This is a genomic window from Sulfitobacter sp. TBRI5, assembly GCF_051013555.1.
Taxonomy (GTDB): Bacteria; Pseudomonadota; Alphaproteobacteria; order Rhodobacterales; family Rhodobacteraceae; genus JL08.
This window is the reverse complement of the sequence record NZ_CP112884.1, coordinates 278,987-735,572: the sequence shown is the minus strand read 5'-3', so window position 1 is coordinate 735,572 and position 456,586 is coordinate 278,987. Positions and strand designations below refer to the sequence as shown.

General features: G+C 57.4%; 443 protein-coding genes, 5 tRNA genes, 13 pseudogenes and 2 riboswitches (2 of these 463 cut by a window edge). Of the genes and pseudogenes, 240 read left to right on the top strand and 221 right to left on the bottom strand.

Annotated features, from left to right (window positions below; translation table 11 throughout):
• From fusA to rplP, 11 genes are all read left to right on the top strand, one after another.
• Positions 1 to 252, top strand: partial view of an elongation factor G gene (gene fusA, locus OLX72_RS03790; RefSeq protein ID WP_114868851.1) — the 3' end only. The gene continues 1,872 nt to the left of window position 1, outside the view; 252 of the gene's 2,124 nt are visible here — the last part of the coding sequence; the start codon falls outside the window, past its left edge; the stop codon is at positions 250 to 252.
• Positions 253 to 311: 59 nt separating this feature from the next.
• Positions 312 to 1,487: an elongation factor Tu gene (gene tuf / locus OLX72_RS03785; protein ID WP_114868835.1), complete on the top strand. Its 1,176-nt coding sequence runs from the start codon at positions 312 to 314 to the stop codon at positions 1,485 to 1,487.
• A 94-nt stretch (positions 1,488 to 1,581) separates the two neighbouring features.
• Positions 1,582 to 1,896, top strand: coding sequence for a 30S ribosomal protein S10 (gene rpsJ / locus OLX72_RS03780; RefSeq protein ID WP_108838874.1), 315 nt, complete (start codon positions 1,582 to 1,584; stop codon positions 1,894 to 1,896).
• Between the two features lie 18 nt (positions 1,897 to 1,914).
• Positions 1,915 to 2,781, top strand: coding sequence for a 50S ribosomal protein L3 (gene rplC / locus OLX72_RS03775; protein WP_114868852.1), 867 nt, complete (start codon positions 1,915 to 1,917; stop codon positions 2,779 to 2,781).
• A complete protein-coding gene (gene rplD / locus OLX72_RS03770) occupies positions 2,778 to 3,395 on the top strand; it encodes a 50S ribosomal protein L4 (protein WP_114868853.1) in 618 nt (205 codons plus the stop codon). Before rplC ends, rplD begins: the two co-directional genes overlap by 4 nt.
• Positions 3,392 to 3,688 carry a 50S ribosomal protein L23 gene (locus tag OLX72_RS03765; RefSeq protein WP_114868854.1) on the top strand — a complete coding sequence of 99 codons (297 nt, stop codon included), beginning with the start codon at positions 3,392 to 3,394 and terminating at the stop codon, positions 3,686 to 3,688. Before rplD ends, OLX72_RS03765 begins: the two co-directional genes overlap by 4 nt.
• A gap of 170 nt (positions 3,689 to 3,858) precedes the next feature.
• Positions 3,859 to 4,701: a 50S ribosomal protein L2 gene (rplB, locus tag OLX72_RS03760; protein WP_114868855.1), complete on the top strand. Its 843-nt coding sequence runs from the start codon at positions 3,859 to 3,861 to the stop codon at positions 4,699 to 4,701.
• A 3-nt stretch (positions 4,702 to 4,704) separates the two neighbouring features.
• Entirely contained in the window at positions 4,705 to 4,983 is a 279-nt protein-coding gene (rpsS, locus tag OLX72_RS03755; protein ID WP_114868856.1) for a 30S ribosomal protein S19, read from the top strand.
• 3 nt (positions 4,984 to 4,986) lie between these two features.
• Positions 4,987 to 5,367, top strand: a complete 381-nt coding sequence (gene rplV / locus OLX72_RS03750; RefSeq protein ID WP_114868857.1) for a 50S ribosomal protein L22 — start codon at positions 4,987 to 4,989, stop codon at positions 5,365 to 5,367.
• On the top strand, positions 5,367 to 6,074 hold the full coding sequence (rpsC, locus tag OLX72_RS03745) for a 30S ribosomal protein S3 (protein ID WP_114868858.1): 708 nt from the start codon (positions 5,367 to 5,369) through the stop codon (positions 6,072 to 6,074). The genes rplV and rpsC overlap by 1 nt, the downstream gene beginning before the upstream one ends.
• Before the next feature lie 13 nt (positions 6,075 to 6,087).
• The gene (rplP, locus tag OLX72_RS03740; RefSeq protein ID WP_114868859.1) at positions 6,088 to 6,501 is read left to right on the top strand and encodes a 50S ribosomal protein L16; all 414 of its coding nucleotides are present in this window, start codon (positions 6,088 to 6,090) and stop codon (positions 6,499 to 6,501) included.
• A gap of 126 nt (positions 6,502 to 6,627) precedes the next feature.
• Here the strand turns inward: rplP and OLX72_RS03735 are convergent, their stop codons facing one another.
• Complete coding sequence (locus OLX72_RS03735; RefSeq protein WP_433989849.1) at positions 6,628 to 7,239, bottom strand: NYN domain-containing protein; 612 nt, start codon at positions 7,237 to 7,239, stop codon at positions 6,628 to 6,630.
• 39 nt (positions 7,240 to 7,278) lie between these two features.
• Positions 7,279 to 7,899, bottom strand: coding sequence for a TIGR02466 family protein (locus OLX72_RS03730; RefSeq protein WP_114868861.1), 621 nt, complete (start codon positions 7,897 to 7,899; stop codon positions 7,279 to 7,281).
• Positions 7,900 to 8,124: 225 nt separating this feature from the next.
• Here OLX72_RS03730 and rpmC point away from each other — a divergent pair, with 225 nt between their 5' ends.
• From rpmC to OLX72_RS03585, 29 genes are all read left to right on the top strand, one after another.
• Positions 8,125 to 8,328 (top strand): 50S ribosomal protein L29, encoded by a 204-nt coding sequence (gene rpmC, locus OLX72_RS03725; protein WP_114872059.1) that lies wholly within the window; start codon positions 8,125 to 8,127, stop codon positions 8,326 to 8,328.
• A gap of 14 nt (positions 8,329 to 8,342) precedes the next feature.
• A complete protein-coding gene (gene rpsQ / locus OLX72_RS03720) occupies positions 8,343 to 8,582 on the top strand; it encodes a 30S ribosomal protein S17 (protein WP_114868862.1) in 240 nt (79 codons plus the stop codon).
• Between the two features lie 71 nt (positions 8,583 to 8,653).
• Entirely contained in the window at positions 8,654 to 9,022 is a 369-nt protein-coding gene (rplN, locus tag OLX72_RS03715) for a 50S ribosomal protein L14 (protein WP_007118848.1), read from the top strand.
• Positions 9,022 to 9,333, top strand: a complete 312-nt coding sequence (rplX, locus tag OLX72_RS03710; RefSeq protein ID WP_114868863.1) for a 50S ribosomal protein L24 — start codon at positions 9,022 to 9,024, stop codon at positions 9,331 to 9,333. Before rplN ends, rplX begins: the two co-directional genes overlap by 1 nt.
• Entirely contained in the window at positions 9,326 to 9,889 is a 564-nt protein-coding gene (gene rplE, locus OLX72_RS03705) for a 50S ribosomal protein L5 (RefSeq protein ID WP_114868864.1), read from the top strand. The genes rplX and rplE overlap by 8 nt, the downstream gene beginning before the upstream one ends.
• 18 nt (positions 9,890 to 9,907) lie before the next feature.
• A complete protein-coding gene (rpsN, locus tag OLX72_RS03700; RefSeq protein WP_114868865.1) occupies positions 9,908 to 10,213 on the top strand; it encodes a 30S ribosomal protein S14 in 306 nt (101 codons plus the stop codon).
• Between the two features lie 12 nt (positions 10,214 to 10,225).
• Positions 10,226 to 10,618: a 30S ribosomal protein S8 gene (rpsH, locus tag OLX72_RS03695; protein ID WP_114868866.1), complete on the top strand. Its 393-nt coding sequence runs from the start codon at positions 10,226 to 10,228 to the stop codon at positions 10,616 to 10,618.
• Between the two features lie 10 nt (positions 10,619 to 10,628).
• On the top strand, positions 10,629 to 11,162 hold the full coding sequence (rplF, locus tag OLX72_RS03690; protein WP_433989848.1) for a 50S ribosomal protein L6: 534 nt from the start codon (positions 10,629 to 10,631) through the stop codon (positions 11,160 to 11,162).
• An 11-nt stretch (positions 11,163 to 11,173) separates the two neighbouring features.
• Positions 11,174 to 11,533 (top strand): 50S ribosomal protein L18, encoded by a 360-nt coding sequence (rplR, locus tag OLX72_RS03685; RefSeq protein ID WP_114868868.1) that lies wholly within the window; start codon positions 11,174 to 11,176, stop codon positions 11,531 to 11,533.
• 112 nt (positions 11,534 to 11,645) lie between these two features.
• Complete coding sequence (rpsE, locus tag OLX72_RS03680; protein WP_114868869.1) at positions 11,646 to 12,227, top strand: 30S ribosomal protein S5; 582 nt, start codon at positions 11,646 to 11,648, stop codon at positions 12,225 to 12,227.
• A 2-nt stretch (positions 12,228 to 12,229) separates the two neighbouring features.
• Positions 12,230 to 12,418, top strand: a complete 189-nt coding sequence (gene rpmD, locus OLX72_RS03675; RefSeq protein ID WP_086053265.1) for a 50S ribosomal protein L30 — start codon at positions 12,230 to 12,232, stop codon at positions 12,416 to 12,418.
• A gap of 382 nt (positions 12,419 to 12,800) precedes the next feature.
• Positions 12,801 to 13,274 carry a 50S ribosomal protein L15 gene (gene rplO / locus OLX72_RS03670; RefSeq protein WP_114868870.1) on the top strand — a complete coding sequence of 158 codons (474 nt, stop codon included), beginning with the start codon at positions 12,801 to 12,803 and terminating at the stop codon, positions 13,272 to 13,274.
• A gap of 109 nt (positions 13,275 to 13,383) precedes the next feature.
• Positions 13,384 to 14,745, top strand: coding sequence for a preprotein translocase subunit SecY (gene secY, locus OLX72_RS03665; RefSeq protein WP_433989847.1), 1,362 nt, complete (start codon positions 13,384 to 13,386; stop codon positions 14,743 to 14,745).
• Positions 14,742 to 15,386 carry an adenylate kinase gene (locus OLX72_RS03660; protein WP_114868871.1) on the top strand — a complete coding sequence of 215 codons (645 nt, stop codon included), beginning with the start codon at positions 14,742 to 14,744 and terminating at the stop codon, positions 15,384 to 15,386. The genes secY and OLX72_RS03660 overlap by 4 nt, the downstream gene beginning before the upstream one ends.
• Before the next feature lie 218 nt (positions 15,387 to 15,604).
• Positions 15,605 to 15,973 (top strand): 30S ribosomal protein S13, encoded by a 369-nt coding sequence (gene rpsM / locus OLX72_RS03655; protein ID WP_114868872.1) that lies wholly within the window; start codon positions 15,605 to 15,607, stop codon positions 15,971 to 15,973.
• A 15-nt stretch (positions 15,974 to 15,988) separates the two neighbouring features.
• A complete protein-coding gene (rpsK, locus tag OLX72_RS03650; protein WP_114868873.1) occupies positions 15,989 to 16,378 on the top strand; it encodes a 30S ribosomal protein S11 in 390 nt (129 codons plus the stop codon).
• A 112-nt stretch (positions 16,379 to 16,490) separates the two neighbouring features.
• Entirely contained in the window at positions 16,491 to 17,507 is a 1,017-nt protein-coding gene (locus OLX72_RS03645; protein WP_114872061.1) for a DNA-directed RNA polymerase subunit alpha, read from the top strand.
• A 116-nt stretch (positions 17,508 to 17,623) separates the two neighbouring features.
• A complete protein-coding gene (rplQ, locus tag OLX72_RS03640) occupies positions 17,624 to 18,043 on the top strand; it encodes a 50S ribosomal protein L17 (RefSeq protein ID WP_114868874.1) in 420 nt (139 codons plus the stop codon).
• Positions 18,044 to 18,160: 117 nt separating this feature from the next.
• Complete coding sequence (locus OLX72_RS03635; RefSeq protein ID WP_114868875.1) at positions 18,161 to 18,553, top strand: YybH family protein; 393 nt, start codon at positions 18,161 to 18,163, stop codon at positions 18,551 to 18,553.
• Between the two features lie 78 nt (positions 18,554 to 18,631).
• A complete protein-coding gene (locus OLX72_RS03630) occupies positions 18,632 to 20,014 on the top strand; it encodes a trypsin-like peptidase domain-containing protein (protein WP_114868876.1) in 1,383 nt (460 codons plus the stop codon).
• 4 nt (positions 20,015 to 20,018) lie between these two features.
• On the top strand, positions 20,019 to 21,329 hold the full coding sequence (locus OLX72_RS03625) for a replication-associated recombination protein A (protein ID WP_254684680.1): 1,311 nt from the start codon (positions 20,019 to 20,021) through the stop codon (positions 21,327 to 21,329).
• A gap of 31 nt (positions 21,330 to 21,360) precedes the next feature.
• Complete coding sequence (gene crcB, locus OLX72_RS03620) at positions 21,361 to 21,741, top strand: fluoride efflux transporter CrcB (RefSeq protein WP_114868878.1); 381 nt, start codon at positions 21,361 to 21,363, stop codon at positions 21,739 to 21,741.
• Positions 21,738 to 22,781 carry an RluA family pseudouridine synthase gene (locus OLX72_RS03615; RefSeq protein WP_114872062.1) on the top strand — a complete coding sequence of 348 codons (1,044 nt, stop codon included), beginning with the start codon at positions 21,738 to 21,740 and terminating at the stop codon, positions 22,779 to 22,781. The genes crcB and OLX72_RS03615 overlap by 4 nt, the downstream gene beginning before the upstream one ends.
• A complete protein-coding gene (locus OLX72_RS03610) occupies positions 22,778 to 23,461 on the top strand; it encodes an HAD-IA family hydrolase (RefSeq protein WP_433989846.1) in 684 nt (227 codons plus the stop codon). Before OLX72_RS03615 ends, OLX72_RS03610 begins: the two co-directional genes overlap by 4 nt.
• Entirely contained in the window at positions 23,458 to 24,195 is a 738-nt protein-coding gene (locus OLX72_RS03605; protein WP_433989845.1) for an ATP12 family chaperone protein, read from the top strand. Before OLX72_RS03610 ends, OLX72_RS03605 begins: the two co-directional genes overlap by 4 nt.
• Before the next feature lie 191 nt (positions 24,196 to 24,386).
• Positions 24,387 to 25,403 carry an amino acid ABC transporter substrate-binding protein gene (locus OLX72_RS03600; RefSeq protein WP_114872063.1) on the top strand — a complete coding sequence of 339 codons (1,017 nt, stop codon included), beginning with the start codon at positions 24,387 to 24,389 and terminating at the stop codon, positions 25,401 to 25,403.
• A gap of 120 nt (positions 25,404 to 25,523) precedes the next feature.
• Entirely contained in the window at positions 25,524 to 26,738 is a 1,215-nt protein-coding gene (locus OLX72_RS03595; protein ID WP_114868881.1) for an amino acid ABC transporter permease, read from the top strand.
• Position 26,739: 1 nt separating this feature from the next.
• Positions 26,740 to 28,035 (top strand): amino acid ABC transporter permease, encoded by a 1,296-nt coding sequence (locus OLX72_RS03590; RefSeq protein WP_114868882.1) that lies wholly within the window; start codon positions 26,740 to 26,742, stop codon positions 28,033 to 28,035.
• A gap of 15 nt (positions 28,036 to 28,050) precedes the next feature.
• The gene (locus OLX72_RS03585) at positions 28,051 to 28,821 is read left to right on the top strand and encodes an amino acid ABC transporter ATP-binding protein (RefSeq protein WP_114868883.1); all 771 of its coding nucleotides are present in this window, start codon (positions 28,051 to 28,053) and stop codon (positions 28,819 to 28,821) included.
• A gap of 58 nt (positions 28,822 to 28,879) precedes the next feature.
• On the opposite strand, the gene OLX72_RS03580 is transcribed toward OLX72_RS03585, so the two are convergent.
• The 9 genes from OLX72_RS03580 to ttcA form a co-directional block, all read right to left on the bottom strand.
• Positions 28,880 to 29,377 (bottom strand): SixA phosphatase family protein, encoded by a 498-nt coding sequence (locus OLX72_RS03580; RefSeq protein WP_433989844.1) that lies wholly within the window; start codon positions 29,375 to 29,377, stop codon positions 28,880 to 28,882.
• Entirely contained in the window at positions 29,374 to 30,027 is a 654-nt protein-coding gene (locus tag OLX72_RS03575; protein WP_114868885.1) for a ferredoxin, read from the bottom strand. The genes OLX72_RS03580 and OLX72_RS03575 overlap by 4 nt, the downstream gene beginning before the upstream one ends.
• The gene (locus OLX72_RS03570; protein ID WP_114868886.1) at positions 30,024 to 30,818 is read right to left on the bottom strand and encodes a sterol desaturase family protein; all 795 of its coding nucleotides are present in this window, start codon (positions 30,816 to 30,818) and stop codon (positions 30,024 to 30,026) included. Before OLX72_RS03570 ends, OLX72_RS03575 begins: the two co-directional genes overlap by 4 nt.
• 67 nt (positions 30,819 to 30,885) lie before the next feature.
• Positions 30,886 to 31,749, bottom strand: coding sequence for an acetylglutamate kinase (argB, locus tag OLX72_RS03565; protein WP_205389036.1), 864 nt, complete (start codon positions 31,747 to 31,749; stop codon positions 30,886 to 30,888).
• A 49-nt stretch (positions 31,750 to 31,798) separates the two neighbouring features.
• Positions 31,799 to 32,446: a ribosome biogenesis GTP-binding protein YihA/YsxC gene (yihA, locus tag OLX72_RS03560; RefSeq protein ID WP_433989843.1), complete on the bottom strand. Its 648-nt coding sequence runs from the start codon at positions 32,444 to 32,446 to the stop codon at positions 31,799 to 31,801.
• The gene (locus tag OLX72_RS03555) at positions 32,443 to 33,198 is read right to left on the bottom strand and encodes an MOSC domain-containing protein (RefSeq protein WP_433989842.1); all 756 of its coding nucleotides are present in this window, start codon (positions 33,196 to 33,198) and stop codon (positions 32,443 to 32,445) included. The genes yihA and OLX72_RS03555 overlap by 4 nt, the downstream gene beginning before the upstream one ends.
• The gene (gene yidC, locus OLX72_RS03550; protein WP_433989841.1) at positions 33,195 to 35,015 is read right to left on the bottom strand and encodes a membrane protein insertase YidC; all 1,821 of its coding nucleotides are present in this window, start codon (positions 35,013 to 35,015) and stop codon (positions 33,195 to 33,197) included. Before yidC ends, OLX72_RS03555 begins: the two co-directional genes overlap by 4 nt.
• A gap of 157 nt (positions 35,016 to 35,172) precedes the next feature.
• Entirely contained in the window at positions 35,173 to 36,717 is a 1,545-nt protein-coding gene (locus OLX72_RS03545) for a putative bifunctional diguanylate cyclase/phosphodiesterase (protein WP_433989840.1), read from the bottom strand.
• Positions 36,718 to 36,818: 101 nt separating this feature from the next.
• Entirely contained in the window at positions 36,819 to 37,667 is an 849-nt protein-coding gene (gene ttcA / locus OLX72_RS03540) for a tRNA 2-thiocytidine(32) synthetase TtcA (protein ID WP_114868891.1), read from the bottom strand.
• Between the two features lie 109 nt (positions 37,668 to 37,776).
• On the opposite strand from ttcA, the gene OLX72_RS03535 reads away from it, so the two are divergent.
• Both OLX72_RS03535 and OLX72_RS03530 read left to right on the top strand, forming a co-directional pair.
• Positions 37,777 to 38,307, top strand: a complete 531-nt coding sequence (locus OLX72_RS03535; RefSeq protein ID WP_114868892.1) for a DUF3833 domain-containing protein — start codon at positions 37,777 to 37,779, stop codon at positions 38,305 to 38,307.
• Positions 38,308 to 38,399: 92 nt separating this feature from the next.
• On the top strand, positions 38,400 to 39,401 hold the full coding sequence (locus OLX72_RS03530) for an alpha/beta hydrolase (protein ID WP_433989839.1): 1,002 nt from the start codon (positions 38,400 to 38,402) through the stop codon (positions 39,399 to 39,401).
• Between the two features lie 39 nt (positions 39,402 to 39,440).
• Here the strand turns inward: OLX72_RS03530 and OLX72_RS03525 are convergent, their stop codons facing one another.
• The 4 genes from OLX72_RS03525 to rpmH all read right to left on the bottom strand — a co-directional run bounded on the left by OLX72_RS03525 (position 39,441) and on the right by rpmH (position 41,320).
• Positions 39,441 to 40,361, bottom strand: coding sequence for a calcium/sodium antiporter (locus tag OLX72_RS03525; protein ID WP_433989838.1), 921 nt, complete (start codon positions 40,359 to 40,361; stop codon positions 39,441 to 39,443).
• A gap of 137 nt (positions 40,362 to 40,498) precedes the next feature.
• Complete coding sequence (gene yidD, locus OLX72_RS03520) at positions 40,499 to 40,747, bottom strand: membrane protein insertion efficiency factor YidD (RefSeq protein WP_114868895.1); 249 nt, start codon at positions 40,745 to 40,747, stop codon at positions 40,499 to 40,501.
• Positions 40,744 to 41,163 (bottom strand): ribonuclease P protein component, encoded by a 420-nt coding sequence (rnpA, locus tag OLX72_RS03515; RefSeq protein WP_114868896.1) that lies wholly within the window; start codon positions 41,161 to 41,163, stop codon positions 40,744 to 40,746. The genes yidD and rnpA overlap by 4 nt, the downstream gene beginning before the upstream one ends.
• A 22-nt stretch (positions 41,164 to 41,185) precedes the next feature.
• Positions 41,186 to 41,320 (bottom strand): 50S ribosomal protein L34, encoded by a 135-nt coding sequence (rpmH, locus tag OLX72_RS03510; protein WP_114868897.1) that lies wholly within the window; start codon positions 41,318 to 41,320, stop codon positions 41,186 to 41,188.
• 299 nt (positions 41,321 to 41,619) lie between these two features.
• Between rpmH and OLX72_RS03505 the strand changes: the two genes are divergently transcribed.
• The 5 genes from OLX72_RS03505 (at position 41,620) to OLX72_RS03485 (ending at position 45,935) form a co-directional block, all read left to right on the top strand.
• A complete protein-coding gene (locus OLX72_RS03505; RefSeq protein ID WP_114868898.1) occupies positions 41,620 to 42,369 on the top strand; it encodes a TVP38/TMEM64 family protein in 750 nt (249 codons plus the stop codon).
• Positions 42,366 to 43,784: a dihydrolipoyl dehydrogenase family protein gene (locus OLX72_RS03500; RefSeq protein ID WP_114868899.1), complete on the top strand. Its 1,419-nt coding sequence runs from the start codon at positions 42,366 to 42,368 to the stop codon at positions 43,782 to 43,784. The genes OLX72_RS03505 and OLX72_RS03500 overlap by 4 nt, the downstream gene beginning before the upstream one ends.
• A gap of 16 nt (positions 43,785 to 43,800) precedes the next feature.
• The gene (locus OLX72_RS03495; RefSeq protein ID WP_114868900.1) at positions 43,801 to 45,186 is read left to right on the top strand and encodes a sensor histidine kinase; all 1,386 of its coding nucleotides are present in this window, start codon (positions 43,801 to 43,803) and stop codon (positions 45,184 to 45,186) included.
• 54 nt (positions 45,187 to 45,240) lie between these two features.
• Positions 45,241 to 45,317 (top strand) — tRNA-Arg (locus OLX72_RS03490).
• A 312-nt stretch (positions 45,318 to 45,629) separates the two neighbouring features.
• A complete protein-coding gene (locus OLX72_RS03485; protein WP_433989837.1) occupies positions 45,630 to 45,935 on the top strand; it encodes a hypothetical protein in 306 nt (101 codons plus the stop codon).
• Positions 45,936 to 46,377: 442 nt separating this feature from the next.
• On the opposite strand, the gene OLX72_RS03480 is transcribed toward OLX72_RS03485, so the two are convergent.
• Complete coding sequence (locus OLX72_RS03480; RefSeq protein ID WP_433989836.1) at positions 46,378 to 46,917, bottom strand: hypothetical protein; 540 nt, start codon at positions 46,915 to 46,917, stop codon at positions 46,378 to 46,380.
• A gap of 345 nt (positions 46,918 to 47,262) precedes the next feature.
• Between OLX72_RS03480 and OLX72_RS03475 the strand changes: the two genes are divergently transcribed.
• Positions 47,263 to 48,255 carry a class I SAM-dependent methyltransferase gene (locus tag OLX72_RS03475; RefSeq protein WP_433989835.1) on the top strand — a complete coding sequence of 331 codons (993 nt, stop codon included), beginning with the start codon at positions 47,263 to 47,265 and terminating at the stop codon, positions 48,253 to 48,255.
• A gap of 126 nt (positions 48,256 to 48,381) precedes the next feature.
• Here OLX72_RS03475 and OLX72_RS03470 read toward each other — a convergent pair whose 3' ends face one another.
• From OLX72_RS03470 to OLX72_RS03460, 3 genes are all read right to left on the bottom strand, one after another.
• A complete protein-coding gene (locus OLX72_RS03470; protein WP_433989834.1) occupies positions 48,382 to 49,770 on the bottom strand; it encodes an FAD-binding oxidoreductase in 1,389 nt (462 codons plus the stop codon).
• Positions 49,771 to 50,116: 346 nt separating this feature from the next.
• On the bottom strand, positions 50,117 to 50,311 hold the full coding sequence (locus OLX72_RS03465; protein ID WP_433989833.1) for a DUF1059 domain-containing protein: 195 nt from the start codon (positions 50,309 to 50,311) through the stop codon (positions 50,117 to 50,119).
• A 25-nt stretch (positions 50,312 to 50,336) separates the two neighbouring features.
• A complete protein-coding gene (locus tag OLX72_RS03460; protein WP_114871811.1) occupies positions 50,337 to 50,747 on the bottom strand; it encodes a GFA family protein in 411 nt (136 codons plus the stop codon).
• A gap of 103 nt (positions 50,748 to 50,850) precedes the next feature.
• Between OLX72_RS03460 and OLX72_RS03455 the strand changes: the two genes are divergently transcribed.
• Positions 50,851 to 51,738 (top strand): LysR substrate-binding domain-containing protein, encoded by an 888-nt coding sequence (locus OLX72_RS03455; protein WP_114871810.1) that lies wholly within the window; start codon positions 50,851 to 50,853, stop codon positions 51,736 to 51,738.
• Positions 51,739 to 52,147: 409 nt separating this feature from the next.
• Here the strand turns inward: OLX72_RS03455 and OLX72_RS03450 are convergent, their stop codons facing one another.
• Positions 52,148 to 52,789: a TetR/AcrR family transcriptional regulator gene (locus OLX72_RS03450; RefSeq protein ID WP_114870827.1), complete on the bottom strand. Its 642-nt coding sequence runs from the start codon at positions 52,787 to 52,789 to the stop codon at positions 52,148 to 52,150.
• A gap of 178 nt (positions 52,790 to 52,967) precedes the next feature.
• On the opposite strand from OLX72_RS03450, the gene OLX72_RS03445 reads away from it, so the two are divergent.
• Entirely contained in the window at positions 52,968 to 54,437 is a 1,470-nt protein-coding gene (locus OLX72_RS03445) for an arylsulfatase (RefSeq protein WP_433989832.1), read from the top strand.
• A gap of 541 nt (positions 54,438 to 54,978) precedes the next feature.
• Here OLX72_RS03445 and OLX72_RS03440 read toward each other — a convergent pair.
• Positions 54,979 to 55,416: a thermonuclease family protein gene (locus OLX72_RS03440; protein WP_433989831.1), complete on the bottom strand. Its 438-nt coding sequence runs from the start codon at positions 55,414 to 55,416 to the stop codon at positions 54,979 to 54,981.
• A 160-nt stretch (positions 55,417 to 55,576) separates the two neighbouring features.
• On the opposite strand from OLX72_RS03440, the pseudogene OLX72_RS03435 reads away from it, so the two are divergent.
• Positions 55,577 to 55,777 (top strand): annotated as a pseudogene (locus OLX72_RS03435) (integrase core domain-containing protein); the annotation flags it as partial.
• A 116-nt stretch (positions 55,778 to 55,893) separates the two neighbouring features.
• The gene (locus tag OLX72_RS03430) at positions 55,894 to 57,006 is read left to right on the top strand and encodes an alpha/beta hydrolase (protein ID WP_114872472.1); all 1,113 of its coding nucleotides are present in this window, start codon (positions 55,894 to 55,896) and stop codon (positions 57,004 to 57,006) included.
• A gap of 275 nt (positions 57,007 to 57,281) precedes the next feature.
• On the opposite strand, the gene OLX72_RS03425 is transcribed toward OLX72_RS03430, so the two are convergent.
• The gene (locus tag OLX72_RS03425; RefSeq protein WP_114871757.1) at positions 57,282 to 58,307 is read right to left on the bottom strand and encodes an AraC family transcriptional regulator; all 1,026 of its coding nucleotides are present in this window, start codon (positions 58,305 to 58,307) and stop codon (positions 57,282 to 57,284) included.
• Between the two features lie 79 nt (positions 58,308 to 58,386).
• Between OLX72_RS03425 and OLX72_RS03420 the strand changes: the two genes are divergently transcribed.
• The 7 genes from OLX72_RS03420 to OLX72_RS03390 all read left to right on the top strand — a co-directional run bounded on the left by OLX72_RS03420 (position 58,387) and on the right by OLX72_RS03390 (position 64,396).
• Positions 58,387 to 59,286 carry a DUF1254 domain-containing protein gene (locus tag OLX72_RS03420; RefSeq protein WP_433989830.1) on the top strand — a complete coding sequence of 300 codons (900 nt, stop codon included), beginning with the start codon at positions 58,387 to 58,389 and terminating at the stop codon, positions 59,284 to 59,286.
• Positions 59,287 to 59,328: 42 nt separating this feature from the next.
• Positions 59,329 to 59,994, top strand: a complete 666-nt coding sequence (locus OLX72_RS03415; protein ID WP_433989829.1) for a DUF1214 domain-containing protein — start codon at positions 59,329 to 59,331, stop codon at positions 59,992 to 59,994.
• Between the two features lie 71 nt (positions 59,995 to 60,065).
• Positions 60,066 to 61,088 carry a DUF1254 domain-containing protein gene (locus OLX72_RS03410; RefSeq protein WP_114872471.1) on the top strand — a complete coding sequence of 341 codons (1,023 nt, stop codon included), beginning with the start codon at positions 60,066 to 60,068 and terminating at the stop codon, positions 61,086 to 61,088.
• 623 nt (positions 61,089 to 61,711) lie between these two features.
• Complete coding sequence (locus OLX72_RS03405; protein WP_433989828.1) at positions 61,712 to 62,227, top strand: DUF805 domain-containing protein; 516 nt, start codon at positions 61,712 to 61,714, stop codon at positions 62,225 to 62,227.
• Positions 62,228 to 62,301: 74 nt separating this feature from the next.
• The gene (locus OLX72_RS03400) at positions 62,302 to 63,072 is read left to right on the top strand and encodes a hypothetical protein (protein ID WP_114868906.1); all 771 of its coding nucleotides are present in this window, start codon (positions 62,302 to 62,304) and stop codon (positions 63,070 to 63,072) included.
• 467 nt (positions 63,073 to 63,539) lie between these two features.
• On the top strand, positions 63,540 to 64,067 hold the full coding sequence (locus tag OLX72_RS03395) for a hypothetical protein (RefSeq protein ID WP_205389038.1): 528 nt from the start codon (positions 63,540 to 63,542) through the stop codon (positions 64,065 to 64,067).
• A gap of 2 nt (positions 64,068 to 64,069) precedes the next feature.
• Positions 64,070 to 64,396, top strand: coding sequence for a hypothetical protein (locus tag OLX72_RS03390; protein WP_114868907.1), 327 nt, complete (start codon positions 64,070 to 64,072; stop codon positions 64,394 to 64,396).
• Positions 64,397 to 64,460: 64 nt separating this feature from the next.
• Here the strand turns inward: OLX72_RS03390 and OLX72_RS03385 are convergent, their stop codons facing one another.
• On the bottom strand, positions 64,461 to 64,922 hold the full coding sequence (locus tag OLX72_RS03385) for a hypothetical protein (RefSeq protein WP_162797886.1): 462 nt from the start codon (positions 64,920 to 64,922) through the stop codon (positions 64,461 to 64,463).
• 210 nt (positions 64,923 to 65,132) lie between these two features.
• Here OLX72_RS03385 and OLX72_RS03380 point away from each other — a divergent pair, with 210 nt between their 5' ends.
• The 5 genes from OLX72_RS03380 to OLX72_RS03360 all read left to right on the top strand — a co-directional run bounded on the left by OLX72_RS03380 (position 65,133) and on the right by OLX72_RS03360 (position 70,323).
• Complete coding sequence (locus tag OLX72_RS03380; RefSeq protein WP_162797887.1) at positions 65,133 to 66,716, top strand: ShlB/FhaC/HecB family hemolysin secretion/activation protein; 1,584 nt, start codon at positions 65,133 to 65,135, stop codon at positions 66,714 to 66,716.
• Between the two features lie 4 nt (positions 66,717 to 66,720).
• Positions 66,721 to 67,803: a hypothetical protein gene (locus tag OLX72_RS03375; RefSeq protein ID WP_433989827.1), complete on the top strand. Its 1,083-nt coding sequence runs from the start codon at positions 66,721 to 66,723 to the stop codon at positions 67,801 to 67,803.
• Positions 67,804 to 68,217: 414 nt separating this feature from the next.
• Positions 68,218 to 68,778, top strand: a complete 561-nt coding sequence (locus tag OLX72_RS03370; protein ID WP_433989826.1) for a hypothetical protein — start codon at positions 68,218 to 68,220, stop codon at positions 68,776 to 68,778.
• A gap of 54 nt (positions 68,779 to 68,832) precedes the next feature.
• Positions 68,833 to 69,363, top strand: a complete 531-nt coding sequence (locus OLX72_RS03365) for a hypothetical protein (protein WP_433989825.1) — start codon at positions 68,833 to 68,835, stop codon at positions 69,361 to 69,363.
• Between the two features lie 558 nt (positions 69,364 to 69,921).
• On the top strand, positions 69,922 to 70,323 hold the full coding sequence (locus tag OLX72_RS03360; RefSeq protein WP_433989824.1) for a hypothetical protein: 402 nt from the start codon (positions 69,922 to 69,924) through the stop codon (positions 70,321 to 70,323).
• A gap of 374 nt (positions 70,324 to 70,697) precedes the next feature.
• Here OLX72_RS03360 and OLX72_RS03355 read toward each other — a convergent pair whose 3' ends face one another.
• The 8 genes and pseudogenes from OLX72_RS03355 to OLX72_RS03320 all read right to left on the bottom strand — a co-directional run bounded on the left by OLX72_RS03355 (position 70,698) and on the right by OLX72_RS03320 (position 79,854).
• Positions 70,698 to 70,880, bottom strand: coding sequence for a hypothetical protein (locus OLX72_RS03355; RefSeq protein ID WP_433989823.1), 183 nt, complete (start codon positions 70,878 to 70,880; stop codon positions 70,698 to 70,700).
• A gap of 51 nt (positions 70,881 to 70,931) precedes the next feature.
• Positions 70,932 to 71,120 carry a hypothetical protein gene (locus tag OLX72_RS03350; RefSeq protein WP_433989822.1) on the bottom strand — a complete coding sequence of 63 codons (189 nt, stop codon included), beginning with the start codon at positions 71,118 to 71,120 and terminating at the stop codon, positions 70,932 to 70,934.
• A 46-nt stretch (positions 71,121 to 71,166) separates the two neighbouring features.
• Positions 71,167 to 72,696 carry an arylsulfatase gene (locus OLX72_RS03345; RefSeq protein ID WP_433989821.1) on the bottom strand — a complete coding sequence of 510 codons (1,530 nt, stop codon included), beginning with the start codon at positions 72,694 to 72,696 and terminating at the stop codon, positions 71,167 to 71,169.
• A gap of 46 nt (positions 72,697 to 72,742) precedes the next feature.
• Positions 72,743 to 73,042 (bottom strand): annotated as a pseudogene (locus OLX72_RS03340) (integrase core domain-containing protein); the annotation flags it as partial.
• 559 nt (positions 73,043 to 73,601) lie between these two features.
• Complete coding sequence (locus OLX72_RS03335; RefSeq protein WP_114871817.1) at positions 73,602 to 73,838, bottom strand: hypothetical protein; 237 nt, start codon at positions 73,836 to 73,838, stop codon at positions 73,602 to 73,604.
• 497 nt (positions 73,839 to 74,335) lie between these two features.
• Positions 74,336 to 75,499, bottom strand: a complete 1,164-nt coding sequence (locus tag OLX72_RS03330) for a hypothetical protein (RefSeq protein ID WP_114871816.1) — start codon at positions 75,497 to 75,499, stop codon at positions 74,336 to 74,338.
• Between the two features lie 186 nt (positions 75,500 to 75,685).
• The gene (locus tag OLX72_RS03325; protein ID WP_433989820.1) at positions 75,686 to 78,181 is read right to left on the bottom strand and encodes an outer membrane beta-barrel protein; all 2,496 of its coding nucleotides are present in this window, start codon (positions 78,179 to 78,181) and stop codon (positions 75,686 to 75,688) included.
• Positions 78,182 to 78,657: 476 nt separating this feature from the next.
• The gene (locus OLX72_RS03320; protein WP_433989819.1) at positions 78,658 to 79,854 is read right to left on the bottom strand and encodes an alpha/beta fold hydrolase; all 1,197 of its coding nucleotides are present in this window, start codon (positions 79,852 to 79,854) and stop codon (positions 78,658 to 78,660) included.
• A gap of 112 nt (positions 79,855 to 79,966) precedes the next feature.
• Here OLX72_RS03320 and OLX72_RS03315 point away from each other — a divergent pair, with 112 nt between their 5' ends.
• Positions 79,967 to 80,197 (top strand): hypothetical protein, encoded by a 231-nt coding sequence (locus OLX72_RS03315; protein ID WP_433989818.1) that lies wholly within the window; start codon positions 79,967 to 79,969, stop codon positions 80,195 to 80,197.
• Between the two features lie 407 nt (positions 80,198 to 80,604).
• Here the strand turns inward: OLX72_RS03315 and OLX72_RS03310 are convergent, their stop codons facing one another.
• From OLX72_RS03310 to OLX72_RS03270, 9 genes and pseudogenes are all read right to left on the bottom strand, one after another.
• On the bottom strand, positions 80,605 to 81,321 hold the full coding sequence (locus OLX72_RS03310) for an LrgB family protein (RefSeq protein ID WP_114870379.1): 717 nt from the start codon (positions 81,319 to 81,321) through the stop codon (positions 80,605 to 80,607).
• Complete coding sequence (locus tag OLX72_RS03305; RefSeq protein WP_433989817.1) at positions 81,318 to 81,671, bottom strand: CidA/LrgA family protein; 354 nt, start codon at positions 81,669 to 81,671, stop codon at positions 81,318 to 81,320. Before OLX72_RS03305 ends, OLX72_RS03310 begins: the two co-directional genes overlap by 4 nt.
• Before the next feature lie 566 nt (positions 81,672 to 82,237).
• Positions 82,238 to 83,809 (bottom strand): GMC family oxidoreductase, encoded by a 1,572-nt coding sequence (locus tag OLX72_RS03300; RefSeq protein WP_114869015.1) that lies wholly within the window; start codon positions 83,807 to 83,809, stop codon positions 82,238 to 82,240.
• A gap of 14 nt (positions 83,810 to 83,823) precedes the next feature.
• Entirely contained in the window at positions 83,824 to 84,348 is a 525-nt protein-coding gene (locus OLX72_RS03295; RefSeq protein ID WP_114869016.1) for a Twin-arginine translocation pathway signal, read from the bottom strand.
• 32 nt (positions 84,349 to 84,380) lie between these two features.
• Positions 84,381 to 84,776 carry a VOC family protein gene (locus tag OLX72_RS03290; protein WP_114869017.1) on the bottom strand — a complete coding sequence of 132 codons (396 nt, stop codon included), beginning with the start codon at positions 84,774 to 84,776 and terminating at the stop codon, positions 84,381 to 84,383.
• Positions 84,777 to 84,867: 91 nt separating this feature from the next.
• The gene (locus OLX72_RS03285) at positions 84,868 to 85,161 is read right to left on the bottom strand and encodes a ribbon-helix-helix domain-containing protein (RefSeq protein ID WP_114872073.1); all 294 of its coding nucleotides are present in this window, start codon (positions 85,159 to 85,161) and stop codon (positions 84,868 to 84,870) included.
• Positions 85,162 to 85,368: 207 nt separating this feature from the next.
• Entirely contained in the window at positions 85,369 to 85,698 is a 330-nt protein-coding gene (locus tag OLX72_RS03280) for a DUF1330 domain-containing protein (protein ID WP_114869018.1), read from the bottom strand.
• Positions 85,699 to 85,953: 255 nt separating this feature from the next.
• Positions 85,954 to 86,813 (bottom strand): annotated as a pseudogene (locus tag OLX72_RS03275) (IS3 family transposase); the annotation flags it as partial.
• A 230-nt stretch (positions 86,814 to 87,043) separates the two neighbouring features.
• A complete protein-coding gene (locus OLX72_RS03270) occupies positions 87,044 to 88,669 on the bottom strand; it encodes a L,D-transpeptidase family protein (RefSeq protein ID WP_433989816.1) in 1,626 nt (541 codons plus the stop codon).
• Between the two features lie 509 nt (positions 88,670 to 89,178).
• On the opposite strand from OLX72_RS03270, the pseudogene OLX72_RS03265 reads away from it, so the two are divergent.
• Both OLX72_RS03265 and OLX72_RS03260 read left to right on the top strand, forming a co-directional pair.
• A pseudogene (locus tag OLX72_RS03265) lies at positions 89,179 to 89,454 on the top strand (IS110 family transposase); the annotation flags it as partial.
• A gap of 123 nt (positions 89,455 to 89,577) precedes the next feature.
• Positions 89,578 to 90,924 (top strand): hypothetical protein, encoded by a 1,347-nt coding sequence (locus OLX72_RS03260; protein ID WP_433989815.1) that lies wholly within the window; start codon positions 89,578 to 89,580, stop codon positions 90,922 to 90,924.
• Positions 90,925 to 91,061: 137 nt separating this feature from the next.
• Here the strand turns inward: OLX72_RS03260 and OLX72_RS03255 are convergent, their stop codons facing one another.
• Positions 91,062 to 91,757, bottom strand: coding sequence for a GntR family transcriptional regulator (locus OLX72_RS03255; protein WP_114868913.1), 696 nt, complete (start codon positions 91,755 to 91,757; stop codon positions 91,062 to 91,064).
• 13 nt (positions 91,758 to 91,770) lie between these two features.
• The gene (locus OLX72_RS03250; protein WP_433989814.1) at positions 91,771 to 94,668 is read right to left on the bottom strand and encodes an FAD-binding and (Fe-S)-binding domain-containing protein; all 2,898 of its coding nucleotides are present in this window, start codon (positions 94,666 to 94,668) and stop codon (positions 91,771 to 91,773) included.
• 153 nt (positions 94,669 to 94,821) lie between these two features.
• Here OLX72_RS03250 and OLX72_RS03245 point away from each other — a divergent pair, with 153 nt between their 5' ends.
• The 7 genes from OLX72_RS03245 (at position 94,822) to OLX72_RS03215 (ending at position 101,418) form a co-directional block, all read left to right on the top strand.
• Positions 94,822 to 95,979, top strand: a complete 1,158-nt coding sequence (locus OLX72_RS03245) for a pyridoxal-phosphate-dependent aminotransferase family protein (protein ID WP_114868915.1) — start codon at positions 94,822 to 94,824, stop codon at positions 95,977 to 95,979.
• A 74-nt stretch (positions 95,980 to 96,053) separates the two neighbouring features.
• A complete protein-coding gene (locus tag OLX72_RS03240; protein ID WP_433989813.1) occupies positions 96,054 to 97,034 on the top strand; it encodes a TRAP transporter substrate-binding protein in 981 nt (326 codons plus the stop codon).
• A gap of 112 nt (positions 97,035 to 97,146) precedes the next feature.
• Positions 97,147 to 97,713: a TRAP transporter small permease gene (locus OLX72_RS03235; RefSeq protein ID WP_114868917.1), complete on the top strand. Its 567-nt coding sequence runs from the start codon at positions 97,147 to 97,149 to the stop codon at positions 97,711 to 97,713.
• Complete coding sequence (locus OLX72_RS03230) at positions 97,713 to 98,993, top strand: TRAP transporter large permease (protein ID WP_114868918.1); 1,281 nt, start codon at positions 97,713 to 97,715, stop codon at positions 98,991 to 98,993. Before OLX72_RS03235 ends, OLX72_RS03230 begins: the two co-directional genes overlap by 1 nt.
• Entirely contained in the window at positions 98,990 to 99,763 is a 774-nt protein-coding gene (locus OLX72_RS03225) for an enoyl-CoA hydratase/isomerase family protein (RefSeq protein WP_114868919.1), read from the top strand. The genes OLX72_RS03230 and OLX72_RS03225 overlap by 4 nt, the downstream gene beginning before the upstream one ends.
• Positions 99,760 to 100,965, top strand: a complete 1,206-nt coding sequence (locus OLX72_RS03220; protein ID WP_114868920.1) for a CaiB/BaiF CoA transferase family protein — start codon at positions 99,760 to 99,762, stop codon at positions 100,963 to 100,965. The genes OLX72_RS03225 and OLX72_RS03220 overlap by 4 nt, the downstream gene beginning before the upstream one ends.
• 27 nt (positions 100,966 to 100,992) lie before the next feature.
• Positions 100,993 to 101,418, top strand: coding sequence for a GlcG/HbpS family heme-binding protein (locus OLX72_RS03215; RefSeq protein ID WP_114868921.1), 426 nt, complete (start codon positions 100,993 to 100,995; stop codon positions 101,416 to 101,418).
• Positions 101,419 to 101,490: 72 nt separating this feature from the next.
• Here OLX72_RS03215 and OLX72_RS03210 read toward each other — a convergent pair whose 3' ends face one another.
• Positions 101,491 to 102,279: a carbon-nitrogen hydrolase family protein gene (locus tag OLX72_RS03210; protein ID WP_433989812.1), complete on the bottom strand. Its 789-nt coding sequence runs from the start codon at positions 102,277 to 102,279 to the stop codon at positions 101,491 to 101,493.
• A gap of 2 nt (positions 102,280 to 102,281) precedes the next feature.
• Positions 102,282 to 103,439 carry a M24 family metallopeptidase gene (locus OLX72_RS03205; RefSeq protein WP_433989811.1) on the bottom strand — a complete coding sequence of 386 codons (1,158 nt, stop codon included), beginning with the start codon at positions 103,437 to 103,439 and terminating at the stop codon, positions 102,282 to 102,284.
• A 729-nt stretch (positions 103,440 to 104,168) separates the two neighbouring features.
• Between OLX72_RS03205 and OLX72_RS03200 the strand changes: the two genes are divergently transcribed.
• A complete protein-coding gene (locus OLX72_RS03200; protein WP_433989810.1) occupies positions 104,169 to 106,052 on the top strand; it encodes a PHA/PHB synthase family protein in 1,884 nt (627 codons plus the stop codon).
• A 96-nt stretch (positions 106,053 to 106,148) separates the two neighbouring features.
• The gene (locus tag OLX72_RS03195) at positions 106,149 to 107,162 is read left to right on the top strand and encodes a bifunctional enoyl-CoA hydratase/phosphate acetyltransferase (RefSeq protein WP_114868926.1); all 1,014 of its coding nucleotides are present in this window, start codon (positions 106,149 to 106,151) and stop codon (positions 107,160 to 107,162) included.
• A gap of 7 nt (positions 107,163 to 107,169) precedes the next feature.
• Here the strand turns inward: OLX72_RS03195 and OLX72_RS03190 are convergent, their stop codons facing one another.
• From OLX72_RS03190 to atpD, 9 genes are read right to left on the bottom strand one after another with little or no spacing between them, the layout of a single operon-like run.
• Positions 107,170 to 108,051 (bottom strand): F0F1 ATP synthase subunit gamma, encoded by an 882-nt coding sequence (locus OLX72_RS03190; RefSeq protein WP_114868927.1) that lies wholly within the window; start codon positions 108,049 to 108,051, stop codon positions 107,170 to 107,172.
• A complete protein-coding gene (locus OLX72_RS03185) occupies positions 108,038 to 109,576 on the bottom strand; it encodes an alternate F1F0 ATPase, F1 subunit alpha (RefSeq protein ID WP_114868928.1) in 1,539 nt (512 codons plus the stop codon). The genes OLX72_RS03190 and OLX72_RS03185 overlap by 14 nt, the downstream gene beginning before the upstream one ends.
• Before the next feature lie 2 nt (positions 109,577 to 109,578).
• Entirely contained in the window at positions 109,579 to 110,376 is a 798-nt protein-coding gene (locus OLX72_RS03180; protein WP_162797889.1) for a F0F1 ATP synthase subunit delta, read from the bottom strand.
• Positions 110,377 to 110,380: 4 nt separating this feature from the next.
• Entirely contained in the window at positions 110,381 to 110,659 is a 279-nt protein-coding gene (locus tag OLX72_RS03175; RefSeq protein ID WP_114868930.1) for a F0F1 ATP synthase subunit C, read from the bottom strand.
• A 2-nt stretch (positions 110,660 to 110,661) separates the two neighbouring features.
• Positions 110,662 to 111,387: a F0F1 ATP synthase subunit A gene (locus OLX72_RS03170; RefSeq protein WP_114868931.1), complete on the bottom strand. Its 726-nt coding sequence runs from the start codon at positions 111,385 to 111,387 to the stop codon at positions 110,662 to 110,664.
• Positions 111,378 to 111,674, bottom strand: coding sequence for an N-ATPase subunit AtpR (locus tag OLX72_RS03165; protein ID WP_162797890.1), 297 nt, complete (start codon positions 111,672 to 111,674; stop codon positions 111,378 to 111,380). Before OLX72_RS03165 ends, OLX72_RS03170 begins: the two co-directional genes overlap by 10 nt.
• A complete protein-coding gene (locus OLX72_RS03160; RefSeq protein ID WP_114868933.1) occupies positions 111,664 to 111,954 on the bottom strand; it encodes an AtpZ/AtpI family protein in 291 nt (96 codons plus the stop codon). The genes OLX72_RS03165 and OLX72_RS03160 overlap by 11 nt, the downstream gene beginning before the upstream one ends.
• On the bottom strand, positions 111,951 to 112,346 hold the full coding sequence (locus OLX72_RS03155) for a F0F1 ATP synthase subunit epsilon (protein WP_114868934.1): 396 nt from the start codon (positions 112,344 to 112,346) through the stop codon (positions 111,951 to 111,953). The genes OLX72_RS03160 and OLX72_RS03155 overlap by 4 nt, the downstream gene beginning before the upstream one ends.
• Entirely contained in the window at positions 112,336 to 113,736 is a 1,401-nt protein-coding gene (gene atpD / locus OLX72_RS03150) for a F0F1 ATP synthase subunit beta (protein ID WP_114868935.1), read from the bottom strand. The genes OLX72_RS03155 and atpD overlap by 11 nt, the downstream gene beginning before the upstream one ends.
• Positions 113,737 to 113,852: 116 nt before the next feature.
• Between atpD and OLX72_RS03145 the strand changes: the two are divergent.
• A pseudogene (locus OLX72_RS03145) lies at positions 113,853 to 115,394 on the top strand (YfcC family protein).
• A 122-nt stretch (positions 115,395 to 115,516) separates the two neighbouring features.
• A complete protein-coding gene (locus OLX72_RS03140) occupies positions 115,517 to 116,428 on the top strand; it encodes an MBL fold metallo-hydrolase (RefSeq protein WP_114868936.1) in 912 nt (303 codons plus the stop codon).
• Between the two features lie 276 nt (positions 116,429 to 116,704).
• Here OLX72_RS03140 and OLX72_RS03135 read toward each other — a convergent pair whose 3' ends face one another.
• From OLX72_RS03135 to OLX72_RS03105, 7 genes are all read right to left on the bottom strand, one after another.
• Entirely contained in the window at positions 116,705 to 117,142 is a 438-nt protein-coding gene (locus OLX72_RS03135; protein WP_114868937.1) for a host attachment protein, read from the bottom strand.
• Between the two features lie 25 nt (positions 117,143 to 117,167).
• Positions 117,168 to 118,613 carry a dihydrolipoyl dehydrogenase gene (locus OLX72_RS03130; protein WP_433989809.1) on the bottom strand — a complete coding sequence of 482 codons (1,446 nt, stop codon included), beginning with the start codon at positions 118,611 to 118,613 and terminating at the stop codon, positions 117,168 to 117,170.
• Positions 118,610 to 119,200, bottom strand: a complete 591-nt coding sequence (locus tag OLX72_RS03125; protein WP_162797891.1) for an HPF/RaiA family ribosome-associated protein — start codon at positions 119,198 to 119,200, stop codon at positions 118,610 to 118,612. Before OLX72_RS03125 ends, OLX72_RS03130 begins: the two co-directional genes overlap by 4 nt.
• A 17-nt stretch (positions 119,201 to 119,217) precedes the next feature.
• Positions 119,218 to 119,451, bottom strand: coding sequence for a hypothetical protein (locus OLX72_RS03120; protein ID WP_254684686.1), 234 nt, complete (start codon positions 119,449 to 119,451; stop codon positions 119,218 to 119,220).
• Between the two features lie 45 nt (positions 119,452 to 119,496).
• Complete coding sequence (locus tag OLX72_RS03115; RefSeq protein WP_433989808.1) at positions 119,497 to 119,661, bottom strand: dodecin domain-containing protein; 165 nt, start codon at positions 119,659 to 119,661, stop codon at positions 119,497 to 119,499.
• A gap of 177 nt (positions 119,662 to 119,838) precedes the next feature.
• Positions 119,839 to 122,511 carry a cation-translocating P-type ATPase gene (locus OLX72_RS03110; protein ID WP_433989807.1) on the bottom strand — a complete coding sequence of 891 codons (2,673 nt, stop codon included), beginning with the start codon at positions 122,509 to 122,511 and terminating at the stop codon, positions 119,839 to 119,841.
• Positions 122,512 to 122,625: 114 nt separating this feature from the next.
• Complete coding sequence (locus tag OLX72_RS03105) at positions 122,626 to 123,150, bottom strand: hypothetical protein (protein WP_433989806.1); 525 nt, start codon at positions 123,148 to 123,150, stop codon at positions 122,626 to 122,628.
• Between the two features lie 69 nt (positions 123,151 to 123,219).
• On the opposite strand from OLX72_RS03105, the gene OLX72_RS03100 reads away from it, so the two are divergent.
• Positions 123,220 to 124,278, top strand: coding sequence for an IS110 family transposase (locus OLX72_RS03100; RefSeq protein WP_114868711.1), 1,059 nt, complete (start codon positions 123,220 to 123,222; stop codon positions 124,276 to 124,278).
• 543 nt (positions 124,279 to 124,821) lie between these two features.
• Here OLX72_RS03100 and OLX72_RS03095 read toward each other — a convergent pair.
• The 4 genes from OLX72_RS03095 to OLX72_RS03080 all read right to left on the bottom strand — a co-directional run bounded on the left by OLX72_RS03095 (position 124,822) and on the right by OLX72_RS03080 (position 126,572).
• On the bottom strand, positions 124,822 to 125,307 hold the full coding sequence (locus tag OLX72_RS03095; protein ID WP_433989805.1) for a bacterioferritin: 486 nt from the start codon (positions 125,305 to 125,307) through the stop codon (positions 124,822 to 124,824).
• A gap of 8 nt (positions 125,308 to 125,315) precedes the next feature.
• A complete protein-coding gene (locus tag OLX72_RS03090) occupies positions 125,316 to 125,783 on the bottom strand; it encodes a hypothetical protein (RefSeq protein WP_433989804.1) in 468 nt (155 codons plus the stop codon).
• A 16-nt stretch (positions 125,784 to 125,799) separates the two neighbouring features.
• The gene (locus tag OLX72_RS03085) at positions 125,800 to 126,087 is read right to left on the bottom strand and encodes a coiled coil domain-containing protein (protein ID WP_433989803.1); all 288 of its coding nucleotides are present in this window, start codon (positions 126,085 to 126,087) and stop codon (positions 125,800 to 125,802) included.
• 110 nt (positions 126,088 to 126,197) lie between these two features.
• Positions 126,198 to 126,572 (bottom strand): hypothetical protein, encoded by a 375-nt coding sequence (locus OLX72_RS03080; protein WP_433989802.1) that lies wholly within the window; start codon positions 126,570 to 126,572, stop codon positions 126,198 to 126,200.
• Between the two features lie 274 nt (positions 126,573 to 126,846).
• Between OLX72_RS03080 and OLX72_RS03075 the strand changes: the two genes are divergently transcribed.
• Together OLX72_RS03075 and OLX72_RS03070 are read left to right on the top strand one after the other, a co-directional pair.
• Positions 126,847 to 127,338 carry an Lrp/AsnC family transcriptional regulator gene (locus tag OLX72_RS03075; RefSeq protein ID WP_433989801.1) on the top strand — a complete coding sequence of 164 codons (492 nt, stop codon included), beginning with the start codon at positions 126,847 to 126,849 and terminating at the stop codon, positions 127,336 to 127,338.
• A gap of 164 nt (positions 127,339 to 127,502) precedes the next feature.
• Complete coding sequence (locus OLX72_RS03070) at positions 127,503 to 128,642, top strand: glycine cleavage T C-terminal barrel domain-containing protein (protein WP_433989800.1); 1,140 nt, start codon at positions 127,503 to 127,505, stop codon at positions 128,640 to 128,642.
• Between the two features lie 24 nt (positions 128,643 to 128,666).
• Here the strand turns inward: OLX72_RS03070 and OLX72_RS03065 are convergent, their stop codons facing one another.
• Complete coding sequence (locus OLX72_RS03065; RefSeq protein WP_433989799.1) at positions 128,667 to 129,455, bottom strand: helix-turn-helix transcriptional regulator; 789 nt, start codon at positions 129,453 to 129,455, stop codon at positions 128,667 to 128,669.
• Between the two features lie 104 nt (positions 129,456 to 129,559).
• Here OLX72_RS03065 and OLX72_RS03060 point away from each other — a divergent pair, with 104 nt between their 5' ends.
• From OLX72_RS03060 to OLX72_RS02975, 18 genes are all read left to right on the top strand, one after another.
• Positions 129,560 to 130,708, top strand: a complete 1,149-nt coding sequence (locus OLX72_RS03060) for an ABC transporter ATP-binding protein (RefSeq protein WP_433989798.1) — start codon at positions 129,560 to 129,562, stop codon at positions 130,706 to 130,708.
• A 34-nt stretch (positions 130,709 to 130,742) separates the two neighbouring features.
• Positions 130,743 to 131,900 carry an ABC transporter substrate-binding protein gene (locus OLX72_RS03055; RefSeq protein WP_433989797.1) on the top strand — a complete coding sequence of 386 codons (1,158 nt, stop codon included), beginning with the start codon at positions 130,743 to 130,745 and terminating at the stop codon, positions 131,898 to 131,900.
• A 24-nt stretch (positions 131,901 to 131,924) separates the two neighbouring features.
• Complete coding sequence (locus OLX72_RS03050) at positions 131,925 to 132,776, top strand: ABC transporter permease (protein WP_433989796.1); 852 nt, start codon at positions 131,925 to 131,927, stop codon at positions 132,774 to 132,776.
• 6 nt (positions 132,777 to 132,782) lie between these two features.
• Positions 132,783 to 133,595 carry an ABC transporter permease gene (locus OLX72_RS03045; RefSeq protein ID WP_433989795.1) on the top strand — a complete coding sequence of 271 codons (813 nt, stop codon included), beginning with the start codon at positions 132,783 to 132,785 and terminating at the stop codon, positions 133,593 to 133,595.
• A 27-nt stretch (positions 133,596 to 133,622) separates the two neighbouring features.
• Entirely contained in the window at positions 133,623 to 134,381 is a 759-nt protein-coding gene (locus OLX72_RS03040) for an SDR family NAD(P)-dependent oxidoreductase (protein ID WP_433989794.1), read from the top strand.
• Between the two features lie 100 nt (positions 134,382 to 134,481).
• The gene (locus OLX72_RS03035) at positions 134,482 to 134,901 is read left to right on the top strand and encodes an Rrf2 family transcriptional regulator (RefSeq protein ID WP_433989793.1); all 420 of its coding nucleotides are present in this window, start codon (positions 134,482 to 134,484) and stop codon (positions 134,899 to 134,901) included.
• Positions 134,902 to 134,928: 27 nt separating this feature from the next.
• Positions 134,929 to 135,162, top strand: a complete 234-nt coding sequence (locus OLX72_RS03030) for a hexameric tyrosine-coordinated heme protein (RefSeq protein ID WP_433989792.1) — start codon at positions 134,929 to 134,931, stop codon at positions 135,160 to 135,162.
• Positions 135,159 to 135,431 (top strand): DUF6522 family protein, encoded by a 273-nt coding sequence (locus tag OLX72_RS03025; RefSeq protein WP_433989791.1) that lies wholly within the window; start codon positions 135,159 to 135,161, stop codon positions 135,429 to 135,431. The genes OLX72_RS03030 and OLX72_RS03025 overlap by 4 nt, the downstream gene beginning before the upstream one ends.
• Before the next feature lie 3 nt (positions 135,432 to 135,434).
• Entirely contained in the window at positions 135,435 to 135,890 is a 456-nt protein-coding gene (locus OLX72_RS03020) for a YbaN family protein (protein ID WP_433989790.1), read from the top strand.
• 160 nt (positions 135,891 to 136,050) lie between these two features.
• Positions 136,051 to 136,524, top strand: coding sequence for a DUF2946 family protein (locus tag OLX72_RS03015; RefSeq protein WP_433989789.1), 474 nt, complete (start codon positions 136,051 to 136,053; stop codon positions 136,522 to 136,524).
• Positions 136,521 to 138,701: a 4Fe-4S binding protein gene (locus OLX72_RS03010; RefSeq protein ID WP_433989788.1), complete on the top strand. Its 2,181-nt coding sequence runs from the start codon at positions 136,521 to 136,523 to the stop codon at positions 138,699 to 138,701. The genes OLX72_RS03015 and OLX72_RS03010 overlap by 4 nt, the downstream gene beginning before the upstream one ends.
• 21 nt (positions 138,702 to 138,722) lie before the next feature.
• Positions 138,723 to 140,636 (top strand): TAT-dependent nitrous-oxide reductase, encoded by a 1,914-nt coding sequence (gene nosZ / locus OLX72_RS03005; protein ID WP_114868962.1) that lies wholly within the window; start codon positions 138,723 to 138,725, stop codon positions 140,634 to 140,636.
• 3 nt (positions 140,637 to 140,639) lie between these two features.
• The gene (locus tag OLX72_RS03000; RefSeq protein ID WP_433989787.1) at positions 140,640 to 141,899 is read left to right on the top strand and encodes a nitrous oxide reductase family maturation protein NosD; all 1,260 of its coding nucleotides are present in this window, start codon (positions 140,640 to 140,642) and stop codon (positions 141,897 to 141,899) included.
• The gene (locus OLX72_RS02995; protein WP_433989786.1) at positions 141,889 to 142,788 is read left to right on the top strand and encodes an ABC transporter ATP-binding protein; all 900 of its coding nucleotides are present in this window, start codon (positions 141,889 to 141,891) and stop codon (positions 142,786 to 142,788) included. Before OLX72_RS03000 ends, OLX72_RS02995 begins: the two co-directional genes overlap by 11 nt.
• Positions 142,785 to 143,609: an ABC transporter permease gene (locus OLX72_RS02990; RefSeq protein WP_433989785.1), complete on the top strand. Its 825-nt coding sequence runs from the start codon at positions 142,785 to 142,787 to the stop codon at positions 143,607 to 143,609. Before OLX72_RS02995 ends, OLX72_RS02990 begins: the two co-directional genes overlap by 4 nt.
• Positions 143,606 to 144,121, top strand: coding sequence for a nitrous oxide reductase accessory protein NosL (locus OLX72_RS02985; RefSeq protein ID WP_433989784.1), 516 nt, complete (start codon positions 143,606 to 143,608; stop codon positions 144,119 to 144,121). Before OLX72_RS02990 ends, OLX72_RS02985 begins: the two co-directional genes overlap by 4 nt.
• Complete coding sequence (locus tag OLX72_RS02980) at positions 144,118 to 145,023, top strand: FAD:protein FMN transferase (protein ID WP_433989783.1); 906 nt, start codon at positions 144,118 to 144,120, stop codon at positions 145,021 to 145,023. The genes OLX72_RS02985 and OLX72_RS02980 overlap by 4 nt, the downstream gene beginning before the upstream one ends.
• A 201-nt stretch (positions 145,024 to 145,224) precedes the next feature.
• A complete protein-coding gene (locus OLX72_RS02975; RefSeq protein ID WP_114872070.1) occupies positions 145,225 to 145,416 on the top strand; it encodes a PLD nuclease N-terminal domain-containing protein in 192 nt (63 codons plus the stop codon).
• Between the two features lie 31 nt (positions 145,417 to 145,447).
• Here OLX72_RS02975 and OLX72_RS02970 read toward each other — a convergent pair whose 3' ends face one another.
• On the bottom strand, positions 145,448 to 145,822 hold the full coding sequence (locus OLX72_RS02970; protein WP_433989782.1) for a phage holin family protein: 375 nt from the start codon (positions 145,820 to 145,822) through the stop codon (positions 145,448 to 145,450).
• Between the two features lie 4 nt (positions 145,823 to 145,826).
• On the bottom strand, positions 145,827 to 146,162 hold the full coding sequence (locus OLX72_RS02965) for a DUF883 family protein (RefSeq protein WP_433989781.1): 336 nt from the start codon (positions 146,160 to 146,162) through the stop codon (positions 145,827 to 145,829).
• Positions 146,163 to 146,339: 177 nt separating this feature from the next.
• Here OLX72_RS02965 and OLX72_RS02960 point away from each other — a divergent pair, with 177 nt between their 5' ends.
• Positions 146,340 to 146,513: a DUF1328 domain-containing protein gene (locus OLX72_RS02960; protein WP_114868969.1), complete on the top strand. Its 174-nt coding sequence runs from the start codon at positions 146,340 to 146,342 to the stop codon at positions 146,511 to 146,513.
• 79 nt (positions 146,514 to 146,592) lie between these two features.
• Entirely contained in the window at positions 146,593 to 147,090 is a 498-nt protein-coding gene (locus OLX72_RS02955; RefSeq protein WP_433989780.1) for a Dps family protein, read from the top strand.
• A gap of 86 nt (positions 147,091 to 147,176) precedes the next feature.
• On the opposite strand, the gene OLX72_RS02950 is transcribed toward OLX72_RS02955, so the two are convergent.
• Positions 147,177 to 147,992 carry a response regulator gene (locus tag OLX72_RS02950; protein WP_114868971.1) on the bottom strand — a complete coding sequence of 272 codons (816 nt, stop codon included), beginning with the start codon at positions 147,990 to 147,992 and terminating at the stop codon, positions 147,177 to 147,179.
• Positions 147,993 to 148,085: 93 nt separating this feature from the next.
• Between OLX72_RS02950 and OLX72_RS02945 the strand changes: the two genes are divergently transcribed.
• From OLX72_RS02945 to OLX72_RS02920, 6 genes are all read left to right on the top strand, one after another.
• Complete coding sequence (locus OLX72_RS02945) at positions 148,086 to 148,256, top strand: NepR family anti-sigma factor (protein WP_162798182.1); 171 nt, start codon at positions 148,086 to 148,088, stop codon at positions 148,254 to 148,256.
• The gene (locus tag OLX72_RS02940) at positions 148,253 to 148,834 is read left to right on the top strand and encodes an RNA polymerase sigma factor (protein ID WP_433989779.1); all 582 of its coding nucleotides are present in this window, start codon (positions 148,253 to 148,255) and stop codon (positions 148,832 to 148,834) included. Before OLX72_RS02945 ends, OLX72_RS02940 begins: the two co-directional genes overlap by 4 nt.
• Positions 148,831 to 150,618 (top strand): sensor histidine kinase, encoded by a 1,788-nt coding sequence (locus OLX72_RS02935; protein ID WP_433989778.1) that lies wholly within the window; start codon positions 148,831 to 148,833, stop codon positions 150,616 to 150,618. Before OLX72_RS02940 ends, OLX72_RS02935 begins: the two co-directional genes overlap by 4 nt.
• Positions 150,619 to 150,681: 63 nt before the next feature.
• Entirely contained in the window at positions 150,682 to 152,244 is a 1,563-nt protein-coding gene (locus OLX72_RS02930) for a phospholipase D family protein (RefSeq protein ID WP_433989777.1), read from the top strand.
• Positions 152,245 to 152,351: 107 nt separating this feature from the next.
• Positions 152,352 to 152,552 (top strand): CsbD family protein, encoded by a 201-nt coding sequence (locus OLX72_RS02925; RefSeq protein ID WP_114868975.1) that lies wholly within the window; start codon positions 152,352 to 152,354, stop codon positions 152,550 to 152,552.
• Positions 152,553 to 152,556: 4 nt separating this feature from the next.
• Positions 152,557 to 153,054, top strand: coding sequence for a pyridoxamine 5'-phosphate oxidase family protein (locus OLX72_RS02920; RefSeq protein WP_433989776.1), 498 nt, complete (start codon positions 152,557 to 152,559; stop codon positions 153,052 to 153,054).
• 157 nt (positions 153,055 to 153,211) lie between these two features.
• Here OLX72_RS02920 and OLX72_RS02915 read toward each other — a convergent pair whose 3' ends face one another.
• Both OLX72_RS02915 and OLX72_RS02910 read right to left on the bottom strand, forming a co-directional pair.
• Positions 153,212 to 154,012, bottom strand: coding sequence for a PRC-barrel domain-containing protein (locus OLX72_RS02915; protein WP_433989775.1), 801 nt, complete (start codon positions 154,010 to 154,012; stop codon positions 153,212 to 153,214).
• A 271-nt stretch (positions 154,013 to 154,283) separates the two neighbouring features.
• Positions 154,284 to 154,406 carry an entericidin A/B family lipoprotein gene (locus OLX72_RS02910; RefSeq protein WP_433989774.1) on the bottom strand — a complete coding sequence of 41 codons (123 nt, stop codon included), beginning with the start codon at positions 154,404 to 154,406 and terminating at the stop codon, positions 154,284 to 154,286.
• A 405-nt stretch (positions 154,407 to 154,811) separates the two neighbouring features.
• Between OLX72_RS02910 and OLX72_RS02905 the strand changes: the two genes are divergently transcribed.
• Entirely contained in the window at positions 154,812 to 155,057 is a 246-nt protein-coding gene (locus tag OLX72_RS02905; RefSeq protein WP_433989773.1) for a response regulator transcription factor, read from the top strand.
• A gap of 87 nt (positions 155,058 to 155,144) precedes the next feature.
• On the opposite strand, the gene OLX72_RS02900 is transcribed toward OLX72_RS02905, so the two are convergent.
• The 4 genes from OLX72_RS02900 to OLX72_RS02885 form a co-directional block, all read right to left on the bottom strand.
• Complete coding sequence (locus OLX72_RS02900; protein WP_433989772.1) at positions 155,145 to 155,834, bottom strand: ATP-binding cassette domain-containing protein; 690 nt, start codon at positions 155,832 to 155,834, stop codon at positions 155,145 to 155,147.
• Positions 155,834 to 157,009, bottom strand: a complete 1,176-nt coding sequence (devC, locus tag OLX72_RS02895; RefSeq protein WP_433989771.1) for an ABC transporter permease DevC — start codon at positions 157,007 to 157,009, stop codon at positions 155,834 to 155,836. The genes OLX72_RS02900 and devC overlap by 1 nt, the downstream gene beginning before the upstream one ends.
• Complete coding sequence (locus tag OLX72_RS02890; RefSeq protein WP_433989770.1) at positions 157,006 to 158,130, bottom strand: efflux RND transporter periplasmic adaptor subunit; 1,125 nt, start codon at positions 158,128 to 158,130, stop codon at positions 157,006 to 157,008. Before OLX72_RS02890 ends, devC begins: the two co-directional genes overlap by 4 nt.
• A gap of 340 nt (positions 158,131 to 158,470) precedes the next feature.
• A complete protein-coding gene (locus OLX72_RS02885) occupies positions 158,471 to 158,776 on the bottom strand; it encodes a hypothetical protein (RefSeq protein WP_433989769.1) in 306 nt (101 codons plus the stop codon).
• Between the two features lie 50 nt (positions 158,777 to 158,826).
• On the opposite strand from OLX72_RS02885, the gene OLX72_RS02880 reads away from it, so the two are divergent.
• The 24 genes from OLX72_RS02880 to OLX72_RS02765 all read left to right on the top strand — a co-directional run bounded on the left by OLX72_RS02880 (position 158,827) and on the right by OLX72_RS02765 (position 183,995).
• The gene (locus tag OLX72_RS02880) at positions 158,827 to 160,146 is read left to right on the top strand and encodes an ABC transporter substrate-binding protein (RefSeq protein ID WP_433989768.1); all 1,320 of its coding nucleotides are present in this window, start codon (positions 158,827 to 158,829) and stop codon (positions 160,144 to 160,146) included.
• Between the two features lie 95 nt (positions 160,147 to 160,241).
• On the top strand, positions 160,242 to 161,189 hold the full coding sequence (locus OLX72_RS02875; protein ID WP_114868980.1) for a carbohydrate ABC transporter permease: 948 nt from the start codon (positions 160,242 to 160,244) through the stop codon (positions 161,187 to 161,189).
• 85 nt (positions 161,190 to 161,274) lie between these two features.
• Entirely contained in the window at positions 161,275 to 162,213 is a 939-nt protein-coding gene (locus tag OLX72_RS02870; RefSeq protein ID WP_433989767.1) for a carbohydrate ABC transporter permease, read from the top strand.
• Between the two features lie 100 nt (positions 162,214 to 162,313).
• Complete coding sequence (locus OLX72_RS02865) at positions 162,314 to 162,502, top strand: hypothetical protein (protein WP_114868982.1); 189 nt, start codon at positions 162,314 to 162,316, stop codon at positions 162,500 to 162,502.
• 4 nt (positions 162,503 to 162,506) lie between these two features.
• Positions 162,507 to 163,604, top strand: coding sequence for an ABC transporter ATP-binding protein (locus OLX72_RS02860; protein ID WP_433989766.1), 1,098 nt, complete (start codon positions 162,507 to 162,509; stop codon positions 163,602 to 163,604).
• On the top strand, positions 163,597 to 164,595 hold the full coding sequence (locus tag OLX72_RS02855; protein WP_433989765.1) for an ABC transporter ATP-binding protein: 999 nt from the start codon (positions 163,597 to 163,599) through the stop codon (positions 164,593 to 164,595). The genes OLX72_RS02860 and OLX72_RS02855 overlap by 8 nt, the downstream gene beginning before the upstream one ends.
• 13 nt (positions 164,596 to 164,608) lie before the next feature.
• Positions 164,609 to 166,231, top strand: a complete 1,623-nt coding sequence (locus OLX72_RS02850; RefSeq protein ID WP_433989764.1) for a dihydroxyacetone kinase subunit DhaK — start codon at positions 164,609 to 164,611, stop codon at positions 166,229 to 166,231.
• A 6-nt stretch (positions 166,232 to 166,237) separates the two neighbouring features.
• Positions 166,238 to 167,299, top strand: coding sequence for a LacI family DNA-binding transcriptional regulator (locus tag OLX72_RS02845; RefSeq protein WP_254684689.1), 1,062 nt, complete (start codon positions 166,238 to 166,240; stop codon positions 167,297 to 167,299).
• Positions 167,300 to 167,317: 18 nt separating this feature from the next.
• Positions 167,318 to 168,373, top strand: a complete 1,056-nt coding sequence (locus tag OLX72_RS02840) for a sugar phosphate isomerase/epimerase family protein (RefSeq protein ID WP_433989763.1) — start codon at positions 167,318 to 167,320, stop codon at positions 168,371 to 168,373.
• Positions 168,373 to 169,221 carry a sugar phosphate isomerase/epimerase family protein gene (locus OLX72_RS02835; protein ID WP_433989762.1) on the top strand — a complete coding sequence of 283 codons (849 nt, stop codon included), beginning with the start codon at positions 168,373 to 168,375 and terminating at the stop codon, positions 169,219 to 169,221. Before OLX72_RS02840 ends, OLX72_RS02835 begins: the two co-directional genes overlap by 1 nt.
• A gap of 12 nt (positions 169,222 to 169,233) precedes the next feature.
• A complete protein-coding gene (locus OLX72_RS02830; RefSeq protein WP_433989761.1) occupies positions 169,234 to 170,367 on the top strand; it encodes a Gfo/Idh/MocA family protein in 1,134 nt (377 codons plus the stop codon).
• Positions 170,367 to 171,806 carry a xylulokinase gene (gene xylB / locus OLX72_RS02825; protein WP_433989760.1) on the top strand — a complete coding sequence of 480 codons (1,440 nt, stop codon included), beginning with the start codon at positions 170,367 to 170,369 and terminating at the stop codon, positions 171,804 to 171,806. Before OLX72_RS02830 ends, xylB begins: the two co-directional genes overlap by 1 nt.
• Positions 171,803 to 173,104, top strand: coding sequence for a xylose isomerase (gene xylA, locus OLX72_RS02820; RefSeq protein ID WP_114868990.1), 1,302 nt, complete (start codon positions 171,803 to 171,805; stop codon positions 173,102 to 173,104). Before xylB ends, xylA begins: the two co-directional genes overlap by 4 nt.
• A gap of 50 nt (positions 173,105 to 173,154) precedes the next feature.
• Complete coding sequence (locus OLX72_RS02815) at positions 173,155 to 173,928, top strand: MOSC domain-containing protein (protein WP_114868991.1); 774 nt, start codon at positions 173,155 to 173,157, stop codon at positions 173,926 to 173,928.
• A gap of 112 nt (positions 173,929 to 174,040) precedes the next feature.
• Entirely contained in the window at positions 174,041 to 175,015 is a 975-nt protein-coding gene (locus OLX72_RS02810) for an ROK family protein (RefSeq protein ID WP_433989759.1), read from the top strand.
• A 9-nt stretch (positions 175,016 to 175,024) separates the two neighbouring features.
• On the top strand, positions 175,025 to 175,339 hold the full coding sequence (locus tag OLX72_RS02805) for a hypothetical protein (protein WP_433989758.1): 315 nt from the start codon (positions 175,025 to 175,027) through the stop codon (positions 175,337 to 175,339).
• 91 nt (positions 175,340 to 175,430) lie between these two features.
• The gene (locus OLX72_RS02800; protein ID WP_433989757.1) at positions 175,431 to 175,925 is read left to right on the top strand and encodes a DUF411 domain-containing protein; all 495 of its coding nucleotides are present in this window, start codon (positions 175,431 to 175,433) and stop codon (positions 175,923 to 175,925) included.
• Positions 175,922 to 176,386: a c-type cytochrome gene (locus tag OLX72_RS02795; protein WP_433989756.1), complete on the top strand. Its 465-nt coding sequence runs from the start codon at positions 175,922 to 175,924 to the stop codon at positions 176,384 to 176,386. The genes OLX72_RS02800 and OLX72_RS02795 overlap by 4 nt, the downstream gene beginning before the upstream one ends.
• Positions 176,383 to 176,727 carry a copper resistance CopC family protein gene (locus tag OLX72_RS02790; protein WP_433989755.1) on the top strand — a complete coding sequence of 115 codons (345 nt, stop codon included), beginning with the start codon at positions 176,383 to 176,385 and terminating at the stop codon, positions 176,725 to 176,727. The genes OLX72_RS02795 and OLX72_RS02790 overlap by 4 nt, the downstream gene beginning before the upstream one ends.
• A 30-nt stretch (positions 176,728 to 176,757) precedes the next feature.
• Entirely contained in the window at positions 176,758 to 177,609 is an 852-nt protein-coding gene (locus tag OLX72_RS02785; protein ID WP_433989754.1) for a copper resistance D family protein, read from the top strand.
• Between the two features lie 121 nt (positions 177,610 to 177,730).
• Positions 177,731 to 178,138, top strand: a complete 408-nt coding sequence (locus OLX72_RS02780; RefSeq protein ID WP_433989753.1) for a hypothetical protein — start codon at positions 177,731 to 177,733, stop codon at positions 178,136 to 178,138.
• Positions 178,139 to 178,228: 90 nt separating this feature from the next.
• On the top strand, positions 178,229 to 180,439 hold the full coding sequence (locus OLX72_RS02775; protein WP_433989752.1) for an efflux RND transporter periplasmic adaptor subunit: 2,211 nt from the start codon (positions 178,229 to 178,231) through the stop codon (positions 180,437 to 180,439).
• Complete coding sequence (locus OLX72_RS02770; protein ID WP_433989751.1) at positions 180,436 to 183,615, top strand: efflux RND transporter permease subunit; 3,180 nt, start codon at positions 180,436 to 180,438, stop codon at positions 183,613 to 183,615. Before OLX72_RS02775 ends, OLX72_RS02770 begins: the two co-directional genes overlap by 4 nt.
• 35 nt (positions 183,616 to 183,650) lie before the next feature.
• On the top strand, positions 183,651 to 183,995 hold the full coding sequence (locus OLX72_RS02765; protein ID WP_114869432.1) for a copper-binding protein: 345 nt from the start codon (positions 183,651 to 183,653) through the stop codon (positions 183,993 to 183,995).
• 322 nt (positions 183,996 to 184,317) lie between these two features.
• Here OLX72_RS02765 and OLX72_RS02760 read toward each other — a convergent pair whose 3' ends face one another.
• Positions 184,318 to 184,590, bottom strand: coding sequence for a metal-sensitive transcriptional regulator (locus OLX72_RS02760; RefSeq protein WP_433989750.1), 273 nt, complete (start codon positions 184,588 to 184,590; stop codon positions 184,318 to 184,320).
• A gap of 80 nt (positions 184,591 to 184,670) precedes the next feature.
• Between OLX72_RS02760 and OLX72_RS02755 the strand changes: the two genes are divergently transcribed.
• From OLX72_RS02755 to OLX72_RS02745, 3 genes are all read left to right on the top strand, one after another.
• On the top strand, positions 184,671 to 185,222 hold the full coding sequence (locus tag OLX72_RS02755; RefSeq protein WP_433989749.1) for a DUF305 domain-containing protein: 552 nt from the start codon (positions 184,671 to 184,673) through the stop codon (positions 185,220 to 185,222).
• Between the two features lie 17 nt (positions 185,223 to 185,239).
• Positions 185,240 to 186,028, top strand: a complete 789-nt coding sequence (locus OLX72_RS02750; protein WP_433989748.1) for a glutaredoxin — start codon at positions 185,240 to 185,242, stop codon at positions 186,026 to 186,028.
• Positions 186,029 to 186,571: 543 nt separating this feature from the next.
• On the top strand, positions 186,572 to 187,303 hold the full coding sequence (locus tag OLX72_RS02745) for a hypothetical protein (protein WP_433989747.1): 732 nt from the start codon (positions 186,572 to 186,574) through the stop codon (positions 187,301 to 187,303).
• Positions 187,304 to 187,338: 35 nt separating this feature from the next.
• Here the strand turns inward: OLX72_RS02745 and OLX72_RS02740 are convergent, their stop codons facing one another.
• Complete coding sequence (locus tag OLX72_RS02740; protein ID WP_114870478.1) at positions 187,339 to 188,991, bottom strand: adenylate/guanylate cyclase domain-containing protein; 1,653 nt, start codon at positions 188,989 to 188,991, stop codon at positions 187,339 to 187,341.
• A 425-nt stretch (positions 188,992 to 189,416) separates the two neighbouring features.
• Between OLX72_RS02740 and OLX72_RS02735 the strand changes: the two genes are divergently transcribed.
• Both OLX72_RS02735 and OLX72_RS02730 read left to right on the top strand, forming a co-directional pair.
• Entirely contained in the window at positions 189,417 to 189,824 is a 408-nt protein-coding gene (locus OLX72_RS02735; protein WP_433989746.1) for a hypothetical protein, read from the top strand.
• Between the two features lie 512 nt (positions 189,825 to 190,336).
• Complete coding sequence (locus OLX72_RS02730; protein WP_433989745.1) at positions 190,337 to 190,687, top strand: potassium channel family protein; 351 nt, start codon at positions 190,337 to 190,339, stop codon at positions 190,685 to 190,687.
• Between the two features lie 235 nt (positions 190,688 to 190,922).
• Here the strand turns inward: OLX72_RS02730 and OLX72_RS02725 are convergent, their stop codons facing one another.
• The 6 genes from OLX72_RS02725 to OLX72_RS02700 form a co-directional block, all read right to left on the bottom strand.
• Positions 190,923 to 191,807, bottom strand: coding sequence for an alpha/beta hydrolase (locus tag OLX72_RS02725; protein WP_433989744.1), 885 nt, complete (start codon positions 191,805 to 191,807; stop codon positions 190,923 to 190,925).
• 415 nt (positions 191,808 to 192,222) lie between these two features.
• Positions 192,223 to 192,726, bottom strand: a complete 504-nt coding sequence (locus tag OLX72_RS02720) for a GNAT family N-acetyltransferase (RefSeq protein ID WP_433989743.1) — start codon at positions 192,724 to 192,726, stop codon at positions 192,223 to 192,225.
• Between the two features lie 677 nt (positions 192,727 to 193,403).
• Entirely contained in the window at positions 193,404 to 194,876 is a 1,473-nt protein-coding gene (locus OLX72_RS02715) for a pyridoxal phosphate-dependent decarboxylase family protein (protein ID WP_433989742.1), read from the bottom strand.
• Positions 194,877 to 194,928: 52 nt separating this feature from the next.
• Positions 194,929 to 195,219, bottom strand: a complete 291-nt coding sequence (locus OLX72_RS02710; RefSeq protein ID WP_114869485.1) for a nickel-binding protein — start codon at positions 195,217 to 195,219, stop codon at positions 194,929 to 194,931.
• Positions 195,220 to 195,256: 37 nt separating this feature from the next.
• Positions 195,257 to 195,817, bottom strand: a complete 561-nt coding sequence (locus OLX72_RS02705) for a hypothetical protein (RefSeq protein WP_114872155.1) — start codon at positions 195,815 to 195,817, stop codon at positions 195,257 to 195,259.
• 38 nt (positions 195,818 to 195,855) lie between these two features.
• Positions 195,856 to 196,941, bottom strand: a complete 1,086-nt coding sequence (locus tag OLX72_RS02700; protein ID WP_114869484.1) for a PLP-dependent cysteine synthase family protein — start codon at positions 196,939 to 196,941, stop codon at positions 195,856 to 195,858.
• 187 nt (positions 196,942 to 197,128) lie between these two features.
• Here OLX72_RS02700 and OLX72_RS02695 point away from each other — a divergent pair, with 187 nt between their 5' ends.
• The gene (locus OLX72_RS02695; RefSeq protein ID WP_433989741.1) at positions 197,129 to 198,679 is read left to right on the top strand and encodes a winged helix-turn-helix domain-containing tetratricopeptide repeat protein; all 1,551 of its coding nucleotides are present in this window, start codon (positions 197,129 to 197,131) and stop codon (positions 198,677 to 198,679) included.
• A gap of 466 nt (positions 198,680 to 199,145) precedes the next feature.
• Here the strand turns inward: OLX72_RS02695 and OLX72_RS02690 are convergent, their stop codons facing one another.
• From OLX72_RS02690 to OLX72_RS02680, 3 genes are all read right to left on the bottom strand, one after another.
• Positions 199,146 to 199,355: a hypothetical protein gene (locus tag OLX72_RS02690; protein WP_433989740.1), complete on the bottom strand. Its 210-nt coding sequence runs from the start codon at positions 199,353 to 199,355 to the stop codon at positions 199,146 to 199,148.
• A gap of 289 nt (positions 199,356 to 199,644) precedes the next feature.
• Entirely contained in the window at positions 199,645 to 200,541 is an 897-nt protein-coding gene (locus OLX72_RS02685) for a sulfotransferase domain-containing protein (RefSeq protein WP_433989739.1), read from the bottom strand.
• 186 nt (positions 200,542 to 200,727) lie between these two features.
• Positions 200,728 to 201,189: an MAPEG family protein gene (locus tag OLX72_RS02680; RefSeq protein ID WP_114869426.1), complete on the bottom strand. Its 462-nt coding sequence runs from the start codon at positions 201,187 to 201,189 to the stop codon at positions 200,728 to 200,730.
• Positions 201,190 to 201,882: 693 nt separating this feature from the next.
• On the opposite strand from OLX72_RS02680, the gene OLX72_RS02675 reads away from it, so the two are divergent.
• The 3 genes from OLX72_RS02675 (at position 201,883) to OLX72_RS02665 (ending at position 203,950) form a co-directional block, all read left to right on the top strand.
• Positions 201,883 to 202,059 carry a hypothetical protein gene (locus OLX72_RS02675; protein ID WP_433989738.1) on the top strand — a complete coding sequence of 59 codons (177 nt, stop codon included), beginning with the start codon at positions 201,883 to 201,885 and terminating at the stop codon, positions 202,057 to 202,059.
• Positions 202,056 to 202,373, top strand: a complete 318-nt coding sequence (locus tag OLX72_RS02670) for a hypothetical protein (RefSeq protein WP_433989737.1) — start codon at positions 202,056 to 202,058, stop codon at positions 202,371 to 202,373. The genes OLX72_RS02675 and OLX72_RS02670 overlap by 4 nt, the downstream gene beginning before the upstream one ends.
• 338 nt (positions 202,374 to 202,711) lie before the next feature.
• Positions 202,712 to 203,950: an APC family permease gene (locus tag OLX72_RS02665; protein ID WP_433989736.1), complete on the top strand. Its 1,239-nt coding sequence runs from the start codon at positions 202,712 to 202,714 to the stop codon at positions 203,948 to 203,950.
• Between the two features lie 331 nt (positions 203,951 to 204,281).
• Here the strand turns inward: OLX72_RS02665 and OLX72_RS02660 are convergent, their stop codons facing one another.
• Positions 204,282 to 205,004, bottom strand: coding sequence for a hypothetical protein (locus tag OLX72_RS02660; RefSeq protein ID WP_433989735.1), 723 nt, complete (start codon positions 205,002 to 205,004; stop codon positions 204,282 to 204,284).
• Between the two features lie 93 nt (positions 205,005 to 205,097).
• Between OLX72_RS02660 and OLX72_RS02655 the strand changes: the two genes are divergently transcribed.
• Complete coding sequence (locus OLX72_RS02655; RefSeq protein WP_433989734.1) at positions 205,098 to 206,258, top strand: IS30 family transposase; 1,161 nt, start codon at positions 205,098 to 205,100, stop codon at positions 206,256 to 206,258.
• Positions 206,259 to 206,471: 213 nt separating this feature from the next.
• Here the strand turns inward: OLX72_RS02655 and OLX72_RS02650 are convergent, their stop codons facing one another.
• Together OLX72_RS02650 and OLX72_RS02645 are read right to left on the bottom strand one after the other, a co-directional pair.
• Positions 206,472 to 207,653, bottom strand: a complete 1,182-nt coding sequence (locus tag OLX72_RS02650) for an alpha/beta fold hydrolase (protein WP_433989733.1) — start codon at positions 207,651 to 207,653, stop codon at positions 206,472 to 206,474.
• A 287-nt stretch (positions 207,654 to 207,940) separates the two neighbouring features.
• The gene (locus OLX72_RS02645; RefSeq protein WP_433990427.1) at positions 207,941 to 208,015 is read right to left on the bottom strand and encodes a hypothetical protein; all 75 of its coding nucleotides are present in this window, start codon (positions 208,013 to 208,015) and stop codon (positions 207,941 to 207,943) included.
• Between the two features lie 45 nt (positions 208,016 to 208,060).
• Here OLX72_RS02645 and OLX72_RS02640 point away from each other — a divergent pair.
• From OLX72_RS02640 to OLX72_RS02610, 7 genes and pseudogenes are all read left to right on the top strand, one after another.
• Positions 208,061 to 208,507 (top strand): annotated as a pseudogene (locus OLX72_RS02640) (IS5/IS1182 family transposase); the annotation flags it as partial.
• A 205-nt stretch (positions 208,508 to 208,712) separates the two neighbouring features.
• A complete protein-coding gene (locus tag OLX72_RS02635; protein WP_114869438.1) occupies positions 208,713 to 209,630 on the top strand; it encodes a DMT family transporter in 918 nt (305 codons plus the stop codon).
• 457 nt (positions 209,631 to 210,087) lie between these two features.
• Entirely contained in the window at positions 210,088 to 211,830 is a 1,743-nt protein-coding gene (acsA, locus tag OLX72_RS02630; protein ID WP_114869437.1) for an acetate--CoA ligase, read from the top strand.
• Positions 211,827 to 213,827: a pyruvate dehydrogenase (acetyl-transferring) E1 component subunit alpha gene (pdhA, locus tag OLX72_RS02625; RefSeq protein ID WP_114869436.1), complete on the top strand. Its 2,001-nt coding sequence runs from the start codon at positions 211,827 to 211,829 to the stop codon at positions 213,825 to 213,827. Before acsA ends, pdhA begins: the two co-directional genes overlap by 4 nt.
• A gap of 4 nt (positions 213,828 to 213,831) precedes the next feature.
• Positions 213,832 to 215,079, top strand: a complete 1,248-nt coding sequence (locus tag OLX72_RS02620) for a dihydrolipoamide acetyltransferase family protein (RefSeq protein WP_114869435.1) — start codon at positions 213,832 to 213,834, stop codon at positions 215,077 to 215,079.
• Entirely contained in the window at positions 215,076 to 215,336 is a 261-nt protein-coding gene (locus OLX72_RS02615) for an acyl carrier protein (protein WP_114869434.1), read from the top strand. The genes OLX72_RS02620 and OLX72_RS02615 overlap by 4 nt, the downstream gene beginning before the upstream one ends.
• Positions 215,337 to 215,613: 277 nt before the next feature.
• Positions 215,614 to 216,156: an IS630 family transposase gene (locus OLX72_RS02610; RefSeq protein WP_433989732.1), complete on the top strand. Its 543-nt coding sequence runs from the start codon at positions 215,614 to 215,616 to the stop codon at positions 216,154 to 216,156.
• A gap of 267 nt (positions 216,157 to 216,423) precedes the next feature.
• Here OLX72_RS02610 and OLX72_RS02605 read toward each other — a convergent pair whose 3' ends face one another.
• Positions 216,424 to 224,730: an Ig-like domain-containing protein gene (locus OLX72_RS02605; RefSeq protein WP_433989731.1), complete on the bottom strand. Its 8,307-nt coding sequence runs from the start codon at positions 224,728 to 224,730 to the stop codon at positions 216,424 to 216,426.
• A gap of 298 nt (positions 224,731 to 225,028) precedes the next feature.
• On the opposite strand from OLX72_RS02605, the gene OLX72_RS02600 reads away from it, so the two are divergent.
• Positions 225,029 to 227,290 (top strand): CHASE2 domain-containing protein, encoded by a 2,262-nt coding sequence (locus OLX72_RS02600; protein WP_433989730.1) that lies wholly within the window; start codon positions 225,029 to 225,031, stop codon positions 227,288 to 227,290.
• On the opposite strand, the gene OLX72_RS02595 is transcribed toward OLX72_RS02600, so the two are convergent.
• From OLX72_RS02595 to OLX72_RS02585, 3 genes are all read right to left on the bottom strand, one after another.
• Positions 227,291 to 228,613, bottom strand: a complete 1,323-nt coding sequence (locus OLX72_RS02595) for an HlyD family type I secretion periplasmic adaptor subunit (RefSeq protein ID WP_433989729.1) — start codon at positions 228,611 to 228,613, stop codon at positions 227,291 to 227,293. It abuts the gene before it with no gap.
• 2 nt (positions 228,614 to 228,615) lie between these two features.
• Complete coding sequence (locus tag OLX72_RS02590; RefSeq protein ID WP_433990426.1) at positions 228,616 to 230,742, bottom strand: type I secretion system permease/ATPase; 2,127 nt, start codon at positions 230,740 to 230,742, stop codon at positions 228,616 to 228,618.
• Between the two features lie 74 nt (positions 230,743 to 230,816).
• The gene (locus OLX72_RS02585) at positions 230,817 to 232,205 is read right to left on the bottom strand and encodes a TolC family protein (RefSeq protein WP_433989728.1); all 1,389 of its coding nucleotides are present in this window, start codon (positions 232,203 to 232,205) and stop codon (positions 230,817 to 230,819) included.
• 727 nt (positions 232,206 to 232,932) lie between these two features.
• On the opposite strand from OLX72_RS02585, the gene OLX72_RS02580 reads away from it, so the two are divergent.
• Positions 232,933 to 233,817, top strand: coding sequence for a hypothetical protein (locus OLX72_RS02580; RefSeq protein WP_433989727.1), 885 nt, complete (start codon positions 232,933 to 232,935; stop codon positions 233,815 to 233,817).
• 241 nt (positions 233,818 to 234,058) lie between these two features.
• Here the strand turns inward: OLX72_RS02580 and OLX72_RS02575 are convergent.
• Positions 234,059 to 234,403 (bottom strand): annotated as a pseudogene (locus OLX72_RS02575) (integrase core domain-containing protein); the annotation flags it as partial.
• Positions 234,404 to 234,577: 174 nt separating this feature from the next.
• Between OLX72_RS02575 and OLX72_RS02570 the strand changes: the two are divergent.
• Genes OLX72_RS02570 through OLX72_RS02560 form a run of 3 tightly spaced genes read left to right on the top strand, consistent with a single transcriptional unit; the run spans position 234,578 to position 235,697 of the window.
• Positions 234,578 to 234,727: a hypothetical protein gene (locus OLX72_RS02570; RefSeq protein ID WP_433989726.1), complete on the top strand. Its 150-nt coding sequence runs from the start codon at positions 234,578 to 234,580 to the stop codon at positions 234,725 to 234,727.
• Between the two features lie 35 nt (positions 234,728 to 234,762).
• Positions 234,763 to 234,969, top strand: a complete 207-nt coding sequence (locus OLX72_RS02565; RefSeq protein ID WP_433989725.1) for a hypothetical protein — start codon at positions 234,763 to 234,765, stop codon at positions 234,967 to 234,969.
• Complete coding sequence (locus tag OLX72_RS02560) at positions 234,966 to 235,697, top strand: hypothetical protein (protein ID WP_433989724.1); 732 nt, start codon at positions 234,966 to 234,968, stop codon at positions 235,695 to 235,697. Before OLX72_RS02565 ends, OLX72_RS02560 begins: the two co-directional genes overlap by 4 nt.
• 361 nt (positions 235,698 to 236,058) lie before the next feature.
• Here the strand turns inward: OLX72_RS02560 and OLX72_RS02555 are convergent, their stop codons facing one another.
• The 11 genes from OLX72_RS02555 to OLX72_RS02505 all read right to left on the bottom strand — a co-directional run bounded on the left by OLX72_RS02555 (position 236,059) and on the right by OLX72_RS02505 (position 249,144).
• A complete protein-coding gene (locus OLX72_RS02555; RefSeq protein ID WP_433989723.1) occupies positions 236,059 to 237,585 on the bottom strand; it encodes a DUF1254 domain-containing protein in 1,527 nt (508 codons plus the stop codon).
• Between the two features lie 17 nt (positions 237,586 to 237,602).
• The gene (locus OLX72_RS02550; RefSeq protein ID WP_114870355.1) at positions 237,603 to 238,412 is read right to left on the bottom strand and encodes a hypothetical protein; all 810 of its coding nucleotides are present in this window, start codon (positions 238,410 to 238,412) and stop codon (positions 237,603 to 237,605) included.
• Positions 238,413 to 238,562: 150 nt separating this feature from the next.
• The gene (locus OLX72_RS02545) at positions 238,563 to 239,357 is read right to left on the bottom strand and encodes a hypothetical protein (RefSeq protein WP_433989722.1); all 795 of its coding nucleotides are present in this window, start codon (positions 239,355 to 239,357) and stop codon (positions 238,563 to 238,565) included.
• Positions 239,358 to 239,505: 148 nt separating this feature from the next.
• Positions 239,506 to 239,928 (bottom strand): hypothetical protein, encoded by a 423-nt coding sequence (locus OLX72_RS02540; RefSeq protein WP_114870353.1) that lies wholly within the window; start codon positions 239,926 to 239,928, stop codon positions 239,506 to 239,508.
• A gap of 148 nt (positions 239,929 to 240,076) precedes the next feature.
• Positions 240,077 to 241,588 (bottom strand): DUF1254 domain-containing protein, encoded by a 1,512-nt coding sequence (locus OLX72_RS02535; protein ID WP_433989721.1) that lies wholly within the window; start codon positions 241,586 to 241,588, stop codon positions 240,077 to 240,079.
• A 127-nt stretch (positions 241,589 to 241,715) separates the two neighbouring features.
• Positions 241,716 to 242,675, bottom strand: a complete 960-nt coding sequence (locus tag OLX72_RS02530) for a SphA family protein (RefSeq protein ID WP_114872282.1) — start codon at positions 242,673 to 242,675, stop codon at positions 241,716 to 241,718.
• Positions 242,656 to 242,838, bottom strand: coding sequence for a hypothetical protein (locus tag OLX72_RS02525; protein WP_162798023.1), 183 nt, complete (start codon positions 242,836 to 242,838; stop codon positions 242,656 to 242,658). Before OLX72_RS02525 ends, OLX72_RS02530 begins: the two co-directional genes overlap by 20 nt.
• Before the next feature lie 58 nt (positions 242,839 to 242,896).
• Positions 242,897 to 244,420, bottom strand: a complete 1,524-nt coding sequence (locus OLX72_RS02520) for a DUF1254 domain-containing protein (protein WP_433989720.1) — start codon at positions 244,418 to 244,420, stop codon at positions 242,897 to 242,899.
• A 262-nt stretch (positions 244,421 to 244,682) separates the two neighbouring features.
• Positions 244,683 to 246,290: a DUF1254 domain-containing protein gene (locus OLX72_RS02515; RefSeq protein WP_433989719.1), complete on the bottom strand. Its 1,608-nt coding sequence runs from the start codon at positions 246,288 to 246,290 to the stop codon at positions 244,683 to 244,685.
• An 84-nt stretch (positions 246,291 to 246,374) separates the two neighbouring features.
• Complete coding sequence (locus OLX72_RS02510) at positions 246,375 to 247,883, bottom strand: DUF1254 domain-containing protein (protein WP_433989718.1); 1,509 nt, start codon at positions 247,881 to 247,883, stop codon at positions 246,375 to 246,377.
• A 208-nt stretch (positions 247,884 to 248,091) separates the two neighbouring features.
• A complete protein-coding gene (locus OLX72_RS02505) occupies positions 248,092 to 249,144 on the bottom strand; it encodes a helix-turn-helix domain-containing protein (protein WP_433989717.1) in 1,053 nt (350 codons plus the stop codon).
• Positions 249,145 to 249,290: 146 nt separating this feature from the next.
• Between OLX72_RS02505 and OLX72_RS02500 the strand changes: the two genes are divergently transcribed.
• The 3 genes from OLX72_RS02500 to OLX72_RS02490 all read left to right on the top strand — a co-directional run bounded on the left by OLX72_RS02500 (position 249,291) and on the right by OLX72_RS02490 (position 252,261).
• A complete protein-coding gene (locus OLX72_RS02500) occupies positions 249,291 to 249,656 on the top strand; it encodes a helix-turn-helix transcriptional regulator (protein WP_433989716.1) in 366 nt (121 codons plus the stop codon).
• Positions 249,657 to 249,928: 272 nt separating this feature from the next.
• Positions 249,929 to 251,884: a mechanosensitive ion channel family protein gene (locus tag OLX72_RS02495; RefSeq protein WP_433989715.1), complete on the top strand. Its 1,956-nt coding sequence runs from the start codon at positions 249,929 to 249,931 to the stop codon at positions 251,882 to 251,884.
• A gap of 56 nt (positions 251,885 to 251,940) precedes the next feature.
• Positions 251,941 to 252,261, top strand: a complete 321-nt coding sequence (locus OLX72_RS02490; RefSeq protein ID WP_433989714.1) for a hypothetical protein — start codon at positions 251,941 to 251,943, stop codon at positions 252,259 to 252,261.
• Between the two features lie 49 nt (positions 252,262 to 252,310).
• Here OLX72_RS02490 and OLX72_RS02485 read toward each other — a convergent pair whose 3' ends face one another.
• On the bottom strand, positions 252,311 to 253,192 hold the full coding sequence (locus tag OLX72_RS02485; RefSeq protein WP_114870237.1) for a hypothetical protein: 882 nt from the start codon (positions 253,190 to 253,192) through the stop codon (positions 252,311 to 252,313).
• Positions 253,193 to 253,369: 177 nt separating this feature from the next.
• Between OLX72_RS02485 and OLX72_RS02480 the strand changes: the two genes are divergently transcribed.
• Both OLX72_RS02480 and OLX72_RS02475 read left to right on the top strand, forming a co-directional pair.
• Positions 253,370 to 253,876, top strand: a complete 507-nt coding sequence (locus OLX72_RS02480; protein ID WP_114870236.1) for an RNA polymerase sigma factor — start codon at positions 253,370 to 253,372, stop codon at positions 253,874 to 253,876.
• Positions 253,873 to 254,604 carry an anti-sigma factor family protein gene (locus OLX72_RS02475; protein WP_114870235.1) on the top strand — a complete coding sequence of 244 codons (732 nt, stop codon included), beginning with the start codon at positions 253,873 to 253,875 and terminating at the stop codon, positions 254,602 to 254,604. Before OLX72_RS02480 ends, OLX72_RS02475 begins: the two co-directional genes overlap by 4 nt.
• A 38-nt stretch (positions 254,605 to 254,642) precedes the next feature.
• On the opposite strand, the gene OLX72_RS02470 is transcribed toward OLX72_RS02475, so the two are convergent.
• Both OLX72_RS02470 and OLX72_RS02465 read right to left on the bottom strand, forming a co-directional pair.
• On the bottom strand, positions 254,643 to 255,347 hold the full coding sequence (locus OLX72_RS02470; RefSeq protein ID WP_114870234.1) for a c-type cytochrome: 705 nt from the start codon (positions 255,345 to 255,347) through the stop codon (positions 254,643 to 254,645).
• A gap of 61 nt (positions 255,348 to 255,408) precedes the next feature.
• Positions 255,409 to 256,677, bottom strand: a complete 1,269-nt coding sequence (locus OLX72_RS02465) for a sulfite oxidase (RefSeq protein ID WP_114870233.1) — start codon at positions 256,675 to 256,677, stop codon at positions 255,409 to 255,411.
• A gap of 398 nt (positions 256,678 to 257,075) precedes the next feature.
• Here OLX72_RS02465 and OLX72_RS02460 point away from each other — a divergent pair, with 398 nt between their 5' ends.
• The gene (locus tag OLX72_RS02460) at positions 257,076 to 257,240 is read left to right on the top strand and encodes a hypothetical protein (protein WP_162797996.1); all 165 of its coding nucleotides are present in this window, start codon (positions 257,076 to 257,078) and stop codon (positions 257,238 to 257,240) included.
• A 350-nt stretch (positions 257,241 to 257,590) separates the two neighbouring features.
• On the opposite strand, the gene OLX72_RS02455 is transcribed toward OLX72_RS02460, so the two are convergent.
• A complete protein-coding gene (locus OLX72_RS02455; RefSeq protein ID WP_433989713.1) occupies positions 257,591 to 258,391 on the bottom strand; it encodes a class I SAM-dependent methyltransferase in 801 nt (266 codons plus the stop codon).
• Positions 258,392 to 258,573: 182 nt separating this feature from the next.
• On the opposite strand from OLX72_RS02455, the gene OLX72_RS02450 reads away from it, so the two are divergent.
• From OLX72_RS02450 to OLX72_RS02440, 3 genes and pseudogenes are all read left to right on the top strand, one after another.
• A complete protein-coding gene (locus OLX72_RS02450) occupies positions 258,574 to 259,305 on the top strand; it encodes a winged helix-turn-helix transcriptional regulator (RefSeq protein WP_433989712.1) in 732 nt (243 codons plus the stop codon).
• A 683-nt stretch (positions 259,306 to 259,988) separates the two neighbouring features.
• A pseudogene (locus OLX72_RS02445) lies at positions 259,989 to 260,713 on the top strand (rhomboid family intramembrane serine protease).
• 196 nt (positions 260,714 to 260,909) lie between these two features.
• Positions 260,910 to 261,323: pseudogene (locus OLX72_RS02440) on the top strand (transposase); the annotation flags it as partial.
• Positions 261,324 to 261,583: 260 nt separating this feature from the next.
• Here the strand turns inward: OLX72_RS02440 and OLX72_RS02435 are convergent.
• The 3 genes from OLX72_RS02435 to OLX72_RS02425 all read right to left on the bottom strand — a co-directional run bounded on the left by OLX72_RS02435 (position 261,584) and on the right by OLX72_RS02425 (position 263,867).
• A complete protein-coding gene (locus OLX72_RS02435) occupies positions 261,584 to 261,742 on the bottom strand; it encodes a hypothetical protein (protein WP_433989711.1) in 159 nt (52 codons plus the stop codon).
• A 545-nt stretch (positions 261,743 to 262,287) separates the two neighbouring features.
• Positions 262,288 to 262,599: a hypothetical protein gene (locus OLX72_RS02430; RefSeq protein WP_433989710.1), complete on the bottom strand. Its 312-nt coding sequence runs from the start codon at positions 262,597 to 262,599 to the stop codon at positions 262,288 to 262,290.
• Positions 262,600 to 263,021: 422 nt separating this feature from the next.
• Positions 263,022 to 263,867: a hypothetical protein gene (locus OLX72_RS02425; RefSeq protein ID WP_433989709.1), complete on the bottom strand. Its 846-nt coding sequence runs from the start codon at positions 263,865 to 263,867 to the stop codon at positions 263,022 to 263,024.
• A 360-nt stretch (positions 263,868 to 264,227) separates the two neighbouring features.
• On the opposite strand from OLX72_RS02425, the pseudogene OLX72_RS02420 reads away from it, so the two are divergent.
• Positions 264,228 to 264,677, top strand: a pseudogene (locus OLX72_RS02420) (DEAD/DEAH box helicase family protein); the annotation flags it as partial.
• Positions 264,678 to 264,818: 141 nt separating this feature from the next.
• Positions 264,819 to 265,181, top strand: coding sequence for a hypothetical protein (locus OLX72_RS02415; protein ID WP_433989708.1), 363 nt, complete (start codon positions 264,819 to 264,821; stop codon positions 265,179 to 265,181).
• Between the two features lie 161 nt (positions 265,182 to 265,342).
• Here OLX72_RS02415 and OLX72_RS02410 read toward each other — a convergent pair whose 3' ends face one another.
• Positions 265,343 to 266,872 carry a phospholipase D family protein gene (locus OLX72_RS02410; RefSeq protein ID WP_433989707.1) on the bottom strand — a complete coding sequence of 510 codons (1,530 nt, stop codon included), beginning with the start codon at positions 266,870 to 266,872 and terminating at the stop codon, positions 265,343 to 265,345.
• Positions 266,873 to 267,547: 675 nt separating this feature from the next.
• Here OLX72_RS02410 and OLX72_RS02405 point away from each other — a divergent pair.
• Positions 267,548 to 267,680, top strand: a pseudogene (locus OLX72_RS02405) (transposase); the annotation flags it as partial.
• A gap of 66 nt (positions 267,681 to 267,746) precedes the next feature.
• On the opposite strand, the gene OLX72_RS02400 reads toward OLX72_RS02405, so the two are convergent.
• The 3 genes from OLX72_RS02400 to OLX72_RS02390 form a co-directional block, all read right to left on the bottom strand.
• Positions 267,747 to 268,166 carry a DUF3010 family protein gene (locus OLX72_RS02400; RefSeq protein WP_114869019.1) on the bottom strand — a complete coding sequence of 140 codons (420 nt, stop codon included), beginning with the start codon at positions 268,164 to 268,166 and terminating at the stop codon, positions 267,747 to 267,749.
• 153 nt (positions 268,167 to 268,319) lie between these two features.
• On the bottom strand, positions 268,320 to 268,799 hold the full coding sequence (tspO, locus tag OLX72_RS02395; RefSeq protein ID WP_433989706.1) for a tryptophan-rich sensory protein TspO: 480 nt from the start codon (positions 268,797 to 268,799) through the stop codon (positions 268,320 to 268,322).
• A gap of 249 nt (positions 268,800 to 269,048) precedes the next feature.
• A tRNA-Thr gene (locus OLX72_RS02390) sits at positions 269,049 to 269,124 on the bottom strand.
• 391 nt (positions 269,125 to 269,515) lie between these two features.
• Here OLX72_RS02390 and OLX72_RS02385 point away from each other — a divergent pair.
• From OLX72_RS02385 to fdhF, 5 genes are all read left to right on the top strand, one after another.
• A complete protein-coding gene (locus tag OLX72_RS02385; RefSeq protein ID WP_433989705.1) occupies positions 269,516 to 272,029 on the top strand; it encodes a heavy metal translocating P-type ATPase in 2,514 nt (837 codons plus the stop codon).
• A gap of 10 nt (positions 272,030 to 272,039) precedes the next feature.
• Complete coding sequence (gene cueR, locus OLX72_RS02380; protein ID WP_114869027.1) at positions 272,040 to 272,435, top strand: Cu(I)-responsive transcriptional regulator; 396 nt, start codon at positions 272,040 to 272,042, stop codon at positions 272,433 to 272,435.
• Positions 272,436 to 272,556: 121 nt separating this feature from the next.
• Complete coding sequence (locus tag OLX72_RS02375; RefSeq protein WP_114869028.1) at positions 272,557 to 273,462, top strand: LysR family transcriptional regulator; 906 nt, start codon at positions 272,557 to 272,559, stop codon at positions 273,460 to 273,462.
• A gap of 84 nt (positions 273,463 to 273,546) precedes the next feature.
• Positions 273,547 to 275,235, top strand: coding sequence for an NAD(P)H-dependent oxidoreductase subunit E (locus OLX72_RS02370; RefSeq protein ID WP_114869029.1), 1,689 nt, complete (start codon positions 273,547 to 273,549; stop codon positions 275,233 to 275,235).
• 3 nt (positions 275,236 to 275,238) lie between these two features.
• Positions 275,239 to 278,019, top strand: a complete 2,781-nt coding sequence (gene fdhF / locus OLX72_RS02365; RefSeq protein WP_114869030.1) for a formate dehydrogenase subunit alpha — start codon at positions 275,239 to 275,241, stop codon at positions 278,017 to 278,019.
• 111 nt (positions 278,020 to 278,130) lie between these two features.
• Here fdhF and OLX72_RS02360 read toward each other — a convergent pair whose 3' ends face one another.
• Together OLX72_RS02360 and paaZ are read right to left on the bottom strand one after the other, a co-directional pair.
• A complete protein-coding gene (locus OLX72_RS02360) occupies positions 278,131 to 278,925 on the bottom strand; it encodes a PaaX family transcriptional regulator C-terminal domain-containing protein (protein WP_114869031.1) in 795 nt (264 codons plus the stop codon).
• Between the two features lie 42 nt (positions 278,926 to 278,967).
• Complete coding sequence (gene paaZ, locus OLX72_RS02355; protein WP_433989704.1) at positions 278,968 to 281,001, bottom strand: phenylacetic acid degradation bifunctional protein PaaZ; 2,034 nt, start codon at positions 280,999 to 281,001, stop codon at positions 278,968 to 278,970.
• Between the two features lie 143 nt (positions 281,002 to 281,144).
• Here paaZ and paaI point away from each other — a divergent pair, with 143 nt between their 5' ends.
• The 3 genes from paaI to OLX72_RS02340 are packed head-to-tail and all read left to right on the top strand — an operon-like array spanning position 281,145 to position 283,502.
• On the top strand, positions 281,145 to 281,594 hold the full coding sequence (paaI, locus tag OLX72_RS02350) for a hydroxyphenylacetyl-CoA thioesterase PaaI (RefSeq protein WP_114869032.1): 450 nt from the start codon (positions 281,145 to 281,147) through the stop codon (positions 281,592 to 281,594).
• Positions 281,591 to 282,901, top strand: a complete 1,311-nt coding sequence (gene paaK, locus OLX72_RS02345) for a phenylacetate--CoA ligase PaaK (RefSeq protein ID WP_433989703.1) — start codon at positions 281,591 to 281,593, stop codon at positions 282,899 to 282,901. Before paaI ends, paaK begins: the two co-directional genes overlap by 4 nt.
• A 4-nt stretch (positions 282,902 to 282,905) precedes the next feature.
• Complete coding sequence (locus OLX72_RS02340; protein ID WP_114869034.1) at positions 282,906 to 283,502, top strand: TetR/AcrR family transcriptional regulator; 597 nt, start codon at positions 282,906 to 282,908, stop codon at positions 283,500 to 283,502.
• 4 nt (positions 283,503 to 283,506) lie between these two features.
• On the opposite strand, the gene OLX72_RS02335 is transcribed toward OLX72_RS02340, so the two are convergent.
• The 9 genes from OLX72_RS02335 to OLX72_RS02295 all read right to left on the bottom strand — a co-directional run bounded on the left by OLX72_RS02335 (position 283,507) and on the right by OLX72_RS02295 (position 292,754).
• Complete coding sequence (locus tag OLX72_RS02335) at positions 283,507 to 284,571, bottom strand: 2Fe-2S iron-sulfur cluster-binding protein (protein ID WP_433989702.1); 1,065 nt, start codon at positions 284,569 to 284,571, stop codon at positions 283,507 to 283,509.
• Between the two features lie 12 nt (positions 284,572 to 284,583).
• Positions 284,584 to 285,042 (bottom strand): 1,2-phenylacetyl-CoA epoxidase subunit PaaD, encoded by a 459-nt coding sequence (gene paaD, locus OLX72_RS02330; protein WP_114869036.1) that lies wholly within the window; start codon positions 285,040 to 285,042, stop codon positions 284,584 to 284,586.
• A 1-nt stretch (position 285,043) separates the two neighbouring features.
• Positions 285,044 to 285,799, bottom strand: coding sequence for a 1,2-phenylacetyl-CoA epoxidase subunit PaaC (paaC, locus tag OLX72_RS02325; RefSeq protein WP_114869037.1), 756 nt, complete (start codon positions 285,797 to 285,799; stop codon positions 285,044 to 285,046).
• A complete protein-coding gene (gene paaB, locus OLX72_RS02320) occupies positions 285,799 to 286,107 on the bottom strand; it encodes a 1,2-phenylacetyl-CoA epoxidase subunit PaaB (RefSeq protein WP_114869038.1) in 309 nt (102 codons plus the stop codon). The genes paaC and paaB overlap by 1 nt, the downstream gene beginning before the upstream one ends.
• Positions 286,104 to 287,096, bottom strand: coding sequence for a 1,2-phenylacetyl-CoA epoxidase subunit PaaA (gene paaA, locus OLX72_RS02315; protein WP_114869039.1), 993 nt, complete (start codon positions 287,094 to 287,096; stop codon positions 286,104 to 286,106). The genes paaB and paaA overlap by 4 nt, the downstream gene beginning before the upstream one ends.
• A 16-nt stretch (positions 287,097 to 287,112) precedes the next feature.
• Entirely contained in the window at positions 287,113 to 288,315 is a 1,203-nt protein-coding gene (gene pcaF, locus OLX72_RS02310; RefSeq protein ID WP_114869040.1) for a 3-oxoadipyl-CoA thiolase, read from the bottom strand.
• Positions 288,316 to 288,441: 126 nt separating this feature from the next.
• Positions 288,442 to 289,680 (bottom strand): efflux RND transporter periplasmic adaptor subunit, encoded by a 1,239-nt coding sequence (locus OLX72_RS02305; RefSeq protein WP_114869041.1) that lies wholly within the window; start codon positions 289,678 to 289,680, stop codon positions 288,442 to 288,444.
• Positions 289,681 to 289,686: 6 nt separating this feature from the next.
• Positions 289,687 to 292,053 (bottom strand): ABC transporter permease, encoded by a 2,367-nt coding sequence (locus OLX72_RS02300; RefSeq protein WP_433989701.1) that lies wholly within the window; start codon positions 292,051 to 292,053, stop codon positions 289,687 to 289,689.
• Positions 292,047 to 292,754: an ABC transporter ATP-binding protein gene (locus OLX72_RS02295; RefSeq protein WP_433989700.1), complete on the bottom strand. Its 708-nt coding sequence runs from the start codon at positions 292,752 to 292,754 to the stop codon at positions 292,047 to 292,049. Before OLX72_RS02295 ends, OLX72_RS02300 begins: the two co-directional genes overlap by 7 nt.
• 194 nt (positions 292,755 to 292,948) lie before the next feature.
• Here OLX72_RS02295 and speB point away from each other — a divergent pair, with 194 nt between their 5' ends.
• Positions 292,949 to 293,899 carry an agmatinase gene (gene speB / locus OLX72_RS02290; RefSeq protein WP_433989699.1) on the top strand — a complete coding sequence of 317 codons (951 nt, stop codon included), beginning with the start codon at positions 292,949 to 292,951 and terminating at the stop codon, positions 293,897 to 293,899.
• A 10-nt stretch (positions 293,900 to 293,909) separates the two neighbouring features.
• Here the strand turns inward: speB and OLX72_RS02285 are convergent, their stop codons facing one another.
• The 7 genes from OLX72_RS02285 to ettA form a co-directional block, all read right to left on the bottom strand.
• Positions 293,910 to 294,752, bottom strand: coding sequence for an EamA family transporter (locus OLX72_RS02285; RefSeq protein ID WP_433989698.1), 843 nt, complete (start codon positions 294,750 to 294,752; stop codon positions 293,910 to 293,912).
• Between the two features lie 65 nt (positions 294,753 to 294,817).
• Positions 294,818 to 295,384: a sarcosine oxidase subunit gamma gene (locus tag OLX72_RS02280; protein ID WP_114869045.1), complete on the bottom strand. Its 567-nt coding sequence runs from the start codon at positions 295,382 to 295,384 to the stop codon at positions 294,818 to 294,820.
• On the bottom strand, positions 295,377 to 298,334 hold the full coding sequence (locus OLX72_RS02275; protein WP_433989697.1) for a sarcosine oxidase subunit alpha family protein: 2,958 nt from the start codon (positions 298,332 to 298,334) through the stop codon (positions 295,377 to 295,379). Before OLX72_RS02275 ends, OLX72_RS02280 begins: the two co-directional genes overlap by 8 nt.
• Complete coding sequence (locus OLX72_RS02270; protein ID WP_433989696.1) at positions 298,331 to 298,618, bottom strand: sarcosine oxidase subunit delta; 288 nt, start codon at positions 298,616 to 298,618, stop codon at positions 298,331 to 298,333. The genes OLX72_RS02275 and OLX72_RS02270 overlap by 4 nt, the downstream gene beginning before the upstream one ends.
• 12 nt (positions 298,619 to 298,630) lie before the next feature.
• Positions 298,631 to 299,881 (bottom strand): sarcosine oxidase subunit beta family protein, encoded by a 1,251-nt coding sequence (locus OLX72_RS02265; RefSeq protein WP_433989695.1) that lies wholly within the window; start codon positions 299,879 to 299,881, stop codon positions 298,631 to 298,633.
• A gap of 136 nt (positions 299,882 to 300,017) precedes the next feature.
• Positions 300,018 to 301,211, bottom strand: a complete 1,194-nt coding sequence (locus tag OLX72_RS02260) for an acetate/propionate family kinase (protein WP_433989694.1) — start codon at positions 301,209 to 301,211, stop codon at positions 300,018 to 300,020.
• A gap of 1,070 nt (positions 301,212 to 302,281) precedes the next feature.
• On the bottom strand, positions 302,282 to 303,937 hold the full coding sequence (gene ettA / locus OLX72_RS02255) for an energy-dependent translational throttle protein EttA (RefSeq protein ID WP_114872077.1): 1,656 nt from the start codon (positions 303,935 to 303,937) through the stop codon (positions 302,282 to 302,284).
• Positions 303,938 to 304,458: 521 nt separating this feature from the next.
• Between ettA and OLX72_RS02250 the strand changes: the two genes are divergently transcribed.
• From OLX72_RS02250 to OLX72_RS02240, 3 genes are all read left to right on the top strand, one after another.
• Positions 304,459 to 304,899 carry a universal stress protein gene (locus tag OLX72_RS02250; RefSeq protein ID WP_114869050.1) on the top strand — a complete coding sequence of 147 codons (441 nt, stop codon included), beginning with the start codon at positions 304,459 to 304,461 and terminating at the stop codon, positions 304,897 to 304,899.
• 11 nt (positions 304,900 to 304,910) lie between these two features.
• Entirely contained in the window at positions 304,911 to 306,455 is a 1,545-nt protein-coding gene (locus OLX72_RS02245) for an alanine/glycine:cation symporter family protein (RefSeq protein WP_433989693.1), read from the top strand.
• 72 nt (positions 306,456 to 306,527) lie between these two features.
• A complete protein-coding gene (locus OLX72_RS02240) occupies positions 306,528 to 307,121 on the top strand; it encodes a nicotinate-nucleotide adenylyltransferase (RefSeq protein WP_114872078.1) in 594 nt (197 codons plus the stop codon).
• Here OLX72_RS02240 and OLX72_RS02235 read toward each other — a convergent pair whose 3' ends face one another.
• Positions 307,122 to 307,928, bottom strand: a complete 807-nt coding sequence (locus OLX72_RS02235) for a DMT family transporter (RefSeq protein WP_433989692.1) — start codon at positions 307,926 to 307,928, stop codon at positions 307,122 to 307,124.
• 106 nt (positions 307,929 to 308,034) lie between these two features.
• Here OLX72_RS02235 and dacB point away from each other — a divergent pair, with 106 nt between their 5' ends.
• Positions 308,035 to 309,525: a D-alanyl-D-alanine carboxypeptidase/D-alanyl-D-alanine endopeptidase gene (gene dacB / locus OLX72_RS02230; protein ID WP_433990425.1), complete on the top strand. Its 1,491-nt coding sequence runs from the start codon at positions 308,035 to 308,037 to the stop codon at positions 309,523 to 309,525.
• A gap of 3 nt (positions 309,526 to 309,528) precedes the next feature.
• Here the strand turns inward: dacB and OLX72_RS02225 are convergent, their stop codons facing one another.
• Positions 309,529 to 310,263 carry a YgfZ/GcvT domain-containing protein gene (locus OLX72_RS02225; RefSeq protein ID WP_433989691.1) on the bottom strand — a complete coding sequence of 245 codons (735 nt, stop codon included), beginning with the start codon at positions 310,261 to 310,263 and terminating at the stop codon, positions 309,529 to 309,531.
• 70 nt (positions 310,264 to 310,333) lie between these two features.
• On the opposite strand from OLX72_RS02225, the gene OLX72_RS02220 reads away from it, so the two are divergent.
• The gene (locus OLX72_RS02220) at positions 310,334 to 311,011 is read left to right on the top strand and encodes a TIGR04283 family arsenosugar biosynthesis glycosyltransferase (protein WP_433989690.1); all 678 of its coding nucleotides are present in this window, start codon (positions 310,334 to 310,336) and stop codon (positions 311,009 to 311,011) included.
• Positions 311,012 to 311,013: 2 nt separating this feature from the next.
• On the opposite strand, the gene OLX72_RS02215 is transcribed toward OLX72_RS02220, so the two are convergent.
• The gene (locus OLX72_RS02215) at positions 311,014 to 312,867 is read right to left on the bottom strand and encodes an ABC transporter ATP-binding protein (RefSeq protein ID WP_433989689.1); all 1,854 of its coding nucleotides are present in this window, start codon (positions 312,865 to 312,867) and stop codon (positions 311,014 to 311,016) included.
• Positions 312,864 to 313,556, bottom strand: coding sequence for a fused DSP-PTPase phosphatase/NAD kinase-like protein (locus OLX72_RS02210; RefSeq protein ID WP_114872081.1), 693 nt, complete (start codon positions 313,554 to 313,556; stop codon positions 312,864 to 312,866). The genes OLX72_RS02215 and OLX72_RS02210 overlap by 4 nt, the downstream gene beginning before the upstream one ends.
• A gap of 142 nt (positions 313,557 to 313,698) precedes the next feature.
• On the opposite strand from OLX72_RS02210, the gene OLX72_RS02205 reads away from it, so the two are divergent.
• On the top strand, positions 313,699 to 314,916 hold the full coding sequence (locus OLX72_RS02205; protein WP_433989688.1) for a pyridoxal-phosphate-dependent aminotransferase family protein: 1,218 nt from the start codon (positions 313,699 to 313,701) through the stop codon (positions 314,914 to 314,916).
• On the opposite strand, the gene OLX72_RS02200 is transcribed toward OLX72_RS02205, so the two are convergent.
• Positions 314,901 to 315,104 carry a histidinol phosphate aminotransferase gene (locus tag OLX72_RS02200; RefSeq protein ID WP_114872082.1) on the bottom strand — a complete coding sequence of 68 codons (204 nt, stop codon included), beginning with the start codon at positions 315,102 to 315,104 and terminating at the stop codon, positions 314,901 to 314,903. The two genes, OLX72_RS02205 and OLX72_RS02200, sit on opposite strands and share 16 nt — an antisense overlap.
• Positions 315,105 to 315,188: 84 nt before the next feature.
• Entirely contained in the window at positions 315,189 to 316,298 is a 1,110-nt protein-coding gene (locus OLX72_RS02195; RefSeq protein ID WP_433989687.1) for a pyridoxal phosphate-dependent aminotransferase, read from the bottom strand.
• A gap of 138 nt (positions 316,299 to 316,436) precedes the next feature.
• Here OLX72_RS02195 and OLX72_RS02190 point away from each other — a divergent pair, with 138 nt between their 5' ends.
• Entirely contained in the window at positions 316,437 to 317,219 is a 783-nt protein-coding gene (locus tag OLX72_RS02190) for a crotonase/enoyl-CoA hydratase family protein (protein ID WP_114872084.1), read from the top strand.
• 57 nt (positions 317,220 to 317,276) lie between these two features.
• On the opposite strand, the gene OLX72_RS02185 is transcribed toward OLX72_RS02190, so the two are convergent.
• A complete protein-coding gene (locus tag OLX72_RS02185) occupies positions 317,277 to 320,174 on the bottom strand; it encodes a valine--tRNA ligase (RefSeq protein WP_433989686.1) in 2,898 nt (965 codons plus the stop codon).
• Here OLX72_RS02185 and OLX72_RS02180 point away from each other — a divergent pair.
• Complete coding sequence (locus OLX72_RS02180; RefSeq protein WP_114869056.1) at positions 320,173 to 320,394, top strand: hypothetical protein; 222 nt, start codon at positions 320,173 to 320,175, stop codon at positions 320,392 to 320,394. The genes OLX72_RS02185 and OLX72_RS02180 overlap by 2 nt on opposite strands.
• Positions 320,395 to 320,487: 93 nt before the next feature.
• Here OLX72_RS02180 and OLX72_RS02175 read toward each other — a convergent pair whose 3' ends face one another.
• Positions 320,488 to 320,856 (bottom strand): tellurite resistance TerB family protein, encoded by a 369-nt coding sequence (locus tag OLX72_RS02175; RefSeq protein ID WP_254684774.1) that lies wholly within the window; start codon positions 320,854 to 320,856, stop codon positions 320,488 to 320,490.
• A 172-nt stretch (positions 320,857 to 321,028) separates the two neighbouring features.
• On the opposite strand from OLX72_RS02175, the gene OLX72_RS02170 reads away from it, so the two are divergent.
• The 3 genes and pseudogenes from OLX72_RS02170 (at position 321,029) to OLX72_RS02160 (ending at position 325,451) form a co-directional block, all read left to right on the top strand.
• Entirely contained in the window at positions 321,029 to 322,603 is a 1,575-nt protein-coding gene (locus OLX72_RS02170) for a lysine--tRNA ligase (RefSeq protein ID WP_114872086.1), read from the top strand.
• Positions 322,604 to 322,649: 46 nt separating this feature from the next.
• Positions 322,650 to 323,051 carry a DUF4864 domain-containing protein gene (locus OLX72_RS02165; protein WP_114869058.1) on the top strand — a complete coding sequence of 134 codons (402 nt, stop codon included), beginning with the start codon at positions 322,650 to 322,652 and terminating at the stop codon, positions 323,049 to 323,051.
• A gap of 115 nt (positions 323,052 to 323,166) precedes the next feature.
• A pseudogene (locus OLX72_RS02160) lies at positions 323,167 to 325,451 on the top strand (glycosyl hydrolase family 28-related protein).
• 33 nt (positions 325,452 to 325,484) lie between these two features.
• On the opposite strand, the gene OLX72_RS02155 reads toward OLX72_RS02160, so the two are convergent.
• The gene (locus OLX72_RS02155; protein ID WP_433989685.1) at positions 325,485 to 326,162 is read right to left on the bottom strand and encodes a hypothetical protein; all 678 of its coding nucleotides are present in this window, start codon (positions 326,160 to 326,162) and stop codon (positions 325,485 to 325,487) included.
• Positions 326,163 to 326,310: 148 nt separating this feature from the next.
• Between OLX72_RS02155 and OLX72_RS02150 the strand changes: the two genes are divergently transcribed.
• Positions 326,311 to 326,718, top strand: a complete 408-nt coding sequence (locus OLX72_RS02150) for a universal stress protein (protein ID WP_114869061.1) — start codon at positions 326,311 to 326,313, stop codon at positions 326,716 to 326,718.
• Positions 326,719 to 326,934: 216 nt separating this feature from the next.
• Here the strand turns inward: OLX72_RS02150 and OLX72_RS02145 are convergent, their stop codons facing one another.
• The 3 genes from OLX72_RS02145 to uvrB form a co-directional block, all read right to left on the bottom strand.
• Positions 326,935 to 327,291: a cupin domain-containing protein gene (locus tag OLX72_RS02145; RefSeq protein ID WP_114869062.1), complete on the bottom strand. Its 357-nt coding sequence runs from the start codon at positions 327,289 to 327,291 to the stop codon at positions 326,935 to 326,937.
• Between the two features lie 55 nt (positions 327,292 to 327,346).
• A complete protein-coding gene (locus OLX72_RS02140) occupies positions 327,347 to 327,778 on the bottom strand; it encodes a hypothetical protein (RefSeq protein ID WP_433989684.1) in 432 nt (143 codons plus the stop codon).
• Between the two features lie 66 nt (positions 327,779 to 327,844).
• The gene (uvrB, locus tag OLX72_RS02135) at positions 327,845 to 330,043 is read right to left on the bottom strand and encodes an excinuclease ABC subunit UvrB (RefSeq protein WP_433989683.1); all 2,199 of its coding nucleotides are present in this window, start codon (positions 330,041 to 330,043) and stop codon (positions 327,845 to 327,847) included.
• 208 nt (positions 330,044 to 330,251) lie between these two features.
• Between uvrB and OLX72_RS02130 the strand changes: the two genes are divergently transcribed.
• Positions 330,252 to 330,563, top strand: coding sequence for an ETC complex I subunit (locus OLX72_RS02130; RefSeq protein WP_114869065.1), 312 nt, complete (start codon positions 330,252 to 330,254; stop codon positions 330,561 to 330,563).
• Between the two features lie 49 nt (positions 330,564 to 330,612).
• Positions 330,613 to 330,689: transfer RNA gene (locus OLX72_RS02125), tRNA-Arg, on the top strand.
• A gap of 41 nt (positions 330,690 to 330,730) precedes the next feature.
• Here OLX72_RS02125 and OLX72_RS02120 read toward each other — a convergent pair.
• Positions 330,731 to 333,154, bottom strand: coding sequence for a GcvT family protein (locus OLX72_RS02120; RefSeq protein ID WP_433989682.1), 2,424 nt, complete (start codon positions 333,152 to 333,154; stop codon positions 330,731 to 330,733).
• Positions 333,155 to 333,331: 177 nt separating this feature from the next.
• Here OLX72_RS02120 and OLX72_RS02115 point away from each other — a divergent pair, with 177 nt between their 5' ends.
• On the top strand, positions 333,332 to 334,867 hold the full coding sequence (locus tag OLX72_RS02115) for a trimethylamine methyltransferase family protein (RefSeq protein WP_433989681.1): 1,536 nt from the start codon (positions 333,332 to 333,334) through the stop codon (positions 334,865 to 334,867).
• Here the strand turns inward: OLX72_RS02115 and OLX72_RS02110 are convergent.
• Complete coding sequence (locus OLX72_RS02110; RefSeq protein ID WP_114869068.1) at positions 334,864 to 335,835, bottom strand: LysR family transcriptional regulator; 972 nt, start codon at positions 335,833 to 335,835, stop codon at positions 334,864 to 334,866. The two genes, OLX72_RS02115 and OLX72_RS02110, sit on opposite strands and share 4 nt — an antisense overlap.
• A 187-nt stretch (positions 335,836 to 336,022) precedes the next feature.
• Between OLX72_RS02110 and OLX72_RS02105 the strand changes: the two genes are divergently transcribed.
• The 4 genes from OLX72_RS02105 (at position 336,023) to OLX72_RS02090 (ending at position 341,733) form a co-directional block, all read left to right on the top strand.
• Positions 336,023 to 336,952: an ABC transporter transmembrane domain-containing protein gene (locus OLX72_RS02105; RefSeq protein ID WP_433989680.1), complete on the top strand. Its 930-nt coding sequence runs from the start codon at positions 336,023 to 336,025 to the stop codon at positions 336,950 to 336,952.
• 128 nt (positions 336,953 to 337,080) lie between these two features.
• The gene (locus tag OLX72_RS02100) at positions 337,081 to 339,486 is read left to right on the top strand and encodes a GcvT family protein (RefSeq protein ID WP_433989679.1); all 2,406 of its coding nucleotides are present in this window, start codon (positions 337,081 to 337,083) and stop codon (positions 339,484 to 339,486) included.
• Positions 339,483 to 341,045: a trimethylamine methyltransferase family protein gene (locus OLX72_RS02095; protein ID WP_433989678.1), complete on the top strand. Its 1,563-nt coding sequence runs from the start codon at positions 339,483 to 339,485 to the stop codon at positions 341,043 to 341,045. The genes OLX72_RS02100 and OLX72_RS02095 overlap by 4 nt, the downstream gene beginning before the upstream one ends.
• A gap of 4 nt (positions 341,046 to 341,049) precedes the next feature.
• Positions 341,050 to 341,733 (top strand): TetR/AcrR family transcriptional regulator, encoded by a 684-nt coding sequence (locus OLX72_RS02090; protein WP_114872088.1) that lies wholly within the window; start codon positions 341,050 to 341,052, stop codon positions 341,731 to 341,733.
• A gap of 4 nt (positions 341,734 to 341,737) precedes the next feature.
• Here the strand turns inward: OLX72_RS02090 and OLX72_RS02085 are convergent, their stop codons facing one another.
• The 9 genes from OLX72_RS02085 to OLX72_RS02045 all read right to left on the bottom strand — a co-directional run bounded on the left by OLX72_RS02085 (position 341,738) and on the right by OLX72_RS02045 (position 350,655).
• Positions 341,738 to 342,145: a RidA family protein gene (locus OLX72_RS02085; RefSeq protein ID WP_114869071.1), complete on the bottom strand. Its 408-nt coding sequence runs from the start codon at positions 342,143 to 342,145 to the stop codon at positions 341,738 to 341,740.
• Positions 342,142 to 342,558: an acyl-CoA thioesterase gene (locus OLX72_RS02080; protein WP_114869072.1), complete on the bottom strand. Its 417-nt coding sequence runs from the start codon at positions 342,556 to 342,558 to the stop codon at positions 342,142 to 342,144. Before OLX72_RS02080 ends, OLX72_RS02085 begins: the two co-directional genes overlap by 4 nt.
• On the bottom strand, positions 342,555 to 344,177 hold the full coding sequence (locus tag OLX72_RS02075) for an AMP-binding protein (RefSeq protein WP_114869073.1): 1,623 nt from the start codon (positions 344,175 to 344,177) through the stop codon (positions 342,555 to 342,557). Before OLX72_RS02075 ends, OLX72_RS02080 begins: the two co-directional genes overlap by 4 nt.
• 1 nt (position 344,178) lies before the next feature.
• On the bottom strand, positions 344,179 to 345,348 hold the full coding sequence (locus OLX72_RS02070) for an acyl-CoA dehydrogenase family protein (RefSeq protein WP_114869074.1): 1,170 nt from the start codon (positions 345,346 to 345,348) through the stop codon (positions 344,179 to 344,181).
• 94 nt (positions 345,349 to 345,442) lie between these two features.
• Positions 345,443 to 346,249 (bottom strand): enoyl-CoA hydratase family protein, encoded by an 807-nt coding sequence (locus tag OLX72_RS02065; RefSeq protein ID WP_114869075.1) that lies wholly within the window; start codon positions 346,247 to 346,249, stop codon positions 345,443 to 345,445.
• Complete coding sequence (locus OLX72_RS02060; protein ID WP_114869076.1) at positions 346,246 to 346,725, bottom strand: MarR family winged helix-turn-helix transcriptional regulator; 480 nt, start codon at positions 346,723 to 346,725, stop codon at positions 346,246 to 346,248. Before OLX72_RS02060 ends, OLX72_RS02065 begins: the two co-directional genes overlap by 4 nt.
• The gene (locus OLX72_RS02055; protein WP_433989677.1) at positions 346,722 to 347,441 is read right to left on the bottom strand and encodes an SDR family NAD(P)-dependent oxidoreductase; all 720 of its coding nucleotides are present in this window, start codon (positions 347,439 to 347,441) and stop codon (positions 346,722 to 346,724) included. The genes OLX72_RS02060 and OLX72_RS02055 overlap by 4 nt, the downstream gene beginning before the upstream one ends.
• Positions 347,438 to 349,732, bottom strand: a complete 2,295-nt coding sequence (locus tag OLX72_RS02050; RefSeq protein WP_433989676.1) for a bifunctional salicylyl-CoA 5-hydroxylase/oxidoreductase — start codon at positions 349,730 to 349,732, stop codon at positions 347,438 to 347,440. Before OLX72_RS02050 ends, OLX72_RS02055 begins: the two co-directional genes overlap by 4 nt.
• A 263-nt stretch (positions 349,733 to 349,995) precedes the next feature.
• Positions 349,996 to 350,655: a VPLPA-CTERM sorting domain-containing protein gene (locus tag OLX72_RS02045; protein ID WP_114869079.1), complete on the bottom strand. Its 660-nt coding sequence runs from the start codon at positions 350,653 to 350,655 to the stop codon at positions 349,996 to 349,998.
• 546 nt (positions 350,656 to 351,201) lie between these two features.
• Between OLX72_RS02045 and OLX72_RS02040 the strand changes: the two genes are divergently transcribed.
• Positions 351,202 to 352,920, top strand: a complete 1,719-nt coding sequence (locus OLX72_RS02040) for a SulP family inorganic anion transporter (RefSeq protein ID WP_433989675.1) — start codon at positions 351,202 to 351,204, stop codon at positions 352,918 to 352,920.
• 74 nt (positions 352,921 to 352,994) lie between these two features.
• Here the strand turns inward: OLX72_RS02040 and OLX72_RS02035 are convergent.
• The 5 genes from OLX72_RS02035 to infA all read right to left on the bottom strand — a co-directional run bounded on the left by OLX72_RS02035 (position 352,995) and on the right by infA (position 355,211).
• Positions 352,995 to 353,069, bottom strand: a tRNA-Phe gene (locus tag OLX72_RS02035).
• Between the two features lie 80 nt (positions 353,070 to 353,149).
• Positions 353,150 to 353,332, bottom strand: a complete 183-nt coding sequence (locus OLX72_RS02030) for a DNA gyrase inhibitor YacG (protein ID WP_114869081.1) — start codon at positions 353,330 to 353,332, stop codon at positions 353,150 to 353,152.
• Complete coding sequence (locus OLX72_RS02025) at positions 353,329 to 354,354, bottom strand: ribonuclease E/G (RefSeq protein WP_433989674.1); 1,026 nt, start codon at positions 354,352 to 354,354, stop codon at positions 353,329 to 353,331. Before OLX72_RS02025 ends, OLX72_RS02030 begins: the two co-directional genes overlap by 4 nt.
• Positions 354,351 to 354,929, bottom strand: coding sequence for a Maf family protein (locus tag OLX72_RS02020; protein ID WP_433989673.1), 579 nt, complete (start codon positions 354,927 to 354,929; stop codon positions 354,351 to 354,353). Before OLX72_RS02020 ends, OLX72_RS02025 begins: the two co-directional genes overlap by 4 nt.
• A 63-nt stretch (positions 354,930 to 354,992) precedes the next feature.
• Positions 354,993 to 355,211, bottom strand: coding sequence for a translation initiation factor IF-1 (infA, locus tag OLX72_RS02015; RefSeq protein ID WP_010137880.1), 219 nt, complete (start codon positions 355,209 to 355,211; stop codon positions 354,993 to 354,995).
• A 225-nt stretch (positions 355,212 to 355,436) separates the two neighbouring features.
• Between infA and OLX72_RS02010 the strand changes: the two genes are divergently transcribed.
• The gene (locus tag OLX72_RS02010; RefSeq protein ID WP_114869084.1) at positions 355,437 to 356,285 is read left to right on the top strand and encodes a fumarylacetoacetate hydrolase family protein; all 849 of its coding nucleotides are present in this window, start codon (positions 355,437 to 355,439) and stop codon (positions 356,283 to 356,285) included.
• A gap of 9 nt (positions 356,286 to 356,294) precedes the next feature.
• On the opposite strand, the gene OLX72_RS02005 is transcribed toward OLX72_RS02010, so the two are convergent.
• Positions 356,295 to 356,573, bottom strand: coding sequence for an ArsR/SmtB family transcription factor (locus tag OLX72_RS02005; protein ID WP_433990424.1), 279 nt, complete (start codon positions 356,571 to 356,573; stop codon positions 356,295 to 356,297).
• Between the two features lie 95 nt (positions 356,574 to 356,668).
• Positions 356,669 to 357,901, bottom strand: a complete 1,233-nt coding sequence (locus OLX72_RS02000; protein WP_114869086.1) for a mandelate racemase/muconate lactonizing enzyme family protein — start codon at positions 357,899 to 357,901, stop codon at positions 356,669 to 356,671.
• 29 nt (positions 357,902 to 357,930) lie between these two features.
• Between OLX72_RS02000 and OLX72_RS01995 the strand changes: the two genes are divergently transcribed.
• Positions 357,931 to 358,380, top strand: a complete 450-nt coding sequence (locus tag OLX72_RS01995; protein WP_114869087.1) for a GNAT family N-acetyltransferase — start codon at positions 357,931 to 357,933, stop codon at positions 358,378 to 358,380.
• On the opposite strand, the gene OLX72_RS01990 is transcribed toward OLX72_RS01995, so the two are convergent.
• The 10 genes from OLX72_RS01990 to OLX72_RS01945 all read right to left on the bottom strand — a co-directional run bounded on the left by OLX72_RS01990 (position 358,377) and on the right by OLX72_RS01945 (position 367,677).
• On the bottom strand, positions 358,377 to 359,459 hold the full coding sequence (locus tag OLX72_RS01990; RefSeq protein WP_114869088.1) for a zinc-binding dehydrogenase: 1,083 nt from the start codon (positions 359,457 to 359,459) through the stop codon (positions 358,377 to 358,379). The genes OLX72_RS01995 and OLX72_RS01990 overlap by 4 nt on opposite strands.
• A gap of 84 nt (positions 359,460 to 359,543) precedes the next feature.
• Positions 359,544 to 360,782, bottom strand: coding sequence for a TCR/Tet family MFS transporter (locus tag OLX72_RS01985; RefSeq protein ID WP_302622785.1), 1,239 nt, complete (start codon positions 360,780 to 360,782; stop codon positions 359,544 to 359,546).
• Positions 360,779 to 362,116, bottom strand: a complete 1,338-nt coding sequence (locus OLX72_RS01980; protein WP_433989672.1) for a lyase family protein — start codon at positions 362,114 to 362,116, stop codon at positions 360,779 to 360,781. The genes OLX72_RS01985 and OLX72_RS01980 overlap by 4 nt, the downstream gene beginning before the upstream one ends.
• Positions 362,113 to 362,829, bottom strand: coding sequence for an alpha/beta fold hydrolase (locus OLX72_RS01975; protein ID WP_114869090.1), 717 nt, complete (start codon positions 362,827 to 362,829; stop codon positions 362,113 to 362,115). The genes OLX72_RS01980 and OLX72_RS01975 overlap by 4 nt, the downstream gene beginning before the upstream one ends.
• Complete coding sequence (pcaC, locus tag OLX72_RS01970) at positions 362,829 to 363,206, bottom strand: 4-carboxymuconolactone decarboxylase (protein ID WP_114869091.1); 378 nt, start codon at positions 363,204 to 363,206, stop codon at positions 362,829 to 362,831. Before pcaC ends, OLX72_RS01975 begins: the two co-directional genes overlap by 1 nt.
• On the bottom strand, positions 363,199 to 363,987 hold the full coding sequence (gene pcaD, locus OLX72_RS01965) for a 3-oxoadipate enol-lactonase (RefSeq protein ID WP_114869092.1): 789 nt from the start codon (positions 363,985 to 363,987) through the stop codon (positions 363,199 to 363,201). Before pcaD ends, pcaC begins: the two co-directional genes overlap by 8 nt.
• 10 nt (positions 363,988 to 363,997) lie before the next feature.
• Positions 363,998 to 365,191, bottom strand: a complete 1,194-nt coding sequence (locus OLX72_RS01960; RefSeq protein WP_433989671.1) for an endonuclease/exonuclease/phosphatase family protein — start codon at positions 365,189 to 365,191, stop codon at positions 363,998 to 364,000.
• 4 nt (positions 365,192 to 365,195) lie between these two features.
• Entirely contained in the window at positions 365,196 to 366,170 is a 975-nt protein-coding gene (locus OLX72_RS01955; RefSeq protein ID WP_433989670.1) for a threonine ammonia-lyase, read from the bottom strand.
• Complete coding sequence (locus OLX72_RS01950; RefSeq protein ID WP_433989669.1) at positions 366,167 to 366,991, bottom strand: alpha/beta fold hydrolase; 825 nt, start codon at positions 366,989 to 366,991, stop codon at positions 366,167 to 366,169. Before OLX72_RS01950 ends, OLX72_RS01955 begins: the two co-directional genes overlap by 4 nt.
• Positions 366,991 to 367,677 (bottom strand): haloacid dehalogenase type II, encoded by a 687-nt coding sequence (locus tag OLX72_RS01945; RefSeq protein ID WP_114869096.1) that lies wholly within the window; start codon positions 367,675 to 367,677, stop codon positions 366,991 to 366,993. Before OLX72_RS01945 ends, OLX72_RS01950 begins: the two co-directional genes overlap by 1 nt.
• Positions 367,678 to 367,868: 191 nt before the next feature.
• On the opposite strand from OLX72_RS01945, the gene OLX72_RS01940 reads away from it, so the two are divergent.
• From OLX72_RS01940 to OLX72_RS01930, 3 genes are all read left to right on the top strand, one after another.
• Positions 367,869 to 368,297, top strand: a complete 429-nt coding sequence (locus OLX72_RS01940) for an FKBP-type peptidyl-prolyl cis-trans isomerase (RefSeq protein ID WP_433989668.1) — start codon at positions 367,869 to 367,871, stop codon at positions 368,295 to 368,297.
• 224 nt (positions 368,298 to 368,521) lie between these two features.
• Complete coding sequence (locus OLX72_RS01935) at positions 368,522 to 369,049, top strand: GNAT family N-acetyltransferase (RefSeq protein WP_114872091.1); 528 nt, start codon at positions 368,522 to 368,524, stop codon at positions 369,047 to 369,049.
• 145 nt (positions 369,050 to 369,194) lie between these two features.
• Positions 369,195 to 370,724: a phospholipase D family protein gene (locus tag OLX72_RS01930; RefSeq protein WP_433989667.1), complete on the top strand. Its 1,530-nt coding sequence runs from the start codon at positions 369,195 to 369,197 to the stop codon at positions 370,722 to 370,724.
• Positions 370,725 to 370,815: 91 nt separating this feature from the next.
• On the opposite strand, the gene OLX72_RS01925 is transcribed toward OLX72_RS01930, so the two are convergent.
• The 4 genes from OLX72_RS01925 to fabA all read right to left on the bottom strand — a co-directional run bounded on the left by OLX72_RS01925 (position 370,816) and on the right by fabA (position 373,750).
• A complete protein-coding gene (locus OLX72_RS01925) occupies positions 370,816 to 371,112 on the bottom strand; it encodes a hypothetical protein (RefSeq protein WP_114869097.1) in 297 nt (98 codons plus the stop codon).
• 71 nt (positions 371,113 to 371,183) lie between these two features.
• Positions 371,184 to 371,975 (bottom strand): enoyl-ACP reductase FabI, encoded by a 792-nt coding sequence (locus OLX72_RS01920; RefSeq protein ID WP_114869098.1) that lies wholly within the window; start codon positions 371,973 to 371,975, stop codon positions 371,184 to 371,186.
• A 9-nt stretch (positions 371,976 to 371,984) separates the two neighbouring features.
• Complete coding sequence (gene fabB, locus OLX72_RS01915; RefSeq protein WP_433989666.1) at positions 371,985 to 373,214, bottom strand: beta-ketoacyl-ACP synthase I; 1,230 nt, start codon at positions 373,212 to 373,214, stop codon at positions 371,985 to 371,987.
• A gap of 29 nt (positions 373,215 to 373,243) precedes the next feature.
• Positions 373,244 to 373,750: a bifunctional 3-hydroxydecanoyl-ACP dehydratase/trans-2-decenoyl-ACP isomerase gene (gene fabA, locus OLX72_RS01910; protein ID WP_114869100.1), complete on the bottom strand. Its 507-nt coding sequence runs from the start codon at positions 373,748 to 373,750 to the stop codon at positions 373,244 to 373,246.
• Positions 373,751 to 373,934: 184 nt separating this feature from the next.
• On the opposite strand from fabA, the gene irrA reads away from it, so the two are divergent.
• The 3 genes from irrA to OLX72_RS01895 all read left to right on the top strand — a co-directional run bounded on the left by irrA (position 373,935) and on the right by OLX72_RS01895 (position 376,553).
• On the top strand, positions 373,935 to 374,363 hold the full coding sequence (gene irrA / locus OLX72_RS01905) for an iron response transcriptional regulator IrrA (RefSeq protein WP_114869101.1): 429 nt from the start codon (positions 373,935 to 373,937) through the stop codon (positions 374,361 to 374,363).
• A gap of 723 nt (positions 374,364 to 375,086) precedes the next feature.
• Positions 375,087 to 376,094 carry a hypothetical protein gene (locus tag OLX72_RS01900; RefSeq protein WP_433989665.1) on the top strand — a complete coding sequence of 336 codons (1,008 nt, stop codon included), beginning with the start codon at positions 375,087 to 375,089 and terminating at the stop codon, positions 376,092 to 376,094.
• A 249-nt stretch (positions 376,095 to 376,343) separates the two neighbouring features.
• Positions 376,344 to 376,553, top strand: a complete 210-nt coding sequence (locus OLX72_RS01895; RefSeq protein ID WP_162797907.1) for a hypothetical protein — start codon at positions 376,344 to 376,346, stop codon at positions 376,551 to 376,553.
• Positions 376,554 to 377,887: 1,334 nt separating this feature from the next.
• Here the strand turns inward: OLX72_RS01895 and OLX72_RS01890 are convergent.
• Positions 377,888 to 378,268 (bottom strand): hypothetical protein, encoded by a 381-nt coding sequence (locus tag OLX72_RS01890; protein ID WP_114869104.1) that lies wholly within the window; start codon positions 378,266 to 378,268, stop codon positions 377,888 to 377,890.
• 219 nt (positions 378,269 to 378,487) lie between these two features.
• Between OLX72_RS01890 and OLX72_RS01885 the strand changes: the two genes are divergently transcribed.
• Positions 378,488 to 379,546: an IS110 family transposase gene (locus OLX72_RS01885; protein ID WP_114868711.1), complete on the top strand. Its 1,059-nt coding sequence runs from the start codon at positions 378,488 to 378,490 to the stop codon at positions 379,544 to 379,546.
• 472 nt (positions 379,547 to 380,018) lie between these two features.
• Here OLX72_RS01885 and metK read toward each other — a convergent pair whose 3' ends face one another.
• From metK to miaB, 8 genes are all read right to left on the bottom strand, one after another.
• Complete coding sequence (gene metK, locus OLX72_RS01880; RefSeq protein WP_114869105.1) at positions 380,019 to 381,200, bottom strand: methionine adenosyltransferase; 1,182 nt, start codon at positions 381,198 to 381,200, stop codon at positions 380,019 to 380,021.
• Between the two features lie 5 nt (positions 381,201 to 381,205).
• Positions 381,206 to 381,254: riboswitch (SAM-SAH riboswitch) on the bottom strand.
• A 41-nt stretch (positions 381,255 to 381,295) separates the two neighbouring features.
• Positions 381,296 to 382,846: an apolipoprotein N-acyltransferase gene (lnt, locus tag OLX72_RS01875; RefSeq protein ID WP_433989664.1), complete on the bottom strand. Its 1,551-nt coding sequence runs from the start codon at positions 382,844 to 382,846 to the stop codon at positions 381,296 to 381,298.
• Entirely contained in the window at positions 382,843 to 383,760 is a 918-nt protein-coding gene (locus OLX72_RS01870) for a hemolysin family protein (protein WP_433989663.1), read from the bottom strand. Before OLX72_RS01870 ends, lnt begins: the two co-directional genes overlap by 4 nt.
• Positions 383,760 to 384,320 carry an rRNA maturation RNase YbeY gene (gene ybeY / locus OLX72_RS01865; protein WP_433989662.1) on the bottom strand — a complete coding sequence of 187 codons (561 nt, stop codon included), beginning with the start codon at positions 384,318 to 384,320 and terminating at the stop codon, positions 383,760 to 383,762. Before ybeY ends, OLX72_RS01870 begins: the two co-directional genes overlap by 1 nt.
• Positions 384,313 to 385,323, bottom strand: coding sequence for a PhoH family protein (locus OLX72_RS01860; RefSeq protein ID WP_114869109.1), 1,011 nt, complete (start codon positions 385,321 to 385,323; stop codon positions 384,313 to 384,315). Before OLX72_RS01860 ends, ybeY begins: the two co-directional genes overlap by 8 nt.
• A gap of 167 nt (positions 385,324 to 385,490) precedes the next feature.
• Entirely contained in the window at positions 385,491 to 385,793 is a 303-nt protein-coding gene (locus OLX72_RS01855; protein WP_114869110.1) for a hypothetical protein, read from the bottom strand.
• Between the two features lies 1 nt (position 385,794).
• On the bottom strand, positions 385,795 to 386,319 hold the full coding sequence (locus OLX72_RS01850; RefSeq protein WP_114872092.1) for an OmpA family protein: 525 nt from the start codon (positions 386,317 to 386,319) through the stop codon (positions 385,795 to 385,797).
• A 311-nt stretch (positions 386,320 to 386,630) separates the two neighbouring features.
• Positions 386,631 to 387,953 (bottom strand): tRNA (N6-isopentenyl adenosine(37)-C2)-methylthiotransferase MiaB, encoded by a 1,323-nt coding sequence (gene miaB, locus OLX72_RS01845; RefSeq protein WP_114872093.1) that lies wholly within the window; start codon positions 387,951 to 387,953, stop codon positions 386,631 to 386,633.
• A 112-nt stretch (positions 387,954 to 388,065) separates the two neighbouring features.
• Here miaB and OLX72_RS01840 point away from each other — a divergent pair, with 112 nt between their 5' ends.
• From OLX72_RS01840 to cmk, 6 genes are all read left to right on the top strand, one after another.
• On the top strand, positions 388,066 to 388,935 hold the full coding sequence (locus OLX72_RS01840; protein ID WP_114869111.1) for a hypothetical protein: 870 nt from the start codon (positions 388,066 to 388,068) through the stop codon (positions 388,933 to 388,935).
• Positions 388,936 to 388,954: 19 nt separating this feature from the next.
• Entirely contained in the window at positions 388,955 to 389,944 is a 990-nt protein-coding gene (locus OLX72_RS01835; protein ID WP_433989661.1) for a sterol desaturase family protein, read from the top strand.
• A 71-nt stretch (positions 389,945 to 390,015) separates the two neighbouring features.
• Positions 390,016 to 391,422, top strand: coding sequence for an NADP-dependent phosphogluconate dehydrogenase (gndA, locus tag OLX72_RS01830; RefSeq protein ID WP_433989660.1), 1,407 nt, complete (start codon positions 390,016 to 390,018; stop codon positions 391,420 to 391,422).
• Positions 391,423 to 391,484: 62 nt separating this feature from the next.
• The gene (gene trmB / locus OLX72_RS01825; protein WP_433989659.1) at positions 391,485 to 392,177 is read left to right on the top strand and encodes a tRNA (guanosine(46)-N7)-methyltransferase TrmB; all 693 of its coding nucleotides are present in this window, start codon (positions 391,485 to 391,487) and stop codon (positions 392,175 to 392,177) included.
• 89 nt (positions 392,178 to 392,266) lie between these two features.
• Complete coding sequence (gene aroA, locus OLX72_RS01820) at positions 392,267 to 393,613, top strand: 3-phosphoshikimate 1-carboxyvinyltransferase (RefSeq protein ID WP_433989658.1); 1,347 nt, start codon at positions 392,267 to 392,269, stop codon at positions 393,611 to 393,613.
• A complete protein-coding gene (gene cmk, locus OLX72_RS01815) occupies positions 393,610 to 394,221 on the top strand; it encodes a (d)CMP kinase (protein ID WP_114869115.1) in 612 nt (203 codons plus the stop codon). Before aroA ends, cmk begins: the two co-directional genes overlap by 4 nt.
• Before the next feature lie 138 nt (positions 394,222 to 394,359).
• On the opposite strand, the gene OLX72_RS01810 is transcribed toward cmk, so the two are convergent.
• Positions 394,360 to 395,904: an arylsulfatase gene (locus tag OLX72_RS01810; RefSeq protein WP_433989657.1), complete on the bottom strand. Its 1,545-nt coding sequence runs from the start codon at positions 395,902 to 395,904 to the stop codon at positions 394,360 to 394,362.
• 151 nt (positions 395,905 to 396,055) lie between these two features.
• Positions 396,056 to 396,742 (bottom strand): cyclic nucleotide-binding domain-containing protein, encoded by a 687-nt coding sequence (locus OLX72_RS01805; RefSeq protein ID WP_114869116.1) that lies wholly within the window; start codon positions 396,740 to 396,742, stop codon positions 396,056 to 396,058.
• A gap of 160 nt (positions 396,743 to 396,902) precedes the next feature.
• On the opposite strand from OLX72_RS01805, the gene OLX72_RS01800 reads away from it, so the two are divergent.
• Positions 396,903 to 397,439, top strand: coding sequence for a hypothetical protein (locus OLX72_RS01800; RefSeq protein WP_433989656.1), 537 nt, complete (start codon positions 396,903 to 396,905; stop codon positions 397,437 to 397,439).
• Positions 397,440 to 397,454: 15 nt separating this feature from the next.
• Here the strand turns inward: OLX72_RS01800 and OLX72_RS01795 are convergent, their stop codons facing one another.
• Entirely contained in the window at positions 397,455 to 397,754 is a 300-nt protein-coding gene (locus OLX72_RS01795) for a DUF1330 domain-containing protein (RefSeq protein WP_114869117.1), read from the bottom strand.
• 61 nt (positions 397,755 to 397,815) lie between these two features.
• The gene (locus OLX72_RS01790) at positions 397,816 to 399,174 is read right to left on the bottom strand and encodes a c-type cytochrome (RefSeq protein ID WP_368073730.1); all 1,359 of its coding nucleotides are present in this window, start codon (positions 399,172 to 399,174) and stop codon (positions 397,816 to 397,818) included.
• Between the two features lie 394 nt (positions 399,175 to 399,568).
• On the opposite strand from OLX72_RS01790, the gene rpsA reads away from it, so the two are divergent.
• The 6 genes from rpsA to trpB all read left to right on the top strand — a co-directional run bounded on the left by rpsA (position 399,569) and on the right by trpB (position 404,556).
• Complete coding sequence (rpsA, locus tag OLX72_RS01785; RefSeq protein ID WP_433989655.1) at positions 399,569 to 401,248, top strand: 30S ribosomal protein S1; 1,680 nt, start codon at positions 399,569 to 399,571, stop codon at positions 401,246 to 401,248.
• Between the two features lie 296 nt (positions 401,249 to 401,544).
• The gene (gene ihfB, locus OLX72_RS01780) at positions 401,545 to 401,826 is read left to right on the top strand and encodes an integration host factor subunit beta (RefSeq protein ID WP_114869119.1); all 282 of its coding nucleotides are present in this window, start codon (positions 401,545 to 401,547) and stop codon (positions 401,824 to 401,826) included.
• Between the two features lie 8 nt (positions 401,827 to 401,834).
• Positions 401,835 to 402,185, top strand: a complete 351-nt coding sequence (locus OLX72_RS01775) for a lipopolysaccharide assembly protein LapA domain-containing protein (RefSeq protein ID WP_114869120.1) — start codon at positions 401,835 to 401,837, stop codon at positions 402,183 to 402,185.
• 29 nt (positions 402,186 to 402,214) lie between these two features.
• On the top strand, positions 402,215 to 402,862 hold the full coding sequence (locus OLX72_RS01770; RefSeq protein ID WP_114869121.1) for a phosphoribosylanthranilate isomerase: 648 nt from the start codon (positions 402,215 to 402,217) through the stop codon (positions 402,860 to 402,862).
• Positions 402,859 to 403,308, top strand: a complete 450-nt coding sequence (locus tag OLX72_RS01765; RefSeq protein WP_433989654.1) for an N-acetyltransferase family protein — start codon at positions 402,859 to 402,861, stop codon at positions 403,306 to 403,308. The genes OLX72_RS01770 and OLX72_RS01765 overlap by 4 nt, the downstream gene beginning before the upstream one ends.
• Before the next feature lie 15 nt (positions 403,309 to 403,323).
• Positions 403,324 to 404,556 carry a tryptophan synthase subunit beta gene (gene trpB / locus OLX72_RS01760; RefSeq protein ID WP_114869123.1) on the top strand — a complete coding sequence of 411 codons (1,233 nt, stop codon included), beginning with the start codon at positions 403,324 to 403,326 and terminating at the stop codon, positions 404,554 to 404,556.
• A 164-nt stretch (positions 404,557 to 404,720) separates the two neighbouring features.
• On the opposite strand, the gene OLX72_RS01755 is transcribed toward trpB, so the two are convergent.
• The gene (locus OLX72_RS01755) at positions 404,721 to 405,071 is read right to left on the bottom strand and encodes a cytoplasmic protein (protein WP_114869124.1); all 351 of its coding nucleotides are present in this window, start codon (positions 405,069 to 405,071) and stop codon (positions 404,721 to 404,723) included.
• A gap of 199 nt (positions 405,072 to 405,270) precedes the next feature.
• On the opposite strand from OLX72_RS01755, the gene OLX72_RS01750 reads away from it, so the two are divergent.
• Positions 405,271 to 406,164, top strand: a complete 894-nt coding sequence (locus tag OLX72_RS01750) for a LysR family transcriptional regulator (RefSeq protein ID WP_114869125.1) — start codon at positions 405,271 to 405,273, stop codon at positions 406,162 to 406,164.
• 187 nt (positions 406,165 to 406,351) lie between these two features.
• Here OLX72_RS01750 and OLX72_RS01745 read toward each other — a convergent pair whose 3' ends face one another.
• The 5 genes from OLX72_RS01745 to OLX72_RS01725 all read right to left on the bottom strand — a co-directional run bounded on the left by OLX72_RS01745 (position 406,352) and on the right by OLX72_RS01725 (position 410,494).
• Positions 406,352 to 406,723: a DUF2237 family protein gene (locus tag OLX72_RS01745; RefSeq protein WP_114869126.1), complete on the bottom strand. Its 372-nt coding sequence runs from the start codon at positions 406,721 to 406,723 to the stop codon at positions 406,352 to 406,354.
• Between the two features lie 10 nt (positions 406,724 to 406,733).
• Complete coding sequence (locus OLX72_RS01740; RefSeq protein WP_433989653.1) at positions 406,734 to 407,897, bottom strand: serine hydrolase domain-containing protein; 1,164 nt, start codon at positions 407,895 to 407,897, stop codon at positions 406,734 to 406,736.
• Positions 407,898 to 407,973: 76 nt separating this feature from the next.
• Positions 407,974 to 409,014: a DUF2332 domain-containing protein gene (locus tag OLX72_RS01735; RefSeq protein ID WP_433989652.1), complete on the bottom strand. Its 1,041-nt coding sequence runs from the start codon at positions 409,012 to 409,014 to the stop codon at positions 407,974 to 407,976.
• Positions 409,011 to 409,715, bottom strand: coding sequence for an aminoacyl-tRNA hydrolase (gene pth / locus OLX72_RS01730; protein WP_433989651.1), 705 nt, complete (start codon positions 409,713 to 409,715; stop codon positions 409,011 to 409,013). Before pth ends, OLX72_RS01735 begins: the two co-directional genes overlap by 4 nt.
• A gap of 122 nt (positions 409,716 to 409,837) precedes the next feature.
• Positions 409,838 to 410,494: a 50S ribosomal protein L25/general stress protein Ctc gene (locus tag OLX72_RS01725; protein WP_114869129.1), complete on the bottom strand. Its 657-nt coding sequence runs from the start codon at positions 410,492 to 410,494 to the stop codon at positions 409,838 to 409,840.
• A gap of 150 nt (positions 410,495 to 410,644) precedes the next feature.
• Here OLX72_RS01725 and OLX72_RS01720 point away from each other — a divergent pair, with 150 nt between their 5' ends.
• Entirely contained in the window at positions 410,645 to 411,796 is a 1,152-nt protein-coding gene (locus OLX72_RS01720; protein ID WP_114869130.1) for an MFS transporter, read from the top strand.
• Here OLX72_RS01720 and OLX72_RS01715 read toward each other — a convergent pair whose 3' ends face one another.
• On the bottom strand, positions 411,797 to 412,432 hold the full coding sequence (locus tag OLX72_RS01715; RefSeq protein ID WP_114869131.1) for a sulfotransferase family 2 domain-containing protein: 636 nt from the start codon (positions 412,430 to 412,432) through the stop codon (positions 411,797 to 411,799). It lies immediately after the preceding gene.
• Positions 412,433 to 412,455: 23 nt separating this feature from the next.
• Positions 412,456 to 413,622 carry an alpha-hydroxy acid oxidase gene (locus tag OLX72_RS01710; protein ID WP_433989650.1) on the bottom strand — a complete coding sequence of 389 codons (1,167 nt, stop codon included), beginning with the start codon at positions 413,620 to 413,622 and terminating at the stop codon, positions 412,456 to 412,458.
• Between the two features lie 137 nt (positions 413,623 to 413,759).
• Between OLX72_RS01710 and OLX72_RS01705 the strand changes: the two genes are divergently transcribed.
• Together OLX72_RS01705 and OLX72_RS01700 are read left to right on the top strand one after the other, a co-directional pair.
• The gene (locus tag OLX72_RS01705) at positions 413,760 to 414,908 is read left to right on the top strand and encodes an Acg family FMN-binding oxidoreductase (protein WP_433989649.1); all 1,149 of its coding nucleotides are present in this window, start codon (positions 413,760 to 413,762) and stop codon (positions 414,906 to 414,908) included.
• Entirely contained in the window at positions 414,901 to 415,356 is a 456-nt protein-coding gene (locus OLX72_RS01700; RefSeq protein WP_433989648.1) for a MarR family winged helix-turn-helix transcriptional regulator, read from the top strand. The genes OLX72_RS01705 and OLX72_RS01700 overlap by 8 nt, the downstream gene beginning before the upstream one ends.
• Here the strand turns inward: OLX72_RS01700 and trpA are convergent.
• Positions 415,353 to 416,144: a tryptophan synthase subunit alpha gene (gene trpA, locus OLX72_RS01695; RefSeq protein WP_114872099.1), complete on the bottom strand. Its 792-nt coding sequence runs from the start codon at positions 416,142 to 416,144 to the stop codon at positions 415,353 to 415,355. The two genes, OLX72_RS01700 and trpA, sit on opposite strands and share 4 nt — an antisense overlap.
• A 184-nt stretch (positions 416,145 to 416,328) precedes the next feature.
• Between trpA and ychF the strand changes: the two genes are divergently transcribed.
• Positions 416,329 to 417,426, top strand: coding sequence for a redox-regulated ATPase YchF (gene ychF / locus OLX72_RS01690; protein WP_433989647.1), 1,098 nt, complete (start codon positions 416,329 to 416,331; stop codon positions 417,424 to 417,426).
• Between the two features lie 30 nt (positions 417,427 to 417,456).
• Here the strand turns inward: ychF and OLX72_RS01685 are convergent, their stop codons facing one another.
• On the bottom strand, positions 417,457 to 417,657 hold the full coding sequence (locus OLX72_RS01685; RefSeq protein ID WP_114869135.1) for a hypothetical protein: 201 nt from the start codon (positions 417,655 to 417,657) through the stop codon (positions 417,457 to 417,459).
• A gap of 273 nt (positions 417,658 to 417,930) precedes the next feature.
• Between OLX72_RS01685 and OLX72_RS01680 the strand changes: the two genes are divergently transcribed.
• Positions 417,931 to 418,020 (top strand) — tRNA-Ser (locus OLX72_RS01680).
• 357 nt (positions 418,021 to 418,377) lie between these two features.
• Here the strand turns inward: OLX72_RS01680 and OLX72_RS01675 are convergent.
• The 7 genes from OLX72_RS01675 to OLX72_RS01645 form a co-directional block, all read right to left on the bottom strand.
• A complete protein-coding gene (locus OLX72_RS01675; protein WP_433989646.1) occupies positions 418,378 to 418,896 on the bottom strand; it encodes a hypothetical protein in 519 nt (172 codons plus the stop codon).
• Between the two features lie 410 nt (positions 418,897 to 419,306).
• Positions 419,307 to 420,392 carry an adenylate/guanylate cyclase domain-containing protein gene (locus OLX72_RS01670; protein WP_114870843.1) on the bottom strand — a complete coding sequence of 362 codons (1,086 nt, stop codon included), beginning with the start codon at positions 420,390 to 420,392 and terminating at the stop codon, positions 419,307 to 419,309.
• A 9-nt stretch (positions 420,393 to 420,401) separates the two neighbouring features.
• Positions 420,402 to 420,782 carry a group I truncated hemoglobin gene (locus OLX72_RS01665; protein WP_162798281.1) on the bottom strand — a complete coding sequence of 127 codons (381 nt, stop codon included), beginning with the start codon at positions 420,780 to 420,782 and terminating at the stop codon, positions 420,402 to 420,404.
• Positions 420,779 to 421,342: an OsmC family protein gene (locus OLX72_RS01660; protein ID WP_114870845.1), complete on the bottom strand. Its 564-nt coding sequence runs from the start codon at positions 421,340 to 421,342 to the stop codon at positions 420,779 to 420,781. Before OLX72_RS01660 ends, OLX72_RS01665 begins: the two co-directional genes overlap by 4 nt.
• An 18-nt stretch (positions 421,343 to 421,360) precedes the next feature.
• Positions 421,361 to 422,596 carry an NAD(P)-binding domain-containing protein gene (locus OLX72_RS01655; RefSeq protein ID WP_433989645.1) on the bottom strand — a complete coding sequence of 412 codons (1,236 nt, stop codon included), beginning with the start codon at positions 422,594 to 422,596 and terminating at the stop codon, positions 421,361 to 421,363.
• Positions 422,597 to 422,667: 71 nt separating this feature from the next.
• Entirely contained in the window at positions 422,668 to 423,231 is a 564-nt protein-coding gene (locus OLX72_RS01650) for an OsmC family protein (RefSeq protein WP_114870847.1), read from the bottom strand.
• Between the two features lie 59 nt (positions 423,232 to 423,290).
• Positions 423,291 to 424,175 (bottom strand): class I SAM-dependent methyltransferase, encoded by an 885-nt coding sequence (locus OLX72_RS01645; RefSeq protein WP_205388959.1) that lies wholly within the window; start codon positions 424,173 to 424,175, stop codon positions 423,291 to 423,293.
• A gap of 206 nt (positions 424,176 to 424,381) precedes the next feature.
• Between OLX72_RS01645 and OLX72_RS01640 the strand changes: the two genes are divergently transcribed.
• Positions 424,382 to 425,956, top strand: coding sequence for a winged helix-turn-helix domain-containing protein (locus tag OLX72_RS01640; RefSeq protein ID WP_433989644.1), 1,575 nt, complete (start codon positions 424,382 to 424,384; stop codon positions 425,954 to 425,956).
• 500 nt (positions 425,957 to 426,456) lie between these two features.
• Here the strand turns inward: OLX72_RS01640 and OLX72_RS01635 are convergent, their stop codons facing one another.
• From OLX72_RS01635 to OLX72_RS01610, 6 genes are all read right to left on the bottom strand, one after another.
• Entirely contained in the window at positions 426,457 to 427,020 is a 564-nt protein-coding gene (locus OLX72_RS01635) for a recombinase family protein (protein ID WP_433989643.1), read from the bottom strand.
• A gap of 228 nt (positions 427,021 to 427,248) precedes the next feature.
• Complete coding sequence (locus OLX72_RS01630; protein WP_433989642.1) at positions 427,249 to 427,665, bottom strand: c-type cytochrome; 417 nt, start codon at positions 427,663 to 427,665, stop codon at positions 427,249 to 427,251.
• A gap of 291 nt (positions 427,666 to 427,956) precedes the next feature.
• Positions 427,957 to 428,169, bottom strand: a complete 213-nt coding sequence (locus OLX72_RS01625) for a hypothetical protein (RefSeq protein WP_433989641.1) — start codon at positions 428,167 to 428,169, stop codon at positions 427,957 to 427,959.
• A 1-nt stretch (position 428,170) separates the two neighbouring features.
• Positions 428,171 to 428,274, bottom strand: a riboswitch (SAM-I-IV-variant riboswitch).
• A 403-nt stretch (positions 428,275 to 428,677) separates the two neighbouring features.
• Entirely contained in the window at positions 428,678 to 429,877 is a 1,200-nt protein-coding gene (locus tag OLX72_RS01620) for a PLP-dependent aminotransferase family protein (RefSeq protein ID WP_433989640.1), read from the bottom strand.
• A 260-nt stretch (positions 429,878 to 430,137) separates the two neighbouring features.
• Positions 430,138 to 430,533, bottom strand: a complete 396-nt coding sequence (locus tag OLX72_RS01615; RefSeq protein ID WP_114870384.1) for a carboxymuconolactone decarboxylase family protein — start codon at positions 430,531 to 430,533, stop codon at positions 430,138 to 430,140.
• A gap of 3 nt (positions 430,534 to 430,536) precedes the next feature.
• Entirely contained in the window at positions 430,537 to 431,355 is an 819-nt protein-coding gene (locus tag OLX72_RS01610; protein ID WP_114870383.1) for a cyclase family protein, read from the bottom strand.
• Between the two features lie 225 nt (positions 431,356 to 431,580).
• Between OLX72_RS01610 and OLX72_RS01605 the strand changes: the two are divergent.
• Positions 431,581 to 431,709, top strand: a pseudogene (locus OLX72_RS01605) (IS6 family transposase); the annotation flags it as partial.
• Positions 431,710 to 432,117: 408 nt separating this feature from the next.
• On the opposite strand, the gene OLX72_RS01600 reads toward OLX72_RS01605, so the two are convergent.
• The 7 genes from OLX72_RS01600 to OLX72_RS01570 are packed head-to-tail and all read right to left on the bottom strand — an operon-like array spanning position 432,118 to position 439,581.
• Positions 432,118 to 433,935 carry a recombinase family protein gene (locus OLX72_RS01600; protein WP_433989639.1) on the bottom strand — a complete coding sequence of 606 codons (1,818 nt, stop codon included), beginning with the start codon at positions 433,933 to 433,935 and terminating at the stop codon, positions 432,118 to 432,120.
• 9 nt (positions 433,936 to 433,944) lie between these two features.
• On the bottom strand, positions 433,945 to 435,345 hold the full coding sequence (locus tag OLX72_RS01595; protein ID WP_368073732.1) for an NAD(P)/FAD-dependent oxidoreductase: 1,401 nt from the start codon (positions 435,343 to 435,345) through the stop codon (positions 433,945 to 433,947).
• Entirely contained in the window at positions 435,335 to 435,640 is a 306-nt protein-coding gene (locus OLX72_RS01590) for a (2Fe-2S)-binding protein (protein ID WP_254684699.1), read from the bottom strand. Before OLX72_RS01590 ends, OLX72_RS01595 begins: the two co-directional genes overlap by 11 nt.
• On the bottom strand, positions 435,615 to 436,715 hold the full coding sequence (locus tag OLX72_RS01585; protein ID WP_114869190.1) for an NAD(P)/FAD-dependent oxidoreductase: 1,101 nt from the start codon (positions 436,713 to 436,715) through the stop codon (positions 435,615 to 435,617). Before OLX72_RS01585 ends, OLX72_RS01590 begins: the two co-directional genes overlap by 26 nt.
• Positions 436,716 to 436,775: 60 nt before the next feature.
• A complete protein-coding gene (dctP, locus tag OLX72_RS01580) occupies positions 436,776 to 437,771 on the bottom strand; it encodes a TRAP transporter substrate-binding protein DctP (RefSeq protein ID WP_114869191.1) in 996 nt (331 codons plus the stop codon).
• A 44-nt stretch (positions 437,772 to 437,815) separates the two neighbouring features.
• On the bottom strand, positions 437,816 to 439,114 hold the full coding sequence (locus tag OLX72_RS01575) for a TRAP transporter large permease (RefSeq protein WP_114869192.1): 1,299 nt from the start codon (positions 439,112 to 439,114) through the stop codon (positions 437,816 to 437,818).
• The gene (locus OLX72_RS01570; protein WP_114869193.1) at positions 439,111 to 439,581 is read right to left on the bottom strand and encodes a TRAP transporter small permease; all 471 of its coding nucleotides are present in this window, start codon (positions 439,579 to 439,581) and stop codon (positions 439,111 to 439,113) included. The genes OLX72_RS01575 and OLX72_RS01570 overlap by 4 nt, the downstream gene beginning before the upstream one ends.
• A gap of 99 nt (positions 439,582 to 439,680) precedes the next feature.
• Between OLX72_RS01570 and OLX72_RS01565 the strand changes: the two genes are divergently transcribed.
• The 3 genes from OLX72_RS01565 to OLX72_RS01555 all read left to right on the top strand — a co-directional run bounded on the left by OLX72_RS01565 (position 439,681) and on the right by OLX72_RS01555 (position 444,751).
• A complete protein-coding gene (locus OLX72_RS01565; RefSeq protein ID WP_433989638.1) occupies positions 439,681 to 440,607 on the top strand; it encodes a LysR family transcriptional regulator in 927 nt (308 codons plus the stop codon).
• Positions 440,608 to 440,876: 269 nt separating this feature from the next.
• Complete coding sequence (locus OLX72_RS01560) at positions 440,877 to 443,168, top strand: amidohydrolase family protein (RefSeq protein WP_114869195.1); 2,292 nt, start codon at positions 440,877 to 440,879, stop codon at positions 443,166 to 443,168.
• A gap of 233 nt (positions 443,169 to 443,401) precedes the next feature.
• The gene (locus OLX72_RS01555; RefSeq protein ID WP_433989637.1) at positions 443,402 to 444,751 is read left to right on the top strand and encodes an MFS transporter; all 1,350 of its coding nucleotides are present in this window, start codon (positions 443,402 to 443,404) and stop codon (positions 444,749 to 444,751) included.
• Positions 444,752 to 444,814: 63 nt separating this feature from the next.
• On the opposite strand, the gene OLX72_RS01550 is transcribed toward OLX72_RS01555, so the two are convergent.
• Entirely contained in the window at positions 444,815 to 445,807 is a 993-nt protein-coding gene (locus OLX72_RS01550) for an aldo/keto reductase (RefSeq protein WP_433989636.1), read from the bottom strand.
• Positions 445,808 to 445,986: 179 nt separating this feature from the next.
• On the opposite strand from OLX72_RS01550, the gene OLX72_RS01545 reads away from it, so the two are divergent.
• From OLX72_RS01545 to OLX72_RS01490, 12 genes are all read left to right on the top strand, one after another.
• On the top strand, positions 445,987 to 446,292 hold the full coding sequence (locus OLX72_RS01545) for a DUF4389 domain-containing protein (RefSeq protein ID WP_433989635.1): 306 nt from the start codon (positions 445,987 to 445,989) through the stop codon (positions 446,290 to 446,292).
• Positions 446,293 to 446,693: 401 nt separating this feature from the next.
• Positions 446,694 to 447,104: a hypothetical protein gene (locus OLX72_RS01540; protein WP_433989634.1), complete on the top strand. Its 411-nt coding sequence runs from the start codon at positions 446,694 to 446,696 to the stop codon at positions 447,102 to 447,104.
• A 44-nt stretch (positions 447,105 to 447,148) separates the two neighbouring features.
• Entirely contained in the window at positions 447,149 to 447,589 is a 441-nt protein-coding gene (locus tag OLX72_RS01535; protein WP_433989633.1) for a hypothetical protein, read from the top strand.
• Between the two features lie 259 nt (positions 447,590 to 447,848).
• Positions 447,849 to 448,964, top strand: coding sequence for an MHYT domain-containing protein (locus tag OLX72_RS01530; protein ID WP_433989632.1), 1,116 nt, complete (start codon positions 447,849 to 447,851; stop codon positions 448,962 to 448,964).
• Positions 448,965 to 449,073: 109 nt separating this feature from the next.
• Entirely contained in the window at positions 449,074 to 449,928 is an 855-nt protein-coding gene (locus tag OLX72_RS01525) for an FAD binding domain-containing protein (protein WP_433989631.1), read from the top strand.
• A 12-nt stretch (positions 449,929 to 449,940) separates the two neighbouring features.
• Positions 449,941 to 450,435, top strand: a complete 495-nt coding sequence (locus OLX72_RS01520) for a (2Fe-2S)-binding protein (protein WP_433989630.1) — start codon at positions 449,941 to 449,943, stop codon at positions 450,433 to 450,435.
• Complete coding sequence (locus tag OLX72_RS01515) at positions 450,432 to 452,858, top strand: aerobic carbon-monoxide dehydrogenase large subunit (protein ID WP_433989629.1); 2,427 nt, start codon at positions 450,432 to 450,434, stop codon at positions 452,856 to 452,858. Before OLX72_RS01520 ends, OLX72_RS01515 begins: the two co-directional genes overlap by 4 nt.
• Before the next feature lie 45 nt (positions 452,859 to 452,903).
• Positions 452,904 to 453,779, top strand: coding sequence for an AAA family ATPase (locus tag OLX72_RS01510; RefSeq protein WP_433989628.1), 876 nt, complete (start codon positions 452,904 to 452,906; stop codon positions 453,777 to 453,779).
• Positions 453,776 to 454,957, top strand: a complete 1,182-nt coding sequence (locus OLX72_RS01505) for a vWA domain-containing protein (RefSeq protein ID WP_433989627.1) — start codon at positions 453,776 to 453,778, stop codon at positions 454,955 to 454,957. Before OLX72_RS01510 ends, OLX72_RS01505 begins: the two co-directional genes overlap by 4 nt.
• On the top strand, positions 454,954 to 455,733 hold the full coding sequence (locus OLX72_RS01500) for an XdhC family protein (protein ID WP_433989626.1): 780 nt from the start codon (positions 454,954 to 454,956) through the stop codon (positions 455,731 to 455,733). The genes OLX72_RS01505 and OLX72_RS01500 overlap by 4 nt, the downstream gene beginning before the upstream one ends.
• Positions 455,726 to 456,334, top strand: a complete 609-nt coding sequence (locus tag OLX72_RS01495; RefSeq protein ID WP_433989625.1) for a nucleotidyltransferase family protein — start codon at positions 455,726 to 455,728, stop codon at positions 456,332 to 456,334. Before OLX72_RS01500 ends, OLX72_RS01495 begins: the two co-directional genes overlap by 8 nt.
• A 109-nt stretch (positions 456,335 to 456,443) precedes the next feature.
• Positions 456,444 to 456,586: the beginning of a CoxG family protein gene (locus OLX72_RS01490; RefSeq protein ID WP_114869208.1), read on the top strand. 313 nt of this gene lie beyond the right edge of the window; 143 of the gene's 456 nt are visible here — the first part of the coding sequence; its start codon is at positions 456,444 to 456,446; its stop codon lies beyond the right edge, outside the window.

The window sequence follows — 456,586 nt, the reverse complement described above, 5'->3', positions numbered from 1 at the left end:
GTGGTGACACCGGAAGAATACACCGGCGGCATCATCGGCGATCTGACCTCGCGTCGCGGTCAGGTACAGGGGCAGGATACACGTGGCAACGCCATCGCGATCGACTGCTTTGTGCCGCTGGCCAACATGTTCGGCTACATCAACACACTGCGCTCCATGTCGTCGGGTCGTGCGAACTTTACCATGCAGTTCGACCACTACGAACCGGTGCCGCAGAATATCTCTGACGAAATTCAGGCAAAATACGCCTAATCGAATAACCGCTGTTCGGGCACTGCCCCGAACAGCCTTGAACACTGAAGGAGGCCACCATGGCTAAGGCAAAGTTTGAACGCAATAAACCGCACGTTAACATTGGCACGATTGGTCACGTTGACCACGGCAAGACGACGCTGACGGCTGCGATTACGAAGTATTTTGGCGATTTCAAAGCCTATGACCAGATTGACGGTGCGCCGGAAGAGAAGGCGCGCGGGATCACGATTTCGACGGCGCATGTTGAGTATGAAACAGATGCGCGCCACTACGCGCACGTGGATTGCCCTGGTCACGCGGATTATGTGAAGAACATGATCACCGGCGCGGCGCAGATGGACGGCGCGATCCTTGTTGTGAACGCAGCCGATGGCCCGATGCCGCAAACGCGCGAGCACATTCTGCTGGGCCGTCAGGTCGGCATCCCGCACATGGTTGTCTACATGAACAAGGTGGATCAGGTGGACGACGCGGAACTGCTGGAACTGGTCGAAATGGAAATCCGCGAACTGCTGTCGTCCTATGACTATCCGGGCGATGACATTCCGGTCATTCCCGGCTCGGCTCTGGCCGCGATGGAAGGCCGGGATCCCGAGATCGGCGAGAACTCGATCCGTGCGCTGATGGCGGCGGTTGACGAATTCATCCCGACACCCGCGCGTGCGGTAGACCAGCCGTTCCTGATGCCGGTCGAGGACGTGTTCTCGATCTCTGGCCGTGGTACGGTTGTGACCGGCCGTGTGGAGCGTGGCGTGATCAACGTGGGCGACGAGATTGAAATCGTCGGCATCCGCGACACCAAGAAAACCACCTGTACCGGTGTTGAAATGTTCCGCAAGCTGCTGGATCGCGGTGAAGCGGGTGACAACATCGGCGCGCTGCTGCGCGGCGTGGACCGTGACGGCGTTGAGCGCGGTCAGGTTCTGTGCAAGCCGGGTTCGGTGACACCGCACACCAAGTTCGAGGCGGAAGCCTATATCCTGACCAAGGAAGAGGGTGGCCGTCACACGCCGTTCTTTGCCAACTACCGTCCGCAGTTCTACTTCCGCACCACGGATGTGACAGGCACGGTCCAACTGGCCGAAGGTACGGAAATGGTGATGCCGGGCGACAACGTGTCCTTTGGCGTTGAACTGATCGCGCCGATCGCGATGGAACAGGGCCTGCGTTTCGCCATCCGCGAAGGCGGCCGCACCGTCGGCGCCGGCGTCGTGTCCAAAATCCTCGCGTAAGCGGGACCAAGAAAAAACCTTCGGGTTCGACGTGGGCCACCGGATGAGCCGGTGGTCCACCTATCAACTCTAAAGCCGCTGAAAGGCTGAAGACATGCAAAGCCAAAATATTCGTATCCGGCTCAAGGCATTTGACTATCGGGTACTGGACGCCAGCACTCAAGAGATCGTCAACACTGCCAAGCGTACGGGCGCATCGGTGCGCGGGCCCATCCCGCTGCCGAACAAGATCGAGAAATTCACTGTTCTGCGTGGTCCCCACGTTGACAAGAAATCCCGTGACCAATTCGAGATCCGCACGCACAAGCGTCTGCTCGACATCGTTGATCCGACCCCCCAGACCGTAGACGCGCTGATGAAGCTCGACCTGGCCGCTGGTGTGGATGTCGAGATCAAGTTGCAATCGTAATTTAGGAGGGCACCAGATATGTTGCGCTCTGGTATTATCGCAAAAAAAGTCGGCATGACCCGGCTGTTCATGGAAGACGGCAAGCAGATCCCTGTCACCGTTCTTCAACTCGACAATCTTCAGGTTGTGGCCCAACGCACGGCAGACCAGCACGGATATTCCGCTGTTCAGCTGGGCACAGGTACCGCCAAGGTGAAACGTGTCAGCCAGGCAATGCGCGGCCACTTTGCCGCCGCCAAGGTTGAACCCAAGCGTAAAGTCGCGGAATTCCGCGTTGCCGCTGAAAACCTGATCAATGTCGGCGAGGAAATCACTGCAGATCATTACTTTGAAGGCCAGTTCGTCGACGTGTCCGGCACATCGATCGGCAAGGGTTTTCAGGGTGCGATGAAGCGCCACAACTTTGGCGGTCTGCGTGCATCGCACGGTGTTTCGATCTCGCACCGTTCGCACGGTTCGACCGGCCAGTGTCAGGATCCCGGCAAGGTTTTCAAAGGCAAGAAAATGGCCGGCCACATGGGCGCTGCCAAAGTGACCACGCAGAACCTTCAGGTCGTGAAAACAGATGCCGACCGTGGCATCATCATGATCAAGGGCGCTGTTCCCGGGTCCAAAGGCGCATGGGTGACAATCAAGGACGCGGTGAAAAAGCCGTTCCCTGAAAATGCCATTCTGCCCGCCGGGTTGCGCTCTGCTGCCGCAGAAGCCGCCGCCGCTGCCGAAGCCGCTGCTGCCGAAGCTGCCGCCGAAGCTGAAGCCGCGGCAGCCGCCGCCGCAGAAGCCGAAGCCGCCGCAATAGAGGCTGCTGCCGCCGAGGAAGCAAAGCCTGATACGGTTGCCGAGGCAGAAGCTGCCGAAGCTCAGAAGAAGGAAGGCGAAGAATGAAACTCGACGTCATCAAACTGGACGGCAAGAAAGCCGGAAGCGTCGATCTGGCCGAGGACCTGTTCGGTCTGGAGCCGCGCGCCGACATCCTGCACCGCGTCGTCCGCTGGCAGCGCAACAATGCGCAGGCCGGCACACACAAGGTCAAGACCCGGTCCGAAGTCAGCTATTCAACCAAGAAGATCTATCGTCAGAAAGGCACCGGTGGCGCACGTCACGGCGCACGCTCTGCACCGATCTTCCGCGGGGGTGGCGTTTACAAAGGCCCGACACCGCGTAGCCACGGCCACGATCTGCCCAAGAAGTTCCGCAAGTTGGGTCTCAAACATGCCCTGTCCGCCAAAATGGCGGCCGGTCAGCTGTTTGTGATCGACGAAGCGGCCTCGAACGGTAAAACTGCCGCTTTGGCGAAGCAGGTCAAGGATCTGGGCTGGAAGCGCGTTTTGATCATCGACGGCGCGTCGGTGAACGAAGAGTTCCTGAAGGCGTCACGCAACATTGAAGGTCTGGATATCCTGCCGACAATGGGTGCAAACGTTTATGATATCCTCAAGCGTGACACCCTGGTGATCACCAAAGCGGGTATCGAAGCACTGGAGGCACGTTTGAAATGACTGCCAAGCACGAACATTACGATGTGATCCGCAAGCCGATCATCACTGAAAAGGCAACCATGACATCCGAAAACGGCGCGGTTGTGTTCGAAGTGGCGATGGAAGCGAACAAGCCGATGATCAAGGAAGCGGTTGAAACGCTGTTCGGGGTCAAGGTGAAAGCGGTGAACACCACGATCACAAAAGGCAAGGTCAAGCGGTTCCGCGGCCAGTTGGGCAAGCGCAAAGACGTGAAAAAGGCCTATGTCACCCTCGAAGAGGGAAACACTATCGACGTGACCACCGGTCTCTGATAGTGAGCCACGAATCTGGTCTGGCCCCGGTTTTTACCGGGGCCATGACCGTTTAAAGCCGGGGACCTTCGGGGCCCTATAACACGGGCACCTTCGGGGGCCTTCAACATAGCGAGACATCTCTCGCACGGCGGGAAACACCCGCCGAAGCTAAACGGAAGACAGAAAGCATGGCACTCAAGTCGTATAAGCCGACGACGCCGGGCCAGCGCGCGCTGGTGCTGATCGACCGTTCGGAGCTTTGGAAAGGACGTCCTGTCAAATCCCTTACCGAGGGTTTGACAAAGAATGGCGGCCGGAACAACACCGGACGGATCACGATGCGCCGCAAGGGCGGCGGGGCGAAACGCCTTTACCGGATCGTTGATTTCAAACGTAACAAAGTCGATGTTGCAGCCACCGTTGAACGGATCGAATATGACCCGAACCGGACTGCATTCATTGCGCTGATCAAATATGAAGATGGCGAACAGGCCTATATCCTGGCGCCGCAGCGACTGGCTGTGGGCGACAAGGTTGTGTCTGCCACCAAGGCCGACATCAAACCGGGCAACGCGATGCCGTTTTCCGGCATGCCGATCGGGACAATCATCCACAATATCGAGATGAAGCCCGGTAAAGGCGGCCAGATTGCACGCGCAGCCGGCACCTATGCCCAGTTCGTGGGCCGCGATGGTGGCTATGCCCAGATCCGCCTGTCGTCGGGCGAATTGCGCATGGTGCGTCAGGAATGCATGGCCACCGTTGGTGCGGTCAGCAACCCCGACAATTCCAACCAGAACTTCGGTAAAGCCGGCCGTATGCGTCACAAGGGCATCCGCCCGTCTGTGCGCGGTGTGGTTATGAACCCGATCGATCACCCGCACGGTGGTGGTGAAGGCCGGACCTCTGGTGGTCGTCACCCGGTGACGCCATGGGGCAAGCCGACAAAGGGTGCAAAAACCCGGAACAAGAACAAAGCGTCCAGCAAGCTGATCATCCGCTCGCGGCACGCCAAGAAGAAGGGACGTTAAGATATGTCTCGCTCAGTCTGGAAAGGGCCTTTTGTCGACTCTTATGTCCTCAAAAAAGCCGAAGCGTCCCGCGAAGGCGGCCGCAACGAAGTGATCAAGATCTGGTCGCGCCGCTCGACAATCCTGCCGCAATTCGTGGGTTTGACCTTTGGCGTCTACAACGGTCACAAACACATCCCTGTTAACGTCACGGAAGACATGATTGGTCAGAAGTTCGGTGAATATTCGCCGACCCGCACCTATTATGGCCACGCCGCCGACAAAAAAGCGAAACGGAAGTAAGCCATGAGCAAGGATAAAAATCCCCGCCGCGTGGCAGATAACGAAGCAATGGCAAAACTGCGTATGCTGCGTACTTCCCCGCAAAAACTGAACCTTGTAGCGGCCATGATCCGCGGCAAGAAAGTGGACAAGGCCCTGACGGACCTCACGTTCAGCAAGAAACGCATCGCGGAAGACGTCAAGAAATGTCTGCAATCCGCAATCGCCAATGCCGAAAACAACCATAACCTGGATGTGGACGAGCTGGTTGTGGCCGAAGCGTATGTTGGCAAAAACCTGACACTGAAACGCGGCCGTCCGCGTGCCCGTGGCCGGTTTGGCAAGATCGTAAAGCCGTTTTCGGAACTGACGATCAAAGTCCGTCAAGTTGAGGAGCAAGCCTAATGGGTAACAAAGTCAATCCGATTGGTATGCGCCTGCAGGTCAACCGCACCTGGGACAGCCGCTGGTATGCCGACACCAAGGATTACGGTGATCTTCTGCTGGAAGACCTCGCAATCCGTGATTTCATCAACGAAGAATGTAAACAGGCCGGTGTGGCCCGTGTGATCATCGAACGTCCGCACAAAAAGTGCCGCGTGACGATCCACACAGCCCGCCCCGGTGTCATCATCGGCAAGAAAGGCGCAGACATCGAAACCCTGCGCAAGAAAATTGCCAAGATGACTGACAGCGAACTGCATCTGAATATTGTTGAAGTCCGCAAACCCGAGATGGACGCACAGCTGGTTGGCGAAAGCATCGCCCAGCAGCTGGAACGTCGTGTTTCGTTCCGTCGCGCGATGAAGCGTGCCGTGCAGAACGCGATGCGTATGGGTGCCCTGGGCATCCGGGTCAACGTATCGGGCCGCCTGGGCGGTGCCGAGATTGCCCGGACCGAATGGTACCGTGAAGGCCGCGTGCCTTTGCACACCCTGCGTGCCGACATCGATTACGCAAACGTCGAAGCGATGACCGCCTATGGCATCATCGGGATCAAGGTCTGGATCTTCAAAGGCGAGATCATGGAACACGATCCAGCTGCGCGTGACCGTAAAGCACAAGAACTCCAGGATGGTCCTGCGCCCCGTGGCGCTGGTGGCCGTCGCTAAGGGGGAATAGAAAATGCTTCAACCAAAGCGCACGAAGTTCCGTAAGCAATTCAAAGGCAAGATCAAGGGCCTCGCCAAAGGCGGATCCGATCTTAACTTTGGCACTTATGGCCTGAAAGCCACGCAGCCAGAGCGTGTGACAGCCCGTCAGATCGAAGCGGCCCGCCGCGCGATGACCCGTCACATGAAACGTCAGGGCCGTGTCTGGATCCGGATCTTCCCGGATGTTCCAGTCACATCCAAACCCACCGAAGTCCGGATGGGTAAGGGTAAAGGGTCTGTCGATTTCTGGGCCTGCAAGGTCAAACCCGGCCGTGTCATGTTCGAAATCGACGGTGTCGGCGATGACGTCGCCCGCGAGGCCCTGCGCCTTGCCGCGATGAAACTGCCGATCAAGACACGCATTGTGGTCCGTGAGGATTGGTAAATCCTCACGCGGGCGGTGTAGCGGGTTCTCCTAGAAAACCTGCGGGCCGCACCTAGGTGAACAGAAAAGCCCCCTCCGGGAAACCGGTGGGGGCTTTTGTTTTCACCGGCCCGTTGGCTTCTGCGCTCAGGCGGTGGTCTGCGGCTGGCTTTGTGCTGCGGTGTCGGGCGCGTCGAGGTTCAGCCAGACTTTGCCCGAACGATAGCCTCCCCGGATAATATGCCCCGGATCGGAAATTTCCGGGTAGGCTGCAATCCAATCGCGGAACCGGTCGTTCGAAACGATACGCGCGGACAAGGTGCGTGCCGCAGTGAGGACCAATGGATCGGCCGATGTACCTTTATGAGCGACCATCACCCGGTGGCGTGGCAGTTTTAATATTTTTTCAAAATCGTTGTCGTGCAAATAACGGCCTGCAAGCAGATGGCCAGCGTTGGCATCAAAGACAACGCCAGGTGTATACCCCGATACCTCCAGATTCCGGATCGTCTCGACAACAGGTTCGATACTTGGAATGCCTTTTCGCCAGTGCATCACGTTCGAACCGTCAATCACGACACAGTTCTGTTTGTCTGAAGAAGAAGGTTGGGAAGGTCTCAGCCACGCACGCAACCAAAGCACTAGGCTTGCCAGGGCACACGGTCCGGATAGCAGTATCACGTTTGATAGATCGGGTTTGGCAAGCGCAACAAGGCTGACAGCCAGCGATATGATGAAAAAGACAAAAGGAATTTTCAAAGTTGCTACCTGGGCAGGGACAAGACGTTTCTTCGGCCGCTATCCCCAACCGTAATTAAACGACACAGAAATCCGGTCATCTTCGGCCATGTTCATCGGCACTTCGTGGCGCAGCCAGCTTTCCCATAACAGAACGTCACCGACCTGTGGCGCGACATAGGCAAAGCTGCGCATCTCATCGCGTGCGTCTTTCTTGCGCGCGGGGGCAGCCATCATCATCGCCAGACGCGGGTCTTCGAACTTGATCGCGCTTGCCCCTTTGGGCACCGCGACATAGGTCGTGCCGCTGATCACCGAATGGGGATGGATATGCGAGGTGTGAATGCCCCCGTGCGGCAGGATATTGATCCAAAGATCTTCCAGCTGCAGCTTCTTGCCGTCCAGATCAAATTCCAAATCCTTGGCAAAGGATTTCACATGCTTGTCCAGCACCTTTTTCAGGTCTTTGAATATCGGGAACCGCCAGGGCAGGTCGGTCAGTGACGCATAGCTGGTGTACCCGGGAAAGCCGTTTTCCGCGCTCCAGTCTTGCCCGGCGGTGTCGTCTTCGGCGATGGACAAGCAGGAATCTTCCAGCTCGTCCGGATCAAGGGGTTTGCCAAGATCGGACAGGCGCGCGTGATAAAGGCGGGTAACAAAAAGGGATGTGATCTGTGTCATGCCGTTTCCATATCGCACAACGCGTTCGCGAAACAGGGCTGACCGGCGGAAATCTTCGGAATTTCGCCGGGTCGCACAGGCGCGAAAAAGGTGGTATATCCGCTTTTGTCTCTTAGGGGTTGCGCCAAAGTGCGAACCCTCCTATACGGCGTACTTTGAACCCACTCCACCAGAATCATGGTCACCCTTATGGGGCCTGCTGGTGATGTTGAAAGGAATAGGGCGATGGACGCCAAAGAACTGCGTGAAAAAACGCCGGACCAGCTTCGTGAAGAACTGGTCAACCTGAAAAAAGAGAGCTTTAACCTCCGCTTTCAGCAAGCTACCGGCCAGATGGAAGGCACAGCCCGCATGAAAACGGTTCGCCGTGATGTGGCCCGTGTAAAAACCATTCTTAACGAAAAAGCCGCTGCTGCGGCCGCTGAATAAGGGAGCCTGAACAGATGCCCAAGCGAATTCTTTCCGGCACCGTGACAAGCGACGCCAACGCACAAACCGTAACCGTATCGGTGGAACGCCGTTTCACGCATCCGGTTCTGAAGAAAACCATCCGCAAGTCCAAGAAATACCGGGCCCACGATGAGAACAACACATTCAAGGTGGGCGATTCCGTCCGCATCATCGAATGTGCACCACGATCGAAAACCAAACGTTGGGAAGTGTTGCAAGCCGCCGAGGCCTGAAGCACCGAACATCTTAATCGAAACCCTGGGGATCAGGCACGCATCGCCCCCCAAAGGTCGGGAGAAACCAAATGATCCAGATGCAGACCAACCTGGATGTTGCTGACAACAGCGGCGCACGCCGTGTTCAGTGCATCAAGGTTCTGGGTGGTTCCAAGCGTAAATACGCATCCGTCGGCGACATCATCGTCGTCTCGGTCAAGGAAGCCATTCCGCGTGGTCGCGTGAAAAAAGGCGACGTCCGCAAGGCCGTTGTCGTACGCACCGCCAAAGAAGTTCGCCGTGACGATGGCACCGCCATCCGCTTTGACCGCAACGCAGCCGTTATTCTGAACAACAATAACGAACCTGTCGGCACCCGGATCTTTGGACCGGTCGTGCGCGAATTGCGGGCCAAAAACTTCATGAAAATCATCTCGCTTGCTCCGGAGGTGCTGTAATGGCTGCCAAACTCCGCAAAGGTGACAAGGTCATCGTGCTTGCTGGCAAGGACAAGGGCAAACAAGGCACCATCGCCTCGGTTGACCCCAAAGCCGGCAAAGCTGTCGTGGAAGGCGTGAATGTCGCCATCCGTCACACCAAACAAAGCCAGTCCGATCAGGGCGGCCGCGTTCCCAAGCCCATGCCAATCGACCTGAGCAATCTGTCGATGCTGGACGCCAAAGGCAAAGCCACGCGCGTCGGTTTTAAAACGGACGGCGACAAGAAAGTGCGCTTTGCCAAAACCACGGGGGACGTGATCGATGCTTGATACGGCAACCTATACCCCGCGCCTGAAAGCGGCTTATGTGGAAAATATCCGCGCCGCCATGAAGGAAGAGTTCGGCTACAAGAACGATATGCAGATCCCGCGTCTGGATAAAATCGTTCTGAACATCGGCTGCGGTGCAGAAGCTGTCCGTGACAGCAAGAAAGCAAAATCCGCGGTTGAGGATCTGTCGACGATCGCAGGCCAGAAGGCCCTGACGACAACGGCCAAGAAATCCATTGCCGGTTTCCGCGTCCGTGAAGAAATGCCGCTGGGGGCCAAAGTAACCCTGCGTGGCGATCGTATGTATGAATTTCTGGATCGCCTGATCACCATTGCAATGCCCCGTATCCGCGACTTTCGCGGCGTTTCGGGCAAAAGCTTTGATGGTCGCGGCAACTATGCGATGGGCCTGAAAGAGCACATCGTGTTTCCGGAAATCGAATATGACAAGGTCGATGAAGTGTGGGGCATGGATATTATCATGGTCACCACTGCACCTACCGACGCTGAAGCCAAGGCGCTGTTGAAGCATTTCAACATGCCGTTCAACAGCTAAGCGCGGGGAGAGAGAGTAATGGCTAAAAAATCAATGATCGAACGCGAAAAGAAGCGCGCCAAGCTGGTCGAGCAATATGCCGCCAAACGGGCCGAGCTGAAAGCGATCGCAAATGACCAGAGCAAGCCGATGGAAGAGCGTTTCAAAGCGCGCCTGAAGCTGGCCAAACTGCCGCGCAACAGCTCGGCAACACGCTTGCACAACCGGTGCCAGCTGACAGGTCGTCCGCATGCTTACTATCGTAAGCTTAAAATTTCACGGATCGCACTGCGGGACCTTGGCTCAAGCGGCCAGATCCCCGGTATGGTCAAATCCAGCTGGTAAGGGAGAGATAGTATGAACGATCCTATCGCAGATATGCTCACCCGCATCCGCAACAGCCAAATGCGCGGCAAATCGACGGTGATCACACCGGCGTCCAAACTGCGCGCTTGGGTGTTGGATGTGCTGGCGGACGAAGGCTATATCCGTGGCTACGAAAAAGTCACTGGTTCCGATGGTCATCCGGCCCTCGAAATCAGCCTGAAATATTACGAAGGCACTCCTGTCATTCGCGAACTGAAGCGGGTCTCAAAACCCGGTCGTCGCGTTTACATGGGCGTCAAGGACATCCCGTCGGTCCGTCAGGGCCTTGGTGTGTCGATTGTCTCCACCCCCAAAGGTGTGATGTCGGATGCCGCAGCACGCAGCGCCAACGTTGGCGGCGAAGTGCTCTGCACCGTATTCTAAGGAGGGCAAGATGTCTCGTATCGGTAAAAAAGCGGTTAATCTGCCCTCTGGCGTAACAGCGTCAATGTCGGGTCAGACGATCGAAGTCAAAGGCCCCAAAGGCACGCGCAGCTTCCGCGCCACCGACGATGTAACCATCTCGATCGAGGACAACTCGGTTTCGGTTATGCCGCGTGGCTCGTCCAAGCGCGCCCGCCAGCAATGGGGCATGAGCCGCACAATGGTTGCCAACCTGGTGGCAGGCGTGACCACAGGCTTCAAGAAAGAGCTGGAAATCCAGGGTGTTGGTTATCGTGCCGCGATGACCGGCAACACCCTGAAACTCAACCTGGGTCTGTCCCATGACGTGGATTATGTGCCGCCTGCCGGCGTTACAGTCACCGCGCCCAAGCAGACCGAGATTGTGGTTGAAGGCATTGATGAGCAACTCGTCGGACAGGTCGCGGCCAACATCCGCGCGTGGCGCAAGCCCGAGCCCTACAAAGGCAAAGGCATTCGCTACAAGGGCGAGTTTATCTTCCGCAAGGAAGGCAAGAAGAAGTAAGGAACGGACAAATGGCAAACAGCAAAAGACAACTGTTCTTGAAGCGCCGCCTGCGCGTTCGGAACAAACTTCGCAAAGTGAACGCAGGACGTCCGCGTCTTTCGGTCCACCGCAGCAACAAGAACATCAGCGTCCAGCTGATCGACGACGTGAACGGGGTCACTCTGGCCTCTGCCTCGTCGCTTGAAAAAACACTGGGCGTTGTCGGCAAGAACAACATCGAAGCGGCCGCCAAGGTCGGTGCTGAAATCGCGAAACGTGCGAAAAAGGCCGGTGTGGAAGAAGCATATTTTGACCGTGGCGGTTTCCTGTTCCACGGCAAGGTCAAGGCTTTGGCCGAAGCAGCCCGCGAAGGCGGTCTGAAAATCTAAGACAGCGCAGGCGGCCTTTTGTGGGCCGCCTCGATGATCCGGGGGTGTTCAGCACCCACCTGGATTGACCAAATCAGGGCGCTGACGCGCCGCACCGAAAGGATGATGCCTTATGGCAAGAGATGACAACCGTGGGGGCAACCGCCGCAACCAACGCGACGAAACCCCGGAATTCGCCGACCGCCTTGTGGCGATCAACCGTGTGTCCAAAACCGTAAAAGGTGGCAAGCGCTTCGGCTTTGCGGCTTTGGTGGTTGTGGGCGATCAGAAGGGCCGCGTCGGTTTCGGCAAAGGCAAGGCGAAAGAGGTCCCAGAGGCCATTCGCAAAGCCACCGAGCAGGCCAAGCGCCAGATGATCCGCGTGCAGCTGCGCGAAGGCCGCACCCTGCACCACGACATGGAAGGCCGTCACGGCGCCGGTAAAGTGGTGATGCGGACCGCGCCGGAAGGTACCGGAATTATTGCCGGTGGTCCGATGCGTGCCGTTTTCGAAATGCTGGGCGTCAAAGACGTTGTGTCCAAGTCCATCGGCTCGCAGAACCCTTACAACATGATCCGCGCCACCATGGACGGTCTGTTGAAAGAGGCATCGCCCCGTTCCGTCGCGCAACGCCGCGGCAAGAAAGTGTCTGACATTCTGCCCAAGCGCGATGACGCCCCCGAGGCGTCCGCCCAAGTGGCCGAGGAGGCTTGATCATGGCTAAGACAATCGTTGTAAAACAGGTCGGTTCGCCGATCCGCCGCCCCGCAAAACAGCGTGCCACGCTGGTTGGTCTGGGCCTGAACAAGATGCACAAGACCCGCGAACTGGAAGACACCCCTTCCGTGCGCGGCATGGTCAACAGCATCCCCCACCTGGTCGAGATCATCGAAGAGCGTGGATAAAGACCGCGGGGCAGACCCGCGTTCTTGACATTACCAGCGCCCCGCAAGGATTTGCGGGGCGTTGTGCGTTTTGGTGGCCGCGCGCGCGGTTGTGTCACCCTGTCTTAACGCAACCCGCTTAAAACCCCTCTCAATCGCGATTACCCGCCGAAAGCCTTTCCACCTTTCGGCAAACCTTTGGCGTGGGACAATCACACTGGCCCTTCCTAAGCCCGCCCCACGCAGCCCTTTGTTACACCCACCCCAACACCGCCCTTGATCCCCCAACACCCCTCGTCTATACGCACGCGGTGGGCGCTTGCGTCTGCAAGAATCATATCTGAAACGCCGCGTTTGTCCGCTCCCGTCGCTGGGGGACATTTCCGGCAAAGGAGAAGCGACAATGAAACTGCATGAACTTTCCGACAACGATGGCGCCACCAAAAAGCGCAAGCGCATTGGCCGTGGTCCCGGCTCGGGTACGGGTAAAACCGGTGGCCGTGGTGTCAAGGGTCAGAAATCCCGTTCGGGTGTGGCCATCGGTGGCTACGAAGGCGGCCAGATGCCGCTGTACCAACGCCTGCCAAAGCGCGGCTTTAACAAGCCGAACCGCAAAAGCTTTGCCGTTGTCAATCTGGGCCTGATCCAGAAATTCATAGACGCGAAAAAGATCGACTCGAAAAAGCCGATCACCGAAGACGTACTGATCGAAAGCGGTCTGGTCCGTCGCAAGCTGGACGGTATCCGCGTTCTGGCCAAGGGCGATGTGACGTCCAAGGTGACACTGGAAGTCACCGGCGCATCCAAATCCGCGATTGATGCGGTGGCCAAGGCCGGTGGTGCTCTGACGGTCACAACTGCGTCTGCGGCAGAGTAACGGGTTGTGAGCGGCGTATTCGCCGCTTACATACACAACCAAGGTTTTCCAAACGCCGCCGATGCCGGGAAACGGTCTTGGCGGCGTTGTCATTAAGGACAAACGCCTCATGGTATCAGCAGCTGAACAAATGGCCGCCAACACAAGCTGGTCGGCCCTTGGCAAAGCCACCGATCTGCGCAACCGCATCCTGTTCACCCTGGGTCTTCTGATCGTCTACCGGCTGGGCACGTTTATCCCGGTTCCGGGCATCGACGGTGCGGCCTTGCGTGAATTCATGGAACAGGCGGGGCAGGGCATCGGCGGCATGGTGTCGATGTTCACCGGCGGCGCGCTGGGGCGGATGGGGATCTTTGCCCTTGGTATCATGCCATATATCTCGGCCTCGATCATCGTTCAGCTTCTGACGTCGATGGTGCCATCGCTGGAACAGCTGAAAAAAGAAGGCGAACAGGGCCGCAAGAAAATCAACCAGTATACGCGCTACGGCACGGTTTTGCTGGCCACGGTGCAATCCTACGGGCTTGCCGTCAGCCTTGAAGCGGGCGATCTGGCAACCGATCCGGGCCTCTATTTCCGCATTTCCTGCATGATCACATTGGTCGGCGGCACCATGTTCCTGATGTGGCTGGGTGAACAGATCACCGCGCGCGGCATAGGCAACGGTATTTCGCTGATCATCTTTGTCGGCATCATTGCCGAAGTGCCTGCCGCCATGGCGCAGTTCTTTGCCAGCGGCCGTTCGGGCGCGATCAGCCCCGCGGTGATTGTGGGTGTGATTGTGATGGTGGTGGCCACCATTGCGTTCGTGGTGTTCATGGAACGCGCCCTGCGCAAGATCCACATTCAGTATCCGCGCCGTCAGGTGGGTATGAAAATGTATGATGGCGGATCAAGCCACCTGCCGGTCAAGGTCAACCCGTCGGGTGTTATTCCGGCGATCTTCGCCAGCTCACTGCTGTTGCTGCCGATCACGATCAGCACGTTTTCGGGCAATTCGACGGGCCCGATCATGTCGACCATTCTGGCCTATTTCGGGCCGGGTCAGCCTCTATATCTGTTGTTCTTTGTCGCGATGATCGTGTTCTTTGCCTATTTCTACACGTTCAACGTATCGTTCAAGGTGGACGATGTGGCCGACAACCTGAAGAACCAGAACGGGTTCATCCCGGGCATCCGTCCCGGCAGAAAAACCGCCGATTACCTGGAATACGTCGTCAACCGTGTCTTGGTGCTGGGGTCTGCCTATCTGGCCGCGGTCTGCCTGTTGCCCGAAATCCTGCGCGGACAATTCGCCATTCCGTTCTACTTTGGCGGAACATCGGTTCTGATTGTTGTGTCGGTGACCATGGATACGATCCAGCAGGTCCAAAGCCATCTGCTGGCGCATCAATACGAAGGTCTGATCGAAAAATCGCAACTGCGTGGCAAATCGAAAAAGCGTGGTAAACGCACACCGGCGCGCCGATGAATATCATTCTTCTGGGGCCACCGGGTGCGGGCAAGGGCACGCAGGCACGTCATCTGGTCGAACAACGCGGCATGGTGCAGCTTAGCACCGGCGACATGCTACGCGAAGCCAAGGACAGCGGCTCCGAAATGGGCAAGATCGTCGCCGATGTGATGGAGCGCGGCGCGCTTGTCACCGACGAGATCGTGATTGGCCTGATCCGCGAAAAGCTGGAAACGGTTAAGGCCAACGGTTTTATCTTTGATGGTTTCCCGCGCACGCTGGCACAGGCTGACGCACTGGGCAATTTGCTGGCGGCACAGGGTGAAGCGCTGGACAAGGTGATCGAGATGCGGGTGGATGACGAAGCCCTTGTCGCGCGCATCACCGCCCGTTCAACCTGCGCCATGTGCGGCGAGGTTTACAATGACAACACCAAGCCGGTTCCGGCGGATGGCAAATGCACCAATTGCGGCGGCACCGAGTTCAAACGCCGTGCGGATGACAACGAAGACAGCCTGAAAACCCGCCTGATGGAATATTACAAGCAAACTTCGCCCCTGATCGGCTATTACTATGCCAAGGACATGCTGGCGACAGTGGACGGGCTGGGTTCGATTGATGCGGTGCGGGGCGAAATCGCGGCGGTTCTGGACGCCTGATTTGCTGTTTCCCGCGCTTTCAGGGCAGGTGCCTTGACGCCCACGGCAAAAGCCCATAACACGCGCTATCTCGCAAGAGAATCAATTTGCCTACAGGGTCGCACCCGACGGGCAAGATCACCTGATCAGCTGACGCCCGATGCTATAAAACGCTTCGGGCTTACGTTGTGAAAAAAGGGTCTGGCATTACGGACCCGCAACGAAAAGGAATATGACACGTGGCACGTATTGCCGGCGTAAACATCCCAACTGCAAAGCGGGTTCCAATCGCCCTTACCTATATCACCGGAATCGGTAATTCCTCGGCCAAGGCCATCTGCGATGCTGTCGGCATTGATCAGGCCCGTCGGGTCAACGAATTGTCCGACGCCGAAGTTCTGGCCGTGCGCGAACACATCGATGCGAACTACAGCGTCGAAGGTGATCTGCGTCGTGAAACCCAGATGAACATCAAGCGTCTGATGGACCTTGGCTGCTACCGTGGCCTGCGCCACCGTCGCAACCTGCCGGTTCGCGGTCAGCGCACCCATACCAACGCTCGCACCCGCAAAGGCCCCGCAAAGGCCATTGCCGGCAAGAAGAAATAAGGGAGGCTCGGACCGATGGCACGCGAAAAGACACGCACCAAGAAGAAAGAGCGCAAGAACATCGCAGCAGGTGTTGCGCATGTGAACTCTTCTTTCAACAACACAAAAATCCTGATCTCGGACGTTCAAGGCAACGCGATTGCCTGGTCGTCGGCAGGCACGATGGGTTTCAAGGGGTCGCGCAAATCGACACCTTATGCCGCCCAGATGGCCGCAGAAGATGCAGGCAAAAAGGCACAGGATCACGGCGTCAAGACGCTGGAAGTCGAAGTGCAAGGCCCCGGTGGCGGCCGCGAAAGTGCTTTGCGCGCTTTGGCAGCAGTCGGGTTCAACATCACGTCAATCCGTGATGTGACCCCGATGGCACACAACGGTTGCCGCCCGCCGAAACGCCGCCGCGTTTAAGCACTTTATTGCTCTGAGGCCGCGCCTTTTGCCCGGCCTCAGTTTGTCATTTTGAAACCTCGGGCGCTGGCATCTATTTGGACATGGGATGTTGGCAAGAATGGAGGGACGCATGATCCATAAAAATTGGGCTGAATTGATCAAGCCGACACAACTTGATGTCAAACCCGGCAACGATCCTGCGCGTCAGGCAACCGTTGTGGCAGAACCGCTGGAACGCGGCTTTGGTCTGACGATGGGCAACGCGCTGCGCCGCGTTCTCATGTCGTCCCTGCAAGGGGCCGCGATCACATCGGTGCAGATTGACAATGTGCTGCACGAGTTTTCAAGTGTTGCCGGTGTGCGTGAAGACGTGACCGACATCATCCTGAACCTCAAAGGCGTGTCCCTGCGCATGGAAGTTGAAGGGCCAAAGCGTCTTTCGATTTCGGCCAAGGGCCCCGGTGTTGTGACTGCGGGTGATATTTCCGACAGTTCCGGCATCGAAATCCTGAACCGCGATCATGTCATCTGCCACCTGGACGATGGCGCCGACGTGTTCATGGAACTGACCGTGAATACCGGCAAAGGCTATGTCGCGGCAGAAAAGAACAAACCCGAAGACGCACCCATCGGTCTGATCCCGATTGATGCGATCTATTCGCCGGTCAAAAAAGTCAGCTATGATGTGCAACCGACCCGCGAAGGTCAGGTTCTGGATTATGACAAGCTGACCATGAAGGTTGAAACCGATGGGTCGATCACGCCGGATGATGCCGTGGCCTTTGCCGCGCGCATCCTGCAGGATCAGCTGGGCATTTTCGTCAACTTCGACGAACCAGAAAGCGCGTCGCGTCAGGATGATGATGACGGACTGGAATTCAACCCGCTGCTGCTCAAGAAAGTGGACGAGTTGGAACTGTCTGTGCGTTCGGCAAACTGCCTCAAGAACGACAACATCGTTTACATCGGCGATCTGATCCAGAAAACCGAAGCCGAAATGCTGCGCACCCCGAACTTTGGCCGCAAATCCTTGAACGAGATCAAGGAAGTGCTGTCAGGCATGGGCCTGCATCTGGGCATGGACGTCGAAGACTGGCCACCCGACAATATCGAGGATCTGGCCAAGAAATTCGAAGACGCGTTTTAAACGCGTCTTCGTCAATGCCCGCGCTGGCGGGGAAAACCGGGCAATTCCGCCCCAACAGAGCCTGTGACACGCATCATGGGCCGTACAAAGTATAAACCTGTAGAAGGATCAAGAAAATGCGTCACGCACGTGGTTACCGCCGCCTGAACCGGACACATGAGCACCGTAAGGCTCTGTTTTCCAACATGGCAGGCTCGCTCATTGAACATGAGCAGATCAAGACAACTTTGCCCAAGGCAAAAGAACTGCGCCCGATCATCGAAAAGATGATCACGCTGGCCAAACGCGGCGACCTGCACGCCCGCCGTCAGGCCGCGTCCAAGCTGAAACAAGACCAGTATGTCGCCAAATTGTTCGACGTATTGGGCCCGCGCTACAAAGACCGCCAAGGTGGCTATGTGCGCGTGCTGAAGGCCGGTTTCCGCTATGGCGACATGGCCCCGATGGCGATCATCGAATTCGTTGATCGTGATCGCGACGCCAAAGGCGCCGGCGACAAGGCCCGTCTGGCCGCAGAAGAAGCCGCCGAAGATTAAAAACTGGCGAAACGCCTGAATATTTACCCCCGTCCAGTCCACTGGGCGGGGTTTTTCTTTGCGCCAAGGGGTTCGGGCGATAGGCTGTCGCATCATACGAACAAGGCAGGATCAGCGATGTCATTTGAAACCGAAATGCAGGCAATCATCGATCGCTATGTCGATGCGTACAACCGGCACGATCTGGTGGCGATTGGCGCCATGTACACAGAAAAGGCAGCCCTTTATTCGCCCTATGGTCCGGCCGCGCTGGGCCACGCGGCAGTGATGCAGGCGCACAAGGACTGGTTTGGCGCGAACGAACAAAACAAGCGGATGCGCGTGATCCGCGCCGAGGGCAAGGGCGATCTGGCCTATTGCGTGATACATTACGCGGGTGATTTTCCCGACGATGCGGGCAGCCTGATCACCGAAAGCGGCGTGTCGGTCAACGTGCTGAAGCGCCATGTCGACGGACATTGGCAAATCCATATCACCAGCCTGACAAGCGATACGCCAGACCACGCCTGACCTGCCGGTGCTGCGTGCAGTGCAGTTGCAATTCGCGCCGGTCGCGCGCATATCAGGGGCACTCATACGGGGGGCCTGATGATCCGAATTCTGCTTTTCCTGCTGTGCCTTTTGCCTGCCCCTTTTGCGGCGGCTGAAACGCGTGTTCCAAATTCCCAGCAGGAAATGCAGCTTAGTTTCGCGCCACTGGTAAAGCAGGCGGCGCCTGCGGTGGTCAACATCTATGCCCGTTTCGTGACCGAGGCCCGCCCCAACCCGTTTTCCAGTGATCCGTTTTTTGGCCGCTTTTTTCAGGATTTCGCTGCCCCGCAACCCCGCGTCCAGAACTCTCTGGGATCAGGCGTGATCCTGTCATCGGACGGCATTGTCGTGTCCAATTACCATGTTGTCGGCATGGCCACCGACATAAGCGTCGTGCTTGCTGACCGGCGGGAATTCAGCGCCCGCGTGTTGCTGGGCGACAAGGACAGCGATCTGGCCATTCTGCAACTGGATGGCGCGGCGGACCTGCCCAGCCTTGCCCTGCGCGACAGTGACAGCGTCGAGGTGGGCGAACTGGCGCTGGCCATCGGCAACCCGTTTGGCGTGGGCCAGACCGTCAGCAGTGGTATCATTTCGGGGCTGGCACGCTCTGGCGGGGCGGGCGGTGCCGGGCACGGCTATTTCATCCAGACCGATGCGCCGATCAATCCGGGCAATTCAGGCGGTGCGCTGATCGACATGCAGGGCAATCTGGTCGGGATCAACACCTCGATCCTGACGCGGTCGGGGGGATCAAACGGCATCGGTTTTGCCATTCCCGCCGATCTGGTTGCGGCCTTTGTCGATCAGGCCCGCGCCGGAAACAGCGGGTTCGAACGCCCATGGGCCGGCATGAGTGGTCAGGTCGTGGATGCCGAAATGGCTGAAACGCTGGGCCTGGATGTGCCCGGCGGTATCGTGGTGTCAGCGCTGCACCCCGTCAGCCCGTTCAAAACCGCAGGCTTCGAAGTTGGCGACGTCATCACCGCTGTTGACGGTGCTGCCGTGAACACACCCGCTGAAATGGTCTACCGGATGAGCGTGGCCGGTCTGGGGCAGGATGTGAGTATCACGCGCTGGCGCGGCGACACCGCGAACGATGTTGCTGTAACCCTGATGACAGCGCCCGAAACGCCGCCCCGCGATACGGTTCTGTTGGGCGATGACAGTGGCCTGCCGGGGTTGGCCGTGTCACAGATCAATCCAGCGGTGATCGCCGAGTTCAACCTGCCATTGCTGGCGGGCGGCGTGGTGGTGTCCGACGCCGGCCCCGTAGCTCCGCGTGTCGGATTGCGAACCGGCGATGTAATTTTGGCCATCAACGGCGATGTGATCGAAACGCCGCCGGATGTGCGCAAAACCCTGCGCCGGTCAGGTCGTGGTCTGGTGTTTGATATCCAGCGCGGCACAAATCGCGCGCAATTGCGGTTCAGGCGCTGACGCCGTGGCGGATCTGTTCGATCAACCGGGGGCTGATCCTGTCCCGTCCGCGCATCGACCGCTGGCGGACCGTCTCCGCCCCAAAACACTGGCCGAGGTGATCGGACAGGATCAGGTGCTTGGTCCGGATGCGCCCTTGGGGATCATGCTGGCATCGGGCAGCCTGTCTTCGCTGGTGTTCTGGGGGCCGCCCGGGGTGGGCAAAACCACGATCGCGCGACTGCTGGCGGATGAAACCGATCTGCATTTCGTTCAGATCAGCGCTATTTTCACCGGTGTGCCCGACCTTAAAAAAGTGTTCGAAGCGGCCCGCATCCGCCGTCAGAACGGGCAGGGCACGTTGCTGTTCGTCGATGAAATCCACCGCTTTAACAAGGCCCAGCAGGACGGGTTTCTGCCTTTTATGGAAGACGGAACCATTTTGCTGGTCGGGGCCACCACCGAAAACCCATCGTTCGAATTAAACGCCGCCCTGATGTCGCGGGCGCAGGTTCTGGTGCTGAAACGGCTGGACCTGTCCGATCTGGAACGGCTGACACAGCGGGCGGAAAAGGAATTGGGCAAGGCGTTGCCGCTGACCGGCGACGCGCGCGAGGTGTTGCAGGAAATGGCCGATGGTGACGGGCGCGCCCTGCTGAACCTGATCGAACAGGTGGCGGCATGGAAAACCGATACCAAGCTGGATCGCGAGGCGCTGGGTACCCGCCTGATGCGGCGCGCGGCCAAATACGACAAGGGCGGCGAAGAACACTACAACCTGATTTCCGCGCTGCACAAATCCGTGCGCGGCTCTGATCCGGATGCAGCACTTTACTGGTTCGCGCGGATGCTGACCGGGGGCGAAGACCCGCGTTATCTGGCCCGCCGGATCACCCGCATGGCGGTCGAAGATATCGGGCTGGCCGATCCGCAGGCCCAGACAGTGTGCCTGCATGCATGGGAAACCTATGAACGGCTGGGCAGCCCCGAAGGCGAACTGGCGCTGGGGCAGGCGGTGGCCTATCTGGCGCTGGCCCCCAAATCCAACGCCGGCTATGTCGCCTTCAAAGGTGCGATGGCGATGGCGAGGAAAACCGGATCGGAGCCGCCGCCCAAACACATCCTGAATGCCCCCACGGCGATGATGAAGGATATCGGCTATGGCAAAGACTATGCCTATGATCACGACGCCGAATACGGGTTTTCCGGCCAGAACTATTTTCCCGACGGGGTGAAGCGGCCGGTTCTCTATTCCCCGGTCGAACGCGGCTTTGAACGCGAGCTGAAAAAGCGGCTGGAGTTCTTCGCGGGCCTGCGCGCCAAGCGCAAAACTTGACATCACCCGCGCAAGGCGCGACAGACCGCACATGATGACATCGCTTTTTTCAGTTGCCCTTGGCGGCGCAATCGGGGCCAGCCTGCGTTACGGCGTTGGCGTGTGGCTGCTCCGTGCATTCGGGCCAACCGGCTTTCCTCTTGGGGTGATCAGCGTCAACATCATCGGGTCGTTCCTGATGGGTGTTCTGGTGGTGCTGGCCGCGCAAAAGGGTCTGACCCATCTGAACCCGTTTCTGGCAGTTGGCGTTCTGGGCGGTTTCACAACCTTTTCGTCCTTTTCGCTTGAGACGGTGAACCTGATCGAAAAGGGACAATTCGGAATGGCCGGAGCCTATGTCGTATTGTCGGTTGTTTTATCCATCGCGGGCCTGTTGCTGGGCCTGTGGTGCGCGCGCGGGGTCTGGGCATGAGCAGGGTACAAACCGTCACCGTAGAAGAGGGCGACAGCGACCAGCGGCTGGATCGCTGGATGCGGCGCCTGTTTCCGCAGGTCAGTCAGGGGCGCATCGAAAAGATGTGCCGCAAGGGCGATCTGCGCATTGATGGCGGACGGGTCAAGGCCTCGACCCGCGTTCAGGCGGGTCAGCAGGTGCGTATCCCGCCGCTGCCCGAAGCGGGCCAGATCAGCGCGCAGGCCAAAACCTCGATCAGTGCGGCAGACGCCAAGATGATACAATCCTGTGTGATCTACCGCGACGATCACATCATTGCGCTGAACAAACCGCACGGCCTGCCGGTGCAGGGCGGCAGCAAACAGGTGCGTCACGTGGACGGACTTGCCGAGGCGCTGAAATTCGGTCTGGATGAAAAACCCAAACTGGTCCACCGGCTGGACAAGGATACATCGGGTGTTCTGCTTCTGGCGCGCACCCGCAGCGTGGCAAGCGCGCTGACAGCCGCGTTCCGGCATCGTGAAACCCGCAAGATCTACTGGGCTGCCGTGGCCGGTGTGCCGCATCCGCAATCCGGCGTGATCAAATACGGGCTGGTCAAGGCACGCGGGCACGGTGACGGTGGCGAGGGCGAAAAGATGTATTGCGTGCATCCGCGCGACGTGGACAGTACCGATGGCGCAAAACGCGCCACCACAGATTACACCGTGCTGGCGGCCGCCGCGAAGCGTACCGCCTGGGTCGCGATGATCCCGGTGACGGGCCGCACCCACCAGTTGCGTGCGCATATGGCTGAAATCGGCCATCCGATTGTCGGTGACGGAAAATATGGCGGGTCGGGGCAGGACAATCTGGGCGATGGCTGGGGCGCCAATCTGGGCGGCGATGTCAGCAAGAAACTGCATCTGCATGCGCGTTCGCTGACGCTGGAGCATCCGGTGTCCAAGGCAATCCTGCACCTTACCGCCCCGCTGCCCCCGCATATGGAGCAGACCTGGAACCTGTTCCAGTGGTCGGCGAATGATGTCCCTGTCGATCCGTTTGAAGATTTTGAATGACGTCTGCGCTGCGACTGATCATTTTTGATGTGGATGGCACGCTGGTGGACAGCCAGCGCGATATTATCGCGGCCATGACACGCGCGTTTGACGGGGTTGGCCTGCCGCACCCGCCCCACAGCGATATTCTTTCGATTGTCGGGCTGTCGCTCGATGTGGCCATGGCCCGGCTGGTGCCGGATGCGCCCGAAGATCAGCGTGTGCAGATGGTACACGGATACAAGGACGCTTATATCGCTTTACGTGCCGAAACCGGTGCGGCTCTTTCTTCGCCGCTTTATGCGGGCGCGGCGGACACGCTGGCGATGCTGAATGCCGTGCCGGAAAACATTCTGGGCGTCGCCACGGGCAAATCACGGCGCGGTCTGGACAAGCTGCTGGCGGCGCATGGCATGGAACAACTGTTTCTGACCCAGCAGGTCGCCGATTTTCATCCGTCCAAGCCGCACCCTTCGATGATCGAAGCGGCGATGCGCGACATCGGGGTAGGGCCGGCGCAAACCGTGATGATCGGCGATACAAGTTTTGATATGGACATGGCAAAGGCGGCGGGCGTCGGTGCCATCGGGGTCAGTTGGGGATATCACGATATTTCGCGCCTGCATGCGGCTGACCGGATTGTTGACAGTTTTCCGGCGCTTGACGAGGCATTGCAGGACATTTTGGGGGCGCGCGTATGAGCGAGTGGAAACAGAAACGGTTCTGGAAAAAGGCCGAAACCGTGCCTGTCGCGGACGGGTTTACGGTGCATCTGGATGGTCGCGTGATCAAAACGCCGGTCAAGGCCGGGCTGATCGTTCCGACACGTGCGATTGCCGATGCGATTGCGGCGGAATGGGATGCGCAGGAAGATCTTGTGAAACCGCATACGATGCCTGTGACCCGTGCCGCGAATGCCGCCATCGACAAGGTCACGCCGCAGTTCGTCGAAGTTGCCGATATGCTTGCCGCCTATGGTGATTCGGACCTGCTGTGCTACCGCGCCAAATCCCCGGACGAGTTGACCGAACGTCAGGCCGATTTTTGGGATCCGTTGCTGGACTGGGCGGAAACGGCGCTGAACGCCCGTCTTGTCACCGTTGCAGGCGTCATGCATCAGGCGCAATCACCGGAATCTTTGCAAGAACTGCGCCAGCGCACCCATGCGCTGAACGCATTTGAACTGGCCGCATTTCACGATCTGGTCAGTCTGTCCGGCTCGCTGATCATCGCATTTGCCGCGATCAAAGGCCATTTGCCGCCGCAAACGCTGTGGGAAGTGTCGCGGCTGGATGAAATCTGGCAGCAGGAACAATGGGGAAAAGACGACGAAGCCGAAGCCGCCGCTGCAATAAAGGCCGAGGCGTTTTTTGCCTCCAAAAGGTTTTTCGATCTTTGCCAAAGCCTGCCAGACAACCCGCGTCCGGCTGCATAACCCGCCGCCGGGGCGCGCCTGAGCCGGTTTCGGGATTCGTCAGTTTCGGTGATCATCCCCTTGACGTTTAGTGATGAATCCGACCAAACTCGGTACCACCGACGGGGTATCGCCCGTTTTCGGTATCGCCTCCGGCTAACATGTCGGATGAACCGCCCCATAAGGTGGCGGACAATCAGGAAGAGGTAAAAATGAAAAAATCCGTTTTTTTTGGCGCGCTAACGATCGCCGGTCTGGCAGCGGGTGTCGCTGCGGCAGGGACGCTTGATGATGTCAAGGCGCGCGGCAAGCTGAATTGCGGTGTAACAACCGGTGTTCCCGGTTTCGCAGAGCCGGATGCAAATGGTGTTTGGCAGGGCTTTGACGTTGCGGTATGCCGCGCTGTTGCAGCCGCTGTTCTTGGGGATTCTACAGCCGTTGAATTCGTTCCGACAACCGGCAAGACACGTTTTACGGCTTTGGCGTCGGGTGAAATCGACATGCTGGCCCGTAACACCACATGGACATTCAGCCGCGATGTTGACCTGAAGTTCGATTTCGTAGGTGTAAACTACTACGATGGTCAGGGCTTTATGGTTCCCAAGGCGCTTGGCGTTTCGTCGGCCAAGGATCTGGACGGTGCAACTGTCTGTATCCAGACCGGTACAACGACCGAACTGAACCTGGCCGATTTCTTCCGTGCCAACAACATCAACTACGAGCCTGTTCCGATTGAAACAGGTGCCGAAGCGGTACAGCAGTATCTGGCCGGTGCATGTGATGTTTACACAACTGACGCCTCCGCTCTGGCGGCGCAGCGTGCAAACTTTGCAACCCCTGCAGATCACGCGCTGCTGCCCGAAATCATCTCGAAGGAGCCGCTGGGCCCGCTGGTCCGCCACGGCGACAACGAATGGGGTGATCTGGTTCGCTGGACACTGAACGCGCTGATCACAGCCGAAGAACTGGGTGTGACATCGGTGAACGCCGAAGAAATGACAACCGGTTCAAGCAACCCCGAAGTCAAGCGTCTGCTGGGCTCCGAAGGAACGCTGGGTGAAATGCTGGGTCTTGACGCAGACTGGTCCAAGCGGGCCATCATGGCTGGCGGCAACTACGGCGAAATCTTTGCCCGTAACATCGGCGAAGAAACACCAATCGGTCTGGCGCGTGGTTTGAACGCACAATGGACCGAAGGCGGCCTGATCTACTCGCCTCCTTTCCGGTAAGACAAACTTGTCAAAGGGCGCAGATCATGTCTGCGCCCTTTGCACATCAGACGACCGCGATTGCCAAACAGCCGCAAGAGCTGAAAAAAATAACTGGCCGCACAACGGGGAAGTTCCTAGATGACAACGCTTTCTGACCCTCCACGGGGTTCGTTCAACCTGTCGATGCTGATCAACGATACGCGCTACAGGTCTTACACATTTCAGGCTCTGGCGCTTTTGGCCCTGATCGTGTCCTTTTCATACCTTGGAAGCAATCTGGCGCAAAACCTGCGCGATGCCGGCCTGAATATTTCTTACGAATTCCTTAGGAATCCGGCGGGCTATGATATCAACCAGCAGCCGATCCCCTATAACAGCCAGGACACGCATCTGCGTGCATCTATCGTTGGCGCGCTGAATACGCTGATTGTCGCGTTTCTGGCCTGTGTAACGGCCACTGTGCTGGGCGTGATCGCCGGTGTTCTGCGTCTTTCCAACAACTGGATCGTCGCCAAACTGATGAGTGTTTACGTCGAGATTTTCCGGAACATTCCGGTTCTGATCTGGCTGATCATCATCTTTACGATCACGGCCAACATCTTTCCCAACATCTCGGATTACCGCGGGGACGATCCTGAACGGTCGCTGCTATTGGGCAGCATGGCCTTTACCAACCAGGGCGTGTTTGTTCCGGCCCTGATATTCGAAGCCGGCGGCTGGGCGGTGTTCGGGGTGTTTATCGCCTCGATCTTTGGCGTTTTCATGGTACGCCGCCACGCACGACTGAAACTGTTCAACGAAGGCAAGGTGGTTCCGGTTCTATGGCCGTCCATCGCCATCCTGATCGTGCCCACCGTCATCGCCTATTACGCGCTGGGGCGTCCGATCGCACTCGACATGCCGGTGATGGGCCGGTTCCGGTTCGAAGGCGGGTTGCAGCTGCGCACATCGTTCATCGCGCTGTGGTTCGCGCTGGCGATCTACACAGGTGCCTTTATCGCGGAAAACGTTCGCGCCGGTATTCTTGCCGTCAGCAAGGGCCAGACCGAAGCTGCGGCTGCGCTGGGCTTGCGCCCGCGCCGGATCATGAACCTTGTGATCCTGCCGCAGGCGCTGCGGGTGATCATCCCGCCGCTGATTTCGCAATATCTCAACATCACCAAGAACTCGTCCCTCGCGATTGCCGTGGGGTACATGGATCTGACCGGTACACTGGGCGGCATCACGCTGAACCAGACAGGCCGCGCGATCGAATGCGTGCTGTTGCTGATGTTGTTCTATCTCACGTTCTCACTGTCGATTGCGGCGATCATGAACGTCTACAACAACAAAATGAAACTGAAGGAGCGGTGAAATGAGTGAAACACATGCACATACCGTCGCCTTCGTACGCGAAACTCAACTGCCCCAGATGGATCCCCCTCCGGGTGAAACCGGGGCTGTAAAATGGGTGCGTGAAAACCTGTTTTCAGGCTGGTTCAACACGATCATGACGGTCATATCGCTTTATGTGATCTACCGTCTGGCCGCGGGTATCTTTCCGTGGATCGTGAACGGCGTCTGGACGGCAGACAGCATCCGCGAATGCCGCACGATGATCGGGGATACCGGCGGCGGCTGTTTCGCCGTGATCAAGGAGCGCTGGCAGCAGATGCTGTTCGGATTCCAGTATCCAAGCGATCAGTACTGGCGTCCGACGGTGGCCTTCATTCTGTTGTTCGTTGCCGTGGCTCCGGTGCTGTTCATGCATCTGCCGCGAAAACTGCTGATCTTTACCGGCATCTATCCGTTTCTGGCCTTCTGGCTGATCTGGGGCGGCTCGATCCTTGTGCCGATTCTTGCGGCTGTGGGCCTGATCGTGGGTTACTTCGCCTTCAAGCGCTTCGAGCGTATCGGTTTTATGGCCGGGCTTGGCCTGGGTCTGGTGGCCACGGTAATCACGTGGTGGGTTGGTGGCTTTGTGACCGGCGCAATGTCGGGGTTTGTGGCACTTGAACCTGTGGCCAGCCGGGATATGGGGGGCTTCATGCTCAACATGATCCTGGGCACGATCTGTGTGTCGCTGTCCTTGCCCATCGGGATCATGCTGGCGCTGGGGCGGCAATCGCATCTGCCGATTGTGAAATGGATCTGCGTTGTCTTCATCGAATTCGTGCGCGGTGTGCCGTTGATCACCCTGCTGTTCGTGGCAAACGTGGTTCTGGCCTATTTCTTTCCGCCCGGCACGGCGCTTGATCTGATCCTGCGTGTGATCATCATGATCACCATGTTCTCGTCGGCCTATATCGCAGAGGTGATCCGGGGCGCGCTGGCGGCCCTGCCACGCGGCCAGTACGAGGCGGCGGACAGTCTGGGGCTGGATTACGCGCAATCCATGCGGCTGATCATTCTGCCGCAGGCGCTGAAAATCTCGATCCCGGGCATCGTGAACGTGGCGGTTGGTCTGTTCAAGGACACCACGCTTGTGTCCGTGATTTCGATGTTCGACCTTGTCGGCATGATCCGCGGGCCCATCCTGTCATCAACAGACTGGGCGGGCGTCTACTGGGAACTCTGGGCCTTTGCGGCCGGGCTGTTCTTTGTCGTCTGCTACGGCATCTCGCAATACTCTCAATGGTTGGAGCGCAAGCTTCAGACCGGCCACCGATAAGGAAGGGCTGATAAAATGGCTGAACAAGCACAAGAAATGAAAATCTCGAACGAAGTCGCCATTTCGATTGAGAAAATGAACAAATGGTACGGCACCTTCCACGTGCTGCGCGATATCGATCTGACAGTGTATCAAGGCGAACGGATCGTGATTGCGGGCCCGTCGGGGTCGGGCAAATCCACGCTGATCCGCTGCATCAATGCGCTTGAGGAACACCAGCAGGGTTCCATCACGGTGGACGGCACGTTGCTGTCCTCCGATCTCAAGAACGTCGACAAGATCAGGTCCGAGGTCGGAATGTGTTTCCAGCATTTCAACCTGTTTCCGCATCTGTCGATCCTTGAAAACTGCACGCTGGCCCCGATCTGGGTGCGCAAAACGCCCAAGAAGGAAGCCGAAGAAATCGCGATGCACTTCCTTGAAAAGGTCAAGATCCCCGATCAGGCCAACAAATACCCCGGCCAGTTGTCGGGCGGACAGCAGCAGCGGGTGGCGATTGCACGGTCGCTGTGCATGCGCCCGCGCATCATGTTGTTTGACGAACCGACATCGGCGCTGGACCCCGAAATGATCAAAGAGGTTCTGGACACGATGGTCGAGCTTGCCGAAGAAGGCATGACGATGCTGTGTGTGACCCACGAAATGGGCTTTGCCCGTCAGGTGGCGAACCGCGTGATCTTCATGGACGAAGGCCAGATTGTCGAACAGAACGAACCGGAAGAGTTCTTTAACAACCCGAAATCCCCCAGAACCAAGCTGTTCCTCAGCCAGATTCTGGGCCACTGACGGGCGGATCGGGACCAAAAGACGATTAAAGGCGGGCCAGTGCCCGCCTTTTTTACTTTCAGACGCCGGGCAATTCGCGCGGGATCACGAAATCCTGCACCGTGCCCTGCCCGATCCTGACATCGCGCCAGTTGTCCACGTTAAATTGGATAACGGTGGTCGCGCCGGTCGGGTAATCCAGAAATCGCGGATGCGCAGGTGATGCGTTGACCAGACGTTCGACAAAGTCGGCAATGCCGGGGTTGTGCCCCAGCATCAGCACGCATTTGCCATCGGCCCCCTGCAGCACATCCAGCATTCGTTCGGCACCGGCATGGTACAGCGCACGGGTGTATTCGGGCGTGACGGACAGGTTCAGCCCCTCGAACGTTTCCTGCGTGCGCGTCGCCGTTGAACTGATCACGCAATCGGGCAGGTATCCTTTGGTGCGCAGCCAGTCGCCCAGAGCGCGGGCCGAGGCGATACCGCGTTTGTTCAACGGGCGGTCATGATCGGACAGCATGAAATCATCCCAACTGGATTTCGCGTGGCGCATCAGGATCAGGGTGCGGGTCATGGGGCGATAAACCTTTGCATGTGATAGGCCGATTGTGCCGGCAGGCGGCCAAAGCTGCGCGATACGGGGCAGGCGCGGCGCGCGGCGCACCCGCTGGTCATGCAGGCGACGCTGTCTTCGGTTGTGATATGGCTTTTGCAGCGCGCCACGTCATATTCCCTGCCCGACAAGGCGCTGACCGGACAGGCCGACAGACAGGGTTGATCCGTGCAGGTCAGGCAGAGCGCATCAGGCGGCGTGGGCAGATCGATATGCACAGGCAACGCCAGCGCACCACGGATTGACACGAACAATCCGGCGCGGTCATGCACCAGAAACAGAATGGGCGACGGGTGCAATCGGCCAGTGCGGGTGGCCCATTCGAAAAACGGCAGATGCGGCGGCCCGCCAAACGGGTACAGCGCCGTGCCTTGTATTTCATCTGCCCAGCCGCCGATCACGCGCGCCGACCAGCGATCAACCGGGTCGGGCAGCCCGTCGCGGCCTTCGGGTTCCGATTGCAGGTGCGGCCAGAACGCAGGTTCGTTCGGCCCCAGCAGCAGCAGCGTCTTGCAGTTTGACAGATCCGGATCATCCGCATCGGGATGAAACCCGCCCAAAATGGTCAGCTGGCGCGCCAGTGCCGCCTGTTCCAGATCGTCATAGGTCATTTGCGCTGGAACGGCAGGCGCAAGGACCAGCCCAGCCGGCTGGGCCGGTCATCCTGCCATTCCAGACCAATCTGCATCTGTGTGTGCCCTGCGGCAGGTTGCGCCAGATAAGTGCCGAACAGCCGATCCCACACTGACAGGGCAAAGCCGTAATTTGTGTCATGTTCGGCGCGATGCACCGAATGATGCACCCGGTGCATATCCGGCGTCACCAGAACCTTGCGCAATATCGCGTCCAGCCATAGGGGCAGGCGGATATTGGCATGGTTGAACATTGCCGTTCCGTTCAGAAGAATTTCAAACAGGATCACCGCCAGCGCGGCGGGCCCCAGCAGATAGACCAGCCCGATTTTCAGCACCATAGACAGCGCGATTTCCACCGGATGAAAGCGGATCGCGGTGGTCACATCAATATCGACATCGGCGTGATGCACGCGGTGAAGCCGCCACAACAGCGGCACCTTGTGGGTGATCAGATGCTGCAACCAGATCGCGAAATCAAAGATCAGAACGGCCAGCACCACCTCGAACCAGACGGGCCAGCCGACGATGTTGAAAAGGCCCCAGCCTTGCGCGCTTGCATCCAGCGCCGCGCCCACCGCGAGCAGCGGCAGGCCAAAGGCCAGCGCGCGCAGGGTCAGTGTGTTCAGGATGGTGATGCCCCAGTTCGTGATCCAGCGGGTGCGGCGCGGCTGGCGGCGGTCGCGCCGCGGGGCCAGCGCCTCAAGCGTGGCAAACAGGGCAAACAGCCCCAGAAATATCCCCAGACGTATGGCGGCTTCGTGTTCCATGAAATGAACCTAACCACCGGGGGCGCGCAGGCAAGGGGCGCGGTCACACATTCGCGTTGGCCCGGGCCTAACCGGCACGGATGATGCTGCCTGCACCGTGTTCCGTAAACAGTTCCAGCAGGCAGGCATTGGGCGCGCGTCCGTCCAGAATAACGGCGGCGCGCACGCCCCCGTTCAATGCATCCAGTGCGGTTTCCGTTTTCGGGATCATGCCACCGACGATGGTGCCGGCTTTGGTCATCTCGTGGATTTGCGTCGCGGTTAGTTCCGTCACGACTTCGCCGCTGTCATCCTTGACGCCCGATACATCCGTCAGCAGCAACAACCGATCTGCCTTAAGCGCGGCGGCAATGGCACCGGCGGCGGTATCGCCGTTGATGTTATAGGTTTTTCCATCCACGCCCACGCCCAGCGGCGCAATAACGGGGATGTATTCCCGTTCACCCAGATCGCGCAGCACGCGCGGGTTGATAGTATCGGGCGTGCCAACAAAGCCCAGATCGGGGTGGGTGGGTGTGCAGGTGATCAATCCGGCATCCTTGCCCGACAGGCCGATCGCGCGCCCGCCCTGTGCGTTGATGGCCTGCACGATCCGTTTGTTGACCAGACCGCTTAGCACCATTTCGACCACATCCATCGTCGCGGCATCGGTCACCCGTTTGCCATGCACGAAATCGGATTTGATGTTCAGCTTGTCCAGCATCGCATTGATCATCGGGCCGCCGCCATGCACCACCACCGGATTGACCCCCACCTGCCGCATCAGCACGACATCGCGGGCGAATTCATCCATCGCTTCGTCGCTACCCATGGCGTGACCGCCCAGCTTGATCACAATGGTCGCGTCAGCGTAGCGCTGCAAATAGGGCAGCGCCTGATTAAGGGTGCGGGCAGTGGCGATCCAGTCACGGTTCATGTCTTGTTTCTTCATCTTTTGACCCATTTGCACAGGGGGTAGCGAAAACAACCGCAACTTACCACTAAAGCGTGGCGATGATATTGCGCAATGTGGCGATCCCGTCGCCCTTTTCGGATGAGGTCAGCACGATCTCGGGAAAGGCGGCCGGATGTTTGGCAAGCGCGGCGCGAACCTGATCCAGAACCTTGTCCAGATCGCGGGCCTTGACCTTGTCGGCCTTGGTCAGCACGCACTGGAATGTGACGGCCGCGCCGTCCAGAAGGGCCAGAATTTCCTGATCGACCGATTTGATCCCGTGGCGCGCGTCAATCAGCACAAAGGCGCGGCGCAGCGTCTGACGGCCCGACAAGAACTGTTTCAGCAGCCGCTGCCATTTTTCGATCACCGGCAGCGGCGCATTGGCATAGCCGTATCCCGGCAGGTCGACCAGATAGTGGCTATCGGCCAGCGTGAAAAAGTTGATTTCCTGCGTTCGTCCGGGTGTATTTGAAGCCCGCGCCAGCCCCTTGCGGCCCGTCAACGCATTGATCAGCGTTGATTTCCCCACATTCGAACGCCCGGCGAAACACACCTCGGTCCGGTCGGCGGGGGGCAGGCCCGACATGGCAACCACGCCTTTCAGGAAATCGGTCTGGCCCGCAAACAGGATGCGGCCCAGTTCGGCCTCGGCGGCATCGGGCGTTTCGGCGATGGGAAAGGGCAGGGTCATATCGTTCCTTTCACCGGATCACCGACAGACAAGGCGCCACCCTCCACAACCTCGGCGTAGACGCCGAAATCCTGATGGTTCCAACCGGTTTTCAGCGTGCCCAGCGTGTCGGCATCGCGCAGGCCGGTTCTGGGATTGGCGGCGGTGTGCATGCAGCGTTCGATGCGTTCCTTGACCTGAAACACAACATCGCCGATTCGCACGGTTTTTCCGATCCAGTCGAATTCTTCCCACGGGGCCAGACCGTCAAACCAGATATTGCCGCGCCAGCGCTCGATCTCCAGCGGGCGGCCCAGTTTCTGGCTGACCGCGCGGTGCGAACTCATGTTCATGATCGAAACCGAAGGGAAATCGGAATCCGTCATGCCGCGATCGGTGGCTTTGACCACGGCATTGTGCTGTGCACGGTTTTGCGGTGCCAGGGGGCGCACCCAGTCCAGAAACCGTTTGGCATCTTCCGGGTCATCGGGGCAAAACCGCAATTCGCCCAATGTGTCATGGCGCAGCGTCACCGATTGTTGTGCCGCGTCGTACTGCGCCCACAATCCGGCCAGAGCAGGCGCGCGTGTGCCGATCATGAAATTCTGGCAAGGTGCCCAGTCGCCGCCGGCATAGGCGCTGTTGTCATGGGTGACGGCCCACACGCGATCCCCCGGCATGGTTCTACCCGCGCTTAAAATCACCGTCTCCAGCGCTTCGCGCCCGTGGCTTTTGACCGGATGACGCCAGAGAGAGGTGACAGCGCCGGTCATTTCGCGTCTGGTTTCGGCTTTTTCTTAAAGCTGCCTTTGATGTTGCCGAACACATCGGGTTTGTACCCTTGCGAGCGCATGATCAGGTACTGCTGGGTAAATGTGATCGTGTTGTTCGCGATCCAGTAAACCACCAGACCGCTGGCAAAGCCGCCCAGCATGAACATGAACACCCAAGGCATCCACGCAAAAATCATCTGCTGTGTCGGGTCTGTGGGGGCGGGGTTCAGCTTTTGCTGCAACCACATGGAAATGCCCAGCAACAGCGGCAGGATCCCGATAAAGATCAGCGCCATGATCGTGCCCGGCTCTGGTGCAGCGACAGGCAGCAGGCCGAACAGGTTGAACAGGCTGGTCGGGTCGGGGGCAGACAGATCCTGAAACGGGCCAAAGAATGGCGCATGACGCAATTCGATGGTGACAAAGATCACCTTGTAGAGCGAAAAGAAGATCGGAATTTGCAGCAGGATCGGCAAACAGCCCGAGGCGGGGTTTACCTTTTCCTTCTTGTACATTTCCATCATGCCCTGTTGCAGCTTCTGCTTGTCGTCGCCTGCCGCTTCCTTCAGCTTTTCCATCTGGGGCTGAAGCTCTTTCATCTTGGCCATGGACACGTAGGATTTATAGGCCAGCGGGAACAGCAGCGCCTTGATGATCAGCGTCAGGCCGATGATCGACCAGCCCATATTGCCGATCAGCTTGTTCAATTCGTGCAGCAGCCAGAAGATCGGCTTGGTCAGGAAAAAGAACCAGCCCCAGTCGATGCTGTCGATAAAGCCGGCAACCCCGGCATTCTGGTATTCGCGGATGGTTTCCCATTCCTTGGCGCCGGCGAACAGTTGCGATGACACCTCAACACTTTGGCCGGGGGCAACGGTTTGTGTCGGTTTCACGATCTCGGTCTGGTAGATATCTGTTTTGGCGACATATTTCGCCGTCAGACGGAACGCAGCGCTTTGATCGGGGATCAGGGTCGTCATCCAGAAGTGATCGGTAAACCCGATCCAGCCTTCGGTTACGCCGTCAATCCGCTCTGCCGGTGTGCCTTCACGCTCGTCGACCGCGAAATCGGGCATATCGGAATAGTCGATTTCGGCCAGTTCGCCGTCGGCCATCGAAACCACGCCTTCGTGCAGAATAAAGAAGTTTTTAAGGCCGTCAGGTTCGCCATGGCGCGCCAGAATGCCGTAGGGGGCCATGCTGGCGGGGGCATCGCCGGTGTTTTCCACGGCCTGCGTGATCTTGAACATATAGTCGGCATCCACCGCGATGGTGCGGCGAAAAATCAGGCCTTTGCCGTTGTCCCAGACCAGCGTGACGGGGGTGTCGGGCGTCAGCGTGGTACCGCTTTCGATGGCCCATTGCGTATTGGCGCCGGGCACGTCCTCCAGCGTCAGGCCGGCACCGGGGGCCCAGCCGAACAACGCATAATAGGCTTTGTCGCTGCCGACGGGCGACAGCATTGTTACAATCTCGGAATCCGGATCCTGGGTAACGCGGTAATCGGACAGCGACAGATCGTCGATCCGGCCACCCAGCAGGGAAATCGTGCCGCGCACGCGCGGGGTCTGGATCGGAACGCGCGGTGCATCGGCCAGTGCGGCCGCGCGGGTTTCTTCGGCTGTTGCGGCTGTCACAGGGGTGCCGGCAGGGGCCGCTGGTGTATCGGCCACGGGCACGCCGGTATCGGAGACGGCAGCGGGTGTTGTAACGTCTGTCGGCGTGGGTTCGGGCGGCGGGAACAGGATGAACCAGACAAGAATGACGATAAAGCTGAGCGCGGTCGCGACAATGAGGTTCTTGTTCTGATCGTCCATCGGGGACTGCTGCCTTCTGCTGATTGGGGCCAATTACGGGTCAGGCCGGTTCAACAGAGTGCGGCCCCAAAGGTCAAGCAGATTCGGCCGGTTTGAGAGGGCAATTTCGCGTGAAACCGGTGCAAGAGCATCGCAAACATGCCGGTTTTCGCCTGTTTCAGGCCGTGCCGCCGATGCGGGGCGGATCGGTCAGTTTCGCCTCGTGGCGGGTGATCCAGTCCAGTGTCTGGTCAAACGGCATCGGGCGGGCAATACCGAACCCCTGCACATGATCGCAACCCAATTGCGCCAGCAGCGCATGTTCGCCCACCGTTTCCACACCTTCGGCCAGCGTTTCAAGGTTCAGCCGTTCCGCCATTGTCAGGATCGCGCCGATCATGCGTTGTTGTTCCGCGTCGCGGTCGGCCTTGATCACAAAGGACCGGTCAATCTTGATCCGGCTGATGGCAAAGCGCCGCAACGACGAGATTGAGGCGTGTCCCGTTCCGAAATCATCCAGATCGATAGGACAGCCAAGGGCCGCAAGCCCGTTGATATTGCGTGTCACCGTGTCATCGGGCGAGTCTGTGACAACGGTTTCCAGAATTTCCACCGCCAGCCTGTCCGGCGTCAGGTCAAACCGGTCCAGCTCCCATTTTACTTTTTCGACAAGGCGGGGATTGTGCAGTTCGGGGCCGGCAAAATTGACGCCAACCTGCGGCACGCTGACGCCGGCCCCATCCCAAGCCTTAAGCGCTGTCAGCGCGTGATACATCATCACTTCGGCCAGCCGTTCCAGCAACCCCGCCTGTTCCATCACAGGCAGGAATTCCTCTGGTGAAATCAGGCCACGCTCGGGATGGGTCCAGCGGGCCAGCGCTTCGAACCCGGTTACCTTGCCGGTGTCGGTTGAAATCTGCGGCTGATACCACGGTTGAAGCTGGCCGGTTTCAAGCGCCTTGGCTGCATCTTCGCGCAGGGATGATTTCAACGTCTCCCGGCGCTGCATGTCTGCCGAATAGGCCCGGATCGAAGAGGGCCCGTGGCGTTGTGCCTCGGCCAGGGCAGAGGCGGCGGCCTGTACCCAGCCCTTTGCCGTTTTGCCCGCCGCCTTGCTGCGCAGGCAAAACCCGACCGAACAGGACATGTAAAGCGCCGTGCCGTCGACTGAAACCGGTTCTTCCACCGCAGATTGCAACCGTCCTGCCAATTGGATGCACAGTTCCAGATCAAGCTGGCGCACCGGCATCAGGCAGATCGCAAACTGGCTGTCGCCATAGCGCGCGACGCTGTCATTGTCGCGCAGAACGGCGACGATGCGTTCGCCGGTGCGCGCGACTACGTGATCGGCGGCGGCCTGCCCGTGGCGTGTAACTAGGTCGCGATAGTCATCCAGTTCCAGCAAAAAGGCCGCGGAATGGTGCCCCGATTGCGCGGTCACCTCGTGCACCTGAGACACAATGCCGTCAAACCCGTCCCGCAGCAGCAAGCCCGACACGCTGTCGCGCGGCAGGGTCATGCCGCGCTGCACAACGGGGAAAATACCCCCCAGCGCGAACACCAGCGGAATGGCCAGCGCCACGGCCATCAAGGCGAGTTCCCCACCGACCCAGTAGGCCGCAAGCGTTGCCGCCGGCAAAAAGGCCAGCAAGGCTGGTGACAGCAGCACCGATTGCATCCTGTCGCGCAAAGGGGCCGTTTTGGATTTGGAATGCCGGTGCATAAGCGGGCCTTTCGATCGACGGTGAACAACACGTCGCGCAAAATAGGGCCGCAAGGATCAGGGCGGGGTTAACGCCGGCACAGGAACTTGCAGGTCTTTGCCTAAACTTGTTCCGAATTGTCGCCGGCGAGACGGGTCAGCCCGGCAAAATCGAACAGCGCCGGATCCAGCAGATGCGAGGGGCGGGCGTTCATCAGGGCCCGGAACATCACCTGACGCCGCCCCGGGCTGCGGGTTTCCCATTCATCCAGGATCGCCTTAACCTGCTGGCGTTGCAGCCCGTCCTGCGATCCGCACAGATCGCAGGGAATGATCGGATATTGCATCGCGGCGGCGAATTTTTCGCAATCCGCCTCCGCCACATGGGCCAGCGGGCGATAGACGAACAGATCGCCCTCTTCGTTCAGCAGCTTTGGCGGCATCGTCGCCAGACGCCCGCCGTGAAACAGGTTCATGAAAAAAGTTTCAAGAATATCGTCGCGGTGATGGCCCAGAACGACGGCACTGCACCCTTCTTCACGCGCGATCCGGTAAAGATTGCCACGCCGCAGCCTTGAGCACAGTGCGCAGAAGGTACGCCCTTGTGGTATCTTGTCCATCACGATGGAATACGTGTCCTGATATTCGATGCGGTGGGGCACATCCATGCGTTTCAGAAAATCGGGCAGGACGGTGGCGGGAAAGCCGGGCTGGCCCTGATCCAGATTGCAGGCAAGGATATCAACCGGCAACAGCCCGCGCCATTGCAGTTCGTGCAGGACGGCCAGCAGGGTGTAGCTGTCCTTGCCGCCCGACAGGCAGACAAGCCAGCGCGCGCCGCGTTCGATCATGCCATATTGTTCGATCGCCTCGCGGGTGTGGCGCACGATCCGTTTGCGCAACTTCTTGAATTCGGTGCTGCGGGGCGCACCGGCAAACAGAGGGTGGATATCTTGGTTATCGTCCAGCATGGCTTGGCTTTAGTAGAGTTGCGCAGGTCAAACAAGAGCAAGAGATTTTGCGCTTTGGGTAAACCGAAACGCGGCGGGTCGCGTATAACGGAAAAAGGAAACATCACTCATGCGCCGCCTTACCTTTGCCCTTCTTGCCGTGCTTGGCCTTGCCGCCTGCGTCGGAAAACCGTCGCTGAACGATGATACGCTGTCGGATCGCCAGTTGAATCTGGAAGAGTTCTTTGCCGGAGAGACAGTGGCCTATGGCCAGTTTCAGGATGTGTTCGGCACCGTGCGCCGCCGGTTCGAGGTGGATATAACCGGAGACTGGGATGGCAAGACCCTGACCCTGACCGAAGATTTCCTCTATGAGGACGGATCGACGGAACAGCGCGTGTGGTCGCTGGTCAAAACCGGGCCGGACAGCTGGCAGGGCACGGCCCCCGGCGTGATCGGCACCGCAACCGGGCAGGAAAACGGTGACAGTTTCAATTGGCAGTACGAAATCGATCTGCCGGTCCCCGATGGCACATTGCGCGTCACCTTTGACGACTGGATGTGGTTGCTAAGTGACGATCGCCTGTTGAACCGCGCCTATATGAAACGCTTTGGCGTGCCGATTGGCGAAGTGATCATCACCTTTGAAAAACGCCCCTGACACGGATATTGGCAAGGTTTCGCCGGAAGGTAGGTGATACCTTACTTTTCGTCACCTTCGGGATCGGGCACAGTTCACCCATCAGGGCGGGGGTGCCGGATCACAAAGGGGATCAGCAATGGAATTATGTTTTTAGCGCGCGCCGTGTGCGTCAGGGTGCGTTTGATGATGAACCGGGCAGCACGTATTTTCTGGCCGTACCCGACAACGCTGGCGATATCGGACCAGACCAACGGATCGGGGCTGCCGGTGGCAACATGCCTGACAAATGGGCAAACGCCGTCCTTGCCGAAGCGCGATCAGGTGTCAACCCGCGCACCGGCCAGCCCAAGGGCGATATTGTCATCTACATTCACGGGTTCAACACCCCTACGGCCACGATGTTGCAACGCCATAGGCTGATCAAGAAAGGGCTGGGCGATCAGGGGTACAAGGGCAGCGTGGTCAGCTTTGACTGGCCTTCTGCGGCTTCGGCGCTGAACTATTTGGAAGATCGCAGCGATGCAAAAACCAGCGCCCGCCTGTTGGTGGATGCGGGGATTTCCGGATTTGCCGCCCGCCAGACCCAGGACTGCGAGATCAACCTGCATATACTGGCCCATTCGATGGGCAGCTATGTCCTGCGCGAAGCGTTCGACGATGCCGATGACCGGCCTGCCGTTGCGGCCACCAGTTGGTCGGTCAGCCAGATCATGCTGATTTCGGGTGATATCTCAGCATCCTCGATGGGCAGTGACAACCCCAAGACAAGCTCACTTTACCGCCATTGCGTGCGGCTGACCAATTACCACAATCCGTTTGATTCCGTGTTGTCGCTGTCAAACATCAAGCGCGTCGGTGTGTCTCCCCGCGCGGGGCGCATCGGGTTGCCGGATGTGCGCCCGTCCAAGGCGGTGAATGTGGATTGTGGTGCACATTACAACGCCCACAAGGATGCGTTTGATCATCTGAACAACGATGATCACATCTGGTATTTCTACGATCAGACCTTCATGCGCGATGCCTTTGAAACCATCGAAGGCCACGTAGACCGGAACGAGATTACAACCCGGATCGGAACCCACAGCCAACTGATGCTGCGAAAACCGGGCTAGGGGCGGGCGCAGGCGCATACGTTCCGGACCCGCAGCAGATTACCCTTGGGCTGCCCAGATATAGCCCGCATATCCGGCCAGAAACATCGCGCCGATCCAACGCCCGACAACAGCGCGTGTCAGCAACAGACCGGTCAGAACCAGAGACAGCGCCACCATGACGGGCAGATCAAACACCAGAAATCTGTGCGCCACCGGAACGGGTGTGATCAGCGCGGTCACACCCAGTATGCCCAGAACATTAAAGATGTTTGATCCGATCACATTGCCGATCGCGATTTCCGATTGACGCCGGATCGCAGCAATGACCGATGTCGCCAGTTCTGGCAGGGATGTGCCGACAGCCACGATTGTCAGGCCGATAAACGCTTCTGAAACGCCAAGACCGCGTGCGATTGACACGGAACCGTCTACCAGAAACCGCGCGCCCAGCATGACCAAGGCCAGCCCGGCAACAACCCACATCGAAGATACAGGCACCGAAGCTGGGCTGGAGGTTTCTGGCGTTTGCGGCATGTTCACACCGGGATTGCGGTATGCCCATGTAAGATACGTCAGCAACGCTGACACCAGCACAAACCCTGTAAACCGTTCCAGATATCCGGATAAAAAGACAGGGACCAATACCAGAGTGGCCGCGGTCATCACAAATGTGTCCCGTTGCAATGTGGCCCCGGAAACGCGGATTGGCCAGATAAGCGATGTCAGCCCGACGATCAGAAGAATATTGGCGATGTTTGATCCGATAATATTACCAAGCGCGATGTCAGGGACGCCGCGCCATGCAGCATCAACAGAAACCAGCAATTCTGGCGTGGATGTGCCGAACCCGACGATCGTCAACCCGATCAGCAGTGGCGGGATAGAGAGGCTTCGGGCAATTCCGACACTGCCTCGGACCAGCGCTTCGCCACCAAAGAACAGGCCGACCAATCCGGCGACGACGTAGGCGTAATCCAATTGAAAATCCTCTGCGGCAGATGATCTGCCCGCAGTGTAATTAGGTACTGCTCTGGGACCGCAACAGAGCCTGCCAAAGAAAAACTATGCAGGGTGCGATCAGATGTTCAGACCGTCCCGGATACGGGGCATTGAGGCTAGTTGCCGGGCCTGTCGCGCTCCTTGCGCCCGGGGACCGGATCATAGCCATCGCGGCCCCAGGGATGGCAGCGTGCGATGCGGCGCGCCGCCAGCCAGCTGCCCTTGATCGCCCCGTGCTGGTCAAGTGCCTCAAGCGCATAGGCACTGCAGGTGGGCTGATAGCGACAGTTGTGCCCGACCCACGGGGAAAAGATCAGCCGGTAGGCGCGCACGGGCAGGGCGACGATATGTGCCAGCGGGGTCATGTGCCGCGATCCTTGTGGATCTTGTTTAGGGCATTGACCAGATCGGATTTCAGATCGGTGAAATCGCGGGTCGCGGTCACATCGGGGCGCCCGATCAGCACGTAATCCCAGCCGGGTTTGCCATGTTCGGGCAGCAGCGCGCTCGCCACTTCGCGCAGGCGCCGTTTGGCACGGTTGCGCGCGACAGCGTTGCCGACTTTCTTGGAACAGGTGAACCCGACGCGGATACCCTTGTGGGGTTCGTCGGGCTGGCGGCGGCGGGCCTGCACCATCATGCCGGGCGTGCCCTGCCGTCTGGCCCGCGCGGCGCGCAGAAAATCGCTGCGTTGGGAAAGAATTGTCAGACAAACGGAAACCGCCGGGGGCGTATCCCCTGCTGCAGGTGTTCCTGCGTCGGGGGCCTCCGGCGGTGTCATGCCTGAACGGTCGGTGGGCGCTTTATGCGCTCAGCGACTTGCGCCCACGGGCGCGGCGTGCGTTCAAAATCTGGCGGCCCGACTTGGTTGCCATGCGAGCGCGAAACCCGTGACGCCGTTTGCGGACCAGGTTCGAAGGTTGATAGGTGCGTTTCATCGCTCCGTCTCCAATATTCGGTTCCGGGCTCGCGGATTCGGCCCTGGATGTGTATTCGAAGCCCGTCCTTTAAGGGGGTGGAAAGGGTAAGTCAAACCATTGTCGCGCCATTTCGCCGGGTTTTTGCAACAAAAGTCCGCTCGCGCCCCACACCAATTGTTTCAATATCCGAAAGAACCGCTGAAATCATCACGCCAACTGTCACCTGGTATCAAGCGCGCGTGATCGCCCTATCGCCGCGCGCCCCGCAGCGTCATGTAAGGTGCAGATTGTAAGCGCAGCGAAACAAAGGCACTGTGATGACTGATATGGCAGATACACCCGATCCGATCGACAAACCGTCGTTTCTGCGGCACCTGCCGCTGATTACCATTGTGGCGGTTGCGGTGATCGGGGCGTTTACCTTACGCGATTATCTGAGTTTTGAGACGCTACGTGCCAACCGCGAGGCGCTGCTGGCGTACCGTGATGCGCATTTTGCAGCGTTGGCTGGGCTATTTATCCTCGTTTACGTCTTGATCGTTGCTTTTTCCCTGCCCGGCGCGGCAGTGGCATCGGTCACCGGCGGGTTCCTTTTCGGGTTGGGTTTTGGCACGGTCTTCAATGTGGCTGCCGCAACGGTCGGGGCCAGCGCCATCTTTCTGGCGGCGCGCTGGGGATTGGGCGCCGCCCTGACCCGAAAGATCGAGGCATCGGACGGCAAGCTGAAAACGCTGAAAGACGGGCTGCGCGAACATGAGATCAGTGTTCTGTTCCTGTTGCGACTGGTGCCTGCCGTGCCGTTTTTCGTTGCCAACCTGCTGCCGGCGCTGGTGGGGGTGAATTTCCGCAACTTCGTATGGACAACGGCGCTGGGCATCATCCCGGGCGCTCTGGTGTTCACTTGGATCGGCGTCGGCTTGGGCGAGGTGTTTGATCGTGGCGAAAGCCCCGACCTGTCGCTGCTATGGGAGCCGATGATCCTTGGCCCGATCCTTGGGCTGTGCGCGCTGGCCGCGATGCCGATGGTGATCAAGGCGTTGCGCAAAAAGAACGGTGGCCCGCTATGAAGCAGATCAAAACCGATATTCTGGTCATCGGCGCGGGATCGGGCGGGTTGTCTGTTGCCGCTGGTGCGAGCCAGATGGGGGCCGATGTTGTCCTGCTGGAAGGCCACAAGATGGGCGGCGATTGCCTGAATTACGGCTGCGTACCGTCAAAGGCGCTGATCGCCAGCGGCAAGGCCGCATACGGGCAGGCCCATGCCAGCGCATATGGAGTGGCCGATGTGGTGCCACAAGCCGATTATGCCGCCGCCAAGGATCACGTGGCCGATGTGATCGCCACAATCGCGCCTGTCGACAGCCAGGAGCGGTTCGAAGGTTTCGGCGTGCATGTGATCCGTGAATTCGGGCGCTTCATCTCTCCGACAGAAGTGCAGGCCGGTGACACTGTGATCAGCGCCCGCCGGATCGTGATTGCCACCGGATCATCGCCGCTGGTGCCGCCGATCCCCGGATTGGAGGATGTGCCTTATGAAACCAATGAAACCCTGTTCGATCTGCGTGAAAAACCCGACCATCTGTTGATTGTCGGGGGCGGACCGATCGGGATGGAAATGGCGCAGGCGCATATCCGTCTGGGCAGCAAGGTCACGGTGATCGAAGGCGACAAGGCGCTGGGCAAGGATGATCCGGAACTGGCTGCCGTCGTGCTGGACAGTCTGCGCGCCGAAGGTGTCGAGATTGCGGAAAACGCGATGGCCGCACAGGTGCGCAGCACCAAAGGCGCGATCGAGATCGAAGCCAAGGACGGGCGCGTGTTCAAGGGCAGCCATCTGCTGATGGCGGTCGGGCGCAAGGCCAATACCGACCGTCTTGATCTGGAGGTAGCAGGCATCGAAACCACGCGGACGGGCATCAGGGTGGATGACAGCCTGCGCACCACCAACAAGAAGGTCTATGCCATCGGTGACATTGCGGGCGGTCTGCAATTCACCCATGTCGCGGGGTATCACGCCAGCGTGGTGATCCGCTCCATTCTGTTCGGTCTGCCGTCAACGGCGAAAACCGCGCATATTCCGTGGGCCACCTATACTGATCCCGAACTGGCGCAGGTGGGATTGAACGAAGAGCAGGCGCGCGCGCGTCATGGCAACAAGCTGGAAGTGGTGCGCCATGAATACACCCATAACGACCGCGCCATCGCGGAGCGCAAGACCAACGGCCTGATCAAGCTGATGGTGGTCAAGGGCCGCCCCGTGGGTGCCAGCATTGTCGGTTATCAGGCGGGCGAGTTGATCAGCTTTTGGGCGCTGGCGCTGGCCAATGATATGAAAATGCGCCAGATCGCGGCCATGGTTGCGCCCTATCCCACGATTTCCGAAGTGAACAAACGTGTTGCGGGGGCTTACTTTTCCCCCAGACTTTTTGATAATCCTAACGTTAAAAGAGTGGTGCGGCTGGTGCAGAAATGGCTGCCGTGACAGGAATGGTAGGTGCATGTTGAATTCCCTTTCGGGTCGGTTTCTGATCCTGACAACATTGTTTGTGATGCTGGCGGAAATCCTGATCTTCGTGCCGTCTGTTGCACGCTTCCGCGAGGATTACCTGATCAACCGGCTGGAACGGGCGCAGATCGCATCGCTGGCGCTGCTGGCCGATGACATGCTGGAAACCGAACTGGAAGCCGAATTGCTGCGCAACGCCGAAGTGTTCAACGTCGTGCTGCGGCGCGACGAAGCACGCCAGCTTGTGCTGTCATCGCCATTGCCGCACCCGATTGATGCAACCTTTGACATCCGCGATGCCAGCGCGATGGTGCTGATCCGCGATGCAATGCTGCGGTTTTTCAACCCCGCGCCGCAGGTCATACGCGTCATCGGCAGCCCCGTGCGCCAGGCCGGGCTTGAGATCGAAGTGACAATGGACACCGCGCCGCTGCGCGAGGCGATGATTGATTACGGTCTGCGTATTCTGCTGTTATCGGCGGTGATTTCGATCTTTACCGCCGTGCTGTTGTTTCTGGCCGTACGCGCCATTCTGGTGAAACCGATCAAGGGTGTGATCGGCCATATGCAGCGCTATGCAGATGCGCCCGAAGACGCGCGCCGGATCATCAAACCCTCTGCCGGTGTCACCGAACTGCGCGAGGCCGAAGATGCACTTTTGACGCTGCAAACCCAGTTGACGCAAGCCCTGAAACAGAAAGAACGACTGGCGCAACTGGGTGGGGCCGTCGCCAAGGTCAGCCATGATCTGCGCAACATCCTGACCAGTGCGCAATTGTTCACCGACCGCATCGAAAGCAGTCAGGACCCGACAGTGCGGCGGTTGGCACCCAAACTGGTCGGGTCGATCACCCGCGCGGTGCATCTGTGTGAAAGCACGCTGGCCTTTGGCAAGGCGGAAGAACCCGGCCCGACCCTGACCATGGTGCCCCTGATCGAAACCGTCGCAGATGTGATCGACAGCGAACGGCTGGCCATCGGCGATCACGATCTGAGTTTCAGCGAGGATATTCCGCCGCTGATGCAAGTGCGCGCCGATCCTGAGCAACTGTATCGCATCCTGTCCAATCTGGTGCGCAATGCCCGGCAGGCGATTGTGGCTGCTGGCCAGCCGGGCGAGGTGAACGTTTCCGCGCGCGAAGACAGTGATCACTGGTGGATCGACATCACGGATACCGGGCCCGGATTGCCGCCCAAAGCCAAGGAACACCTGTTCACGGCCTTTCAGGGCGGCGCGCGCAAGGGCGGGTCTGGTCTGGGGCTGGCGATTTCAGCCGAGCTTGTCAAAGGCCATGGCGGAACGCTGGACCTGATCCGCACAGGGCCGGACGGCACCGTTTTCTCGATCTGTCTGCCCAAAAGTGACGGCACTGTGTAACGCGCGGTTTTGGGGCTTGCATTCGCCACAGCCAATGTCTAAACCGCGCCCAGTGGACCGATAGCTCAGCTGGATAGAGTACTTGACTACGAATCAAGGGGTCGGGGGTTCGAATCCTCCTCGGTCCGCCACTATATCACCTCAAATATTTGATTAATAACTATTTTTTGAGGCTTAGTGTTTTCTTGTCCCCCAGCGAGTCCCCCACTCAGACATAGACCTTGCCGGAATTTGCGGGAATGCTGTAGTCTCTGCCGATACTCAGCGTCTATCGGTCCCGGGCACTATTTAATGATGAGTTGTTCCTGACCCACGTTTGAGCAGTCGGCTCCTCTTTCCAGCAAGACTTGCACTCGGGCTTTCCGATTCACGTTAAAGGATGGATTGTTGCCTTTCGGCTTTAAGTATTTGAATTTGAGCGTCGTTATTCTAAGGATAAAAAAATGCCAAATTATTCAGCAAATCATATTCTCGTTATATTTGCCATTTCATCGACTGCAGCCTGTAGCAACCCAGATGGTTCAACTGGACGTGTAGGAAGCCCATATTGGTTCAATAGCACGACACCTGAAATGCGGTACGAGTACTTCTCAAAAATTTGCAAGGATTATGGTTTCGAAGCTGGAACCACCGAAATGTCTCAATGTGTTCAACAGGAAACTGTCGCCGCACGCGATAATTCCAATCAAAAGGCTCAAATATCTGGGGCAGCCTATGCAAACACATACTCGGCGGTTACGTCAAACTAACACAGAATCGATCGGTAAATTTTCTCGAACATTCAAGCATATTTAGTTTTCTCTCAGCGAACAGGACAGCTCTTTGGGGGAACGGACCAACGGGTCACCACCGGTTCCCGCAGAGCAGACCTCCATGCAGATTGAAGCGAATGTCGGCTATTGGAGTAAGCGGTCATTGGCGTTGCCTTCAATCCACAAGTTCTGACCTGAACCAGTCTCTCATACTTTTTTGCTTAGAAGCGAAACCAACCGCCGCAATTCCTGCATCTCTTTCGTTCGCATGCCATGCCGATAATTAGGATGCGCTGCACCCGAAGATTGACCACCGCCAGCGCCGTGCATCCGACAGACCGCCCAGCCTCGCACCGCCGGACTTTTGCACGGTAAGCCGCTGCGCTTTGATTTCGCGGTGCATCTAGGAGATGAATGGGCCCTTTGCATGGGGTTACCGTCACTTTTCACCATCAACCCTCCCCCCGGTGCTGACATCGCCCACAATGGCCTGTCCGCCGTCAGCGACATTGACGTGCTGCACTGTGACCGTCTGCTTGCCGCCGTTGCGGTGCTTGCGTAGCGCCTCCATCTGGATGGCATAGGTGCGGGCCAGCTTGGTGTATCCAGTGTAGTGCGCCTGAACCTGGTCCATAGTATCCGCATTCGCCAGCCACCGCCCGGATCGTATCATGGCCACATGGGTCGCGGCCATCTGGACGGCAAGCATGCGTTCCACGACATCCCGGGGCTTGAGTTCCGCGATGGCTCCGAGCATGAAAAAACGTTCGTCATTGCCCGGATGTTCATCACTCGCTTCGGACGACTTTAAAACCTTCAGACAATGCGTCATCAACGCTTCTGCCAACTCCGGATGCTGTGTTCCGAAAATCTTCTGCAATGCGGCGTCTTGGTTCAGGGTGATGTGTTGCCCCTTTTCAAAGGTGCCCGTCAGCTTAACGCCCAATTTGCTGTCAGACTTGGTTTGTAGCTTGCCCATATTGTGACCTGTCCTTGCGCTTTTCTTTTTTGATGGATCGGCAGGCCGAAAAGCGACCCCGAAATCTGCTGATTTACCTGATCTTACAAATGTTCCCATTGATGCTTGTTCATGTTTTGTACTATACCATACGCATGCCATGGCCGTCCACAATACCGCATGATTTACGTGTCCTACTGCAAGCACTGGGCCAGCATCGCGACGCGGCAACCGACGCCGATAGGTGGGGCGCAATCAAGGAATGGTTGGAGAGCCATGCGGTGCCTGCGCCCGACGCGTTGCCGTCAGCGCCGGAGATCCAACGAAGGGGCTAGGTTTTGGACCAGCGGACGGCCCAACAGCCAAATGGCCGCTTCCATCAACACCGGACCTTCGCCGCGTCATGGCGCAATGTCTCAGTTGCGGGACGAAGCCGCCGTTGCGTTTTCCGTCAAATTTCACTTTACTGATACACGCTATAAATTGAGAGGCGGGTGCCTCAGGATGCAAGACAATCAGGCCCAAGCTGACTATTGGAGCTCCGAGAGCGGATTAAAATGGATCGCATTTGAGACCGAGCTCGATCTAGCGTTTAGCGCCGTCGACGAGGCGTTGATTGCATGGTCGGCTCCGCAACCGGGTGAAAGTGTTCTGGACATTGGCTGCGGAACAGGCGCTACGACGAGGACTTTTGCGTCGCATGTCATTCCGGGAGGAAAAATCTGCGCGGTCGATATCTCGCCTCCGTTACTACGGCATGCACAGAGCCAGTCTGACGGGGCAACCGCCGAGACGCGATACTACTTGGCTGACGCACAAACCGACCAAATCCCGGGAGCGCCCTTCGATCTCGTGATTTCAAGATTTGGCTCAATGTTCTTTGCCGATCCGGTATCAGCTTTCGGTAACATTCGACAGCAAATGAGGCCAAATGGACGTTTGGTTCTAGCTGCTTGGGCGAAGGTCAAAGGGAACCCTTGGTTTGAGGTGCCCAAAGACGGGGCTACCGAACAACTTGGGTCGTTGGATCAATCCGATCCCAACGCACCCGGGCCACTTGGATTTCAGAACGCAGATCGTGTCGTAGGAATCTTAAAAGACGCAGGGTTTCAAAATGTGATCGGCGAAACGATCCGGGCGCACTTAACCCATCCTGGCCCAGTTGATCGGGTCGCTGCGTTGGCTTCGAACATCGGTCCGGCCGCGAGAATTTTAAAAAAGTACAACGGAACCGCCCAAGACATCGACGAGATAACCCGCTACGTAATATCTAAGTTTCGAGACTTTGAGGGGGAGAAAGGCATTCGCATTCCAGCCAACCTGAACTTTTTTAGCGCCAGAAACTTGGATTTGTCATAGCCCGCTAGCAAGGTTTTCGCAGTCCGTGTGGGGTTCGCGGTGGTCGTTCGAGGCAGTCGATTTCAAAGACTGCTTTGCAAGACTTCGAAGTCACTACCAACTACCGCTTGATTTGAGAGTTGAATCCTAATCTGCTGGAACAATGTTAGTATTCAAACGGAAGAAATTGGTTGGGTCATAGCGGGCTTTGACTCTACGCAAACGGGCCTCATTTGCGCCCACGGCATCACTGAGGCGCTCATCGTCACCGTCACCCAGCCCATTCATGTAAACGCCGCAGGAGTACGGCGTCATGGCTTCCCAGGTGTCGCGCACCCAGGCGACCGATGGTCCAGGCTCTTCGCCTTCGTGCCAGATTGCCGCGGGAATAAAATCGAACTCAGCATCCCTGTTGGCAAAAGCAGTGTCCTGCGGCCGGACATCCCGGACCGCGCCACCAAACTGCTGCAGGATAATCATCGATCTGTTATCGGGAACGGCTTGGTAGCTAGCGATTAAAGCATCGATGCCATCCTCCGGTAGTTTGTCGATTAGATGAGTTTTCCAATAATATCTCTGACCATAAGGAAACCGCACGTCGGCGTCCGACTGGACGTCGACATAGGGTCTGGTCTCCAATCGTGTCGCGATCGGTGACCCGAAGTTTATCAGTGGCGCCAAGGTGGCCTCGGCCGCGTCTAGCGGAGCGATGTGAACGGAACCCAGATTTACTACGGCAGTTCCGTCATCCATCTTCGCGAAAGCCGCCTGCGATGTGACTTCTCTTGGCGCTGAAGTCGCAAACTCCATGAAATACCTGAGAGCCTCTTTGGCTTTGTCGAGGCGATGCGTGGCGGTCGCGAACAAAACCTCATTTCCGATATCATGCAGGCGGAACCTGAACGATGTCGCGATGCCGAAATTTCCACCACCACCGCGCAAAGCCCAAAACAGATCAGGGTGGTTCTCGAGGCTGGCTGTTACCTGCTCACCTTCGGCCGTCACCAGATCAACGGAGATCAGATTGTCGCAAGCAAGACCGAACTTTCTGGCAAGCCGGCCAACACCGCCGCCAAGGGTCAAGCCGCCAACCCCTGTATGCGTCACAACACCTGCCGTAGTCGCGAGACCATATTTTTGAGTTGCACGGTCGAGATCTCCGAGCGCCGCCCCCCCGCCAACAGCAGCGGTTTTCTTCAAGGGATCTACCTGAACTTGGCAAATGGGTGTCAGATCAATCATTAAACCGTTTTCGGCGACCGATTTGCCCGCGATATTGTGCCCCCCACACCTTACCGAGATCAGAATTTCATGTTGGCGAGCAAATCGAACAATCTCGACGACATCTGCCGCATTCGCGCATCGTGCAATGAGTGCGGGGCGCTTATCAATCGCAGCGTTCCAAACGGTGCGGGCCTGGTCGTAGCCGAGATCGTCTGGCAATAAGAGTTCGCCCTCCAGCCCATCCCTGAGTTCTTTGATGTGAAGTGCACTCAGGTCAATCGTGCCGCCGGTGTATCGTGTTATTTCTGGCATCGGTCTGACTCCTCAGCCTGCATCCTTCTCACTAGCCTACAGGCGGAGAAGTCTCTTAAAATATAACCCTATCATAACTTTGCCAGTTTGTCCGCTCCCCGCTCCTAGCAACCACTCAGTCAAATCCCGCCATAGTTCCGCTCTGCTGACTAAGTCGGCGCTGCTGCCGGGTCTAACATGGAGTCCGCCTTTCTTTCGCGCCAAAGCACGCATTTTCATCCAACAGACCGTAGGTCAGATCAATTGGTGCCACAGTTTGGGGTCCTGATTGGGGGACTGTGATCTTCGGGCAGGCTTGGCAAAACCAGCGCACCCGCCACAAAGGCCTCTCCAGCCAGGTCCGTTATCATTTGGCCCTAATTAACGTGCTCAGATACGCACGCGTTTCCTCGTCCCATGAACTAGGGTCTTCATTATGTGCAATGACGGCGTGAAGTTCCATCAGCTTCCAGACTTCATCTTTTGAACCAGCGGTGACTTCGCCGGTGCAGGTTTCCATGCCCTCGCAATCGCGGCACGCGTATGTGTAGGCTTCGCTCATGACCTCCCTTTCTTGGTTAATTGCATCAAAACTTTTCGAAGGTCGGCAACCCGTCAGCGAGCTTGATCCACGGCTGCTGGTGCGAGACAAAGACGTGCGACTTCGGTTCAGCCACCGATGGGTCATCAAGGGTGGCGGCGGCAAACCAAGCGTCAGAACTCCAATCCTGACCGTCGACCTCACCCTCTGCGGCATAGGTCAGCGTGGTCCCGCAATCACCACAAAAGCCTCGGCACACACCGGGGGTCTTCTCGATCGTTTTGATGGTGCCACTGGTGACTTCGAAGTTCCGCGCAGCCACCTTTGCCCAAGTCACGAACGCGCCGCCAAGCGCCAACTGGCAGGACCGGCAATGACAATGCGCCGACCATTCTGGCCGACCGGTAATCTCGTATCTTACGGTGCGACAATAGCATCCACCTTTTAGCTTTTCCATCTTCCAACCCTCCAAGTCGGACCGCCGCGATAACGGTAATGTTGCTAATTTTTTGACTTCATGCGACTCATTAATATTAACGTAACTTTAGAAAAACTATTATATGGACTGGTCGAAACTCCCGTCGTTGAACAGCCTGCGCGCCTTCGCAGCCGTTGCAGATGCAGGCAGCTATGCAGGTGCCGCAGAAAACCTGAACGTCACGCAGGCCGCTGTGAGCCAGCAGGTCAAAGCGCTGGAAAGCCGGTTGGGCATTGTATTGGTCGACCGGGTCGGCCGCAGCATTGAACTGACGCATTCAGGGGTCCGATTGGCTCGGGACTTGGATGCAGGTTTCGATATTATCAGCCGCGGCGTGGAGCGAATGAATGAAGAAGCTGCACTCCGACCGGTGCAAGTGACGATGCCACCTGCCTTTGCCGTCGAGTGGTTCATGCCGAGGGTCAGTGAATTTCAGCGGGCGAATCCGGAAATCACTCTGATGCTCAATCCGACGTCACAGATCGTTGAACTCCACCCCGGTGGGATTGACGTCGCAATAAGGTATCGTGATCTTCGACGCGCTAAATCGGATGTTGAGGCAGTACTCCGGACAGACATGGTTGTCATCGGTGCGCCCTCACTGGTCGAGGCGCGCGATCTTTCAGACTACAAATCCCTTGCGGAACTGCCATGGCTGCAAGAGCTGGGGACGAACGAGGCGGCAGAATGGTTCACCTTTCATGGCATCTTCCCAAAGCGGCCTTTAGCGATTAACCATATGCCGGGTAATCTTATCATGCCCGCCGTCCGACGCGGCGATGGCATCACCTACACCGCTCGCGCATTTTTTTCCGAGGATATCTCGGCCAGACGCGTAGTCGTACTGGCTTCTGAAACGCTCTTTGGGGTCTACCACATCGAAACATCGCCCGGGCGACAACGTCGCGAAGTGCTGACATTTATCAAGTGGCTCCGTTCGAAGGCCGAAGTGATTACAGCGTCGGCATGAACGCGCTTGAGCCTAACGAGCAAACGACTGCTCCGGGCTCAAAGCGGAAGTTCACAGTTTTTTGGCGAGTGTCTGCTGTGTCGCGTCAAGCCGCCGTTAGCGACTGAAAATTCGAAACTTTTGTTCCGAATGGCTGCTTTTACCGGCACCAGACGTTCGCTGCACTCTGTATTAATGACCGCCTTGCGGACGAACCGGACCGATGCGTCCGCGGCATAGGTGATCGTCCAACTCGCGAACCGACAGCGGTCTCATCACTGCAGCGCAGCTTGGTTTCCCGAAAGCGGACGTTCGCCCCGCGGCAGCTTGATGCCTCAAATGCGGACAGTCCCGACATTCAAACAGGGCAAATGTCCATCCCGCCTGTGCGCTTGACTTGAGCGATCAGCAGAAAACGGCTTCTGTTCATCTATTTGCTGCGGTTGGCTCCAAGTTCGGGCACATACAGATCGATGAGTTGCGTGATGACGTCGATCATCTGTTCATGTGACACAGCGCGGTCGAAGCGTGTGCCGTACAACGCTATACTACCTTCCGATGCGAAGGCGATGAGCTGAACGACCTCCTGCAACTTCCGAACTTCAACGTTCGGGTAAGAACGTTTCAGAAGTTCGGTCACGCCTGCCATGAGTTCGTCATACATGTTGTCGATCGCCGTGCGCGTGCTTTCGTCGTGCAGAGATATGGCCCACAATTCACGGAATACCCTGACGGTTTCCTCTCTGACAGTGTCCGTCAGCAACCATCGAACAAGGCTTCGAACATCCTGGCCAGGCTGGAGTTCCCCTTCTGTCAGAAGTGCTTCAAACTGGCCCGAATAATCAGCCACCATTCGATTGACCACACCCTGCAGCAACTTCTGCTTGCTTGGAAAGTGGTACGCCAGGTTTCCGGGCGAGATGCCGACGGCCGCAGCCACGGAACGGGTCGTGAATTTTGCATAGCCCTGTCGGATCAGGACATCGCGCGCACAGTCCAAAATGCGCTCTGGCGTTGCCTGCAAACTGCCTTTCGATGCCCGTTTGGGAGTGGTCGATTCCTGCTTTCGCACGCTGTTTCGCCTCTTCTTTTTTTCACGTTCACCTTGCCAGAGTCACCGGGAAAGCCAAAACGAGCTTGCCAGAGTTAGAACAATTGGCCTAAATATTTGTTTAGATCACATGACCTAATTCGGCAGCGGGATGCCACCGCAAACCCGACACACGTCGAGCAGGTAAAGGAGAAAACAGATGAATATCAAGCTTCTCAGCGGTAGCGTCGCGCTTGCACTGACCATTGGCGTCGGAGCTGTTCCTTCGGGCGCTTCCGAGAAGCCCAATGTTGTTCTCATGCTGGCCGACAATGTCGGGTATGGCGACATCGGCGCCTACGGCGGCGGGGCGATGCGCGGAATGCCGACGCCAGTGCTCGACCAACTGGCCGCTGAAGGCCTGCAGTTGACGCAGTTTCTCGTCGAACCGGGTTGCACGCCTTCCAGAGCCGCCCTGATGACGGGGCGCTACTCCGTGCGTTCGGGTCTTGGGACGATCATACTCGGGGGCTTGCCAAACACGTTGCAGGAAGAGGAATTCACGCTTGGCGAGATGTTCAAGTCGGTGGGGTACTCGACCGCGATCGTCGGCAAGTGGCATCTTGGCTTTGAGGAGCATAGCTGGCCCACCCGGCAGGGGTTTGATGAATACAGAGTCGGCGTCATAGAGACATCCGAAAGCACGCTTTACCGGCCCAACATGGAGCGCGCGATGATCGATGAAGCGACAATCCTCGAGGCGGTGCCCCACATCTACGAATCGGACGGTCAGGGTAATCTGACACCTGTCCGGGAATACACGCTGGAGTATCGACGCCAGATCGAGAGCGACATCGCAGACGCCGCCGTCAACTACATCGCCCGACAGGCTGCCGCTGAGACTCCATTCTTCCTCTATATTGGCTGGACGCATACGCATTATCCCAGCCTGACCGCGCCAGAGTTTACGGGGAAATCAACCCATCGTTACGGCGATGCGATGATGGAACTCGACCACCGCACGGGCCAGGTGCTTCAGGCCATCGAGGATGCAGGGATCGAGGACAACACCATCGTTCTATGGATGAGCGACAACGGCGCCTCGCCGGATGCGGCCCCTTGGCCCGACAAGGGAGGCAGCAATGGCCCTTTCCGGGGCGAGTTGGGTGATCCTACGGAAGGATCAATCAGGACCGTAGGTATGATCCGTTGGCCTGAGAAGATCAAGCCCGGCAAGACCAACGAAATGGTCGCGATCCACGACATTCTGCCCACACTCGCCTCCATTGTCGGTGCGGATCTGCCTGACGATCGCCCCTATGACGGCGTCGACCAAAGCGCGTTTCTTCTTGGTCAGCAGTACATGTCGAAGCGCGAGCATCTCTTGACCCATGTGAACAACAAGGTCGCCGCACTGCGCTGGCGGCATTTTCGAATATACCCCAAAGCCTACAGAGGGTCCTTTAGCAACCCTTCTCAGGAGGGTTTGCTGGGCGTCCAGGTCGAGAAGAACGGCGGCCCTGATGTCTTCAACATCGAGATGGACCCACGAGAGGAATATTCGATTTCGGGCGACAACGCGTGGGTTGTGGCACAGTGGCTCCGCTTCGTGGCCGAGTACAATGAATCGTTGAGGGAACATCCCAACCCGCCTGGCGTAACGCTCACAGACCCGGACTTCGGCAAATAGATACATTGAACCGCCAGGAATGGAGGACGTGCCCGGATTCTGAGGCGGGTCGAATGGCTGCTTTTCGCTCTGAATTGCCGCAGATGCTTTCAGCCGGTCGCATTGCTACATCTGCGAGCGTAAAATCAAGATTGCTTCCGGATTGGGCTCGATGCAGTCATTCGACTGTTTTTCTCTGATGACCGGTTCGTCGCGTTAAGCAGCCGTTCATGACTGGAAATTTGAAGTTTTGGTTATGAACTTCTTTCATCAGCACCGGGCATTCAGCGAAAAATGGCGAGGGCCCAAACCAGCTCTTCCAAATGCTCACTTTGGCTGGTGTGTGAAAGCAGCCATTGGCACATATTGCGGCATTTTACAGATTGGGCTCAAGGCCGTCATTCGACGCGGAGCGCACCAAGGTCTGCTTTGATACCAGAAATTATGGGGGATTGCATTTTTTCTGGTAGCTTTTCAGCTGTTTAGGTGTGGCATAGCAAAGGAATAGTTAGAGAGCGACCACGTACAAGATTTCCAACAGAAAGAAAGCTGAAGCGCAGGTCTAGTCCCGAATGTCTTCAACGGCGTGTCCAGCGTCTATCAGTGCTCGGTTTATGTCTATCCCATCTAAATGGACAACGCCCAGCCAACGACCGAACGAGTCACTTCTGTCACCGTCGTCGCGACCCTTTATTGTTTTGAGTATAATTGATTTACCATCGATAAGATCGCGCAGAAAAACAGTAGCTGCCTTGCCGGCTACACGGGACTCTCCCCTTTTTTCAGGAGCATCAATACCAACCAGCCTTATGCGCTGATTTTTGAGCATAATGTAAAATCCCAAATCGATATCAACGTCAATCGTATCACCATCCACAACATTTGTGACTTCGGCCGTGTATAGATACGCTGGCTCTGTGGGGCCTTCTTGAGCGCTTGACGATGTGTAACCGAAAGCCAATAAAACTGCGCTTGATACTCCTAGCAACCGTTTATTCATTCTAGTCCCCTAGATGCACCGAAACGTGCCACAGTTCCCTCGGAAGCAGAAACACTTGGTGGCAAATGGGCTAAGGCCAACGCGACAGAACGGACTAGCCCGGCAAAAGATATTGAGAAACGAATAGCTGCATACACAAGCAACACCTCTAAAACTCACGTTTCTGCCCGGTGATCTCGAACGCCAGATCGGGGCCTTCGTCGATTACTACAACAACGAACGATACCATGAGAGTCTGAACAACGTCACACCCGCCGACGTCTACTTCGGGCGCGACAAAGCCATCATCCGAGAAAGGGAGAAGATCAAGAAACTGACAATCCAACAACGCCGCTTGCAACACCAGAAACAGGCAGCATAATCAATCACACAAACGAACCAGAGCCTCCAATGCTCAAGCCGCTCTGATGTCCCATTTTATATGACGACGGACAGTATGTATTTGGTTTTCCGTACTTTCAAAGTATGAGTGCAACCATGAATATCAGAATCATTTCACAACACTTAGCGGTATTTCTTGTACTAATTCTGGCAGGATGTGGCCGTGCTCCGCAACTTATTGGCATAATGAACCCGGAGGTCTCCCTAGACTCCGTCGAAGAACTTACCAAACACAGGATTTTCCTGATGTCGACTCGGGACGCGTCCGATGTATCAGGTGTATTCTACTCGTCCGAGAGGGCACCAGAACTTGGACTTGCCTCGGTTGATGCGACCGTGCCGCCAACCCATATCACTGGGGTGCTGGAACGCCCCAAGAGGTTGCCACCTGATCCGCGCACAGAATTTACCGTCGTCAACCCGACAGTGTATGGCAATGAAGCGGCCTTTATTGCTGAAATCAATCGCGAGCTATCGAAACGTTCCCCTGGCAAGAGAGAGATTCTCATCTTTATCCACGGCTTCAACAACACAACAAGTGATGCGACTCTAAGGCTCGCTCAGTTTGTAGAAGACACGGGCTTTTTAGGTGTGCCCGTGCTTTTCACCTGGGCTTCAGCGGCAAAAGGGAGCGAGTATGTCTATGACCTCAACAGCGCTCTCATCGCGCGTTCGCAAATCGGGAATATGGCCGCGATTCTCAACAAAACAAGAGCTGAGAAAGCCGACATATTTGCGCATTCTATGGGCACATTCCTCGCCATGGAGGGGCTCGTAAAGCAACATGCATCCGGCCGCTTGGGCAAAGGAACCGAGATTGACAATATCATTCTTGCGTCACCTGACATTGATCTGAACTTGTTTGAGACCCAGATTGCCGAACTTCCGCCTTCTATCGTCAAGAAGATGTATCTCTTGGTCTCTAGGGATGACTTCGCGCTACGCTTCTCCCGCCGGATCGCAGGTGGCGTCCAGCGTGTCGGCGCAGCGGACACGGAAGAGTTAGATCGCCTTGGTGTTACCGTCATAGACCTTTCCAGCATAGAAGATTCGAGCTCCGGTAGCCATTCCAAGTTTGCGGGTTCTCCCGAAGTGGTTCAACTAATCGGCGCTGGCATGAACTCGAGCCGCCGTTTCGGCAAAACTGGCAGCAGTACTACATTCGAGGAACTTTTGGCCAACGTGCCGGTTACAGTGGTAAGAAATTAGAGGTGTTGTAGGTTCCGCCAGACGAGTCAGGTTAGCTAGCAGACTTTCTCTGATATCCTCGCCGAAGGAGCAGATTAGGGTGTATTTTCCGGATCGTCATTTACGCGAGGCTTTCTGACAGTGTGTCTGAGCGGAATTGTCTGCCTTTCGCTGCGGTCGCATCGTTGCGCTGTTAGCTGACGAAAAATCCGATTGTTTGGTAATAAACGCGCCTTCGCCTCTATTCCGTAGCGATTGCTTTTTTTATTTCGGCTTAAGCGATGTTCAGCCAGAAACTAATTTTTCCTCGACATGCGCCGAGAAGAACCCGGCGTCATTCCAGTCCACTTTTTGAATGCGCGAATGAAGTGTTGCTTCGACGTGTAGCCAACCTTTTTTGCGATTTCAGCAACCTTGGCTTCGGTGTTAAAAAGGAAATCTTCCGCAACCTGCCTGCGCGTTTCCTCCAGCATTTCTCCGAAGGACCTACCTTCTGCTTTCAACCGTCTTTGCAACGTCCTGCGCTCCAAATGAAGTTGATCTGATATTTCTCCAAGGTCGGTTATGCCGTCTTTCACAAAGTTTTGGAGGGCTAAGGAAAAAGCGTCTGAAAAACTGCTGGGCGGTTTGCTCTCCGCCAGGTTGCGCAAGTCGCTGAACGTGAACGGGTCAGAACCTGAGGAGCCATCCAATGAGCCGGACACAATGTCGGTCAGACAGCCTATCATTTCGACCCCGGTTTCAATGCCTTCAACATCCACACAGAAGAACTGGCTCAGATGCTCAGCGCGCGCACCGTTTGCGGCTGCTATGCGGAGAACCGCGGGTCTCCAGTCCGGCCCTTCAAAACTTCGGATCAGGTTCATCAACAGGGCTGCCACCCCATCGCATTGTTGCCGTGACCCAAGAGCCCTGGGTGTGGGAGGCTGATAACGCAAATCAAATCGGTCGCCTTGAATGCTCAATCTTAAACTTGACCCGTTTTCATGGTACTTGAGTGTGCGTGCGGCCCTTCGCAATGCTTCGGCCGAAGTTGGTGCCGACATGGCATAGCGTCCGAACGATCCAAGTTCTGCGAAAGGTAGTGCGTCACCCAAAATTGCCCCGAGAAGGGGCTGATTGCTTTGACGGGCAACTAATTCCAGCAGCCGGACGTACTCGGCATTGGGCAAGTACGCATCAGCGTCACTCTTCCAGCGGCTGGAAAAACCACCAGCCTGCAAAACCTCCTCAATACTGTCTGTTCCCAAAAGATCTTCCATCAACCCGACAATAGCGGAAACCTCTTCTCCACTAACAAGCGATATTTCGGCATTGCGCATGCGACTGCCTTCTGGCTCAGGTCAGCCAGGATTTGGCCGTATCCAAACATATAGAACATTTTGTCGGGAATTGGCACCTGTGAAGCATAAAATCCACTGGGTGGCGGTCTCCTTATCGAATAAAAAGTTCAGCAAGAAAAAAACCCTCCTCCATAAAATCGCGGTTAGAAACATGAAGTACACAAAATCGATTGCAGCACTTACGCTCCTGGCGTCGACGCTTTCGGCGCCGATCGTCACAGCTCAATCCTCCGATCCGGCGTTCAAGGCAGATGTGCCCGAGAGCATCTTGACGCCGGACGAAGTCGAAACGCGCCTCGGCACCTTGCGTTTCAAAGATGGTGCGCCGGATGCCGAAACGGTCAAGCTGGCCTATGACAATCTTGACTTCATGCGGGGGGTCACCGCGTTTCTGGATGCAATGCCTGCTGCTTCTATCCACAGCATCTGTCGTGGCTATGAAGATGTGGGCATGGGGCCGCAATCTGTCGGCATTTTTGAAAATCTCATGGATGCCCGTTCGGTGTTCCTGACGCCCAATTCGACTACGGTTTACGTATCCAAATGCTACGACTTGGAAGATGGACCGATCGTGGTGGAGGTGCCCGCTGGTGTCCTCGGGCCCATGGATGACGCGTATTTCAGGTTCATTACGGACTTTGGTGTCACCGGGCCGGACGAAGGTGAGGGCGGAAAGTATCTATTCGTGCCTCCCGGCTATGAGGGAGAATTGCCCGAGGACGGATATTTCGTTTTCCATTCACCAAGCTATACAACCATGCAACTCATCCGTGCCTTCGTCGGCGAAGACGGAATCGAGGCAACTGTCCAGCGTGTGAAGGACACCATGCGAGTCTACCCATGGGAGCAGCGGGGCAATCCGCCGAAGACCGAGTTCGTGAACCTCTCCGGTAAGAAAATCAACACCGTTCATGCCAACGATTTCAATTTCTACGAGGAAATCAACGCGGTTATCTAGAAAGAACCGGCAGGTGCACTTCCGCCTGAACTGGTCGGTACCTTGGCCGCGATTGGAATCAAGAAAGGTCAACCGTTCGAGCCAGACGCGCGGATGCGCGAGATCCTCACGGACGCGGTCGCAGTCGGCAATGCCACCGCTCGGTCGATCATTTTCGCGCAACGCGATCCCCGCGGATACTACTTCGAGGACCGGCAGTGGAAAACTAACTTCATCGGTGGCAGCTCTGAATTTTACAATGATGGCGAGCGGATGAAGGATTCCCGGGTTCTCTTCCACTACTACGCGACGGTCATTACTCCAGCGATGGCGAAGCCTGCGGTCGGAACAGGGTCGGTCTATGGCTATGCCGAACGCGATGCGAACGGCGACTATCTGGACGGTGGCAAGACCTACAAAATCACGTTGCCTGCGCCGATCCCGGTGAACAACTTCTGGTCGTTCATGGTCTATGACAACCAGACGCGGTCGATGCTGGAAACCGATCAGAAAAGTGCCGGTATCGACAGCAACAAGCCTGATCTGGTGGCCAATGATGATGGTTCCTACACGGTTTGGTTCGGACCTAAAGCGCCGGAAGGCAAAGAAAGCAACTGGGTGCAGACCATGCCTGGCAAGGGCTGGAACACCCTGATACGCCTCTACGGCCCGCTGGAGCCGTGGTTCGACAAGACATGGAAACCAGGTGACTTCGAACTGGTTGAATAATCAAATGAAATCCCCTGGCGCGTCCGCAATTTTGCGCCGGGGTTCGAACTTCTTAGTGAATGGAAAAGATAATGAAAGCCACTATTCTCAAAACGGCTGCGGGTGTGCTTGTCGGAACTTGCCTGGCGTTTTCAGCGACTGCACAAGAGCTGGTGACTGTCGAAAACTTTGAACGTGCAGAAACTGACCGGACCATGCAAGCCTATGTCGATGCCGACGGGTTCGGGCAGTTCTACCACATCCGCCAACCCACGCCGCTGGACGAGCAGAATGTAGTACGCATGAACCTCGATACACTCTATTCGTTCGGCGTTTTCGACCTGACAAATCCTGTCACGATCACGCTGCCGGATACCGGCGAGCGTTTTATGTCGGCGTTGATCATCAATCAGGACCACTCGATGCTGCCGGTGGAATATTCACCGGTCGAGTTCACCCTGACACAGGAACAAATAGGTACGCGCTATGCGATTATCGCACTTCGAACCTTCATGGACTCCAAGGATCCTGAAGACGTTGCAAAGGCGAATGCGTTCCAGGATCAGGTTGTGGTGAGCCAAGCCGATATCGGCAGGTTTGAAGTGCCCGAATGGGACGAAGCCTCGCTGCTGAAGGTCCGGGGGGCTTTGGCCCTGTTGGCGTCCACAGTGTCTGATACCAGAGGCTTTTTTGGAGACCGGTCCAAGCTCGACCCTCTGGAATTCAAGATGGGCACGGCAGCGGGCTGGGGCGGCAACCCCAAGGAAGGCGCGATCTACTTCACGCATTCGCCGGCGCAAAACGGCGGCGCAACACCCTATAGTCTAACGGTTAAGGATGTGCCTCTCGTCGGAAACGGGTTCTGGTCGATCACGGTCTACGGTGAGGACAACTATCTCAAGCCGAATGATCTGGGCGTGAATGCTCTCAACAACGTCACCGCCGAGCGGAACGAGGATGGCAGCATCACGTTTAACGCGGGTGGCTGTGAGGATGGACGCATCAACTGTATCCCGATTACGAATGGCTGGAACTATGTTGCGCGCACATATCGTCCGGAGGCCGAAATCATCTCCGGTGCGTGGGTGTTCCCCGAGATGGAGCCTACCGAGTAGCAGCTCGAAACGGCGGCCGCTTCTTTAGGGGCTGGCCGCGTGAACTGCATCCCCGTCACACCGGGGTGGAGATCTGCCGTCCGGCTCTACCAACCTCGGGAAGAAATCCTCGACGGCATCTGGACGTTTCAAGAGGTGGAGCCCATCGACGTAAACTGACCTAACTCATCAGTAAGGATAGCGGTATTTGCAAACGGCGGTTCTGTCCTGCGACCTGAATATTCGCCGCTTGTCCCATGCTGCGGGCTGCACCAATGGCCGTTTCTCTCGTCGCGCGACAGCATGACGGTTTTCGCTCTCGCCGCATTTTTTGTGCTGCGCGCGCGCGCGGCATAAAATCACAATGGCCGAGTCGGGCTCAACGCAGTCATCCGAGCGTTTCTGTCAGATGGCTGCTAAGCGCCACTGAACCGCCGTTCGGCACGGAAAATGCGGGCTTTCAACCTCGTATGGCCGCTTAGCGCGATAGCAGACGCTCACCACAATTCCGGCTATGACCGAGTTGCGGGACGAAGCCGCCTGATGCTGGTGCAGCATCTGGGTAGTTTATTAGATGTAAATGCTTGCAAATTGTTTCCACGTGTTTGAAACTTTTCGTTATCTTATCTTGGGAGAACGCAAACATGGGTTTCATTGAAGCAACCAAAACGTGCCTTGCAAAATACTTCGTTTTTTCAGGGCGGGCGGCACGCTCCGAGTATTGGTGGTTTGCTCTGTTCGTCTTTGTCGTCAGCGTTGTTTTCGCAGTGATCGATACTTCGTTGTTCGGTGTTAACCCTGATACCGGTGAAGGCGTGCAAGTCCTGACCCCGATCTTCCAGCTCGCGGTAGCCATACCCATGCTTGCTGCCGGGTGGCGTCGGCTGCATGACACCGGAAGGCCTGGCTGGTATCTGCTTTTGCCCGCGGCATTGAGCATTGTAACGATGATCATGCTTTTCAGCGGCGTTGCTGTTTTTTCAGTTCTTGAACAAGGAGCGGACGACCCTGAAGCGCTGCGTGGTCCAGCAGCCTTGCTTGGCGTCACTGGGTTAATGGTTGTCGCAGTTCTTCAGCTTATACTTTTACTCCTTATGATCTGGTGGCTTAGTAGGCCTTCACAGGAAGTTACGAATGAATATGGTCCGCCTGTAGTATAAACCGATGATGTGGACCAGTCTGGGGGTTCGCTGTGGCATGATGAAACATGGCTTGGTTGCCTGGGAGATTACTTATGAAGAGACATCTAATTGCCACTATGATCCTCATGGTCATGATGTCATCCGCTGCAGCTGCGGACTGGAGTTTCAATGGGCAACCAAATCCCAACGCCTTTATCCAGACCGGCAACATGAGCCTTGAGTTGCAGTGCGACAGGGTCCGGTTCGCTCCCGCCGGATATGAGGATTCTGAAGACATAGCCGCCAAGCAAGGCCTCTCATTCCGTTTTATGGAGAACGGTGCATCTGAGGTTGGCGCGTTCCAAGCGGGATCAGATAATTCGGATATCTCAATCGTGGACAATTATCCTGTCGAGGTTCGGTTCGACGACCAAGCAGATTATGATTTCGTGCTGGACCAGATCGCAAAGAATGCCGTCTTGAACCTATCGATGATTGACCAGGATGTGTCCTATGGCATCTTCACGCTGAAAGGGTCCGGAGCCGCGGTGCGCTCGCTACGCGCGGCCTGTACCTCCGACGCGTCATCGTCGCAGTCCATGGAAGCGCCTGAAGGCATTGTCTATTGCGGCGGCGGTGCTGTGCAGCGAGTTATTGAATACGCCATCGTGGGCCAGCCGGGCGACCAATGGGATGCGATCGTGACCGTCAATGGCGAAACCATCCGCGCGATGACCTCGTACAGCTTCTTCGGAAACTCACAGCCGCCGGCAGGCTTCCAAGTCGCGCTCCTCGGCGAAGACCGGTCCGAATTTCTCGTCTTCAGCGATGGGGGGCGGAACTGGATAGAATTCGGCGATTACACCTACGAACAATGCAACTGACACGTCGAACAAGAAAGGCATACAACGTGAAAAAAGCACATAAACTCGTTCCAGGCTTGCTCCTGGTAACTTTGCTGACGGCTTGCGTAGAAGATACCGGCTCCACAAGCTCAACTCCAAGTCGCGCGAACCAGGATTGTTTGACAGCAGTCGCCCAAGCGACGGGCAATAGTCAAGTTAGGGTTCTGTCGTCCGAGGCGCGCGAGGCCAATATCCGAGTAATCGTCGGCGTTGGACCAGATGCAGCACCTTGGCAGTGTATCACCTACGGAGATGGAACGACCGAAGGCATCATGTCTTTGACAGACGAAGGCTTCCTCTGACGCAGCCGTGGCGCGCCGCCTTCCGGGCATCAATAGCGACAAATGCCATCGCCCTTTTCATCTGGGCGGTTGGCACTTTTGGGATGGTTCGGACACAGGCGCGAGCCCCTCATCGCAGTTGAATGGTTGACGCAGGCTTTATGAATGGAGGATAGAGCAAAAGTGTGGTCAGTCGGCAAAACCAATGTCAAAGCCAGCCGGGCTGTCTTCCTGACAGTCGTCGGCGTGGCGTTCGTCGGCGTCTCGGCGAATGCCCAGGATTGGTCCGCTCTACCCGCGCAGTTACTTGAAAAAGTGGAGGCAGCGCAGCGGGCATGTTCAGATTTGGACAACGGGCAGTTCGCCGTCGAATTCGGAGCCGTGCACAGGGTTGATCTTGATGGTGACCTCTATAGCGACTGGGTGCTGGACGAAGCCGGGTTCGCCTGCTCTTCTGTACCTTCAATGTATTGCGGCACAGGGGGATGTGTCTCTCATTTCCTGATTGGCTATAATATCGGCTCACTTCTCAATCAGGGTTGGGATATGGCACAGATCGGTCCCCACAGGGTTCTCTTGGCGAATGTGCACTATTCGCAGTGCGACGGGATCAGCCCAAGCCCCTGCGTTGTGGCTAGCGTTTGGGACGATGACGAAATGATGTGGCGCAGCACTGTAGCAAAGTGGGAATAGTAATGACTGATAACCTCAAGCCTCTCATTATCACCCTGCTTGCCGTGGTCATGACAACGCTAGTGACGGGTTGTGTCGAGACTGCACCGGATCTTGCAATCAGCGAACCCGATCCCGAGCTTTTATTTGTCCGTGGATACCGTGGCCCAACAGATGAATGCCAACTTGTTGGTGAAAGCGCCTTCACCTCCGAGTTCCTAGATGACGCAGCTGATCTTGTTGCTTGCCCGACTGGAAGCGCGTCTATGTCCAGTTTAATGGCGGAGACAGGAGCGGGAACGCTCACCCAGACGAACAGCTACACGTTTTTCAGCATTCCCTATCGCTGAACCAAACTCTTTTCGACATCAGTAAACGATAGATACAGCCCAATAGAATGATCTGCCCGACAACTTAATTCAGGGCATCCATCGAGAAAAAATAGGTCGCGCAAATACCTTGGGCGGCGACACCTGTCGGCACATCCAGCCCAGTAAACATTGCAATGCCCAAGGTCTCAAATCCGGAGTTTTCCTCATTCCAGGCCGCCATGTATGTCACCGGCTGATCACCACAGAGCATGTTCCCACGTCGCAACGGCCCCGGGTTACCTAAGACCCGAAATACCTGAGCAACTGGCACATCACCGGAAGCACCCCAACCACCAGAATTCTGAGAGTGTAACATTTCGAGATCAATAAACTTGCCGGTCTCGAAAACCATCTTTGTGGTAGACAAGATTACCGGTCCCGTGATCGCCATTGCAGTCTCACTGTAAGGATTGAAAGCCATAGGCTCCTCCAAAAGAGGTTGAGAAGATGCAGGACCTCCCAGGATCCCTATCAAAACCAGTGGTGCTAATAGTGAACGATACATTTGTTTGTCCTTTTCGCGAAGTGGCTGACTTGCGCTGATAACAATTTAAGGCAAAATATCATGAGCGCGAAGGCCATCTAGTATACTGATGCCACACACGCATTAAAGAAGCGCTTTTGATCTTTGGTTGTGATGTTTTGATATCAATCAAAATGAAAACTGAGCAGGTCACCATTTGCCATAGTTTCGCCTTGGTTTTTAGTTGTATACTTGTCTAAAAACATGCTGAGGTTTGAGCATTTGCAACATTATGTCCGACACAAGCTGCAAGCAGCAAATACGATTGTGTGCCTATTAACTGCTACGATCCTGACGATAGTCGGTGTCACAGACGTTCAGGCTCAAACGCAAACTTTTGAATTGCAAGGAGCGGGCGCTTACAATGCAGAAGAAATCCTGAGCTTTGCCGCACAGCTTGAACTGCAAAGAACCGGTGCTGTTACCGCTGCAGGGATCGCGCGCACGATCGAGACAATATACCGTGAAGACGGTTATTTCCTTGCGGAAGCGCGCGTCAGCCGCGACGGGAACACAATTATTGTCGATGAAGGCGAAATTGGCTCTGTTTCCATTGAAGGCGTGGACCAGAGGACGTTCAATCTCATCAACGGTTATTTCCGTCCCGTTGTCGGCAAGCAGGGTGTGACGCTCGCACAGTTCGAGCGCGCCGTGATGCTGACCGAAGATATCCAATCCGTTGCCGCCTCGGCCGAAATTTACTACCCCGATGGACAGGAAACAGCACATGTCCGTGTTGTGGCCGAACAGCAAGACACAAGCTCTGGCTATGTAACGCTGGACAACCCTGCGCGCGAGTTCGGGGATGCGGCAACACTGACCTTTGGTCAGGAATTTGTCAGCTTGTTCACACCCGGTGATCTGTTTCGCTTTGAATTATCTGGCACCGCAGCCTTCGACGGCGACGAGAACGATCTGTATGGCTCCGTCATATATCGCGCGCCCCTTGGTTTCTCGGGCACCTACGGCGAGGTTTATCTGGGCAACGCTGTTGGAGATCGCGATGCTACCGGAACGCTGCGCCAAACGGACCTTGACGGGGATACTGCTATCCTTGCGATCGGTCACCCGGTTATCCGCGACGTGGATACTTACGGGTACGCGCTACTTGAGGCACGCAGATCAAGTTCCGACAGTGATGTTGATGGCGTCAGCACGGACTTTGAAAGCACCGTTAATGTAATTGCCGCGTCGTGGATTTACGGTCGCGCCCTGCAAAACGGTGGAGCATTTGAATATGCCACAAACTTTGCGGTCGGTTCGCGCACAAGCGATGCGGTTGGATTTAGTGATGGTGACAAGGACTTTTGGCACCTGCGCGTAGGTTTCGGATACCAACAACCCGTATCCTGGTTCGGTGAGAACTCCAGTTTTCGCGCCGAATTATGGGGGCAGTATACGAATGATCGTCTTCCAAGCATTGAACAGTTCTACCTTGGTGGAATCGACGATGAGCGTGGATACGCTTTCGCAGAAGTCCAGGGAGATTCCGGTTTCTCCGCAGTTTTGCAAGCTGGAAGAGACTTCTTTCCCCAATCTAAAGTTGTCAGACGGTTTCGACCCTTTGGTTTTGTTGATGTAGGTTACGTGGACAACAATGAACCGTCCGTTGGAGAAATAGACGGAGAATTCCTGTCCTCTGTGGGTGTTGGACTCGATCTTGAGTTTGAAAACAGGTTCTTCGCACAGGCTTATGTCGCCGTACCGATGACATCCGGTTCTGAGACGGACTCGGGTGATCCTGCCTTCTATCTTGCCCTTTCCAAAAGCTGGTGACCTTATGAAACGCTATATATCCGCCGCAATTCTATCCATTGTTGCCGCAATCGTCGCGGCACAGGGTTCAGCCAATGGTAATCACTATGGATGGTGTAACGGTGTAGGCAATCCGCACCGTGGTCCAAGTTGTGGAAGCTCGGGTTCAACGCAACCAAGCCAGACACCTTCAAGCGTGCCAACTGCCAATCAAAAACCTGCAACAGGCCCCACAAATCCGCAAACACCTGGTGGGTTGCCTACCCAGGTCATTGTGGTAACTCCGCAACCGGGGCAAACGATCACCGGGACTGGTCAGGTGCCGCCAATCGTCGGGCAGCCGGGACCTACAATAACAGGCGCTGGGAAGCCGACTATCACGCTGCGTCCTCTGCCACCGCAAATAATCACAGGGACATCGCCCGTAACGACAGTAACCTCACAGCTTGCACCTTCCTTTACCGGATATGGCCTGCCGGTTGTGACAATTCAACCCAACCCTCCGCAGACCTTTGTCGGCTACGGAAAAGTTCCGGCAACGATCATAGTACAGCCCATAGCACAACCCAGTTTTACGGCAACCGGTGCGATCCCCTTTCCGGTACCGCAGCAGATACCACAACAAATACCAACAGCTATTCCGTCAAAAACACCGCAGGGAACACCATACTTGATACCGTCGCTCATACCAAGCAAGACCAACGGAAAAACGCCTTCAATCAGTCCCCCGAAGGCACAGCAGGCCAAACCGATTATGGTACCGCGGCCGAAACCTCGACCGACTGCACAAAAACCTGTTGCAAAAGGGGGGGCAACGTCTCACCAATTGGCGACAACGGCTCCCGCACTCAAAAAACAACATATTACGATAAGCCCCGGCCGACAGGAACAGCACAATTTACCAGAATTTGAAGCATTGGAGGGCGGACAACCGTGGCGCTGTGTTGCCAGTGGCCATGGACAGCGAAAATCGCTCGTTGATCAGCGTGTTTCAGTCTCTGGAGCGTTGCGCCATATCGGTTCAATTGATGTACTGGGCCGAGACTTACCAGCTCTTCACCCGCAGCATGCTGATTGCATCATATCGATCAAACGTCGCGCGAACTGAGATTTTGTCCTAAGCGAGGGATTTCAACCGATCCATTGCTGCACCTGTGAGTGTGGCGAAAAGAGTATTTCCGGATTGGGCTCGATGCAGACCTACGCTGAGTTTTGGTGAGTGTCTGCTGTGTCGCGTCAAGCCGCCGTTAGCGACTGAAAATTCGAAACTTTTGTTCCGAATGGCTGCTTTTACCGGCACCAGACGTTCGCTGCACTCTGTATTAATGACCGCCTTGCGGGACAGAACGGACCTTCGCGTGAGAAAGGGCAATCGACGTTTCATTCAAACTCAAATGGACCAATCGGACGTAAACTCCGTAACAGATTGAAAACCCCTTACGTAAGGGAAGCTTGTTAAAGCGTGACTTATTCACAGCCTTGTGATCTGTGTGTCAAACACTTTTTTTTAGGGATTATGGAAATGGATTTTTTGAAACGCCCGTTGGTGGCTTTTCTTTCGTTGGCGGTACTCGGTGGTTGTGGTTCTACTCCAACAGAGGTCACTCCCCGAACTGGATTCAATCTCATCGGTGCTACCGTTGTGTCACCAAATGAACCGGGATGGCGGACGGTCGTTTCAAACCCGGGGAGCGTTGCACTAGGGAAAGCGGGTAATCTTCAAGGCGAATCCAAAATCTTCAAAGTATCCATAGTTCAAATTGATAGCAGTTTAAGCGACGACAGTTTTTTAGCGGAAGCCAAAAAAGCCAAATCTCCGGCAAAGACTCAGAAGGTCAATTACAAAGGAACACGCTGCCTGAAGTTTGAAGGCAGCCTTCAAAACACGAAAGCCAAAATAGCTGGCTCTGGTCCAGTATATGAAACGAATATTGGCTATACCTGCCGCCATCCTTTGCGCAAAGACGTCGCGATTGATATGGGCTATTCTTCTCGTGCAACCACAACTGGTCTTACCGCAGCGGAACGTAGCCAAACAAAACAGTTTTTCGATAATATTCAGTTCAATGAGAACGGTTTCTGAGGTCTCAGGTAGTCTTCCGACGTCCATCCTTCACAAAGAAAAGAGACCATAAAAATGAAGCTTTTTGCTGCATTATTGTTAGTAGTTTCACTCTCAGCCTGCGCTACATCTGCGATCATGACGCAAGGTTCAGCAAAACCTTATAACATAACTTCGGTTTCTGTTGATGTATCGCAGTTAACATCCAAGCAGTTGATTAGCCTTCCCCCGGCAAAACAGATTAACGCTGATCTAACCAGTTCGCTTCAACGAGAGTTGGCGGCGGGGTCGGACAAAAATGGGCGGTCAGCAATATTCGTTCTTCAGGTCAATGCTTTTACGCTTGGAGACAGTGGACGTGAAACATTGAATCAATATTCAGTTAGCACCATCGGAGGGACTGCCGAAATCCGGGATGCTAAGTCCGGAGAAGTTCTAGTCCCAGGTGGTAATGTATTCAGTGCGACTCCACGCAGCATTGCAGATGCAGCGGTACTCACAGGGGCTATACTGACCCTGAACCCCAACGGGTACAAAACAAGACAGCAGGACTATCAAGACACAATCAACAACTTCGCTGTCACAATCAGACAACGTCTTTTCTAATCGCAACACATTGATGCCAGAAGTTTGCCCCCTAAGGGAAAAGCTGGAGTAGTTGGATGATAAATTTTCGAAATGGAATGTTGCTCTGTGTAATAGTAGTCTTAGCTGGTTGCGAAGACGGCACAATTGGCCAAAGAGGAAGCCCGGCTTGGTATGCGCAATCTACACTGGAACAAAAGCAATTGTACTATAGGGACATGTGTTCTGGGCGTTATGGGTTGAATGACGGCAAGGAAATGAATGCCTGTGTTCAGGATCTTAATACGAGCTTTGCCATCTATAATGGCAAAATCCTTCTGTGCCCTCTAACGAAGGCTCAGGAAAAAAACGGGCGGAGCTGTCAAACTACCATCCCTAGATACGGTCCCGACTTTCTGTTTTAGATAGATCGGCCATGAGTGCACGACCCACCCGTCCGATCTGCATAGAAGACATTAATAGGGGGGTAGTGAATGGCGGCTACCGAACTTTGACGCCGAAAAATCCGTGCGCAGCATTCGGTTCTTTGGGCTCTTCGGTAGCCTTCTCTGCATGTTGCACGAGTGACTGGTTCAGGGGTTGCCGCCTTTCGCTGCAACCCGCCTGGCCAACTGGGTGAACGTCGCGAGTACTGACGTTGACACGTTCAACTGGGACAGCGCCAACGGTTTCGGGATCGCTACAGGCGGTGACCTCCATGTTCTCGATCTGGACGACCACAAGGCTGGGTGTGCCGGGAAAAGTTGGATGACCGAAGCGTATCTCAGGAACCGCAAGTCGAGCCTGCAGGACGTGCATAAGTGGTGGTCCCAACTGGTGCGAAAACGCGACAAGCGGGCGCTGGGGTGTGCCTCAGGTGACAATGGCTACCTTCAAAAGCACAACGTCTTTAATGCCTATGTCGCCTGGTCTGAGAAGGAGCAGCGCGTCGCTCATGTCGCCGGAGGATGCAGCATGGCTCAATTGGGGCAGTCAGCGTAGTCCTTAAGGCCGCTCCGGGCTCAAAGCGGAAGTTCACAGGTTTTTGGCGGGTGTCTGCTGTGTCGCGTCAAGCCGCCGTTAGCGACTGGAAATTCGAAACTTTGGTTACGAATGTCCGCTTACCACAAGAGCGGACGCTACTAAAAAATATGCCTACTTCCGCTGTGCGGACAAAGTGTGAATTCGCTGCTTTTGCTCAGGCAGCCGCTTTTGTGCGCCTAGCGGACCTTTGAAATGGATTGAATACCAGTTGCACAACTCCAATGGTTATGGCCCCGGTCCATCGGGACAATCGGTCCAATCCATCATCGGTCACCATTAACAGCGCCGCCTGAGTGGCTCAGATTAAAGGCAATTGGATGATTGGCCTTTGGTCAATCGGGAAAATGGCCTCGGCCGCAGGTGGACGGTACCTTTGACTCAAGCCCGTATTGCATGCGGATTTCGTCCGCGACCGTCGAGGTCAGGATATTGCGGAAGGTCCGATCATCCGTTGTGGCCGCGTGCTGTGTCGGGTCGATTTTGGTATCGGCATCAACGCCTGCGGCCCCCAACATAAAGTCCGGGTTCTGCACATTGTAGAATACGGTGCCCTCGTCGCGGTCAAGTCAAAGGTTGATTACCATTCCTTGGATGCCCGGAACGGAGCCTGAGGACAGCGTGGTGTGGCCCACGATCATCTCGTCGTTGGCATGACGATGATGGCCATTGGAATTATGCACGCTATTTTCCAACAACCGGGTTAAACCGTCCTCTCCCAGTCCGGCACTGTATCGATCAATCAGATCACTGCGCATAAGAAAAAGGCCCCGCCGGTGCATGCCAGCGGGGTCTTTATTGTGCTTAGTTGGAGCCTGGATTGCTCCGAAGGGTTTCCAGAACGGCGTTCAGGTTGAACGAGCCGGGCTCCTGACGAGGGGGAAACTCCTGATAGGTTGCCAGGTGCTGGGCTACATAGTTTACAGCCGGCAGGACCAAGAACGCCCGGTCAAAGCGCCACATCGCGTAGTTCTCTGACTCTTCATCCGCTTTTTCGAACGGGTCGCCGCGCATGTCCATTAGCTTGGGCAGACGCAGAGTGATCAAAGGTTCTTCCCAGACGGAAAAGCCTTCCTCACGCTGCTCCATGAAGACCATCTTCCAACGGTCATAGCGAAGGTTCGCCAACTCACCGTCATCCGTCCAGTAGAAGAACTCCTTGCGCGGCCCTTCTTCGACTTCACCGCTGAAGTACGGCATCAGGTTATAGCCGTCGATGTGCACCTTGTAGTCACGGCCAATTGCCGAATGACCTTCCAGCAGCTTTTCCTTGATGTTGGGCTCACCCGCAGCCGCCAGCAGCGTTGGCAACATGTCTTCGTGGCTGAACACATCGTTGTAGACCGTGCCAGGTTCAATCACGCCGGGCCATTTGATCATCGTGGGTACGCGATAGCCGCCTTCCCAGTTAGAGTTCTTCTCGTTGCGGAACGGCGTACTGCCGCCATCAGGCCACGTGAACATCTCTGCACCATTATCAGACGAATACATGATGATCGTATTGTCCGCGATGCCCAGATCGTCGAGCTTGTCGAGGACCTGCCCGACGTGGCCGTCATGCTCAACCATACCGTCAGCATAAATCCCAAGGCCGGTCACGCCTTGGGATGCAGGCTTGAGATGCGTGTTGACGTGCATTCGTGTGAATGCGACCCACAAAAAGAACGGACGTTCAGCCGCAACGGCACGTTCCATGAAGTCGACAGCGCCAGCAAGGATTTCCTCGTCCACTGTTTCCATCCGCTTTTTGGTCAGTGGACCTGTGTCTTGCAGTTCACCATCCGAAGAGGATTTGATCACACCACGCGGGCCAAAAGCTTCGCGGAAGGCAGGATCCGTTGGATAGTCAGGATGCTCGGGCTCTTCTTCGGCATTTAGGTGATAGAGGTTGCCAAAGAACTCGTCGAAGCCGTGGTTGGTCGGCAACATACTGTCAAGGTCACCAAGGTGGTTCTTGCCGTATTGTGCGGTCATGTAATCGTGGTTTTTCAACAGACCAGCGATCGTCGGATCCAGCTCTGACATGCCTTCGGGCGCCCCGGGCAAGCCGACTTTAAGCAGACCAGTGCGAAACGGGCTTTGCCCCGTGATGAACGCCGCGCGCCCAGCGGTACAGCTTTGCTGACCATACCAATCAGTGAACATCGCACCTTCATTTGCGATCCGGTCGATGTTTGGCGTCTTATACCCCATCATCCCACGGTTGTAGGCACTGGTATTGTTCCAGCCCACATCATCGCCCCAAATCACCAAAATATTTGGCTTTTCTGTGCCCTGAGCAAAGGCCGGAGCGGCCAATGCCAACGCTGCAACTAGTGCTAATCCGAATCTCATCCTACATCCCTAATATTGTTTTCAATCGTGCGATTTCCGCGGTTGCTTAGCCTGAATTGTCTGAGCCATCTTGATTATAGTGCTTAGTCGGCCGCTGGTCCATCGGTATGGGGGTTTCCGGAGCCGGAAACCCCCAACCCAATGCGCTGTATGGCCGCTTTGTGTTGTAGTGTTTTCGCCAGCACTCAATGATGATCTGTGCTTTTCTCAGTGATTTAAATAGCTCCCGGTTCAAAGGTTTGTGCCGGAAGCGAGCATTGAAGCTTTCAACATAACCGCTTTCCACAGGGTTGTATGGCTCAATAAGTGTCGTCTTAGCGCCCACAGCCTCAATCCAGGCTCGGACAAGGGAATATCTCCCATTGCTGGGTTAGCAAGGTCCCAAAGTCATTCTAGGTCCAATGCGCTTCAATTTGACCAAATCCATTCATCCCCAAAACACCCGACAGCATGCGCCACCAGGCAATTACAAGTCGCACAAACAATGCTCACGAAGGACCTCAAGAATACGACGAAAAACCGTCAAGTCCATGACCGGACGGACACAAAGCGCGCCTTCAAAGGACCGATTCTCAGCAGTTTTCAGAACTTGGTGGGGATCGCAGCATCGGTCAAATTGGGCTCAAGGCAGTCATTCGCCGCGGAACGCACTAATGTCGGTAGAGCGGACAAAGCAGTCATTTCATGTATTCGAATAATGAACCAGAACCTTGAGCCGGTGCTTCACGTAGCCATAGGTGGCTGTCGGGCACGGTTGGTTCCTGAACAAAAAAGTTCTCCCCATCATCCAAGAGCGAAGCGGCTTGATCCTCCGTCTGCACTTAAGTTCACGCTGTTTGCGGGAAACGGAGACTGGTTCGAATCCGTCTGACAGCACCCGCTGCATTATTCCGGCAGGGGCACCTTCAAGACCCGTTCAACCAAGGAGTGGCCACCATTTCCTCTGAATTCAGTCGTCTCACGACCACCTCGGTACTTTGGCCCTTTTCCATCGCCTTCGTCGCCATGTTCATCCCCATCGTCTCCGTGATCATCGCCGGAGGTATGGTCATCCCCAGAGGTATGGTCATCGCCGGAGGCATGGTCCTCTTCGGATCCACCATGTTTGTCTGTTCCGCCTCCACGGCCGCGACCGCCGCCACGACCCCCTCCCCGGTGTTTACCGGATCCGCCGCCTGAAGAATGTGATTGCGCTGCGGCGGGGTTTGACAATGCCACCCCCATCAGGAGGGAACAAGTGCCTCCCATCAAAAACGTCCGACGCTTCAGATTTTCCGTCATTATCATTTTCCTCAAAAAGTTACGCGCCAACCGATTGCTCGGCCGACGCTCAATACCTTATTAACATCCGAATGCTTGTCTTCTCCGCTATGTGGATCCTCGGAGAGGCCGCGCTGCGCACTGGAGCGACCGCTGCTATTCCCACGCCCGCTTCCGGATAAATGACTGGTGTCGGACTCGTCCCTGTGCTGTGCGCGAGCGATACATGTCAGTGATAATGGAAAAATGCCCGCCAAAACCAATCGGCGATCCAACGCTTCGCTTGGCATATCACTCATCCCGTTCTTTCCTAGGTTCGGGGGCAGCATTTATTACCGCCCCCGGATCTCACACTTTGGCTTGCACTTAAGGTCACCTATTACTCGATCGTCCCCGGCAGCTTCTCGTCATGAATCTGCGTATGAATGAGTTCGATCACTTCAAGCGCATCGTCTGCGGCCGCTGCGAAGAGCGTCGCACCGGTGCTGTCGGTCAGTTCACCATTTACCGAGGCAAGGTAATCGTCGATGTAGAGGGAAGCACTAACGGGGTTCCCGTCCTCGTCCAGATAGAAATAGCTATACGGCTCGTCACCATTGGCTGCGTCATCATAATCCCGCTCATAGGTGAAGCCAGAGTAGTCATAGTACTCCAAGTCACCGGTATTAATACCTGAAATATCGTTCACGTTATACAGGAAGTCCAGATCGATAGTTCCGGTTTTGTCCGCAGCACCAGCCAAGGCGCTGGTCGCAAGAAGCAATGAATCGTAGCCATCGAGACTAACATCGCCACTGGTCAAAGCTTCGTAGAGCGCAAGGTTTTCGAGCGGCGAGTCAATCGTGGCGCCGTCCAACACGAGACGCCCGGCTTCATCCGTTTCGATAGTGGTCGCGGCCGCCAGTTTCAACAGTACCTCATCGAGCGAGTGCTGAAGAACTGAATCCGGTGCACGCATGATGTTGGTGCGACCAAAGTCCACCTCGATCGCGCCCGCCGGGATCTCGCCATCAATGATTGGCTCATATGTGACGCAGGCCGTGTCGAGGCAGGCGGCGTAAACGCCCTCATCTACTTCTATTGGGAGCCCAGTTACTGGATCGCGGAGTAGGTAAACCAAGTCGCCGTAGAGATCACCCTTTGTTGTGCCGGGACTCGTATTCCCTTCACCGCGGTGCGGGTTTAATTCCTTACTGCCTCCGGCCCAGTCCGGACGGTCGCTATCGTCATCTTCTTCGATGATGATGATCACCCGCTCGCCTTTCCCGCGAAAAATCTGGGTCTCGATGTTTGTGCCTGAGCCTGGCATATCCTTAAAAATGCTGGACAGACCTTTGCCCCTTCCAGAGATACCGCCGCCATGCTGATCAGCGCTAGCACCACGCCCGCTACCGGCTGAATTTCCGCCCTTCATCTGGTTGCCGGAGCCTTGCTGAGCGAACGCGGTGTCAGACACCAGAGGCGACGTGACAAGTGCGAGCGATGCACAGCCTGCAATGAGACCAGCTTTCACAGAGGCCTTAGTGAATATTTTCGAGATCATTTTCTTACTCCCTTAGCGTCAAGTGACGCGTTAAAAAGAATAGCAAAGAAGTCCCTCTCTTTGCCTTCTCTCCGAAGAGTAGAAAAATCTACACATTCGCGCTTTGATATGTGTCAATTTGAGTGAGATTTTTTCTTGACGCAAAAACGCATGCAAATCATTCGGGCAGCTCGCGTATGTCAACCGTTAGAACTTATAGGCTAGGGCAACCTGAAACCGGCTTTCCTTTGAATCAAAAATGTCAACTCCTGTGCCGTAGTCCACTTCATAGTCGTCATAGTCAGTGTAGTTGTATTCCATCCGCAAATGCGTTCGAGGACCAACAGAATACTCAACACCCAATCCTATCAGAGCACCATCCAGTTTATCGCTTTGGTTTATAGTCGTACCTGAATAGCTGTAATCGGTTTCGAATTTTGCACGGACCAACCCCGTGCGACCATAAATCAGAACAGAATCATTAACGATATAGCCAACACGCAGCAGTCCAGCCACTGAACCAACTTTCTCGGCCGAGTAGATGCGCCCGGTTGGACTGCGTTCTACGTTCCATCCCGCAGAGGATACTTCCAATTCAGCTTCTGCGCCTAGGTACACCGCTCCGTACTGCCAACCATAACCCGCCAGAGCGCCCCCGCTAAACCCTTGTCCTGAACGCGTCGCATTTAGAAAGAAAGAAGGGGCAGCGCTTGTGGGTCTTGGTCCCGAATTGTCGCTTTGCAAGGTACTGTGGCCCAGTGTAGCAGCGGCGTAAAATCCAGAGAAGTCTGTTGGAGCCACATACGGAGCAGGAGTTTCTTGCGCGCCGAATGTGTAGATTACTCCAAAGCGTACGGCACTTTGCAAATTCGCGAAGTTGTCGTCATTTGCTCCCAAAGGTGCGCCAATGTCATAATCAGAGAAAGACCTGATCTGATATTCGATCCGCCCTGACAGGCCGCGCCCCAAGGGTACCTCTGTTCCAAGTCCAAATGAGAAGCCGATTACCCTATCATCAATTGATGTAGAATTACCGCCTCTCTGATATTTGCTTTCAAACTCTGAAGCAAAGACGCCAAAGCGACCATATAGAAAATTGCTGGCAACTGTCTTCAACCCGACGATCCCGCTCACTCCGTACGTATTGCCCGTCTTGACCGAAAAATCACGATCTGCGTCATGAACCCACTCCATGTCGCCAAATTCGATATCTGCCTCGACCCCCAGAACCAACCCGTTCACCGTGGTTCGATATCCACCTAAAAGTCCGGCAACCGGCCCCTGATCGCCGAAATCCGCCGTCAGATTGCCGCCAGCACCCCTTGGACCGTCGACTTTGCTTTGCAAAACGCCATAGCCAAATTGAGTACCGGCATAGAATTCAGAGCTGGTTATTCTCGCCCGATCTTCAGGTCGCGTCTCGAAGTTCGGCTCTAGATCATAACCAAAGGTCAAAAAGAAGCGGTGCTCGTCGAAATCCTCGCCAGCAATATCCGACAAGCGTTGCTGGAATGCGTAATCTGCATCCAGATAAAATCTGGGATCCAGATAATAGCGCAGACCCAAGCCAGCTTCTGCATAAATATCGGTTCGATCAATACCCTTAAAGTCATTCTCGGTCAGAAAGAGATAGCCCGCCAAAGACAGATTCTGCGCCACGCGATACCGCAAACGGGAGCCGGCTGATGTCGAGACATAGCTCGATGCGCCCGTAATAGTGGTTTCTTCCAGGGACCGTTCGATCACGAAGGATATTTGGGTTGTGCGACTGGGTCGCCAGGTCAAATCTACATCAAAATCGGGCACGGTAACCGTGTCAAACCGCGGATCGTCAAAGTTCTGCGTCAGGACCCCGAACGACAGCTCTCCGGCAAGATCGCCCCATTGACCCTTGTAGCCAAGAGCAGCCTGCCCCCCCTTAGAGCTGCGTTGATAGCCCTGACTGTCTGTCTTGTCATCATACTCAACCTGGTCAAAAATTCCTTGCACGAAAACTTCGCCATTTGTGATTTGCGCCACGCCAAGCCTGCCACCAAATTCCAGCTCTTGCCGATCACGGTCACTGCTATTGATGGTTGTACCGCCAGCAGCGGGCGTGTCATCAAAATCCAGATCGCGCGCATTCACCCCCAGACGGAAAGAGTTACCATTTAATTGCCCGCCGATTCCGAAATAACCGCTCGTTTCATGATACTTTGTAGGTTCAAGCCCGTTTACGCTGTCCGGTGAACTACGTTCTTCATGCTCCCGGGCATAGTCCAGCCCTCCGAAAGCGAACAGGCTATCGCCCAACCTGAAACGGCCATCTGCGTATAACCCATAGTCTTCGTAGTTTTCGCTGGAATAAGTGGCGTATCTTCCAATTTCTGCGTCAGCTCCAAAGCTAAGTTCATAGTCCCTGGATAGAAGCGAAAGCTCGATCCAGGGAGCAAAGACCGTGACGAAGTCACTTTTCTTATCGTTAGCGGTCTGAAAAACATTGTCGGTGAATTCTTCCGAAAGCGTTAGGCCTGCATCCACCTTTACACTATTTTCTGCTGCCGGTGTGTCCACGGTTTCTTGCGCCATTGAAGACGAATTGAACGAAGCAACGCTTAGAATAATGTAAATTGGACAAAGAAATATGTTCTGTGAACGCATAACCGTATCAACCCGCTCGATAGCTTTAAGGGAGTTTTGAACTTTTTTGAACTTTAAAGCCAATAAAACCCAAAAAAGTTAAGACTAAATTGTCTGTCGGCAGAAGTTTTTTGGAAAGCCGTGTCTATGAAGTAACTAAAGTTTTGGTTCAGTTAGAGCTCCTGACACCCGGTCTTGGCTGCGTTGCCGCGCGTTGATCAGATCGGTCAGTGCGGTCGGTTTGCTGCACTAGCGAAGGATGCGATTTCAATCTGACCGGTTTGGGCTCAACGCAGTCATCCGAGCGTTTCTGTCAGATGGCTGCTAAGCGCCACTGAACCGCCGTTCGGCACGGAAAATGCGGGCTTTCAACCTCGTATGGCCGCTCAGCGCGATAGCAGACGCTCACCACAATTCCGGCTATGACCGAGTTGCGGACAAAGCGGTCATAGAAAACTCCGCTATGTTGAAACAGATTTTGACCAAGCAGCGATCCGGCTCAATAACAACAGAGAGTATTTGTACAGTAACGCAAACGAGCGAAAATTGACCCGCTGCGATTAAGAGTGCGCGAATTGGTCGATGCTCTCGATCATTTTGGCGAAATCATCTTCTGTTGCGAACAACATATGGTTCGGACTGTTTAATTGGACAAATGACGCGCCGGCTATTTGGGAAGCCAGTAACTTGCCTTCGGAAAGCGGAGCCACAGAGTCCCGGTCACTGTGCAACACCAGTGTAGCCGTCGTTACTTTGGGTAACAAATCGGCTACGTTCATGTCGTCGAACAACGCGCGAAATTGCGCAATGTTTTCTGCCGGTCCACACTGTTTCTGAAATTCGTTGAACCATTGCATCTGTCCCTGCGACGCCTCCGGCATGAACAAAGTCGTCAGGATTTGGCGGGCGGCTGGATTATCGTTGCCCCAACTATGTCGAATGAGGCTGACCAATGCTTCGCTTTCTTCATGTTCGGCGTCATTGCCGCGTTGCCTGCGCCCTCGGGCATAGCCCCCATTCAAAATGAGATGAGATACCCTGTCAGGTTGCCGGAGTGTGTAGGCAATTGCTACGGATGCCCCCTGCGACATACCCAATATCGCAACCTTTTCATACCCATAGGTCTCAACAACGACCTCCATATCATCAACCATGCGCTCGAAACTGATGTCGACGTCCGACCATTGCGACAGACCGTTTCCGCGTTGGTCATATCGTATCACCGCGAACCTGTCTGAAAGGTGCCTGACGTAATCGCCATACGCCGGACTGTCCCAGTCCATGTCCAGATGGGTCATCCAGCTTCCCGCAAACAACAAGGGCAAACCTTGGCCGGAAGCAGCGTGGGCAATCGACGTACCGTCCTTGGATCGGCAGTATTTTACGACCGGTTTCTGAATTGATCGGTTGTTTGTGATCGCTTTTACTTTGTCGCTCGCAGGTGATGTTTCGATTTTGGCCTGGGTCGATACCGGTCCAATCAGTCGGAACCCTCTCCGGCCTACGGTTTCGATGTATTTCGGTCTGGTGGCGCTGTCTTCCAGCGCTTTTCGAATTTCGAAAATATACTCGCGCACCAAATCGGGGCTCACATGCAGGTCTCGCCAAACTTCGCGGAGAATCTCGTCGCGTGACATTACTGTTCCTGCATTGGCGATCAGAAAACTCAGTACATCCGCAGCTTTGGGAGTCAGATTGGACAGGCTCTGGCCTGAAGACAAGCTGCCGTCATCTAAGTCCAAGACCCACTGCTTCATGAATTTCTCCCACGATCGTCATCAAACTCAACGATACTACAACGATGATTGAACGGCATCACGTTCTTTACTCGCTTAGTCTAGGGTCAAAGGGAACAAAAGGAGCGACGCGATGCCACAGTTAACCTCAAACCAGACAATTCGGCTCAGCGAAGAACGGACTATTGTCGTCGAAGTGGCACATTTCCTTGAGCAACTTTCACAGAACTTGGACGGCATAATTAGCAACGCGTTGGTCGAAGAGAACAACGAACTAGCGGAACGTCTGATCTTACCTTTCATGCAGTCGAAAAAGTTAGCAAAAGCTCTAATCGACAGCCAGGAAAATGTTTTTGAAAATTGATTTCTCCCGTTTCGGCTTATGATAAACCTGCGACCGCTCCGGGCTCAAGGCAGTCATTCGCCGCGGAACGCACTAATGTCGGTAGAGCGGACTTTGCCGCCATTCGTTCTTCGTACTTCGCGGACGCAGCATCGCTTCGCGCTTGCGGCATGTCTGTCGGCGCGTTGCAGCTCACGTCGCCAATGCGGTCATTCAATCTGGGCAAACCACGTCAAATCCAAACCGCGCTTTCGCCGCGCGGTGTCAGAACAATCAAGGCGCGGACAAAGCCGCCGTTCATCGTCCGCTCCCAGCCCCTAGACCACTTTGGGTAGCGAGCTTGTTCTCCGCACTGTTCTGTGGGTTAAAGGCGTCATTCAAACACTTTTGCAGTCGGTGCCCCCCAACGGGTCCAAATTGAAACACGTTCAAATCAACCAACGCACCAATACTGGTACGATCAAGCTTGTCAGTAGTGCATTCAATGCCATCGCTATGCCGGCATAGGCTCCTGCCACAGGATTTACCTGAAATGCACGGGCCGTCCCAATTCCGTGAGCTGCGACACCGACTGCAAAACCGCGTGCGCGCCAATCAGAGACCCCGATCAGGTTCATGAGAGGCGTAACCGTCACAGCACCGATAATCCCAGTCAGGATAACCAATACTGCTGTCAGCGCTGGTAGCCCTCCTATAGCTTCTGAGATACCGAGAGCGACGGGCGCGGTTGTGGACTTAGGCGCCAGAGAAAGCAGCACTTCTATCGGGAGACCAAAGGCACGCGCCAGTAAAATGGCCGAGCCCGCCGCAACAACCGAGCCCGTCAGCAAAGCCAATACAATCGGCGCAACTGAGGTCCGAATTGTGTCTCGGTTATCCCAAAGCGGCAAAGCCAATGCGACCGTCGCGGGGCCAAGCAGAAAATGGATGAATTGTGCGCCCTCGAAATAGGTCGTGTAGTCGGTTCGTGTCAGCCAAAGGATTGGTGCAATGAGAAGGACTGACAGAAGTACCGGATTGGCCCAAGGCGGCTGACCAAGTCGCCGCGCTACGCCATCCGCGAGCAAATAGGCGAGGATGGTCGTTGTGAGCCATATAAGGGGCGTTGTCGACAGATAGCTCCACAGGTCCGCGACATCCGTCATGTCGTCCGGCTTTCGATTAAAAACCGAACGCTGATGAACGTTCCAACCGCAGCCAGCATGGAGAGCAGTGTCGAGACAGTCAGGATAAACAGTAAGGTAAGTCCGTTATCGGTAAAAACCTCTAAGTTGCCGATCACACCAACACCTGCAGGCACAAAAAGGAAAGACAAGTTCGCCAGTACGACTGTCGTTGTTGGTCTGAGCTGCTCGGTCAGTGTGGGCCTGAAGCCGAGCAGCAGCACTAAGAATGCGAGCCCCAGCACTGGGCCCGGAATGGGGAAGCTAAGGCCGCGAGCAGTCATTTCTCCAAGCAACTGGCAGCCCAAGAGAAGTCCCAGTGTCTGAAGCATGGTGGTTCTCCCCTGAACTCGCTTTCCTTGTCATTCTGATACCAAATGCTTTGCGACACCAATGGAAACATTCTGTTTAGGGGAGCATATGTGGGGCAAAGCGGCTATCCCAAAACTGGCGCGGTTCAGATAATGGCCCCTCTGGGCTCGATGCAGTCATTCGACTGTTCTTCTCTGATGACCGGTTCGTCGCGTTAAGCAGCCGCTCACAACCGGAAATTCGAAGTTTTGGTTCTAAACGACTGCTTTCAACAGGACCGGACGTTCGCTGCGGTTGCGACGTATGTCTCACATGCGGACGAACCTGCCGTTCGCCGCAGTGCGACCGAACAAGAACAAAAGAATGCTTAAAGTACCTGATGGGGCAGCCAAGACCAAGCTATACTGCCTTTGTTGGCGCTACAAAGATCATCATCGATAGGTCACATTCGCTACATCGACTACCGTATATGGCTATTTTTCGAGGTTTCGTTTCGACTGAGTACCTATTGCCTTGGTCGAGTTATTGTATGTGCTCCGATAAACTAAAGTTGGCACCGGAGCACATTGTTTTTGTCAGTCTTTAATCAGAGATTGCCGCGAGACATTTCGCTAGCGATGTGATCGGCTTGCCGAATGGCAAGCGCCACAATGGTTAGTGTCGGGTTTTCCGCCGCCCCTGTGGTGAACTGCGACCCGTCCGAAATGAACAGGTTTGCGATATCGTGCGTTTGGCCCCATTTATTGACCACGCCGTCACGCGGATTCTCCGACATCCGGTTGGTGCCCAGATTGTGTGTCGAAGGATAAGGGGGAGTTGGGAAGGTGCGCGTGGCCCCCACCGCATCATAGACTGCCATGCCTTGTTTGTAGGCATGATTGCGCATCGCGATATCATTGGGATGATCGTCAAAGTGCACGTTTGCAACTGGCAGGCCGAATTGATCCTTAACGTCCATATTCAGCGTAACACGGTTGGTTTCTTGCGGCATGTCTTCTCCGACAATCCACATGCCAGCCATGTTCTCGTAACTGTCCAGAGCTGTGGTGAACTCGCGTCCCCATCCCCCAGGATCAAGAAATGCCGCCATGAAGGGCAGGCCAAGAGCGAGCGTTTCAAGTTCATAGCCGCCCACAAATCCACGGGATGGATCATGACGCGCCTCGTCCTGAATGATGCCTGCCATTGTGGTACCGCGCCACATCTTCACCGGTTGGTCAAAGACCGCATACACCGAACCGGTCATGTGCCGCATGTAGTTACGACCTACTTGACCAGAGGAGTTTGCCAGACCATCCGGGAACATTGATGACGCTGAGTTTAACAGCATGCGCGGCGACTCAAACGAATTGCCAGCCACACAAACAAGGCGGGCCTTTTGCATCTGCAAATTACCTTCTGCGTCAAAGTACTCCACACCAGTGATCTTGCCGCTGTCATCGTGCAAAATGCGTGCAACGTGAGATTTGGAGCGCACCTCAAGATTCCCAGTCGCTTCGCCCTCAGGGATGTCCACGTAGCCTGCCGACCACTTGGCACCCCATTTACATCCTTGGAAGCAAAAGCCGGTCTGCTGGCACATTGAACGTTCACGATTTTCATCCGAATTGATCGCCATGCGGCCGGTGTGGACTTGTTCATAGCCCAGAGCCTTTGCACCCTTTTCGAAGACCTTATAATTATTGTTTCCCGGCAGTCCGGGACGATCGCCCGTGCGGGTCACACCGAGCTTGTCTTCAGCCTTTGTGTACCACTGGTCCATTTCGCCTGGATCAATTGGCCAATCCAAAAGATTTGCCCCCTGAACATCGCCGTATGTGGTCTTTGCTTTCCATTCGTGGTCCTGGAATCGCAAAGACGCACCGGCCCAGTGTTGGGTGGTGCCGCCGACGGATTTTACAATCCAGGCAGGCAGGCCAGAAAAGTCCTTGGCAACGCGCCAATCACCAGACGTGGTCCGTGGGTCCAGCCAGGCCAATTGCCCAAAGCTTTCCCACTCATCATTGATGAAGTCTTGTGGAAGGTGCCGCCCGCCAGCCTCGAGTGCAACAACACTCACGCCTTTTTGCGCCAATTCGTTTGCGAGCACGCCGCCGCCCGCGCCAGTTCCGATTACGACAACAACGCTGTCGTCTGTGAGATCAAATGGTGCCGTCATGGTGCCACTCTCCCTTATAGCCAGTTGATGTCATTGAAGCCGCGGTCGATATAACCGCCCTGAGAGAAGGACTCGCCCTCATATCCAAAGAGCGGCCAGACCGCCTTTTGGTTATAAAGCCCGGTCACTAATCCGCCTCGGACTTGCTGAAAGAACGCGCTGTTTTCCATGCCGCGCAAAACATCGACGCGATCTCGCTCCCATCCCATCGACAGGTAGTCGGCATGTCCTTTGCCCTGTGCCGCTGCGTTCAATGCTGCTATACCAGCTTCGACACCCGGTGCCGCCTCTTCGGTGTCATAGGCTTTGACGGCGACGGCGTAATATTCATCACCCACATGATCATGCGGGTAGATATCACGGGCCATCTGAACCAGCGTTGCCATCGTTTCAGGCTTGAGCGCTGAAGTTTCCATCGCCCATGCACCATCGGCACTTGCAAGATATCCGGCGCCAACAACGAAACTTGCGCCTGCAGCCATCGACCGAGACAGCAATTGCCGCCGTGTCAGTGCCCTGTTGTGATTATTGTTTTCCATTTCACTTTCCTCCCTAATGAATGCGCGTGCTTTTATTGGTAGTGACCTGCACGCTGCAGAACTTCGATCTCGTACCCATCAGGGTCTTGAACGAAGAAAAATTTGGCGATGACATCGCCATCTGGCGCAAACTCAACAACTTTGCGCGGATTAAGATTTTCGGACTCAAAACGCGCATGTTCGGCGTCTAGATCATCAACTGAGAACGCAATGTGCCCATAGCCATCGCCCAGATCGTACGGTTCAGTACGGTCTTTGTTGATCGTCAGTTCTAGTTCGAACGAAGTCTCTTCGTTCCTGAGATAGATGAGTGTGAACGACGAGAAATCGAGGCGATGTGCCACTTTCAACCCGAACGCCCGATTATAAAAGTCTGTTGATCGCGCCTCGTCCAATACGCGGATCATGCTGTGTATGGCTTTTGCCATGCGTGCCTCCCAACTATTTAAGTGGTTCTGGCAGGCTGACATTTTTAAATGCTTGTGGGTAGTAAAGGAATACTACAAAGCTGTATTCAACCTATTCGGCCGCGACCTGTCCGGTGCTCGAACCTTGGTGCATTTCCATATGAAGCAAACAAGTGCATCGTAGAAGTGACGTAAAATTCTCTGTTTCACCATATATCTCAAGCACTTCGGCATGAAGCTTTGAGACGAAGCCAGGCGTTGTATAACCTTGGTTTTCAGCAAGTTCGTCAACAATCGCCCAAAAAGATTTTTCCAAGCGTACACTGGTGCTTTGTCCATTCAACCGCATGCGCCGAGTTTCCCGCTTGTAGCGTTCAGGGTCCTGACCGGCAAATATCTGGCACATAAAATTCTCCCTTTCGTCCTCCCCAGCCAGAGCGAGATAACGAGCCGAACGTAAACACTCATGGAACGCTCTGGCGTTGTCAAAGCTTACGACATGCTGCATTTTTGTAAACCGCTGACAGAACAAATCGTACGGTTGCCAAGTCACCAACCCAACAACAGTCTTTCCCACCCGTTAGGCGACGCAGACAAACATTATATGTTCTAATTAACCGGCTGCCGGAAGATAGGGAATGGCTCCGGCAAGGTCAGTATCGTCGATAACATGGAAGCGGCTAACACTTCCTGCTTGGCGCGCTTCGCCAAAAGGCTTGTATTCTGGATCATTTGCAAATGCATCAAGAGCCTCACGCGATGGGAATTGAATCAACGCAATCAGAGTTGTGTCTAGGCCCTCGCCTTCAATGGTCTGAATGTTACCGCTCCGTGACAGATACTTGCCACCGTGCTTCGCAACAATATCGTGAACCTTTGCGGCATATTCCGGAATCCAAGCGTCATCCGTAACTTTAACATCAGCGATCAGAAATACGGACATATTGCCCTCCTTTTTTGGAATTATTTTTATGAATGGAGCATAGCAGCGAAAACCTCATGTGTCTCCTCACTACAGCTAATGATGATTTTCAACTCTGGCGTACTTTCTGATTTGGATAAAAACAAACCGATTAAACAAAAGCTGCTTGGAGCTGACGGTAGTTATTCGCTGTGGTTGTGAACGACCTTTCCAAACGATTGTCGGCACAGTGCTAAAAGCGGAAGTTCGCAACAAAGCAGCGTTCAGTTGCCGGATTATTGTCCGTTTATACGTATCGTGTCCGCTATCTGACCGAATGTAGGCTGGAATGCCCCGCAGGATGAACAGGTCGGTCAGGGCGTCGATCACCTCGGCCGAGTTCAGCTTGCGCTTCACCCGGATCGCAAGGCACTCCCTGCTGTGTTCGTCCAGAATGTTCAGGGTTCTAAACGCCTTCCCATCATCAGTTCTGTGATGGACGAAGTCATATGACCAGACATGGTCACGATACTCCGGCCGCAGCCGAACACACGAGCCATCGTTCAGCCAGAGTCGCCCTTTCTTCGGTTGTTTCATCGGCACTTTGAGCCCTTCACGTCGCCACAGGCGTTCGACCCGCTTGTCGTTCACCAACCAGCCTGCATCCCTCAGCAATGCGGCAATCCGACGATAGCCATAGCGCCCATACTGGCGGGTCAGCTCGATCATGTCGGCCACCAGGCGCGCCTCATCCGCACGCCCCGCTGGCAACCGTCTCTGAGTAGATCGGTGTTGACCCAGAACCCGGCACACACGTCGCTCGGACAACTGCATTGAGCTGCGGATGTGATCGATACAGGCCCTGCGGCGAGAGGGGCTCAGAAGTTTCCCCGTGCGGCTTCCGACAGGATCAGCTTGTCCAGAGTCAAATCCGAAACCGCTCTGCGCAACCGGTCATTCTCCTTCTGAAGACGTTTGAGTTCCTTCAGTTGGTCGGTTCCCATACCGCCATATTGCTTACGCCAGCGATAGAACGTCTGCTCAGTTATCTGCACCTGACGGATTGCATCGATGCGCGGCATTCCCTGACCGCACAGCACCTCAACCTGCCGCAGCTTCGTGACAATCTCTTCCGGCTTGTGTCGCTTGATTCCCATCTTTGATCCTCCGTTTCCTAACTATAGGGGCGGACCACTTCAAAGGGGGAGGATCAGGCAGTTGCCCGGTGTATTCGATGCTGGGGGTCAACACCTGCGCGTTGAAGGACAAATAATCATCACAAGACGACGATCAAATGCAGGCTGCGGCTGAATACGCCGCAGCCTTGGCATTTGTGGAAAGACCCGGATTGGCTTTACGGCATGTCGGATCTTTCAAGCCAACGACACTAGCGGTTTAGAGCATCAAGTATCGGAGCATCTCTTTCATAGGGATCTTCGCGGAAGTGAACGGTCCCCTGTTCAACCCAAGCCGTCCAGTAGGTAAGCAGCACAGGAATCGGTTTCTCCAGATCTATCCTTGTGGTTTTTCCACTGTCCAGAATGGCATTCATGCGTTGGTTGCTCCAATCCGGCTGGCCCTCCATAAGGAGGTTTGCAAACTCAAACGGATGCTCAAGCCGCACACAGCCAGAGCTGAGATTGCGTTCGTTTAGGTCGAACAGACCCCTTTGGTTGGTGTCGTGCAGGTAAACTGCATACTCGTTGGGAAACATGAACTTCACTCGTCCCAGTGCATTATTTGGCCCGGGTTGCTGAACAAGTGTCACGCCAGGGTTGTCCGACGCCCAGTTGACTGACGCGGCGTTCACAGGCGTGCGGTCGCTGCTCCGCACGACGGTGTAGTTGTTCCGAGCCAAGTACCCTAGGTCCTTTCGGATACGTGACAGTTTGTCCTTTCTAAAAATTGAAGCAGGGACGGTCCACGTAGGATTAAATTCCATATACTGGATGTCGTCGCGGAAGACCGGTGTTTTGCGATATGCTGATCCGGTCACGGAACGTGTGGTCCAGACTGTGTCACCTTTAATGAAATAGGTGCGTGCACCGGCGATGTTGACCAGAACGAAATCGTCAGGGAGGTCCCGCATCAGCCATCGCGCGCGTTCGAGACTGAGCCTGAGTTGATCGACACGTTCGCTTGCTGTCCGGTTCAGAGATTCGAACGATCTCGGCCCGATTACACCGTCGGCTTCAAGCCCATGGCGGGCTTGAAACGCTTTGACGGCCTCAACCAGCGCTTCATCATAGGTGTCTTCGCTACCCGTAGTTGAAGATGTCTGAAATGTGGTTTCCTGTGCCACACCTTCGCGCAAAAGCCTTTCGCGCACAAAGGTCACAGCGGGATCGGTCATTCCGGGTTTCAGAACAGTGCCATCCGGCACGGAGACCCAACCGCCACCGTGCTCAATGTCGCGGTAGGTTTTCAGGGCATCAACCAGTTGCCGGTATTGCGCAACATCAACATTAATGCGCCCCATAAGTGTGCTGAAGCCTTCACCGTCGAGAAATTCGTTTAGTACGGCTGACGGTTCGCTCTGAATAACGGGTTTGGAGAAGTTCCATGAACTGTCGAGCTTTGATGGATCGACTTTGCCGAAAACCATGTGATGGATTAGTTTGATGGCGGCATCGGTGGCGACCAGATCGAAGGCTGCAATGTCGCCAGGTTCACCTGATCTTGCTGCGTCCTGCAATTCGTAGAGCAGTGGCAGGTTGAAGTCTGTGGGGCGAAAACCTTGTTCAACGCCACGGGTCAACTCCGTGAAAAGCTGTTGATCATTGCCTGTGCCGTACCAGGCGGTGGTATGACCGCGCAGTTCGTAAAACCGTGGGATCACGACGGCTGTGTCCAGCCTTGCGTCGCCGAAAAGGTTAGTGTCAATTACGTTGAACGACGATGACAGTCTCTTGATTTCATCCTCAACGGGACCTGCCGCGAGGCTGGCAGGTAGAAACACCAGCACTAATGTCAGTCCGACTGCAAAGTTCACGATAAAGTTCAGAATTCGCAAGGTCGCCTCCTACATTTCGTGCTAATAATCCTTGCTAGCACAATAGGCGGATTGCAAGGCTGAGATTCAGAGTGTCTCCGACTAAGACTAACCTTGAAGCTTGGGCTCGATGCAGTCATTCGCAGTAGACTGCACCAATGTCGGCTGCGCGGGACCTTCCAGCCGTTCGCCGCGACCGCGAAATCTCAAGGTTCGCGAGCGCAGCATTTGGAACTAGTGGCTGATTGTGTTGAAAAACTCGAAAATTCGGCTCCCTCATTTTTCCGCCAATTTCCAATGCTTCATCAAAGTTGACTTTAATTGCCAAGAGCAGGCCATGACATGCCCTCACATCGCCGAACCGGTGTTTTGGCCGACCCCCTAGCCAAAAATCTCGACGGCTTCTCAATGGACAAAATTTTCACTGGTTTTCGGTAAAAATGGAGTTTTTCAACATGGCGTAATCAGAACCAGCGCGCATCGATGCCTGTTATTCTTGATGTTCATATCATTGAAAAGGAGACCGACCGATGGAATATTTTGCTGGTTTGGATGTGTCCATGGAAGAGACGCATATCTGCATTCTTGATCGAGACGGGGCGCTTATCCTGGAAGGAAAAGCATCCTCGACACCGAAGGCGATCACCGCGTTTCTGGCCGCCGGACCCACATGTACCAAAGTTGTTTTTGAGACTGGGCGGATGGCTCCAATGCTCCACCACGGCCTGACGGAGCTTGGTGTCCCGGTTGTTTGCATCGAAAGCCGCCAAGCCTATCAGGCACTGAAGTCCCTAGCTGGGCATAAGGGGAATTCGGTTCTTGCCCTCAAGGCGGTGGAAGAGGTGGCGCGCAGACTGGAATGGTCAGTTTTTTGATTTTCTTCATCAGAATCTGAACAGAATTGCCCAACGGTATTTGAAAGGACGGACATGGAAAAACGCTATTCATGCAGTCGACTGGTTTCGGCTGGTGCCGTGTTGGCGATATGGTTGCCGACTTTCGGGATGTGTGACGATTACGAGGTGCCGGCCGTTCTGTCTGCGTCAGACACTGTGTTGGATCTGCCCTTGAAGACTGACACCTACGAAATTCATCAGGATGTACCCACTGACGGGTTCATGGCCGTGTTCACGATCACTTCGCCCTATGGTGAATTTACTGCTTCGGGTCCCGGTATGCTGGCCTCTCGCCTGAACGAGATCAAAGCGCTCGCAGCTTTGGATATCATGCAGGAAGATGACCGTTTTGCCGAAGCGGCTGAAAGCACGGCAAAAGAAACGGTTTCAAATCTGCGCCAGTTTATCGAAAACCCTAAGGAAACAGTGCAGGGCGTTCCAGATGGTGTCGGCCGATTCTTTGACCGAACAGGGCGCACCTTAAAGACCGGCCTGCAAAAAATAGGGGACGTCAGAGAGGGTCGCTTGCCCGGAGTGGAAGAGAATACCGCGGAAAATCTTCCGGGGGGAACGCCTGCTCAAAACAACCCGGGTGTCAGTTTAACCGAGAGTGTCGCGCGAGCGGGGGGAGACACAGCAATCAATATTCTTGGCTTTGACAAACAACGTCGGCGGCTGGCGAAGGAACTGGCGGTCGATCCCTATTCGACAAACCGCATACTCTCAGAAAAACTTGACGAGGTGACCTGGGCCGCTTTTGCCGGAGGTCTTGGGGTAAATTTTTTGACGAGCCTTGTGCCAGGTGGGTTCGTACTCTCCACTTCCTCGCGCCTTAGCGATTGGGTTTGGGATACTGCGCCGGGTGATCTGCGGGTGGAAATAGAGAACGCGCTTTTGTCCATGGGGGTCGGACAATCGGAAACTGATCAGCTTTTGAGGCATAGCTTTTATACCTTAAGCATGCAGGCCGCGCTCACGGCTTCGATGCAAGCACTTGATGGTGTGGAAGGACGTGCCGATGTGATACCGCTGGTTCTAAGTGTCGCCTCGGAAGGCCAGGCCCGGTTTCTTGTGCAGACGATTGATATGCTCAGTATATACCACACAGAGCGCGAACCATTGTCCGAATTGCAGGTACAGGGAACCATTTTGGGAATGTCTCAGGCAGGGCAGCCGGTGATCGCGGCCCCGGTCGATTATCTGAGCTGGACACCATTGCTGGATCGTTTCGCGTCCAGCTTTGGCGACCAATCGGCAGTTGCACCGCTCGTCTTTGTTGATGGTCAGCTGAGCAAGCGCGCACGGGATGAATTGACTGAACTCGGTTGGAACATTGAGGAGCGGACCCCGCTCGCTTCCAGAGCCTATCCTGTTCAATAATTCTTTGAAAACGTGCAAAGAATTTGGCGCATAATTCAGGCCGATGGGGCAGGGCGGTATTGTCGCGTGTGGTGCAACAGATTACCGGCGTTCGTTTCTGAAATCAGGTCCAGCCGTGTCACAGACCTGATCAGCGATCACTGTTCTTCTTCCGCCGCCGCCTCGCGCGCCTCAAGCCATCGCACAACAGAGGCGCGTTTGGCGTCCATGTGATCAAGAAGCGTGGCAGCCAGCTTTGGGCCATCCCGCGCAGCCAGATATTTCATGATTTTTTCATGCTCTTGCACCGCCGCGTACCAGCGGCCTTCCGTCATGTTTGCCAGATAACGCGCGCGCTGCATGCGCAATGACAGCGCCTGACAAGACGTGGTCAGGGTGCTGTTGCGTGCGGCAGACAGAATGGCACGGTGGATTTTCTGGTTGATATCGAAATAGGCGTCGAGATCCCTTCGTTCATAGCTTTGCATCATCTGGTCGTGCAGCGCCTGCACTTCATCTATTTCGGTGTCTGTGATGTGGTTGCAGGCCAATTCGCCAGATAGGGCTTCAAGCGCGCCCAGAACCGGAAAAACATCTTGAACTTCGTCCAATGTAACCTGAGTAACCCAGGCGCCGCGGTTGGGTTCCAGCCGGACAAGCCCGTCTGAGGCAAGTACCTTCAGGGCTTCCCGGAGCGGGGTGCGCGACACGCCGAACCGGTCGCATAACAGTTTTTCGGGCACCTTGGCGCCCGGTACGAGTTCGGCGTGAATGATCAGCATCTGCAGACGATCGACAAGCTCGTGGTGCAAGGATTTGCGCATGATTTCCTGTGTTTGAATTGCCTGCATCATGTAGTTTCTCGCCTCATTGTTTCAGGGCCATTTCAAGAAGGCGCACAACATGAACAGGCTTGCGCGCGGTCGTATCCGCCACTTGATGCCGACAGGACGTGCCATCGGCAACGATCAATGTGTCTTTGTCCGCGTTTCTGACCGCCGGTGCCAGATCCAATTCCGCCATTTTACGGGAAATTTCATGCGTTTCGATACCGTAGCCAAAGGAACCTGCCATACCACAGCAGCTTGTTTCAACGACATCAACCTGCGTGTCGGGCAGGCGCGACAGTGTTTTTTCAATGCTCGACATCACACCCATCGCCTTTTGGTGGCAGTGACCATGCAGCAATATTCGCGGTGCAGGAGAAACCAGAGGCAACTGAAACGCCGGATCGTCGTCCTGATCAGCGATGTATTCCTCAAGCATGCGCGCCTGTCGGGCCAGCAAAGCAGTCTCCGCACCGGGCAGCATTGCCGGTATCTCGTCGCGCAGGGTCAGCAGGCAGCTTGGCTCAAGCCCGATAATCGGTAGGCCCTGTTCTGCAAAGGGCAGCAACGCATCCACCAGTCGCCGCGCCTCAGTCCTGGCCTCGTCCACCAGACCGGCAGACAGGAATGTGCGGCCGCAACACAAGGGCCGTTCCCCCTTGGGGGCCGCAGCGATCTGGACCGGAACCTTGGCCGCCCCAAGCACATTCAGTGTGGCGCGCAGGTTTTCCGGTTCAAAATATCTGTTGAAACAATCGGCAAACAAAACCGCCTTGGGGGCCGCGTTCTGTTCCGCTTCGGTGTCTTTGAAGGGCCGCGCGTTCCATTTTGGCAGATCACGTGACGCGGTAAACCCGCTAAGCCGTTCGGTCAGTTTGGCCAGCCCGGGTACGGTGTTGCGCAGGTTGGCGATAAGCGGCAGTCGCGCCGCCCATGGCGCGTAGCGTGGCAGATAGGCAACCAGCCGGTCGTGCAACCTTAGCCCATGTTTTCTGGCGCTGGCGGCCTGCACCTCGATCTTCATCGCAGCCATGTCGACGCCGGTCGGGCATTCGCGCTTGCAGCCCTTGCAGGACACGCACAGCTTCATCGTATCGGCCATTTCATCAGATGTCAGCGCGTCGGGCCCCAACTGCCCCGATATCGCCAGCCGCAACGTATTGGCGCGTCCGCGTGTTAGGTCTTTTTCCTCGCGTGTCACCCGAAACGACGGGCACATCGTGCCGCCCTTGAGCTTGCGGCAGGCGCCGTTGTTGTTGCACATCTCGACAGCGCCCTGAAATCCGCCGCCGCTGCCTGTCCAGGCGGACCAGTCCAGTTCGGTTCGGAATTCGGGAACAGTATAGTCCTGACTGTAGCGAAACAGGCGCCGGTCATCCATTTTCGGCGCGTCCACGATCTTGCCGGGATTGAACAGCCCGTCAGGGTCAAACCGTTTTTTCACCTCACGGAAATTGGCCACCATGCGGGCGCCAAACATCTTTTCGTGAAATTCCGACCGCACCAGACCATCGCCATGCTCCCCCGAGTGAGACCCTTTGTACTTCGCAACCAGATCAAAGCATTCTTCGGCGATCGCGCGCATCTTGCGCACGTCCTGATCCAGCTTGAGGTTCAGTACCGGCCGCACGTGCAGACAGCCGACAGAAGCGTGCGCGTACCACGTGCCGCGTGTGCCATGCTTTTCGAATATCTCTGTCAAGCCAGCCGTATAGGCCGCAAGATCGGGTAATTCGACAGCACAGTCTTCAACGAAAGACACCGGTTTCCCGTCTGCCTTCATCGACATCATGATATTCAAACCCGAACTGCGCAAATCCGCGATACGGGCCTGCATCGCGGGGTCTGGCACAGCGGTCACGCCACCCCAATTCTTGCCGCGCCCCGTCCATGAATACCCCAGATCGCCCATCATCTCTTCAAGCTGCTTCAGCTTTTGGGGATGCAGGTTGGGATCATCCTCGGCAAACTCGACCAGCAAAAGCGCGTCCGGTTTGCCGGTTACGAATTCCTCGATTGTCTGGCGGAACATCGGAATATCGCGGGCCAGCTTGATCATAGTGGCATCGACCAGTTCAACGCCCTGCGGCTTCAGCGTGACCAGATGCTGCGCGGCATCCATCGCCTGATGGAATGTCGGGAAATGGCAAACGCCCAGAACTTTCTGAGACACCAGTGGCCAAAGCTTCAGTTCGATCGCGGTGGAATAGGCCAGTGTCCCTTCTGAACCGACCAGCAGATGCGCAAGATTGTTTGGCGTGTCTTTGGGGACCAGTGCATCAATGTTGTATCCGCCGACGCGGCGCATGACCTTTGGGAATCGGGCGCCAATTTCGGCGGCTTCGCGCGCGCCCAGTTCCAGCAGGTCGTCTCTCAACGCGGCCAAAGCCGGAGAGGGGGCGTTGTCCAGAGGTCCGAAATGGTGCTTGGTTCCGTCCGCCAGAAACGCATCGATCGACAGGACATTGTCACGCATCATGCCGTAACGCAGCGATTTTCCCCCGCACGAATTGTTACCGGTCATTCCGCCGATGGTCGCGCGCGACGCGGTTGAAACATCGACCGGAAACCACAGACCGTGCGGTTTCAGGGCGCGGTTCAGATCATCAAGCACGATGCCGGGGCGCACAACGCAACGCTGTCCTTCCACGTCCAGCTCGAGAATATCATTGAAGTGCTGTGTGTTATCCAGAACAAGCGCTTCGTTGACCGTCTGGCCGCATTGCGATGTGCCGCCGCCGCGCGCCAAGACCGGCACGCCCTGTTCGCCAGCAATGTCGATGGCTGCGCGGATATCATCCTCTGATCTTGGGGACAAAACCCCAAGCGGCATCATCTGATAAAGCGATGCATCCGTCGCATACCGACCCCGCGAAAACCTGTCGAACATAAGATCACCCTGAACGCGTTTCTTCAGAGCGTCGGAGAGCTGGGACATATTTTTTCCAGTATGACTAGGGCGGCGTGCGGGATAATTTTCATTGACTTAATTATGAATTCAAAATTACGTTGATTCAATAAAAAAGCAAATCGCATTGCACAGACAGATGCGCTGGCCCAATGCCCAAACGCCAAAATGAGATCGATTGTCATGAGAAAAGCTGGCCGACACTTTCTGCAAATTCCCGGACCAAGTGCTGTGCCCGACCGCATTCTAAGCGCAATAGGCCAACAGACCATTGACCATCGCGGGCCCGACTTTGCCAACGTTGGCAAGCGTGCGCTGGACGGGCTGAAAACGATTTTCAAAACCAAAGAGCACGTTTTTATCTATCCCGCATCCGGTACGGGCGCGTGGGAGGCGGCGCTGGTCAACACGTTGTCACCGGGTGACAGGGTTTTGATGTTCGAGACAGGCCATTTTGCGACGCTGTGGAAAAAGCTGGCCGAAAAGCTGGGCTTGCAGGCTGAATTCATTCAAGGAGACTGGCGCGGTGGCGCCGACCCCGAAAAAATCGAAGCCTATCTTGCCGAGGACAAGGAGCATCAGATCAAAGCGGTATGTGTCGTGCACAACGAAACATCGACCGGATCGGTTTCACCCATCGCAGCAGTACGCAAGGCCATCGACAACGCGGGCCATCCCGCGCTTTTCATGGTTGATACGATCTCGGGCCTTGCTTCGCTTGATTACCAGCACGATGAATGGGGCGTCGATGTTACCGTTTCAGGGTCGCAAAAGGGGCTGATGCTGCCGCCGGGCCTATCGTTCAACGCCGCAAGCGCAAAGGCGATGGCGGCCAATAAATCGGCGACATTGCAACGGTCATACTGGGACTGGGCTGAAATGGTTGGCCCCAACAAGACCGGGTATTTCCCCTACACGCCTGCGACAAACCTGCTTTATGGGCTGAACGAAGCTGTCGATATGCTGCATGAAGAAGGGCTTGAAAACGTGTTCGCGCGCCATGCGCGACATGGCGCTGCGGCCCGCGCCGCCGTGCGCACCTGGGGCCTTGAGGTTCTGTGTGCCACGCAAGGTCAGGAAAGCGGCGTGCTGACGGCGGTAAAAGTACCCGATGGCCACAGCGCTGACGCCTTCCGCGCCACCACTCTGGAACATTATGATATATCTCTGGGCAACGGTCTGTCCAAAGTGGCGGACAAGGTCTTTCGGATCGGCCATTTGGGTGACTTCAACGATCTGATGCTGGTTGCGACCCTGGCAGGTGTCGAGATGGGATTGAAACAGGCGAACGTCCCGCATTCCGAGGGTGGAGTGCAGGCGGCAATGAAAATGCTCAAGTAGCGCGAACGCTCCCGGCAAGAGGGGCCAGGACAAAAATGAACACATCAAATGACAATCTTTGGGAGGAGACTACTATGAAAGTAATCGCAAAAATTCTTGCTGCAACCACCGCCATTGGTATGGCCACAGGTGCATATGCGGCTGAAATGACAATGAAATTCGGCCATGTCGGCGCACCGGGTTCACTGTTTGAGGCGTCGGTTGATAACTTTGCCGCCTGCGTGAACAGCGCAATGCCCGACAAGGTCGAAGTGCAGACCTTTGGTTCGTCACAGTTGGGCAAGGACAAGGAGTTGCTGCAAAAGCTCAAGCTGGGGCAGGTCGATTTCGCGCTGCCTTCGTCAGTGATGTCATCGGTTGACGATTCATTCGGTATCTTCGAGATGCCTTATATCATCACCGATCGTGACCACATGCGCCGGGTTCAGGGCGCGATGATGGACACATTCCAGAATGCCGCACAGGCAAATGGCTATCACATCGTCGGACTTGCTGAAAACGGCTTTCGTCATATCACCAACAACGTGCGGCCGATCAATCTGCCCGCCGATCTGGCCGGGATCAAACTGCGCACGCCCAATGGTGTCTGGCGCCTGAAAATGTTCCAGGAATACGGGGCAAACCCCACGCCCATGGCCTTTTCCGATGTGTTTACCGCGCTGCAAACCGGCGTGATTGACGGACAGGAAAACCCCTATGCGCAGATCGCTTCGGCCAAGTTTCAGGAAGTGCAAAAGTATCTGTCGATCACCGGGCACGTCTACACGCCAGCCTATATCCTGACGTCGAAAAGCAAATTCGACGGTCTGCCAGCAGACATTCAGGCGGGTCTGACCGAATGTGCCAACAAAACCCAGGACTTCACCTACGAAAAAGCAGCCGAGCTGGAAGCCAGCCTGCTGAAGGTGATCGAAGACGCCGGAGTTGAGGTCAACACTGCCGACAAGGCCGCGTTCATCGAAGCGTCCAAACCGATCTACAAACAGTTCGCCGACGAAGTGGAAGGCGGGCAAGAGATGATAGATACGGTCCTTGGGCTTGGTAACGCGGGTTAATCATTCGGGGCGGCGGGATATCCCGCCGCCCTGTTTTCCAAGAATTACGTGTTTCATCCGGGCGCAACCAGTGCCCGCTCTGGATCTCTGATATCCAACAGGTCAGCCAGTCATGCAAAATGAAGACTATTCCACGCTGTCACGCATCAATCGTGTGTTCAGTACGGTTCTTGAGTGGATCACGATCAGCCTGATGATCCTGCTAACGCTGGTGGTTACCATGGCGGTGCTTGCCCGGCTGATGGGGCAAAGCTTTTCATGGTATGACGAAGTGGCCGCAATCATGCTGGCGTGGATTACCTATTACGGGTCGGCGCTGGCCGCATTGCACCGCCGCCACATCGGCTTTGATACGGTGCTGCTGGCGTTACCGGTCAGGGTTCGGATTGTCGCCTTGCTGGTCGGAGAGGCCATCGTTCTTCTGTTTTTCTTTCTTATGGCGCGCGCAGGGCTTCAGGTGCTCGACGTGCTGGCCGGGGATACGCTTATCTCGCTGACCTGGATGCCAATTCAGGTCACACAATCGGTCATTCCGATCGGCGCGGTCCTGTTCATGATCTGCCAGATGCTCAGCCTGCCGATGTATCTGAAACTGACGGCTGCCGGTGTCTCGCTTGAACATGCCGAGATCGAGGAAGAAGTCGAAACCGAACTTGAAAAGAACAAGGATCGCCACTGATGCTTATGGCCGGTATTTTCATAGCGATGCTGATCATGATCTGCATCAACATCCCCATTGCGGTGGCTTTGGCCATGTGTGGTGTTCTTGGGTTGCTTCTGACCGAAGGGTCCGGCAGCCTGGTGACCATCGCGCTGGATATGTATGACGGATCCACCAAGTTTTCGCTGATCGCGATCCCGATGTTCGTGCTTGCGGGCGCGATCATGAACGCGGGCGGCATCACCGACAAGCTGATCAATTTCGTATCTGCCATTATCGGGTTCATCCGTGGCGGCCTTGCGATGGTAAACATCGGCGTATCGCTGTTTTTTGCCGAAATCTCGGGGTCGGCTGTGGCGGACGTGGCGGCAATGGGGTCTATCCTGATCCCGCAGATGAAGAAACGTGGCTACAGTAAGGAATTTTCGGCGGCGGTTACCTCTTCCTCGGCATCTCTGGCGATCATTATTCCGCCTTCTATCCCGATGATCCTTTATGCAGCGTCCGCGAACACGTCGGTAGAGCAGTTGTTCGTGGCAGGCATTGTGCCGGGCCTTTTGGGCGCCGCCGGGTTGATGGTGGTCGCTTACCTCTTTGCCAAACGATATAATTTCCCGACCGAGGACGCGTTCAACTTTGCGCGCCTTCGCGTAACATTCGTTGAGGCGCTGCCCGCCTTTACCCTGCCAGTTATCATTCTGGGTGGTATCTTTGGTGGTTACGTCACCGCGACCGAGGCCGCGGGTCTGGCCGTCCTCGCCTCGTTGGTTGTGTCGGCATGGTACGGCAATCTTGATGTCAAACACCTGCGTCGCGCGATGCTGGACGGTGGTATCCAAACCGCTGTTGTGATGCTGCTTGTCGCGGCATCGGTGTTGATGGGTGGTTTTCTGACCCGCGCGCAGATCCCCCAGCAACTGGCCGAAGGCATTTTGTCGATCACAACCCAGCAATGGGCGATCCTGCTGATCCTGAACTTCTTCTTCCTGATCGTGGGTTTTTTCCTGCACTCTGCTGCGGCCATTATTCTGGTGATCCCGATCGTCATTCCGCTGATCACTGCGGCCGGGATCGATCCGGTACATTTTGGTCTGGTGGTCACGCTTAACCTTGCAATCGGGCAGCAAACCCCGCCCGTGGCTTCGGTTCTGATCACTGCCTGTTCGGTGGCGCGGGCAAATATCTGGGAAGTGTCCAAGGTCAACATCTGGTTTGTCGGGGTGCTTTTGCTGGTGCTGATGTTGTGCACTTACGTACCTGCCGTTCCGATGTTCCTTGTGGAGTATTTCTATCGATGACCGACATCACAAATGAACTGCGTGACGGTATCCTGTGGATTACCTTTGATCGGCCACAGGCACGCAATGCGCTGACCTTTGGCATGTACGAACGGCTGGCCCAACTGTGCCGTGACATGCCGACAGATGGGTCTGTACGTGCGGTCGTGATCTCGGGTGCGGGCGGCAAGGCCTTTGCCGCAGGGACGGACATGACCCAGTTTCGCGCCTTTGAAACACCGCAGGATGCGCTGGATTATGAACACCAGATCGACGCTGTGCTTGACGCTGTCGAACGGTGCCCGGTGCCGACGATTGCAGCGGTAAACGGCGCCTGTACAGGGGGCGGCGGTTCGATCGCGGCGGCCTGCGATATCCGGATTGCGTCTGCCAGCCTCAAGTTCGGCTTTCCAATCGCGCGTACATTGGGAAACTGCCTGGCTGCGGGCAATCTTGCGCGGTTGTCCGAACTGATCGGCGCGGGGCGGGTACGAGAGATCATTTTTACTGCGCGGCTGATCGAAGCTGACGAGGCGCTTTCTATCGGGCTGATCAGTGAAGTTTTGCCTGACGAAGAGGCGTTGATGGCGCGTGCCGCTGTGCTTGCGGAACGCGTGGGTTCGATGGCACCGCTGACACTGCGCGCCACCAAGGAAGCGCTGCGGCGCAACCGCATGGCATCCGAGGTGGAAGATTCCGACCTGATTATCTCCTGCTACATGAGTGATGATTTCCGCATCGGGATGGAAGCATTTCTGGGCAAGACCAAGCCGGTTTGGACAGGCAAATGAGCACACGATCTGGCCCGCTTAGCGGTATGCGCGTTATCGAGCTTGCCCATATCATGGCAGGCCCTGTTTGCGGTCTGATGCTGGCGGATATGGGCGCCGACGTTATCAAGGTGGAAAAACCAACCGGCGATGACAGCCGGCGGTTTACCCCGCCCCAGATCGGCGGTGAAGCTGCGGCCTATATGATGATGAACCGCAACAAGCGGGGCATCTCTCTGAACCTCAAGGATCCGCAGGCTGTTGATATCCTGCGCAAACTTCTGGCCACGGCCGATGTCGTGATCGAGAATTACCGTAAAGGAACGATGGAAAAGCTGGGCCTGTCCTACGAGGATCTGTCAGCGGTCAACCCACGTCTGATTTATTGCGAAATATCGGGCTTTGGGCGCACAGGCCCCTATGCCGAACGTGGCGGTTTTGATCTGATTGCGCAGGGCATGTCAGGCCTGATGTCCATCACTGGCGAAGGGCCGGGCCGCCCGCCGGTCAAGGTTGCCGCGCCGATTTCGGATATCAATGCCGGTATTCTGGGGGCGATGGGTGTTTCGGCGGCATATGCGAACATGTTGCAAACCGGTTTGGGCCAAAAGATCGACACCTCTTTGTTCGAGGCGGCGATCACCCAGACCTATTGGCAGTCTGCCATCGCATTTGCCACCGGTGAAAAACCTGAACCGCTTGGATCGGCGCATCCGCTGAACGCGCCCTATCAGGCGTTTCAGACAAGCGACGGTTGGATCAATGTCGGCGCTGCGAACCAAAGCAACTGGCTTCGGTTTCTGGATGTGATCAACGCCCCTGAACTGGATAATGACCCCAGGTTTTCATCGAATGCCCAGCGCATTCAGAACCTGCCTGCATTGGTCGAAATTCTGAATCGATATCTGGGTCAGGACACGACCGAAAACTGGCTTCGCCGAATGGAAGAGGCACATCTCCCTGCCGGGCCGGTCAATGACATCCTTCAGATGCATGCAGACCCGCAGGCGCGCGCGCGCGATATGATTGTTGAACTGGATCACCCGACAGCCGGCAAGGTTGAAACGATTGGCCATCCTGTAAAATTCAGCCGCACCCCTGCGCAGGTTAACCATGCCGCCCCGCTGCTTGGTCAGCACACGCGGGAAGTGCTTGCCGAAATGGGGTATGAAAACGCGCAGATCGAAGCGCTGCTTCGCTCGCAGGCCGTAATTGCCGCGTAAATACCCCCCAGAAACGGGAGAGAACAGATGACCATTACCCTGGATCAGGCCCAGTCCATCATCAGTGATTGCCTTGAATGGCGCAAGAAGAACGGGCTAAAGCCGCTTACCGTGGCGGTGTTGGACAGAGGTGGCTATCTTGTGGCGCTCGCGCGTGAGGACACAACCAGCAACCTGCGGCCGGAAATTGCGCAAGGCAAGGCCCGCGGGGCCGTATCGATGGGATTGGGGTCGCGGGCCTTGTTCGAGCGCGCAAAGGTTGAACCGTTTTTTATTCAGGCGATGAATGCCTTGTCGGAAGGATCGCTTGTGCCGGTCGCCGGGGGCGTTTTGATCAAACAGGATGGCATCATCCTTGGTGCAGTCGGCATCACCGGCGATAACTCGGACAATGACGAAGCGTGCGCAATTGCAGCGATCGAAAAAGCCGGTTTTGTTGCTGATGGCGGCTGAAGCCTGTCGTTGCAGAGTCACGCGGCCAAACCTTTCCGAAACGGGTTCGAAATGATCCGACACCGCCAACGGCTAGGACAGATCTATCGTCAAACCATCCTTCAGATAGGGCAGCCTTTTCTGGGCGGCAGCCACGCGCGACTTGTCTATATCGCCGTAAATGATGGTCGCAGATGCGCCGGCGCGTGCTACTTCGATACCATCCGGGGCGGCGATGACACTCGCGCCCAGAAATTCACTGCCGTTTTCCACACCCCCGCTGTTGGCATAGGCAAGGTAGACACCGTTTTCGTAGGCCCGCGTCGGGATCATTGTATGGGCCACCCATGACCAATCCGACCCAAGCGCTGTCGGCACCAGAACAAGATCGGCGCCAAGCTGGGCAACATGGCGCACCGTTTCCGGAAACTCGGCATCATAACAGATCAGCGTCGCGATTTTCAGCTTGTGGTATTCAAACAGATGACACCCGCGTCCGGGCGTGAAATACGCCTTTTCGAAACCGGGTGGCAGCACCAGTTTGCGTTGGTGGCACAACACGGTGCGATCCGCAGAAACGCACAGAGCCGCGTTGTATAGAGCATCTTCCGAACGTTCCGCAAAACCATAATGGATCGCAACACCCGCTTCGTGCGCCATGTCGGCAATGGCGGCAAAGGTCGGTCCATCCGCGATCTCGGCGCGGGTTCTGATCGCATCCCCGATGTTGTATCCGCAGGCAAACAGTTCCGGCAGCAGCAACAGGTCGGCGCCCGAATTCGCAATATCGGGCAGAATTGAACGCAACCAGTCCAACCTGTCTGTCGGAGAGTTCAGGTCAGCCGGGGCTTGGGCTACGGCCAGACGAAACACGGGCTGCACACTCAGCATTCTGTCACAAGCAACTGTCGGGGATAGTCGGTCAGGTATTCACAGCCGTCTTCTGTCACCACGATGCTGTCACCGATCCGTCCGGCCGTCACCCCGTCAATCGAAATTCCGCCATCCACCGCAAAGGTCATTCCGGGTTGCAGAACTGTGGTATCTCCGGCCTTGAGTTCGGGGGCCTCAAGATAGGCGATGCCGATAGACCGGCCAGTGCGGTACCCTGTCTGGTATCCGCGTTCGGCATAAACCGCGTTGGCCGCTGCCGCCACGTCCCGGGCCGCAACACCCGGTCGTATCGTGGCAATGGCGGCTTGCTGCGCATCTATTGCGGCCTGCTGTACTTGTGCCGCTTCGTCCGTCACGTCGACGATGTGGAACATCCGGTCAAATCCTAGCTTGTATTGCTTGAACTGCGCCATGTTGCAGAAACAGAAATAGACCGGATCATAGCGTTCATATGTTTTGACCGATGCGCGCCGATGGACCATAGACGCGTCCCTGCCGCTTTGCAGGATTTGCAGATTATGGATCATCGGAGAGACGAACCGTTCCCAGCCTTTCGCAGACAGGAAACCCGCCGCGCGCCGGGTGCCTGCTTCAATAACCGCCAGAGCACTTTCGTATTCGCGCGCCCCGATTGCGAGCGATCCGTGCGCCGCAGCCATCATCGCGGCGGCAACCTCTCCTGCCTGTTTCATCACAGAGATTTCCAGTGGTGATTTAATCATCCGCTGCGCGCCCAGAACCGGCCCGATATCCTTGAGCACAGCAGAAGGATAGCGTTCGTCGACATAGTTGCGCACGATTGCCGGAATGTCCGATCGCTCGATCCAGATTTCACGCGGGGTTTCGGGCAAGACCTCGGACAAGGCGCGACTCCAGCTTCGATGACCTGCGTCCTCCCAGGTGCGCACGTCATCGACCCAGGTCATTTCTGCAACCATTTCACTTTCCATAAGTGGCGTGATCACAGTGGGAAGGTCATCGGCGGGAACAACCAGCATGGTCGGGCGGCCGAATTCAATGCCCAGATAACCCCAGAACCCTGCAAGATAGGCTATGGAACTTTCAGAGGTGAAGACCGCATGGGAAATGCCCAGTTCTTGCATCCGGTCTTGCAACACCTTGGTTCGCGCAATCGCTTCGTCCAACATATCCGGTCATACCCTCGCTTCGCCCATTGCGATCTGACCGCCAGTCTAACCGGCTTCGCACCGGCTGATATAGAATTACCGACGATCCGTGTCGCATATTGCGAGCCGGCTCGCGCTTTCCGAAACCTGTGACAGTGGACAATCAATGCTCCGTCTTGCGGGAAAAGGCCAAGGTGTCGCGAACACTTGTAAGCGGCTGTGGGATTGATCGCTGTGGTGTAGCGCTGCGAAAACTGCACACCGTCCCATTCGCGCAGGGATGAAAGTAGCATTTCTTAACGTGCGTTAATGCCCGCATCTGCCGTATGCGAAAAGTTTCGTGCTTGAAGACACTGATGCGAAAAGGAGGGTTTCATGGATCGCCTGAGTATCATTTTGACCCTGTTGGCGGCGTTTGTCCTGATGGGCGGGTCGGTGATCACAGTGTTGGTCATCGGTCTTTATACTTGGCAGTCGGTCTTGGGCGCAGCGCTCGCGCGGCTACTGCTCGCGTGGCCTGCCGCCTACTTGATGTCACGCCCGATCAAGCGAAAGACACCGCACTGGAGGCTGCAAAGCAGCAAACCAGGTGCGCCAAATGCAAACCGAACTGATTATCAAGAAACCCAAGCCGCAAACCGGTGAAAGAGAACGCTGAATATCACGGATCGCACTACTGGCCGCGAATAGCGGCAAACGGATGGATTGGCGGCGCGGGTCTGTCCGACGGGCAAAGAGAAAAGGACCATTATGGAGCAGACAGGAACCGAAACCGAAACGGATGCAACATCTATACCGCCCGCCCACTCAAAGGATGATACCTCAGAGCAGCAAGGCGCCCCCAACGGAGAGGATCGTGCCGGGCTGGATGCGGAGCCGCCGGAATTCGAGCGTTCTGCTCCGTTCGAGACCCCGGACCGCTACAGCACGAAAAGCATAGACAGGGCAACCGACGCGCATCTGGCAAGGTTCACGCTGGGCGTGTCGCCCTATGGGCTGGCGTCAACATTCTTCACCTGGGGTGTCCACCTGATGGGCGCGCCAGGCAAGCAGGCGCAACTGATCGAAAAAGCGGTACGCAAAGCGGCCCGGTTGGCTGTCTATGCCGGAACTGCCGCGCGCAATCCCGGCTGTGATCCCTGTATCGAACCGCTGGCCCACGATAAACGCTTCAAGGATGAAAGCTGGCAGCGCTGGCCCTATAACCTGATCTACCAGAATTTCCTGCTGACCCAGCAGTGGTGGTACAACGCCGCCCGCGATATCGACGGGGTGTCGGACCGCGAGGAACAGGTTGTATCATTCGTCACGCGACAGATGCTTGATCTGATGTCCCCGTCAAACTTTATCGCAACAAACCCTGAAGTCGCGGCAGAGACTGTGCGCCAGGGCGGTGCCAATCTGCTGCATGGCTGGCAGAATTTTGTAGAGGATTGGGAACGCGCCGTTTCCGGCAAGCTGCCGGTCGGGACGGAAAACTATCTGCCGGGCAGGGATGTGGCGGTGACGCCCGGCAAGGTGGTATTTCGCAATCGCCTGCTGGAACTGATCCAATACGCACCCGCGACGAAAAAGGTAAAAGCCGAACCGCTCCTGATCATCCCGGCCTGGATCATGAAATATTATATTCTTGATCTCAGCCCCGAAAACTCCTTGGTGCGCTATCTTGTAGAGCAGGGATATACGGTTTTCATCGCCTCCTGGCGCAACCCCACGGCGGAAGACCGCGATATGGGGATGGCCGATTACCTGAAGGCCGTCGATGATGCGATGGATGCAGTCAGGGCAATCGTGCCTGACCAGAAAATACACGCGCTGGGCTATTGTCTGGGCGGAACCCTGATGTCGGCAAAGGCCGCGCAGATGGCCCGTGACGGCGATGACCGGCTTGCGACGTTCACCTCACTCGCCACGCAGACGGATTTTGAAGAACCCGATGAACTGCAACTGTTCATCAGCGAAAGCGAGGTATCGTTTCTGGAAAACATGATGTGGGATCAGGGTTATCTGGATACCAAGCAGATGGCGGGGGCCTTCCAGCTGTTGCGCTCGGTCGATCTTATCTGGTCGCGCTACGTGCACGAATACCTGATGGGCCGTCGGCAGGAGATGTTCGATCTGATGGCGTGGAACGCCGATGCCACCCGTATGCCTTACAAGATGCACAGCGAATATCTGCGCCATATTTTCATGAACAACGAACTGGCCGAGGGGCAATACCAGATCGGGGGTAGTCCCGTTGCGATCAGCGATATCGACATACCGCTGTTTTGCGTTTCCACAACTTCGGATCATGTTGCGCCCTGGCGGTCTGTGTACAAACTGCACCTTCTGGCAGACACCGATATTACCTTTGTGCTGACAAGCGGCGGGCATAACGCGGGCATCATCAGTGAACCGGGGCATGCGGGGCGTAATTACCGTATTTCGACAACCGGCAGGGATGACCCGTATCAGGCGCCTGATGCATGGGAGGCGGCGGCAGAGGAACAGCAAGGATCCTGGTGGCCCGAACTTGTCGGATGGTTGGACAAACATTCCACCGGCGAGACAGAGCCGCCCCGTCTGGGTGCACGTTCGGGCCGTTTCAAGGCCAATGATGACGCACCGGGTTCCTATGTCTTTCAGAAGTGACGCGAAACGCCTTTTTAGGCGGCAACGCCGGGTGCGCGCTGTATTGGCTGATCCATCAACGAAGCCAAAATAAGGTTTTGAAGGAAGGTGAAATTCATGCCTCTTGAAGAAGACGAAGCCAAGGCCTTGCACGAGTTGGAACAGAAAGATGAGAAGGCCCACAGGCACCGGCCTGATCGGTTTTCGCGTCTGGAAGATATGGCCAGAACCCTTGAAAATGTGCCCGTTGCGGTTGTGTGGCCAGTCGATGCGCCCAGCCTTCAAGGCGCACTGGAAAGCTGGCGGGCAGACCTGATCGCGCCGGTACTTGTGGGCCCCGAAGATCGGATCAAAGCCGTCGCGGACAAGGAAGGCATGTCGCTTGGCGCGCTTGAAATTGTTTCGGCTTCGAGTCCGGAGGAGGCTGCGCAAAAGGCGGTGGAAATGGCAGTTTCCGGCAAAGTGCGCGGCCTGATGAAAGGCGCGTTGCACACCAAGGCGTTGATGCACGCCATTGTCACGGAAAAAGCCATGCGCACAGACCGCAGGATGAGCCATGTGTTCGCTATGGATGTGCCGGATTTTGACCGGTTGCTGTTTATTTCGGACGCTGCATTGAACGTACGCCCCGATCTGAAATGTCTGCGCGATATCGTGTGCAACGCCATCACCCTGACCCACGCGCTTGGGATCAATCGGCCAAAGGTGGCGCTTTTGTCTGCGACGGAAAACATCGATGAAGAAATCGAGTCCACGATACTGGCCGCAGCGATCTGCAAGATGGCGGATCGCGGAACGATCACGGGGGCAGACATTGACGGGCCGTTGGCGATGGATCTGGCCGTGTCGCCGCGCGCCGTAGCCATCAAGGGCATCAGATCAAAGGTTGCCGGACATGCTGATGTGCTGATTGTGCCGGACCTGGTGTCGGGTAATATTCTGGCCAAGAATCTGGATTACCTGGCCGAGGCCGAAGCGGCAGGGATCGTGATGGGGGCTGCTGTGCCGATTGCACTGACAAGCCGGGCCGATACCACAGCCGAACGGCGCGCATCGGCGGCGTTGCTTTGCATTGTCGCCGCCGCCAATCAAACAGGCCCATCGCAAGCGGCCGGATCAAACCACCAGTGAAGCTTAATCAATCGTCCGGGCCTGCCGCCTCGTAGCCGGCAATCACATCCATCAGTTCGCGGGTGATGCTTTCTTGCCGCTTTTGACGGAACGCGCCCGTAAGGTCTTCGCGCCGCTCTTCGATGTTTCGTTCGGCGTTTTGCATGGTGGCAAGACGCGTGGCGTGTTCACTGACCAGCGCTTCTGCCAGGGCGCGGTACAGCACCAGAAAAAGCCGTTCACGGATCAACCAGGACAGCAACGCATCCCGCTCCATACTGAACACAGGAAGTCCGCGCACGGGCCAAGTGGTTTTCGCCGCGTTTTCAAGGCCTTCCTCTGGTATCGGAAGAAGCTGGCGCATCAACGGCTGCGCAGTGTTGGCCCCTCGCCGCCGGTTGTGGGCAACCCTCACACGTGACACGCCATGCTGTGTGATCCATCGGTCAATCGTGATGATCACGGACTGAACGACGCTGTTGAAACCGTCGATTGAACCCGGCACCGTGAACAGGGTGTCTGCCGCATACCCCGCCGCATCAAGCCGCGCCGCCGCCCGCACACCCAGAACGCCCAGCATCGGTTCTGTGCCGGATAAATGGTTTGCGGCAAAGCGGCTGACGACTTCGTTGTAGCGCCCGCAAAGCCCTCGGTCCGAACCGATCACGATCAGGGCCTCGCGGTCTGTATCTCTGGTGCGATTGCGGTGCGGCGCAATACTCAGGGCGCGCGTTTCCTCAAGAACAGCCGCAAACCCCAGATCTATCGTGCGCTCATAATCGGCCAAAGCGTCTTCTGCGCGCTCGTACTGCCGGATGCTGACCGCTGAAAGCGACTTCATCGTCCGCACGATCGACTGGATGTCTTTCGTGGTGTTCAGCGCGTCAGACAGGCTTTCAAGCGTTTCCATCTGCGGTCTCGTTCTTCTTGGGGTCCAACGCCTTGCGCATGGTTTCGATCAACGCGTCACGGTCGTCCTGGCTGAAATCCTCGCCATCTTCCATCTTTTCGCACAGATCCGGATGGGCCTTTCGGATTGCATCCTGCACGGTCTTTTCCGCGTCCGGAATGTCATCCACGGGGATTGCGTCAAACAAGCCTTCCGTTGCGGCCAGCAGCACGGCGATCTGTTCGGGCACCGCCAGATGCTGATGTTCGCGTTGCTTCAGCACTTCGCGCACCTGCTTGCCGCGGGTCAGCTTGTCCTGCGTTTCATCGTCCAACTGGGTGCCAAAGCGCGCGAAACTTTCCAGTTCCTCGAACTGCGCATACATCAGCCGCAGGTTCCCCGCGACAGCGCGGAAGGCGGGCAATTGCACCTTGCCACCCACCCGGCTGACCGATGTCCCGATGTCGATGGCCGGCAGTTGCCCTTTTTCGAACAGGTCAGGCGAAAGATAAACCTGACCATCGGTGATCGAGATAAGGTTGGTCGGAATATAGGCCGATATGTTCTGGGCCTGCGTTTCCACCACTGGAAGGGCTGTCAGCGAACCGCCTCCATGTTCATCGCGCAGGTGCGTCGCGCGTTCAAGCAACCGGGAATGAATGTAAAAGATGTCACCGGGATAAGCCTCGCGGCCCGGCGGGCGGCGCAACAGCAGCGACAATTCGCGATAGGCGCGCGCATGGCGTGTCAGATCATCATAGACGATCAGAACATCGCGCCCCTGCGCCATGAAGTATTCGGCCATTGTTGTCGCGGCATAGGGCGCCACAAATTGCAGGCCCGGCGCATCATCCCCGCCCGCGACAACGACGATTGTACGGTCCATCGCATCGCCCTTGCGCAGATCCGCGATCACGCGGGCCACGGCCGAGGCGCGCTGACCGATGGCGCAGTAAATCGACACGACGCCCGTGTCGTGCTGATTGAGGATCGCATCGACAGCAACAGCCGTCTTTCCGGTTTGCCGGTCGCCCAGGATCAGTTCGCGTTGTCCGCGTCCGATGGGAATGGCCGCATCGATGGCCTTGATCCCGGTCTGAAGCGGCACGACGACAGGAGCACGATGCATGATCGGCGGGGCAGGGCGTTCGACCGGCAGGCGGTCTTTGGTATCAATCGGCCCTTTTGCGTCAATCGGCTGGCCCAATCCATCCACGACACGCCCCAACAGTTCTGCGCCTACAGGTACGTCCACAACGCGGCCTGTCCGGCGCAGCGCGTTGCCGGGGCGCAGCCTGTCGGTATCGCCCAGCACGATGACGCCGATGCGGTCTTGGCGCAGGTTTGATGCAATGCCCACAATGCCATGGGGAAAGGACACCAGTTCATTAGCGTAGAGGTCGGTAAACCCGGCAATCTGGGCGACGCCGTTCCCCACAGACAGGACATGCGCGATTTCGGCCATTTCCAAACGGGTTTCAACTTGCTCGCGTGCCCGCTCCAGCGGATCGAACAGCGTTTCGGATAAGGTATCCAGCAATCCCATGGTTATTTGCCCGATTTGTCTGTTGCATGGCGCTGCGCGGGACCGGCGCTGTCTATTACCTCATCCAGTACGCCCTCAAGCCGTTTGAGGTAGCGGGCGGCCGACCATTCCAATGTCTGTTCGCCGATGATCAGCCGGACACCCATCACAAGATCTTCGTTTCGTTCGTAATGGACGTCGATATCGGTGTTCAGCGCCTTGTGTAAGGCGCGGGAGATCTGTCTGCGCGCACCCGGTTTCAGCGCAACGCTGCTTTCGATGCGGGCTGCATCGTCCGAACGCGCCGCCGCATCGGCAAGTTTTTCGCGTTTTTCCTCTTCCATGTCTTCCAGACGCGCCACGAACCCGCTGGCAATCTCTGTCGTCAGATCGGATCGGGCGTATTCCTGCACCATGTGCCCGGTGATGGCGATCACCTGTTGGCCGGCGCGGCGGCGCAGCGTCTTGGCAAAGCTTTCGCGCTCTTCCTCAAGATGGCTGCGCCAGGTTTCGCGGCGGCCTTCCATGTCCTCTCGCAGGTCGGCTTCCAGACGTTTGCGAAGCGCCTGAGCCTCTTGTCTGGCATCTTCCAGTATCTGGTCTTTTTCGCTGTCCAGTTCCGCCTGCCTGGCGCGCAGCGTTTCGGCCTCCTCCTCTGCCGCCTGTCTGGCATCCTTGGCCTCGGCCAGCCGGTCTTCGATTTCCTTTTCCCGCCGCGTCATGGCCTGTGTGATGGGCTTGTAAAGAAACCGCTGCAACAGCCACACCAGAACAAGAAAGTTGGCGATCTGCGCAGCTACGGTGATCCAGTCGATCTGCACGGTCTTATCCCCCGGCGGCCTGTTGCACCATGTCCGTGAACGGGTTGGCAAAAATCAGGATCATCGAAACGACAAAGCAATAGATGGCAGTCGATTCAATCATCGCCAGACTGACGAAAAGTGTCCGGGTGATCGTGTCGGACGCATCGGGCTGTTGCGCCAGTGCCTGAAGCGCTTGTGCCGCTGCCCGCCCTTCGGCGAACGCGGGACCAATGGACCCGATGGCGATGGTCAGACCTGCGGTCACGATCGAAACGGCGGCGATCAGCGTTGAGGGATCCATGTTCAGTCTCCTTTTCCAGTCTGGGAGGTGTCGTTTTGAGTGTCGTCATCTGCTGAAACCGCGCGGCCCGACCTGCTGGCAGAGGCGATGTAGACCATCGCCAGAATGGCAAAGATGTAGGCCTGAATCAGACCGGTCAGCAGCCCGAGAAGCTGCATGACCACAGGGAAAAAGAACGGCGCGACACTGATCAGGATGCCCACGATCACTGTCCCGCTCATCACATTCCCGTAAAGCCGCACCGCCAGGGCTATCGTGCGGGAAACCTCGCTGACGAGATTGAACGGTAGCATGAACGGGCTGGGCTGTACGTAGGTCTTGAGATACGCCCGCAATCCGCGCCGCGAGATTGTGAACAGCGGCACCGCAATCAGAACGCAAATGGCAAGTGCGGCGGTGGTTGAAAGTGAACCAGTGGGCGGCTGGTATCCGGGCACGATGCTAAGAATGTTGGCGGTGGCGATGAACAGAAAAAGCGTACCGACAAAGGGCAGGTAGCGCCCCGGATTTTCAGCGCCGATTTCGTCAATCTGGTCGCGGATCGAGCTCACGATGACTTCTAGCATGAGCTGCCAGCGCGATACGGTTTCTTTGACGCTGAGGCGCGCGGTAATCGCCCGCGACCCGACAACCAAAAGCGCCATGACAACCCAGGTGAATGCAACGGTCGCGTTCAGTTTCCATCCGTTCCATTCGTACAATATCCAGCTGTCGGGGCTTATTTCCATGGGATTGCTCCGGCAATTGGATTGGCCGCGCGCGCCAGAACAAACCGAACGGCCGTGAAGCCTGCAAGCGCGGCAAGGATGCCCATCAAAGGAACGTCGAAGCTTAAGGCCATCGCAATTGCACCGATGACAAGCGCCGCGCGGACAATGCCAAGTGCGACGAAGATCAGCGCGCTTTGCCGATGCGTAAGCGCGTGTACCGCAAGCCGCAGAAGGCCAAGATATATGCCCCCAATCACAGCCCCGGCCAGAACAGATGCCAGTATGGTGCCAATATCACCTGTCATTTCGTCCCTCCCGTTGTACCCAGTACCAGGCATTCAGACTGCCGAGCGCCGCACCGGCCAGAAGCAGTGCCAGTGTCCAGGAGGTTTCGCCCGGCCAGCGCCTGTCGATCCAGAGGCCGAGGGCGATGCCGGCGATCACCGGTACGGCCACGGACCAGCCGACAAGGCCGAACATACCAAATCCGTACCACGCACTTTGCTTGCGGTGCTTGCGGGCCTTTGCCATGCGCCTTGCCTTGTACGAGATGATTTCAGTCTCGTTGGGTTCTTCCTTTGTCATCGGTCCACCTTTTCCAGATCGCGAAACCGGCGGATCATGGTCGCTTCCAGCCGCGTAAGCGCCGAGCGGGCTTCGCGCTCGTCTTCCTCTTGCTGGCGGAATTCGGTTTCAACGCGCTCTCGCAGACGGGCCAGATCGGTTCCTTCGATGGCACCGCGGACCGCAACGTTCACGTCTTCACCGCATTTCACCAATGTGCCGGAATTGATTGCGACGAAACGGTCGATGCCACCTTCTTCGGGTTCAAAGACCAGAACGCCGGGGACCAGTTGCGTCACAAAGCCGATATGATGGGGCCGTATTCCGAAGAACCCGTCAGGCGCCTCGGCCACCAGACGAGTGACCTTGCGATCCACGCAAACCTCTTTTGGCGTGATCACCCTAAGCCGCATCTTCGCTCTCCGGCGTATCAAGGTCGTCAACCGAACCGATCATGTAGAAATCGCCTTCGTCCCGGTTTTCGAACTCACCGGCCAGAATGCGTTCACAGCTATCAAGTGTCTGCTGAAGCGAGACGAACCTGCCGGCATTGCCGGTCATCGCTTCGGCCGAAAAGAAAGGCTGGCTTAGAAAACGTTCGATCTGGCGCGCCTGACGGACGGTGGCGCGGTCTTTCTGCGAAAGCTCTTCCAGACCCAGCATCGCTATGATGTCTTTGAGGTCTTCATATTCGGCCAGCGTGTTGCGCACGCCGCGGGCCACACGGTAGTGCTGTTCGCTGACAGTGCCGGGGGTCAGCATCTTTGAAAAGGATTGCAGCGGGTCAATGGCCGGATAAAGCCCTTCTGATGCCTTTTTGCGCGACAGCACGATCGAGGCAGACAGATGCGAGAAGGTGTGCGTTGCCGCAGGATCGGTGAAATCATCGGCCGGTACATAAACCGCCTGAATCGAGGTCATGGCGCCGCGGTCGGTCGAGCAGATACGCTCTTCCAGATCGGCAAGTTCGGTGCCAAGCGTCGGCTGATAACCCACACGGCTGGGAATACGGCCCAACAATCCCGAAACCTCTGATCCGGCCTGCACAAAGCGGAAAATGTTGTCGATCAGAACCAGCACATTGCGCCGCAAATCATCGCGAAAATATTCCGCCATCGTCAATGCGGCGTGCCCCACGCGGAACCGGACACCGGGGCTTTCGTTCATTTGGCCGAACACCATCACGGTGTTTTCCAGAACACCTGCCTCGCCCATCTCGCGGTATAGCTCTTCGGCTTCACGGCATCGTTCGCCGATCCCGCAAAACAGGCTTACTCCGTCATATTCCGCCACCATGTTGTGGATCATTTCGGTGATCAGAACCGTCTTGCCGACACCGGCACCGCCGAAAAGCCCGGCCTTGCCGCCACGTTCCAAGGGGCTGAGCAGATCAATGGCCTTGATCCCGGTTTCAAAGATAGCACCTTCGACGCGGCGTTCCGACAGCGGGACCGGATCGTGCAGGATCGGCCGGCGATGCACATCTCTTAAAGGGTCCTTGCCGTCTATCGTGTCGCCGAACACATTGAACATCCGGCCCAGAACCGCATCGCCAACCGGCACGTCAATGGGGCGTCCGGTATCGCGTACAGCAAGGCCCAGACGCAGGTCTGGCGACGGGTTCAGAACCAGACCCCGCGCGATTTCGGCTGTCGGCAGGCTGGCGACCTCGATCGAGATTTCCGGATCGGTCAGCGTGACAAGACGTGTGGCGATCGACGGCAACCCGGCTTCAAAGCGCACGTCTGCAATACCGCCTTCGATTGCAACGATATGGCCAATATTGGGTTCGGACGATGCCATGCTGATCCTTGATCCGGGTTATTGCGGATCAGAATAGTGGCGCCAGTCATAAGGGCATTGATCGAAGTTAACTGCCGCCCAAAGTGACCTGCCGAGTGAAGGATTAACGCAGATTAATGCGGCAGCAGGGCCAGAGGCAAACACTTGGCCGGACGCAAAGGCCAGTTGTCCGGCCGCCGAAAGGAAACAAGATGAGCGATACTGTCACTGAAGAGGCAGACCAAGACCCGGATCTGCAATCCTGGTTTCCCACCGCCTATACCATATTGTTCTTGTTGATCATTTTCGTGGCCGCCCTGACATGGATTATACCTGCTGGCCAGTATAACCGGGAAATGAACGAAGAGGTTGGCCGCGAGGTTGCAGTGCCCGGCACATACCAGACAGTCGAGGCCAATCCACAAGGCCCGATTGATGTGTTGCTGGCCCCGATTGGCGGTTTTTATGATCCCGACAGTTACGCCGCCAATGCCATCGACGTGGCCCTTTTCGTGTTGCTTCTGGGCGGGTTTCTGGGGGTCGTGAACGCCACGGGGTCTATCAACACCGGCATCCGTTCGGCGATGCGCGCGATGGAGGGGCGCGAGATCTGGATGGTGCCCATCCTGATGACGCTTTTTGCGGCAGGCGGCACGACCTATGGCATGGCCGAAGAAACGCTGGCCTTTTATGCCATCCTGCTGCCGGTGGTGCTGCGGGCCGGGTTTGACGCGGTGACGGGCGTTGCCATTATTCTGATCGGTGCCGGTATCGGCGTTCTGGGCTCGACCATAAACCCGTTTGCCACGATCATTGCATCGGATGCAGCGTCGATCCCCTTTACCGAAGGCATCATATTGCGGTTCGTAATACTTATAGGCGGGCTGGCGATCTGCGTAGCCTATGTGATGCGCTATGCCAGTCGCGTAAAAGAAGATCGCGACCGGTCCGTTGTGTCCCATCAATGGCAGGCGCACGAGCAGCATTTCCTGAAAGACAGCGGTGAAGAAAATACCGACGATACGCTGAGCGGTACTCAGAAAATCATCCTTTTGGTCTTTACCGCAACATTTGTGGCGATGATCTGGGGCGTTTCCTCGCAGGGCTGGTGGATGGCACGCATGGGCGCGTTGTTTCTGGGGGCGGCCATCGGGATTGGGCTGATCGGCCGGTTGGGTGAAAAACGTCTGACAGGCGCATTTGTCGATGGCGCGCGCGATCTTCTGGGGGTGGCGCTGGTTATCGGGCTTGCCCGCGGCATTGTCGTGGTCATGGAACAGGGCCTGATCGCGGATACGATCCTAAATGCATCGGCCCAGACGCTGGGCGATCTGCCAGGCATCGCCTTCATCTCGACAATGTTCGGGATCGAGGTCGGCATGAGTTTCTTTGTGCCATCCTCGTCTGGCCTGGCCGTGCTGTAGATGCCGATCCTTGCGCCGCTGGCTGATTTTGCCGGCGTCGGGCGCGATCTGGTGGTCACTGCGTATCAGTCCGCCAACGGCCTTGTGAACCTGATCAACCCGACCTTTGCGGTTGTGATCGGCGGGCTAAGCATCGGGCGTGTGGGCTATGACCGTTGGATCGTTTTTATCTGGCCACTGTTGGTCATACTGACAGTTTTCATCATGGGCACGCTTGCCATCGGGGCATGGTTCGGCACAACGGGCGTGGCCTGAGGGACGATGTCCCCGGCATCCATATCGAATCTGGCACGTTGCACCAGATCAACGCCGTAGAACCTGCCTTAAGGACCGCGCGCCCCATATTTTTGTACATCCAGCCAAGGAGCATTTTTTGAATGACCAATCTGAACGAACCCGTTGTTCGCCATTCCCCGTCCACCGGCAAGGGCAGCCCCGATGTCTGGGGCATCTACGAACCCGACACCGGATCGATCCAGTATATCTGTGCGTGTCCAACGACAAAGGCCGCAGCACTGATTGATGTGGTCTGGAACTTTGATCCGGTTTCCTTTGCGACCGACACAGGCAGTATGGATCAGGTCGTTGCCCTGGCCGAGGAAAACGGGCTGAACATCAGCTGTATTCTTGATACCCATCCCCATGCCGACCACCTGATGGCCTCAAATCATCTGAAGAAACGCCTGAATGTTCCCAATGCGATCGGCGCCAAGGTGCGCGAAATCGCCGATCTGTGGCGCAAGATCTACAACATGCCCGATGCGTTCGATCCGCAGGGTGATTTCGACCGTCTGTTTGAGGATGGCGAGACGTTCGCGGTGGGTGAGCTTGACCTGCGCGTGATGCTGTCGCCGGGTCACACGCTTGGTTCGGTAACCTATATCTGCGGCGACGCGGCTTTTGTGCACGACACTCTTATGATGCCCGACTCTGGCACCAGTCGCTGCGATTTTCCCGGCGGATCGGCAGACGAGCTTTGGACCACGATCCAGACGATCCTGAATTTGCCTGAAAAAACGCGCCTGTTCGTGGGTCATGACTACGGTGCCGAAGGCCGGGATGAACCTGCATGGGAAGCAAGTGTGGCCGACCACAAGGCGCACAACAAGCATGTGAAAGACGGCACCAGTAAATCGGAGTATATCAAGGCCCGAGAAACGCGTGATGCCAAGCTGGCGCTGCCGGAAAGAATGCTGGCGGCCCTGCAGATCAACCTTCGGGCTGGTCAGTTGCCAGACGCGGAAAGCGACGGGCATTCGTATCTGAAGATACCTGTCGACAAATTCTGATGGACTTGAGTTTAGGACTGTATTGGAGCCGGCCGGGACCGCAAGTGCGGAAAATATCGTTAGTGACGGGTCTGGGTCAATTGAAGGATCATGCGCCCGCCTTGACCTCGACGCTCCGGCTGGGTTGCCGAGCTTCTAGGGCGCCTATGTGCGCTCGATCACCGGCACAGCTGATTTCACCTACGTTGCCGCCGTCTCAACTCTCGTCGAAAGGGTCGCTCATTGCATCAACTCTTGTTGATTTTGCACTCAACAGGTGTACCGGATTGACAATATCTAGTGCTGGTCAAGCACCGCTTCGATCTGCTTGACCGGCATATTCGTGAGGTCCTTGTCGATTTCCGCAACCAGTTTGTTCTGCAATTTGTCGCCATACGCATTGCGAAGCCCGCCAAGCGTTTTCGGGTCTGCGACTACAACCAGTTTCCGGAACCGGTCCTGCGCGGCCCAAGACACAAGCTTTGTCCCCAACTCTGCGCACAGGCGCTGCTTTTCAACCTCGTGCCAATCTGTTTCTTGCAGGGCGCTCAGCCCATGGCCATCATCGGGCATCCGTCCCGGTCTGTCAGATGCAAGCTCGCGTGCAGCCGGATTATCAATGTCTTCCTTGGCGATGACGCGCAGATCCAGGAATTGCGTGTCGCCGTTATTTCGCAGTACCAAGTATTTTGCGCCATCGGCGACAATGATCCAGGCGTCGTGTTCAAGTTTCATTCTTCGTGTCCTTTCAGGTGTTTTTTTAAGTCGTCTTGTCTGCGGGCGCATCAACCGGAGTGTCGTGGCAGCGGGTGCTTTCAAGCGCCTCCTGCTCAACCTGGCATTCGGCCAGAGCGGCGCGTATGGCTCGGCGCAGAACTTCTTCGTGTGTCGGATGGTAAAAGGGCATGCGCAAAAGATCCTGAAGCTGCGCCCGGTTGCATATGGCAAAGGCCAGAAGGTGGCCAAGATGTTCTGCCGCGGGCGCGATCATGGCGGCCCCGCGCAGGCGGGCTGTTGCCTTTTCTGCGTAAATGCGCACCACGCCGCCGCTGTCACGCGCCAAACGCGCCCGTCCAGCAGAAGAAAAACTGGCCGAGCCCATGGCGATACTGTCACCTTCTTCTTGCAGGGTTTCGAACGTTTCGCCCGCCGAGGAAATCTGTGGATCACTGAACACGATCCGCAACGGTACGCGGCGGCTGAAAGTGGCGTCTTTCATGCGTGCGGCGTAAAAACCCGCGACCCGCCCCTCGTCTGCGGCTTCGTGCAGCAGCGCGGGGCCGCCCGAGACATCGCCGGCGAAATACACCGATGTGCCCGGCACGTTAAGCTGTCCGGGCGGTAAATCAGGGTGCCCGGCATCCGAAAGCATCACGCCAGCGCAATCAAGTTTCAGGGTGTCCGTGTTGGGTTTGCGCCCGATCGCCACCAGAACGCGATCAACCGAGATTTCTCCGTCTTCCCATGACACGGTGACCGAACCGTCAGAGGCCAGACTGAGGTCGGCGTTGGCCTGCACGATCTGCATTTCACGGCCAATCGATTCCTCAAGATGTTCCTGCAGGAGAGGATCGCTGATCCCGCCCTGCATCGGGGACGGATCAAAGCCGGTGACGTGCACCCCAAGCCGGGCCAGCGCCTGACCGAGTTCCAGCCCGACCGGGCCAAGGCCGATCACAGCGATACGGGCAGGAAGGTCAGGCATGTCGAAAAAGGTTTCGGTTGTCAGCAGCCGGTCGCCAAGTGCATCGCGCCATTTTTCCGGAACGACGGGGCGCGTTCCGGTGGCGATCACCGTCGCACGTGGCCGAAATACCGCATCGCCCGCCCGAAGCGTGCCGTCTGCCGTGAACGCGGCGGTTTCTTTCACCAGATGCGTGGCTTGCCAGCTTTCCATCCCGTCGACAACGCCGCCTGCCAGATCGTCACGCAACTCTCGGGTTTGGGCCAGAACGGCGGACCCGATCGCCTGCACGTCTTTCGCGCCGTCAAGGCCAAGCGCCCCAAAGGCTTCACGACGATGATAATCGTGTGCGGATTGCAGAAACGCCTTGGATGGCATGCAGCCCGTGCGCGCGCAGGTTGTGCCCAAGGGACCGGGATCGAAAACGCGGTAACTGTCCGTCACTTTCGCCACTTCCGAACGGGCCGACAGCCCGGCCGTGCCGGCCCCGATGATCGCAACGTATATGTCTTTTGTCGTCATTGTGCGGGTCTTGCCTTCGGATCGTGTTTCATCGGGCTGATCTTGCGCACGGTGCTGGCTTGCGGTCCGATTTCGCTTTCTTCTGTCTGCACCACCAGTTCAACGGTATCGCGCGGCTGAAGGTTCCGAAAACTTCCATCGACCACGCTGTTCTTGTGGAAGTAGACAAGCCGTTGGTCGGTTGCGATGATCTGGCCATAGCCAGCGTCGTGGTGCACTTCGACCACCCGACCCTGAAGCGGTCCGTCATGTACCTTGACGTCGCCGCTTGCCTTGTCCTTCCACCGTTTGATTTTCCGCGTCATTGCGGCAAACGCATCGCGCAAGGCGACGGGCATATGTTCATGTGCAGGCGCATCGTTCTGATTGTAGCGTACGACAAGTTCGTCACCGGGAACGCGCACTTCGATCGTCACCTCATACAAACCGCCTTTTTGCTGGCTGTTGTGCGGTGCGCGAATGAACACATGGCAACTTGTTATTCCGTTATAGAAGGTTTCGAGATGCCGGACCTTTTCAGCGACAAGAGCCTTGATGTCGTCAGAAGGCTCGATGTTGTGAAAGGCCAGTTCAAGCGGTGTTTCCATGATATTTCCTTTCGTATTCAACGGCTTTTGCGGAGCCGCAGAAGCGGGCCCAGATCAAGCCAGACAAGCGCTATGCCAAGCGGGAACATCCAGAAGCCGACAATGGGCAGAAATCCGACGACCCCAAGTGCCACGCAGATCACCCCCAGAATCGTACGCAGCCCCGGCGGGATGCGGCGGCGTGCGCAGCTTTGAAAATAGCGCAGTCGCGCGCGGTTGCGCCGGCCAAGGATATCCCGCGACTGGATCACTGGAGCAGACCGCGCGCCTCCGGCAGCACCTTGCGCGTTTCTTTTTCACATTGAACTTTCATGAGTTCCTTCCGCGTTTTGGGCGTTCATTTCCTTGATGTACACAGATTTGATATTGCGCTCGCTTTGCGCAGCTTGCGCGACCGCAGCGCGTGCGGCGGCGTCAAACCCTTCATCGGATTCGGCAAGAACTTCGATAACCTTGAGCATTGACATCGGGTCTCTCCTTTCGTGTTTCAGGGATGCAATTTAAGCATCCGCAGGTTGCCAGCGTGATCTACAATCATCTGGGCCGCATTGACGGGTGTTAATCGAACCTGAGACTATGAAGTTTGCCGCGCAGGATGGTCGCGCCGAACGCGCCATGCCATTAAAGGTAACAAAAATTCAGCGCTCGCGGCCTACCCGATCCGAAGGCTCGCCCAGCCAGACCCATACCTGTCCAAAAAGCAGCGGCACAAAGCTTGCCGCAGCCGCCAGGGCAAGTCCGGTGATCCCAGGGGTCGGCAAACCCAGAAGGCCGGCCAGCGGCGGAAACCAAAGCGCGAGGCCGATCAACCCCAGACACAGCACGATTGCACCCCAGACGTATCCGTTGCGCGTGACCTCGTTTCGAAAAAGGTTTGAATCGGTATCGCGCACATTGAACACGTTCCAAAGCTGCGCCAGTGCAAGTGTCAGAAAGGCCACTGTCACCGCCGGGCCGGTTTCAACACCCAGCCAGAACAGCGCGACAGCGAAAGCGCCAAGCGTTGCGATGGTGATTGACGCGCCAAGAACGCCGATCAGAACCCAACGTGGTCGATCTATGATGGCCTCTGCCGGGTTGCGCGGGGGTTTTGTCATCACGTTTTCATCACCCTTGCCCAGCCCCAGCGCAAAGGCGGGAAAGATGTCGGTAACAAGATTGAGAAACAGGATTTGCAGGGGCAAAAGCGGCGCGGGCAACCCCGCACCCACGGCCAGCCCCACGACCAGAACCTCGCTGACATTGCATGACATCAGGTACACAACAAATTTGCGAATGTTGTCAAAGATCACCCGGCCCTGCCGCATGGCCGCAATGATGGTTGCAAAGGCATCGTCTTGCAGAACCATATGCGCAGCTTCCTGCGCAACCTGTGTGCCGCGCTTGCCCATCGCGATGCCTATATCGGCCTTTTTCAAAGCCGGGGCATCGTTCACACCGTCACCTGTCATGGCAACGACGTGTCCTGCCTTCTGAAACACCGACACAAGGGTTAGTTTCGTTTCGGGTGAGACGCGGGCAAACACATCTGCCTCCAGAATGCGGGTGCGATCACTGTCGCTGAGTGTTTCCGCATCCAGACCGGACAGTTCGCCACTTTCGATCACGGTCATGTCGCTGTCGCCAAGGCTGGCCTCGTGCGCGATGGTCTTGGCTGTGTCCGCGTGATCACCGGTCAGCATGATCACCCGCACACCGGCCGCGCGGCAGGCCTCTATCGCGGCGGGAACGTCCTCGCGCACGGGATCAAGAAAACCCACCAGTCCAACCAGAGTCAGGTTTTCGTAAGGCTTTCCGTCCGCCGCCGCATCTTCTTTCATCGCAAGAGCCAGAAGGCGCAGACCGTCCTGTGCCGCTGTGGCATTGCGCTTTGTCCATTCCCCGCGCTTCTCTTCGGTTATGTCCTGCGGGCCGCCATTCCACATCACGCGGGTACAGGCTTTGATCACTGCCTCGGGCGCGCCTTTGACGGCAAACAGAAACCCGCTTTTGGCCTGGTGCACCGTCGCCATCATCTTGGTGTCCGGATCAAAGGCGTGTTCCCTGACCTCGGGCATATCGTCAAGAAGTGTCTGTTGGGACGTACCCAGGTCATTGGCGGCCGCCAACAGCGCGATTTCCATTGGATCGCCAGAGCGACCATCCTCTGTGCCGTCTCCAAGTTCGGCATTATTGCACAACGCCCCGATCCGTAATGCCCAGCCCATCGGGCTTTCAGCTTCGGGCTGTTGGGTTGCATCTTCGACATCCACATCGTCTTTGGCCAGAAGGTACCGGACAACCGTCATGCGATTTTCGGTCAAAGTGCCGGTCTTGTCGGTCAGGATCACCGTTGTTGCCCCCAGCGTTTCGACCGAAGACAACCGGGTGATCAGTGCATTGCGCCGGCTCATCCGCCACATGCCGCGCGCAAGGCTTAGCGTTGCCACAACCGGCAGTCCCTCGGGCACGGCGGCCACCGCGAGCGCGACACCGGTTTGCACCATAACGGTGACTTCGTGCCCGCGCAGGACACCAGCCCCGATGGTCAGCGCAGCAAGGGCCAGTGTCAGCCAGACCAGACGATGGCCAAGTTTGTCGAGACGCCGTTCCAGCGGCGCAACCTCGCCCTCAGCGCTTTGTGCCAGATCACTGATCCGGCCAAGTTCGGTCTCCATGCCGGTTGCGGTTACAATTCCTTCACCGGAGCCTTGTGTGATTGCCGTGCCCTTGTATGCCATGCCAAAGCGATCACCCAAGGCGGTGTCCTTGTCCGCAGGGTCCGTGTTTTTCGCCACCGGGGCGGATTCGCCCGTAAGCACGGATTCATCCGCTTGCAGGTTCGATGCCTCGCTCAGTCGCAGATCAGCGGTGACGACGTCACCCGCCTCAACAATCACCACATCCCCGGGCACCAGTCCGTGCGCGTCAATCATGCGCACCTTGCCATCGCGCCGCACGCGTGTGCGCACCTCGGCAATGCGCATCAGTGCTTCCATGGAGCGGGCGGCCTTGAGTTCGGTGAAAAAACCGATGGCCGAATTGAGGATCAGCACAAAGGCGATGGCGACGCCTTCGGCGATATCCCCCAGAACAAAGGACATCGCAGCCGCCGCTGTCAGAAGCCAGACAATGATACTGCTGAACTGATGCAACAGGATTGTCAGCGCGCTTTTCCGCTTCTGGCGACGCAGGCGGTTCGGTCCGTGCGCCGCAAGCCGCTTCTTTGCCTCGTTGTCGCTTAATCCTGTCTTTGGATCAGAGCCCAGAGACCCGGCAAGAGCCTGAACAGACATGCAGTAAGCGGCATCGCTGGAACCCTTGCGCACCATAATTCTCCATTTGCCAAGGTGCGCCCAGCGGCACCGTGTGACGCGATAGTGCCCTTGCGCGCGCGCTCGTGTCTTAACGCAGATTAAACAATTGCGCCGGATTACACACCGGGCCTAACGGGTTTCGGGGTCGCCCTTGGCATCAGCCAGCCGTTCCTCTGCCTGCAGGCTGAGCCGCTGGAACACACCCAGCCCCACCACGATGATGACCGACATGGCCAGCAAGAAGATCGGATAAAGCAGAAGTTCAGGTTTGGAATTGCCCAGTTCAAACACCAGAACGATACCTTCGATGGCCACCACCAACGCAATGATCACCATGAATTTTGTAACCGCTTCGCGCGCTTCTGACGGGTTGCGCAATTCGCGGCTGTGCAGCACTTCTTCTTCCATCACGTATTTCGCCACGTCCAGAATTGCGACGGAAATTACAAGGGAACTGACCGCTTCAAGCAACGCACTTTCGGCGTTGTTGTGGTGTCGGAAGGCATCGTAGACCCGAATAAGAGAGACAGTGATCAACCCCACGGAAATAGACACCATCGCAAGCGCGGCGGCGGCATAGACCACGGCAGCCAGCCGGATAAATCCGGTTTCGGCCCGAGCCATCAGCCCCGAGTTTTCAATTTCATATTCCACTAATGGGATGTACCGGCTGCTTCAGCCAGCAGGTTAGGCTTGGCCTATACTGCAAAAAGGAGAAGTAGCATGGCGAAGAATGATTTTGATGAGCTGATGTCAGTTGGCGTTGATATCGGCAAAGACGTATTTCACTTGGTTGGCTTTGACAAAGAAGGTCGGCTTGTTTTGCGCAAGAAGATCAAACGCATGGCGTTGGTTGCGACGTTTGAGGAGCTGCCGCAATGTATTGTCGGGATGGAAGCTTGCCTGAGCGCGCACTTTGTCAGCCGAACGCTGAGCAAGATGGGGTTCGAGCCCCGGATCATTCCCGCGATTTATGTGAAGCCTTTCAACAAGGGCCAGAAGAACGACTACAATGACGCTGAAGCTATTGCAGAAGCCGCTTTGCGTCCCAATCTCAAGACGGTATCGGAGAAGACGCAGGAGCAGCTTGATCTCCAGGCGCTGCATCGCGTTCGGTCACGGCTTGTGTCACGTCGGACAGCAGCAATGAATCAGATCCGGGCCTTTCTGATCGAACAGGGGATCACTGTCCGACGTAGTGTCGCGGCTCTGCGCGCCTCGCTCGAAGCCATTCTTAGCAATCGCGGCGACGAGATGTCCTTGCGGATGCGGAGATTGATCCTGGGGCTCCAACAGGATTGGATATGGCTGGATAAACGGATCGATATGACCACATCTGAAATCAAAGAGGTCAGCGAGACCGAGGAAAGCTGCCAACGTCTGATGACCATTCCGGGCATCGGGCCAATCATCTCAACGGCTGTGGTTGCAGCTGTCGGGACCGGCGAGGCTTATGATCGGGGGCGAGATTTTGCGGCTTGGCTGGGGCTCGTTCCGCGACAACACAGCACCGGCGGGCGCACCATCCTGGGTCGTATCACAAAACGAGGCAGCCGGTATCTCCGCATGCTGTTTGTGCAGGCCGCGCAGGTCATCATGATGCGACCGAAGAACTGGCATAAGTTTAGTTTTGGCGCATGGTTGGAAGCCGCCGCGACGCGCATGCAGCACAACAAGCTCGGCGTGGCGCTTGCCAATAAGCTAGCGCGGATCGCATGGAGTGTTCTTAACTCAGGCAAGGACTTCGATTGGATGGAAAAAGAATTGGCGACTGCGATCTGATCACAGCCGCAAACGACGTTCGTAAACCTCAAATGCATGGAACGGAATAAAAACGCACTCAAAGTCTGAGAGCCCGAATGGTCATAATCGACCTGTCCGCTAATGAGACAAAGGCGCGTGCGTACTCCCAACAGGGCCACGGCAAGCAACACAAGCCGATCCAAAGGCCGGATACATATCAGCGACTTCCAGAAGACATGCAATTGAACACTTGCGAACAGCAGCCGGTACATACATTTGGGCTCTGGCCGGGGCAATCCCTTGTCTGTTGTCATGTCGGCTCCTGATCCAAGGGCGCGCTTTTCAGCCATTGGCAAGCATCGGCTTCCTGATCCGCCGGAAAGAATTGCATGTCGGCCTTTGTAAAAAGAGCCGATAAGGTCTTTCCCCGGTTCTAAACGCTTTTTTACCAATAACGGCGATACGCCCGAAATGGTTCCGGTGTTTCAGAAAAACCTCTGGCTCACGCCACAAGAAACTGATGTTCCAGCCTGAAAGTCTTCCGTACGGATCAGGGCAGGGTCAAAGATCACGAATGCGAATTCAACCGCCGCTGGCCGCATCGCTGGTGTTTTTCGCGATATAGGTCGGCTCTCCCATACGGTCGAGCAGGCCAAGCTGGCGGTCAAGCCAATCCATGTGGCCTTCTTCGTCGATCACAATGGCTTCAAACAGCATCCTTGTGCCAATGTCCCTGTCATCGTCCGCTGCCTTGGCGGCAGATGTATAGAATTCGATGGCGCCTTTTTCTTCTTCAAGGTCAGCACTGAACATCTGTTCAAGCGAGTCTGAACGTTTCGGCGTTTTGGTCGCTTCCAGAACCGGATCGCCACCCAGAAACAGGATGCGTTCGATAAAGCGGCCGGCATGGCCAAGCTCTTCGGTCATCTCGGTTCGCATCTGGTTTGCCAACACGTCAAGACCCCAGTCGTCAAGCACATGAGCGTGCAGCAGATACTGTTGGATTGCCGTCAGTTCCATGCCCAGGGCTTTTTGCAGATTACCAATGCTGTTCTTCGTGTTTTTCATAATTTTTCTCATTCGTTCGTGTTGCTGTTTGCATCGTCGACGGCGGCGCTCCATGCCCTGTTCAGTTCGTCCCATGCGCGGCCAAGCCCGCTGATCAATTCGTCCCATGCCGCATCGGTGCCTTGGGTCATGGCACCGTACATCTCGCCCAACTGGTTGCGGCGGGCGCGCAACTCTTGCAGCGCTGCGGATGTTCTGTCTTGCGCGGCCTCGGACATGTCGGCCCAGTTTTCGCGGGCGCGGTTTTCAAGCACTTCGATTTCGGCGTCGATGCGATCAAGCGAATTGCCGATAGCGTCCAACGCTTCATCCCGTTGCTGCGACGAATAGCTTGCGATTGCTCCGTACACATCAGACAGTTCGGCCTGCACATCGCCGATCGTGATCGGTTCGTTTGACTGGGCCCATGTCGAGCCGTGTGCCACCAGCCCCATGGCCAGAACGGCAGCGGCAATTGTCTGTTTTCCAACAGTCATTTCAGTGCCTCCCTGATCAACTGAACCGATCCGAAGCGCTGCGAACAGCCTTGCCCAGATCATCCCAGGCAGCCTCGACACCGGCTTTGAAGTCTTCCCACGCCTTGCCCTGCGCCTCGCCAAGTTCGTCCAGCTTTTTCTCGGCATCCTTTTGCTTTTCGCGAAGGTCGTCGACTTGCTTTTGATAGGTCAGCTTTGTGTCTGCGCTGGCCTCTTTTGCCTTGGCCTGAAGCTTGTCGATTTCGGCGCGCCACTGGTCAAGCCGCGCCTGAAGCTTGTCTGCATATGCGTCTTTGTCATCCATTTGGTCGTCTCCTTGCTCCTTTGGGTTTCATTAATTTACGGGATGGAGCGTCATCACACTGGCGTCGCGTGTTTCGCTTCGGACCCGCGTGCCACCTTGTTTGCGATCTTTTAAGGCGCTTCGTTTTTGGCTTCGGTTTCGGCGGCCGACACATGGCATGCGCAGCGCGTGCACAATTCGGCCCATTCCTGAAAATCCTGCACAATGCGTTCCATGGAATAGCGCTGCCAGTCCGATACGATCTTGAGCGCGTCTGACGGGTTTGATGCCCCGTTTGCAATGTTATCGACCGCTTTCAATGCGGTGTTTGTCGCTGTGTGCCGCCGCTCGAACCAGCGTTCGGCAAAGCTCTCGGCCTCTTCAAGCATTTTGGCCTGTGCCTGCCAGTACTGTTTGCCCCACGGGCGCAGCGCGGGACTGAGCATAACCGCCGCTTGCGTCTGCTTCATTACATCAGCAAGTGCGGAATCAACTGACCTGACCATGTCGGGCCTCCGTTCATGGGTACATCTTAACTGCCCGCATGGTGAAATTCCGATCGCTGCACCGCATTAACATCGATCAATCCTGATTGCGGTGGCAACGCGTGGTTGCCCGCCTGGGCATGCAGGATCAAAAAGACACCGACGCCGGTGTGTCAGATTTGGTCGCAAAAATGGTCACTGATCTGGCTTTGATAGGATAAGAAGGCATTCAAAACGTCAGCGGCAACGCGCTTTTGCCCCTGTGGGAGCAAGGCGCAATGAAAGTTTCGAGTGAATGAAAAGACTTAGCCTAGATGCGACCGATATTCGCATACTCAGCGCGGTTCAGCGAAACGGACAGTTGAGCAAGACCAAGCTGGCTGAGATTTGCAACATTTCTCCCACCCCGTGCTGGGCCCGTTTGGACAGGCTGAAGGCTGCAGGCTATATCAAAGGATACAATGCGGAAATCGCGCTGGACCGAATTTCCGATTTTACGCAGGTGATCGTGACTGTTTCGCTGACTCATCACCGCAAGGCCGATTTCGACCGGTTCGAGGCTTTCATCAAAAATCTGGATGAGGTTACGGACTGCATCGCCACTGGCGGAGGCATGGACTATGTCATGGATGTCGTCTGCCCAAGTCTGGCATCCTTCCAGACTTTGATGGAGTCGTTTCTCGCAGCAGATCTGGGTATCGACCGGTATATGACTTACATCGCGACTCGTCGGGTGAAATCGACCCAACCGAACCTTGCGAAACTTGCCGCCACGAACGAGAAATAGCGCCGTCGGTCCGAACGGACCGTCTGGTGGCTGAAAAACAGTCTGTTTGGTCCGATATCTTGAGTTTATTGGCCTGCTTTTACACCCCCACCTGCACTAAATCACCATCAGGTCTACGTAGATTTTGACCGACAGAAGCGCTGGCAAAACGGGAGGACGTTACAATGCAAGCAGATGATTTTGGTTTTGGTACTCAGATCCGCAAATCCCCTTACTTTGACGCAACGGTCCGCTGGGGCGCTCAAGGGTTTTCGGTCTACAACCACATGTATATACCGCGCGATTTCGGCGATCCGGAGATGAATTTCTGGACTCTCGTGAACGATGCGATCCTGTGTGATGTGGCCGTCGAGCGTCAGGTAGAAATCACCGGGCCGGATGCGGCGAAATTTACCCAGATGCTGACATGTCGCGATCTGTCCAAGATGTCCGTAGGGCAGTGCAAATACATCCTGATCACGAATGCGGATGGCGGAATTCTGAACGATCCGATCTTGCTGCGTCTGGCTGAAAACCATTTTTGGATTTCGCTTGCGGACAGCGATATCTTGTTGTGGGCGCAAGGCGTTGCTGTGAATTCTGGTCTTGATGTCACGATCCGAGAGCCCGACGTGTCTCCGCTGCAATTGCAGGGCCCAAAATCAGGTGAGATCATGCAGGCGCTGTTCGGCAGTGATATCGCTGATTTGCGCTATTACTGGCTGCGCGAGGTCGAGCTTGACGGTATTCCTCTGATCGTCTCGCGTACCGGATGGTCAAGCGAACTGGGCTATGAGATTTACCTTCGCGACGGTTCCAAAGGCGATCTTTTGTGGGAAACCATTATGGCGGCGGGCATGCCCTTTGGGTTGAAACCCGGCCATACGTCTTCGATCCGCCGGATCGAAGGCGGCATGTTATCCTACCACGCGGATGCAGACATGAACACGAACCCCTATGAACTGGGTCTGGATCGGCTTGTGAATTTGGACATGGAAGCAGAATTCATAGGCAAATCGGCGCTGCGGCGTATCAAGGAACAAGGTGTCAGCCGCAATCAGGTCGGTCTGATTATTGACGGTGAGCCGCTCAAGGGTCCGAACACGACGTTCTGGGCGATAAATCTTGGTGGTGATGCAATCGGCAAGGTTACATCGGCTGTCTATTCCCCAAGGCTGGAGCGGAACATCGCTTTGGCAATGGTATCGGCAGAGCACGCCAATATCGGGATGGACGTCGAGGTTGTGACCAATTCCGGCCCTGTCCGCGCAACCATTGTCGAACGTCCTTTTTACGACCCCAAGAAACAGATCGCGGCCGCGTAGCGCGCTGTTGCAAAACGCGTCTGGCTAGATTGCGGCGTTCAGGGACGAGTTCGCAAGGGCGGCGATAAACACGGAAAAAAGCTCTCCTTGCGAGCTGATACGCAGCTTGGCATAGATGTTCCTTCTGTGGATTCTGACGGTCCCCGAGGAAATGCCAAGCAACTTTCCAAGGGCGTCTGCCGAGTGTCCTCGAAGAGTAAGCTCAACGACCTCGCGTTCGCGCGGGGTCAGCACACCCTCGCCGATTTCACGAAATGCCCGTTCGATGTTCATGTCTGCAAGCGGGACGGGTTCCAGCATTTCGGTCGCTGTGTCGCGCCAATGCCTGCGGCAGGCGGCGTCCACTACAGGCCAGACAGATTTCAGGGTCTTCATTTCGGTTTTACTGAACTTGCGGTCTTTGCGCATCAATGACAGGACGGTTGTCAGGTTTTCATGAACATTGACGAGAAAACCGATTTCTTCGGCAAGGCCGGTTCGCGCATAATAGCTGCGAAAATATTCACCCTGATAGAATCTGTCCGGGGCAATTTCGCTAAGACGCCAAAGGCCGGGTTCAACATCTCCGGTCGCCGCCAGATAAAACGGATCAAGCAGATATGGTCCCTCCTGGTAATCATCTACATGCATCACGCGGCGTTTCGGTGAAAAATCATCAAAAAGAGCCAGAGGCCGAGCATTGCCGACGTAGCCAAAGATCACGGTAAAGTCGAATTCGACAATGCTGTTCAGTGCCTGAGACAGGACAGCCGGCAGCGCATCGCTTTCCAGGCTGTCGATAATGCGTGCGGCTTGCGTATTCCATTTGGTCAAAATGCCGGACCCTCGCTCCCATTTCGTGATATGTATAACAAAAAGAATATTTACATAAAGAGTATATTTTCTTCAAATTAGATCATGAGTGAGATATGTTATAAATGACAAAAGCTGCTGAAATCATCCAAACCGATGGATACGCCGGAAAATCGCCCGAACCGCTTTCCGGTCCGGTGGCCGAACTTCGAAACGTGTCAAAAAGCTATGGCGATGTTCAGGCTGTCCGCCAGTTCGACCTTAGCATTTCACCGGGCGAATTCCTTTCCTTTCTGGGGCCGTCCGGATGTGGCAAAACCACGGCTCTGCGTATGCTTGCCGGGTTCGAATCCCCGACTGCCGGAACCGTTTTGATAGATGGGAAAGATGTGTCAGGGCTGGCGGCCTATCAACGCCCGGTCAACATGGTCTTTCAAAGCTATGCGTTGTTTCCGCACCTCACGGTTGGCCAGAACATTGCTTATGGCCTGAAACAACAGCGGCCCAAACTGGCGTCCGCCTTAATACAGGAAAAAGTGCAGCGTGCGCTGGACACCGTACGCCTGTCGGATTTCAAAGACCGGCGTATCTGGGAAATGTCCGGCGGGCAGCAACAGCGCGTCGCCCTCGCGCGTGCGATCGTCAACGAGCCGAAGCTGCTATTGCTTGATGAACCTCTTGCCGCGCTGGACCGGAAACTTCGGAAAGAGATGCAGATCGAGCTTCAGGATTTGCAACGCCAGTTGGGTATCACTTTCGTCCTTGTCACCCATGATCAGGAAGAGGCGCTGTCGCTTAGTGACCGCATTTGCGTGATGCGCGCGGGAGAGATCGTGCAGATCGGGACGCCCCGCGAGTTGTATGATCGCCCCCAAAGCAGATATGTGGCCGATTTCGTCGGAACATCGAACTTCTTCGACGGCAAGATTGCGTCGGTCACAGGCCAAACAGGGCAAGTATCCCTGGCTGACGGGCGCAGCTATGATGCGGTCAGCACAGGGGCTTTCGCCAAAGGCGAAGCAGCCTGTGTCAGCATCCGCCCCGAACAGATCCTGATGAGCAACGTCGAAGCGCCCGGAACGCTTCAAGTTACGATCCAGAACCGGATTTTTCTGGGTGAACATACAGAATACCTTGTCCGGCACGCCAAGCTTGGCAGCATCGCCGTTATGGCACCGCGCCAATCCCACAGCAGTTTGGACACGTTACAGAAAGGCGATAGCGCATGGGTCCACTGGTCCCCTGATGCCGCTTTGATCCTGAAGAATGACTAAGACCAAGAATCCAATCAACAAGGAGAACTGAACAATGTCAGAAGATACCTCAATCTCGAAAAAGAAGTTCATGGAAGAACTGCGCCGCTACCAGAAAGGCTCGGTCACGCGGCGGCATTTCCTTGGCGTTACAGGTCTGGGCGCTGCGTCTGCAGTGATCGGAACGGCGCTGCCGGGCCTTCGGGCAAACCCGGCCTATGCGGCTGGCGATATTGGTGATCGTGTCGTATTGGCCACTTGGCCAAACTACCACGATCAGGCGAATTTCGACATGTTCACCGAACAGACCGGTGCGTTCATGCAAGTGAACGTCTTTGGTTCGAACGAAGAAATGCTTGCGAAGCTTCAGGCTGGCGGCAGCGGTTGGGATGTATTTGTTCCAACGAATTACACGATCACGACCTATGTCGAAGAAGAATTGATCGAACCTCTCGATGTGTCCAAGTTGCCCAATTACGATGCCAGCGCATTTGATCCCCGTTTTTCCGATGCGGGTACCGTAGACGGTGTTCTTTATGCTGTTCCAAAGAACTGGGGCACAACCGGATTTGCGCTGAATACCAGCCACACCGGTGGCAATGGAATGGACAGCTGGAAGGACTTTTTTGACCGGACCATGGATGATTTCTCGGGCCGGACAATGGTGCATGACTATCAGCTGACCACGATCGGGGCCGCCCTGAATTACCATGGTTATTCGTTCAACTCGGTTGATGAAAGTGAACTGGCAGACGCGGAAAAACTGCTGATAGCAGTCAAACCGCATCTTTTTGCAATATCTTCCGATTATCAGCCTGCAATGCGTTCAGGCGATGCCTGGATGACGATTTGCTGGACAGGTGATGGTAAGCAACTGAATACCGACATCCCCGAAATCCAGTATATCCTGGGCAAAGAGGGCGGCGAATTGTGGAGCGATTATTACGCAATTCCCAAAGGCGCGCCCCATACGGAGGCCGCCTATGCGCTGATCAACTTCATGCTGGATCCCGAAGTCAACGCGCGTGAAGTGCTGGCACACGGGTATCCGGTCGCGGACAGTCGCACCAATGAACTGTTGCCCGAGGAGATTCTGAACGATCCGATCCTCTATCCGGCAGCAGAGTTGTTGAATGCTCTTGAATTTGGTGCCGCTGCCACCCTGACCGATCCCAATCGTGCCGAACTGATGGCGCGGTTCAAATCGGCCTGATCCAGAACAAGAAAGCGGCAGCTTATGACCCAGCGCGCAAGAAATTGGTTGTTGGTCGCCCCGGCGGGCGCCTGGCTGCTGGTAATGCTGGTGCTGCCGCTTTCTGTCGTATTTGTTTTCAGCTTCGGTGAACGCGCGCCTTCGGGCGGATATGTACCGGCGTTTACCTTTGAACAATATGCCAACTTGCCAGCGCGGTTCACGGCGTTCAAAAACACGCTGATGCTGGCGCCACTGGGCACACTGGCGGCGCTGCTGATAGCATATCCCTTGGCCTATCAGCTTGCGGTGCGTACCAGCGATAAATGGAAAACACTGCTGCTGGTACTGGTTATCGTACCGTTCTGGACGTCAATCCTGATCCGCAGCTACGCGTGGATTTTTATCCTTGGCGGGCGTGGTATTCCTGCACTGCTGGATATCGTCGGTCTGGAAGGCATCCGCCTTATCAATACGCCATTCGCGGTTTTGGTGGGGATCATCTATGGTTACCTGCCGCTGATGGTCTTTCCAATCTACGTCAGCCTTGACAGGTTGGACAAACGCCTGCTCGAGGCATCCTCGGATCTTGGTGCACCTCCGCTTAGGACATTCCTTTCGGTGACACTTCCGATGTCCCTATCGGGTATCGCCACTGGGTGCATGCTCGTGTTCATCCTGCTGATGGGAGAGTTTCTGATCCCGGCACTGCTGGGGGGCGGCAAGGTGTTTTTCGTCGGCAACGCGCTGGTTGACCTGTTCCTGCAATCGCGCAACTGGGCTTATGGATCTGCGGTCGCCGTGATGCTGATCGTGATCATGCTAGTGACGGTCACCCTTTATATGCGTCTGATTTCGCGGCTGAATGTTCAGCGCGACGATGCTCCGCTGATGTGAGGCGACATGCGCATATACGCTATCTGTGTTTACATCTTTCTTTATACGCCCATCGCAATCATCGCGTTGTTCAGTTTCAGCGCGGGGCGCAGTGCCAGCCAGCTAGAGGGCCTGTCTGTCCAGTGGTACGGACGTGCGTTGAACAATCCTTTTGTCATGGATGCACTTGGAAACAGCCTGTTCGTCGCCTTCGTCTCGGCCACGCTGGCCAGCATACTGGGTACATTGGCTGCGGTGGGATTGCAGGGTATTCGCGGCCCTGCACGGGCCTTCTTTGATGCGCTTATCTATATAGCTGTGATGATCCCGGGTATTGTGATCGGTATCGCGACCCTGATCGCTTTGGTGACTGTCTTTGGTGTCGTGAACCCGTGGCTGGCGGCGGTGTGGCCCACCACTGCATCGGCGCCAACGCTTTCGATGGGAATGGGCTCTTTGATCGCGGCGCACACGATGTTTACCCTGGCGCTTGTGGTGATCATTGTGCGTGCCAGACTGGCCGGGTTGGAAGGGGCGCTGAACGAGGCGTCGGCGGATCTTTACGCGACGCCCTTTGGAACGTTCCGCCAGATTACACTGCCGCTGATTGCGCCGGCCATCCTTGCTGGTTTTCTGCTCAGTTTCACCTTCAGTTTTGACGATTTCATCATTGCCTTTTTCGTAGCCGGATCGGAAACGACACTACCGATCTATATCTTTTCGTCCATTCGGCGCGGCATCACCCCGGAAGTGAATGCCATCGGGACCATGGTAATGCTTGTCTCGCTGATCATGCTTGTGATCGCGCAGCTTATTCTGCAGCGCGGGGCAAAAAGATGACCTTTTCTGTTTCGAAAGGAATTCGGTTTGCTGCTTGAGAACAAGGTTGCTTTTGTCACCGGTGCTGGATCCGGCATCGGTGCGGCCGGGGCGCAGGCGATGGCCCGCGAAGGAGCATATGTATTTGTAACGGACTGCAACGCATCCTCTGCGCAGTCATTGGTGAAAACCATAATCGCGGCAGGGTATGCCGCCGAAGCGATCCATCTGGATGTGACCGACGATCAGGCCCTGATCGCGTCTATCGAAAATGCAGCCCGATCCAAAGGCCGTCTGGATATTTTGCATTCCCATGCCGGCCTTCAGGTTGAAGGCAAACTTGAGCAAGTGGCGGTTGCCGACATGGATGCATCTTGGGCGCTGAACGTGAGGGCGCATTTTGTCGCGGCGCAAGCCGCTATTGCCCCCATGCGCGCGCAGGGAGGCGGAAGCATTATCATCACCTCGTCAAATTCCGGAGTACAGTACGACCGTGAAATGATCGCCTATGCCACCACCAAACATGCGGTGTTGGCGATGACACGCCAGATGGCGGCCGATTACGCCAAGGAAAACATTCGTTTCAATTCGCTGTGCCCCGGATTTATCGATACGCCGTTCAATCGCGGGTTTGAAATCCAGATGGGCGGGCGCGACAAGCTGGAAGATTATGTACACGCAACCATACCGATGGGCCGTTTTGGCACCGTGGAAGAGATCGCAGCCGGTATCGTTTTTCTGGCGTCGGACAATTCCTCGTTCATGACGGGGCACGCATTGGTCATTGACGGCGGCGAAAGTATTTGAACGGGCGCTGACCTGACCAAAGACGGCATATTTTACTTGTCCGTCTCAGCGTATCTGTTAATAGGTATTTTAAATACCCATTGAGACCAGAGGATATCTGATGCGTCTGACAACATTTACCGACTATGGTTTGCGCATGCTGATGCGAATGGCCAGTGCACCGGAGCGCGCGTTTTCCACCGCCGAGCTGGCAGAGGAATTCGGGCTGTCACGCAACCATCTGAGCAAGATCATGCAGCGTCTGGCCCGTGCGGAAATCGTCAGGACAAGACGCGGCGGCGGTGGCGGGGCCGTGCTGGCGCAACCGGCGGATCAATTGCGCTTGGGCACCATTGTTGCAGTGCTGGAAAAAGACCAGCCGATCGTCGAATGTTTCGGGTCCGCGCACAGTGATTGCACGATCAGCAGGCGATGCCGATTGAAGGTGCGTCTGCGTGCAGCCGAGCAGGCGTTTCTTGCCGATCTCGATCGTTCCACACTTGCCGATATTACACTTGCCGACAGTTTAACACCGGCCTGAACCCTGACAAAAACGGAAGGATAAACCATGTCTGAATGGCTCCCGACTTTGATCACACAAACCCCGCAAGCAGGTTATGAACTGGCGATCAAGCTTTCGCGTGTTACGGTCAAGCTGACGCAGCCGGACGCGGAAACGCGAGAGCGCCTGCGGCCTGAATATGCCGAAGATTCGGATGCCCTGATCGCGGCAAGCCATGTTGTCGCCACCCATTTCGCGACCGTGGCGGCAGCCAACAACTACTGGAAAGATATGCCGTGACAAATGTTGATGTTGGCAGTGACGGGTTCATTGTGGATGCGGGTCTGGTGGCCAAAGCGTTCGCTCTTTCCGAAGCTGATGTTCAGAAACTGATGAAATCCGGTGGCATGATGTCGCGGTGCGAAAAGGGCGTTGATGAAGACGAAGGGCGCTGGAGGTTGACGTTCTTTCATCAAGACCGGGCGTTGCGGCTTACCCTGGACGGAAGCGGGCAAATACTCAGCCAATCGACGTTCAATGCGCCGCGTCGCAATGCAGGGACGAAATAGACTATGGATTTGCAGCGGGATCAGATTGCTGCCTTTGCGTGTCCCCAAGACCGCCAACCCGGACGTTCCGAATGCCGGCCGGAGTTGATCCGTCAGTGCGGTTTTGTTCGGCGACTGGCGTGGCAGGTTTTGGGTGGCGCAGCACTTGGGCTTGCTGTTTTGGGCGTGGTTCTTCCGGTGTTGCCTACAACGCCATTTGCAATTCTTGCTGCATTTGCGTTTTCGCGAAGCGTGCCGTCCCTGCAAATGCGGCTGGAAAACAGTCGCGCCTTTGGGCCGGCCATCGCTGACTGGAAAGCGCGAGGCGCCATTGCGCCGCGCTATAAACGCATCGCCATGGCCATGATGTGTTTCGCCTTTGGCTTGTCTGTCGCGATGACTGTCCCGATCAGCATTCTTGCTGTGCAGGCGGTTTGCCTGATCGCAGCGGCGATATTTATTCTAAGCCGCCCCAACTAGACTGTCGGCAAATTGGGCCTGTGCAAGGTTTCCTACGACCGCACGGCCTGGGGCAAACCAGAAAATCAATCGACTTCGACCTGACAAAAATCAAGGCTCGTCCGGATTCGCGGCTGTAGATTGTGATCATCTTTTGATCGATCAAGGCTCTCTCCCGCTCATGTCCCTGAAATCTGGCTTCCACTACGCATTGAACCGGCGCGCCCGGTTCGGCAGCCGTTATGGGGCTGCTGCCGGGATATTCCTGTTGCTGGTGCAACTGTTTTCACCGCTGGTCGCGCAAGCGTCGAACGGTGGCGTCTGGATGACGATTTGCAGCGAGTTTGGCGCAGTCGAGGTGCTGGTCGAAACCGATGCCAGCCAAGACAGAAACGTGCCGGACTGCCCGGATTGCCCGGTTTGCGCCTTGTGTGCGTTGAGTCAGGCTGTTGCGCCAGAGCAGAAAAGCGAATTTGGCCCGTTTGGTGCGATGGCATTGCAGCTGACGCCCAAAACGCCCGACCCCGTTGTAAGAAACACTGCGCAATTCTGGCCCGATAGCCGCGGGCCCCCTATGGGCAAAGCAGAAGCAGCCTATCAACCAAGTTGCGCGCCCATGGTGTCGTCAACCCAAGAAGTGGGAGCGGCAACATGACAGCCATGCGTGCCACAAGAGGCTGGTTTACAGCCCTGATAATCATCATTTTGGCATTTTTTGCCGCGACCCTGCCAGCCCAAGCAGAAACACTGGCCAGCTTCCTTCCAAAACTTGATCCCGCCCAGATGCATCCGGAGGCCGACGCCTTTGGCCCGGTGCGTGATGATATCGCCGTGGCACCGGTCCTCAAGGGTGGCGAAACCGTCGCCTGGGCCTTTTTGACATCCGATTTTGTCGGCACGACTGGGTATTCGGGCAAGCCGATCCATGTGGTTGCGGCAATTGATGCAGACGCGGTTCTGACGGGCGTAGAACTGGTCAAGCACTCTGAACCTATCGTGCTGATCGGTATTCCCAATTCGAAGATAACGGCGCTGACCGAAGGTTACAAAGGTCTTGATCTCAAGGCCGAAGCCGCATCGGGTGGTGATGCGCATGATCTGGATATCATCTCTGGTGCGACAGTGACGATCATGATCATCGACGACAGTCTTGTGCGCGCCGGGATCAAGGTTGCGCGGGCGTTGGCGCTGGGCGGGCTTGCACCGCATCAGGCCGAAGGACCACGGCGCGAACTGGATATGGCGCAGGATGAGACTTACGACTGGGCCACCCTGTCCGGTGACGGATCGGTGCGCCGCCTGACGCTGGACGTTGGGCAGGTGAACGCTGCGTTTGAGGCAACGGGCGATGCCCGTGCCATCAAACGCCCGGAACCGGGCGATGCGGACGAAACCTTTATCGACATGCATCTGGCGCTTGTTTCGGTGCCGTCGATCGGCCGGTCGCTGCTGGGAGACGCCGAATACAACAACCTGAAAAACTGGCTAGAAGACGGCGAACACGCCATTCTGGTGCTTGGTCGCGGCTCTTATTCGTTCAAAGGCTCTGGGTATGTCCGGGGCGGCATTTTCGACCGGATTCAGATGATCCAGGGCGATAATTCGGTTCGTTTCTTTGACAAACAACAAAGACGTCTGGGCAGTCTGGCGGCGCCGGATGCACCCAGTTTTACAGAACTTGATATCTTCAAAATCCCTGCCGACGCGGAATTCGATCCGACCGAACCGTTTCGCCTGCAACTTTTGGTGCAGCGTGCCATCGGCGCGGTTGAAAAGACGTTTCTGACATTTGATCTGGGCTATACCCTGCCCAAGAAATATCTGTCGCCGCTGCCCGCGACCGCCGCACCGCTGGTCGAAGATGCCAGCGCCGAAGCAGCGGCCAAGGCGGCGCTGTGGCAACGCATCTGGCGCGACCGGATTGTCGAAATCGTGATCCTTGGCGTGATGCTATTAACGCTGACGGGTATCTTTTTCTTCCAGTTTCAGGCGACCGCCAACCCGCGCGTGTTCTATTGGGTGCGGATCGGATTTCTGACGATGAGCCTGTTTTTCATCGGCTGGTATGCCAATGCGCAATTGTCGGTCGTCAACCTGATGGCGCTGGCCGGATCTCTGCGCAGCGGTTTCACATGGGATGCCTTCCTGCTTGATCCGCTGGTTTTCATCCAGTGGTTCGCTATCGCCGCGGCCCTGCTGTTCTGGGGCCGGGGGGCCTATTGCGGCTGGTTGTGCCCGTTTGGTGCGCTGCAGGAACTTACCAACCAGATCGCGCGCGCGCTGAAACTGCCCCAATGGGAAGTGCCCTGGGGTCTGCACGAACGTCTGTGGCCAATCAAGTACATGATATTCCTGGGCCTCTTTGGTGTGTCGCTGGCATCGATCCCGCTGGCAGAACAGCTGGCCGAAGTGGAGCCCTTCAAAACGGCGATCATTCTGAAATTCGTGCGCGACTGGCCGTTTGTCGTGTTCGCCGTCAGCCTTCTGGTCATCGGCCTGTTCGTGGAACGGTTTTACTGCCGCTACCTTTGCCCGCTGGGCGGTGCGCTTGCGATCCCCGCACGGATGCGGATGTTTGATTGGCTGCGCCGCTACAAGGAATGCGGCAGCCCGTGCCAGACCTGTGCCAACGAATGCCCGGTTCAGGCAATCCACCCCACCGGCGAAATCAACCCCAACGAATGCGTCAACTGTCTGCACTGCCAGGTGCTTTACCAGTCTGATGCCAAATGCCCGGTGGTGATCCGGCAACTGAAACGACGCGCCGCTGTCGGAAAGGTCAGCGACGATATTCTGAAAAAAGGCCCGCCCCAAAAGCTGGCTGAAACCTAAACTTCAAAGGAGGACTACATAATGTCAAAATCTTTCAAGGAACTTGCCCTGACACGGCGCGCCATGCTGGGCGCGACCGCAACGGGCGCAATGCTGGCCGGAACCGGCATCGGCGGCAGCCTGATGAACAGTGCGGGCACCGCGGCGCAGGCATCGGGCAAGATCAACCTCGAACCCGGCGAGCTGGACGAGTATTACGGCTTCTGGTCATCCGGCCAGACCGGCGAACTGCGCATTCTGGGCTTTCCGTCCATGCGCGAACTGATGCGGGTGCCGGTGTTCAACCGCTGCTCGGCCACCGGTTGGGGCCAGACCAACGAAAGCCTGAAGGTGCTGACCGAGGGCCTGCTGCCCGAAACCAAGGAATTCCTCGCTGCGAATGGCAAAGTTACCTATGACAACGGCGACTTGCACCATCCGCACATGTCCTTCACCGACGGTACCTATGACGGGCGCTATCTGTTCATGAACGACAAGGCCAACACGCGCGTTGCCCGTGTGCGCTGTGACGTGATGAAATGCGACAAGATCATCGAAATTCCGAACGCGCATGACATTCACGGCATGCGCCCGCAGAAATATCCGCGCACCGGTTATGTTTTTGCCAATGGCGAACACGAAGCGCCGCTGGTCAACGACGGCAAAGTGCTGGACGATCCGTCGCAATACGTGAACATCTTCACCGCCATCGACGGTGACGAAATGACCATTTCGTGGCAGGTGATCGTGTCGGGGAACCTTGACAACACAGATTGCGACTATCAGGGCAAATACGCCTTTTCGACCAGCTACAACTCGGAAATGGGTATGAATCTGGCCGAAATGACATCTAACGAGATGGATCATGTGGTCGTGTTCAACATCAAGGCAATCGAGGAAGGCGTGGCCAATGGCGATGTGCAGGTTCTGAACGGCGTGCCTGTGATTGACGGGCGCAAGGGCCAGAACAAGAACTACACACGCTACATCCCGATCCCGAACAGTCCGCACGGCTGTAACACCGCGCCTGACGGCAAGCACGTCATGATCAACGGCAAGCTGTCACCGACAGTTTCGGTGATCGACGTGACCAAGGTTGATGCCCTGTTCGAAAGCGATGCCGACCCCAGATCGTGCATCGTCGCAGAGCCACAGCTGGGTCTTGGGCCGCTTCACACCGCGTTCGATGGCAAGGGCAACGCCTTTACCACGCTGTTTCTGGACAGCCAGATCGTCAAGTGGAACATCGACAAGGCGTTGCGCGCCTATGCTGGCGAAGATGTCGATCCGATCGAACAGAAGGTCGATGTGCATTACCAGCCCGGTCACAACTCTACCTCGATGGGCGAAACCAAAGAGGCCGATGGCAAGTGGCTGATTTCGATGAACAAGTTCTCGAAAGACAGGTTCCTGAACACAGGGCCGCTGAAACCCGAAAATGAACAGGTGATCGACCTGTCCGAAAGCGAGTTGCGGGTTGTCCATGACGGGCCAACCTTTGCGGAACCACATGACAGTATCATCGTGCGGGCGGACATCGTGAATCCTGTCGATGTATGGGATCGTGCCGATCCGATGTGGGAAGATGCCCGCAAACAGGCCGAAGCCGATGGCGTCGATCTGGATTGGGGACATGAAGAGATCATTCGCGACGGCAACAAGGTCCGGGTCTATATGTCCTCGGTCGCACCGGAATTCTCGATGGAGAAATTCACCGTGCAGGAAGGCGATGAAGTCACAATCTATGTCACCAACATGGACGATGTTGACGATGTCACCCACGGGTTCTGTCTGGCCAACTTTGGCGTCGCAATGGAAGTCGGGCCGCAGGCGACAGCATCGGTGACCTTCACCGCCGCAAGACCGGGTGTGCACTGGTATTATTGCCAGTGGTTCTGCCACGCGCTGCACATGGAAATGCGCGGCCGCATGTTCGTCGAACCGCGGGCAAGCTGAATCATGCGCTGGCCCCTGACTTTTGCATTGGTTCTGACTGCTTTGCCGCTTTGGGCGGCCGAGTGGGATGTACCGGCGCGCACGGGGGCCATCGCTGAAACTCTGACCCGGGCCGCACCGGGCGACACTTTGCTCTTGCGGCCCGGCACCTATTTCGAAACCGTTGTGCTGGACAAACCCGTCACGCTTGACGGGCGGGGCCACGCCACGCTGGACGGCGGCGGACACGGCAGCGTTGTCACCGTGACGGTGCCCGATGTGGTGGTACAGGGTCTGACCATCGTGGGGTCCGGATCTGACCACGAAACCATCGATTCCGGTGTGCAGCTTACAGCTGGTGCAACCGGCGCCATTATCCGCAACAACGTTTTGCTGGGCAATCTTTACGGCGTCGACATCCATGGCGCGCGCGATGCCCGGGTCGCCGACAACCGAATAGAAGGCCGACAGGATCGTCGCATGAACGACCGTGGCAACGGCATCTATGTCTGGAACGCACCGGGCGCAGTGGTTGACGGCAACGACGTACGCTGGGGGCGGGATGGTATTTTTGTCAATTCATCCAAGCGCAACATTTTCACCGGCAACCGCTTTCGCGATCTGCGTTTTGCCGTGCATTACATGTATGCGAACCAATCCGAAGTGTCCGGAAACGTGTCGATCGGCAACGATCTGGGCTATGCGGTGATGTTTTCCAAGCGTGTCAAGGTGACCAATAACCTGTCACTGAACGACCGCGAACATGGCATCATGATGAATTACACCAACAATTCGGAAATCACCGGTAACGTCGTTCGAAACGGAAAAAACCGCTGTGCGTTTCTGTACAATTCCAACAAGAACACCTTTTCCGGCAACTGGTTTGAACGCTGTGATATCGGCATTCATTTCACCGCCGGATCTGCTGACAATGAAATCACTGGCAATGCCTTTGTCGGCAACCGGACGCAGGTGAAATATGTCAGCACCAAATGGGACGAATGGTCAAAAGACGGGGAGGGCAATTTCTGGAGCGATTTTGCCGCCTATGATCTGGATGGTGACGGTGTCGCTGATACCGCCTATCGTCCGAATGACAGTATGGATCACGTTTTGTGGACGCAGCCCGCTGCCAAGTTGTTGCTTGGCTCGCCCGCAGTCCAGTTGGTCAGATGGTCACAGGCCGCATTTCCGGCCCTGCTGCCCGGCGGGGTGATCGACAGTTTCCCAAAAATGAACGCTGACATGCCGGCGGTAAATGAACAGGTGCCCAATGAAGGATGAAACGCTGATAATCCGGTCAGTCTGTAAAACGCGCGGAAAGATGCAGGTGCTGAACGACATTGATCTGCGTGTTGGCGCGGGTGAACGTGTGGCTTTGCTGGGGCACAACGGCGCTGGCAAATCAACTCTGATCAAGCTGATCCTTGGCCTGACATCTCTGGACAGCGGCGAAATTTCGATCAACGGGGCCCGCCCCGGAAGCAGCGCGGGTCGCGCCGCTGTCGCCTTTCTGCCCGAGTCTGTGAATTTCCATCCGACGCTGACAGGCCGAGAGCAACTGACTTTGTTCGCGCGCCTGACAGGCGGCCCCAAGCCCGATATCGAAGCGCTGTTGCAGCGGGTCGGGCTGGCCGGCGCCACCGACAACCGCATCGGGACCTATTCCAAGGGCATGCGGCAGCGTCTGGGTCTGGCCCAGGTTCTGCTTGGCACACCCAAAGTCGCATTGCTGGACGAACCGACCAGCGGGCTTGACCCGATTTCGCGTCAGGACCTTTATGCCATTATCGATGAACTGGCGGCGCAAGGCACCGCTGTCCTGATCGCCAGCCACGCCCTGACCGAGGTCGAGGCTCAGACGGACCGCATTGCGATTCTGCGTCAGGGCGTCAAGGTTGCGGATGACACGCTGGCCAACCTGTCGCGTGTGGCAGGCCTGCCAACGCGGCTGCGCATTCTGGCGCGGGACGGGCAGGCGGACCAGATCGCACATGCGACTGGGGGCACGCGGATCAACGGCGCATCGGTCGAGCTTTACTGTCAGGCGGACCGCAAGATGGAAGAACTGCGCCGGATCGCGGCGATGGGCGACACGGTGGCCGATATAGAAATGATCCCGCCGCGCCTTGAAGACTTGTACCGCCACTATGCAAAAGGGGAAAACACATGATCCCAAGGGTTTTTGCCATTGCCAGCGCCGAAATGCTGATCCTGCGGCGCAACTGGTGGCTGGTGCTGGCCACCGCGATTATGGTTCTTTTCGCTTTGGCGCTGACCTTTGCCGGGTCCGCGCCGACGGGTACGCTTGGCGTCGATATGCTGACGGTATCTGTATCGTCGATGACCACGCTGGCCGTATACCTTGCGCCGCTTCTGGCGCTGATGATCGCATTTGACACGATCGCCGGAGAGCGTGACCGCGGCACACTGGGTTTGCTGCTGGCCTATCCGGCCGGGCGGCGCGAGATTTTGATCGGCAAGTTTCTGGCGCATCTGGCTGCCCTCGGGATTGCGACCTGCATTGGCTTGGGCAGCGCGGGTGTTGTTGCTGCACTGGCGGGCGGAGCTGGAAGCGAAAGTGTGCTGGCCCTGTTCCGTCTGGTCGTGACGGCCACGCTGTTGGGAGCGGTGTTTGTCCTGCTTGGGTACGCGCTGTCGTCACTGGCGAAATCGCCCGCTGCCGCTGCCGGTCTGGCTGCCGGGCTTTGGCTGGTGTTTGTGGTTCTGTTTGATCTGGGCCTGTTGGGCGCGGTGGTTCTGGATGACGGTGGCGTCTTTACCCAGAAGATTTTTCCATGGGTTATGGTCGCAAATCCGGCAGATGCGTTCCGGGTCTGGAATGTAGCTGCCTCTGACGGTGTGGCGCTTGCAAGTGGTATGGCCGGAGCGGCGCAGATGCTACCGGTCTGGGCCGCCCCCCTGTCGCTGTTAAGCTGGCCGCTTCTGGGGTTCGGATTGGCCTGCGCTGCCTTCAGACGGGTCGAGCCATGAAACACCTGATCCTGATCCCGATACTCGCATTTGCCGCCTGCAAGGAAGAGACAATCGCCATTCCTGATCCGGTTCCACTGACCCAGGAAGCGCTGAGTTATTTCTGCCAGATGAATATTTCCGAACATGGCGGGCCAAAAGGACAGATCCATCTGGCCGGAATGGAGCAGCCGATTTTCTTTGCTCAGGTGCGCGATCTAATCGCCTATGTCAAAAGCCCGGAGAGGGACGCCCCGATCAAGGTGGTTTATGTCAGCGATATGGGCGTGGCACCATCCTGGGACCAGCCCGGTATCGGCAACTGGATCGTGGCTGACACCGCGGTTTTTGTGGTCGGTGCGGGGGTTGCAGGTGGGATGGGCGCGCCGGAAATCGTGCCGTTCGCCGATGCGACTGCGGCCGAGGCGTTCATTGCCACCTACGGAGGCGAGGCGGTGACTTTCGGATTAATACCAGACGACGCGGCCCTTGGGCCGGTCGACCTTGAACAGCCACTGGAGACACCCGCATGACCCAGACACTGTCCCGCCGCCGGTTTCTGACCATTTCCGCGGCCTGCACATTGTGTGCCACGCAAGTTCGGGCCACAGAAGTTGTTCGCTGGCAGGGCCGCGCCCTTGGCGCTGGCGCCTCGATGCAGTTAAGCGGGCTGTCCCAGCATCAGGCGCACCCGGTAATCCGCGTGGTCGAGCAGGAATTGAACCGGCTGGAAAACATCTTCAGCCTGTATCGTGACGAATCCGAAATCGTCAGGCTCAACATCAGCGGGCAACTTGCTGCGCCCTCGGCCGATTTGTTGCATGTGCTCAGCCTGTCCGGGTCGATGAATGCGGCAACCCTGGGTGCATTTGATCCCACCGTTCAGCCGGTCTGGCGTGCCTTGGCCACGGGCGATGATCCTGCATCGGCACGATCTGCGGTTGGATGGCAGCATGTTAGATTCGATGCCGGCATGGTGCGCTTCACGCGTGCGGACATGGCGCTGACCCTGAACGGGATTGCCCAAGGCTATATCACTGACCGGATTGCGGCATTGCTGCGTGATCGCGGGCTGGACAATGTGCTGATCGACATGGGTGAAATCGCCGCGATAGGCTCAAGACCCGATGGCCGTGACTGGCGGGCGGGGGTCAGCCAGCCTGACGGCAGGATTGTGCACCATGTGGCGCTGCGCGATCGCGCAATTGCAACTTCGGCCCCCGATGGAACGATTTTCCCAACGGCGGTTAACGCAGCTCACATCATTGATCCGACAGCAACATCGAACGGTGCGCAACACAAGCTTGTTTCGGTCAGCGCCCCGTCTGCCGCTGTGGCAGACGGGCTGTCGACAGCCTGTTGCCTGCTGGATGCAGGTGCCGCGCGCGCTGCGGTAGCGGCCTTTTGCGGCGCTGAAATCGAAGTCATGCTATAACAGACAAACGGTTTGCCGGAACATATCGGGAAGGCGGGTCGCTTTTCCCCGCACCAATTGGCATGGAACCCAAGGGACAGACTGCGCGTTGTCACAGGGATGTGCCGGACAAAAGCAAAGCGAACTACCCTGCATCACATGCGGCGTGTTTCACCTTCTGGTCCGATGCAACAAAGCCATTCGGCAAAAAAGGAGAAGAAAATGGTGGAAATCACTGGAGTTGGCGGACTGATTGTTCTGGTTCTGGACATCTGGGCCATAATATCAATCGTCGGATCGGGCGCATCGACGGGCAAGAAGGTGCTTTGGACCTTGCTGGTGCTTATTCTGCCGATCCTCGGGTTCATTATCTGGCTGTTCGCGGGTCCGCGTTCTACGCCGGGTCGCGCCTGACGTGCCAAGCGGATGGACCGCATTGATCTGATCAATGCGGTCTTTTTGCGCGCCGCTGGTCCGCGGATAATCCGGCATTCAGGCCAAATACAAATGCTTCGGCCAAAGTCGGCAGGTCCGCTGCACGTTTTGCGTTTTCGGTGCTGTGCGATGTGGCTGTTGACGCAGGTGCCTGTTCGGATGAAGACAGGACAATGCCAATGCAAACCAATCCGACGCCTACATAGGCGCTGCCGATAACTGTCGCCGCGAACAAGGGCGACTGCATTTGCGCCAGAAGCATCCACGCTGCAGAGGTCAGAAATCCTGCGCCCACGATGATAAGGGCCGTTGCGCCTGCCCCTAACGCGGCGCGCCGGGCCGCATGGGCCGAGCGCGCCTTGAGATGATCAATAACTCCGGTCATGTCTTTACCGGCGCTGGGACATGAGGCCAAAAAGAAAGCCCAGCCCTGCTGCCATTCCAAGCGCGACAGCCGGTTTCCTGTGAACGAACTCACCGGCCTGCGCACCCAGATGTTCTGCCTGTGCGTTCAGATCCGCGATATGTTCCGAACCCTTGGCCTTGGCGTCGGCCACACGTTCCTTGGCGGCGGCGCTCAGATCATTGCCTTGCGCCTTTGCCATATCACCCAGCGATTGCGTGATCGAGGCGATGTCGGCTTTCAGAGTTTCAAGCTGTGCCCCCAGATCTTCGGCTGTCGGGGCCGAAGCAGAACCATTTGATTTCTTTTGCGTGCTGGCCATGATGATCTCCTTTTCATTTTCAACTGTCATTTCTCACAGCCAACGCAGACGGGACAATAAAGTTCCGCCGGTTGCCCAACCATTCTTTTTGCCGTTCTGCGGAACTTCGCGGTGCATCGCACGTTGATAGGGCAGTGAGCGCCAGAGAGGCGCATATTATATGAAAGGAACCAAGACATGCTTTATTGGGCCGTAGTTTTCTTTGTCGTTGCCCTGATCGCCGCCGTTTTCGGATTTGGCGGTATCGCGACAGCCTCAGCCGGGATCGCACAGATCCTGTTCTTCATCTTTCTGGCGTTGTTCGTCATTGCCATGGTCGCCCGTGCGCTGCGCGGCAACACCCCGCGCTAGAACAACACCACTTTCCCTAATTACTGTCCTTTGGCCCAGCCGGAGGCAAACCAGAGTTTAACCAAAAAGGAGTTTCATCATGGCAGATGCCCTCACGGTCGTTCCCGAAGAAAACGAAGTCGGCACAGGTGTCAGGGATACCGCACCGGTGGCCGCAGCGTTGTCGGATACAGTAATCGACACCTATCGGCTGATCTTCAAGACCCACGCCTATCACTGGAACGTGGAAGGTGCGCTATTCTATTCGATCCACAAGCTGACGGAAGAACAGTACGAAGAGATGTTCGGTGCCGTTGATGTGATGGCCGAGCGTATCCGCGCTCTAGGCAAGCTGACGCCAATGTCCTTCGCGACACTTGCCCATGACAGTGTGATTGACGATCTGGATCAGACACCATCCGCACGCGAAATGGTCGAAGATCTGGCCAAGGATCACGCGCGCCTGGCACACCGGATGCATGCCGCCATCAAGATCGCGGAAAAAGAACATGACGACGTGACGGCGGATCTTCTGACAGCGCGGTCGGCGTTTCACGAAAAGGCCGCCTGGATGCTGCGCGCCATCGCCGCGGAATAAGAGCTTGATCGGGGCCGGATCCCGTCCCTTTTTCCCGGCCCCTTCTACCTGACCCTGCCGTATCCTTCGGCAGGGTCTTTTTTTTGTCAGCCCGCCTTCAGCGTTTCGGTTGACGAAAAGAACAGCGCCTGCCCGACCGCCGAGCGCACCTGATCTTCGGAATAGGGCTTTGCGATCACAAAGGCGGGTTCCGGGCGCTCACCGGTCAGCAACCGTTCGGGAAACGCGGTGATGAAGATCACCGGAATCTGGCCGATCTGTTCAAGCAGATCGTTGACCGCATCAATCCCGGACGAGTTGTCCGCCAGCTGGATATCGGCAAGGATCAGATCGGGCGCCTCGGCAAGCCCAAGCTTCAGCGCACCTTTCTGGGTGCGCCCGATGCCGGTCACGTGATGGCCCATTGAGGTGACGATGTCGTGGATGTCCATTGCGATAATGGCCTCGTCCTCGATCACCAGAACCTTGCCGGCGACGCTTGCGTCAATCTCGCGGCGGGCAAGATCAATAAGGTATTCCACCTGATCCTGCGATATCTGCATGATCTGCGCGATGTCGGGAACGCTGAACTGTTCAACGCTGTTCAGCAGCAGCGCCTGCCGCGTGTCAGGCGCCAGCACACCGATATGGCTGTGCACCGCCTGTTCCAGCCCCTGTTCCGGCGCATCGGCGGGCGCGCCGGCACTATTCCAGACAAGATGGAAGGCGCGAAACAGGGCGACGCGTGCGGGTAAACCGGTTTCGAACACGGATCGGTCGTGCAGGATCGCCTCAAGCGTGGCGGCTGCGTAGGCATCGCCGGTGGTTTGTGTGCCGGTTAATGCGCGCGCGTAGCGCCTGAGATAAGGAAGATGTGCCGCAATCTGTGCTGTCACATCGTTCTCTGGTTCCGTGGTTTTCATTAACCCTCCAAATTTTTCATGACTTCGCGGGAACCAACGCGCAAGTTGGGCGTTAGGTTCCATGTAACTTCAAAAAAGGTAGCACGTGTATTCATGACCGGGCCAACAGATAAAGACGGCGGCGCCGACAAAAAAAGCGCCGGGCAAAAGGATCAGATCGGCGAGAACCTCAAGCGCGTCTATGATGATATCATAGATGAAGAGGTTCCCGAAAGGTTCAAGATTTTGTTGCGCCAGTTGAAAGAGCAAGGCGGTGACAAATGAACGTTGCGCTGTCTGAAGACGATCCCGCCCGGCTTGATCCGCGCGACGAGATCGCCATACACCTCAAATCGATGCGGGCCTTTGCCCTGTCCCTGACCCGCGATGTGTCCCGCGCCGACGATCTGGTTCAGGATACCGTCGTCAAGGCGTGGACCAATATCGACAAGTTCCAGCCCGGCACGAACATGCGCGCCTGGCTGTTCACGATCCTGCGCAACACGTTTTATTCCGAACGCCGCAAGGCCAAACGCGAAGTCGCCGATATTGACGGTGTGCTGACGGACCAGATCGCGGAAAAACCGGCCCATGACGGGCGTCTGGCCATGGCCGATTTCCGCAAGGTGTTCGAACAACTGCCCGATGAACAGCGCGAGGCTCTGATGTTGGTCGGGGCACAGGGATTTTCCTATATCGATGCGGCACAGATGTGCGGGGTGGCCGTGGGCACCATCAAAAGCCGGGTCAACCGCGGCCGTAAAACCCTGGCAGAGTTGCTGAAGCTAAACGATGACGATGCGCTGGAACTGACCGATCAGGCTACAATCGGCGTCATCGCAAGCAACCCAAGATCCGGATGAGCGAGGATCACAGCCAAGGGCAGGCGACGCCCCTGAACGCCTTGGCGGGTGCCGCGCCGGAAGAGGCCAGCGGCCCCGCCCGATCGCTATCGGTGCGTGTCGCGATCCTTTTGACGTTGGCGTTGTTGCCGCTTGGTTTGCTGGCAGTTGCACAAACGCAAAAGGCGATCACCGCCGCCCGTCAGACCTATCAGGCCAGTTTGCAGGCGCAGACCTCGGATATCGTCAGACCGGAACGTGAAATGATCATTGCCGCCTTTGGTGCGGCCAACGGGCTGGCCGATGCGGTCGCGGTTCTTGATCCGGCTGCAACAGATTGTGTTGCGCTGATGCAGCGTGCGGCCCGTAGCACGCCGCACACCCTGTTCGTCGGCTTTACCAATTCAGACGGACTTTCGGTGTGCAACAATTTCGACAAGCGCTATGATTTTTCCGATAACCCGTCCTCGAAAGAGCTGTTTGAAAACCCGCAGGAACGGGTGTCTTTCAATCCGTCAGGCGAAGTGACGGGTGTTCCCGTGATCATTGTCATTCAGCCTGTCTATGGAAAGGAACAGGATTTTCTGGGGTTCGTATCATTGTCTTTTTCCGGACAGCCGATGGTGCGGGAACGCAACAGGATCGATATCGCGCGGGAAGCGACCGTTGTGACCTTCAATGCCGAAGGAACGATACTGACCTCGGATGTTCCCAAAGAGGAGGTTTCGCAACTGTTGCCCGTGGACCGGTCCCTGGCTGAACTGGTCGGCCTGCCAAGACAGGCCTTCACCGCCCCGACAGTTCAGGGAACCAAACGCGATTTTGCCCTTGTCCCGATTATCCCGGGAGAGGCCTATGCGCTGGGTGTCTGGAAACCTGAGACGCCACTGGTGCAAAGCGTCAAATACGAGTCTGCAACGATCATGTTCCCGATCCTGATGTGGATCACCAGCCTGTTGGTCGGGTTGATGGCGATCCAGCGTCAGGTGATCCGCCCGTTGCGCAGGCTTGGGCGCAGCATGCATGATTTCGCCGACAAGCGGATTGCGTTTCGAGGTGACGCACTGAACGATTCACCGGCCGAGATTCAGCAGATCGCACACACCTTCCATAGCGTTGCATTCAAGCTTTTGCATGACGAAGCCGATCTGGAAAACCGGGTTTTTGAACGCGAAGTGCTGCTGAAGGAAGTGCATCATCGGGTCAAGAACAACCTGCAACTGATATCTTCGATCCTGAACCTGCAGTCACGCCAGGCCACATCGAAAGAGGCGCGGGATGCGCTGCGCACGGTGCAAGACAGATTGTCAAGCCTCGCCACCGTGCACCGGGCACTCTATCAGACAACCGAACTGTCGAATGTGCGGATTGATGTGCTTCTGGAAAGCCTGTTTTCCCAGTTGCTTGCGATCGGGTCCGAAACAATGCGCGGGATCAAACTGACCACTGATATGGATCCGGTGACGCTGGTGCCCGATCAGGCCAGCCCGTTGGCGATGCTTGCAACCGAAGCATTCACAAACGCGCTGAAATACTCAGGGAAAAACCGCGACGGAGAATTGTTTATCAATGTTCGCCTGAAACAAACCGACACGGCGGACGGGGCTGACATTATCCTTGAACTTGCCAATTCCGTTTCCGAGGAAGTCACGGATCAGGGTGCTGTCCGTCTGGGGCGCAAATTGATCCGGACGTTTTCCCAGCAATTGGGGGGCACGGCGGAACAATCACTGGAAAACGGGCGTTACGTGTTCGTTGTGACGTTTCCGTTCGAGGCATTCCAGCCCGAGGATGAAAACGCCTGATTTCCGATCGAACTGTCGGGTCATCGGACTGGTCCAAGATTTTGTTTCATGTCAGGTTGGCTTATGAATTCCTCAGATATCTCTTTGAAAGCGCCGGTTACGCATGTGCGTCTTCTGATCACCGCCGAGGAAGCCTATCCGGCGATGGAGCAGGCGTTTCTTGAAGCACGCGAGGAAATCTGGGCCGGCTACCGCATCTTTGATCTTTCCACGCGGTTGCGCAGCAAGGCGGCGCAACGCATCGGAACAGACTGGTTTGATCTGATGGTGCATGTGCTGAAACGCGGCGTGGCGGTGCACATGGTTCTGTCGGATTTTGATCCGGTTGTCGGGCATGACCTGCATTGTACCTCGTGGCGGTCGCGGCGGGCTTTTGTTGCCGCCGCCGAAGTGGCGGGGCCACGTGCACGTTTGCGCGTCATCAATGCGCTTCACACGGCCCGCGCCGGGCTGTTGCCCAAAGCGCTGTTGTGGCCGGGCATGTACAAAAAGTTGCGTGAACATGCCGATAGGCTGAACGCAATGGACGAAGATTCAAGAGAACGGGTGCTGGAATGCAGCCCCGGTCTGCGCGTTTTGCTGAGGCGGAAGAACGATGACGTATTGTCCGCACGCCCCTGGCCCCCTTGTGAGATCGTGCCCGCAACCCACCACCAGAAAATGGCAGTGTTCGATCGCAAGACCTTGTGCATCGGCGGGCTTGATCTGGATGAACGGCGCTATGATGATTTGTATCATCAAAGGCAGCGTGATGAAACATGGCACGATGTGCAGATGATGTGCGAAGGGGCGGTTGTCAAAGACGCCCAGAAGCATCTGGAGGATTTTCTGTACATGGGAGTCGGCGCGAAAGCCGCGCCATCCAACAGCCGTTTTCTGACCACGCTGTCGGTGCCGCGCAAAATGAATTTTCCGTATTTGTCGCCGCATCCCGTGGCAACAGGGCTGGCGCAAACGCACCATCGTCTGGCCCGAGAGGCCCGCAACCTGATCTATCTTGAAACCCAGTACTTTCGGGATCAAAAGTTTGCAAAAACGCTGGCACGGGCCGCTCGTTTGCGCCCCGAACTGTCGCTGATCCTGATCCTGCCCGCGGCCCCTGACGATGTGGCCTTTGAAGGTTCGACGTCGACGGATGCACGTTATGGCGAAAACCTACAGGCAAAATGTCTTGCCACGCTCAAGGCGGGGTTCGGGGATCGTGTGGTGATCTGTTCGCCCGTGCGCCCGCATACATCGTCCACCGGGGATCGGGATGAACTGTGCGGATCGCCGATCATCTACGTGCATGCAAAAGTGTCTGTTTTCGATGAAGACGCGGCGATCATATCTTCGGCCAACCTGAACGGACGCAGCTTTTACTGGGATACCGAAGCCGGCGTACTGATCGAGGATACCGCGACCGTCCGGGCGATAAGGCAACGTGTGTTCGGCCACTGGCTGGGGCAAGACGCTGGGCCGGAATTCTATGATCCGCTAAGGGCGGTGGTCGCGTGGCGCAATTTGGTGGAACAGAATGCAACCTGCGCGCCGGACAAACGCACCGGCTTTCTGGTGCCCCATGATACGCAACCCGCCGAACAGTTCGGTCGCGCGATGCCGGGTTTGACCGAAGACATCGTCTGATCCCGATCGCGCCCCTAGCATTGGTCTGGTGTTTCGCTTTGGCGGGAACCACGCAAGCGGGTTGTGCGTTGATCTTTCAGAGTTATCCAAATGAAAGGAGATCAGTCATGAACCGCGATCAAATAGAAGGAACGTGGAAGCAGATTAAAGGTGCAGTCAAAACCCAGTGGGGTGAACTGACGGACGATGATCTGCAGCAGGTTGATGGCAACCGCGACAAGCTGGTTGGCAAAATTCAGGAACGCTATGGCAAGACCCGCGAACAGGCGGAACGTGAAGTCGATAGCTGGTCCATGACGGAAAGCTGAAGCCATGCCTGATACATATCGCACAGAAAACGAACCGAAATCAGAATTGTTCGATCAGCTGTCGCATGTGCGTGCCGGAATGCTTGGGATAGAAGGGTCGGGCGCGCATATGCGCCCGATGACCCATTTTGCCGACGCGGGCAAAGCTGTCTTGTGGTTTATCACGTCGCGTAAAACTGATCTTGCAGCCCAGGTGGGGCAGGGCGCAACAGCGCATTACTGCCTTGTGGGCGAAGACACAGGATATTTTGCGTGTCTGCGCGGAGCCATCCGGCAAAGCGACAATTCCGAAATGCTGGACGAGTTGTGGAACGCGGTTGCGGCCGCGTGGTTCACAGGGCGCGATGATCCGGATCTGTTGTTGCTGGAAATGTCGCTGCGTGATGCCGAAGTCTGGAGCGCGACCGACAGCCGCTTTCAGTTCGGGCTTGAAATAGCCCGTGCCAATCTGGACAAGGACGCAAAGCCCGATATCGGCGCACATACTGTCGTCCGGTTCTGAAAACACTTCTTTTGCAGATTGCCACCCGGCTTGGGATTTGACCCCGAGCCGGGTGTTTTTTTTATCTGCAGGAAACCAGACGCGAAAAAGGGGGCACGGATATCGGCGCACCCTGTTGTTTGTCTTTGATGCAAACGTGTCGCCACGTCCCTAAAATTCAGCTTTCACCTTTCCAGGTGCGCATATCGTCCAGCTGATCTTCTGTCATATCGACATAGGCACGCAATGTGTCCTCTGCCTCGATGCGGCGCAGGTCGACCTGATCCACACTCAGCGCAACGGGTTTTTCACCGATGCCAAGGAAACCGCCGATGTCGATAATGACCGCATCGATTTTACCATTTTCGGCCAGTGTCAGCTCGCTGACTTCGCCGACCCATTCGTCATTCTTGCCGTATACGGCTGCACCCAGCAGGTCTTCAGTCGTTACGTCGGCAAAGGCGACGGTTGCCGGTTCGGGACGGTTCAGAACCATGTTTTCGGTGCCTCGCATCTCGCCTGCGTTTTCGGCAAGTTCATCGTCAAAGCGGGCGGTTTTCTGGAACATGGCTTCGCCACCATTGTAGACTATAAAAAGCTCTCCGGTGTCGTCTGCATCAGGGGCAAACCACACGTTCTTGATATCGATCCTACGCTCGGTTTCGCCAACACCCAGGAATCCGCTGGCATCCACGATCAGCGCTACGACTTGACCATCTTTTGACAGGACAACGTCGCGGATTTCGCCGGCCATGGTCCAGTTATCCGGTACTTCGGTCAGTGAGGTGCCGGCTGCGTTTGCAGCATCATCCGAGCCGGGCAGATAGATGCGGTGACCAAGCAGGTTGGATGCCTTGATCGTCATGTGGCCCTGGGATTGCATGATGTCGGATTTCGACAGGTCGTTTACCGATTGCTCGGCCGCAACAGGGCCAGAGGCCATCGCGACAAGGGCTGTGGTTATTAAAAGGCGTTTCATTGTGTACTCCTTTCGTGAATTTCCTTTTCAGGCAGGGCGCATCCCTGCTTGATAAATCAACACAGAGCGGGGGTGAAGGTTTCTGGATTCGGGAAAAAAAGCGGGAGGCCGGCATTGCCTGTTTCGCGTTGCCAGGATCATAAGAAACGAAAAAGGCGGGGTGTTGAACCCCGCCTTAGTACCCACCCATTTCAGCACTCGTTACTTGACCATGTCGGTTGGAAATTCGAAAAAAGTATCCTGGAAAACCGCGTCAGCCAGTCGCCAGGGATCAGCTTTCCGCTTCTTCCTGAAGTGTCTCGCCCGCATTCTCGATGTCACGCCCGATCCCTTGTGCAGTTTCACAGGCTGACAGGGCCAGCGTGGCGAAAATGATAAATGAAAAGCGTCGCATGTTATTGTCCTTTTTCTGTTTGTTTCCATTCTATCAATCAACGCATGTGCGATTGCATTGTTCCGGACAATCAACACAAACGAACACAGCCGGCGGGTTTCCCCACCGGCTGCTCACGTGCGCTGTGTTTTTCTGCGCTGTGACGGATGGTTGGTTACATCAGGGAAACCTGAGCCGTGTTATTGCTGCCGTCCACAACCGAGGATGCGGCTTTCAAAAACAGCTCTTCCTTGTCCGTTTCCAGAACAACCCGACCGTTGGCCATGTAGACTGAATCGCCTTGTGCCGTGATCACCAGTTTCTCGGCGCGGATTTTGGAATCTTCGACCAGATCAACCCGGAGTTCCGGATGTCCTTGCGCGTTATAGCTGACATCTTCAATCGTACCGATCTTTCACGGCACATTTGCGATCAGATTCAAACACGCAGAACCCAAGCCCGAAGGCAAAAACGAACGGCAAACTTTCAAAGCGCGAGGTCGCAATACTGGCCCGATTGCTGGACGGTTTTTCCAACAAGGAAATCGCAAACGCGCTGGGCATCGCAGACACGACAGTCAAGGTGCACGTGCGATCAATCTTTCAGAAAACGGGCGCCAAGAACAGAACACAGGCCGCAATCTGGGCCAGTGAGAACCTGACACAACACTGACGCGGTGGTTCTGTTGGCAACCCAGATAAAAGGGGGCCTGTGGTTCAAAGCAGGGCATTTCGAATAATTGCCCCGATCACCGATGTTTTACGGATTTGTATCCGAAACCACGCGACCCTCTTCCAATGTGATGATCCTGTCCGCCATTTCCAGAATGCGTGGATCATGTGTGACCATGACGGTCGTCATCCCGCGGCTTTGCCCCATCGCCTTGAGCATTCTGACAACGTTATGACCGGAGTCTTTATCGAGTGCGGCGGTCGGCTCGTCCGCCAGAACGATTTCAGGGTTTGAGACCAATGCGCGGGCCACGGCCACGCGCTGCTTTTGACCACCCGAGAGATTGGCCGGCAAATAAGTACGCCGGTCGGCAAGCCCGAGAATATCCAGCATATGGGCGGCTGCAGCGCGCTGCTTCACGGTATTTCCCTTGCCGTGCACCTCTAGCCCCATCAGGACGTTTTGGGTCGCGGTCAGGCTTTCATGCAGGTTGTGGGCCTGAAAGATAAACCCCAGCCTTCTGCGCAGCGCGACCAGGCTGGTTTCCGATGCCCCGTTCAATTCCTGCCCCAAAACGACTACGCTGCCTTCCTGAACCTCGCGCAGCGCGCCGATCAGCGTCAACAGCGTGGTTTTGCCCGATCCGGACGGGCCCATCAAAATGGTCAGGCCGCCGCGGACAATGGTCAGGCTGATATCGAAAATCGCCTGTTTGCGCGCCTCGCCCGCGCCAAAATAATGGTTCAGGTTGCGAACCCGTATCGGTGCCTGTTCCATCAAAACAGATCAGCCGGATCAGCGTTGGCCAATCGCCGCGTTGCGATGGCCCCCGACAGCGTGCAAGCGGCCAGTGTGCCCACAAACACAAGAATGGCCCGCGGGGCATCCATCGCAACCGGCAGTCCCGTAACAGCGACCAGCCCGGCATAAAGCGCCATTGAAACGATCAGTCCGGGAATGAACCCGAAAATGGCCAGCACAACGGCTTCTTCAAAGACGATGCCCAGAAAGAATGGCTGCCCATAGCCCATTGCTTTGAAAGTGGCGTATTCGCGCAGGTGGTCGGCAACATCGGTTGAAAGCACCTGATAGACAATGACCAGGCCAACAAGGATTCCCATGAACACACCAAACCCGAAAATGATGCCGGTCGGGCGCTCGGTTGACATAAAGGCCAGATCCGCGGCCTGAGCCTCTTCCATAGTCTGAATTCTGACACTTGCTGTCGGTAGAAGTGCGCGCAACCGCTGAGCGACCGTATCTACTGCGATGCCATCGTCAACTTTGATCAGAATGTGATTGGGCGCCCCGCTGCTGCGCGTGGAAAAGAACCGCAGGAACGTCTGGTCGGACATCACCAGCATGCCGTCGGCCAGAAAACCTCCCCCGACATGCATCGCTCCGATCGCTGTCAGGGTTGCGCCTTTGGCTTCAAACGAAACTGTGCCACCTGTGCGCAGATTTTCTATGACCGCGTCCGGCATGCCGCGGGTGCCTTCGTCCAGCAGGGCGGTGTTTTCGATCGTCAGACGATCCAGCGCACCTGAAACTTCCGCAGAATAAAACCCCGGTTTCACCGTATCGACACCAAACGCCAGCAGCGACACGGATGAGCTATCCTCCAGAGTAAAGGGCAGGTTGCCGATAAAAAGTGGTGTGGCGTCTGCCACGCCTGCCACGCCAAGCGCCTGAAACATTCGTACCCGTGCCACAGGTTCGCTGTCTGTCAGGGTGTTGCCCTCCTGCGAGGACAGGATGATATCGGTGTCCAGCAATCCGTAAGGCGCGATCGTGGAGCCATTCAGTGCGCCCATGATGCCCAGTTGCATGAACACCAGCAGATTGGCGAATGCGACGCCCGACACGGCAGCCAGAAGGCGCCCCCTGTTGTGGGACAGTTGCAGCCAGCCGATGGGCAGCCGCCCGAACAGCAGTGTCAGAAGCTTGCTCATTCCGAACGGCCTGCGTCGATCCGTACAATGGCTTCCAGGTTGGTAAAGGATCGGGCCAGTTCCGATGATCCGGCATCCAGAACGATGATGACGTCCACAACCCGAGCGTCGGTATTGCTGGCCGGCTCGTCTGAGGTAATCGTCTGCCGCCCGATCTCTAGCCCGATCGCCGAAACGACGCCGGTCAGGTCCCGTGCCAGTGCCTCGGCCGAAACCGTGACAGGATCGCCGATGGTCACGCGACCGATCATGGTCTGATAGACTTCGGCCTCGACTGTCATCTGCGATGTGTCGCCAAGGTCGATGATCCCGTCGTCCGGAGGGCGCTCACCCGGTCGGGCGTGAATGTCCAGAACCGTACCGGCTTCCGGCGCGCGCACATTGGCGCGCTCCAGATCTTGTATCGCGCGGTCCAGATCGGCACGGGCGGCCTCAAGATTGGCTTCGGCTACGGCAATATCCGCCTGAGCGGTTTCCGAACCGGTTGAGAACCGTGACAGTGTTGCAAAGGCGCGCTCTACATCGCGCTCGGCCTCGGTAGTGGCGGCAACGATTCTGTCGAATTCCGCCCGTGTCGTGACGCCACGCTCGAACAGGGATGTCACGCGCGCCAATTCGGCCTGGGCGGCCTTGGCCGTGGCCTGGGCGCGCTCAAGAGAGGCCTGAGCTTCGGCCTGACTTGCCTGAGTCGATGCTTTGGTTTGGGCCAGCGTTGCCTCGCGCACACGCAGGTTTGCGCGCGCCGAGGCCACCGCACTTTGCAACTGCGGCAGGTTGTCCAGAACGGCCAGAACATCTCCCGCCTCGACCTTGTCACCGATCGCGACGCGGACCTCGGCGATGCGGGCGTCACCAGCACCTGATGGGGTCGCCACGCTGATGACATCGCCGAAGGGGATGATGCGGCCCAAAGCCACGACATCACCTTCACTGACGACTGCGATCTGTTCCTGTGCAGTCACTTTCTGAATGGCAATAGCGATGGGCGTGTCGGTTCCGGCGCCGGGTTGCAGACCAGTCGCATTAAAGAATGCCCGCAGGCCCGGCGGCTGGAAATACATCCCGATGACGGCGCCGGTAAACAGTGTCAGCATGAACAGGGGAATCAAAAGCAGCCGCATGCGGCCGCTTGACCTGGGCGCCTGGGAAGGGGCGGGCTTGGCAATCCCGTTGTCCGACAACGGCAAGGATTGCGATTGTTCGTCGTTAGGTGCAGGCATCTTTTCTGTTCTTCTTGTAAAGATATAAGACTTCAGAACAGCGTCTTTTTAGTGGATCAATTTCGCAATGGCCACTGACGCCGATCATCTGTTTCATCTGGATGTATTGGGCTTTTCGTCGTGTCGAGAATTATGCTTGGTCCTGTTCCGCGCGGTTTCGTACCACATAAGGACATCCGGTGAATTGGGTTGGATCAAAACGAACCGGCGCGCGGTGGGCTGGATAATCTTGCCGCTCTGATCAGTGGTAAAATGACACCCCTTCAAGAGACTGCTGTTCCTGTCCCGTGACCATACCGTTGCCGGTCATGATGATGGCGATAGATTCGGCATCTGCCGGTTTTATCGGACCGGACTCAATCGCGCGGCAGGGGCGAAGACGCGGAAACAACACTTGCGAACGTCTCGCCGGCAAGTCTTCTGTCTCCTTGAGATAAGTGGCAATAAAGATTTTTAAATCAGTGACTTGCGGTTTGTCGGCCAGCAAGAGTCTGCAGTTCTGATGTTCGTACCTCAACAATTCCTTGACTTGATGTACGTAGCTCATCTAGCGTTTTGACAGGGCGACTGGAGATGTGCCCGGTTAGGGAGGAACTTATGAAGAATCTGAACGCAGCCGCCGTCGGCGCGGCGCTGATGTGTTCTGTGAGCGTGCCCACGATGGCTGCCGCAGAAGATTTGACACTGTGCTGGGCCGCATGGGATCCGGCCAACGCGTTGGTTGAACTCAGCAAGGAATTCGAGGCGCAATCCGGTCACAGCATGAACTTTGAGTTCATTCCCTGGCCCAACTTCGCCGACCGGATGCTGAACGAACTCAACTCTGGCGGCAAGCTTTGTGATCTGCTGATCGGCGACAGCCAGTGGATCGGCGGCGGGGCCGAGAACGGCCACTACGTCAAGCTGAACGACTTTTTCGATGCAGAAGGCATCAGCATGGACGACTTCGCGCCTGCGACTGTCTATGCCTATTCCACGTGGCCCAAGGGCACACCGAACTACTACGCGCTGCCCGCCATGGGCGACGCAAACGGCTGGTTCTATCGAAAGGACTGGTTCGCCCGCGAGGATATTCAGGCGGCCTACAAAGAGGCCACTGGCCAGGATCTGCGCGAGCCGGAATCCCAAAAGGAAATGCTGCAAATCGCACAATTCTTTCAGGGCCGCGAAATTGACGGCAAGACCGTCTACGGCGCCGCGATCTTCACCGAACGCGGGTCCGAAGGGATTACCATGGGCGTGACATCCGCGCTGTATCCGTGGGGCTTCAAATACGAAAACACCCCCGGTTCCTACGATATGGAAGGCGCTGTAAACTCGCCCGAAGCGGTCGAAGCGTTGGAGTTCTATAAAGAATTCTACGAAACTGCTACACCGCCGGGCTACACGAACTCGTATATGGGTGAAAGCCTGGATGCGTTCAAATCCGGTCAGGTCGCGATGGCGATGAACTGGTTTGCATTCTTCCCTGGTCTTTATGCCGATCCCAATACCGGCGGCGACAAGATCGACTTTTTCGTGAACCCGCCGCAAAATCAGGAAGGTTCGACACTGGGCGGGCAGGGGATTTCCGTGGTGGCCTATTCTGACAAACAGGATGCGGCGCTGGAATACATCAAGTGGTTTGCGAACCCCGATGTTCAGGCGAAATGGTGGGAACTGGGCGGGTATTCTGCGCATAATTCGGTGCTGAACGACCCCGGTTTTGTCGATAGCCAGCCGTTCGCGGGCGACTTTTTGACAGCGATGGGCGCCGTACAGGACTTTTGGCAGGAACCGGCATATGCCGAACTGCTTCTGGCGATGCAAAAGCGGGTCCATGACTATGTCGTGGCCGATCAGGGTACCGCACAGGAAGCGCTTGATATGCTGATCGAAGACTGGACCGAAGTCTTTGAAGACGAAGGCAAGCTCTAAAACCAATACCGTGGGGCGGGACGCGCCCGCCCCACACCAAACTGCATACGATCGTGCGGGTGCCATCCCGCCGGTCGACAGGATTGCTTTACCCGATGACAGACAGCCCCCTCACCAAAGCTGCGACAGCAACGCCCCCGCGCGTGGCCCGCAAGATCCGCGGCCTGTCTGACCGGGCCATTGCCTGGATATTCGTGGCCCCCACGATTTTCCTGTTGCTGGCCATCAACATATTTCCATTGATCTGGACGATCCAGCTTAGCTTTACCAACTACAAGGCGAACCGCCTGACGCGCGAGCCGGAGTTCATCGGACTGCGCAATTATGAACGGATCCTGAACGATTCAGACATCTGGCTGAACATGCAGGCGACGGCGCATTTTCTGTTCTGGACGATCTTTTTCCAGGTGCTGATCGGTTTCACACTGGCATGGCTGATCAACAAGAAATTCAAGGGCAATGATCTTTGGACGACGATCATCGTTTTGCCGATGATGCTGTCGCCTGCCGTGGTCGGGAATTTCTGGAAATTTCTGTATCAACCTCAAATCGGGCTTTTCAACTACATCGTAGCGTTTTTCACCGGCAAGGAACCGTCCAGCTTTGAAATGCTGGGGTCTGTTCAACTTGCCCCGTGGTCCATCGTGATCGTGGATACATGGATGTGGACGCCGTTTGTGATGCTGATCTGTCTTGCCGGTCTGCGATCCATCCCAGATTACATCTACGAGGCCGCCGAAGTTGATCGGGCGTCGAAACTGCGGCAGTTTTTTACCATCACAATCCCCATGGTGCTGCCGTTCCTGATGTTGGCGGTCCTGTTCAGAGGCATCGAAAATTTCAAGATGTTCGATCTGGTTGTGCAACTGACTGGCGGCGGACCCGGTTCAACAACGGAACTGACGTCGATCAACCTCAAACGCGAGGCATTCGAGAAATGGCGAACGGGCTATGCCTCGGCCTATGCAATCATTCTGTTTGTTACGGTGTTCGGACTGGCCAGTATCTACGTCAAGGCACTGAACAAGGTGAAGGAGCGGTGATGCACTGGTTAATCTTCACATCCACGGCGGCCCGCAGCGATCAGGTGGCTTCCACTTTGTCCCGCTCAGGAACTCGGAGCGTGTCATGAGCAGCTTTTCCGTCACCGAACCGTCAAAACGCTCCAAATGGATGGCCGGGTCACTTGTGATCATCTATGCGCTGGTCACAATGTTGCCGCTGGCCTGGATCATGTTGACCGGGTTCAAATCACCCGCTGACGCGATCAGTTATCCCCCCAAAATGGTGTTTGAACCTACGCTGGAAGGGTATGTAAACCTGTTCACCACCCGGACACGGCAAACGCAGGACTTTCTGGCCAACAACCCCCCGGAAAACTGGGCAGACGAAATCGTGCGCCAGTACGACATGGTGATCGTCGGACCCTCGAAATTCGGAGAGCGGTTCATGAACTCGGTCATCATCGGGTTCGGATCGACGTTTCTTTCGGTTTTTCTGGGTACGCTGGCGGCCTATGCGTTCAGCCGGTTCAAAATTCCGCTGGCTGATGATCTGCTGTTCTTCATCCTGAGTACGCGCATGATGCCTCCCATCGCGGTCGCGATCCCGATTTTCCTGATGTATCGAAATATCGGCCTGTCAGACACGCATCTGGGTATGATCCTGCTTTATACAGCAGTGAACATCTCGCTTGCGGTCTGGTTGCTGAAGGGGTTCATCGATGAAATTCCGCGCGAGTATGAAGAGGCCGCGCTGATCGATGGGTACACACGGTTTCAGGCCTTTTACAAAGTCGTCCTGCCACAAGCCGCCACCGGCATCGCGTCAACGGCGATTTTCTGTCTGATTTTTGCGTGGAACGAATATGCGTTTGCGGTTTTGCTGACCTCGGCCACTGCGCAGACCGCGCCGCCCTTTATCCCGACGATTATCGGCGTTGGCGGGCTTGACTGGCCGGCGGTCGCCGCAGGGGCCACAATTTTCCTGCTGCCGGTGATGATCTTTACCATCCTGTTGCGCAAACATTTGCTGCGCGGGATCACATTCGGGGCGGTGCGCAAATGATCCTGTCCGCCCCACTTCCCTACGCGGTTTATGCCATAGCCCTGAATGCCACGCACGTCGCACGCTTGCGCAAGCCTACCCGCCATACAGGAGCATCAATATGACGTGGTTCATCAACGGACTTTTGCGGTTCCGCCGGGGACCGTGGGAAATGCTGGCGACCATCATCATCAGCCTTGGGGTCTTTATGCTGATGCAACCCTTCGTCATGTGGGCGTTCACCTATTCATTCATCACAACGCTTGTCGGCACGGTGATGTTCATCATCGTTTCGCATTTTCCGGAGTAATCCCTTGGCTCAGATCGTCATCAAAAACGTGCGCAAGGAATTCGGCGATTTCGTTGCGGTCAAGGAAAGCTCCTTCACGATCGAAGATGGTGAGTTTTTCATGCTGCTTGGCCCGTCGGGCTGTGGCAAGACCACCACGCTGCGTATGATTGCCGGGCTGGAACTGCCGACTTCGGGCGAGATTTTTCTGGACGGAGAAGAGATCGGCCAGCGCCCGCCATCGCAACGTGACATCGCATTCGTGTTCCAGATGTTTGCGCTTTATCCGCATCTGAACGTATACAAGAACCTAAGCTATCCTTTGGTCAGTCAGGGCATGCCACGCGCACAAGTGCGTGCCAAGGTTGACGAGGTCGCGGGAATTCTGGGCATCCGCGACATTCTAAAAAAACCGGTTGGCGGTCTGTCGGGCGGGGATCGCCAGCGTGTGGCGCTGGGGCGTGCGATTGTGCGGGAACCCAAAGCGTTCATGATGGATGAACCATTGGGCGCACTGGATGCCGAGTTTCGTGAACACATGGCCGAAGAGTTGCGTGCGCTGCATGACCGGATGGGGGCAACAACTGTATACGTGACCCATGATCAGCTGGAAGCAATGCAGATGGGCGACAAGATTGTCGTGATGAACGATGCGGTTGTCGAACAATTCGGCACGCCGCAGGAAATCTACGACAAACCGACCACCAGGTTCGTTGCCGATTTCATCGGCTCTCCGTCTATGAACTTTCTGGAATTTTCGGGTTCCTATGGCATTGGTGCAACCTCGGTCGCTTTGGATGGCGAAGAAATGGGCGTGCCGGCATTACGCGAACCGGCCCAAGGCGATCTGACATTCGGCGTGCGCCCAGAACACATCCGGTTGTCCAACGAAGGCGGCTACCGCGCCAAGGTGATTGCAACCGAATATCTGGGCACGACGCAGATCGTCACTCTGACCACGCGCAACGGCGATATCAAGGCGCGCATCGGATCAGAGCAGCCTGCGACCGTGGGCGAAACTGTCGGGTTAAGCTTTCTGGATCACACGATTACGCTTTTTGATCGCGCTTCCGGTCGGGCCCTGCGCTCTGCCCTGAACGAAGGGGTGCTGGCCAATGGCTGAAGTCGAACTGGAAAATGTCTCGAAGTCCTTTGGTTCGACCAAAGCTGTCACCGACATGAACCTGACAGTGCCGGATGGATCTTTTGTTGTGTTGCTGGGGCCGACCGGGGCGGGAAAAACAACCACCTTGCGCCTGATCGCAGGGCTGGAAAAATGCGACGCGGGCAACATCCGCATCGGCGGGCGCCGCGTGAATTCCGAAACGCCCGCACAGCGCGATGTGGCGATGGTGTTTCAGCAATATTCACTTTATCCGCATCTGACAGTGCGCGAAAATCTGGCGTTCCCATTGCGGTCCCCGATCCTGAAGACACCCGAAGCCGAAATAACCCGCAAAGTGCAGGAAGTGGCCGAAGTGCTGCACATCCCTCACAAGCTGGACAACAAGGCGACTGAACTGTCGGGGGGCGAAATGCAGCGCGTTTCGATCGGGCGCGCACTGGTGCGCGACCCTGCGATATACCTGATGGACGAGCCGCTGAGTTCACTGGATGCCAAATTGCGGGCCGATCTGCGGATCGAATTGAAACGCATTCATGCCGAGCTTGCCTCGACCCTTCTGTATGTCACCCACGATCAGATCGAAGCGATGACAATGGCCACCCATGTGGGCGTATTGAACGAAGGTCTTCTGGTTCAGTTCGGAACCCCCCGCGAGATTTACGAGAACCCCAACACAGCCTATGTGGCCGCCCGTCTGGGCCAGCCCCGGATCAATTTGTTGCCGGTGGGGTTGTTTGGGGAAAAGGCCCCGCCGGGCGCGCATCAGGTCGGATTGCGCCCCGAAAACATCCGCCACGGTGACGGGCGCGACGCCACCGTTGTGCGGGTCGAGCATCTGGGCGATCAGACCCGCCTGCACCTGAAGCTGAATGATCACGATGTGACCACGCTGACAGATCCGCATTCGACACTGGCGCCGGGCGAAACCATTCAGATTGCGCCCCAGAATCCGCTTTTCTTTGACGCCCGGGGCGCGCGCATAACCTGAGAAAGGATATCATATGCCACAGTTTGTGAACGCAAAGGATGATCTGGTCAAAGAAGCCATTGACGGTGTTCTTGCCTGTTCGGGCGGCACGCTGGCACGGCTGGATGGATATCCCCATATCAAAGTGGTTTTCCGGTCGGATTGGGATCGTTCGCGCGTCGCTCTGATTTCAGGCGGCGGATCGGGCCATGAACCTGCTCACGCGGGGTTTGTTGGCCCCGGCATGCTGACCGCTGCGATTTGTGGCGAAGTGTTCGCATCGCCGTCTGTCGATGCTGTTCTGGCTGGTATTCTGGCGGTCACGGGTGCGTCGGGATGTTTGCTGATCGTCAAGAATTACACCGGGGACCGGTTGAACTTTGGTCTGGCGATGGAGCGTGCGCGCGCCCTTGGACGCACGGTTGAAATGGTGGTTGTGGATGATGACATCGCACTGCCTGATCTGCCACAGCCGCGGGGCGTGGCAGGTACGCTGTTTGTTCACAAGATTGCCGGCGCGCTGGCCGAGCAGGGCAAGCCGCTGGAAGAGGTCACCGCCGCCGCGCGCCGGGTCATCGCAAACGTCGCTTCGATCGGCAAAAGCCTTGATACCTGCACCGTCCCCGGATCGCCCAAGGAAAGCCGGATACCTGCGGGCAAAGCCGAACTGGGGCTTGGCATCCATGGCGAACCGGGCGTGCAGCAAGTCGATTTTTCGGGGGCCGAGGACGCAATGGGGATCGTGCTGGACAAGCTGCGCCCGCACGTGACGGGCGGGCCATGTGTGGCGCTTCTGAACAACCTTGGGTCGACCACACCGCTGGAAATGTCTGTCCTGTCGCATGCACTGGCCCAGTCGGGATTGGCAAGCCATGTGATTGGCCCCGCACCGATGATGACGTCTTTGGATATGCACGGGTTTTCGATTTCTGTTTTGCCGGTGAACGATGCCGAGATGGCAGCGCTGGCCGCGCCTGTGCCGATGGCGGCATGGCCCGGCATTCACGAACTGGGTCTGGTTCAGGTCGTGCCATTGCCCGACAGCCTGACGCCGATTGAACCGATCCCGTCGGTCAATGACCGGACGCGGGCCACGATAGAATATGTGGCCGATCTGCTGATGGCTGCCGAGGCAAGATTGAACGAATTGGACGCGAAATCGGGGGATGGCGACACTGGCAGCACGCTGGCCACGGCCGCGCGCGCCCTTAAGGGCAGTCTGGACAGGATGCCGCTGGCCGATCTGACGCAGCTTTTCCCGGCGCTGGGCAACGAGTTGAGCCAGACAATGGGCGGCTCTTCGGGGGTGATCCTGGCAATCTATTTCAACGCCGCGGGGGATGCATGTGCCAATGGTGCCCCGGTTGAACGCGCCTTGCGCGAAGGGCTGCAAAGGGTCAGCGATGTGGGCGGTGCGCGGGTTGGCGACAGAACCATGATTGATGCGCTGTCGCCTGCACTGGATGCCTTGCGCGACGGTCTGGCCAGTGCGGCCCTGGCGGCGCGCGCCGGTGCGGATGCCACAGCGGGTATACATCGGGCCAAGGCAGGACGGGCGGCTTATGTGCCGTCCGAAAACCTGAAAGGTCACAACGACCCCGGCGCCGAAGCCGTTGCGCTGGTTTTCGAAGGGCTGGCCAGTTCCCTGAAGGAGTGAACCTGTTTGATTGATCAGGATATCAGATCGTTGAAGAAACCGACGGTGAACGACATTGCCCGCGTGGCAGGCGTGTCGCTTGCCACGGTCGACCGTGTGCTGAACATGCGCCCCGGCGTGCGGTCTGTCACGATTGAAAAGGTCAATTCGGCCATCGCACAACTGGGATATGTGCGCGATACCGCTGCCGCCAATCTGGCACGTCAGCGGTTTTACCGGCTGCTGTTCATCCTGCCCGAAACCGGCAATGAATTTGTCGTGGCGCTGGAACAGGCGATTGCCGAACAATCCGCCAAACTGCACCACTTGCGCACGACCCTTGAAACACTGTCGGTTCCGCCGTTTGATCCGCAGGCCATTGTTGATGCTCTGGACGGTCTTGATCCCGGGCACACGGACGGTGTGGCTGTTTTTGGTCCCGAAACGCCTTCGGTGCGCGATGCGGTCAGACGCGCCCGCGCCCGAGGCATCGCGGTTGTGGCTTTCGTGTCGGATTTGCCAACGTCGGACCGGCACCATTTTGTCGGCATCGACAACATCGCCGCCGGGCGCACCGCCGCCAGCCTGATGGGGCGTTTCGTGCGCGGGCCGGGGCGTATTCTGGTCATCACCGGTTCACGTCTGGCCCGCGACCATCTTGAGCGGCGCACAGGATTTGACGCCTTGATGAGCGAAGAATTCCCCGATCTTGAAGTCGTCGCCTCGATCGAGGGGCGCGATGATCCCGAACTGATCCTGAAAATGCTGCCCGGCGTTTTTGAGGCCTATCCCGATATCTGCGGTATCTATTCGTCGGCGGCGGGCAATCCCGGTTTGATCCGGTTTCTTGAATCCAGCGGCCCCAAGGACAATCTGGTGGTGATTGCGCACGAATTGACGCCCGCCTCGCGTTCGGCGCTGGCAAGCGGTGTGTTCGACGCGATCATTTCGCAGGACACCGGGCATCTGGTGCGTTCGGCTGTGCGGTTGCTGAAAGCAACGGCTGATCAGGCGCCGTTCGACCAGACACAGGAACGCATACGCATCGACATTTATCTGCGGGAAAACATGCCCGCGGCAAAATTCTGAGAACGGGAGGATCAGATTATGAAAACCATCAAGGGACCGGCGCTGTTTCTGGCGCAGTTTGCGGGCGACGACGCCCCGTTCAATAGCTGGGATTCCATTACAAAATGGGCGGCAGACTGCGGGTACAAAGGTGTTCAGGTGCCCAGTTGGGATGCGCGACTGATTGATTTGGCAAAGGCTGCGGACAGCAAGACGTATTGTGACGAGTTCAAAGGTCAGGCCGCAGCCAACGGGGTCGAGGTGACCGAATTGTCAACGCACCTTCAGGGCCAGCTTGTGGCGGTACATCCGGCCTATGACACAGCTTTCGACGGATTTGCCGATCCGTCGGTTCACGGCAATCCGAAGGCGCGACAGGCTTGGGCCGTAGATCAGGTGATGAAAGCGATCACGGCATCCAGGAATATGGGCATCGGCGCGCACGTTACCTTTTCCGGCGCGCTTGCGTGGCCTTATGTCTATCCATGGCCGCAACGCCCTGCCGGATTGATCGAAACCGCCTTTGACGAACTGGCTGCGCGCTGGCGGCCCATTCTGGATCATGCCGAAGAAAGCGGCGTCGACATCTGTTATGAAATCCACCCCGGAGAAGATCTTCACGACGGCGCAACATTCGAGATGTTTCTGGAGCGGGTCGACAATCATGCACGCTGCAACATGCTCTATGATCCCAGCCACTATGTGCTGCAATGCATGGATTATCTGGACAATATCGACATCTACAAAGACCGGATCAAAATGTTCCACGTCAAGGATGCCGAATTCAATCCAACGGGACGCCAGGGGGTTTATTCGGGATATCAGCCCTGGGTCGACAGGGCAGGGCGGTTCCGGTCGCTGGGCGATGGGCAGGTCGATTTTGCGGCGATCTTTTCCAAAATGGCGGCCAATGATTTTGATGGCTGGGCTGTGGTCGAATGGGAATGTTGCCTCAAGCACCCCGAAGATGGCGCGCGGGAAGGGGCACAGTTTGTGTCTGACCATATTATTCGTGTTACCGAACGCGCCTTTGACGATTTCGCCGATGGTGGCACGGATGACGCCGCAAACCGGAAAATGCTGGGGATCGGGTGATGCTGGCCGGGTTCAACCTGCTGTTATGGGGCACCCATCTGACGGACGACCTGATGCCGAAATGTCAGGCCGTGCGCGATGCAGGCTATGACGGTGTCGAAATTCCGATTTTCGAAGGGTCCGCCCCGGATTATCGCGCAATTGGTCAGCGCCTGTCCGATATGGGTTTGCGCCGCACTGCGGTTGCGGTCGTTCAATCCGAAACGGCCAATCCGATCAGTGATCAGGCCGATCATCGCGAGGCCGGTATCGATTTTCTGAAATGGATGGTCGATTGCGCGGCAGAAGCGGGTGTTGAAACACTGTGCGGCCCCTTCTTTCAGCCGCTGGCGGTTTTTTCGGGAACCGGGGCCACCCGCGCGGAATGGGACAGATTGGTCACCGCTCACAAGGCAATAGCCGATCATGCGGCGGGTACAGGTGTGGCACTGGCGGTTGAGCCGCTGAACCGGTTTGAATGCTACGCGCTTAACACTCTGGACCAGTCGGCAAGGCTGGTCGAACAGGTGGGTGCGGAGCACTATGGCTGCCTTTTTGATACGTTCCACGCCAACATCGAAGAACGTGACGTTGGCGCGGCGATCCGCGCGGCGGGGCCTGCGATCAATCATGTGCATGTGTCGGAAAATGATCGCGGAGCGCCTGGCGCAGGCCACGTGAATTTCGCCGAAGCTTTCGCGGCGCTGAAATCCACCGGCTATGATGGTTGGCTGGTGGTCGAGGCATTTGGTCATGCCTTGCCGGATCTGGCCGCGGCAACGCGGGTTTGGCGCCCGCTTTTCAAGGATGAACAGGATGTGCTGTCGGGCGGCATCCGGACGATACGCGACGGCTGGGCCGCCGCTTGAAAGGAGAACGAGATGGGTGACAGGATCAGACTGGGCATGGTCGGTGGCGGCAATGATGCCTTTATTGGCGCCGTCCACCGGATTGCCGCGCGGATTGATGACAAATACGAACTGGTGGCAGGCGCGCTGAGTTCAACCCCCGAAAAATCCCGCGCCAGCGGCGAGGCGCTGGGCGTGCCGCGCATTTACGATGATTTCAAGCAGATGGCGATCCGCGAGGCGAGGCGCAAGGACGGGATCGAGGCGGTCAGCATCGTCACGCCGAACCACGTACATTTCGCAGCCGCGCGCGAGTTTCTGAAACGCGGCATTCACGTCATATGTGACAAGCCGCTGACATCTACCCTGAGCGACGCCAAGAAGCTGGTCAAAGCGGCAGAAGCCTCTGATGCCCTTTTTGTGCTGACCCATAATTACACCGGTTATCCCATGGTCCGGCAAGCACGCGAGATGGTCGCCAATGGCGATCTGGGTGCGATCCGCTTGGTGCAGGTGGAATACCCGCAGGACTGGCTAAGCGTCGAACAGGATTTCAAGCAGGCCAACTGGCGCACCGATCCCAACCAGTCTGGTGCGGGCGGTTCGACCGGCGATATCGGGACGCACGCGTTCAACCTGGCGTGTTTTGTGACCGGATTGGAGGTCGACAGCCTGAGCGCCGATCTTCAGGCATTCGTTCCCGGACGTCTGGTAGATGACAATGCGCATGTGATGCTGCGGTTTGCCGGCGGTGCGCGCGGAATGCTGTGGTCCAGCCAGGTTGCCCCGGGCAATGAAAATGCGCTGCGCATCCGCGTATACGGCGAAAAGGGCGGGCTGGAATGGGCACAGGAAGACCCCAATTATTTGTGGTTCACGCCTTTTGGCGAACCTAAACGCCTGATCACCAGAAATGGCGCCGGCGCCGGTGAAACCGCCGCCCGTGTCAGTCGCGTACCACCGGGCCATCCCGAAGGCTATCTGGAAGGGTTTGCCAACATCTATTCCGAAGCAGCCGAGGCAATCATTGCTGCGCGAAGCGGCAAAGCCCCTTCCGGCGCGGTTCTCTATCCGACTGTCATGGACGGGTTGAAGGGTGTTCAGTTTGTATCGGCTTGCGTCAAGTCATCGGCCCGCGATGCGGCCTGGGTCAAGCTGGATCACTGATGTTTCTGGGGCTTGATCTGGGCACGTCGGGTGTCAAGGCGCTGTTGATTGGCGATGATCAGGAAGTGATTGCGGATGCCACGGCCTCTTTGGCCGTTTCGCGTCCACATTCCGGCTGGTCCGAACAGGACCCGGCGGATTGGCTTGATGCCACGAAAGCCGCGCTGACGGCACTGGGCGCGACGCGTGATTTGTCAGCGGTCAGAGGCGTCGGATTGTCGGGCCAGATGCACGGGGCGACCATGTTGGACGCTGCGGACCAGCCGTTGCGACCGTGCATTCTGTGGAACGACACCCGCGCCCATGCCGAGGCTGCCAACCTGGATGCAGACCCGAAATTCCGTGCACTGACAGGCAATATCGTGTTTCCGGGCTTTACTGCGCCCAAGCTGTTGTGGTGCCAGCGGCACGAGCCTGACATTTTCAACCAGATTGCCAAAGTCCTGCTGCCAAAGGATTATCTGCGGCTTTGGCTGACCGGTGCCTATGTGTCGGAAATGTCCGATGCTGCGGGCACCGGCTGGCTCGACACAAAAAAACGCGATTGGGATGATGAATTGTTGGCCGCCACCGGATTGACCTGTGATCACATGCCGGCGCTGATTGAAGGGTCCGACGTGTCGGGCGATCTGCGACCTGAAATCGCAAAACGGTTCGGTCTGAAACCGGGTATCCCCGTCGCGGGTGGCGCGGGTGACAATGCCGCTTCGGCCATTGGTGTCGGTGTGGTGCGCGCAGGCGAGGCATTCGTTTCGCTGGGAACGTCCGGTGTTCTTTTTGCGGCCAATGATGGTTACGCGCCCGACCCGGATACAGCGCTGCACACATTCTGCCATGCCTTGCCGGGGCGCTGGCACCAGATGGGGGTGATCCTTGCCGCCACGGACGCGCTGGCGTGGTATGCCCGTCTGGTGGGTGGGACGGCTTCACAGTTGACGGACGGTTTGGGGCCGTTGCGCGCCCCCGGCCGGCCCATATTCCTGCCCTATCTGGGGGGCGAACGGACACCGCATAACAATGCGCATATTCGCGGCGCGTTTCTGGGCCTGGAACACGCCACAGACCGTGACGCCGCCACCCGCGCCGTGCTGGAAGGGGTCGCCTTTGCGTTTCGGGATTGTCATGCAGCTATGGATGCCACCGGAACCCGGATTTCGCGTCTAACAGCCGTGGGCGGTGGGGCCGCATCGCAGTATTGGTTACAGGCCATTGCAACGGTTCTGAATTTACCGATCGACGTTCCGGTAAAAGGCGATTTCGGGGCTGCGTTTGGCGCGGCACGTCTTGCCATGATGGCCGCCGGACAGGGCGGCATCGAACTGGCGCACCCGCCCGAAATCAAACAAACAATCGAACCCGAACGCGCATTGTCGGACGCATTCAGCGAAACCTACGACCGTTACAAGAAAACCTATCGCGCCCTGAAGGAGCTGCCATGACTGATTTTTTCCAAGGCATTCCCGCTATTACCTTTGAGGGTGAGGAAGGCACCAGCGACTTTGCCTATCGTCACTACAACGCCGATGAAATGATTCTGGGCAAGCGGATGGAGGATCATCTGCGCTTTGCCGTCGCCTGGTGGCACAGCTTTGCCTGGCCCGGGGGCGATCCGTTCGGTGGCGCGACATTCGAACGCCCTTGGTTCGGTGAAACCATGGATTTGGCGCGCATGAAGGCAGACGCCGCGTTCGAGTTGTTCGCAATTCTGGGTCAGCCCTTTTTTTGTTTTCACGATGCAGACATTCGCCCGGAAGGCGCCGATTTTGCGGAAGCCACCCGCAATCTGGAAGAGATTGTCGATTACATCGGGCAAAAAATGGAAGCTGGTGGCCCAAAACTGCTTTGGGGAACGGCAAATCTGTTCACACATCGCCGGTTCATGGCCGGCGCAGCGACCAATCCGGATCCGGATGTCTTTGCCTATTCAGCGGCAACGGTGAAAACCTGCATGGATGCCACGCTGAAACTTGGGGGCGAGAATTACGTGCTGTGGGGCGGGCGCGAAGGCTATGAGACCCTGTTGAACACCGACCTCAGACGCGAACGCGATAATGCCGGGCGCTTTTTGCAGATGGTCGTCGAATACAAGCACAAGATCGGCTTCAATGGGGCCATTCTGGTCGAACCGAAACCGCAGGAACCTTCAAAACATCAGTACGATTATGATGTGGCGACCGTGTATGGCTTTCTCAGGGAATTCGGGCTTGAGAATGAGGTGAAGATGAACATCGAACAGGGTCACGCTATTCTGGCTGGGCATTCGTTCGAACATGAACTGGCGATGGCCGCGTCGATGGGTATTCTTGGTTCGATCGATATGAACCGGAATGATTATCAATCGGGCTGGGACACCGACCAGTTTCCCAACAACGTACCCGAAATCGCACTGGCCTATTATGAAATTCTGAAAGCCGGCGGGTTTTCAAGCGGCGGCACCAATTTCGATGCCAAGCTGCGGCGGCAATCGCTGGATCCGGCCGATCTGGTTTTGGCCCATGTCGGTGCGATGGATGTCTGCGCGCGTGGTTTGAAGGCAGCGGCACGGATGCTGGAAGACGGCGGTTTGGAAGACGCGCGACAAGAGCGCTATAGCGGATGGGATACTGCAGCCGCTAAACAGCATCTGACAAACGGTCTGGATGGATGTTTTGACTACGTGATCCAGAATAGCCTGTCGCCCGAACCCCGATCCGGCCGGCAGGAAAGACTTGAGAACCTGATCAACAGGTTTGTTTGAACGTTTATATCCGGCGGGCTCGGACCCTGTAGAAAAAGGACCAAAACGCCATGCAAGGCACGATTTGTGGTCTGTTCCACTACCCCGTCAAAGGGTTGAGCGCGCAACCGCTGGATATGGTTGATCTGGTTGCCGGTCAGGGGTTCCCCTTTGACCGGGTGTTCGGGTTTGCGCGACCCGATAGCGGTTTTGATCCCGAAAACCCCAAACCGCTGCCGAAAACCAAATTCGTGGTTCTTGCGCGCGATGCCGCATTGGCCACACTGATGACCCATTTTGATCCGCAAACGGGTTGTCTGAAAATCCTGAAGCAGGGCAAGACCTATCAGTTCGATCTGGCAAAGCCCGAAGGGCGTATGGATGCTGCGGCTTTGCTGACCGAACATCTGGCGTTTCCAGCGGATATGCAGCCAACGCTTTATTCGGCAGACCCGCACAGGTTTACAGACGTTTCCGTGGTGTCGCCCGCAATGATGAACGCGGTTTCGCTGATCAATCTGGACAGTGTCGCCGCGTTTTCAGAAACGCTCGGATACCACATCAGCCCGGCCCGGTTTCGTGGCAACATCCATTTCTCCGGATTGCCCCCGTTTTCGGAACTGGATCTGACCGACCGAATTCTGGAAATCGGTGATGTCCGTCTGAAGGTGGTTATGCGCACGAAACGCTGCCCGGCAACCGAAGTCGATCCTGTGACCGGTGCGCGCGACCATGATGTGCCGTCGCTCTTGAGGGCGCATTACGGCCATTCTGATATGGGTGTTTACGCCGAAGTGCAAAGGGCAGGGCGCATCCGCCCCGGCGATGCTTTGCGCCTGTTGTGAAAGGGTGAAGTTTGTTGTTCAGGTTGAAAGCCTCTGCAATGACTTTGGTCCCGACAGTCAGGCCCGTCTGTCATGCCGGGTTTAAAGCGGCGGCTTTAGAAAAGGATAATTCATGTGGAACCTGTTGGCGGATGTTGGCGGCACACATATGCGGATCGCGGCGGCGTCGCGTGCCGGTGATATCCTTGATCAGAAATCTTTTCCGTCCAAGGGTGGTGCCGGATTTCTGAGCGCTTGCGAGGCAATGATCGCTGAACGAAAAAGCACACCAGCGGCCGCGGTCGTAGCTGCCGCCGGAGTGGTCACGAACGGTGCTGTGCGGCTTACCAATTCAGAACAGTCCTTTTCCGAGTCCGATTTGGCCCGTGTCTGCGCAACAGCAGACGTCACCATACTGAATGATTTTGAAGCGGCCGCTTGGTCTCTGGTGAGCGTGACCGACGCGGATACAACCTGCTTGCAGGGGCCGGTAGATATCCCGGCCGGACCGCGTGTGATCATCGGGCCGGGCACGGGTCTGGGTGTCGGGGCGTTGATCCGGGCGCATGATCGGCCACATGTCATTGCCGGTGAAGGCGGCCATATAAGCCTGTCGCCCCGCTCTGCTGACGATCTTAACTATTTCGAACACCTGGTTCGGCTTTGGCCAGACGTGCGCATGGGGCAAGGCATAGCCGTCGAGGCAGAAGCGGTTTTATCCGGCACCGGGCTTCCGGTTCTTTATCGTGCAATTGCTGCGGTGCATAAAACATCAGACGAAATACGCAACGCCAAACAAATCTTCGATGCCGCCCGCGCCGGAACGGACGAAGCCGCGCAGATCGCCGTTGATCTTTTTCGCAGATATCTTGGTGCGATGGCAGGTGATCTGGGGCTGGTCTACGGGGCCAGCGGCGGCGTTTTTGTAACGGGCGGGCTTGCGATCTCCAACCCATGGATATTCGATCAGGCCTTTCTGGATGCGTTCAACGCGGGTGGCCGCCACAGTCACTGGCGCAAGCAACTGCCGCTCTATCTTTACCGAAACTCTGATTTTGGCCTGATTGGCGTGCGCAACTACTTGCAAATATCCACATACCCCATGTAGGTATATTGCATGGGTTTGATCCGGCTTCTTCTTGTTGTCATGGTCGCGCTGTCCGCTTCGGTCTCCGGGGCGATGGACGCGTGGCATGCAGTTGTCATGGAGCATGGCCACGCGGCTATGGACGGAGAGACGGACGATCAGCCGGTCTGTTGTTCGGAAAGCACCGAACGCTCTCAGACCTGCCATGCCCTTCCCGCATTGCTTCCCGGTGCGGACCAGCACGAAGCTGCCCTCGCGTCCTGCAAGGATGTCACCATGGCTACAAGCCTGCTAATGACGGGCATTGAGCCGTCCGGCCCTCTCGATCCTCCCCGCGCTGTGTGATGCGTGCCGCGTCACTGTTGTCGCGGTCTCTTCATTGCAACCACACCTGAACGGGCTTCGCCCGTGGATATACCTGTCGAGAGGAACAGACATGAAATCGATTAAGACACTACTCGCCTTCACCCCTGCCGCTGCGCTTGTGCTCGGCCTCGCCTCCTTTGGCGCGGTCGGGATGGCACATGCGGACAGCCATGCTGGCAAGATGGATCACGGCACGATGCACGTTACCAAAAGCTCGACCTGCGGCTGTTGCGGTGCCTGGGTCGCGCTTGCCCGTGAGGAAGGCTACGACATCGAGGTCACCGACACCCGCGATGTCACCACCGTAAAGCTCGAAAACGATGTGCCCGGCACGATGTGGTCCTGCCATACAGCGGTTATCGACGGTTACGTGGTCGAAGGCCATGTGCCCTTCGCGGCGCTGGCCAAGCTGCTTGAAGAGCGCCCCTATATTTCCGGGATCGCTGTGCCCGGCATGCCCTTCGGCTCACCGGGCATGGGGGATGATCCGACCGCGCGCTATGACGTGCTGGCCTTCGGCGGCGACGCCGGTGAGGGCGCGGTCTTTTATCAGGCCGGTCAGTGAACCGGACCATCACACTCCTTCTGGGGGCAGGGGTTCTTGCGAGCGCCGCTGCCCTCGCGTTCGGATGGGGAACCTCGGCACCGGCTGGGGTGACACTTGCGCCGTCGGACCCAAACATTGTGGCGCTTGGAGAGACGGTTTACGCCTCGAACTGCGCGTCCTGCCACGGCGTGAACCTCGAAGGTCAACCAAACTGGCGCGCACCCGGACCGGACGAGCGGCTACCAGCGCCGCCGCATGACGCAACCGGACATACCTGGCACCATGACGGGGACACGCTGTTCCGTCTGACGAAATACGGCACCGCCGCGCTGATCGGCGACCCCAGCTATGAAAACAACATGCCCATCTACGATGGCATTCTGACGGATGATGAGATCATTGCCGTTCTGAGCTATATCAAATCCAACTGGCCGCAGGATAACCGCGACCATCATGACGCATTGGAGAACATGCAATGACGCGTATCATTCTGGCCCTTGCGGTCGCGCTTGCGACGGCAACGGTCGCGCTGGCCCATTCCAAGACCGAAGCGACAACCCCGGCGGATGGCGCGACTGTCCAAACTGTCCAGGCGATCGAGATGCGGTTCGATGACCCGATGCGCGTTACTGCCATCACCCTGACCGGCCCGGACGGCGAGATGGACATCACCCGAGAAACCGGCCTTGATCCGGTGACGGAGTTCCGCGCCCTGCCAGTGGGCGCCATGCCTACCGGGGCCTACACTGTGGAATGGCGCGCGTTGGCGGCAGATGGCCACCCGATGCAGGGCAGCTTTGACTTCACGGTCGCGGACTGAACTGTGGAGGGTCTGGCTCCGATAGACGGTTTGGCGCTTCTGGCGATCATCGCGAAGGCCGCCGGATATGCGGCGGCGCTGGTCGCAATGGGTGGGCCGCTCTTCGTCGCGACCTTCCGATCCGCGCCCGAGGATGTGTTGCGCCTTGCCCGGATGCTCGCGGCGACCGCAGCGCTGGTCGGTCTCGCTTTACTGGTCCTGCGCTTCGGCATCCGGTCGGCACGCATATCGGGGATGGGCCTGCACGGTGCTGTAGATCCCATAATGCTCGGCCTTGTCTGGGACAGCCCGCTTGGCACAGGGGCGATCTGGCGCGGCGCGGGGGCCGTTCTGATCCTTGGTGTTATGATCCGGGGGGCATTTGGGCTGGTTGCAAGCCTGACGGGCGCGCTACTTGTCGCGGGGTCCTTTGCTATGGTGGGCCATTCGCTAGGCGATCCACGCAGTATGCTGGCAGCCCTCTTGGTCATGCATTTGCTGGCCCTGGCCTTCTGGGTCGGCGCCTTGGCCCCGTTGCACCGGGCAGCCGGCCAGTCAGGCAGCGCCGCGCTACTTCATCGCTTCGGCATTGTTGCCAGCGGGACGGTCGCCACGCTGATCCTCGCCGGGCTGGTCTTTGCATGGCTGATGATCGGTTCACTCGGCGGGCTGTTTGCAACGGCCTATGGCTGGACGCTCATCGCAAAGCTCGTTGTCGTCACCGGCCTTCTGGGGCTGGGCGCAAATAACAAGCTCCGGCTCGTCCCTGCGCTCGCGTCCGGCGAACCTGCAGCCTCCGGCAGGCTGCGCCGCTCGATCCGGGTGGAAGCCATTGCGGTCGCCCTGATCCTGTTGGCAACCGCGACACTCACCTCGATCACCACACCCCCGGTGAACCTGTGACTGCAGAATCGCCCGTGTCACGTCCCAGATGGCGCGAATTGGCCTTCGCAACTCTCGACCGGTCAGCCGGTTCACGCCGATATGACTTGCATTTTGGTCGGGAACGCTGGATGACCTCCGCATGAGATGGATGAACGATACGTTCGGGATCGGGTCGGTTTTTCGACCGGTGGGGCTTTTGCTCCTGATCGCGATGTTCGTTTTTCAGCTCGCAGCGCCGCCTGTCTCCGCGGCGGCGTCGATGGCTGATCGTCATGCACAGCATCCGGACATGGCTGATGCGGCAGTCAATTGTCCGACACATTCCGCTCAATCGGGTGCGTATGCCCACGGCGGAACGAACGTTGATGGCAGTCATGAAAATTTTGCGCACTGCATGCCATCAATGTGCTGCTTTCACGACACCGTCTCTACATCCAATTTGGTTGCAGTCGGCATGCTTCTGCCCGGCGCTCAAATAATTGATCGCGGCAAAACGTCGTCCTCCAACGCTGGTTCGACTCAAAAACGTCCCCCAAGACACGTCTGATTGATTTCCGAACCGCGGTCGCATCCTGCGACTGCGTGACTGCTATTAATTAGAAACAGTTCCGTTGTCGGAACTGGGGTCGAGGCAACAATGCGTGGACGATATTCAGCCCTTAGCATTCTGGCGCTAGCCGCCGGGGTCGCTGGTGGCATCTATCTGGAAAGACTGTACTTCAATCCATCGGAGATGGCCGGATCGACAGGGCCAGAAATCCTTTATTGGGTTGCTCCGATGGATGCCAATTTTAGGCAGCCGGGTCCCGGCAAGTCCCCAATGGGAATGGATCTGGTGCCGGTCTTCGCAGGCGAGGAACCCTCGGGCGATCCATCCGAAGTGACGCTGTCGGCGGCGGAAATCAACGCGATCGGTGTCCGCACCGCGATTGCGCAGACTGCCGAGATTTCGCAACGGATCGAGACGGTCGGTTTTGTCGGCTATGATGAGCACCTCACAAGCCATGTGCACACCCGCGTTGATGGCTGGATCGAAGCACTGAACGTGCGGGCGGTTGGTGATCCGGTACGCAAGGGTGACGTTCTGTTCGAGATGTTTTCGCCCCTTATCGGATCGTCGAGCGCGGAACTGGTGCGTGCGATTGAGGCCGGCGATCCGCGGATCGTCGAGGCTGCTCGCGGCAAGTTACGAAGCCACGGTATGTCGGACGATCAGATCGCCCGGATCGAGGCAGAAGGTGTGCCTGTACGCAACATCGAGGTTTTGGCCCCGCAGGACGGAGTCGTAATTTCGCTTGAAGCCGCTGACGGGATGTTTTTGCAACCCGGCGTCCGTGCAGTTTCGCTGACAGATCTCAGTGCCGTCTGGCTGATCGTCGATGTCTTTGAGCGTGACATCGCGCGGATGACAGACGACATGCGCGCAGTCGCCCGTTTTGAACATTTGCACGGGCGCACCTTCGAGGGTGTGATCGATTACATCTATCCAGAACTTGATGCCGAGACGCGCACACTGCCAGTGCGCCTGCGCTTTGATAATTCCGAAGGAATGTTGCGCCCCAACATGTTCGGCAATGTCAGCTTGATCCCCAACGAGACACGGATGGCTTTGACCGTCCCGACCGAGGCGATCATTCGTACGGGCGCTGCCGAACGCGTCATTCTGAAAACCGGGGAAGGCACGTTCAAGCCCCGCCTGATCACAACTGGTCTGCGCGACAATTTCGGCGGAGGCGGCCGTACGGAAGTCGTACAGGGCCTGGCACCCGGTGAGGAAGTTGTAGCCTCCGCTCAGTTTTTGATCGATAGCGAGAGTTCTTTGAGCGCCGGTCTGATGCGCATGGCGCCTACAGATGAAGCTCCTGCACGCGGGACTGGCGAGTTGATTGCGCTCGACATCGAAAATCGTAGCGCCACGATCAAGCATGCAGCGTTGGACGCACTTGACTGGCCTGCGATGACATCGCAATTCCCGCTGCGTGCGGACGTTCCGCTGGGACGGTTGGAACCGGGTCTGCAGGTGGCGTTCCGCGCGGCCCGTGGTGCAGACGGGCTCCTCAGCCTGATTGAACTGGGCAGCGACGATGGCATTGCCGCGACAGGCACAGGCACGGTGATGGCTGTCACTTTGGACGGCAAACTGACGCTATCTCATGATCCGATCCCGGAACTGGGGTGGCCTTCAATGCAGATGGACATGCCAGTCGCAGGGTTCGACGTGGCAGAGGTGCCGCTCGATCAGCCCGTCGAGTTTGATTTGTCCAAAGGGGAGGATGGATTGTTCACCATCGTTGCCGTGCGCGGCGACGGGATGATGATCAGAAACGAGATGAGCACGCCCGAACCGATGGAAGTGGCAACAGAAGATGCTGTGACCTCGCCGATTGTCGTGTCCGGGACCATCGAGACCGTCGATCAAGAGAACCGCATGGCCACGATCGCGCACGGACCGATTGTGGAGATCGGGATGCCCGGCATGACCATGGGATTCGCCTTGGACGAGACACTGGATCCTGCGGCGTTGATCACGGGGCAGGAGATGACGCTGACCTTCACCCGCCCGGATGGCATGACGATGATCCTTGTGTCAGCCAAACCTATTACTCCGCCGATGGAAGTGTCAGGCACCATCAATGCCATCGATGCAGCGGCGGGTATGGCAAACATCACCCACGGCCCGATGATGGAGATCGGAATGCCAGGGATGACGATGGATTTCGTCATTGATCCGTCAGTTGATGTGTCGCGCTTGCCGGAGGGAGACGAGGTCACGCTTCTGCTCAAGCGCAACGCCGATTTCTCATTGACGCTGGTCGGCGTGGCTGCGGCTCCAGAGGTGATCCAATGATCCCGGCCATCATTCGCGCCTCGATCGCAAACCGCGTGATCATTCTGGCTCTCGCAGTGATGATCGCCGTTGCAGGTATCTGGGCGATCCGGGAAACCCCCGTAGACGCCATTCCGGACCTGTCGGATGTACAGGTGATCGTCAAAACACCCTATCCGGGGCAAGCGCCACAAGTGGTCGAGGACCAGATCACCTATCCGATTGCCACCGCGATGCTGGCTGTGCCGGGGGCCAGCGACGTGCGCGGGTTTTCGTTCTTCGGCGACAGCTATGTCTACGTCGTCTTCGAGGACGGAACGGATCTTTACTGGGCGCGCACCCGGGTGCTGGAATACCTTGGCCAGATTGCCGCCGACCTGCCTGAAGGCGTTTCACCGCAGCTTGGGCCGGATGCGACTGGCGTGGGGTGGATCTACCAATATGCGCTCATCGACCGCACCGGCGGCCATGATCTGGCCGAATTGCGCACGCTGCAGGATTGGTTCCTGAAATACGAACTACAAACCGTCGATGGCGTGTCCGAAGTGGCCACCATTGGGGGCATGGTCAAGCAGTATCAGGTCGTGGTCGATCCCAACAAGCTGCGCGCCTATGACGTGACACTTGCCCAGATCCGGGGCGCCATTCAGGCCGCGAACCGCGAGACGGGCGGTAGTGTGATTGAGATGGGCGAGGCCGAGTTCATGGTCCGCTCCACGGGATACGTCGATGAACTGGCCGATTTGGCCAAGGCACCGCTGATGGTGAATGCTCGCGGCGCGGCGATCACGCTGGCCGATGTAGCCGACATTCGGCTTGGTCCTGAAATGCGGCGCGGCGTTGGTGAGTTCGGTGGTGAGGGAGACGCAGTGGGTGGCGTGGTGATCTTGCGCTGGGGCGGCAATGCGCTGGCAACGATCAAGGCAGTGGAGGCGCGCATAGAGGAATTGCGAGTGAGCCTGCCCGAAGGGGTTGAGATCGTTACCACTTACAACCGTGCGGGCGTGATCGAGCGTGCGATTGAAAACCTGCAAAAGAAACTGACTGAGGAATTCATCGTTGTCGTTCTGGTCTGTGCCGCCTTTCTTTTACACATCCGGTCGTCGCTGGTGATCCTGCTGTCGCTCCCGCTTGGCATCTTTGCGGCCTTTATCATCATGAAGCTGCAAGGGGTGAACGCCAATATCATGTCGTTAGGCGGCATCGCTATTGCCATTGGAGCAATGGTGGACGCCGCGATCGTCATGATCGAGGCGATGCATAGGCGGATCGAAAAAGAGAAACTGACGAACGAAAACCGTTGGTGCATCGTCAGTGAATGCGCCTCGGAGGTCGGGCCCGCACTATTCTATTCTCTTGCGATCATCACCGTCAGTTTCCTGCCCGTGTTCGTGCTTGAAAGCCAGGAAGGGCGGCTATTCAAGCCGCTCGCCTTCACCAAGACCTATGCGATGGCCTCCGCCGCGATCCTGTCGATCACGCTGGTGCCGGTGTTGATGGGTTACTTCGTGCGCGGGCGCATTCTGCCTGAACGAAAGAACCCGCTGAACCGGATCGTGATCTGGATCTACCGCCCGTTTCTGGACGCCGCCGTAGCATGGCCATGGGCCACGACGCTACTGGCCGGGGCGCTGGTCGCCTCTATGATGTGGCCGCTTCAGCGGATCGGAACCGAATTCATGCCCGAGTTGAACGAGGGCGATTTTCTCTATATGCCATCGCTCTATCCCGGTGTGTCTATCGGCAAGGCGCGCGAGGTCTTGCAACAGACCGACCGCCTGATCGCGACTGTGCCTGAGGTCTTGACCGTACATGGCAAACTGGGCCGCGCGGACACAGCCACCGATCCAGCTCCGCTCACGATGATCGAAACGACCATTCAATTGAAGCCCGAGGCCGAGTGGCGTCCCGGCATGACAATGGAAATGATCCGCAACGAGCTGGACCGCGTGGTGCAGATCCCGGGTGTGACCAACGTCTGGATTCAACCGATCAAGAACCGCATCGACATGTTGGCCACAGGCATCAAGACGCCGGTCGGCGTCAAGATATCCGGAGCAGACCTTAGCGTGATCGAACAGATCGGGATCGAGGTGGAGCGCGTGGTGGCGGACATTAAAGGCACCGCCTCTGCCTATGCCGAGCGCCCCATCGGAGGGCGGTTTATCGAGATCAACGTCGATCGCGATGCCGCTGCACGATACATGATGTCGGTGCGCGATATTCAGGATGTTGTGCAGACGGCGATTGGCGGCATGCAGGTGTCGGAATCCGTAGAGGGGCTGGAGCGTTTCCCGATCAACCTGCGCTACCCGCAGGAATGGCGCAACAGCCCCGAAAGGCTGCGCGATCTGCCGGTTGTGACGCCCTCGGGTGCACATATCCCGCTGGGGTCTCTTGCCGAGATCAAGGTCGTCGATGGGCCCGGCATGATCCGATCCGAAAATGCCCGCCGCACCGGTTTTGTCTTCATCGACATCACTGGGCGCGATCTTGGGGGATACGTGCAAGAGGCGCGTCAAGTTGTGGCTGATCAAGTCTCCTTGCCGCCGGGGTATTCGATCACCTGGTCAGGGCAATACGAATACATCGAGCGTATGCAGGAACGGCTCAAGCTCGTGGCTCCGGCGACCTTGCTGATTATCACTTTGATGCTGTTTATGGCCTTCAATCGGGTGATTGAGGTGGGAATCATTCTCGCGGCCTTGCCGGTCGCTCTGGCGGGCGGAGTCTGGTTCCTGTGGTATCTCAGCTTCGATATCTCGGTGGCGGTGCTTGTGGGCTTCATCGCTCTGGCGGGCGTGGCGGTCGAAACGGCCATCGTGATGCTGCTGTATCTCAATCTGGCATGGGAAAAACGAAAGAAAGAAGCCGCGACTGAGCGGCGTGAAATGACCCCACTGGATGTGGAAGAGGTGGTTTTCGAAGGCGCGCTCCTGCGCGTGCGCCCCAAAGTCATGACAGTCGCAACCATCTTCGCAGCACTCATTCCGATCATGTATGGTACCGGAACCGGGTCCGAGATCATGCAGCGGATCGCGGCTCCGATGATCGGTGGCATGGCGACCGCGACCCTTCTGACGCTCTTTGTCATTCCGTCGATCTTCGTGATCTGGAAAAGGCTGGCCCTGAAACGGGTCAACAGAGAATTGCTGCAACCAGTCCAAGAACCCGTAGCACCTGTACCGGCAGAATAGGACCTGCCAATCAACTCAACCTGAAAGGATGACCCATGAAAACTCTCTCTCTTGCCCTCTCTGTTCTTGTTCTGAGCGCGCCACTGGCGTTTGCGCAAATGAACCACTCGGACATGGACCATTCGAACATGCCGATGAGTGACGAAATGATGGAAGGTGCTGTGCATACCAAGGCGGTGGTGAATTCCATCAGCGAAGGCACTGCCAATGTCAGTCACGAACCCATTCCTGAAATCGGCTGGCCTGCCATGACGATGGATCTGGCGATGATGCCCGGCGCGGAAATGATGGGCGATATCGCAGTCGGAGATTCCGTCACGTTGATGCTGATCAAGGGCGACGACGGCATGTATGCAATTGGCGCGATGATGCCTGAATAAAGCGCGTCGGCTGGTCGGGAGACTCTGTCCCTGGTCAGCTTGACGGCTTGGACATGCCGATGCTCGCCACGCCGCTTTCTCCTTTCGATGAGGATGGGACTGTGCGTGATGTGACGCGCAAAGACAACATGCAGCCTGTCAGTTGGGTGTTGTCGGGCGGCAGGCACTGCTTTGGGATTGGGTTTGCGACATGTTCGCCGGATCGGTAATCGCCACCCCTTCGCCCGGATGGCGGGCCTGGTTCTGTCTTGGCATCAACGTGGCGCCTGCGGTTGTGCTCGCCGCGATGCTGTGGGACGGGCAGGTAGTCAATTGAAAAAACCTACCGCGAAGCCTTCTGCAATAGTCCGATCAACTCGTTGAACTTGGCGCGCTGTTCCTCCGGATCGCCGCTTTCGATCGCGGTCTCAACACTGTGCTCCGCGTGGTGTTCGAGGATCAGCTTCTCGACGCCCAGCAAGGCCGACCGGATCGCGGCCGTCTGCGCCAGGATGTCCATGCAGTAGCGGTCGCTTTCAACCATTTTCGCTACGCCGCGAACCTGTCCCTCAAGCCGTGACAGGCGGTCCAGCGTCTTTTCCTTGTTGGCCTTCATGCGGCGGCGCCCCTTTTTTTGGAACCTTTGGCTGATATTTCTGTTGTATACCCCATATGGGTATATTCAAGGAGCAGACAATGGCACGTCGGAACGATACTACAACAGTTTCCGAAAGCTCGCATCACGATAGCGGTTCCGGCAAAGGAAGTGGTTACGGCCGGTTCTTCGCAATGATCGGCACTTCGACCGTGGTGATGTATTGTCTGATGTACCTGAACACCTATGCCCTTGATCATGTTTTCTTTTCGCAAACGCGGATGTGGATGGCGCTCTACATGGGCGGAATGATGGCAGTTATCATGCTCGCCTTTATGCTTGGCATGTATTCCAACCGGTCTGCCAATATCGCGACCTTCGCCGGCGCGGCCATCGCCTTTGCCGCCGGTGTCTACCTAGTGCGGTCGCAGGACACGGTGGGCGATGTGGCCTGGATGAAGGCGATGATCCCGCACCATTCCATCGCGATCCTGACCAGCGAACGGGTGAACATTTCCGACCCGCGCGTCCGTGAACTGGCCGATGCAATCATTGAAGCACAGCGCAGCGAGATCGAGGAAATGAAAATCTACATCGCGGACATGGAAGCCAACGGGGACGCACCCGCAGGCACGACCCGCACCGAGCCCTGAAACAAAGGAAACACATCATGCCGAAAGACCCGCGCGACGTCGCCGACATCACATCCGACCCTGCCAGCGCTGCAACAGGAAAAACGGCCGTTCTCTACCGCATGGCTCTGCCAGACCACCTGTGCCCCTCCGGACAAAAGGCACGCTGGCTGCTCAAATCCAAAGGCTACGATGTCGATGACCGCTTGTTCCGCGAGCGGCCCGAGGTCGATGCCTTCATGGCTAAATATGATGTTCCCACTACGCCCCAGATCTGGATAGATGGTGAACGCATCGGCGGCTACAGCGATCTGCGCGAGCGGCTGACCGATTACGACCCGAAAGCGACTACCTATAAACCCGTTATCTATCTTTTCGCCGTTGCCGCTGCTACCGCGCTCGCGCTCTCCATCGGTTTTCTCGGCGCGATTACCTGGCAGACGCTGGGATGGTTCATCTCGGTGTCGATGATCCTGCTCGGCATGCAAAAGCTCCGCGACATCGAGGGCTTTACGACAATGTTCCTAAACTACGACCTGCTTGCGCGCAGGTGGGTGCCTTACGCCTATATTTACCCTTGGATCGAGACCGGGGCAGGCATTCTGATGACTGGAATGCTGCTGACCGCGCTGGCCGCACCTGCGGCCCTCTTCGTCGCAACGGTCGGCGCGATCAGCGTGTATAAGGCCGTCTACATCGACAAACGGGAGCTGAAATGTGCCTGCGTAGGCGGAAATTCAAACGTGCCCCTTGGTTTTGTCAGCTTGACCGAAAACCTGATGATGATGGGAATGGCCATCGTTATGTTGGTGATGATCGCGACTTGAAGCCGGTTCGATGTCGAAGCGTCATTGCATGAGTAGCAAGCCAGGCGATCGCAATTCCAGCTTTCAGCACAAGACGACGTTCAAGTGGCAATAGCGTAGTTCTGGTCCGTCCCGCTTGTTGATTTTCGATCCTCTTTGCGGCGGAAAGGTGGTTCGGGATTAATGGCTCGTCGCCGTTTTTGAACGACCGCTCTGGCGCGATTGGCTGCATCGCAGCAATGAGCGTTGTGCACCCGCGAGGCGATGCTGCGTCAGCACTATCCGCATGAGCAAAAGGCCGGAGAGTCCGCATGTGAGACATACGTCGCAACCGCAGCGAACGTCCGGTCCTGGTGAAAGCAGTCGTTTAGAACCAAAACTTCGAATTTCCGGTTGTGAACGGCTGCTTAACGCGACGAACCGGTCATCAGAGAAGAACAGTCGAATGACTGCATCGAGCCCATTTTGACTGATGCTGCGATGATGCCGAAGGTCTGCTTCATTAGTTGGTCAAGTCAATGGCGCATGCTAGCGTGAATATGTTCAGTCGAGAGGATTAATGCGATGAAAACAGGACAGCACGAATGGATTGTCTTTCACCGAGTACGGTTTTCGGAACCGATTGATGGAAACAACAATCCTTTTCCGGGCCCGAAGCTTGCGGAATCTTGGAGGTTTTATCCCGCCTCGCCAGTCAACTCCGATGGCATGCGAACAAACATATCAGAAGAATGGGGCGGGTTTGGTATCTACTCTTCTCATCGCGATGCAGAGGAGGTTTTTGAAAGTCCGGAAGATCATCTTTCGTTTCTTGGTGACACTGTCGAAGCCTACCATGCGTTGGTCGTGCCGTATTCACATCGGGGCAAGGTCAATTGGCGAGGCACGGTAAAGGAAGACTCCTCCTTCATTACAGCGCCTGCCGATCCCGGTGGTGTTTTGGCGGTCTTCACATCAGCCGGATATGACAACCCCGGGCCAGATGACCTCCCTCGCATTGCGAATTTCTTGCGCGAAGTCGACAATGTGCAGGAGTATTACGGAACGCTTCCCGACAATATCCGCAGAGCGGTATTCAGCGGAGCCGGTGTTGATGCTCATGACGGCATAACGGTTTCGATCTGGCGAAGCGATGCGGCAATGATGCAAGCAGCATATAAGCCCGGTCATCACCGTGACCAGATGGACTATCAACATGAAAAGGGGCATTTTGATCGGAGTTCGTTTACTCGTGCTCGGATCGTTTCCAGCAAAGGAGCCTGGGATGGTGGCGATCCTGTTCTGGAAATAGGTTAAGGCGGTCTGCTTAACTGTTAGCACCACTGAATCGTCTAATGTTTTAGGGATGGTGCCACGGCTTTCATCAGCCATCGGTGCTGATCAGGCAACGTAAGAATTGGAGCCAACACTTCTGGGCGGTCCGGCAACTTGTTAGCGCGCAAGATAGTTTCTTGCTGTGCGACTTCGTCACCTGTGGCGAAAAAGATTTCTGAAAGAAACAGATGATAGATTCTTGACGTTGGGTATTGTTCGATGGCCTGCTTAATCCAAGAAATTGCCGCGCAGTAATCCCCGTCAAAGAATTCAGCAGCGGCGCGCAGATAGCATACATATGGTTCATCCGGATCAGGTGAATGAAACTCAAAGAAACTGGAGGTTTCAGCCCGAACTTCGTTCCATTCCCCTTCAGCAAGCGCGATTTCGGCTCTGCATATTTTGAGAAGACCGTAGTTGGGATTAAGCTTGGCGACCCTTGCCGCTGCCTGCTTTGCTGTTTCCGTGTCGGCGAATAAATGCAGCTGGACTTCGCAACGAACTTTACACGCGAAGTCGCTTTGCGAGTTCAATGCTACAGCAGCATCGGCACAAGTAGAAATTTCCTCAACAAGCACTGGGTCAAATTCCCGATAGCGCATCCGCAGAAGCCACGTCTTTGCATAAGCCCACATAGCAAGGCTCATTGAATTATCCGGAGAAAGCCTTAGTGACCGATTGAGAAGTCTGACAGAATTTTTGTAGCCCTCTTCTGTAAATGCATAAAACTCGTGAGCTGCGCGTGCTCTAAGTTCGGACGCGCTCAGGGCATTCTCCGGCAGTTTCGCGATGCGTTCCCCATCTCGTGCATTGATAATACTTCTCAGTGAGCTGTTCGCACGGCTTGCAGCCGAATCTACCAAATCAAAAAGGTCGTCCGTCGGAGTCTGGTAGTTATCCGACCACAGAACTTTTCCAGTTTGGTTCAAAACAAGTGAAAGACTTATCTTTGCTGTTGTCTTGCTCAGTCGCAGGCGGCCGTGCAAAGTATAGGTCGGATCTTTACCTTCTTGTCTCCCTAGCGAAGTAACTCGTACTCCGGTTCTGCGGGAAAGGCCGTCAACAAGTTGATCGCGCAAATCCACGGCAGCGTCCTGAGTCTGCGAATTGCCTGCATTAAACGCTATATCGTTCACTATAATTGTCGGAATATCATACCCATCATCGGAACGATGAATGTTGGGACGCCACTGAAATGCGATTATCTCTCGCGAAATATTCTTGAGTTGGAAATTTCCTGACTGTGTGAACGTTTCCGCAAGAGATGTATCCAATTGCCGGTGCAAGTCTTCAGATATCATGACGCCGCCAGGTGGTGCTTCGGTCTGCAATCGTGCCGTGATGTTGATCCCGTTTCCGTAGAGGTCAGCATCATCTTCCACAATCTCTCCGAGATGTAACGCGATCCTTAATTTTATCAATTGGTGGGCGGAAAGAGTTAGTTGCACGGTTTGAGCAGCTTCAATGGCGTCAGTAATCGCCGGAAAAACGATTATCCAACCGTCTCCCAAACGCTTAAGCACTTCGCCATTTCGTCGAAGCACTTCTGGTTCCAACCACTTGTTACGAAGTTCGCGTATCAGTTCAATCGCCGCACCTTGATTTGTGTCCATGGCAACAGAATAGTCTACCATATCAGCCATCAAGATGACGGCGAGACGACGCTTCATGAGGTTACTCCTTACATTCAGCGACGACTACAATCGCACTATATCATTGCATTCTCAACCCAACCCAAAAATCGAGAAGTACTCTGGTCCTGATCGAGTGGCGGCTCCGTCCCGCGTTGCAGTTGCAGTCATTAATGGACGACATAGCGAACGGCAGTTCAGAGCCAAAGTACAAGATTCTGCGGCTGGTTCAAACGGCGGCCAAGCGCAGATTGCAGGCTTTTCAGAGTCTGGCTGATCTTTTTTTAAAGCGTACATTTGAGACAAGTGCGGCGAGAGGCTGGTCATTGCCTGGTGAGCGTGTGACCCGAACAACAATCAAGTCCACTGAGACTGCTCGCTGACCAGATCCCAACCGCTAGCGCCTTTTACTTGCCATCTTGGGTTGCGCCTGCGACTGTGCGGGCTCTAGGGAGTTTCCATAAATGATTAATATTCTGGCAAAATCTTCGATTGTGCCGCTCGCCTTCTGTCTGTTGGCATCTTGTTCAACGCCTTCAAGCAACGACGGTCAGCAACGTGTTTTAACTGTGGTCAACAAAGGCTCAGTGCCGATAATCTCTTTCTATGCAGGAAGGCCCGGAACAACACCCGGGAGCAGACAACCAACCTTCGAACTCGTGTCAAGGAACGCTGAGGGCATGGTCGACTGGCTTCCTTTGGGGCTGAACCTAAAGCCTGGAGCAGAACAGAAGTTTAACATTGATGATGGCAAGGGGACATGTGTCTTTGAAGTCTATGTTCAGTTCCTGGATGGCGCATCGCGGAAGAACGAAGGAGACGTCTGCAAATTTAACCGTGAAAAAAGAAACGGGTGGGAGGTTTCTAACTAACACCTATCGGTCGTAGAGTTTCATGTTGGGCTTATCCGCTACTTGCCAGTTCACGGCCTGAACGACTTAGTTCCGCCATGGCAGGATCGAGACAGCAGGGGGGGGTCGGCACTAAAATTGGCTGCCATGCTGTGCCAATGGCAGTCTGTCAGGCCCGGCATCAGCGTACGCCCGCCGCCGTCGATGACCGTGCCGCCCGCGATGGCCAACGGTTCTGTTGACACGGCGGTGATCAGGTTGGGCTGTTCGGTCTTGCAATTGTTTTACTGTTCTTGGGAATGTTCCTGTGGCTTTCCGTTCGGATGGAACCATGGTTATCCTGCTTGCGAACCCGTTGCCGCCACTTGGCTACTCTAAACCAATTACACCGGTTTCGGTCCTATCGTCCAACGGCCGTTTGGTCCGCGCCTTAAGGCTTCAGAAACCAGTTGAATTCATTAGTGCCAAAGTTCTCTGAAGTGTTTATTGCCAGTTTGCAGCCATGCGAGTCGATCATCACAGCGAGGTCTCTTATGCTTTCCCTTACGGTCAATTTGCTCCGCCTACTCAGCGCCGTTGGCAGATCCTGGAAAAACCCTACATTTCGTGCGGGATTCGTACTTGCCATGCTCATCCTGCTATCAGGCACCGTCTTTTACCGCACAGTCGAAGGATGGTCATGGATCGACGCCCTCTATTTCAGCGTAACTACTATTTCTACTGTGGGTCTGGGGGACCTGTCGCCGCAGACGGACTTTGGAAAACTGTTTACGGTGGTTTACATCTTTGTAGGCGTTGGCGTGTTCGTGGCGCTTTTTTCGCAATTCGCCCGTGCCATGCTCCATCTGGAGGACAGCGGCAAAACGCCAGAGAAACCTGACTGAATCCAAGCAAGATGCTCACTCCATCTTTGGTCAAAGATTAAAGTGTTGCAGCGACCCGTTTGCGTGTCGATGGTTGTTAGAGACGCGCACATCGCCAAAGCTCTGATTTGGTCGAGCCCCCAGCCAAAATCTTCAACCGGCGCTCTATGGCAAAGTTTTTCACCATTTCTTACAGAAAACAGAGTTTTTCAACACAATCAGCCCGAAGCGAAAGTTCATTATGGCGCTCAAGTACTCAGTTCCGCGCTGTAACTACGCGCACAGGCAGGTCTCCGATGACTTCTTCCAAAGCTGTTTGTCTTCGTGAACCATAAGATGGAGCATTGTTGAGTGCGCGCCCGATCAACTGGACGACTTCTGGGGATCCCGCGAATTTTGAATGACTGCCGGTCCTTGAGTCCTGAACTTTCGACAGGTCGATCGCGTTGACGCCAAGAGTGCTTAGTTCTTCGGCATCCGCAGCCCCCACGCGCGGGACACCACCGGCGATTTGGCGCGCAGCACGTAACGCAGAGTCATCCTTGGACAAAAGGACAAAGAATCTGTCGAATGTCGTATTGATTTGTCCCATCTGAGACCGAAACAAGTCGATATCTATGTCGGGTGATGCAAGCACTACGTTCTGCAGTCGACCCGTTCTGTTGAACTGATTCTTCTGCGCCACATCAACGATCGCTTCCATCGTCAGAAAACTTCCCATGGAATGGGCGAAGATGTGATACTTAGTAGCAATGCTCTTGCTGAGGAGTTCGGACGCGTCGATCAAAAGAGGCCGTGCAACAAGAGCACTGTTGAGGTCGTAAACGTATCTGGAGGTGCGACCTGCGGACGCCCAGGTGAAGAGTACCGGAACTCCTTCAAAGCCACTGTCTTCTACAAATTGTCCCACCTGCAAAATGGCGTCGCTGGTGGTCATGTTGTACCCATGGACGAACAATAGCACTTCCCGCTGAGCCGGAGCGCGAACTCGTAGCTCCTTATTTAGCGATGAGAGAAAAAGGCTCTTTGATGAGTATCTTGCGGGATCGATGACTGCGAATTCAGTTCGTGGATCAGGTGGAAGAGTTTTTGGTCGCTCCAAAGCACCGGTAACATGGGTCGGAGGTACAGATACTTCCACTGAGGCTAGTCCCAACTCATCCGCTCGTAGCTCGGAAAAAAGAGCTCCAACGACCTCCGTGTCTTCGCGCGTTGTGACAATAAAGACCTTATGTTTGGTAGCTTCGGCAACCGATCTTATAGGGATTTCGGGATTATCGATGCCCACAAGTTCTGGAGCGCGAGAGCATGCGACGATGCACACAAGCAGCAGAGGTAGCGATAGTTTTATAAGTGACACAAAACGCTCCGGATTTGATGCGCCCTAATCAAGCTTCATTAATCTCAAATGGATTTTAGGGCCACTGGAAACTTCGGCTTCATCCGCTGAGCTACAATTGGCTCAGACTGCGGCGAATGACCTTTCAGCCCAAAGCGTATGTCAGGTCGTCAAACTAAGTTTCCGGGATTTGTCTCAAATACACAGATGCGGAAGTCTAAAGATCGAGCTGCATGAAAAGCAAATAGGGCTGCAGTTCAGGGTCGCTTTCGCCTTCTGGGTAGCATTCGATCTGGTCGAAACCCAAGTTGCGATACAATCCCTGTGCGGCGGTGTCATAGAAGCCTGTATCCAGCAGAACGTGCGCTGCGCCCAAGTTTCTCGCGTGGGACAGAATACTCTCCATGAGCTTTCGCCCGAGGCCTAACCCACGGGCCGCAGGTTTCACGTACAATCGTTTGATTTCGCACGCGTCCGGTCGGATCATTTTTAGAAATACGCACCCTTGCAAATTGTCGCTGCCATCAATCGAGATGTGAAGTCCTCCGGTAGGAGGAAGGTATTCGTCGATGTGATCAAAGGTATCTGCAACCAACTCATCGACGTTGAGATCAAGCCCTGAGATTGCACGCAACTCCGAGATTTCATGGCTCAGATATTCACGAACCAAATCCCGAAGCTGCGCCTCGCTCTCTAGCTTGTCGATTGAGCGAATTTCCATGGCGATGGTCTTCCAACTAATTCGGACAAACTCAGACTATCCTAAATCTCAATGTCGGGTAAGTCCGCATGTGAGACATACGTCGCAGCCGCAGCGAACGTATGGTGCCGGTGAAAGCAGTCGTTCAGAATCAAAACTCTGAATTTGCAGTCTTGAACGGCCGCTTAACGCGACGAACCGGTCATCAGAGATAAACAGTCGAATGACGGCAGTGAGCCCTGAAGTGCCTAATGCTGCGCAGTGTACGAATGTCTGCAAATAGCGCGATAGTCGGCGTTCAGCAGAGATTTTTTCATTTGATTGATGACGAGATGAACTTGTTTGTATTTCATATTTGAAGATCGAGAGGCAACCTACACGGCATGCGTGCAACATGTAATCGGCATACGCCAAGATTAGTCGGTTGTTGGGTGATGTCGCGGGGTTGGTCAAAATGAGGCGCATTGGAACCAGCAAGAATGTCGGGTGTCCCTAGGTCTGCAACGGAACTTGACCGTCAGTTCCGCAATGCAGAGGTCAAGTTTTCGTCGTGTTTGAAGTTTGCTCGAGATAGGTCAGACATAATCAATGTGATGAAGATCAGTGCGGAGCCAACCCATCCGTTGGCGCTAGGGGTGCCTTTCTTTCTGCTCCGGTCTCTGGAGCATGCGGGGCTTTTCAGTGACAGAATGCAGAGGTCAAGAGCGCCTATCCCGGATCAGCATCGCCCCCTGACGGGCAAACTCATCGACGAGAATATCTAGATCCGCGCGCGTGGTGCGGTGATTGTTGATTGCAGCGCGCAGGCAGTGACGAGTTCGCACCGTCGTGTCCGAAATAGCCGCGACACCGGACTCCTGCATTCGCATCATGATTTCGGTGTTCAACATCTTAAGTGCCGCCTCGTCCAACCCACTTGGGTCATACCGAAAGCAGACGATGTTGATTTTTGTTGGAAAGCAAATGCTTAGATTGGTAGTTGCCTCGATCCGCTCTGTCAGATATCGAGCGTGGCCGAGATCCTGTTCAATAAGGCGACCGAACTTGGCGACCCCATGTTCCTCCAGCGCCATCCATACCTTAAGTGCTCGAAACCCGCGTGACGTCTGGAGGCCGAAGTCGTGCAACCAAGCCCCTGACGCAATGCCGCGTGGTGCATTTTCTAGATATTCCGGTGTAACCGTAAAGCTGCCGAAATGCGCGTCGGCATCCCGCACCAGAGCGCAGCCCACCTCGAAGGGCGCATGCAGCCACTTGTGCGGATCAAGGGCGATGGAGTCTGCCCGCGCGATCCCGCGTACGAGCGCCTTGCCTTTGGGCGCGATGGTCAGCAGCGCGCCAATGCAGCCGTCCACATGCAGCCACAGGCCCTCTTCGGCACAGAGGTCGGCGATGGCTTCCAGATCGTCGATGGCACCGGTATTGACCGTGCCAGCCGTCGCTATCACGCACGCGGGCTGGAACCCCGCCGCCCTGTCCGCGATGATCGCATCGCGCAGGGCCGCAATGTCCATCCGGCAAGCACCGTCGGAAGGCACGCGGCGCAACGCTTGGTTGCCCAGTCCCATCGCTTCCACCGCGATCTGGTGGCACGAATGGATCTGGTCAGAGCCGTAGAACCGCATCGGGGCCTTGAGCGCCCCCACGCCCAACTCGCGCATGTCGATGCCGGACATCTGGTTACGCGCCACGGTCAATCCAATGAGGTTTGCCATCGACCCGCCAGAAACGAGCGTACCACTCGCCGACGCCGGGTAGCCCATCATCTCTTTCATCCAGTTGACGACCTGTTTGTCGATCTCGGCAGCGGCATGGTCACCACCCCCAAGGTTCGAGCCAAGGATTGCGGCGAGGAAATCACCCAATGCGCCAGTGAAATTGCTTGCCCCCATGTACCACATCCAGAAGCGCGGATGGATATTGCCCATCGGATAAGGCAACATGTTGGTGACAAGGTCCTGATAAACGTCCGCCAGTGGTCTGCCCTTTTGCGGCATAGCACAACGGAACCGGGCGCGGACCTCGGGCGGCATGTCCTGCCATAATGGGCGGTCGCGCAGGTCACGCGTATAGTCAACCGCATCCCCAACAATACGCAGGGCAAGACCCCTGAGCGTTTCCCAATCGGCAGGGTCGAGGGTTTCCTCTCGGGGGTTGTTCACTTCTTTCACAATTGTCCCCTTGGTCCAATTGCCCGAACTTAATGGCCGTCAGCCATGACTGTCAGGACGCTTTGGGATCGGGTCGCACGACGACGGTTGCCGCAATTGGCAAGAAGTCGTCGCCTGGCATTCCGACCCGCCGGGCGTGTTCGCGGATCGCGTCGCCGTCGACCGCTTCGTAGATACAGCAGGTGCCCAGTCGCCCGTCAGCTTCGTTGACGACATAGGACCGGATCCAGCGCACCTTGTCGGACATTTCCTCGTCGCCGATCTTGCCCGAGATTGCGGCGGTCTTTTCAAGTTCTGCGGTGTCGGCCCAGGCGCTGCTGCGCCGGATCATGTAAAGTTGCATCACGTTTCTCCTTCTTAGGGTGTGCTTGGATTGCAGATCAATTCATCGGATCCTGTGCCTCGATTGGGGCCATGACGTGCCACAGCGGCGTGTCGCCCCACATAATGTAGGGGCCACCCGCGTAGGGGTCATTCGACAGATTTGCCACCATTTCCTTGGTGGGAAACAACAGCATTAGGTGCGGGCCTTCCTCGATCCACATGCCGCCATCGTTCTGATCCGTGGCCATGGGATTATCGTTGTTGACCATCGCATCTCCAGCCAGCATGTAAGACACCCCGACAACGTCAGTGGAGAAATCTCCACCGGTCGATACGGCATCCATCCAAGCCATCCAAACGGCGTCGTTGCACATCGGGTGCGTGTCATCAGGGATCAGTGGAACGCCAGGAAAACAGACCCAGCCGTTTGTGCCTTCCTGTAACAGTGTCCCGTCGAGGTCCCGGAAAGTGGCTTGTTCGGAAATGTTGGTCGGCGCGGCTGTCATGGCCCGCGCAATTTTGTCTGCAGTCGTTTCTGCCTGTACGGCGGGTGCCATAACGGAGGCGACTGCGGCCAAGAGCGCGCTTTTCATGGAAAATTGGTTCATTCGAAACATGGTAAGTACTCCTTTTTGCGATACGATTGAAAAAGATGTCATTGCGCTGCCAACTGATAACCGGGCGTCGAACGCGATAGCGCATTCTCCTCATCTGTCATGTCCTCGGGGATCGCGTCGAACAGCGGTGTCGTGATGTAGCGTTCGCCCGTGTCGGGCAGCATGCACAGGATCACGGTGCCCGGCGCCGCCCGTTCAGCGATTTGCATGGCTACGGCGAAGGTTGATCCGCCAGAGATGCCGGTCAGGATGCCTTCGCGCTGCGCAAGTTTCTGCGCCCATGCGACGCCGTCGGGACCGGCCACGGGGATCAATTCGTCATAAAGCTTGTCGTCCACCGCTTCTTGCAAGACATGAGGAATGAAGTCTGGAGTCCATCCCTGAATTGGGTGTGGCTCAAATGCCGGATGGCTTGCCGCTGGTGAGTTGTCGGAATTTCGCGCCTGCGCTTGGCCACTGCCCAAAAGCTGTGCATTGGCAGGTTCAGACAGAACGATTTTTGTCTCTGGCCGTTCGCAGCGCAGAACGCGCCCCACGCCCGTCAGGGTGCCGCCTGTACCATATCCGCTGACCCAATAGTCCAACCGCTGGCCGTCAAAATCGGCAATGATCTCGCGAGCGGTCGTGTTTTCGTGGATGCGGGCATTTGCCCCGGTTTCGAATTGGCGGGCGAGGAACCAGCCGTTCGCATCAGCAAGTTCGACAGCCTTGCGATACATGCCGAAGCCCTTCTCGCCGCGCGGGGTCAGCACGACCTTCGCACCCATCATCCGCATCAGCTTGCGGCGCTCAACCGAAAAGCTGTCGGCCATAGTCACCACCAGCGGATAGCCCTTTGCCGCGCAAACCATAGCCAACCCGATACCGGTATTTCCCGACGTTGCCTCGACCACAGTCTGGCCCGGTTTCAGGCTTCCGTCCTTCTCGGCCTCTTCAATGATACTCAGAGCCAGGCGGTCCTTGATTGATCCCGCCGGGTTAAAGGCCTCTGCCTTGACGTAGAGGTCGACCCAGTTTGGCGCGAGCGAATTTATGCGGATCACAGGTGTATCACCGATGGTTTCTAAGACTGACGCGTAGAGCCTGCCGCGCCCTTGCGTTGTCCGGTTGGTCATTGAATCCATTGTCTTCTCCGTTCTGCTTTTATCGATTGCGGTGATGCCGCCTGGCGCAATTCAGTTCATTTCGCGCTTCGACAGCTGCCGACCTGCGCAAGTGGATCATTTGATCCTGAGGCAATCTTTTTGGCCAAGCTTGACGGATATCTGAAGAATTCCTGTAGAAAGCGCCAATTTTGCTGTATGACTAGCCATGACTTGGACATTTGGAGATTTCAAAATTGATCCTGAGCGATTTGAGCTCAGCTTGTCAGGACAGCCGGTAGCGCTTGAACCGCAGGTGCTGTCGTTGGTGATCCACCTTGTCCGGCACCGCGATCGGCTGGTGACAAAGGACGAGATTGTTGCCGCTATTTGGCAAGGCCGGGCGGTCTCGGACGCAAGTATTTCCAGCCGTATCCGCTCGGCTCGTCAGGCCCTAGGTGACAGCGGTGAAAACCAGGCTGTGATCCGCACCGTGCATGGTCGTGGGTTCCGCTTCGTCGCCGATGTCATCGTCACGCGGCCCGCAACTGTGGCATCCGATGTCCCAGCCCCCCATACGCCGGTTCATCCGGGCGGGCGTCCCTCAATCGCGGTGCTGCCATTCAAGCCGCTCGGCATGTTACCGGAACTTGCTATCTTGGGCGATGCGATCCCGCACGAGATTATCGATGCGCTGTCGCGGCTGCGTTGGCTGGCGGTTATTGCTCGCGGGTCGTCCTTCCGCTTCCGGCAGGACAACGCGGATATGGATCTGGTGTCAACCGCGCTTACGGCACGCTATGTCCTGTCAGGCATCATCGAAAATGCGAACCAAAACGTTACAGTTACTCTGGAACTGACGGACACCAGCTCCCGCGAGATTGTCTGGGCCGACCGGCTGGTGGCGCCCGTCGATGAAATCGGCGACCTGAGGGCGCGTATCGTGGCGCATCTCGTTGCTGCGCTCGAGACGTACATTCCCTTGAACGAGGCGCGACTGGCGGGGCTGCGTGATCTTGAAAGCCTGGATGCCTGGGCCAGCTATCATGTGGGCCTCGGTCATCTCTACCGCTTCACAGCCGCCGATACGGCGCTTGCGCAGTCCTGTTTCGAACGGGCAGTCAAAGCGGATCCGCAATTTGCCCGCGCGCACGCCGGCCTGTCCTTCACCAGCTTTCTTGACGCTTTCTTGCGCCTGATCCCTGATACGTCGTCGGCGGCCCGCAACGCGCGGCTCCACGCGGAGCGTAGTTTGGAACTGGACGCCCTTGACCCGTTCGCGAACTTCACGATGGGCCGCTCCTTCTGGCTGACGGACGAGCCAGAAGTCGCTGCAGACTGGCTGTCGCGGGCAACGACGCTCAATCCCAACTATGCACAAGGCTTCTACGCCGCGGCGTTTACAGCGATGCTGACGGGCAATGCGCCAGTGACGTTCGCAGCTCTGGACACCTCGTTGGAACTAAGTCCGCTTGATCCACTGCTCTACGGCATCCACGGCGTCCGCGCGCAAATGCTGATACAGAAGGAAGACCATCAGGCCGCGGCTCATTGGGCCGACCGCGCGGCCACTACGCCCGGTGCGCACTACCTGATCGCCATGATCGCACTTTCTGCGAACAGCTTGGCTGGCCGTCATGACCAGGCGGCCCGATGGCGACAGAAGGTCCGCCAACTGAAACCCGACGCGACTGCTGAAGACTATTTTTCGGCCTTCCCGACGCGCGATACAGCATCACGTACGCTTGTCGCAGCCGAATTGAGCCGACAAGGTTTCTGAATGCCGCCATCATCCTGCGATCTACTTCCAAGTAATTGATATTACTGAAAACTATTGCCGCCCTCAGCCAAAGCGCAAGCCTTCCCAAGTCCGTTTCTGACCGCCATCGCGGTCGTTAGTGCACCACGCAGAATCAAGGCTGTTACTTCCCGCATTGTCCAATTCATGTGCAATCCTTAGTGAAGGTCTCCAAAGGGGAGCAAAGCTGCCCTGTGTGCACTTTTGGCGAATGGGCGCTATGTCCGCAAGGCGGTCATAAATACAGAGTGCAGCGAACGTCTGGTGCCGGTGAAAGCAGCCATTCGGAACCAAAGTTTCGAATTTCCAGTCGCCAACGGCGGCTTGACGCGACACAGCAGACACTCGCCAAAAACCTGTGAACTTCCGCTTTGAGCCCATTCCGGAAGTGCTCCTGCTATGATACTCGCAGATGCAGCAAGCATGGTCTGAGATTGCGCCCCGGCGCTCAATTGAGATCTTTGTCTTGCCAATACTTCGTGCCAGACGCATTGGCGTTAACGCGCCACCCCGTTTTGCTCAGCACAAAAAACGACCGCCCATCTGTGAATTTGACTTCAGTCGTCGTGCGTTCGTCTCCCTGCATCGCACCCGCATCTGTGGATGCATCATATCCATTTTCCACAAAGCGTTGGAAATCGACTGGGGTCTCGAACATGATGACCGGCGACAATCGATTGGAGCAGAGAGTGTTGTTCGTCGATTTCGTAGCTCCCGTCTGTTCACCGTCGTGTGCACGTCTGATGTTCCACCGCCGCACAGCAGCATCCGCATTTCGGCCATTTGTGGAGAGCGCAGCAATTCGCTGGCTTGATTTTCAGTCAGCGGACATTGCTGCCCGGCGCGTTGCCGACCCAGTTCCCAATTGGGGCCAGGTCCGCATACTTGAAGTTCATCAAAGCGAGCAAGCGAGTATCCTATTCAGGCAACTTGCCGCCTTCATAAAGCTATTTCACAGCGTCGGCATCGGGGCAAATCTGGCTGCCCACGTCACGTAGATGCTGCGAAATTTCGTCCGTCATGCCATCGGCCTTGGCCTTTCCGACTTCGCCCTGCCGTATCATCGCGCCAGATTTGAGGATCGAAACCTTGCCGGCGGTGTGCGCTTCAAACTTGCTCTCATTCTGCTTCATCCACGGGAAAGACGTGTATTCAAGAATCTCTTCCCACTGCGCGTCGGTTGGCTCTTCGCCCAGAAACTCCGCGATTTTCCGGACCGACCCTTCATGATCTTTCTTCATATCTGCATAATGGAGGAACATAACGTTCGGTTCGTTACGCAGTGGCCACCACGCAGCCAGAAAGCCGAACACGGCCCCTTGCATGCCATTCGCGTCTATGACGTCCGAATAAAAGGAAGGGAAGTCCGGGCGGCACAATGCCTCGCGGGGCATGCCCCATAGGCCGAACCATTCATCCGAATGCTTGTCGAGGAATGGCCTGAAAGACACAAACGCCTCTTCCGGGTTGCGAAATATCACGACATATTTTACGTCGTTGCCGGAGCCAGCTTCCTGAAATGGCACGGCTGGAGGCGGCGAATGCGTCTTGAAAGCACGGCGTGCATCGGCGGGCATCGCGGCCACTCGGTCAATAACATCCCGATGCGAGTGTTCGGGGGAGCCCAGGAATTCGATCCACGGAACTTCCTCGTAAATATCGCGAAAATCCGAACGCCCGCCGCTCACGATCTGGTGCACGATATTCATCGTCCACGTCGTGCCGCTTTTCAGGGGCACCGAAACGACGATATCCCCATCGCGCCATGCGATCCCTTGCTGAATTTCAGGCTGGATCCAAGGAGGGCCTGCCGGGGGGGCCTCGCTATCAGTGACCTCGGTCATCTTGTCAGTCTCCTGTTGCTATTGGCCCTTAAGAAAAGGCCGTTTGAATATTGGTTCTCTAGTCCGCTCCTAGCCCCGCAGGTAGAGGTTAACTGCTGTGCCGCACCTGTAAGCCGTTTGAACGACCGTTCTACGGAAATACCTTCCGGACAAATGTTCAATTTGACCACTGCAAGAGTATCCAGTTCAAATCACGTTCCACAAAACATAGACCGCCATGAAAATCACTATTAAGGAGCCAATCGAATAGAATGTCGCACGAACCTCGTGGGTCTGTTTTGTGAAATATGCGACTGCATGTGCCAATCGCGCGAGTGCGAAGCCAAACATTAAAACCTGTGCGGCCAACAAAGTCGGATCAACCGCAACAAAAATCAAACCAATGGCCAGGAATGCTGGGATATTTTCTAGATCATTGCGATGCATGCGTCGCGATCGATCAACATAATCATTGACCTCAAGTTGGTCGGGTCTTGGCGACTTGTTGATTAGACCTTTCTGTAAATCCTCGGGGCTTACCAAACCAGAGTCGCTTTTCAACATCCGGTAGACGGTCATCCAGCCTTGCAGCATTATTTTCAGAACCATAAGTGCCGCAACAAGCGCGTAAGTTTCAAAGACCGGGTTATCGAGCGTCAACAAGTTCATTGCACTTTCCTTTGTTTGGACTGGAATCTCCGAGATGTGGAGATTTTACCGACATCAACGAACAGTTTGATGGGAAGGCGACGACCTTCAAAATAGCATGAATTCCAACAGGAGTCCTTTTTCTCTTACTTCGCAAAGCTACCGCTATAAAGCATCACTGCGAGACGGATATTCGGACCCATCCAACTTTTCACGCGCGTTTGTAAAAGCCGTCGGAAAAACGCCATCCAAGTATCGCACGCTGCATCGCAATATGAAGATCGAATAGCGACAGTCGAACCACAATTCATTGACCTGAAGCGACAACCGCGTCAGTTCTTTCTGCCCCAGTAATTGTTAGGCATTCTGAGGCAAACGTTTCAGTCACCAGTGCTATCATTCCGCTCGTTTGCAGTGAATCAACGAACGTCTGCCTTGCGGAAAGGTGATGCAAAAATGGAAGGAATTGAGTAATGACTGTTTTGTCCCGCAAGGCGGTCATTAATGCAGAGTGCGGCGAACGTCTGGTGCTACCGAAAGCAGCCATCCAAAGCCAATGTGAAAAGAATCAAATACAAACGCTGCCAACTACAATCTAAGTGACTAGGATATAACCTCCGGAGACGCTGTGTCAGGATAGCGATTCAGGCGATATGTTCATACTAAGGGCCCCGCGTCACGTCAGGCGGGCTGTCACTGTCAAAGAGGTGCGGCATGGTTGATGACCGCGACATCGTTCTGACGTTGAAAGAATTGGACGACATGTTGGCGGACCCAAGACTGTCCCCGGCACAGCTGGCGAAGCTGATGGACATGCGGATGGAACTTGAAGATCTGGTCGAAGATGTAGACCCGCGCCTACTGGCGATGGCATCGGGTGCAATGTCATGACCGGTCAATACGGACAAACGGTACATGCGCAGGTGTTGCCACCTCACGGGGTCACGGATGCTGAGCTGGAAAGGCGTTTGGCCGTTGCGGGTGTAGCGACGGCTCCCATTCAAAATGAGGAGTTAAATCTTCCATCAACTGCCGTAGACCAAGACACCTGCAAGCACGGTTTCGCCTTAAACGGTCACCCCAAGACATGGACGGGAAAGATCGTGTCGCTGGAAGAATGGCAGCGCTTATCGGTTTGGGAAAAGCATGGGCCTGACGGACGGCGCTGGAGCGGGAAGACGAAAAAGTGGGAAGCACCCGAATGATCGATTCCGCCATCATCATCGCGTGGTAACTGTTATGTGGTTTCAGGTAAAAAGCTTTCTTTACCCATGAAATTTTACACTTCGGGTTGGTTGCCAATTCGTGTGTAGGGCCCCCGAACTTACATTCAGACACGTTGCGGTATTACGGCGCGCCAATATATGCAACGCTGACGAGGCTAACTGTCTTATTGGTGGCCGACATGGATGCAACAAACAATTCGGACATACCACAGATCGTTTCGGTCTGCCCCCACGATTCCAAACCCAGCCAAAACTGAACCTTCTATACCGTCGGGTGCCAATCAGTGCTACGATTCCAACCCAAGACAAGGTTGCAGATGTCGAAAACCGAACGAGACGCAGTCCCACTCAAACGATCGATCGGCCTGATGGGGCTTGTCCTGTATGGTCTTGGGGTTACGATCGGGGCAGGGATCTATGTTCTTGTGGGCGAGACGATCGTGCGGGCCGGACCATACGCCCCTGCTTCCTTTTTGCTCTCAGCCTTTGTCATGGGATTTACCGCAGCGTCATTCGCTGAATTATCAGGGCGTGTGCCGCAAGCAGCGGGGGAGGCAGTCTACGTCGAGAAATCGTTTGGTATTGCCTGGATGACCATTGCCGTTGGTCTTGCTGTACTGATAGAGGCGATGATTGCGGCTGCTGCCATCTCTGTCGGGTCAGCAGGCTATATCGCTGAACTCATCCCCTTACGCAGCGAAGTGTTGGTAGCTTTTGTCGTCCTGTCGATGGCAATGATCGCAGCTTGGGGTATTCGCGAGTCCATCGCGATCGCGGGAGCAATGACGCTTGTAGAGGTCGCCGGACTGCTTATCATTATCGTCCTCGGACTGGTCAACGACCCCGGCAGCATCGCCGAATTGCCGCGATCGCTGACTCCGCCTGTTGGGGACTGGCCAGCCGTGTCTGGTGTGCTGGCGGCCAGCATGCTTGCCTTCTTTGCCTTCATCGGGTTCGACGACGTCGTCAATCTTGTGGAAGAGGCTAAGAACCCCAAAAAAATCATGCCCTGGGCTATAGGAATTACGTTGGCCGTGGTCACGTTGCTCTATGTTTTGGTATCCTTCGTGGCCGCGAAAAGCGTATCGGTCGAAGAAATGGCCAAAACATCTGCCCCGATCAGCCTGCTTTTTGAACGCCTTACCGGATTACCCCCGCTCACGATCACATTGATCGCGATCATTGCCACGATGAACGGTGTGGTCATTATCCTTATCATGGCTGCCCGCGTCACCTACGGGATGGCAAAGGCGGGGAGATTGCCCGCTTGGATCGGGACCGTGTCGCCGCGCACGCAAACACCGGTTCGCGCAACCGTGATCATTGCCGCGGTCGTTCTGGTTATGGCGATCTTCACGCCGCTGGACGTCCTGGCAGAAACATCTTCGGAGGTGCTTTTGACAGTCTTCGCGGTGATCAATCTGTCACTGGTCTGGTTCAAGATCAAAGGCGTGGCGGCACCCGAAGGTGCTTTTACGGTTCATATCGTATTTCCGATTGCGGGCGCAGTATTCTGCTTCGCCCTGGTGGTGGGCGCGTCACTTGCCGGGGGTTGACGGCTAACACCGGATCACGTGGATCATGGACCGCTGAACAGACTGCCGATATTGTCCTTATTCGCCGCAGACTGCACCGATGTCGGCTCGGCGGACAAAACCGCCATCGGGCGAATGCCGAAAGGTAAGCAAATTTAATCAGCGTCTCTGTAGCTATCCACACATGCCGTTCGCTGCAGAGCCGTGCGGTCCGTGATTCCGGCCGTGCATCGTGCAGAATTTTCAACATGGCCAAAGACGGCCAAACGGGAAGAAGCGGTCGATAGCCGTAAGTCTATTTAGCGGACCTCTCATTACAAGCGATCACTAAAGCAATCTGCCTCGGTTGCTCTCACTGACCAATACTTGCTGTTGTCCGATCAAAGATCACATACCGCAAGCCTTCAACGGGTCCGTTGCTGGTATTCGATTGCCAGCGCCAGGAACCGATCAGCCAGTCGGGCAGAGCCATCACAACCCGGATCGTGTGATCAAGGGGAGTGCCTTGCTGTGACATGGTTTGAAAAGTTCCAACAAAACGCGGCATGTCAGAAATCTTGCAATTCACCACAATCTCCAAATCGTTGCTGGAAATGTAGAAGGCAGCGCCTGTGCTGCCAGCAGGTGCTGCATCCCAATACCAATCCGGCTGCAAGGCATCGGTTTCCTCCAGCCGGAATTCAGGAATTGGCGGTACCATTTTGACCATGTATTCCCGCAACGGACCGGGATAGATCGTGCCGGGGCCAGAGGTTTCGCCTTCGGGGAACATTACGTTTCCGGCAATTGTCATCTGCAAGGGTCCTGCCGTGATATGATAATCACCGTGAAGCATATCGGGGATGACCATGGCGTGGCACGTATTGTCAGTGGCGCTCGGCTGTGTCTGGGCGTGGCTCCCGGGAGCGACGAGAAATGCAACCGCAAATAACAGGGTTGAATAAAGCTTCATGAAAATGCTCCGCAACTGGGTTTTTTGGAACCTAGCACGGAACTGCCAATCCCAGAAGACACTTAGGTCATTTCTCGGTCTGACCCAGGTCACTGTATCAGGTGGCAGTACGACCCGAGACATCGATACAATCGCCCCGATCTGGTCCGCTTTGGGCGGCGGTTTCAACGGGTCGACGCAACACTTTAATCTTTGACCAAAGATGGAGTGAGCATAATGAAGTATCGTTGCCGGATATTTTTCACAGATAAACAGAAGTCAGAGATATGGGATCGATGGCAACGCGGCGAGTCGATGAGTTCGATCGGACGTTTGTTTGAACGCGAGTCATCGTCGATCTATCCGCTGCTTGCGCGCACTGGCGGCATTCGCCCGCCGGACCGTGTGAGGTCTCGGCTCGCTCTGACGCTTTCCGACCGCGAAGAGATATCCAGAGGCTTGCGAGCGCAGGTCTCGCTGCGTTCAATTGCTCAAACATTGAAGCGACCGGCATCCACAATCAGTCGCGAGGTCAGGCGCAATGGCGGCGCCAAACTTTATCGAGCAGCGGTGTCTGATGCAGCTGCTTGGGACCGCGCCCATCGCCCAAAGCTCTGCAAGTTGGCGGGCAATGACTATCTGTGCCGCGCAATATCGGCCAAGCTGACGCGCAAATGGTCTCCACAACAAATCGCAGGCTGGTTGATGCGTGAACATCCCGATGAAGACAACAAGCGGGTCTCCCATGAGACGATCTACCGAAGCCTTTTTATCCAGACAAGAGGCGTACTTAAGAAAGAATTATTGGCGCATCTGCGGGCGACACGATCCATACGCCGATCCCGCCATGCCACCTTGAAGCGCAGCGGCCTGGGTAAGTTCAACGACGCAATATCGATCCGTGACAGACCTGCGGACGTTGAGGATCGAGCAGTGCCGGGCCATTGGGAAGGAGACTTGATTGCAGGGTCTGGCAACAGCTTCATCGCGACATTGGTCGAACGTCACACCCGCTTTGTGATGCTGGCCAAGGTGAGCAACAAGGACAGCCACAGTGTCATTCAGGCATTGATCAAACAGTCTCGCAAGTTGCCAAAAGAGCTGTACCGCTCGCTGACCTGGGACCGCGGAACGGAGATGGCTGGACACAAGGCCTTCACCCTGGCCACGGATATTGACGTCTTTCTGTGCGAGCCACATTCGCCATGGCAACGCGGCACAAACGAAAATACCAACCGTCTGCTGCGACAGTACTTCCCAAAGGGCACAGATTTGTCGATACATAGTCAGGCGAAGCTCAGCGCCGTCGCCAGACAACTCAACGAACGACCTCGAAAGACGCTCAACTACGAAACACCAGCCGAGCGTTTCAATGCATGTGTTGCGTCGACCCGTTGAAACCGCCGCTCGATGCAGTCATTCGACTGTTTTTCTCTGACGACCGGTTCGTCGCGTTAAGCAGCCGTTCATGACTGGAAATTTGAAGTTTTGTTTATGAACGACCGCTTACCACAAGAGCGGACACTTACGAAAAATTGGTCTACTTCCGCTCTGCGGGACCTTGCAGCCGTTCGCTGCACACGCGAAATCGTTCAGAGGCCAGCGCTCGCGTTACCCGGTCAAGAACTCCGCGAGCGTGTAATTGTAGTTCTCCCAGCATGCGCTGCCGTGCAAGGGAACGTGGTTGGCGGTCTCAAGCACCACCAGTTCGGCCCTCGGAATGCCCGCCGCTAGCTTCTGCGCCTGCGACAAAGGATGCACGGCATCGTCGCGTGCATGCAGGATCAACACCGGGCAGCGCACTTGGTCTAGCAGAGGCGCGACTGTCGCATCGTTGATCACGTCCCGGTCGCGCAGCATAGTCTCGGGCGGGCAAGCGGCTTGCATCTCGCGCAGGACCTCGCGCGCTTCTTCAGCCGGCCCTTCGGGAAAGTAAGACATCGCGAAGGCACTCGCGAAGGCGCTTTCGGGGCGCGCCCAGCCCTCGGCGATCATGCTCTTCAACGCGTCGGGCGACGCATCCGCGCTGCGACGCGACCGCCCATCGACATATCCACCCACGATCGCCAAACGCGTAAGCCGCTCGGGATAGAGCGCCGCGAAGTTGAGCGCTGCAAGGCATCCGCCTGAAAATGACACCGCAGCGAAGCGGTCGAAGCCCGCCGCGTCCGACACCGCGGCCGCATCACGCGCCTCGGTCTCAAAGTCGATTTCTCGCTGGACCCGTTCTGATTGGCCGCTCCCCACATTGTCGAAGCGCAGATATCGGGTGTGGAGTGCCATCGACGAGATGCAAGAGCGATGGAGCCCGTATGCCCATTCCATTTCCAGGTCGGTGGTTTGCAGTGGACCGAACCGCAGAACGGGCGGCCCCTCGCCGCTGATAGCATAAGCGACTGCACAGCCATCTTCGTTCTTGCAATAGCGGATGCGCTGAGCCGTGGCGGCGGGAGCCTGAGCGGGGACCGAAGGCCTAGCATCCGCCTCCCTCGACACTTTGGCCACCAACATCAATCCCCGCCGCGCCACGGTGCGGATTACCGCCTGTGCCTTGCCATTGTCGCCCACAGCCTTGCGCGCTGCCGCGATGCAAGCGGAAATCGCAGACTCGGACACGATCCGCCCGCCCCAAATCTCTTCCACCATTCGGTCGCGCGTCACCAGGTCTCCAGCATTGCGCAGCAGAAGATGGATCAGGTCGAATACCTTGGGTTCCACGGCCACCGCGCTACCACCACGAGTTAGCGTCAGACGGGCGTCATCCAGCGTGCAATCGGCGAAATGGTGCTCCATGTCCCGCAACTTACACCGATTTTTCCGTCGTGACCCAAAAAATTCAGCCGGCCCCAAGGTTTCCAAAGGCAATCCTAAGGTTTTCCAAGCCTCCCCCTCAAGCAGAGGCGCACGGGATCGGGCACCTTTGGGTCATCAACCAAGGAGACACGCCATGATGACCCCCATGCAGACTGACTTAATTAAGTACAGCACTCCCGCCGCCCCGACCTCGCATGAGCGTCAGGCGCTGCGTGCCCGCCGTCAGGCCCGTCGCGCCACGTTCCTCGCCTTCATCGAAAAGGTCTTCACCCGTAGCGGGCATGGTGACCTGAATATGCGCCGCTGTAGGAAAACATTTCTTTATTGATTGGAATACCCATGCCGCGCAGTTCGTGGACAGTATACTATTGATAGGTCGTGACGGCGGTGGTGCCAGCGAGACAACACCCAAGTTCACTGCTCATGCCCACTGGACTGCCGCGCGTAAAGGCCCCGCTTTCTTTGCGTATTCAGACAATTACCTGATCGACACAGATCACGGGATCATCATGGATGTGGACGCCAGCCGGTCGATCCGGCAGGCAGAGGTCGGCGCGATGCGCAAAATGATTGATCGCACCGAAGACCGCTTTGGCCTAAAGCCTGATTGGGGGGCGGCGGATACGGCTTATGGCTCATCTGACAATCTCGCTTGGCTAACGCTCAAACGGAAAATCCTTCCGTTTATCCCTGTCTTTGATCATTCAAAGCGCAAGGACGGCACCTGGTCGCGATCCGACTTCACTTGGGACGAAGACAGTGATCGATACATTTGCCCGGAAGGAAAAGAGCTGCGTCATACTCGGCGAAATTACTCTGACCCCAAAAGGCACAAAGCCAAGGCCGGCCTAAAGCCGCCGCTGGCCGATGTGTTGAATGCTGCACATCAGTGTTACCATACCGGCTGTTCATGCACTGCGCAGCAATCCTGGCTAGGCAAGACCGTGCACAGCAATCCGCGCCAATGTCGCATATGCGTGATCAAAACTTCGCCCGACAAGTTAACTTGTTTATAGAGACTTCTTTGATTGGAATTAGATGACGTCCATATCGCCCCCTTCCTCAAATGCGGATACCCACAAGCACGGTGTGCTTTTCGTCTTTGCGGCTGGGGTTCTGTGGTCAACGGTCGGTCTTGGTATTCGCTTGATCGACGATGCCGTCGTGTGGCAGATTCTGCTGTATCGGTCGATCAGCATGTCGCTGTTTCTTTATGTGCTTATTCGAATACGGTCGGGCGAAAGCCCCTTTGTTCAAATCCGCCGCATTGGTTCCCCGGTTGTTATCGCAGGACTTTCATTGGTTGCAGCCTATAGCGGTGGGATCTACTCAATTCAGAACACTTCGGTCGCGAATGCGATGCTGCTTTTTGCAACAGCACCTTTTATGGCTGCGGTTCTGGGATGGATTGTTCTGCGTGAACGCGTGCGCTTTGCAACCTGGATTGCGATTGTTGTTGCCATTGGCGGGATCGCGATCATGGTTGCAGACAAGTCCGGCAGCGTCGCTCTTAAGGGCAGTCTTGCGGCCCTTGGATCAGCGTTCGGTTTCGCCGTCTTCACTGTGGCGTTACGTTGGGGTCGAACAGGCGAGATGCTACCGGCGGTCTTCCTTTCGGGTCTCTTCGCAATCGCTATCACCTTGGTGATCTGTCTCGGGCTCGGGCTTCCGCTCGTTCTGAGCTCAAATGACAGCTTCATTTCGATGGGAATGGGGGTTTTCCAAGCCGGTGCCGGTCTGATCCTATACACGTTGGGCTCGCGTAGCCTCCCCGCGGCAGAGCTTGCCTTGCTATCTCTGGCCGAAGTCCTGCTCGGTCCACTTTGGGTCTGGCTCTTTCTGGGCGAAACGGCGAGCGTGAATACTTTGATTGGCGGCGTGGTTCTGCTTGCGGCCATCGCTGGGAATGCGGTGTCAGGTAAGCGACGAAAGCCTCCGCCCATCACCGCACCATAGCGACAACAGCAAGGGCGCCCATTGCAGCCATCTGGAATTACGTTCGCAAAGGTCCGCTTCCGACATCTAATATTCTCAAGCCTTGCCAAAGCGGTCCAGAACGTTTTCGGTGATCTTCTCAACTTGGCAGTCACCTCGCGTCAGACCCACGATCCATTCACATGTTGCAGCGGTGAAAATCTCGCCTTTTCCGCGCTTCCAGGACACGATCATGCCGTTGAAGAGTGGCCCGCCATCAGGACGTGAGAAAATTGCACATTTCGTTTCCTACAGGGTTCTTTCAGAAAGAATACTCTGATCATTATAGCTACGGGCTGTAACCGGGCCTGTGCAAGCTTGAAAGGCTCGATCGGGATGAAGGCCAACGCGCCGCGCGCTTGGACCGCCGCCGGATGTAGTTGACCTAAGTCAAAGTAACATGCGCGTGGGTGTATAGCCTGATCAAAGGGAGATAATCATGACTTGGCCGATAATACCCAAGGACGATGCAACGCGCGCTGCCGCAAATCTGACAGATGCGGTCCGCGCCGGGTTTGGCTGGGACGACGCGCGCGACATGCTGGACGGATTGCCGGGTGGCGGGCTCAACATCACGCATGAGGCGCTTGATCGTCATGTCGCTTCGGGCCATGGCGATCAGGTCGCGATCCGATGGATCAGCAAGGACGGTGGGCGGCGCGATTTCAGCTATGCAGCACTAGTCGGTGAGGCCGCGCGCTTTGCCAATGTGTTGGCTGGACATGGGCTGAAACCCGGCGCGCGGGTCTATTCGCTGATGGGGCGGGTGCCGGAGCTGTATTCCGCGGCCCTTGGCACCCTAAAGGCCGGCATGACATTCACCCCACTTTTTGCCGCATTTGGACCAGAGCCGATCAGATCCCGGATGGAGATCGGCGAAGGCAACGTTCTTGTTACCACCGAGACTTTGTATCGCAAGAAGGTCGCGAGCTGGCGAAAGGAGCTTGGCTCGTTGAAGCTTGTACTGATCCTGAGTGATAATGTCGTGCCCGAGGACTGCGTCGCCTTGCGCCCTGCGATGGATGCCGCCGCCGACACGTTCGTAACGGCGAAAACCACTTCGAATGATATGGCGCTGATCCATTTCACCTCTGGCACCACTGGCAAGCCCAAGGGTGCCGTCCACGTGCACGGTGCGGTCATCGCCCATGCGGCTACGGGGCGCTTTGCGCTGGATCTGAGACCCGGCGATATCTACTGGTGCACGGCTGATCCTGGCTGGGTCACGGGCACTTCGTATGGCATTATTGCGCCGCTGGTGAACCGGGTGACGATGATCGTCGACGAAGCGGAATTCGACCTGGACCGTTGGTACGGCATCCTTCAGGCTGAGAGCGTGCAGGTCTGGTACACCGCACCCACCGCGATCCGCATGCTGATGCGGGCGGGAAAGGACGCCGCAAAGCCCTATGATTTCCGCAAGCTGCGGTTTCTCGCCAGTGTCGGAGAGCCCTTGAACCCCGAAGGCGTGGTCTGGGGGCAAGAGGTGTTAGGCCAGCCGTTCCACGACAATTGGTGGCAGACCGAAACCGGTGGCATCATGATCGCCAATACTGCCGGAATGGACATTCGTCCCGGCTCGATGGGCAAGCCCTTGCCCGGCATTGAGGCTGGAATAGTCAATGTCGAAGACGGCGCCGTGCATGCGTGCAAGCCGGGCGAAATTGGCGAACTGGCGCTGCGCCCCGGCTGGCCGTCGATGATGCGCGCTTATCTCAACGAACAGGCTCGTTATGATAAATGTTTTGTTGGCGGCTGGTATCTGTCGGGCGACCTCGCCATGCGGGACAAGGACGGGTATTTCTGGTTTGTCGGCCGCGCGAATGACCTGATCAAATCCTCTGGTCATCTGGTCGGCCCTTTCGAGGTCGAAAGCGCGCTGATTGAACATCACGCCGTCGCCGAGGCCGCCGTGATCGGCATTCCGGACGAGACCGCAGGCGAAATCGTCAAGGCCTATGTCGCGCTGAACCCTAGATTTGAGCCGTCCGAGGCGCTGGAACGCGAGATCCGGGGCTTTGCGCGCAAACGGCTTGGCGCCGCGGTGGCCCCACGTGAAATTGTGTTTCGCAACCAACTGCCCAAGACGCGATCGGGCAAGATAATGCGCCGTCTTCTCAAGGCGCGCGAACTTGGCCTACCCGAAGGGGATATTTCCACATTGGAGGCGGACGAGAAATGACATCCCAGACAAAACCGCACCTGAACCGCGCTCACGTGCAGGACCTGCTGCGCGGAATGATGCGTATCCGTCGGTTCGAGGACAAATGCGCCGAGCTTTACACGCGCGAAAAGATCCGCGGCTTTCTGCATCTGTACGATGGCGAAGAAGCGGTGGCGATGGGCGTGATCCCGGTGCTTGAGCCAGATGACCGCATCGTCGCCACCTACCGCGAGCACGGGCATGCCTTGGCGCGCGGCGTAGCGATGGGCCCCATTTTGGCGGAGATGTATGGCAAGGCTAACGGATGTTCGGGCGGGCGCGGCGGGTCAATGCATCTGTTCGACGCGAGCACCAATTTCTATGGGGGCAACGCGATTGTCGGCGGTGGCCTGCCGCTTGCGGCGGGTCTGGGCCTGGCGGACCGGATGCGGGGCGAAAAGAACGTCACGGCCTGTTTCTTTGGCGAAGGTGCTGTGGCCGAGGGCGAGTTCCACGAGGCGTTGAACCTGGCCGAGCTTTGGGATCTGCCGGTGCTTTGGATCTGCGAAAACAACGGCTATGCAATGGGGTCCGCCTTGGCGCGCACAGAATCGCAGACCGACATTCATGCAAAGGCCACAGCCTATGGCATCGAAAGCGAAGTGGTCGATGGCATGGATGTGGTCGCCGTCGAAGCCGCCGCGCGCCGTGTGGTCGCGAACATCCGGGAAACCGGCCGCCCGTATCTGCTGGAGGCGCGCACTTACCGCTTTCGTCCACATTCGATGTTCGATGCGCAGTTGTATCGCGATAAAGCTGAAATCGCCGAGTGGCGCGAAAAGGGCCCGATTGTGCGGTTTCAGGGCTGGTTGCTGGAAAACGGCCTGATCCACGAGGCCGATATCGCCAAGATGACCACCGAGATCGACGCTGAGATCGCCGAGGCGGTGGCCTTTGCAGAAGCCGGTGTGTGGGAGCCGGTCGAGACCCTGACCAAACATGTAATGTCCGTTGAGCCCGCGTCTCCGCAAGTCGCAGCCGAACCTGCGGGTGAAAGGATCGAGACCACCTATCGCGAGGCCGTCAAACAGGCGATCCGTGGAGCGATGACAGGGGATGAGCGCGTTTTTCTTATGGGCGAGGACGTTGGTGCCTATGGCGGCTGTTATGCGGTGTCCAAGGGGTTGATGGCGGAGTTCGGAGAAGACCGTATCCGCGACACCCCTCTGTCGGAATCTGGCTTTACCGGTGCGGGCATTGGGGCTGCGGCAGCGGGTATGCGGCCGATTGTCGAACTGATGACCGTGAATTTCTCTATGCTGGCGCTGGATCAGATCCTGAACACGGCCGCTACGATCCGGCACATGTCGGGTGGACAGTTCGGCTGCCCACTGGTGATCCGCATGGCGACCGGTGCCGGCAAGCAACTGGCCGCGCAGCATTCGCATTCGCTGGAAGGCTGGTACGCGCATATCCCGGGACTTAAGGTTCTGGCGCCCGCGACGCTGGAGGATGCGCGGGGCATGTTGCTGACAGCGCTTGAAGATCCTGACCCGGTTCTGATCTTTGAAAATGTCATGCTGTACAACATGTCCGGGCAGATCGCCGCAAACGCGGGCTCTGTCGACATCGATAAGGCCGCGATCCGAAGGCCAGGCAAGGATGTGTCGCTGATCACCTATGGCGGATCTCTGTTCAAGACACTGGAGGCGGCAGAGGAACTGGCCAAAGAGGGGATCAAGGCCGAGGTGATAGACCTGCGCACCTTGCGCCCGCTTGATACTGAAACCATCCTCGCCTCGGTTGCGCGCACGCGCCGCGCAGTGGTCGTGGATGAGGGGTGGCGTACCGGTTCGCTGGCTGCCGAGGTATCGGCGCAGATCACCGAAGGGGCTTTCTGGCGGCTGGATGCACCGGTTGGGCGGGTCTGTTCGGCCGAAGTGCCGATCCCCTACGCCGCACATCTGGAACAGGCGGCGATTCCCCAGGTTGCCGGTATCGTCGCCGCCGCGCGCGCGGCGATGGTCAAGGGGTGATCCGATGGCCGTGTTCGCCATGCCCTCGTTGGGTGCAGACATGGAAGCGGGCACTTTGGTGGAGTGGATGATCAAGCCGGGGGACATCGTTACCCGCGGCGATGTGGTCGCGGTCGTCGAAACCCAGAAGGGTGCAATTGAAATCGAGTGCTTTGAGGAGGGCACTGTCGAAACGCTTGACGCAGAGATCGGGGCCACGCTTGCCGTCGGCACCGCATTGGCCACGATCCGCGCGCCCTGCGAAGATGGTGCAACCGCAGTCAGACCCGCAGTTGATCCCGAGGCGCCCGCCAAACCGGAGGCGGCAGCATCATCGCCTACCCAGCCTGAGAAATCTACCGAAGTCCCCTTAGCGGTGGTCCCTGCGTCATTGCCTATGCCCTCATCGCCACCCGTTATACCCCAGGCTGGTGAAGCGCCAACTGCCTCTCCCGCCGCGCGGGTACGTGCCGCCGAGCGTGGGATCGACCTTGCGGCGCTTTTAGGAACAGGCCCCGGCGGCGCGGTTATTCTGGCGGATGTCGAAGCCGTTGAACCTACCCCGATCAGGGAGGGGCCAGCAAAAACCAGCGCCAAGCCGGGGCTCGATATGGCCGCAATGCGCACTGCGATTGCCAATGCCATGGCCCGCTCCAAACGCGAGATCCCACATTACTACCTAACCCAGACTATTGATCTGCAAGCCGCCACTGACTGGCTTGCCATGACCAATGCGACGCGCCCATCTGATACACGCCTGTTGATGGTCGCACTGTTCATCAAGGCCGCGGCCCTTGCGGTCGCGCAGGTTCCGCAGATCAACGGCCACTTTGATGGCGAGGGGTTTCATCCGGCGCGGGCCGTTCATGCGGGTGTGGCGGTGGCGCTGCGCGGTGGCGGACTTGTGGCACCTGCATTGCACGATGCCGAAACCCTGCCGCTTAACAATCTGATGGCACAGATGCGCGACCTGGTTTTACGGGCCCGCAGCGGGCGGTTGCGCTCTTCGGAAATGACCGATGCTACGATCACCATTTCGGCGATGGGCGACACCGGCGCCGATGCGATGGCGGGCGTGATCTACCCGCCGCAGGTCGCTATCGTCGGCTTTGGCGCACCGGTGGCCCGGCCATGGATCATTGGTGACAAGATCACCCCGCGTATGACCGTTACCGTTACGCTGTCCGCCGACCACCGAGTCAGCGACGGACGTCGCGGTGCCAAGTTTCTGGCCGCGCTCGACGCCGCACTTCAGACTCCGGAGGCCCTATGACCGAAGCCGACATCCGCACAGCCTTTCTGGAAGAGCTTACCCAAATCGCCCCGGACATCGATCCGGACGAGGTTGGCGAAGAGGATCACCTGCAAGATGATCTGGAACTCGACTCGATGGATTTCTTAAACCTTGTTACAGCGCTTCACCAACGGCTCGATATCGATATACCTGAGATCGACTATCCGAAGATCGCAAATCTGGCGCTCGCGGTTGTATACCTGAAAGGGCGGATCGGTTGTCCGACTAGGGCCTGACGCGATCTTGTGGCAGAATGGCGCAAGATCTTGATTGCCCACTCTGCCGACATTCACCCCTCAAAAATGCTGAGCGGTCCACCCCGTGCCCGACGACACGAACACGCGAAGGATCGAGGCCGTATTCTTTTAGCAATAACCTGCGAACGAGGTCGGACGGGGCAACGATCAGCATTGCGTGAACGCAGACGTGGCATCCTCTCTAACTTGAAAAGCTGAATGGGCAAGCCGCAGCTTGGCTAAGAGTTCGTGACGCAGGTGAATTTTGTACATTGGCTTGACGGCATGTCTCCCGCAGTCAGATGAACGTGTTGTCTTCCTTGATGAAACATCCGTCAAAACCAACCTGACGCGAACACGGGGGCGGTCCCTGCGCGGCACCCGGCTGACAGCATCTGCGCCGTTTGGATCGTGGGGTACCCAGACCCTGATTGCCGGGCTGGGGGCCTCCGATCTGGTCGCGCCTTGGGTGATCAGGGGCGCGATGGACGGCCCCGCATTTGCAGCCTACATCCGCGACGTGCTGATCCCCGAGATCGAACCTGGCACCGCCGTGATCCTCGATAACTTTGCCACCCACCGGAACAAAGAGGCAGAGGCGGCCCTGCGCGCCCACGGCTGCTGGTTCCTCTTCTTGCCACCGTACAGTCCGGACCTGAACCCGATTGAAATGGCATTCTCAAAACTGAAAGCCCATCTGCGCCGTATCGGAGCGCGATCCTTTACCAGTCTGTTCGACGCCCTCAGCGAAATCTGCAACCTCTACACGCCACAAGAATGCTGGAACTACTTTTGCGAGGCAGGATACGCTTCTACGTAAACTGAAAACGCTTTAAACCGTGCCGTCGCTCTTGCTGAATGGCGCCAGGTTTGTTCGGCATAAATTCCGGTATTAGGGGGTATACTGAGACTGGTTCGAATCCGTCTGACACCACACAGCGGTCACATACACCGCGCAAACAGGCCGGACAAATGACCGCAACCAGAAACGATCAACAGCAGCTCAACTTAAGCCTTGCAAAAACGGAGCCGTCCACAAATGACACTACCTTCGATTTTCTCAAATTCCTTGAAGAAACCGCCCGACTTAGGCGACCACTGTATTATTGATGTTGACCTCGACATCTGAGTCCACACCCAAGGTCGCCAAAGCTGAAGCCCCGCCAATGCTGAACGAATAGATCGCAAGCTCTGTACCTGAGCCGTCCACAACTGTGGATGCCCCTTTGGTGACCGTATAGATGCCCTGACCGTCCAGAACCAACGTATCGTGCTCATCGCCGGTGATGGTTCGCGCGCTTCTTAGAGCGTCGTCCAAAAGGGTTTCCAGCGCGGTATCTGACGTCTCGGATAGATCAACGATTTCGTCGAAACTGAGAGTCAGAGTATCTTCAACACCATTTTCCATGTCAATCACTTCAATGCCGTTAATGGCGCGTTCAGCAATCAAATTGCTGATTTCACCCAAAACGTCGATTTTCAGCGTATCGCGTCCCTCGCCGCCATCGACGAAATCACCAATCTCGGATGCAGAGGATTGAATAATCACGTCATCTCCGCTCCCTGCGCGGATCACGTCGGTTCCAGGGCCACCCGAAAGCGTGTCGTTACCTGCGTATCCAAGGATCACATCCCCGCCCGCGCCACCTGAAATCGAGTCTTGCGCATCGCTGCCAAGCAAAAGATCACTTCCCGCCGATCCTGAGATTATCGCGACCTCGGCACTCTTGGCAAAAACCTTGGATGCAAAGAGCTGTATCTCAACCGTCGAAGCATCGCCATCAAGGTCAAACCCAGCCAACGCTGATACGCGATTTTCATCACCAAGCAGATCGGCAAAACCTTCCAACTCGGCTAGCGAAAGCTCTGTCGCCAAACCATTCTCCAAGATAGCAGGCGAAGTCTCATCCGCAATCTCACCAAGGTCTGTGCCGTCCACGATTAATGATACCGACAAATCAACCAAATTGGCACCAAACAAAGGAGTGGCGGAAAAGGCTGTTTCCAAGTCTTGTGGACCGTTTAGAATAACTGCGTCCGGATCCAGTTGCTTAAGTGTTCCGAGGTTAACGCTTCCCCCTAAGCCGAATGCTTGAATGTCCACCTCGTAGGCTTTGTTTGTTATACGGTCGACATCATTCGTCCACTGGTTACCACCCGTCTGTACGCCATTGGTCAGAAAGTAAATTACGTTGGTTTCTTCAGCCAGATTTACATCATCTAGTGCGTTACGGTTGTCCAGAATGTCCTCTGCCACAGTGAGAGCCGCAGCGAAGTCCGACTGGTTCGCTGCATCCGGGTAGGTAATATTTGTCAAAGCATTGATGAGGTCCGGGTTGATGGCTTCTTCACCTGCGCCGGGGAAATCCGAATTGATCAGATCGAACGTGCCGATTTCCACCGCATTGGTATCGAGTCCACCTATGTTCTCTGCGTATAGGACCAGCGACACCGATACGACGTTTGCAGCAGCTTGAAAGTCGCCCGCGAGGTTTTCCAGAGCAGCCGCCGTCGAATTCAATTGCAGCTGAAAATCCGCACTGGAGATACTGCCCGAGCCATCCAGTACGATAATCAAATTTACGCCGCCAGTTGTTACTTCGGACGTTTCCGCAGAAATCGTGCCACTTGGCAGGATATTCAGCGATACTGTCTGTCCGTCGCCAGAACCGTCTCCGGATTGCACCGCTATGACCACGTTCGCAGTTCGTACTTCTCCCGACAAATCAGTCACGGAGTATTCAAAACTATCCAGTCCCAAATATCCGGCGTCAGGAGTATAGGTGAAGCTTTCCGTGCCGACTAGGGACAGCGTGCCATTTGCCGGCCCGGAACCAACGACGGCAAACGCCAGCACGTCATTCGCATCTTGGTCCGACGCTGAAAGTACGCCTGAAAACGAGCCGTCCTTCTGAACGTCAACGTTTTTGTCTTCCGGAACAGGGGCGTCATTTTCGCCGGTAATGCTGAAAGAGAGCGTCTGAGTGGCTTCTGAGCCGGCCTCGTCGGTGGCTGAAACAGAATACGACCAAGAAATCGTTTCGCCTTCACCCAGGAAGTCAAGATCAAGGTCAGAGGTAGAATAGTCCCAAGTTGTCTCGCCTGGTACTGCTTGGCCGATAGCTGACAAAGAAAAGCCGCTGAGCAACGCCGTACGAATGGCAGGCGACAGTTGCCCAGCCGACCAAACAGGATCACCATCCGCCGCAAATGTTACGTCTATGATGTCGTCAGCATCTGGATCGCTGAAAAAAATCGATCCGCTGTCCGTTAAGAACTGCCGAGTGGCATCAGCTGCTTCAACGAACCCGGCAGACGTTTCTACTGCTATATTTGGTCCGTCGTTTGCTCCGGTCACCGTGATGGTGACGGTCGCACTGTCCGTCAGACCTTGGTCATCTGCCATCGTGTAGGATACCGTGACCGTGGAGATATCTCCGGTGTCCAGCTCGTCAAAGTCTGAGCCGGGATCAAAGACCAACTTGTTGTTCTCGATCCGCACCGAACCACCGGTCGTGGTTCCCGCCAGTCCGGTCACGCCGGCAATCGACACCGTTTTCAGCGTGAAGTTCGAGGCATCATCCGCACCGTCAATATCCGTGTCATTGGCCAGAACATCTATGGTCAGAACCTGGTTCTCGGCGCCGCTGCCACTATCGACCACCGCAAGCGGTCCATCGTTTGCTCCGGTCACCGTGATGGTGACGGCCGCACTGTCCGTCAGACCTTGGTCATCTGCCATCGTGTAGGATACCGTGACCGTGGAGATATCTCCGGTGTCCAGCTCGTCAAAGTCTGAGCCGGGATCAAAGACCAACTTGTTGTTCTCGATCCGCACCGAACCACCGGTCGTGGTTCCCGCCAGTCCGGTCACGCCGGCAATCGACACCGTTTTCAGCGTGAAGTTCGAGGCATCATCCGCACCGTCAATATCCGTGTCATTGGCCAGAACATCTATGGTCTGCACAGCACCTTCGATGCCGCCGCTTGTGTCGGCACTGGCCACAGGCAAGTCATTCGTGCCGGTCACCGTGATGGTGACGGCCGCACTGTCCGTCAGACCTTGGTCATCTGCCATCGTGTAGGATACCGTGACCGTGGAGATATCTCCGGTGTCCAGCTCGTCAAAGTCTGAGCCGGGATCAAAGACCAACTTGTTGTTCTCGATCCGCACCGAACCACCGGTCGTGGTTCCCGCCAGTCCGGTCACGCCGGCAATCGACACCGTTTTCAGCGTGAAGTTCGAGGCATCATCCGCACCGTCAATATCCGTGTCATTGGCCAGAACATCTATGGTCAGAACCTGGTTCTCGGCGCCGCTGCCACTATCGACCACCGCAAGCGGTCCATCGTTTGCTCCGGTCACCGTGATGGTGACGGCCGCACTGTCCGTCAGACCTTGGTCATCTGCCATCGTGTAGGATACCGTGACCGTGGAGATATCTCCGGTGTCCAGCTCGTCAAAGTCTGAGCCGGGATCAAAGACCAACTTGTTGTTCTCGATCCGCACCGAACCACCGGTCGTGGTTCCCGCCAGTCCGGTCACGCCGGCAATCGACACCGTTTTCAGCGTGAAGTTCGAGGCATCATCCGCACCGTCAATATCCGTGTCATTGGCCAGAACATCTATGGTCAGAACCTGGTTCTCGGCGCCGCTGCCACTATCGACCACCGCAAGCGGTCCATCGTTTGCTCCGGTCACCGTGATGGTGACGGCCGCACTGTCCGTCAGACCTTGGTCATCTGCCATCGTGTAGGATACCGTGACCGTGGAGATATCTCCGGTGTCCAGCTCGTCAAAGTCTGAGCCGGGATCAAAGACCAACTTGTTGTTCTCGATCCGCACCGAACCACCGGTCGTGGTTCCCGCCAGTCCGGTCACGCCGGCAATCGACACCGTTTTCAGCGTGAAGTTCGAGGCATCATCCGCACCGTCAATATCCGTGTCATTGGCCAGAACATCTATGGTCAGAACCTGGTTCTCGGCGCCGCTGCCACTATCGACCACCGCAAGCGGTCCATCGTTTGCTCCGGTCACCGTGATGGTGACGGCCGCACTGTCCGTCAGACCTTGGTCATCTGCCATCGTGTAGGATACCGTGACCGTGGAGATATCTCCGGTGTCCAGCTCGTCAAAGTCTGAGCCGGGATCAAAGACCAACTTGTTGTTCTCGATCCGCACCGAACCACCGGTCGTGGTTCCCGCCAGTCCGGTCACGCCGGCAATCGACACCGTTTTCAGCGTGAAGTTCGAGGCATCATCCGCACCGTCAATATCCGTGTCATTGGCCAGAACATCTATGGTCTGCACAGCACCTTCGATGCCGCCGCTTGTGTCGGCACTGGCCACAGGCAAGTCATTCGTGCCGGTCACCGTGATGGTGACGGCCGCACTGTCCGTCAGACCTTGGTCATCTGCCATCGTGTAGGATACCGTGACCGTGGAGATATCTCCGGTGTCCAGCTCGTCAAAGTCTGAGCCGGGATCAAAGACCAACTTGTTGTTCTCGATCCGCACCGAACCACCGGTCGTGGTTCCCGCCAGTCCGGTCACGCCGGCAATCGACACCGTTTTCAGCGTGAAGTTCGAGGCATCATCCGCACCGTCAATATCCGTGTCATTGGCCAGAACATCTATGGTCAGAACCTGGTTCTCGGCGCCGCTGCCACTATCGACCACCGCAAGCGGTCCATCGTTTGCTCCGGTCACCGTGATGGTGACGGCCGCACTGTCCGTCAGACCTTGGTCATCTGCCATCGTGTAGGATACCGTGACCGTGGAGATATCTCCGGTGTCCAGCTCGTCAAAGTCTGAGCCGGGATCAAAGACCAACTTGTTGTTCTCGATCCGCACCGAACCACCGGTCGTGGTTCCCGCCAGTCCGGTCACGCCGGCAATCGACACCGTTTTCAGCGTGAAGTTCGAGGCATCATCCGCACCGTCAATATCCGTGTCATTGGCCAGAACATCTATGGTCTGCACAGCACCTTCGATGCCGCCGCTTGTGTCGGCACTGGCCACAGGCAAGTCATTCGTGCCGGTCACCGTGATGGTGACGGCCGCACTGTCCGTCAGACCTTGGTCATCTGCCATCGTGTAGGATACCGTGACCGTGGAGATATCTCCGGTGTCCAGCTCGTCAAAGTCTGAGCCGGGATCAAAGACCAACTTGTTGTTCTCGATCCGCACCGAACCACCGGTCGTGGTTCCCGCCAGTCCGGTCACGCCGGCAATCGACACCGTTTTCAGCGTGAAGTTCGAGGCATCATCCGCACCGTCAATATCCGTGTCATTGGCCAGAACATCTATGGTCAGAACCTGGTTCTCGGCGCCGCTGCCACTATCGACCACCGCAAGCGGTCCATCGTTTGCTCCGGTCACCGTGATGGTGACGGCCGCACTGTCCGTCAGACCTTGGTCATCTGCCATCGTGTAGGATACCGTGACCGTGGAGATATCTCCGGTGTCCAGCTCGTCAAAGTCTGAGCCGGGATCAAAGACCAACTTGTTGTTCTCGATCCGCACCGAACCACCGGTCGTGGTTCCCGCCAGTCCGGTCACGCCGGCAATCGACACCGTTTTCAGCGTGAAGTTCGAGGCATCATCCGCACCGTCAATATCCGTGTCATTGGCCAGAACATCTATGGTCAGAACCTGGTTCTCGGCGCCGCTGCCACTATCGACCACCGCAAGCGGTCCATCGTTTGCTCCGGTCACCGTGATGGTGACGGCCGCACTGTCCGTCAGACCTTGGTCATCTGCCATCGTGTAGGATACCGTGACCGTGGAGATATCTCCGGTGTCCAGCTCGTCAAAGTCTGAGCCGGGATCAAAGACCAACTTGTTGTTCTCGATCCGCACCGAACCACCGGTCGTGGTTCCCGCCAGTCCGGTCACGCCGGCAATCGACACCGTTTTCAGCGTGAAGTTCGAGGCATCATCCGCACCGTCAATATCCGTGTCATTGGCCAGAACATCTATGGTCAGAACCTGGTTCTCGGCGCCGCTGCCACTATCGACCACCGCAAGCGGTCCATCGTTTGCTCCGGTCACCGTGATGGTGACGGCCGCACTGTCCGTCAGACCTTGGTCATCTGCCATCGTGTAGGATACCGTGACCGTGGAGATATCTCCGGTGTCCAGCTCGTCAAAGTCTGAGCCGGGATCAAAGACCAACTTGTTGTTCTCGATCCGCACCGAACCACCGGTCGTGGTTCCCGCCAGTCCGGTCACGCCGGCAATCGACACCGTTTTCAGCGTGAAGTTCGAGGCATCATCCGCACCGTCAATATCCGTGTCATTGGCCAGAACATCTATGGTCTGCACAGCACCTTCGATGCCGCCGCTTGTGTCGGCACTGGCCACAGGCAAGTCATTCGTGCCGGTCACCGTGATGGTGACGGCCGCACTGTCCGTCAGACCTTGGTCATCTGCCATCGTGTAGGATACCGTGACCGTGGAGATATCTCCGGTGTCCAGCTCGTCAAAGTCTGAGCCGGGATCAAAGACCAACTTGTTGTTCTCGATCCGCACCGAACCACCGGTCGTGGTTCCCGCCAGTCCGGTCACGCCGGCAATCGACACCGTTTTCAGCGTGAAGTTCGAGGCATCATCCGCACCGTCAATATCCGTGTCATTGGCCAGAACATCGACCAATAACGGCTGACCTTGCGCGGCTTCGCCAGCGTCCTCCACAGCTATAGGTGCATCGTTTTCGGCCTCGATAAAAACCGTAATCGTCGCCTGCGCAGAATCGCCGGATGGATCAGTCACGATCACGTCGAAACTGTCCGTTCCCGTGAAGTTTGAGTCTGCACGATAGGAATAAGCGCCATTCCTTTGCAGTGCTACCTCGCCATTGGCCGGAGGGGAAGCGATCGAAAAGCTCAGCTCATCGTTTTCAATATCTGAGGCCGCAATCACCCCGACAATAGCCTGATCTTCGGGCACAGAAATGGACTGGTCGGCGATCACTGGCGGATCGTTGATCGGCAACACATTGACGATCACAACGCCGTCAACACTGGCACCAATTTGATCTGTGCCTATTACCGTGAAAGTGTCCTGTCCGTTGAAATTAGGGTTCGGCACAAACACAAAACTGCCGTCATTGTTGACCGAGACCGTCCCGTTGTTGGGCTCGCTGGAGACCACAAAACTCAGTTGCTGAAAGTTCCCCCCCTCAACATTGACATTGCCCGTGATCGGCGTGTCCTCGCTGGCGTCTTCGAAACCGGTTACGATTACAACCGGAAGCTCTTCAATCTCGATTAGCCGGTTAAAGCCTTCATCGTACTGAAGATCATCGCCTTCTTCAATTTGGATATCTTGAATCTCATCAACGCCTTGAGGCTCGTCGATGGAGTCGACTTCAAGGTTCGTTCCCCCGGATTCCGCACCGGATCCACCAATCGACCGCCCGCCTGTATCGCCAAGGGTAACGAAAGTGTCGCCGGCTTCAACCCTGTCAAAAGCGGATCTGTAAGCTGCATAAGCTTCAGCGATGAGCAGTGAGTCGTCCGCGTCTTCCTGAAGGCTGCGGAATACCTCGTAACTCTGACCGTCGAGTTGAAAAACCCATTTTGAGTTTGCGTCAGTGATTGTGGCGATGAGGTTACCATCGAGATCGAACACCTCCACTTCGCCGATGTCGCCGTCAGGGTCACGGGTGAGGGTGATTTCGCTCGTTACCTCTCCGTCCGCCGCACCCACTTCAACGACGACCGTTGTCCCCCTGATGCCCATGGTTGAGGACGGTGTTCCAACCTCCATCCCGCCGGTCTTTGCGACCTGACCGGCAATGAACACGAAACCACCTTGAATCAGGCTAAAGCTACCAGAGTTTTCCGAGCCGTCAGGATCAAAAATCAGCTCGTCAATCAACATCCGAGATGACGCTGCCAGAGTGAAGATTGTACCATCCACGAACGTGACGGATACTTGCCCATCGTCGCTAGTCTGGATTACGTCTTTCTGGAAAATTTTGGTTTCAACTTCGAGAACTTCTACCGTGCCATCCGTGCGCTGGACACTCGAGTCGCCCAAAACCGTTTCGACCTGACCGATCGCGGCACTGGCGTTTCGCCCAAACCCATCGCCCACCTGCGCATAAACCCCAGGCGCAATGGGGCCTGCTAGAAGCTCGACGGTTTCTCCACGCAAGCGGGCGCCATTAGCGTCCTGAATCTCCGGTACAGTTGGCGAAAGAAAATAGTCTGGTAAGTGCAACGTGTCGTGCCCTTCCAGACGGATATAAAGATCGGAGCCTTGGCGCTCAAAATCGCCTTGAAACAAGGCTGCACTGTCGGGCACCATAAACTCGCCAGTATCGTTGACCTCAAGAGTAAAGACTTTCTCGGTTGGGTCATTCTGATGTACAATTTTCAGGGTCACAGGAGTATCCCTTTTAAAAATATATTGACCTCAGTGTACTTTTTGCATGACGCTATGTATGTGACCAATATTACATTTAGACAAATTAAAGCCACAAAAATGCCATATTAATGCCATATTTCCTCCTTCGCGGAAAATTTAGGGCGACTCATTTTCTTTTTGGAGTGGTTTGGCCTCAATACGATCACCCAGCCTCAGGAGAGATTCGCAAAATTATTGGCCTCAGTACCACCTTTGATTCGCAAGCAGTGGCACAGTTTTACAGTGTCGGCAGTCCGCTATATGAACGTACTTGTCAATGAAGCGCTGGTTCTCGAAGTGGTTTGGGTGGGTACGGGTTGTTGCTTTTATCGGCCTGATCTGCGGGATAATTATTCGCATCGGCGACCCGCATCTGCTGGCCGCCCTACGCAATACAACTTTCGATTTTTATCATCAAAGCAAACCGCGTGATTATACCCCCCTGCCGGTCGCTATTCTGGATATCGACGATCGAAGCATAGAAGAACTGGGCCAATGGCCGTGGCCCCGTACCCTTATCGCAGAATTGGTTGATAAAGCTACAGCAGATGGCGTCATTGCGATTGCCTTCGATATTGTCTTTGCCGAGCCTGACCGGCTTTCGCCTGCCCAAATTGTTGACGATAACCCGGCATTGCCCGCAGCACTAGCGCAAGAAATGCTACGTTTACCGGATAACGATGCCATTTTAGCGAAGTCTTTTTCGCGGTCGCGTGTGATCCTGGGTCAAACCAGTATACGCTCTTTCGCGGGCAGCCGCGCGGAAAAGAGGGAACTTGCGGATGTGCAATTTGCGCTGATTGGCCCTGATCCGAAACCTTATCTGCTTCGCTTTCCCGATATCGTCCAAAATTTGCCCGCGTTGGAAGCTGTGGCCGCCGGACGCGGCATGTTCAACGCTCGCCCCGACGCAGACGGCGTCTATCGCCGTGTCCCGCTGGTAATGACTGTTCAGGATGAAATCCGCTTGGGGCTGACGCCAGAGCTTTTGCGTGTGGCGACCGGTAGCGAACCTTTCGCGGTTCGCACAAATGAAGCGGGTTTGGAAGGTGTGGTGCTCGCAAGGCAGCTTGTGCCGACCGCCCATGACGGAACGGTCTGGCCTTACCTAACCCCAACACTGCAACAGCGTTATGTATCCGCGTCGGACCTTATCAGTGGCCGCATGCCGCAAGGACGCCTTGCCAACCATATGGTGCTCGTAGGCACATCCGCCATCGGTCTAGAAGACTTTCGAGCCACACCTCTCGGCGTTGCCATGGCTGGAGTGGAAATTCACGCTCAAGTACTTGAAAATATTATGGAAAAATCCATGCTTATCCGGCCAAATTACACTATTGCGATCGAGTTGGTCACAACGGTCGCTCTATGTGCATTGGTCATCATATTTGCGCCGCTTTTTGGAGCCCGCGCTTTGATTTTTTCCTCCGCGCTACTGCTTACAGCTTTTATCGGCGCGTCTTACTATCTCTTCTACGAACACCGTATATTACTCGATCCGTCCTTTCCTGCGGTATCGACAATGGCCTCGATCATCCTCATCTCGACTGTCAATTATTTACGTGAGGAGCGTCAGAAACGGGAAATTCGCGGCGCTTTTGGGCAATATGTGTCTCGTGATCTGGTAGAGCAACTGACCCAAAACCAGGAGAAGCTGACGTTGGGGGGCGAGTCGCGCCAGTTGACCTTGCTCTTCAGCGATGTGCGCGGTTTCACTGCCATCGCGGAAGAGTATCGCGAAGATCCCGAAGGCCTAACGCGGTTGATGAACCAGTTTCTTAATATCCTGTCGAATGCGATAATGTATCATAAAGGAACAATCGACAAATTCATGGGCGATGCGGTAATGGCGTTCTGGAACGCACCGCTGGACAATGAAGACCATGTTCGCTCGGCCTGTCGCGCAGCGCTTAGGATGATAGACGACATCAAAAGCTATAACACGGATCGGATGCAGGGCGTTAAAAAATCAAACAAGAAATTGGCCGACAAAGAAAAAGCACAGCGTGCCGTCCAAACCATTCACAGTCTGAATATCGGTATTGGCATTAACACCGGCCAGTGTGTTGTGGGCAACATGGGTAGCGACACACGCTTTGACTACACCGCTCTGGGCGATCCGGTGAATGTGGCATCGCGACTGGAAGGGCAGTCGAGGTACTATGGAACGCCGATCCTCCTTGGACAAAAGACGGCTTATGAAATACGGGGTGAATTTGCACTGTTGGAACTGGATATGATCCGCGTTGTCGGCAAGGAAGTTCCCGAAAACATATTCGCGCTTTTGGGCGACGAAACTCTCTTTGCAACCCCTGAATACAAAGCCCTTGTCGACAGCAACGCGGCAATGCTTGGCGCCTACCGAGCGCAAGATTGGGACCTGATGGAAACCACACTCGAAAATGTCAAAACTGACTTGGAAGCGATGGGACTGAAATTAGATAAATATATTGAGCTTTATGCAACCCGTCTTGCCAATCTGAGCGCAAACCCTCCAGTTCCGGACTGGGACGGCGTCTTTGCTTCAACCAAGAAATAGTCATCGTTCGCGCAGCGCCTCGGATTGGGCGCGAAGGATCGGTTTTACCAGATAGGACAAGACCGTCTTTTCGCCCGTCTGAATATCAACCGACGCAATCATACCCGGGGTAATTGGCAACGGATTATCTTCCGTGCCGAGGTAGGATTTGTCAGTGCGCACCACGACGCGGAAAAACTCGACGCCTTCGGTGGATGCAATCGTATCTGCGCCGATACGAATGACCTTGCCCTCCAATGCGCCGTAAATCAGATAGTCATAGGCAGAGATCTTCACCGAGGCCGTCTCTCCAGTGCTGACAAATGCGATATCGCGGGGCCCCAGATCTGCTTCTATCAGCAAGCTGTCATCAACGGGTACTATTTCGATCAGTGATGCCCCCGGTTGCACGACCGCGCCGATTGTCTTGGCGTTGATTGTATTCACGGTGCCGCGAACGGGCGCGCGCAATTGGGCGCGCGTCACACGGTCGGTGGCGCTGCGTAACGCCTCTTGCACAACCGCCAGCTCGACTTGCAATTTTGCAAGCCTCTGGCGCGCGGTTAAAACATAAGAAGACCGTGCTGCTTCAATCTGGTTTTCGGCTTCGGAAATTGCACCGAGCATACGCAGCTCGGTGGCTTCGCTAACCGCGATATCGCCGGTTAGTTCCGCCATGCGCGATTGTAGGCGCAAAACCTCAATCTGCGGCACTAGCTTACGGTCGAACATATCCTGAGTAAGCGCTATTTCGGCCGACAGCGGTTCCATGATTGTGCGCGTCCGAGTACGTTGCGCTCGTATTTCGTTCAACTCGCTGCGGCGCTGCTCTAACTGCGACGAGAGCACTTTCATTTCCTGACTGAGCTGGTCACGGCGCGACAGGAACACCTGAAGTTCCGCCGCCGTCGCTAGGGGGTTTCGCACCCTCAACCCATGCGGGTAGGTAATCTCCGATGCGAACTGCGCTTCTGCTTCAAGACGCGCGACCTCGGCTTCAATGGCCGACTCGCGCTCCAACAATTCGCCCCGTTCGGCGTCAAAGCGGGTGTCATCTATTTGCATCAGTACATCGCCAGCGTCGACGATATCGCCTTCTGCAACATTCACAGCGCGAACGATACCCCCTTCGAGGCTTTGCACAGTCTGGACCTGCTGTGATGGGATCACGCGGCCTACAGCGCGCGCAGTCTCTTCGATTTTATAGGTGGCAGCCCAAGCGATAAAGGCTGCAAGCCCGATGGCAATAACCCACAATAGCTTCCAAGAGCCATCATCCTTGACTGCAGCTTCCGCTGTGGACACGTTGTTGGCAAATTCGTCTTCGATGCGGTTGCCAAACATGCCTAAGACCTCTTTCCCTGCGCCGTGCCCATCGAGCGCAATTTGTCGAGCACCTCGTCACTGCGCCCGTCCAGAACCACCCGGCCCTGATCCATGACGATCAGTCGGCCCGCCATGGCAGCCAGCGACTGTCGGTGGGTGCAGATCATCATACCGGTGCCCGCGCGATTCAGTTCGCCCAACCGTTGGATGATCTGGCCCTGCATACGCTGATCCATTGCATTCGTCGGTTCGTCCAGAAAAAGCATCTTGGGGTAGCGTAGTAGCAAGCGTGCCAAAGCCACACCCTGTCGTTGTCCACCCGACAAACGGCGCCCCTGCTCTCCGATGAACAAATCCAACCCCTCAGGCACGGCTGCTAGAAACTCATCCATCGCCGCGTAATAGAACGCGCGCTTTATCTCTTCGTCGCTGGCGCGTGCATTACCCAAGGTCAAGTTTTCACGTAGCGTGCCGGTAAAAAGATCCGGCGCTTGCGGTAAATACCCCACGCCACGCCGAAGCTCTGCTGGATCGTATTGGTCCAGAGCCACACCATCAATCAAAACAGTACCGCTATCGGCCCGGATCAGGCCCGACAGAACTTTACCTGTCGTCGTTTTGCCCGAGCCCACACGACCCAGCAGGGCGACGCACTCTCCAGCCCCCACCGAAAAGGTCAGATCGTTCAATGCAGAGACCTGTACTTCAGGGTAGCTGAACCGTACGTTTTTTAATGCAACTGCGCCCTTTGTGATCTGCGCATCCGACGTGACCACAGCCTCCTGTTCTAACGGCAAGCCCATGAAACTGTTCAAAGCCGAAAGTGCTTTGAACGCGTACTGCGCACGGAATATCGTCTGTGCGATCGTTCCCAAGGGTGCAAGTACACGCCCCGCGAGTATATTTGCGGCAATCAGACCACCAATCGTGATCTTCCCGTCGGAGACAAGAAACACCCCCCAAACAATGATCAAGACACTTACCACCTGTTGGATCATCATTGTGCCGTTTGATGCAATGCTCGACCAGAATTTCGTTCGCCCGTTGACCTGACTGGACGCTGCAACGGCATTTTCCCATTCGCGCTGCATCAATGGTTCGGCATTGAGCGTCTTGATCGTCTCAACCCCAGAAAGCGCCTCGATCAATACGGTATGGCGTTTCATGGCCATCTGCTGCGCGCGACCCGCCGCACGGCCAATCGGGATTTGCGCGAGGATGGCCAGAACAATCACCACCGGAACCGCACACAGCGGCACCAGTGCAATCGGGCCCACGATGAAATAGAGTGCCGCGATAAATATTCCGATGAACATCAGATCTACGACCGCCACAAAGGTGGCCGACGCGAAAAAATCACGTACGACTTCAAAGTCGCGAAGTGTGCTCGCAATCCCTGCCGCTCCGCCCGGGCGCCCCAATAGACGCGCATGCATCGCATGGTTGAACAAAGATGCTGCCACTTTCAAGTCAACTCGGCGGCTCACATTCTCTAAGATATTGCCACGGATCGTGCGCAGCATCAGGTCAAGCGCGAGCGCGATGCCAACTCCTATGGCCAGGGTCCACAAGGTGACGTAGGCCAAATTCGGGATCACCTTGTCGTAGACGTTCATCACAAACAAAGGCAGCGCCAGCGACATCAAGTTCAACAGCAAAGCGGCGACAGTAATCTGCGCCCAGTTTTGCCAGTTCGCCCCTACAGGTGCCCAAAACCAGTGGCCTTTGCGAGGCGCGAGGCGGACCGCTTCGGGCGACAACATGGTGTGCGCACGGTCCTCATCAGGGGTGACAAGGAGTATTTCAGGTAGGGTCAGCCGACGCAGCGCGCTAAATGTCATATCCTGTTCCAGCCCGGCGGCTGCAGGATCAACCACTGTCGCGCGTTTTTCTTTTGCGCTGATCCGCGTAACAATTAACACACCGCCCTTTTTGCGCAGCATGAGCGCGGGCAAGACCACGCTGTCCAGTTTTGCGATGTCTTTTAGAAACGCACGTGATTTCAGCCCGATCGCCGCAAATGCACGCGCTAGACCTGACAGGCTGGCCATATCCGTGTCGCGTGGTATGCGCGCGGCAACCGTATGCGGAGTAAGGGGGCGATCGAACACCTTGGCCATCCAAGCGACGGCCTCAAGGCCCAACATGTCTTCTGCTACATTGTTGGTTTGTCCAGCCGCCCCCGGAGACACTGCCGCTGTGGCCGCGTCATCGTCAAGGGTCATTGCAATGGCTCTGTCGACAACGGTTCAATCGAGACATCAAAGATGCTTAAAGGATTGTCTTTTGTGAGGTTCTGAAAGTTCGGAGCAAAGGCAAGATCGCTCTTTGCCAGGCCAAAATGCGATGCGAGCTTGCTTTGTGTCGCTAAGGCGCGATGCGTACTGAACGCGAGCCCCGCCTGCGCGCCCACCGTTTCGAACTCTACGATGAATCGCGCTCGCTCGACCTCAAGAAGATCGAGCAAGGTACGTTTTGCCGCCTCGAACTCTTCCCCATAAACCTCAACGATCAGCAGATTGATACGCAACTGTTCTTCTAGTTGTCGCGTGCGCTCAAGATTGGTCTGATATGTGTTCCAAGTGCGCGCGGCAAGCTCGGTGACTTCTCGCACGGCTATGGCCTGTTCCGACATCGCACGGCTTGTCTGTTCCGCCAACGCGCTCCGCTCGGCCCGGCGTCCGCCTTGATAAAGCGTCCAGCTCAGCCCCAGACCGATTGATTCGTCATTGCGGGTACCCGTTACACCATTGCGATTTTTATCACGCGAGACGCCCGCGAAGACCGACAACCGTGGTAACCGGTCAGCCAGAATCGCTTCACCCATAAATCGGTTCTGATCGATTTGCGTGCGGGTATACTGAACGCGATAGCTGTTGGTAACCGAAGCTTGCGTAAGCTCTTGCAACGACTTTGGCACAGGCGCGTGGGGCACGGTCATTCTGCCAGACGGTGCACGCCCGACAACCCTCTCGTAACGCGCATTTGCATCTCGCAAGGCACGTTCCACTTCTAGAAGGGCCAAACGCGCGGACCTGATTCGGTCATCAATGGTCAGCTCGTCACTGTAAGGAAGCCGCCCCCCTTGCACCAGATCACGGACGCGCCGCCCTATTTCCTCGTGTTTGACTACGTTGCGCTTTGCAACTTCTCGCAAAATACGATGCCGGTAGACGTCAATATAGGCTTCGGTAGCGTTTAAAGCCAAAGTCTCGGACGCGTCGAGAAGGCGAAAAATGCTGCCATCGACCCGTGCACTATTTGCATAGACTAGATTGGAGCGCCTAAAGCCGTCGAACAAAACAATCTCGGCCCTGACGCCAAGTTGATTGCGGTTTTTACCTATATTATTATCCGCAGTCGATAGGTTTGAAGGATCATCTACCCTTTGCCAACCAGTCTCGGCAAAGACGGTCACAGTAGGTTCAAACTCGCGGCGAAGTTCAAGCAATTCGTAAGCCGCCCCGCGCATGTCGGCTTCAGTGGCTTTCACAGCAGGGTTCGTCGTCACCGCAAAGCGGACAGCGTCCCGTAGGCTTTCGGCGACTGCGCCGGACGTGCAAAGCGCCATAGCGAGAAAGGTAAAAAAAGATTTCAAGATCGAAGCCAAGTTACTCTCCAGCAGTCTTTACACCGCTCTAATAGACAGCGCGGTATTACGTTAACCAAGATGCATCAAAAAGCAACATGTCTGCGGCGAAGTCGGCTTGGGAGTGAACAGCTCCTAGGCGTTCAGTTTTGGCCTCTGGTGGATCGGGTTCAGGATGAATCCGTCTGGCTCTGCAGTCCAGATTTTACAGATGTATTGTTAAGGCGTGAGGTCACTGAGTGTATTAAATCAGCGAGCGTAATTGTAGGCATGGAGGAAGTCGGCCGGGTGCGAGCAAAGCTGGCTGTGGCTATAGTAGTGATAGCGCTTCACGGTTGCGTCTTTGATATTGCGGTTTATGCGTTGACCTGGTCGTTAGTCCAAGGATGTTTGGGCTTTGCTAAGCGATGCTCGATGCCATTCACGGCACAAATCATGTCGTATCGTATTAGCTGGAAATAGATGGTGGTTCTATTCCGCGACGGCTCGGTGAATTGGATGCTGTTGTCAGTCAAGGCGGTTTGGATACGGTAGGGCACCGCTTCAAGCAGATGCCCCGGAAACTCCTAGCTTGCTACGCGGCATTGGCTTTATATTACGAATGAAGGTCGTCCTATGCCGGATGCACGCGTCGGGACGTCAAGTAGACCTTGGTGCAAGGTGCGGCGCCTGCTGCTCTGAGCACCGTATCTGGCATTTCAGTTCAAAATAAGTACTATTGGCTTTTTTACCAAAAAGTGAGATGATTATGTTCAATCCTACCGCCGTGGTTGCCGCACAATTTGGAAATCATCTAGCTGAGACTTACCTTCAGTATTTCTCTGGGCGGAGAGCCGAGTACGCAACATTTATAAGCGGTAGCGCTCGAATGTTGCTTGAGCGTTTGGGCAACTCGGACGCGCTTTATCATAATGCAGAACATACGATGATGGTGACACTCGTCGGTCAGCAAATCATTCGTGGTCAGTTGGTTACCCGTGCCGTCCAACCGGAAGATTGGCTCCACTTCATCGTAGCGCTTTTGGTTCATGACATTGGATACTCCCGCGACATCTGTGAAGGTGACACGGATACAGAGGTCGTTGTAAACGCGGCGGGGGACAAGATTAGTCCGCCGCGCGGTGCTTCGGATGCTTTTCTCGCCCCATATCACGTCGATCGAGGGAAAATTTATGCCCGTCAGCGTTTTGCAGGATCCAGCCTCATTGATGAAGAGAGGATAGCCGAGGCTATTGAGTACACAAGGTTTCCTGTTCCCGATGATCTGGCCTATGCGGATACAACGAACGAGCCCGCTCTTGTGCGCGCTGCCGACCTAATCGGCCAGATCGCGGACCCGTTTTACCATCGAAAGATTGGCGGGTTATACAGCGAGTTTGTCGAAACCGGGTTCGCGGAAAAACTCGGATATGAAACGCCAATGGATTTGATGGAACAGTTCCCGAAATTCTTTTGGCATCAAGTGCAACCCTTGATCGGTCCAGCGCTCATGCATCTTGAGCAGACGATGGAAGGCAAGCAGTGGGTGGCACAGCTTTACAATCATGTTTTTCAGGTGTCTCACCGCGCAAGTTGCCTTGGACCATTTCCAGGTGCAATGGATGTGGTAAAACCTAACCAAACCGTTCCATAAAAAAACGATAAATCAGACTAAAGCGGTTCCAGATATTGTTGAATCAAAGGGGGTTCACATCGAGCGTGTTTTCTGTTTCATCCTTTTCAGGAGGATCAGTTCATGGCTATTCGCTTACAATCATAAAGAAGCCATTGTCTGTTTCGAAAAGGCGCTTGAGGCCGATCCTGTCTGCGCTTTAGCTCATTGGGGGATAGCCTATGCCATTGACCGGCCCCATTTGAGTGGTCCAGTTTGAATGTTAGTGCATGATTGGTCTGGTTGCCATCGGGACGATGGTTTCCGGAGCCGGTGGGCGGTAGCCCAAAGCACTATGTGGTCGTTTGGTGTTGTAGTGTTTCCTCCATTGTTCGATCAGGATTTGTGCTTCGCGAGGCGAGTAGAAGACCTCACCATTCAACAGCTCATCCCGGAGCCTTGCGTTGAAGCTTTCGCAATATCCGTTCTCCCAGGGCGACCCCGGCTCGATGTAGGCGGTCTTGGCGCCGACGGCTGCAATCCAGTCTCGGACGGCCTGAGCAATGAACTCGGGGCCGTTATCTGACCGAATGTAGGCTGGAATGCCCCGCAGGATGAACAGGTCGGTCTACCCGCATCGAATTTGATGAGCTGAACCGTTACATCGACGCTAAAATCAAGGCAGCTGGGTAAAGAAAAACCCCCAACCGCATGGGACGGTCAGGGGCGAAATTTTCATTTCTCTGCAGCTATGAAAATACCGCATTCAGACTGTCCGCACAACCTAAAAGGAACGCGGGCTATGAGCAGTAACAACACAGATACCATTATCAAAATGCCATCGGCGCCTACATCAAAGAAGCGCCAGGAACGCCGCATTCGCTGGAAATACGGTCTGACTGAAGCGCAGGCGCGCGTCATTGCTGGTCTGTATTATGGGGAGGTGAAGTAATGAACGTCCAGACCAGACCCAAAAACAGAAATGCGATGTCGCGCTACGCTAAGCGCGCGCACAAAGCAGTGGCCCGCGCTATTGGGTACGCCCTGACCCTTGGGGATGCATCTTCTTGGGACAAGCTGACCAGTCTTTTGATCTTGCGTCTGTCTGACGCGGAACGCGCGGCACTTGCCTATAGTTCTTTGCGTTCTCTCAGCGCCGAACACGCCGCTCTTGTTGTGGAGGCTGCGATATGACCGACGGTGATTTTGATAAATGGGTCGATAGCGGCTGCCCGGCCGACGCGGCGCAATTGGACACTTTGCTGCCCGGTCTGGCAAATCTTGATCCTATTACGTACGACCAACAACGCGAGAGTATCGCCAAACAACACAATATTCGCGTCTCGACGCTGGATACCGAGGTACAGAAGTTGCGGCAGCGCAATGTTGTCGGTGATGACGGCGCTGCGGCCTTCGAAGAGGTCGAGTTTTGGGGTGAGACTGTTGATGGTGCCGCGTTGCTTGGTAATCTGGTGGAAACGGTGGAACGTTTTTGTATCCTTCCAGAATACGCGGCACCCTTGATGGCATCCTGGATTGTCCACGCCTGGGCGCATGATGCCGCTGATATAAGCCCGGTGTTAGCCTTCACTTCCCCTGAAAAGCGCTGCGGCAAGTCAACGGCGATGGCCGTCGTCCATGCGTTGACGCCAAGGGCTGAGATTGCTGCCAACCTTTCTTCCGCCGTCATGTTCCGCCTGATCGCGAAGCACAAGCCAACCCTGCTGATTGATGAAGCGGACACGTTTCTAGAAGCCCGCGAAGAAATGCGCGGGATGATAAACGGGGGGCACAACAAGCAACTGGCCTTTGTCTGGCGCTGCGAGGGCGACGACTTCGAGCCGAAGAAGTTTGATGTCTGGTCGCCCAGACGTTCGCTGCGGTTGCGACGTATGTCTCACATGCGGGACAAAGCAGCCTGATGCGACCGCAGCGCAGATCGTGGCGTCGACACACGATCCAGAAACACAGGCTCTGCGGCAGCGCAGCACGAATTCCCCATACCAGCCATTCAAAGCATGCCAAATCTCCAAAATCCAATCCGACTGGTCGCCGCGCCCATACGAGACGGCGGGCTTTGAGACAGGCGATGCGTCAGAATGTCCGCCTGTGGTGGCATACAGGCAGTAGTTCCAGATACGGGCAGCCAAGGAATTGGTACTGTCGCCAGACGGACCGCCTATCGTTTTGATGATGAGTGCTTGTGCCGTCATACGGTAGCAGGCTGGTGCGCAACGCTGCACGCACCTCGCGTGTCTTTAGCTACAACCAATGGAGCGGAGATCACTCAATTAACTCAAAGTCGTTCAGAACCCACGTTTTTTCAATGTAGCCTTCAAGCGGGCCGTAGAAGCGGAAAACCGTGAAGAACCCCTTGGATGGGTCGGTCTTGATCCAGTTCGCCTCGAATCCCTCAGGTGCCGATTGACCGAAATACAGATCCACCGAGCCGTCCGCGTTGACCACCGGATCTGTCGGGCTGCCAACCGTGATTTGGCCGTCCGACGCCAACAATCCACGGGTGGCTGGATCATAGGCTGTTACGGCCCAGAACCGTTTGACCGGCGTATTTGCCGGGACGTTCAGCCGGTATGACTTGCTCCCATCAAGAAACCCGCCATACGCATCCCTGAAGGACGTAAGATAGGCCGTGCCCACACCTGGGGTGGTCGATAGCAGATTGGGCGACACCACAATCGCCTGATAGTGCCACAGCGTGCGAGCATCGATGTCATTGGCGCCGCTGTCCCGGGTGAATTCGGTATTGCGCACGAACATCTTTTCCCACTGCCGGTCCGGCCAGTAGCGGATATCAGGCTCGCGCGATGCGTAGACGATGGCTCGCGACATAGCCGTGCCCTGCTTGGCCCCCTGATCGAGGATTGCGGCCATGCGCGCATCCGGGGCGAAGGGTTTTCCCTTTTCGATGCCCAGAGTGGCCAGACGACCGAGCTGCTCGGGGTCAAACAGTTCGGACGGCTCGTGCTGAATGATCTCGTTGAGCATCTCGAAGACCGTTCCGTCCTCTGGAGGAAGCGGGTTCATGCCCACCTCGCTTGCGTTGACATAACGCGCCTCGCGCGGGCCGGTCTCCAGCGGGTAGACCTTGAAATTCTGCTCGAACCACTCCACCGCCTTATCGCCAGTTCCAACATCGACGAAAGCACGCATCATGGTCCAGACCCGGTAGCCCGGAGAGCGCATTACGAAGTACCCGTCGGGTATATCGCCCGTGTAACCGGGGGGGAGGAACAGGTATTTCCCGCCTTCGCCCTTATCCGGGCCGGTGGCGCCAAAATCGGTCAGGTAATTGAACACCGCGTCATTGGCGGTGCCAAACATGCCGGCCGGGATCTCGACGACCATTGGGCCGTCGATCTTCAGATCAAGCGATGCCACCGCATAAATCGTGCTGTTGTTGCCGGTCAAATAGGGTTGGTTGGAGTTCATGTAGTCCGCCATCACGCCAATGTCCGACGAGGTTTCGAACTTGAGATCACGGGCCTGGGACTTCACGATCGCATAGAGCGATAGCGCCGGGTAGAAATCCATGTAAGCTTGCGTGGCGCGTTGCAGGTCCAGTTCATCATACAACGCCTGCGCAGACTCTTTGGTCGGGAATCCGCCGCCGACGAACTCCAGCGCGCCAAAATTCGTGTCGAGGCTCATCGGAGCCGACCGGAAATCGCTGCTGGTCTGTGGCGTTCCCGGATTGGTGAACAAATCGCCAACAGGCTGGGCCTCCTGAGCCAAGGCGCTGGTGGCCAGGCAAGTCGAAACAAGAAGGGCGGCTGTCAAAGTTCTATGCATTGCTTTCTCCATTTATACTATTTGGCAAACTGAAAGTTGACGCCAGCAAATACGCCCCACTCCATTTGTCCATCTCCATCGGACGCCACTGAATATTGAGGCTCAATGAAGTAATTGATGGTGACATTTGGCTTCGTGACCACACGCCCTGCACCAAATCCGATCGGGATGTTGTAGTTGTCAGTCTCAAAGTCGTAGGTCCAGATCGCTGTTGATCTCAGGTACCAGCCGTTGCCCAACTGCTTGATCAGCAATGGTTGAAATGCGCCTGAATTAACATCAGCGCGGTCGCTGTCGCCCGCAAAACTGCCCTGCCACGTCAACAGGTACCCCCACTGAAATCCAGGTGTTGCCGTATTGAACAAAACGTTGGCCAGACCTGCCGACCATTTCCCAGACCCTGTCGCATCCTCGGTTGCGGTCGGAGCCGTGACTTGTGGCCCGATACCGAAACTAAGGTTGGGGTTACCGGTATCCATCAGATAAGCCGCAAAAACGTTAAAGTCTCCAAGGCCGTTGGTTTTTCCGCCATTGAAGGGATCGGGAAAATCGTTGATGGGCAAAGTAGCACGTACAAGCCAATCTCCTCCAAAGGCGGAAACAGGTAGAGCGCCTCGCAGAAAGAATGAATTGGCAGTTGAATCTGTTCCAGTCAAAGAGCCGTTGTACTGGTTTTGCAAATTGAACGTCTTGAACGCCGCGAGAGGATTGTTGGCCTGCGCTAGAGATGCAGCGTCTGTTCCCTGCGCCGCTCCGGGCAAAGCAGTTGAAGCAAGCAACAGGGCTGCCAGGTACGCGGCGGTGTATATTTTTCGTGTTTTCGGCATAGTCTGCGTCCTTTCTTGGTCGATCCGGCGCCATAACGGCCCAGACATCTGAGAATCATTCCAGCACAACGCGACATTGCCTTTTGGTTATCCCGCGCCAATCTGGGGTCGCTCGCCCCATACCGGGGCGCCGTCATGACGGGTTGCTCGTCAGAACTGAAAGCTCAACCCGGCCATGAGCCCCTTCTGTTCAACATCGTATGTGAAGTCGCCGCTCCTGCGGTCGACCATCAGCAAGCGGTATCCAAGTACTCCCGAGGTCATGGGTGTGAACTTGTATCCAACACCACCAAAGATATCCGCCATAATTTCGGAACCCACTCCGAAGCCACCTGCATAGGCCCAACCGGTCAGGTATGTCCTGTCGGCAATGTCCATCCGTCCGCGCAAACCAATGACCGGATCAACCCAGCTGTCATTTCCGTTGGCAGAGGCAGTGGGCAGATCGCCTGCGGCCAGGTCCAAAGAAGTGTCGACGCTCCAGTACCGGGCACCGGCGCTGGCCCACAGTTCTCCGGTCGGAGCCTCCACCATCTTGTATTCCCCCAGAACCGAGAAGATCTTGTTCTTCGCTCTGACGGTCGCGTTGTTGAAAAGCGGTTGCAGATCTGAGGTGGAGTTCTTCAGGCTAATGTACTGCAGGTCTGCTGTGACACCCCACCTTCCCTTCTGCGCATTGCCAACAATCATTCCCGCGAAAGACAGGTTATCGAGGATGTCGCTAAAACTGGCATCGACGTCGACAGGAGGCAGGCCAGGAATCGTCGCAGCGGTACCGGACAGGCTCGCCCCCCAGAGATATGGCGCCACCGTGAATTTCCAGCTATCCCGTTCTGGAGCGTCCTGCGCGATTGCCACCGCGGTAAATTGCCCCAAGGCGAAGACGGAAGCGCATAGTCTGAAGCAAAAGCTGGTTTTCCCGAGTTCGATTTCAGTTGCTTTCATAACGCTCTCCTGATGTGTTTTCGCATTGGTTCGATCGACATGCTCACCTGATCACGAGACTGAAGGGAAATCCCCCGACAGCCGCCATTGAGGCTTGAAGAATTGTGTGAAGCCGGGGCGTGTCAGCGCCCCGGCAATAGGCAAAACCTTACCCGCCCTTCAGGCCTTCCGCATGGGCACGGGCTCCGACGGCTTCCATCGCAATGGCCTGCGCCTCTTCGGAAACAAGCTGGGCGTAGGCAATCGCAACAGCGGCATCCGCCTCTGCGTTCTCTGCGTTCCTCTCGGCCTTCGCCAGATCGCGTTCCGCTTTCCAGGCGTCCCATTTCGCTTTCTGCTCGGCCTTGTGGTTTTCATAGTTCGACTGGATGCCGGACCACCACGCATTCATGCTGCTGTCGACCTCGGCAACGGCGCTGTTCCAGTCCTGCTCGGCCTTTGCGTATTCCGCACTCCACTTTGCTTTGAGCGCGTCGCGTTTGGCCTGTTCCTCACGCGTATATTCATCAACGCGTGTTTCGACATTTTTCGCCTTCTCGGCGAGTGCGGCAAGTCCTTCAGAGAGTTTCATTTCTCTTCTCCTTTTTAGAAATTGAATGATGGTCGAATTATCCCAATCGCCGGGGGTTCGTTTTGGTCCGTTCACGACAAGTAGGCAGGATTTCAGCCTGCCGGGCTGAGCCGCCAACACAGCGCTGGCGGTCTCAACCACTGTGGCCCTATTCGCTGACCTCTTCGACTTCGCCGGGTTGCCATTCGCCATCGTACCAAGCCTGTTCGGGGCCATAGATGCGCCACAGCATGTTCCAGCCTTTGCCAGGAATGGTCTGAATCCAGTTGTCCGCACCGTCCGGACGTTCCGGACCGAAATAGACATCCCAGGAGCCATCGTCATTCTGCACGACCGCCTTATCGATGCTGGTGACAGCGGGGTAAGGGCTGTCGACCTGAAGCATGGACCGGGTCATGTTGTCATAGACCGTGATGTCCCAAAACCGGCGGGCCGGAACATTTGGCGGCACGTGCACGCGATAAGTTTTTGCGCCGTCAAGCGGATCGCCTTCGGCATCGCGCAGACCGATCACATATTGCGACCCGGCGCCGATCGGGGGTTTCACCATCGCCGGTGTGATACCCGTGGCATAGAAGTGGAACCGCACACGCGAGTTGATCAGGCTGATGCTGTCATTCAGGAATTCGTAACTGCCACCGGCAAAGCCTCTTTCCCAGCTTTTGCTGTCCGGCCAGATGATGCGGTTATCGTCACGATTGGCCCAAATGATCGAGCGCTGCGCGGCGGTGCCGACCGCTGCAGCTTCGGCAAGAATTTTCTGCATACGCTCATCGGGCGCAAAGGGTTTGCCTTTTTCGATGCCGATGGCCCGCAGCAAGCCGAGCATTTCCGCGCTCTGCGCCGCATTCGGCTCTTCCTGAACAATCTCGTTCACTTCTTCAAAGAAGGTCGCATCCTGTGCGTGCAGGGTGTTGAGTTCTTTCAGGGCCACATCAACCCAATTCACCTCTTTGGGATCCTCTCCCATGGGGTACAGACGGAAATGGGATTTCATGTTGTCGACAACCGGGTCGGCTTCGAAATCCGTCATGAACCCCCGGACCGCCAGCCAATGACCATAGGTCTCGGAACGGCGCACGATATAACCTTCGGGCAACTCACCCTCATATCCCGGGGGCACCAGCAGGTACTTGCCGCCTTTTCCCTTGTCGGGTCCGGCATTGCCGAAGTCAGTCAGATAATGAAACCAGGCATTGTCGATGATGCCCAGAACGTCCGGCGGCGTTTCCATGATCATCGGCCCGTCTTTCAGGTCGATCCACATGAAGCCGTAAATCACCGTGGTGTTGCCGGTCAGCAAGAGGCCCTTGGAATCAAGTCGACCATGCCAGTACATCATGGTTTCATTGTCAGGGCCAAATTGGCGAAGGCCCTTACGGAACCCGGCCAGCGACGCGGCCGGTGTGGTCATGATCATCGCCTCGACCGCGCGGCTGAAGTCCAGATGATCCCACAGCGCTTGTGACGTGGCCGGGGTTGGAACACCGTCCACGAATTCCAGCGTCCCGATTCGCGTCTCCGTGCGATCGGGTGTGACGACGTTTGCGGGGATATCGGTTGTATTCTTGTATGTGGGGCTTTCAGCCAGCGCCGGGCTGAATGCGAAAGCAAGGGCACTTGCGCCGTACATAAGGGTCTTGATGGATTGTTGTCTCATGGTGATCTCCTCAGTTGTGAAAGCCGACACCCCTGCGATCAGGCAGGGATCGATTCTTTCTTCAGACTAGGCTTCCCTCCAAGCCGTTTTGGTCCGATCACGCCACCTGAACACTTAATCGTGCCTTTCAAAGCGGAAAGCTTATCGTGAACATCAAGCCGTCGCCTTCGACCCTGTTCTTGACATTGAATTCCTTGTAGCCCCGCAGGTTGGCAAAGACTTCTTTGCCGCCTGCTTCAAAGATCCAGCCGATTTGCGGGCCGATCCCAAAGGTGCGTCCCTTGAAATCACCAAGGATGGCAGGCTGTCCGCTATCAGCCGTCAGCTGCTGATAGGCAAATCCGACAAGTCCCACATACATCTGCTCGGTCACAAATTTGGATGCGCCCAGATCGATGTGGAAATCGATGCCGTTCTTGTAGTTTGTGTCAGAATTTTTAAAGTTGTATGTCAAACCAGCAGTGGCTGAAAACTCCCACCCCGTATCGGGGTTGAGAAAGGTATATGCACCACCAATATCGATCGCAGCGTGCCCCAGCCCAAGGTTTGATAAACGGTTGGGGTCATAACTGCCAACCGGAATGCTGCCGGCGACATAGGCCATATAGTTATGCACACCACGGTTCCAGAACAGTTGAGCGGTGGGATACAGATCGCTCATTCCCGTCACTTCATCTGACGCGGCCGCACTGCCCCCCCCAACTGAAATATCCGCTGACACCTTGCTGCGGGCAGGAATGAACGCCAGCGAAAAACTGGGACGCCCGCCAAGAATAGTCGTGTCTGGTGTATAAGCCGGAACGATAAACTGACCGAAATAGCTGGCGTCGACGCCAAGTTTCAGGTCGTTGCCAAATCCCAGAGGTTCACTGACACTCGCATTTGCAGAATACCAATAGGAAACCATCGCCAGAGACGCACCTGGCTCGGGCGCAACGGCGGCAAAACTGCCATATTGTCCCGGAAGCCAAAAACTCGTGCCGCCTTCATCGGCCCGAATGGATGATCCACTCAAGGCATTGAGCAGCAGTACACCTGCCACGATGATCCATCGCGGCCAGTGAAGGTCAGAGTTCAAATGAAACATCATTCTCTCCTGAAAGCCGGGCAGCGATTGCAGTTCGAAACCTTAGGTAGAACCCGCTGATGCGGATCACCTGGCGGGTGTCTGCTTGTCGGATCAGATCAATCGAGTGTGATCCGTCCAGTTTTGCAGATTGGGCGGTTCTGCCTAGTCCAATTTCAAACATGGCTTAATTCCCTTGTAATGTCCGGGGCTGGTCCAGTGACCAGCCCCGAAGCAATCCCTTATTCAACCAGTTCAATCTCGCCGGGTTGCCAGCTGCCATCCAGCCAGGGTTCAAGCGGGCCGTACATCCGCAGGGCGATGAACCACCCCTTGCCGGGCACCGATTGCAGCCAGTTGCTTTCCTTGCCTTCGGGTGGCGTCGGTCCGAAATAGACATCAATCGATCCGTCAGCGTTCTTCTGCATACCCTCGGTATAACTATCAAGCGTCGGGAACTGCTGGTCGGTCTGCAATTGCGAGCGGGTCTGGGTGTCGTACATCGTGACCGCCCAGAAATCCTTAACCGGCACATCTGCAGGCATCGTCAGCTTGTAAGTCTTGGCGCCATCCAGCGGGCGTTTTTCGCTGTCCAGCATTGCCATGGTATAGTCCGACCCCTTGCCGGCAGACCGGATCGCCATGGCGGGCGACACTACGATGTATCCGTAGTGGAAAGTCGTCCTCCCATCAAGGTTGCGGCCCGCGCCCCGCATAAAGGTCGTGTCGCGGTCAGGGAATGCCAGCACCCAGGCGCTGTCTTCCCCGAACACTTTCACGCCAGGGTCGCGCGGGAAATAGGTATAGTTGCGCGCAATGCCATCGCCAATTTTTGCCGCATCCTCCAGGATCGCCTGCATCCGGTCGTCGGGGGCAAAGTCTTTACCCTTTTCAATCCCGATTGCCGCGAGCTGGCCGGTTCGTTCAACACCCAGAAACCCTTCGGGTTCCTGTTGGATCACGTCGTTTAGCCCAGAGTAGAAACTGACATCGGTGGCAACAACCGTGCTTACCTCAGCGCCCGAGACATTCACGAACTCCATCGCAGGCGGTGTGTCGGCCTGCGACAGTGGATAGACCTTCAGGTTGTCGCGGATGTTTTTCGAGGCCGCTTCGACCCCGTCCGTCAAATACCCGCGCATGAAATTCCAGACACCGTAGGTCTTGGATTGGACAACGAAGTAGCCCTCTGGCACGTCGCCGTCATACCCCGGCGGGAGAACAAGGAAATTGCCGCCCTTGCCTTTGTCCGGGCCGGCCGCGCCAAGGTCGGTAATATACTGAAAAGCCATGTCGTCCAGCACGCCCAGCATGCCCGGTGGAAGCTCAATCACCGTCGGCCCGTCCCGTTCGAGGTCGAAAAAACCCATGGCGTACATCGTCGACGTGTTCCCCGTCAGAACCTGCGACTTGGAATCCATGAGCGTATCAAAAATGCAGATCTGGTGCGCAGCGTCGGCACAACCTGCCGCGCTCTGACCTTCGCGCAGCGCATAGGCCGACATGGTCGGCATCGCGTTCAGCATCACCTCGACTGCGCGGGACCGGTCGAGATAGTCATAAAGCGTATCGACAGTTGCGCCGTCGGGGACCCCATCGCGATAGGTCAGCGTCCCGAGCGAACTGTCCACGCTGTCCGGCGTCGTGATCGAAGCGGGCAGGTCGGTGGTCATCTTCATTTGCGGGGCGTCGGCAAGTGCCGAAACGCCACTCAGCGCAAGCAGGCCTGCGCTCAATATTGCCGATACGTGTTTACCTGGTTTCATTTCTCTCTCCTTTGCATCTGCAGAGCTGAACAATTCAGGGCAGCGATAAATCCACTCCAAGTATGGTCGTTCCGCTTCGGGCGTTTTGGTCCGATCGCGCCACTTGAAAGGACGCGCTCTGTCGTGCAGCGCCGTGATTGCAAACCACGCTTCTTAATCGAAGAAGGACCGTGAATGGAACGGTATGCGGCCTGTGAAGATGCGCCAAATGCAAACAGGCCAGGGTGACCCCGGCCCGCTGATACTAATCTTTTGGTCGAATCTATTCGACCATCACCACATCATTTGGCACCCAGGTCTTGTCGTTAAAGGCCTTGAGGGGACCGTAGTAGCGTATGTAAACAAAGAAGCCTTGGTCGGGGAGCGTCCTGACCCAGTTCTGATCTGCAACTCCATCCGGCTTTTCATTGGAAAAGAAGATATCGATCGAGCCGTCATCATTCGTCACCGGGGCCGGCGTTTGCTGGCTGCTGATGCTCGGATAGGGCTGGCTTTGGAGTTCGCTGCGGGTCCAGGGATCGTACAGTGTTACCGCCCAGAATAGGGCAACAGGCACTTCGGGCTTCACGTTCAACTTGTAGGTGTTGTTACCATCAAGGAACTGTTCCTCGCTATCCTTGTAGGTCGTCTGATAGCGCGATCCCGTCCCTTCCGGCATCTGCATTGCCATAGCGGGCGTGATCCCGTCAGCGGTAAAATGGAACGTCGTCCGCGCCTCGAGATTGAAGTAGCCCTCCAGATCGAAAGTCGAACTGTCGCCGATAAACGGGCTCTCCCAGGTCAGACCCGGGTAGACGACGGCCTCCGGCTGACGACTATCGAACGAGATCACACGGGACATCGCCACGCCTTCTTGTGCCGCTTGCTCGAGGATCTTCTGCATGCGGGAATCGGGGTTAAATGGCTCATCCTGTTTAATGCCAATCGATGCCAGCCTGCCCAGAAGTTCTTTACCGAAAGCTTCGGCGGGTTCGTAGCTGATGATCTCATGCATCCACTCAAACGCCGAGGCGTCCTCGGGCACGAGTGAATTCCATACAACATTGCTGGCGTTTACGATCTTGGTCGGGCGCGGGCCGGTCGCGAGCGGATAGATCGCGGCATTGTCGCGATAGTACGCAAGGGCCTTTTCACCATATCCGACCGTGGCCGCGTTCGCCCGCATGAAAGAGAAATTCATGTAGGTCTTTGACCGCACGACGAAATACCCGTCGGGCACCTCTCCGTCATACCCCGGAGGCAGAATCAGGTACTTGCCGCCCTGGCCCTTGTCCATGCCTGTCGGACCAAGGTCGGCGTTGAACAGGAAATTATGATCGTCCACAGGCCCCATGACACCCGGCGGGACTTCAAACACCGTCGGGCCGTCTGCTTTCAGATCGAAAACGGCGAAGGCATAGAGGCTTTCCGTGTTCCCGGTCAGCACCAGGGCGCTCGAATCCAGCCGGTCCGCCGTTACGCTGATCTGCGAGCTGTCCTCCATATCCAGGTCCCGGACCCAGCCTTTCATCAGACCGTGCGCGGACAACGCCGGGTACATATCCATATAAAGCTGGGTCGCACGCTGAAGATCGATTTCGTCATAGACCTTCTGAGTGGTTTCCTCCGTCGGATATCCACCCGGGAATTCAAGCGTCCCGTACCGGGTTTCGATGGTTTCGGGTGCCGACTTGAATTCGCCGGGGGCATAATTCGGTTCGGACCCGGCCATGTCGAAAAAGCCTTGCGATTGCTGGGCCATAGCCGTGCTTGACAGCATTGCGGCAAGCAGTCCGGCGGCAGTCGATTTGAGCAACAGAGATTTTTTCATTTTCTTCTCCTGGAAGGTTGATGCAGGACGACGCGTGATCTCGTCGTATTCTGCAAACATGGTATGTCGTTGCCGACGCGCGCTTTGGTCCGATCGCGCCAAAAGAAAGGGCCGGAACATGTGCTCCGGCCCCGGCTCGTTTGTTTACTCGACCAGTTCGATCTCGCCCGGCACCCAGGTCTTGTCCAACCACGGCTCAAGCGGGCCGTACATGCGCAGGATGATGAACCAGCTCTTTTCAGGAATGGTCTGGATCCAGTTGTTCTCCTGACCATCGGGGGCCTCGGGAGCAAAGTAGATGTCCCAGGATCCGTCAGCGTTCTGCTGCATGTTCTCATTGTAGCTGTCGAGCGCCGGGAACGTCTGATCGGTTTGCAGCATGGACCGCGTCTGCGGATCATAGACTGTCACTGACCAGAAATCCTTGACCGGAACATTCGGCGGCAGGGTCAGCTTGTAGGTCTTGCCACCGTCGAGGATCTCTCCGCCCTTCGCCATTCCGGCGATGCCGTAGTCCGACCCCTTGCCGGGCGCGGTGACGGCCATCGCGGGCGTCACGACCACGGCGTTGTAGTGCATCCACAGCCGGGAATCGTACCGGCGTGCGCCATCGACCAGGAAGGTCGAATCCTTGTTGGCAAAGGCCATGACCCACTCGCTGTCCGGCCCATAGATCCGCTGGTCGCTGTCTTTCGGGACGACCGTGTTGGCACGGGCATAAGCGTTGCCGATGGCGACCGCGTCAGTCAGGATCGCCTTCATGCGCGCGTCGGGTGCAAAGGGCTCGCCCTTGGTGATCCCAAGTGCCGCCAGCAGCCCGCGCGTTTCGGGATCGTGTGCCCCGATGGGTTCTTCCTGAACAAGCTGGTTCAACATCTCCCAGTAGCTGTAGTCGTTCGGGAGAACGGCATTGTAGTCTCCGCGCCCCGACATGGAGATGAACTCCGGCTCCGGCGGGTTATCCGCCATCGACAGCGGATAGATTTTCAGATTGTCCCTCACGCCCTGAGCCGCCTTGTCGACACCGTCGCTGATATAGGCGCGCATGAAGATCCAGTTACCGAAGGTCGAGGGGCGGACCACGAAAAAACCGTCCGGGACCTCGCCGTCATATCCCGGTGGAAGAATGAGGTACTTGCCCCCCTTGCCCTGATCGGGTCCGGCGATGCCAAGGTCGGTGACATAGCGGAACCACATGTCATCGACGACGCCCAGCATGCCCGGCGGCAGCTCGATCACGGTCGGCCCGTCATTGGCGAGATCGGTGTAGGTCCAGGTGTAAATCGTCGAGCTGTTGCCAGTCAGGAACAGCGACTTTGAGTCCGCCAGCTTGTCCCAGATCAGGATCTGATTGACCTTGGTCGCGCCGATATCGCGTTGGCCCTGTCGCATGGCGTACTGCGACACACCCGGCACGGTCGAAACATAGGCCTGCACGGCTCGCGCGCGATCCATGTAGTCATAGACCGTGTCGATCGTTTCTTTGTTCGGCACGCCGTCGAAAAAGTTGAGAGTTCCGATCGAGGTGTCCACGACATCCGGTGTCGTGATTTCCGGCGGGATATCTGTGGTCATTTTCATTCTGGGTGCTTCAGCCATCGCGGTTGTGACCGCCAGGCAAACCCACATTGCCGTTGTCAGAATTAATCGCATGTCGTGTCTCCCTTGAGATCATAAGAATGAGAAAGTTTCCCGACCCATACGAGGCTTCTGAGCCTGGAACCCTAATCACGCGCCAATTGAAAACCGGCGCGCAAATTCGTTTTGGCAGCAGCATTTTCAAAAATGCTCCGCGTTAGATTGCTAACTGCTGATAAGATTACTTCGGGGAGTAACGCAGTTTTGGTCCGATCGCGCCAAATCAGGCGACGTGTTCCCGACCGATCACCTTACGACGGTATCTCCCAGGGCTGATCCCGGCGACGCGACGAAAACTGCGTCCAAAATTGGATTGGTTTTCATAACCAAGCGTCATTGCCACGTCGATTAACGGAGCATCTGATTCCGCCAGAAGTTCGGCTGCCATTTCGAAACGTGTGGTCTCGATCAGGTCCGAAAAGCTGGTTCCCGCTTGCTGGAGTTTGCGTTGCAGCGACCTTGGACGCACGTCCAGAATCTCGGCGAACATGATCATTTTTGGGGTCCCGCCACGAAGGTAAGGGCGGATCAGACGTTTCAGATTTTCTAACCCGTCCAACGTCTCGTGGATGTTCGGCTCCGGCACTTGTGCTGCCGCGCTGGTCAGTTTGCTGGCCGCAAGAACCGAGGAAGGCATGATAATCGACGTGTGGGCCGATTGCGTGAGGAAACGTGTATTCGGATTCGCGTTGCGCGCGTCATCGCAGACGCTGAAATCAGACTTGAATCTGATCTCGTCCGGAGACCAGTTTTCGCCGGTGATACTGCGAACAGCCTCAATCAAAACCGTGACCTGAGTCCATTCCGAGATTGGGTCGCTCGGTATTTCGGGCGACTTGCTGTCACAATAGACTTCGGCACTGCCATTGAAACCGATAAGGCCAACACGCGTATCAGAGTCTTCAAGGGCGATCAGGTTGGACAGGCAGTCGAGACGTGCCTTGACGGTCGGAAGGGCCTGAAGCGCCACCAGCAGTTCGGCACTGAAGTCCGACGCCGAAAACCTCTTAACCCAATGCCAGCCCAGATCATCTATACCTTCACGGCGTGCGCTTCTGTCGAGGTACTCCATGGCAAGGAAAATGCTGATCAAATCGTCAGGCTTTTCCTCGACCATTGTCGGCAAGTGCGCCCGTTCCAACTCGCGGTCGACCGGGGCACCAATATCGCGCAGGACGTCAAGGAACGGAATCAGATACGCCGCTCTGCATGTTGAAACCTTGTCCATCTTTCCCCCCACCGGCCACTCCATTGCGGAGTGAGCCGGTCTGTTCATCAGAAACCCTTAGCGACCGAACGAGGGCCATTTTGGTCATCTCGCGCCAAACTCATTTTTGCGTGTTGTGGCGTACGCAGACCAAAACAGGCCTAAAGCACGATCTATCATGGCGTGGCAGTCTAACACCGTAGAGAGAACCCGCTTTGATCCAGCGCAAACCAGCCAAAGTCGTCGTGATGGTCGAACAGGCCGTTCGACATGCGCCTAAAAATGCGGATCCACGCATTGCAGAGGTTGCAGGTGCTATGGGCTTGAGCGCTCGATCTCTCCAGCGTCACCTTGCCAAGCAGGGGACGTCGTTTTCCAGACTAATCGAACGTACCCGACGCCAGCATGCGCTGGAGCTGCTTGTCCAAGACGACCTGAACATTTCAGAAATCGCACAGGCCCTTGGATATACAGACCCAAGCAATTTCTGTCGCGCATTCCATAAATGGACAGGCCAATCGCCCAAACGGTGCCAGAGCAAGATGCTGGAGAAGGCCTTGCCAGGGAGACCCAAAAGCTGAACCTGACTTAGCAAGGCGATCGGCGTCTGGCCGCATAACGGCACACAATCTGCCGGTTCGCCAATTTCTAACACTCATCGGAACGAAGTAGCGCGCTGAAAAGAGTTGCACAAAACTCAAAAATTTTGGCGCGACATGACCAAAACCATAGAAGGAGTTCCTTCATATCTTAATCTGAGCGGTCGACTCCGCCGCTTGGGGGCTTGGACACCAATCACCTTCAAAGCGATCGATGGACCAAGAAATGAGCCAGATGGCCTGAGGGATAAGACATGGCATTTTCAAGATTTCTGCTGGTGGTTTTGGTCGCGCTGTCCTGCACATCTCAGGTCACAGCACAGGAGGCGAACCAGGGAACCATAGCCAACGAGCTTGAGTCGATGCTGGAGAAGATCGACACCCCCGAAATCACGCCAATACGCACAGAAAGCCCGCGCAGTACTTTGCAGTCACTATACAACTTGCGCGATGACCTGGAAACCTCTCTGGGCGCATACTGGCAGCAGCAGAACACCGCGAACGAGATACAGATTGTATTTGTGATCGGGCAAATCAGAGCCCTGATCGATCTGGCTCAGGTGCCATCGGCCTCTCGCCGCGAAACCGGAACGCAAACGGCTTTGTACCTTCTGGATATTCTTGGGCGGGTCGAAGCCATCGACGCAGCAGTTCTTCCTGGGCCTGACGACCTTGATGATCAATCCACCACCGGGTTTCGTTTGCCCGGCACCCCCCTGCGCATCATTGAAATAGTCGAAGGTGACCGCGCCGGGGAGTACCTGTTTTCAGCGGACACGGTCCATAGCGCGCCTCGGTTTTTTGCTGGCTTGAAAACGCTTCCGCTTCGGTCATCTCTGGCCATAACATCATGGGATGATACGAGCCGCCAACTTTCCGGTCCATGGATCCCGATCGCAGGAATCTCGAAACTGCCAAATTTCATGAGGCGCTCTATTCTCGACACTCCAGTCTGGAAGATTCTAATCGTCCTCTTGTTGTCTGTAGCAGCAGGCGTTGTCCTGCGCGTCTGGCATCGATTGCTGGTTGAGTGGCTGACAGACGACCCGGTCAAAATTGTCCGTCTCAGGATCCTGAGCCCGATTGGCATAATGATTGGACTGCTCTGGCTTCAACACGTGTTTTCGTTTCAGATCAACACCACAGGAAGGTTCTTCGATCTGACTGAATCCTGCCTTGTCGTGGTGTTCTACATCGCTGCCACAGGGGCCTTCTGGACCATGTCCAGAGCCTTCTTCGAAACCGTCATAGTGGACCCGAGGCGCACCAATCGAAGTCTCGATGACAGTTTTATCCGGTTGGTGGGGCAGATCATCGGCTTTATCGGCGGCGTCCTGATCCTGGGGTACGGGGCCCATGAATTGGGCGTGCCTGTTCTCAGCATGATTGCAGGCTTCGGGATCGGCGGCATCGCCGTAGCTCTTGCGGTCAGGCCGACGCTGGAGAACCTGATCGGCGGGTTCATCCTGTTCATCGATAAACCGGTCCGGGTCGGCGACTACTGCACGTTCGGCGATCAGAGCGGAACCGTCGAAAATATTGGCGTGCGCTCGACCCAGCTCCGTTCGACCGACCGCACACAGATTTCCATTCCAAATGCGCAATTCGCCGACATGCAGATCGTCAACTGGGCCAAATGCGACACGATGTTGATCAACGAAATTCTAGGCCTGCGCTTCGAAACGGATGCAGAGCAAATGCGCTATGTTCTCGCAAAAATCCGCGAAATGCTGCACTCACATCCGCGGATCGAGCTGGAAACGATCCGAGTCCGATTCATCGGCTTCGGGGACTCGTCTAAAAATGTCGATCTGCGCATCTATGCCAAGACAAGGGAGTGGAACGATTTCTACTCCATCAGAGAGGACGTGCTCCTGCGGATCGATGATATTGTGGAAGCGTCTGGCACAGGCTTCGCGTTCCCGTCCCAGACGCTATACTGGAGCAGGGATCCCGGCCTCGATACCGAACGCACGGAACAAGCGCATCAGGAAGTCGCGACCTGGCGCAGGCGGAGGGAACTTCCATTTCCACGCTTTTCCAGCACAGCGCTTGAACGCCTTTCGGGCAAATTGAAATACCCGCCACTAGGTTCACCGGATTATTTCGCAACCGATGAGGAACTGGCGGAAGGTGGCGAAACGCTGTCAACGGATGAGCCACAAGACCCGGTTTCGGAAAGAAAGCCAGAAGAGAAATCCGGTGATTGAAACTGCGGATACGTCGGCCCCGGGAAACGCGCCGGTATTGTCAGGACATAGGGGTCATGAAACTCGCTGCGGTCGAAACCAATGACCGCTTTCTTGGCTGCGGCGCAGAGTGCCTTTCTGCTGAACTGCAGCGAATTTTTTTGCTGCATGAGCGAATGCCACGATTTCAACCCGGCCGCATTGGGCTCGATGCAGTCATTCGACTGTTTTTCTCTGGCGACCGGTTCGTCGCGTTAAGCAGCCGTTCACAACCGGAAATTCGAATTTTGGCTCTCAATGACCGCTTTCACCAGCAGCGGGCGTTCGCTGCAGTCACAACGAATGTCTCAGTCGCGGACGAAGTTGCCGTTCGCCGCCGCGCAGCATCAGAATGCTAATTAGACGTCTGCTGCACGGCCGGAGTTCGGAATAGCCCGATGCTGCTGGTCAAAGTTTGCGTACTGGTCTTAAGACTACGACCACACCACTTAAACCATACGAGCCGCGATAATGGACCGCCTCAAATGAGCACGCGTCGTCCTGTTGATGGCCTGGAACGATTACAGGCGCAGGTGGTAGTACCTCTGGTTTATCGAGCGTGGTCAGTGCTTGATAAATTGCCGCACCGATCTTGGCGTGTGTTCTGCCGCAGTGCGTTTGAATGTGTCCACTAACCGAGATTTTAAGCTGTGAGTTCTTAGAAAGAAACTCGTCGGCTTTTGTGTTCATCTCAACTACGCGTCCCTGGTTATCCAAAACGATGATGGGAAGCGCCATGCAGCCAACTGCCATGGAAAAAACCTTGGTCGCTCCTTCGTCAATATTTAAACGCTTTAAGATTGAAACTGAGCGTTTCAGATGAGGTAAGACGATATCTATGACTACTTTTTCTTTATCAGAAAAATGATTACTGCCAGTGCAACGGGATAAACCGATCCAACCGTTGCAATCCCTTTGGCTCTCCAGAACTGCGCCGATCGAGTGCTCTAGTCCTTGTGGCTTTACCCACTCATTGAAATAAGCACTTTTTTCCAGTTTCTCGGAGAATATTTCGTCTGTATGAGATTTGTTCGGAGTTAGCTTTTCTATTTCTTCAAACCACGGGTTTTTTCCAAGATATTCTGTGTCGTAGTTTTCCAGAAAAGTTGGATCGAAGCCCAAAGATCCCAATGTTTGGCATGAACCATCGGCGGTATTTTCTAGCACAATGTCTGCGGCATCAGCACAAATCTTTTGAGAAAGTGTTTCAATAAAGACTTGGTATCCCTCGACCTCATTTATTGACGTGTAACATAACTCAACAAGGTCGCTATTGTCGTTCTTCGTCATTTTCCGTCCCCGTGCATCGAGGATTTTATCAAGGGATCGTCAGTTCACCAGTTTTTTTTTGGTGACTTCAATGAATGAGAGAGCAATCGTTTCGGATTGAAACCAAAGCAGCATAGAAAGGCGGACGGCCACATAAAAGCGCTTTGCTCGACATCGAGGATTACGGTACGATACCGCATGGTTTGTTTTCCGCATCTCGAAAGCTTGCTTCCAGAGCTTCACGCTTATGCGCGCGCGATCTGTCAACGTCAGGAAAACGCAGAAGACTTAGTGCAAGACGCGATTGAACGAGCCGTGAGATCGGAAAACCGCCCCACAATACGGAGTGAACTGCGCCCGTGGATGTTCCGGGTCATTCGAAACCTTAGGTACGACGAACTTCGAAAGCGACGTGTGCGCAGGGAATATCTTGCCGCTGAGAAACGTCTATTAGATGTGACTGACGGCCAGTCTGATACCGCCAGAAATGTTCTGGTCAGATTGGCCTACGAAAAGCTGAAACCGGAGGCTCGTGAAGTGTTATTTCTTGTGGACATTTTGGGGCTGAAGTATGCGGAGGCGGCAACGGTTATGGACGTTCCGGCAGGCACGATCATGAGCAGGATTAGTCGGGCTCGCAGGGCACTTTTAGCAATTGTGGACGATACGGCTTTTCCGGCAAAACGGGCAGTTCGAAAGAGATGACACATTTAAGCGACGAAGACTGGGAATACCTTAGCGCGTATCATGACGGTGAAATGTCGCCGGGTGATGCTCGTAAGTTCAAGGCGCGTCTGGCAAGTGAAGCCGACCTTGCATCAACGCTTTTGCGTGTACGCGAGGCAAGTAACAGCCTTTCCACTTTGCGCCCTGTGCCTATTGATGATGCTCGAGACCGATCCCCAGTTACTTCTATTGGATCGCGCTTAGCTTGGCTGGCTGGAGGTGCCCTTGCCGCCTCCGTGGTTTTTGCGGTAGCGATAAGTACTGTGAGCAGCGACCGGAATACGTTGCTAGATATTCACAAAGCGTACCTTAAAGAAAACTTTACTGTGATCGGCAGCGATCTGCGCGCTGTTTCGACAACCGCGGCATCCGGAATGCCTGATCTAACTGGTGGAAATCTACGGGCAGTTGCACTGTCATCATTCCAAGCGGGCACAGTAGCTCATTATTCTGGGCGGAATGGCTGTCGGTTATCCTATTTCAGGGGTCTTGAACCGCTGGACTTGCCGACCGCCGCCGGATCTCAGACATACGGTTGGAGCACCGACGACGGCTTGCATCATGCGATATTGGCAACCGGAATGGATGCGCAAAAGTTCAGTGCTATCTCCGCATATCTGCAAAAAGAGACCCGGCAACAGTCACTGGACAGGGTCTACGCAACAATGCAGAATGCGACAGAGACTGCCACACCCTGTACGGGCTGACACTCACCGATAGGCCCCGCACACAGAAGATCAGTTATTTATGGCCGCGGAAAATTAGGCCGATCTTCATTATAGTGGGTTGCAAGGTAATCAATGATTTCCGTACGGTCGGGCTCAGGTATTTCCGACATACCCTGTTCTTCGACCATCCATTCCAGCAACTCGTCCCAATGCGCGCGGGACAGTCCCTGTTGTGCGATGATCATTTCCGAGTGACAGGCTGTGCATGCATAATAGGTCGTTTCAACACCAGAAGCATCGAACAAACTGCCGAATTCATACACTTCTTCCTGTGGCTCTTCCTTCGCGGACGTCTCTGTTGTTTTGAATTCCTGGGGATCGTCTGAGTTGCTGTTCAGGAACGCAATGACATCGGCGCGGTCCTCCTCCGACTTCAGACCCGGAAAGCTCATTCGTGTCCCCTTCACAGCTTTCCGTGGGTTCTTAAGGTATGCACTTAGCCGGTCGGGGGACCATTCGCCGCCAAAACCTTGAATGGCATCGGAATAACGAAAACCCTCAACCGACGCTACAGGTTGTCCAACGATCCCATAGAGATTGGGCCCAACACGGTTTTTACCACCTTTTTCAACGGTATGGCAGCTTGTGCATTTTTTGAAGACACGCTCTCCGGCGCTCGCGTCGGCTGTACCCAGTGCTGCCGTTATATCTGCCGTGACAGGCCCGGCAAGAAATGCCGCGGCGCACGCGGTTACGACGCTTCGCAAGTGTGCGAATGACATGAAACGCTCCTGTAATTAGAAATTTATAGGGCGACCTGCGTCAGGCCGCCCTAAAGTAAAATCAGCTGACGCGGACGCCGACCCTGTGCATTGTATTGTTCAGATACCCTTTGGCATTCCAGTCGATTGCGAAGGGTTGCATAATGCCATCACTGTCAGTCGCCCGGGCCCAGACCTCATAGTAGCCCGCCTGTGGAAAAGTGACGGTGGCCCGCCAATTCTGCCAGGCACCGTCGTTGACAGGCGCGTCAAGGTCTGCATCCATCCAGGTCTTGCCAAAGTCCTTGGAAATCTCGACCTTATCTATCGAGCGGTCACCTGCCCATGCATGACCACGCACCTCGGTTTCTGAACCGCTCAGGTCAGTTCCGTTCGCGGGGAAAGTCACGAGCGATTTGACAGGCATTCGCTGGATGATCTCCCAGTCCTCCTTGGGGATCTCTTGCCCCGGTTCGACGGGATAGGCCGGAACCTTGTAGGATGTGCCGGTCATTTTGGCTCCATCGTGAACCTGATCGCGCAGTTCTATCCGGCTGAGCCACTTCTGCGAGCACGACCCTGGCCAGCCGGGAACAACAAGACGCAGAGGAGCGCCATTCATCGGATGCAGAGCTTCGCCATTCATCTCAAATGCGATGAGGATATTGTCAGTTAGTGCCTTTTCAATCGGCAGCCCGCGTGAAAGCGGCCGCTTTTCTGGGTCGCCAGAAAGGTGAACGTCAGCGCCGTAGTGCGCGGTATAGATAACGTTGGACTGAACACCTGCCTTCTCAAGCACGTCTTTCAGCCTTACACCAGTCCATTCAGAACAAGCAATCGCACCGTAGGTCCATTGATTTCCCTTTGCGGGCGGGTTGAAGAAGGCCCGGCCATTGCCGCCGCACTCAAGGGCGAGAGCCATGGTCACTACCTCAAACTGATCGCTCAAATCAGCAATAGACAGTTCAAGCGGTGCATCCACAAATCCGTCAACGGTCAGCGTCCAGGTCGCCGCGTCCATGCTGTCTGGCAATAATCCGTTGTTGCGAATAAAATGCCGGTCCGTTGGTGTAATCGCATCATCGAGAAGTTCCGGCGGCGTTTCCGCATTCACGGGACGGTCGTTCAAGAGGGTCAACCCATCCTTGCCTACAAGGACGTTGTCCTGAGCTGACGCTGCAGGTACGAAACCAAAAGGCAAGTTTTGGTGGAATGGGATTGATGTACCTACAATTGCAGCAATAGACGCAACGCTGGTCCTGGTTAAAAAACTACGGCGGTTCGGATCAATTTCTTCGTGCTGATCCACATTCCCATCCATATTCCCTTTTTTGTCAGTATCTAATGCCATCAATTCCTCCCTAGGCTGCTGCTTCCGGGCTCAATTCTAATAAACCCAGTACATAAAGGACGTTTTCAGGGGCCAATTTATTCCAGAGCCAGTTGCGTCTTCTCTAAGAAAATAGTCCTTTCTTTAAGGCATGCTGGAATTTGCCTATTAATGATCGCTTGATACCAATATTAATCGTGGATACGCCGCTGTGACGCGACGGTGGCCGCGTTAAAGCGAACAATATTATTTAAAGCGTCATTGGCCCTGAATACGTCGAGAGCCCCATTACCGAATGTCCGCGCCAGTGCCGGGCTCTGGGATGGCAGCAGTGCGCTGACATTTTTCCTATTGTTTTGGTTGACCGAACTGGTTCAGTTGCTATCCTCCGAAGCACTTGAGTGAAAAGGAGAACCGCAATGACGATCAAGGCCTTGGCCGCAGCGGTGGCCTTGAGCATCCTGCCCGCAATGGGAATTGCTTCTGAATGCAACGGGGGTAAGCAAAAGCAAGCTTCCATGACATGTGCCGAAGGTAGTGTTTACGACCCAGTAACCGATGGCTGCGTTCCGACAACAGGGTAACCCGTTTGTTTAACAAAAATTTCAAAGGTGCTTCTGATGGGGCGCCTTTTTTTTTGGAGTGCCTCACTATTTCGCATGGTAGAGGAACAGGGAAGACAGTTAGCAGGAATTTTCCAAAGGACGGCTTCGGGCTCGATGCAGTCATTCACAGAGTTTTTGTGAGTGTCTGCTGTCACGCGTTTGGCTGCCGTTCGCGGCTGGAACATCGAAGATTTTTCTCCTTATGACCGCTTTCACCAGCAGCGGACGTTCGTTGAAGTCCCGGCTACGACCGAGTTGCGGACAAAGTTGCCGTTCGCTAAGCGTGCGAATTCCGTTTGTCGGTATTTCCTACCCAGATATCCTACCGCCTATGGTTGTGAAACCAAACACCGGAAACTTGCACCGAGCCGAACAGTGCCATCGGACTGCAGAAACGGTGCGAAAGCAGCGGCATAGGCAGACGTCACGGCCTCTTCGCCTGAATGTTCCATTGCCTTTACCGCAACACCAGCAGAGCACATGCCTCTTACTGCAGTGTCCAGATCTGGGTAAATCCATAAGCCATCGACATCAAACACATCGGTCGGCCTCAATCCGGCACTAGAGGCAAATTCCCTCAGTTTGCTTTCATCAGACAAGGCAAAAGGGCCGGGTGCGCCAGGTGGCGGCGATGGCAGAAGCGGTTTTAGGACTGCCACCAACGAAGCGGCGTCCATGCCTTCGGGGTTGCCCCAGGTCACAATAGCCACAGTTCCGCCAGGTTTAGTCACCCGTCGGGCTTCCCCCAACGCCAGCGCAGGGTTTCCAGCGTACTGAAATGAATTGAATCCGGTAACCACGTCGAAACTGTCATCTTCAAACGGAATATTTTCCAGATCGCCAAGTTGAAAATCGGCCTGTTGTACTCGCTCCTTTGCGATCATCAACAAGGCTTCGGCGGCATCAATGCCGGACACATCGGCACCAAGATCTGCCGCCAAACCGGCGGCCATTCCAGAGCCGCAGCCCACGTCCAGATAGCGCGTTGTATTGCCGACTTCTGCACGTTTTAGGACTTCGTGATAAACCGGGAGGCAGGACTGTTCCTGAATATCTGCCCAGTCGCGTGCGCGAGCGCCCCAAAGTTGCCCGTTCACCTTCGCCGTTGTGGGTTTGCGTTCGATGTTCATATTCAACCTCTGTCAGTTTGTGTGCTTATGAGAATATTGTTCAAGGGATCCTCCTTACCGTTGATGAGAGAGCTTTGGTGACAAGTGCGACAGCGATCTAGTCCGAAATCTGAACCGATAGGTACAGAAACTGCACTTGTGGAGCTTGAGACCCCCGGTGATACTGATGTTGGGAGCAATAAATGAAAAAAACTTTGTATGGGCAGTCTTGCCCAATCGCCCTTTCTCTTGAAATCTTAGGCGGGCGCTGGACCTTGCTGATCATCCGTGAATTGCTGTCTGGATCGAGGCGGTTCAATGACATCCATCGTGGCGTCCCGATAATGTCGCGCTCGTTACTTTCGGAACGTTTGAAAAGCCTTGAAGCCGCAAAATTGATTGAGCGGTCACACTCTGCACGTACAGGTCATGCTGAGTACATTCTGTCCGAGGCCGGACGGGCCTTGCTGCCGGTCATCTCTTCTGTCGGAAAGTGGGGGCAAGAATGGGTGAACAAGTCGGTCGTTATGGATGAGGTTGACGGCGGCTATCTGATGTGGAGTATTCGAAACTCCGCCTCATGGATCGAGGGCATGGGTCCACGGATGGTCACTCGTTTTGAATTTAAGGATGAGGTTGAAAAGAAACGGTTACATTGGCTCGTCATCGAAGAGAACGATATCGATCTTTGCTATGTTAATCCCGGCCTCGAAGTGGATACTTGGATCGAAACAGATCTTCGCTCACTGGTCGAAGTCTGGATGGGCTGGCGACCGCTGAAGGACGCCTTGTCTGCAGGTGACATTGCTATCTACGGTTCACCAAACCTCACTCAAGACCCTCTGCGTTGGATTGGGCAAAGCCCGGTGGCAGGCATTTCGCAGCGCCCAAGCGAAGAGCAGGTATCGGTGATGATTGAAAAAGTCAGGGCATAATCTAGGGGCCGAAGTTAGTGCCAAACCTAATTGGAGTAGTGCCGAGGATTTGCGTGAGCCGTTCCCAGTAGATCAATCACACCGGGAATAACTGAAGTACAAACAACATCGCCTTGGCCGGTCACTATGGGCTCGGACCGGTCATTCGCCGAAATTTGGTGACTGTCTGCAGTGCAGCGCAAAGCAGTCCTTCAGGCATTGTAAGACAATGCCCCTTGATGGGCTTCGTGCGACACGCAAACAATATTCAGCCGAAGAGAAGATCAGGATCGTGTTGGATGGGTTACAATCCGTTTTTGTCCCGCAAAGCAGTCGTGCGCTGCAGTCTGAGTCAAGGCCTGCCAAGAAGATTTAATCATGGGAAGTTTCGTGGGGGAGCATGCGAGCTCAAATCGAATTACTTCGGAAAAATCGTCATACATGCTACGCAAGCACGCTGCCCCCACACCACTTTAAATTGTGGCAAAACTATGTCTATCCCGTTTTAGGAAACAATCTGTTTTCAAAGCGCGACTTATAGTGCTGTTTTTTTTCATGTGCTTCGGGGTAAAAGTGGAATCTAGAACGGCTCAAGGTAACAATACTGGCACTACCGGTTTTCGACACCTCACCGCCGAACAGCATTCGGCGCAAGCGCCCGTAGTAAAGTCGACTTAGAGTCCTTATTAGACCGGAAGTTGTCAATGAAACCGCTGCTCTGGTTTCAGATATCGGCACTACTCAAGCTTAAATGGATTACTTTTTTGAACATGCAACAGGGTAGAAAATCGCCAAATAGCCTTTTCCCCTCGCCACAGCAAGTTGGCGCCCCAGTTTTTCTCTGGTGGCTGGTCGGAGTAATGGCGGTGATCGAGATTGTGCTCAGCGCTGCTGACACCGGTGCGATTGGATCGCCTGAATGGCGATGGATCGTGTTTTCTTACGGTGCATTCTGGAGGCCGATTTTCTCCGGAGAGATTGCGCCGATTTTCTCCGGCCAAGATTTCACGATGTTTGTTTCTCATGCGTTCCTGCATGGAAACTTTTTGCACTTTGCCATGAACTGCGCCGTCCTGCTTGCAATTGGAAAAGTTGTTGCCAATCGCATCGGCACCGGAAAGACGATCATGGCTTTTCTCTTATCAGCCGTCGGGGGGGTGCAGCATTTGGCCTAATTTCAACAGGCAACGGTCCCATGATCGGGGCTTCGGGGGCTGTGTTCGGGTTGATCGGGATTTGGCAGGCTTGGGATTTCAGCTTGCGACGACGACGCAATCTTCCGTTGGGGCCTGTTGTAAAATCCGTGTTTGCACTGGTTTTAGCAAACATCCTACTGTTTGTTGTTCTAAGTAGTGGATTGGCATGGGAAGCGCATCTTGGAGGGTGGCTGGTCGGCGTTGGATCTGCTGCGAGCTTCGCGCGTGTTTGACTAAGATTAATCGCGCCCGCGCATATTGCTAAAATCGATCTCCAGAACCCTGAGGCGGCATTTTCTCAGATGCAGCGGGCAGACATGCCGCAGTGCGGTCGCGTGAGCGGACTGGCGAGCGGCGCATACTGAACGAGCTAATCCGTGAAGCGTCGCGAATGTAATAGACGCAGGCCGTTCAAGAGGCGCAACCCGCAGCCGAGACGAAGCCTGCCTGCGTTTTATGGCCATTCCCGGCGTAGGACCAATTGCAGCACTGACCTTTCGGGCTGCTGTCGATGATCCATCGCGCTTTACCAGCTCGCGTACTGTGGCTGCACATTTTGGGCTTACGCCGCGGCGATACCAGTCTGGCGAAAAGGATAATCCGGGACGCATCTCAAAAGCTGGCGACCCTGATGTTCGAGCAACACTCTACAGCGCCGCAAACGCGATGATGATGCGATCCATCGATGGATCAGAGATCAAGAGCTGGGGCCTGCGACTGATGCGTCGGAAAGGTCGTCGCCGTGCCGTCGTCGCCGTGGCACGAAAGTTAGCTGTCATCATGCACAGAATGTGGGCAGATGGCACCGAGTTCCGCCATGAACCATTGAAGGGAGCAGCATGATCTGACCAAACCCTTTCAACGATCACAGGCGGGATCGTCCCTCACCGGACGAGGTCTGTGGATGATGCCGCAAATTCACACTGCGCAAATTGAAGCGCGAGACAAAGCGGGGCGCTCCACGTCCAATCCGACACATGCATGCAGCGGACCAACCGAACCGGTCCATCAATGACTGCGAAGAGAAGTGTGACCCGGATGAGAGACAACGATCCCAAAGCACGGAATCGAAACGATGAAATGAACTTGACCCAAACGCCCGATTAGAGAAGTGAATTCGCTGCACCTGCATAATCTTGGCTTTCTAAAGCGCTTTCATTGATGGTGAGGGTGTAAATGGGCGTCTCGCTGGCGCAGTGAATGGTATGTGTGAAGTCATCGACGAACAGAAGGATGCCGTCGTGATCGACAATGTCGGTCATCGTATTTTCCTTATCTAACTTAAGGGCATTGCGGGGTATTTTTTGCGGGGTATCTCATTGACCATCGCGACGACGTCGCCACGGAGGAGATATTCATACTTCAAGCGCGCCCTCGGTTCAGCTTTACGGGTGGCAGAAGGATTTGGTGCAGGTTTTGCCGGCGGTGGCAGTCTTCTCAAATATTGATCACCCTCTCACGCTCCAACGCCTGAAAGCAAATCGCTCGTGCTCTTCGGAACGTGCGTTGGATGTCAAAGAGTCTCGTCTTCGGGTTTTGGGCGCGAGCTTCGGTCGTTTTTGCTAAGGTGGGGGGTAATTGGTTCTCGCCATCAGCCCCGATCTCTCTCTAGACCTATAAACGGCTCCGTGCGCCAATGACAGTTTCGACCGTAGGCAGACATTGGTGGAAAACGGAGCTATGACCGGGATGCGGACGAAGCTGCTGTTCACGAGATTAGGAGGAGCTGAAACTCCGGCCCAATGCGGACCTTCGAGCACACCACAGCGAACGGCGGCTTTGAGCTTTTAGGATTAGCCCTTGAGCGTTAATTCTGTACCAGCTTATAGCATGCGAGCATCTTATCATTAGCAAATCGCTGAACAGCTCGGCTCCGACTCTCCGGCAGGTTGTACTGTGGTCGATCATAGGCCGCGATCACAAACAGTATGGCCGTTTCCTTAACAGATGTATCGAGTGTTTCTGCTCGCCGCATCATCTCAGATATCAGAATGCCCTTCTGGCGCTCTTCCATGATTGTGGTGGCCAAATTCCCGAACGAGTTACATATCTCGTTGTTAGCAGTCGCCGAAAGTGGGGTAAGCAACGCAATGAGCAGCATCTTAGAAAACAGTCGCATTTTGTCTGGCCCTTAATATGTCTAGGGTTTCAAACCATTCGATTGGGGCGCATTTAGGGCAATAGCAAGAAGCGTGTTTTTGGACCAGCAACTGAGTAGTAGTGCGATATGCGCAAATCCATTGCCTCGCCTCGGCTACATCGCATCCTAGCAGTCCGCGGAAGTTGGCGCAGCGAATGACCGTTTCCCACCCTTAATTCCGAGATGTGCGAGGTGCAGCATCGGTCACAATGGGCTCAAGGCAGTCTTTCGCCGAAGCTTTGTGAGTGTCTGCTGTCACGCGTTTAGCTGCAGTTCGCGGCTGGAAGATCGAAGATTTTGCTCCTTATTACCGCTTTCACCAGCAGCGGACGTTCGCTGCAGTCACAACGAATGTCTCAGTTGCGGACTATCCAGACTTATGTAAGTGCAGCAAACCTGAGCTAGAAACCAAAGAAATCTTCTTCGGCGTCTTCTGTCTCGTCCTCGTCTTTTGGGATGCTTTCATAATCAAAATTGACCAAGGGTAGTCCCGGAATAATTTCAGGCAGCTCCAGACCAGCCATCTCATTCGCAACTTCTTGCGCAGGCGGGATTACCTCAAACGGTCCTCTTGGTGCGTCTCCTGACTTGCCAGCATCTTCGGGCATGCTGGGCAAATCCACATCCGGCGGAACCACCGCATTTTCACTGGCATTGGTTTCCCCCGGAACAAAATCAGGAACTGCAGGCAGCTCCAGACCAGCCATCTCATTCGCAACTTCTTGCGCAGGCGGGATTACCTCAAACGGTCCTCTTGGTGCGTCTCCTGACTTGCCAGCATCTTCGGGCATGCTGGGCAAATCCACATCCGGCGGAACCACCGCATTTTCACTGGCATTGGTTTCCCCCGGAACAAAATCAGGAACTGCAGGCAGCTCCAGACCAGCCATCTCATTCGCAACTTCTTGCGCAGGCGGGATTACCTCAAACGGTCCTCTTGGTGCGTCTCCTGACTTGCCAGCATCTTCGGGCATGCTGGGCAAATCCACATCCGGCGGAACCACCGCATTTTCACTGGCATTGGTTTCCCCCGGAACAAAATCAGGAACTGCAGGCAGCTCCAGACCAGCCATCTCATTCGCAACTTCTTGCGCAGGCGGGATTACCTCAAACGGTCCTCTCGGTGCGTCTCCTGACTTGCCAGCATCTTCGGGAAGTTCCCTCGCCTTAAGAACTGCCAGTATGCTTTCGACCTTATTATCGAAAGCGGGATCGCCAAAAAGATTAGAAAAGCTAAACTTTGCCATTAGGTTGCCTCAGTATTTGTTTGCTCAATTTTTTTATTCTGCATTATTTAATGAACAAATGGGTCAAAAGCGAGGCAAAAAGATTGAATCTTGTACCTGAAATCTGATGCGCTTCAATTTCGGCGGCAGCATGCCCATGCTGTATGAGCGAAGATCGCGATTTCAATATGTCCGCTCAGGGCTCGATGCAGTCATTGGGCAATTCTGATCAAATGACCGGTTCGTCGCGTTAAGCAGCCGTTGACAACCGGAAATTCGAAGTTTTCTTTTGAATGACCGCTTTCATCAGCAGCGGACGTTCGCTGCGCCTTTCAAGAATGTCTCAGTTGCGGGACAAAACAGCCGCTTACCGAAGCGCATGCCGAGAGTGGAGCGCACCTCAAGCAACTTCTTTCTGCCGACCACCGCTATGTCTTCACGCTGATACAGAAGTTCGGAACCAAGGACGGAGCAGCTTATCCTAAGCTCTCAGATCGGCAGGACATCATCGTCATCCCCGACGAGGCGCACCGCACGCAGTATGATACGCTCGCCCTCAACTTGCGGAATGCCCTCCCGAATGCGGCCTTCCTCGGTTTCACCGGCACGCCGCTCATGGCGGGAGAAGAGCGCACGCGAGAAGTCTTTGGCGACTACATCTCAATCTACAACTTCGCTCAATCGATCTCAGACGGGGCAACAGTCCCACTCTACTATGAGAACCGCATCCCTGAGTTACAGCTGACCAACGAGGCTCTGGGCGATGATCTGGAGGAGGTGCTCGAGAATGCAGACCTAGATGAGGCGCAGGCCGTCAAAGTAGAACGCTAGTTTGCCCGAGAGTATCACCTCATCACCCGTGACGACCGACTTGACGCCATTGCTGCTGCCCGCCACTTGTAACTATTATGAGACTGGATAATCGAACAAGGCCTGTTTGAAGAGGAAGACCTGATCATACCCTCCGTCGGCATGGGACAGCTGGATGTCTGGCAGGCCAACTACGCTCCGACGACTGAGGCCGTTGTGTTTCTTGAAGATCACGGTTTGGGACCGGAGAAGGTCGGCACTACCGGAAAGGGTTTGTCGTTCTACGAATGGGATGATGATCCCGAGGTCTTCGGGCCCGCCGTTCTTGTGGATGATCTCTTCGCCGCAAGTCTGCTACAGGCAAGGTTCATCGAAAAAGGGATCCCTGTCGAAATCCTCAGGCAGGAGCGTGGGTGGATAAACTTCCTTCGAGGTCACCGGTTTTGGATGTCGCCGATCTCAAGGTTGAACTATTTCGAGAACCTTGATCGGAAGAGACGCGGTCCTCTGCGTTCAAAGAGCTGATCAGTCAAATCGACGCTAGGGCATTTGTCGGGATATAATTACGCAGCTGCTCGAAAACCGACTTGTGAGATAGCCGTGTCGGGAAGACAACACCGTGCAAAACCATTTCGCCTCGCTTAAGCAACCTTATCCTGCCAAGACCTAAACTTGGACCTGGAACATCAGAGCTGCGAACCGAACGGTATCAGTGCATAAATCCCTGCTACAAAATGATCCCAAAACGAGCCGGTAGGTTCGTAGTAATAGACGATTTGCGCACCACCATCGTCCGTTTCCGTCCAAGAAATCCGATCGTCTTCCTCTAGGCGAATAGAATAGGTTTCTGTCAGCAATACACCGCCTAGCTTTGCTGACCAGCTTTCAGTGAATTGCTCAGAGTCGATAAGGATACCCATCTCAGTATTGATGTTTACCGACCGTGGATCCCAGTTAAAGGAACCGACGAACATATACCGACCATCGATCGTAAACGCTTTGGCATGTAAACCAGATTGGGATTGCCCCCAATTGACGCCGCGTTGATTTTCGCTGTCTGCGTCCGGCCTCAGTTCATATAGTTCAACACCGCCCTTTAATAGACTTCGGCGCGTCTTTGCGTAATGCGCATAGACCGGTTTTACATCATTTGACGCTAGTGAATTGGTAACGACACGTACTTCAACACCTCGATTCTCGAGCTCTCGCAGCCACTCAGTACCTCGCCTGCGTGGCACAAAATACGCCGAAATGATCTCAACCTTTGAACTCGCCTGAGCAAAATAAGGAACGAGCTGCGATGCTAGAATTTCATCTGTGTTGTCTTCGCCTGCCGCTTTCGAGGGCGGGTCCGAGTACATTTTAGCTGGGACCCAATCGAGCTTCAGCGTCGATGCGGTGAAATTCTGCTCCCGTGCCGCACGAACAACGTTTGCATATTTGGTTTCACGTGCATCACCTATGATTTGATTTAGCCGAGCGCGCGTTTCCTTCAGGCTAAAGCCTTCCGGCTCGCCAATGACGGCGCGCGCAGGCACGGCAAATTTGCTGTTCCAATACAGGTCAAAATTCTCCGAAACTTCACCGACTACGGGCCCGGCCAGCAGCAAATCCAAATCCGAATAGTTCATTTCCTTTTTCGCGAGGAAATATTCATCACCAATGTTACGGCCACCTACAATCGACATAGCATTATCGGCTGTCATCGACTTATTGTGCATTCGACGATTGATCCTTCTGAAATCGGTAAGACCTGCCGCAACCAAGCTTTGGTCTCGCCAAAACGGGTTAAACAACCTGATTTCAATATTTTCATGGGAATCAAGTGCTGCGGTTGCTGCGTCATAGCCTGCAGTGTCCATGTCATCGAGCAAGAGGCGAACTCGAACACCGCGGTCGGCGGCTTGGAGCAGGCTCCACGCATAAACCTGTCCTGTTAAATCATTATGCAAAAGGTAATACTGAGCATCGATCGTTTTATCGGCGGCTTCTGCCAGCGCGATACGGGCTGCCAAAGCTTCCTCGCCATTTCCGATGACTTTTACACCAGAGCGCCCATCGCGGGGATCACCCAGATTTCGCGTTGCTTGACTGAGCCTCGTACCGGTCGGCTGCTCAGGCGCAAAGGAGGGAGTTTGTTCAAAGGTTCTGTTACCAGTCGCACAACCAGCCAGAAGGATCATCGACAGTCCTGCTGCCACCAGCACAAATCTCATACCGCCAGATATCTCAATATGTTCATTGAAAAACTCTTTTCATCCATTCGTTGGCACTGAAGCTTCTCGTTTCTCGCATCGCTGGGCGCAGTTAAGCAAATGATGCCGAGGAAACCAATGCTAATCGCGCGGTATGACGATAATTAACTCCAATGATTTGGACATAGAAAGAACGGCGTTCTGATGTCTGCTCCGGGCTCGCAGCGGACCTTCTCTGCGCGATGCGCGAATGGCGGGACTGGGAATTCCGGACCTTCGCTGCGGGTCGGACGAATGGGTAAGACGCGGGACTTTCCCGTCATTCGGTTTTGTTACATCGCGGACGCAGCACCGCTTCGCGTTTTGCGGCATGCCTGTCGCCGCGTTGCAGCTCACGTCGCCATTGCGGCCGTTTAACTTGGCTATTTGACATTAAATCCAAACCCCACTTTCGCTGCGCAGCGTCAGAACCATCGAGACGCGAACAATGCGGCAATTAGTCAGACGCTATTGAGCCTTGGGAGGCGAGGTATGCGTCTAGCTCACTGACGAAACGGTCTGATCTGTCTGTGATCCATTCGACGAATAGTGCCCGCAAATCAGATTTCGCCCGGGATCGCGCCCATCGGAGACGATAGGCGTACTTTGAAGGCTATTGAGAACCTTGCCAACTAACTTTGAGGCTAGGAGGCCGACATGGGGACAAGCAATTACAGCGACGAGTTTAAGCGGGACGCGGTGCAGCAGATCACGGTGCGGGGGTACCCGGTTCGCGAGGTTTCACGGCGTTTTGGGGGTAAGCACGCATTCGCTCTACAAATGGACGAAGCCTACGAATGGCTCTGCTTCTCACTGAAATCTATGCTCACGTTTACCTGCTCAGCCAAGTTGGGTATCAGCCCCTAGTCAAAGCATGTGCGCCGGAAAGAAAGGCATTCTTCAAATAGACAGGAAGTTTATCTGGATATGCCTCGACTTCTTTCTTGGCGAAGTGAGCAAGGGCCACCGGACTGACAAACCTCGTATCACAACCTTCAACGAGTTGGATTAGAGTTTCGATTTTGAAGGATACGGCTCCACCGGCCATTCTGCCTTTTTTGGCACGGGTTTTGATCACAAAGGTGTCAATTTCGTTTTCGCGGGCAAAGTCGTGAAGAGCTGCTAGGAATGAACGTAGATCGGCCTCAGATGTGTCATCCTCGAGCTCTATTCGGGTGGTCTTTGGTCGACGCATCTCCACGTTACCGTCATCATTTAGGTGGACGACGGCAAGCCGAACCTCTTTTGCCGAAATCTCGCATCCACATACTACCATGTACTTTTCCTCAATGTGCTAAACTCACATTACCAGTCTTTTCTGATCTGATAACCCGATTACCCGGTGCTGCTTGTTTCAGGTTTGGGCTAACGGAATTGTGCCCAGCGAATGAGTCGTAAAGGTAGTGATTTGTAGTAGCAGTGCCAAAACTCACAAATTCGCCATATCCAACGGTTTCTGATCCGGGTTCAGGCGTACCATGGAAAGGTTTAAGGCTGCCGCAACACTCACCCAAACCAGATAGGGCATGAACGCAAGCCCAGCCCATGTGTCCAATTGCCAATGGGTTAGTGTCGCCCCCAGAACCGCGCACCACAAGCAGGCCATGATAGGGATCGAGGCACGTAGATGGCGCAGCCCAAAGAATACTGGCGTCCAAAGCGCGTTGAGCACGATCTGAATGGCCCAGAATGCCATCGCATATGCGTTGCCCTCCAGACCGGCCACGCGAGCGCCAGCGAATGCGATCAGCAAATAGATGGACGTCCAAGCCACCGGAAACAACCAGTTTGGTGGTACCCAAGAAGGCTTGTTTAAACCTTTATACCAGGACCCTGTTGGGAACAGCGCTCCAGTTGCCCCAGCGCAAATTGATGCGGCAAGAAAAAGGAAGAACAAAAGGAAATCCATGGAAGGCCCCCGTTAGGTAATCCCGTAAAACTAGGCTATCGGGCGGACGCTGCCAATCGCTGTGTCGGACTCAGGCCCTGCCATGTCTTGGAATAAGCATAACTGTGCCCATTTCTTAGAAGCCATTTCTTTTCCGTTGAGGCTACGCGCTGATTAGTGAGACATGCGGACTTCAGGCGGACACAAAACTACCGAGACTACGATCTCTTCCGTTTGCGTCTTTCAAGTTTTTGTTTTTATTGATTTTTATGGTGCCCCCACACGGACTCGAACCGCGGACCTACTGATTACAAATCAGTTGCTCTACCAGCTGAGCTATAGGGGCAAACCGAGAAAACACTGTCGCTTTCGTGGTTTTTTTGCAAGCTTTGAAAGCCCTGTCATTTGATTGCGGTGCAATTGGATCACAGAATCCCGACGCTTGCGGAGCTTCTATTATGCGAGGAAATGAGAGGATGCAAGACCGATTGATGCGATTGAAACAAGCGCGTTGAAATTGCCGTTTTGAGTGGCTGGATCATGCGGTTCAGGCGGGCACTGCTGGCGCTGTCACAGCGTATCGGACTTTGATGTATTGGGGTTTTCACGGTTCAGGCAAAGCGGGTTGCCAAATTTTGATCGGCCCGCGCCGGTTTGAAGTTTTCGGGGGCCACGGGCTTGACCTTCCTGTAACTGGAACCCCTATCTAGAGGCCAGATTATGTTCGGAGTCCCGTTGTGGAACAGCAGAAGTCACTGGTATTCGGCCTGAACGGCCTTAGTTGCGCCTCATGTGTCGGGCGCGCTGAAAAGGCATTGCAGGCTGTAAAGGGCGTACAGAACGTTCACGTGAACCTTGCGGCGCAAACGGCCTGCACGGATGTTGATGAAACGTTCAGTGCAGATCAGGCCGCGTCTGCGCTTGAAAGTGCCGGATACCCGGCCGATGTGGAAACATACCGGTTTGCCGTTGAAAACATGTCGTGCGCGTCTTGTGTCGGGCGGGTGGAACGGGCGTTGGCGGCAATGCCGGGTGTGGTTTCTGCATCAGTCAATCTGGCGCAGGAACAGGCAATCGTTCAGGTGTTGGGCACATCGGTGCCCGCCGGGGCCATTGCGCAGGCTGCAACCGCCGCAGGGTATCCTGCCACATTGATAGATGCGCCGGGCACTGACCGTTCGCTGACCGACCGGAAGGCTGAAGAAACCGCCAACCTTAAGCGAATGACGGTTATCGCGGCAGTTCTGACTCTGCCGGTTTTTGTTCTTGAGATGGGCAGCCATGCGGTGCCCGCCATTCACCACTGGGTGATGTCCGTACTGGGAATGAACACAAGCTGGACCATTCAGTTTGTGTTGACGTCAATCGTTCTGGCGTGGCCGGGCCGGCATTTTTACCTCAACGGCTTTCCGGCGCTGTTCAAAGGCGCGCCCGATATGAATTCCCTTGTGGCTTTGGGGTCGTCCGCAGCATGGGGGTTTTCCACAGTGGCCCTGGTTGCGCCGTGGTTGCTGCCGGATGGAACGCGGGTTGTCTATTTCGAAGCGGCTGCCGTGATCGTGACACTTATTCTGTTGGGCCGCTATCTTGAGGCGCGCGCAAAAGGCCGCACCGGTCAGGCGATCCGCAGGCTGGTGGGCCTGCGCGCCAAAACCGCGCAAGTCGAAAGGGACGGTCGCCTGATCGAACTGTCTGTTGATGATATCGTTGTCGGCGATCTTGTTCAGGTGCGGCCGGGTGAAAAAATCGCAATCGACGGGGTCGTGACCCAGGGCGGTTCTTATGTCGATGAAAGCATGATCACCGGCGAACCGGTGCCGGTTGAAAAATCGGTCGATTCCGAGGTGGTCGGCGGAACGGTGAACGGAACCGGGGCGCTGATGTTTCGCGCTACCAAGGTCGGCAGCGATACAATGCTGGCCCAGATCATTCGCATGGTCGAGGAAGCGCAGGGCGCCAGGCTTCCGATACAGGATCTTGTGAACCGGATTACGCTGTGGTTTGTGCCTGCGGTCATGGGTGTTGCCATGTTTACCTTTCTGACTTGGGTGCTGGTTGGCCCCGATCCCGCGCTCAGCTTTGCATTGGTGGCGGCGGTGGCGGTTCTGATCATCGCCTGCCCCTGTGCAATGGGTCTGGCAACGCCCACATCCATCATGGTCGGCACCGGACGGGCTGCGGAACTGGGCGTTCTGTTCCGGCAGGGTGACGCGCTGCAAGCACTGAATGACGTGAAAACCATTGCGCTGGACAAGACCGGAACGCTCACAGAGGGGCGACCGGAGCTTACAGATATTGCGTTGATGGAGGGTTTCGGCGAAGCCGAAGTGCTCGCCGTTGTCGCCTCGGTCGAGGAGAAATCGGAACACCCGATTGCGGCCGCCATCGTGCGACGTGCGCGAATAGACGGTGTCTCTCTGGTCGCGGTGGAAGACTTCACCTCGCTCACCGGCTATGGCATCAGTGCGACAGCAGATGGAAAACGGGTTCTGGTCGGCGCGGACCGGTTGATGAAGCGCGAAGGGGTATCCCTTGATGCGGCGCGCGGCATTGGCGCACGGTTTGGAGAAGACGGGAAAACGCCGCTATATGCCGCGATTGACGGGCGCCTTGCAGCTGTTATTGCCGTGTCCGATCCGATCAAATCCGGGACCGCAGACGCCATCGCTGCCCTGCATGATCTGGGCCTGAACGTGGCGATGATCACCGGTGACAATCGCGCCACGGCCCATGCTATCGCAGGCCGTCTGGGCATCGACACGGTGATTGCCGAAGTGCTGCCAGAGGGCAAGGTTGAGGCAATTGAGCAGTTGAAAGACCGGCAGGGTAAAATTGCCTTTGTCGGCGATGGCATCAACGATGCCCCCGCTCTGGCAACCGCCAATGTCGGCATCGCCATCGGAACTGGAACCGACGTCGCGATTGAAGCCGCCGATGTCGTGCTGATGTCAGGCAACCTGCAAGGTGTCGTGAACGCCCTGCATGTCAGCCAGCGCACCATGCGCAACATCCGTCAGAACCTGTTCTGGGCATTCGGGTACAACGCCTTGCTGATCCCGGTTGCTGCGGGTGTCTTTTATCCCGTGTTCGGGCTGATGCTGTCGCCGGCGCTGGCGGCGGGCGCAATGGCCCTGTCCAGCGTGTTCGTGGTGACAAACGCCCTGCGCCTGCGCTGGATCGCGCCTGCCTTGGACGAGACCCGATCCAAAGATGGTCCGACAGGCTCTGTTGTCGCAGCCGCCGCCGAATAGGAGGAAGCCGATGAATATCGGAGACGTATCAAAACGCGCCGGTCTGCCTGCCAAAACGATCCGGTATTACGAGGAAATCGGGCTGATTTCGCCGCTGCGAGACGCAAATGGCTACCGCAGCTTTCGCGAACGCGACATGCACAAACTTGCCTTTCTGGGCCGTGCCCGCGCCCTTGGGTTTACAATAGAAGACTGCCGTACATTGCTGGCACTCTGGGACGATCAAAGCAGGGCAAGCGCGGACGTGCGTGCGATTGCCAAGGAACATCTTGCCCAGATCGAAGCCAAGATCGCCGATTTGCAGACGATCCGGGATACGCTGTCACATCTGGTGCGTGAATGTGCGGGCGACCAACGGCCCGATTGCCCGATTCTGGAGACGCTGGAAAAGCTCCCGACGCGGTAGAGGGGGCGTTTGCCGTTCGCCAGATGCCTCTGGCGTGACCGCCCCATTGCCACAGTCCCGAATGTGCTGGTGAAAAAGCGCAGAAAAACCTAACTTACGCAGGGCAAAACAGGCTGGCGCAATGGCAAAACGGAAATTTGGCGGGGGGATGCCGGATCTACGCGATCTGGAACTGCTTGTGGCCCTGTCACGACACAAGAATTTTTCGCGTGCGGCGGCGGATTGCGGCATCTCTCAACCTGCGTTTTCCACGCGCATCCGCAAAATGGAAGACCGGTTCGCGCTGCCTCTTGTTCGCCGCGGGAACACGTTTGTCGGGTTTACGCGCGAAGGTCAGGTTGTTCTGAAATGGGCCCGCAAACTGCTGGATGACGTGGAAGGGTTGCGCCAGGACATTGATGCGCTGAACAACAATCTGTTTGGCAAACTGACGCTGGGTGTGATCCCGACTGCGATGCCTTTTGCCGCGCATGTCTCCTCGCAGTTGCGCCGCCTTCATCCCGATCTGTCAATCGAAATTCATTCGCTGTCCACCCGCCAGATCGAAATCCGGCTGAACGATTTTTCGCTGGATGCCGGTATCATGTATTTTGAGGATGCCGACCCCGAAACAACCGTGAAACTTTATGAAGAACGCTATGTGCTGATCGCGCCTGCATCGCTGGTTCCCGCGGGAAAGACCCAAGTCTCATGGTCTGAAGTGGCAGAGCTTCCTTTGTGTCTGCTCACTCCGGATATGCGCAACCGGCAACTGATCGATGCTATTTTTGCGCAGGTCTCTGCCGTTCCGACAGTGGTGATGCAGGCAACAGGCTTTACCGCCGTCATGGCACAGGTGGCCAGCGGGAACGCCGCAACGATCGCGCCGACGGCCGTTGCGGAAACGTTCCTTGCCCTTGAATCAACTGCACAGTTCGATCTGGTTGATCCGGTCGTGACCCATACAGTGGGCCTGTCGATCAAGGAACAAACGCCGGAATTGCCGATGGTGCGGGCTTTGCGTGTTGCCGTGCGCAATGCATTATAATGAAATCAAATCACGTATTCTTGAAAATGTATTGGAAACTATCGCGCTGACCTGAGATATGGTCCCGTCAAGGGAGATCAGCGCATGACACTACACGAATCCAAACCGGGCATCTGGAAATCGGGTAAGGGCAAGGGGCGTCACACGCCCAAGGGCCGCCAACTGGACGATCAGGCATGGGAAGACGTGCGCGCGCTGTTGGGCGATGCGCCGCGTCGCCGCGACCTGCTGATCGAATATCTGCACCTTGTTCAGGACAAATACGGTTGTTTGAACGTTGCGCATCTGCGGGCGCTGGCCGAGGAAATGCGCATTTCGATGGCCGAGATTTATGAGGTCGCGACGTTCTACGCGCATTTCGATGTCGTGAAGGAAGGCGAAACCCCGCCACCGGCGTTGACCATCCGGGTCTGCGACAGCCTGAGTTGCGAACTGGCGGGTGCGCAGGCACTGAAATCCGCGCTGGAGGACGGGCTGGACCCGACCGAAGTGCGCGTGCTGCGCGCGCCGTGCATGGGGCGGTGTGATACCGCGCCTGTATTGGAACTGGGGCATGCCCATATCGATCACGCCACGCCGGAAAAGGTGCAGGCCGCCATCGCCGCGCATGATACACACGCACATATCCCGGACTACGAAACATTTGCCGACTATGCAGCGGCGGGTGGTTATGAAACGATGAAATCCCTGCGCGCGGGCGGCAACTGGGAAGCGGTGCAGGAACAGATACTGGCCTCGGGCCTGCGCGGACTGGGCGGCGCGGGTTTTCCTTCGGGCAAGAAATGGGGTTTTGTGCGCGCCAATGCCGGGCCGCGCTATCTGGCCGTTAACGGAGACGAGGGCGAACCGGGTACGTTCAAGGACCGCTACTATCTGGAACGCACACCGCATCTGTTTCTGGAAGGCATGCTGATTGCCGCCTGGGCCGTCGAGGCGGATACTGCGTTTATCTACATGCGCGATGAATATCCGGCGGTACTGCATATTCTGGCGCAGGAAATTCAGGCGCTGGAACAGGCTGGCATCGTTGAACCGGGCTATATTGATCTGCGCCGTGGGGCCGGGGCCTATATATGCGGCGAAGAAAGCGCGATGATCGAAAGCATCGAAGGCAAGCGCGGATTGCCGCGACATCGCCCGCCTTTCGTCGCTCAGGTGGGTGTGTTCAACCGCCCGACGCTGGTGCATAACGTGGAAACCCTGCACTGGGTCGCGCGCATCTGCCGCGAAGGACCCGAGGTACTGTCGGCAACCGAACTGAACGGACGCAAAGGTTTGCGCAGCTATTCGGTATCGGGCCGCGTGAAAAATCCGGGCGTGTACCTTTTGCCTGCCGGATCGACGATTATGGACGTGATCGCGGCCAGCGGCGGCATGCTCGACGGGCACAGTTTCAAGGCCTACCAGCCCGGTGGCCCGTCTTCGGGTTTGCTGCCGGCATCGATCAATGATGTGCCGCTGGATTTCGACACCTTGCAGCCTTTGGGCAGTTTCATCGGATCGGCGGCGGTTGTGGTTCTGTCCGATCACGACAGCGCCAAAGCTGCCGCACTGAACATGCTGCGGTTTTTCGAAGATGAAAGCTGTGGGCAATGCACGCCCTGCCGCGTGGGATGCGAAAAAGCGGTGAAGCTGATGCAGGCCGACACCTGGGATCAGCCGCTTCTGGAAGAATTATGTGTTGCCATGGGCGATGCCTCGATCTGCGGGCTGGGGCAGGCGGCGCCCAACCCGATCCGTATGACCATCAAACACTTCCCCGAGGAGGTCTGAGCCATGTCCGACACAATCCGTTTCACACTGGACGGCCAACAGGTCGAAGCCAAGCCCGGCCTGACAATCTGGGAGGTGGCCAATGGCCGGGGTCTGGTCATCCCGCACCTGTGCCACAAACCCGCGCCCGGTTATCGCCCTGACGGCAACTGCCGCGCCTGCATGGTCGAGATCGAAGGCGAACGCGTGCTGGCGGCATCCTGCATTCGCGAACCCGCAGAAGGCATGGTTGTGACCACCAATTCCGCCCGCGCGGAAAATGCGCGCAAGATGGTGGTGGAAATGCTGCTGGCCGACCAGCCGCCGCGCGAACAGGCACATGACCGGTCCTCGCATCTGTGGGATATGGCCGAACTGAACGGCGTGTCCGAAAGCCGCTTGCCCGCGCTGGAGCAAGAGCGCATTCCGCTGCTGGACAATTCGCATGTGGCGATGTCGGTCAATCTGGATGCCTGCATCCAGTGCGGATTGTGCGTGCGCGCCTGCCGCGAAGTGCAGGTAAACGATGTGATCGGCATGGCGGGGCGCGGCCACGATTCCTATCCGACATTCGATTTTGCCGATCCCATGGGGGATAGCACCTGTGTGGCCTGCGGCGAATGTGTGCAAGCCTGTCCGACAGGCGCATTGCTGCCCGCGACCGTTGTGGATGAACACCAGCACGGCGACAGTGCGGATTACGACAGCGAAGTCGAAAGCGTCTGCCCGTTCTGCGGCGTCGGCTGTCAGGTGTCACTCAAGGTGAAGGACGGCAAGATCAAATTCGTCGAAGGCATCAACGGCCCCGCGAACGAAGGCCGCCTGTGCGTCAAGGGGCGGTTCGGATTTGATTACATCCACCACGATCACCGCCTGACCAAACCGCTGATCCGCCGTGAGGACGCACCGGCCAAAGGGTTGAATGTTGATCCGGCCAACTGGCAGACGCATTTCCGCGAGGCAACATGGGACGAAGCGCTGGGTTTTGCTGCGGATGGTCTGAAAAAGCTGAAGGCCGAACATGGCGGCAAATCGGTTGCCGGGTTCGGCAGCGCCAAATGCACCAACGAAGAGGCATACCTGTTCCAGAAACTGATCCGGCAGGGTTTTGGCCACAACAATGTCGATCACTGCACGCGCTTGTGTCATGCGTCTTCGGTGGCGGCGTTGATGGAAAATGTCGGATCAGGTGCAGTGACCGCCACGTTCAACGAGATTGAAAACGCCGATGTGGCGATCGTCATCGGGGCGAATCCGGTTGAAAACCACCCCGTTGCCGCAACCTATTTCAAACAGTTTACCAAACGCGGCGGCAAGCTGATCGTGATGGACCCGCGCGGCGTCGGCCTGCGCCGGTTTGCCAGCCATATGCTGCAATTCCGCCCCGGCGCGGATGTGTCGATGCTGAACGCGATCATGCACGTGATCGTCGAAGAAAAGCTTTACGACGAACAGTATATTCAGGCCTATACCGAAAACTGGGAGGCCGAAAAGGAACACCTGAAAGGCTTTACCCCTGAAAAGATGTCGGAAATCTGCGGTATCGCGCCCGAAGTCTTGCGCGATGTGGCCCGCACCTTTGCCGGTGCCAAAGCGGGCATGATCTTTTGGGGAATGGGCATTTCCCAGCACATTCACGGCACTGACAATTCGCGCTGTCTGATATCGCTGGCGCTGATGACGGGGCAGGTGGGCCGCCCCGGAACCGGATTGCACCCTTTGCGCGGGCAGAACAACGTGCAAGGCGCTTCGGATGCAGGTTTGATCCCGATGTTCCTGCCCGATTACCAGCCGGTCACGGATGACGGCGTGCGGTCGGCCTTTTTGCAAGTCTGGGGAACCGAGGATTTTTCCAGCGAAAAAGGCCTGACCGTGACCGAGATCATGGATGACGTGCATGCCGGAAACACGCATGGCATGTATATTCTGGGCGAAAACCCGGCCATGTCGGACCCCGATGTGGAACATGCGCGTGATGCGCTCGCCAAGCTCAGCCATCTTGTCGTGCAGGATGTTTTTATTACCGAAACCGCGAATTATGCGGACGTGATCCTGCCCGCCAGCGCCTTTGCCGAAAAATCAGGCACCGTGACCAACACCAACCGGCAGGTCCAGATGGGCCGCCCCGCAGTGCCGCCCCCCGGCGATGCGCGCGAAGACTGGTGGATCGAGGTGGAACTGGCCAAACGGCTGGGCCTGCCGTGGGATTACGCTGGCCCCGATCAGGTGTTCGCCGAAATGAAGCTGAACATGAAGTCGCTGAACAACATCACATGGGATCGTCTGAGCGGTGAAAATGCCGTAACCTATCCATCGCTTTCGCCGACCGATCCGGGGCAGGCGATTGTGTTTGGTGACGGGTTCCCGCGTGCTGGTGGCCGAGCGAAATTTACCCCGGCTTCCGTCATTCCGCCCGACGAGGCACCGGATGCAGAATATCCGATGATCCTGACAACGGGTCGCCAGTTGGAACACTGGCACACCGGATCGATGACACGCCGCTCCAAGGTGCTGGACGCGGTTGAACCCGAGGCGAACTGCTCGCTGAACCCCAAGACCCTGCGCCGTCTGGGCGTGGAACCGGGCGGGATGTTGCGGTTGTCGACGCGGCGCGGGTCGATCCAGATCATGGCGCGCGCAGACCGCGCCATTGCCGAGGATATGGTGTTTTTACCCTTTGCCTATGTCGAGGCGGCGGCCAATATCCTGACGAACCCGGCGGTGGACCCCTACGGCAAAATTCCGGAGTTCAAGTTTTCCGCGGTCAGGGTCGAAGCGGCGGACACTCAGGTCGCTGCCGAGTGACAAGTGGCGGGCAGGGCAACCCTGAACAGGTTGCGCTGCCCCGTTTCAACGGCAGCGATCACGCTACGGCGTCTTCAAAGCGCTGGTATTGGCCGCGCCTGATCCGCGTGCTTAAGGCGCTTTGGCATCCAGTTGCGCCAGATCGGGTCGGGGCAGGGTAGCCAGCAGTGCGGCCGTGATGCGACGACATTCAGCGCCGCGCCATCCTGCCGGGAAAACATCATCGGGCAGATCAGGCGCCCGCAGGATAATGCGCCGCCAGGAATGAACGACCAGAACGCGCAAAACCGAAATCTTAAGAGCGTTCAGCTCTACCGCGGTGTCCAGCGCCTGTCGCAGATCGCCAAGCGCGGCTTCGGTTCGCACAGAGGCCGCAACCAGATGTTCGCTGCACACCCGGTTTCGCAGCCAGTCCGGTAACGGCCTGTCCTGCGGCACTGGCAGGATCAGGTTGTCGCGCGCGACTGTACGATCCACCGTCAGTCCAAGGGCCGGCGTGATCCACAACACCTGCTGTGCGCCCGTTTTGTCTGTGGTGGCGTCAGGGGGCGGATCGCCGGTTTCCGATACCACCAGATAGCAAGACGATTGCGCGGTTGTTGAACCATAAATGCGCGGGCTGGCCTCGACGCTTCGCGCGCGCCCCTGATCGGTCAGGCCATAATCACTGTGCCGTCCGACGCGACGGCTGGTGATCCAGCCGTCCTTGCGAAGCCGGTGCAGAGCCACGCGTGTCGCTTCGGGTTTGATCCCGATTTCGGTCATGATGCTGTTCAGGGTCGGGCCACTGATCCACTGGCCGGGGTCCTGTGCCAGATCGCCGAACACGGTGATCAAAACCGACCAGACCCTGTGGGTCTGGCCGGCGGTCAGGATCTGGACAAGCGGGGCGAAATACGCGGACATAGGCAGGCTATACCGCGCCGGGCGCCGCAGGCCAAGCGTGCCCTAGTGACGGGCGTTCATTGTCAAAAGGTCGTATTCCGCAACCGGATCGTCATCCTGATTTGTCAGGGTCACGTGCCAGCGCACCTCGCCATAGTCTTCGTTGCGCGGGGTTTTCTGTTTCACGCTCAGACGCACCTTGATGGCATCCCCGGCTTCTACCGGTTTCATTAACCGCAAGTTGTCCAATCCGGTATTGGCCAGCACCGGCCCTTCATCGGGCATGACAAACAGACCGGCGGCAAAGGACAACAGCAGATATCCGTGGGCAACGCGCCCGGGAAAGAACGGATTTCGTTTGGCGGCATCCTCGTCCATGTGCGCATAAAACGTATCACCCGTAAAACGGGCGAAATGCTCGATATCCTCCAGCGTCACGGTGCGGGCGCTGGTGTGGATCGTTTCGCCGATCTCCAGTTCATGAAATGTGCGCGTGAAGGGATGGGCGGGCGCTTTTGCTTCGGCTGCGCCGGGCACCCATGTTCCGGTGATCCCGGTCAGAATGTCGGGACTGCCCTGAATGGCGGTGCGTTGCATATAGTGCATGACACCGCGTACGCCGCCCAGTTCCTCACCACCGCCGGCGCGGCCCGGCCCGCCATGCACCATGTGGGGCAGCGGCGATCCGTGTCCGGTGCTTTCGCCCATGCTGTCGCGGTTGTTGAAGTAGATCCGTCCGTGAAGCGCTCCGGCCCCTGTGGCCACTGCACGGGCCATATCCGGATCGCGGGTGATGACTGACAGAACAAGGCTGCCACCGCCGCGATTGGCCAGCGTGATCGCATGGTCCGTATCGCGATAGCCCATGATCGTTGAAACGGGGCCGAATGCTTCCGTGTCATGGACATGCCGCGCGATGTCGGGATCATCACAGTGAAACAGCATTGGTGGTACAAATGCGCCTTTGGTTGCATCCGCGCCTTGAACGGCAACGGCGTCGGGGTCGCCGAACACGCGTGTGGCCTCCTGGCCGATCAGGGCGGCCTGTTGCAGCACATCGCGTTTCTGAGCATTCGACACCAGTGCGCCCATCTGCGTGCTGTCCAGTGCCGGATCGCCGATCACGGTTCCCGCCAGCCTGTCCGAAAGCGCCGCAATCACCGCGTCAACGTGATCCTGCGGGGCCATGATCCGGCGGATCGCGGTACATTTCTGCCCCGCCTTGGTGGTGATTTCGCGATGCGTTTCTTTAATGAACAGATCGAATTCAGGCGTGCCGGGCGCGGCATCCGGCCCCAGGATCGACGCGTTCAGACTGTCCTGCTCAGCGACAAAACGGATGCTGTTTTGTAACAGATGCGGTTTGCTGCGCAATTTCAGCGCCGTGGCGGCCGAACCGGTGAACCCGACTACATCCTGACAGGTCAGATGATCCAGCATGTCACCCAGCCCGCCTGCGACCAGTTGCAAAGCGCCTTCGGGCAGAATGCCGATGTCGAGCATGATCCGCACCGCGCGTTCGGTCACATAACATGTGGCCGTGGCCGGTTTCACAATGGAGGGAACGCCCGCCAGCAGGGCAGGCGCCAGTTTTTCCAGCATGCCCCAGACCGGAAAGTTGAACGCGTTGATCTGGATCGCGACACCTTGCAGCGGCGTGCAGATATGTTGCCCCAGAAAGCTGCCCTGCCGCGAAAGCTGTTCGACCGGTCCGTCAAGATACACCTGCGCATCGGGCATTTCGCGCCGCCCTTTTGACGCAAAGACAAGCATCGTGCCGATGCCGCCATCCACGTCGATTTTGTGATCGGCCAGTGTGGCGCCAGTGGCATAGGACAGGTCATATAGCGCCTGCTTGTGCTGGCCCAGATGCAGGGCCAGTGCCTTGATCATGCGAGCGCGGTCGTGAAATGTTAGCGCGCGCAAGGCGGGTCCACCTTTGGTGCGCGCATAATCCAGCATACCTGCCACATCCAGCGCGTCATTGCCCGCAAGGGCCATCGGTGCGCCCGTCACCGCGTTTTCGATCGTGCGGGCATGGGCATCTGGTGCGCGCCAGTGTCCGGCGGCAAAGCTCTGAACCTCAAGCAGTGACATGGTCTGTTCCTTCGTGGCCCGGTTTAAGGTTCTTTTATTGACCAACCAGTCGGTTTATGCAAGTTTCAAATCAACCACAGAGACAAGGGTGCAGGGATGATCAAGCGTATGAAGGGGCCTGTTTTTTCAGCAGGATGTCACCAATGACCCCGCAGGCCCGCGCCCGTAAATCGGCCGATGCCATGTGGGCAGACGATGCCGCCTCGAAATGGATGGGGATGCGGATCGTTGCAGTTGGTGAAGGTGCCGCGACGCTGGAAATGGATGTTCAGCCACACCATTGTAACGGGCACGGCAATTGCCACGGTGGTGTGACGTTTTCACTGGCCGACAGTGCTTTTGCCTTTGCCTGCAACAGTCGCAATCAGGCCACCGTTGCCCTGCACAATGCCATCACCTATCTGGCCCCCGCCCATATGGGCGACGTACTGACCGCCACAGCGCACGAGGTTTCCCTGATCGGGCGCAACGGTATTTACGATGTGCGTGTCACCAATCAGGACGGCAAGGCGATTGCCGAATTCCGCGGCCAGTCGCGCGCCATCCGCGGCCAGTTGTTTGACGAAGAACCGACATCCGAGGACATGACATGAAAGACCTGACGCCAAATCGCGATGATCTGGAGCCGATTGAAATTGCCAGCCGTGACAAGATCACGGCCCTGCAGCTGGAACGTCTGAAATGGTCGCTGCGCCACGCCTATGACAACGTCGCGATGTATCGCGAACGGTTTGACGATGCCGGTGTACATCCTGATGACCTGAAAGACCTGTCCGACCTTGCAAAGTTCCCGTTCACCACAAAATCCGATCTTCGTGATCATTATCCGTTCGGGATGTTCGCGGTGCCGCGCGACCAGATCGTGCGGGTTCATGCCTCGTCCGGGACAACGGGCAAACCAACGGTCGTGGGCTATACCGCCAACGATATTTCCAACTGGGCCGATCTGGTCGCGCGCTGTCTGCGTGCCTCTGGCGTGCGGCGGGGCGACATGGTGCACAACGCTTATGGCTATGGCCTGTTCACTGGCGGGTTGGGTGCGCATTACGGGATCGAACGGCTGGGCGCGATGGTGATCCCGGTGTCGGGCGGGCAAACCGCACGTCAGGTAACGCTGATCGATGATTTCAAACCGCAGGCGATCATGGTCACGCCATCCTATATGCTCAATATCCTTGAGGAGTTTCATCGCCAGGGTCTCAACCCGCGCGAAAGCTCGCTGCAAACCGCGATCTTCGGTGCCGAACCATGGACCAATGCCATGCGGCTTGAGATCGAACAGGCGTTCGATATGCACGCTGTCGATATTTATGGTCTGTCCGAAATCATGGGGCCGGGCGTGGCCAACGAATGCGTGGAAACCAAGGACGGTCTGCACATCTGGGAAGATCATTTCTATCCCGAAGTGATCAACCCCGACACCGGACAGCCGGTTCAGGACGGGGAAGAAGGCGAACTGGTGTTTACCACGCTGACCAAGGAAGGCTTGCCGATGATCCGCTATCGGACCCGCGATCTGACGCGGCTGATGCCCGGCACCGCGCGCAGCATGCGGCGGATGGAAAAGATCACAGGGCGCAGCGATGACATGATCATCCTGCGCGGCGTCAATCTGTTTCCCACGCAGATCGAAGAACAGGTGCTGGCCACAGGCGGGGTGGCCGCGCATTTCCAGATCGAGCTTTACCGCGCGGGCCATATGGATGCGCTGCGCGTCAATGTCGAAGCCGCGACAGGTGCCACGGACGAGGCCAGCCGCGCCGCCGCCGAACGGATGCTGACCAAACGGATCAAGGATATCGTTGGTATCAGTTGCGAGGTTCTGGTGCGCGACCCCGGAGCGGTGGCCCGATCCGAAGGCAAGGCCAAACGCGTCGTCGACAACCGGCCAAAGGACTGACGGTTTGGCCCGTACCATTGCCAAGGATTATGACGCCAAGCGCGGCCACATCCTGAAAACCGCCGCCCGCGTGTTCGCCAAGGAAGGTGTGGCGCGAGCATCAATGAACCATGTCGCGCGCGAATGTGGAATATCCAAGGCCAATATCTACCACTATTACAGCAGCAAGGATGCGTTGCTGTTCGATATTCTGGACAGCTATCTTTCTGCCTTGCGCGACCGGATTTGCAACCTGCCGCTGAGCGGGCTGCCTGCACGTGAAAAACTGCACCGGATCGTGGAACAAACCCTGCTGGCCTATGACGGCATGGACCACGAACACAAGATCCAGACCGAAGGCCTGCCGCTGTTGCCCCAGGAACAGCAATCCGTTTTGCGCGGATACCAGCGTGATATGGTGCGCCAGCTTGGCGATGTGCTGGCCGAAATCGAACCGGATGTGTTCAGGAACGACCCGGTAAAACTGCGGGCTACGACAATGTCGGTGTTCGGGATGCTGAACTGGTTTTACATGTGGAACCCGCGCGCCGATTCACAGGCCCGACAGGACTATGCGCGCCTTGTCACCACCCTTGCCTGTGATGGTCTGCGCGGGCTTTGAACCATTAGTGATCGTAATCCACGACGATCTTGTCGGTCAGCGGGTAGGACTGGCAGGACAGGATAAAGCCTTGCGCCACCTCATAATCTTCCAGCGCGTGATTGGCGATCATCTCGACCTCGCCCTCGATCAGTTTGCAGCGGCAGGTGGAACATACGCCTGCCTTGCAGGCAAACGGTGCATCCATTGCATGTTCCAGCGCTGCCTCTAACACGGACTGATCCCGATCCATCGTGAATGTGCGGGCGGTGCCATCCATGATCACGCTGGCCTGTGTCGCCTTGGCGGCAGCGGCCCCTTGAGCGGCGGCTTTGCGTTTCAGGCGGCCGGGTTGTCCGCTTTTGAACAATTCGAATTTGATCTGATCATCGCGCAGACCATGGCTGCGCAGGCTGTCGGAAATGGCGTGCATCATGGGTTCGGGCCCGCAGATAAAGGCGGTGTCGACACTGGCGATATCGATCCAGTGTTCGAACAACGCGGCGCATTTTTCCCGGTCCACGCGCCCGGTGAACAGATCAATTTCCTGTGCATCGGATTCCAGAATATGGATCAGGGTCAACCGCCCCATATAACGGTTTTTCAGATCCTCAAGCTCTTCACGGAACATGATCGTGTTGACGCCGCGATTTGCGTAGACCAGCGTGAATGTGCTGTTGGGCTCGCGCGCAAGTACGGTTTTAAGGATCGACAGAACCGGTGTGATGCCGGACCCGCCCGCGAATCCCAGATAGTTTTTGCCCTGTGACGGATCAAGCGGGGTAAAGAAATTGCCCATAGGTGACATCGCCTGCACGACATCACCGGGTTTCAGGTTTTCGTTCGCCCAGGTGGAAAACGCACCGCCATCAACCTTTTTGATCCCGACCTGCAAAAGGCCATCATCCAGCCCCGCGCAAATCGAATAGGATCGGCGTACCTCGGTACCATCGAAATCGTAGCGAAACGTCAGGTACTGGCCTTGGGTGAATTCGAAATCGCCACCGTTGACAGGCTTCAGCGTCACGACAACCGCATCGCGGATCGTTTTGTGAACATCAGTGACAGTCAGATCATGAAAGCGGGCCATGGGGCGCACTCCTTACAGGCATTTGAAATAGTCGAACGGTTCAAGGCAGGTCAGGCAACGCCAGTGCGCCTTGCACGGGGTGGAACCGAATTGGCTGACCCGCTCAATGTCGCGACTGCTGCAATGCGGGCATTTTTCTGGTCCGCCGGCCTTTTGCGGCGGCGCAATGCCAAAACGCTCCAGCTTGACGCGGCCCTTTTCGGTCAGCCAGTCGGTTGTCCAGGCGGGTGAAATCTGGGTTTTGATGCGGATATCCGCAACGCCGTGATCGCGCAGCGCGGTTTCGATATCCAGCGCGATGATCCGCGTTGCGGGACAGCCTGAATAGGTGGGCGTGACCGCCACCTCAAGCGTGTCTCCCTGCCAAGCCACACCGCGCACGATACCCAGATCAACCACCGAAATCACTGGAATTTCCGGGTCGGGCACCTGATCAAGCCAGTCCCATATGTCGGCCACCGCCGGTTTCATCCTACCACGTAGCCCCGGGATAGGCGCGTTGCAGCCATTGCATCTGCGTCAGGATATGGCCCAGATGTTCGGAATGCTGCACACCGGATTTGCCACCCTTGTGGGCAAAGCCCGTGTCGGGAATTTTCAATGTCGCCTGTTCCATCACATGCGCCACATCGGCATCGAAACGCGCGCGCAGGCTGGCAGGGTCGGGCGCGATGCCCGCCTTGGCCATTTCACGGTCCACCGCATCAGGGGTAAACATTTCACCCACATAGGGCCACAAGAGGTCCAGCGCGGCTTGCATGCGGGCATGGCTTTCGTCCGTTCCGTCGCCAAGGCCGATCACCGTGTCCGTGGACCGTTCCAGATGATAGGCCACTTCTTTCACCGATTTCTGCGCGATCTGGGACACGCGCGCGTCGCTGGACGTTTCCAGCCCTTTCAGCATCGCCAGATGCCAGGCATCAAACAGGTATTGGCGCATCATGGTCTGCCCGAAATCTCCGTTGGGTTGTTCCACGATCAGCAGATTGCGAAAATCCCAGGCATCGCGCAGCATTGCCAGATCGTCGGCACTCTGCCCGTGGCCTTCGACTTCGGCGGCAAGACCCAGCCACATCTGGGTCTGTCCGATCAGATCCAGCGCGATATTGGCCAGCGCGATATCTTCTTCCAGAATCGGCGCATGGCCGCACCATTCGCTGACACGGTGGCCAAGAACCAGCGTGTTGTCGCCCATACGGCACAGGAATTGAAACAGCGCGTCGTCCATCACATTGCACCCACGTCATCGGGAATGTCGAAAAACGTCGGGTGGCGGTACACCTTGCTTTGCGACGGTTCATAAAGCGGCCCCTTGTCAGACGGGGACGAGGCCGCAATATGGCGTGCTTCGACCGCCCAGATGCTGACGCCTTCGTTTCGGCGGGTATAGACATCGCGGGCATTCTTGATCGCCATTTCGGCATCCGGCGCGTGCAGGCTGCCCACGTGGCGGTGGCTCATTCCGTGCTGACCACGGATAAAGATTTCCCAAAGCGGCCATTCGTGGCGGGTAGGGGTATTGGTGTCTGCGGTCATTCTGCTGCTACCTTTCCTGCGGCCCGTTTGCGGGCATGGGCCAACAGCCCGTCGCGCACCCAGGCACCATTATCCCAGGCGGCGTTGCGCGCGTTCAGACGTTCGGCATTGCACGGGCCGTTCCCCTGGATCACATCAAAGAATTCGGCCCAATCGGGTTCGGAATAATCGTACCCGCCCTTTTCGTCGTTCCATTTCAGATCCGGGTCGGGAATGGTCAGGCCCAGATATTCGGCCTGCGGCACGGTCTGATCGACAAATTTCTGGCGCAGTTCATCATTGGTGTTGATCTTGATTTTCCAAGCCATGCTTTGCGCCGAATGCACGCTGTCCTTGTCGGACGGGCCGAACATCATCAATGACGGGTACCACATCCGGTTCACCGCATCCTGCGCCATGCGTTTCTGCGCAGATGTACCGGCGGCCATCTTCATCATGATGTCATAGCCCTGACGCTGGTGAAACGACTCCTCCTTGCAGATGCGGATCATCGCGCGTGAATAGGGGCCATAGGATGTACGTTGCAGCGGCACCTGGTTCATGATCGCCGCACCATCCACCAGCCAGCCAACCGCGCCCATATCGGCCCATGTGAGCGTCGGATAGTTGAAGATTGAACTGTATTTCATCTTGCCCGACAAAAGATCGCGGGTCAGTTCATCGCGGCTGACCCCCAGCGTTTCAGCGGCGCAATAAAGATACAGGCCATGCCCTGCCTCGTCCTGTACCTTGGCCAGCAGGATGGCCTTGCGTTCAAGCGTCGGGGCGCGGGTGATCCAGTTGCCTTCGGGCAGTTGCCCGACGATTTCGGAATGGGCGTGTTGGCCGATCTGGCGGATCAGCGTCTTGCGATACCCGTCAGGCATCCAGTCTTTCGGTTCGATTTTCTCGCCCGCGTTGATCCGGTCCTGAAAGGCACGTTCCTGCGGTGTCATGTCCGCGCGGTCCTTGACGCCTGCGCCGGTTGACTGAACCATCTGTGCATACATCTGCTGTTCCTTCCCCTTACGTCCGTTCCAGTATCAGCGCAGCGCCCTGGCCCACGCCCACGCACATTGTACATAGCGCATAGCGCCCGCCGGTGCGCTGCAATTGCCGCGCTGCCGTCAACACCAGCCGCGCCCCCGACATGCCAAGCGGATGCCCGATCGCAATGGCACCGCCGTTCGGATTGACGTGCGGCGCATCATCGTCCACCCCCAGCGCGCGCAATGTCGCGAGCCCTTGCGCGGCAAATGCCTCGTTCAATTCTATCACATCCATCTGGTCGATGCGCAGCCCTGTGCGCGCCAGCAGCTTTTGTGTCGCAGGCACCGGCCCGATACCCATGACGCGCGGCGCGACCCCGGCGGATGACATGCCGACAATGCGCGCAATCGGTGTCAGCCCCTGTGCCTTTGCCGCCTGTTCTGAAGCAATCAGCAGTGCAGCAGCCCCATCGTTGACGCCACTGGCATTGCCCGCGGTCACACTCAGTTCCGGCCCGTTGATGCCTTTCAGCCGCGCCAGTGCCGCGCCATCGGTGTCAGGACGCGGATGTTCATCGGTGTCAAACACCAACGGGTCACCTTTGCGCTGCGGAATGTGGACCGGTACGATTTCATCTGCAAATAGTCCGGCGGCATGTGCGGCGGCCCACCGCGCTTGCGAGCGCGCGGCAAACGCATCCTGATCCGCACGGCTGATGCCATAGTCTGCAGCAACGTTGTCCGCCGTTTCCGGCATGGAATCGATACCGTATCGGGCCTTCATCTTCGGGTTCACGAACCGCCATCCGATGGTGGTGTCATAAACCGCGTTGGATCGTGTAAAGGCGCTGGTGGCCTTGGGCATGACAAAGGGCGCGCGGCTCATGCTTTCGACGCCACCGGCAATGGCCAGATCGTAATCACCCGCCTTGATCGCGCGCGCGGCAAAGCCCACCGCATCCATGCCGCTGGCGCACAGCCGGTTGATTGTCGTGCCCGGAACATCTTCCGGCAATCCGGCCAGCAATGCAGCCATACGCGCCACATTGCGATTGTCTTCGCCCGCCTGATTGGCCGAGCCAAAGATCACATCATCCACCTGTGCCCACGCAACTTGCGGATTGCGTTCCATCAGGGCGGTGATGGGCAGCGCGGCTAGATCATCGGTGCGCACACTGGACAGCGCCCCGCCATAGCGGCCGATCAGCGTGCGCACCCCGTCACAGATAAATGCGTCCATTCGGCAAAAGCCTCCATTCTTCGACCGCATGGTCGGTGTATTGATAAAACCGATTCCCATCAAGAATAAAGTTACAGAAAATTGGAAATCGAAAGTATTCTGTAACGTCTTGACAGAAGGTCCGGATCAATCGGCGACCCGCTGCGTCACACGCACCCCGTCGGTCAGGCCCGACGTCGGAAACAGGATCACGGTATCGCCGTCTTCCAGCCCGTCCAAAACCTGCGCCTCGATCCCGTTATTGCGCCCGAGAGAGATGATCCGGCGCTGCGCCTTGCCGTCAATCACGCGGAATACGGCCCAATCCTGGCCAACACGAAACAGCGCGCTGGAGGGCACGATCAGGGTGTCGGGATCCTGCCACACAACAATGCGGGTTTCGACACGAAAGCCGTGACCCAATCCAGCACGGGTATCGGATGGTTCGGTAAACTCGATCAAGGCGCTGACGCGCTGTTCTTCAACCCCGAGGGCAGAAAACTTGGTGACACCAAACGGATCGACGCGGGTAACCCTGCCTTGCAATGCGCGCGGGCCTCCCCAGTCTTCAATCAGCACCGGATCCCCGACGGACACCTGAACCGCATCTGTCGACAGAAGGTCGACGATCACTTCCAGATCGCCGGTAATGTCGCCGATTTCCATGATCGGCGTTCCCGCAGACAGCGTGATTTCGCTTTGCTGCATGATTTGCAGGATACGGCCCGTGATCGGAGCATAAACCGGTATATCGTCGCCCCCGTTTTCACCGGCAATGGCGTCGGCCAGCCCGCGATCATCAAAGCGGATCAGTTGCGCGCGGGCATTGTCCACCTGTGCGCGCCGCATCGCGATCGCGGCTTCGGCGGTATCCACGTTCGCCTGTGCCACGCGTGCCACCTGGCGTGCCCGGTCCAGCGCGGCATCGGATGCGATATCACGCTCGGCCAGACGTTCGGTGCGCGCCAGTTCACTGTTGGCCAGTTCAAGATTGGCTATGGCGGCATTCAGATCGGCCTGTGCCACACGCTGGGCGGCTTCGGCGGCCTCGACTGCGGCGCGTGCCTGTTCGCGGGTGCGGATATCCAGCGCTGCGGGGTTGGTTGGCCGCATGTGGGCCACCACCGTTTCCCCCTTGATCACCGGGTCGCCGGGATCAACGCTGACCCGCAGCAACCGGCCTGCCACGGGGGTGGACACGACATAGCCGTCGCTGACGCGGGTGCGCCCCTCTTCGTCGATGGTCAGTTGCATGGCACCGCGTTTGACCTGCCCCAGATCAACCATCGTTGCGCGCGGCCAGAAGGCGGCGGCCAAACCGGCCCCGATCAGCACAGCGGCAAGGGTTGTAAAGATCAGACGCGATCGTTTGCGGGCTTTGGCCATGTCACATCATTCCCTTGTTTTCAAAGCCGACACAAGATCGGCCCTGTCGATATCGCGCTTCACCAACCAGCCCGACAGCAGGGCGGCTGACACCACTACAAGGGCTGCAGCCCCGTGGCTGGACGGGCTGAACACAGCCGGTATCTGGTAGTTTTCGTTGGAAAACCCCCATGACATCAGCATGGCGACGACATGGCCCAGCACCACCCCCAACGGCAATGCTGCCAACACGACAGCGCCAAGTTCGCCCAACAGGACAAACGCCGCCTCGCCACGGCTGAAACCAATCACGCGCAGACTGGAGAGATCGCGTTCCCGTTCGGCATGCGCGATGCGGGCGGCATTATAGACAACGCCAAAGGCAATCACGAACGCGATGGCGGCCATTACAAACCGGGTGGCACCCGCACCTTCGTTCATCATGTCCTGCAAGGCCTGTTCGGAATCATCAGACCGGCTGACGCCGGCAACCGTGGGCATACCGCGCAAGGCCGCGTACACTGCGTCGGCTTGCGCGGGGTCCACAGCCAGAAACGCACCCGACACGCGCAGGGGTTCACCCAATGCACGGTTCAGGGCATGCCTGTCCATGTGGGCGGTGGCCCCAAGTAAGGTTTCCGAGAGTGCCACAACCGGCAGGGACAACAGCGGCTGGCGGCCTTCGCGCACATCGATTTCCAGCAAGTCTCCGGGGCGGACCTGCAACAGATCGGCCAGTGTCGTTGATAACACGATGCCGCTGTCGGGCAGGCTGACCTGTGTCAGGTCCGCGTTCATCGCCCGCACCAGATGTGCATCGGGATCCAGCCCGCTGAGAGCGCCGCGATAATCATAGACTCCGTTGCGCAGCACAACCGGCACTATCCGCGCCGGTTCCACACGTGTCACGCCGCGCAGGCGGCGCAAGTCCGAAATGCTGTCCTGCGAAACGGCGTGGGTAAACACCAGCGTCAGATCAGACCGGTCCATCACGCTGAACGACAGATCGATCGTGCGGTCAAATCCCTGAAACAACGTAAGCATCGCACCATTCAGCGCCATGCCGCAGGCAATCCCCACCGTTGCGCCCGCCATGCGCATTGGATGGCGGGTCAACCGGCGCAGCACCATGCGGCTGGGCTGGTCCAGAATGCGCGCCAGCCATGGCGCATAGCGTCCCGCGCGGCTGTAATCGGCAGGGGCTGGGGGCCGCATGGCGGTGGCGGGTGTCAGCGCAAAGACGCGGCGCAAGACGATCAAACCGCCGGCCGAAGCCGTCAGAACGCTGACGCTGACACCGATCACGAAAGAAACCGGATCCTGCCGGAACAGCAGAAACGGAAACTTGAAGAAATCAAGGTACATGTTGGCCTGCAGCCGCGCCAGAAGGATACCCAGAAGGCAGCCGACCAGCGCCCCGCCTGCCGCAATCACGATGACGAATTTCAGGTAATGCCACACCACTTCGCCATCGGAATAGCCAAAGGCCTTCATCAGGCCAATCTCTTCGCGTTCGGCCTGAATCATCCGCGAAATCACGATATACAGGAGAAAGGCCGACACCCCGAGGAAAATGGGCGGAATGGCGCGGCTGAGTGTTTTCAATTGCGTTATTTCATCATTCAGGAACCGGTTGGACATATGATCATCCAGCCCGTAGGCCCCGCGCCCGCCATAGGGCGCAAGAATACGATCTGCAGCAGCGATCACGGCGGCCTCGCGGGCGTTCCGGGTCAGACTGATCAGCGCTTCGTTAAAGGCGCCCTTCATGTCATAGGCCGCCGACAGGGCAGAACTGCTCATCCAGATGACGCCATAACGGGCGTCATCCGCCATCAGTTCGCCCGGCGATGTGACGTAAACAAATTCCGGCCCCAGTGCGAGTCCGGTGATGCGAAAGCTGTGGCGTGCGCCGTTCATCGTGGCGGTAATCTGATCGCCGGGGCCCAGACCGTTGGCACGCGCGAACGTATCCAGCAGCAGTATCTCATCGCCACGGGCGGCGTTGATCATTCGTCCATCGGTCAGATGTACGGCGTTCAGACGCGGCGTGCCGATATCGGGCAGCGACACGGCCCGCGCCTGCATCGGCAAGGCCTGTCCGGGAATATCGATCAGGGCATCGCCGCTGACACGTCCTTCGGCGGCCGCAACGCCCGGTATCTGCGCCAGACGGTCTGTAAGATGGGATGGCGCGCGCGTGACCGGGGCGTAAACCTCGGCCATACGGAACCGGTCGTAATAGGCCTGGCGCGTATCACCCAAAGTGGCGACAAGCCCGCTCATCATCACTTGCAGGGCGACGCCCATGCCGATCACCAGTCCGATAGCTATCGCCTGTCCCTTCATCCGCCACAGATCGCGCAGCAGCTTGTGATCAAGCGCGCCTACCATGCGATTTCGTCCGGGCTCTGCTTGGTCTTGTTCTTGACGATCTCGCGGATATTGCCATCGGCGAAATGGATGACGCGATCCGCCATCGCGGCCTGACTGGCGGCATGGGTTACGATCATGACAGTCGCACCCAGCGTTTCGTTGACGGATTTCAGAACCTTAAGAACCGTGCGTCCTGTGGTGCTGTCCAGCGCGCCGGTGGGTTCATCGCAGAACAGAACATCGGGCTGTTTGGCCACGGCACGGGCGATGGCCACGCGCTGTTGTTCGCCCCCCGACATCTGCGAGGGAAAATGATCCATCCTGCCACCCAGACCCACCATGTGCAGCGCCTCGGCCGGGTCCATCGGGTCGCGGGCAATCTCGGTCACCAGTTCAACGTTTTCATAGGCGGTAAGGGACGGCATCAGATTATAAAACTGGAACACAAACCCCACGTGATCGCGCCGGTAGCGGGTCAACTCCCGGTCTTGCATATCGGTCAGCATCTGATCGCGGAATTGCGCGGTGCCGTCCGTGGCGCTATCCAGACCGCCCAGAATGTTCAGCAAGGTTGATTTCCCGCTGCCCGAGGGGCCCAGCAGGACGACAATCTCGCCCTGAGGAATTTCAACATCAACGCCGCGTAGCGCATGTACCGCCGAACGGCCCTCGCCATAGACCTTGGTCAGGTTTTTCGTTGTAAAGGCGGGCAAGGTCATAATCGGCAGGTCCGGTCGGGAACGGGCAGGATAAAAACCGCTCTAGCAAGAGTAAAGGGCGCGCGTGTTGATCAGCGTCAAAGTCGCCTTTGCCACTGCGAGGGGGCGATGGGGGCCGGCAGTGCAGATAGCGATTGCAAATGGCATCCGGGATGTGGATTCTGCGCAAGGAACCAGCAGAACGGAACGCCAGCATGCCAACCGCCACAGACCGCCCTTTCAACCAGCCGCTTGGCGGCAATGATATGCCCCGCTTTGCCGGTGATGCCACGATGATGCGCCTGCCCCGTCAGGACAGTGCTGCGGGGCTTGATGCCTGTTTTGTAGGGGTGCCGATGGATATCGGCACATCGAACCGTGCAGGCACCCGCCATGGTCCGCGCGCCATCCGCGCCGAAAGCTGCATGTTGCGCCCGTTCAACATGGCCACCGGTGCGGCCCCGTTTGCTGAAATGCAGGTGGCCGATATAGGTGATGTGGCGATCAACACATTCGATCTGAAAAAGACGGCTGACATCATCACGGCGGCCTATGACGATATCCTGTCGCATGGCGCTGTGCCGTTGACATTGGGGGGCGATCATACGCTGACCTATCCGGTGCTGCGCGCCATTGCCGGGAAACACGGGCCTGTTGCTCTGATCCATGTGGATGCCCATGCCGACACCAATGACGAGATGTTCGGCGAAAAGATCGCCCACGGCACGCCGTTCCGCCGCGCGGTCGAAGACGGGTTGCTGGTGAATGACAAGGTATTCCAGATCGGGCTGCGCGGCACCGGCTATGCGCCCGATGACTTCGACTGGGGCCGCAAGCAGGGCTTTACCGTGGTTCCGGCAGAAGACTGCTGGCACAAGTCGTTGACACCTCTGATGGCTGATATCTGCGCCAGAATTGGCGATACGCCGACCTATCTGACCTATGATATCGACAGCCTTGATCCCGCTTTTGCACCCGGAACCGGAACTGTTGAAATTGGCGGGCTGACCACCATTCAGGCGCTGGAAATCGTGCGCGGCTGCGCGGGGCTGAGCCTTGTCGGAGGTGATCTGGTCGAGGTGTCGCCACCCTATGATACCAGCGGCAACACGGCGCTGATCGGCGCCAACCTTCTTTACGAAATGCTGTGTGTTCTGCCGCGCTGATGCCGCGCGGTCACAACCCCAGATACCCGATAGCGGCAAAGGCCAGCACGACACCGCCCCATTGGCCCGGTGCCATCCGTTCGCCCAATACCATCCGCGCCAGCAATATGGTGAGGATCCCGAACGCAGACGCGCCGACAGCGGCAAACTCAGGATGATCCAGCGGTGCCGCGATCATCACGGCCCCAAGGGCCAGCGCGTCCAGCGCCCCCATCAGCAGCAATAGCGGCATATGCCGGATGATGCCGCGCATCGGGTCGATCGTGCGCAGCGCCAGGGGCACGATCACGGCGATCGCGGCCAGCCGCGCAATGGCCAGAACCGGTAATTCGCCGGTGATGCGCGTGGCATATTGCCCGACCGCAAAGGTCAGGGCGAACCCCGTTGCGCCCAGAACGGCCCATGCCAGCGCCACGGCGCGTGATCCGCCCGATCTGCTGTCACGCCCCAGAACCGCGACAACGGTAATCCCTGCGATAACAACAACGGCCGCCGCCCAGTCCGTGGCCTTGACCGGATCACCTTCGATACCGGCCAGCGCCAGTGACAGCACCGGATAGGCCCCGATCACCGGCGCGACCAGACCGACGGGGCCGATCTGGAACGCCTTGTAAAGACCAACACTGGCGAACGCGAAGGCCAGCCCGGTAAACAAAGAGGCCACCAAGGCAGTGCCTGACATGTCCTGCCACGCGCCAACCCACGCTGCCACCGGCAGCACCAGCAGCGCGCCGGTCAAAAGCACAACTGCCAGCGCTGGCAGGATACCCGCCCGCTGGCTGACATAGCGCAGGCACAGATCATGAATGGCCCACGCCAGCGCGGCACACAGACCAAGCGATAGCGCGCTCACGCGGAAACCTTGTAGGCTTTGTGACCCATAAGCGCCCTATACGGATGGTTTTGGTGCGAACCGGATCACCAGACAGACCGCATTGCGGTTAGTAACGCATGGTGCATGGACCCTGCCGAAGATCGCGGCCCGATGACGGACAGATGCGTGCCTGCGTCTCGGCAGATCACAAAGCACCCCAGATGCTCAATAACGGTGCGTGTTGCCGTGCCTGTGGCCATGGCAGCCACGTTGACGTTGCACAGCCGTTCGAACACAGCGACGACACCGTCGCCCAGCATGTCAAAGCGACACCAGCCATCTGTTTGTTCGCTCACACTTGCTGTTGTGCCAACAGCCGATTTCACCTGTGCGGCGATGTCTTCATTCTGAGCAAACGGGGCTTCGATCATCCATTGGTCCGGCCCCGTCCAGAACGCTGTCAGGTCTTTTCCAACGCACACGCCCCCTACATCAGGCGCTTTTGCCCCCAGCAGCTTTTTCAGGGCTGTCTTGCATTTGCTTTCCTGCCCCAAACGCGCGGCAACGGATGCGAACACCCAATCGGGCTGTTCGCTTAGCGTGATGGGACCAACGTGATCGACACGCGCGACGCTGCCCCCCAGGGCGGTGATTGCTGTCAGATCATGCACGAAGCCTCTCCCCCTCTGGATCGATGAAATGCGCGCTGACCACTTCCAGATCGACGTTCAGGCCGGTCAGCGGGCTGACCGCCTTGATCACCTCACCCTTGCGCGCGCCGCCGTTTTTCAGAAAGCCAAGGCCAATCGAGCATCCCAGATGCGGCGAATAGGCGGCAGAGGTGATGTAGCCCTGATCATTGGCTGCGTTCACATCGTGTCCTTTGGTCATCAGGTGGGACCCCGCCAGAACACGGTGCGACTTGTCGACCGGTTGCAGGCCGACCAGAACCAGCGCATCCGGGGCGTTCAGCCCTTCTCGCTCGGAAAGGACCGACCCGATACTGTCCTTCGCCTTGGACACCATACGACCCATGCCCAGATTCAGCGCGGTGGTCGTGCCATTCAGCTCGTTGCCGGTCACATGGCCCTTTTCGATGCGCATGACGCCCAAGGCTTCGGTTCCGTAGGGGACCACATCGAATTCTTCGCCCGCCGCCATCAATCTGCGGATCATGGCATCGCCATAGCGTGTCGGCACCGCAATTTCGTAGGCCAGTTCACCCGAGAACGATATCCGGAAAAGCCGTGCGCGCAAACCACCGCAAACGGTGATTTCACCACAGGCCATGAACGGGAACGCATCGTTTGACAGATCAAACTTCGGGTCGACGATCTTTTGCAGCAGTTTGCGCGCATTCGGGCCTGCCACGGCATATTGTGCCCATGCTTCGGTCGTGGAAATCAACTGTACGTCCATGTCGGGAAACAGGCACTGGCGCACGAATTCCATGTGACGGTACACACCCACCGCGTTGGCCGTGGTGGTGGTGACAACGAAATGATCCTCGGCCAGTCGCGCCGCGGTGCCGTCATCCATCGCAATCCCGTCTTCGCGCAGCATCAGCCCATAGCGCGTCTTGCCGACGGCCAGTTTGGCAAAACCGTTGCAATAGACGGTGTTCAGAAATGCGGCCGCATCGCTGCCCTGCACATCGATCTTGCCCAGCGTAGTCACATCGCAGATGCCAACGCTTTTGCGGGTCGCCAGCACTTCGCGATCGACGCTTTGGCGCCATTCGGTTTCGCCGGCTTTGGGGTACCATTGCGCGCGCAACCACATCCCGACTTCGACAAAGACAGCACCCTGTTCCTGCGCCCAAACGTGGCTGGGCGTTTTACGAAGGGGGCGAAAATCGGTGCCGACCGACCGGCCCCCCAGCACGCCCATCGACACAGGCGTGTAGGGCGGGCGGAAAATCGTTGTACCGGTCTGTGGTATCGTCTGGCCAGTCAGTTCGGCCATGATCGCAAGACCGCCCATATTCGATGTCTTGCCCTGATCCGTGGCCATGCCAAGCGTCGTGTAACGCTTAAGATGTTCGACCGAACGATAGTTTTCCTGATGCGCCAGTTTCACGTCCTTGACGGTTACGTCGTTCTGCTGATCCAGCCATGCGCGCCCCTTGCCTTCGGTCACATGCCAGAACGGTGACAGCGAAAAAGGCGCATCCTCGGCCTTGGGCGCGGGCAGGGCGCGGGCCTTGATCCCGATATCGCGCAGGGCCGCAGCGGCTGCCTTTGATCCGGTGCCAAGTGCGGCATGGGTGCTGAATTCGCCCAGTGCGGCCCCGGCGCAACTTAGCCCGGCGGGGCCATCTGCACCCGGTACAAAGGCGGCGATATCTTCGCGCCACTGGGGGCGACCGCGCTGGTGACAGGTCAGTCCGACATTCGGGTTCCACCCGCCCGACACACCCAGTGCGCCACACTCGATAAGGCGTGTCTGGCCCGACGCCAGACGTATTTCGACGAAACGCAGGCCCAGACGGCCCTTGGTGTCGATGACCTGCGCACCGGCCAGCAATTCGCAATCGGCGATCCGGGGCGCGTCTGTGCGGGTGTCGATCACTGCTGCAACGGTGACGCCCTTGGCGATCAGATCAACGGCGGTGCGGTGCCCGTCATCGTTGTTGGTAAACGCGGCAACCTTGTGTGCGGGTGTTGCGGCCCAGCGGTTGGCATAGGCACGCATCGCCCCCGCCAGCATGATGCCGGGGCGGTCGTTGTTTTCAAACGCAATGGGTCGTTCGATCGCACCGGCGCACAGCAGTGCCCGTTTCGACGTGATGCGCCAGAAGATCTGGCGCGGCTTGCCGGGGGCGGGGGTGGGCAGATGATCGCTAACCCGTTCGACCGCGCCATAAACGCCGTGATCAAAGGCCCCGATCACCGTGGTGCGCGCCATCAGGCGCACATTTGGCATATCGGCAAGTTCCGCTGCGCTGGCTGCGGCCCATTGCGCGCCTGATTGCCCGCCAATATCCAGCGTTTCAGCGTTCAACCGCCCGCCAAAGGCAAAATCTTCGTCCGCCAGAATAACCCGCGCCCCGGCACGCCCCGCCGTCAGCGCAGCAGACAATCCGGCCGGCCCGGCCCCGATGATCAGAAGATCACAATGCAAAAACCCCTTGTCGTAACTGTCGGGGTCTGGCTCCAGCGCCGCGGTCCCCAGACCTGCGGCGCGGCGAATGATCGGTTCGTACAGTTTTTCCCAGAACGCGGCTGGCCACATGAAGGTTTTGTAATAAAAGCCCGCAGTCAGAAAATTGCTGAACCGGTCGTTGATCGCCATTGCATCGAATGTCAGCGACGGCCAGCGGTTCTGGCTGTTGGCCACCAGCCCGTCGAACAGTTCTGCGGTGGTGGCGCGCGTGTTGGGTTCCTGGCGCGCGCCGCTGCGCAGTTCGACCAGCGCGTTGGGTTCTTCTGATCCCGCACTCAGCACGCCGCGCGGGCGGTGATATTTGAATGATCGGCCCATCAGGCGCACATCGTTGGCCAAAAGCGCCGAAGCCAGCGTATCGCCGGCGTATCCCTGATAGGATTTACCATCAAAGGTAAATGTCATCGGTTCGGACCGGTCGATCTGACCGCCGGCAAGCCTGTTCAACTGGGTCATGCGCTGCGCCCCCGTGTGCGGGCAACTTCGCGGGCCAACTCTACTTTGGTAATCTCGTGGGTCAGGGTGTTGCGCGTTACGACCAGCCAGCTTCTGTCGCCCTGTTCGTGGAACCACAATTCGCGGTGTTCACCGGCGGGGTTGTCGCGCAGGTAAAGGTATTCGTAAAACGTGCGGGCCGCATCAGGCGCCTGCCAGTCGGGCCGGTCGATCAGTGACGCATCCCCCAGATAGGTGAATTCCTGCGCGTCACGCGGGCCAAGAAGCGGGTGATTGATAATCATGTGCTTTGTCCCTCAGTGCAGATTGGGCTGCGCGCCCATGCTTTTTTCATCAATCATGCGGCCCTTTTCGAACCGGTCAAACCGATAGGCCGTGGCCACGGGGTGGGGTTCATCGCGGGCCAGAAGATGCGCAAAGCACCAGCCTGACGCGGGCGTGGCCTTGAACCCGCCGTAACACCAGCCGCCATTGAAATAGAGACCGCCGATATGAGTGCGGTCAATGATGGGCGATCCGTCCATCGACATATCCATGATCCCGCCCCACATCCGCAGCAATCGCACGCGGCCCAGCATCGGAAACAGCGCCATGCCGCTTTCGACCACGTCTTCGACCACCGGCAGGTTGCCGCGCTGGGCGTAGGAATTGTAGCCGTCGATATCGCCGCCAAACACCAGCCCGCCCTTGTCGGACTGGCTGCAATAGAAATGGCCCGCGCCAAAGGTCACGACCCCCGGCATCACCGGTTTCAATCCTTCGGATACAAAGGCCTGCAACACGTGGCTTTCGATGGGCAGACGCATCCCTGCCTTGGCCATCAGCCGCCCCGATGATCCGGCAACGGCGCAGCCCACTTTGGATGCGCCGATAAAGCCGCGGCTGGTCTCGACACCTTTGCAGATACCGTTTTCGATCCGGAATCCGGTGACTTCGCAATTCTGTATGATGTCCACGCCGCGCGCGTCGGCGCCGCGCGCATAGCCCCACGCGACCGCATCATGGCGAACCGTGCCGCCGCGATGCTGCGCCAACCCGCCCTTGATGGGAAAGCGCGCATTGTCGAAATTCATGAAAGGATAGCGCGCGCGGATCTGGGCCACGCTCAGCAATTCCGCATCCGCCCCGTTCAGCATCATCGCGTTGCCGCGCCGGATGAACGCATCGCGCTGCGCATCGGTGTGGATCAGGTTCAGAATGCCGCGCTGGCTGATCATGGCGTTGAAATTGAAATCCTGTTCCAGCCCTTCCCACAGCTTGAGCGAGAATTCGTAGAACGGCTCGTTTCCATCCAGCAGATAGTTGGACCGGATGATGGTGGTGTTGCGCCCGACATTGCCGCCACCGATCCAGCCTTTTTCAAGCACCGCGATGCGCTTGCCGCCGAACTGTTTGGCCAGATAATAGGCCGTCGCCAGACCGTGCCCGCCGCCGCCGATGATCACGATATCATAATCGGCCTGTGGCGCAGGATCGCGCCACGCGGGCGTCCAGCCTTTGTGGCCGGTCAGCGCCTCTTTGATCACCTTGAAGCCGGAATATCGCATGCGGGGCCTCCTTTGGGCAGCACTGTTGCAACAGACCAGCATCAAAGCCCTGCCGGAAACGGACACGGATCATAAGAATAGCGACAAAAAACGGACTTTCCGCAAAAATCCTCGTGCGTTTCAATATCTGGCGGCGTCAGCCCTTGTCCAGAATGCCGGCCGCGCCCCGCGCAAGGATCAGTTCTTCGTCTGTTGGCAGCATCAGAACCGGAAAGCGACTGTCTTGTGTCGTCAGAACCGGGCCGCCTGCGGCATTGGCATCCCTGTCCAGCGCGATGCCCATCCAAGCCAGCGCATCAACCAGACGGGCGCGCAGGGCGGGAATGTATTTGCCCATGCCACCGGTCAGCACGATCGCATCCACCCCGCCCAATGTGGCCTGCAAGGCCCCGACGTTTCGGGTGAAGTGATAGGTAAAATAGTCAATGGCTTCAGCGGCATGGAGATCGTCGCTGGCCAGCAGATCGTTCATTTCGCCGCTGATGTCGGACACGCCCATCAGGCCGGATTCTTCATACAGCATATCGCGCACTTCGGACGCGCTGTACCCGCGATCCATGATCAGATGCAGCACCACGCCGGGGTCAATCGTGCCGCAGCGCTGACCCATCGGCATGCCGTCCAGCGCCGTCAGGCCCATGGTGGTGGCAATGCTTTGCCCGTCTTTCAGCGCACACAGGCTGACCCCGTGGCCCAGATGCGCGACAATCACGCGCCCGCGAGCCAGATCGGGATAATCGCGTTCCAGCCGGTGGGCGATGTAATCATAGGACAGGCCGTGAAACCCGTAACGCAGAATGCCCGCATCCCCCAGCGCGCGGGGCAGCGCGAACAGTTGCGCCAGACGCGGTTGGGTGCGGTGAAATGCGGTATCGAAACACGCGATCTGCGGCACATCGGGGTAATGGTCGCGCATCCGGCGGATCGGGCGCAGATTGTGGGGCTGGTGGCTGGGCGCCAGCGGTTCCAGCGCCTTGAGATGTGTCATCACATCATCGTCGATGCGCACCGGATGGGCGTAATCTGCGCCGCCATGCACGATCCGGTGCGCAAAAGCGCGGATCGTGTAGGTGCCCGCGATCCCGTCCAGCCGCTCAATCATGTGGCCCAACGCCTCGGGGTGGGCGCGCTCGGGGCTTTGCGGCTCGGGCAGGGTGGTTTCGTCCTGCGTGCCGGCCTGCATATCACGCCGCGTCAGCACCATACGGTCGGGGATACCGCGAATGCCGAAGGTGCCGACCGGTTCGGGATCAGCGCCGGTCAGGCGAAAAACGCCACAGCGCAGGCTGGAGGAACCTGCGTTGAAGGTGATGACGACATCCTGAGTCATGAAATGCCTTATCAGTGAAAGCCTGCGAAATGCGCCGCAAGGTCCGGCGCGCATTGCGACACCCTAGCGCGCGGCGCGCGGCGTGCTTTAATCTGTGTCAAGGCGGGGGGCGCTCCCAAAAAAGAAAGGGCGGTCCGAAGACCGCCCAACGTTACAAGACTAAATCAAGTATCGCCAGCAAGAGAGACATAGTTCCGACTATGTCGGAATACGTCACTCGCCCTTTCAGCCTTTTTAAGTATCTCATTGGATTTTGTCCTTAGAGATGCTCAAGGCCTTGAGCGTTAAAACTCGCTCAGTATTTATATACCGCCCCAATTCCGGCGGTTTGGCATGCTCCTATAGCTACTTGGAGCTTCCGTTCGACGGTCACCCGCTCAGATTATTCACAGCTCCACCGTGAGTTCTGTCGGACCGCCTTAGCCGCTTCCTGCTAAGGAATTGACATAGCACCGCTAAGCGCTTGCACCTTCTGCGTAGGAGTTGCAGTTATCCTTAACAAAGGGCCACGACCCGCCGCACGCCCAATGATGGACTCCGCTACCATCACAACATATAGTGGAAAAAACGACTGAACACAATACATGTTCTTTACTTGGGCCTTTCTTCGATCACTTGGGCTACCGCGAGAACCCAGCGTTCAAATTTGGATTGGCTGTAGCTGTTCTTCCCTATATTTATGACCTTGTAAACCAACTGACAGTTGTTGAGTTCATATCCTAAGCCGGGGCGAATTTGATTGAGGGACGGTTGCCACGGAAATGAATTCTGTCTGTAATACTCCGCCCTTTTTCATTCAATTCCAGGATGTCTGTAAATTTCAATGTTGAAAGTTCACACCTCCCGGATGCACGGTTCCAGATTTGAAGAAAATCGTTCTTTGAAAGATACCCTCGGTTCAAGCGCTTCGCTCGTTTCACAGCAGAACTGTAAGCACTTCGCCCCGAGGCTGGTATATCTTTGAACTGATTGGCAGTTTCAAACAATGAAATCGTCCCCAACCCAACCGAGTGCGCACGCAGGTGCTATGCACCCGCTGCCGCGCACCCGTCCGAAAATCGCTTTGCGATTTATCGAACGAATTTCTTGTGCTTCAACCGCTTCGGCTCCAGTGCATCGGCCCCCAGCCGGCGTTTCTTGTCTTCCTCGTAATCCTCGAAATTGCCTTCGAACCATTCCACGTGGGCATCGCCCTCGAACGCGAGGATATGCGTGCAGATCCGGTCCAGAAAGAACCGGTCGTGGGAAATCACCACGGCGCAGCCGGCGAAATCGACCAGCGCGTCTTCCAGTGCGCGCAGGGTTTCGACGTCAAGATCGTTGGTCGGTTCATCCAGCAGCAGCACGTTGCCGCCTTCTTTCAGCAGGCGCGCCATGTGGACACGGTTGCGTTCCCCGCCTGACAGCAGGCCAACCTTTTTCTGCTGGTCGCCGCCCTTGAAGTTGAAGGACGAACAATAGGCGCGCGAATTGACCTGCGCATCTCCCAGTTCGATAATCTCGGCACCGCCGGTGATCGCCTGCCACACGGTATCATCGGCCTGCAGATCATCGCGCGACTGATCGACATAAGACAGATCAACCGTATCGCCGTATTCGATGGTGCCTGCATCGGGCTTTTCCTGCCCGGTCAGCATCTTGAACAGGGTCGATTTACCCGCACCGTTGGGGCCGATCACCCCGACGATGCCACCGGGGGGCAGCGAAAAATCAAGCCCTTCGATCAACTGCTTGTCGCCCATGTGCTTGGACAGGCCGTTCACCTCGATCACCTTGCTGCCCAGACGCGGGCCGTTGGGGATGACGATCTGTGCGCGGCTCAGTTTTTCGCGTTCGGACTGTTCGGCCAGATCGTTATAGGCGTTGATCCGGGCCTTGGATTTGGCCTGCCGCGCCTTGGCGCCCTGCCGCATCCATTCCAGTTCGCGTTCCAGCGTTTTCTGTTTTGATTTGTCCTCGCGCGCTTCCTGCGCCAGACGCTTGGCCTTTTGTTCCAGCCATGCCGAATAATTGCCCTCGTAGGGGATGCCGCGGCCGCGATCAAGTTCAAGGATCCAGCCGGTGATGTCATCCAGAAAATAACGGTCGTGGGTGACGATCAGGATGGTGCCCTTGTAATCGATCAGGTGCTGTTGCAACCAGGCGATGGTTTCCGCATCCAGATGGTTGGTCGGCTCATCCAGCAGCAGCATGTCGGGCGCTTCAAGCAGCAGCTTGCACAGTGCGACACGGCGTTTTTCACCGCCTGACAGGGTGGCAATCTCGGCCTCGTCCGGCGGGCAGCGCAGCGCCTCCATGCTGACATCGATCTGGCTGTCCAGATCCCACAGGTTCTCGGCGTCGATCTTGTCCTGCAACTCGGCCATCTCGTCGGCGGTTTCATCGGAATAGTTCATCGCCAGTTCGTTGTAGCGATCCAGAATGGCCTTTTTGTCGGCCACGCCCAGCATCACATTGCCGCGCACATCAAGGGTTTCGTCCAGTTTCGGTTCCTGTGGCAGATAGCCGACATGCGCGCCCTTGGCGGCCCACGCCTCGCCCTGAAAATCCTTGTCCAGACCGGCCATGATCCGCATCAGGGTCGATTTGCCCGATCCGTTGACGCCGACAACGCCGATTTTCACGCCCGGCAAAAAGCTGAGATGGATGTTTTCAAAGCATTTCTTGCCACCGGGATAGGTTTTGGACACCCCTTCCATGTGATAGACGTATTGATAGGCGGCCATGTGCATGCTCCTTGGACAGATCGTGTTCAGATGGCTAGATAGCGATGCAAGGCACAAGGGGCAATGCGGGCAATGAACAGCCTGACAGATTTGATCCTGTGGCACAGGCCAAAGCGGCGGTTTGACCGACAGCGGCCATTGCGCGACAGGCGGGCGCGCGCTGAAAACGATTGACCGATTGTTTTTTTTGCATAATTTGTGGGCAGATATGACCGTAAATGCCGCCTTTTTGGGTGGAGTCTGGCAGCAGCATCTGCGCCACATGTGCCTGTATTTTCGGAAAATATACTGAGTTTCGGAAGATATGAGGTATTTTAGACTGAATTTTCGTCAAAAAACAGTCGAATGATCTTCGCTGTGCCCACATATCGGGCGATAAGACTTTTACCAAACTGTTACACTGCAACACGGGTTGTCTGAACGCTGACAGCCTGTCGTTCCGGTTGTGGGCGTGTTGCCGATCCGGACGCAATCAAGCGGGGGCCAATAAATCCCGCAAAAAAACAGGAGAGGGACTTCTCATGTCAAAAACAACACTCGTGGTCGGGCTTGATGGCTCGCCCGCAGGGGAAAAGGCGCTGGCGTTTGCCAAACGACAGGCCAAGCGGATGGGCGATTGCACGATAGCGCTGTGCTACGTGATCGAATGGTCGCCGTTTACCTTCCAGACACCAGAGGAAAACGAACAACGTCACAAGCGCCGCGAAGAGGAATTGAAGCTGGCGCATGATCGCGTGCTGGATCCTGCCCTGGCGTCCGCAAAACAGGACGGCCATACCGCGACCGGAGTCGTGCGCCACGGCGATGCCGCCGAAATACTGGACGATCTCGCCAAGGAACTGGGTGCGGAACAGATCATCGTGGGCCGTGTCGGCGCGCGGGGTCTGAAAGACCGCATGTTCGGCAGTGTCAGCGGGCGTCTTGTCGCAAGTGCGGCAGTTCCCGTCACGATTATCCCCTGAGAGGATTTCACATGAAATATTCAATTCCAACGCTTGCCACTGCGGCAGCCCTGTTTCCCGGGGTGACGCTGGCACAGGACGCCATAAGTTTCGATGCGCGCGTGAACGAAATTTTCGCAAATTCGACAGGCTGGTTCGTCAATCTGATCTTCGCGCCACTTCCGGGCACGGCCTTTCCCTGGATCGTGCTGTGGCTGGTCGTGGGTGCAACAGTGTTCACCATCTATTTCGGGTTTATCCAGCTGCGCGCGTTTTCCCATGCGATAAGCCTGGTAAAGGGCGATTATTCAGATCCCAACGACGCGGGTGAGGTCAGCCACTTTCAGGCTCTGGCAACGGCGTTGTCCGGCACGGTCGGTCTGGGTAACATCGCCGGTGTTGCTGTGGCTGTCGGTATCGGCGGGCCGGGGGCCACGTTCTGGATGATCCTTGCGGGCCTTATGGGTATGGCCTCGAAATTCACCGAATGTACGCTGGGTGTGAAATACCGGAATGAATATCCCGACGGCACAGTGTCCGGCGGACCAATGTACTATATGACCAAAGGGTTCGACGAACGGGGGTATCGCGGTGGCAAGATCATGGCCGTGCTTTTCGCGATCTTTTGTATCGGCGGGGCATTTGGCGGTGGCAACATGTTCCAGGCCAATCAGGCGCATGCGCAGATCTCGGGCATCGTCGGCGACTATCCGGGATGGATCACCGGTATCATTTTTGCCCTTGTCGTGTTCGCCGTCATCGTTGGCGGGATCAAATCCATCGCGCGTGTCACCGAAAAAGTCGTTCCCTTCATGGGGCTGCTTTATGTGGGCACGGCACTTGTGATCCTGTTGATGAACTATGACATGATCGGCTGGGCATTTGGCCAGATCTTTGCCGGTGCATTTACCGGACTTGGTGTCGCGGGCGGTTTTGTCGGTGCTTTGATCCAAGGCTTTAAACGGGCGGCGTTCTCGAACGAAGCGGGTGTCGGCTCTGCAGCCATCGCCCACTCGGCCGTTCGGACAAAAGAGCCGATTACCGAAGGTGTCGTTTCCTTGTTGGAACCGTTCATCGATACGGTGGTGATCTGTACAATGACAGCGCTGGTGATCACGATTTCCGGGGTTCAGATGATTGATCCGGAAACCGGCCTGTTCATTCTGGGCGAAGACGGCAAGATCATGACAGAAGGTGGTGTTCAGGGCGTGCAGCTGACCTCGGCAGCGTTTGCAAGCGGGCTAAGCTGGTTCCCCTATGTTCTGGCCATCGCGGTTGTGCTCTTTGCCTTCTCGACCATGATTTCCTGGTCTTATTACGGGTTGAAGGCGTGGACCTATCTGTTCGGAGAGGGCAAGACAAATGAACTGATCTTCAAGTTGCTGTTCTGCTTCTTTGTGGTGGTAGGCGCGGCAGCCCAGCTGGGCGCTGTCATCGACTTCTCGGATGCGATGATCTTTGCCATGGCGGTTGTGAACATCACGGCGCTTTACCTGCTGATGCCGATCGTCAAGCGCGAGATGAGCAGCTATTTCGATCGCCTGAAAACCGGAGAGATCAAACGCCACAAGGCCTAGGCCAAAGCGTTTTGATTGACAATTGATGCAAGGCATCCTTCAACGGCCCCTGACACAGTGTCGGGGGCCGTTTTGAATTCGGAGTTTCCAAAAGCAGCGCGCGGCCAGAGTGTTGGCCTGTTGGGCGGGTCGTTTGATCCGCCGCATCACGGTCATGTCCACATCACAACCGAAGCGTTGAAACGCTTTGGACTGGATCGGGTATGGTGGCTGGTGACGCCGGGAAATCCACTTAAACCGCAGGGGCCGGCACCACTCTCGCAACGGATGCAGCAGGCGCGCGCGATGATGCAGCATCCCCGTGTGACAGTTACCGATATAGAGGCACGGCTGGGAACGCGGTACACGGCACAAACACTGGCAACGTTGCGCAGACACTATCCCGGGGTGAATTTTGTCTGGCTCATGGGCGCTGACAATCTGGCGCAGTTTCACAAATGGCAGGACTGGCGAAAAATCATGATGTCGGTCCCGGTCGGCGTACTGGCCCGCCCCGGTGACCGGATTTCGGCGCGGATGTCGCCCGCCGCCCGCCTTTTTGCGCCCTATCGCATTTCGGGGCGTGCATCGCATCTTCTGGCACGGTCCGCACCGCCGGCGTTGTGTTTTGTCAACGTTCCTATGGTCGATATGTCCTCAAGCGCACTGCGGGCGGCGCAACGCTGATCAGCGGCGCAACAGCGCCGATGTGATCCCGGACCCGATGACCAGAACCAGACCGGCCCATGTCAGCGTATCGGGCAGGTCCGAAAACACGGCCCAGCCCAGTGCGGTCGCCGCCAGCAACTGAAAATAGACCAGCGGCGCCAGTTGCGTTGCCGGTGCCAAGCGATAGGCAAACAGCAACAATAGATTGCCGAGCATGGAAAAAAGACCACTCGCGAGGGTCAGTGACGCGACCGGCATTCCAAGCTGCGGGAATTGCAGCAGGCCCAGCGGGGCTAGAAGCGTTGCACTGATCGCCAGTTGCGTAAACACCAGTGATACAGGTGCTGCCAGCCCCGACAACCAACGCGATGTGGTCAGAAACGCGCCGTAGCACAGGCCCGCAAGAACCGCGAACGCCAGACCGCCGGAACCGCCAAACCCGGGGCGCACCACCAGTAGAACACCGGCAAAGCCCAAAAGGATCAAAGCGGTCCGCTGCCACGTGACCGGTTCCCGCAGGAAAATCACCGACAGAACATAGCTGAAGATCGGGCCGATGAAGAAGGCGGCAAACACATCCGCAATCGGTTCGGATCGCAAGGCAAACTGGATCGACGTGATGCCAACCGTCAGAAACATGGCCCGCATCCAGATGCGCCAGTTCGCAAACAGGGCCCATGTGGCCGTTGGCGCAAAGGGCAGGATGGCCAGTGCCCCGATCAGGAACCGTGACCATGCCACAAAAAACGGTGAAGCCCCGTACTGGCCGATCAACAGCTTGGCCGCTGTATCCCCTGCCGGAATAAGTGACATTGCCACAAACATGATAAAAACGGCCTGACCCATGGCGCGGGGCTATCACGGGATTTGCGCGATCAAAAGTGATCATATGCGTCTTGTCTGTTCAACCGGCCTGCGGTTTATTGCGGCTATGAAAAACACGTTTACCCGAAGGGTCTTTTTGGGCGGTTTGGCGTCCGGTGTGGCAACGGCGGTCTGGGCCGAAGCGCCTGCGGTTTCGTTGCGCCCACAATTGCGCGGCGCCGGGTTTCACAAACGCACCGCACCGGCGGCCAAGGCATTGCTGGACGCATCGGGCGTGCGCGGCGAGGTTGGATTTCTGGTGGCGGATGCCGACAGCGGATTGCGGCTGGAAGGGCACAACGCCGCAACAGGCATACCTCCCGCCAGCGTGGCCAAGGCGATCACAGCACTTTACGCGCTGGATGTTCTTGGGCCGGAACACCGGTTCCAAACCCGGCTTATGACGGCTGGCAAGATCGAAAACGGTATTTTGCAGGGCGATCTGGTGCTGGCAGGCGGCGCCGATCCGACGCTGGATACCAACGCGCTGGCGGAAATGGCGCAGGGCCTGAAAGACAGCGGCGTGCGCGAGGTGCGCGGTGATTTTCTGGTCTATGATGGCGCATTGCCTTTTGTCAGCAGCATTGACCCCGACCAGCCGGATCACGTGGGCTACAGCCCGGCCGTTTCTGGCATTGCGCTGAATTTCAACAGGGTTCATTTCGAATGGCGGCGCGGGTCGAACGGTTACGGCGTGACGATGGATGCCCGGTCCGACAAATACCGGCCCGATGTCACCGTGGCGCGGATGCAGGTCGCCGACAGATCAACCCCGATTTATACCTACGCCACGACAGGTGTGCAGGATCAGTGGACCGTTGCCAAAGGTGCCTTGGGCAAGAGCGGCGCGCGATGGTTGCCGGTGCGCAAGCCGGCGCTTTACGCGGGCGATGTGTTTCGCACGCTGGCGCGGGCGCACGGTGTGCAGTTGAAGGCGGCCGTCACGGTGCAGGACGCACCGGCAGGCCGTGTTCTTGTTACCCATTCCAGCGAACCGCTGACAGATATACTACGCGATATGCTGAAATATTCGACAAATCTGACGGCGGAGATGGTCGGCATGGCCACATCGGCGGTGCGCGCGGGGCAGATCACGTCGCTGCGGGCGTCGGCGCGGGAAATGAACCTGTGGGCGCAATCTTCCATGGGGCTGACCGACATAGATCTTGTAGATCATTCGGGCCTTGGCGGCGCATCCAGCATCTCCGCTGCCGATATGGTGCAGGCGCTGGCCCATCCCAAATCCCGGCAGGGATTGCGCCCCCTACTGAAAACGATCGGAATGCGCGACAGCAAGGGACGGATCGACAAAAACCATCCCATCAAGGTCAGCGCGAAAACCGGCACCCTGAATTTTGTTTCCGGATTGGCGGGCTACATGACGGCGCAGGACGGCACCGAACTGGTGTTTGCGATCTTTGCTGCCGATGAACAGACCCGCAACAAGATCAAGCGCGCAGATCGCGAACGCCCCGAAGGCGCACGCCCCTGGAACCGTCGCGCAAAGACGTTGCAGCAAAACCTGATCGAGCGTTGGGGGCTGGTCTACGGATCGTAACGTTCAAAGCCGCAGAATGCGCGCTGTCCCTGCCTGCATTTCGCCCTGTGCGCGGTCAAAGCGAAGATATGCGATCCCGGCGCCATCTGATTGGGTGAACAGCGTTCCAACGGGTTTGCCGCCTGCCATGATTTCGGTGCCGACCGGAACCGGTGCACTTACACTGACACGGGCCAGCCCCTTGCGCAGTTCGGTTTTGTGTTTCATGCGCGCCGTCACTTCCTGACCGACGTAACAGCCCTTTTTGAAATCCACGCCGTGCAGCGCTTCAAAACCGGCCTCGAGAATAAAGGTGTCCGGCCCCAGCTCGATACCGGTTTCGGGGATGCAATGCGCCACGCGGATGGCATCCCAATCTGTGCCATCATCTGATTCCTCTTCGGTCGAATAGCGGCGCCAGCCCAGATCAGGGTGACGCGGGTCTGCAAGGGCGCCGGTTGGGGCAGGCCCGGTGCCGCGTTGCGCATTCAGGCCGGTTTTTTCGATTTCGACCTTGGCGCGCAAGCGGTACATGTTCAGCCGTTTTTCCAGCATGTCGCCCAGGGACGCCGCAACATCGACCAGAACGGTATCGCCCTGCCGGGTCACGAAAAAGTCGGCCAGATATTTGCCTTGCGGCGTCAGAATCGCGGTATAGACAAGCCGGTCGTCGATGTCTGACACATCGTTGGTGGTCAGCCCCTGAAGAAAGTGATCGGTGTCGAGCCCTGTCAGGGCAAGGATGTGGCGCGTCGGCATTCGTGGCTTTCCTTTGATATCGCCGAACACATATAGGGTGCATTGTGGCCAAGAACAAAGGATCAGACAGGTGCGCGCCCCGATTTCTGTGATCATTCTGACACTGGATGTCGAAGATGTGCTTCCCGCGTGTCTGGCTGGCCTGATGGAAGGCGTGCAGGCTGGATTGATCCGCGAATTGATCGTGTCCGATGGCGGATCAAAAGATGCGACCTGTGCGCTGGCGCGCTCGGCCGGGGCCGAAGTGATCACAGGGGCAGCATCGCGCGGTGCGCAATTGCGCCGGGGCTGCGCGCAGGCGCAGGGCGACTGGTTGATGGTGTTACACGCCGATACGGTTTTGCAGGCCGGGTGGAGCGATGTGGCGCAGGCGCATCTGGCCAGCGAACAGGCGGGTTATTTCAAGCTGCGCTTTGATGTACGCGGCCCGATGGCGGCGTGGGTGGCGGCATGGGCAAATCTGCGGTCGCGTTTGTTTGATCTGCCCTACGGGGATCAGGGGTTGTTGATACCCCGCGCGATGTATGATGCCGCGGGCGGGTACCCCGACCAGCCGCTGATGGAAGACGTTGCGCTGGCGCGGGCCTTGTCCGGTCGAATGCAGATGCTGGCGGCAGTGGCCGTTACCAGTGCGGCCCGGTATCAGGCCCAAGGCTGGCTGCGGCGTGGCGCGCGCAATTTATGGACGCTGCTGCGCTATCGCCTTGGCGCAGACCCCGCAAAACTGGCCGCAGCCTATCGCCGTTAGGTTCAGGCGAACAACTGCCGCAGCTTTCCAATCCAGTTTTCCTGCGCTTTCGGCGTTTCGGTACTTTTTACCGTCAGAGTCGTGGCTCCGGGGTGTTCGCTGACGGTTTTCCCATCTTTGTATTGCAGGCGGTAAAGATCGGCATAGATGCCCCCGCGCGACAGCAGTTCTTGGTGGGTTCCCGCATCCACGACGTGCCCGCGATCCATCACGATGATCTTGTCCGCGTTGATCACGGTACTAAGCCGGTGGGCGATCACCAAAGTGGTCCGCCCGTCCGACAACCGGTCAAGCGCGGCTTGAACCACCGCTTCCGATTGGGCATCCAGCGCGCTGGTTGCTTCGTCCAGCAGCAGTATCGGCGTATCGCGCAACAGGGCGCGGGCGATCACGACACGCTGTCGTTGTCCGCCCGAAAGTGCAGACCCGCGCGGGCCCACATGGGTGTCCAGACCATTGGGCAGTTTGTCCAGGAAATCGGACACATGAGCGGCATCAAGCACTTTCTTCAGATGCGCGTCGCTGACATCGGTGCGCCCCAGCAAGATGTTTTCGCGCAAACTGTCGTCAAATAGCAGCGCCTCTTGGCTGACGACGGAAAACAGACTGCGCAAGTCCTGCATTTTCATCGATTTGACAGAGACACCACCGATCAGCACATCGCCGTTTTGTGGATCGACCAGCCGTGTCAGCAGATTGAAAATGGTCGACTTGCCGGCACCTGATGCCCCGACAAGGGCGGTTGTCTTGCCGGCTTCGGCTGTCATCGACAGGCTGTGCAGCACCTGTGTGTCGCCATAGGACAAATCAGCTTTGGTTATTTTGATGCCCGGTGTGCCGGTGGGGGCGGCCACCGGACGGGCCGGTGATTTCAGGCGCAGCGGTGAATCGATCAGTTCCTTTATCCGTTCGATCGCGGCCGCCGCAACCTGCCAAAGCCCGCTGATGGCCCCCAGACGGCGGATCGGATCAAAGGCAAGGCCCATGGCCGTGAAAAAGGTCATGAACTGGCCCACGGTCTTTTCGCCGGAAATAATTTCGGAACCGCCAAAGACCATCACGGCCAGAAACCCGACGCCGGCCATGATATCCACCATGCCGGGAATTGCGGCGCTGCCAAAGGCGGCGCGCACTTCGGTATCGATAAAACGCCCTGTCAGATCACGGTACTTCCGCGTCTGATAGGCTTCCAATGCGTTCAGTTTGATCGGCACGATACCGTGAAACACCTCGTCCAGACGTGTGGACAGGGTTGCGCCCAGATCACGGGCCTGTCGCGCCTGCGCGCGTACATATTTTTGGGCCAAAGCGGCAGGCGCGATCAGCAGGGGCGTGCCGATACAGGCCATGATGGCCCATTTCCAGTCAACGCTGATGGCAACCCCCATCAGAACGATCAGTGCCACCACATCCCGCCCGGCCCCTGTAATGATGGCGCGCCACACATCGTTAACGGCGTTCACGTCTGACTGCACCCGTTGGATCAGGTAACCGGGCGGGTGTGTCTGGTGAAAGGCGCCATCCTGTTTCATCATGTGGTTCAACAGATCAACCCGGATATCCGCCGCGGTCAGTTGTGCAACGCGGGTCAGCAGGACCTTTTGCACCAGACCGGCGATCGCACGGATCGAAAAAATCACTAGAATGGCAACTCCGACCCACCACAACGCGCCGGAATTTCCACCAATAAAGACCTGATCGAACATTGGTTGCAGCATGTAGCTGATGGCCCCGAGGGTGGAGCCTTCCAGAAACATGAACACGACGGCAACCAACAAAATCGGCCAGTGTTTGCGCAGATAATCGCGCCAGATCCAGCCCAACAGGTGCTTGGACGAATAGGACGGATCGCTCATCTTGGGAACGCCTTTCTGCGCCGGTCGAAAGACGCCTGGATTTCATCAGGATCATAGGCGGTTTCGACCCAGTCTTCAAAGGGGATCGGATTTGCCGCATTTGCGGCCTCGTACCGATCCAGAATGTGATCCAGAACACCGGTCCTGGTCCATTTGAAGTGAATAAAGCGAAGACCGAACTGTTTGCGGGCCTCGGCCACGCTGGCCCCGCAGAATACAAGCAGATAGATCGCAGCCGCCAGAGACGACCTGTCTGCGCCGGATTTGCAGTGCATCAGATAGGGTTTGGGTGTGTCGCGGAAAATCCGGATCAGCGACAAAATGCTTTCTCGGCTTGGCGCGCTGCGGGCGGTCATTTCATTGTCGATCAGGGTCAGGCCCAGATCGCGGCAGGCTTCGGCCTCGAACGCGTAATGCGGCGTATGCGATGCTCCGCGCAGATTGATGATGGTTTTAATTCCGCGCGCCGCATATTTCTCCAGCCGCCGCCGGTCCGGATGGTTGGCCCGAAATACGCCCGGCGCGACAGTGGCGAAATTCGACCAGAGCAGGCGCAGACTGGCGTGATCGTGAAGCTGGAAATGCAGCAGAGCCCGCCGCCGGTTGGCCGGAACGGTCAAATCCTCCATCGCGGACTGGCGCAGCTGGTGCTTGGCCTTGGTCAGATGGGCACGGGCCCTGCTGATCATACCCGCTCCGTCTTTGTCTGGACCTGCGTTTTTCATTCGCGTGCTTCTAATGCGGGGGATGTGCCTGCGCAAGACAAAGCGGGATGTTGACGCCGCGTAGTGCTGCGCTAAGCTGGCGCAAAACACCAAGGATTTCACACACATGGCCAAGACACCCAACCTGTCGCACGGGCGTGACTATCTTGCCATTCCGGGCCCTTCCGTGATTCCGGATGCCGTATTGCGGGCCATGCATCGATCTTCGCCCAATATTTACGAGGGCGAATTGATCGATCTGACAGCGACTCTGATCCCTGATCTGAAGGCTGTCGCGCGCACGGATCATTCGGTTGCGATCTATATCGGCAACGGTCACGCCGCCTGGGAGGCCGCACTGGTCAACACATTGCAAGAAGGTGACAAGGTGCTGGTGCCGTCCTCGGGGCAGTTTGCGCACAGTTGGGCCAACATGGCCGCCGCCCTTGGTATAGACTGCGAGATACTGGAATTCGGCAAGCAATCGCCGTTTGACATTGACCGTATAAGCGAAGTTCTGGCGCAAGACACCGCGCACAAGATCAAGGCGGTGCTGGCGGTGCATGTGGATACATCCACCGGTATCCGAAACGATCCCGCAGCCATCAGGGCCGCACTGGATGCGCTGGATCATCCTGCCTTGCTGATGGCGGATTGCATCGCATCGTTGGGCTGTGACCTGTTCGAAATGGATGACTGGGGCGTCGATATAATGGTTGCGGCCTGCCAGAAAGGGCTGATGACACCGGCGGGTTTGGGGTTTGTGTTTTTCAATGACAGGGCCAAAAGGGCACGCGCCAGTCTGAAACGCGTCAGCAATTACTGGGATTGGACCCCGCGCGCCGATCCGGAATTCTATTATCAGTATTTTGGTGGCACGGCCCCCACACACCATCTTTATGGTCTGCGCGCCGCGCTGGACATGATCGGCAACGAGGGGCTGGAAAACGTGTGGGACCGCCACGCGATTCTGGCGCACGCGGTTTGGGCCGCCTTTGATGCATGGGGGCGCGAGGGATCGCTTAGAATGAATGCGGCCGATCCGGCGTATCGCAGCCATGCGGTCACGGCCCTCCGGATTGACCCGCCTTACGGAACGAAGCTGCGCGCCTGGGCACAAAAAGAAATCGGGCTGACGCTGGGCATGGGCCTGGGAATGGCGCCATCGGGTGATCGGGCATGGCACGGATTTTTCCGGCTGGGCCATATGGGGCACGTGAACGGCCACATGATTCTGGGTGCGCTGGGCGGTATTCAGGCAGGTCTGCGGGCCTTGAAAATTCCCCACGGAAGCGGCGCACTGGATGCTGCGGCAGATGTTATCGCCGGTCAGCGCGGGCCGTAATACTGCGCTCTGGCCAGTTTCAGATCAAGCCGTGTGATCAGGTGGTTCAGCGCGGCAGCCAGAACCAGAACCACCGGCAGGCCGTAAATGGCCCAAAGCGCGCCGAATATCCATAACAGGTTGATCAATCCCATGATCAGGCAGGTGGATTTGTAATCTGCCACCGGTTTGCTGTGGTTTTCATGCATTGTCATCTCACTCGTCAGTTTGTCACACCAATTCGTCATACGGATCCAACCCTACCGGATGGAGCGTGAACATACCGTAAACATCTAATCGCTCCGGGCATGGTCAAGCGCCTTGGGCAAGGCGGCGGCAAATAGGTCAATATCTGCCTTTTGTCCGCAACTGATGCGGATGCATCTGTTTTGTGGTTCGGCAAAAGGCATACGCACAAAGATGTCCTGTGCGATCAGACCGTCAAGCACGGCCTTGGCAAAAATCCCGTCGGCACCGCAATCGATCGTGACGAAATTGGTGGCGGAAGTTAGTGTTTTCAGACCGTTATCGGCGGCAATCTTGCCAATGCGCGCACGTGCTGTTTCAATTTCGGATGTCACCTGCGCCAGCCATGCCTGATCCGCCAGGGCGGCCAGCGCACCGGCCTGAGATATCCTGTTCATGCCGAAATGGTTTCTGATCTTGTCAAATGAACGGATCAGATCAGGCGCGCCAATCGCATAGCCAACCCGTGCACCGGCCATGCCGTAGCCTTTTGAAAACGTGCGCATCGTGATGACGCGGGGATCATGAGGATCAACCTGCGCCGCAACACCGGCGGGGGCACATTCCACATAGGCCTCGTCCAGCACCAGAATGCATCCCTGCGGCAGGCTGTCGAGAGCGGCACGGATATCCGCGCCGCTGTACCATGTGCCCATCGGATTATCGGGATTGGCAAAATAGATCAGTTTCGCATCGACATCATGCGCGCGGGCAATCAGGGCGGCCAGATCTTCGTGATCGTCGCGATAGGGCACCTTGTGCAGCACACCGCCAAACCCCGCGACGTGATAATTGAAGGTGGGATAGGCCCCGTCAGACGTAACCACACAATCGCCCGGTTCGATCATCAGGCGGGCCAGATAGCCCAGCAGGCCGTCAATGCCTTCGCCGACAACGATATTATCCATGCGCGTGCCGTGAAATGCTGCCAGTGCCGCGCGCAAGTCATAGCTTTCCGGATCGCCGTACATCCACACATCGGGTACGGCCTCCTGCATTGCCTTTATGGCCAGTGGCGATGGGCCAAAGACACATTCATTGGCCCCCAGACGGGCGGCAAACGGTGTCTTGCGCGCACGTTCCTGAGTTTCCGGCCCGACAAAGGGAACCGATGCCGGCAGCGATTGGGCAAGTCTGGTATAGCGGGTATGGCTCATGCGCCAGATTAAGCGCAGCGCGCGCACAGGTTCAAGCGGTAGCTGCGCACCAGACCCGGCATTTATTGCCCCAACGTCTGACTGGATTTTATCGCGGCAATCGGCTGTGATGCCGCGACCCATTGAAGGATGATGAAAATGAGCCGTGTTGCTGTCACCTATTCTGATCATATCGCCCATGTGCGCCTGTCGCGCGCGGACAAGCGAAACGCGATGGACATTGAAATGATGGAAGCCATCGTCGCGGCAGGGCAGGAGGTTGCAGCCTCGGATGCGCGCGCGGTTGTACTGTCGGGCGACGGGGCCGCGTTTTGCGCCGGTCTGGATATCAGCAGCTTTGCGGCCATGGCGCAGATGGATATGGATGCAACCGTCATGGCGCGCACCCATGGCGACACAAACCTGTTTCAGGAAGTGGCAATGATCTGGCGCAAGGTGCCGGTGCCGGTGATCGCCGCACTGCATGGTGCCGTTTATGGCGCAGGGTTCCAGCTGGCGCTGGGCGCGGATATCCGGATTGCGGCACCGGCTACATCCCTTGCCGTGATGGAAATGAAATGGGGCCTGATCCCTGATATGGGGGGGATGGTGCTGCTGCCCCGGCTGACGCGCAGCGATGTGATCCGCAAGCTGACCTATACCGCCGCGCCGGTAAGCGCCGAACAGGCGCTGGCCTGGGGGCTGGTGACGGAAATCGCCGATGATCCGGTGCAGGCGGCGCAGGATCTGGCGGCCGAGATTGCGGGCAAAAGCCCGTCTGCCATCCGCACGGCCAAGGCGCTGATCACATCCGGTGAAACACTGGATGATGCAGCCCTGTTGCTGGAAGAAAGCCGCGTGCAGATCAACCTGATCGGCAAACCGGATCAGATGGAAGTGATCGCCGCCCAGATGCAAGGGCGAGCGCCGGTTTTTAAATAGGCATACTGGACGGCATCAGCGTGCCTCCGGCAGGAGTATTTCCGGACAAATGAAGGGTCAGCCCAGCTCTTCCAGACGGGCAAGCGCCTCTTTCAATGTGGCGTCTTCCTCTTCCCTTGCGGCCAGATTGGCGCGGGTTTCCTCGACCACCTCGGGCGGGGCAGAGGCGGCGAATTTCGGGTTGTTCAGACGCCCGCGCAATCCGCCCAGTTCCTTGCCAAGCTTATCCAGCGTCTTTTGCAGCCGCGCCTTTTCTTCGTTGATGTCGATGATATCGGCCAGAGGCAGGCCAAAGCTGCCGCCTTCGGCCGCGATTGTCACGCAGCCCTTGGGAAAGCTGTCGACTTTGGTCAGGCTGTCGACGCGGGCAAGCCGTTTGATCAGGATTTCGTTTTGCGCCCAAGCTGTCTGTCCGTTCGCGTCCAGATCGCTGAACAGCATCGGAACCTTGAGCCCCGCAGGCACATGCATCTGCGCGCGCGCCGACCGGATGCTTTCGATCAGGCCGATGACCCAGTTCATCTCGTGATCTGCGGCCCGATCGACCAGATCGGCGGTCGTGTAGGCCGGCCAGTCGGCGTGGATCAGCATCTTGTCGCGCTCGCCCGAGACACCCCAGAGTTTTTCGGTGATGAACGGCATGATCGGGTGCAGCAGGATCAGGCACTGGTCCAGCACCCATTTCATGGTTTCCTGCGTTTCGGCCTTGGCCGCGTCATCGTCCTGCAACAACGGCTTGGAAAATTCGACATACCAGTCGCAGACCTTGCCCCAGACAAAAACGTAAAGTGCGCTGGCGGCATCGTTGAAACGATAGGTCTCGAGCGCGGCGTCCACCTCCTGGCGGACTTTTGCGACCTCGCCCATGATCCATTTGTTCAGCGTGTGCTGCGGTTGGGGCAGGGTGGTGGCGGGCGCGCCAAACACTTCGTTCATTTCGGCAAAGCGCATGGCGTTCCACAGCTTGGTGCCAAAATTGCGATAGCCCGCGATCCGTTGCGTATCCAGTTTGAGAGCACCGCCAAGGCTGGCCATGGCTGCATTGGTAAAACGCAGCGCATCGGCGCCGTATTCGTCGATCAGGTCCAGCGGATCAACCACGTTGCCGGTGGATTTGGACATCTTCTTGCCCTTGGCGTCGCGGACAAGGCCGTGCAGATAAACGGTTTTGAACGGCACTTGGTTCACGACTGAAAGCTGCATCATCATCATCCGCGCCACCCAGAAGAACAGGATGTCGGTGCCGGTGATCAGATCAGAGGTCGGAAAGTATTTCCTGAGCTCTGGCGTGTCTTCGGGCCAGCCCAGCGTACCGATGGGCCAGAGGCCGGAGGAGAACCACGTATCGAGGACGTCGGGGTCGCGGGTAAGTTTCACACCGTCCCCGGCCATCGCCTTCGCTTCGGCCCCGGTTGGTGCGCAATACTGGTTGCCGTCCGCATCAAACCACACCGGAATCTGGTGCCCCCACCACAGCTGGCGGGAAATGCACCAGGGTTCGATATTGTCGAGCCAGTGGAAATAGACCTTTTCTTCCCGCTCGGGCAGGATTTTGGTGTCGCCGTTGCGCACCGCGTCCAGCGCGGGGCCGACGATCTTGTCTGTGTCCACAAACCACTGATCGGTCAGCAGCGGTTCGATCACCACCTTGGAGCGGTCGCCAAACGGCTGCATGATCGGTTTGCTTTCGACGTAGGGCATCATGCCGCCATCAAAACAGACCTCGCCCTCGTCATTGGGTGGGGCAGGCACCATCACGGCCAGACCTTCGGCCGTGATATCGGCGACGACACGCTTGCGCGCCTCGAACCGGTCAAGGCCGCGGTATTCGTCGGGCACAAGGTTCATTGCGGCGATCATCGCCTCGTCAAAGCCCTTTTCGCCATTGGCAATGGCCTGCGCCACAGCAGCTTCCTCGGCATAGGGTTTGCCATCGCTGCGCATGTGGGCGCGGGTATCCATCAGGTTGTACATCGGGATGTTCCCGCGCTTTGCCACCTGATAATCGTTGAAATCATGCGCGCCGGTGATCTTGACCGCGCCGGAACCGAAATCAGGGTCCGGATACTCATCGGTGATGATCGGGATCAGGCGGCGGTGTTCCTTGGGACCGACGGGAATTTCGCACAGTTTGCCCACGATCGGGGCATAGCGTTCATCCGACGGATGCACCGCAACAGCCCCGTCACCCAGCATGGTTTCAGGGCGTGTCGTCGCGATCGAGATATAGTCGCGTGTCTCGCGTAGGGTGACGTTACCGTCTTCGTCCTTTTCCACGTATTCATAGGTTGCGCCATTGGCCAGCGGGTATTTGAAATGCCACATATGGCCCGCAACTTCGATGTTTTCGACCTCGAGATCGGAAATCGCGGTTTCGAACTTCGGGTCCCAGTTGACCAGACGCTTGCCGCGATAGATCAGGCCCTTGTTGTACATATCCACGAAAACCTTGATCACGGCGTCGTGGAAATTGCCGTCTTCGCCATCGGGCGCGCTGTCGGCGCCGGACATTGTAAATGCCTCGCGCGACCAGTCACAGGAGGCACCAAGACGTTTGAGCTGCCCGATGATTGTCCCGCGCGAGGCGATTTTTTGCTGCCACACGCGGCGCACGAATGCGTCGCGGCCCATTTCTGCGCGCGTTGGTTCCCCGTTGGCGGCCATATCGCGTTCGGTGACCATCTGGGTGGCGATGCCAGCATGATCCGTTCCCGGCTGCCACAGCGTGTCGAACCCGCGCATCCGGTGCCAGCGCACAAGGATATCCTGCAAGGTGTTGTTGAACGCATGGCCCATGTGCAGGCTGCCGGTCACGTTGGGCGGCGGGATCATGATGCAATAGGCGGATGCGCCCGGCTTGGCGTTGGCCCCGGCCTTGAAGCATCCGGCGGCTTCCCATGCCTGATACAGCCGGTCTTCGGCCTGCGCCGCATCAAAGGTTTTTTCCATCGCCATGATCATGATCCTTGTTCGTGTGGAGGATCATCTAGCGAAGGACGGCGCGAAGGAAAAGGTGTGGCGCGGGGTCGGACCGCCGGAATGTCCGTATTTTTGGCAAAAAGAAAGCACGCGCAACGGTTCTTTAACCCTGACCGGGTCTAATGGGTCCGCGGTACAGGCTGCCGAGCCGATGACCGTGCAAGAAGAAGGCAAGTCGCCCCTCCCAACGGATTAAGCACCACATATGCCTGTGGACGGCCCACGGGAGGGCGCACTGGCCGCTTCTATTTGCCAACAATACGAGTATCCGCGCCCGCCATGTGCGGCGTCAGGTCAAATGGCGCGCGCGGGCCCCGCGTTCGATGGCCGCAGCGTGCAGGCGGTCGATGTTCAACTCGTAGCGAATTTCTTCCAGCAGACGCAATTCGGGTTCGGCCAGCGTTCCGTCTGCGGCGGCGACATCGCAGGCCAGCGCATATGCGGTTTCAAACAGGCGTTCGGGCAGGCTTTCGCGGATCAGGCCGAACAGAGCATCCAGCCCGTCCTCTTGTTCGAACAGGTCGAAAACGATCTGCGCAATCGTGTTCATGCGGTCTACATCATAGCTGGCAAAGACCGGCAGCATATTCACCGCAGACTGGATCTTGACCAGTTCGGCGGTGCGAATGTCCTCATCCGAGGCAGAAACCGCGATCATCAGGGCGACAAGGCTGTCTTGTGCGCTTAGCGCGTGGGGTATTTCATTGGGCAAGGGGGCCGTCCTTTGGCAAAGCTGTGTTGCAGCGCAGAATATTGACGCGCACCCGAATGGGCAATAGGTAGCGTCGGACCTGTGCGCATTGGGCGCCGGGGCAATTCCGGAGATGGGTATGTCAGAGCTTCGTCAAGCTGCACTTCAGTCCAAAGCGTGGCCGTTTGAAGAAGCGCGCAAACTGGTCAAACGCTATGCCAAAACCCCGCCAGAGAAAGGTTTTGTGCTGTTCGAGACCGGTTATGGCCCGTCCGGATTGCCCCATATCGGCACATTCGGAGAGGTCGCGCGCACCACGATGGTGCGCCGCGCCTTTGAAGTGATCAGTGATATTCCGACGAAACTGATCTGTTTTTCCGATGATCTGGACGGGATGCGCAAAATTCCGGGCAATGTGCCGAACCCTGAAATGCTGGCACCGCACACGCAAAAACCACTGACTTCGGTGCCTGATCCGTTCGGTGAATTCGAAAGCTTTGGCCATCACAACAACGCCATGTTGCGCCGGTTCCTGGATACGTTCGGGTTTGAATACGATTTCATCAGCGCGACCGAATTCTACCGGTCGGGCCAGTTTGACGAGGTGCTGTTGCGTGCGGCGCAGCGCTATGACGATATCATGGCCGTGATGCTGAAATCCCTGCGCGAAGAGCGCCAGCAGACTTATTCGATTTTCCTGCCGATCCACCCCGAGACGGGCCGCGTGATGTATGTGCCACTGACATCGGTGGATGCAGATGCGGGAACGATCACGTTCAACGACGAGGATGGAAGCGAGATGACCCTGCCGGTGACAGGCGGGCACGTCAAGTTGCAATGGAAGCCGGATTTCGGTGCGCGCTGGGCGGCGCTGGGTGTGGATTTCGAGATGTATGGCAAGGACCATTCCACAAATACGCCGATCTATGACAGCATCTGCGAAATTCTGGGGGTCAAGGCGCCGGAACATTTCACATATGAGCTGTTCCTAGATGAAAACGGCCAGAAAATCTCGAAAACCTCGGGAAATGGCGTGTCGATCGACGAATGGCTGACCTATGCGTCCACCGAAAGCCTGTCCTATTTCATGTATCAGAAACCCAAGACAGCCAAAAGGATGCATTTCGATGTGATCCCCAAGGCCATGGATGAATATCACCAGCAATTGCGGGCCTATCCGACGCAAGACGTGAAGGCGCAGCTGAACAATCCTGTCTGGCACATCCACGGCGGCGATGTGCCTGAATCGCACATGGTGGTGCCTTATTCCATGTTGCTGAACCTTGCCGCGGTTGCGAATGCGGACAACAAGGATCAGCTTTGGGGGTTCATCCAGCGCTACGCACCCGAGGCCGCGCCTGAAACCCATGCCGATCTGGACGCGGCGGCAGGCTATGCGGTGCGTTATTACAATGATTTCGTGAAACCGGCCAAAACCTACCGGATGCCCAGTGATCTGGAGCGCGAAGCACTGGAGGATTTGCGCGACCAGTTGAAAACCTGGGAAGGCGGGCTGGATGCCGAGGCGTTGCAATCACTGGTGTTTGCCTGCGGGCGCGAACGGTTTGATCCGCTGCGCGACTGGTTTACCGCGCTTTACGAAGTGTTACTGGGCGCCAGTCAGGGGCCACGCTTTGGCGGATTTATCGCGCTTTACGGCGTGGACGAAACCATTGCGCTGATTGATGACGCCCTGGCCGGAAAATTGACCTAAGGGCAAACGCGCCTATCCTTTTGTTCACAGACAGGAGGGTTTGAAAATGCGTTCGTTGATTTTGGCACTGGCTTTGATCCTTGGGACGGGGGCCAGCGCGTCCGCCCAAAGCAGCGAGATCGAGGCCACGATTTCCAACCAGATAACCGCGTTCAAGGCGGATGATTTTGCGCAGGCGTTCACCTTTGCCAGCCCGACGATCCAGCAATTGTTCCAGACCCCCGAAAATTTCGGGCGCATGGTCAGCCAGGGCTATCCGATGGTGTGGCGCCCGGCCGATGTAAGGTATTTGGAACTGCGCGAAATTTCGGGCGAGCTGTGGCAAAAGGTTATGATCACAGATGCGGATGGCGCGGTACATGTGCTGGATTACCGGATGCAGAAATCTGAATCTGGCTGGAAGATCAACGGGGTGCAGATACTGGCGCAACCCGAAGCCAATGTCTGATCCGCACCGCATGTGCCCACCGTGACGGTGCTGTGAACGCTTCTTAACAACCTGTCGATACTTCCCTTTTCGTGCGCCGGGATCGCCCGGATTAGAACGAAGGAAAGGGATTTTGATGAACAAGGCTATCACCGACGGGATATTGCTGATGCCGCCTGCCTTTGCAGGCGGGCTTGATACATGGTCAAGCGGGGATGGCACGCCAGGGTCAAACACTTATGACGCGTCGGGCAACGCCGCGTTTGTGCCAGCCGACCAAGACTTTGGCGGGTGTCTGGAACTTCTGAAAAGCGATGCGGTACAAAAGCTGCGCTATAGCGGCGAAACGCCCCTTTTGCCGGGGTGCTATCTGCAAATCAAGGCGCGCGTCAAAGCGATAAGCGGGGCGTTTCCTTCTGTGCGCATAGCAGCGTGGGCCGGTGGTGCCGGCGGCGCCCATGTGCCAGCCGTCGTTCAGACCGCGCCTACCGTGGCGCTAAACACATATGGCAAGATTGTGGAAGTGTCGGCGATCGTCGGTTCCGGTGCGCGCACTGGCGTTGACATGGTGTGGGGCACACAGCCGATCTATGGGCATTTCGGGCTGGACCTGACCGGTGCAAATGGAGGTGTCGTGCGGATTGACGATATCGAAATCACCGATGTCACGTCGGTGTTCCTGCGCGATATGCTGGGGCTGGTCGATGTGCGCGATCATGGCGCGGTGGGTGACGGGATCACCGATGACAGCGCCGCGTTTGAAGCTGCGGATGCCGCCGCCAACGGGCGTGCCGTTCTGGTATCGAAAGGAACGTATTTTCTGGGGGACAGCGTTACATTTGAATCCTCGGTCCGGTTTCAGGGTACGGTCAGCATGGCGGCGGACAAGCTGTTTGTTCTGACGCGGAATTTCGATCTGCCAACCTATATCGATGCGTTCGGTGATGAGGAACTGGCCTTTCGCAAGGCGTTTCAGGCGCTGCTGAACAATGCGGATCATGAATCGCTTGATCTGGGCGGGCGCAAGATCAATGTGACGGCACCGATCGACATGAAGGCGGCGGTTCCCAACCGCACCAGCTATGCCACGCGCCGGGTGATCCGGAACGGCCAGTTCGAGGCCGCGCCCGGTGCTTCGTGGGATACGGAAACGGTTACGTCGCAAGCGACCTATACGCCAGCAGATCCGCGTGTCTTGACCGGGGTCGTCGATGTGGCGAACGTGCCTGTGGGTGCCTTGGTCGATGGATTTGGCGTCGGGCGTGAAGTCTACGTGCTGGACAAGAACGTCGCGACACAAGAGGTGACGTTGAACGCGCCCCTGTATGATGCGGCGGGAACGCAGGTATTTACATTCAAGCGCTTCAAGTACTTGCTGGATTTCAGCGGCTTCAGCCAGCTGAGCAAATTCAGCCTGTCCGATATAGAGTTCCAGTGCAACAACCGGTGCAGCGCGGTGATGCTGGCCCCGAGCGGTCTGATCTTTCAGGTACGAGACTGCTTTTTCTCGCGCCCCAAGGACCGCGGGATCACATCAATCGGCGGTGGCTGTCAGGGAATGAAGATCGACCGCTGCCAGTTCCGGTCATCCGAGGATGCGCTTGATGTGGCCGACCGGATAACCATCGCACTGAAAACAATGCCAACGACATCAAGCTGCGCGATTGCCGGGCCACGAAATTCCGGCATTTCGCGGTCGTTGCAGGCAGCAATTCCCTGATCCTTGGCAATCACTTCTTTCAGGGTGACAGCGTGCCCAACGGGGTGCGCACCGCCGGCCTTGTGATTGCGAACTCCCATTGCAGCAGTATCGTTTCGGGAAACTACATCGATAACTGCTTTATCGAATGGACCAACGAACAGGACGCGGCGCCGGAATTCAATTCAGCGTTTTCGTTCAGTGCGCTGAGTATTTCCGACAATATATTCCTCTCTGGCGATGTCGCGCCATGGTTCAGCTATATCGTGGTGAAACCGCACGGCATCGGCCATTTTTTAAGTGGTGTGACAATTACCGGCAACAGGTTCCGCACGATCAACGGCACGATCGACCGGGCCGAACGGGTTGATACCAGCTTTGCCGATCTGGATTACACGCGCATGAAGAACATCACGTTCAGCGCAAATTCGTTTCATTCGGTTTCGCGTCAGGTTTCCAACCCTTTGCGGATCAAACATGCGCAGATCACCGAGGCACAGACATGGGTGATTGATCCGGACGGGCAACTGCCCTTCGGGGCGTGGGCGCGGACGGTGGATGCTGTTGTGGCAGATGGCAAAATCCGCAATGCGGCCGGGGAACAGCAGTTTGCAATGCCCTACACAACGGTGCAAAACGGCGCAAATTCCGATCAGGTGCATCTGCTATGGCCGCAGGCGGTGCGCGGGGATGCGACGGTTACGGTGCGCATCGATAATTGAATGGTCCGGGGTGGGCTGTAACGTCCGCCCCGTTCAGAATTCGTGCCAGAACCCGATGCGCAGGCCCAGCGTGTCGGTCTGTGCGCTGCGCGCTTCGATCCCCAGTTTCACGAAACGGTCGGCCCGAAATTCCCACAGCAGCGACGGGGTAATCGCAACCACAGAGGTATTGTCGGGCCAGTGGGTTGTTTCGATCTGAACAAGGGTCAGCAACCGCGCCGACAAAGGCAGGCCCAGTGTGGCATCCAGTTTGGCGGACAGATCGCCCTGCGTCGTCCCGATTTCGACCGAACTGTCCAGCCCGAACCAGCCATATCCAACAGGGCGCGTAATGCCGTGCCCGAATGACAGGCCCAGTCTGACAACCGGGTCCCATTCGCCGTTCACCCGCCGTGCGCCCGCCCCCGCTTCATAGGCCAGACGCACCGGTTTCGTCTGCGGCCCGATCGGGCGGCGCAAAAAGCCGATGGCATGACCATACGAATCCGCCGTGACATTCACATCAGCCCCGAATGTCAGTGTCTTGCTCAGCCCGTGTTCGCCGTAGACTGCGCCTTCGCCCTGCGCCGTCAGCCCGTCCCGTGTCAGCCGCGTTGTACTGGACGCGGCAAGAAACGTGCGCCCCTGATCCTGCAACCAGGCACCGGCATGTGCAGGCGTAAAATAAACGCACAGCAGGCAACCCCATATGCAAATCAAGATGCGATCCATCGAACCCTCCAAGCGCACCCTGCTTAAGCAGGGTTAATGAAAGGTTTACGCGAATGGCGTGCGCACTGGCCTGTTGCAAACCTGACATGCATCAATGCAACTTGTCTCAAAGCATGTCAGAGTGGAAAAAACTCAGGAGGGAAAACCCATGTATCACAACATTCTTGTACCGATTGCCTTTGATCACGAGCGTGACAAATCCGCGCCGCTGAAGCTGGCCAAGCTTTTGTCGTCGCCCGATGCAAAAGTGACATTGCTGCATGTCATCGAACATGTGCCGTCCTACGCATTGTCCTATCTGACCGAAGATTTTCTGAAAGGCACCCGCGATGCGCTGGATGCAGAGATGGAAAAACTGGCATCGCAAGTACCCGGCGCCGTGGGCCGGGTGGTAGAAGGCCATTCCGGCCGCACCATTCTGGACTTTGCCGAAAAAGACGGTTCCGACCTGATCATCATCGCCTCGCACCGGCCCGAAATGCAGGATTACCTGCTGGGCAGCACTGCCGCACGCGTTGTGCGCCATGCCCAATGCGCGGTGCATGTGGTCAGATAGAACCGGACGGCAAGAAAATGCGTTCGGGATTGATATTTATCAATCGGCGCAAGGACGTGCATGGAAATTATATGCACCTGCGTGGACGTTCGGATCGTGACCTGTTGTGAGCCGGGGAACAACGATGTGCATGCAGACGTACCTGGTACGGTTTACCCCGGTCCGAAAGGGCCGGGGTATTTCATCGGCTATGTGAATAATGGCTGATCCGGCCCGTCAGCGGGCAACGATAACATAGGTTTTGCGCACATGTTCGTGCACGATCCATTTGCCGGTCCAGCCCAGTGGCAGGATCAGCAGCCCGCCGGCACCAACACTTTGCTGCGCGCCGCCATTGTCGCCTATCACGGTCACGGAACCAGACAGGATGTGACAATATTCGGCCGATGCGGTGCGGTCGGCGGTAAACTCGCCCGGCGTACATTCCCACACGCCGATATTGGTTTTCCCGTCTGCCGAGGCCCACAGGTTCGCCGCCGCTTCGGTCTGGCCCGGCGTCAGCGTTGTGGGTTTGGGTTCGAACGCGCCGACATCCACGGATGCCAGATCGCCAAAAGCGGATAAATCAATCATACGGGGCCTCTTGCTGTTGGGTCGATGGGATTGCTGCGCAACCGGTCAGGTTACCCTAGACCAACCCCGCAACAGTGCAATCGCGGAATATGCGCACTTCGGGTGCGGCCCCCTTTAGCGGAAAACGCGTGGTCTGATCGCCGATCAGGGCGGTGGCCTCATCGTTGAATTCCAGCCCGTTCAGAACATTGCCAAAGCCGCGATCCGTGACTGTCAGAGATGTGTTCGCATCGGCCATGACATGCCTGTCGGTGGTGCTCGTCAATCCGCGCGGCCCGTCAAAGCGCAGCGCTAACACCGGTGCATCGGGCCACGGGGCAGGGCGGCGCAACGTGATCGAATAGGCCGGCCCCGCCGGATCATAGGTCAGCCGCACATCGCCCTGCGCTTCGCTGTGGGTCAGAACGCAAAGCCGACCGTCCGTCGTGGCCTGCCACGCATGGGCGGGCATCGCCGCGAGGAACAGAAGGGTTAGAATGAGGCGCATGGGACGGAGTTAGGTCAGAAGGGGAAGGAGTAAAGTTGGGGGAACAAAACAATCGCTCCTGACCAATTACCTCTTCCCCCGTCGTTTCACGCCACCCCGCATGCCGCCGCGGCCCATGGTGCTGCGACCTCGGGTGCCCACTGCGGCCTCGCCCGCGGCTTCGATGGCGGACTGGCGCGCCAGGGGATCGTCAGCAATTGCCAGATCGACCGCTTCCAGCCGCTTCACCTCGTCGCGCAGGCGCGCGGCCTCTTCGAATTCAAGGTTTTCGGCGGCCTTGCGCATGTCGGTGCGCAGCCCGTCCAGTACGGCCTGAAGATTGCCGCCCGCCAGCGGGTTTTCAATCCTGGCGGTGACGCGGTTCATGTCGACATCGCCCTTGTAAAGGCCCTTCATCACGTCCTCGACGTTTTTCTTGATCGTGGTCGGCGTGATGCCGTGTTCTTCGTTATAGGCAATCTGCTTGGCGCGGCGGCGGTCGGTTTCAGCCAGCGCGCGTTCCATGCTGCCGGTGATGCGATCGGCATACATGATCACCCGCCCTTCGGCGTTGCGCGCGGCGCGCCCGATGGTCTGGATCAGCGATGTTTCAGAGCGCAGGAAGCCCTCCTTGTCCGCGTCCAGAATGGCGACCAGCCCGCATTCGGGGATATCCAGCCCCTCGCGCAGCAGGTTGATACCCACCAGCACGTCAAACGCCCCAAGACGCAGATCGCGCAGAATCTCGATCCGTTCGATCGTGTCGATATCGCTGTGCATGTACCTCACCCGAATGCCCTGTTCGTGCATATATTCGGTCAGGTCTTCGGCCATGCGTTTGGTCAGGGTGGTGACAAGCGTGCGATACCCGTCGGCGGCCACCTTTCGCACCTCCTCCAGCAGATCATCGACCTGCATGTCGACAGGGCGGATTTCGACCTGCGGGTCAAGCAGGCCGGTGGGGCGGATCACCTGTTCGGTGAACACACCACCGGTCTGTTCGATTTCCCATTTGGCGGGGGTGGCCGACACGAACACCGATTGCGGGCGCATCGCATCCCATTCCTCGAATTTCAGCGGACGGTTGTCCATGCAGGACGGCAGACGGAACCCGTGTTCGGCCAGCGTGAACTTGCGCCGGTAATCGCCTTTGTACATGCCGCCGATCTGGGGCACGGACACATGGGATTCATCTGCGAACACAATCGCGTTGTCGGGGATGAATTCAAACAGGGTTGGGGGCGGCTCGCCCGGCGCGCGCCCGGTCAGGTAGCGCGAATAGTTTTCGATCCCGTTGCACACGCCGGTCGCTTCCAGCATTTCCAGATCGAAATTCGTGCGCTGTTCCAGCCGCTGCGCCTCAAGCAGCTTGCCGTCGTTCACCAACTGGTCCAGCCGGGTTTTCAACTCTGCCTTGATATTGACAATGGCCTGCTGCATCGTCGGTTTCGGCGTGACGTAATGCGAATTGGCATAAACGCGGATCTGGTCGAACGTATCGGTTTTTTCGCCGGTCAGCGGGTCGAATTCCGTGATGCTTTCCAACTCGTCGCCAAAGAACGACAGCCGCCAGGCGCGGTCTTCCAGGTGGGCGGGGAAAATCTCCAGCGCATCGCCGCGCACCCGAAACGATCCGCGCTGGAACGCAGCATCGTTGCGCTTGTACTGTTGCGCCACCAGATCGGCGATCACCTGCCGCTGGTTATAGGCGCCGCCCACCTTCAGATCCTGCGTCATCGCGCCATAGGTTTCGACCGACCCGATGCCATAGATGCACGACACCGACGCCACGATGATCACATCATCGCGTTCCAGCAGGGCGCGGGTGGCCGAGTGGCGCATCCGGTCGATCTGTTCGTTGATCTGGCTTTCCTTCTCGATATAGGTGTCAGACCGCGCCACATAGGCTTCGGGCTGGTAATAATCATAAAAGCTGACAAAATATTCGACCGCGTTGTCGGGAAAGAAGCTTTTGAATTCACCGTATAGCTGGGCCGCCAGCGTCTTGTTCGGGGCCAGTATGATCGCGGGGCGCTGGGTTTCTTCGATCACCTTGGCCATGGTAAAGGTCTTGCCTGTACCAGTGGCCCCCAACAGCACCTGATCACGCTCGCCGTTTTTAACGCCCTGGGTCAGTTCGGCGATGGCAGTGGGCTGGTCGCCCGCGGCGGAAAACTCTGTCTGCATGCGCAAGGGAATGCCGCCCTCAAGCTTGGCGCGGGTGCGCACATCGGGGGCAGGGGCATGCATCATCGGCAGGGCGGTTTCAGGTTGGGACGTGGACATGGGGCGCTCCGGTTCAGAACCACTAAGGTTGTGGTGTTTCGCCCAAGGTTCAAGCCCCAAATACACGTCCCTGCCCACAGAATGTAGCGGCAATGCCGGGGCAGGGCGCATCGGCAAATGCCGATTGCACACCATGCGCGGCAAAACGGACCTTGCCCAGCCCCCACAAATTGCCCATATGTAAGGCACGCAAAAAACGGAGTTTGCGATGCGCGCACGTATCTTTCAGCCCGCCCGGACGGCCATGTCATCGGGCACTGCGAAAACCAAAGGCTGGGTGCTTGAATTTGCACCTGCATCCGCGCGCGAAGTCGACCCGTTGATGGGCTGGACATCGTCCTCGGACACTCAAAGCCAGGTGCGGCTGAATTTCCCCACGAAAGAGGCTGCGCTGGAATATGCCCGCGAACATGGCATCGACGCGCAGGTGTTCGAACCCAAAAAACGCAAACCCAACATCCGCCCCGGCGGTTACGGCGAGAATTTTGCAACCGGTCGGCGTGGCGCGTGGACCCATTAGCCCCTTGGGGCTTGATCGCCGGGTGGCTTTGTCGCAGTAAGGGGCCAACGGTCCCATAGCTCAACTGGATAGAGCATCTGCCTTCTAAGCAGAGGGTTTCAGGTTCGAGTCCTGATGGGATCGCCACACCATTCCTTCAAATCCGCATCAGCCGCAGAACCGCGATTTTACGCCCCCTTCACCCGCGTATTGTCGGGATCATATGGGCCCGGCGCGATCACGGTGGCGCGATAGCGTTCGCCCAGAATATCAATGTCGACCGTACTGCCGAGACCGGCCAGATCGGGCAGCAGGAACGCAAGGGCAAGGTTCTTGCCCACGCGGTGCCCCCAATCACCCGAGGTGACGGTGCCCACAACCCTGTCGCCCTGCATCACTGATGCGCCGCCATGGGCGGGGGCGGTGTTGCAGGTAACCTCCAGCGTGACCAGTTTGCGCGACGGGCCGTTTGCGGCGCGTTCGGCCAGTGCGGCAGCGCCGATGTAATCGGTTTTCTTTGTGGATACGAACCGGTCCAGCCCTGTTTCATAGGGATCAAATTCGGTCAGGATATCGGATTTCCAGTGCAGGTAGCCTTTTTCCAGCCGCATCGATTCGACCGCGCGTGATCCGAACAGGCGCAGCCCGTGCGTCTTGCCCGCCGCGCGCAGCGCCAGGTAGGCCGCGTAAAGCTGCGCATTGGGCACATGGATTTCATAGGCCAGTTCGCCGGAAAAGCTGACCGACATGACAATCGCCGGAGCAATCCCGACAAACGCCTCGCGCACACTCAGCCATGGAAACGCCGCCGCCGACCAGTCGCCGCGCGATGCGGCAGACAGCACGTCACGCGCCTTGGGGCCGGCCAGCACCAGAATCGTGTGGTCATTGGTCAGCGATCTGATCTGCACGTCTTCATCATCGCGCAGATGCATCTGCAACCAGTCCATATCGTGGTATTCCGCCGCTGCCGCCGATCCGTACCAGATGCGGCCATCCGGCAGATTGGCGATCGTTGCCTCGGCCTTGAGCATGCCATTGTGGTTCAGCAGATACCCCAGCCCCACTTTGCCCCGCGCCCGGGTGACCCGCCCGCAGATCATCCTATCCAGAAAATCATGCGCACCCGAACCGGTCATCTCGTAGCGGTTGAACCCGCTGATTTCGGTCAGGCCCACCGCGTTCTGCACCGCCGCGACTTCGGATGCGATCACGTCGAACGCTTCGTTGAACCGAAAGCAGTGGGTTTCGTGAAAATCGGGTGTCGGCTTGATGTATTCAACCCGCTCCCATCCGTTCACAACGCCGAATGCGGCTCCTTCGGCGGCCAGAACCGGCGTCAGTGGCGTGGTTTTCATCGGGCGGCCCGCAGGGCGGTGTTCATGCGGGAAATGAAAGCGGAATTCGTTCTGGTAATCCTCGATCGCCTTCAGGGCCGTCAGTTCCACATTGGCATGGCCGGTGAAACGGCGCGGGTCGGTGACCCAGGTGTCGTAACACGCCTCGCCATGTACGATCTGTTGCGCCAGCAGCCAGCCATGCCCGCCGCCTTCGCCCAATCCGGCGCGCAGGCCGATGATGCAGAACGCATTGCGTTTGCCGGGGATCGGGCCAACCAGCGGCGCGCCGTCGATCGTGTAGGTGATCGGGCCATTCACCACCGTATGAATGCCGGTTTCCATCAATGCGGGCATTCGCGCAAACGCACCTTCCAGAACATCCGTCACACGATCCAGATCATCGGGGCACAGGGCGTTGACGAAATTCGGATCGATCCCGTCCATGCCCCATGTCTTGCAGTTCTGTTCATAAAACCCGACCAGCAGACCGTTCTTTTCCTGACGGCAGTAATAATCGCTGATCGGACAGCGCAGCAGCGGCATCCGGTGCCCCGCGTTTTCGATGGCTGCAATCGGTTCGGTCAGGAAATACTGGTGTTCCATCGACATCACCGGGTGGTGCACACCCATCATCGCGCCCACCTCGTTCACGCGGTAGCCGCAGGCGTTAACCACGATTTCGGCCCGCACATCGCCTTTTTCGGTGTGCACGGTCCAGGAATGATCCTTGTGCTGCGTCAGGCCGGTCACAGGCGTGTTGCGGTGCACTTCGGCCCCTGCGTTGCGCGCGCGCCGCGCCAGCGCCTGGCACAGTTGCGCCGGATCAATGTCGCCATCCAGCGGATCCCACAGGCCACCCAGCAGGTTATCGGTTGAAATCAGTGGATGGCGACGGGCGCATTCATCTGCATCAATCACTTCGAATTCCACGCCCATGCCGCGCGCCATGGATGCGAAATGGCGATAGCCTTCCATCTGTTCGGGTGTGTTGGCCAGACGGATACCACCATCGGCATGGTGATAGTTGATCGGATATTCCGGATCTTCCGCCAGTTCCTTGTAAAGGTTGATCGAATGGGTTTTCAGACCCACCATCGTCTGGTTCATCCCGAAATTGGTCACCTGCGCCGCCGAATGCCATGTGGTCCCGCTGGTCAATTCATTGCGTTCCAGCAGCATCACATCGCTCCATCCTTCCTGTGTCAGGTGATAAAGTGTTGAACAGCCTGCGATGCCACCGCCTATCACGACGACGCGAACCTGGGATTTCATGATGCCTCCGAAAAAAATGTCGGGTTCAATTCGCTGTCAAATGCACCCTTGGTCAAGCTTCGGCGCATACCTTCGAAAAAATCGGAACTGATATTCGATAAATCTGCGGGCGCATGTGCGGGCTTGCGCCGCTGCTCCGCCCCGCCTTTTCTTTGATCCGAGCAGGGAGACAGCGCAATGGGCAACAGGACAGGATCGCAGCGCACGGGCGGGCGCGCGCAGCGTTTGGAAAAACGCGCGGCCAAACCGGTGTTCGATCCATGCCCGCCGGGGCAGGTTGGCGGGCAGTACAGGCCTTTGTCTGACCAAGATGTGCAGGCCATATACGACACTGCTTTGAAATTGCTGGCCGAACTGGGCATGGGCGAGGTGCCGACGCGCCTTTACGACGATCTGACGGCAGCGGGCGCGCAGGTGTTGCCGAATGGCAGGCTGGGCTTTCCCCGCACCCTTGTCGAAGACGCCATTGCGGCGGCTGCCAAGAAATTCGTACTGCACGGGCGGGACGACACGCGATCCATCGAGGTGGGCGGCGACCGGGTGCATTTCGGCACCGGCGGGGCGGCGGTGCAAACGCTGGATCTGGAAACGCGGCTTTACCGCCCGTCGACATTGCAGGACTTGCATGATTTCACACGGTTGCAGGACACGCTTGAAAACGTCAGCTGGTTCACACGGTGCTGTGTTGCCACCGATGTGCCCGACAATTTCAAGCTGGATGTGAACACCGCCTTTTCCCTGATCTGCAACACGACCAAACCAACGGCAACTTCCTTTACCCTTGCCGAGTACGTCGCGCCAATCGTGCAGATGCTGGATATCGCCGCAGGCGGGGAGGGCGCGTTTTCAAAACGCCCCTTTATCAAGGCCCATATCAGCCCTGTCATTTCACCGATGCGCTATGGCGAAGACGCGGTGGATGTCGTTTATGAATGCATTGCGCACAATATCCCCATGTCCTGCATCACCGCCGCACAGTCGGGCGCGACAGCCCCGGCGACGCTGGCCGGGTTTCTTGCGCAATCGCTGGCGGAAACATTGGCCTCGCTGGTCATGGTCCATGCGATCCGGCCGGGGTTTCCGATGATCTTTTCCAACTGGCCGCTGGTGATTGATCTGCGCACCGGTGCTTTTGCGGGCGGGGGCGGTGAAATCGCCGTGCTCAACGCGGCTTCGGCGCAGGTATCGAACTGGCTTGGCCTGCCATCCGGTGTTGCCGCGTCCATGACAGATTCCAAGGCAATCGATGCGCAATACGGTGCGGAAAAGGCGCTGACGGCATTGGCTGCCGGATTGGGTGGCGGCAACCTGATCTATGAAAGCTCGGGCATGACCGCATCGCTGTTGGGGGCCAGTTTCGAAGCATTTGTTCTGGACAATGAAATGTTGTCGTCAGTGTACCGTGCCCTGCGCGGGATCGAAGTGAACGAAGAGACGCTGGGATACGGCGCAATTGTGCAATCGGTTCTGGGCGATGGGCATTTTCTGGGCTCGTCCCACACATTCAACGCGATGGAGCGGGATTATTTCTATCCCAAACTGGCCGATCGCGATGCGCCGATCACCTGGGCAGAAAAGGGCGCTCCGGACATCTGGCAAAGGGCGCGCGACGCGGCGCGTGGGATTTTGGCCAGCCACCACCCCGATTATCTGTCCCAGGGGCAAATCCGTGCGATCAAGGACCGCTTTCCAATCCTGCCCGTGAAACGCTAGGCGGCCTGATCGCTGTGGCGCAACCGGTCCTCAAGCCACGGATAGCGCCGCAGGCAGGGATCAAGGATATGAGTCTGCATCAACCGGCGCAGCAATGTGGCAATCACAAGCGCGGTTTCGGCATTGTGTTCAGGTTCTGCGAACAATGAAATCGTGCGCGCGAACGCGGCGAGGGGCAGCGGGGTCACGTTCACGTCGTCCAGAAACCTTTGGGTTCGCATCAACACGACAGGTGTGGTGATGGTCCATCCCTGAGCGTGGGCGATCAGCCCCATGATCGACTGGTTGCTGTCAAATTCATGGCGGTTGGCCAGCGCGATGCCATTGCGTTTCAGATGCGCTTCGATCTGCATGCCGATCTGGTGTTGCAGATTATAGCGCAGGAACGGCACACCGGCGGCATCCCCAAGATAGGTGTCATTATCTGCCGCCAGCGACTTTGGTGTGACCATGACAAACGGATCGCGCAGCAGATCATGCGCCACGTGGCGCTGATCGGTGCCCTGATTGCGTGCGGCAATGGCAAGGTTCAGGCCGCGGGACTCGACCAGACTGATCGCTTCGTGGCTGGGATGTGTGCGCAGCGTCAGCTTCAGCCGCGGCAGGTTCTGCGCCAGTTTGATCACCAGATCGGGCACAATATTACCTTCGAAATCTTCGATAACACCAATGCGCAACTGCCGCGCCTGATAAAGGCCCCCAATCGCGGTTTCCGACTGGGCCAGCCGGATATGGCGCAGCCCTTCCTCGATGCGCGCAGAAAAATTCTGCCCCGCAGGCGTAAGAACCATTGGCCGGTGCGCACGGTCGATCAGACGTACGCCCAGTTCATCCTCAAGCCGGTTCAGGTGATGCGAAACAGACGAGATCGACAGCCCCATCGTTTGCGCCGTCTTTTGCAACGACAAGCTGCGCGACAACACCTCGAACATTTCAAGCGCCTGAAGAGACAGTTTGGAATAAGACATGGCGTGACAACTATACTGGCGGGGCGAAAAAGAACGCGTCGGAATTCGCCCGCTCTTTTCGAATTATTGTAAACTATGGGCCGACCCGACTTGCGCTGTCAAAGCAATTCAACATAGTTGTGCAACCTTGAGCTTTGGGTGTTTCCACGACAGAGTTCAAACACCATTCGTGATAAATGAGGCCGAAGTGATCCAGCTTTACTCCGCGATCTGGCGCGTCAGCGGCAAACGTCAGATAGTCCTGATCCTGCTGTCCCTCGCCATCGCCGCATTGGCGGCTGTTCCTCTTAGTTATCAAAAGGATATCATCAACGGGCTGACAGGGAATGATCTGCAAAACAGTGATCTGATCCGTCTGTGCCTTGGCATGATGGGAATGATCACGCTTAGTCTGGGGCTGAAGGCGCTGATGGGATACCGCGCCAGTATTCTGGGTGAAGATGTCACGCGGCTGCTGCGAAACCGGATTTACGAAGGTGCGGTGGAGGCCAAGGCAACATTCACCGAAAGCAAACGTGGCGGCACGCTGGCCACGATGATTTCGGCCGAGGCCGAAGAATTGGGCAAATTCACCGGCAGCGCATTTTCCGAACCTGTGGTTCAGTTCGGTACATTGATCAGCGTTGTCGGCTTTATCGCATCAACCCAGCCTTTTCTGGGGGCGATCGCCCTGTGCATGATCGCGCCACAGGTTGTTCTGGTTCTGGGGACGCAAAAACAGGTGAACCGTTTGGTGGGCGAACGGGTTCATGTGTTGCGCCGTGCCACGGACGAGTCGCTTGCCGAAGGGCTGGAACGTGTCAATCAATCCGTGGTGGATGATTTTGATGCGATTTTTGAAACCCGGCGCAGCATTTTCATCTGGAAACTGTCGACCAAATTCCTGCTAAGCGCGATCAACGGCGCCGGAACCGTGGCAGTGTTGGCGCTCGGCGGATTGCTGGTTCTGGACGGGCGCACGGATGTGGGCACCGTCGTGGCGGCGACCATCGGTCTGGACCGGTTGCGCGGCCCCACCAGTTTCCTGATTGCCTTTTACCGGCAGGTCAGCTCGACACGCGTAAAGTTTGATTTGCTGCGCGAGGTTGCGGGCCCGCAAAACGCCAAAAACAACTGATCGGCACTTGTCGGCGGTCTGCCTGTGCAGGTCGCTTTTGCAGCTTGATTTCAAAATTCAAATGGACACTATTGTCCAATGCTTGCGGAAACGGAATCACGCAAGGTTGAACGCATAGGGAGTCTGCCATGAAATCGCATTACCGTGTTGTCGTGATCGGGGGCGGCGTTGTTGGCGCGTCGGTGTTGTATCACCTTGCCAAAATGGGCTGGAGCGATGTGTGCCTGATTGAACGTTCGGTTCTGACAGCCGGGTCAAGCTGGCATGCGGCTGGCGGCATCCATGCACTGAATGCGGACCCGAATATCGCGCAGCTTCAAGCTTACACGATCGATCTGCTAAGCGAGATTGAAAAGGAAAGCGGCCAGAACATCGGCCTGCACATGACGGGCGGTCTGACCATGGCGGGCACGCCGGATCGGTGGGAATGGCTGCAATCGGCCTATCGTACGTTCCAGTCTATCGGGATCGACGATTGCCGCCTTGTCAGCGTGGAAGAAGCGGTTGAACTGAACCCGATCATGTCAGGCGATGGCTTGCTGGGCGGCATGTGGGCGGATCGAGAAGGCTATATCGATACCACAGGCACGGTGCACGCCTATGCCGGCGCGGCCAAGAAACGCGGCGCGACGGTGATCGAACACAACCGCGTTCTGGAACTGAACCAGACGCTGAACGGCTGGGAGGTCGTGACTGAAAAAGGCACGATCAATTGTGAACACGTGGTCAACGCAGCCGGACTTTGGGCCAAACAGGTGGGCCGGATGGCCGGTGTTGAACTGCCGGTTTCGCCGCTGAACCATCACTACCTGATTTCCGACACGATCCCGCAACTGGAAGAGATCGATTTCGAAGTGCCGATGACCGTGGATCTTGAGGGGTTTACCTATCTGCGACAGGATCAAAAAGGTGTCCTGTTGGGCATATACGAGGTGAACCACCAGCACTGGATGATGGATGGCGCCCCGTGGGAATACGGGTTCGAATTGCAGCAGGAAGACCCCGACCGCATCGAACACGAACTGGAACTGGGCTTTAACCGCTATCCCTGCCTGCAAGAGGTTGGCGTTAAAACGTGGGTCAACGGCGCGTTTACCTTCAGCCCCGATGGTAACCCGCTGGTCGGGCCGGTGCCGGGCAAGCGCGGCTACTGGACCGCCTGCGCCGTGATGGCCGGGTTCCTGCAGGGCGGGGGCGTGGGCAAATCGCTGGCCGAATGGATCATAACCGGTGAACCCGAAGCAGACGTTTACGGCATGGACGTTGCGCGCTACGGGACGTTTGCGGAAAACAAGCAATACATCAAGGAAACCACCGGCCAGTTTTACACCCGCCGCTTCGTGATGACCTATCCCAACGAACAACTGCCGGCGGGCCGCCCGCTGAAAACGTCGGGTGCGCATGACGCGATGACGGCGGCGGGCTGCCAGTGGGGTGTCAGCTGGGATCTAGAGGTGCCGCTTTACTTTGCCGAACCGGGGTTCCGCGAGACACCGTCACTCAAACGTTCGAACGCGTTTAGGATCGTCGCGGATGAATGTCGTGCGGTACGCGAAGATGTCGGATTGCTCGATATCTCGGGCTTTTCCCGGTTCGAGGTGTCCGGCCCCAACGCCGAACCCTGGCTGAACCGGATCATGGCCAGCCGCCTGCCCGCACCGGGGCGCGCACGTCTGGCCCCGATGCTGGGCGAAAACGGCCGCCTAAAGGGCGATCTGACGGTATTCAACTGGGGCGATGGAACTTGGTGGATCATGGGCAGCTATTATCTGCGCGCCTGGCACATGCGCTGGTTCAACGATCATATGGATGATGGCGTTCATCTGCGTGATCTGGGCGAAGACACCGCCGGATTTTCCCTGTCAGGGCCGAAATCGGCCGCGGTGATCGAAAAGCTGACGGATGGCCCCATCGGTGAACTGCCGTTCATGGGCTGCGGAGCCTTTGATATCGGCCTGATCCGCGCCAAGGTTGGCCGCCTGTCCGTCACGGGCGAACTGGGGTATGAAATCCATTGCCGCGCGGGCGATCACGCGACGCTGCGGCAGGCATTGCTCAAGGCGGGGGCAGACCAGAATATCCGTGAATACGGGTTCAACGCCTTGCTTAGCCTGCGGATCGAAAAAAGCTTTGGCATCTGGTCGGCGGAATTCACTCAGGCCTACACGCCGGGCATGACCGGAATGGATCGCTGGATCGACTGGGACAAGGGCGATTTCGTCGGGCGCAAAGCGGCGATGGCGGAGCGCGACGGAAACGGGCCGGCGCAGGTACAGGTCACGCTGGAGATCGACGCCGATGGTGCGGACGCCAGCGGCTATGAACCGATCTGGGCCGACGGCGCGCAGATCGGGTTCGTTACCTCGGGCGGATATGGCCACACCATCGGAAAATCGCTGGCCATGGCGCTGGTCGATACGGCACATGCGGCTGTCGGAACCGACCTGTCGGTGCACGTTGTCGGGGTGGAACGCGCCGCGCGGGTGATTGCACCATCTCCTTATGATCCAACCGGAAAGGCCATGCGCGCATGACACAGTTAGACAGCCCGGAGCGCGACGCAACCACGGGGCGGCGAAGGTCGCGCAGATCGCGCAACGATGCCCCGCCCGTCACGCGCAAAACGGATTACCGCAATCTGCGCAATCCGTTTCCAATGATGTCGCTGTTCAGCGAGGACCGGATCGAGGCGATCCACGAGGCATCGCTGACCCTGCTGGAAACGCTGGGCATCAAGGTGCTGCTGCCCGAGGCGCGCGCGCTTTACCGCGCCGCAGGGGCCAAGGTGGATGACAGCGCGGAAATGGTGTTCATCGGGCGCGAAATTATCACCGCCGCTCTGGCCACCGCGCCGAAATCCTTTCCGGTGATGGCCGCCGTGCGCGACCGCGATATCGTGATGGAACTGGGCAACCTGATTTTCCAGCCCGGTGCAGGCGCGCCGCACGCTACCGATCTGGAACGCGGGCGCCGCCCCGGATCGGAACGTGATTTCCGGGAACTGATCCGCCTGACCCAGCATTTTGACGTGCTGCACATGGTGCCGCCGCTGGTCGAACCGCAGGATGTACCCATGCATCTGCGCCACTACGCAACTCTCGACGCGCAGCTGAGCCTGACAGACAAGGTACCGTTCGTGTTTGCCCGTGGCACGCCGCAAGTGCGCGAAAGCTTTGAAATGCTGCGTGATTTTCGCGGCCTTACAGATGCGGAATTTCACGCCAATTCGCATTGCTATACCATCATCAACACCAATTCTCCGCGCCAGATCGACATTCCGATGGCGCAGGGCCTGATCGATTTCGCCAAGGCCGGGCAGGTTTCAATCGTAACGCCGTTCACCCTGATGGGGGCGATGGCCCCGATCACTGTGGCGGGCGCGATGACCCTGTCCCACGCCGAAGCGATGGCGGCGATTGCGCTGACCCAGCTTGCCAATCCCGGCGCGCCTGTCTGCTATGGCACGTTCACATCGAACGTCGATATGAGATCGGGTGCGCCGGCCTTTGGCACGCCGGAACATTTCAAGGCCAGCATTGTCGCCGGGCAACTGGCGCGCAAGCTGGGGCTGCCGTGGCGCTGCGCCAGTGGCAGCGCGGCCAATATCAACGATGCACAGGCGGCCAATGAAACGCAGTTTGGCGTGTGGGGCTGCCTGTTGGCGGGCGCAACGGTCGTGATCCATTCGGCAGGCTGGCTGGAAGGCGGCCTGACGGTATCCTATGAAAAGCTGATCACCGATGTGGAAGTGTTGCAGATGGTTGCCGAAATCTGCGCCAATACGTCAGCCGATGACGCGGATATTGCCATGGACGCGCTGGCCGAAGTGCAACCGGGCGGGCATTTCTTTGGCTGCGCCCATACGATGGAACGCTACCAGACCGAATTTTACGAACCGCTGATCGGCGATCTGTCAAATTTCGGCACCTGGACAGAGCGTGGCGCGCTGGATGCCAACACCCGCGCCACAGCAATGTGGCAGCGTATTCTGGCCGAAGATACAGGGCCTGCCATTGACGGCGCTGCCCATGAACGGCTGCTGGCCGATATCGCCGCGCGCACCGCCGCTGGCGGCGCCCCGCCAGAAAGCTGACGCAATGGCGAAATCAAAGGTCACACCGCTGCTGCACCGCGACGACCCCGACAAGGAACCCCTTGTCGGGAACATCAAGGTCACGAAACAGGACTGGCTGAACGTGGCCAAGGATGTGCTGATTTCCGACGGGGTCGAACACGTCAAGGTTCTGGCGCTGGGCGACCGGCTGGGCGTGTCGCGCTCAAGTTTCTACTGGTATTTCAAAAGTCGCCAGGACCTGCTCGATGCGCTTTTGCTGGATTGGGAAAACACCAATACCGCCGCATTGGTCGCCAAGGCCAGCCAACCTGCCGAAACGATCACAGGCGCGGTGTGCAACGTCTTTGAATGTGTCATTGATCCCGATCTGTTCAATACCGCGCTGGATTTCGCGGTGCGGGCCTGGGCGCGCAGTTCGGGCAAGGTGCGCCGCGTTCTGGATCGTTCGAACGCCGCACGCCTGCAGGCGCTGACCGATATGTTCCTGCGTTACGGCTATGATCCGCTCGAGGCGGAAACCCGCGCGCGTATCCTGTATTTCACCCAGATCGGCTATGACGATGCCGATTTGCAGGAATCCATGGAAGAACGAAACCGTATGGTGCCGATGTATCTGCTGGGGTTTACCGGCCAGCAGGCCCGCCCCGAAGAGATTGCCGCAACCCATGCCCGCGCCCGCGCGATTGCCGAAAAGCGCGGCGGCTGAGGGTTTATGACCGTTTCGGTCTGATCACTGCCGTGGCTTCGATTTCAAGCAGCGCCTCGTCTTCGATCAATCCGGCCACCACCAGCATCGACATGGCCGGAAAATGCCGCCCCAGCACGCGGCGATAAACCTCTCCGACCTCGCGCTGTTTGGCCAGATATTCCTGTTTGTCGATGATGAACCACGTCAGGCGGGTGATGTCTGCAACCGTGCCGCCCGATGCTTCGACAATATCCACGATATTACGCAGGGCCTGTTCCATCTGTCCGATGAAATCATGGGTTTCAAAAACCTGTTCGGCAGTCCAGCCGATCTGCCCGCCGACATACAGCGTCCCGTCCTCGGTCAGCATGGCATTGGCATAGCCTTTGGCCGGGGCCCACCCTTCTGGCTGAATGGTTTTGTGGGTCATGTGGTGTCTCCTAGATAGGGGGCCAGTGCCGTGCGCAGCGCGGGTGGCCACGGGTCGGGCCGTCCGTCCCGATCGACTTTGACAAGGGTGGATGTGGTTTCAAATCGTATGTCGCCATTACAGGACGCCTGCATTTTCAGGCCCAGACTGCTGGTGCCAAGCCGCACAATCCGCAATTCGATGATCAGTTCATCACCGTGACGGCTGGGCGCGGGAAAGGTGGTTTCAATTGTCACCGTCGGCGTTGCGCCCGTGCGGTGCAGGTCTTCGAACGGGGCGTTCAGCGCGTCGCTGAAAAACGCTTCGACACAATCGTTCATCATCTCGAAATAGCGCGGATAGAATACGATGCCCGCCGGATCGCAATGTTTGAACAGCACTTTTTGCGCAAAGGCAAAGACGTGGCCCGTCATGGCGCGTCTTTCCGCAGCTGAAAGCGTTGGATCTTGCCGGTCTGGGTCTTGGGCAACGCATCGGTAAACACGATGCTGCGCGGGTACTTATAGGGTGCGATCACCGCCTTGACGTGATCCTGCAAGGCTTTGATCAGGTCCGCATCGCCTCTGTGCCCTTCGGCCAGAACCACATGCGCCTGCACAATCGATCCGCGTGCGGCATCCGGCGCGCCGATCACCGCGCATTCGGCTACCGCCGCATGGGCCAGCAATGCGGCCTCGACCTCGGGACCGGCGATGTTGTATCCGCTGGACACGATCATATCGTCATTGCGCGCCACGAAATGCAGCGCGCCCCTTTCGTCGCGCACGAAACTGTCGCCGGTAATGTTCCACCCGTCCTGCACGTAATCGCGCTGGCGCGCATCATCGAGGTAACGGCACCCAGTCGGCCCGCGCACGGCCAGCCGCCCCGCCGTGCCATCGGGCAGGGTTTCACCGTCCGGCCCGATGATCTTGACCTCGTAACCCGTGACCGGTTTGCCGGTGCAGGCAGGTGCATGATCGTCAAACCGGTTGGAAATGAAGATATGCAGCAGTTCCGTGGCGCCGATCCCGTCCAGCATCGGTTTGCCCGTCTTTTCGATCCAGTCATGGTAAACCGGCGCAGGCAATGTTTCCCCCGCAGACACGGCGGCGCGCAGCGACGACAGATCGGCGCCCTTGTCCATCGCGGCCAGCATGAACCGGTACGCTGTGGGCGCGGTGAAACATACGGTGGCTTTGTATTTTTCAATGATTTCAATCATGTTCGGGGGCGATGCGGTTTCCAGCAGGGTCGCCGCCGCCCCGAACCGCAACGGAAACACCGCCAGTCCGCCCAGACCGAAGGTAAAGGCCAAAGGCGGCGATCCGATGAACACATCCTCGGGGGTAACGTTCAGCACCTCTTTGGCATACCCGTCTGCTATGATCAGCAGGTCACGATGGAAATGCATCGTGGCCTTGGGCGATCCGGTGGTGCCGGATGTGAAGCCCAGCAAAGCCACATCATCGCGCCCGGTGTCCACGGCATCGAATTTCACCGGCTTTTCCAGCGCCAGCCGGTCCAGTTCGGCATCATGGTTCGATGTGCCGTCAAAGCCTGCGACAGTTTTCAGCGTCTTGCTGGCCTTGGCACAAATCGCCATTTCATCCATCAGCCGCGTATCGCACAGCGCATGGGTGATCCGGGCCTTGTCCACGATCGCGCCCAATTCGCCCGCGCGCAGCATCGGCATGGTGTTCACCACCACCGCCCCCGCCTTGGTCGCGGCCAGCCAGCAGGCCACCATCGCCGGATTGTTGGCCGACCGGATCAGCACCCGGTTGCCCGGCTTGATGCCCAGATTGTCCACCAGCGCGTGGGCCAGGCGGTTGGTCCAGTCCGACAGTTCCTTATAGGTGCGCCGCCGCCCGTTCCCGATCAGCGCTGTATTGTCGCCAAACCCGCGGTCCACCATTCTGTCGGTCAGTTCGACCCCGACATTCAGACGCTCCGGGTATGCAAACCCGTCCAACAGAAAATCGGGCCATTCCGTCTCGGGCGGCAGGTTGTCGCGCGCAAACGTGTCGGTATGGGCAGATGGTCCAAGCATGTCAGTCCCCCTGATAAGCATCCAGCGTCTGGCGCGCGATTATCACTTTTTGCACATCGCTGGCGCCCTCGTATATCCGCAAGGCCCTGATATCGCGGTATAACCGTTCAACGATCTGCCCCGATTTCACGCCGTCGCCGCCATGTAGCTGCACCGCCGTGTCGATCACCTTTTGCGCCTGTTCGGTCGAAAACAGCTTGGCCATCGCGGCCTCGCGGCTGATACGGGGTGCGCCACTGTCCTTGGCCCAGGCCGCGCGGTAAATCAGCAAAGCACTGGCATCCACGTCCAGCGCCATATCGGCAATATGGCCCTGCACCATTTGCAGATCAAACAGCGGTGCGCCCTGCACATGGCGCTGTGTGACCCTCGCCAACGCCTCGTCCAGCGCGCGGCGCGCAAAGCCCAGTGCCGCCGCCGCGACGGTGGGGCGGAACACGTCCAGCACCGACATCGCAATACGAAATCCCGCGCCACGCGTCCCGATCAGCGCGCTGGCCGGAATGCGGCAATCGGCAAAGCGCAGATGCGCCAGCGGATGCGGCGCAATCGTATCCAGCCGTGCCACCACTTCAAGGCCGGGCGTGTCGGCGGGCACCACAAAGGCCGATAATCCGCGCGCGCCCTCAGCCTCTCCGGTGCGGGCAAACACGGTATAGACATCGGCAATGCCGCCATTGGAAATCCACGTCTTTTCGCCGTTCATCACAAAATCGCCGCCATCCTCCCTAGCGGTCATCGTGCTGTTGGCCACATCCGATCCGGATTGCGGCTCGGTCAGGGCAAACCCCGACAGCGCCTTGCCCGCGCGCGTGTGCGGCAACCACGCAGCCTTCTGCTCGGGCGTGCCGAACAGGGAAATCGCGCCGGTGCCCAGCCCCTGCATCGCAAAGGCAAAATCGGCCAGCCCGTCATGACGCGCCAGCGTTTCGCGGATCAGACACAGGCGGCGCACATCCAGCGCGCCCCCGCCCCCCGCCTCAGGATCAATCGCGGAATGCTGCAACCACCCGCCATCCCCCAGCGCACCAACCAGCGCGCGACAGGTGGCATCTGCATCGCTGTGATCGATGTTCGTGACAGCACCCGATGCCCACTGATCCAGCTCAACCGTCAGCGTCCGGTGATGCGCCTCGAAAAACGGCCAGTTCAGGAAACTCCGGTCTGCCATCTACGCGCCCCTGCTTCTTCTGTTGGAAAATATCCCCGCCGGAGGCTCCGCCGCCGGCCCGCAATGCCCGCATTCGTGGTTGCGCCCGGCCATCTCAATCCCCCTCGAACACAGGTTTTTCCTTGGCCACGAACGCATTATAGGCGCGCTCGAAATCGGCCGTCTGCATACAGATCGCCTGCGCCTGCGCCTCGGCCTCGATGGCCTGTTCGATGGACATCGACCATTCCTGTGCCAGCATCGTCTTGGTCATCATATGCCCGAAATTCGGCCCCGAAGCGATGCGCGCCGCCATGTCCTGTGCGGCAGCGTCCAAAGCGTCTGCCGCCACAACCGCATTGAAAAACCCCCAGCGCTCGCCCTCTTCGGCGCTCATGCTGCGCCCGGTATACAAAAGTTCCGCCGCACGGCCCTGTCCGATGATCCGTGGCAGGATCGCGCAGGCCCCCATATCGCATCCCGCCAGCCCGACGCGGGTAAACAGAAACGCGGTTTTTGCTGCGGGTGTGGCGATGCGCAGATCGGATGCCATCGCAATGATCGCACCTGCGCCCACGCACACGCCATCCACGGCGGCAATCACCGGTTTGCCGCAATTCACGATGGCCTTGACCAGATCGCCGGTCATGCGGGTAAAGGCCAGCAATTCCTTCATGCTCATCCGGGTCAACGGGCCGATAATGTCATGCACATCGCCGCCCGAACTGAAATTGCCCCCGTTCGATGCAAAGACAACCGCATTCACATCGTCGGCATAGACCAGATCGCGAAACCAGTCGCGCAATTCCGCGTAGCTGTCAAAGGTCAGCGGGTTCTTCCGGTCGGGCCGGTCCAGCGATACGGTCGCGATGCCGTTTTCGATCCAGCACAGAAAGTGTTTTGTGTCGCTGCGTGCGCTCATGGTTCGCCCTCTCCCAACGTCTCTGACAGCGCGTCCAGTCGGGCCCCGATGCGGGCAGCGTCCTCGGCGCTGAACTCGGCCAGCATCGCGTCTATCCATCTTTCATGGGCTGCGGCCTGCGCGGCGAAATCCTCGCGCCCCTTTTGCGTCAGCCGCACCAGCCATGCGCGCCGGTCGCCTTCTACCGGCACCCGAATCACCAGCCCGTCTTGCACCAGACGGTCGACAATGCCGGTGACATTTCCGTTGGACACCCGCAAGACGCCTGAAAGTTGGCTCATCTTCAATCCGGACTCGAACCGTGACAGCGCCGCCAGCACGTCAAAGCGGGGCAGGGTGGATGAAAACTCCGACCGCAGGTTTTCACGCAATTGCGCCTCGACCTGACGGGTTGTTTTCAGCAGACGCAGCCACAGACGCAGACGGTCTTTCGAAGCGGGGCCGGGGTTGGTCAGTCGTGCACGGTCGGGTTTCATACCTCACCTCCTGAAACAGACAGCGCATGGCCATTCACCATTGATGCCTCTGGCGAGGCCAGAAACCGCACCGCTGCCACAACCTCGTCCGGTGTGATCATCCGGCGTACCGGATTGCCCGCAACCACTTTGGCCGTTGCCGCTGCGCGATCAATATCGAAACGTGCCATCAACCCGCTCACAGCAGCCTCGGCCATGTCGGTTTCGACATAGCCTGGGCACACCGCGTTGCAGGTGATGCCCTTGCCCGCCACTTCGATGGCAAGCGACCGGACAAGGCCCAGCACACCGTGTTTCGCCGCAGCATAGGCGCCGATATTGGCGGCCCCTTTCAGGCTGGCAATGGACCCGATGGCAATCAGGCGGCCGCCGTCCTGCATCTGCGCCAGTGCACCGCGAAAGGTCAGGAACGTGCCGGTCAGATTGACGTTTATCGTTTCAGTCCAGTGTTTTAGGCTGGTTTCGGCCAGTTTGGCGGCCTTGCCTGCCCCGGCATTGGCAATCACCACATCAAAACGTGTGTCAAACAGCGCGGTCACGTCATTCTCGTTCGTAACATCCGCAGTGATGCAGGTCATGCCGCGCCCGTCATCGGTTTCCTGCAATGCTGCCATGCGCCGCCCGGTGATCGTGACGTGATCGCCCGCTTTTGCAAAATCGCGCGCAATGGCGCGCCCGATGCCCGATCCGCCCCCTGTAATCAATACCTGTCTCATACCTTGTCCACCGTTTCGGCCTGCCGGTCGGCCAGTCGCCACGCCTGATCGCGCCCCGCCTCGTAGGGCAAGGGCCAGTGTTCGCGCCGGTCGCCGATGTCGGTTGCGGCGTGTAGCGTCCAGTAGGGATCGGCCAGATGCGGGCGGGCCAGACACACCAGATCGGCGCGCCCCGCCATCAGGATCGAATTCACGTGATCCGGTTCGTAAATATTGCCCACCGCCATGGTTCTGATCCCGGTTTCATTGCGGATACGATCTGAAAACGGCGTCTGGAACATGCGCCCGTAAACCGGTTGCGCCCCGGTCGAGGTCTGGCCAGCAGAGACGTCGATGATATCGGCGCCCGCCGCTTCGAACATCTGCGCGATTTGCACCGCGTCTTCGGGGGTGATCCCATCTTCGCCCGCCCAGTCGTTGGCCGAAATCCGTACCGACATCGGTTTGGCATCCGGCCAGACGGCGCGCATGGCCGCGAAGACTTCAATCGGATATCGCATCCGGTTCTTTAGCGATCCGCCATATTCATCTTTCCGGACGTTGGACAGCGGCGAAATGAAGGACGAAATCAGGTATCCGTGCGCCGCGTGCAATTCGATCATGTCAAACCCGGCGCGCTCTGCCATCTGTGCGGCCGCAACAAACTGGTCGCGCACCATGTCCATGTCTTCGCGGCTCATGGCGCGTGGCGTTGCGTTGTCATCCGACCAAGCAATGGGCGAGGCTGAAATCAGATCCCAGTTGCCTGCCTCCAGCGGTTTATCCATCCCGTCCCAGCCAACGCAGGTTGATCCCTTGCGCCCCGAATGGCCGATCTGGCAGCAGGTCTTGGCCTGCGTCTCTGAATGTACAAAACTGTTCAGCCGTGCCCAGGCGGCTTCGTGCTCGGGGGCATATAATCCGGGGCACCCCGGCGTGATCCGGCCGGTATCTGACACGCAAGTCATTTCGGTATACAGCAATCCGGCCCCGCCCTTGGCGCGTTCACCGTAATGGATCAGGTGCCAGTCTGTCGGGCAGCCATCCACCGCCTTGTACTGCGCCATTGGCGATACGACGATGCGGTTTTTCAGCTGCATGTCACGCAGCCGGAACGGTGCGAACATTGGTGCGCGTGCAGGTGTTGCGGGGGCGGCCCCCGCCTGTTCCTGAAACCAGGCCTCGGCACTGGCCAGCCACGCAGGATCGCGTTCGCGCAGGTTTTCATGGCTGATCCGCTGGGATCGCGTCAGCAGGGAATAATTCAGCTGCACCGGATCAAGATGCAAGTAACGTTCGACATCTTCGAACCATTCGACCGAATTGCGCGCCGCCGATTGCAGACGCAACACTTCCAGCCTGCGCTCGTCCTCGTAACGGGCGAACGCATCCTGCAAGGTTGGGCTGGTGGTCAGGTAATCGGCCAGCGCAATCGCGCTTTCCAGCGCCAGCTTGGTGCCGGATCCGATGGAAAAATGCGCCGTGGCAGACGCATCCCCCAGCAGTACGATGTTGTCGTGGCTCCATTTTTCGCACAAAACGCGGGGGAACTTGATCCAGGCCGATCCGCGTATATGGTTGGCGTTGGTCATCAGCGCGTGACCGCCCAGATGATCCTTGAAAATGTTTTCGCACACCGCGATGCTTTGTGCCTGCGACATATCGGCAAAGCCGTAGGCGTCAAACGTGGCCTGGCTGCATTCCACGATGAAAGTCGCCGTGTCGTCGTCAAACTGGTAGGCATGGGCCCACACCCAGCCCTTGTCGGTGTCTTCAAAGATAAAGGTGAACGCGTCGTCGAATTTCTGGTGTGTGCCCAGCCAGACGAACTGGCAGGTGCGCATGTCGATATCGGGTTTGAACGTATCCGCAAAATCCATTCGCGTACGTGAATTCAACCCATCGGCCGCGACCACGACATCATAGTCGGCGGCGTAATCGCCCGCCGCCTCGATCTGGGTTTCAAACCGCAAATCCACCCCAAGATCACGGGCCCGCTGTTGCAGGATCAGCAACAGACGTTTGCGCCCGATGCCGCAGAATCCGTGACCGGTGGACAACATTTTCTGCCCCTGGTGATGCACGGCGATATCATCCCAATAGGCAAAATGATCGCGAATGACTTCGGCGCTTTCAGGATCGTTTTGCGCAAGGTTATCAAGGGTTTCATCCGAAAGGACAACGCCCCAGCCGAACGTGTCATCAGGTTTGTTCCGCTCGAACACAACCACTTCGGTGTCCGGTTTGCGCAGCTTGATCGAAATCGCAAAGTAAAGACCCGCCGGACCGCCGCCAAGAACCGCAATTCGCATCTGATCTCCTGCATCTGTTGGATCGGGACACAGCTGTCCGACAGGCAAAAGGATAGGCCGACAGCGGTATTTCTTCAAGTTGAAATATTTTATGCTTGAAGGAATGGTGCAATGCAGTGCGCACAAAGGTTTACGTGTCAAAACACCCCGCAGGGCAGGGCGTTATGCGCATCAGGTTGTCTGTGAAGGGGAAGGTGTGCCGTACACCCGAATTTAGGGCAAAAGGAATGGGCTGTCCCGTTTCACTGGAACGGCCCTGTTTTTCAGCTTTTGCGACGGCGGCGCAACGCTCCAAAGCCCAGCAATCCGGTACCCAGCAGTGCCAGACCCGCAGGCACCGGAACGGCAGTTATCTGGATATCGATTTGCGCGACGATATCGTCAAAATCGGAATCGCCTGTGCCATCGCCGAAATAGGCCGTGACGGAAAACCCGTCAGAGGTTTCAGCGATCTGCCCAAAGCCCAGCTTGTATGTGCTGATATCTGAAACGCCACCATTGATGATCGCAAGCGTCGGCCCGTCCGAAGTACCGAACTGACGGTTCGAGGCAAAGCCGAAATCCAGCAGCCCGCTTGATGTCATCGACGCAAGGGTCGTCAAGCCGGTTGAGGTTTCGGGAATATTCGAACCTTCGACCACGAGATAGTTGAAAAAGCCTGATTCCTGACCCAGTACGGTGTAACTGATCGTCGCCCGCTCACCCGACGCCAGCGTCAGGTTCAGACCGCCGCTTAACGTGTTGCCGGCCACGGTTGAATAGGCTGTCAGGGGCGTATCCAGTGTGACGTCCGGCGACGGATTGAAGCCGGAAACGGTTTCGATCACTTCGGGGCTGCCGGTGAACCCAAGAGTTGCCGCACCCGCAAAAGGTGCAACCAGAATAGCCGGCACTGCCAGCAGCAACGTTTTCATCTTATTCATGTATTCAGCCCTTAACCCCAATCGCAATCCAGCACACTTTGCACGTATTCTGCGTTCTCTGTTTCCAATATAGCGTCACAGTTTCCAATATAGCGTCACAAACCAATATTCCACAAGTTTTCGCGATAATTCCGCACGTTACCTTTTGATTGGTTGCAAGAATGGTGATTTTTTAATCGTTCGACCCTTATTGTTTCCAATTTTGCGACAATTAAAGGTAGCAACGTTGGGTTGTGTCCGGAAAGCGCAGATTGGAAAAAGTCGGGGCAACTGTTGATTGTATTGCGATGCAGGAGCTATCTGCGCGGCGGACGATTTGCGTTTGATCAATCGGGTGTTGGCGTTTTCTGGCATGCTGGTCGCACATCGTGAACCAGCACACCACTGTCCGGGGCGGAAACGGCAGATTCGGAGAGCCGGGTCCGTTGCAAAAACATTAAAGGACGTGATGGCCGCCGTAGCCCGCATGCTTTTGCGCCAGATCAATGCGGATATCCAAGGTCGCAGAGAAAGTGACAACATCATTCCAACCCAAGCCGATCCATCATGCCTTTTTCCCTGACCCGCTATCTGCCAATCCTTGACTGGGGGCGCAGCTATAACCGTATCACGCTGGCCAAAGATCTGATTGCCGCCGTGATCGTGACGATCATGCTGATCCCGCAATCTCTGGCCTATGCGCTGCTGGCCGGTCTGCCACCCGAAGCCGGGCTTTACGCCTCAATCGCTCCGATACTGCTTTATGCCGTCTTTGGCACCAGCAAGGCATTGGCAGTGGGGCCGGTTGCGGTTGTGTCGCTGATGACTGCTGCGGCCTTGGGCAATATCGTGGAACAGGGCACGATGGGGTACGCGGCCGCCGCGCTAAGCCTTGCGGCCCTGTCAGGTCTGATCCTGCTGGCCATGGGCATTTTCCGCCTCGGTTTTGTGGCCAATTTTCTGTCCCATCCCGTCATTTCCGGATTTATCACAGCCTCTGGCCTGATCATCGCGGCCAGCCAGATCAAGCATATTCTGGGCGTCGATGCGCAAGGCCACACTCTGGTCGCACTTGTTGCGTCACTGATCGAACATCTGCCAGAAACAAACGGGAAGACAGCGATCATCGGCATCACCGCGACCGTGGTCTTGCTTGTTATTCGCAACGGGTTGAAACCGGCGCTGATCGGGCTTGGGTTGGGCAAAACCCTTGCAGATATTGCAACCAAGGCCGGCCCGGTTTTCGTTGTGGTGCTGACAACGCTTGCCGTCTGGCTTTTCGGCTTGCACGATCAGGGTGTGCGGATTGTCGGGGACGTTCCCCAAAGCCTGCCGCCCTTGACAATGCCCGCACTGGCGCCCGATCTTCTACGCCAGCTTTTGTTGCCTGCCTTTCTGATTTCGATCATCGGTTTTGTTGAATCGATTTCGGTCGCCCAGACCCTGGCCGCCAAGAAGCGCCAGCGCATTGACCCCGATCAGGAACTGATCGGGCTGGGGGCCGCCAACATCGGGGCCTCATTAACAGGTGGATTTCCGGTAACGGGCGGGTTTTCTCGGTCGGTTGTGAATTTCGACGCCGGTGCCGAAACTCCCGCCGCCGGGGCGTTTACCGCAATCGGGCTGGCCATCGCCGCCGTCGCGCTGACGCCGCTGATCTATTTCCTGCCTCAGGCGACGCTGGCAGCCACGATCATCGTCGCTGTGCTAAGCCTTGTCGATTTCAGCATCCTGCGCCGCAGCTGGGCCTATTCCAAAGCGGACTTTTCCGCCGTTTTGGCAACCATCCTTGTCACCCTTGGCATCGGTGTCGAAGCAGGCGTGTCTGCGGGCGTCGGCCTGTCGATCCTGCTGCATCTCTACAAATCCTCGCGCCCGCACATCGCCGAGGTCGGGCTGGTGCCCGGCACAGAGCATTTTCGCAACATCCTGCGCCACAAGGTGAAAACCGATCCCAGCGTGCTGGCGCTGCGCGTGGATGAAAGCCTGTTTTTCGCCAATGCACGGTTTCTGGAAGACCGCATCCAGACTCGCGTGGCGGGCGATGCGAAGATAAAGCACGTGATCCTGCAATGCACTGCCATCAACGAAATCGACCTGAGCGCCCTTGAATCGCTTGAGGCCATAAACACAAGGTTGCGCGAAATGGGCGTGCTGCTGCACTTGTCAGAGGTCAAAGGCCCGGTGATGGACCGGCTGCAACGCTCCCGGTTTCTGGATCATCTGTCCGGACAGGTGTTCCTGACCCAGTTCGAGGCCGCCCAAACCGCCAGTTCGCTTTCATGAGGCGCCGTTACTGTCGCTGCGATACGGTTGGTGGTTGACCAAAACTGGATCAGACTAACGGGGTTTTTGGAAAATGGTGCCCGGGGGCGGATTTGAACCACCGACACGAGGATTTTCAGTCCACTGCTCTACCCCTGAGCTACCCGGGCACGGGAGAAGGAAACACCTTCGGGTGGACGCGTTCTAGGCCGTGCGGGGTGGGGTGTCCAGCCTCTTTTTTCGCCCTGGTTCAATGGGGTTTCGTTGCGGCCTTTTCTGTTTCCTCGATCGCCTTTTCAATGTCTTCGGGATCGCGCGACGGGATCGCATAGGCGCCGTTGAACCATTGGGCCAGATCGCGGTCGGCGCAGCGGCGCGAACAGAAAGGGCGGTATTTGGTTTCGGTGACCTTGCCGCAGATCGGGCAACTCATGTCAGCACCTCTTTCGTCGGGATGCGGGCGCGTTTGCGTTGCAGCTCGTAATGGCCCAGCGGCGTCCAGCCCACCAGCGTTGTATCCACCTGATCGCTGCGGAACGCGGCGCGCAGGCTGGTTTCAAAGGCGCGCCGGTCTTTCTTCGGCATCGGCGCCAGATCCAGAACGATCTGTCCGCCCAAGCCCCGCAGGCGCAACTGGCGCGGCAGTGCCCTGGCGGCGGCCATGTTGGCCTTGATCCCCGCAGCCAGGGAGGTATCCGGCCCGGTGTTCACATCCACGGCCACCAGCGCGCGGGTGGGTTCGATAAACAGTGCCCCGCCACCGGCAAGCGGAACGCGCGGGGACGCCAGCGTATCAATCTGCTCCAGCACGCTGTTTTGCGCGAAACAGCCCTTGTCCTGCACCACCTGCGCCGGGTCCGCCCAGTCGCGCCAGGCCAGCGTGTGCGGGCTGTCACCTTCGGCCAGCTTTTCTGCCGGCCCGACCGTATCGGCCATCACTGCGCGGGCCAGTGCGGCCATCGTTTCAATGTCGGATGCGATATCATCACTGTCCGCATCCGCACAGGACGACCGCAGGATCAGGCCCATGTCAGAGCCGTCGATGACGCCATGGGCGATTTCCAGCAGCGCATCGCGCAGATCGTCATCGCGGATCGACCTGCTGATATTGATGCCCGGCGCATCCGGGGTGATGATCACATAGCGGCTTTTGAACAGGATTTTCTGGGTCACGGGAATGGCCTTGCCGTCTTCGGCATATCCTGTGACCTGCACCAGAATGGGCTGGCCCGGCGACAGGCCCTTGACCTGCCGCAAGAACGCCGACCCGTCAGGGGTTTTCAGAAACATGCCGCCCTGTCCCTTGATCGGGCGGTCGGCAAGCGCGCGGTATATGGTGCCCGGACGCGGGGCGGTTTCGCTGTCGACCAGCAGATCGTCCAGTTGCCCGTCAATCATCAGCACGGCAGCTTCGACTGCGCCGATATGGTCCAGCAGGATCATGCGTCCCTTCATGTGTCTGCTCCGTAAACTGGTACGCCTGCGGCCTGCAACAGCCCGGCGGTTTCACATAATGGCAGCCCGACAATGCCGGTGAATGATCCCGATATCCAAGGGATCAGCGCACCCGCCGGCCCCTGAATGCCGTAGCCGCCCGCCTTGCGCTGCCAGTCGTTGCTGGCGATATAGGCGTTCAGTTCCGCATCTGACAGATGTTTCATCTTTACGGTTGAAACTACATCGCGTTCCCAGACCCGATCGCCCTTGCGCACGGCCACCGCCGTGATCACGCGGTGGCGCCGCCCGGACAGGGCCAGCAGAAACTGCGCGGCTTGCCCTGCATCCGCGGGCTTGCCCAGGATCCGGCGGCCCAAAGCGACGGTGGTGTCGGCACACAGCACAACCTCATCGGCACCGGCCTTGACCGCCATGACCTTTTCGCGCGCCATGCGCACGCAATAGGGGCGGGGCAGCTCGCCGCGGTGGGGGTCTTCGTTGATGTCGGGCGCGCGGATGGCATCAGGCACAACGCCGATCTGCGCCAGCAATTCCTTGCGGCGCGGGCTGCCTGATCCCAGAATAAACTTCATATGGTACCCCGTCCGCATCCTGTCGGAAAACCGCGCCCCGCATTTCGGGATGCGGGCACAGGGTTATTTGAAGCGGTAGTTGATCCGCCCCTTGGTCAGATCATAAGGTGTCATTTCCACCTGCACCTTGTCGCCAGCCAGAACGCGGATGCGGTTCTTGCGCATCTTGCCTGCCGTGTGTGCGATGATTTCATGGCCATTCTCAAGCTCGACCCGAAATGTCGCATTTGGCAGGAGTTCCTTCACGACACCGGGGAATTCAAGAATATCTTCCTTGGCCATGTTGTCTCCATCGTTGTTTTGCCCACGAAGGTGTGGAACGCGCTTTAAATGAGGCCATTTCCCCTTTTGTTCAAGGCCCAATCGCGCTTGGGGCGTATTTGTGACCTTTGCGCCCCTTGTGCAGAGTGGCGGCGGCGGTGCTCGCGCCACTTTCTGGCTGACGCGGCGCGCGAAGCGCAATAAAGTTGCACCCGACACGGAAGGGCACAAAGAAAGAACGCCACTATGAAACTGTTACGCTTTGAACAGGATGGCCGGTTGCGGCCGGGATTGCTGGATGACGTCGGAAAAATCAGGGATCTGTCATCGCATGTCCGCGATATCGAAGGGACCATGTTGTCGGACGCCGATCTGGCGCGGTTGCGCGCGCTTGATACCGATGCTTTGCCGGTGATTGAGGGCAACCCCCGCATCGGTCCTTGTGTCGGAAATGTTGGCAAGTTCATGTGTATTGGTTTGAACTATTCCGATCACGCAGCCGAGTCTGGCATGGATATTCCGCAACACCCCATCCTGTTTCTCAAGGCGAATTCGGCCATATCGGGCCCGAACGATGAAATCCTGCTGCCGCGCGGCTCTACCGCCACCGACTGGGAGGCGGAACTGGGTGTCGTCATCGGCACGCGCGCCAAATACGTCAGCGAAGAAGCGGCGCTGGATTATGTGGCGGGCTATTGCGTTTGCAACGATTTGTCCGAACGCGATTTCCAGATGAAGCTGACAGGACAATGGACCAAGGGCAAATCCTGCGACACGTTCGGGCCAATCGGTCCGTGGCTGGTAACGCGCGATCAGGTGCCTGATCCGCAAAACCTTGGGATCACGCTGGATGTGAACGGCACGCGGATGCAGGACGGGCGCACATCCACGATGGTTTTTACGGTGGCGCAGATCATCGCGCATCTGTCCACGCTGATGACGTTGCATCCCGGTGATGTCATATCTACCGGCACGCCGCCGGGTGTGGGCATGGGGATGAAACCGGCGCCGGTCTATCTGAAAGACGGCGATATCGTCGTTACGGAAATTGAGGGGCTGGGGCGGCAGCGCCAGTTGGTGCAGGCCGACATGTGACCCGGGCGCCTAGACGCAGAACAACCGATAAAGCAGGTTGATCAGTTCCTTGGTGTTGCCGTCTGACAGGCTGTAATGGATGGATTTGCCATCGCGCCGTGTTGATACAAGACCTTCGTCGCGCAGGCGCGCCAGCATCTTGCTGACAGCCGCCTGGCGCATGTCCAGCAACTCTTCCAGCTTGCCAACTGTCTTTTCGCCATCGGCCAGATGACACAAGATCATCAACCGCCCTTCATGCGCCAGTGTTTTGAGAAATGCCGCCGCATTGCCCGCATTTGCCGCCATGTCCGGCGGGGGAAGAATAGTTTTCGACACGTGTTTTTCTGGTCCTGTGAGCTACCGAATAGTTGCTCTTAGCATGACTTTGCGCGCTTGCGAAGTCACTCGGACGTTGCGGGCGCGCCACCCAGAAAAGCGTTGCCATTTTGATAGTCACAGGGCGCATCCTGCATTTGCAGGTGCAAACCGTCGCCGTTGAACGGATGCGCGCGGGCCAGTTCCTCGTCTACGTCGATGCCCAGACCGGGGGCGGTGGGGGCGGTGATATACCCGTCATCCACCGTGATGCCATTGTGGATCAGGGCCGCGTGAAACGGGGTTTCGATGGTTTCCGCCATCAGGATATTCGGGATCGACACGGCCAGATGCACATTTGCGGCCCATTCCACCGGTCCGGCATAAAGATGCGGCGCCATCTGCGCGTTATAGGCTTCGGCCATGGCAGCGACCTTTTTCATTTCCCAGATGCCCCCGGCGCGGCCCAGTGCGGGTTGCAGGATCGTGGCGGCACCGCTGCGCAGCACTGGCGCGAATTCCGCCTTGGTGGTCAGGCGTTCGCCTGTGGAAATCGGGATGCGGACCGCCGCCGCAACCTTGGCCATTTCTGCAATGTTGTCGGGCGGAATAGGTTCTTCGAACCACAGCGGGCTATAGGGTTCCAGCGCCTGACCCAGCCGGATCGCGCCTGCGGTGCTGAATTGTCCGTGGGTGCCAAACAACAGGTCGGCCTTGTCGCCCACCGCCTCGCGGATGGCCTTGCAGAAGGCCACTGACAGGCTGATATCGGACAGCGCCGGCATATGCCCGCCGCGCATCGTGTAAGGGCCGGCAGGGTCGAATTTAACGGCTGTATACCCCTTGGCCACCGCCGCCGCGGCGCTTTCTGCAGCCATGTCGGGGCTGGTCCAGAACGCGTTGATATCGTGATGGGGCAGGGGGTAAAGATAGGTATAGGCGCGCACGCGGTCGTTCATCTTGCCGCCCAGCAGCGCATAAACAGGCCGGTCGCGATCCTTGCCCAGAATGTCCCAGCAGGCAATCTCCAGCCCGGAAAACGCACCCATGACCGTCAGATCGGGCCGCTGCGTAAATCCCGACGAATAGACGCGGCGAAACATCAGTTCGATATCTTCCGGGTTCTGGCCCTGCATGTGGCGTTCAAACACATCAGTGATGACGCCGCGCATGGCCTCGGGCCCGACAGAGGTGGCGTAACATTCGCCCCAACCGGTGATGCCGGTATCTGTCACCAGCTTGACCAGTATCCAGTACCGTCCGCCCCAGCCCGGCGCGGGCGGTGCAGTCACAATGATATCAAGATCGGCAAGTTTCATGTAAAGTCTTTCGTTGAGCAAGGGGGCGCATGACCGACCAAATCACGCTTTTGCATCTGGGTCCAGAGGATGCGCATGTTCTGGAGAACGTGCGCCCCGAAACCTTTGACGGCCCCGTTGATCCTGTGCAGGCGCGGGCGTTTCTGACCGATCCGATGCACGAAATTGTTGTGGCCCTTTCAGCGGGGCAGGTGATCGGGATGGCCACAGGATTGGTTGTTCTGCACCCCGACAAACAGCCGTCTTTTTTCGTGAACGAGGTGGGCGTGCACGATGATTTTCAGCGGCGCGGTCTGGGTGCGCGATTATGCACCGCCCTGTTAGATATTGCCCGCGCCCGTGGCTGCCATGACATCTGGGTTGTCACCGAAGCCGACAATGCCCCAGCCCGCGCACTTTATTCCGCGCTGGGCGGGCGGCAAACAACCGGTCTTGTGATGTATGAATGGGGGCCGCGTAAACCGGGCGGCAATCCCTAGAACAGGATCACATTGCGCCGCGCCGCACCTGATTTGGTATCGGCAATCGCATCGTTGATCTGCTCAAGCGACCAGCGCCCCGAAATCAGTTCGTCCAGCTTCAGCCGCCCCTGCTGGTACAAATCGACCATCCACGGAATATCGCGCTGGATCACCACATCGCCCATTTTCGATCCAACCATGCCTTGCCCGATCGCGGCCAGCACCACCGGTTCGTAACTGGATGTATCGCCGGAATGGGGCATGCCCACCATGATCACCCGCCCGCCCGCAGCCAGATAGCGCGGCGCGCTGTCATAGGCGGGGATCGCGCCCACGGTCACGATCACCGCATCCGCGCCACGCCCCATCGCGCGGGTTGCGGCGCGCCACGGTTTTTCGGCGCTGGCCAGCACACCGTCGGTCGCACCGAATTCGCGCGCCACAGCCAGTTTTTCATCGCTCATGTCCACGGCGACGATACGCCGCGCGCCGGCGATCCGCGCGCCCTGAATGGCATTCAGCCCGACACCGCCACACCCGATCACCACCACATCCTGCCCGGCGCGCAGTTTTGCGGCATTCACCACGGCCCCGACACCGGTGATCACGCCGCACGAAATCAGGCTGGCGGCGTCCATCGGCATGGTGGCCGGGATTTTCACGATCTGGCTCTGGTCTACCACCACCTTTTGCGCAAAGGCGCCGCTGGCCATCGCCTGATGCAGTCTGCCCCCGCTGGCGGTTTTGATCGGGCCGCTGTCACCGTCATAGGGCGTTTCGCACAAGGTCGGCATTCCGCTGGCGCAGGTCCGGCAGCATCCGCAGGCACGGATCAGGGTCACGACCACGGGATCACCCACTGCCACCGTGCCGACACCATCCCCGATCGCAGACACACGCCCCGCTGCCTCGTGGCCGTAAACTGCGGGCAGCGATCCGCCCCATGCGCCCTCGGCAAAGGAAATATCAGAATGGCAGATCGCCACAGCTTCCAGCGTCACCTCGACCTCGCCCAGAACGGGGGCGCGCAACTGGATATCCTCGATCACAAGGGGGTCACCAAAGGCGTGGCAGACGGCGGCTTTGATCGTTTGCATGGTTCAAACTCCGGTTTTCGGGCGTTAAATCATGCGTCCAGCGTGACGGTTTGCGGGACGCATCGCAAGCCGCAATTGCCGTGCTCAGCCCTGCGGCGGCGGATTGCGGACAAACACCGCCAGCCCGATCAGGATCAGCAGGATCGACACCAGAAACGGTGCGCCGGGCAGATAGAGCGCGGCCCCGTCATGGGTGAAGGCGGCGAATACCGAAGTCATCATCAGCGGCGACACGATCATCGCCAGCGCATAGATCGACGTCAGGATGCCCTGCAATTCGCCCTGCTGATCATCCCCCACCATTTTCGACATGATCGCCTGTAATGCGGGCGTGATCACCGCCCCGAGCGCCGCCAGCGGTGTCAGCACCAGCGCAAGCGCACCGCTGGTCACAAAGGCCAGCGCGGCAAAGGCAAACACATCGAATACATGGCCGTAAACCACTGTGTTGCGCTCGCCCAACCAGCGCAGCACAAACCGGATCAGCACCCCCTGCACAAATGCCATGGTGATCCCGAACAGCGCCAGCGACAGGCCGATGGTACCCGGCCCCCAGCCAAACCGTTCCTGCGTGAAAAACGACCAGATCGACGGATAGACATGGAACGCCACCTGATAGAGGAAATACATCATCAGCAAGGGGCGTATGCCCGGCAGTTTGCCCAAATGGCGCAACGCCCCCAGCGGGTTGGCGCGCCGCCAGTGAAACGGACGACGGATGCGGTCGGTCACGGTTTCACGCAGCACGAAATATCCGAACACCGCATTCAGCGCCGACAGCGCGGCGGCCGCATAAAACGGCGCGCGGGTACCGTACCCGCCCAGCAAGCCGCCGATCAGCGGGCCCAGCACGAACCCGATGCCAAAAGCCGCGCCGATCAGGCCGAAATTGGCCGCCTTATCCTTGGGTGCGGAAATATCGGCAACATAGGCCGATGCCGTGCCGCTGGTGGCTGTGGCGATGCCGCCCACGAGCCGTCCGATCAGCAGCAGTGCCATGCTGCCCGCCACCGCCATCACCAGATAATCCACCGTCATCACCACAAGCGAGATCAACAGCACGGGGCGCCGCCCGAACCGGTCCGACAGGTTGCCGATCAGCGGTCCGAACAGGAATTGCATGATCGCGAACACCGTTGACAGGATGCCGCCCCATAGTGCCGCATTGGCCAGCGAACCGCCCTGCACCTCGACAATCAGGTCGGGCATCACCGGCATGATCAGGCCGATCCCCATTGCATCCAGCATCACGGTGATCAGGATGAAAATCAGGGCAGGGCGGTGGATGGTCACGGGTTCATCATCCCCGCCGCGCCGGATCACGCATCTTGCGTCAGCGCACCGACACGCGCGGCAAAGGCCAGTGCATCATCGGGGGCTGTGCCAAGTTGCCGTTCGGGATCAAACACCGTTTCGTCCAGATCGGGAAACGCGGCCAGCGCCACGGTCTTAAGGTCGCTTCCCTCGGCCATCACCTTCTGGCACAGCTCTTTCGTGGTCGCCTGCGCCTGTGGCCGTGGCATGGCACCAGCCAGCGCAAAGGACAGCGCTTCGGCAAAAATCAGCCCCGCACCACTGTCCAGATTGGCCCGCATCCGCGCCATATCGGGGTGCATCCCGCCTGTCAGCGCAACAGCATGGCGCAGCGCTGACGTGCCGCCCAGTACCAGTTGGGGCAGGGCGGCCCATTCGGTCATCCATGCGGCCCCGTCGCGCTGGAACCGGTGCGTGCCCGCGCCGTGCAACAGCGCATTCGCCGCGTTGATCTGTGCGTGCAGCGACACCATTGCCGATGCGGCAACCGGGTTCTGTTTCTGCGGCATGGTGGAGGACGCGCCCGCGCCGTCCAGCACCAGTTCGCCGGTCTCGCTTTGAACCATGGCAATCACGTCTTCCGCCATCTTGCCCAGTGCCACGGCCACCCGCGTGATCCAGCCGCTGATCGCCAGAACCGGCGCGCGGTGGGTGTGCCAACTGCACGCCGGATCGGCCAGACCCAGCGCTGCCGCCAGATCGGCGCGCTGCTGCGCGGCGCTGGCCCCCAATGCCGATGCCGTGCCCGCCGCGCCCGACAGCGACACCACCAGCGCGCTGTCGCGCAGCGCCGGCAAACCGTCCAGCAAATCTGCCAGCGGTGCGCCCCAGGATGCGGCAACTGCGCCAAAACTTGTCGGCGTGGCATGCTGGCCCCAGGTGCGCGCGGCCATTACCGTGTGCGCATGATCCTGCGCCAATCCCGCCAGCGCACCCAGCACCGCGCGGATATCCCGTTCCAGCAACACCAGAACCTGCCGCAGCCGCAGCATCAGCGCGGTGTCCATGATATCCTGCGATGTGGCCCCCCAATGCACGTATTGCGCATGTTCCGGCGCCTTCATTTCACTTCGAAACGCAGCCACCAGTGCCGGAACGGGCACGCCGTTCCGCGCTGTCTCCTGCGCCAGTGCCGCCGGATCAATCTGCACCTCCAGGCTGGCGCGGTGGATGGCGGCGGCGCTGATTTCGGGGATCACGCCTGCCTGCCCCTGCACCTTGGCCAGCGCGCCCTCGACCAGCAGCATCGCACGGATCGCGGCGCTGTCGGAAAACAGGCGTTTCACCTCGCCCGTGGGGAAAAGCCCGCCGTAAAGCGGGCTGTCGAATAGTGATCCTGTCATGATGTGCCTTTCGCGATCCGGTCCAACATTGCGGCCAGACCGGACGGGTCTGCAAAAAACGGCGAATGGCCGGTCGCCATTTCGTAAACATCGCTGTCGGTCCAGCCTTGGGTCATGGTGATCTGGTATTCCGGCGGAATTGTCTGGTCCTGCGTGCAGCGGATATAAGATTTGGGTACTGATGCACAGCGCGCGCCCAGTGTGATCGGGGTTTCCTGTGGCAATACGGCTTGCGGGCCAAGATGGGCCTTGGCGTAGGCCACGACATCCGGTGTGCAGTCGTGATAGAAAACCTGTTCCACCTGATCGGGATCAATCGTGAAACTTTGGCGGTCCTGCGACATCACGATGGCCCCCAACAACGGCTGGCGCGGCGCCGCGCGGCGCATTTGCGCCAGCGACAGTCCGGACACCGGGGCATAGGCACACACAAACACCAGCCGCGCCATCGCGTCGGGCGCATGTTCGGCCGCGGCCGCAATAGGATATCCGGCCATCGAATGGCCGACGACAATGGTGTCAGCCGTGCAGGCGGCAAGGATGGCATCGCGGTAGCTGTCCAGCGTGACATCGCCAATCGGTGTCTTGTTCGCCCCGTGCGATGGCAGATCGATCGCATCGGCGTGGTGCCCCAACGCGCCCAGTGCCGGGATCACATCGCGCCAGCACCAAGCGCCATGGCAGGAACCGTGAACCAGCAGGAACCGTGCCATTATCCGACCTTTGTTTCGGCAAACACCTGTTTGGCCAGTTTGATGGCGTGGTTGGCCTTGGGCACCCCGGCATAGATCGCGACATGCTGGAACGCTTCCATCACATCGCGTTCGCTGGCGCCGGTATTGGCACAGGCGCGTACATGCATCGGAATTTCATCGAAATTGCCGGTCGCCGCCAGCAGGGCCAGCGTCAGCATCGAACGTTCGCGCAACGTTATCGCATCAGAGGCCCAGACCGTGCCCCACGCGCCTTCGGTGATCAGGGTTTGAAACGGCACATCCGCGTCGGTCTTGGCGGCCTCGGCGCGGTCTACATGGGCATCGCCCAACACCTGCCGGCGCACTTTCATTCCTTTTTCAAACCGTTCAGACATGCCCGACCTTTCGCAGGAAATCTGTCAGAACCTGTGCGTATTCAACAGGTTGTTCCACACACGGTAAATGCCCCGCGCGCCGGATAAGATGAAAATCCGATCCGGGGATCAGATCGACTGTCTCGCGCACCAGATCGGGCGGGGTCGATCCGTCTTCGGAACCGGCAATGCCCAGCGTCGGCAGCCGCAGGCTGGCTGTCGTGGTATAGAAATCGGTGCCTGAAATTGCGGCCGAACATCCCATATACCCCTGATCCGGTTGCCGCACGAGCATGTTGCGCCACAGCTCAAGCTCGGGGGTCTTGCGGAATTCGGTTGAAAACCACCGCTCCATCACCGCATCCGCCAGCGCCTCGATCCCGCCTGTGCGCACGGCGGCGATCCGGTCGTCCCACATCGGCGGATTGCCGATTTTCGCGGCCGTATTCGACAGGACCATCGCGCGGATCAGATCCAGCCGTTTCACAGCCAGACCCTGCGCAATCATACCACCGATGCTGAGCCCGACAAAAACGCAGTTGGTGACCTGCAGATGATCCAGCAACTGTTCGGCATCCCGGATCAGCGCGCCCATCGCATAGGGGGCATCAGGGCAGGTCGACAACCCGTGCCCGCGCTTGTCATAGCGGATGATGCGCAAACCGGAGGGCAGCAATGGCAGGATCGGATCCCACAATCGCATATCGGTGCCCAGAGAATTGGCAAACACGACAGGCGCGCCATCCGGGTCGCCGTCAACGCGGTAATGCAGGCGGATATCGTCCAGTTCCAGTATGTGCATGCTGTGGCCCTCACTCTTGTTTCATGCGCATGTGCGCGACGATCTGCCCGTGATCCGATGCCAGCTTGTTATAGGGGGCTTCGGCGTGGCTGCCATCGGTCAGATGATCGTTCAGAACGCTGAAATATTCCATTTCGCCGATGGATTTGTCAAAATCGGGCAGGAAATGGCGTGACATGTAAATCTGGTCGATGCTTTCATAGACCCCGCCAAAGGCTGACGTGTAGACCATATCGCGCAGGGATTTGCGCACAAACAGCTTTTCCGCGGAATGCAGTTTAACCGCCTCGACCGCTTCGGTGATCTGTTCGTTTTCTTCCTTGCTGTAGCGGTCATTGGCGGCAATCGCATCATGGCGCAGCATCCATGCGTAATTGCGGAACGGGCGTTCACCGCTGATGATCTCGGAACTGACGGCATGTTCGCCATCGTTGAAATCACCCGTCACCATCACCGGATGGCCGGCCTGCAATTCTGTCAGAATGGCGGCGCGCAAGACCCAGGCTTCGGCCATGCGGCGCAAGCCCGCGCGCATCGCCCCCATGGCCCGCCCGATCGGGTCATATTGGGTCAGGTCCGCTTCGGGCGCATATTCGGCCCCCGCCGGCGTGATGAATTCGCCCAGCTTTGACTTCAGGTGACAGTTGAAAACCGTAATCACGCGCGACCCGACAGCGATCCGTACCTTCAGGATCGGTCGCGACAGGCGGGTGATCTGATAATGCCCCGCATCACCGCCCCCCAGTTCCTGCAACGGGATGACCAAAGGTGCCGGCAAATGCTGGATCACTTCGGGCGCATCCACAAACCCAAGGCGCGAAATCACCGCCAGACCGGGGCGCCGCTGGCCCGGTTCACCATCATTCACGTTGGGCGCAAAGGCAAAGGCGGCATCGGTATAGGGCGTGTAGGCCAGTTTTCGAAAGATCGCCTTTTTGCGATAACCTTTGGACCTGTCCGGGATCGTGGCCTCGTTGCCTTCGCTGCCCAACCGGTCGGCCTCGTCTATCACATCGCGCAGCGCCTCTTCCTCGAACACTTCCTGAAGACAGACAATGTCGGCGTTCATCTTCAACACCTGTTCCGCCATCCAGTCTTTTTTCCACGCGTATTCCTCGGGCGTGTAGGATTGGAACTTGTAATACTCCCGGTCCGGCCCGATCAGGTTCTTCACGTTGAAACTGGCAATGGTGAACCGGGTCATTTGATCACTCTCCGAACCGGGCAAGTGCGGATTGATACACATCCCCATCCACATTGCCGCCCGATGCCGTGACGATCACGGCGTCGCCTTCGCTTTGGTCAGGGTGAAACAGCGCCGCGGCCAGTGCCACAGCACCACCGGGTTCCACCACGATCTTGAGCCGCGAAAACGCCAGTGCCACGGCGTGCAACGCCTCATCTTCGCTGACCACAACGCCCGCCCCGCACAGGCGCTGCATGATCGGAAAGGTCAGTTGCCCGGGTGCGGGCGTGATGATTGCATCGCACAACGAACCCGATGTGCGGTTGTTGCGCACGATCCCGCCCGAAGCCAGCGAACGGGCCACATCGTCAAATCCTTCGGGTTCCACCGGACGGGGGCGCAGGCCGGGTGCGACGGCTTCAAGCGCAAGGGCGATGCCCGACAGAAACCCGCCACCGCCGCAGCACACCAGCACGTCAGCGTTTTCAACGCCTTCTGCGCGCGCCTGTTCGGCGATTTCCAGCCCGGTCGTGCCCTGACCGGCGATCACCAGTGGCTCGTCAAACGGTTTGATCAGGGTCAGGCCGCGTTCTTGCGCCAGCGCGCCGCCGATTTCGTCGCGGTCTTCGGTTTCGCGATCATAGAGAACCACTTCGCCGCCCAGTGCGCGGGTATTTTCGATTTTCATCTTCGGGGCGTCTTCGGGCATGACGATCACCGCGCTGGTACCATGCGCGCGCGCTGCCAATGCCACGCCTTGGGCATGGTTGCCGCTGGAAAACGCGATCACACCCCGGCTGCGGGTTTCGGGATCCATTGCCGACAGGGCCGACCATGCGCCGCGAAACTTGAAACTGCCGGTATGTTGCAGGCATTCGGCCTTTACGAACACGCGCCGCCCCGCGATGTCGTCCAGAAAGGGCGATGACAACAGCGGCGTGCGCCGCACATGCCCGTCAAGCCGCTGTGCGGCAGCGTTGATCATGTCGATGTTCATGCCAGCTCTCCCAGCCAAGTGCGCAGGGCCAATACGGCCTCGGGTTCGTCAAGAAACGGAATATGGGCGCGATCAGGCACCTCGGCGACGATCATGTCTGGGCGGCGGCGCACCATTTCCGCCAGCGTGTCCACCGACAGCAAATCGGAATTCGCGCCGCGGATGCAGCACAGCGGCTTGCCATCCAGCGCATCAAACAAAGGCCACAGATCGGGGGCCGGCGTGGCGCCTGCCGCCTCGACAGCGTCGCGCAGGTGCGGATCGTAATTGATCTTCAATCCCTCTGGGATGGCAACATAAAGCTTTTGCACCTCTTCCAGCCAGCGCTCGGGCGGGACATTGGCAAAGCCTTTCATATAGGCCGGGCGCTCTGCCGCGGCTTCGGCGTGGGTTTTCCATTTCGGATTGCGCCCCAGATAGCCCATGATGTTGGTCAGTCCGGCGGGGTCCAGTTCCGGCCCGATATCGTTCAGCGCGACGCCGCTGATCCGGTCGTGCGCCCCGGCGGCCAGACCCATTGCGATCAGCCCGCCGCGCGAAGTGCCCAATATGGCCGCCTTCTCAAGCCCCAGATGATCCATCAGGGCCAGAACATCGCCCGCTTCGGTGGGGATGGTGTAGGTTGTCCAGTCCTTGGCCCAGACAGATTTGCCGCGCCCGCGATAATCCAGCTTGATCAGGCGGGCATCGTGCAGATGCGGTGTGACATAATCAAAATCGGATGCATTGCGGGTCAGCCCTGACAGGCACAGAATTGCGGGGCCGTGGCCCTCATCGGTATAATGCAGCGTCAAACCGTCTGCTGTCTGAAACGTCGCCATCACACACCCGCCAGTTCAGGAATGCGCACCAGATCCTGAAGCATGTGTTTGGGCCGCCATGGCAGGCGATCCACCGGATCGCCGGCGCGATTGACCCACGCGGTTTCAAACCCGTATCCGCTGGCCCCTGCGGCATCCCATCCGTTCGAGGATACGAACAGAACCTGGTCCTTGTCACAGCCGAACCGCTGCCCGACCAGATCATAGACCGCTTCCGCCGGTTTGAAGATACCGACCGTTTCAACCGAAAGGACATCATCCAGAAGATCGCCGATCTGCGCCGACGCGACCGCCCCCTGCAACATGTCGGGCGATCCGTTCGACAGGATCGCGGTGTTCAGCCCCGCCTGTTTCAGCGCCGACAACATGGCGGGCACCTCGGGATAGGCCTGCAATTCCCAGTAAAGCGCCAGCAGGCGTTCGCGCAGGGCGGCATTGCCCGCCAGCCCTGTTGCATCCAACGCCCAGTCCAGCCCGTCCTGCGTGACAGTCCAGAAATCGGTATGCGCGCCGGTGATTGCGCGCAACCATGTGTATTGCAACTGCTTGAGCCGCCATGCCTCGGCCAGTGCGGGCCAGCGTTCGGCCAGATCGCCCGCACCCGGTTCGCCTGCCGCCACGCGGGCGGCGGCGGCCACGTCGAACAGCGTGCCGTAAGCGTCGAAAATACAGGTGGTGATGGGCATTCTGATCCTCCGGGTTCGGGTGCAAACTGACACGGGCAGGGCAGGGGGAAAAGGGGCTATTCACACGCGACCCCGTCCGGCCGCACCGGCGCGTGTTTGCATCCCGCGGCATGGCTTGTTACGCTGATTGTATCAACGCCGCGCCTTTGCGCCGCACAACCGAAAAAATCAAACCAGATTGGACGAAATTCATGACCGAAGTCAAAGCGGGTGACACCGTACAAATCCACTATACCGGAACCCTGCTGGACGGCAGCGTGTTTGACAGCAGCCAGGGCCGCGACCCTCTGGAATTCAAGGTCGGGTCCGGCATGATCATTCCGGGGCTTGATACTGCATTGCCCGGCATGACCGTAGGCGACAAAAAGTCTGTCAACGTGTCCTGCGACGAGGCTTATGGCCCCGTCAAACCCGAAATGCAGCAGGGTGTGCCGCGTTCCGGCATCCCCGCCGATATCCCGCTTGAGGTGGGCACGACATTGCAGATGCAAACCCCCGACGGGCAGGCGATGCCGGTTGTCGTGGTCAACGTCACCGAAGACGAAGTGACGCTGGATGCCAACCATCCGCTGGCGGGCAAGGACCTGACATTCGACATCGAACTGGTCGCCATCGCGTAACCTGCAAGAACATTTCCCCCGCCAACCGCAACCCTGCGGCGGGCGGGGGTGCCGTGTGCTTTTGTCATGCCGTGGCGATGAAAAGCCGGGGTGCCGGAACAGGTGCCAAACAGGCTTGCGCTTGTTCAGGTGCCCGACAAACAGGCTTGATGAATGACGGGCCATAGACCACACTCAAACCCCTGACAAAAGTGGATGCGCGTTGGCGATGTTTGGGGGGCCGTGTGAGCAATATCAGGATCGAATGGTGCAAGGCTCTGCCGCCAAAGGACGAACTTGACGTTATCCTGTCGCAATATTACGACCTTATCGTCGTAAGAATGCAGGCCATGGGCTTAGAACTGGATCCTGCCGCCCCAAAAAGCGCGCTGGCGGAATTCTGGGAGAATTCGGACGATTATTTACCGCCGCAAGGCTGTCTGGTCGTTGCGCGCAACGATGCCAATGAAATAATCGGATGCGGCATGCTCAAACGTCTGGATCAGGACACCGGCGAATTGAAACGGGTATTTGTGACGCAGGCCGCGCGCGGAACCGGAACCGGCAGAGCATTGATCGAAGCGCGCGAAACAGCGGCGCGCAGCATGGGATTGAAACGGCTGATCGCAGATACACTTACGCCCAATGTCGAAATGCGAAACCTCTATCCAAAGCTCGGGTTTGTCGAACTGGACACGCCGATTGAAACGACGACATACAAGGATCAACCGATGCTGCGCCCGCATCTGCACTATTTTTCAAAGGATCTGTGAAGCCTTTTGTTTCCTGTCTGAAAGTGCACCTCGGGTGATGGTCATGATCGGATTTGCTCTTGTCTTCGGTGGAACCTAGCCGCTAGGCTTGCACCGCGCGAGGTGCCGACAGGTGGCGAAAGTGACGCAAACCGGAGTGACATTGATGAGAATTCTGGCCGTGGCGGCAGGGCTGACACTGCTCTATTTTTCGGCCTGTTCACCAACCGAGCGGACCTTTGAACAGACGCCTTCCTTTGCACTGGAATCCCCGACAAATTCGGGCCTCACACGGGCTGTGCAGGGCTTGGGCGATCCTGGCGATGGTCGCTCTGGCATCCGCCTGATCGGCAACGGAGAAGAAGCGCTGGCCGCGCGTCTGGCGCTGGCGGCGGCGGCCGAACTGACCATCGATGCGCAATATTACCTGTTGCACAATGATCAGACCGGACAGGTCTTTGCGTGGAGCCTGCTGGATGCTGCGGACCGCGGCGTGCGGGTCCGGCTTTTGCTGGATGATATGGACACCAAGGGTTACGACGCCACAACAGCTGCGCTTGAATCCCACGAGAATATCGAAATTCGCCTGTTCAACCCGTTCTGGCGCGATCAAAGCCGGATCGCGGCGGGGCTGACCGATTTCAGACGCATCAACCGCCGGATGCACAACAAATCAATGACCGCCGACAACGCCATGTCGATTGTCGGTGGGCGCAATGTGGGCGATGAGTATTTTCTGGCCAAGCGAGAAATGAACTATTCAGATCTTGATCTGCTGGTGGCGGGGCCGGTTGTAAATGACATTTCGACCAACTTTGATGCCTACTGGAACAGCGCCTTTGCCGTGCCGGCCAGCGCGGTCGTCGGAACCGATGGCGGCGTCAGTCTGGAGGGCGCGCGCGACCGGCTAAACCAGATCATGGGCGACGCCCGCGAGACGAAATATGCCGATGTCGTCAACGCTGCGACCGAACAAAGCTTTACACCCTCGACACTCGAACTTTTCTGGGTGCCCGCGAAACTCTATTCCGATCCACCGTCCAAGGCGGCGGGCGAGGACGACAGCGGTGAAATCCTTGCCTCGCAACTTATTCCCTATTTCGTCAACGCCCAATCCAAGGTCGAGATCATTTCCGCCTATTTCGTGCCCCGCAAACGCGGCACCGAATGGCTGCGAGAGCTTGAGGGCCGCGGCGTTGACGTGTCCGTCGTTACCAATTCGCTGGCGTCCAACGATGTGAAACCGGTCTATGCGCACTATGCCCGCGACAGGCGCAGGCTTCTGGAAGGCGGCGTTGCCCTTTACGAGGTGAAACCCGATGCGGACCGCGAAAAACACCGTGGCGTCAACTGGGGTGAATCCCGATCAGGGCTGCACGCAAAGGCGTTTACCATTGATTACCGATATCTGTTTGTCGGATCGTTCAACTGGGATCCGCGCTCGGTCAATATCAACACCGAAATGGGCATCCTGATCGAGTCGCCGTCCTTTACAAAACGGGCATCGAATGCGTTGCGCGATGTTTTGAAAGACGAAACCTACGCCGTGACGCTGGACGAAGATGATCGGGTGTCTTGGACGGAAACAACACCGGACGGAACGCAGAGAATCTATTACCGCGAACCTACCGGATCATCCTGGGATGCGTTCATGTCCGGGGTTTATGGCCTGCTTCCCATCGGATCGCAGCTTTGACATCTGCGGCGGGTCGGGCGCGTCGTGAACCAGACGTGACGGCAGTGTCATCGTTCCGAATTGCCTGGCCCGTCTGGCGGCGATCGCCAGTCTAGGGATACCGGTTTACCTTGACGCTGCTGGTCGGCAGTTGAGTGACCACAGGTTTGGATTTCGGTTCCGGCGCGCGATCATCCATCAGGTCATCGGGATTTTGTGGGCCGGTCATGCCAGCCACCACTTCCAACCCGCGTTCCAGTTGTTTGGCGATGTCGGGATCGGACCACAAGGATGCTGAAATCAGCAGGCCCAGAACGGGGATCAGCAGGCGCCCGGCCCAGCGGGCGCGGCGTGCTCTGACCTGATGCCGTTTCTGGCGCCGGTCCGGTTCGGTCGGTGTCTGCGTCATGGCAGGGAAACTAACGCAGGCCCGTGTCAGAAATGGGGCGAATCTGCGCTGAAACTTCGCGTCCTTGCGCGTTACAGATAATCCGGTTGCGGCATGCCAAGGATGTGAAAGCCGCCATCGACGCGCACAATCTCGCCCGTGGTGCAGGCGCCTGCATCCGAGGCCAGATAGACGGCTGTTCCGCCCACCGCCTCAAGCGTGGCGTTGGCGCGCAGGGGCGCGTTCTGATCGGTGTGTTTATAGGTCTTGCGCGCGCCGCCAATGGCCGCACCGGCCAGCGTTTTCATCGGGCCGGGCGATATCGCGTTCACGCGGATGCCTTCGGGGCCCAGATCGTTGGCCAGATAGCGGGTGGCCGATTCCAGCGCGGCCTTGGCCACACCCATCACGTTGTAATTTGGCACAACGCGGTTCGATCCCTGATACGTCAGCGTCAGCAGCGTGCCGCCCTGGTCTTTCATAAGAGGATAGGCACGGCGGGCGATTTCAATGAACGAATAGGCGCTGATATCCATCGAATTCTTGAAATTGGCGCGGCTGGTGTTCAGAAACCGGCCCGTCAGTTCGGATTTGTCAGAAAACGCGATCGCGTGCACAACAAAATCGATCGTCGGCCAGCGCGATCCCAGCGCGTCAAACGCCGCATCAAGGGACGCATCGTCGGTAACATCCACATCGACCATGAAATCCGATCCGACACTGGCCGCCAAAGGTTCCAGCCGCTTGCCAAAGGCTTCGCCCTGATAGGTAAAGGCCAGCTCTGCCCCGGCCTCGTGCATGGCCTTGGCAATGCCCCAGGCGATCGACCTTTCATTGGCAACGCCCATGATCAGGCCGCGTTTACCCTCAAGAAGCTTTGTCATGTGCGTGTTCTACCCTTTGAATTTCGACAGGATCATCGACCCGTTGGTGCCGCCAAAGCCAAAGCTGTTGGTCATGACACTGTCCAGTCCGGCATTGTCGACCCGTTTGGTCGCAATTTCGGCTGGGTCCAGTGCCGGGTCCAGCGTTTCCACGTTGATGGATTGGGTGATGAAATCCTGATCCAGCATCAAAAGACAGAATATCGCCTCAAGCGCGCCGGCCGCCCCCTGGGCGTGGCCTGTCATTGACTTGGTCGAACTGATCGGAGGCGTGCTGCCCTGGCCGAACACACGGCGCACGGCCTCGACCTCGCCGACATCGCCGACGGGTGTCGATGTGCCATGGGCATTGATGTAATCCACACGACGTCCTTCAGGCAGGGTGGACAGGGCGATGCGCATCGCGCGTTCGCCGCCTTCACCGGATGGGGCCACCATATCGTGGCCGTCCGATGTGGCCCCGTATCCGGTCACCTCGGCGTAAATCTTGGCGCCGCGCGCCACTGCATGATCAAGGTCTTCCAGTACGACAATGCCGCCACCGCCCGAAATCACGAAGCCGTCGCGGTTTGCATCAAAGGCGCGCGATGCCGTTTCCGGCGCGTCATTGTATTTGCTGCTCATCGCGCCCATCGCGTCGAACAGACAGGACAGGGTCCAGTCCAGCTCTTCTCCGCCACCGGCAAACATCACGTCCTGCTTGCCCATCATGATCTGTTCGGCGGCGTTGCCGATACAATGCAGCGATGTCGAACAGGCGGATGTGATCGAATAGTTGATGCCCTTGATGTGGAAGGCCGTGGCCAGATTGGCCGAAATCGTCGACGACATGCATTTGGGCACTGCAAAGGGGCCGATCCGCTTGGTCGCGCCCGAACTCAGCACCGTCTGGTGCGCGGCGAACATGGCGCTGGTCGATGGCCCGCCCGATCCGGCCACCAGACCGGTGCGCGGGTTGACGATATCGTCCTCGCTCAGACCCGCATCGGCAATTGCCTCGCTCATCGCGATATGCGCATAGGCCGCACCCGGCCCCATGAACCGCAATGTCCGTTTGTCGATATGTTCGGCCGGATCAATCTTGAGCGTACCGGCGATCTGGCTGCGAAACCCGTGTTCCGCCATGGTCGGGCTGGCTTCGATTCCGCTTTTTCCGGCTTTCAGCGAAGCCAGAACTTCGGATGCATTATTTCCGACAGAGGAAACAATCCCCAATCCGGTGACAACAACGCGGCGCATTGGCGACTCTCCCTTTTTGGTCCTTGGCCTTACGATGTGGCCAGACCAACCTTCATATCTTTAACCACATAAATCTCTTCGCCGTCGGCAACAACCCGTCCATCGGCCACGCCCATTTTCAAACGGCGGTCGATCACGCGGGTGAAATCGACGTAATAGGTCAGCATCTTGCGGTCGGGCTTGACCATGCCAGTCAGCTTTACTTCACCCACACCCAGCGCCATGCCGCGCCCCTGCCAGCCGCGCCAGCCCAGATTGAACCCGGTCAGCTGCCACAGCCCGTCCAGCCCCAGACAGCCCGGCATGATCGGATTGCCCGGAAAATGGCAGGCGAAGAACCACAGGTCGGGGTGAATATCGAATTCGGCGACCACGTGGCCTTTGCCATGCGCGCCACCATCGGCACTGATGTCGGTGATCCGGTCCATCATCAGCATCGGGGGTTCGGGCAATTGCGCGTTTCCGGGGCCAAACAGCTCTCCGCGGGCGCATTTCAGCAGGTCGTCTTTGTCAAACTGGGTTGGATAGTCTGCCATACCGGCGCTTCTCCTGTGTTCTGGCTGCTCTTGTTGCCCCGTCTAGCATCGCGTGAAAGGGTCCCGCAAGGGTGCGGCAAAAGATGTAATATTCAGGATTAGAACGCGTGCTGCGACTTATTTTCAATTGAAATTTGTCCGTTTCGCCCTTTATATAAGGAAAGTTGCAAAAACGAGGCTTTCAATGAGCACGGACCTGACATCCAGCGCCCACACACGCGGCACGGAATGGCTAAGCGGCGCAGGGCTGCGCCCGACGCGCCAGCGTGTGACGCTGGCGGCGCTTCTTGTGGGCGACGGCCAAAACCGCCACGTCACCGCGGAAAGCCTGTTTGCCCTGTCCAAGGATCATGGTGAATCCGTATCGCTGGCAACGGTCTACAACACATTGCGCGCCTTCTGCGATGCGGGCCTGATGCAGGAAGTTACCGTTGACGGATCAAAAAGCTATTTTGACACCAACGTGCATGACCACCCGCATTTCTACTGGGAAGACGAAGGCCGGCTGAGCGATGCGCCCGCCGACCAGCTGGTTATCTCGCGCGTGCCCGATGCCCCCGCCGGTGCTGAAATCGCATCGGTCGACGTTGTGATCCGGCTGCGAAAGCGCTGAAGCGTTCGCCGGATGGAAAAAGCGCGGCTCAGGTCCAGCGCTTTGCAGTACATGATGCAGTAGACGACACCGAGGCTTGAAGCGCGCGGTCAACTCCCGGCATAGAGCTCTTGCCGGGACGATGGCGGCATTCGATACGTTGGCCGGGGAGCGGTTGATCGCTGCACAATGCACCAAGGTCCGGAGTGCGGAAAAAACGGTCATTGTTGTTCATCCATTAAGCGATCAAATCGATCTGAAGGAGTCCATCAAAATGTTCCGGATCCAACGGTGGAAGGCATAATGCAATCTGACTCGCCCATCGATTGAACCGGATCACCCGGATCACATTCCTGACCTGAGATTGGGTATTTACCATCGTTTTCGCATCCCGCCAAAACCAAAACCAAGCAGAACGCTGTTGTTAAACACACGGGCTTCATATTCGTGTCCTTTCGATGAAATCAGGCCCGTCGACTTTATCCGTACCAACCGCATCTAAATTGATTTCAATCAAATAACGGCCCCGGACCATCGCCGGATTCTGGAAGAGTACTTTTCTGCTCCTGATCTGAGCCCGTTTCGACATTCTCAACAATGACACGCAGTGCTCAGGACTGTCTGTGTTTCAGTGCTTAATGCGTCAAATTTTGGTCATATTCTGGAGAACGGCTTGTGATACAAATTTGCCGTGTCTTTGCGACATTACTACCTTGATATTCAGTATTTTCCAAAGAGGTTGCCATGACCAATCAACTTTCCAAATCACTCATCAGCGCGTTGATCGTTGCGGCAATGAGCTCAACACCAGTTGTAACCAGCGTCGTAGCGCTGGCCGTTTCGGCAGACACAGCACATGCAAAAAACGGCAACGGCGGCGGCAATGGTGGGAATGGCGCATCCAATGGCAATGAAGGTGCATCCAGTAGCGCCTCTGGAGGACGCGGCAATTCGAAATCCCGCGCAGATAAAGGCAAGAGCAAGAGCGCTGATAGGGGAAAAGGACGCTCAAGGGGAACGGGGTTGGGTTTGGCAGGCTTGTCAGGTTCATCATTATCTGACGCAATCAGCTCGGTGTTTTCCGGAAACAAGGGAAAACGCAGTAAAGAGGCAAAGCAGGCCCGTTCGACTGTTTCGAAAAACCAGCACGGTAAAGTCGCAAGCAACCTAAAAGGCCTGAACGCTGCCCATGCCAGTCAAACAGCACGATTGAATGCCAGCCCAAATAGCCGGGTCGGCAAGATCGCAGGTTATCAGGAAGCGACGATAGGCGTGATCGGACTGACGGACCAGATTGCGGCCCTGAACGAACAGGTCGACGACACAGTGGCTACAACTGCGGAATTTGTTGCCGAGAATATTTCCGAGGATAGCTCGGTTTCACCCGAGGACATAGCGGAAGCAATTGATGCACTTGATCCTGCGGCGGATGATTATCAATCCGATGTGGACGCGATCGCGGCCGCACTGAGTGGGTTGGATCCAAACGACCCGGAAAACCAGCAGTCTTTGACTGAGATTGCGGAAAGCATTGATGATACGGTGACAGCACAGGACGCGCAGGCAGAACTGGCTGAAAACATCGCCGAGCTTGAAGGTGATCTGGATGATTCGAAAGCAAATCAGATTTCGGCATTGTCAGAGGCTTATGCTCCACAGGACGTCGACGACCTAACGGAAGATGCCCTCTCAGAACTGCATGGTCTGCTGGGACTTGATGAGGCTTCAATCCCAGAGTTGTCCACAGAATGAAGTAAGTTCGGTAAACTTCGGCAGAACATGAGCCGCTGTTCAAACGCAGCGATACCGGCCGCGCTTGCGAATGACTTCTACGCTAAAGGAGTTGCAATTGGCTCAGTGCAATCATTCGCTGGATTTTGTTGGGCGTCTGCTGAGTACCGGTGAGCGGTCGATCGAATTAGATTATGTGAAATTTCCGACCCGAACGGCCGCTTTCTTCAGAACCTGACGTTTGAATGTTCTGAATTCTTGGAAGCGTGTATGTACAAAGCTTTCCGCAAGTTGGATCGGGCGGAAATCCTCGCAATTCAAAGCTTTGCTCAAAGGCGCATTTCGCCTGTCAAAATCCGTTTACGAACGGAAAGGGCGCAACTACCGGGCCTGCGTGTTGCGATGAATGAACCGAAAGCCCTGGCAACAGGTGTGCGGCGTGCTTTCGGCTGGCAACGGTTTCTAGAACAGAATTTCTAGAGACTTTGCGATGAGAATTATCGCGGTCGAAACGACAGCGACATACGTCAGTATGAACGGGAAATCTAGAAACGGATTCGCCCGGAACGGTACGGATAAATCAATTGCTTCGTGCGTCGCTTCTGCCGCAGCTTGGGACAGTGACATGTGGCAAAAAGCAACGCACGTAGCAAGAAAAGTCATACTCAAAGGCCCTATAAACAAGGATACTGGTTACAAACACAAACAACACTGGATGGTATGGAGAACAACAAACCCATTCAGCACGCTTTAGTTGTAGAGGATTGGCAGAAAGTGTCAATTAGTAGACCCTAAGGTGTAATTTTGTACACTAACGTTGTGAGATGGCACCTTAAGCCACTGTCATCGCTTGATAAAACAGAGATTCAAGAGCGGTAGTTACTTTACCAAAATGACCCAGAAACAGTCTTATTCCTAACAAGAACCTATTCAATACTGAGCTGGTTAGTAACGAGTTCGTTGGGTTTCCAGATGAATGAACTGCATAAGGAAGGGCACGATGACCCCTTCGTCATTTGTAAAAAGTACATCCCGAGTTTTTGGGAACGCTCAGCAGAGATCGCCGAAGTGTGCGTTATTGCGCTGCTTGTCTGCGCTTCGGTTTATCATCTTATACTGAGCTAACGCGCAGTCCGGCTTTCGTCAGCAAGGCGAAGGCCGGATGCGACGCTGGTTCTGTGGACCTTTTGGGCAGTGGGGAAAAGGTCGCACCAATTCCCCCTTGCATATCAAAAGGCCACTACTACTTTAAATTGTGGTAGCGGCGTTTGTCGCGCACGAGTTTTCTTGGGTTGGGGTCAGTGTTCTGGTTTACCCCACCGTATGTCCGGCCACTGAATTTGGCGAACGTTGCTACCACCCCATCAAAAAAGAGAAAGCTTTTGCTGCGGTATGCTTCTGCGCACCTCTATCGCGTCTTTGGGAAAAGACGACCCGTCGCGAACTTTGAAAATGAATGAAGCGCGACGGACCGTTTTTCCTTGCTGGGGGGACATCAGCACTCAAAGCGGTAGCGATACAAAGGCGCCTAAATGATAGTAATGCACCGTTTTTAGTTTTGCCCGTCAGGTGGACTGGGTGGACTTATGCCTGCGGCGCCAATGGGTGGCCAGGTATTCGTAGCTCTGAGCCAACAAAAAGGAACTGCGTCAACGGTAGCTTCGGCCCAAGTCAGACACTGAAGAGAATTGCTGAGATGACCGAGTTGCGGGACAACCCGGGCCAATGCGGATTTGGCACAATCGGTTGCGTAGGTAATGGTGACACACGTTACCGAGCGAATACCTCAGTAATTATTGAACAAAGAACTACAGTCAATTCAGCAAGGCATCCACCAGTCCAACAAAAGCGATAACCCGCCCGGTGTCCGGGCTGATGCGGAAAACTTCTCGCCCAATCAGATAGTAAAGATCACCTTCGCGCAGCCCATAGCGCTTGGCATCCCGTATGATACGATAATCTCCGTAAATCCGGTCACCAACATCATAGCGGGGGCGATAATCTGGATAGCGCTTCTTTGCCTGCCCGGGTGGAATACATGGTGGGTTCTTCTTGGCCAGACCAGGTGGACAATTTGCGATGATACCCGGGCCAGAATTCTTTGCGCCTTTCCCTTTGCCATTTCCGGCCAAAGCCGGAGTTGCAACGAGAAACATCGCCACCAACGCTGCGGAAAAGCAAGATTTTACCATCATTTCCGATGCTCCTTTTGCTCCGCATCCTAGCTGAGTTGCTAGAACAGGTCTAATCTCTGTGCATTTTTCCGCTGATTTTTGGGGTGCGTCTGATGGTCTAGGTCATTTGCATTGCTGCAAATGCGAGCGTCAGCGGGGAAGTATGACCGCTAATGGGATGTACCGGCTGCTTCACCCAGCAGGTTAGGCTTGGCCTATACTGCAAAAAGGAGAAGTAGCATGGCGAAGAATGATTTTGATGAGCTGATGTCAGTTGGCGTTGATATCGGCAAAGACGTATTTCACTTGGTTGGCTTTGACAAAGAAGGTCGGCTTGTTTTGCGCAAGAAGATCAAACGCATGGCGTTGGTTGCGACGTTTGAGGAGCTGCCGCAATGTATTGTCGGGATGGAAGCTTGCCTGAGCGCGCACTTTGTCAGCCGAACGCTGAGCAAGATGGGGTTCGAGCCCCGGATCATTCCCGCGATTTATGTGAAGCCTTTCAACAAGGGCCAGAAGAACGACTACAATGACGCTGAAGCTATTGCAGAAGCCGCTTTGCGTCCCAATCTCAAGACGGTATCGGAGAAGACGCAGGAGCAGCTTGATCTCCAGGCGCTGCATCGCGTTCGGTCACGGCTTGTGTCACGTCGGACAGCAGCAATGAATCAGATCCGGGCCTTTCTGATCGAACAGGGGATCACTGTCCGACGTAGTGTCGCGGCTCTGCGCGCCTCGCTCGAAGCCATTCTTAGCAATCGCGGCGACGAGATGTCCTTGCGGATGCGGAGATTGATCCTGGGGCTCCAACAGGATTGGATATGGCTGGATAAACGGATCGATATGACCACATCTGAAATCAAAGAGGTCAGCGAGACCGAGGAAAGCTGCCAACGTCTGATGACCATTCCGGGCATCGGGCCAATCATCTCAACGGCTGTGGTTGCAGCTGTCGGGACCGGCGAGGCTTATGATCGGGGGCGAGATTTTGCGGCTTGGCTGGGGCTCGTTCCGCGACAACACAGCACCGGCGGGCGCACCATCCTGGGTCGTATCACAAAACGAGGCAGCCGGTATCTCCGCATGCTGTTTGTGCAGGCCGCGCAGGTCATCATGATGCGACCGAAGAACTGGCATAAGTTTAGTTTTGGCGCATGGTTGGAAGCCGCCGCGACGCGCATGCAGCACAACAAGCTCGGCGTGGCGCTTGCCAATAAGCTAGCGCGGATCGCATGGAGTGTTCTTAACTCAGGCAAGGACTTCGATTGGATGGAAAAAGAATTGGCGACTGCGATCTGATCACAGCCGCAAACGACGTTCGTAAACCTCAAATGCATGGAACAGAATAAAAACGCACTCAAAGTCTGAGAGCCCGAATGGTCATAATCGACCTGTCCGCTAATGAGACAAAGGCGCGTGCGTACTCCCAACAGGGCCACGGCAAGCAACACAAGCCGATCCAAAGGCCGGATACATATCAGCGACTTCCAGAAGACATGCAATTGAACACTTGCGAACAGCAGCCGGTACATACATCGGGCTCTATCCGGTCATTCGTGCCGGGTACAGCATCCGGTAATTTGGGTTCATTGCGGACATTCGTTCGCCGCGCAGCATCGTGCAAAAATGGGCTCAGACCTGCCGTTCGCTGCATCATCTACGAAGGTCGGCTCTGGGCCGAATGCTGTAGCTCCATCACACCCACACACAAAACCACCCCCGCAATTCCTTGCAGGGGCGGCTTTCTTGCAGTCAGACTTGGGCTGGTGCCCTAGACCTCTTTCAGAAGCGCCTCGACCAGATCGGTTTTTTCCCAGCTGAACCCGCCATCGGCGTCCGGTTCGCGCCCGAAATGGCCATAGGCCGCGGTGCGCTGATAGATCGGTTTGTTCAGTTGCAGATGCTCGCGGATACCGCGGGGCGTCAGGTTCATCACCCGATCAATGGCCTTTTCGATGGCTGCCGGGGGCACATCGCTGGTGCCGAAGGTTTCGCAATAGATCGACAGCGGTTTGCTGACCCCGATCGCATAGCTCAGCTGGATGGTGCAGCGGTCTGCCAGTCCGGCGGCGACCACGTTCTTGGCCAGATAACGCGCGGCATAGGCGGCCGAACGGTCCACCTTGGTCGGGTCCTTGCCGGAAAACGCACCCCCGCCATGCGGGGCCGCGCCGCCATAGGTATCCACGATGATCTTGCGCCCTGTCAGGCCCGCATCGCCATCCGGCCCGCCGATCACGAAAGTGCCGGTGGGGTTCACCCACCACTCCGTTTCGGGCGTGATCCAGCCCTCTGGCAGAACCTCGCGAATGTAGGGTTCGACAATGTCGCGGATATCATCGCTGGTTTGCCCAGCGTCGGCGTGCTGTGTCGACAGAACGATAGAGGATACGCCAACCGGCTTGCCGTTCTTGTAGCGCACGGACAGCTGGCTTTTGGCATCGGGGCGCAGCGTGGGTTCGGTGCCGTCCTTGCGGACCTCGGCCAGACGGCGCAGGATCGCATGCGCATAATGAATGGGCGCCGGCATCAGCATGTCTGTTTCGTTGGTGGCAAATCCGAACATGATGCCCTGATCGCCCGCGCCTTCGTCCTTGTTGTCGGCGGCGTTCACGCCCTGGGCGATATGGGCCGATTGTTCGTGCAGCAGGTTGGTGATCTCGCAGGTGGCGTGGTGAAACTTGTCCTGCTCGTATCCGATATCCTTGATACAGGCGCGCGCGATGTCTTCGATGCGGCCCATATAGTCGTGCAGTTTTTCCTGATCCGACAGGCCCACTTCGCCGCCGATGATCACGCGATTGGTGGTGGCAAAGGTTTCGGCGGCCACCCGCGCTTCGGGTTCTTCGCTTAGAAACGCATCAAGAACCGCGTCGGAAATGCGATCGCACACTTTATCGGGGTGTCCTTCGGAAACGGATTCCGAAGTGAAAATATAGTTCTGCCGTGACATGAAAATGCTCCATTGGTTTTACCCCGCCACGTCAGGAAGCCGTTGTGGCAGGCGCTGCAAGATGCAGTACGCGGTGCGCACCACAGGGTCAATTGCTAAAGTTTTGAGCGTGCGCTCAAATTGACAGCGGCCAGCGCAAAGAGGCCTGCAAGCAACACAAGCAGCACAGGCAGGTCGCCGGTTTTGCTGTACCACGTCGCAGCCCGAGCAGGTGGCAACGGGGCATCGATAAACCCGGATGTATCCAGCGCCAGATGCCGCAGCACATGCCCCTGTGCGTCAATGATCGCCGACACGCCGGTATTGGCCGCCCGCACCATAGGTACCCCCTGTTCGATGGCCCGCATCCGCGCCTGTGCCAGATGCTGGTAGGGGCCGGAAAACGTACCGAACCACGCATCATTGGTGGCCTGCAGCAGAAAATCGGGGCGTGTCGGGGCGCGGTTCACATCCTGCGGGAAAATCGCCTCGTAACAGATCAGGGCCAGCGCGCGCCCCGCCTTGCCCAGATCCAGCAAGGCCGGGCCGGGCCCGGCGCTGAACCCGTCGCCGTCTTCGGCAGCAAGGCCGCGCAACCCGAACTGGCCCAGAACGGACCCGAACGGGATGTATTCGCCAAAGGGCACAAGGTGGTGTTTGTCATAGATGCCGGTCAGCGTGCCGTTTCCATCCAGAACAACCATGGAATTGAACAGCCGTGCGTCGTTCTGGCGCTGGATGCCCATCACAACGGTGCTGCCCTGCGCGGCATCGGTAATCACATCGAACGCGCCGTTGGCATATTCCAGCAGCGTTGGCACTGCCGTTTCCGGCCACACGATCAGATCGGGGCGCTGTCCGGTCTGACCCGGTGCGCGGGTAAACGCGACCTGCCGGTCAAAGAACAACGGGATCATATCCGGGTTCCATTTGTCGCGCTGGGCGGCGTTGGGCTGGATCAACCTGATGATCGGGGCATCGCTGCCCGCCACTGGCGCGGTATCCGGCCACAACAGCGCACCCGCCCCCAGACACAGTGCCGGCACGAAAGATATTGCGCGCCGGACCGCGCCGCCCGTCACGCTCAAAGGCATCCAGACCGCCAGCAGCGCCAGCAGAACGAGCCCGTGTGGCCCGATCACGCTGATCCACTGGATCGCCTGTGTCGACACCCAGATTTGCGACAGCACCGCCCAGGGAAACCCGGTCAACACATAGCTGCGCGCCAGCTCCGCCAGCCCAAGGCACAGCGCCAGCGCCACACCCTGCGTCCAGCGGGCAGGGGGCGGCGCCAGCCAGTGCGCCAGCGCAAACGCAGCACCCCAGAACAGCGCCAGCCCCGTTGCCATGAACACCAGCGCAAAGGGCGCCATCCACAAATGCCGCGCGGCATCCACCGCAAACGGTTCCACGATCCAGTGCAGCGCAACGGCAAAATACCCGGTACCAAACGCCCATCCGATCAGCGAAGACCGGCGCAGCGTGGCGGCAGCGGAAAACAGGACGTATCCGGCGATCAGCCCGAAAACGGCAACGGGCCACAGATCAAACGGGGCCAGCCCCAGTGCCGTCCCCGCGCCCGCAGTCACACCATAGGCATATGCGCGGCTGGGGCTGGCATCTGGCAGGGTCGTGCGGATCTGTCTGGCCCGCCGCAGCAGGTTCATGCCGCGGCCAGGCCCGGCACCCGAACGCGCAACCGCTTGATCCGGCGCGGGTCTGCATCGATCACTTCGAATTCCGGCCCGTCGGGATGTACCACAACCTCTCCGCGTGCGGGCACGCGGCTGGACAGCATGAACACCAGACCGCCCAGCGTGTCGATTTCTTCTTCGTCGACGCGGTCGTGATCTGTCAGGGACAGGCCGATTTCGGCCTCGAATTCATCCAGCGGCGTCTTGGCCAAGGCGACATAACAGCCGGGCTTTTCCTTGACCCAGTATTCGCCCTCGACCGTATCGTGTTCGTCCTCGATTTCACCGATCACCTGTTCGATCAGGTCTTCGATGGTGACAAGCCCGTCCACGCCGCCATATTCGTCGATCACCAGCGCCATATGCCGCCGTTCGGTCTGCATTTTCGTCAGCAGCACACCAATGCTCATCGACGGGGGCACGAACATCAAAGGTCGCACCATCTTTTTCAGCGAAAAGCGCCCGCCGCTGCCGTTGAAGCCATGGGTCAGCGCGAAATCCTTGAGGTGGGCCATGCCGATGGGCGTATCCAGCGTGCCGTGATAGACGGGCAGGCGGGTCAGGCCGCTGTCGCGGAACACCGCAACAAGTTCGTCCTTGGTGATCGTGTCGGGCACCGCCACGATATCCGCTGTCGGAATCGCCACGTCTTCGACGCGCAGGCGTCGCAGATTGATCATGCCATGTGATGCGGGGCGCGGCGCCTCTGTCGGGGCGTCGGGGGTGGCTTCGTCCATTTCGGACGGGCTGAGCGCCTCAATCACTCTTCGGAAGAAACCGGGCCTGTCTGTAACCAGCGTATCGCCCTGATCTGTCTCGTTTAACTCGTCTTGCTCTGTCGGCTGCGCGCTGCGCGCTGCGTTAGAGGAACCGTCAATATCGCCCATCAATCCAATCCAGAATGGGGCCGTGCGGCCCCGTTATCGTCCCTATATGGGTCATCCAACCCCATGCTGCCAAGTATATCCGTCTCAAGATCTTCCATCAAAGTGGCATCTTGGTCACGCACGTGGTCATACCCCAACAAATGTAACACAGCGTGAACGATCAGATGTGTGGTGTGATTCACAAGCGGCAGACCGGCTTTGTCCGCTTCGGATTGGCAAGTTTCAAAGGCAATTGCAATATCCCCCAATTCGATGGGCATATCTGCGCCTGTCGGGAAAAACGCAGTCTTGCAAGGGGGATGTGGCGGGTCGCCTGCCTTTTTCGGCGCCAGATCCTCGCTTGGCCAGCTTAAAACATTGGTGGGCACGGGTTTGCCGCGAAAATCGGCATTCAGATCGGCGATACGCGTATCGCTGCAACCCAGCAGGCTGATTTCAAAGCGCGCGGGATCATGGCCCAGAAAAGCCAGTGTTACGCAGGTGGCACGTTCGGCCACGTCTTCAAGATTGATGGTTTGCCATCTTTTGTCTTCGATCTGGCACAGGACGCTGTCAGGCACTGTCTTTCTCGTAGGCCTCGATAATGGCGGCCACCAGCGGATGGCGCACAACGTCCTTGGAGGTGAAGTAATTAAAGCTGATCTTGGGGATGCTGTTCAGCAACCGTTCGGCATCGGCAAGGCCGCTGGGCACTCCGCGTGGCAGATCGATCTGGGTGCGGTCGCCCGTGATCACCATGCGGCTGCCTTCGCCAAGGCGGGTCAGGAACATTTTCATCTGCATCGTCGTGGCGTTCTGCGCCTCGTCCAGCACAACAAAGGCGTTGGACAATGTACGCCCCCGCATGAACGCAAGCGGCGCAATCTCGATCAGTTTTTCCTCGGTCATTTTGGCCAGTTGCTTGGCGGGCAGAAAATCGTTCAGCGCGTCATAAAGCGGCTGCATGTAGGGATCGACCTTTTCCTTCATGTCGCCGGGCAGAAAGCCAAGCCGTTCGCCCGCTTCAACAGCGGGGCGCGACAGGATGATCTTGTCGACCTGACCATTCAGAAACATGTTCACGCCCACGGCGACGGCCAGATAGGTCTTGCCGGTACCGGCCGGGCCGATACCAAAGGCCAGTTCGTTTTCAAACAGTGCCTGAACATAGGCTTTCTGTGCATCGGTGCGCGGTTCGACCAGCCGCTTGCGGGTCTTGATTTCAACCTTACCGCCCTTGAACATTTCAAGTTGGGTGGACAGGCTTGCGCCGTCCTCTTCGCTGCCCATGCGGAATTCGCGATCGATATCGCCGGCTTCCACCGCGCGCCCCGCCTCAAGCCGTGCATAAAGCGATTGCAGGATGTCGGTGGCTTGTTTCTGTGCTTCGGGGGCACCGATAACTGCGATCTGGTTGCCCCGTCGCAACAACTGCACCGCCAGTTTCTGTTCTATATCCGCAAGGTTGCGATCAAATTCGCCACACAGATCAATCAGCAAACGGTTATCGGGAAATTCCACCAGCACTTCGGGCGCGGGATCGGAAGGGGGCGGGGGAGTCTGGGCACTGATTGCCAAACGCATATCCTTAGCTAAACAACCTGTGGGGATGGTGCCAATATCCGAACCCAAGCGCAAGCGGCTGGATCAATAATATCATAAAAGAGTCACAAAAACTGCCGCATCGCGCATAAACAAACAGGCCCGCCGTGTTCAGGGCGGGCCGGTGCACTTTTGCGAATGGTCTGGCGTCAGATCGGGTCTTCGACCGTGGTGCCGCGTTTGAACGGCCCCACCGCATACCCCGGAGGCGCGATGCCCGAACAGACAGGTTTTCCGTCAGGTTGCAACCGTTGCGACAGGTAGCCTTCAAAGCCATCGTCAATGATCCAGTGATCGCAGCCGTTGGGATCGACCCAAATGCCAGCCGTCAGGCCAGTCAGCGATTTTTTGTCCAGACCGCCATCGACCGTCTTGTCGGCGTTGCTGGACAATTCACACGCCGACATGGCGCAAACGGCCCCGAGGGCACACAATATCTTCAGAACAGACATCTCAGCCCCCCTTGTAGCGTAAACACAGGATTTCGACGCGGCGGTTTTGCGCGCGCCCTTCTGCCGTGGCATTCGAAGCCTTGGGCTGCCGTTCACCGTAGCCACGGATTTCCGCCACTCTGACCCCGGCCGATCGCGCGACCCTGGCAACCGCATTGGCGCGGTTTTGCGACAGGCGCATGTTATAGCTGTCCGATGCGCGGCTGTCGGTGTGGCCGACGATGATAAAGGATTCAGCGGTGGCGCTGGTGAAGAATTCACGCAGACGCTGCTGGCCCGCGGCGTTGATCGAATAACGGTCGGTGGCAAAGAACTGATCGGTGTTCATCACGCCGCAGACTTTGCCCCGATGACAGACAGGCCGCCCGTCGCGGGTGACATGGGGCGACATGTAGCCTTCGATCCCGTCATCCATGACCCAGTGTTCGCATCCGTCCGGATCGACCCAGATGGTCGGGACATAACGTTCGCCCTTGATTGTCCGAGGTTCACCGGAACTTACGGCGTCCGATTGCGCCGATGCCATCTGCGGAAAAAATACCGCGCTGGCAAATACAATCGCGGACGCTGATAATGACGCCCGCATTGCGCGGATAAAAGTACACACCACAACACTATCCTTTAACTATTCCCCAAAAAGACACGCGTTCCACATTGCAGACGCTCTGCCTTTCCCTCACGTCAAAAAGTCTAGGAACAAAATATCGCTCTGTGAAGCCGCTTTGACTACATATTGTGTCTAAATCGGCCACATTGGGCTAGGGATCGGGTAAATTGGATAGTTTTCGCGAACTCAGGATCGCGTCAGGATAGAACACGCAGTGTTTTCGAAATACCTTAGATTGATTCCCCCGCCAGCGAATTCGTGGTGCTGGACACGATTCTGGCCCGTACCAGATCGCCCGCCTGCGCATTCGATCCGGTCACATGCACCGCGTGCAGATATTCCGATTTGCCCACCATCTGTCCCGGCCAGCGCCCCGGCTTTTCGATCAGCACGGTTACATCGCGCCCGACCATCGCGTCCTGAATGGCGCGCTGGTCGCGGGTGATGATCGTCTGAAGACGCTGCAACCGCTCGGCCCTGACGTCTTCGGGCACCTGCGGGCGTTCCATCGCCGGCGTGCCGGGGCGGGTCGAATACTTGAACGAAAATGCATAGCCATAGCGCACCGCCTCGACCAGATCGAGCGTTGCCTGAAAATCGTCATCGGTTTCTTCGGGAAAGCCGGTGATGAAATCCCCCGACAGCACGATATCGGGGCGCGCGGCGCGAATGCGTTCGATCAGGCGCAGATATTGTTCGGCGGTATGGCCGCGGTTCATCCGTTTCAGAATAGGGTCTGATCCCGACTGCACCGGCAGATGCAGATAGGGCATCAGCTTGGCGCAGGTGCCGTGCGCCTCGATCAGATCATCGCTCATGTCATTGGGGTGGGACGTCGTGAACCGGATGCGTTCCAGCCCGTCGATCTTGTCCAGCGCCCAGATCAGTTGGGCAAGGGTCTGTTCCGATCCGTCCGGACCGGCGCCGTGATAGGCGTTTACGTTCTGGCCCAGCAGCGTGATTTCGCGCACGCCGCGTTCGACCAGATCCTGCGCCTCGCGCAGGATGCGGTCCACCGGGCGGCTGATTTCGGCACCGCGTGTATAGGGCACGACGCAGAAGGCACAAAACTTGTCACAGCCTTCCTGCACGGTCAGAAACGCGGTTGGACCGCGCGCTGCCTTGGGGCGCGATTTCAGCTTTTCGAATTTGTCCTCTTCAGGAAAATCCGTATCCAGCGCCTTGATGCCTTCGCGGGTCTTGGCCTCCATCTCGGGCAGGCGGTGATAGGATTGCGGCCCCACCACCAGATCGACAGCAGGCTGACGGCGCATGATCTCGGCGCCTTCGGCCTGCGCCACGCACCCGGCCACACCGATTTTTAGGTCCGGATTGGTGGCCTTGTGCACCTTCAGTCGTCCCAGTTCGGAATACACCTTTTCCGCCGCCTTTTCGCGGATATGGCAGGTGTTCAGCAGGATCATGTCCGCCTCGTCCGCCTTGTCCGTCGTGACATAGCCCTGACCGCCCAGGGCTTCGGCCATGCGTTCACTGTCATAGACGTTCATCTGGCAACCATAGGTCTTGATAAACAGCTTTTTGGGCGCGGACATGGTATAAAACTTTCTGCGGATGTGATGCGCCGCCTGACTAGACCAAGCAGGGGTGGCTTGCAATGCAAACGGAATTAACGGATTTTGCAGAAAACCGGTAGATGCAGGCCCCATGAGATATTCTTCGATCAGCGATTTTCTGAATGTCGGCAAGGCCGCGCTGGCCAAGGGGCCGGTTGCCATGGTGCTGGTCGAAGACGATGTCGAGGTGGACACAACCTTGCGTCACCATCTGCAATCGGGCTTCCATCAGGTTCTGGCGCTGATGCCGCCCAGCTTTGCGCTGCCCGATGATCTGGCCGGTGTGGTGCACCGGATCGATTACGATATGTCGCGGCAAGGCGCGATGGAAACGGCGGTGAACCAGATTATCGCGGCTGCACCGGGCACCTGGCTTTATTACTGCTTCAACGCCGAATACCTGTTTTTCCCGTTTTGCGAGTCCCGCACTGTCGGCGAAATGCTGTCCTTTCATACGGAAGAGCGGCGCGATGCCATGCTGAGCTATGTGATCGATCTTTACGCCTCTGACCTGAACGCCAATCCGAACGCGGTATCGCTGGAACAGGCGTGTCTGGACAAATCGGGCTATTACGCGCTGGCGCGCACCGATCCGGCCAATCACGATCACCCCAAGGAACGGCAGCTTGATTTTTTCGGCGGGTTGCGCTGGCGCTATGAAGAACATGTGCCGCAACTGCGGCGCAAGATTGATCGCGTGGCCCTGTTTCGTGCCAAGCCGGGGCTGAAACTGCGCGATGATCACACGTTCAACGACGAAGAATACAACACCTATGCCTGTCCGTGGCACAATAACCTGACATCGGCGATCTGTTCGTTCCGCACCGCCAAGGCGCTGAAACGCAACCCCGGCAGCACGTTCGAGATTGAAACCTTTACCTGGCACAATTCGACACCGTTTGAATGGCATTCGCGGCAATTGCTGGATCTGGGGCTGATGGAGCCGGGCCAGTGGTTCTGATCGCGATGGGAATACGGCGATGACGCAGACCGACAAACCGGACAGTATCGCGGGTTGGAACCATGTGCCCGACGTTCCGATCGCCGTGTCGCCGTTTTTCAGCTGGCCCCCCGATCCGCGCAGAATGGCAGGCTGGGTTGCGGCGCGCTGGCTGTCGCTGGCCGAAAACAGCCTTCTTGTCGGGCTGGCCCTGATCTGCTGGACATGGTTGCAACCGTCCTTGGCCGAAATGGAAACCCTGGCCCTGGGATGGATCGCGCAGATCTGGCTGCGCAACACCATCCTGATGCTGTTGGTGGCCGGCGGGCTGCATCTTTACTTTTTCCACCACAGGAAACAGGGCGACCGGTTGAAGTACGATCCGCGTGATCTGGCTACAAAAGGCAAACAGTTCAGCTTTGGCGGGCAGGTGCGTGACAACATGTTCTGGTCGCTGACCAGCGGCGTCGGGTTCTGGACAGCGTATGAGGTTCTGATGTTCCACGCGATGGCGAACGGGTGGGCGCCGGTTCTGCTGTGGTCTGACAATCCGGTCTGGTTCGTCGCCCTGTTTTTTCTGACCCCGATCTGGATATCGTTCCATTTCTACTGGATTCACCGCGCGCTGCACTGGGGGCCGCTTTACCGGCTGGTGCATGCGCTGCATCACCGCAACGTCAATGTCGGCCCTTGGTCGGGCCTGTCGATGCATCCGGTGGAACATATCGCCTTTTTCAGTTCGGTCCTGATCCATTTCATTGTGCCGGCCCATCCGCTGCACATCCTGTTTCACATGCAGCATCAGGCGCTGACGGCGGCAACATCGCACACCGGCTTTGAAAATCTGCTGGTCAAGGATCGCAAGCGTCTGGCGCTGGGCACGTTCCACCACCAGATGCATCATCGTTACTTCGAGGTGAATTACGGCAATCTGGAAATGCCATGGGACAAGTGGTTCGGCTCGTTTCACGATGGTACCGGCGTGGCCCATGAAAAGATGAAAACACGGCGCAAACGGCTGGGGCGCTGATCGGGGCGCTTGCGCTTGCGCGGTCAGCGGATAAGTTTAGCGCAAACATGAACGACAAGGGCGCACGGCACATGGCACAGGCGGATATCGGGGTTTACGGCCTTGGCACCATGGGCAGCGCGCTGGCGCTGAACCTTGCGGATCATGGGTTTCGCGTGGCCGTGACCAACCGCGAAACCGACTGGATCGCCGATTTTGTCAGCGAAGCCGGCCCGCTGGCACAGCATCTGGTGCCCGCGGCAACGCTGGAACAGTTCGTGGCCGCGCTGAAAACCCCGCGCACCATCCTGTTCATGATCCCGTCCGGCGCACCGATGGATGCGATGATTGCCGCTGTCACGCCGCTGCTGTCAGACGGGGACACGATCATTGATGGTGGCAACGCCGATTTCAACGCGACGCGGGCCCGCGATGCCGCCTTGCAGGGCAGTGGCATCCACTTTGTCGGCATGGGCGTATCTGGCGGGGAAGAAGGCGCACGCCACGGTCCGTCGATGATGGTGGGGGGCAGCGATCACAGCTGGGTGCAGCTCAAACCCATGGCCGAGGCGATTGCCGCCAAATACAAGGGCGACCCTTGCGTGGCCCATGTTGGCCCCGATGGCGCGGGGCATTTCGTGAAAACCGTGCACAACGGTATCGAATATGCCGACATGCAGATGATCGCCGAACTTTACGGCCTGTTGCGGGATGGGGCAGGGCGCAATGCGCCGCAAATCGGCGAGGTGTTCGCGCGCTGGAACGCAGGACCGCTGCAATCCTATCTGATGAATATTTCGGCCCGTGTTCTGCAATCGGTCGATCCCGAAACCGGGCACCCGATGGTGGATGTGATTCTGGACAAGGCCGGGCAAAAAGGCACTGGCCGCTGGACCGTGATCGAGGCGCTGAAACTGGGCCAGTCGGCCAGCGCGATTGAGGCGGCGATTGCCGCGCGCGGCTGGTCATCGGAAAAAGACGCGCGTCAGGCGGGCGAAACCGTGTTGGCTGCTGATGCGCAACCTGCGGCCGTTCCGCAGGACGCAGATCTTGAAAATGCGATGCTGGCCGGGCGTATTCTGGCCCATGCGCAGGGGTTTCGCCTGCTTCAGGCGGCATCGGATGAGTTTGGCTGGTCGCTTGATCTGGCGCGGATCGCAGAAATCTGGCGGGCGGGCTGTATCATCCGCTCGGCGCTGCTGGATGATTTTGCCGCTGCCCTGCGCAGCGACATGCCGTTCGGGCACATGATTCTGGCGCCCCGCATGGTTGACATGCTGGCTGCGTCCATCGGCCCGCTGCGCCGCGTGGTGGCACAGGCCGCGCTTGCGGGCGTGCCGGTTCCGGCCCTCTCCGGTGCGCTTTCGTGGTACGACACCATGCGGCACGGTCGCGGCAGCACCAACATGATACAGGCGCAGCGCGATTTCTTTGGCGCACACGGCTTTGAACGGTTGGACAAGGACGGAAAACATCACGGGATGTGGATGCGCGACTGATCCGGCGCAACCGGCTTTGCCCCCCGTTGCTCCTGTCTGCAACTGTCGCTAAACCCGCGCTCATGACATATCCAGATCGCCCGCACCGCAATTTCTATGGCCGCCTGAAAGGGCAGGCCCTGCGCGACAGCCAGAAAACCTATCTGGATCAGGATCTGGCGCGCCTGTCGCCCGGCCCGGTGGGATGGGATGAAAACCCCAAACGCCTGCCGCTTGAGCTGAACGCCCGTTTCAACGGCAAACCGGTCTGGCTGGAAATCGGCTTTGGCGGTGGGGAACACATGGTGCATCAGGCCAGCCGGAACCCCGATGTCGGGATCATCGGGTGCGAGCCCTATATCAACGGCGTGGCCATGCTTTTGGGCAAGATCCGCAAGGCCGGCGTTGAAAACCTGAACGTGTTTCCCGGTGATGTGCGCGATATGTTCGATGTGCTGCCCGATGCATCGATCGAGCGTGCGTTCCTTCTTTATCCTGATCCCTGGCCGAAAACGCGCCACCATCGCCGCCGGTTTGTCACCCCCGAACATCTGGGACCGCTGGCGCGGGTGATGAAACCGGGAGCGCTGTTTCGTGTGGCCACCGACATCGAGGATTACGTGCGCCAGACGCTGGAAGAGGTGCCAGCCGCCGGGTTCGAGCGCGTAAAGGCCGATATTCACACGCCCTGGCCCGACTGGATTTCAACGCGCTATGAACAAAAGGCGCTGCGCGAAGGCCGGCCGCCGCATTATCTGACGTTCCGCCGTAGCTAGGGCCGGCCACCGGACGTTCTGCGCTGGACCCGTCCGGCCCGATTGGCTAAGCCTGCCCAAATACCACTTCGCAGGAAAGACCGTACCCCATGTCCAGCCATGCCACGCCGATCCCGATGACCTCTGCCGCCTGCGGTCCGCTGACGGGTGTGGCCGATGTGCCGGGCGACAAATCCATTTCCCATCGGTCGCTGATCCTTGGGGCGATGGCGGTGGGCGAAACCCGGATTTCCGGCCTGCTTGAAGGCGAAGATGTGCTGGATACCGCCGCCGCGATGCGCGCCTTCGGGGCCGAAGTGACCGATCTGGGCCATGGCAACTGGTCGGTGCATGGCGTTGGCGTGGGTGGGTTTGCCGAGCCGGACTGGGTGATTGACTGCGGTAATTCTGGCACCAGCGTGCGCCTGATCATGGGTGCGATGGCAACGTGCCCGATCACCGCAACCTTTTCCGGCGATGCCAGTCTGAACAAACGCCCCATGGCGCGTGTGACCGATCCGATTGCCCTGTTCGGTGCGGTGTCTGTCGGGCGTTCGGGCGGGCGGTTGCCGATGACGATTGTCGGCGCGGCCAATCCTGTGCCGGTGCGCTATACCGTGCCGATGCCGTCGGCGCAGGTGAAGTCGGCGGTGCTGCTGGCGGGGCTGAATGCGCCGGGCCAGACCGTCGTGATCGAAAAAGAAGCCACGCGCGATCACACCGAACGTATGCTGGCAGGTTTCGGCGCCGAGATCACAACCGAAGTCACCGAAGAAGGCCGCGTGATCACCCTGACCGGGCAACCCGAACTGCAACCGCAAACCATTACCGTACCGCGTGATCCGTCCAGCGCGGCGTTTCCGGTCTGTGCAGCACTGATCGTGCCGGGGTCGGACGTTCTGATCCCCAATATCGGTCTGAACCCGACGCGCGCGGGCCTGTTCATCACCCTGCGCGACATGGGCGCCGATCTGACCTATGAAAACGAACGCCTTGAAGGCGGCGAACCCGTCGCCGACCTGCGCGCGCGCTATTCGCCGGATATGAAAGGCATCGCCGTGCCGCCCGAACGCGCGGCCAGCATGATCGACGAATACCCGATCCTGTCTGTCGTGGCGGCCTTTGCGCAGGGCGACACCGAAATGCGCGGCGTCAAGGAATTGCGGGTCAAGGAAAGCGACCGGATCGATGCCATGGCCACCGGCCTGCGCGCCTGCGGCGTCACCGTTGAAGACGGACCCGATTGGTGGGTGGTGACCGGCGGCAAAACCGTTGAGGGCGGCGCGCGTTGTGCCAGCCATCTGGATCACCGGATTGCCATGTCGTTCATGGTGCTGGGCATGGCCACAGAGCAACCCGTGCAACTGGATGACGGATCGCCGATTGCCACGTCCTTTCCGATATTCGAACCACTTATGGCCCGGTTGGGCGCGCAGATCACGCGCGATCCGGGATGAGCTTTACCGTCGCCATCGACGGCCCTGCCGCTGCCGGCAAGGGCACGATTTCCAAGGCAGTCGCCGCGCATTTCCGCTTTGCCCATCTGGATACCGGTCTGTTGTACCGTGCAGTCGGGGCCAAAACGCTGGACGGGGCCGACCCGGTCGAGGCGGCGCGCAACCTTGATCCGGTCGATCTGGAAAATGCCCGCCTGCGCACCCCCGATGTGGCACAGGCCGCCAGCCGTGTCGCGGTGTTGCCCGATGTGCGCGCCGCGCTGACCGATTTCCAGCGCAGTTTCGCCCGCCGTCCGGGTGGTGCGGTACTGGACGGGCGCGACATCGGCACGGTCATCTGCCCTGAGGCCGAGGTGAAACTGTTTGTCACTGCCAGCGCCGAAGTGCGCGCGCGCCGCCGTTATGACGAACTGCTGGCCAAGGGCCACGAGGTGACGCTGGAGGCTGTTCTGGCCGATGTGCAAAGCCGCGATGCGCGCGACAGCGACCGCGCCACAGCCCCCCTGATCCCTGCTGATGGGGCAGTTGTTCTTGATACGTCCGAGCTGAGCATTGACGAAGCTGTCGCCACTGCGATTGCAGCCGTGCAGGCGACCAGAGCGATTTAGAACCGCATCAACATACGCCCTACACTTTGCGATGACACATCGTGGATCGCACCGTTCATTGAAACCACGACAAAGGAAAAAGTGAAAAAGCCGCGCGCCCGGCTGGTTCCCGAACGCGCGACCATTGTTTCAGACGGGTTACTGCATACCCTTGCTCATGAAATCTTCGACGATATTGGACATATTGAACGAAGTTCCGCCCTGCACCGGCGGGTACTCGGCCAGCGTTTGCAGGCGCTGGCCCATCAACACGCCCATCGGCTGGATCAACCACGATACTTTTTGCATCAGATGCCCGTAGGCGTCTGTGGTGTCATAGCTTTCGAACAGATCCTGACGGATGTTAAAGACCAGGGGCACCGTGCGCGGCACGACGTTGGCATAATAGTCTTCCTTGGTCGAGAAATGGAACTTCCACGGCCCCATTCGCACCGCTGTCATGATGCTTTCATAATAGTGAAAGATATGCGTGCGGTTTGTGTTGTCCTGTTCGCCCTTCCAGTACGCAAGGTTGTTGATACCGTCGATGAACTGGTCGTCCTCTTGCAGCACTTTTGCGGCCACGTCCTCGATACCGGCAGCAGCGGCCAGTGTCGTGAACATGTCCTGATGCGCCTGCATCCCGTTCAGTGTTGTCCGTTCGGGCAAAATACCGGGCCAGCGGATCATCGAAGGCACGCGCACGCCGCCTTCATAGGTTGTCATCTTTTCGCCGCGGAACGGGGTTGTGGCCCCGTGTGGCCAGGATGAATGTTCCGGCCCGTTATCGGTGGAATACCAGACGATTGTGTTGTCGCTCAGTCCGCGTTCGTCAAGCCAGTCAAGCACCAGACCGATATCATGGTCGTGTTGCAACATGCCTGATCCATGCATGTCGGCCTCGGATGTGAACTCTTCCGCGGCATAGCGCCATTCTTCGTTCAGACGGGTGTAAAGATGCATCCGGCTGGTGTTGAGCCAGACAAAAAACGGCTCGTTCGCCTCTTGTGCGTTGGCCATGAATTGCTTGGCCAACGGAATAACCTCGGCTTCGTCAAACATTTTCATCCGCTCTTGCGTCAGCGGGCCGGTATCTTCGATGGTCTGGTTGCCGACCACGCCGAAACGGGGGTGCTCGGTTTCGTCAAACGTGTCGGTTGCAAAGCTGTGGATCACGCCGCGCGTTCCGAACCGTTCTTCATATGCCTCAAGCGAACCGGCAAATTGTTCCCCGAAGCGCTGATAGTCGCGCTGTTCGGATTCTTCCTGCGTGTTCAGGTGATAAAGGTTGCCAAAAAACTCATCAAACCCGTGTAGAGTGGGCAGATGTTCGTTGCGGTCCCCCAGATGGTTCTTGCCGAAATGGCCGGTCCGATAGCCGATATCCTTCAGTTCTTCGGACAAAGTAGGCGACGCCGCCTGAAGCCCAAGCGGCGATCCCGGCTGCCCCACTGTCGTCATGCCGGACCGGATCGGATACTGGCCCGTGATGAACGCCGCGCGTCCTGCTGTGCAACTGGGCTGGGCATAGTGATCGGTAAACCGGATGCCTTCATTGGCGATCCGGTCGATATTGGGGGTGGTATAACCCATCGTTCCGGCCCCGTAGGCAGACAGGTTCTGCCAGCCGATATCATCCCCCCAGATCACCAGGATATTGGGGCGCGACGTATCCTGTGCCGACGCAAACACGGCACAGAACATGGTGATGCAACATGCAGAAATTGTAACAGATTTATAAAAAATTTTGGCATACCCTCCTGTTTTGAAAATATAATATTGGGATGATAGATTGATCCTGCCTGCTTTCAAGTCAGGATTGTATGAAATTATTGTGGCGCAACCATGCGTCTGGCTAACCGGTGGCTTTGGGTCGTGCGTTCAGCGCCAGTATCTTGGTTTTGAGATCCTGCGCGATGCCCATTTCGATCGCTTCAGCCAGTTCCGGCGCGACGACGCGCATTTTGCGGATTTCATATGTCGGGATCATCCAGTAGCGCGACGGCGCGGCAACCACCGCCGTGGCGGACGCGTTGCTGTTGTCCAGCAGGGACATTTCGCCGATGAAGTTGCCCGGACCACAGGTGCCGACCTTGTGACCATCGCACATGATATCAACCTGTCCGGACAGCAGGTACACCAGAAAGCGCACCGGCCGGTTCTGCCGGGTCAGTTCGGTGCCCGCTGTGCCATCGGCCCAGAACCCCATGTTCAGGATCGCGCGCGCAAAATGCGGGTCCAGCCGCGACAGGCGTGCATTGACCAGCGCCTGTTCGTCCGCGTTGAATCTTGTGCGTCGGTTCTTGTTCCAGATCAGGGCGATCTGCACCACGTTGACCGTAACCAGCAGCGTTTCCCAGAATACGCCGATCGGATCCTTGAGCCAGATCGTATCATAGGTGATGGCCACGAGGGCCGAGGCGATCACCAGTATGCGCAACCGGGTGATATCGCGCATCAGCATCGATGCGACCAGCAACAGATAAGACGTGTGCCCGACAAGCCCGCCCGTCGAAAACGCCGATTCCAGTGTAAGTTCCATTCAGGCGTCTCCGTTTGAACTGTGCAAAACGCTACAGCGCAAAGCGGTTTCGATCCAGCCGCTTAGGCGATGCGGGCAAAATGCCTCACCAAAGTGTGGTTTGGGATTGAACCGTCGGCAGGCTAGGGTGAATTGCGAAACCACGGCGAAAGGATAGATCATGCGCACCCTTATTCTGGCGCTGCTGTTTGCGGGGGGCGTTGCGCGCCTTGCGCAGGCGCAAGAGGACGCCCCGACCACGGAACCACCGATGACGCTGGACCGTATGGCGCAGATCGTGATGGCGCTTGATCCCGAAGCAAAACAGATGGGGCCCGCGTTCGAGTTGTCGATAGACGATGTGCCGATCCTGATCATCACCGATCCGCGCGCCGACCGGATGCGCGCGATGGTGCCGATCCGTCTGGCCGAAGATATTGATGCGGCGGAATGGCAGCGCCTTATGCAGGCCAATTTCGACAGCGCGCTGGATGCGCGATATGCCGTGGCGCAGGGGCGTTTGTGGGCGGTTTTCATCCACCCGTTGTCGCCGCTGGAGCGGGATCAGTTCATTTCGGGCATCGGCCAGACGGTGAATGTCGCCCAGACCTATGGATCGCTTTACACCGGCGGGGCGATGCAGTTCGGGGGCGGCGATTCCGTTCCGTTACAGCGCCAGCTGATCGACCGGTTGTTGGAAAAGGGCGAAGAAATCTAGGGCACGCCTGGGCCGCTATTGGCCCGGATCGATCCCTTCGACACTGACAAGCCGGGCGGAACTGCACGCATCACGGATTGATTTGAGACCCTGATAGGTTGCGCTGTTGTAGAAACTCTCGAAATGCGCGACCGAAGGGAATTCAAGCAGCACGATCCGGCGCGGCTCCCAATCGCCCTCATAAACCTTGTGCGCCCCGCCGCGTGACAGATATTTCGCACCTGCCGCTTCAAGCGCGGGTTTCACGCCAAGCATAAAGCTTTGATATTGCTCGGCATCGTGGATTTCGACGTCAAAAATCGCATAGGCTGCCATGGCGTGTCTTTCCGGCTTGGTCGGGTTGAACTGAGTCGGCACCAGAGTGCGGGTTTCGAAATCACTCTGGCGTGGTGCTGGTCTTCAGGAACGCGATCAGGTCGGCGCGGTCGGCGGCGGATGTGATGCGTTGCAGCGGCATTTTCGATCCGGGAATATAATCATCGGGGCCGTGATCGAACAGCAGATCAATGGTGGTTTCGGACCAGATGATATCCGAGGTTTTCAGCGTGTCCGAATAGGAATACCCGTCGATCGTACCGGCGGGGCGCCCGAACACCTGATACAGTGTCGGCCCGGCGCGGCGTTCGCTGTCGGGGCCCAGCGTGTGGCAGATCGAACATTTGCGCTGGAACTGGCGTTCGCCATTGCTCATTTCTTCGGGCGGGGTCTGATAGCTGCGTTGCCCGGCGGCCATCTGGTTGGCCTTGACCATATTGTTCACCGGCCAGCTGTACATCGCATTGTCCAGCCCGCCCGCGTGGATGTTCTGCCCGTCCGGTGAAAATGCCAGCGCCCAGACCGGCCCGCTGGTCGAGGCCTGGAAATCATCCGCGACCCGCCAGTTTTCCGTATCGACCATCATGATATAGCCCTGACCATCGCCCACCGCGATCCGCGCGGTTCCGGCGTGCTGGGCCAGTGCCAGTATCGGGCGGTGACCCAGCGTGAAATCGCCCAGAACTTCTCCGTCTGGCAGGGACAGCACGCGGGTGCCGCCATCAACTGCGCCATAGGCGATCCAGTTGTCATCAGGGGCCAGTTCGATCGCATTGATGCCGAACCCGTGTTCCACCAGCAGCCGTTCCACCGCGCCTGTCGCCGTGTTCCACACCCGCAACGTGCCATCGCCGGACGCGGTAATCAGCTGTGTGCCGTCGCCTGAAAACACGACATCGTTCACGATATTGCCGTGGCCGCGCATTTCCACCGGTGGCGCATCGCCCTTTAGCGGCCAGACCCGCGCGGTTCTGTCCCAGCTGGCCGAGGCCACGTATTTACCATCCGGTGACACCGCCAGTTGCAGGATCTTCGCTGCATGCCGCCCCAAGAGCCGCGAGGTGCCTGCCGCGCTGTCCCACAGGCGAATGGAATAATCATCCCCCGCCGAAACCACCCTGCCATCGCCCAGATAGACAACCGCATTCACCGCCGCATCATGCCCGTCCAGCCATGTCGGCGCCCCGTTGCGCCACAGCCCGACGGTGTTGTCAAAACTGGCCGTCAGGATCGTACCGTCACCGGCCGCCGCGATGCCCTTGATCGGGCCGCCATGGCCCTTGAGGGTATAGAATTCCTGCGCCCCGGCGTGCCCCGAAGCGGCGAATAGAAACAATGCCGCGCCACATATGGCGCGCCAGCCCGGTAACGCAGGCCGGAACCGTGCCTGCGGCGGGATATTTGCATCTGCTTTGGTCACATTACCATCAAGTGGACTGCCCGAACCTGAACCTGCGTAACAACGCCAGTAACGCCAGATATTACATCAAGTTCCGGCTTCGGTCTATCGGTTGCAAACACAGACGGCGCGGCCCTGCCTGTCGCGGCGCTGCGCTGGTGTATTCACCCGCCGATCCTTGTGCCGGCGCAACCTGGCCAACATGGCCGAACCCCCTTGCCAACAAGGCAAAGCTGACCTATACCCCGCCTCGTCTAAGCGGCGGTCCAGATCGCAGACATATATGAGCAGGGTCGGGGGAATACGCCGGCCCTTCGTTTATTTGGACCAAAGCCCGTGACCAACTGAAACCCAAAGACCGGCGGAGACAACCGTTCGGCCCGTATAAACGCTAGATTAGGAAACCAGAGACCACATGGCTCAATCAACATCTATGGACGAATTCGAAGCCCTTTTGAACGAAAGCTTCGAAATGGACACACCCGAAGAAGGGTCTGTCGTTAAAGGCAAGGTCATCGCGATCGAAGCGGGACAAGCCATCATCGACGTCGGCTACAAAATGGAAGGCCGCGTTGAACTTAAAGAATTCGCAAATCCCGGGGAAGCTCCTGAAATCGCCGTTGGCGACGAAGTAGAAGTGTACCTGCGTCAGGTCGAGAACGCGCGCGGCGAAGCCGTTATTTCGCGTGAAATGGCCCGCCGCGAAGAAGCCTGGGACCGTCTGGAAAAAGCCTACGAAAAAGAAGAGCGTGTCGAAGGCGCGATCTTTGGTCGTGTCAAAGGCGGCTTTACAGTCGATCTGGGCGGGGCGGTTGCGTTCCTTCCCGGTTCGCAGGTCGATGTGCGCCCGGTGCGCGATGCCGGCCCGCTGATGGGTCTGAAGCAGCCGTTCCAGGTTCTGAAAATGGACCGCCGCCGTGGCAACATCGTTGTGTCGCGTCGTGCCATCCTTGAAGAATCCCGTGCCGAACAGCGCGCCGAAGTCATCGGCAACCTGACCGAAGGCCAGGAAGTCGACGGTGTGGTCAAGAACATCACCGAATACGGTGCGTTCGTTGATCTGGGCGGTGTTGACGGCCTGCTGCACGTTACCGACATGGCATGGCGCCGTGTGAACCACCCGTCGGAAATTCTGACAATCGGTGAAACGATCAAGGTGCAGGTCATCAAGATCAACAAGGAAACCCACCGGATTTCCCTTGGTATGAAGCAGTTGCAGGAAGATCCTTGGGATCTGGTGGCTGGCAAGTACCCGCTGGGATCGACCCACACAGGCCGCGTGACCAACATCACCGACTACGGTGCGTTTGTTGAGCTGGAACCCGGTGTCGAAGGTCTGGTGCACGTTTCGGAAATGTCGTGGACCAAGAAAAACGTACATCCCGGCAAGATCGTTTCGACCAGCCAGGAAGTCGAAGTCATGGTTCTGGAAATCGACAGCGCCAAGCGCCGCGTTTCCCTGGGTCTGAAACAGACACAGCGCAACCCGTGGGAAGTGTTTGCAGAAACCCACCCCGAGGGCACCGAAGTCGAAGGCGAAGTCAAGAACATCACCGAATTCGGTCTGTTCATCGGTCTCGAAGGCGACATCGACGGCATGGTTCACCTGTCCGACCTGAGCTGGGACGAGCGCGGCGAAGACGCGATCCAGTCCTATCACAAGGGCGACATGGTGCAGGCGGTCGTGTCCGAAGTGGATGTGGAAAAAGAACGCATTTCACTGTCGGTCAAAGCCTTGGGCGGTGACAAGTTCGCAGAAGCGGTGGGCGGCGTGAAACGCGGATCGATCGTGACCGTGACAGTAACGTCGATCGAAGATGGCGGCATCGAAGTGGAATATGAAGGCATGAAATCCTTCATCCGCCGCTCTGACCTGTCGCGTGATCGTGCCGAACAGCGCCCCGAGCGGTTCAGCGTGGGTGACAAGGTTGATGTGCGCATCACCAATGTCGACGCGAAAACCCGCCGTCTGGGCGTGTCGATTAAGGCGCGCGAGATTGCAGAGGAAAAAGAAGCTGTCCAGCAATACGGCAGCTCGGATTCCGGCGCATCGCTGGGCGACATTCTGGGCGCGGCCCTGAAGGGCGACGAATAAGACCTGACGCCATTCCGGCGTTGAGTGATACGGCCCCGCACATCGCGTGCGGGGCCGTTTTTTATCGCGAATCGTTTTGGTCAAAAACGGTGGCGCCGCAACGCGGCATTCAACAATCGGTGCCCAACTTGGCGCTTTGATGCCTTCACATGGTAGAATGTGACCGGATTTCACGCGTATAAGGCATTATTTTTGCTACATTATCGTGCTTATTGTTTCCGCGGCGCAGGTTTGTTCCTATAGTTTGAAAGAACTCGGAACGAAAAAAAGAAACCACACCTCGGGGGGACCAACCGATGATCCGGTCGGAACTGATTCAAAAAATTGCAGACGACAACCCGCACTTGTACCAACGGGATGTCGAACGAATTGTGAACACGATCTTTGACGAGATCACCAATGCAATGGCACGGGGCGATCGTGTCGAACTGCGCGGTTTCGGCGCGTTCTCTGTCAAGAAACGCGATGCGCGCGTCGGGCGCAATCCGCGCACTGGCGAAACAGTGCAGGTCGAGGAAAAACACGTGCCGTTCTTCAAGACCGGAAAACTGCTGCGTGACCGTCTGAACGGAAAGTAAAACAGGTAATGCGCTATATCCGCTATGCGTTTCTGGCCACTCTGGCCATTGTTCTTGTCTGCCTTGCGCTGGCCAATCGTACGCACGTCACGGTCAGCACGATGCCCGAAGGCCTGCCCGATCCGCTGGGATTGCGCCACAGTGTCGATCTGCCGCTGTTTGTCATCATTTTCGGCGGCATCGTGGCGGGGCTGATCATCGGATTTGTCTGGGAATGGATGCGCGAATACAAACACCGCGCCGAAGCGACACGCAAATCACGCGAGGTGCGCAAGCTGGAGCGTGAAGTGACCAAGTTGAAAGGCGAGAAGCACGAGGGTAAAGACGAGGTGCTTGCCCTGCTGGAAGACGCACGCTGACCCGCAACCGATCAAAGGCCACCTGACAGATGACATCCCGGATCCGCGTAAAATTGTGCGGCCTGACACTGCCGTCGGATATTGCCGTGGCGGCCAAATCGGGCGCGGCCTATATCGGGTTCAACTTTTTCCCCAAATCGCCGCGCTATGTCGATTTTCAAAAGGCGGCAGACCTTGCGGCCGCTGTGCCCGCTGGCATCTGCAAGGTTGCGCTGACGGTCAACGCGGACAATGCGATGCTGGATGCGCTGACGACGGCTGTACCTGTCGATATGTTGCAACTTCATGGCAGCGAAACGCCCGAGCGTGTGGCCGAGATCAAGGCGCGTTACGGTTTGCCGGTGATGAAGGTGATCGGCGTGGCCGATGCCGGTGATCTGGAGGCGCTGGATGTCTACAACCGTGTGGCCGATCAGATCATGGTGGATGCCAAGCCGCCAAAGATGGCCGAATTGCCGGGCGGCAACGGTCTGGCCTTTGACTGGCGCCTGATTGCCGGGCGCCGCTGGCCGGTGCCGTGGATGCTGGCCGGTGGTCTGACCGCTCAGAACGTCGCCGAAGCGATCCGGATGACAGGCGCTGTTCAGGTCGATGTTGCCTCGGGCATCGAAAGCGCGCCGGGGATCAAGGATCCTGCGAAAATCGTGGCGTTTCTGGACGCCGCGCACGCGGCATGAGCGTGGTGTTCAGGTTGGCCGGGGTGGCGGATGTGCCCGCGGTCGTGGCCCTGTTGCGCGATGACATGCTGGGGCAGGCGCGCGAAGGGCTGGACATGGACGACTACATTGCCGCCTTTCACCAGATGCAATCCGAAGGCCACAATCATCTGATTGTGGGCGAAAGTGATGGCCGGATCGTAGTGACCTATCAGCTGACATTCATTCGCGGCCTGTCCCTGCGCGCCGCGCGCCGCGCCCAGATCGAAAGCGTCCGGGTGGCGAGCGACATGCGCGGCCAACAGATCGGTGAGGCGCTGATTGGCGATGCCGAAAACCGCGCGCGTGCCGCCGGATGCAGCCTGATGCAATTGACAATGAACGCGTCGCGCACCGATAGTGCGCGCTTCTACCAACGCGTTGGGTTTACCCCTTCGCATATCGGGTATAAACGCGACCTGACGTGATCTGCGGAGGCCAAAATGGCAAATGATCTTTTCAATTCTTTCATGACGGGGCCGGATGAAAACGGCCGCTTTGGCGACTTTGGCGGGCGCTTTGTGTCCGAAACGCTGATGCCCCTGATCCTGAGCCTTGAGGAAGAATACGAAAAGGCCAAGACAGACGAAAGTTTCTGGGCGGAAATGAACGATCTGTGGACCCATTATGTGGGTCGCCCCAGCCCGCTTTATTTTGCCGAACGGCTGACCGATCATCTGGGCGGCGCCAAAATCTATATGAAGCGCGACGAGTTGAACCACACAGGCGCGCACAAGATCAACAACGTGCTGGGCCAGATCATTCTGGCGCGGCGCATGGGCAAGACCCGGATCATCGCGGAAACCGGTGCCGGCCAGCACGGCGTGGCCACCGCAACCGTCTGTGCGAAATTCGGGCTGAAATGCATCGTTTACATGGGCGCGCATGATGTCGAACGTCAGGCCCCCAACGTGTTCCGGATGAAACTGCTCGGGGCCGAGGTTGTGCCCGTCACATCGGGGCGCGGCACCCTCAAGGATGCGATGAACGATGCGCTGCGCGACTGGGTGACCAATGTGCGCGATACGTTTTATTGCATCGGCACGGTGGCCGGCCCGCATCCCTATCCCGCGATGGTGCGCGATTTCCAAAGCATCATCGGCAAGGAAGTGCGCGACCAGATGACAGCCGCCGAAGGCCGCTTTCCCGACACGCTGATCGCCGCGATTGGCGGCGGATCAAACGCGATGGGCCTGTTCTATCCGTTTCTGGATGACAAGGAGGTCGGCATTATCGGGGTCGAGGCCGGCGGCAAGGGCGTCAACGCCAAGATGGAACATTGCGCCTCCTTGACCGGTGGCCGCCCCGGCGTGCTGCACGGCAACCGCACCTATCTGTTGCAGGATGATGACGGGCAGATATTGGAAGGCTTCAGCATTTCCGCGGGTCTGGATTACCCCGGCATCGGGCCGGAACACGCCTGGCTGCACGATATCGGACGCGCGCAATATGTGTCGATCACCGATGTCGAGGCGCTCGCGGCGTTCCAGCTGTGCTGCACCATGGAAGGCATCATTCCCGCGCTGGAACCCAGCCACGCACTGGCCCACGTGATGAAGATCGCCCCCGACCTGCCCAGGGACCACCTGATCTGCATGAACATGTGCGGCCGCGGCGACAAGGATATCTTTACGGTCGCCCGTGCGCTGGGGTTTGAAATGGGCGAGTTTGCTTAGGGGGGTGTGAAACACGCCGGGTTTTGCGTCTGTCTAAGGTACGGTTGGACGCCCACCGTGAACAAGGGCTTTGAGGCGATGCTGTTGAGGCAGCGTACCGTACCGCGGGCTTGTCAGCCAACCACCCTCGGTTGACTGACGGACAGTCGCAAACGTAGAAAACGCTACTCCTTCAATTCGATCATGATCACATGCGTGGGCGTGGCACCGACGTTTTCGCCGACATGGGTCTGCGAATTTGAGAATAGCACATCACCTGCGGCGAATTCCCGGATCATCGTCTTCCCGTCTGGAAGCGTGATCAGACGCTTAAACGGACTAACCGCGTAGAGCACGAAATCGGGGTGATCGTGTTCTTTTGTTATGTCGCCAGGCGCATCCAGGTACTCGAGGACACGAACCCGTTCATTTTCAAACCGGACACTGTATTTGTCGGCATCGGTTTGGATTGGATCGGCGGCATGGGCGACCGACGCACACAAAAGCAGGGCCGGAACTGAAACGATCTTTGTCATTGCGATGTTCCCTTGTTTGAGCGAGCAACTAAAATCCTGTGCCGTTGGTACAGAATTCTTTGATGCTCGCATTGGATTGAAACTGACCGGTCGACCGGTCTGAGAAGAACATACCGTATCGCTATGCGATCTGTGATATGCTATTTTGCGCAATGGTGCTGCAGTATCGCGGTACCGGCGCGCTCTTGGCACACCCATCATGTACGATTGGAACGACCTGAAACACCTGCTTGCTGTTGCGCGGCACGGCAGCACATTGGCTGCCGCGCGTTCACTTGGAGTCAACCAGTCAACCGTACAGCGACGCATTGCGGAGCTCGAACGCAAACTCGGTTGCGCGTTAGTCGAGCGCCATCAGAGTGGCTACCGCTTGACTCAACTGGGAGAACATCTGCAACCTTTCGCGGAAAGTGTCGCGTCAGCGGCGTCGGCATTCGAACACCACGCCAAATTAGAGGACACTTCAAAATCGGGCTTGCTGCGGCTGACCTGTCCTGAGCCGATCGCCGCCCGGCTAACCAACAGCGGGTTCACCAACCGTTTTCACACCGCGCATACAGACATACATATCGAGTTCGTCCTGAGCGACAGGTATGTCGATCTGTCGACGGGTGAGGCCGATGTAGCACTGAGGTCCGGCGATACCGAAGATGGCGTTCTGGTGGGGCGGAAAATTGCGGACTCGATCTGGGGTATCTATGCCAGTCGAACCTACGTTGCACGCGTGCGGGTGCCGCAGTCTATTGAAGATTTGGCGGCCCATCCGCTGATCGGATTCGACGAGAAGATGCAGAAACACCGTTTGTCCATCTGGCTTTCCCGGGTGGCACCCGATGCGCAATACGCAGCGCGCAGCAGCAGTGTTCTGGGTCTGGTTTCAGCCGCGAAATCCGGTGTCGGCATTGCCCCTCTGCCGGTTGCTTTAGGAGATGCCGAACCCGATTTGATACGTGTCATCAATCTCGTGCCGGAACTGACAAGGGCATGGCGCATTCTGTGTCATCCTAACGTTCGGCAAACCCGGCGCGTGGTATTATTTTTTGATTTCGTCCACGCTGAAATAGACAACCTTAAACCGGTATTGACCGGTTGACGAGTCGATGCTGAGTTTTGCCGACGTGGCAACTTGGAATTTGAAGCGTTAACTGGCCACGGCGCTGAAAAACCTCTCCGCATTGCAGATACTCCCGCAGGAATGGCGATGGCTCTGCGCGCAGCGATGTAGCTACGGGCGGCACCCTGACAGGGGCAGGTTGACGGCGCGTGAGCGGACCGTGCGCTTAGCCCGCGCTGTACTGGCGCAACACCTCAAGCGGAACAATCGCCAGCGCGCGTTTGTGGGTCGCCGCCAGATTGACCTGCGGCGCGCAGCCTTCGTCATGTGCCTGAAGAAAGCGGCTGGCGCACAGGCACCACGCATCGCCGTCTTTCAGACCGGCAAAGCCGAATTCGGGGCGCGGTGTGCTTAAATCGTTGCCGACATATTTTGAAAAGGCCAGAAATTCCACCGTCATGATGGCGCACACGGTGTGCGAGCCCTGATCGGCGGCGCAGGTGTTGCAGTGGCCATCGCGGAAGAAACCGGTCATCGGGTCGGTGCCGCAGATCAGAAGCGGGCCGCCCAGTACGTTTATGCTGTCGTCCTTTTCCATGTCGTCCCCCCTAAAGGCTGTTTGCGATGGTGCGGAACATGGCGACATTGGCGTCATTCACACCGTCATCGCGAAAATTCCGGTCGGCCCCCGTGGTCGCGATCACCACGCCGCTGTTCTGGTTGACATAGACGTACTGGCCGTAAATTCCACGCCCCATGAATTCACCCATAGGCGCGCCCTTGGGCACCCACCACTGATAGCCATAGCCGATTGCGTCGGCTTTCGTCGGGGCGCTGGGCGCGGTTGACGCGGCAACCCAGTCGGCCGGAACGATCTGTTGCCCGTTATAGCGGCCGTTTTGCAGAAACATCTGGCCAAAGCGCGCATAATCCCGCGTGGTCAGGTTCAGGCCGCCCAGCACAAAGGCCGTGCCCGCGCCATCGGTGATGTAAAGCGGCGACTGTTCCAGCCCCAAGGGTGCAATCACCTTTTCCGACAGCAGATCGGGAATGGTGCGCCCGGTTGCCCCCCGGATCACCATGCCGATCACATGGGTATCAATCGAGACATACTGCCATTGCTGGCCGGGCGCGACAAAGGTCTCCGTCAGGTCGGCGGCAAAATCATCCATCCGCCCGCCAAGGGCCAGAACCCGCCCCATGCGGTTGATGTCGGAATTGAAGTCCAGATAATCCTCGTCAAAAGTGACGCCGCTGGCCATCTGCAACACATCCCGGATGGTCGCGCCGTCATAGGCACCACCTTTCAGCATCGGCGCGTATTGCGTCACCGGATCGTCAAGCGACGCGATCGCGCCTTCGTCCAGCAGAATGCCGAACAGGGCCGACACAAAGCTTTTGGCGACGGACCAGGATATGCGACGGTCATCCGCCGTTGTACCCAGATAATATTCTTCGAACACGATCTGCCCGTCTTTCAAAACCAGTAGCGATGTGACGGCGCGGTCTTGCACCCAGCCGGTTACTGCATCGGGCAGGGTGGTTTCCGGGCCGTAGGGCAGATCGGTTGTTGCGCCGCTGCCGCGCGGCACCTCGACCGTCAGGAACGCGCTGTCCATCGTGCTGAAATTGGCCACGATCCTGTCCGCGCTGAACAGCGAATTCACCGCCATCAGGCGGGTGATTTCGTCTTTTTTCCAGACCCCGATAACAATCGCCGCCACAAGCAGCGAAAGCAGGATCCGGCCCAGCCATTTTCCGAATGTGCGCATCTGGTGTACTTTTCTCCAGTCGGTTTTCATGCACCAGAACATGGCGCGCCGGGCGGTGCAATCCCGTGTGCAGGCGCTAGGCCCCGGTGACGCGCCAATTGACCCAACGTCCGTGAAAATCCGCGCGCCCCAAAGCCAGCGTCACATCGCCGGGCCACAGACGCAAGGTAAGTGCGGCGCCGCCCGCACCGGCATCACCATCGTTTTCATAGGCCAGCCAGGCCAGCGGGGCGCGCGCGGTCACCTTCGCGCCGGCCGCTTCGATCAGAGCGCGCCCGCGTTCTGCGGCATCGGGCGGAAAATACTGCCACGCGATGGTGTGATAGATCAGGTGCAGGTGATCCGGCGGGGCCGTGTTCAGGCGCGTTTCCAGCCAGTCGATGGCATCTCCGCGATCCACGGTGGCGTTCTGAACCGCAATGGCGGCGCGGGTCAGGCGGGCGCGGTGGGGTTGATCAGGCCACAGATAGGCCATCAGCCGCAGGGCCTGATCGGGATCGTGCGCGTTGATCGGGTTCAGATCAACGCCGCGCCGCTCTGCCACATGCAGTGCGGCAGGTACGGGCATGTCACCCTGCCAGTCCGGGGTCAGCGTCAGCGGCGCATCCGGTGGCCCCAGATGCCCGCGTGCGGTGGTCAGCCCGTAGTGATCCCACATCAGGTTCAACCCGGCGCTTGCGCCCAGTTCGGATGTGACAAACGGCAAATCATGGCGTGCCGCCAGCCAGTGACCTGCGGCAATCAAAGGGGCGCTGCGGCGCACTTCGTTGGTTTGGGGGGCGCTTTTGATCCAGTCGAGCAGGAAAGGTTCATGATCGTGCAGGGTGGCCAGAACCTGCGCACCCAGAACATCGTCGGCAACCCGCTGCTGTGGATAGACCGCCGCAAGTGCGCTGGACCGGTTGGTCAGCACCAGCGCGTGCAACCCGCCGGCAATGCGCAGTGGCAGGGACGCGCCGTTGGGGCCAGGATCACCCGGCCAGCGGGAACATAACTGCCCCAGTTCGGTATCTTCCGGCCAATCCCGAGCCAGCAGGCGCAACACCCGCCCCATAAAGCCGGAGCCCAGATTTTCACACGAGGCCGCCTGACTGAGAAACGCGGCACGCAGGCTCATCGAAACCGATCGACCAGCCGTTGCAGGGCAGAGCGGGGTTCGGATGTATCCGCATCTGGTTCGGGCGTGGTTTTCGCAGGCGTCGCCTTTGCGTCGGGTGCGCTGTCCCCCTTGCCCGATGTGCTGGAGCGGGGCGGATTGACCCGCAAGGCCACGGCATTCATGAATTTGCCGCTGTCGCCTGCGGCAAGATGGGCCGCACCGTCCGACAGGCCGCGCAACACATCCTCAAGCCAGTCCTGATCTGCCTTGGCAAAATCATGCAGGACATAGCCGGGCACCCGGTCTTTGTGGCCGGGATGGCCGACGCCAAGCCGTACGCGTTGATAGGTGTCGCCGATATGCGCGTGCATGGACCGCAATCCGTTGTGCCCCGCATGGCCACCGCCGGATTTGACCCGCACCTTGCCCGGTGCCAGATCGATTTCGTCGTGCAGCACAATCACATCCTGCGGGTCCAGTTTGTAAAACCGCATTGCTTTGCCCACCGACTGGCCGGAATTGTTCATGAAGGTTTCAGGCTTTAGCAAAACCACCTTGTCGCTGCCAAAACGGCCCTCGCTGATAACGCCCTGAAATTTCGATTTCCAAGGGCCAAAGCCGTGATCTTCGGCAATCCGGTCCAGCGCCATGAACCCGATGTTATGCCGGTTGCCCGCATATTTTAGGCCGGGGTTGCCCAATCCGACGATAAGTTTCATAGCCCGCGCCTGCCTGTCTCCGGTTTGACCCTGTCATGCCCGTAAATGGCGGGATTTTCCAGTGGTCAAACAAAAAACGGAGCCCAGAGGCTCCGTTTTCATCTGTCATGTCTGTCGTCAGATCATTCGTCGGACTGTTGTGTCGCCTCGACTTCGTCTGCAGCGACTTCTTCGGCTTCGTCCTCGTCTTCGTTGTCAGACGCGCGCAGGCCGGATGGTGCTGCGATGTTTGCGATCACAAAGTCGCGGTCGATTGTCGGCTTTGCACCGGCGGGCAGCGTGATCGACGAAATCGTGATCGTGTCGCCCACATCCAGACCGGTCAGGTCTGCGGTCAGGCTTTCGGGGATGTCGCCCGCGGTCACCTTGAGTTCAACCTCGGGGCGCACAACCGTCAGAACGCCACCGCGTTTCAGGCCGGGGCACTGGTCTTCGTTTTCAAAGTTCACGTGAATGAACAGATTGATCTGGGTCGTGCGCTTCAGGCGCATCAGGTCCAGATGCGTCGGCAGGTCTTTTACAACATCACGCTGGACGTTGCGGCAGATCACGCGCACATCATCGTGGCCGTCCATTTTCAGGTTGAACAGCGTCGACAGAAAACGCCCCTGCTTCAGCTTTTTCAGCAGGGCGTTAAAAGGAACGTTGATTGCAACGGGGTCTGCGCCACCGCCATAAACAACTCCGGGAACCATCCCGTCGCGACGAGCCTGACGAGCGGCGCCCTTGCCTGTCCCCGTACGTTCCAGGACTTCAAGATCAGGGATCTCTCCAGCCATGTTAATCTCCAATTTGATAAGGGCGGGACTCCTCCAAGGCTGTAGCCCCGCGTGAAAGCGCGCGTATAGACGGGATTTGCGGTGTTGAAAAGAGGCCGCAGCGCTCTTTTTGCTTGGCTTTGGTTCAGGGCGCGTGGCAGGTGTGGCGCCATGTCAATCAGAACCGATATCAGGATCAGCCGCGCGCCTTTGCTGGGCTTTATCGCAATCGGTCTGGTCTGGGCCGGTATATCGGCGCAAATCCCTGATCTAAAAGCACAAATCAAGGCAAGTGATGCGGATCTGGGCCTGATTTCCCTTGTTGCCAGTCTGGGCGCGCTGAGCGCGATGTGGCTGGCGCCGCTGTTTGACCGGGTGTTCAGGGCGGCATCGCTTCAGGTATGTACGGCGGCGATGGCTGTGGCTTTGTTGTTGCCGGGATATGCGCAGGGCATCTGGTTTTTCACGTTCGGGCTGATGATGGTTTCGGCGGGAACGGGAATCGCCGATGTGTTGATGAATGCGCGGATTTCGGAAACCGAAAGCGCCGCGCGCCGGTCCCTGATGAACCTGAACCATGCGATTTTTTCGTTCGCTTACGCGGGGGCCGCGATTTTGACCGGGTTTGCACGCGAGGCGGGGCTGGGCCCGGTGACGATTTTTTCGATCATCTGCGGCGCGATCCTGCTGATGTGCCTGTGGATGCGCGCGCCGCACAAAATCACGCCGCAGGATACAGTGCTGGACATGCACCCGGCGCCGCGCGGCATTGTCTGGATCGGCGGGCTGGTGGTGTTGGCGGCGCTGATGGCCGAACAGGCCACCGAAGGCTGGTCTGCGCTGCATCTGGAACGCACATTGGGGGCAGGGGCCGCCGAAGGGTCGTTCGGTCCGGCCGTTCTGGGCCTGACCATGGGGTTCGGGCGGCTGTTTGGCCATGTGCTAGCGGCGCGGGTACGCGATACGGTGATGATCACTGTGGCCTGCCTGATCTCTGCCGCAGGTCTGGCGCTGGCGGCGTTTGCGCCCAATATTCTGGTGGCCTATTTCGGGTTCGGGATCATGGGCCTTGGCATTTCCGTGGTCATGCCGCTGGCGCTGGCGCTGGTGGGGCGTGTGGTGCCGCCCGATGCGCGGGTGCATGCGCTGTCGCGCACATCGCTGATCGGATATGGTGCCTATTTCATCGGGCCAGCCATGATCGGCTTTGCATCCGAGGCGTTCAGCCTGTCGGTTGCGTTCCTGCTGGTGTCGGTCTGGCTGGTTCTGGTCGCGGCGTTTCTGGTTCCGCTTCTGGCGCGGCGGGTCGCAGTGCGCGGGTAGCTATCCCTCTACCCTGCTGACCAGATGGCCCCCTGCCTGCATGACCTGATCATAAAGCGCGAATTCCCGCGCGCGCGCCTTGCGCAACTGCGCCTCGATATCAGGATCAAGCGGGGCATGTGCGTCGGGTGATACGTTTTTCTGTTTCAGAACAATCTCTTTGCCGAACCGGTCTGACAGAAAACTGCGAAACAACGGCTGGTGATCATAGGCGAACAGGTGATGCACCAGAAGATCACCCTCTTTGTTCAGATTGCCCGATGTCAGCATATTATACTGGCTGCCGATGCCGGCAAAGGCGGGGGGATTTTTGGAAATCACTGCCAGCACAAAATCATTGAAACTGCATCCGTTCGTGCTGCGTGCCGTGCCGGCGCGGCGCGGACCGTTGCGGTATCTGTACCAGCTGCGGATCTGATCGACAGGGTCGCGGATCACCGCCACGCGGTCTGGCACCAGATCGAAAGTGTCGCGCAGAAACGGGGCGATCCTGGTGTGAAACCGCTGGGCCGTCATGTGTTTGCGCTGCTTGGTAAATACGATATCGGCGCGCGGTTTCAGCGCCATTTCCACAGCCGTCGTGCCGGTTTTGGGCACGGCAAGAAACGCCAGCGACTGATCGGAGAAAACCAACATGCCCCTGTTCTAGCCTGCCTGCGCTAGTCTTGCCAACGGCCTTCGAAATCCCGCGGAATAAGAAGATCCTTGCGGCTGAGGTTCTTGACGTCGCGGTGCCCGACCAGCGCCATTGTGAGATCCAGTTCCCTGTGGATCACATTCAGCGCGGCTGTCACCCCTTCCTGTCCCATCGCGCCCAGACCGTAGACAAAGGCGCGCCCGATATAGGTACCCTTGGCCCCCATCGCCAACGCCTTTAACACGTCCTGACCAGAGCGGATGCCGCTATCAAGATGCACCTCGACGCTGTCGCCCACCGCATCAAGGATCGCAGGCAGCATCCGGATCGAGCTGAGCGCACCATCAAGCTGACGGCCGCCATGGTTTGACACGATGATCGCGTCAGCCCCGACCTTGGCAGCCATTTTGGCGTCTTCGGCGTCCAGAATACCCTTGAGGATCACCTTGCCGTCCCACATCGAAATCAGTTCTTCGATCCGCTTCCAGTCAAGCGAATGATCAAAGGCTTCGGCTGTCCACGATGACAGCGAGCCGGGATCGGTGACGCCGGCAGCGTGGCCGACGATGTTGCCAAAGAACCGCCGTTTGGTGCCCAGCATGCCCAGGCCCCAACGCACCTTTGTCATCATGTTGGCGATGGATTTGACCGTCAGCTTGGGTGGGGCGGACAGGCCGTTTTTCAGATCCTTGTGGCGCTGGCCCATGATTTGCAGATCAACGGTAATGACCAGCGCGGAACATCCCGCATCCTTGGCGCGCGCGATCAGGCGGCGCATGAAATCATCGTCTTTCAGTGTATAGACCTGAAACCAGAACGGTTTGGTGGTGTTTTCGGCGACATCCTCGATCGAGCAGATCGACATGGTGGACAGGGTAAAGGGCACACCGAACTCTTCGGCGGCGCGGGCGGCCTTGATCTCCCCATCGGCCGATTGCATGCCGGTCAGTCCGACAGGGGCCAGCGCCACGGGCATTGCAACGTCCTGTCCGATCATCTGGCTGGCGGTAGTGCGCCCTGTCATGTCCACCGCGATCCGCTGGCGCAGGCGCAACTGATCGAAATCGGAACTGTTTTCGCGAAAGGTCTGCTCTGTCCAGCTGCCCGATTCCGCATAGTCGTAAAACATGCGGGGCGCGCGGCGCGCATACAGTTTCTTGAGATCGTCAATTGTGGTGATGACTGGCATTGAGAGCGGCCTTTTCCAAAGATTGGTAAATCTTCATTACCAATCGCCCGAATTTTTGGCAACGCGACAAATGCACTTGAAGGTAGTGCGAAGTCGTACTATATAGTGCGATATCGTATTAAATAGAGTGCTTGATCATGATCCTGTCCCGTCGAAAAACACTGGCCCTTATCGGAGGTGGATCCCTGCTGGCCGCAACCGGCGCCGCCGGTTTCGCAATCACCCGAACCCCAAAGGATGCGGTTGCGCCATGGGCCGCCGCCGGGCAGTACACCGATCCGCGCAAACGCGCGTTAAGCTATGCCATTCTGGCGCCGAACCCGCATAACATGCAGCCCTGGATCGTGGATCTGGACACACCGGATCAGGCAACCCTTTATGTCGATACGGACAGGTTGTTACCCCACACCGATCCGTTCAGCCGCCAGATTGTCATCGGGCTGGGCTGTTTTCTGGAACTGCTGGCGCTTTCGGCGGCGCAAGACGGATACCGCGTGCATTTCGATCTGTTCCCCGAAGGAACAGAGGCCGACAGCCTTGATCGCCGCCCGGTTGCCATCGCCCGTTTTGTGCCTGACACGTCGCTGGCGGAACCGGACCTGTTTGCCCAGATACTGCACCGCCGGTCTGTGAAAGAACCCTATGACACCGCGCGCCCGGTATCAGACGAAGTGCTGGCGACACTGCGCAAGTCGGTTCGCGCAACGACGGGTGTAGAAACCACAAACGACACCGCGCGGGTTGCGCAATTGCGCGATCTGACGGCCAACGCCTTCCTGAAAGAGTTCGAAACGCCCTCGGCCTACCGGGAAAGCGTCGATCTGTTCCGGATCGGCCACCGCGAAGTGAATGCAAACCCGGACGGTCTGGATTTTTCCGGTCCGATGTTCGAAGCGCTGCATCTGACCGGCCTGTTCACCCGCGAAGGATCACTGGACCGCGCGGGGTATTCCTATACGTCTGCGGTTCAAATGGTGCAGGATGTGGCGCGCACGGGCATGGCCTATATCTGGCAGGTAACGGCGACAAACACGCGCAATGATCAGATTGCCGCCGGTCGCGACTGGGTGCGCCTGAACCTTGCCGCCACAGCGATGGGGCTGGATGTTCAACCGATAAGCCAGGCCCTTCAGGAATACCCCGAAATGGCTGCTTGGTATGATGCGGTGCATTTGCAACTGGCGCCGGATGGCGGCACTGTGCAAATGTTGGGCAGACTGGGCTACGGGCCAAGTGTCGGGCACAGCCCGCGCTGGCCGCTGGAGGCAAAGATACGCAATGGATGAACAGGATGCCGGCGCCTATTTTGCGCTGTTCAATGAAATCGGCATTATCGAACAGATCAGCCGAACCTTTCTTGAGGCGCGTCTGCCGGATGGGTTGCTGGCCTCGCATTTCGGAGTGGTCAACCACCTGATACGGGTTGCGGACGGCCAGACGCCGCTGGTTCTGGCCAATGCGTTTCAGGTACCCAAGACGACGATGACACATACGCTGGCGGGTCTGGAAAAACATGGGTTGGTCGAAATGCGCCCCAATCCCGATGACAAACGATCAAAGCAGGTCTGGCTGACGCCGAAAGGGCGCAGTTTTCGCGATGAAACGATCAAACGGATGGTGCCGCTGTTTCAGGAACTGGCGCAGGACATTCCGCCCGACAGAATTGCGGCCCTTTTGCCACTGTTGCAAGAGGTGCGCACCAGCATAGATGCCTTGCGCGACCGTGTATCCTAGGCCCGGTGCGCCCCGTCCGACAGGGTTTTGACAAAGGCCAGAACCTGTTGTGGTGTTTCACCCGCCCCGATTTTTGCAACTATCGCCGACCCTACAACCGCCCCGTCCGCCACGGACGCGATCGCCTGTGATTTTTCGGGCGTGTTGATGCCGAACCCGACAATGACCGGCAGATCTGTGGCCGATTTGATCCGCGCCACTTCCGGCCCGACATCGGTGGCCGATGCCTCGGCTGCGCCGGTGATACCGGTTATCGACACGTAATAGACAAAACCGGATGTGTTTTGCAGCACGCGGGGCAGGCGTTTATCATCGGTTGTTGGGGTGGCCAGACGGATAAAGTTCAACCCCGCCTTTTGTGCCGGAATGCACAGTTCCGCATCTTCTTCGGGGGGCAGATCGACAATGATCAGACCGTCAATGCCGGCGGCTTTGGCGTCTTTCAGAAAGGTTTCGACACCGCGACTGTAGATCGGGTTGTAATAGCCCATCAGCACAATCGGGGTTGTATCGTCCTGTTCGCGAAACGCCGCCGCCATATCCAGCGTCTTCTGCAATGTCATGCCGCCTTCCAGCGCGCGCTGACCGGCCAACTGGATGGTAGGCCCGTCTGCCATCGGATCGGTAAAGGGCAACCCCAGTTCGATAACATCCACCCCTGCGGCGGGCAGGCCGCGCACCACCTCAAGCGATGTGTCGTAATCGGGATCGCCCGCCATCACATAGGCGACAAACGCCTTTTTTCCGGCAGCAGCAAGTTCGGCGAATTTGGCATCTATACGGGTCATGATCAGGCCTTTTGAAACAGTCGTTTTGCAATGCACAAAGACTGCGGGAAAATCAATGCTCGGGCGCGAAAACTCTTGCAAAGAGTTTTGACGCAGCGTTTGGAAAAAATCCCGCGGCGCGGCGTGGCTTGCGCCCGTCGGGTCTGCGCACTAGAAGCGGCCAACTGCTATCAAGGAGAGCGTAATGGGCTTTAAAATGGGGATCGTCGGGCTGCCGAATGTCGGCAAATCCACGCTGTTTAACGCGCTGACCCGCACCGCGGCGGCGCAGGCGGCGAATTTTCCGTTCTGTACGATCGAACCCAATGTCGGTGAAGTGGGTGTGCCCGATGATCGGCTGGACAAACTGGCCGTGATTGCGAAATCCAAACAGATCATCCCAACGCGCATGACATTCGTCGATATTGCCGGTCTGGTCAAAGGCGCATCCAAGGGCGAGGGGCTGGGCAACCAGTTTCTGGCCAACATCCGCGAAGTGGATGCCATTGCCCATGTACTGCGCTGTTTTGAAGACGGCGATGTAACCCATGTGGAAGGGCGTGTTGATCCGGTATCGGACGCGGAAACCATCGAAACCGAACTGATGCTGGCCGATATCGAAAGCATCGAAAAGCGGCTTCAGGGGCTGGTGCGCAAGGTTCGGGGTGGCGACAAAGAGGCCGTGGCGCAGGAGCGTCTTTTGAAAATGGCGCTGGAGGCGCTGGAAAACGGACACCCCGCGCGCACGGTGTCCGTGGATGCCGAAGACGCCAAGGCATGGAAAATGCTACAGCTTCTGACGGCCAAGCCGGTACTATATGTCTGCAACGTGGGCGAAGCGGATGCGGCAGAGGGCAACGCGCATTCCGCCGCCGTTGCCGAGATGGCGGCAGCGCAGGGCAACGCCCACGTGATTATCTCGGCCCAGATCGAGGAAGAAATCAGCCAGCTTGATCCCGAAGAGGCCGAGATGTTTCTGACGGAAATGGGTTTGAAAGAGGCCGGGCTGGATCGGTTGATCCGCGCTGGCTATGACCTGTTGCATCTGGAAACCTATTTTACCGTTGGCCCGAAAGAGGCCCGCGCCTGGACCATCAGACAGGGCACTTCCGCGCCACAGGCCGCCGGTGTGATCCACGGCGATTTCGAACGCGGATTTATCCGCGCCGAAACCATCGGCTATGACGATTTTGTCGCGCTGGGGGGCGAACAGGCCGCCAAGGAAGCGGGCAAGATGCGCGCCGAGGGCAAGACCTATATCGTCAAGGACGGTGACGTCCTGCATTTCCTGTTCAACACCTGATCGGGGTGTTTTTATTGCGGAAGCGGGCGTTTAGCGCCGCCCGCTTTCACATTCAAAGGTTGGTGGCTGCCCGGGGCCGCCACGGCACCATTTCATCAATTGGTCGTTCTGTTCCACGCTTGCCCACAGGGGCGGGATGACCGTGTTGATCGGGTCTGCTGTCGCTGAGGTCTGCGCCAGACTGCCGGTTGTAATCAGGATCAAGCCAAGTATCCGGTTTTGAATGCCCATGTTCAAATGCTCCTTTTGCCACGTCCAAGTTTCTATGGACCGGCGCAAAGCGCAAAACACATCCGTTCACTCCTGTGTTGAAAACCGTGAGCGAATGCCGGTGGCACCGCACCTGGCCGTTCCCGAAAGCGCGTCCACAGTCGCGATAAAATCCAACGATTACCCGCCGCGTCATGTGCGGCGGGTCAGTGTATTTGCCCTCACAAACCCGAATTGAAAGCCGGTACCTTTTTCGCCTTGTTTCTCGCAGGCGCGCCCGATAAACGGGTCAGCGGAGACGTGGCCGAGTGGTCGAAGGCGCTCCCCTGCTAAGGGAGTAGGCCCGGAAGGGTCTCGAGGGTTCGAATCCCTTCGTCTCCGCCACCCACCTAAGTACATGAAAATAAACACTTTTATTGCGATTTTATCGCCTATTTTCCGGCGGTTTGCACGGAGTTTTTCTGTATGGAGACGGTTCCGGGAGACGGATGAGGCGCGAATGTGGCTTGCGTCTCTGTCGGGTGCAATTCGCGGTGCGCTTTTGAGGTGAGATTTCCCTGCCAGCAGGGAATTTGCAGGGAATTTTTTCAAATTTTGCCCAATCGGGCGCGTCCAGATCTTCAATACGCAAGTGTTTTCATGTGCTTATAAGGTAATTCCCTGGAACCCGAGCAGGGAATTTGCAGGGAATTTGATTGTCGTAAGCGGCGCTTCATTTCTGAAGCCATCAACCGGGCTGACTTACACCTCAAACATCCGCTCCTGCATCATCCAGTCAAGCGGGATGCGCTGGCGCAAAATATGGTCCGTTGTGATGTTCGGCGGTAGGGTTCCATCGCGAATGGCGACCTGGATCCTGGGCGACAGAAAGGCCAGCTGGCCGCGTTTGCGGATGAAGGCGCCTGTGCAGTTCGTCTCGGCGGCGATGCTCTTCAAAGGTGTCCCATTTTTTAGAGCCTGCGCCCAGTGATGCGCCTCCCTCAGCGCCTGCGTCAGGATGGCATCGGGCGTGGGCCGGCTTTCTCCGATAACCAGCCTGGCTTCGACCCCGCGGCGGCGCAGTTGAAGCGGTGCCTGAATATCGCAAAGATCTGTGGCAAGGTCACGCTCCGCGACCCCGAGACTGGTTGCCACAACTTTCTTGTCGAGGGTCAGGCGGATCTCTTGAGGGGCGACGGTTCCTGATGCGAGGATTGTGCGCAGCAGGTCCGGGTCCTGTTTGCGCAGTCGCTGCACCAGATATTTGGCCGCTTGTTGCACCTCGCCGTCACCGCGCAGATCGGGTATTGCTCACGCAGCATTTCCCTGCAGTTGCATCAAGATTTATTGCTACGATGCAGCCAGCGTCGTAAAAGCCGCCATTCAAAGTTACCATCCTCGGTGGATTTCAACCCGAGCTTTCGCCGTCTCATGGTCGAATTCACAGTTAGCAAGAAAAGTGCCATTTCGCTACGCGCGCGGCAGTGGCCAGTTTTAGCAAGTATTCCCGCATTTGGCCGCATGTCTCGCACATAGCGTTTATGGTATCTTGCCATGATTTTGAGCCTATGAATCCATAGTATTTAAATTTTCGCTGCTTCGGCGGATCAGCCTGACAAATGGAATCGGCCTACTTCTAAAGTTTCGCCAAACGAAACATCGCTGCTGTACTGCGTGGCGATGATCTTCCCTCAAATAGTCGCTGCTATTTCTACGGTACCGCCAGGGTTGCCTTTCACTTCAGTGCTTCCTTCCCGACGCCGCCTGATGATCGACGCCACCTCGATTTCTCCGAACCCCCTCAGCGTTTCGGTTCTTTGACGATTGAAATCAAAACTGTCCTGCAACTCCTGCGAAGCGTTCTGGCAGACGGTGATCTCCATCGGCGCTGAATGGGCCTGCAAGCGTGCTGCGAGATTCACTGCTGGCCCAAAGACGTCATAGATGTACTTCTGAACACCAACGACGGACCCCACGACTTTTCCCGAAGCAACACCGATACGTGCCCGCCACTGATGCTCGTGGGTTGTATTGCGTCGCTCAAGGTAGCGGACCATCTTCGAGGCACATTTTGCGGCGGCTACTGCATGCTCTGGGGTCGCGTGTGGCAACCCTGTGATCGCAAGATAGCAATCACCAATCGTCTTGATCCGCTCGCAGCCGTAAAGTTCACCAATCCGGTCAAATGCTGTAAAGATATCGTTCAACTCAGCCACGGTGACATTGGGGTCGGCAGAAACGGACATCTCTGTGAAACCCACAAAGTCGAGCATCAGCACGCTGACCGGATCAAAGAGGCGCGGCGCGACTGATCCAAACGACATGTACTCCTCATATACTGACCGGGGCATGATATTCAGCAACAGCTTTTCGACCCGCACCTTTTCGCGTTCCAGATCGCGTGTCCGACGTTCCACAATCGCGGCGTAGCTGTCGATCATGGCCTCACTTTCATGTAGCCGAGAAACGTTCTGGCCTTCGAGAACCAAAACTTCCTTGCCATCGAGAGCGATTTTGCGGGCTTTCATCTCGATGATCAAACTGCGCCGTTTTACTTTGGCCTTCACTTCGATGCTCGTCCCATTGATCATCCCCGCCAACTCATCGGATGTCATGTCCGGCAGAGTTTCATGCAATATTGCCTCGACGCGCACATCGGCAAACCACGTCGAAAACAGGTCGTTGCAAAACAGAACGCTCCCGGTATCTGCCTCCGCTACACAGACGCCCATTGCCATCGAATCCAGCAAACCGGTGCAATTTGTATTGATCAACATATCAAGCCCTCACGCGACAAGTATTCTGCGGCGCGCCTCTATGGCAGCGATGACAGTATTCTGGTCATCCTGTGCAAAATGCGCATCGGCAAGCGTTTCATTTAGCAGCAAAACTGCCTCGTCGAATTCCACGTGGCTCAGGCGCATATGTTTGTGCGCGCTGGCAAGACGCGCATCAGAGAAATGCGCAGGACCTCCGAGCACCATCGTGAAGAACTTTGTCTGGTGATCGATCAGCTTGACCATATCCGTGTCTTCAAAGAAATGGCCGATCACATCGCTGTCGAGCACGCGATCATAGTAATCCATGATCACGTGACGCAGGATCCTGATGCCGCCATATTTGTCAAAGATCGACAAATTGCGGGATGGTTGGGCAATCGCATTCATGATGAACCGCTCCTGTTCAGATTGTTGACGGTGGTCGTGACTGTGACGTTCTGCGGATCGCGCAGGGCGAGAAACCAAGGGCTGCATTCAAGGACGTTCGCGACCAAAGCCTCAATGACCAAATCGGGTGCGCCTGATCGCACATCAAGGCTGATCCGCGTTTCACGAGGTGCAGCGCGGTTGTCACCCAGCCCAAAGATGGCAAGGTCGTCCGATACCGTCTCAAGACGCAGATCAACGCTTTGGATTTCGATCCCTTCGCGGGCTGCCGCCATTTTGACGCCAATGGCGATGCAGCCAGCGATACCCGCCTTGGCGATAAAACCGGGTCCGGGTCCGCGTGCAGCACCGCCCATTGCTGGTCCCAGATCCATCACTGTCCTGAATTTACCTTGCTGGACAGCGCAGGTCAGACCGTCTCCGACATGGGCTGTCAGTGCGTTTGTGGTAACCGCCACCGCCGGATTTGCACTCAGGCGGTCGATCACTTTGTTCTGGGCAATGCGGATCTCCGAATCCGTAGCTTGAGGTATCGCCTTGGAGGGGGTTTGAATGTTCATCTTGTTGGTCCTTTCTGGTTAAGCCACCATTTGGTGACTACGTCGGGCAATCTGGTCCGACAGGATGATCGCGTCGTCCCCGACACCGTCAATCAGCGCGGATTTACGTTTGCGCAGGAAGGGCTGGCCAAGGACATAAAGCCCGTCGGCGACGCGGCCCTCATCGTGCAAAAGCTGCCCTTTGCGGTCGAAAACAGGCATCTTTAGCCAGCTAAAATCGGGCCGAAACCCGGTTGCCCAGACAACCGTGCGAATTGCTCCACTGGTCAAATCAAGGCTCAGGTCGGGTCGCTGAGGCAGAGCGGTTGCGCAGATGTGTTCAGGAGGAGACAAACCCGCAACACCTGTTTCTTGCGCAAAGGCATCAAAGCTGCGCAGCAAACGCCGCATCTTGAGGTCCGAAAGGGCGCAGGCGTTGGCCAACCCGCCAGAGAACAGGGCGACGCCGTCCCTGACAGCAGCCAACCTGCCCGTAATTGTGCACCCAAGACCCTGCAGGTGGTTGAAATCCATCAACGGAATGTTCGCATCCCCGACAAGTTGCAGGGATGGCACACTGCGGGCGCGGGTAATGTTGTCGACATCGCCTATGCCTTGATCCTGCACGCCGCTGCGGTCCATCCACCATTGGATGTCGCGCCCGCGGTAGTTGCGTGGCATGCGAATGTGATGGCCCGCAGAAATCGTCACGGCATGCCCCGCTTGGGCCAGTTCCGACGCAATCTGCACGCCACTGGCGGATGCTCCTACGACCAGAACACCACCTTTGCGCAGTTGCCGCGGCGCGCGGTAGGCCAGCAGGGTAACTTGGGCAAGACCGACAGGCAGCGCAGCCGCCATCTTGGGGGTTGACGCAACAGCGCAGGCACCATTTGCCATGACGACATTCCGGCACAGCCAGTCGCCACGGTTCGTTGACACGCGGTAGCCTTGGCCCTCGGCAATGACCGACAAAACCCGCGTGCGGCTTTCAATCGGCATTGTACCCTGTGCGGCGTAGCCCCTGAGATAGGAAACCACATCAGTCATCGACATGAATCCGTCAGGATCATCGCCCTCGTAGGCATAGCCCGGAAGGCGACTTTGCCAGTTCGGGGTCAGCAGGCGCAGACTGTCCCAGCGTTCGGTCGCCCATGAATTAGCGACCTCGCCACGCTCGATAACAACATGCGCAACACCGCGCTGGCTCAGGCAATGGCTCATCGCGAGGCCGGCCTGACCGGCACCGATGACAAGAGTATCTATGTGTCGCATCTAAAAATCCTCACGGTATCTCAAGAAATCCAAGTGGGACCCCGAATGTCTTTCACGCGGGGCCCTACAGGTCAGGCAACGCTGACAGTGACGTTGGTGGGGTTCGTCAGGATGTCGAACAGTGCAGAGCGTTTTTGTGATTGTGCGACCAACGCACTGACGTCCTCCGCGCTGGCATCTGCATCAACCTCGAACGAGACGCGCACGTCCGAGAAGCCGTTGCGAATATCACCGTCCATGCCAAGTATGCCTCGCACATCGACGTCGCCTTCGACAATGGCCCGCACTGAATGCAGCTGGATGCCGCGATGCTGCGCGACGGAGGCCACGCTGCCGGTCAGGCAGCTTGCCAGAGCGCTCAGCACGATCTCTGTTGGCGTTGCAGCGCGATCTGCAGCCGCAAACACCTCAGGATGATCGGATTCGATGGTGAACATCTGCTTGCGCGTCTGCTCTTCACCGAGCCCGAAGTATCCGTTGATCGTATTGCTACTGTAGGTGCCTTCGATCCAGTCGCAGGTGCTGCGGAAAGTGAAGGCTGCAGCCTCAGGCGTTTGGGTAAATGCGCCGCGCGCGCCGATCAAGGCTTCGGTGTTCACGCCGTTGTTGGCGGTTACTTCTTGTACTTGTGTCATTGGTAGTCCCTTTCAGGGTGTTTGTTAAAGTTATTGGTCGTAGCGTTGGGTTGCTCGGATCAGGCGGGATTGCGTGCGGTAATCAGCCAGGAAGAGCTGTCCATCCACAGGCCATCGGCTGTTGTTTCGGCATGGGAAAACATCTCTGCCAATGCGGCTTCGATTTCTTCGCGTTTCTCTTCGCCAAGGTCGCCGGCTTCGCGGAAGGTCTCTCCGGCGGGGCCGAGGGCAAGTTGAAACGCAATCGCTTCTTGAACGTTGCGCCCCACCATCACTTTCGCGTCGATGCGCTTGAATCGAATGTCGGTAAAGCCAGCCGCTTCCATCTTGGCGCGCGTATTGCGTTCATCAGACATTGAGAATGGGCCGGGGCCACAGGTCAGCGCATCTTCGCCCGGTTTTGGCAAAAACTGCTGCACAATATCTTTGGCTGCGTTCAACCACGGATTATATTTGCGATCACGCCAGACAATATGCGCCATCTTGCCACCGGGCTTCAGCGCAACCCGCATGGCACGCAAGCCAGCGACGGGATTGGCAAAGAACATAGTGCCAAAGCGGGCGAACACAAAATCATATGGTGCGCCATCCACGCCGCGTTCAACATCGCCTACGGCAAACCGTACGTTCTCTGCCCAGTTCTTTTCGGCGTGGTCCCAAGCTTGGGTAATGAAGGCCTCGCAGCAATCCACGCCCATTACGGAACCCGTTGACCCAACGCGGTTGCCCAAAGCAATAGCGGTGTCCCCAAATCCACAGCCAACATCAAGGATGCGATCCCCGGGCGCGATTTGAAGGGTTGGCAAGATTGCGGCGCTGTGACGCGACAGACCGTCCACTAGAATGTGCCGGTACATGGTAAATTTCGGTGCAAGCACCTCGTTCCAGAACGTCACCAATGGTGAGGTTTCTGGTGTGGCTGGGAAATTTGTTTGCTGGTTCATGGTCATCTCCAAAGGGTTGTTGCTATGGAGAAGTGCTAACTCGGAGCGGATCCGCAAACTTGGGGGAGGCCTGAGTATCTTGTGGTGAATCTCTGGGTTTTTCTGAATTTCCGCCCATGATGACGGATTTCAAAGGAAAAGCGCGATCTTCATTTCCTTGGCGAAATTAGGAAACGGGCGTATTGTCGTGCCAAATGGGAGCCGACATGAACTACGCATTTGATGAATTTGAACTGGACGCAGAGCGTGCTGAACTCAGATGTGCAGGACAACCCGTGCGCATTGAACCCCAAGTATTCGATCTTCTTAAACTCCTTGTCAGTGTCAACAATCGTCTGGTGAGCAAGGATGAAATTTTTGCGGAACTCTGGGGAGATCGGATTGTTTCGGATGCGGCATTGTCCGGTTGTGTTCGCGATGCGCGAAAGGCGATTGGTGATGATGGGTCCACGCAGAAGTTCATCAAGACCGTCCAACGGCGGGGATTGCGGTTTGTTGGCGAAGTAGAAGCAAGCAACTCGGTTACATCAGCAACCCTTCCGGATGAAGCTGTTTCCAACGCAGCCGAGCAAACCGATGCTTTCGCCAGACCGGCAGTTGCAGTTCTTAAATTCGAAGATATTTCAGGTGAGGGTCAGTCCAGCCAACTTGAAACTGCCATCACAGACGAATTAGTCGCAGCCTTGTCTGCATGGAGATATTTTCCAGTGATCTCTCGACAGTCGACGGCGCGTGTAAATGCACCCGAAATGAGTGCGCAAGAGATTGGAACACTTCTGAGCGCAAGGTATTTGGTTCACGGCACTTTCAGACGCGCCGGTAATCGATTGAAAATTCAGGTTGCTCTGACGGATACCGACTTAAACACACAGATATGGAGTGACAGTCTGGCCTGTGACATAGACGAACTTTTTGACGTCGAAGAGGAAATAGCAGGCCAGATTGCCTCCAGTGTGTCCCCCGAACTGGAACGAGCTGAGGCCCGCCGCCTCCTTCGCAAACCACCGGGGGATATGACCGTTTGGGAGCTAACGATGCGCGCGGCATCGTTGCTCAGCAACGGGAAGCGCAGTGACTTCGTGGAGGCTGATCGATTGGCGCGCGATGCGGCTGAACGCGCGCCGCATTGGGTGTTGCCTTATACATTGATCGCCACCGCCCAGTTTCAAATGGCGATGGCCAGTTTTTCTTCGTCAGATAGCGCCTCAGCCTTTGCACCCACGCTTGAAGCTGCACGGCGGGCGCTGGATATTGATCGCAGTGCCTGGATTGCCCACGCGCTGACGGCGGTAGGCGAGCTTTGGACCAACAAAAACCATGAAATGGCGTTGTTGCATGTGGAGCGTGCGATCGAACTTAACCCGAGTGCAGGAATGAACTATCATTTCGGCGGTTGTATTACAGGGTTTTCGGGAAATCCGCAGAAGGCACGCTCCTACCAAGAGCGCCTGTTTAGAGTTGATCCAACCTACCCATACCGCGCTGTCATTGAAGCCGACCTTGGACTTTGGCATATGCTTGACAAGCAATTTGACAAGGCAAACGAACGTCTGAGACTTTCGCAATCGTGCGACCCATACTACGGTCGTGCACTGCAAAGGCAGGTTGCGTTATCCGGATTGACGGGCGATCGCGATGAAGCCCTGCAAGCTGCCAGAAAGCTGTCAGAGATGGGCTTGCCATTGGACTACAACGCAATTGCAAGTTCCTATCCATTCCTCAAAGAAGAACACAGCGAGCTTTTCTTGGACGGTTTGCGCCGGTCAGGCGTCAATCTGTAAACTCGGGCCTTCTACGTTTAGACCGTCGCTCCACGCTTACTTTCCTAGCATAGAAATTAGAGAAACTATGGTCCAAGCACATCAGGCTGGTTTAACCGCTGTCTCGATTGTTCAACTAAACTGCAGCGAACGATCAGTTTGTGGAATGCTCAGATTGAAGCGGCTGAACGACCAGTTCGATGAACCGTGCTGCGCTGCCAATTGACCGATGCTTCAGGAGTGAAGGTTTTCCACTTCAACACTAACTGCACCTGCACAAGTCCGCATTGTCACGCAGTCTGCCAGTTCGCCGAACTGGTCTTGCCGCGCCTTGCATGAATGGCCGGTTTTCCCACCGCGTGGCAGCACAGTTGATTTTGCACTTGCGGCATGATCTGTGCTGCGAGCGGGCGCAGCGAGAAAATCGAATTCACAGAATGGGCTCTGAGCGGTCGTTGCCCGTGTTTTTTTTGAACGTCGGCTTTGAGTGAAAGCTGTCATTCATTGGGGTCTCCGCCCATCTAAGTATTCAGATATCGGTAGACGGACGACCGTGCGATGCCCAACTGCTTGGCAATAGCAGATGGTGACATGCCATTGGACTTCATTGCGGCAACCTGTTCCCCATCGATGGTCGGTGGTCGACCTTTGAACGGGCTATCAGTGCCTTTTGCCAGCGCCGCATCTATGCCTTCACGTTGGCGTTCTGCACGTATTGAGGCTTCGAATTCCCCAAAGGCACCAAGGATCGTAAAGAACAGTTTTCCAGCAGCGTTCGTCGTGTCGACTGGTTGCTCCAGTACTTTTAAATTCACGCCTTTGTCTTCGAGGGTCTGGGCGATCTGCAATAAATCACGGGTAGAACGTGCCAGTCTGTCAAGGCGCGTGCAGACAACGGTATCACCCTTGCGGATTCCACGGGCAAGCATGTCTTCCAAAGCTGCCCGTCCTTCACGTTTCCTGCCTGACACTTTTTCCATGTACAGATGTTCTGGTTTCACACCAGCGTTCGTCAGGGAGGCTTCTTGTACGTCCAAAGATTGGGATCGGGAAGAAACCCGCGCATATCCAATAAGTTCACTCATATCAAACTCCATATGTCCTATTTAAATGTCCGATAACAGTATAATGTCCTATAAGTGATTCGTGAACTCTAATCGGAGGTTTTCAGTGTCATTTTTGGGGTCCTTAGAGGCTATACCCAAACGGGACAATGCTTCTGGAAACAATGCATCAAGTAAAGCGAACTTTTCAAAAGCCGCTAGAATTGGTGACGGGGCATCGAATGCTATGCGCGGTGCAGTAACCGCAAATCAATCTTGTATCGACTCTAGGTAATAAACCACTGACAGAACTCGACCGGCTGCTTGCTGTTCGGCTTCTACCATTGAAGCCCCTTCAGCTTTCAACGCGTCGGCTATGAAGTATCTGCCCCAAACTGGCATACCGGCACCGCCATGTGCAGGTATCGCCACGCCACCTACAATGACTTTATAGGTTCGAACAATTGGGAAGCTGCCTTCGGAGCGTTCAGAAATCTTTGTCAGGTCAGGAGGACTTTCCGGTAACAAGTCTCCGAGTTGCCCGCCGCCTTTGCCATCGTCTCCATGACAAATTGTACAGTGCTCATCATAAATTGATTTTCCCAGCACAATCGCTGCGTCTTCTGCTTGGGCAGCGGAAGCTGAAAGAAAAACTGCCGCAATTGCCAAATTCTTCTTTAGCTGCATAACCTAACTACTCCTTAGTTTGGTTTCGGGTATCTTGCATTTTCATCCAAGTTACTCAGCGTCTGATCCGTCCACTCTTGTGAACTTATGCCATGACACCATTGCGTGAACCCCATCACTTTACAAGAATTGAGCTAAAAATGTTGTGTTCGCAGCCTCTCAAGTCGAACGAATTTCAAACTCAACCGTGCCACCGCTCTGGCTGAGTGGCGCGGTCTTTGCATGGCATAGGGGGCAGCGTCACTGTCCATTCGGAGACTGGTTCGCATTTGTCTGACAGCACCTTACTTTTCATTGGTTCACATCCTTTGCAAATCCGTAGCTCACGTCGCTTTCCAACGACCAGATGTGTCCGCAGCCACCTTGATCCTTGATGCAGAAAGCAATCCATTCGATGATGTGCATGTGGCTTTCGGCTCGCTTGAACCCGCAAACGGGACAGATCACCAGATGAGGACATGGAACTGTCGCGTTCGGATAGTTGGGATGGGAATACTGTGCCATGGAAGTCTCCTTTTGTTGCCATTGGCCGCATCGCCCGTTGTGGGCTACCACCTTGCTGGAGAAGCAGGTTGGTGTTGAGGACAGTCCCAACTCTTGATGCAAGGAAAAGTTTAACGCGGGGCAGAAGGGAAAGCCAGACGGACTTTCGCCTACGCGCTGAGCCGGTGCAGCTATTTAGTGACCTAGCACGGTTTGATGTCGCTCCTTTGATAAACTTTAGGAATTTCGGCTGCCTTCGTGTCGCGGTGCTTGGTGATGTCCACGCAAATAAGGAAGGTGTGACGGAGATACAAAGCTCCGGGCGGCAAGAGGCCGACAAGGCCGTTTAATCTGACAATGCCTCCCCTGCCGTTATCCTGAGTTCACCACGTGCGTCGAGTTACAGTGACAATGCCTCTAGGGCGCTGTGAGAACAAATTTATTGAGCGGGGCAGGGCGGTGGTCTATCAGTCCTGCACCCACCTAGAAAACACCTATTGCGTTTCGATTTTAAGATACAGTGACGACGTCATTCGGGCTTGGCGAGGGTGGCTCTTGCCGCTACCGCAAGACGACGGATGCCTTCAGCAAGTTTATCTGGGTCGTTCAGCGTGAAATTAATGCGAATGGAACGGCGGTTTTGGCCCTCAGGGTCGAAGACGCTGCTCGGGGTAACGCAGACACCCTGGAACAAGGCCTCACGCAGGAGATGGTCGGTGTTCATACTGGCATCCCGCGCTGTCGCCCAGACGAACATGCCGCCGGAGGGAACCTGCCAGTCGAACAGCTCGTCCAGATGCGCGTCCATAGCAGCACAGAGCGCATCGCGCCGTGCGCGATAAAGCGACAGGATATCAGGTAGAACACGGTCGGTCAGACCGCTGGCGAAGCTGTCGTGCGCAATTCGCTGGGACAGGCCCGAAGTTGACATATCCGACCCCTGCTTCGCCGTGACCAGCGTTGTGATCATATCTGGCGCGGCGACGACCCAGCCGATGCGGAAGCCAGGTGCGAGTTCCTTCGACAGCGTGCCCATGTAGATCACCGGCCCTTCATAGATGCACTCGTCTCTCTGTGCCGAAAGTGTAAGCATCCGCGGCAGCGGAGCACTGTCATAATAAAGTGTGCCGTAGGGGTCGTCCTCGACCAGCCATGTTCCCGTGACGTGAGCCGCCTCCACCAGCGCCTGCCGCTCCGCCAGACTGACCAACCGCCCCGAGGGGTTCGAAAAATTAGGGACTGTGTAGGCGAACTGCACGCCGGTAAGCGCTGTGACAGGATCGAAGTCATTCGCTTCCAGCCGCATCGGTCGATAAATTGGCTGGCGCGGGCGCCAGGCGTCCAATGCGCCAAGATAGGTGGGGCTCTGCGCTGCTATCAGGCCGCCCAGTTCGAGCAGAACCTTTCCGACCAGATCCAGCGCCTGCATTCCGCCAGTTGTAATCAGGACGTTTTCACGGGCCAGTCTCATACCGGGTACGGAGAAGCGTTGCGCGATCAGGTCACGCAGGACGGGAAGACCCTCGATCGGGGCGTAGGCCAGCGCCTCGTGAGGATGCTGAGCGACAGCTGCAGCCGCGAGAGCCGACAGGTCCGTGACAGGCCAAGTCGACGGGTCGGGCAGCCCACCCGCCATGTTGATCATACCTGAGATCTGACCCGCCGAAAGGAAAGTCTGCGTTATGTCATTCGTGTCTGAAAGCCAGTTGGCAAACGCGGGGCGCGGCATGATGCATCCTCCGATCGGGTAAACGTCGACACCGCCGACTGCGACGGTGTGATTCAGGCGGCGGGTCGTCCTCTCGAGAGGTGGAAAGCGACATAAGGGATGAGATCTTTAGACCGTTACCGACTACCGTAAACTGTCTCGGTTCAATCCATGGCTGTCAATCTGTTGGAATTTTCGGTTCCCAAGATCTTCCCGCAGCCTGTTGATCGGACAAGGTCGACCACATCCCATATTGCTCGGCGCTTTTTGCTCGCGCCCGATCACGCCTTGAATACGTCATCCACCTCAACCTGAAGCCCTGTTACCAGCCCGTTGGTCTGCATCGCCATGCCAATTACGGACAGCAACTCGCTTTGCATCTCGGGCGTCATACCCTTGGCCTTGGCCGCCGCCGAATGAGAATGAATGCAATAGCTGCACCCGTTCGCCGTGGACACCGCGATATAGAGCAATTCCTTCACCAGCGGGTCCAAAGCACCAGGCGCCATAACGTCTTTGAGCCGGTCCCAAGTAGCACGCAACGTGATCGGGTCATGGGCCAGCGCGCGCCAGAAATTGTTGATGTAGTCATTGCCGCGTGTGGCACGGATATCGTCGAAGACGGCCAGCGCCGACGCGCTGACCTCCTCATCCGACAAAAGCGGAACGGTGCCCACGCGTTAGACCATTGCAAAGATGCGCGCTGGACCACCTGAGCCGCCAGCGTGTTTCGGTGCCCCTATGATCAATGTTGCCCCGGCCGCCGGAACCGCATCGAGGCCTGCAAGGCATTCGATCCCGAACCGGCCTGACGGCAGCCACGCGTAATGAGTCGCAAAATCTGCGGACATGCCGTGATCCAGTGACAACGTATCCACAGCAATTGACCGCGCGCCGGTCTGCTCCATCAGCATCTCCACTGCTTCGACGTGAAAACCTGGATAATGTTGTGCCGTCCCGTCGAAATTGCGGAACCCGTCGCCGCCAACCTTGCTGGCCCAACCGGAATGCATCGCCACGCAGGCTCCATCAGGGATATCACCATTGGCCGCGATCCATGCGCTCAGATCGTCCGGCGTGACCTGTGCGTCGGCATCTTCCGCTGCGCGCGTTGCGATGTCGACGACACAGAGCGGCGCCACCAGGTCACTGATCGGAATCTCGTCGACAGAAGTGCCATCAGCGCTGAAGTGCAACGGCGCGTCGATATGGGTGCCGGTATGTTCATTGATGCTCAGGTTATAAAGGTTGAACCCGTTGTCCGCGAAGTTGAATACCTGTTCTGTGGAAAATCCCGGCTCGCCGAAATACGTCGGAAAAGTTCCCGACAACGTGTGGGTCATGTCGACCACACCGCCATGACCAGCCGCCAGCGCCGGCTTGGTTACAAAGCTGCCGGCAGCGGCTGCGCCCACTGCGGCCGCCGCTGTGCCCTTGAAGAAGTTTCGGCGTGAAAGCATCTTCTCTTTTACGCTGTTCATCACACAGATATCGCACATTGTTCTGATCCTCCGATACGCCGACATGCCCTAAGTGACCTGCCGTTTGACAGCAAGATCATCAGTTTCTTCCGCCTAATCAAACGACATTCCTCAGTAGAACGCCGTAACTCTCATTTTGACGCAAACCTGCACACCGATCAAGCATCATGCGCACGCAGGGCATTGTCAGAGGAAACCGGCTTGAAGCGGGCAGGGTGGTTCCGGAGCATGCGAAGTTCGTAGAAACTCGCCGCTATTCATGCGTCCGTCTACAACCAATTCAATCAGGAGCGCCACCTCTACTCCCGCGAAAACTTCAAGCTCAACCGCGACGACGCTCTCGCCGAGTGGCGAGGACTCGGCGCGGCATAAGGGACAGCCTCACTGTCCTTGTCGAGACGGGTTCGAATTGGTCTGACAGCACCGCCACCCACCCCTATCTCTGTCAGCGCAGTCCTTCTTTCCCTGTTTTTCCCCGTTTTATCGGGCGCTTGGGTTGCGCCATCTGCCAGAGAGACTACCGCAATCTCCCGAGCTGGCGCGATTTCCGTGTACTGTCTCCGGAGGCACCATCTGGCGCTTCGGTTAGCGTCAAATTTCCCTGCTAACAGGGAATTAACAGGGAAATCCTTTGGGTTTCGGCCCTATTGGCGATTTTACACCATGAATCTGTGCGCGTTATCAATGCGTTGCGCAAGAATTCCCTGCGCAGAATAACAGGGAATTTTTTCGCGACTATCAGGGAAATTCATTCCGGGAACAGGGAGCGTCACGCCCAGATCAGGGATGCCGCGCGCCGTCCTCGAACCCATACAGTTTGGCCTGGGCATCCCAGTCCAGTGGCACTGGTTTTCGAACGATCCGTTCGAGGGACAGGTTTATCGGTTGTCGCCCTTCGAGGATCGCCCCTTGGATCTCGGGGGACAAGAACGCTAGTTGCGATCGGGTGCGAATGTAGGATTCTGCATGACCCGTCGCCGCGGCGATCTCACCAAGGGGCCTGCCGTTGCGCAAGTCGGCTGCCCAGACATGCGCACGGGAAAGAGCGCGAAGCAGCGTGCGATCTGGTTGGGGCTCACTGTCGCCGACGATAATCTTTCCTTCGACACCGCGTCGGCGCAGTTCAAAGGGCGCCTCGATCGTCCAAACCGCACGGTCAATCTCATTGGGCTGCATTTCCAACGCCTCGGCCAGACCATCCGTATTCAGCCGCAGGACAATGCTGTTCTTCGTGATCTGCCCGTAGTCCAAGATCTTCTGCAGAAATTCCGGCGCGCCCTCTGAGAGCTGATTGGCTAGTCGTCGCGCCTTCGCCTGAATGGCATCGTCGCGCTGCAGATCGGGGGTTGCGCAAATCTGGTGGCGGCGGGCGACCTCGACGATGTGCTCTGCAATGGCGTTTGCCACAGCCCGCTCTAGTGCAGTCGCGGGCAATCGCCAGCCTCGCAGATCCGTCCCGCCGGAGATCAACCGGTTCGAGACGTAGTATCGGATCTGCCGTCCATGACGCTGGGTGTGCGTCGGGGTAAGCCGGTCTCCGGTTTCATCGCGGAGTTTTCCGGTGAGCGGCGCGATAGGCCTGGCACCGAGTTGCCTGGCAGCAGACTTTCGACCCCTTGGCCGTGCACTGGCAGCCGACAGCTTTTCCTGTACCCGTTCCCAAATCGCCTCGCTTACGATCGGCTCATGCTGCCCATCCCATACCTGGGTCTTGTGGCGGATCTTGCCGATGTAGATCGGGTTCCGCAGTAATGCGTAGATCTGGCCGCGCGAGAACGGATTGCCGCCTTGCACCCGCCCGGATTTGAAGCGGTGCAACTTGGAGCGCAGGCCCAGATCATTGGCCCGGCGCATGACCGCGTTCAGGCAGACGAGGTCATCGTAGAGAGCGAAGATCGTCCGCACTGTTTCAGAGTCTTCGGCGTTGACGATGAGACCGCGGGTCCTCGGATCAGGATGCGGATCGTACCCAAGCGGAGGCACGCCGCCCATCCAGAGACCCTTCTTCTTGGAGGCCGCGATCTTGTCCCGGATACGCTCTGCCGTGACCTCTCGCTCGAACTGCGCGAAGGACAAGAGCACATTCAGGGTCAGCCGCCCCATCGACGAGGCCGTGTTGAAGGCCTGGGTGACCGAGACGAAGGAACAGCCTGCGGTATCGAGGCGCTCGACCAGCTTGGCGAAGTCGGCAAGCGAGCGGGTCAGGCGGTCGATTTTGTAGACTACGACCATCTGGACGTAGCCCGCGTCGATATCGGCGAGAAGGCGCTGTAGGCCGGGTCGGTCCAATGTTCCGCCGGAGATGCCGCCGTCATCGTAGCGGGTCTTGCCCGCAACCCAGCCCTCGTGCCGCTGGCTGGCGATATATGCGGCACAGGCCTCAGCCTGCGCGTCGAGCGAATTGAAGTCCTGGTCGAGCCCCTCGTCGGAGGATTTGCGGGTGTACCGGACCGGGCGGCGTTGCGGAGTTCGGGCAGCCCTGATCGGACAGTGTTCATGCGGCAGACAGCTCATCACTTTGGGACAAAGACAGACAAGCGGGTTGTGCCGCAAATTCACTAAGACCGGGCTAACGCCGCTGATTTCGACAGGGTTCAACCTGTCCGGTCATTCTAAATCCTTAGTCGCGTCGCTTTCTGACATCGCGGCGATTTCGCCCAGCGTTACCGGTTTCAGAGGCGGGCGGATTCTGTAATATCCGGTCTTGTCCTGTGATGTGCCAAGAGTGTCTGACAGTATCTGCGTTACCGACAGACCGCAGTATCGCCCCTGGCAGGGCCCCATTCCCGGCCGCCCGAACGCCTTGGTCTGGTTCGGACCCAGACAGCCAAGCGCTGCCATGCGCCGGATGGCGCCTGCGGTCACTTCCTCGCATCGGCAAATAATCGTGTCATCTGCCGGCAAAACGGCCCCCGCATAAGGGGGATAGGCCGCATCAAGAAAAGGCCGCGCCCTGCGTTCGTTTGCGTTGTTCCTGTTCAGCGGGAGCGCTGCCGCATCGCGTTCGGCTGTTGTGATCCTGCCGAGATCGCAGGCAATTTCCAGCGCTGCAATCTGGCCCGCGAGGGCCGCAACCTTTGCGCCGCCGATAGCCGCCCCATCGCCGGCGATGAAAACACTGGGAACGGCGGTGCGCCCCCAGCGATCGCAATCGGACACAAAGCAGTTTTGTGATGCGTTCCAATGATGCGGGATGTCGATGGATCTGGCGGCCTGCGTGTTGGGAATAACGCCATGATGCATCAGCACCGTTTCGCATTCGATCCTGTGATCTGTGTTGCCGGCGTGAAAGGTGACGGCGCGCGCCTTTGTGTCGCCGTCAATCGCTATTGCCGTGGCGCAGACATGGCGGGGGATACCGGCGCGCCGCAGTTGCCAAAGCATCCCAAGACCTTTGAGAAGATAGCGCCAGCCGCGCAGGGCGCCGCCCAGATGGCGCAGCGATTTCGCAAAATCCTGCCGGGATTGCGTTTCGACCAGCGCCAGAGGCGGTGCGCCCGCGCGCAGCATCTGGGTCGCGACAAGATAAAGAAGAGGACCGGACCCGACCAGAACGGCACGTCTGCTCACAATCCCGGATTGCTTGAGCAGTATTTGCGCCGCACCTGCCGTCATCACCCCCGGAAGCGTCCAGCCGGGCACCGGCATTGATCGTTCAAGCGCGCCTGTTGCCAGCAGAATGCGCTTGCCGTCTGCGAGGGCCGCGGCTCCGTCGCGGGAAAAGGATACCCGCGATCCATCTTCGATTTGCCAGACGACGGACCCGCGCAGGTGGGTGATGTTGTCGTGCGCCAGACCACGGGTCAAAGCCAGGCCATCGGTGAAATCGCGCCCCAGAATATCCCCGCGCGCGGAACTGGCGCGTTCTACATCGCGGTATATCTGCCCGCCCGGTGCGGGCTGTTCATCCAGAACAAGCACGCTGAGCCCGGCATCGCCAGCCTGTCGGGCTGCCGCCATACCTGCGGGCCCCGCGCCAATGACAATAAGGTCCGCTTTATACATCATGTCCCCCGTTGGCGGCGGGCATGGTGATTTCCATGTTCTCGCTGACCTGCATCATGCAGGCTTGGCGGGTTGTACCGTCAATTTCGACAAGACAATCGTAACATGCGCCCATCATGCAGAACGGGCCGCGCGGTGCGCCCGATACGGGCGAATGACGAAATGGCATGACACCCGCAACCAGCAGGGCACCGGCCAGATTGTCGCCGCGTGGCAGAATCAGGGTTTCCCCTTCGAAACGGACAGGCACATGATCCTGTGACGGGGTGATTTCAAGAAACGGCAAATCGGTCTTCACTGAACACCTCCAGATTTGGCGCGGCCTCTGACGCTTCAAGCCAGTCGGGCAGGAACCTGGCATGCGCGGCAGCCAGCGTGATCCCGCTGTGGCAGGTGACAAGATAGGCCCCCGGCATCGTGGGGCTTTCCTGATAGATGGGCAGTCCGTCAGGCGACAGGATGCGAAGGGCACCCCAACTGCGCACAAGCTGCGCCTTGGCCAATGCGGGAAAGGCAGCGACCGCCTCTGCGGCCAGACCGGAAAGGCCGGGCTGTGTGACGTGATCATCAAGGCCGACCTCTTCGTTGGTGGCACCGATCTGGATGCCGCCCTCGTCCACCTGCCGCGCGATAAGGGACGGGCGGTTGATCAGCTTGGGCAGTTTTTCGGTGATCAGAACCTGCCCGCGCTGCGGCCGGATCGGGGCTTTGAACCCCATCATCGGGCCAAGGGTGATCGCGCCCAGACCTGCAGATAAAACCACCTTGCGCGACCGGATATCCGAACCGTCGCTGCAGCGGATGCAGAACAGATCGGTCTTTTCCACATCTGTCACGGTCTTGCCGTTCAGGATCACACCGCCCAGCCGGCGCACATCGTCGGCCAGCGCGCGCAGCAGTTTCAGCGGATTCGCGTGACCGTCCTGATGGTGCAGGATCGCCCCTGCAACGCGTGGGCCGATTGCCGGTTCTTCGCGGCGCAGGGCATTGTGCCCCAGCACTTCGAAAGGATAGTTGCCGCCCAGGTTTTCTTTCAGAACGTTGTATTGCGCGACCGTCGCCTCAAGGCTTTCTTCCGAGAAGTGCAAATCATAGCCGCCATTTTGCGCGAGCCCGACGTCACGTCCGGTTACATCGCCCAACTCATTTGCAAAATCGGCCCATGCGGCGGCAGATTCCTGTGACCATTGCGCATAGCGCGGCTGGTTCATGCCCTTGGACTGTACCCAGACTAGCCCGAAATTTCCCCGGCTGGCGCGAAACGATCCGTCATCGCCATCCAGCACCGTCACCCGCAGCCCGCGTTTCAGCAGGCCCCAGGCCGTTGAAAGGCCAACGATCCCGCCGCCGATGATAGCATAATCCGAGGTCATGGGGGGTGTCTTTCACTTGCGTTTCGGGGTGGCAATAGCGCGCCACCCCGAAACTCTGTTTTAATTGCTGGCGGCGGCCACTTGATCCAGGATCGCCTGACCCCAATCGGCACCGACATCTTCCAGCACGGCAGGCCAGACTTCGGCACGTACCTTGGCTGACATGGCCGCCAGATCTGCATCCGAAAGCGCTGCAACTGTTGCGCCCAGTTCATCGACCAGACGCTGCTCGTTGCGGCCCTGATCGGCTTCGGCGACGGTCCATCGGGTTGCCTCGAACGCAGCCGCCTGTTCAGCCAGGGCGGCCTGATCGTCTTCGGAAAGGGCTGCAAGGCTTTCGTTCGAGATGATCATATACCAGACTTCGAAATGCGTATTGGCCGGAATGTATGTTTTGGTCACATCGCGGAACGAGGCATAATACCCTTCCGCGCCCGATCCGATCACACCGTCGACCACACCTGTCTGCACGGCAGTGAACGCTTCGGAAAACGGAATCGGCGACGGGATGTACCCCAGCGCTTCGCCGGTAAGCTGGAAGGATTTGATGCCCGGCACACGGACCTTGATGCCGTTTGGCGCTGTGCTGGCCGCATCCGGATTTGCCACGTTCAGCGCAATGCCACCAAAATAAACAGGGTATGCGGCCAGCATGGTGATGTCCTGTTCGGCATAAAGGCCGGTCATTACATCGCGTACGACGCCGCCGGGGCCATAGACCGCGCGCGCCTGAGCCCATGTCTCAGCCATGTAGGGAAAGGACGAGATTTGCATCCGGCGATCCGCGGCAGCGGCAGCGGGTTGTGTCGCCATATCAAGCGCGCCAACGCTGATCCGTTCTTGCACGGTCGTGTAATCCCCCAGCGCCGACGCCGGGAACAGCTGGATTTCGACACCGCTGCCCGTGGCTTCGGATACGGATGCCGCAAAGGCGCGCAACTCGACGTCGATGGTGGCGTCTTGCGGGCGCACATGGCTCATCTTCAGGGTTTCAGCGATCGCGGGCGATGCCGCCATCAGGGCGGCAAGTGCGGTGGCCAGGATTTGGGTTTTCATGATTTCCTCCTTTGATTGGGTTTCTTTGGCTGAAAATGCCGGGCTTAGTACCCGAACAAGCGCGGCAAATAGAGAGACAGGTCAGGCCAGAACGATGTGAGAAACACGACAGGCACATAGCCGGTCACGATCAGGAACATTGCAGGTGGGATGACCTTGGTAACTTTGACCTTGCCGATCCGTGCACCCAGATACAGGATCGATGCATAGGGCGGCGTGACGCCACCCATCGCGGTATTGACGCCCATGATGGCGGCAAACTGCACAGGGCTGACGCCAATCGCTGTCATCAGGGGCAAGAGCAGGGGGGCAATCAGAATGATGGCTGTCACATCGTTGACGACCATGCCCACCAGAAACAGCAGAATGTTGATGAAAATCAGAAGCAGAACCTTGTTTTCCGTGATCGCAAAGATGCTGGATACGATCTGCTGCGGGATGCTTTCATAAACGAACATCTGGCTCAGGATCATCGAAAACAGGATCATGAACATGATTGCGCCGACGGCGGTCGCCGCTTCTTTACCGGCTGCGAAAAAGTTGGAAAGGCGCAAGCCCTTGTAAACCAGAAAGCCCACCGGAACCGAATAGATCACTGCGACCGCCGCCGCCTCGGTGGGGGTCATGATCCCGCCGTAGATGCCGCCAAGGATGATCACCGGCATCAAAAGCGCGGGAAAGGCGTGAAAGCCGCGTTTGGCGACTTCTGTCGAAAGTTCGCTGAATGTGGGTTTGTCGTCCAGAATCAGGTTGAATTTCCGGCTCATCCACAGGTTCACGACCGAAAAACTGAACATGATCAGCAGCCCCGGACCAAGAGTGGCCAGAAAGCAGGCCAGAATAGACGTGTCCGTTACCCAGCCATAGACGATCATGGTGACCGATGGCGGGATCAGCAACCCGAGGATCGAGGAATTGGCGATCAGCGCGGTTGCGTATTCACGCGGATAGCCGCGTTTTTCCATTTCCGGGATCAGGATCGGGCCGATCGCGGCAATGCCGGTCAGGCCAGACCCTGAAATCGCGCCGATCACGGCACAGCTGACAGCCGCCACAACGCCCAGACCGCCACGCACATGGCCGACAAAGGCATTCACGAACCGCAGCAACGACGCCGCGATCCCGCTTTCCGACATGATCGTTCCGGCCAGCACAAACAGCGGGATGGCAAGCAGGATGGGGTTGCCCAGTTGCTGCACGCCCCAAAGCATCATCCCCTTCATGGTGACGTCGCCGATGAAATACATCACCATCAGGGCCGCCCCGAAACAGTAGGGCAAAGGAACGCCAAGGGTCAGCGTGATGACCAGAACGGCGATGGCAAGAAGCGCGATCTCGATCATGCGGCTGTTCCGTTTTTCAGGCTTAGGATGTGGCGGGAAAGGTGCCAGGCCGTGTAGGCCATCATCAGCGCCACGCCCACCAGAAGTGCGACATCCGAATAAAAGGTAGGGATGTAAAGCGTCGGGCTTTCACGCCAGACACGCCACGCGTAGCGGGTGTAATCCCAGGCCCAGCTAAGGATCCAGAGGCCGACGATCAGGCTGATGATTTCGCCAATGATCGCGAGGATAGTGTGCGCCCGAGGGGATGTTATGAAAATCTCGAGCACGTTGGCGCGGATATGGGTGTTTTCGCGCGATGCGTTGATGGCGCCGAAAAAATAAAGCCAGATCGTGGGATAAAGCATTGTCTCTTCCAGACCCATGACAGGGATCTGAAGCACATAACGGGTGATCACCTGCACAAATTGTCCAAGTGCAACAAAGCAGATCAGCCCGGTCAGCAATACAGACATGAAACGATCCATGATCCCCCCCTCGCATCAAAGTTCGGGATCAGCATCGTTCCAGGCTGGCCATAAATTCAAATCTATAATATTACTATAGCCATAAACTGGATTTATATCATGCTGGCAAACCTGACCATACGGCAACTTCAGACGTTCCGCGAAGTGATGCGCAGCGGTTCAATTTCAGAAGCAAGCCGTACGCTGTTTCGCACGCAACCTGCGGTCAGCACGATGATCCTGAACATCGAAAAAGAGCTGGGTTTCCGGCTGTTTGTGCGCGAACACGGGCGTCTTACGCCATCGCCCGAGGCGCATTATTTTCTGGAAGAGGCCGAAGAAGTGCTGGACCGGCTGGACCGGACGGCGCGCATAATGTCCGAGTTTGGCAACCGGGATCGCGGCAGCCTTCGGATCGCCTGTCATCCCGCATCATCCGGTTTTTTCATGCCCAAGGTTCTGGCTGCGTTCCTTAAGGACAGGCCCGAGGTCAAGGCAGATCTGACGATGCGCAATTCGCAGGCGGTCGAGGATCTGATCGCGTCGCAGGAATTTGACATCGGCTTGGCCGAGACACCAAAGCAACGCGGTTCGATCAGGTTCGAATCCTTTGATTCCGAGTGTGTGATCGCGCTTTCTGATCAGGATCCGCTTGCCGGCAAGGATGTTCTGACCCCGACCGATCTGGAAAACTACCCGATGGCCACGCTGTTCGCGGAACACCCTCTGACCCGATCCACCCAAAGCGCTTTCGTTCGCGATAACGCCACACTGAACACACGGTTTGTCCTGCGGACCCTGCTGCCTGCGCTGCAACTTGTCGGATCGGGTCTGTGCGCCGCGGTGGTTGACCGGATAACTGCCGTCACCAGCCCCGCGCCGGGCATCACCTACAAGGCTTTCACCCCAGCGATCACCAGCAGTATCTCGCTTCTTACTCCTGCACATCGGCCCGCATCGGTGCTTGCCAACGCATTCGAGGATTTTCTGCGCAAAGAGTTGGTGCACGTTGACAAAGCGCCACTGGCCCGGATGCGCGATGCTTAGGCGCCATTCCAGGCCACCTGAACCCGGCGCAGGCGGCACTGTTAGGCCGCAATCCCATGGCTGCCCTGCCGAATTCGATCGCTGTTTGTGAAAAAGCGGAAAAGCGCCGGGATCAATCTTTTGACGCATCGCGCCCGCGATTTAGGTTTCACCTAAGGCGAACTGTTCGGTTTTTCCCAGCCGGTTAAACCCCAGATTGTCCGTTTTGGTTTTTGTAGTTAGATTTTGAAACAACTTTCTCACTCTTCTGACGCCGGGGATTTATTCTGATGCTTCGATTTATGGCCATTGTCACCGTTTTCACCTTCAGCATGATTGCCTCTCTGGCCGCTGCGTCGCAATTGCCGAACCCTGCGGCGGTTTATTGTATCGAACAGGGCGGAACCTATTCCACCGAGGAGGGCACCGACGGGCAGCGCGGGCTTTGCACCCTTGCAGACGGAAGCGTGGTTGATGCGTGGGAGTATTTCCGCCAGCAGCACGCCCAGAACCAGACAGGCGGCAGCACGCAACTGGCAAACCCCGCCGCGACATATTGCGTTGCGCAGGGTGGAACCTATGCCATCGAACGCGAGGCGGATGGCGACCGTGGCTATTGCACCCTTGCGGACGGGCGCGTGATCGATGCATGGGAGTATTTCCGCCAGCAGCACAGTGCGGCCCCGCAGCAAGATACCGGCCTCGTGGTGGCCGACCGTATCTGGACGGGTGGTCCGATCCTGACCATGGTCGATGACGCGATGCGCGCCGAGGCACTGGCCGAAAAGGATGGTCTTATTCTGGGCGTCGGAACCGCAGATGATATCATGGCGTTCAAAGGGCCCGAGACACAAATGATCGATCTGGCTGGTCGCACGATGATCCCCGGATTTGTCGACGCCCATGGCCATGTCTTCATGATCGGTATTCAGGCGTTGTCGGCCAATCTGCTACCGGCACCTGATGGTTCGGTCAACGACATCCCCACATTGCAGCAGGTGCTGCGCGACTTTGCCGAGGCCCAGCCCGAGCGTGTCGGGGCGGCGGGCCTGATCCTGGGCTTTGGCTATGACGATGCCCAGCTAGCCGAACAGCGGCACCCGACCCGTGACGAACTGGATGCCGTTTCGACGGAAATCCCGGTTTATGCGGTGCATCAGTCGGGCCATCTGGGGGTTGCGAATTCCAAGGCGCTGGAACTGGCGGGGATCACAGCCGATACGCCGGATCCTGCGGGCGGGGTGATCCGGCGGCGCGATGGCAGTACGGAGCCCAGCGGTGTTCTGGAAGAAAACGCAGCGAATATGGTGATCGGCGGGCTGCTTGGCGGCCTTGACGAAAATGCCAACCGCGCGATTTTCCGCGCCGGAACGGAACTGATTGCAAGCTTTGGCTATACCACCGCGCAAGAGGGGCGATCTATCCCCGCCGTTGTGCGGCTAATGCAGGCCGTTGCCACCGAAGAAGGTCTTGATATCGATGTAGTGACCTATCCCGACGTGCTGGTGAACCGCGATTTCATTGTGGAAAACCAGTCGCGCGACTATAAGGACAGGTTCCGCGTGGGGGGCGCCAAACTGACCATCGACGGATCGCCTCAGGGCTTTACCGCCTTGCGGGACCGCCCCTATTTCAAACCGCCCGAAGGGCTGCGCTCGGATTACAAGGGCTACAGCGCGGCAACGGGCGATCAGGTATTTGACGCGATCGACTGGGCCTTTGCCAACGATGTGCAAATTCTGACCCATGCCAATGGCGAAGGTGCGTCAGACATCCTGATTGGCGCGATCGAAACTGCAACCCAGACGCACGGGCAGGCCGACCGCCGCCCGGTTCTGATCCATGGCCAGTTTCTGCGCGAGGATCAGGTAGATGCCTACAACCGTCTGGATGTGTTCCCGTCGTTGTTTCCGATGCACACCTTTTACTGGGGCGACTGGCACCGCGACCGCACGGTTGGTCCTGCGGCTGCCGATAACATTTCGCCCACCGGATGGGTGCGTGATCGCGGTATGATGTTTTCAAGCCATCACGATGCGCCGGTGGCGTTTCCCGATTCAATGCGGATTCTGGATGCCACCGTGACACGCCGGTCGCGCTCGAACGATATTATTGGCCCGGCGCAGCGGGTTGATGTTCTGACGGGTTTGAAATCGCTGACGATCTGGCCCGCCTACCAGCATTTCGAAGAAGATCGCAAAGGCTCCCTTGCAGCTGGCAAGCTGGCCGATCTGGTCATCCTGTCGGATGACCCCACCGCCATCGACCCCGAAACGATTGACGGCATAACCGTGCTGGAAACGATCAAGGAAGGCGAAACGATCTATCAGGCGGAAACGCGTGAAGGCCGCATGCACTATCGCCCGCGCCAGGACGGCAGCGATCCTTACGCCGATTTCCTGCGGGTCTTTGCCGTTTCGCACGAAATGCAGGGATCACCGCATTCCTTCAGCCAGATGCGTCCGTCAGTTTTGGCCCGTGCGCCACATTCGGGGGCTTGCGTGGCACGCACATTGGGCAACATAATTGCCGCTTCCATCGTCGCGTCCGACAGCATCGCGAACGAACCTGCGTTGAGATAAGCCAAAGAATGCGCCTAATCGGCAGACAGACTGCGAACACCCTGCGCATGTAAATGCGTATCGCGGGTACGCTGCTGCGCCTTTGTAAGATCTGAACAGCAACCATTTGAACCGGACGGACGTGCTTTCAGGCCTGATTTGACCGTTGTGTTACTGTAGACATCACAGGTACCACTCCGTTTGCCTGTACTGGCAGATGCCGGGGCCAACGCGAACCACCCCAAAGGTCTGATATGCTATCTGTTCTTGCCGACCGTACCTACCGCCACCTGTTTCTGGCGCAGATCGTCGCGCTGCTGGGTACCGGGCTTGCCACTGTCGCACTTGGGCTCTTGGCCTATGATCTTTCGGGCGACCGGGCCGGTCTGGTTCTGGGGACGGTCTTTACAATCAAGATGGTCGCTTATGTTGGTATCGCGCCCGTCGCCGGGGCTTTTGCAAACCGCTGGCCGCGCCGCTCCATGCTTGTCAGCCTTGATCTGGTTCGCGCAGTTGTCGCGCTTTGCCTGCCGTTTGTTACGCAGGTGTGGCAGGTCTATGTGCTGATATTTGTGCTGCAATCCGCCTCTGCCGCCTTCACGCCCACATTTCAGGCGACGATCCCCGATATCCTGCTGCAAGAAGACCGCTATACCCGCGCCTTGTCCCTGTCGCGACTTGCCTATGATCTTGAAAACATCATCAGTCCGACGCTGGCGGCGATCGTGCTGGTTTTTGTCAGCTATCAGGCGTTGTTTTTCGGAACGGTGATCGGGTTTGTCGGTTCGGCCCTGCTGGTGGTTTCGGTGCTTCTGCCGAGCCCGCAGGAAACAACGCGGCGCGGCATTTATGACCGCACAACGCGGGGCATGCGCATCTATCTGGCCACGCCGCGGCTGCGCGGTTTGCTGTCGCTGAACCTTGCCGCAGCGGCGGCGGGCGCGATGGTGCTGGTCAATACCGTTGTGCTGGTACGCTCTGATCTGGGTTTTGACGACACTCGGGTTGCCATTGCACTTGCCGCATTTGGCAGTGGCTCCATGCTTGCCGCCCTTGTGTTGCCAAGGCTGCTGGATCATCGACCGGACCGGCCGGTGATGATCGGCGGTGCCGCCGTGCTGGTTGTCATCCTGCTGGGTCTGGCCTTGATGACGGTGATCAATGGCGTTGGCTGGACTGTGCTGTTGGCGGGATGGTTGGTGATCGGGGTGGGGTATTCAACCATCCTCACGCCGTCGGGACGACTGCTTAAACGCTCGGCCCATCCCGAGGACAGGCCCGCAGTCTATGCTGCCCAGTTCGCGTTGTCGCATGCCTGCTGGCTCGTGACCTATCCGCTGGCCGGTTGGCTGATGACCGTTGCCGGGGCCGCCACCGCCTTTGTCACGCTTGCCGTTCTGGCGGCGATCGGTCTGGCCGGGGCGTTGGTGTTCTGGCCAAAGCGCGAAGCTGAGGTTCTGCAGCACACCCACGAAAATCTGGCGGACGATCATCCGCATGTGCGGCATGGCCGATCGCACGCGCATCCCTACATCATTGATGATCATCACCCGCACTGGCCACCTGTGACCAAAGCCGGATATCCCAACACTGGGGATGAATAGGCGCCCATTTGCTGTTCGGGTGACAGCGATGCCCGGAACGACAGCCGACCATCGGTTGAGCCGTTAGCAATACCCTTCGACGCCGTGCCATTGATCAGGCGAATACCGGTCGCCATGCGCCCATCCGGCCGGAAGAACCTGCTCGATCATGGTCATGATATCTTCTGTCATCGGGAATGAACTGCCCGCGACACAGTCTTTCAGGTGATCTGCGCTGCGCGTTCCCGGAATGGGAACAAGGTGATCACCGCGAGCCAGACACCACGCGATTGCCAGCGCGATCGGGCTTGTATCAAGATCGCGGGCCAGTGCCTTGAACCCTTCGATTTTTTTGACGTTGTAGCTGAAATTGGGTTCGGTGAAACGTGGTGTTCCGGTTCTGAAATGACCCTTTTCAAAGGTCGCCGGGTCAGGCGGAACTGGCGCAAACATGCCCCGCCCCAGCGGCGAGAACGGGACAAATGCAACGCCAAGTTCCTTGCATGCCCTTATCATCCCGAGGTCGGGCTGACGCGTCCAAAGGGAATATTCGCTTTGCACGGCATCCACAGGACCGACAGCAACAGCCCTTTGCAGGGTCGCTGGTGAAATCTCGGAAAAACCGATCCCGCCGATCTTGCCTTCTGTCTTGAACCGCAGAAGCGTTTGCATCAGGTCTTCGATTTGCACGTTCTGGTCACGACGGTGAATGTAGAAAAGATCGACATGCTCCAGCCCCAGTCGCGACAATGACAGTTCAAGCTCGGTGCGCAGGTAATCCGCAGTATTGTCGAACCCGCGTTTGCCCGTCTCGGGATCGCGCCGGATCCCGGCCTTGGTCGCGATGGTGAAACGACCGCTGTCGCCCTTCAGGAACGACCCGATGATCGTTTCGGAAACGCCCATCCCGTAGACGTTGGCCGTGTCCAGAAAATCAACCCCAAGGTCCAGCGCCGCCGAAAGGGTGTTGTGCGCTTCGCCTTGCGTGGTCGGGCCGTAAGAGCCACCAAAGCTCCAGCATCCCAAACCGACTTCTGATACTTTTTTCCCGTCCTGGCGAATTTGTCGTGACTTCATGGTGATCCTCGAAAAGTATTGAATAACGTGCTGGCTGTCCGTCCGGCAGCCTTTGACCGCCGCGTGACAGAGTCAACAGATACTGACGTGTTTGTTGAATAGTGTTACGGTCTTTATGCGCATCAGATGTGAGGATTTCTGCATCTTGTGGGTGCATCCGGACGAAAGGGGATGAAACAGTGAACGAAGAAGACGCAAAAATCGAAGGTCGCCTTCACGGAGAACAGATCGAACCGCAGACGCCTGACAGCATGCTGATGCGGCTTGTCTACATGTTGCTGATCGCCGTGATGATCTCGTTCGCGCAAACGGTTCTGGGCCTCGCGACAATTGTTCAGTTTGTCATCATGCTGGTCAGCAACAGGGAACCGAATGCGCGGCTTGCAGAGTTCGGGACCGACCTTGGCATCTGGATTGCAAAAGCGGCACGATATCAAACGGCGGCAAGTCAGGTTAAGCCCTGGCCCTGGACCGAACTGGACTGACGCGATGTGCTGCCATTCTGGTGGCACGTGGTTTCGCCAGACAGATCTTACTGACATCCCCGCGCCGGCGGTGGGGCAGCCTGTGCATCCGCGCAATTGGGGCCAGCAAAGCTTGATCAGCCCCCGGTGATCGTAACCACAGATTTGAACTGCTGATCCCGGCTGTGTTGCGCCCGCCAGGCGGGGCAGGGTGCGTCGTGTCAGGCGAGGTTGGCAGAAGATTTTTCTCGCAGATCGGAACCTTTCATGGGGCTGATGTCTTTATCCTTCATATCTGAGCTGTTCTGCCCGGTTTTCTGTGCAGAAAAATGCGCATTAGAAGGAGCAAAGCGCGATTGCGACCTGTTAACATATTGGACAACAACACAAATCGACCAGCGCCAAAGGGCATATGGTCGCGCTTGTCGCTGACGCGCATTGAAGACTTGCAAGATGCCGTTTTTGGTTCCGGCCTCGAACCGGTCCAGATGACCAATTCGCCCGTTACCGGCTCGCTGGCGTTTGCCCAATATCGCGGCATGACATTTACAAGCGGTCATTTGAATGGAGACGTGGCGCTGAGCGGCCCGCTTTTGGACAAGCTGATCACCGTGGGCGTCGCATATGACGTTGCGCCCGGATCCTGGCACTGGATGAAACCGGTCGAAGCCGGAAATGTGGGTGTCTGGCACCCTGGTGATGAACATGACGCACGGTATCGTCCCGGGTCCGCTTATGCGGCCATAACGCTAAGTCCGGAACAGATTGAAACCGAGGCCGAAAGATACGGCATGATCCTGTGCCAGAAATCCTTGGGCGGCACCGGTATTTAAAGCAGACGAATGAACATTAAGCACATGAACCGGCTGCGCCGCCGATGAAGAACAACTCCTGGACGATGACGGCCGATATCACGACGCAAGGCAGCGGGACCGAAGGCGTGGTTGTCGGCTTTGGCGGTGTCGCGGCGGGGCTTGTGCTTTACCTTGATGCAGGTGTCCCTGTCTTCGATTACAATTATTTTGAAGAGCACACTGTCTTGCGCGGAACCGAGCCCCTGTCTGAAGGCGATAGCAAGATCACCGTGAAGTTCGATTATCTGGGCGAAGACGGTGCTTTGGGTGCGGGCGCTGACCTGACGCTTGTCGTCAACGATAAAGAGGTCGCGACAGGCAGCCTGGACGCCACAGTGCCTGCCCGCTTTGGCATCGACACCTTCGGGATCGGAGAGGACAGCGGCCAGCCTGTCACCCACGAGTACGAGGCCCCGTTGCCGTTTACCGGAACCATAGGGCAGGTTGTGGTCGAAATCAGGTAGTCGCAAGCAAACTCGCGGGTCGCAGCGCACATCATCTGGTTGCGACCCGTTTTCAAAATGGCCGTTGGTAAAAAACGAAGGCTTGTTCGATTTTTCTAACAGCTTCTCGGGCTCAAGTTTCCGCTCTGTGGCATCTCGCCCCAAAAATTTCGAGCCATTCTGAAACACGGCAGGCCCTGGCTGCGAACACTGGCGAAATCCTGAGCCGTTCGAACAGCACTGTTTACAAATTGCCCGAGTCTTGGTCATCCTCTGAGGCATGGAATTCCTGACCGTCAATCATAGCAGTTTCCTGATCGCGATGTCCTGCATCGTCGCGCTGGTTGCCGGGTTCACCGGTCTTTCGCTGACCCGCGATTTGTCGGAAAAACCGATGTTTCAGAAAAAAGCTGCAATAGCACTTGCCGCCATTGCGTTGGGCGGCGGCATCTGGGCTATGCATTTTGTGGCCATGTTGGGTCTGAAACTTCCAATTCTGTTTTATTATGATGCGGCCATTACTCTGGTGTCGGCTCTGTCAGCCATACTTCTCGTCGGGGCGGCCCTGATCCTTTTGCATTTTGCTCGGCGCACACCGCTTATCATTTCGCTTGCGGGCGCCATTGTCGGGATCGGCATTCTTGTCATGCACTATATCGGCATGGCCGGTCTGGAACTGTGCCGTGCCGTCTACACGACGTCTGGTGTCGTCTTTTCTTCGGTTGTGGCCATCGGGCTGTGCGTGCTTGCCTTTTGGATCGCTTACGGAAAACGCACGAAACGCAATATTGTGCTGGGGACGATTTGTTTCGCGGCTGCGGTATGCTCGGTGCATTTTCTGGCGATTTCACAGACCAATTTCGTGCAGGAACCCAATGTTGCGGAATTCGGCCCCGCCATGAGCAATGAAACCCTTGCGCTTGGGGTGATTTTCTTCAGTTTCGTGATCTTCGGGGCGTGTCTTTGGGTAAGTGTGACGTATCTGGTCGCGCCCGGATCAGAAGCCAAGCGCCCGGAACCCCAACCAGAACGTCAATTGAATGCGGAATTGCAAATCCCCTGCGAAGCGGATGGCCACAAGATCTTTGTCAGGGCAAAGGACGTGATGTTTGTGCGGGCCGATGGCCATTATACACAGATCTATACCGAAAACGAACGGTTGTTCTGTGTTTGGCCGATCACCGTGGCTTTCAAACGCCTTTTGCCTCTTGGATTCTTGCAAACCCATCGCAGCTACATGGTCAATCCTGCCCGTGTCTCGCGATTTGAACGGACCAAAGACAAGGGGCGGTGTTTGTTTGACCGAGGTGATCTGCCGCCCGCCCCGGTGAGCCGATCGAAACTGAAGATGGTTCAGGATGTGCTTGCGTCGCATGGCGGCGCAATTGGTGCATGAGGGGCCGCATTTCGTGCAAATTATCGGTGTTTCATTGATTTTCTAGTGCCGTGACAGGCACGGACATGCACGCTTTCCCAAAGGAAGTTCTGCTTTGGGAGGAGCGATTATGATTCCAGCCTCATTCGAATATTATCGTCCGAAAGACATGGCCGGTGTGCTGGCTGTTCTGGAAGAGCACGGCGATGATGCGCGTGTCATGGCGGGCGGGCACAGCCTGATCCCGATGATGAAACTGCGCATGGCCGACGTGCCGCATTTGATTGATCTGCAAGACGTGGGCGGCATGTCCGACATCGAAATCGGAGATGGCAGCATTCGCATCGGTGCAATGGTCACACAGGCCGAAATCATTGACCATGCCGGCCTGGCAGATGTGGCACCGATCCTGCGCGAAGCAGCCCTGCAAATCGCTGACCCCCAGGTTCGCTACATGGGCACTGTTGGTGGCAACGTCGCGAATGGCGATCCGGGCAACGATATGCCGGGGCTGATGCAATGCCTTGACGCGGTGTTCACCGTGATCGGGCCGGATGGCGAACGTGATATTCCCGCGCGGGAGTTTTATGAAGCCGCCTACATGACCGCACGTGAGGACGAAGAGGTGCTGACCGCTGTCACCATCCCAGCGCCAAAGGGCGGTTACGCGTACGAGAAACAAAAACGCAAGATTGGCGACTATGCCACTGCCGCCGCCGCCGTGCAGATCGTCAAGGATGGCGACAACTGCACGAGTGCCGCGATCGCGATGACGAACCTTAGCGACACGCCGATTTTTTCCGAAGATGCCGGTAACGCGCTTGTCGGGACGTCGGTTGACAAGGCCGCGCTGGACGCTGCCGTTGCTGCGATGCTGGGCGATATCGACCCGACCGAGGACAACCGCGGCCCCGTTGCATTCAAGAACCATGTGGCTGGCGTCATCCTGCGCCGCGCCATCGAGCGCGCCTGGTCGCGGGCGTAAGAGGAACACTTAATGTCAAAGAAAATGCACATCAAACTGAACGTGAACGGCAAGGACGAGGAATTTTTGGCGGAACCCCGCGAATTGCTGATCTATACGCTGCGCGAGCGGCTGAACATCACCGGGCCGCATATCGGATGCGAAACGTCCCATTGCGGGGCCTGCACCGTCACGATCAACGGCAAATCTGTGAAATCCTGCACCATGTTCGTGGCACAGGCCGATGGCGCCAAGGTGACAACAATTGAAGGGATCGGCGGGCCTGATAACCTGCATCCGCTGCAAGAGGCGTTCAAGGAACACCATGGCTTGCAGTGCGGCTATTGCACGCCCGGTATGATCACCCGCGCGACCAAGCTGTTGGAGGAAATCCCCAACCCGACCGAAGAAGAAATCCGCTTTGGCATGGCCGGCAATATTTGTCGCTGCACGGGCTATCAGAACATTGTGAAATCCATTCAGGCCGCTGCGGTTGAAATGAATGCAGCCAAGGAGGCCGCAGAATGAAGGACGAAATCACCCGCGACGAACGCGTCGATAACCTCAAGGGCTTGGGCTGTTCGCGCAAGCGTGTTGAAGATGCCCGCTTTACCCAGGGCAAGGGGAACTATGTCGACGATATCAAACTGGACGGCATGCTGTTTGGCGACTTTGTCCGCTCTCCCTATGCGCATGCGCGGGTCAAGAATATCGACACCGCCGCTGCGCTGGAAGTGCCCGGCGTGCTGGCCGTTCTGACGGCCGCCGATCTTGAACCGCTGGGGCTGCATTGGATGCCAACTCTGGCCGGTGACAAACAAATGGTGCTGGCCGATGGCAAGGTGCTGTTTCAGGGTCAGGAAGTGGCCTTTGTGGTTGCCGAAGACCGCTATGCCGCCGCCGATGGCATTGAGGCTGTCGAGGTCGATTACGAAGAACTGCCTGTCATCGTGAATCCGTTCGAAGCGCTGCAATCGGATGTGGTGCTGCGTGAGGATCTGGTTGGCGAAGACGGCTCCATCCCGGATGGTGCACACGGGCCGCGCAAGCACCCCAACCATATTTTCACATGGGATGCAGGCGACAAAGGTCCGACCGAAGAGGTGATCGCCAATGCCGAGGTCGTGGCAAGCGAAAGCATGTATTACCACCGCACCCACCCCTGTCCGCTGGAAACCTGCGGCTGCGTTGCGTCCATGGACAAAGTGAATGGCAAACTGACGCTTTGGGGCACGTTTCAGGCCCCGCATGCGATCCGGACCGTGGTTTCGCTGATCTCGGGCATTGAGGAACACAACATTCGCGTAATTTCGCCCGATATCGGCGGCGGATTTGGCAACAAGGTCGGCGCTTATCCGGGCTATGTCTGTTCTGTTGTTGCGTCCATCGTGACAGGCAAGCCCGTGAAGTGGATTGAAGACCGGATGGACAACCTGATGACCACGGCCTTTGCGCGTGATTATCATATGACCGGCAAGATATCGGCCACCAAGGAAGGCAAGATTACCGGCCTGCAATGCCATGTAACGGCGGACCACGGCGGCTTTGATGCCTGTGCCGACCCGACCAAGTTTCCGGCGGGATTCATGAATATCTGCACGGGATCATATGACATCCCGACAGCCTATCTTGAAGTCGATGGCGTCTACACCAACAAGGCGCCGGGCGGGGTCAGCTATCGTTGTTCGTTCCGGGTGACCGAGGCTGTGTACTTTATCGAGCGAATGATCGAAGTGCTTGCGATCGAGTTGAATATGGACGCGGCAGAACTGCGGCGGATCAACTTTATCAAGAAGGAACAGTTTCCGTATAAAGCGGCGCTTGGCTGGGAATATGACAGCGGCGACTATCACACGGCCTGGGACAAGGCGCTGAAAGCCGTGGATTATGACGGGCTGCGGGCCGAACAGGCGCAGCGGGTCGAGGATTTCAAGGCGGGCAAGACGCGCAAGCTGATGGGGATTGGTCTGTCGTTCTTCACCGAGATCGTGGGCGCCGGGCCAGTGAAGAATTGCGATATCCTCGGGCTTGGCATGTTTGACAGCTGTGAAATCCGCATCCACCCGACAGGGTCGGCGATTGCGCGGCTTGGCACCATCTCTCAGGGGCAGGGGCACGCGACAACGTTTGCGCAAATCCTTGCATCCGAGATTGGGCTCCCGGCAGACAGCATCACCATTGAGGAAGGCGATACTGACACGGCCCCCTATGGCCTTGGCACATACGGGTCGCGTTCCACACCTGTTGCGGGGGCTGCGACAGCCATGGCGGGGCGCAAAATTCGCGCCAAGGCGCAGATGATCGCGGCCTACCTGCTTGAGGTTCACGACAATGACGTGGAATTCGATGTCGATCGTTTTGTTGTGAAAGGCGCGCCTGAAAAGTTCAAGACGATGAAGGAAATCGCCTTTGCCGCCTACAATCAGGCCATTCCGGGGCTCGAGCCGGGGCTTGAGGCGGTCAGCTATTATGACCCGCCCAACATGACCTATCCGTTCGGCGCCTATGTCTGTGTCATGGACATTGACGTGGACACCGGTGTGCCGGAAATCCGCCGCTTTTACGCGCTGGATGATTGCGGCACACGGATCAACCCGATGATCATCGAAGGGCAGGTACATGGCGGTCTGACCGAAGCGCTTGCTGTCGCACTGGGACAAGAGATTGCCTATGATGACATGGGCAACGTCAAGACGGGTACGTTGATGGATTTTTTCCTGCCGACGGCGTGGGAAGTCCCCAATTACGAAACCGACTTTACCGTCACACCCAGTCCGCACCACCCGATTGGGGCCAAAGGCGTAGGCGAAAGCCCGCATGTGGGCGGCGTGCCCTGTTTTTCAAACGCGGTGCAAGATGCATTCCGCCCGTTTGGCAACCGGCACACGAACATGCCGCATGACCACTGGCGGATCTGGCGCACAGCCAATGAGCTTGGTCTGCACGATTGATCCTGAAGACAGGGCGGGGATTTCCCCGCCCTGCGGAGCTTGCCCATGACCTGGAATGATCTGAAATCAGCCCTTGCGGGTGAAGGCTATGTCGCCTCGGACGATCTGGCGGTAGCACTTCAGCTTGCGATGTCCCTTGGCCGTCCGTTGTTGCTTGAGGGTGCGGCTGGCGTGGGCAAAACTGAGATTGCGCGCACGTTGTCCGCCGTCAAGAACACCCGGTTGATCCGGCTGCAATGTTATGAGGGCCTTGATGCTGCGCAGGCCATTTATGAATGGAATTACCAACGTCAGCTGTTGTCCATCCGCGCTGCGGCGGAAGGGGGCGAAACGGGTAAAGCTGTCGAAGATCGCATTTTTTCAAGGGATTTTCTGCTGGAGCGCCCGCTTTTGGCGGCCATTACCCAGGACACACCACCGGTGTTGCTGATCGATGAAATCGACCGCGCCGATGAAGAGTTCGAGGCATATCTACTGGAAATACTTTCCGACTATCAGGTCTCGATACCCGAACTTGGCACGATCAGAGCCGCGACACGACCAATCGTGATCCTGACATCCAACGGCACCCGCGATCTGTCAGACGCACTGCGCCGCCGCTGCCTTTATACCTACGTGGAATACCCGGACCGGACGACCGAACTGGCGATCCTCAAGGCGCGCTGCCCGGATGTTGAAACGCGGCTGGCCGGTCAGATTGTCGGCTTTGTCCAGAAGCTGCGCGAGGAAGAGTTGGAAAAGACCCCGGGCGTGGCAGAGATGCTGGATTTCGCCGCTGCCTTGATGGGTCTTGGTATCGCAGATCTGACCGACGATCCGGCCGTTTTGCAATCAACGCTGACGACGTTGCTGAAAACCCAAAGCGATCAGGCACAGATCACGCCTGTGGTCGCGGGGCGCATCGCAGGTAAAGCCGCATGAGCCGTGTCACGAAATTTGCCGGACGTGACCCCGGGCCTTCCGCGCGCGTTGCTGGGTTCATCCGGCACTTGCGCGACAACGGGCTGCGCCTGGGGGTGGCAGAGGCCGATCTGGCCATGGCCGCCCTGTGCGAAGTCGATGCGGCCCGGCCCGATGAAAGCCGCCGCGCCCTGCGTGCCGTCTGCACAGGTTGCAAGGAAGAAACCGAACGGTTTGACGATCTGTTCGACAGCTACTGGATGGACATGGGGCGTGTCAGGCAGAAGGTCGTTCCCACGCCGTCCTCTACGATAAGTGATGATGTTCATTCCTCACGCGATGCCAAGGGCGAAGATGCCGGCGCATCCGGTATGTCCACCGCCCCTGATGATCAGGGCGGGGAGGCAGACAGTGACGGAACCGGAAAACTGATCGCCACGCAACAACGCAACCTGAACCGGCGTGACCTGCGTGATCTTGTCCGCCCGGAAGAAATTGCCGAAGCCGAAGACGTCGCGCGCCGCATCGGCGCCGCTTTGCGCGACACGCGCTCGCGCCGTCGCATTGCCGCGCGCAAAGGCGACCGGCTGCATTTCCGCAAGATCATACGCCACAGTCTGGCCACCGGAGGAGAGCCACTGCGCCTGCTTCGGAAAAAGCGCCCCGACAGGACGCGCAAGATCGTAGCACTTTGCGATGTCTCCGGTTCGATGTCTGTTTATGCGCAGGTCTTTCTGGCGTTCCTTGCCGGTTTGATGCGTGCGGATACGACCGCGGATGCCTATCTTTTTCACACCCGACTGGTGCGGATCACCGAGGCCCTGCGTGACAAAGACGCGATGCGCGCAATCGGACGGATGTCATTGATGGCAGATGGGTTCGGCGGTGGATCGAAAATCGGGCCATCGCTGATGCGATTTGCCGACACTTACGCCAAACGCTTTGTCGATGGACGCAGCGTCGTGCTGATCCTTTCGGATGGGTATGATACCGAAGCCCCCCAGATGATCGCCGCCGCACTGGAAAAGCTGCGCAAACGGGGCTGCAAGGTGATCTGGCTGAACCCGCTGAAAGGCTGGGCCGATTACGCACCAGTGGCCGAAGGCATGGCGGCAGCCCTCCCTTATCTGGATGTCTTCAAGGCGGCCAACACGCTGGGTGATCTGGCCGCGCTGGAACAGGAGCTGGCACAGCTATGACCCCGGCTGAAATCCTTTCGACCTATCTGGCCGAGGCCGCGCAGGCGCTGCGGGACAGGGACGAACCTTTTGCCTTTGCCACCATCGTGCGCACTGCGGGCTCTACCGCCGCCAAACCGGGGGCCAAGGCGTTGCTGAGCGCGGATGGAACAATTCTGCAAGGCTGGCTGGGGGGCGGCTGCACACGGGGCGCGGTGAAACGCGCCGCCCTGCGGGCCTTGCAAGACGGAACGCCGCAGCTTGTGTCGGTCGCCCCCGAAGATTTGCTGGCAGAAAAAGGCGTGTCCGCAGGTGATGAAGTGGATGGCACGCAATTTGCCCGCAACGGTTGTCCGTCGCGCGGCACGGTCGATATATTCATCGAACCTTGCATGCCATCACCGCAACTTGTTGTCATGGGCACATCGCCGGTGGCACAGGCGCTGGGCACGCTTGCTCCACAGTTCCACTGGTCGGTGTCGCCGACACCGGGGCAGAACAAACAGCACCAGCGATGCTTTGTCGTTGTCGCCACGCAGGGGCAGGGTGATCTTGACGCCCTCAAGGCCGCGCTGAGCGCGCAACCGTCCTATGTGGCCTTTGTGGGAAGCCGCAGAAAATACGCCGCCCTTGCTGAAAAACTGGCCGCCGCCGGATTTGAACAATCTGCTATCGACCGCGTTCAGGCCCCGGCAGGTCTTGATCTGGGTGCGGTCACGCCAGAAGAAATTGCGCTGTCCATATTGGCGCAACTTGTTCAGAACCGGCGCGCGACGGTGAAACAGACCGATGCCTGATGTCACCGCTATCATACTGGCCGCAGGGCTTTCACGCCGGATGGGAGAGCGGAACAAACTGCTTTTGCCCATTGGCGATGTACCGATGATCCGACATGTGGTTGATGTCTACAGCGGGGCAACGGATGGACGGGTGCTGGTGGTAACAGGCCATCAGGCGAGCGAGGTCGAGGCCGCACTGGCGGGCAGTGACGCCAGAACCGTTTTCAACGTCAACTACGCCCAGGGTCAGCCGACGTCGGTCGCCTGCGGGCTGCGCGCGGCAACAGACGGCGATACCCTCTTGATCGGCTTGGGGGATCAGCCGCTTTTAACGTCTGATGACATCAAATCGTTGCTGGCGGCGCATGCAGCGGCAGATATTTCACGCATCTCTATTCCGGTTGTCGAACAGCAACGCGGAAACCCGATCGTGGTGCCCGCAAACCTGCGCGCGCGTCTTCTTGCGGATCCCAGATCACCGGGATGCAAGAAATTCACCCGCACCCTTCCTGAACATGTCCAGTTTCACGCCTCGGCCTCGGCCGGCTTTTACGCGGATGTGGACACACCCGAGACCTATGCCGCTCTCAAAGCTGGCAGACTGGAGGAAACCTTATGACTGCAGTTCGAAAATTCGCCATGCGTTTGCGCCGCCATTTCGCGCCGACACCCGAACAGGCAGACATCCTCGCCAACATCAAATTTCCCTGTTGCTAAAAGGACATCCCATGGAACTGGCAGACGAAATCATCATCAACGCACCAAAAGAACAGGTCTATGCAGCGCTGAACGACCCAGAGGTTCTGAAACAATGCATTCCGGGCTGTGAAGAGTTGATCAAGCACTCGGACACTGAACTTGAGGCAAAAGT

Bases quoted from the DNA above. Each gene is read 5' to 3' on its own strand.
- tuf (WP_114868835.1), top strand. From the start codon at position 312: ATGGCTAAGGCAAAGTTTGAACGCAATAAACCGCACGTTAACATTGGC.
- rpsJ (WP_108838874.1), top strand. From the start codon at position 1,582: ATGCAAAGCCAAAATATTCGTATCCGGCTCAAGGCATTTGACTATCGG.
- rplC (WP_114868852.1), top strand. From the start codon at position 1,915: ATGTTGCGCTCTGGTATTATCGCAAAAAAAGTCGGCATGACCCGGCTG.
- rplD (WP_114868853.1), top strand. From the start codon at position 2,778: ATGAAACTCGACGTCATCAAACTGGACGGCAAGAAAGCCGGAAGCGTC.
- OLX72_RS03765 (WP_114868854.1), top strand. From the start codon at position 3,392: ATGACTGCCAAGCACGAACATTACGATGTGATCCGCAAGCCGATCATC.
- rplB (WP_114868855.1), top strand. From the start codon at position 3,859: ATGGCACTCAAGTCGTATAAGCCGACGACGCCGGGCCAGCGCGCGCTG.
- rpsS (WP_114868856.1), top strand. From the start codon at position 4,705: ATGTCTCGCTCAGTCTGGAAAGGGCCTTTTGTCGACTCTTATGTCCTC.
- rplV (WP_114868857.1), top strand. From the start codon at position 4,987: ATGAGCAAGGATAAAAATCCCCGCCGCGTGGCAGATAACGAAGCAATG.
- rpsC (WP_114868858.1), top strand. From the start codon at position 5,367: ATGGGTAACAAAGTCAATCCGATTGGTATGCGCCTGCAGGTCAACCGC.
- rplP (WP_114868859.1), top strand. From the start codon at position 6,088: ATGCTTCAACCAAAGCGCACGAAGTTCCGTAAGCAATTCAAAGGCAAG.
- OLX72_RS03730 (WP_114868861.1), bottom strand. From the start codon at position 7,899: ATGACACAGATCACATCCCTTTTTGTTACCCGCCTTTATCACGCGCGC.
- rpmC (WP_114872059.1), top strand. From the start codon at position 8,125: ATGGACGCCAAAGAACTGCGTGAAAAAACGCCGGACCAGCTTCGTGAA.
- rpsQ (WP_114868862.1), top strand. From the start codon at position 8,343: ATGCCCAAGCGAATTCTTTCCGGCACCGTGACAAGCGACGCCAACGCA.
- rplN (WP_007118848.1), top strand. From the start codon at position 8,654: ATGATCCAGATGCAGACCAACCTGGATGTTGCTGACAACAGCGGCGCA.
- rplX (WP_114868863.1), top strand. From the start codon at position 9,022: ATGGCTGCCAAACTCCGCAAAGGTGACAAGGTCATCGTGCTTGCTGGC.
- rplE (WP_114868864.1), top strand. From the start codon at position 9,326: ATGCTTGATACGGCAACCTATACCCCGCGCCTGAAAGCGGCTTATGTG.
- rpsN (WP_114868865.1), top strand. From the start codon at position 9,908: ATGGCTAAAAAATCAATGATCGAACGCGAAAAGAAGCGCGCCAAGCTG.
- rpsH (WP_114868866.1), top strand. From the start codon at position 10,226: ATGAACGATCCTATCGCAGATATGCTCACCCGCATCCGCAACAGCCAA.
- rplF (WP_433989848.1), top strand. From the start codon at position 10,629: ATGTCTCGTATCGGTAAAAAAGCGGTTAATCTGCCCTCTGGCGTAACA.
- rplR (WP_114868868.1), top strand. From the start codon at position 11,174: ATGGCAAACAGCAAAAGACAACTGTTCTTGAAGCGCCGCCTGCGCGTT.
- rpsE (WP_114868869.1), top strand. From the start codon at position 11,646: ATGGCAAGAGATGACAACCGTGGGGGCAACCGCCGCAACCAACGCGAC.
- rpmD (WP_086053265.1), top strand. From the start codon at position 12,230: ATGGCTAAGACAATCGTTGTAAAACAGGTCGGTTCGCCGATCCGCCGC.
- rplO (WP_114868870.1), top strand. From the start codon at position 12,801: ATGAAACTGCATGAACTTTCCGACAACGATGGCGCCACCAAAAAGCGC.
- secY (WP_433989847.1), top strand. From the start codon at position 13,384: ATGGTATCAGCAGCTGAACAAATGGCCGCCAACACAAGCTGGTCGGCC.
- OLX72_RS03660 (WP_114868871.1), top strand. From the start codon at position 14,742: ATGAATATCATTCTTCTGGGGCCACCGGGTGCGGGCAAGGGCACGCAG.
- rpsK (WP_114868873.1), top strand. From the start codon at position 15,989: ATGGCACGCGAAAAGACACGCACCAAGAAGAAAGAGCGCAAGAACATC.
- OLX72_RS03645 (WP_114872061.1), top strand. From the start codon at position 16,491: ATGATCCATAAAAATTGGGCTGAATTGATCAAGCCGACACAACTTGAT.
- rplQ (WP_114868874.1), top strand. From the start codon at position 17,624: ATGCGTCACGCACGTGGTTACCGCCGCCTGAACCGGACACATGAGCAC.
- OLX72_RS03635 (WP_114868875.1), top strand. From the start codon at position 18,161: ATGTCATTTGAAACCGAAATGCAGGCAATCATCGATCGCTATGTCGAT.
- OLX72_RS03630 (WP_114868876.1), top strand. From the start codon at position 18,632: ATGATCCGAATTCTGCTTTTCCTGCTGTGCCTTTTGCCTGCCCCTTTT.
- crcB (WP_114868878.1), top strand. From the start codon at position 21,361: ATGATGACATCGCTTTTTTCAGTTGCCCTTGGCGGCGCAATCGGGGCC.
- OLX72_RS03615 (WP_114872062.1), top strand. From the start codon at position 21,738: ATGAGCAGGGTACAAACCGTCACCGTAGAAGAGGGCGACAGCGACCAG.
- OLX72_RS03610 (WP_433989846.1), top strand. From the start codon at position 22,778: ATGACGTCTGCGCTGCGACTGATCATTTTTGATGTGGATGGCACGCTG.
- OLX72_RS03605 (WP_433989845.1), top strand. From the start codon at position 23,458: ATGAGCGAGTGGAAACAGAAACGGTTCTGGAAAAAGGCCGAAACCGTG.
- OLX72_RS03600 (WP_114872063.1), top strand. From the start codon at position 24,387: ATGAAAAAATCCGTTTTTTTTGGCGCGCTAACGATCGCCGGTCTGGCA.
- OLX72_RS03595 (WP_114868881.1), top strand. From the start codon at position 25,524: ATGACAACGCTTTCTGACCCTCCACGGGGTTCGTTCAACCTGTCGATG.
- OLX72_RS03590 (WP_114868882.1), top strand. From the start codon at position 26,740: ATGAGTGAAACACATGCACATACCGTCGCCTTCGTACGCGAAACTCAA.
- OLX72_RS03585 (WP_114868883.1), top strand. From the start codon at position 28,051: ATGGCTGAACAAGCACAAGAAATGAAAATCTCGAACGAAGTCGCCATT.
- OLX72_RS03580 (WP_433989844.1), bottom strand. From the start codon at position 29,377: ATGACCCGCACCCTGATCCTGATGCGCCACGCGAAATCCAGTTGGGAT.
- OLX72_RS03575 (WP_114868885.1), bottom strand. From the start codon at position 30,027: ATGACCTATGACGATCTGGAACAGGCGGCACTGGCGCGCCAGCTGACC.
- OLX72_RS03570 (WP_114868886.1), bottom strand. From the start codon at position 30,818: ATGGAACACGAAGCCGCCATACGTCTGGGGATATTTCTGGGGCTGTTT.
- argB (WP_205389036.1), bottom strand. From the start codon at position 31,749: ATGAAGAAACAAGACATGAACCGTGACTGGATCGCCACTGCCCGCACC.
- yihA (WP_433989843.1), bottom strand. From the start codon at position 32,446: ATGACCCTGCCCTTTCCCATCGCCGAAACGCCCGATGCCGCCGAGGCC.
- OLX72_RS03555 (WP_433989842.1), bottom strand. From the start codon at position 33,198: ATGACCGGCGCTGTCACCTCTCTCTGGCGTCATCCGGTCAAAAGCCAC.
- yidC (WP_433989841.1), bottom strand. From the start codon at position 35,015: ATGGACGATCAGAACAAGAACCTCATTGTCGCGACCGCGCTCAGCTTT.
- OLX72_RS03545 (WP_433989840.1), bottom strand. From the start codon at position 36,717: ATGCACCGGCATTCCAAATCCAAAACGGCCCCTTTGCGCGACAGGATG.
- ttcA (WP_114868891.1), bottom strand. From the start codon at position 37,667: ATGCTGGACGATAACCAAGATATCCACCCTCTGTTTGCCGGTGCGCCC.
- OLX72_RS03535 (WP_114868892.1), top strand. From the start codon at position 37,777: ATGCGCCGCCTTACCTTTGCCCTTCTTGCCGTGCTTGGCCTTGCCGCC.
- yidD (WP_114868895.1), bottom strand. From the start codon at position 40,747: ATGACCCCGCTGGCACATATCGTCGCCCTGCCCGTGCGCGCCTACCGG.
- rnpA (WP_114868896.1), bottom strand. From the start codon at position 41,163: ATGACACCGCCGGAGGCCCCCGACGCAGGAACACCTGCAGCAGGGGAT.
- rpmH (WP_114868897.1), bottom strand. From the start codon at position 41,320: ATGAAACGCACCTATCAACCTTCGAACCTGGTCCGCAAACGGCGTCAC.
- OLX72_RS03505 (WP_114868898.1), top strand. From the start codon at position 41,620: ATGACTGATATGGCAGATACACCCGATCCGATCGACAAACCGTCGTTT.
- OLX72_RS03500 (WP_114868899.1), top strand. From the start codon at position 42,366: ATGAAGCAGATCAAAACCGATATTCTGGTCATCGGCGCGGGATCGGGC.
- OLX72_RS03495 (WP_114868900.1), top strand. From the start codon at position 43,801: ATGTTGAATTCCCTTTCGGGTCGGTTTCTGATCCTGACAACATTGTTT.
- OLX72_RS03485 (WP_433989837.1), top strand. From the start codon at position 45,630: ATGCCAAATTATTCAGCAAATCATATTCTCGTTATATTTGCCATTTCA.
- OLX72_RS03480 (WP_433989836.1), bottom strand. From the start codon at position 46,917: ATGGGCAAGCTACAAACCAAGTCTGACAGCAAATTGGGCGTTAAGCTG.
- OLX72_RS03475 (WP_433989835.1), top strand. From the start codon at position 47,263: ATGGCCGCTTCCATCAACACCGGACCTTCGCCGCGTCATGGCGCAATG.
- OLX72_RS03470 (WP_433989834.1), bottom strand. From the start codon at position 49,770: ATGCCAGAAATAACACGATACACCGGCGGCACGATTGACCTGAGTGCA.
- OLX72_RS03465 (WP_433989833.1), bottom strand. From the start codon at position 50,311: ATGAGCGAAGCCTACACATACGCGTGCCGCGATTGCGAGGGCATGGAA.
- OLX72_RS03460 (WP_114871811.1), bottom strand. From the start codon at position 50,747: ATGGAAAAGCTAAAAGGTGGATGCTATTGTCGCACCGTAAGATACGAG.
- OLX72_RS03455 (WP_114871810.1), top strand. From the start codon at position 50,851: ATGGACTGGTCGAAACTCCCGTCGTTGAACAGCCTGCGCGCCTTCGCA.
- OLX72_RS03445 (WP_433989832.1), top strand. From the start codon at position 52,968: ATGAATATCAAGCTTCTCAGCGGTAGCGTCGCGCTTGCACTGACCATT.
- OLX72_RS03440 (WP_433989831.1), bottom strand. From the start codon at position 55,416: ATGAATAAACGGTTGCTAGGAGTATCAAGCGCAGTTTTATTGGCTTTC.
- OLX72_RS03430 (WP_114872472.1), top strand. From the start codon at position 55,894: ATGAATATCAGAATCATTTCACAACACTTAGCGGTATTTCTTGTACTA.
- OLX72_RS03425 (WP_114871757.1), bottom strand. From the start codon at position 58,307: ATGCGCAATGCCGAAATATCGCTTGTTAGTGGAGAAGAGGTTTCCGCT.
- OLX72_RS03410 (WP_114872471.1), top strand. From the start codon at position 60,066: ATGAAAGCCACTATTCTCAAAACGGCTGCGGGTGTGCTTGTCGGAACT.
- OLX72_RS03405 (WP_433989828.1), top strand. From the start codon at position 61,712: ATGGGTTTCATTGAAGCAACCAAAACGTGCCTTGCAAAATACTTCGTT.
- OLX72_RS03400 (WP_114868906.1), top strand. From the start codon at position 62,302: ATGAAGAGACATCTAATTGCCACTATGATCCTCATGGTCATGATGTCA.
- OLX72_RS03395 (WP_205389038.1), top strand. From the start codon at position 63,540: ATGGAGGATAGAGCAAAAGTGTGGTCAGTCGGCAAAACCAATGTCAAA.
- OLX72_RS03390 (WP_114868907.1), top strand. From the start codon at position 64,070: ATGACTGATAACCTCAAGCCTCTCATTATCACCCTGCTTGCCGTGGTC.
- OLX72_RS03385 (WP_162797886.1), bottom strand. From the start codon at position 64,922: ATGTATCGTTCACTATTAGCACCACTGGTTTTGATAGGGATCCTGGGA.
- OLX72_RS03375 (WP_433989827.1), top strand. From the start codon at position 66,721: ATGAAACGCTATATATCCGCCGCAATTCTATCCATTGTTGCCGCAATC.
- OLX72_RS03370 (WP_433989826.1), top strand. From the start codon at position 68,218: ATGGATTTTTTGAAACGCCCGTTGGTGGCTTTTCTTTCGTTGGCGGTA.
- OLX72_RS03365 (WP_433989825.1), top strand. From the start codon at position 68,833: ATGAAGCTTTTTGCTGCATTATTGTTAGTAGTTTCACTCTCAGCCTGC.
- OLX72_RS03355 (WP_433989823.1), bottom strand. From the start codon at position 70,880: ATGTTGGGGGCCGCAGGCGTTGATGCCGATACCAAAATCGACCCGACA.
- OLX72_RS03350 (WP_433989822.1), bottom strand. From the start codon at position 71,120: ATGCGCAGTGATCTGATTGATCGATACAGTGCCGGACTGGGAGAGGAC.
- OLX72_RS03345 (WP_433989821.1), bottom strand. From the start codon at position 72,696: ATGAGATTCGGATTAGCACTAGTTGCAGCGTTGGCATTGGCCGCTCCG.
- OLX72_RS03330 (WP_114871816.1), bottom strand. From the start codon at position 75,499: ATGATCTCGAAAATATTCACTAAGGCCTCTGTGAAAGCTGGTCTCATT.
- OLX72_RS03320 (WP_433989819.1), bottom strand. From the start codon at position 79,854: ATGAAGCAGTGGGTCTTGGACTTAGATGACGGCAGCTTGTCTTCAGGC.
- OLX72_RS03315 (WP_433989818.1), top strand. From the start codon at position 79,967: ATGCCACAGTTAACCTCAAACCAGACAATTCGGCTCAGCGAAGAACGG.
- OLX72_RS03310 (WP_114870379.1), bottom strand. From the start codon at position 81,321: ATGACGGATGTCGCGGACCTGTGGAGCTATCTGTCGACAACGCCCCTT.
- OLX72_RS03305 (WP_433989817.1), bottom strand. From the start codon at position 81,671: ATGCTTCAGACACTGGGACTTCTCTTGGGCTGCCAGTTGCTTGGAGAA.
- OLX72_RS03300 (WP_114869015.1), bottom strand. From the start codon at position 83,809: ATGACGGCACCATTTGATCTCACAGACGACAGCGTTGTTGTCGTAATC.
- OLX72_RS03295 (WP_114869016.1), bottom strand. From the start codon at position 84,348: ATGGAAAACAATAATCACAACAGGGCACTGACACGGCGGCAATTGCTG.
- OLX72_RS03290 (WP_114869017.1), bottom strand. From the start codon at position 84,776: ATGGCAAAAGCCATACACAGCATGATCCGCGTATTGGACGAGGCGCGA.
- OLX72_RS03285 (WP_114872073.1), bottom strand. From the start codon at position 85,161: ATGTGCCAGATATTTGCCGGTCAGGACCCTGAACGCTACAAGCGGGAA.
- OLX72_RS03280 (WP_114869018.1), bottom strand. From the start codon at position 85,698: ATGTCCGTATTTCTGATCGCTGATGTTAAAGTTACGGATGACGCTTGG.
- OLX72_RS03260 (WP_433989815.1), top strand. From the start codon at position 89,578: ATGGAAAAACGCTATTCATGCAGTCGACTGGTTTCGGCTGGTGCCGTG.
- OLX72_RS03255 (WP_114868913.1), bottom strand. From the start codon at position 91,757: ATGATGCAGGCAATTCAAACACAGGAAATCATGCGCAAATCCTTGCAC.
- OLX72_RS03250 (WP_433989814.1), bottom strand. From the start codon at position 94,668: ATGTCCCAGCTCTCCGACGCTCTGAAGAAACGCGTTCAGGGTGATCTT.
- OLX72_RS03245 (WP_114868915.1), top strand. From the start codon at position 94,822: ATGAGAAAAGCTGGCCGACACTTTCTGCAAATTCCCGGACCAAGTGCT.
- OLX72_RS03240 (WP_433989813.1), top strand. From the start codon at position 96,054: ATGAAAGTAATCGCAAAAATTCTTGCTGCAACCACCGCCATTGGTATG.
- OLX72_RS03235 (WP_114868917.1), top strand. From the start codon at position 97,147: ATGCAAAATGAAGACTATTCCACGCTGTCACGCATCAATCGTGTGTTC.
- OLX72_RS03230 (WP_114868918.1), top strand. From the start codon at position 97,713: ATGCTTATGGCCGGTATTTTCATAGCGATGCTGATCATGATCTGCATC.
- OLX72_RS03225 (WP_114868919.1), top strand. From the start codon at position 98,990: ATGACCGACATCACAAATGAACTGCGTGACGGTATCCTGTGGATTACC.
- OLX72_RS03220 (WP_114868920.1), top strand. From the start codon at position 99,760: ATGAGCACACGATCTGGCCCGCTTAGCGGTATGCGCGTTATCGAGCTT.
- OLX72_RS03215 (WP_114868921.1), top strand. From the start codon at position 100,993: ATGACCATTACCCTGGATCAGGCCCAGTCCATCATCAGTGATTGCCTT.
- OLX72_RS03205 (WP_433989811.1), bottom strand. From the start codon at position 103,439: ATGTTGGACGAAGCGATTGCGCGAACCAAGGTGTTGCAAGACCGGATG.
- OLX72_RS03200 (WP_433989810.1), top strand. From the start codon at position 104,169: ATGGAGCAGACAGGAACCGAAACCGAAACGGATGCAACATCTATACCG.
- OLX72_RS03195 (WP_114868926.1), top strand. From the start codon at position 106,149: ATGCCTCTTGAAGAAGACGAAGCCAAGGCCTTGCACGAGTTGGAACAG.
- OLX72_RS03190 (WP_114868927.1), bottom strand. From the start codon at position 108,051: ATGGAAACGCTTGAAAGCCTGTCTGACGCGCTGAACACCACGAAAGAC.
- OLX72_RS03185 (WP_114868928.1), bottom strand. From the start codon at position 109,576: ATGGGATTGCTGGATACCTTATCCGAAACGCTGTTCGATCCGCTGGAG.
- OLX72_RS03175 (WP_114868930.1), bottom strand. From the start codon at position 110,659: ATGGATCCCTCAACGCTGATCGCCGCCGTTTCGATCGTGACCGCAGGT.
- OLX72_RS03170 (WP_114868931.1), bottom strand. From the start codon at position 111,387: ATGGAAATAAGCCCCGACAGCTGGATATTGTACGAATGGAACGGATGG.
- OLX72_RS03165 (WP_162797890.1), bottom strand. From the start codon at position 111,674: ATGACAGGTGATATTGGCACCATACTGGCATCTGTTCTGGCCGGGGCT.
- OLX72_RS03160 (WP_114868933.1), bottom strand. From the start codon at position 111,954: ATGACAAAGGAAGAACCCAACGAGACTGAAATCATCTCGTACAAGGCA.
- OLX72_RS03155 (WP_114868934.1), bottom strand. From the start codon at position 112,346: ATGCGGCTTAGGGTGATCACGCCAAAAGAGGTTTGCGTGGATCGCAAG.
- atpD (WP_114868935.1), bottom strand. From the start codon at position 113,736: ATGGCATCGTCCGAACCCAATATTGGCCATATCGTTGCAATCGAAGGC.
- OLX72_RS03140 (WP_114868936.1), top strand. From the start codon at position 115,517: ATGACCAATCTGAACGAACCCGTTGTTCGCCATTCCCCGTCCACCGGC.
- OLX72_RS03135 (WP_114868937.1), bottom strand. From the start codon at position 117,142: ATGAAACTTGAACACGACGCCTGGATCATTGTCGCCGATGGCGCAAAA.
- OLX72_RS03130 (WP_433989809.1), bottom strand. From the start codon at position 118,613: ATGACGACAAAAGACATATACGTTGCGATCATCGGGGCCGGCACGGCC.
- OLX72_RS03125 (WP_162797891.1), bottom strand. From the start codon at position 119,200: ATGGAAACACCGCTTGAACTGGCCTTTCACAACATCGAGCCTTCTGAC.
- OLX72_RS03115 (WP_433989808.1), bottom strand. From the start codon at position 119,661: ATGCTCAAGGTTATCGAAGTTCTTGCCGAATCCGATGAAGGGTTTGAC.
- OLX72_RS03110 (WP_433989807.1), bottom strand. From the start codon at position 122,511: ATGGTGCGCAAGGGTTCCAGCGATGCCGCTTACTGCATGTCTGTTCAG.
- OLX72_RS03100 (WP_114868711.1), top strand. From the start codon at position 123,220: ATGGCGAAGAATGATTTTGATGAGCTGATGTCAGTTGGCGTTGATATC.
- OLX72_RS03095 (WP_433989805.1), bottom strand. From the start codon at position 125,307: ATGAAAAACACGAAGAACAGCATTGGTAATCTGCAAAAAGCCCTGGGC.
- OLX72_RS03090 (WP_433989804.1), bottom strand. From the start codon at position 125,783: ATGACTGTTGGAAAACAGACAATTGCCGCTGCCGTTCTGGCCATGGGG.
- OLX72_RS03085 (WP_433989803.1), bottom strand. From the start codon at position 126,087: ATGGATGACAAAGACGCATATGCAGACAAGCTTCAGGCGCGGCTTGAC.
- OLX72_RS03080 (WP_433989802.1), bottom strand. From the start codon at position 126,572: ATGGTCAGGTCAGTTGATTCCGCACTTGCTGATGTAATGAAGCAGACG.
- OLX72_RS03075 (WP_433989801.1), top strand. From the start codon at position 126,847: ATGAAAAGACTTAGCCTAGATGCGACCGATATTCGCATACTCAGCGCG.
- OLX72_RS03070 (WP_433989800.1), top strand. From the start codon at position 127,503: ATGCAAGCAGATGATTTTGGTTTTGGTACTCAGATCCGCAAATCCCCT.
- OLX72_RS03060 (WP_433989798.1), top strand. From the start codon at position 129,560: ATGACAAAAGCTGCTGAAATCATCCAAACCGATGGATACGCCGGAAAA.
- OLX72_RS03055 (WP_433989797.1), top strand. From the start codon at position 130,743: ATGTCAGAAGATACCTCAATCTCGAAAAAGAAGTTCATGGAAGAACTG.
- OLX72_RS03050 (WP_433989796.1), top strand. From the start codon at position 131,925: ATGACCCAGCGCGCAAGAAATTGGTTGTTGGTCGCCCCGGCGGGCGCC.
- OLX72_RS03045 (WP_433989795.1), top strand. From the start codon at position 132,783: ATGCGCATATACGCTATCTGTGTTTACATCTTTCTTTATACGCCCATC.
- OLX72_RS03035 (WP_433989793.1), top strand. From the start codon at position 134,482: ATGCGTCTGACAACATTTACCGACTATGGTTTGCGCATGCTGATGCGA.
- OLX72_RS03030 (WP_433989792.1), top strand. From the start codon at position 134,929: ATGTCTGAATGGCTCCCGACTTTGATCACACAAACCCCGCAAGCAGGT.
- OLX72_RS03020 (WP_433989790.1), top strand. From the start codon at position 135,435: ATGGATTTGCAGCGGGATCAGATTGCTGCCTTTGCGTGTCCCCAAGAC.
- OLX72_RS03015 (WP_433989789.1), top strand. From the start codon at position 136,051: ATGTCCCTGAAATCTGGCTTCCACTACGCATTGAACCGGCGCGCCCGG.
- OLX72_RS03010 (WP_433989788.1), top strand. From the start codon at position 136,521: ATGACAGCCATGCGTGCCACAAGAGGCTGGTTTACAGCCCTGATAATC.
- nosZ (WP_114868962.1), top strand. From the start codon at position 138,723: ATGTCAAAATCTTTCAAGGAACTTGCCCTGACACGGCGCGCCATGCTG.
- OLX72_RS03000 (WP_433989787.1), top strand. From the start codon at position 140,640: ATGCGCTGGCCCCTGACTTTTGCATTGGTTCTGACTGCTTTGCCGCTT.
- OLX72_RS02995 (WP_433989786.1), top strand. From the start codon at position 141,889: ATGAAGGATGAAACGCTGATAATCCGGTCAGTCTGTAAAACGCGCGGA.
- OLX72_RS02990 (WP_433989785.1), top strand. From the start codon at position 142,785: ATGATCCCAAGGGTTTTTGCCATTGCCAGCGCCGAAATGCTGATCCTG.
- OLX72_RS02985 (WP_433989784.1), top strand. From the start codon at position 143,606: ATGAAACACCTGATCCTGATCCCGATACTCGCATTTGCCGCCTGCAAG.
- OLX72_RS02980 (WP_433989783.1), top strand. From the start codon at position 144,118: ATGACCCAGACACTGTCCCGCCGCCGGTTTCTGACCATTTCCGCGGCC.
- OLX72_RS02975 (WP_114872070.1), top strand. From the start codon at position 145,225: ATGGTGGAAATCACTGGAGTTGGCGGACTGATTGTTCTGGTTCTGGAC.
- OLX72_RS02970 (WP_433989782.1), bottom strand. From the start codon at position 145,822: ATGACCGGAGTTATTGATCATCTCAAGGCGCGCTCGGCCCATGCGGCC.
- OLX72_RS02965 (WP_433989781.1), bottom strand. From the start codon at position 146,162: ATGGCCAGCACGCAAAAGAAATCAAATGGTTCTGCTTCGGCCCCGACA.
- OLX72_RS02960 (WP_114868969.1), top strand. From the start codon at position 146,340: ATGCTTTATTGGGCCGTAGTTTTCTTTGTCGTTGCCCTGATCGCCGCC.
- OLX72_RS02955 (WP_433989780.1), top strand. From the start codon at position 146,593: ATGGCAGATGCCCTCACGGTCGTTCCCGAAGAAAACGAAGTCGGCACA.
- OLX72_RS02950 (WP_114868971.1), bottom strand. From the start codon at position 147,992: ATGAAAACCACGGAACCAGAGAACGATGTGACAGCACAGATTGCGGCA.
- OLX72_RS02945 (WP_162798182.1), top strand. From the start codon at position 148,086: ATGACCGGGCCAACAGATAAAGACGGCGGCGCCGACAAAAAAAGCGCC.
- OLX72_RS02940 (WP_433989779.1), top strand. From the start codon at position 148,253: ATGAACGTTGCGCTGTCTGAAGACGATCCCGCCCGGCTTGATCCGCGC.
- OLX72_RS02935 (WP_433989778.1), top strand. From the start codon at position 148,831: ATGAGCGAGGATCACAGCCAAGGGCAGGCGACGCCCCTGAACGCCTTG.
- OLX72_RS02930 (WP_433989777.1), top strand. From the start codon at position 150,682: ATGAATTCCTCAGATATCTCTTTGAAAGCGCCGGTTACGCATGTGCGT.
- OLX72_RS02925 (WP_114868975.1), top strand. From the start codon at position 152,352: ATGAACCGCGATCAAATAGAAGGAACGTGGAAGCAGATTAAAGGTGCA.
- OLX72_RS02920 (WP_433989776.1), top strand. From the start codon at position 152,557: ATGCCTGATACATATCGCACAGAAAACGAACCGAAATCAGAATTGTTC.
- OLX72_RS02915 (WP_433989775.1), bottom strand. From the start codon at position 154,012: ATGAAACGCCTTTTAATAACCACAGCCCTTGTCGCGATGGCCTCTGGC.
- OLX72_RS02910 (WP_433989774.1), bottom strand. From the start codon at position 154,406: ATGCGACGCTTTTCATTTATCATTTTCGCCACGCTGGCCCTGTCAGCC.
- OLX72_RS02900 (WP_433989772.1), bottom strand. From the start codon at position 155,834: ATGGAACAGGCACCGATACGGGTTCGCAACCTGAACCATTATTTTGGC.
- devC (WP_433989771.1), bottom strand. From the start codon at position 157,009: ATGAGCAAGCTTCTGACACTGCTGTTCGGGCGGCTGCCCATCGGCTGG.
- OLX72_RS02890 (WP_433989770.1), bottom strand. From the start codon at position 158,130: ATGCGGCTGCTTTTGATTCCCCTGTTCATGCTGACACTGTTTACCGGC.
- OLX72_RS02885 (WP_433989769.1), bottom strand. From the start codon at position 158,776: ATGAGCTACGTACATCAAGTCAAGGAATTGTTGAGGTACGAACATCAG.
- OLX72_RS02880 (WP_433989768.1), top strand. From the start codon at position 158,827: ATGAAGAATCTGAACGCAGCCGCCGTCGGCGCGGCGCTGATGTGTTCT.
- OLX72_RS02875 (WP_114868980.1), top strand. From the start codon at position 160,242: ATGACAGACAGCCCCCTCACCAAAGCTGCGACAGCAACGCCCCCGCGC.
- OLX72_RS02870 (WP_433989767.1), top strand. From the start codon at position 161,275: ATGAGCAGCTTTTCCGTCACCGAACCGTCAAAACGCTCCAAATGGATG.
- OLX72_RS02865 (WP_114868982.1), top strand. From the start codon at position 162,314: ATGACGTGGTTCATCAACGGACTTTTGCGGTTCCGCCGGGGACCGTGG.
- OLX72_RS02855 (WP_433989765.1), top strand. From the start codon at position 163,597: ATGGCTGAAGTCGAACTGGAAAATGTCTCGAAGTCCTTTGGTTCGACC.
- OLX72_RS02850 (WP_433989764.1), top strand. From the start codon at position 164,609: ATGCCACAGTTTGTGAACGCAAAGGATGATCTGGTCAAAGAAGCCATT.
- OLX72_RS02840 (WP_433989763.1), top strand. From the start codon at position 167,318: ATGAAAACCATCAAGGGACCGGCGCTGTTTCTGGCGCAGTTTGCGGGC.
- OLX72_RS02835 (WP_433989762.1), top strand. From the start codon at position 168,373: ATGCTGGCCGGGTTCAACCTGCTGTTATGGGGCACCCATCTGACGGAC.
- OLX72_RS02830 (WP_433989761.1), top strand. From the start codon at position 169,234: ATGGGTGACAGGATCAGACTGGGCATGGTCGGTGGCGGCAATGATGCC.
- xylB (WP_433989760.1), top strand. From the start codon at position 170,367: ATGTTTCTGGGGCTTGATCTGGGCACGTCGGGTGTCAAGGCGCTGTTG.
- xylA (WP_114868990.1), top strand. From the start codon at position 171,803: ATGACTGATTTTTTCCAAGGCATTCCCGCTATTACCTTTGAGGGTGAG.
- OLX72_RS02815 (WP_114868991.1), top strand. From the start codon at position 173,155: ATGCAAGGCACGATTTGTGGTCTGTTCCACTACCCCGTCAAAGGGTTG.
- OLX72_RS02810 (WP_433989759.1), top strand. From the start codon at position 174,041: ATGTGGAACCTGTTGGCGGATGTTGGCGGCACACATATGCGGATCGCG.
- OLX72_RS02805 (WP_433989758.1), top strand. From the start codon at position 175,025: ATGGGTTTGATCCGGCTTCTTCTTGTTGTCATGGTCGCGCTGTCCGCT.
- OLX72_RS02800 (WP_433989757.1), top strand. From the start codon at position 175,431: ATGAAATCGATTAAGACACTACTCGCCTTCACCCCTGCCGCTGCGCTT.
- OLX72_RS02790 (WP_433989755.1), top strand. From the start codon at position 176,383: ATGACGCGTATCATTCTGGCCCTTGCGGTCGCGCTTGCGACGGCAACG.
- OLX72_RS02780 (WP_433989753.1), top strand. From the start codon at position 177,731: ATGAGATGGATGAACGATACGTTCGGGATCGGGTCGGTTTTTCGACCG.
- OLX72_RS02775 (WP_433989752.1), top strand. From the start codon at position 178,229: ATGCGTGGACGATATTCAGCCCTTAGCATTCTGGCGCTAGCCGCCGGG.
- OLX72_RS02770 (WP_433989751.1), top strand. From the start codon at position 180,436: ATGATCCCGGCCATCATTCGCGCCTCGATCGCAAACCGCGTGATCATT.
- OLX72_RS02765 (WP_114869432.1), top strand. From the start codon at position 183,651: ATGAAAACTCTCTCTCTTGCCCTCTCTGTTCTTGTTCTGAGCGCGCCA.
- OLX72_RS02760 (WP_433989750.1), bottom strand. From the start codon at position 184,590: ATGAAGGCCAACAAGGAAAAGACGCTGGACCGCCTGTCACGGCTTGAG.
- OLX72_RS02755 (WP_433989749.1), top strand. From the start codon at position 184,671: ATGGCACGTCGGAACGATACTACAACAGTTTCCGAAAGCTCGCATCAC.
- OLX72_RS02750 (WP_433989748.1), top strand. From the start codon at position 185,240: ATGCCGAAAGACCCGCGCGACGTCGCCGACATCACATCCGACCCTGCC.
- OLX72_RS02745 (WP_433989747.1), top strand. From the start codon at position 186,572: ATGAAAACAGGACAGCACGAATGGATTGTCTTTCACCGAGTACGGTTT.
- OLX72_RS02740 (WP_114870478.1), bottom strand. From the start codon at position 188,991: ATGAAGCGTCGTCTCGCCGTCATCTTGATGGCTGATATGGTAGACTAT.
- OLX72_RS02735 (WP_433989746.1), top strand. From the start codon at position 189,417: ATGATTAATATTCTGGCAAAATCTTCGATTGTGCCGCTCGCCTTCTGT.
- OLX72_RS02730 (WP_433989745.1), top strand. From the start codon at position 190,337: ATGCTTTCCCTTACGGTCAATTTGCTCCGCCTACTCAGCGCCGTTGGC.
- OLX72_RS02720 (WP_433989743.1), bottom strand. From the start codon at position 192,726: ATGGAAATTCGCTCAATCGACAAGCTAGAGAGCGAGGCGCAGCTTCGG.
- OLX72_RS02710 (WP_114869485.1), bottom strand. From the start codon at position 195,219: ATGCAACTTTACATGATCCGGCGCAGCAGCGCCTGGGCCGACACCGCA.
- OLX72_RS02705 (WP_114872155.1), bottom strand. From the start codon at position 195,817: ATGTTTCGAATGAACCAATTTTCCATGAAAAGCGCGCTCTTGGCCGCA.
- OLX72_RS02700 (WP_114869484.1), bottom strand. From the start codon at position 196,941: ATGGATTCAATGACCAACCGGACAACGCAAGGGCGCGGCAGGCTCTAC.
- OLX72_RS02695 (WP_433989741.1), top strand. From the start codon at position 197,129: ATGACTTGGACATTTGGAGATTTCAAAATTGATCCTGAGCGATTTGAG.
- OLX72_RS02690 (WP_433989740.1), bottom strand. From the start codon at position 199,355: ATGTTCGAGACCCCAGTCGATTTCCAACGCTTTGTGGAAAATGGATAT.
- OLX72_RS02685 (WP_433989739.1), bottom strand. From the start codon at position 200,541: ATGACCGAGGTCACTGATAGCGAGGCCCCCCCGGCAGGCCCTCCTTGG.
- OLX72_RS02680 (WP_114869426.1), bottom strand. From the start codon at position 201,189: ATGAACTTGTTGACGCTCGATAACCCGGTCTTTGAAACTTACGCGCTT.
- OLX72_RS02675 (WP_433989738.1), top strand. From the start codon at position 201,883: ATGGTTGATGACCGCGACATCGTTCTGACGTTGAAAGAATTGGACGAC.
- OLX72_RS02670 (WP_433989737.1), top strand. From the start codon at position 202,056: ATGACCGGTCAATACGGACAAACGGTACATGCGCAGGTGTTGCCACCT.
- OLX72_RS02665 (WP_433989736.1), top strand. From the start codon at position 202,712: ATGTCGAAAACCGAACGAGACGCAGTCCCACTCAAACGATCGATCGGC.
- OLX72_RS02660 (WP_433989735.1), bottom strand. From the start codon at position 205,004: ATGTCTCGGGTCGTACTGCCACCTGATACAGTGACCTGGGTCAGACCG.
- OLX72_RS02655 (WP_433989734.1), top strand. From the start codon at position 205,098: ATGAAGTATCGTTGCCGGATATTTTTCACAGATAAACAGAAGTCAGAG.
- OLX72_RS02650 (WP_433989733.1), bottom strand. From the start codon at position 207,653: ATGGAGCACCATTTCGCCGATTGCACGCTGGATGACGCCCGTCTGACG.
- OLX72_RS02635 (WP_114869438.1), top strand. From the start codon at position 208,713: ATGACGTCCATATCGCCCCCTTCCTCAAATGCGGATACCCACAAGCAC.
- acsA (WP_114869437.1), top strand. From the start codon at position 210,088: ATGACTTGGCCGATAATACCCAAGGACGATGCAACGCGCGCTGCCGCA.
- pdhA (WP_114869436.1), top strand. From the start codon at position 211,827: ATGACATCCCAGACAAAACCGCACCTGAACCGCGCTCACGTGCAGGAC.
- OLX72_RS02620 (WP_114869435.1), top strand. From the start codon at position 213,832: ATGGCCGTGTTCGCCATGCCCTCGTTGGGTGCAGACATGGAAGCGGGC.
- OLX72_RS02615 (WP_114869434.1), top strand. From the start codon at position 215,076: ATGACCGAAGCCGACATCCGCACAGCCTTTCTGGAAGAGCTTACCCAA.
- OLX72_RS02600 (WP_433989730.1), top strand. From the start codon at position 225,029: ATGAAGCGCTGGTTCTCGAAGTGGTTTGGGTGGGTACGGGTTGTTGCT.
- OLX72_RS02595 (WP_433989729.1), bottom strand. From the start codon at position 228,613: ATGTTTGGCAACCGCATCGAAGACGAATTTGCCAACAACGTGTCCACA.
- OLX72_RS02590 (WP_433990426.1), bottom strand. From the start codon at position 230,742: ATGTTGGGCCTTGAGGCCGTCGCTTGGATGGCCAAGGTGTTCGATCGC.
- OLX72_RS02580 (WP_433989727.1), top strand. From the start codon at position 232,933: ATGTTCAATCCTACCGCCGTGGTTGCCGCACAATTTGGAAATCATCTA.
- OLX72_RS02570 (WP_433989726.1), top strand. From the start codon at position 234,578: ATGAGCAGTAACAACACAGATACCATTATCAAAATGCCATCGGCGCCT.
- OLX72_RS02565 (WP_433989725.1), top strand. From the start codon at position 234,763: ATGTCGCGCTACGCTAAGCGCGCGCACAAAGCAGTGGCCCGCGCTATT.
- OLX72_RS02560 (WP_433989724.1), top strand. From the start codon at position 234,966: ATGACCGACGGTGATTTTGATAAATGGGTCGATAGCGGCTGCCCGGCC.
- OLX72_RS02555 (WP_433989723.1), bottom strand. From the start codon at position 237,585: ATGCATAGAACTTTGACAGCCGCCCTTCTTGTTTCGACTTGCCTGGCC.
- OLX72_RS02550 (WP_114870355.1), bottom strand. From the start codon at position 238,412: ATGCCGAAAACACGAAAAATATACACCGCCGCGTACCTGGCAGCCCTG.
- OLX72_RS02545 (WP_433989722.1), bottom strand. From the start codon at position 239,357: ATGAAAGCAACTGAAATCGAACTCGGGAAAACCAGCTTTTGCTTCAGA.
- OLX72_RS02540 (WP_114870353.1), bottom strand. From the start codon at position 239,928: ATGAAACTCTCTGAAGGACTTGCCGCACTCGCCGAGAAGGCGAAAAAT.
- OLX72_RS02535 (WP_433989721.1), bottom strand. From the start codon at position 241,588: ATGAGACAACAATCCATCAAGACCCTTATGTACGGCGCAAGTGCCCTT.
- OLX72_RS02530 (WP_114872282.1), bottom strand. From the start codon at position 242,675: ATGTTTCATTTGAACTCTGACCTTCACTGGCCGCGATGGATCATCGTG.
- OLX72_RS02525 (WP_162798023.1), bottom strand. From the start codon at position 242,838: ATGTTTGAAATTGGACTAGGCAGAACCGCCCAATCTGCAAAACTGGAC.
- OLX72_RS02520 (WP_433989720.1), bottom strand. From the start codon at position 244,420: ATGAAACCAGGTAAACACGTATCGGCAATATTGAGCGCAGGCCTGCTT.
- OLX72_RS02515 (WP_433989719.1), bottom strand. From the start codon at position 246,290: ATGTTTGCAGAATACGACGAGATCACGCGTCGTCCTGCATCAACCTTC.
- OLX72_RS02510 (WP_433989718.1), bottom strand. From the start codon at position 247,883: ATGCGATTAATTCTGACAACGGCAATGTGGGTTTGCCTGGCGGTCACA.
- OLX72_RS02505 (WP_433989717.1), bottom strand. From the start codon at position 249,144: ATGAACAGACCGGCTCACTCCGCAATGGAGTGGCCGGTGGGGGGAAAG.
- OLX72_RS02495 (WP_433989715.1), top strand. From the start codon at position 249,929: ATGGCATTTTCAAGATTTCTGCTGGTGGTTTTGGTCGCGCTGTCCTGC.
- OLX72_RS02490 (WP_433989714.1), top strand. From the start codon at position 251,941: ATGAAACTCGCTGCGGTCGAAACCAATGACCGCTTTCTTGGCTGCGGC.
- OLX72_RS02485 (WP_114870237.1), bottom strand. From the start codon at position 253,192: ATGACGAAGAACGACAATAGCGACCTTGTTGAGTTATGTTACACGTCA.
- OLX72_RS02480 (WP_114870236.1), top strand. From the start codon at position 253,370: ATGGTTTGTTTTCCGCATCTCGAAAGCTTGCTTCCAGAGCTTCACGCT.
- OLX72_RS02475 (WP_114870235.1), top strand. From the start codon at position 253,873: ATGACACATTTAAGCGACGAAGACTGGGAATACCTTAGCGCGTATCAT.
- OLX72_RS02470 (WP_114870234.1), bottom strand. From the start codon at position 255,347: ATGTCATTCGCACACTTGCGAAGCGTCGTAACCGCGTGCGCCGCGGCA.
- OLX72_RS02465 (WP_114870233.1), bottom strand. From the start codon at position 256,677: ATGGCATTAGATACTGACAAAAAAGGGAATATGGATGGGAATGTGGAT.
- OLX72_RS02460 (WP_162797996.1), top strand. From the start codon at position 257,076: ATGACGATCAAGGCCTTGGCCGCAGCGGTGGCCTTGAGCATCCTGCCC.
- OLX72_RS02455 (WP_433989713.1), bottom strand. From the start codon at position 258,391: ATGAACATCGAACGCAAACCCACAACGGCGAAGGTGAACGGGCAACTT.
- OLX72_RS02450 (WP_433989712.1), top strand. From the start codon at position 258,574: ATGAAAAAAACTTTGTATGGGCAGTCTTGCCCAATCGCCCTTTCTCTT.
- OLX72_RS02435 (WP_433989711.1), bottom strand. From the start codon at position 261,742: ATGACCGACATTGTCGATCACGACGGCATCCTTCTGTTCGTCGATGAC.
- OLX72_RS02430 (WP_433989710.1), bottom strand. From the start codon at position 262,599: ATGCGACTGTTTTCTAAGATGCTGCTCATTGCGTTGCTTACCCCACTT.
- OLX72_RS02425 (WP_433989709.1), bottom strand. From the start codon at position 263,867: ATGGCAAAGTTTAGCTTTTCTAATCTTTTTGGCGATCCCGCTTTCGAT.
- OLX72_RS02415 (WP_433989708.1), top strand. From the start codon at position 264,819: ATGGGACAGCTGGATGTCTGGCAGGCCAACTACGCTCCGACGACTGAG.
- OLX72_RS02410 (WP_433989707.1), bottom strand. From the start codon at position 266,872: ATGAGATTTGTGCTGGTGGCAGCAGGACTGTCGATGATCCTTCTGGCT.
- OLX72_RS02400 (WP_114869019.1), bottom strand. From the start codon at position 268,166: ATGGTAGTATGTGGATGCGAGATTTCGGCAAAAGAGGTTCGGCTTGCC.
- tspO (WP_433989706.1), bottom strand. From the start codon at position 268,799: ATGGATTTCCTTTTGTTCTTCCTTTTTCTTGCCGCATCAATTTGCGCT.
- cueR (WP_114869027.1), top strand. From the start codon at position 272,040: ATGAATATCGGAGACGTATCAAAACGCGCCGGTCTGCCTGCCAAAACG.
- OLX72_RS02375 (WP_114869028.1), top strand. From the start codon at position 272,557: ATGGCAAAACGGAAATTTGGCGGGGGGATGCCGGATCTACGCGATCTG.
- OLX72_RS02370 (WP_114869029.1), top strand. From the start codon at position 273,547: ATGACACTACACGAATCCAAACCGGGCATCTGGAAATCGGGTAAGGGC.
- fdhF (WP_114869030.1), top strand. From the start codon at position 275,239: ATGTCCGACACAATCCGTTTCACACTGGACGGCCAACAGGTCGAAGCC.
- OLX72_RS02360 (WP_114869031.1), bottom strand. From the start codon at position 278,925: ATGTCCGCGTATTTCGCCCCGCTTGTCCAGATCCTGACCGCCGGCCAG.
- paaZ (WP_433989704.1), bottom strand. From the start codon at position 281,001: ATGTCACTGCTTGAGGTTCAGAGCTTTGCCGCCGGACACTGGCGCGCA.
- paaI (WP_114869032.1), top strand. From the start codon at position 281,145: ATGACCCCGCAGGCCCGCGCCCGTAAATCGGCCGATGCCATGTGGGCA.
- paaK (WP_433989703.1), top strand. From the start codon at position 281,591: ATGAAAGACCTGACGCCAAATCGCGATGATCTGGAGCCGATTGAAATT.
- OLX72_RS02335 (WP_433989702.1), bottom strand. From the start codon at position 284,571: ATGGCCCGCTTTCATGATCTGACTGTCACTGATGTTCACAAAACGATC.
- paaD (WP_114869036.1), bottom strand. From the start codon at position 285,042: ATGAAACCGGCGGTGGCCGACATATGGGACTGGCTTGATCAGGTGCCC.
- paaC (WP_114869037.1), bottom strand. From the start codon at position 285,799: ATGGACGACGCGCTGTTTCAATTCCTGTGCCGTATGGGCGACAACACG.
- paaB (WP_114869038.1), bottom strand. From the start codon at position 286,107: ATGACCGCAGACACCAATACCCCTACCCGCCACGAATGGCCGCTTTGG.
- paaA (WP_114869039.1), bottom strand. From the start codon at position 287,096: ATGTATGCACAGATGGTTCAGTCAACCGGCGCAGGCGTCAAGGACCGC.
- pcaF (WP_114869040.1), bottom strand. From the start codon at position 288,315: ATGGACGCATTTATCTGTGACGGGGTGCGCACGCTGATCGGCCGCTAT.
- OLX72_RS02305 (WP_114869041.1), bottom strand. From the start codon at position 289,680: ATGGCCAAAGCCCGCAAACGATCGCGTCTGATCTTTACAACCCTTGCC.
- OLX72_RS02300 (WP_433989701.1), bottom strand. From the start codon at position 292,053: ATGGTAGGCGCGCTTGATCACAAGCTGCTGCGCGATCTGTGGCGGATG.
- OLX72_RS02295 (WP_433989700.1), bottom strand. From the start codon at position 292,754: ATGACCTTGCCCGCCTTTACAACGAAAAACCTGACCAAGGTCTATGGC.
- speB (WP_433989699.1), top strand. From the start codon at position 292,949: ATGCCAACCGCCACAGACCGCCCTTTCAACCAGCCGCTTGGCGGCAAT.
- OLX72_RS02275 (WP_433989697.1), bottom strand. From the start codon at position 298,334: ATGACCCAGTTGAACAGGCTTGCCGGCGGTCAGATCGACCGGTCCGAA.
- OLX72_RS02270 (WP_433989696.1), bottom strand. From the start codon at position 298,618: ATGATTATCAATCACCCGCTTCTTGGCCCGCGTGACGCGCAGGAATTC.
- OLX72_RS02265 (WP_433989695.1), bottom strand. From the start codon at position 299,881: ATGCGATATTCCGGCTTCAAGGTGATCAAAGAGGCGCTGACCGGCCAC.
- OLX72_RS02260 (WP_433989694.1), bottom strand. From the start codon at position 301,211: ATGACTCAGGATGTCGTCATCACCTTCAACGCAGGTTCCTCCAGCCTG.
- ettA (WP_114872077.1), bottom strand. From the start codon at position 303,937: ATGGCCGCCTATCAATACGTCTATCACATGGAAGGGGTGTCCAAAACC.
- OLX72_RS02250 (WP_114869050.1), top strand. From the start codon at position 304,459: ATGTCAAAAACAACACTCGTGGTCGGGCTTGATGGCTCGCCCGCAGGG.
- OLX72_RS02245 (WP_433989693.1), top strand. From the start codon at position 304,911: ATGAAATATTCAATTCCAACGCTTGCCACTGCGGCAGCCCTGTTTCCC.
- OLX72_RS02235 (WP_433989692.1), bottom strand. From the start codon at position 307,928: ATGTTTGTGGCAATGTCACTTATTCCGGCAGGGGATACAGCGGCCAAG.
- dacB (WP_433990425.1), top strand. From the start codon at position 308,035: ATGAAAAACACGTTTACCCGAAGGGTCTTTTTGGGCGGTTTGGCGTCC.
- OLX72_RS02225 (WP_433989691.1), bottom strand. From the start codon at position 310,263: ATGCCGACGCGCCACATCCTTGCCCTGACAGGGCTCGACACCGATCAC.
- OLX72_RS02215 (WP_433989689.1), bottom strand. From the start codon at position 312,867: ATGAGCGATCCGTCCTATTCGTCCAAGCACCTGTTGGGCTGGATCTGG.
- OLX72_RS02210 (WP_114872081.1), bottom strand. From the start codon at position 313,556: ATGATCAGCAGGGCCCGTGCCCATCTGACCAAGGCCAAGCACCAGCTG.
- OLX72_RS02205 (WP_433989688.1), top strand. From the start codon at position 313,699: ATGGCCAAGACACCCAACCTGTCGCACGGGCGTGACTATCTTGCCATT.
- OLX72_RS02200 (WP_114872082.1), bottom strand. From the start codon at position 315,104: ATGCATGAAAACCACAGCAAACCGGTGGCAGATTACAAATCCACCTGC.
- OLX72_RS02195 (WP_433989687.1), bottom strand. From the start codon at position 316,298: ATGAGCCATACCCGCTATACCAGACTTGCCCAATCGCTGCCGGCATCG.
- OLX72_RS02190 (WP_114872084.1), top strand. From the start codon at position 316,437: ATGAGCCGTGTTGCTGTCACCTATTCTGATCATATCGCCCATGTGCGC.
- OLX72_RS02180 (WP_114869056.1), top strand. From the start codon at position 320,173: ATGATCATGATCCTTGTTCGTGTGGAGGATCATCTAGCGAAGGACGGC.
- OLX72_RS02185 (WP_433989686.1), bottom strand. From the start codon at position 320,174: ATGGCGATGGAAAAAACCTTTGATGCGGCGCAGGCCGAAGACCGGCTG.
- OLX72_RS02175 (WP_254684774.1), bottom strand. From the start codon at position 320,856: ATGATCGCGGTTTCTGCCTCGGATGAGGACATTCGCACCGCCGAACTG.
- OLX72_RS02170 (WP_114872086.1), top strand. From the start codon at position 321,029: ATGTCAGAGCTTCGTCAAGCTGCACTTCAGTCCAAAGCGTGGCCGTTT.
- OLX72_RS02165 (WP_114869058.1), top strand. From the start codon at position 322,650: ATGCGTTCGTTGATTTTGGCACTGGCTTTGATCCTTGGGACGGGGGCC.
- OLX72_RS02155 (WP_433989685.1), bottom strand. From the start codon at position 326,162: ATGGATCGCATCTTGATTTGCATATGGGGTTGCCTGCTGTGCGTTTAT.
- OLX72_RS02150 (WP_114869061.1), top strand. From the start codon at position 326,311: ATGTATCACAACATTCTTGTACCGATTGCCTTTGATCACGAGCGTGAC.
- OLX72_RS02145 (WP_114869062.1), bottom strand. From the start codon at position 327,291: ATGATTGATTTATCCGCTTTTGGCGATCTGGCATCCGTGGATGTCGGC.
- OLX72_RS02140 (WP_433989684.1), bottom strand. From the start codon at position 327,778: ATGCGCCTCATTCTAACCCTTCTGTTCCTCGCGGCGATGCCCGCCCAT.
- uvrB (WP_433989683.1), bottom strand. From the start codon at position 330,043: ATGTCCACGTCCCAACCTGAAACCGCCCTGCCGATGATGCATGCCCCT.
- OLX72_RS02130 (WP_114869065.1), top strand. From the start codon at position 330,252: ATGCGCGCACGTATCTTTCAGCCCGCCCGGACGGCCATGTCATCGGGC.
- OLX72_RS02120 (WP_433989682.1), bottom strand. From the start codon at position 333,154: ATGAAATCCCAGGTTCGCGTCGTCGTGATAGGCGGTGGCATCGCAGGC.
- OLX72_RS02115 (WP_433989681.1), top strand. From the start codon at position 333,332: ATGGGCAACAGGACAGGATCGCAGCGCACGGGCGGGCGCGCGCAGCGT.
- OLX72_RS02110 (WP_114869068.1), bottom strand. From the start codon at position 335,835: ATGTCTTATTCCAAACTGTCTCTTCAGGCGCTTGAAATGTTCGAGGTG.
- OLX72_RS02100 (WP_433989679.1), top strand. From the start codon at position 337,081: ATGAAATCGCATTACCGTGTTGTCGTGATCGGGGGCGGCGTTGTTGGC.
- OLX72_RS02095 (WP_433989678.1), top strand. From the start codon at position 339,483: ATGACACAGTTAGACAGCCCGGAGCGCGACGCAACCACGGGGCGGCGA.
- OLX72_RS02090 (WP_114872088.1), top strand. From the start codon at position 341,050: ATGGCGAAATCAAAGGTCACACCGCTGCTGCACCGCGACGACCCCGAC.
- OLX72_RS02085 (WP_114869071.1), bottom strand. From the start codon at position 342,145: ATGACCCACAAAACCATTCAGCCAGAAGGGTGGGCCCCGGCCAAAGGC.
- OLX72_RS02080 (WP_114869072.1), bottom strand. From the start codon at position 342,558: ATGACGGGCCACGTCTTTGCCTTTGCGCAAAAAGTGCTGTTCAAACAT.
- OLX72_RS02075 (WP_114869073.1), bottom strand. From the start codon at position 344,177: ATGCTTGGACCATCTGCCCATACCGACACGTTTGCGCGCGACAACCTG.
- OLX72_RS02070 (WP_114869074.1), bottom strand. From the start codon at position 345,348: ATGGCAGACCGGAGTTTCCTGAACTGGCCGTTTTTCGAGGCGCATCAC.
- OLX72_RS02065 (WP_114869075.1), bottom strand. From the start codon at position 346,249: ATGAGCGCACGCAGCGACACAAAACACTTTCTGTGCTGGATCGAAAAC.
- OLX72_RS02060 (WP_114869076.1), bottom strand. From the start codon at position 346,725: ATGAAACCCGACCGTGCACGACTGACCAACCCCGGCCCCGCTTCGAAA.
- OLX72_RS02055 (WP_433989677.1), bottom strand. From the start codon at position 347,441: ATGAGACAGGTATTGATTACAGGGGGCGGATCGGGCATCGGGCGCGCC.
- OLX72_RS02050 (WP_433989676.1), bottom strand. From the start codon at position 349,732: ATGCGAATTGCGGTTCTTGGCGGCGGTCCGGCGGGTCTTTACTTTGCG.
- OLX72_RS02045 (WP_114869079.1), bottom strand. From the start codon at position 350,655: ATGAATAAGATGAAAACGTTGCTGCTGGCAGTGCCGGCTATTCTGGTT.
- OLX72_RS02040 (WP_433989675.1), top strand. From the start codon at position 351,202: ATGCCTTTTTCCCTGACCCGCTATCTGCCAATCCTTGACTGGGGGCGC.
- OLX72_RS02030 (WP_114869081.1), bottom strand. From the start codon at position 353,332: ATGAGTTGCCCGATCTGCGGCAAGGTCACCGAAACCAAATACCGCCCT.
- OLX72_RS02025 (WP_433989674.1), bottom strand. From the start codon at position 354,354: ATGAAGGGACGCATGATCCTGCTGGACCATATCGGCGCAGTCGAAGCT.
- OLX72_RS02020 (WP_433989673.1), bottom strand. From the start codon at position 354,929: ATGAAGTTTATTCTGGGATCAGGCAGCCCGCGCCGCAAGGAATTGCTG.
- infA (WP_010137880.1), bottom strand. From the start codon at position 355,211: ATGGCCAAGGAAGATATTCTTGAATTCCCCGGTGTCGTGAAGGAACTC.
- OLX72_RS02010 (WP_114869084.1), top strand. From the start codon at position 355,437: ATGAAACTGTTACGCTTTGAACAGGATGGCCGGTTGCGGCCGGGATTG.
- OLX72_RS02005 (WP_433990424.1), bottom strand. From the start codon at position 356,573: ATGGCGGCAAATGCGGGCAATGCGGCGGCATTTCTCAAAACACTGGCG.
- OLX72_RS02000 (WP_114869086.1), bottom strand. From the start codon at position 357,901: ATGAAACTTGCCGATCTTGATATCATTGTGACTGCACCGCCCGCGCCG.
- OLX72_RS01995 (WP_114869087.1), top strand. From the start codon at position 357,931: ATGACCGACCAAATCACGCTTTTGCATCTGGGTCCAGAGGATGCGCAT.
- OLX72_RS01990 (WP_114869088.1), bottom strand. From the start codon at position 359,459: ATGCAAACGATCAAAGCCGCCGTCTGCCACGCCTTTGGTGACCCCCTT.
- OLX72_RS01980 (WP_433989672.1), bottom strand. From the start codon at position 362,116: ATGACAGGATCACTATTCGACAGCCCGCTTTACGGCGGGCTTTTCCCC.
- OLX72_RS01975 (WP_114869090.1), bottom strand. From the start codon at position 362,829: ATGGCACGGTTCCTGCTGGTTCACGGTTCCTGCCATGGCGCTTGGTGC.
- pcaC (WP_114869091.1), bottom strand. From the start codon at position 363,206: ATGTCTGAACGGTTTGAAAAAGGAATGAAAGTGCGCCGGCAGGTGTTG.
- pcaD (WP_114869092.1), bottom strand. From the start codon at position 363,987: ATGCACATACTGGAACTGGACGATATCCGCCTGCATTACCGCGTTGAC.
- OLX72_RS01960 (WP_433989671.1), bottom strand. From the start codon at position 365,191: ATGACCCGGTTCACCATTGCCAGTTTCAACGTGAAGAACCTGATCGGG.
- OLX72_RS01955 (WP_433989670.1), bottom strand. From the start codon at position 366,170: ATGAACATCGACATGATCAACGCTGCCGCACAGCGGCTTGACGGGCAT.
- OLX72_RS01950 (WP_433989669.1), bottom strand. From the start codon at position 366,991: ATGGCGACGTTTCAGACAGCAGACGGTTTGACGCTGCATTATACCGAT.
- OLX72_RS01945 (WP_114869096.1), bottom strand. From the start codon at position 367,677: ATGCCCATCACCACCTGTATTTTCGACGCTTACGGCACGCTGTTCGAC.
- OLX72_RS01940 (WP_433989668.1), top strand. From the start codon at position 367,869: ATGACCGAAGTCAAAGCGGGTGACACCGTACAAATCCACTATACCGGA.
- OLX72_RS01930 (WP_433989667.1), top strand. From the start codon at position 369,195: ATGAGAATTCTGGCCGTGGCGGCAGGGCTGACACTGCTCTATTTTTCG.
- OLX72_RS01925 (WP_114869097.1), bottom strand. From the start codon at position 371,112: ATGACGCAGACACCGACCGAACCGGACCGGCGCCAGAAACGGCATCAG.
- OLX72_RS01920 (WP_114869098.1), bottom strand. From the start codon at position 371,975: ATGACAAAGCTTCTTGAGGGTAAACGCGGCCTGATCATGGGCGTTGCC.
- fabB (WP_433989666.1), bottom strand. From the start codon at position 373,214: ATGCGCCGCGTTGTTGTCACCGGATTGGGGATTGTTTCCTCTGTCGGA.
- fabA (WP_114869100.1), bottom strand. From the start codon at position 373,750: ATGGCAGACTATCCAACCCAGTTTGACAAAGACGACCTGCTGAAATGC.
- irrA (WP_114869101.1), top strand. From the start codon at position 373,935: ATGAGCACGGACCTGACATCCAGCGCCCACACACGCGGCACGGAATGG.
- OLX72_RS01900 (WP_433989665.1), top strand. From the start codon at position 375,087: ATGACCAATCAACTTTCCAAATCACTCATCAGCGCGTTGATCGTTGCG.
- OLX72_RS01895 (WP_162797907.1), top strand. From the start codon at position 376,344: ATGTACAAAGCTTTCCGCAAGTTGGATCGGGCGGAAATCCTCGCAATT.
- OLX72_RS01890 (WP_114869104.1), bottom strand. From the start codon at position 378,268: ATGATGGTAAAATCTTGCTTTTCCGCAGCGTTGGTGGCGATGTTTCTC.
- OLX72_RS01885 (WP_114868711.1), top strand. From the start codon at position 378,488: ATGGCGAAGAATGATTTTGATGAGCTGATGTCAGTTGGCGTTGATATC.
- metK (WP_114869105.1), bottom strand. From the start codon at position 381,200: ATGTCACGGCAGAACTATATTTTCACTTCGGAATCCGTTTCCGAAGGA.
- lnt (WP_433989664.1), bottom strand. From the start codon at position 382,846: ATGAACCTGCTGCGGCGGGCCAGACAGATCCGCACGACCCTGCCAGAT.
- OLX72_RS01870 (WP_433989663.1), bottom strand. From the start codon at position 383,760: ATGGGCGATATTGACGGTTCCTCTAACGCAGCGCGCAGCGCGCAGCCG.
- OLX72_RS01860 (WP_114869109.1), bottom strand. From the start codon at position 385,323: ATGCGTTTGGCAATCAGTGCCCAGACTCCCCCGCCCCCTTCCGATCCC.
- OLX72_RS01855 (WP_114869110.1), bottom strand. From the start codon at position 385,793: ATGTCTGTTCTGAAGATATTGTGTGCCCTCGGGGCCGTTTGCGCCATG.
- OLX72_RS01850 (WP_114872092.1), bottom strand. From the start codon at position 386,319: ATGGCATCGGCGCAATCGGACGCCGTAAGTTCCGGTGAACCTCGGACA.
- miaB (WP_114872093.1), bottom strand. From the start codon at position 387,953: ATGTCCGCGCCCAAAAAGCTGTTTATCAAGACCTATGGTTGCCAGATG.
- OLX72_RS01840 (WP_114869111.1), top strand. From the start codon at position 388,066: ATGAGATATTCTTCGATCAGCGATTTTCTGAATGTCGGCAAGGCCGCG.
- OLX72_RS01835 (WP_433989661.1), top strand. From the start codon at position 388,955: ATGACGCAGACCGACAAACCGGACAGTATCGCGGGTTGGAACCATGTG.
- gndA (WP_433989660.1), top strand. From the start codon at position 390,016: ATGGCACAGGCGGATATCGGGGTTTACGGCCTTGGCACCATGGGCAGC.
- trmB (WP_433989659.1), top strand. From the start codon at position 391,485: ATGACATATCCAGATCGCCCGCACCGCAATTTCTATGGCCGCCTGAAA.
- aroA (WP_433989658.1), top strand. From the start codon at position 392,267: ATGTCCAGCCATGCCACGCCGATCCCGATGACCTCTGCCGCCTGCGGT.
- cmk (WP_114869115.1), top strand. From the start codon at position 393,610: ATGAGCTTTACCGTCGCCATCGACGGCCCTGCCGCTGCCGGCAAGGGC.
- OLX72_RS01810 (WP_433989657.1), bottom strand. From the start codon at position 395,904: ATGTTCTGTGCCGTGTTTGCGTCGGCACAGGATACGTCGCGCCCCAAT.
- OLX72_RS01805 (WP_114869116.1), bottom strand. From the start codon at position 396,742: ATGGAACTTACACTGGAATCGGCGTTTTCGACGGGCGGGCTTGTCGGG.
- OLX72_RS01800 (WP_433989656.1), top strand. From the start codon at position 396,903: ATGCGCACCCTTATTCTGGCGCTGCTGTTTGCGGGGGGCGTTGCGCGC.
- OLX72_RS01795 (WP_114869117.1), bottom strand. From the start codon at position 397,754: ATGGCAGCCTATGCGATTTTTGACGTCGAAATCCACGATGCCGAGCAA.
- rpsA (WP_433989655.1), top strand. From the start codon at position 399,569: ATGGCTCAATCAACATCTATGGACGAATTCGAAGCCCTTTTGAACGAA.
- ihfB (WP_114869119.1), top strand. From the start codon at position 401,545: ATGATCCGGTCGGAACTGATTCAAAAAATTGCAGACGACAACCCGCAC.
- OLX72_RS01775 (WP_114869120.1), top strand. From the start codon at position 401,835: ATGCGCTATATCCGCTATGCGTTTCTGGCCACTCTGGCCATTGTTCTT.
- OLX72_RS01770 (WP_114869121.1), top strand. From the start codon at position 402,215: ATGACATCCCGGATCCGCGTAAAATTGTGCGGCCTGACACTGCCGTCG.
- OLX72_RS01765 (WP_433989654.1), top strand. From the start codon at position 402,859: ATGAGCGTGGTGTTCAGGTTGGCCGGGGTGGCGGATGTGCCCGCGGTC.
- trpB (WP_114869123.1), top strand. From the start codon at position 403,324: ATGGCAAATGATCTTTTCAATTCTTTCATGACGGGGCCGGATGAAAAC.
- OLX72_RS01755 (WP_114869124.1), bottom strand. From the start codon at position 405,071: ATGACAAAGATCGTTTCAGTTCCGGCCCTGCTTTTGTGTGCGTCGGTC.
- OLX72_RS01750 (WP_114869125.1), top strand. From the start codon at position 405,271: ATGTACGATTGGAACGACCTGAAACACCTGCTTGCTGTTGCGCGGCAC.
- OLX72_RS01745 (WP_114869126.1), bottom strand. From the start codon at position 406,723: ATGGAAAAGGACGACAGCATAAACGTACTGGGCGGCCCGCTTCTGATC.
- OLX72_RS01740 (WP_433989653.1), bottom strand. From the start codon at position 407,897: ATGCGCACATTCGGAAAATGGCTGGGCCGGATCCTGCTTTCGCTGCTT.
- OLX72_RS01735 (WP_433989652.1), bottom strand. From the start codon at position 409,014: ATGAGCCTGCGTGCCGCGTTTCTCAGTCAGGCGGCCTCGTGTGAAAAT.
- pth (WP_433989651.1), bottom strand. From the start codon at position 409,715: ATGAAACTTATCGTCGGATTGGGCAACCCCGGCCTAAAATATGCGGGC.
- OLX72_RS01725 (WP_114869129.1), bottom strand. From the start codon at position 410,494: ATGGCTGGAGAGATCCCTGATCTTGAAGTCCTGGAACGTACGGGGACA.
- OLX72_RS01720 (WP_114869130.1), top strand. From the start codon at position 410,645: ATGTCAATCAGAACCGATATCAGGATCAGCCGCGCGCCTTTGCTGGGC.
- OLX72_RS01715 (WP_114869131.1), bottom strand. From the start codon at position 412,432: ATGTTGGTTTTCTCCGATCAGTCGCTGGCGTTTCTTGCCGTGCCCAAA.
- OLX72_RS01710 (WP_433989650.1), bottom strand. From the start codon at position 413,622: ATGCCAGTCATCACCACAATTGACGATCTCAAGAAACTGTATGCGCGC.
- OLX72_RS01705 (WP_433989649.1), top strand. From the start codon at position 413,760: ATGATCCTGTCCCGTCGAAAAACACTGGCCCTTATCGGAGGTGGATCC.
- OLX72_RS01700 (WP_433989648.1), top strand. From the start codon at position 414,901: ATGGATGAACAGGATGCCGGCGCCTATTTTGCGCTGTTCAATGAAATC.
- trpA (WP_114872099.1), bottom strand. From the start codon at position 416,144: ATGACCCGTATAGATGCCAAATTCGCCGAACTTGCTGCTGCCGGAAAA.
- ychF (WP_433989647.1), top strand. From the start codon at position 416,329: ATGGGCTTTAAAATGGGGATCGTCGGGCTGCCGAATGTCGGCAAATCC.
- OLX72_RS01685 (WP_114869135.1), bottom strand. From the start codon at position 417,657: ATGGGCATTCAAAACCGGATACTTGGCTTGATCCTGATTACAACCGGC.
- OLX72_RS01670 (WP_114870843.1), bottom strand. From the start codon at position 420,392: ATGTTGATCAATACAAATTGCACCGGTTTGCTGGATTCGATGGCAATG.
- OLX72_RS01665 (WP_162798281.1), bottom strand. From the start codon at position 420,782: ATGAATGCGATTGCCCAACCATCCCGCAATTTGTCGATCTTTGACAAA.
- OLX72_RS01660 (WP_114870845.1), bottom strand. From the start codon at position 421,342: ATGAACATTCAAACCCCCTCCAAGGCGATACCTCAAGCTACGGATTCG.
- OLX72_RS01655 (WP_433989645.1), bottom strand. From the start codon at position 422,596: ATGCGACACATAGATACTCTTGTCATCGGTGCCGGTCAGGCCGGCCTC.
- OLX72_RS01650 (WP_114870847.1), bottom strand. From the start codon at position 423,231: ATGACACAAGTACAAGAAGTAACCGCCAACAACGGCGTGAACACCGAA.
- OLX72_RS01645 (WP_205388959.1), bottom strand. From the start codon at position 424,175: ATGAACCAGCAAACAAATTTCCCAGCCACACCAGAAACCTCACCATTG.
- OLX72_RS01640 (WP_433989644.1), top strand. From the start codon at position 424,382: ATGAACTACGCATTTGATGAATTTGAACTGGACGCAGAGCGTGCTGAA.
- OLX72_RS01635 (WP_433989643.1), bottom strand. From the start codon at position 427,020: ATGAGTGAACTTATTGGATATGCGCGGGTTTCTTCCCGATCCCAATCT.
- OLX72_RS01630 (WP_433989642.1), bottom strand. From the start codon at position 427,665: ATGCAGCTAAAGAAGAATTTGGCAATTGCGGCAGTTTTTCTTTCAGCT.
- OLX72_RS01625 (WP_433989641.1), bottom strand. From the start codon at position 428,169: ATGGCACAGTATTCCCATCCCAACTATCCGAACGCGACAGTTCCATGT.
- OLX72_RS01620 (WP_433989640.1), bottom strand. From the start codon at position 429,877: ATGCCGCGCCCCGCGTTTGCCAACTGGCTTTCAGACACGAATGACATA.
- OLX72_RS01610 (WP_114870383.1), bottom strand. From the start codon at position 431,355: ATGTGCGATATCTGTGTGATGAACAGCGTAAAAGAGAAGATGCTTTCA.
- OLX72_RS01595 (WP_368073732.1), bottom strand. From the start codon at position 435,345: ATGATGTATAAAGCGGACCTTATTGTCATTGGCGCGGGGCCCGCAGGT.
- OLX72_RS01585 (WP_114869190.1), bottom strand. From the start codon at position 436,715: ATGACCTCGGATTATGCTATCATCGGCGGCGGGATCGTTGGCCTTTCA.
- dctP (WP_114869191.1), bottom strand. From the start codon at position 437,771: ATGAAAACCCAAATCCTGGCCACCGCACTTGCCGCCCTGATGGCGGCA.
- OLX72_RS01575 (WP_114869192.1), bottom strand. From the start codon at position 439,114: ATGATCGAGATCGCGCTTCTTGCCATCGCCGTTCTGGTCATCACGCTG.
- OLX72_RS01570 (WP_114869193.1), bottom strand. From the start codon at position 439,581: ATGGATCGTTTCATGTCTGTATTGCTGACCGGGCTGATCTGCTTTGTT.
- OLX72_RS01565 (WP_433989638.1), top strand. From the start codon at position 439,681: ATGCTGGCAAACCTGACCATACGGCAACTTCAGACGTTCCGCGAAGTG.
- OLX72_RS01560 (WP_114869195.1), top strand. From the start codon at position 440,877: ATGCTTCGATTTATGGCCATTGTCACCGTTTTCACCTTCAGCATGATT.
- OLX72_RS01555 (WP_433989637.1), top strand. From the start codon at position 443,402: ATGCTATCTGTTCTTGCCGACCGTACCTACCGCCACCTGTTTCTGGCG.
- OLX72_RS01550 (WP_433989636.1), bottom strand. From the start codon at position 445,807: ATGAAGTCACGACAAATTCGCCAGGACGGGAAAAAAGTATCAGAAGTC.
- OLX72_RS01535 (WP_433989633.1), top strand. From the start codon at position 447,149: ATGAAGAACAACTCCTGGACGATGACGGCCGATATCACGACGCAAGGC.
- OLX72_RS01530 (WP_433989632.1), top strand. From the start codon at position 447,849: ATGGAATTCCTGACCGTCAATCATAGCAGTTTCCTGATCGCGATGTCC.
- OLX72_RS01525 (WP_433989631.1), top strand. From the start codon at position 449,074: ATGATTCCAGCCTCATTCGAATATTATCGTCCGAAAGACATGGCCGGT.
- OLX72_RS01520 (WP_433989630.1), top strand. From the start codon at position 449,941: ATGTCAAAGAAAATGCACATCAAACTGAACGTGAACGGCAAGGACGAG.
- OLX72_RS01515 (WP_433989629.1), top strand. From the start codon at position 450,432: ATGAAGGACGAAATCACCCGCGACGAACGCGTCGATAACCTCAAGGGC.
- OLX72_RS01510 (WP_433989628.1), top strand. From the start codon at position 452,904: ATGACCTGGAATGATCTGAAATCAGCCCTTGCGGGTGAAGGCTATGTC.
- OLX72_RS01505 (WP_433989627.1), top strand. From the start codon at position 453,776: ATGAGCCGTGTCACGAAATTTGCCGGACGTGACCCCGGGCCTTCCGCG.
- OLX72_RS01500 (WP_433989626.1), top strand. From the start codon at position 454,954: ATGACCCCGGCTGAAATCCTTTCGACCTATCTGGCCGAGGCCGCGCAG.
- OLX72_RS01495 (WP_433989625.1), top strand. From the start codon at position 455,726: ATGCCTGATGTCACCGCTATCATACTGGCCGCAGGGCTTTCACGCCGG.